Below are 452076 nucleotides of genomic sequence, written 5' to 3' on the forward strand. Positions count from 1 at the left end.
CCGGTCCCGTCTTCGGCGGCAAGCACAAGCGCGCCGGCACCATCACCGAACAGAACGCAGGTGCTGCGGTCGGTCCAGTCCATGATGCGGCTGAATGTTTCAGCGCCGATCACCAGCACGCGGTCCGCTTGACCCGATACGATCAGCGCATTGGCCTGCGCCAGCGCGTAAACGAATCCCGCGCAAACCGCCTGCACATCAAAGGCATAGCCGCGGGTGTTGCCAATGGCGGCCTGCACCATGGTCGCGGCGGACGGAAAGGTCATATCCGCGGTCGAGGTCGCCAAAACGATGGCGTCGATCTGTTCGGCGTCTATTCCCGCATCCGTCAGAGCAGCCTTTGCGGCGCGGGTGGCAAGTTCGGATGTGGTCTGGCCGTCGGCGGCAAAGTGGCGCCGTTCGATCCCGGACCGGCTGCGAATCCATTCGTCCGAAGTTTCAAGGGTTTCGGCAAACCATGCGTTTGGGACGATACGTTCAGGCAGGTAGTGCCCGACGCCTTGAACGACTGCGCGGCGCATGTTCACTGTTCCTTTTCGGATGGGGCGGCACGGTCCTGTTCATGCGGCAAGGATGAAGCCAGCCGAGAGGCAAGCCGGTCGGAAAAGTGCTGATCCGCCAGCCGGTGCGCAAGCGAAATGGCAGCAGCAACGCCCGTGGCATCGGCTGATCCGTGGCTTTTGATAACGGTTTTGGTTAGGCCCAGAAAGACCCCGCCATTCACGCGGCGTGGATCGATTCGCTTTTGCAGCGACCGCAGCGCGCCGCGCGCCAGCAAGGCACCCAGCATCGACAGCGGCGATCCTTTCAGCGATTCGCGCATGAAATCGGAAATAAGCTTGGCGATGCCTTCGCCGGTTTTCAGCGCGACATTGCCCGTAAAGCCGTCAGTAACGATGACATCGCAAACATCGCCGGGCAGATCGCCGCCTTCGACGAAACCCACGTATTCGAAATCGCCCTTGGGCGCAGAGGCGCTGATCAGCTCGTGCGCGACTTTCAATTCGGCGCGGCCTTTGTGCTCCTCGGTGCCGACATTCAGCAGGCCGACGCGGGGGCGTTTGAGGTCAAAGGCGTTGCGGGCATAGGATGTGCCCATCAGCGCATAGATCAGCAGATCATCCTGATCGGCGCGAATATCGGCACCCGCATCCAGCATGACGTTAAAGCCCTGCTTGTTCCGAGAGGGCCACAGGCAGGCAATCGCGGGGCGGTTCACGCCGTCGATCTTGCGCAGGCGCAGCATCGACATCGCCATCAGCCCGCCGGTATTGCCGCAGGATACGACAACGCCTGCCTCGCCGGTGCGCACAGCCTCGATCGCTGACCACATGGATGTGGCCTTGCCATGGCGCACAACGTGGCTTGGCTTATCGTGCATCGTGACGACATCGCTGGCGTCGCGCAGGACGACCTTGTCTGTCAGACCGTGTTTGGCCAGCAGGGGCGTCAGTTCCTTGGCACGGCCATGCAGTATGACCTGCGTGTCCGGGTTCTTTTTCAGAAACAGGGAAAGGCCCGCAACAACCGTTGCAGGCCCGTTATCGCCGCCCATGGCGTCGATCGACAAAACGCGAGAGCCATCCACACCTGGCAGGGCCGTCCCTGTATCAAGCATGGTTATGCCTCTCTGTTCGTTTTGGTCGCCGGTGTTTGGCTTACGCCGCGTCTTCGTCAAGCTCGACTGCGTCAGCAGTGATCACTTCGCGAGTCGCGTAGTGGCCGCAGGACGGGCAGATGTGGTGAGGGCGCTTTTCTTCACCGCAGTTCGTGCAGTTGTTCGGGTTCGCACCGGAAAGCGAATCGTGTGCACGACGCATGTTGCGGCGGGATTTGGAGACTTTATTCTGCTGGACGGCCATGTCGCAACCTATCTGTTAACTGAGGGGCGCGAATGGCCCGTGATTTGGTGATCTCGCGGCGGTCCTATGTCATCAGGGCCGCCCTGTCGAGGGGGGTAAACAAGAGGCCGCGAACATACTGCGAAAGCATGTTTGTGCAACCCTTTTGTAACAGCGGTCTTACGCGTTGTTTTCGCCGCTGTCATCCGCGTCTTTTTCCAGCTGCGCGCGCAGTGCGCCCAGACCGGCGAATGGTTTCGCATCATCGTCCGTCATCGGCGCGATGCCTTCGGCTGCGGCTAGCACCTGGCCCAGCTCTGCGCCTTGGGCGCGGGGAAAGGCGGGCAGGGCAAGGCTTAGCGCCTCGATCATGACAGCGCCCAGATCAAGCGTCTGCGGCAGCGGCTCTACCGCGTCATCTTCTGGCATTTCGGCCTCTGCCCCGTCGGGATAGGCAAAGTCGCGGGCGTAGACGCGGCGGACATCTTCGTCCAGGCGCGTGGTCACATGTGCGAGAGTGGCAACGCAAGGCTGCACCACCGTAGCCCCCAGTTTGGCGGTCAGCTGCCAGTCACCGCGGCCCAGCGGTGTGATTTCCCCGGCAAAGACCAGCTTTTTCACGGCAGGAATATCAAAGTAGGCAGCAATCGCGCTGCGCTCTTCTTGTGTTGGCATCAGATCAAAGGTGCTGGCGTGGCGGTTGGTCAGATCGGCCAGCCGCAGGATTTTCGTCGGCAATTCAGGTGCGTCGGTCATCGGGCGGTTCCATTCTTGAACAAGGGGCGTCGCATGTTGTAGGTGAGTTAAAAGGCGTATCGCGCCAAGGCAAGGGCCGCAGGGCCATCGGTTACGAGGAAGAGCGCGCCATGATGAACGGATCTAACGCTGGGTTTCGCAGTCTTATCATCGGATGCGGGCTGGCCTTTGCTGTCGCCTGCTCTCCGATTGTGCGCAATTACGGCTATGTGCCGACCGACAGCGAACTGGCGGCCGTGACGGTCGGTTTCGATACGCGCGACACCATCACCGCAAACTTTGGCCCCGCAACAACAACCGGCACCATCGGTGACAGCGCGTTCTATTATGTGCAAAGCCGTTTTGAGACGCTTGGGCCGGGCGCGCCGGTTGAAAAGGACCGACAGGTCGTGGCGATCAGCTTCAGCAATGCGGGCACCGTGTCGAATATCGAACGCTTTACCCTACAGGATGGCAATGTCGTCACCCTGTCGCGCCGCGTGACAGAAGACAGCGTTGCGAACAACACCTTCCTGCGGCAGCTGCTGGGCAGCGTTGGCCGGTTCAACGCCGAGGATCTGATCAGCGAATAACGCCTTATCGGCGACTTTTGCAGAAGGGGCCGCCGTGTTGCGGCCCCTTTTTCGTGGCAGTCAGGTTCAGGCGTCCGGCTTGAAGGTCATTGCCACGCCGTTCATGCAATAGCGCAGACCTGTCGGCGCCGGCCCGTCGGGAAAAACATGGCCCAAGTGCCCTTCGCAGCGGGCGCAATGCACTTCGGTGCGGCGCATGAAAAGCGACCGGTCTTCCTTTTCGCCCACAGCGTCGGTGTCGATGGGGGCATAGAAAGACGGCCAGCCGGTGCCGGATTCGAATTTGGTGTCCTGATCGAACAGCGGATGGCCGCAGGCCTTGCAGGCAAAGATGCCTGGCTCCTTTGGGAAATTGTCATGGGTGCCGGCGCGTTCCGTGCCGTGCTTGCGCAGCACCTTAAAAGCCTCTGGCGACAATTCCGCTTTCCATTCCGCTTCGGTTTTGGTGATCTTGTCCATCTGTGTCATCTTTCCTGCATACTTCTCGTTTGTCATGTAGGGCGGAGGCGATGGCTCGCCAAGGAGATGGGTTGCGTGACGGTATCGTTCCACAAAGGACGCCTTGGTGTGCGGCTTGCGCGCACACCGGATGATCTGGCGGCCTGCCAGGCGCTGCGCCATGCTTGTTTCTTTGCCGCCAGAGGCGTGGATGCGGATGCCTATGATGCGCTGTGCCGGCATGTGATGATCGGCGGCGACGACGGATTGGTCGGCACCTGCCGCGTGATGGTCCTGCCGGACGGTGCGGCCCTGGGGGCCAGTTATACGGCCAGCGCCTATGATCTGACGCCTTTGGCAGGCTACGGCCGCCCGGTGATAGAGGTCGGCCGCTTTTGCGCAGCCCCGGGGGCCAGCGCGGATGTCTTGCGACTGGCGTGGGGGGCATTGACGGGAATCGTCGATGCCGAAGGGGCCGGTTTGTTGATCGGCTGTTCCAGTTTCCCCGGTGCCGTGCCTGAACGGCACGCAGAGGCGCTTGCGCTGCTGGGAAAGTATCATCGCGGCCCCGCGGCGCAACTGCCGCGCGTAAAGGCAGCGCAGACCCTGCCGCTGACCGGACCCGTGCCGGATCGCCGCGCCGCGCTGTCAGGTTTGCCGCCCTTGCTGCGCAGTTATCTGAACCTTGGCGGGTGGGTCGGTGATCACGCGGTGGTCGATCCGGTCATGGATACGGTGCATGTCTTTACCGCGCTGAGCGTGGATGCGGTGCCGGCCGCGCGGGCGCGGGCGTTGCGGGCCCTGGCGGGGTAGAGCTGCCTCCGGCGGGAGTTTTCTGGCCAGATGAAAGCCGGGCCGCGTCCCTGTGTCGCTTGCCCCTGCCTGTGGGCGGGCTTAGGTTGCGCGGCGATAACAGGAGTTTCTTGCATGGCCACCAAACCCCGCAGTATTTTCGAAGAGGTCGGCACCTCGCAAAAGCAGATCGCTACGCCCGGCGGGATCGACAAGCGCGGGCAAGGTGCGCGCGGTGCGATCCGGGGCTGGCTGATGGTGCTTTTTGCATTGCTGGCGGTGATGATTGCCGTGGGCGGTCTGACGCGGCTGACGGATTCGGGGCTGTCGATCACTGAATGGGCGCCCGTGACGGGAGCTATGCCGCCGCTGGATGATGCGACGTGGCAGTCAGAGTTTGCGAAATATCAAGCCAGCCCAGAATATCAGTTGCAGAACACCGGCATGAGCATGGCCGAGTTCAAGACGATTTATTGGTGGGAATGGGGGCACCGGCAGCTGGGCCGGGTGATCGGTCTGGTCTGGGCCTTTGGTTTCTTTGGCTTTCTTGCTGCACGCAAGATCCCGGCGGGGTGGACCGGACGGCTGTTTTTCATTGGCGCACTTGGCGGGCTGCAAGGCGCGATTGGCTGGTGGATGGTGTCATCAGGGCTTGAAGGTGCGCGCACGGATGTGGCGTCGTATCGGCTGGCGACCCATCTGGGGCTGGCCTTTGTCATCTTTGGTTTCATCACGTGGTACATTTTGAAAATTGGCCGCCGATCACCTGATTTGCTGGTGGCGCGACGGGCCGGGGATGCGCGGCTGTGGACGCTTGGCACTGCGTTGATGGTGCTCGCTTTTGTGCAGATCGTGCTGGGGGCGCTGGTGGCTGGCATTGATGCGGGCCGCGCCTATCCCGACTGGCCGCTGATGGCGGGCGGATTCTTGCCCCCTGATATGTGGCAGCTGACGCCCGCTTGGCGGAACCTGTTCGAAAATGAGGGGACGGTGCAGTTCATCCATCGCATGATGGGTTACATCCTGTTTACCTATGGTCTGTTCGTTTGGTGGCGCAGCCGCCGCAGCGCGAACCGGCGTACGCGCAGCGCCTATGCCATGATGATGGCGATGATGGTGGCGCAGATGGTACTGGGCATCGCGACCGTGATGACCATGGCGGCACCGCATGTGGCTATCGTTCACCAGATTGGCGCGGTCGTTCTGTGGGTTCTGATCCTGCGTGCGCGGTTTTTGTCCCGCTACCCCTTGCCGCAATCCGTCAGAGAGGCGTGAGTATGAGTGACTATAGTGATTTGATAGATTTCGTGCACGAGACGGAAGCGCTGGCGCAGGTCGCGGGCCGGTTGGGCTGGGATCAGGAGACGATGATGCCGAGCGGCGCGGTCGAGCAGCGGGCAGAGGAACATGGGGCCATGGCCTCTGTCCTGCATGCGCGGCGGATTGATCCGCGTATCGGCGGCTGGCTGCAAACCGCGGTAGCCGAGGATGATGTGGCCGCGGCGCAGATCCGGCACATCCGCCGCAGTTTCGAGCGGACGGCCAAGGTGCCGGCGCAGCTTGCCTCTGCCATTGCGCGAGAAACCAGCCGGGCGCACCGGATCTGGGCGCAGGCCCGCGCTGACGAGGATGTCGCGGCCTTTTTGCCTGCGCTGGACAAGGTGCTGCAGCTGAAGCGCGAGGAAGCGCAGGCGATTGCCGGCGGCGCTGATGCCTATGACGCGATGCTGGATGATTACGAGCCCGGTGCCACGGCAGCGCAGCTGTCGGCTATGTTTGGCGCGATGCGCCCGCGCCTTGTGGCGTTGCGCGGGGCGATCCGGGACAAGGCACCGGCACCGGTGCTGCGCGGCACCTTCCCCGAAGGTGAGCAGATGGCACTGACCCGCGATTTGGCACTGGCCTTTGGCTATGATCTGAACAATGGCCGCATCGATAAGGCGCTGCATCCGTTTTCCTCTGGCTCTGGTCTGGATGTGCGGATCACTACGCGGACCAATGAAAACGATCCGTTCAACTGCTTTTATTCTACGATCCACGAGGTCGGGCATGCCTGTTACGAGCAGAACATCGACCGTAATTACCTGCTGACGCCGCTGGGTGCTGGTGTGTCCATGGGTGTGCATGAAAGCCAGAGCCGGATTTACGAGAATCAGATCGGGCGCAGCCGTGCCTTTACCGGCTGGTTGTTTGGTCAGATGAAGGACCGCTTTGGCGATTTCGGGATTGCTTCGGCGGATGATTTCTTTGCCTGCGTGAACCGCGTGGCTGACGGTTTCATCCGGACCGAGGCCGACGAGGTGCAGTATAACCTGCATGTGTTGCTGCGCTTTGATTTGGAGCAGGCGCTGGTATCGGGCGACCTGCTGGTCGGCGATCTGGAGGCGGCGTGGAATGACCGTTTCGCCAGCGATTTCGGCTTTGCTGTCGATCGGCCGTCCAACGGTGTTCTGCAGGATGTGCATTGGTCCGAAGGTCTGTTCGGTTATTTCCCGACCTATTCGCTGGGCAATGTTTACGCAGGGTGTCTGCATGCCGCATTGCGATCCGATGTGCCTGATCTGGATGATGATCTGGCGGGGGGAGATACGTCCCGGGCAACAGGGTGGCTGCGGAGCAAGGTGCAGTGCCATGGTGGGTTGTATACGCCGCGCGATCTGATTGCGGATGCCTCTGGCGGGGCACCGACCGAAGGGCCGTTGCTGGACTATCTGGAAGCGAAATTCGGGGCAATTTACGGGCTCTAGGTGGATGGGCGCGGGTGTCTTGGCTGCTTTGGAGCCGGTTGTCTGGGTGACGCGCTGAAGGCGTGGTTTGGGCGGCGCCCTGCGGGGGCGCTGCCCCCCGGCTTCGCCGTCCCCCGGGATATTTGTGACCAGAAGAAGGGCGTATGCGCGAAGATGGCTTGGGGGGCTGTTTGTTGCGATGCCAGTGGCTTCGTCGGTTATTCTGGAGGGCGCGCTGGTTTAGGCAGGCCAGTTTGGCGGGCGTTTTGACAGGAAGGCATCGATGCCTTCGGCGGTTGCCTCCAGCCCCATGTTTTCCACCATCACATCACCGGTGAAGCCATAGGCCTGCGCTGTGCTCATCTGGGATTGGGCGTAGAAGGCAGCTTTGCCGATGCGCAGGGCGGCGGGCAGTTTTTGCGCAATACTTGTCGCAAGGGCGCGGGTTTCGGCATCAAGGTTTTCTGCGCTGGCGGTGCGGTTGATTAAACCTTGGTGTTGCGCTTCTGATGCGTGCAAAAAGCGGCCTGTGGTCAGCATTTCGAACGCCATCTTGGCAGAAATGTTGCGGGTCAGGGCGACCATGGGGGTGGAACAGAACAGGCCGATATTCACGCCATTGACGCCGAAGCGGGCGCTGTCTTCGGCGACGGCCAGATCGCATGTGGCAACGAGCTGGCATCCTGCGGCTGCGGCAAGGCCGTGGACCTGCGCGATAACGGGTTGGGGCAGGGATTGGATGCGCATCATCAGCGCGGCGCACTGATCGAACAGGGCTTTGAGGCCAGCGGCCCCTTTGTCAGGCTGGGCCCGCAGGCTGCGCAGTTCATTCAGGTCGTGGCCTGCGCAAAAGGCCCGACCTGCGCCGCGCAGGATGACCACGCGAATGTTCGCATCAGCGGCGAGCGTATCAAAAGCGTCGTGCAGGGCCTGCAGCATATCGGTGGATAGCGCGTTCAGCCGGTCCGGTGCGGTCATCGTCAAGGTTGCGATATGCGCATCGTCATGTCTGGTCAGGATTGTCATGGGCACCCCTATGCGGTTGTCTGGTGTAAGGTTAGGGCAGGGAGGCCGCTTTTGGAACTGAAGATGGATATTGCCGCGCTTGAAGCGTTTCTGGAGGAGGCGTTTCCGCAGGTCGCGGCGGATTTCGGGATCGAGCAGCTTGACGCAAGCGGGCTGTGTATGCGGCTGAAGGTGGCGGATCGGCATTTGCGGCCTGGTGGTACGATTTCGGGGCCAAGCATGTTCGCGCTGGCGGATGTCGCGGTTTATCTGGCCATCCTGTCGCGGCTTGGGCCGGTGGCGCTGGCGGTGACGACCAATTGCAGCATCGATTTCATGCGCAAGCCGGCCAGCGGTGTCGATCTTTTGTGCGCCTGTCGTCTGCTGAAACTGGGCCGGCAATTGGCGGTCGGAGATGTATTGATACATTCCGAAGGTCTGGATCAGCCCGTCGCCCGGGCCAGCCTGACCTATGCCATTCCGCCAAGCTGATGGATCAACGAAAAAAGGCCAGCCCGCAGGCTGGCCAAGTCGCTCGGGGTCGTCTCATTCAGCGCTGAAAAAAGGCCTTATCGGCTTCGCGGCGCGCTTGTCCCGGGGTCATGCCGATGTCACGCAGGGTATGCGGTTCAGCTTTTGCAAGCGCTTTGCGGGTTTTTCGGCGCATGTCCCAGACGGTCACGGCAACGGCAGCCATCACGCAAAACTGGGCCAGCTTGGGCAAGGATGCCTGGCTGTTCAGAAGCGAGAGTTGTGCGGCGTGCAGTGCGACGGCCATGGGATCATTCCTTAAATTGTATTGACACAAGATAGCGTTTTGCTATGGTGTAAGGGGTACAATGCGAAAATGGGGGCGTCCAGAAAATGATTGTATCGGATACAAAGTGGACGCCAGAGTTATCGCTTGGCGGCGCGCGGTCGAAATACGAGGCTTTGGCCCATGCGATCCGCGAAGGGGTGTTGTCTGGGCAGCTTCCGCCCGGTTCCCAATTGCCGCCGGTGCGGGATCTGGCGTTTCGCGTCGGGGTGACGCCGGGCACTGTGGCGCGGGCGTATCGGGTTCTGATCGACGATCGTATTTTGGTTGCCGGCGTCGGGCGCGGCACGTTTGTGGCGGACCGCCCCGCGCATGTCCCGCCGGGCCTGACAGAGGATATCGCCCAGAACATGGCACCGTCGCTGCTGGCGGATTTTCATATCGAACAGATCGCGCCGGGGTATCTGGTCAGCCCGCGGATGCCGGATATGGGGCAGGCGGCGCTGATGGCACGGGTTCTGGCCGAGGTTGCAGCGCAGCCCGAACAGCTGCTGATGCGCTATCCCAGCCGCACCACGGATGCGGCTGCCCGGGCGGCGTTTCACGCCGTGCTGGACACGCAGGCGGTCGGGCCCGCAAATATCGAAGATATCGTGCTGTCCCATGGTGGTCAGAACGCGGTGGTGATGATCATGCAGACCGTCCTGCATGGACCTTCACCGGTGATCCTGGTGGACGAGTTGAGCTATAACGGGTTTCGCAGCGCGGCAGAGCTGTGCCGTGCCGAAGTTTATTCCGTGCCTTGGGATGATGAGGGGCCGGAGGTGGAGGTCTTTGCCCAGCTGGTGCGCCATCACCGGGTTCAGCTGTATTGCACCGCGGCCGAGGTGTGTAACCCGACGACGCGGGCCACGTCACCGGCACGGCGGGCTCAGATCGCCGCGATTGCGCAGCGCCACGGGGTGCATGTGATTGACGACGATTGCTATAGCCGCACGCAGCGCATCGGGCCAAGCTATCGGGCGTTGCTGCCGGAACTGGGGTGGTATGTCACATCGCCGTCGAAGTCCCTGACGCCGGCGCTGCGCATCGGCTTTGTCGTGGCCCCGCAGACCTGCGCACGGGCGCTGGTACGCACGGCGACGGGCCACAGTTTTGGTGTGTCGCAGCTGGTGTGTCATACCTATGCGCATGTCATGGCTGCGCCGGAATTGCCGGGGATCATCGCAGCGGTCACGGGGCGGATTGCGCAGGATGTGGCCAGCGCCGTGCAGGTGCTGGACGGCTACGATCTGGCCTGGGCCGACGGCGCGCCCTTTGTCTGGCTGACCCTGCCGGCCCCCTGGCGGGCCGGTGCCTTTGTCGATGCGGCCAAGTCTTGCGGCATCGTGCTCAAATCGGCCGAGGCCTTTGTGCAGCGTGACAGCCGCATGGTGCATGCGGTCCGGATCGCCGTGAACGGAGAGGTGGGTCATGACGCCTTTCATGCTGCCATGATCCAGTTGCGCGGGCTTCTGGATGCGCCGCCGGCCAGAATCGCAGTGTAAAAGCGCAGATTGCATGGGGTATTATTGTACCTTAATTGCAAGGTGTTGTTTTGGAAAGGTAAATTACGGTTCGGCGCGCTTGACGGTAAGTTTTCTGCGGTTATAACCCGCCCATCCGAATGACGGGTCTGCGAAGGCCCCCGAATTACTCTGGTGAGATATGAAAACCTTTACCGCTACCCCGGCGGATATCGACAAGAAATGGATCATCGTCGACGCTGAAGGCGTCGTCCTTGGCCGTCTTGCATCGATCATCGCCATGCGTCTGCGCGGCAAGCACAAGCCGTCCTTCACGCCGCACATGGATATGGGCGACAATGTTATCGTGATCAACGCTGAAAAAGTGCAGATCACCGGCAACAAGCGCGAAGAAAAGAATTACTGGCACACCGGCCACCCCGGCGGCATCAAGTTCCGCACCACGGGCGAGATCCTGGATGGCAAGCACCCCGAGCGGGTCGTCATGCAGGCCGTCAAGCGCATGCTGCCCGGCGGCAAGCTGAGCCGCCAGCAAATGACCCACCTGCGCGTTTTCGCAGGCACGGAGCATGGCATGGAAGCCCAGAAGCCCGAAGTTCTGGACGTCGCGTCCATGAACAAGAAGAACACGAGGACCGCATAATGGCCGATCAGATCAACTCTCTTGAAGAGCTGGGCAATGCCGTGACTGCCGATATCGGCGGTGTGCAAGGCTCTGAAACTCCGATGGCTGCCCCGCGCGAGCCCGTTCGTGATGCCCATGGCCGCGCCTATGCGACCGGTAAGCGTAAAGACGCTGTTGCACGCGTCTGGATCAAGCCGGGTTCCGGCAAGGTCACCGTGAACGGAAAGGCAATCGACGATTACTTCAGCCGTCCTGTTCTGCAGATGATCCTGAAGCAGCCGTTCCAGATTGCTGGCGTTGTTGGCCAGTTTGACGTGATGGCAACGGTTGCCGGCGGTGGTCTGTCCGGTCAGGCCGGTGCGGTCAAGCACGGCGTGTCTAAGGCACTGCAGTTGTACGATCCGACCCTGCGCGCAGCCCTGAAAGCTGCCGGCTTCCTGACCCGCGACAGCCGCGTCGTCGAGCGTAAGAAGTACGGTAAGGCGAAAGCCCGTAAGAGCTTCCAGTTCTCCAAGCGTTAAGCTTTGGATTTATGGTTTGGGAAAGGGCGGTCCGGTCGGGCCGCCCTTTTTCGTTGCGTGCCGCGGCGAGGGCGGAGGGGGCGCTGCCCCCCGGCCTTTGGCCGTCCCCCGGGATATTTATGACCAGAAGAAGGGCGCAGGTGCGATCCGGGATTGATCTTTTGCGCGGTTGGCGAAACTGTTGGTGTCATGGCAAAATTCGCGACTCTTACCAAGGACCAGACCCGCAGTATCAAGCTGCTTGGCATACCTTTGGTCTATGCCCTGCTGCTGCTGGCGGTGCCGCTGGGGGCGATCGTGCTGTTCAGTTTCTGGACGCAGGATTTCATGACGGTCGATACGACCTTTACCACCGCCAATTACCGCGCGATCTGGGAAAGTCCGATTTACGGGTTGTTGTTGCAGCGCTCCTTAATGGTATCGGGGATCGTGACGGCGGTGACGGTGGTGCTGGCCTATCCGGTCGCCTATTTCATCAGCTTCCACGTGCATCCCAGTAAAAAGAGCCTTTGGTTGTTTCTGATCACCATTCCGTTCTGGACCAGCTATCTGATCCGCGTGTTTTTGTGGAAGGTCATTTTGGGCTATAACGGGGTGATCAATTCCGGCCTGCAGCAGCTTGGGATCATTGACGAGCCGCTGACCTTTATCCTTTATAACGTGAACGCGGTGATTATCACGCTGGCCCATGCCTTTGCGCCTTTTGCGATCCTGCCGATCTTCGTTGTTTTGGAAAAGATTGACCGGTCGCTGCTGGAAGCCTCGCAGGACCTTGGCGAATCGAAATTTTCAACGTTTCTGCGGGTGACATTGCCGCTGTCGATGCCCGGCGTTGTGGGCGCGGTTCTGATTGTTTTCATTCCGACAATCGGCGATTACGTCACGCCAGAGCTGATGGGCGGTGCCGGGGGCAAGTTGATTGCGAATATGATCCAGACCCAATTCCTGCAGTTGAATAACGCGCCGCTTGGGGCTGCGCTGGCTATTGTCGCGATGCTGTGCGTTACGGCGATTTCGCTGCTTTTCGTATTCCTGAACCGGAAATATTTGCGGGGACGGACATGAAGTTGCGGGTCTACGCCATTGCCTATCTTGTATTTTTGTATGCCCCGATCGTGCTATTGCCGATTTTTGCATTCAATGATGCGACGATTATCGCCTTTCCATTGTCCGGTTTCACGACGGACTGGTTTGCAGAGCTCACGCAAAGCCGTGCGCTGCATGCGGCAGTCAAAAATTCGCTGATCATTGCGGTTTGCACTGCAGTATTCGCGACCATCCTGGGGCTGTGTGCCGCGCGGGCGGGGTCGATGTCGGACTTTCCAGGCAAAAAGGGCATCACCGGATTTATCATGCTGCCGCTGGTGCTGCCGGAAATTATCGTGGCTGTCGCCTTGCTGGTGATCCTGCGTCAGGTGCTGGGGCTTAGCCTTGGCAACTGGACCATCATCATGGCGCATGTGCTGATCTGCACGCCGTTTTCCATCGCGATCCTGAATGGCGCATTCGGTGCGCTGGATCCCGCGATGGAAGAGGCCGCGCTTGATCTGGGCGAAAACCGTTGGAGCGCGTTTCGCCTGGTGACGCTGCCGCTGGTCATGCCGGGGATCATTTCGTCGATGCTGATTTCTTTTACCATCAGTCTGGATGAATTCATCATCGCGTTCTTCCTGACCGGGTCCAACCCGACCATGCCGGTTTATATCTGGGGCTTGTTGCGGTTTCCCAAATCGCTGCCCGTCATCATGGCGCTGGGGACGATCCTTGTGGCGCTGTCGGTCATCTTGTTGACCATTGCCGAAATATTCCGTCGCCGGGGCGTGCGCCGCGCCGGTGGCACCGATACCGGGGGCTTTTTGTGACCGACCTGATCAAACTGCGCGGCGTAGATAAATACTACGGCGATTATCATGCCTTGCGCGATATCAACCTGACGATCCGGGCGGGGGAGTTTTTCTCTTTGCTGGGGCCGTCGGGCTGCGGCAAGACGACGTTGCTGCGCGTGATTGCGGGGTTTGAGGGGGTGTCGGGCGGCACGGTCATGATTTCCGACAAGGATATGGCCGATGTGCCGCCGAACCAGCGGCCCACCAATATGGTGTTCCAGTCCTATGCGATCTTTCCGCATCTGACGGTTGGGGAAAACGTCGCCTTTGGTCTGCGCAAGTCGGGGATGAGCAAGGCTGACAAGGCCAAAGCTGTCGAAGAGGCGCTGACCATGGTGGGCCTTGCGGGCTATGGCAAGCGGGCGGCCCATGCCATGTCCGGGGGGCAACGGCAGCGCGTTGCGCTGGCGCGGGCACTGATCCTGAAGCCCAAGGTGCTGTTGCTGGACGAGCCTTTATCGGCGCTGGACAAGAAGATGCGCGAACATATGCAGGTGGAACTGATCCGCCTGCAACGGGCTGTGGGTATCACGTTTATTCTGGTCACGCATGATCAGGAAGAGGCGCTGGTCATGTCTGACCGCATCGCCGTCATGTTCGCCGGAGAGATCGGCCAGCTGGCCGATCCAGAGACATTGTACCGCCGTCCCAACTCGCGCCGGGTGGCCGAATTTATTGGCAAGATGAACTTTCTGCCCGGGCAGGTGACGGCGGCGGGTGAGGTGATTACCTTGGATATTGCCGGCTTTGGCGTCACTGATGTGCCAGCGGCGCAGGCCCCCGAAGGCGCGCGGCCGGGCGAAGTGGCCATCGGGATCCGGCCTGAAACGCTGGCGATCCTGTTTGATGGCGAAAAGGCTAGCCGCCACGAAGCGCCTGCTGTCGTGGATGAAGTTGTCTATTACGGCGACATGACCTACTATGATGTGCGCGTGAAGGGGGTGCCTGATCCCCTTACGATCGCGATGAAAAACCTGATTGGCCGCCCTGTCCTGGATGTTGGTGCCCAGACCCGCATCGCTTGGGATGAGCGGGCCATCGTGGTATTCTAGAGCGGCATGGCATAGCGGATCGACAGAACTTCCAGCCCCGGGTTGGTGATGTCCGTATCGGCGTTGGACCGGTGGTCATAGGCCACGGTCACGGTTGCCCCGTTGTCAAAGGCGATGCCGGCGCCAAGGCTGGACCGGAATTGCAGGCTTCCGCCCAGATCAGGGCCGTCGCTTTGAAGATAGATACCGGGCATCAAGGTCGATTCGATAAAGAACGGGCCAGGCAGAAGGTCAGTGCTCGTCCATTTGCCGCCCGCACCGATCCATCCGGCCCCTTCGTCGGTCACGGATGCGCCGATTGTCGTCTGGAACGGCCCGTGCTTTTGCCCCATGTCATAGCCGACATATAATTCCTGACCGATCCGGTCTTCGTTAAAACGCACATCGCCCAATTGGAATGACAGTCGCGCGGGGGCGTCGCTGGGGGCAAGGCATCCGGTGGGGCAATCCGTCAGCGCCATATCCGTCAAGCTGGTGATCACGAAAATTGCGGCGAGTGTACCGTCCATCTGACTGCTCCTGCTGGGTCACGATAAGGTTAACGTTGTTGTGAGCCATCCCGGATCGGCAGGCAAGTCGCATCCCGCCGCGCCTTGATCCAAAGCAGGCGATCAGGCGTCAGGTGGCAAAATACCAAGCCCCCGCAAATAGATGCCAATACCGGTTTCCAGCAGGTCCTGCGGTGGATAAGGGCTTTTTGTGCCCGGGCTGCCACGGGCAAAAAGTTCGACAACGCCGTGGGACAGCGCCCAGATATGGGCCGCGAACATTTGCGGCGGAGGGCGGCGGTCGGCCGGAATATGGCGGGAAAGCTGCAAAGAGGCTTTCTCCATCACGCCCAGCGCGCGCGTGGCGATTTTGTGCAGCGCAGGCGATCGGTTGATCGACACGCCGCTTTCGAACATCGCAACATAATGGCCCGGATTTTCGCGGGCGAAATCCAGATAGGCGGCACCGGTTGCCAGAAAGGCCTGCAGATCCGAAGGGATACCGCTGGCATAGGCGGCTTCCATCCGTTCAGCGAACAGATGATAGCCTTGCAAGGCGGCCTCTGCGATCAGATCGTCGCGGCCTTGGAAATGGCGATAAACGGCAGCGGGGGTCACGCCGGCTTCGCGGGCCGCTTCGGATAGGGTAAAGCCGGTGGGGCCGCGATCTTCGATCAGGCGTAGGCAGGCATCGACCAAGGCCTGCGCCAGATTGCCATGGTGGTAGCCGCGCTTAACCATGATTAAGAGGCGGTGCTCCGGCGATGTTCGGGTCCAGATCGCCGATGGCGGCATCGGATTTGCCGGCATAGGTCAGCGGCAGCAGGACGGACCGGATGGCATTGACCCGGGCGCGGCGTTTGTCGTCGGCGCGGATGACGGTCCAGGGGGCCGCATCCGTATGGGTGCGGTCCAGCGTTTCCGTGATCGCGGCGGTATAGGCGTCCCATTTGCGCAGGCCGTCCACGTCGATCTGGCTAAGCTTCCACTGCTTAAGAGGGTCGCTTTCGCGGTCCAGAAAGCGTTTTAACTGGGTGGCGCGCCCCACGTTCAGCCACAGCTTGAACAGTTTGATGCCGTCGTCGACCAGCAGTTTTTCAAAGGCCGTAACCTGATTGAACCAGGCTTCCCGTTCTGCCGGAGTGCAAAAGCCGAAAACATGTTCGACAACGCCGCGGTTATACCAGCTGCGGTCAAAGAATACGACTTCGCCGGCGGCGGGCAGGTGGGCGATATAACGCTGGAAATACCACTGGGTCGCCTCGACCTCTGTCGGTTTGGACAGGGCGACGACGCGGGCATGGCGCGGGTTCATGTTTTCGCGAAAGCGTTTGATCGTGCCGCCTTTGCCTGCCGCGTCGCGGCCTTCAAACACCACGACGATGCGTTGACCGTCGGATTGGGCCGCCGCCTGCAGCTTGGCCAGTTCGATCTGCAGGTTTTTCAGGGCATCCTCGTAGGCGTCCTTGTCCCAGCGATCCGTGTAGGGAAAACTCGGCTGCAGAATTTCGCCCTTTTTAGCGTCGCGGATAGCGTCGCGCACGGACTGGGTTGCGTGCTGTTCAAAGTAGCGGCTGATGCCGCCGTCGAAAGGTTTGGACATGATATCCTCCGGCTTTGGGGCACTATGGCTGCGGCTTTGCGTCAGCGCAATCCGGCCCGCGCAGCTGCCCGGTCAATGGCGGCAACGGCGGCGGCGGGATCGACGTGGTGCGGCATGTGACCGATACCGTCCATGCGGGTCAGATGGGCTGATGGCACAAGCGCCGCCACCTTGTCAGAGTGGATTTCGATCGGCACCGTCGTATCCGCCGTTCCGTGCAGGATTTCGATCGGCAGCGTCAGATCGGGGTAGCGTTTCGACATTTCGACTGCGTGGGGGCGCAGGGTGTTCACCTGCCGCACATTCGCGCGAAAGGTTTCAGGCCGCAGCGCCAGCGGCGCGCCGATATAGTCGGCATAGCCATCGGGGGCAGGCTGGGGTGCAAAGGTGCCCTCAATCACATCCTCGACCTTGGCGGTGGGCACGAAGGCCGAAATCAGCGGAATTGTCACTGCGCCGCCAAAGGCGCTGGCGTTGATCGTGTAATAGGGGCCCAGATCGCCAGGCCAGGGCATCGCAACCCCCGCAAGGCTGACCATGCCCGCGGCATTTACATCGCTGTCCGTATCCAGCCCCATCAGCGCCCACTGATAGGCAACAATTCCGCCCATGGAATGGCCAACGACGACAGGCCGGGTGATGCCAAGTTGGCTGGCCGCCTCGCGCAGCATGGAGGCTTGCTGCAGCGGGCTTTCGCCTGCGGTGGCCAGCACACCGGTGTCGATGCCGGGAAAGCGGTCGGTGTAGCCAAGGCCGGGGCGGTCAAAGGCGGTGACGCGGTAATGGTCTGTCAGCTTGTCGAAAAGGTCGAATTTAAAATCACGCAGATTGCCGCCTGCGCCGTGGATCAGCACCACATCAGGGCCGTTACCGGCCTGAAGGTAATGCACCTTTGCGCCGCCCTGCACGGTCACGAACTGGCCAATCGGGGGAAAGGCCTGCTCTGCCGCCTTGTCGCGATAGGTTGCCGTGCAACCCGTCAGGACAGCGCCCAGACCAAAGGTCAGGGCGGTCAGGGTCAGCGCTTTAAGTGCCAATTGCATTCAAATCATACTTTGTCGTTTGGTAAATCTCGTTGATCCAATTGCCATATAGAAGGTGGGCGTGACTTCTCCACCTGTTTTGGGGGGCGTTCGCGGGATCGTCATGCGGATAGTAGTTGCAGGGGACGTTGATCGGTGTGCCCGCGGCCACGTCGCGGTCGTATTCCTGCTTAAGCGTGCCGCTGTCGTATTCGAAGTGGTTAAAGACATACAGCGCGCGGTGCTCCGGATCCTCGACCAGACAAGGGCCGGATTCGGCGCTGGTAATCAGAGTGTTCAGGGTTGGGCGCGCGTCGATTTCGCCCTGCTTCATTTCCGTCCAGCGGCTGACCGGCACGACGATATCATCGGAAAATCCCCGCAGATAAGGCGATGCGGGCGCTGTCACGGTGTGGCGGAAGCAGCCAAAGGCCTTGTGGTCCAGCAGATGTTTTTGCACCCCGTGGAAGTGGTTGATCATCGCCATACCGCCCCAGCACACGCCAAAGGTGGAATGAACGTGGGTCTGGGTCCAGGCAAATACCTGTTCCAGCTCTTGCCAATAGGTGACGTCTTGGAACGGCAGGTGTTCGATCGGGGCACCGGTGATGATCAGGCCGTCAAACTTTTCGCCGCTTGCGGCAACCTCTGCAAAGGGGCGATAGAACTCCTCCATATGCTCGGCGGCGGTGTTGCGGGTCTGGTGTTCGCTCATGCGGATCAGACTAAGTTCGATCTGCAGGGGCGTTGCGCCGATCAGGCGGGCAAACTGGTTTTCCGTCTGAATTTTCTTGGGCATCAGGTTCAGCAGCGCGATGCGGAGCGGGCGGATATCCTGCCGGTCGGCGGCATCCTCGGCCAGAACCATGACACCTTCGCGCGACAGCACATCATAGGCGGGCAGGGTAGAGGGCAGTTTGATCGGCATGGCTTTGATCCTTGGTCGCGGGGGATGACAGATAGGTGCGTTAGCCCTGCATCTCAACCCGTTGCAAAGCCTGCGCAACCAAAGTGTCGAAATCAGCGGCCGTGCGCACGGCGCCGATCTCTCCTGCGGGGATCGTCAGGCCCCAGCGCTGCGCCATGGCGCGATAGCGTGGCTGGCGGTGGGCCAGTGCACGGGCATAGGTCCAGCGGATGAAAGCATCGGGATCGACGTCGCCTTCGGTGCAATCGTGTACCCGAAGATAGGTCGACCACGCGTCCAGCAAAAAGCCGGGCTGATAGGACATCGGCTTTGGCGCGGCATCGAAACGGCGCACCAGTTCGGCGGTATGTTCATCAGAGCCTTCGATCCAGATCAGCAGCGTCCGCTGCGCCAGATGCTGCATGACCGGATCGTTTGCGTCATCGGGGTCCACCCATTCGCAGATCGACCCGCCCGTGTCGCAGACGAAATGGGGATAGTTGTAAAGCGAGGTCGCCCGGTCGATGAAATGGCCGGTATCCAGCAGGGCCGCCACCTCTGCCCGGCGGAACTGGTCCTGACGGCGGGTGTATTCGGCAAAGGGCAGGCCGCCCAGCGCAGGGCTGCCGGGTTTGCCAAGATAGGTGGACACAGGGTTCAGGTTATCAAAGGTGATGTTCGACGCGATATAGATACTGTCCGACAGCAGCAGATCGCGCAGAAAGGGCACTTTCATCGCCTCTGCCTTGGCGTTGTCCGCAATCAGCTCGCCCATGTAGCGGGTGCCGATGCGGTAATCGACAGAGTAGTGGAACCAGTCGCCCGTGCGGCGCAGCAGGCTGGCGATATGGGTCTTGCCAAGGCCCGACATGCCAAAGAACAGAACACGTTTTTGCGGGGCCGCCAGCCATGCGGCAGAGGATGTATAAATCATACCGCTTGCCTAAGCCGGAGCGAAGAAATCTTCTACAAGATTTTTGCGGCGTGGAAAATTTTGGCCAGGATTTTCCGAATCTGCCGCGATTAGTAGCCGCGCCAGATCCAGCCGCCGCCCAGAACCCTTGTGCTGTCCGGCTCATAGAATACGCAGGCCTGTCCGGGGCTGACGCCTTCTTCGGCAACCAGCAATTCGACCTCTGCCTCGGTGTCGGACTTGGGATGCAGCACAGCTTCGACAGGTGGTTTGGTGGACCGGACCTTAACCGCAATCTTGCGGCTGCCGCCGGCCAGAAAATCGCCCTGACCCAGCCAGTTGATTTCGCGGATCGGCACGCGGCGGGTCGCCAGCATGTCCTTTGGGCCGACAATCACTTGGCGCGCGTCCACGTCCAGCTTGACCACATACAAAGGATCAGCCAATCCGCCGATCCCCAGCCCGCGCCGCTGGCCGATGGTATAGTGCAGCACGCCGTTGTGCTGGCCCAGAACCGTGCCGTTCACATCGACAATATCGCCCGGCTCTGCCGCGCCGGGGCGCAGTTTTTCGATCACAGCCGCATAGTTGCCGTTCGGAACAAAGCAGATGTCCTGACTGTCGGGTTTGTCGGCCACGGTCAGACCGTATTTTGACGCCAGCGCGCGGGTTTCAGCCTTGCTGTGCAGGTGCCCCAGCGGAAACCGCAGGTAATCCAGCTGCTCTGCTGTGGTCGAGAATAAAAAGTAGCTTTGATCGCGGTTTGCATCGGCGGCCTGATGCAGTTCCGCCCCGTCCGGGCCCATTTTGCGCTGGATATAGTGCCCGGTCGCCATGCAATCGGCGTCAAGTTCGCGCGCGGTCTGCAGCAGGTCCTTGAATTTTACACGTTCATTGCAGCGGATGCAGGGCACGGGGGTTGCGCCAGCCAGATAGCTATCGGCAAATTCGTCGATGACCGCTTCTTTGAACTTGTTTTCGTAATCCAGCACATAGTGCGGGAAACCCATCGCCTCTGCCACGCGGGCGGCGTCCTGAATGTCGCGGCCTGCACAGCACGCGCCTTTTTTCGCCAGCGCAGCGCCATGATCATAAAGCTGCAGCGTGACGCCGACGACGTCGTAGCCTTCACTGGCCAGTTGCGCCGCCACGACAGAACTGTCGACGCCGCCGGACATGGCGACCACAACGCGGGTCTGCGCGCAGGGTTTGGCAAAGCCAAGGGAATTCAGGGGCTGATCAAGCGACATCGCACACCTTTTGGACAGCTTAAGCTAATATATAGGAAAATGCCCGATATACCCAAGTGTCCCGGCTTACCAGTCCTTAAAGAATTTGCGCCACCAAGCAGCACGGGGACGTGGAAAGAGGGTGAAGTATGTATCTTAAGAAAATCGACGGACCGCGGTCCGTGATGCTGCCGGACGGCACAATCATGACCCGCGCCGATTTGCCGCCGGCGCGCACACGGCGCTGGGTCGCCTCGCGCAAGGCGGCCGTCGTTGCAGCAGTGGCGCATGGGCTGATCGACCGCGACTTGGCGTTAAGCACCTATGCGATGTCCAATGACGAATTTGACGAATGGGAAAACGCGGTAAGGCTGCACGGTCGGGACGCGCTAAAGACGACGGCGCTACAACGTTATAGACAACTTAAGGATGAATGATCATAATTTAGTGATCCGGTAACGGAGAGTTAATCATTGGCCGCCAAAGTGACCAGGTCATAACGAAGCGGAGAAGCCCGATGCGTGTACTGTTGGTCGAAGACGATCCTACTACCTCGAAAAGCATCGAATTGATGCTGAGCCATGCGAATTTGAATGTTTATTCCACCGATATGGGGGAAGAAGGCATCGATTTGGCGAAACTGTACGATTACGATCTGATTCTTTTGGATCTGAACCTGCCAGATATGAACGGGCATGAAGTGCTGCGCCAATTGCGTCTGGCGCGAATTGACACGCCTATCCTGATTCTATCGGGCGAGGATGATACCGAAAACAAGCTGAAGGGCTTTGGCTTTGGCGCGGATGATTATCTGACCAAGCCATTCCACCGCGAAGAATTGGTGGCGCGAATTCATGCCATCATTCGCCGTTCCAAAGGTCACGCCCAATCAGTGATCAAGACGGGCAGCATCTGTGTGAATCTGGACGCCAAAACCGTCGACGTCGAAGGCAACACCGTGCATTTGACCGGCAAAGAATACCAGATGCTGGAACTTTTGAGCCTGCGCAAAGGGACCACGCTGACCAAGGAAATGTTTCTGAACCATCTTTATGGCGGCATGGACGAGCCAGAGCTGAAGATTATCGATGTTTTCATCTGCAAGCTGCGCAAGAAGCTGTCGGAAGCCACCGGGGGCGAAAACTTTATCGAAACCGTATGGGGGCGCGGATATGTCTTGCGTGATCCGGATGCACAGATGAACCGGACACCGCCACTCGCCGTAGGCGCGTGAAAGGGGTCGCCCTGCGGTTTTAACAGCGCAAAGGCGGCAGGGCGTCTGGACGTCAGCACGGTGCCGCCTTAGATTTCGGCCGGACCGCATCCGCGGACCAACCCGACCGGAGGCTGCGATATGGCAAGTTCAGAAAACGCAGGCGAAGCTGCGTTGCATGGTGGCGGCGTGGACGAATCCGGCTGGGCAGATCCCGCAACGCTAAGCCCGGAAGAAGCGTCGCAAGAGCTGTCGCGCCTGGCGGCGGCGCTGGAGCAGGCCAATATCGCCTATCATACCGACGATGCGCCGGTCATCAGCGATGCGCAATACGATGCGCTGCGCCGGCGGAACGCCGCGCTGGAGGAAGCCTTTCCCGCATTGAAGCGAGAGGATTCCGCCAGCGACAAGGTGGGCGCGCCGGCGGCTGACGGCTTTGGCAAAATCATCCACGCGCAGCGGATGATGTCCTTGGCCAATGCCTTTAGCGATGCGGATGTTACTGAATTTGATGCAGGAATACGGCGCTATCTTGGGCTGCCGGACGACGCACCCCTGTTTTATACGGCAGAGCCGAAAATCGACGGGCTGTCGTTGTCCCTGCGCTACGAAGGGGGCGTGCTGGTACAGGCCGCCACACGCGGTGACGGGGCAGTGGGCGAAAATGTAACGGCGAACGCAAAGACCATTGCGTCCATTCCGCACAAACTGTCCGGTGCGCCGGACATTCTGGAAGTCCGCGGCGAAGTTTATATGCGCCACGACGATTTTGCGGCTTTGAATGCGCGGCAGGAACAGGCGGGGGCAAAGGTTTTTGCCAATCCCCGCAACGCCGCCGCTGGATCGCTGCGGCAACTTGATCCCGGCATCACTGCCGCCCGCACATTGCACTTCTTTGCCTATGCCTGGGGCGAATTATCTGCCCCCCTGGCCGACACGCAAAGCGGTGCGATCAAAAGGCTTGGCGCTTTGGGCTTTGATGTGAACCCCTTGACGCAGATCTGCGACAGCACGGCACAGATGATTGCGCATTATAACCGGATTGCAGCGGATCGGGCCTCGCTTGGCTATGATATCGACGGCGTGGTCTATAAACTTGACGATCTGGCGTTGCAGCGGCGGTTGGGGTTTCGATCCACAACGCCGCGTTGGGCGATAGCCCATAAATTCCCGGCAGAGCTGGCATGGACGCAGCTTGACGGGATCGACATTCAAGTCGGCCGCACGGGGGCTCTGTCACCGGTTGCGCGGCTGGCCCCGGTGACTGTTGGCGGGGTCGTCGTGTCCAATGCTACCTTGCACAACGAGGATTACATCGCGGGGCGCGCCAGCGATGGCAGCCTGATCCGGGGCGGCCGGGATATTCGCATTGGCGACTGGGTCGAAGTCTATCGTGCGGGCGACGTCATCCCGAAAATACGCGATGTCGATCTAGCGCGCCGGCCTTCGAACGCCGTGCCTTTCGACTTTCCGGTGACATGCCCGGAATGCGGATCCGACGCAGTCCGAGAGGACGGAGACTCTGTCCGCCGGTGTACAGGCGGGTTGATTTGTCCAGCGCAAGCGGTTGAAAAGCTGCGTCATTTCGTCGGGCGCGCCGCCTTCGATATCGAAGGTCTGGGCGCAAAACAGGTAGAATACTTTTTTGCCGACGCCAGCCTGCCCATCCGCGAACCTGCGGATATCTTTAACCTGCAGGCGCGGGACCGGGCGCAACTGACCAAGCTGGCCAACCGCGACGGCTTTGGCGACACAAGCGCCCGCAATCTGTTTCAGGCGATCGAGGACAAGCGCGAAATCCCCCTGAACCGGCTGATTTTTGCCCTTGGGATCCGGCATGTCGGTGAGGTCGCCGCGGCCGACCTTGCGCGGCATTTCAGCACTTGGGACGCCTTGGTGGCCAGTATCGACGCGGCCCGTCCCGCGGCTCGCGCCCATCTGGACGCCGACGCGGCAGAGGTGGCAGAGCGGGCTGCCGCCGCCGATGCGGGGCGACGGGCGCGGATCAAACCTGTGCGCGATGCAGCTTGGCAAGGTGTCGACCCCGCGGCGCAGGCCGCGTGGGACGCGCTTGTCGGAATCGAAGGCATCGGTGCTTCTGTCGCGGTTTCCCTGGTGACAACCTTCCAGCAAGAGGCGGAGCGTGCCTCCATCGACCGCCTTGTTGCGCAGTTGCAGGTGCAGGCCGTCGCCGCGCCGCCCGCATCGGATAGCCCCGTTGCGGGCAAGACCGTGGTCTTTACCGGCACGCTGGAAAAAATGACCCGCGCCGAAGCGAAAGCCCGGGCAGAGGCACTGGGGGCCAAGGTTGCGGGTTCGGTCAGTGCCAAAACCGATCTGCTGGTCGCGGGACCGGGGGCGGGGTCAAAGGCGACAAAGGCGGCAGACCTGGGGATCAAGGTAATTGACGAAGACGACTGGCTGTCTTTGATCGGTGACGCATGACCGGCCGGCCAGAGGTTCTGTTTCCCCTGTTCGGTGCCCTGACCGCGCTGAAAGGGGTCGGTGAAAAAACCGCGCAATTACTGGAACATATGGCCATTACCCGGCCCCGCGATATGCTGTTTACCTTGCCGCAGGGCGGTATCGACCGGCAGCTGCGGGGCAGCATCCGTGACGTGGTTCCACCCTGCACAGTGACTGTCGCGGTGACCATCGGCGCGCATCAGGTCCCCGCTAGCAAGAACCGGCCGTACCGCGTGACCGTGACCGATCGCGACACGAGTTTTCAACTTGTGTACTTTCACGCCCGCGGGGACTTCTTGCAACGTCTGCTGCCAGAGGGTGAGCGGCGCATCGTCTCTGGCCGGATCGAATTATTTGACGGGGTTGGGCAGATGGCGCATCCCGATCATGTCGTCGCAGTGGATGCGGCAGCAGAGATTCCCGCGTTCGAACCGGTCTACCCGCTGACGGCTGGCGTGACGCAAAAGCTGATGTATCGCGCCACGCGCGGTGCTTTGGACCTGGCGCCGCCGCTGGCAGAGTGGATCGACGGCCCGCTTTTGGCACGTGAAGGTTGGCCCGACTGGAAATCGGCCTTGCAGGCTGCCCATGCGCCGCAAAATACAAACGATCTGTCAGCGCTTGTCGTGGCGCGGGTGCGTCTGGCCTATGATGAGCTTTTTGCCCATCAACTGACCCTTGCCTTGGCGCGCCAGCAAATGCGGCGCAAACCGGGGCGGGCGACGGCCGGAACCGGTGTGTTGCAGAACCGGGTCCTTGAGGCGCTGCCCTATCAACCGACTGTGGCGCAAAGCCGGTCTGTCGCCGAAATCGCTGCCGATTTGGCGGCCTCGCACCGGATGAACCGCTTGCTGCAAGGCGATGTTGGTTCCGGTAAAACACTTGTGGCCTTGATGGCGCTGCTGATCGCGGTCGAAGGGGGCGGGCAGGGCGTCATGATGGCCCCCACCGAAATTCTGGCGCGGCAACATCTGGAAGGTTTGCAGCCTTTGGCCGCCTTGGCCGGCGTCCGGTTAGAGATTTTGACAGGCCGCGACAAAGGCAAGGATCGCGTGGCGAAGCTGGCCGCCTTGGCCGCGGGAGAGATACAGATCCTTGTTGGCACCCATGCGGTGTTTCAAAAAGACGTGCATTTCCATGATCTTCGCCTTGCCGTTGTGGACGAACAACACCGCTTTGGTGTGGCGCAGCGGATGGAGCTGGGGGCCAAGGGGCAGGCGGTCGACGTGCTGGTGATGACCGCAACGCCTATCCCGCGATCGCTTAGCCTGGCCCAGTTCGGGGAAATGGATCTGTCGGTTCTGGACGAAAAGCCGCCCGGCCGCACGCCCGTCACCACGGCGCTTGTCAGCACCGACCGCGTTGACGAGGTGATTGCAAAACTGCGCGGCGCGATTGCCGAAGGGCGGCAAGCCTATTGGGTTTGCCCGCTGGTCGAAGAGTCAGAGACCATGGATATGACCGCTGCCGATCAGCGGTTCAAAACCCTGCGCGCGGCCTTTGGCGAAGGCGTCGTCGGGTTGGTTCACGGCCAGATGCCGCCTGCAGAAAAGGACAGCGCCATGGCGCGTTTCGCGGCCGGTGATACCAAGGTCCTAGTCGCCACCACGGTGATCGAAGTCGGGGTTAATGTGCCCAATGCCTCAATCATGGTGATTGAACGGGCCGAGAGTTTTGGTCTGGCCCAGTTGCACCAGCTGCGCGGCCGGGTTGGACGGGGGGCCGCCGCATCGACCTGCCTGTTGCTGTATCAAGCCCCGATGAGCGAGACAGCCCAGCGGCGGCTTGCAATCCTGCGCGAGACGGAAGACGGGTTTCGCATTGCCGAAGAGGATCTGGCCATTCGCGGTGCCGGCGACATGATCGGCACAGCGCAGTCCGGCTTGCCGCGCTTTCGAATCGCAGATCTGGAACGGCAGGCCGCTTTGATGGAATTGGCGCAATCCGACGCTCGCGCCTTGCTGGCAACGGACCCGGGGCTGGAAAGCCCCCGCGGCAAGGCAACACGGGTGTTGCTTTGGCTTATGGAACAGGATCGGGCGATCCGTTTAATATCAGTCGGTTAGGGTCAATAGGAACACTTTGTTCGCAAATGTTCTTAAAAAGTTCTTTACACGCGGTTAATGAAGTGGAACAAAGAGGCAACAACAGGTTAACCAAAGGAGAGACCCAATGGCCAAGGACATCAAGACCGCGATCCACCGCAGCCGCGATACCATCCTGGCTGACGCAATCGGGCTCGCTTCGCTGGTTGTCATGTTGTTTGCCGGATTATCACTGCCTGCGATGATCTGATCTGTTTGCGCCCCGGTGGCCTAGCGTTTTGCCTGTCCCACACGTCAGACGCTGACTGCCTGTCCTGAGCTTGATCAAGGGTTGCCTGCCCCGATCATCGCCGCCGGGATGCATCACTTACCGCCGCCACCTGCCCGGGTGAGCGGCGGTTTTTTTATGCCGGATCGCAGGTGCCGGATCAGGCGGCTGCTGTGGCCTCGTCCAGGGCGGCCAGCGTGGCGTCAAAGGCCAGCATGATCGACGCATGGCGGTTTTTGTAATCCCGCGCGGGTTCCAGAACCGCAAGCCCGTCAAAGGGCGCAGCGGGGACGGGACCGCCAGCGGTCAGCATTGCATAGAGCTGATCGCGCCCTGTCTGCACTGTGCTGCGGTCCAACCCGACAACAGCATCGCCCACGACAGAGGCAGCGGCCTGACCCAGCGCGCAGGCCTTTACGTCCTGCCCGAAGGCTGCAATGCGGCCGTCCTGAAGCGCCACATCCACCGTCACAGTCGATCCGCACAGCGGAGAGCGTTTGCGCGCCGTGCCGTCGGGGGCATCAAGGCGGGCGGTATGGGGGATCTGCGCAGCCAGCGCCAGAATGCGCGTGGAATACAGTTTGATCATGTCAGTCTCGGCGCTCACCGGTTTGCCCTTTCGCTGGTTGCCCCATAGATAGGGCGCAACAGATGTTTTGGAAAGGTGACGCCCATGTCCTTTGACCCCGCCAGCCTGCGGTTTAACGACGCCGGCCTGATTCCCGTCATCGCGCAGGACGCGCAGTCGGGCGAAGTCCTGATGCTGGCCTGGATGAACGCAGAGGCGATCACGCGCACACTGGACACAGGCGATGTGACCTATTGGTCCCGCTCGCGGGCCGAATTCTGGGTCAAGGGTGCGACATCGGGTAATGTGCAAAAGCTGGTGGAGTTCCGCCTGGACTGCGACCGTGATTGCCTGTTGGTCGAGGTCGATCAGACCGGGCCTGCCTGCCATACCGGGCGGCGGTCCTGTTTTTATACCAAGGTCGAGGCCGGCGAAGAAGTCATCACTGACGCCCCGATAGAAAGCTAAGATCGCCTGCCGCGGGCGCGTCGATGGCTAAAGGCGAAGGTCCGGGGGGGGACGCAGGCGGGTTGCCATCCTGCAGGCGGGGTATGAGTTTATTTAGCCAGATGAAAGGGGAAGCCCGACCATCCGGCGGATGTCAGCGGGGGTTGCGCCGTCCGCACGATAGGTGGCGATGGCGCGGGCGTCATCGCGTTTGGCCAGGCGTTTGCCCGCATCGTCGCGGATCAGGCGGTGGTGGTGATAGGCGGGCGTTGGTATCTGCAGCAGATGTTGCAGCAGGACATGGATCGGTGTCGCCTCGTGCAGGTCGGCGCCGCGCACGACGTCAGTGATCTGCTGCGCCGCGTCGTCGATCACGACAGACAGATGATAGGATGTGCCCATGTCGCGGCGGCACAGGACGACGTCACCGATATCGTCTAACATGTGTTTCGGGCTCATGCCGTAAAATGTTTTACTGTTAACGGCTTGCAAGGACTTTCTCATGTCGAGGCGCAGTGCGGTGTCTTGCGGACGCGGGCCGGTGCGGGGCCGGCCTCGGCAGGTGCCGGGATAGATAATGCCATCGGGGCCCATGGCCGCGCCTTCTTGGGGGGCGCTGGCGGCCGCCAGAATATCGCGGCGATTGCAGCTGCAAGGATAAAGCAGGCCGCGCGTCCAAAGGGTATCGAGCGCGGCGGCGTAGGTGGGTAAGCGGTCCGACTGGCGCATCACCGGAGTGGGCCATGCCAGGCCCAGCCAGGCGAGGTCATCGTATATTTGCGATTCCCATTCCGGTCGGGCGCGAGATTGGTCGATATCTTCGATCCGTAGCAGGAACGTGCCGCCCGCCGCCCGCGCCATGTCATGCGCATAAAGCGCGGAGTAAGCGTGGCCCAAGTGTAGCGGGCCAGTGGGCGACGGGGCGAAGCGGGTGATCAAGCGGGCACGGTTTCCGTCTGGACAAGCCAAGCGGTCCAGTCCTGTTTTGCGCGGTCGGTATAGGCCTTGTAGCGTTCCTTGCGCCCGCGACGTCCGCCTTTGATGCCGGTGCCTTCAAGCGGGGGGAAGAGACCGAAGTTGACGTTCATCGGCTGGAAGGTTTTCGCATCCGCGCCGCCGGTGATATGCGTGACAAGCGCACCCATCGCCGTGGTGTTCGGCACGGGCGGAAGGTCAATGCCATGCGCCTGCGCAATTGCAAGGCGGGCGGCTAGCAAGCCCATGGCGGCGCTTTCGACGTAGCCTTCGACGCCGGTGATCTGGCCGGCAAAGCGGATGTTGGGCTGGGATTTCAGCCGCATCTGCCCGTCCAGAAGCGTCGGAGAATTGATGAATGTGTTCCGGTGAATGCCGCCCAGGCGGGCAAATTCCGCATCTTCCAGGCCGGGAATCATTTTAAAAACAGCCTTTTGCGCGCCGTACTTCATCTTGGTCTGGAAGCCGACGATGTTGTAAAGCGTCCCTAGCGCGTTGTCGCGGCGCAGCTGCACGACGGCATAGGCCTTGGTATCCGGATCATGCGCGTTGGTCAGGCCGACCGGTTTCATCGGGCCAAAGCGCAGCGTTTCGCGGCCGCGTTCCGCCATGACCTCGATCGGCAGGCAGCCATCGAAATAGCCTGCGGTCTCGCCTTCTTTGAACTCTGTCTTTTCGGCGGCCAGAAGCGCGTCGATAAAGGCTTCGTATTGGTCCTTGGTCATAGGACAGTTCAGGTAGGCGGTGCGCTCGTCCTCCGTTTCCCCCTTATCGTAGCGCGATTGCATCCAGGCCACGTCCATATTCACTGTCTCGGCGTAGACAATGGGCGCGATGGCGTCGAAAAACGCCAGCTGGTCTGCACCTGTCTTGGCGCGGATCGCCTCTGCCAAGGTGCCAGAGGTCAGCGGACCGGTGGCAATGATCCATTGGCCGTCGGTCAGAAGCTCTGTTATTTCTTCGTAAGAGACGGTGATATTCGGGTGCGCCTTGAGTGCGGCCGTCACGCTGGCGGCAAAGGGGTCACGGTCCACAGCCAGGGCACCGCCGGCGGGCAGGCGGTGCTGCGCCGCGGTTCGCATGATCAGCCCGTTGGCCGCGCGCATTTCCCAATGCAGCAGGCCGACGGCATTTTGTTCATGATCGTCCGACCGGAACGAGTTGGAGCAAACCATTTCCCCCAGATCGCCGGTGCGATGGGCAAAGGTTTCCACCTTGGGCCGCATTTCATGAATGGTAACGGTCAGGCCCGCGTTTGCGGCCTGCCAAGCGGCCTCTGATCCGGCCATGCCGCCGCCGACGATGTGCAAATGATGTGTCATGCCCGCGATGTAGGACACCGCGGGCCGATTTGCAAAGGGTCAGAAGCCGGGAAGGACTTCGAAAACGCTGCGGTTGTCAAAGGTGGTGCCGCGCGCCGCGCCGAATGCGACCTTGGCCCCGATGGTGAAAAAGCCGACGGCATCGGAATCGCCATCGAAATTACCGGAAATCCGGCCGATTTGCGTATAGAACTGCGGTCCGGCTGCCATCTGGTATTCAGCGCCAATCGAAGCTTGGGCCAGGCGGGCATCGTCGATGTCGATCAGGTCGACATTGCCGATGACGGAAAAGCCGGAACGCAAATCATAGCTGCCGTCAAAGCCCAGCATGGTGCCTTCGTCTTCGACCCGGCCGATATAGCCGCCCACATCGCCGCCCATAAATTCGGTGCCGCCTTCGATGCCGAACAGATGCGCGCCTTCATCCTCGATCGAGTCGTAGCCGTAGAAGCCACCGACAGAGGCGATAGAAGACAGCTGATAGGTGCCATGCAGCGTGACGTTGGTGGCGGTGGTGCTGATGTTGTCAGGCTTGTAGGCCGCCGCGTTCACCGACATGCTGAAGGTGCGCATAAAGCCGTATTCCAGACCGCCGGAATAGGTGGTGCCGCCGAAATCGCTACCGTCAAGCGGTGCGTTGTATTCGATGCCAAGGTCACCGCCGGTGACGCCTTGGGCGGATGCGGAAAAGGGAAGAGCCGCCAAAAGGATGGCGACCGGGACTGCACGATTGATCATGTCTCTGCCTCGTTGTTATTTTGCTGAGGCTTTTTGCCCCTTGGGCGCAAAAATACGGGCAATGTCGAATTTGTGCAAGTTCGGTCATGCCGGTCAGGGGTGCCCGGCATGACCTGTGGCGCAAAGGCGTCAGAAGCCGGTCAGCGTATGGGCGGAATCCCGCGCGCCGAATGTCGCGCCGCGTTCCGCACCAAAGGTGTAGGTCGCACCGATATTGGCATAGGTCACACCTTCGGACAGACCGCCCAGATCGACGTTCAGACGGCCGATTTCTGCGGACAGGCCAATGTTGTTGCCAAGGTCGGCAGCCACACCGGCACCGAAGCGGTCATAGGACAGGGCATCGGTAAAGTGGATCTGGTCATAGCGGCCCATGACAGTGAACATTTCAGTCACGTCATAGCCAACCTGCACGCCAGCCTGGTTCAATTCGAAATCACCGATGATCGCGCCGGCTTCGGCCAGTTCGGTGCCCGCATAGGCGTCGCCCAGATCGACAGAAGAGATGCCAAAGTAGCCTTCGACTTTCAGTTGCTGTGCCTCGTATCCGCCTTCGACGCCGTAGAATTTCAGGTCGTCCCCGTCAGAGGATTCCTGGCCGTAATACATGCCGAAGGATGCAAATTCGTTCGCGTGGTAAATGGCATGGCCGGTGAATGCGATGGTGTCGCTGCTGAACAGGCCCAGATCGGTGTCGCTATAGCTTAGGTCGCCCTGCAGGGCGAAAACGCGGTCGAACCCGATTTCGCCGCTGGCCGCCAGGTTGTAGCCGGACACGTCCAAATCGCTGTTGGTCAAGCCGCCATAAGTCGCTGTGACGTCGCCGCCGGTCAGGGATTGGGATGCTGCCGCCGTGGCCACAACACAAAAGCCGGCCGAAAGCATGGCCTTGAAAATATTAGTCATTAGAACCCTCAATTAAAGGGCGACTCGTTCGTGGTCGCCTTCTGCTTGGGGTAGAGAAGACGGGGCGGAAGGTGAATTGCTCGCATTAACGATTTGTTAACAATTCACCTGCCGTGGCCGTCAGGTCACGCCTCTGGCGTGCCTGGCTCTGGTTCCGCATCGGATTGTTCGGCGATCCAGGCGACGCTGACAACCTCTTCGCCCTTTGCAGTGTCGAACACCTTAACCCCGCCCGCCCCGCGTGAGCGGAAGCTGATCCCGTCAATCGGCACGCGGATCGATTGGCCGGTCGATGTCACAAGCATGATCTGATCGGACAAATCGACAGGGAAGGACGACACCAAGGCACCGCCGCGCATCGCCTTGTCCATCGCGGTAACACCCATGCCGCCGCGGCCACGCACAGGATAATCGTGGCTAGAGCTGAGTTTACCAGACCCCTTGGATGTGATCGTCAGGATCAGGTTTTCCGCCGCGGACATTTCCGCATAGCGTTCCTGGCTGATTGCGCCGGGTGCCACGTCGTCTTCGTCGTCGGACACTTCCGCGTCGTCGGCAAGGCCGGCCATCGCACGGCGCATTTTCAAATAGGCAGCGCGTTCAGCGGCCTCCGCCTCGAAGTGGCGGATGATGGACATGGAAACAACCTTGTCATCGCCGTTCAGCCTGATGCCGCGCACACCGACAGAGCCGCGAGAGTTGAACACCCGCACGTCGGTCGCAGGGAATCGGATAGCGCGGCCAGAGTTGGTGACCAGCATGACGTCGTCGTCATTTGACGCAATGCGGGCATTGATCAGCGTGTTATCAGCCTGATCGTCCTCGAACTTCATGGCGATCTTGCCAGCGCGGTTCACATTGGTGAAATCCGACAGCTTGTTGCGGCGCACAGTGCCCTTGGACGTGGCAAAGACAACCTGCAGGTCGTCCCATTCCGATTCGTCCCGGTCCACCGGCATGATCGCGGCGATGGTCACGCCCGTCTGGATCGGCAGGATGTTCACGATCGCCTTGCCCTTGGCCGTGCGGCTGCCCAGCGGCAACTGCCAGCACTTCAGCTTGTAAGCCATTCCGTCTGTTGTGAAGAACAGCAATTGGGTATGGGTATTGGCCACGAAAAGGGTTGTGACGACATCCTCTTCTTTGGTGGCCATGGACGACAGACCCTTGCCGCCGCGCCGTTGTTGACGGAAGTCGGCCAGCGCGGTCCGCTTGATGTAGCCGCCAGAGGTGACGGTGACGACCATCTCTTCACGCTCGATCAGGTCTTCGTCGTCCATGTCGGCAGCCCAGTCGACGATTTCGGACCGGCGCGGCACGGCAAACTGGGTTTTCACCTCGTTCAGCTCGTCGCGGATGATCTGCATGATCCGGTCACGAGAGCCGAGAATTTCGAGGTAGTCGCGGATCTTGGCGGCCAGCTCTTTCAGCTCGTCGGTGACTTCTTTTACGCCGATCTGGGTCAGGCGCTGCAGACGCAGTTCCAGGATTGCGCGGGCTTGCGCCTCTGACAGATTATAGGTGCCGTCTTCGTTCGCCGTATGGGTCGGATCGTCAATCAGGGCGATGTATTCAAGGATATCCTGCGCCGGCCAGCGGCGGGTCATCAATGCCTCGCGCGCCTCGCCGGCATCGGCGGATTTGCGAATGGTGGCAACGACTTCGTCGATGTTAGTGACTGCCACGGCCAGACCGCACAGGATATGCGACCGCTCACGCGCCTTGCGCAGTTCATAGGCAGTGCGGCGGGCAACGACGTCTTCGCGGAAGTCGACAAAGCAGGACAAAAATCGCAGCAAGGTCAGGGTTTCCGGGCGGCCGCCGTTCAGGGCCAGCATGTTGCAGGCAAAGTTCGTCTGCATCGGGGTAAAGCGGAACAGCTGGTTCAGAACCACCTCTGCGGTGGCGTCGCGTTTCAGTTCGACCACGACGCGCACGCCGTTACGGTCAGATTCGTCCTGCACATGGGCAATGCCTTCGATGCGCTTTTCGCGGGCGGCCTCTGCGATGCGGTCGATCATGGAGGATTTGTTGACCTGATAGGGCACATCATCGATCACGATGGCCCAGCGGTCCTTGCGGATTTCCTCTGTATGGGTGCGGGCGCGCATGATGACGCTGCCGCGACCTTCGAGGTATGCCTTGCGGGCACCGGACCGGCCAAGAATGACACCGCCGGTGGGAAAGTCGGGGGCCGGGATGTATTCGATCAGATCTTCGCTGGTCATGTCGGGGTTGTCGATCAGCGCAAGGGTCGCGTCGATGACTTCGCCCAGGTTATGCGGCGGGATGTTGGTCGCCATGCCCACCGCGATACCGCCCGCGCCGTTGACCAGCATGTTAGGGTATTTCGCAGGCAGAACAGTCGGTTCGCGGTCCTTGCCGTCGTAGTTAAATTGGAAATCGACCGTGTCTTTGTCGATATCATCCAGCAGATAGTTGGCAACCTTCTGCATCCGGACCTCGGTATAGCGATAGGCCGCGGCCTTGTCGCCGTCCATGGAGCCGAAGTTGCCCTGACCGTCCAGTAGCACAAGGCTCATGGAGAAGTCCTGCGCCATCCGCACCAGCGCATCATAGATCGCGCTGTCGCCGTGCGGGTGGTATTTACCCATCGTTTCCGCCACGGGGCGCGACGATTTGCGGTAGGGTTTGTCATAGGTGTTATTGGTGTCGTGCATCGCATAAAGGATGCGCCGGTGCACCGGTTTCAGGCCGTCCCGCAGGTCCGGAATCGCGCGGCTGACGATGACCGACATGGCATAGTCGAGGTATGCTGTCTTAAGCTCGTGTTCGATGGTGACGGACGGACCGTCATACGTCCACTTTGGCGCAGCGTTTTCGTCATCGTTTTCAGGGGTTTCCGGGGTATCGTTCACGTGAATGCCTTATCCGATGAGACGTCTATATTTTGATCAGTTGATCTTAGCAGATACCTGATCTGGTGCGCAACGCCTGACAGGGCGAAAGGCACGAACCAGGCGCTGCGGGGGTCGATTTTTTGGCCAAAAATTGGAAAAGCCGGGGGGCCAGCCCCCCGGACCCCCCGGGATATTTATGACCAGAAGAAGCCGGACCCTCAGGCGTGGCTGCGGGTGGGGCGGTCAAAGACGCGGCGGCCGAGCAGGGATGCGGTTAGGTCGACCATCAGGGAGGCTGTCTTGCCACGATCATCGAGGAAAGGATTTAGTTCCACCAGATCAAGCGATGTGACAAGCCCGCTGTCGCACAGCATTTCCATCACAAGATGACCTTCGCGCACGGTGGCACCGCCGGGGACAGTGGTGCCGACGGCGGGGGCGACGGAAGGGTCGAGGAAGTCCACGTCGAGGCTGACGTGCAGCATTCCGTCCGCGGCGGCGACGCGGTCAAGAAAGGCGGCCAGCGGTGTGCGGATGCCGCTTTCGTCGATGACGCGCATATCGACGACATCGACATTGATATCCAGCAAGGCGGCGTGTTCGGCGCTGTCGACAGAGCGCAGGCCGATCATGCAGATATTGGCCGGATCGACGCGGGCGGGCAGGGCGGGGAACGCTTCGAATCCGTCGCGACCGATAACGTAGCCGACGGGCGTGCCATGCAGGTTACCGCTATCGGTGGTGTTGGGGGTGTGGATGTCGCTATGCGCGTCCAGCCACAGGGCAAAGAACGGGCGGCCCGCCATTTGTGCATGGGCGGCCATGCCGGCAACGGTACCCAAGGCGAGGGCGTGATCGCCGCCAAGGAAAATCGGCAGACCGCGAGGGGCGGCCTGTTGGGCGGCCTCCATAAGGGTTTGGGTCCAGCCCACGTTTTCGGCCAGGGCGTAGACTTTGCTATTGGCATGCGGCGCGACCTCGACCGTCGCGGGTGCCAGGTTGCCAAGGTCTTCGACCGTATGGCCGAGGGCAGTGATCGCCTCTGCCAGACCAGCGGTGCGGTAGGCGTCCGGGCCCATCAGACAGCCGCGGCGGCGTTTGCCGCAATCGACGGGGGCCCCGATCAGAATGCAATGAGTCTGTGTCATGGTGGTGCCTTTCAGGTGCGGGCGCGGGCGGCAGCGATCCAGATCAGGACCAGTCCTGCCGAAAACAGGGCGTTCCAGCCCGCCATGGAGATGGAGAGCAGTTCCCAGCTCACCTGATCGCACATGATCAGGCGCGGACCTTCGGTGGACAGCAGATCGCCCGACAGGCCGCCGCCACCGCCGCCGGTGCAGGACGTGGGGCCGGGCCACCAGCCTTTTTCGACGCCGGCGTGAAAAAAACCGATGCCGCTGGTGATGGCCGCGGCCACTGCGCCGAGCCAGGGCCAGATGCGGTGTGGCACGGTGAATGCGAGCGCGCCGATCAGGGCCGCGGCAGCATGGGGCCAACGCTGCCAGAGGCACATCTCGCAGGGGAGGTAGCCAAGGAACTGGAACACGAAAGCGCCGGCCAGCAGCAAGGCCGAGCCGCCGGCGGCGATCAGGATCAGCGTATTGCGCATTAAAACACCTTTAGCACAGCGAAGCCGCCAACGAGCAGCACCATGAACACGGTAAAGACGAGTCCGAGGCGCCGCTCTATGAAATCTTGGATCGGTTGACCGAATTTCCACAGCAAGGCAGCGACAAGAAAGAAGCGAAACGCGCGGGCGATGATCGAGGCCACAATGAACACAGGCAGCGACAGGCCGGTGACGCCAGAGGCAATTGTGATGACCTTGAAGGGAAAGGGCGTGATGCCCGCAATCAGGACAGCCCAGGCGCCCCAGTCATTATACTTGATCGCAAAGGCGTCGAAATATTCGCCTTTGCCGTAAAATTCGAGCACGGGCTGGCCAATCGTGTCGAACAGCACGGCGCCGATGTAATAGCCCATCAGCGCGCCCAGCACCGATGTGACCGTGGCGATGGCGGCAATCAGAAAGGCACGGGAAGGGCGGGCAATGATCATTGGGATCATCAGCACATCGGGCGGGATGGGAAACACACTGCTTTCGACAAAGCTGACAATACCAAGCGCCCAAAGTGCATGGCGCGAGCGGGACAGGGACATCGTCCAGTCGTAAAGGCGGCGGATCATGATGGCATCCTGTTGGTTTCAGGCCCGGTTAGGCCATTAAACCGGCGCAAAGGTCAAGTCGTGGGCGCGCATTGCGGGCCTTGCGCATTGCAGCGACGCGATGTCGCACTATTGTTACCGCCAAGTGGCGATGCGCCAAGATTTGGAAGAGGTTTGCGATGAAATGGCAAGGACGGCGGGTCAGCCGCAATATTGAACGGCGCAGCGGCGGTGGCAGCGGGCGCGCGATTGGTGGCATCGGCGGAATTGGCGGCGTGCTGATCTTGTTGCTGGGCTGGTATTTCGGGGTCGACGTGTCGGGCATCGTGGGCAGCACGGGCGGCAGCAGTACGCAGCAAGTCGACACCGGCCAGATCACCGAAGCCGATCCAGAGGTCGAACAATTTGTCGGCGTTGTGCTGGCCGACACCGAAGACGTTTGGGCGACCATTTTCGACCAACAGGTCGATGGTGCCTATGTGCCGCCGAAGCTTGTGCTGTTTGACGGCGTCACCCGCTCTGCCTGCGGAAATGCTAGTGCACAGACCGGCCCGTTTTATTGCCCCGCCGATCAGGACGTCTATCTCGACACCGCGTTTTTCCGCACGATGCAGCAACAGTTAGGGGCGGGCGGTGACTTTGCCGCGGCCTATGTGATTGCCCACGAGGTTGGGCATCATATCCAGGACGAGCTTGGTATTCTGGGGCAAACCAACAGCATGCGCGCCCGCATGAGCGAGGCGGATTCAAATGCGCTTTCGGTTCGGATCGAGCTGCAGGCCGACTGTTACGCCGGGATCTGGGCGCAGGGCACGCAGGCGATGAACGACTCGCTGGAACCGGGCGACATTGATGAGGCGATGAATGCCGCCGCCCGTATCGGCGACGACGCCTTGCAGCGTAATGCCGGCCGCGCTGTCAGCCCCGACAGCTTTACCCACGGCACCAGCGCGCAGCGGCAGCGTTGGTTCATGCGCGGTTATGAAAGCGGTGACATGCGCGATTGCGATACCTTCTCTGCGACGCAACTTTAATCGAAAATTACGTGCAGGCCCGATTGACGCGGGCCTGCACCTTGGATACGTCAGCGTCACTGGCCGGTGTGGCGGAATGGTAGACGCAGGGGATTCAAAATCCCCCGATTGCAAGATCTTGTCGGTTCGAGTCCGACCACCGGTACCAGAATTAATTTAACAGATTTTCCCATCAGGGATCCCGCCCGCAGCTTGCGGGCTATTTTGATTCTTATCGTATGGCTGCGGCGTGTCATTGTTTCTGAATGATCAACGGTGGCGGCGATTGTGCGGGTTTGTCTTTCTACTTTTGGTAATTGCAACGGCAACGGCCTTGGTTCTGCCACATTTTACACATTCAACCCTAAGTGGTTGTAGTTGCAGGTGGATAGCGCGCTGTAATGTATCAATGTTTTGGCTTCGACGCAGGTTATATAACCAAATAGTCAATTTTCTTGGGGTTTATCGGTGGAAATCAGGCGTTTCGCTTGCGTCGCACTAGTATACCAGATGAAGCAATCGGCGTTTCGAACGGGATCGGCTGTTTTTGGTTAAGACCGTTTATGGTGTATTTAAGTGCAAGATGCGGCTTTTAAGCATATTTTCTCCTTTTTTGCCTCTGTAAGTCAGAGTAGGACTTGCCTTGCCTAACTGGGGGGCAAAACCGGTCGATTGGGGCGACCGGGCCGACATGAAGACGTGTCAGCAAATTTTGGTGTCTGCGGCAAAGGGAACTTCCCATGCTGAAGATTTTAAGTGCCGCATGATCTGCGGTGAGATTTCTGGCGTGTGATCCGTTCGGGATCACTGCCGTTACGCATGTGAAGACGCCCATAGCGTCGCTAGTGGAGATTTAAGATGACAAGTGTCACGACGGTTAATCTGATTTATCTGGGCAATTATGCCGACGTTGATTTGAACGAATGCGATTACAATGCCGAAATGGCGGGCAAGCTGGTTGGCGTGTCCAAGGGTGCGGATGATCTGTCGCTGGTAAAGGCCACGCTGACCGACCCGCAGCACGACGGCGTCATCTCTGACAACGAGCGCAGCAGCGATACGGTCACCTATAACGCTGGCAAAGGCACGGTGAAGAACCAGACCGACAGCACGATGTCGGTCAAGCTGAATGTGACGCTGTCCGACGGCAGCGTAAAGCAGATCGAAGCTGTGATGATCCAGCAGACGAACGGCGATTTGTTTGTCACCGACCTGCTGAACAAGGGCACCTTGGACAATCTGTCGATCGCCAAGATTGAAGTCGCGCAGATTACCGGTGCGAACTATTCCGGTTGGTATTCGAACCAGTCCGTCGACAACACCACCTTTGTCAATGTCGTCACGCTTGATGGCACTGTCGAAGGCACCTCTGGGAACGACGTGATCGATTCCAGCTACAAAGGCGACCCAGAGGGCGACCGCATCGACAACAACGATGCTATCGCATCCGGCGCGCAGCCGAATGACGACCTGGTCTATGGCTATGGCGGCAACGATTCCATCGCCTCTGGCGCTGGTGATGACGTTGTTTATGGCGGTTCCGGCAACGACAAGATCGACGGCGGCACCGGCAATGATACGCTGCATGGCGACGACGGCTGCGATATCATCGAAGGCGGCGAAGGCAATGACACCATCTATGGCGGCGCCGACGCTGACGCTGTTTATGGTGGCAAGGGCAACGACGCAGTTTATGGCGACGCTGGCAATGATTTCGTTTACGGCGGTGACGGCGACGACAAGGTTTATGGCGGCGCTGGCGCTGACAAGGTCTATGGCGGCGCTGGCAACGATTCCGCTTATGGCGGCGACGGCGACGACAAGATCGAAGGCGGCGCTGGCAACGATTACATCGAAGGCGGTGCAGGCGACGATTCCGTAAATGGCGGCGCTGGCAATGACGTGATCTATGGCGACAGTGCAAACGGTGCGTCCGGCCCGACCTATGTGCGCGAAAGCTTTGAATGGTCCAAGGCACCCGATCCCAGCGGCAATGGCACATCCATTGACGATGGCGACAACCTGAAGGGCGGCTTCAGCCAGAACACCGGCAACGTCACTGTGACATTCAGCCAGTCCGGCACGAACGAGCATCCCGCAACCACGTTCGAGACAGAGGCCGAGAACGTCTCTGGCATCAACTCGGGCTCTGAGACGGTGAACACCCACAGCTCGCTTGATTCTGTTCTGGACAAGGACGGCGAAACCGTGACCTACAACCTCGGCTTTTCCGAGGATGTGCAGAACATCAGCTTCCGCATCAACGACATCGACTACGCCTCCAAGGTGCAGGTCTATGCCTATGACATGGACGGCAACCGCGTTGCAGTCGATATTTCGGCTGGTAGCAAGATCACCGTGCAAGACAACGACGGCGTCGGCGGCACGGAAACGCTGTTGGCCAGCGGCGGCGGCGGCAGCACGGAAACTGACGGCAACTATTCCGCGCTGGTCAACATCGCAGGCCCGATTTCCCGGATCGAAATCGTGCACACCAAGGTGCAATCGCTCAGCCCAGGCAACAATGCCGGTGTTAACGTCACTGACGTCTTCTTTGACGCACCGGTCGAAGGTTCGGTCGTCACGGGTGGCAATGACATCCTGAACGGCGGCACCGGCGACGACATCATCTATGGCGAAGGCGGCAACGACACGCTGTATGGCGATGCTGGCAATGACGTGCTGTATGGCGGCGCTGGTGCTGACAAGGTCTTTGGCGGCGACGATCGCGACACCATCTATGGCGGCGCTGGCGACAGCGTTGACGGCGGCGCTGGCGGCGATGACTACGACGTCCTCGTGCTGAACGATGGCGAAATCTATATCACCACCGGTCCTGATGGCACCGGCGCACCGGTGCTGGATGCGGACGGCAACAGCTTCTCTGGTCGCGTCGTGTTTACCGATGCAAATGGCGTGCCGACGGGCGAATACATCGACTACACCGAGATCGAAGAAATTCGTGGCGGCAACCCGCTGCGTGACGGCACTGTGTTCGGGACCGAAGGCAACGACACCATGGGCGTCGGCTATGCCGATCCGACCGATGGCGATCTGATCGACGGCGACGATGCAATCCTGGCCGGTGATACCGGCAATGACGACCTGATCTATGGTCTTGGCGGCAACGACACGATCAATGCCGGTGAAGGCAACGACGAAGTCTATGGCGGCACGGGCAACGATTCGATCACCGGCGGCAACGGCGATGACACGGTGTCCGGCGATGATGGCAATGACATCGTGCGCGGCGGCAACGGCAACGACACGGTCTTTGGCGGTGCGGGCGACGATACCGGCTTTGGCGGTGACGGCGACGATCTGGTTTACGGCGGCGCTGGCAACGATCAGTTGAACGGCAACGCCGGCAACGACACCATCTATGGCGGGATCGGCAACGATACCGTGTCCGGTCAGACCGGCGACGACGTTCTGTACGGCGATGCCGGCAACGACATCATCAATGGCGATGCTGGTAATGATGTGGCTTACGGCGGCGAAGGTGACGACTACATCGACACGTCCAACCACGTTGATCCCGGCTTTGACAATCCGTATCCCGGCCTGCCCGGCGATGCGAACACGCAGAACGATCTGGACACCGTTTACGGCGGCGCCGGCAACGACACGATCATCACCGGCGACGATGCCGATGTGATCTTTGGCGGCACCGGCAACGACAAGATCGACGCGGGCATCGACAACGATTACGTCGAAGGCGGCGAAGGCGATGATACGATCATCGGCGGCGAAGGCGTGGACACCATCTATGGCGACGCTGGCGATGACCTGATCTATGGCGGTCTGGCGAATGATACGCTGGACGTTGTGGACTTTGACGCCGACGGCAATCCTGTCGATCTGCTGCCCGGCAACAACATGGACACGATCTATGGCGGTGACGGCAACGACACCATCTATGGCCGTGATGACGACGACACCATCTATGGCGGGTCTGGCAATGATCTGGTCTATGGCGGGATCGACGACGACGTCATCTTCGGCGGCGAAGGCGATGACGTGCTGTATGGCGATCAGGGTAATGACACGATCGCCGGCAACCAGGGCAACGACACCATCTATGGCGGAGAGGGTGACGACACCCTGACCGGCAGCAAGGATGACGACCTTGTCTATGGCGGCACTGGCAACGACTTTATCCAGGGCGGTAGCGGCTTCGATACGCTTTACGGCGACGACGGCGACGACCGTATCCAGGGCGGCGACGATGACGACTCCATCTTCGGCGGTACCGGCAACGACAGCATTCAGGGCGGCGGCGGCAACGATTACATCGATGGCGGCGACGGCGACGATCTGATCGGCGGCGCAGACGGCAAAGATACGATCCTTGGCGGTGCTGGCAACGATGTCATTCGCGCGGCAGGCGGCGACGACTCCATCTTTGGTGGCGAAGGCGATGACCTGATTTATGGCGGCGACGGCAACGACAACATCGCTGGCAACCAGGGCGATGACACCATCTATGGCGGCGCTGGCGATGATACGCTGACCGGCAGCAAGGACAACGACCTTGTCTATGGCGGCACGGGCAACGACTTCATCCAGGGCGGTAGCGGCTTCGATACGCTTTATGGCGACGACGGTGACGACCGTATCCAGGGCGGCGACGATGATGACTCCATCTTCGGCGGTGCTGGCAACGACAGCATTCAGGGCGGCGGCGGCAACGATTACATCGATGGCGGCGACGGCGACGATCTGATCGGCGGCGCAGACGGCGACGACACAATCCTTGGCGGTGCTGGCAACGACACCATCCTTGGGGCAGGCGGCGCTGACGTGATCTATGGCGGGGCAGGTGACGATGTCATCAACACCGACCAAGGCAACGCATCTTTGCCGGATCGGGATTATCCGGGTGACGGTCTGGCGGCTGACGCCGATCCGTTCGATAACCGCGACACCGTCTATGGCGGCGCTGGCAACGACACGATCAAGACGGGCGACGATGCCGATCTGATCTATGGCGGTGACGGCATCGACAACATCGACGCCGGCGTCGACAACGACACCATCTATTCCGGCGACGGCGCGGATGTGGTCAAAGGCGGCCTTGGCAGCGACCGGTTCATGGATGCCTCCTCTGGTGACGTGATCATCGGTGGTGAAGACCCCGATGGCAGCGACGTTGATACCTTCAACTTTGACCAGGAAACACTGGACAAGATTGATCGTATCGTGCGCAACGGCGGCGCTGGTGACAGCGAAGAGTTGCGGGAATCTGGGATCATCTACTTCAAGGATGGCACCACCGCGACCTTTAGCCAGATCGAGGCACCGTGCTTTACGCCCGGCACCACGATTGCTACGCCAAAGGGCGAGCGTCTGGTCGAAGACCTGCGCGCCGGTGACAAGGTTATCACCCGCGACAACGGCATTCAGGAAATCGCCTGGGTTGGCGCGAAAGAGATGACCGGCAAGGAACTGGCCGCCAAGCCCCACATGAAGCCGATCCTTGTGAAAGCCGGATCGCTGGGTCATGGTCTGCCGGAACGTGACATGCTGCTGTCGCCGAACCACCGTGTGCTGGTGGCCAGCGAAAAGACGCAGCTGTACTTTGAAGAGCGTGAAGTGCTGGCAGCCGCCAAGCACATGACCGGCGCACAGGGCATCCACACCCTGGACGTGATGCGGACGACCTACATCCACTTCATGTTCGAGCGTCACGAGGTCGTGCTGTCGAACGGCGCCTGGACCGAAAGCTTCCACCCGGGCGATTATTCGCTGAACGGGTTGGGCAACAGCCAGCGGAACGAGATTTTCGAACTGTTCCCGGATCTGGCGACGACGGCAGGCATCGAAGGCTATCAGGCGGCGCGCAAGTCCCTGAAAAAGCACGAAGCTCGTCTATTGATGAAGTAAGGCCAGTGCCGCCCGCTGGCGGCGCAGGTTTGGTACGAAACGAATGCAGGCAGCCCTATGGCTGCCTGTATTTTTTACATTCTGTTCACCTTTTTATGTTCGAAAGGCGGCGTTGCTATCCCTTGGGATAGCTTACGCATGTGTGGATAAAACAGTATAAGATTTTACACGCGTCAATCGTCGCAAATCGGTCAATCGTTCGATGAAGGATCCAAAGCATGGCAAACATTTCGGGAACGTCACGCGCCGATACCATCAACGGCACATCCGGGGACGATACGATTGACGGCGGCGCTGGCAGCGATCTGATCTTTGCGGGGGCCGGCAACGATACCATCTATGACAACGACAATTCCCCCGATACCGTTTACGGCGGCGCGGGGAATGACGTCTGGATTCCATCGACGAACTCTCAGAACGGGGGCAGCGATCAGGTCTTTCTGGAAAACGGCGATGATACTGCCTACCTTGGCTACCTGACCGTTGGCCAGAACGAAACGATTGACGGCGGTGCCGGCAATGACACGTTCAACTTTTCAAACTTTCCCAATGCGGCGCTGAACGTCACGATTGAAAACTCTGGCACGTTGAATTTCAACGGGCAGCTGGTGGCCGAAAACGTCTATCTAAATTTCGAGAACATCACCGGTAATGCGGCCCAGAACACCTTGACCGGTAACGATAAAACCAACGTTCTGGACGGCGGCGGCAACGACGATAAACTCTATGGCCTAGGCGGTGATGATACGCTGATCGGCGGCGAGGGAAAGGACCAGCTTTACGGCGGTACCGGCGATGACACGCTATATGGCGGCGCGGCAGAGGATCAGCTGTTTGGCGGCGACGGCAAGGATGCGCTGTTTGGCGGCAACAGCCAGGACACGCTCTATGGCGGTGCTGGCGATGATGTCATCGAAGGCGGCGACGGCGACGACAAGTTGTATGGCGATGCAGGCAACGACACGCTGCTGGGCGGTCAGGGGCAGGATTCGCTCTACGGCGGGGACGGCGATGATGTGCTGGACGGGGCCGATGGCACCGGGCAGGACAACGACGACCGTTTGTACGGCGGCGCTGGTAATGACACCCTGATCGCGCGGGATGTGCAGGACAGCCTTTATGGCGGTACCGGCAACGACTATCTGACAATCTTTAAGGATGGCAACATCGGCACAATCACGGCCGATGGCGGGGCGGACCCCGATAACGGCGATTGGGACCAACTGGACCTGAAGGCCGGCATCGAACGGGGCGATTGGACCGGCGTGCGGATCTATAACACCAACGGGCAGCTGATCTATGACAGCGTTAATCCGGTGTCCGGCCAGAACTACGACACCCTGCCTGAAAATGGCCGGGCAGAGCTGCTGAACGGCAACAACATCATTGGCCGCGTCAACTTTACCGAGATTGAAAAGCTGGTCATCTGCTTCACGCCCGGTGCGCGTATCATGACGCCGAAAGGGCAGGTCGCGGTGCAGGACCTGCGGGCCGGTGATCTGGTGCTGACGCGGGACCACGGGATGCAACCGATTGCGTGGATGGGCCAGCGCACTTTGTCCAATGCTGATCTGCGCCAGTCACCCAAGCTGCAACCGGTGCGTATTGCGGCCGGATCGCTGGGTGACGGTCTGCCGGCGCGCGATATGTTGCTGTCACCGAACCACCGGATGCTGGTGCAGTCGCCGCGTGCCGCCCTGCTGTTCGCCGAAAACGAGGTGCTTGCCCCCGCGAAACACATGGTCGGGCGCGCCGGTATCACACAGGCCGCCGTGGCAGATGTGACCTATGTGCACATCATGTTCGAACGGCACGAGGTTGTTCTGGCGGACGGTGTCTGGTCGGAAAGCTTTCAGCCGGGCGATCACAGCCTTGGCGGTCTGGGCCACGACCAGCGGAGCGAGATTTTCGCACTGTTTCCCGAACTTGAAACGACTGCGGGCGTCGCCGGCTATGGCGCTGCGCGCAAATCTTTGAAAAAGCATGAAGCAAGGCTTCTCTTTGCGCATTAGCGCGTTGCGGTAAAAGCCGCCCATGCCTCTGGCGTGTCCAGATCGAATGTGGCGCGATGATCGGAAAACCGCACAAGGTGGGTTTGCGCGCGCCGGGGTTTAACCACCGCCGCGCCGCCGTCATCGCCGGTCAAACCCGCGAAGTCATTGCGCAGGCTGGCGTCGAACACGACCGGATGCCCGGGCGTTCCATCCGCCGCCGCGCCGCGCCAGATCACGGAATCTGGATGCGCCCTGCGGGCCGCCAAAACCGCGAGCAGGTCGTCTGATGTCAGCAAGGGCAGGTCGGCCAGCACCATCATGAAGGCAGGGCAGGGTGGTAATTGCGCCACCGCCCCGCGCAGGGTGCCAGACTGGCCTTCGGCGGCGTCCGGCACCAGAAGCGGGGTAAATCGCAAGCCATCCAGAACCGCCAGCCGCGCCGCGGCATTGTGGTGCAGCGCCACAAAGGTGTCGCCCACCGCTGCCGCCTGCCGGACGGCGCGGCGCAAAAGCGGCTGACCGTCCAGCATCATCACCAGTTTGTCTGCACCGCGCATGCGCGATGATTGCCCTGCGGCAAGGATCAGGATCGGGACGTTTTCGCCTGATCCATCCTGCATCCTTAGGGAATGATACGCGTATATTTCGTGCCTTCCAGCGTCGCGCCGATCCGCAGACCGGTTTGCGCAAAGACCACGGCGATCACAGGCGACAGGGATGTAATCGTCTCGGCGCGCAACACCTCTCCTTGGTCGGCGGCGACGTATTCAAGGTCGGCGCCCGCGGCCCAGCCCATAGACGACCGGAAATCCGCCAGCGCGTTCTGCGTCATGAAAAACAGCACGTGGCTGTATTGCTGCGCACCGATTTGCAAACCGGCAGAGCCGGAGGCGGCAGAGTAATAGTCCACTGTGGACCCGTTAATCTGCAGTGCGCCGCGCCCGTAAGAGCCCCCAACGCCAAGCCCCAGTTCCGTCACCAGCGGCATGACCAGCACGCCTGCGGCCTTTTGACCCAAATCGCGGGTGCCGGGATAGGTGTCGTACATGAACGACAGGGTGCTTGCGACCCGTGCGTCGATGGTCGATCCGCCGTTCTGGTTCACGCCATTGCCGCAGGCGGCCAGAAGCCCCGCCGCGCCTGCCGCTACAAAATGCCGCCGTGTCAATTGTGTCATAACTGTCCGCCTCTATACTGCCATCGGCGCGTTTGCCGCACCTGTTATGGCGCAAACTATAGGTGGATCAGGCTTTGCTGTCACACGCTAATTGCAGGGCCGGCGGTTACATGCGGTTCAGCAGTTTGGCCGCCTCTGGTGCAAAGTAGGTCAGGATGCCGTCGCAGCCCGCGCGTTTGAACGCCAGCAGGCTTTCCATCATCACCTTGGGACCGTCCAGCCATCCGTTCTGGATTGCCGCCTGCATCATCGCGTATTCGCCGCTGACCTGATAGGCATAGGTCGGCACGCCGTACATATCCTTGACCCGGCGGCAGATATCCAAATACGGCAGGCCCGGTTTGACCATGACCATATCCGCGCCTTCCATCAGGTCGCGTTCGACAAGCCGCAACGCCTCGTCGGCGTTGCCGGGGTCCATCTGATAGGTGTTCTTGTCCCCGGTCAGCGCAGCCGATGCACCCACCGCATCGCGAAACGGGCCATAAAAGGCGGATGCGTATTTGGCGGTATAGCTCAGGATCGCAACGTCAATATGGCCCTCGGCCTCTAACGCTTTGCGCATCGCGCCGATGCGGCCATCCATCATGTCGGACGGCCCAAGGATATCGGCGCCCGCCTCGGCCTGTGCCAGCGCCATTTTCACCAGCGCATCGACTGTGCGGTCGTTTACAATTCTGCCGTCTTCGACAAAGCCGTCGTGACCATTGATGTTGTAAGGGTCCAGCGCAATATCGGTCATGATCGCAATGTCAGGGACCGCGTCCTTGATCGCGCGAATGGCCTGATTGCTGATATTGTCAGGCGACCAGGCCAGGGCGCAATCCTCTGTCCGTTCATCCATGCCGGTATAGGGAAAGATACACAGCGCGGGGATGCCCAGTTTGTGCGCCTCTTGCGCGGCTTGCACGGCACGGTCAAGTGTCTTGCGCGTGACGCCCGGCATGGACGGAATTGCATGTTCATCATCCTTGCCGGCCATCACGAAGATCGGCCAGATCAGGTCATCCACGCTAAGCCGGTGTTGGCGCGACAGGCGGCGGATCGCGGGTTTGGCCCGCAGGCGGCGCAGACGTGTGGCGGGAAAGGGGGCAAGGGTCGGTTTCATGGCATCACTTTCAACTGGCTGGGCCTTTCGGTCACACATCCTGACCTTGCACGGAAAAATCGGCGCGGCAAGTCTGGGCATCCCGGCGCTGCGACACTAGGGTCCCAAAACGTGAAGCAAGCCAGAGAGTCGCACATTGGACTGGAGAAATATCCTCTTTCAGGTGATCGACCTGCGCTCATTCTCTTCGGTGTGGTACTGGATCATGCTGGCGGTGCTGTGGTCTTCGGTCAGTTATTTTGTTCTGGGCGTCCCGTTTGATCTGATTACCAAGGCGCGGCGCCACGGCGGCCAGCATCAGGAAGACATGGTCGATCTGGTGCGCATCAATGTGAACCGCTTGCTGGGCATCGCCCAGACCGCGGGCCTGATCCTGACGGCCTTCGTTTTCTTTGCCCTGACCATGCTGGTGCTGCTGGCCTTCGTCTATGACGTCGAAATGGCGCAGGCCATTTTTCTGGTGGCGTTGCCGCTGTCGATTGTCGGCGCGGTCAGCCTGGCCAGCGCCCGCAAGATCCGCGCCGCCGATCCAGAGCCAGAGCAGCTTTACGCGATGCTGATGCGCCACCGGCTGTGGACGCAGATCATCGGCATGTGCGCGATTTTCGTGACGGCCATGTTCGGTATGATCCAGATGATGGCCTCCGTGCGCGGGCTTTGATCCGTGCGCGCGGCAGGGTGCTGCCCCGCGCCCTTTGCCGCGCCTTGACACCGGGGCGGATGCGGATACTTCACCTGTCATGGTCAAACACATCACGCTCGCCGGTGCGCCCGAAGGGTTCGACGCCCAACTGATCCTTAGGGAAATGGAAAGTTCCGGCCAGCCGGTGCTTCATGTTGCCCGCGACGACAAACGCCTTGCGGCGATGCAGGCGGCGCTGGCGTTCTTTGCGCCGGATATGCCGGTCTTTACCTTTCCGGCTTGGGATTGTCTGCCTTACGACCGGGTGTCACCCAACGCCGATGTATCCGCCGCACGTATGGCGACGCTGGCGGCGCTGGTGCACGGCATGCCGCCAAAGTTTGTGCTGCTGACATCGCTGAATGCCGCAACCCAGCGCGTGCCCGCCCGCGCCACGTTGCGCGAGGCCGCCTTTACCGCCCGCGTCGGGTCCCGCGTGGACGAAGCCGCGCTGCGTAACTTTTTAACGCGCATGGGTTTTTCACAAACCGCCAATGTCATGGAGCCGGGCGATTATGCCGTGCGCGGGGGCATCATTGATATCTTTCCGCCGGGCCAAAGCGGTCCGATCCGCCTTGATCTGTTCGGCGACACGCTGGACGGCGCGCGCCGCTTTGATCCTGCGACGCAGCGCACGACCGAAAAACTGACCGAAATCGAATTGGCCCCCGTCAGCGAAGTCATTCTGGACGAGGCCGCGATCACCCGCTTTCGCCAAAGCTATCGCATCGAATTCGGGGCCGCCGGCACGGACGATCCGCTGTACGAGGCTGTCAGCGCCGGCCGCAAACATGCGGGCGTGGAACACTGGCTCGGCTTTTTTCAGGACGATCTGGAAACGCTGTTCGATTATCTGCCGCGCGGCACGATTACGCTGGATGATCAAACCAGCCCGCAGCGCCTGGCGCGGTGGGATTCGATTGCGGATCAGTATTCCACGCGGATGCATGCCCTGTCGCAAAAGGGGCGGATGGATTCCGTCTATAAACCGGCACCGCCACAGCAGCTGTATCTGGACGATGCCGCCTGGGACAGGGCCGTCGCAGATCGCCGCGTGGTGCAATTCGCGCCGCTGCCGCAGGCGACCGGGCTTGGCGTGCTGGATGCGGGCGGTCGGCCCGGGCGCAATTTCGCCCCGGAACGCCAGCAGGAAAATCTAAGCCTTTTCGGGGCTTTGGCGGGCCATGTTAAGGCAAAGGTCGCCGCCGGTCCGGTGGTGATCGCGTCCTATTCCGAAGGCGCGCGAGAACGTCTGACCGGCCTGATCGAAGATGAAGGCATCGGAGAGGTCATTCCCGTCAGCGATTGGTCCCGCGTTGGCAAATCCGGTGTGCATCTAGCCGTCTGGGCGCTGGACGCCGGGTTCGAGGCACCGGGCGTCACCGTGATTTCCGAACAGGACGTGCTGGGCGACCGCCTGATCCGGCAGAACAAGCGCAAGCGCCGGGCCGATAACTTTTTGACAGAGGCAAATGCCCTGTCCCCCGGCGATCTGGTGGTCCACGTCGATCACGGCGTCGGCCGCTTTATCGGGCTAGAGGTCGTGACAGCCCTTGGCGCGGCGCATGAATGTCTGACGCTGGAATACGCCGAAAGCAGCAAGCTTTACCTGCCCGTCGAAAACATCGAGCTTCTCAGTAAATTCGGCCACGAAGAAGGCTTGCTCGACAAGCTGGGCGGCGGGGCATGGCAGGCGAAAAAGGCGCGTTTGAAAGAGCGTATTCGCCAGATTGCCGAACGCCTGATCCGGGTTGCCGCCGAACGCGCCCTGCGCAAGGCACCTGTGCTTGAACCGATGGACGGGATCTGGGACCAGTTCCTTGCCCGTTTTCCCTATGCGGAAACCGATGACCAGCTGGCGGCGATCGACGATGTGCTGACCGATCTGGAAAGCGGTCAGCCGATGGATCGCTTGATCTGCGGCGACGTCGGCTTTGGCAAGACAGAGGTGGCAATCCGCGCCGCCTTTGTCGCGGCGCTGTCGGGTGTGCAGGTCGCCATCATTGCGCCGACAACCTTGCTGGCGCGGCAACATTACCAAAGCTTTGCGGAACGCTTTCGCGGCTTTCCCGTCACCGTCCGGCCCTTGTCGCGCTTCGTATCGGCCAAGGATGCCGCCGCCACGCGGGACGGGCTGGCTGATGGCACGGTGGATATCGTCGTCGGCACCCATGCGTTGCTGGCCAAATCGGTCAAGTTCCGCAACCTTGGCCTGCTTGTTATTGACGAAGAACAGAAATTCGGCGTCCAGCACAAGGAACGCCTGAAATCGCTGCGCACGGATGTGCACGTGCTGACGCTGACCGCCACGCCAATCCCGCGCACGCTGCAACTGTCGCTATCGGGCGTGCGCGATTTGTCGATCATCGGCACGCCGCCCATCGACCGCCTTGCGATCCGCACCTACGTCAGCGAATTCGACACGATCACCATCCGCGAAGCTTTGCTGCGCGAACATTATCGCGGCGGGCAGTCGTTCTTTGTCGTGCCGCGCATTTCCGACATGGACGAAATGGTCGAATGGCTGAAACGCGAGGTGCCAGAGGTCAGCTTTATCACCGCCACCGGCCAGATGGCGGCGGGCGAGCTGGATGACCGCATGAACGCGTTCTATGATGGCAAATACGACGTGTTGATGGCCACCACGATTGTGGAATCCGGTCTGGATATTCCGACGGCCAACACGATGATCGTTTGGCGCGCCGATATGTTTGGCCTGTCTCAGCTTTATCAAATTCGCGGCCGCGTGGGCCGGTCCAAGACCCGGGCCTATGCCTATCTGACGACCATGCCGCGGCAGAAACTGACCGACACGGCGCAAAAACGTCTGCGGGTGCTGGCCAGCCTCGACAGCCTTGGCGCGGGTTTTACGCTGGCATCGCAGGATCTGGATATCCGCGGCGCAGGCAATTTGCTGGGCGAAGAACAGTCAGGCCAGATGCGCGAGGTGGGTTACGAGCTTTATCAGCAAATGCTGGAAGATCAGATCACCGCAATCCGGTCCGGCGCTGCCGAAGGATTGCAAGACGAAGGCGAATGGTCGCCGCAGATCAACCTTGGCGTGCCGGTGCTGATCCCCGAAGACTACGTGCCCGATCTGGATGTGCGCCTGGGCCTTTATCGCCGTCTGTCCGATCTGACCACCAAGGTCGAACTGGAAGGTTTTGCCGCAGAACTGATCGACCGCTTTGGCAAATTGCCCAAAGAGGTCAATACCTTGATGCTGGTCGTGCGGATTAAGGCGATGTGCAAAAAAGCTGGCATCGGCCAGCTGGACGCCGGGCCAAAGGGCGCAACGATTCGGTTCCACAACGACAAATTCGCCAATCCCACCGGGCTGGTGGATTTCATCGGCGACTACAAAGGTCAGGCCAAGGTCAAGGACAACAAGATCGTTGTCATGCAGGACTGGACCAAGGAACGCGACAAGATCCAGGGTGCCTTTAACATCGCCCGCGATCTGGCCGCAAAACGCGCCGAGGCGATCAAGAAGACATCATGAAAAAGGCGGCTCTGAACAGAGCCGCCTTATAACGCCGATGGCCTGCGCGGCTTACGGGTTCACGATGACTGTGCCGATCATACCTTCTGACACGTTCGCTTCAGAGAAGTAGCGGTAGGTGCCGGGAACGGAAAAGGTCTGGCGGAAGCTTTCGTTTGGCGCGATTTCACCGGAGTTAAAGGGCACTGCGCCGGTTGGCATCAGGGCAACCTGCAACTCTGCTGGGGTGTCGGCTTCGGTGGACACGTTTTGTGCAAAATTCGATACGTTGCGGAATTCGACAGTCTGCCCGGCATCCACGGTGACAGCGGCGGGGCTGTATTTCAGGTCAGCTGTCATGGTCACAACCTGTGCGGCGGGCTGCTGGGCCACACCTGTTGGGGCAGAGCCGGAACCGGCGCAAGCCGCGACGACGGCGAGGGGGGCAAAAGCGTAAAGAATTCGGCGCATGATGGGTCTCCATTTATTTCGCACTTATGGTGGAACGCTTGTCACCGCCCGCTGTTCCAGCCAATCGGCCAAATCGCAAAATAAAAATGGATCAGGTCCGGCGCGGCTTATTGGGCCGCGGCAAGCTGGTCCTGAATGTCCTTGATGATCTGGACCCACATTTCTGGCGGTTGCGCGCCGGGAACGGCGTGCTGGTTGGCCACGATGAAGGTCGGCACAGAATTGACGCCCATTTCGCGGCTATGCGCATCGCGGGCGCGGATGTCATCAAGGTCGGAATCGCTGGCCAGAAGCCGGGCAACGATCGCGGCATCCAGACCCGCTGCATCCGCTAGATCAGTCAGAACTTCGGTATCGCCGATATCGCGGCCTTCGACGAAATAAGCCTTGAAAAGCAGATCGACCATTGGCGTCTGCTGTTTTTCCACACCCGCCCAGTGGATCAGGCGGTGGGCGTTGATCGTATTCGGCGTGGTCTTGATCAGGTCAAGGTTGATTGTCAGGCCAGCTTCTTCGGCCTTGCCGACCACGGGGGCATAGGCTTTGACCGCCTGCATCTTGCCGCCGAATTTGCCTTCCAGATAGGCGCGGCGATCCATGCCGGCGGCAGGCATGTCGGGGTTCAACTGAAACGGATGCCATTCTAGCACGAAGGGATGGTCCGGCACCTGTTCCAGTGCCTTGAACAGATTCGCCTTGCCGATATAGCACCAGGGGCAGATCGGATCGGACAGAATATCAAGCTTGACCATGTGCGGCCTCCCATACGGTGCGCGGCGCGGCGCGGTAGTGACGATGGCAACGGGGATTGGCGCTTGGCCAAAGCTGCGCCCGCAAAGCCAGATGTGCGGTGCCCTTTATCACGTTCGCGCAGGTATGACAGGGTGCAATCGGCGGGCGGGATGATGCCCGCGGCATTGCTGCCCGGCGGGCCGTATTTTGTTCCAGCAGACCGCGGGCCTGCTGGAACAGATCGCAGGACTTAGGCGCGGCCTACGGGGGCGGCGGCGGCGTTGTCATCGCCGAACTTTGCATCGTCATCGGTAACATCTTCGCCAGCGGGCACATTCGCGGCAGAACCCATGATGTTGGCGTTGTCGTTCTGTTCAGCCATAGTGACGTCGATCGGCTCTCCGCCCATCAGCCAGTCGGCCAGCTCCATCTGGGCTGCGACGCGGTCTTCGCCCTTGGACTTTGCAAGGTAGTCCAGAAAGCGGTCCTGATCGCCGTCAATCGACAACACATCGGATTCGTTCAGGTCTGGCCACTGCGTCAGGATGCGCGGTGTGTAGGCGGCCCAGTTCTGGGAAACGTCTCTCCATTGCATGGGTATACTCCTTCTTTTTGTTCGTTGCGGGACCAACAGGCCGGTTGCCACTTCTGTTCCAGTCAAACGGCGCAAAAGGTGGACGGCATCGGACAAGGGCCGGTGCCGCATGATTGCGCAAGGTTGAGCGTCGGTCTTAGGACCCTGATTTTACCCCGCAAAGGTGCCATGTCAGGCGCGGGGGACAGCGTGACTGCCGGATGGCAAGGCTGGTCGATGAAGGCCACCAATAGGCCCCCGCCAGCGGAAGTGCAACCTGTCGCGGCCGCACCCCCGCGGTTGGTCAGATCACAACGTCGGCAGCGCCAAGGGCAAGTTGCCCTGCGCCGATTGCGGTGTTGCCAACAACGCGCACCGGCGTGCAGGCGCTGATGGCGGCAAGCGCCAGCAGCAGGGCGGCGGCGCGGATCATTCCTGCCACCACCAGACGTCAGGCTGCCAGCCGTTCCAGTCGCCCCAACTCGGGATGACATCGGGGTATGTCAGCTCTTTGACATGGGCCAGGCGGCTGATGTTCCACTGATAGATCGGAATATAGTAGCGGCCCGCCGTCAGCACGCGGTCCAGCGCCTTGACGGAGGCAACAAAGTCGTCCTGATCGGTCGATGTCAGCAACTGCCCGATCAGCGTATCGATGGCTGGCGACTTGACGCCCATCAGGTTGCGCGATCCGGGCACATCGGCGGTTTCCGATCCCCAGTACAGATATTGCTCGTTCCCTGGCGACAGGGACACGGCGACACGGCCAAAGGTCATGTCGAAGTCCAGCGCGTCGGTGCGTTCCTTGTATTGCGCGGAATCGATGGTGGTCACGGTTGGCGATATGCCGATCCGCTTCAGGCTTTGCACATACATGTCGATGATCGACTGGTTTTCCGACGCGCCGCTTTCTAGCAGGATATCAAAGGTGAATGGCATGCCGGCGTCGTTTTTCATCACGCCGTCCTGCACGGTCCATCCGGCCTGCGCCATCATGTCCAGCGCCTTGGCGGTGCCGGCGCGATTGCGTTCCGTGCCATCGGACACAGGCAGCGCGTAGCCTTCCAGCGTGCCGGGGATCAGCTCGTCCTTGAACGGTGCCAACATTTCGGCAACGCGGCCTGTGGCGGGGCCTGCGTCCATGCCCAGATCAGAATTCGACCAATAAGAGGTAATGCGCGGCTGCGCGCCGCCGGTCATCGCCTCGTTAATGAATTCAAAGTTAAAGGCGTGCAGCATCGCATCGCGCACACGCCAGTCGGCGAACTGGTCCTGCCGTGTGTTCATCACAAAACCGGTCATGCCGGACGGGCGTTCATGCCCCAGCACCGATTTGACCACATCGCCGTTTTGCACAGCGGGAAAGTTATACTGGCTTTCCCAGCGGGCCACGTTGAATTCACGGGTCGATGTGACTTCGCCTGTTTTGAACGCCTCGAATGCGGCGGTTTCATCGGCGAAAAACTCGATCCGGATTTCATCCAGATTGTGCAGCCCGTTTTCGGCAGGGACCGCATCACGGCCCCAGTAATCTGGGTTGCGCTTGAGAGAGATAAAGCGACCCGCCTCGAAATCGTCGATGACATAGGGGCCGGATGTAATCGGCACTAGATCAAGACCGCCTTCAGCGAAATCGACGCCGTCCCACTGGGCTTTTTTCAGGATCGGGCGCAGACCCGCCAGCATGACCAGTTCGCGGTCAATCGTGTTGAAGGTCAGGCGCACGGTGCCGGGGGCGACCTCTTCGATCTTTTCGACCTTTTCCCAAAAGCCGCGATACCGGCCATGACCTTGGGTGCCCAGCGTTTCAAACGACCAGATCACGTCTTCGGTTGTCACGGGGCTACCGTCGGAAAACTTGGCGGCAGGGTTCAGCACGTATTGCACCCATTCGCGGTTCGGTCCGGTTTCCACCGATTGCGCCAACTGGCCGTATTCGGTGAACGGCTCGTCCAGGGACCGCACCATCAGGCTTTCGCCCACCAGAAACCGCAGCTGCCACGGCACGTTACCCTTCAGCACATAGGGGTTCAGGCTGTCAAAGCTTCCAACCTCTGCCGTCACGATCCGGCCGCCCGTGGGGGCGTCCGGATTGGCATAGGGCATGGCGGTAAAATCGGCGGGCAGGGCGGGTTCGCCATACATTGCGATGCCGTGCGCCGGCTCTGCCAGCGCGGTACCGGCTGTAGCAATCAGCAAGGCGGCCAGCCCCGCGCCGCGGGCAAGGTGCCGTAGTGGTGTCGTCATAATGTGATGTCCCCGTTCGTCATCATTGTTTCGCCCCACGCTAAAGAGGGTTTCGAGTCTTATCAAACTTTTAGCTTGGATACCGGTGCAGAGAAGATTATACAGAACTCACTGCTCGATAGGTTTCTTGCCTGTATGAAACCTGCCTCAATAACTACACCCCGGCTTCGTGCCGGGGTTTTTTTTGTCCAAAATTACGCGAAATCCCTTATTTTGTGGGTTATCAGGGCTTTACGAGGTGTTCCTCAGGTCCGCAAGGCCGAAGGATTCTGGCGAATCCAAAAAGCGGGAATCAGCCCAGATTCGCCGATCGATCCGAAAAATAATGCGGGCGCGGGGTGAATCAATTCGCCAAATCGGGGGGCTGTCAGACAATGGATCGGTCAAAAATGGCCGACCGTTGACACAGACCTGAAACATTGCGTGTGCGCCGCCCCCTGTGATCATGTTTGGACTTTTGCCGCCGGATCAGGCATCATTGTGCAAGTGCAGCATTTTGCGAGGGTGAAGCGATGCGGGCAGGACGACCAGAGCAGCAAACCGGCCGGTGCGGCCCATGATCCGCATCAACCTTGGCCTGCAGGGCGGCGGTGCCCACGGCGCATTCACCTGGGGCGTGCTGGATCGGCTGATCGAAGAACCCGACATTGAAATTGCCGCAATTTCAGGAACTTCCGCCGGTGCGATGAATGCGGCCGCCTATAAGGCCGGGCTGATCGAAGGCGGGCGCGACGGGGCCAAGGCCCGGCTGGACTGGTTTTGGGAACAGATCGGCGCGGTCAATACGCCCTTTTTGCAGGACTGGCTGTCGGCCCTGTCACCCACAGTGCGCGGCATCGCCACCATGCTGGAACTGTCGCCGGGGTATCAGGCCTTTGATGCCGCATCGCGTGTGGTGTCGCCGTACATTTACGGGCCGCTTTTGCGCAATCCGCTGGCGAAAATCCTGGCTGAAATGCGCTTTGATCACGTGTGCAGCAGCAAGGGGCCGCAACTTTTCGTCGGGGCCACCAATGTGCGCACGGGGCGAATCCGCGTATTTTCCGGCGCAGAGATTAGCGACGCGGCGCTGATGGCCTCTGCTTGTTTGCCGACGCTGTTTCAGGCGGTGGAAATCGACGATCCGGTCACCGGCGAAAAAGAGGCGTTCTGGGACGGTGGCTATACCGGAAACCCTGCGCTCTTTCCCTTGTATGACAAGGACTTGCCGAACGATATTGTCATCGTTGGCATCAATCCGATCATCCGGCAGGATTTGCCGCGCAGCACCGAAGCTATCGCCAACCGCATCAACGAAATCGGCTTTAACGCCTCGCTTTTGGCCGAACTACGGGCCGTCGCATTTGTGCGCGACCTGCTTGATACCGGGTTGATGCAGGCGGGCACGATGAAACGGGTCATGCTGCATATGATCGAGGATGATGCCCTGATGAACGATCTGAACGTCGCCACAAAAACGATTCCCGTGCCTGTAATCCTGAAACAACTCAAATCAGCGGGGCGGGCGGCGATGGATACCTTTCTGATCAATCACAAGGACGATCTGGGGCGGCGCGAAACACTTGACCTGACCACGATGTTCAGCTGACCAGCTTTACCGCCAGCGCCCACATGACAAGCCCGATGCCCGTATCCAGAATACGCCAGGCGCGGGCGGATTGCATGACTGGCCCAAGCAGCCGCGCGCCATAGCCAAGTGAAAAGAAAAACACGAAAGACGCCGCCACCGCGCCGCTGCCAAAGGCCCATTTCAAAGCAGCGCCGTGGAAATCCGTCGATACCGCACCGACAAGCCCCAGCGTGTCCAGATAAACGTGGGGGTTCAGCCAAGTAAAAGCCGCTGCGGTTGCAAGAGTGGGCCATAACGCCTTGGTTTTGCCAGCTAATTGTAGCGCATATTCCCCGTGCCATGCGGCGATCAGGCGCTGCAGGCCATAAACCGCCAGAAACGCCGCGCCGGCATAGGCCATGACCTGCGGCAAGGAAGGATATAGCGCGACCATTGCGCCAAACCCCAGCACTCCCGCCGCAATCAGCAGCGCGTCCGATGTCGCACAGAACAGGCACAGCCAGAACACATGCGCCCGCGCCAGCCCTTGCCGCAGGACAAAAGCGTTTTGCGCACCAATTGCCAGAATAAGCGAAAATCCGGTGATGAAACCGGTTAGCGCGGCGGATATCATGCGGTCACTGGCGGCAATTTGGGATCCTTGGGGTTCGGATACACCAGCCCCGCCGAGATGACGAGCTTTGCCGCATCCTCAACGCTCATGTCCAGAATGATCACCTCTGACCTGGGCAAAAACAGCAGGAAACCAGAGGTCGGGTTCGGCGTCGTGGGCAAAAACACGGTCGCGATTTCATCATCGCCGGGCAGTTTTGCCGCGATTTCGCCTTTGGCCGCGGTTGAAATGAACGCGATGGCCCAAATCCCCTTGCGTGGATATTCGACAAGGCAGGCATGATCGAAAGACGTGTCGCGCTGGCTGAATACGGTTTCAGCAATTTGTTTAACGCCGTTGTAAATGCTGCTCACGATGGGCGTGCGATCCACCAGACGTTCACCAAAGCGGATCACGGCGCGGCCGATAAACCCCTTACCCAGCCAGCCGATGATGACCGTAAACACAAGAAAGACGACAACGCCGATCCCGCGCACATTCACAGCAATAGGCGGCGCGCCGTCGGTGCCAAACCAGCGATTGATCAGCACATCAGGATGCCAACGGTTCGGAACAAAGGGCCAGACCCAGCCGTCGACCCAGCCAACGACCGTATAGATCAGCCAGAATGTCAGCCCGATCGGCGCGACGATGATCAGACCAGCTAGAAAATTGCCGCGCAGGCGCGCAATCAGGCCGGGGCGGCGCAGGCGCCTCGGCTCGTCTGGGTGGGGATCATGGGTCATGTCAACATCCGTCAGGTCCAGACGCAGGAATAGGCTGTGCTGACCGCGCTCGCAAGCGCGGGCAACATGGAGGACGCTTTATCCGGCGGCGGTAACCATTTCATTGGCAATCGCGGCGGCCAGACGGGCATTGTTGCGGACAAGAGCGATGTTGGACGTCAGCGAACGGCCTTCGGTCAGGGTAAAGATCCGGTCCAGCAGGAACGGCGTTACGGCCTTGGCGCTGATGTTTTGCGCGGCGGCATCGGCCAGTGCCTGATCGATGATCGGGGCCAGCTCCTGTGCCGGGATCTGGTCGGCTTCGGGGATCGGATTGCACACCAGCTGACCGCCGGGCAGGCCCATGACGTTGCGCACGACCAGCGCGGCGGCGATGTCGCGGGCGGTGTCCATGCGCAACGGGGCGTTCATATGGGACGTGCGCGACCAGAAGGCGGGCAGGGTGTCCTGACCATAGGCAATCACCGGAACGCCAAGGGTTTCAAGCACCTCATAGGTCTTGTCCAGATCAAGGATCGCCTTGGCACCCGCAGCGACAACGGTCACGGGCGTCTGGGCCAGCTCTTGCAGGTCGGCGCTGATATCAAAGGACAGTTCTGCCCCGCGGTGCACACCGCCAATGCCGCCGGTGGCAAAAACGCTGATGCCGGCCAGATGCGCGGCGATCATCGTCGCGGCCACAGTGGTCGCGCCGGTGCCGCCGATGGCGATGCAGGCGGCGATATCGGCGCGAGACAGCTTTGCCACATGCTCTGCCTGACCAAGCGCGGTCAGCGTGTCATCTTCCAACCCGATGTGCAGGGTGCCGTCGATGACGGCGATGGTTGCCGGCGTTGCCCCCGCATCGCGCACGTCCTGTTCCACAAGGCGCGCCGTGTCCACGTTCTGCGGATAGGGCATGCCGTGGGTGATAATCGTGCTTTCAAGGGCAACGATGGCGGTGCCGGCGTCCAGCGCTTTTTGCACTTCTGCGCTGTAGGTCATTGGGATCATAGGGGAGTCTCTCCGGATACGTAGGTTGCCGCCGCATCAAGCGCACGGGCAAGGGCGGCGGGGCGGTCAAGGCCCTGCCGTTCGGACGCGATATGCGCGGCCATGAATGTGTCGCCAGCGCCGGTGACACGGGTAACTAGGACGGCGGGCGGGTGGGCGGTGATCACATCGCCAGCGGTGCCTTCGGATGCGGCGCGGCCGCCGTCGGTGACCAGAACCCGGTGCGCGCCGCGGGCAAGCAAGGCGGCGCAGGCACTGGCGCTGTCGTCAAAGTGGGACTGGCACAGCAGCCCTGCCTCCTCGAGGTTGACATAAAGCGTGGCGGACGGATGGCCGAGCAGCGCCAGCAGGCGTTCTGCCTTACCCGGGGATGCGGGGGCCACGCGCAGATCGGCGGCGGCAAACAGGGGCGATGCGGCGATGATGCGCAGCAGGTCTTCGGTCAGGTTGCCATCCAGCGCGATCAGCCCTGCATAGGGTGCCTTTGCCGTGCCAAGGCGGCCGTCGGACAGGGCGCGCAGAATTTTGTCGCCTGCCGCCTCTAGTGAATGGGCATCGGCGATGGCGGCGATCAGGCCGTTCGCCGCCTCGATCGCCATATAGACGTCTGTGGGCAGGTCATCGGACCGGTACAGAAAATCGCAGTTCAGGCCCATGTTCCGGGATTCGGCGATCAGCTCGTCGCCTTCGGTGTCGCGGCCGATGACGGTCAGCAGGGCGGGCTGCAGGCCAAAGCGTTTCAGCGTCATGGCAATGTTCATGGCGACACCGCCGGGCAGGCGGGTGATACGGCCGGGCACATCGGACCCGGTCCGCATGTGGCTGGCGGTGCGGCCGATCACGTCCCACAGGACAGAGCCGATGCACAAAATGTCAGGTGTCTGATTCATGCCGCCCTTGTCGCCCGACCTATCGCCGGGCGCAAGACGCGCGGATCATTCAGGCCAAGACCGTTATTCCGGCACCGCCCATGTCATATTCGCCCAAAGCGTTTCCCATAGCGCGCCGGTCTGGTCGGCCATCGCCTTGGCCGGTTCGCGGATCACCACAGCGTCAGCCATATAGGAATAGCCTGCCTTGACGGGAACGGTGACCATGCCCTGCGCATCCGTTTTCAGAAATGTCTGCGTGACAGTGCCATCCGGTGCGCGGTCATACACCTCGAACCGGACATTGGCGCGGGGGGTGTCGCGATACCACAGCTGGAACCGCATCCCGCCGGATACATCGTCGGTATAGGGATTTGTCAGCGCGACAATTTCAGTTTCTAACCCCGTGCGGTTGTCCTGACCTGCGCCATCACCCACAGCGACAAGCGATTTGGAATAGCGCGAATAGATTTCCTTGAATCCCTCCTCCTTCAGCCCGCGGGCGTTATGAGCGGCGATGATGCCCTGCAGATCTTTATGTTCGGTAAACCGCACAAAGGTATCCCAGTCCTTGTAATCGACGGTCGCGTTGCGGGCTTGGTACACCAGCACGTTCAGACCATCCCTGGGGTTTGCCATCTGCACGGCAGGCACATCGCCCACGCGGCCCGGCACAGGGGTGGTCTGCCCGCCGGCGACCGTGTCAAAGCGCACGAAACGCTGCGGCAGGAACGGCAGGTTTGTCCCGACAAAGTCCGATCCATTGACAATCTGGGCTGTCAGGGTAGCGTCGGCTGCAATCGTAAAATCCGTCGGCGCAATCCAATATTCATGGGCGCTGAGGGGGGATGCCAGAATGGCCAGTAACAAGGTGAAACGACGCATGATGAGTTCCTTTTGGTTAAAAAGCAGGGTGAGGCTTGCGCAGATATTGTCAAGCTTTGCCCTTGTGATGCTCACGCTGGCGTCACCAGCCCGCGCGCACGAGGTGCTGCCGTCCATCACCGATATGACGCAGGACGGATCGACGCTGGTCTTTGACATGCGTCTGAATATCGAAAGTTTTCTGGCCGGCATCAATCAGGCAGAGGTCGCCGACACCAACGAATCGGCACAGGCCGCAACCTATGACGAGCTGCACGCGCTGGCACCGGACGCACTGGATGCGCAGTTTCGCGATTTCTGGCCTGAAATGGCGCAAAATATCACCGTGCAGGTAGGCGACCAGACGCTGCCCCTGACGCTGACCGATGTGCAGGTAGAGGAAGTCGTTGACCAAGAGGGGGCCCGCCTGTCCGACATCCAGTTCACCGCCCCCCTGCCAGAGGGCGCACAGGCGGTGCAGGTCAGCTGGATCCGCGATTACGGCAGCCTTGTCCTGCGGCAGATGGGGGTCGACGATCCTTATGACGGCTTCCTGAACGCTGGCGAAGTGTCGGACCCCATTGCCTTGACCGGTGGCAATGCCATGGGGGCGGCGGCGACGTTTTTCAGCTATATTCCCACCGGCTTTGACCACATCGTCCCCTTGGGCGTCGATCATATCCTGTTCGTGCTGGGCCTGTTTTTCCTGTCCACCGCGCTAAAGCCGCTGCTGTGGCAGGTGTCGGCCTTTACGCTGGCGCATACGATCACGCTGGCGCTGGCGGCCCTTGGCTATGTCACCGTCCCCGCCAGTATCGTAGAGCCGCTGATCGCACTGTCGATCGCCTATGTCGCGGTCGAGAATATCTTTCTGCGCAATCTGTCGCCGTGGCGTCCGTTCATCATCTTTGGTTTCGGCCTGTTGCACGGCCTTGGGTTCGCATCCGTTCTGGCCCAGTTCGGCCTGCCAGAGGCGAACTTTGTCCCCGCGCTGATCGGCTTTAACATCGGCGTTGAAATCGGCCAGATCTGCGTCATCGCCGTTGCCTATCTGTGCGTCTACATGGCCCGCGAATACAGCGAAAAAGGCACGCGCAGCGGTATGGCGGCGGGGCTTTACCTTGCGGCGGCCGCCGCCGTGCTGGCGATTGCCGTGCCGCTGTCCATGTTTGCGCCGGACCTTTTGGGCGATCTGTTCCCGCTGCTGGCGATCATCGCGGTCATGCTGGGCCTGTCGGGGGCGGCTGTGAACGTCGGGCAATACGACACCTATACCAACATCGTGGCGATGCCTGCCTCTGTGTTGATCGCGCTGGTTGCGGTGTATTGGGTGATCGAGCGGGTGTTCCTGTAACGCCAGGGCGCTTTGCGGCTTGACCGCAGAGCGCCCATTTGTGACGCTTCGCCCCGACGTTTAGGGGGCGGAGCCATTCATGCGCGGATCACTTGTTGCAGTTACCGGACTTGGCCTTTTGCTGGGGTGCGCATCCCCGGTGCTGCAAACACCGCAGCCATTGGACCGCGCCGCGCAGGCGGCCGCCTTTGTCGCGGCAACGCAAAGCTATCAGGTGCAGACGCTGGACCCTGCGCTTGACTATTGTATCGCGCACCAAAGCGGCGGAATCGCTGACCGGGCAGGGCTGGTGGCCGCGGGTTTTGTCGCAACCAACAGCGCCACGATGACCAAACCGATTGCAGGCAATATCGGCAATCCGCCTAGCGAAGGCTCTGCCTTCGTGGTGCAGACCAGCGGTTGCACGATCCGCACCAACGGCTTTTCCATCGGCGCGCGTGATCTGGACGAAGCGGTCGATGCACGTTTTGTCGCCGCCGGTTACAGTGCTGTTTCGACTGAAGAAAAAGGGCGCATGGGAATCCCCGACCCTTACCGCGGCTTCCGGCGGGGCGAACGGGTCCTGGGCGTGACCAACAGCACCTCTGGCGCATCTGGCGTGCCTTTCGTGTCCATCAACATGCAAAAGCTTTGACGCGTCCCAAACGTGCATTTTCCTAGGCGCATGTCGCGCCTTGCAATCGGCGCGCACCGCTTTTATAGGACGCGCACGTATCCCGCAGGCGGGGGCGGGTGAGGCGGGGAGAAATCCCGCAGCATCCACCGGTTGGACCACAACGGTCTGATACCCCCGCTGAGGCTAAACCGGAAAAGGATAAGACCATGGCTCTTCCCGAGTTCACCATGCGTCAGCTGCTGGAAGCTGGCGTTCACTTCGGCCACCAGACCGCACGCTGGAACCCCAAGATGGGCGAATACATCTACGGTTCGCGCAACGGCATCCACATCATGGACCTGACGCAGACCGTTCCCATGCTGGAACAGGCGCTGCAACTGATCCGCGACACTGTCGCAAAGGGCGGCCGCATCCTGTTCGTCGGCACCAAGCGTCAGGCGCAGGGCCCGATCAAGGACGCCGCTGAAAAGTCCGCGCAGTTCTACATGAACCACCGCTGGCTCGGCGGTACGCTGACCAACTGGCAGACCGTGTCCCAGTCGATCAACCGCCTGAAGCAGATCGACGAAGCCTCCGAAAACGGCTTCACCGGCCTGACCAAGAAAGAGCGTCTTGGCATGGAGCGTGAGCAGGGCAAACTGACAGCTTCCCTCGGCGGTATCCGCGAAATGGGCGGCACGCCTGACCTGATCTTTGTCATCGACGTCAACAAAGAAGACCTGGCCATTCTGGAAGCACAGAAGCTGGGCATTCCCGTTGTCGCCGTCGTCGACACCAACTGCTCGCCCAAGGGCGTTGACTATGTCATCCCCGGCAACGACGACGCGGCCCGCGCGATCCAGCTGTATTGCGATCTGGCAGCCCGCGCTGCGCTGGACGGCATGTCCGCTCAGCTGGGTGCTGCAGGCGTTGACATGGGCGCCATGGAAGAGCTGATGGCTGAAGAAGAGGCCGCTGCCGCTGTTGACGCATAAGCGTCACGCGTAGCTGTCTATATCCATCGGGGCAGGGGCCTAAGGCCTCTGCCCTGTTTTCAAAGAATTCCCCCTATTCAGGAGAGTGAACATGGCAATCACCGCTTCAATGGTCAAAGAACTGCGTGAATCCACCGGCGCAGGCATGATGGACGCGAAAAAAGCGCTGACCGAAACCGATGGCGACATGGAAGCCGCCGTCGATTGGCTGCGCACCAAAGGTCTGGCGAAAGCTGCCAAGAAGTCCGGCCGCACCGCAGCCGAGGGCCTTGTTGCCGTCGCAACCGAAGGCGGCAAGGCTGTCGCTGTGGAAGTGAACTCGGAAACCGACTTCGTCGGCAAGAACGCCGATTTCCAGAAAATGGTCAGCAAGATCGCAACCGCCGCTGTCGGCGTGAACACGGTCGAAGAGCTGAAGGCAACCTCTGTGGATGGCAAGACCATCGAGCAGACCGTGACCGACGCTATCGCTGTCATCGGTGAAAACATGTCCGTGCGCCGCATGGCGACGCTGGAAGCGGCAAACACCGTGTCTTACGTCCACAACTCTGTTGCACCCGGCATGGGCAGCATCGGCGTTCTGGTCGGTTTTGAAGGCGACAACGAAGCTTTCGCCCGTCAGGTTGCCATGCACATCGCAGCTGCAAATCCTGCCGCACTGGGTGAAGCCGATCTGGATCCGGCCATCGTCGAAAAAGAGAAGTCCGTGCAAATGGACATCGCTCGCGAGTCCGGCAAGCCCGAGGCCGTGATCGAAAAGATGATCGTTGGCCGTATGGCAAAGTTCATGGCTGAATCGACGCTGATGGGTCAGGCTTTCGTCGTGAACCCCGATCTGACCGTCGAAAAAGCTGCTGAAGAAGCCGGCATCAAAATCACCGCATTCGTGCGTCTGGAAGTGGGCGAAGGCATCGAAGTCGAAAAAGAAGACTTCGCAGCCGAGGTTGCCAAGCTGAAAGGCTAACTCCTTTTTGCGAAACGACAATGTAAACGCGCCGGATGAAAATCCGGCGCGTTTTCGTTTGTGATATTGGGGGCCACAGCAGTCCTGCTGTTAATACGTATATTACATAATACTGATTATGAGTATTTGATTGTGTAGCCGCAAAGCTAAAATGTCACCCATGTGCACTTCAGGAATGTCACTCTCCCTGCTGAGGAAAGCAAGCAGAGAGAACGGACATGGGATGGGTAATGATGAGCGAGCGCGACGTCCACCGGATCGAGGTGTTGGCGCAGGTCGATGATGGACGGCTGAGTGTCCAGAACGCCGCGAACCTGTTTGACGTGACCAGACGACAGATGTTTCGGTTGCTCAAGACGTACCGCACCGAAGGCGGCGCCGGGATCCGGCACAAGGCGCGCGGCAAGGCGCCTAACAATTAGATCCATGACGCCAAGCGCGACTATGCCGTAGCCCTGGTCAAAGAAAAGTATGAGGATTTCGGACCGACACTGGCGGCCGAGATGCTGGCGGACCATCACGGGTTCAAGGTCTCGCGTGAGACATTGCGCAAATGGATGCAGGACGCAGGTCTGTGGTTGTCACGCAAGCAGCGCCGCACATTCCATCAGTCCAGATCACGCCGTGAATGTTTTGGCGAACTGATTCAGATCGACGGGTCGGATCATCGCTGGTTCGAGGATCGCGCCGATCCCTGCACCCTGCTCGTCTTCATCGACGCTGCGACCAGCATGTTGATGGAATTGCGGTTCGTTCCCTCGGAAAGCACGTTCAATTATTTCGAGGCCTTGGAAAGCTACCTGCTCAAGTACGGCCGCCCCGTTGCGTTCTACAGCGACAAACACACGGTCTTTTAGGTTTCAAAGCCGAACCAGCACATGACGCGCATGACCCAGTTCGGTCGCGCACTGGCCGAGCTGAACATCGAGATACTGTGCGCCAATAGCAGCCAGGCCAAAGGCCGCGTAGAGCGCGCCAACCGCATTTTGCAGGATCGGCTGGTCAAGGAACTGCGTCTCGCCGACATATCCTCAATCGAAGACGGAAACGTATTTCTTCCGGGCTTCATAGAGCGCTACAACGCCAAATTCGCAAAGGCCCCGGCCCGGTCGGATAACCTGCACCGGGCTTTGAACATTGCACCTGACCGATTGAGTGAAGTCTTTTGCCTGCGCGACAATCGCCACGTGACCAAGGATCTGATGCTCAAATACGACCGCAAACGGATCAAGTTGGGGGTGAACGATCTGACACGCGACCTTGCCGGGACATATGTCGATGTCTACGAACTGGCCGACGGACACATTCAGGTCCGCACCAAAGGTGTCGCCCTGCCCTACACGATCATGAACCCCGAGCGCCGGATCACCCATGCCGCGATCACCGAGAACAAGCACCTCAGCGTCGTGCTGGCCCATATCAAGAAGGAGCAGGACAAGGCTGCACCAAAGCCGAAGGTCAAACCGGTCAGTGCCAAGAACGGCTACATCAAGAATGGTCGCTCACCCGGCCGACCGTCCAAGCTGGACTTGTATTACGCAGCAAAACGCGCCGCGGCGGCACAGACCGGGTCCGAAAGCTAACGTTGGATAATTTCGCCAGTGGTCGGCTATGCGGACACAACTGCCGTTAGCGGCGGTTGCGTCAAGGTCCGCTTTGTCGATAAGACAATCAGTACTGCGAACGAAGTTCAATCCGATTGACGTATTGGTCTGCATCAAACTGAATATCAAAGCTCCATTGAATCAAAACTTCATCAACAAAACACCCCGGAAAAGCAAACGACTGCATCGCTTCGACCGGGTATTTCGGGAGGCGGCCCAAGATATTCACAACCTGTGCGCGCGACATGCCAACGTGCAGTCCTGACGGTGTGACCCAATCCGGCTTTGTGGCAATTAATTCATGCATTTGATCATCGCCGACAAAGACTTCCAGACCGTTATGTGCAAACCATTCCTGTACTATATCAACACCACTGCTAAGGCGGGTTTGGAGCGACGGAAATCGGTCAGAAAATGTATCGACATTACCCAACAGCTGGACTCCGCTGAATGCAAACTCACTGCGCGGCATACAATCATGCGAGCCATTGAAGGTTTCCGTCGTCAAAATTGGTTGGATATTTCTTGCGGCTTCTTCGAAATGCTCCGTGTCCCAGAACCACTTTTCTTCGCTAAGATCCCAGGTAAGCCCAGCCGCCGTTTTCTGATCATAGATACCAGCACCAAAGGCGTATGATACCGTGTCGGGGATACATTCTAACCGCTTCAGTTCTTCGCCATTTTGAGTAATGCTGATCCAGCCAAAGCGTTGTTCCTCGTCCGACATCTGCTCTTCTTCCGAAAAGGGGCGATCAAAACCAGCGCCGACCTCATAGGCATATTCACCATTGCGAAAAACTGTGTACTCCCAAATCGCTCTGCCAATTCCAGACCATGGGACATATTCGGCATTAAGAATTGTATCGGTGAGCTTCAATTCAGGTGTTTCACCAATTGGGCCGTAATTGTACTCAACCCGTTCGCTATCAAAACACACAGAAACCTCGGTGCCGCGTTCCGCAATTTGGCATGAGGTGAAGAGATCTAACCCGGCTGAGCAATAAGCCAATGCCGCTGTGGATAGTGTGGGATACAAAATAAGTGCCCCAAGAAAAATTCGGAACATGGATGCCCTCGCCGCTGTATTGTGACCGCTGGTCATTAACTCATACACACCAGATAGGCAAAGATATACGCCCAATTCTAGACATAAGCTGCGACATAGAAAATCCGTAGTTTGGGCTCACTGCCGACTTTCGCCGCGCCGGCACACGAAATTGGCGCGAAGTGGGAAGGCGAGCGGTGGTAGTGCGGACGAAGCTGCCCTTTGCTGCAACTGTTGAAAACAGCCGGTTTCCAACCAAACTCTCTGCCATAATTTACATGCCTTGGGGGGGGAGGATTACGGGGTTCAAGAAGTGTTAGCTAGACTGAGAGCTACATGCTAAATTACGGACGCCATAAATAGCTTCAATCGGCACGCGCACGGGCGATAAGAAATCTCCAGTCGCAAGCCAGCTTGAGTTGCTCGCCTCCTGGCAATCTATTGATAGCACTCCCAAAAAATACTCGAGCTTTCCATCTCCAGCGACATAAAAGTCAACATTGCTTTGTCGATGGCTACCTAACTTCTGAACAAACCAATCCTAGACGTAGACACCTCCAGCTGGTTGAGTGAAGATGAGCTCAAGCGATGATCCCTTTGATTGCGCGGAAACTGAAGTTCACAAAAAAGATAAAGCTATTTCCATCACAATAATATTCAATTTCATTTGAAGCCCGTCGGTAATTGATGGTGGTAAGTTGCTGTCTGTAAAAGATTTTGCAATTATCACTTGAACTATTCCCCGCCGCACCTTTAGCGTAAATTATGCCGCCACCATACGTGTGGCCGACCCTTCTTGGGATGCCGCTATTTCTCTTGGGATTATGATAGCCACCAATGATACTTTGTTTTTATAGCGGTAAGATTAATTTCATTTAAGAAATATCAAAATTTAGAATAAATGGCTTTACAGAGCATGGTGTTAGCTAGGAAACGGACGGCCGTGCTTTTGATATCAGCATGGCAGGTAATTTTGCACAAATAGCGACTGTTCAGTTTTGTGCCTGCTTTTGACAGGAAGAGGACATCTGTGAGAAGAACAACCTGTTATTTAGCATCTATTTGCACGTAAAAATTTTGCGCATTGAATGAAAGCCTTGTGCTCCGCCCGATGAGGCCATCGTAAGAGAATTGTCTAGGTTTTGTCATTCCGTCTCCAATCCTAGTTTTAGCGCAGGCGCTAGTTCTACAGGCTATGGTGCAAAACGAGCCTTAGTTGCCAATGGGTGAGCGATCTTTATGAATAGCTCTAAATAAGAAAAAATGGAGGGGTTTGGATTTGAAATATAAATATCTAGTGTTAATCGGGAAGCTCTAGCATTGCAAAACCTATAAAATACCAAGCCCACAGCAGTGAAAGTGTGACCGCGCTAACGATTGCGAGCCCACGGGTGAACCCCGTGGTTTTGATGGCGAGTATGACACAATATATAGCTATTATTGGTAAAGTTATGATGATTGGCAAGATAAATACCTTTTTCTCGAATAATAAGCCTTTTTGTAGCACAAAAACTTTAAACCACTATGGATACTGCAGTGCAACTAATCTCATCTTTTAATATCGTATTTTTTCGCCGCCTCTTCCGCGGTTGAGCAAGATGTCCCTATGGGGTGCTATGTAAGAGATTATCCCGCGACCACCTTGCACAAAACCCGGAGCAGGTGGTCGACCGCATGAGCATTCTGTTCAGTCAAGAACGCTGGGGAGTCGTCGCTGATGTTCAGGTTCTACTCGCAGATCAAGGTCATGCAGCGCGTGATAAAAATGGCGGAATGCGAGTTTCAGAAGTCGCTAGCAACTACAATAAATCATTAGTTTTTTTTCTAAAATACAATGGTGGTATATTTGACGTAATATCGAACAAGGCCTCCAGGATCGTGATTGAGACCAGTTGGTTCCGTCTTTCTGATAATGGGTGCGGCGAGGGTGGAATTTACTCGACCTTAGATGAAGACGGTCGCTCGATCACGCGATATAAATCGTTTAAGTCCGACAGCGCCGAATGCCAGTGGTAGAGCACGCCAAAAATGCGTTTAGTAAGCCGTCGTTCTGCCTCAGAAAAGCCCTGTATTCCGACTGCCAAAAACCCTGATCAAAGCTCAAACAGTTATTGAAGGTTTTTAACCCTCACATGATAACAGACATTAGCTGCGTTGGAGAAATTTAATAGAGAGGGCTCATTCTGGACCTTCGCCGCGTCTCGCCCGAACGTCCGCTTGGCAATCCCGCAAGGCTTATCATCCCTGCGATACTTGAGGTCTCCGGGCCGCTAAACCTTGCTGCCGCCGGCGCTCCTGGTGACATTCCTGCTTTGCGCAGCGGATGACATTTCTGGATGGTTGCAACAGATCGGCACCGCAGGTGTAGGCTGTTCTGCACTCACTCCCTGCGCGGTGTGCGTCACTCGTCTTGGGCCGCCTGCAGCCCTTGCTGTGCAAACAGTGGAACGTAACGGCCCAGCTTTGCAGCTTTTTCAGGATTGGATGCATTGCCTTCTTGGCCGCGTTTCTTAACGCCTTGCAGGATCGCGGCCATGCGGAAAAAGCAAAACGCGAGGTAAAAGCCGAAGCCGTCGATCCCGTCCAACCCGCGCCGCGCGCAGTATGCCGCGATAAACGCGGCGTCTGATGGCAGTCCAGCGGCCTTTCGGTCGACGCCTGCCAACCCGCGCCCGTCCGCACCCGGAGGCATGCGCCATTGCATGATGACGGCCGCCAGATCGGCAAAGGGATGTCCCAGCGTCGATAGCTCCCAATCCAACACCGCCACGACATCGCTGCCGTTTTTAGAAAACAATAAATTATCGATGCGGTAGTCGCCATGCACCAAGGTCCGGCGACCGTCATCCGCCGGGGTATGCGCCTCTAGCCAGGTTATCAGATCCTCCATCGCGGGGATCGTTTCGGTTGCGGTGGCGCGGTATTGCTTGACCCAGCGCGCGATCTGGCGCGCGTAATAATCGCCGCCCGGGCCGTATTCGCCGAGGCCCACGGCCTGCAGGTCCACATCATGGATGGCGGCCAGTGTTGCGTTCATGGAATCGATAATCGCCGCGCGTTGCGGCGGTGTCTGTTCTGGCAAACGCGGATCGTCAAAGCTGCGGCCATCAATGTGATCCATCAGGTAGAACGGCGCGCCGATGACGTTATGATCCTCGCAAAGCAAATGCATCTGCGGCACCGGAACGTCGGTGCCCTGCAAGGCCTGTTGCACTGCAAATTCACGCTCGACAGCATGTGCCGATTTCAGCAGAATGCCCCCCGGCTTGCGGCGCAAGACATATGACCCCGCCACAGTATCAATTCGGAAGGTCGGGTTTGACTGCCCGACGGCAAAGCGGTGCACTGCAACATCGCCGTCCAGCCCCGGCAGACGGCCATCGACCCAGGTGGCTACGGCCTTTACATCAAGATCCTCTGCCATCTAATTGTCTTCCTTTGCATATTTCTTCAGCTCTGCTCGCGCGATCTGCCTGCGATGCACTGCATCGGGACCATCAGCAAAGCGCAGCGTGCGCAGCTGGGTCCACATCCACGCCAGCGGCGTATCCTGACTGACCCCCATGCCGCCGTGCATCTGCATCGCCTCGTCGACGACACGCAACGCCATCAGCGGCGCTGCAACCTTGATCATGCTGATCCAGGGTTGGGCGGCACGGGTTCCGGCGGTGTCCATCATCCAGGCGGCTTTCAGGCACAGCAGCCGCGTCGCCTCGATCTGGATACGGGCGTCGGCGATGATGTCAAAGTTAGCACCCAATTCGGCCAGCGATTTGCCAAAGGCGCGGCGCGAAACAGCGCGTGCGCATAGCAGTTCCAGCGCCCGCTCAGCCTGCCCGATGGCCCGCATACAGTGATGGATACGTCCCGGCCCAAGCCGCCCCTGCGCAACCTCGAACCCGCGTCCCTGCCCCAGCACCATGTGATCCGCAGGCACCCGCACATCGCGAAATTCCAGATGCATATGCCCGTGCGGCGCGTCATCATGGCCAAAGACCTGCATGGGCCGCAAAATGCGTAGCCCCGGCGTGTCCATATCCATCAAGAACATGGAATGACGCTGGTGTTTGGCCGCCGCCGGATCGGTCTGCGCCATCACGATGATCAACTTGCAACGCGGATCACCCGCACCGGAAATCCACCACTTCTGACCGTTCAGGACAAAGTCATCGCCGTCCCGCACCGCTTGCAAGGCAATGTTGGTGGCATCGGATGATGCGACATCGGGTTCGGTCATGGCGTAGGCTGATCGGATTTCGCCGGCAAGCAAAGGCTTTAGCCAGCGTTCTTTATGCGCCGCGCTGCCGTAGCGTTCCAGCACTTCCATATTGCCGGTGTCGGGGGCGTTGCAGTTAAACACCTCGGCCGCGAGGGTCGATTTGCCCATCTCTTCGGCCAGATAGGCATATTCCACTGTCGTCAGGCCAAAGCCTGCGTCGCTGTCCGTCAGCCAAAAGTTCCACAGGCCGCGGTCCTGCGCGGACTGCTTCAAGCCGTCGATAATCGCAATCTGCCGTTGCGTCATGGCAAAGCGGCCGTCCGGGTGCTGGCCCACCTGTGCGGCGTATTCCGCCTCTCGCGGCGCGATCTGCGTGGCAATCATATCCTTGACCGCTGCAATCAAAGGCGCTGCGCGGTCGCTGATCCCCAAATCCATAACCTGTTCCATCCCGTTCAAATACATGCATTTTTTGACGGTTCATACCGCTGCATGCGGCACCCTGCCCGGCCTTGCCCGGCGCGGGTGCGCCCCCCTGATCGATACCTTATGCCCCTGCGGCCCTGTGGCAACCCTTGCGATATTGTTTCCCCGCACCGCGCGCGGTAAACCCTACGCAACTTTTCAGGGAGCGGTACATGAGCAAGAGTGAAATCGGCCTTTTGGGCCTTGGTACAATGGGCGCCGCGCTTGCGCTGAATATTGCGGATAACGGGTTCGACATCGCCGTCTACAACCGCACCGCGTCGGTGACACAAGAGTTCAAGGCGACCGCTGGCGATCTTTCCCCCCGCATTACCGCGACCGAAACGCTGGAAGACTTCGTCGCCAGCCTGAAATCGCCGCGGGCGATCATTCTGATGGTGCCAGCGGGTGATGCGGTCGATCAGCAAATCGCGGCGCTGCGCCCGCTGCTGGACGACAACGACCTGATCATCGACGCTGGCAATGCCAACTTTCACGACACCAACCGCCGAGCCGTGGCAGCCGGTGACAAGCCCTTTTTGGGCATTGGCGTGTCGGGCGGCGAAGAAGGTGCCCGCTTTGGCCCGTCGATCATGGGCGGCGGCAACAAGGAATCCTGGGACCGCGTGGCCCATATCCTGACTGCGATTTCCGCCAAGCACGACGGCACCCCCTGCGCGACCTGGATGGGTGAGCAAGGTGCCGGCCACTTCGTCAAGGCGGTGCACAACGGCATTGAATACGCCGATATGCAAATGATCGCAGAGGTTTATGGCATCCTGCGCGATGGGATGGGGATGGACAATGACGCTATCGCCGATGTCTTTGACCGTTGGAACACCGGGCCACTTTCGTCCTATCTGATCGAAATATCGGCCCGCGTGGCAGAGGCGAAGGATACCGAAACAGGCCGCCCGCTGCTGGATATCATCACCGATGCCGCAGGACAGAAAGGCACCGGCCGTTGGACCGCGATCGAGGCGCAGCACCTTGGGGCCCCCGTCCCCGCAATCGAAGCTGCGGTTGCCGCGCGCAATCTGTCCGCCGCACGCGATCTGCGCCAGACCGGCGAGGATATATTTGGCGCCGCCCCGCAGGCGTTGAACGGTGCGTTGACGGTTGAGCAGCTGGAACAGGCGCTGATCGCGGGCAAGATTATCTGCTACGCACAGGGCTTTACCATGATTAGCGGCGCGTCGGACCAGTTCGACTGGAACCTGCCGTTGCCCCAGATCGCAGAGGTTTGGCGGGCGGGCTGCATTATCCGGTCAGTGATGCTGGATGACATGGCCAAGGCGCTGGCGACGGACCCTGACAAAAACCTGATGTTCGCCAATACGTTCGCGGAACATCTAAAGGAAACGCATGGCGCATTGCGTGCCGTTGTGGCGCAAGCTGCGCTCCACGGTCTGGCAGTTCCGGCGCTGTCGTCCGGACTTGCGTATTTCGACACCATGCGCACCCACCGCGGCACGGCAAATATGTTGCAAGGCCAGCGCGACTATTTTGGTCGTCACGGGTTCGAGCGGCTGGACCGTGACGGCAAGGGCTTTCACGGGCCATGGGCCGACTAAGGCGGGACAGTTTAGGGTTTCACTACTAGGCCGGGCGGCGTCGTTGTCAGACGTTCGCACCCGGTGGCGGTGATCAGGATCGGCTCTGTCATCTCGATCCCGCCGTCGTCCAACCACAGCGCGGGCATGAAATGAAAGGTCATGCCCGCCTGCAACACCGTCGTATCGCCCGCCCGCAAGGACATGGTGCGTTCGCCCCAATCGGGCGGATAGGACATGCCAATGGCATATCCGACGCGGCTGTCCTTCTGGAACCCGTGGCGGGCTAGCGTGCCGTTAAACACGCGGGCCAGATCCTCGCAGCGCAGGCCGGGCGCAGCGGTGCCAAGCACCGCCTGCGTGGCATCCGCGACGGCAGCCTCGGCCGCGCGGTATGTGTCAGGCACATTGCCAAGAAACAAGGTTCGCGACTGCGGACATTGGTAGCGCCTGTAAGCCCCTGCAATTTCAAAAAATGTCGGCACATCGCGCAGTAGCGGGCTGTCGTCCCATGTCAGATGCGGGGCTGTTGCATCGCGCCCTGACGGGGCCATCGGTACAATGGCCGGATAATCGCCCCAGTAACCGTCTGCGCCTTCGATACCCGCCGCCATGATCTGGGCCACCAGCATATTCTTGGGCATCCCCGGCTCTGCCAGTTCGGCAATTCGGTCGTGCATTCGCGTGACAATGGCCCCCGCGCGGCGCAGATAGGTAATCTCTGCAGGCGATTTTACCGCGCGGCACCAGTTCACCAGCGCGGTGGCGTCGACAGGATCGACCTGCGGCATCTGGTTTAGGATTGTCCTGTAAGCTGCTGCAGTAAAATAATAATTATCAAATTCAAACCCGACGCGGCCCCGGTCCCATCCGCAGTCTTTGATCAAGGCGCAGAGGTCCAGCATCGCGTGCTGGTCCGGGTTTTGCACATAGCTGTCGTCGTAGCCGTGAATTGCTGCGTCCGGCATCCAGGCCGTGCGCAGCGCGCCTGCGGCATCCATGCCGCGACCCCACCAGTGCGGCGGTCCATCCGGCCCCACAAGCACGCCCTGATGCACATAAAAGGACCAGCCGTCATAGCCGGTCAGCCAACCCATGTTGCTGGGGTCGGTGATGAACAGAACATCCAGTCCGACGCGGTCCATCGCGGCCCGCACGCGGAACAAACGGTCTGCATATTCGGCGGCGTCAAAGGAAGGGTTCGGGTGGGTCATGCATTACCATGATCCCGCCCTGCCCATTCTGGCAACGATTATCCCAGCGCGTAGCCCGCGCCGCGCACCGTGCGCACCGGATCGCTGCCGCCAGAGGCGGTTAGCGCTTTTCTAAGGCGCCCGACATGCACATCCACCGTACGGGTGTCGACATAGATGTCACGGCCCCAGACCCGGTCCAGCAATTGGTCCCGCGACCAGACCCGGCCCGGCTTTTCCATAAAGGTGGACAGCAGGCGAAATTCGGTCGGGCCAAGTTTCAGCGCGCTGCCGTCGCGGCTGACACGGTGGGTTTCGGCATCCAGCAGGATGTCGTCAAAGGCCAGCACCTGCCCCACGGTCGTTGGCCGTACGCGGCGCAGCTGGCTGCGCACGCGGGCCATCAGCTCGGTCACGGAATAGGGCTTGGTGACATAATCGTCCGCGCCGGTTTCCAGGCCGCGGACCTTGTCCACCTCTTCTGACCGGGCCGACAGCATGATGATCGCGATATTGCGGGTCGCGGGATCAACCTTGAGCCTGCGGCAGACCTCGATCCCTGTCACGCGGGGCAGCATCCAGTCCAGCACAATCACATCAGGCGGATCTTCAGAGACCATCAGCAGCCCCTCCTCGCCGTCTTCGGCGCGGGTGACGCGAAAGCCTTCGGCTTCAAGGTTGTAAGCTAGAACCTCGCGTTGCGCTTCTTCGTCTTCGACGATCAGAACGTGGGGTTGGGCTGCCATCTGTTCACTCCGGCGATGTCATATAGGCGGTCTTGTCGCTTTTCGGACGCGCCTCTTCGGGCATTTCGCCGGTGATCAGATAGATCACCTGCTCTGCCATATTGGTGGTCAGATCGCCCATGCGTTCGATGTTTTTCGCCATGAAATGCAGGTGCATACAGGCGGTGATGTTGCGCGGGTCTTCCATCATAAAGGTCAGGAATTCGCGGAACAGCGCGTTGTACATCTGGTCAACGTCCTGGTCGTGCTGGCGCACGTCCTCGGCCATCTGAATGTCGCCTTTGACATAGGCGTCCAGCGTGTCCTTCAACATGCCTTGCACTTCGCGGGCCATACGGCGCAAGGATGTCTCTGCCCCGGCGATGGGCGACATATCAACCAGAACGGATGTCCGCTTGGCCATGTTTTTCGCATAATCGCCAATGCGTTCCAGCGAGGCTGCCAGCCGCAGCACGGTCAGCAGGGTCCGCAGGTCCTTGGACACTGGTGCACGCAGGGCGATGGTGCGGGCGGCAGCTTCGCTGATTTCCATCTCCAGCGCGTCGATGGCCTTGTCGCCGGCGCGCACCTTTTGCGCCAGTTCCAGGTCCCGGGTGGCCAGGCTTTCGGCCGCCTGCAGGATGGCGTCTTCGACCAGTCCGCCCATTTTGAGGATCAGCGTGGTGATCGCATCCAGATCGCGATCATAGGCCGAAGAAATGTGTTGGTCATGCATGTCAGCCGCTCCTTACCCGATCCGGCCCGAGATATAGCTCTCGGTGCGGGGGTCTTCTGGGTTGGTGAAAATCTTGTCGGTTTCCGCATATTCCACCATGTCGCCAAGGTGGAAAAACGCGGTCTTTTGACTGACGCGCGCAGCTTGCTGCATCGAGTGCGTGACGATGACGACGGAATAGTTCTGCCGCAGCTCGTCGATCAGCTCCTCGACCTGCGCGGTGGCGATCGGGTCAAGGGCAGAGCAAGGCTCGTCCATCAGCAGCACTTCGGGTTCGGTCGCGACAGCGCGGGCGATGCACAGACGCTGCTGCTGGCCGCCGGACAATCCGGTGCCGGCCTCGTGCAGGCGGTCCTTGACCTCGTCCCAGATGGCACCGCGGCGCAGGGCGCGTTCAACGATGTCGTCCAGATCGGATTTGTTGCGGGCCATGCCGTGAATTTTGGGGCCGTAAGCCACGTTGTCATAGATCGACTTTGGGAACGGGTTCGGCTTTTGAAACACCATGCCGACCTTGGCGCGCAGCTGCACCGGATCGACGCGGGGGTCGGTGATGTCTTCGCCGTCGATCAGGATGTTGCCGGTCACGCGGGCAATATCGATGGTGTCGTTCATGCGGTTCATGCAGCGCAGGAACGTGGATTTGCCGCAGCCCGACGGGCCGATAAAGGCGGTGACGGTCTTGTCTGCAATTTCCACGCTAACGTTTTTGATGGCGTGCTTTTCGCCATAATACACGTTCACGTCGCGGGCAGAGATTTTGATGTCCTGGGTTCCGGTCATGGCCCTATCCATATGATACATATCTTCCATTTCAGCACCCTTACCAGCGGCGTTCAAAGCGGCGGCGCAGAATGATCGCCACCGTATTCATAATCAGCAAGAACACCAACAGTGTGATGATGGCCCCCTGCGCACGTTCGACGAAGGCGGGGTCAGCGCGCTGCGTCCAGTTGTAGACCTGCACCGGCAGCGCGGCTGCGGGATCGAACAGACCCTCTGGCGGTGCGCTGGGGAAGTCGCGCACGAAGGCGACCATGCCGATCAGCAGCAAGGGGGCCGTTTCACCCAGCGCCTGCGCCAGGCCCAAGATCGTGCCGGTCAGGATACCGGGCAGCGCCAGTGGCAGGACGTGATGGAACACGGTCTGCATCTTGGATGCGCCAATGCCAAGCGCGGCAGAGCGGATCGACGGCGGCACGGATTTCAGAGAGGCCCGCGTTGCGATAATGATCGTCGGCAGGGTCATCAGGGTCAGCACAAGGCCGCCCACGATGGGGGCCGATTTCGGCAGTCCCGCAAAGTTGATGAAAATCGCAAGGCCAAGGATACCGAACACGATCGACGGCACAGCGGCAAGATTGGCGATGTTCACCTCGATGATATCGGTCCAGCGGTTCTTTGGCGCGAATTCTTCTAAATAGATGCTAGCCGCGACGCCGATGGGCAGGGCCAGCACCAGCACGACCATCATCATGTAAAGCGAGCCGATGATCGCGACGCCAAGGCCCGCTGCCTCTGGCCGGTTTTCCGATGCGTCTGCGGCGGTCAGGAACGCCCAGTTGAACTTGGTGCGCAGCACGCCCGCGTCTTTCAGCTGGTCGGCCAGTTGCAACTGCTCTGGCGAGACGTTGTTGTCCAGCGCGGCAGAGGCCATGGTCACGCGGCCTTTAAAATAGCCATCAATGCGCCCGCCTGCCAGAAAGTCGAACGATACGGTATCGCCGATTTCCTCTGGGTTGGCGAGGACATAGCGGCGCAGCTGGGCCGCCCCTTCGGGGGAAATCAGCTCTGCCGCGGTCTTGGGCGTCATGCCTTCGATGCCAATGTTTTCCTGCTCGAATATTGTCTCGAACGCCTTTTGGATCAGCGGGGCGTAGCCAAAGGTTGATACCTTGGCGATGTCTTCCATCGCGCCGGTGCCGTTCTTGTCCAGCTTGGCCGGGTCCAGATAGATGTCCATCGTGATGAAGGTCTGGCGGAATGCGGACGATCCGTTAATCAGCACAGAGGCCAGCAGCGTCACCAGCGCCAGCACCGCGATACCGATGGCCACCACGCCATACAGGCGAAAGCGTTTTTCGGCGGCGTTACGTTTCTTGGTGCGGGCGTCCTGCACCATCAGTGATGATTTCTTGCGCGGGCCGGGGGCCGCGCCTGTATTGCTCAGGTCGGTCATTCGTACTGCTCCCGGTATTTGCGCACAATAACCAGTGCGATGATGTTCAGCCCCAGCGTCACGACGAACAGCGACAGGCCAAGGGCAAAGGCGACAAGGGTTTCGGGCGATGCAAATTCCGTATCGCCGGTCAGCTGGCTGACGATTTTCACGGTGATGGTTGTCATCGCCTCAAAGGGGTTGGCGCTGATCTTGGCCGCGGCCCCTGCCCCCAGCACGACGATCATCGTCTCTCCGATGGCGCGGCTGGCGGCCAGCAGGATCGCACCGACGATGCCGGGCAGTGCGGCAGGCAGGATCACCTTGCGCACGGTTTCCGAATGGGTCGCGCCAAGCCCCGACGATCCGTCACGCATCGACTGCGGCACGGCGTTGATGACATCATCCGACAGGGACGACACAAAGGGGATCAGCATGATGCCCATGACAACGCCGGCGGTCATGACAGAGGAAGACGAATTTCCCAGGCCAAGCGGCTGCGCGAAATAGTCCCGCAACAAGGGGCCGACGGTGACAAGGGCGAACAGACCGTAAACGATGGTCGGAATACCGGCCAGCACCTCGATCGCGGGTTTAACAAAGGACCGGACCATCGGGCTTGCGTATTCAGCGGTATAGATCGCCGCCATCAGGCCAATCGGCACGGCAAACAGCAGCGCGATAAAGGAAACATATAGCGTGCCCCAAAGCAGCGGCAGGATCCCAAGGTCAGAGCCGCCACGGAACTGCGGGTTCCACGTCAGGCTGAAGAAGAAGTCTTTTGCCGGATAGAGCTGGAAGAAATGCCAGGTTTCGAACACCAGCGACAGCACGATGCCCACGGTCGTCAGGATTGCGATACTGGAACAGGCGATCAGCAGCAGTTTGATCGCATATTCCGACACATTGCGCGCGCGGTAGTCCGGGTTGATGCGACTATAGGCATATGCCGCCCCGGCCAGACTGGCGATAATGACCAGCACGGACCGGATCAGGTTCATCGTATCGGTGGTGCCGCGATAGCTTTTTGCTGCCTCGAACACGCTGCGGTTCACGTCCGACCCCAGCGCCACGCCGACACCGGCCAGCAGCCCGCGCACGTCAACCTCTTGTGCGTCCATCGTGGCGATGTCGCTTTCGCTTTGACCGCCGATGCCGACCAGCGTGTCGATGCCGCCCGCGATGCGGCGCACGTCAGCCATGACCAGTTCGCGCGAACTGCCCGCCGCGACGTCGGCAGGCTCGATCATGCCAGAGATGCGGCTTTCAACATAAATCGGCTGGGCCAGCATCCAGACCACGAGCAACAGCAACGCGGGTGCGGCGGCAAAGATAAAGGCCGTCTGACCGTAATAGCCGGGCAGCGAATGCAGCTTGCGTGGATCGCCCCCCGCGGTGGCCATGGCGCGCCTCCGTCCCAGCACGAAGCCGGCAGAGGCGATCAGGACGACGATAAGAAGGACGAGACCGACGCTCATGGCTGTTCCATTCGTTAGGCAGAAAAACGGGCGCCGCCAGACATGGCAGCGCCCGCAGGTTTTAGTGGATTATTCCAGCGGACCCATCGGGGTTTCGGTTGCGACCATTTCCTGAACCATGGCCAGTTCCGGATCGGACACCAGACCATAGGCAGCCAGTGGGCCATCGGGGCCGGCCATGTCATCGGACACGAAGAATTCGACGTATTCTTTCAGGCCGGGGATCACGCCCAGGTGTGCGTTCTTGACGTAGAAGTACAGCGGACGGGACACAGGGTAGTCGCCCGATGCCACAGTTTCGGTCGATGGGACGACGCCGTCCATCGTTGCGACCTGCAGCTTGTCGGTGTTGTTCTCGTAGAAGGACAGACCGAACACGCCGACAGCTTCGGGGTTGGCAGCCAGACGAGCCAGCGTTTCGGTGTAGTCGCCGTCGATGTCTACGGACACGCCGTCGGTGCGCAGCATGTTGCAGCCGTCTTCAACGCCGGCAGCCTCGAAGGCTTCGGCAGCGCCAGTGGCTTCGCAGCCAGCCGCGATGACTTTTTCGTCGAACACTTCACGGGTGCCGTGCTTGGTGCCGGGGATGAAGGCCAAGATTGCCTGATCGGGCAGTTCTGCGTTCACGTCGGACCATGCGGCATTGGGGTTGTCGACCAATGCGCCATCAACCATGACCTGAGCGGCCAGTGCGTTGTACCAGTCGGAGGGCGTGAAAGCGAATGCCGCACCGTTGATGTCGGAGGCAAAGACGATACCGTCATAGCCGAAGCGGACTTCCATGATTTCGGTCACGCCGTTGGCGTTGCAGGTGTCGATGTCCGACTGCTTGATACGGGAAGAGGAGTTGGCAACGTCGATGGTGTTTTCGCCCACGCCTTCGCACAGCGCCTTGCGGCCAGCGCCGGAACCGCCGCCTTCGACAACGGGTGTCGGGAAATCAAAGTTTTCGCCGAATGCTTCGGCAACGATCGTGGCATAGGGCAGCACGGTGGAGGAACCGGCAACCTGCACGTTATTGCGGGACTGGGCGATGCCAGCAGTGGCCGTGACGGCAGTGATCGCAATGGCAGAGGTCGCGATTTTCATGAAAGACATTTGTTGCTCCTGTCAGACTTCATGGGCTGCACCTTTTTGCGCAGCCGCTGCGGACCACCTAGGACCCGGCGACTACGCTTTTGTGACACTATTGTAAAAGTTATATGACAGCCCGAAAGTTAACGTATCGTCAGCTATTTAGTGCTTTGGCATTTCAGCACGCGCATATCTGGTCAGCCCGGCGGGCGCGGGGTGACGGGATCAATGAAACGTTAAGGAATCAGCTGCTTATGACTGCGGCAGTATGACAGTGAATGTCGTGCCTTGCCCAAGGGCGCTTTCGATCACAAGCCGGCCCCGGTGGCGGTTGATAATATGTTTGACGATCGCAAGGCCCAGGCCCGTGCCGCCCAGCGCCCGGCTGCGGTGCGTATCGACGCGGTAGAATCGCTCTGTCAGGCGCGGAATGTGATGTTGGGCAATTCCCGGACCCCGATCCTGCACATGCACGGCGATACCCTTGGCGTGCAGTGCATTGTGCTGCACGGGCGCATCCAGCGTGACGGTCAGGGTGCCGCCGGTGCCGCCGTATTTCACGGCATTTTCGATCAGATTGCCGAAAACCTGCCGCAACTGGTTAGCATCGCCCAGCACCGTTGCGCCGCCGGTGGCATCGTTCAACGTAACCTTGACCGTTGCTGCGGCAATCACCGGTTCCAGATCCGCCAGCGTTGCCGCAACCAGTGCACCAAGCGCAATCGCCTGAACCGGACGCTGACGCTCGCCTTCTTCTACGCGGGACAGCGACAACAGATCATCGACCAACTGGGTCATCCGCGCGCTTTCCCGTTCCATGATACCCAGAAATCGTTCACGGGCGGCGGCGTCATTGCGGGCGGCGCCGCGCAGGGTTTCGATAAAGCCCTGCAGAGCTGTCAAAGGCGTGCGCAATTCATGGCTGACATTGGCCACAAAATCGCGGCGGAACTGGCTGACTTCCTCTGCGGCTGTGCGATCCTCGAAGGTCAGAACGATTCGTCGCCCGTCGGGAATCACATGCACCGCCCATGTCGTATCCCGCGCCCCGTCCCGGCCCAGCCAGCGCGTCTGCACCGCCTGCCCCGAGCGCATCGCGGTTTCAATCGCCTCGAGCGTGACCGGCTGGCGCAGTGCGCTGATGAAATGCCGCCCCTTGATATGGTCCCCCAGCACCGCCGCCAGCGCCGGGCTGAGCCCCGCAACGATCTGGTTTTCGTCGATCAGCATCACCGGAAACGGCAGGGCGGTGACGGGAATGGTGGCGGCGCGCATGGGCATCGGATCAGCCGTTTTGCGTGGCAGCGGCGACGGCAGCGCCCAGTTCGCTGATCAGCAGATCGGCATCTTCTACTCCGACAGAGACGCGGAAAAAACCTTCGGTGATCCCCAGCGCGGCGCGTCCTTCTGGCGTCAGGCCGCGGTGCGACGACGACGGCGGGTGCGACAGCGTGGTGCCGATGTCGCCCAGCGTGGGGGCAAAGGCGATGTCTGGGGCCGCGCGGGTCAGCCGGTTCGCCGCTTCGCGCCCGCCATGCAGGGCAAAGGACACCATATTGCCGCCCTGCCCGCCCAGCAGCGCCACAGCGCGGTTGTGGTCGGGGTGGTCCGCCCGCGTCGGATACAGCACCTTGGCTACGCCCGGCAAATCCGCCAGCGCATCGGCCAAGGCCCGCGCGTTATCCTGCGCCGCGCGGTGGCGCAGGTGGAATGAATGCAGACCGCGTTCCGCCAGCCAGCAATCGAACGGGCTGGGCGTCAGGCCCCATGTGACATTGGCGTCATTGATCTGGCGGCGCAGGTCCGGGTCTTGCGTTGCGACATAACCCAGCGTGGCGTCCGAATGGCCGGCCAGCAGCTTTGTCACCGAATGCACGGTAATATCCGCGCCAGCGGCCAGCGGCAGGTACGCAGCGGGCGTCGTAAAAGTGTTGTCGACGACGACCAGAATGCCGCGCGCCTTGGCCATGGCGATGATGCCGTCCATGTCCGCCACGCGGATGGTGGGGTTGGACACGACTTCGACCAGGATCATGCGCGTGTTGGGGCGGATCGCCGCCTCCATCGCGGCAGCATCGGTGGGATCGGCTAGGGATGTTTCGATCCCCAGCCGCGGCAGATCCTGCGCCATCAATCGCAGGCTGCGGCCATACAGCTGATCGCCGCCCAGCACGTGATCGCCTGCCTTCAGCAGTCCCAGAAACACCGCGCCAATCGCCGACATGCCAGAGCCGGTGATGATCCCGCCGCCGGACGCCGGATCAACGCCTTCAAGCATGTCGATCTTTTCCGCCAGCACTTCGGCGTTCGGATGACCTTCGCGCGCATAGGTATAGCCAGAGGCATCTGCATATTGCGCATCCAGCGCGTCGGGATCGGGGCTGGAATAAACGACCGAAGGCTGCAGCGGCGTCACCACGGGGCGCGACACAGAGGTTGGCCAGCCCGTGCGACGGACAATAGACTTTAACGGGGCTTTCATCAGATTTCTTTCAAATCGCGGGCAAAACGCGCCGCATTTTCACTGTAATGAAGGGCAGAGGCCCGCAGGCCATCAATTGCCCGCTGGTCCAGATCGCGCACCACCTTGCCCGGTGCGCCGACGACTAGGCTGCCGTCCGGGATGACCTTACCTTCGGTGATCAGCGCGCCTGCACCGATCAGGCAGTTTTCGCCAATCACCGCGCCGTTCAGCACCGTCGCACCCATGCCGACCAGGCTGTTTGCACCAATGGTGCAGCCGTGCAGCATCGCCTTGTGGCCGATGGTGCAGCCGGCGCCGATGCTCAGCGGAAAGCCCATGTCGGTGTGCAGCACGCAGTTTTCCTGAACGTTGCTGCCCGCGCCGACTTGGATCAGCTCGTTATCGCCGCGCAGTACGGCCCCGAACCAGACGCTGCTGCCCGGCTCCAACCGGACGCGGCCCATCACTTGCGCATTGGGGGCAACCCAGGCGTCATCGGCTACAAAGGGTGTCACATCGCCCAAGGCATAGAGGGTCATGCACCGCGCTCCTCGAATTCGCTTTGCAGGCTGCGGACGTGGTCCAGCAGGTCGGGTTGCTGCGCGCGGCGCAGACGTTCGGCGCTGATGATGGTGCGCAGCTTTTCCTCTGTCGCGTCCAGATCGTCGTTCACAAGGACATAGTCGTAACCGTCCCAATGGCTGATCTCGTCCCAGCTTTTCTGCATCCGCTTGGCAATCGTTTCCGCGTCATCCTGCCCGCGCCCGACAAGGCGGCGGTGCAGTTCAGTGATCGACGGCGGCAGGATAAAGATCGACAAAACAGCGTCTTGCAAGTCGGAATTGCTGATTTGCTGCGCACCCTGCCAGTCTACATCGAACAGCACGTCGCGCCCCGCTTCGATCGCCTGTTGCACGGGCGCTTTGGGGCTGCCGTAGTAGTTACCGAACACCCGCGCATGTTCCAGCATGCCGCGATCATCGACCAGTTTGCGAAAGGCAGGCTCGTCCACGAAATGATAGTCGGTGCCGTCCACCTCGCCCGCCCGCGGCGCGCGGGTCGTGGCCGAGACGGAAAAGGACAGCGTGTCATCCCAAGCCATCAGCCGTTTCGCCAAGGTCGATTTGCCAGCGCCGGACGGCGATGACAGGATCACTAAAAGGCCGCGTCTTGCCAAGGGGTTACTCCACGTTTTGAATCTGTTCGCGCATCTGGTCGACGACCAGTTTCAGCGCAAGGCCAACCTGCGTCAGCTCTACATCCTGTGACTTGGCGCAAAGGGTATTGACCTCTCGGTTGAACTCTTGCGCCAGAAAATCAAGGCGGCGGCCGGCGGGGCCGTCGTCTTCGATGATGTCCCAAGCGGCGGCGACATGCGCTTTCAGGCGGTCAAGCTCCTCGGTCACGTCCTGTTTGGTGGCCAGCAGCGCCAGTTCCTGCACCAGCCGCGCATCGTCGGCGGCAGTGACTTCCATAATTTTGGCATAGGCATCGCGCAGGGCTGTGCGCACCTTGGGCTTGCGGGCCTCGGCTAGTGTGTGCGCCTGATCGATCAGGCTGCGCATCCGGTCCAGCTGGTCGGCAATGATATGCTGCAGCGCGGCCCCTTCATGGGCACGCATGGCGGTGAAATCCGCCAGCAGCGGCCCGATGTCGGTGGTCAACGCAGCGTGCTGTCCGGGGTCTGCACTGGCCGATGCCGCCTGTCCCAAAACGCCGCGCGCCGACAGGACGTCCGCCGCCGTCGGCTGGCCCAGCGTCACGCCTGCCGCAAAGGCACGTTCCTGCACCAGATCAAGGGCTTGCAAGACGCGGTCCAGCTGCGCTTCGTCGATGTTCAGCACGTCAGCATCGTCATTGCGCGTGACCTTAAGCGTGACAGTCACCGTGCCCCTGTGCAGCGCCTTTCCCAGCGCCGTGCGCAGGGTCTGGTCCAGCTTTTCCATACCGTCCGGCAGGCGCATGCGGATATCAAGCCCGCGTCCGTTCACACTGCGCAGATCCCAGTGCCAGCTGGCGGTATCGGACTGGCCGGTGCGGCTGGCATAAGCCGTCATCGAATGGGTCATTGCACTATCCCTGATTACACCGCCCCACCTAAGAGAATTCCTGCCGCGGGGGCAAGAGGCGGGCGGTGCCTCTGGCTGATTAACCCGACGCGATTAACCCGTTAAGACTTTCTTAAGTGAATTCGCTTAATTCAAAGTTTAATATTCTCTTAACGACAGCGTCCACCTGCCGCGTCAGCCGCCTGGACCGGGTCAATTCAGCAAAGAGAGTGCCATGTTTAACGTCATCGACCTGCCCCGCCGCCCCCTGTCAATGCGCCACCGTCCGCAAACCGCCGCGGCGGGCCGCCGCCTGCCGGACGCAGAACGCGCCGTGCTGCAACTGCTAGAGGATGACTGGCGCCAGATTTCCAGCGGAGAGATCGTGCCCGCCCATGCGCAGCTTGATCCCCATGCGCTGCACAATGCCCTGCCCCATGCGTTTTTGCTGCACCGCACGGCACCGGGCGCCGTGCGTATCCGCGTCGCCGGACAGCGGCTGCATGATCTGTTGCGCATGGACCCGCGCGGCATGTCGTTCGGGTGTTTTTTCGCAGAAGGGTCCCGCGATGCGGTGATGGACATTGTCGATTCCGCCTTTGACGGCCCCGCCATTGTCGGATTGCCCCTAACCGCATCACGCGGGTTGGGCCGCAAACCGATGCTGGCAGAGCTGCTGCTGCTGCCCATGATGGACGCGCAGGGTCAGGTGACACGCATGATGGGGGCGCTGGTGGCGGCGGGGCCGCTGAATAGCCGCGCCTATCGCTTTGATATCGCAGGGGATGCGGTGCTGCGCCACGACGCGTTGAACCTGCCGTTTGCCGAACGTCGCGGTGCCCGCGCGCGCCCGTTACCGGTCCAACGGCCCGCCCTGCGGCTGGTGGTCAACAACGGCTAGGGTCCGGCACCCCGCATCGCGGCGCGGACTTTGGTCAGCCCCGCAGCGGTGCCATTCAAATTCATCTGTCGCCTAACAAAAAAGGCACCCCGCAGGGTGCCTTTTCCAATTCTTGTGCAGGCGCGTCAGCTTGCTTTGGCTTGCGCCATCTTCTCGCGCCGCTCGCCCAGCTCTTCTGCGACCAGAAACGCCAGTTCCAGCGACTGGCTGGCGTTCAGGCGCGGATCGCAGGCGGTGTGGTAACGGCTCGACAGGTCCTCGTCTGTCACAGCGCGCACGCCGCCGGTGCATTCGGTCACATCCTTGCCGGTCATCTCGAAATGCACGCCGCCGGGGACGGTGCCTTCGGCGTTGTGGATGTCAAAGAATTCGCGGACTTCGCGCAGCACGGAATCGAACGGCCGGGTCTTGTAACCGGTCGAGGATTTGATCGTGTTGCCATGCATCGGATCGCAGGACCAGACGACCTTTGCGCCTTCTTCTTCGACCGCTTTGATCAGACGCGGCAGGTGATCACCAACCTGGCCTGCACCAAAGCGCGCGATCAGGGTCAGGCGGCCCGGCTCGTTTTCCGGGTTCAGCGTGTTCATCAGCGCCTTCAGGTGGCCAGACGTCATGCTGGGACCGCACTTCAGACCGATGGGGTTCATCACACCTTTGCAGAACTCGACATGCGCGCCGTCGGGCTGACGGGTGCGGTCGCCGATCCAGATCATGTGGCCAGAACCAGCCAGCCACTTGCCAGAGGTGCTGTCGACCCGCGTCAGCGCCTCTTCATATTCCAGCAGCAGCGCCTCGTGAGAAGTGTAGAACTCGACCGTTTGCAGCTCGTGGTTGGTTTCGGTGCTCAGGCCCGCGGCTTCCATGAAGTCGAGGGTGTCGCTGATCCGGTTAGCCAGATCGCGGTACTTTTCAGCCTCTGGCTTGTCGGTAAAGCCAAGCGTCCAGGCGTGAACCTTGTGCACATCCGCATAACCGCCCGTCGAAAAGGCGCGTAGCAGGTTCAGCGAGGCCGCCGCCTGCAGATAGGCCTGTTCCATACGGGCCGGATCGGGGATGCGGGATTCGGGGGTGAAATCGAACCCGTTGATGATGTCGCCGCGGTAGCTTGGCAGCTCTACGCCATTCACAACCTCGGTCGGGGCGGAACGCGGCTTGGCCATCTGGCCCGCCATCCGGCCCAGTTTCACCACGGGCACCTTGGCACCGTAGGTCAGAACCATTGCCATCTGCAGCATCACCTTGAAAGTGTCGCGGATGGTGTCTGCGCTGAATTCAGAGAAACTTTCGGCGCAATCGCCGCCTTGCAGCAGAAACGCCTCGCCCCGGCTGACCTTGCCCAGATGCGCTTTCAGGCGGCGTGCTTCGCCAGCAAACACCAGCGGCGGATAACTGGACAGCTTGCCTTCGACCAGGCCTAGTGCGGCTGCGTCGGTATATTCAGGCATCTGAACCCGCGGCTTGCTGCGCCAGTCCGATTTTTTCCAGTCCGTCATCGTGCGTCTCCTGCTCTTCGCATTGCGAGGGCCGCTTATACTGTCATCATCGCACGGGGCCAATGGCTAATCTGGAAACCTTTGGTGGTCAAAAGCGTCATATAATGTCGCGAAAAGCCGAATTGATGACGATTGGCCCTTGAAGGGGCGCGGGGAAACCTTTTGGATTTTCGAAACCTTACCGGAGAGACCATGCAGGCCGCGCCCCAGATCATCGACGTTCGACCCAGCGGCGCGCCGCGGCGCTTTGTATTCGTGCTGCTGGATCAGTTTACCATGCTGTGCTTTTCCGCGGCGATCGAAAGCCTGCGGATTGCGAACCGGACCGCTGGACGCAAGCTATATGACTGGACCATCGTTGGCGAAGGCGGCGTGTCGGCGACCTGTTCGAACGGCTGCACATTCCAGCTGGATAGCGATCTGATCGAACTGGACCGCGAAGACACGGTGATGCTGTGCGGCGGCGTCGATATTGGCGAAGCAACGACTCGCAAGATGCTGAATTGGCTAAGAAGAGAGGCGCGCCGCGGCATCACCGTCGCAGGCCTGTGCACGGCCGGTTATACCATGGCCCGCGCCGGTTTGCTGAACGGTAAACGCGCCACGATCCACTGGGAAAATCAGGACAGTTTTCTAGAAGAATTCGAAGACGTCGATCTGACCAAGTCGATCTTTGTCATCGACGGGAATCGGATCACCACGGCAGGCGGCACCGCGTCCATTGACCTGATGCTCAAGATTGTCGCCGACGATCACGGAGAGGATCTGGCCAATGCGGTCGCGGATATTCTGATCTATTCGTCGATCCGCACCGATCAGGACACGCAGCGGTTGTCGATTCCCACCCGTATTGGCGTGCGCCATCCAAAACTGTCCCGCGTCATCCAGTTGATGGAAGCCAATATCGAAGATCCGATCAGCCCCGCAACGCTGGCGCAAGAGGTCGGGATGTCCACCCGTCAGCTGGAACGGCTGTTCCGCCGCTATCTGTCCCGTAGTCCAAAGCGGTATTACATGGAATTGCGCCTGTCCAAGGCGCGTAACCTTTTGATGCAAACGGATATGACCGTCATCAACGTGGCACTAGCCTGCGGATTCGCATCGCCGTCGCATTTTTCAAAATGCTACCGCGCCCACTATGACACGACACCCTACCGCGAACGCGGCAGCCACGGCGGGCGCGTGCCGGTCTAGGCGTCCGATGTGCAAAATCGCGCAGTCGCTGCACGATGGCCGCTTCACAATCCGGTTACGCCTGTTAATCTGCCCCGCAGAACAAAAAACCAATTGGGAGAGTTCAAATGAACAAATTGTTGCTGGCCACTGCGGCCACCGCACTGATGTCTGGCGCGGCATTTGCCGAAGGCCACACCGGTGACGTTAAGATCGGCATTCAGCTTGGCTTTACCGGCCCGCTGGAATCCATCACCCCCGCTATGGCCGCCGGCGCAGAGCTGGCGATTGCCGAAGTGAACGCCGCTGGCACCCTGCTGGACGGTGCAGCTGTCACCGCCGTGCGTGCCGATTCCACCTGCGTTGACGCCGGTGCTGCAACCGCCGCTGCCGAAGGTCTGGTGACCGGCGAAAAGGTCAATGCGATTATGGGCGCTGACTGTTCCGGTGTGACCGGCGCCGTCCTGCAGAACGTCGCACGCCCCAATGGCGTTGTGATGATCTCTCCTTCCGCAACATCGCCTGCGCTGTCGGCTGCAGAAGACGACGGCCTGTTCTTTCGCGTAGCCCCGTCCGATGCGCGTCAGGGCGAAGTCATGACCGACGTGCTGGTTGACCGCGGCTTCAAGTCCGTCGCCGTGACCTATACCAACAACGACTACGGCAAGGGTCTGGCCGATGCGTTCCAGGCGGCGTTCGAAGCTGCGGGCGGTGAAGTCACCATTTCCGCAGCCCATGAAGATGGCAAAGGCGATTATTCCTCTGAAGTCGCAGCGCTAGCCGCTGCCGGCGGTGAGGCGCTAGTCGTGGCCGGTTACACCGATCAGGGCGGCAAGGGCGTGATCCAGAACGCTGTCGATACCGGCGCGTTTGAAACCTTCGTCCTGCCCGACGGCATGGTGGGCGACCAGCTGGTTGCCGACATTGGCGATGCACTGAACGGCTCTTTCGGTCAGCTGCCGGGCACGGACAGCACCGGCGCGGAAACCTTCCTGACTATGGCGACCGAAGCCGGCTTTGACGGCACCGGTGCCTATGCGCCTGAATCCTATGACGCCGCTGCCTTGATCATGCTGGCGATGGAAGCTGCCGGATCGAACCAGTCCGCCGACTTTAAGGACAAGGTCATGGACGTCGCCAACGCCCCCGGCACCGAGATTTTCCCGGGCGAGCTGGCCAAGGCGATCGAACTGCTGAAAGCCGGCGAGGACATCGACTATGTCGGTGCGACCGCACTGGAATTGATCGGACCCGGCGAATCCGCTGGCAATTTCCGTGAAATTGAAGTCAAAGACGGCGCGATCGAGACCGTCACCTACCGCTAAACGCGGATTATGGCGGCGCGAGAGCAATCTCGCGCCGTTTTCATTTGTTAATTCTGCGGCCATGCCGCGCCGCCGGGGACCTGCATGATTGTTGTTGAAAATCTGGTGAAAACCTTTGGTGGTTTTCGCGCCGTGGATGGGGCAAACCTGAGCATTGCCGAAGGGTCCATCACAGGACTGATCGGCCCGAACGGTGCCGGAAAAACTACCCTTTTCAACGTGATCGCGGGCGTTCTTCAACCAAGCTCCGGCCGGGTGACGATGCAGGGGCAGGATATCACCGGCCTTGCGCCGCATGATCTGTTTCACCGCGGTTTGCTGCGGACGTTCCAGATTGCCCATGAATTTCCGTCAATGTCCTGCCGCGAAAACCTGATGATGGTGCCCGGGGGGCAGTCGGGCGAGTCGCTTTGGAATACCTGGTTTGGCCGCAAGCGGATCGCGAACGAAGAACGCGCGCTGAAGGCGAAGGCCGATGAAGTGCTTGATTTTCTGACCATATCCCATCTGGCTGACCACAAGGCAGGGCAGATTTCGGGCGGGCAGAAAAAGCTGCTGGAATTGGGGCGGACCATGATGGTCGACGCCAAGATCGTGTTTCTGGACGAGGTTGGCGCCGGCGTAAACCGCACGCTGCTCAATACCATTGGCGATGCGATCATCCGCCTGAACAAGGAACGCGGCTATACCTTTGTGGTCATCGAACACGACATGGATTTCATCGAACGCCTGTGTGATCCGGTGATCTGCATGGCGGAAGGCAAGGTTCTGGCGCAGGGCACACTGGCCGAGATTAAGGCCAACGAGCAGGTCATCGAGGCCTATCTGGGCACCGGCCTGAAGAATAAAGATCAGGTGGCATGCACATGATAAAGCTGCGTTTTGGGCGGGCGGTGTCAGGGGGCTGTCTGCCCCCTCTGCGCTGCCGCGCATTCACCCCCGAGGATATTTTCAACCAGAAGAAGACCCGGATGGGGGATATGGCATGACAGATAACCCTTACCAGGATGATCGCGGAAACAGCGACCGGTCGATCACCAAACCGGGTGGCGGTGTGGCGCAGCCTGTGGGCGGCGGGCAGAGCAGCCCCGCGCCAGGTACGCCGTTTCTGATCGGGGACGCGATGACGGGGGGGTATGGCAAGGGGCCGGACATCCTGCACAATTGCACCATCGCTGTGGACCCGGGCGAGATTGCGGTCATTGTCGGCCCGAACGGCGCTGGCAAATCGACGGCCATGAAGGCGATGTTCGGCATGTTGGATGTGCGGTCAGGCCATGTGATGCTGGACGGTGAGGATATTACGGCCCTGTCGCCGCAGCAGCGGGTGGTCAAGGGCATGGGTTTTGTGCCGCAGACCCATAACATCTTTACCTCGATGACGGTGGAAGAGAATCTGGAGATGGGTGCCTTTATTCGCCGCGACGATTTTCGCGATACGATGGCGCAGATCTATGATCTGTTTCCGATCCTGAAAGACAAGCGCCTGCAGCCCGCGGGCGAGTTGTCGGGCGGCCAGCGACAGCAGGTGGCTGTGGGCCGCGCGCTGATGACCAAACCGAAGGTGCTGATGCTGGACGAGCCGACGGCCGGTGTCAGCCCCATCGTCATGGACGAGCTGTTTGATCGCATCATCGAGGTGGCGCGGACTGGGATCCCGATCCTGATGGTCGAGCAGAACGCTCGGCAAGCGCTTGAGATTGCAGATAAAGCCTATGTTCTGGTGCAGGGCGCGAATGCCCATACCGGCACGGGCAAGGAGCTGTTGGCTGATCCCGAAGTCCGCCGCAGCTTTTTGGGGGGATGATAATGTTTGATACTTTGACCAAGGACCAGCCATGGAATTTCTGAACGGACTGGTGTTCCTGACCAATTTCGTCGTCGTCCCTGCCCTTGCCTATGGCGCGCAGCTTGCCATCGGTGCGCTTGGCGTCACGCTGGTTTATGCGATCTTGCGGTTTTCCAATTTTGCCCATGGCGACACCATGGCCTTTGGCACGGCTGTCACGATCAAGGTGACGGCGGTTCTGGTGGCCATGGGGATCACGCTGGGGCCCTTGCCCACGGCGCTGCTGGCGATGCCGGTGGGCATTCTGGCGACGGGGCTTTTGGTGCTGGGCACCGACTGGCTGGTTTACAAGTTCTATCGCCAGCAAAAGGCAAAACCGGTGGTGCTGGTGATCGTGTCGCTGGGGGTTATGTTTGTAATGAACGGCTTGACCCGCGTCTTTATCGGCGTGCGCGATATCCAGTTTGCCGATGGCGCACGCTTTTTAATGACGGTGCGCCAGTTCAAGGATTGGACCGGACTGGACGAAGGTCTGGCGATCAAGACAACGCAGGCCATCACGCTGGTGACGGCGGCCATTACCGTGGCGGCGTTGTTCTGGTTTCTGAACAAGACCCGCACCGGCAAATCGATGCGCGCCTTTTCCGACAACGAGGATCTGGCATTGCTGTCCGGCATCGACCCCGACCGCGTTGTGCGCGTGACCTGGCTGATTGTGGCGGCGCTGGCGACGATTGCGGGCGTGCTCTATGGCCTTGATAAGTCTTTTAAAGCCTTCACTTACTTCCAGCTGTTGCTGCCAATCTTTGCCGCCGCCATTGTGGGCGGCATTGGCAACCCGGTGGGCGCGATTGCGGGCGGGTTCCTGATCGCCTTTGCCGAAGTCACCGTGACCTATCCGCTGAAAAAGGTACTGACCTACTGGCTGCCCGAAGGGATGGGGCCGGATGGTCTGGTGCAGCTTTTGTCGGGTGACTACAAATTTGCGGTCAGTTTCATGATTTTGCTGATCGTGCTGCTGTTCAAACCGACCGGCCTGTTCAAGGGGCAAAACATATGACCGATACGCTGCGTACCAGCCTTTTCGCGGCTTTTGTCGCCTTGCTGATTATTGGCACCGGAGTTCTGGACAACTGGAACTTGGCGCTGGTGATCCTGAACTACGGTCTGATTTCCGCGATCATGGCGCTGGGGGTGAACCTGCAATGGGGCCTAGCGGGTCTGTTTAACGTGGGCGTCATGGGGTTTGTCGCGCTTGGGGGGCTTGCTTCTGTGCTGTTGACCATGCCGCCGGTGCGCGATGCCTGGGCTGCGGGCGGCGGGCGCGTGTTGCTGGGGCTTGCCATTGGCGCGGCAGTGATCGTTGTGCTGGTTGCCGTCTACAAGCGCATGGCCAAGGGCCGCACGCGCAATCTGGTGATGACGGCTTTGATGATCGCAGGCTTTTTCGCCTTTCGCAGCGTGTTCGATGGCGGCGTATCCGCGATTGAGGGCGTGAACCCATCGCTTTACGGCTACCTTGGCGGCGTCAACTTTGGCGGCGATGCGGGCCGCGACTGGTGGTGGATGCCGATCATTGCATGGCCTGTCGGCGGCTTGCTGGCGGCGGGCGCGGCCTGGGCGATTGGCAAGGTGGCGCTGGGGCTGCGGTCGGACTATCTGGCCATTGCGACCCTTGGCATCGCCGAGATTATCGTCGCCGTTTTAAAGAATGAAAACTGGCTATCGCGCGGCGTATTGAATGTCACCGGCCTTCCCCGTCCTGTTCCCTATGAAACGGACTTGCAGGTCGATCCGGCCTTTGTCGCGGCGGCGAACGATCTGGGGCTGGATGCGACCACGGCATCAACGCTGGCGGTCAAACTGCTGTATGCGGGGCTCTTTTCAGCGTTTCTGATCGTGATCCTGCTGCTGGCACAGCGCGCGCTGCACAGCCCTTGGGGCCGCATGATGCGCGCGATCCGCGACAACGAAGTCGCGGCAGAGGCGATGGGTAAGGATGTGACCCGGCGCCACTTGCAGATCTTTATCATCGGTTCTGCCATTTGCGGTCTTGCAGGGGCGATGATGACGACGCTGGACGGGCAGATGACGCCTGCGGCCTATCAGCCGCTGCGCTTTACCTTTCTGGTCTGGGTAATGGTGATCGTCGGCGGCTCCGGCAACAATATCGGCTCTGTGCTGGGCGGTATGCTGATCTGGTGGCTGTGGGTTGCCGTGGGCGAATACGGCCCCGATCTGATGATCTGGGTGACCTCTGCCCTGCATGCTGACAGCGCGCTGAAGGCAAGTCTGATCGATTCCGCACCGCAGATGCGGTTCCTTGTGATGGGCACTGTGCTGCTGTTAATCATGCGGTTTAGCCCGCGCGGGATTTTGCCTGAAAAATAGACGCCGGGCGTCAATCGCCTTGCGTTTACCTGCCCTGCCCCTATGACGGATACGACCGTCAAGGGGCAGGAGCGACACGATGAACATGGCCAGCACTTTCATCAAACCGATGCATCCGGAGGGGCGCAAGTTCGTTGCGATCTTCGGGGTCATTACCCTGATCCTGTTCTTGATTTGGGAACCGCTGGGCTGGCTTGGCGTGTTGATGACCGTCTGGTGTTATTACTTTTTTCGCGACCCCGAACGGGTCACGCCGGACCGGCCGGACCTTGTCATCAGTCCGGCTGATGGCATCATCTCCCTGATCGAACCGGCCGTTCCGCCAGCAGAGCTGGGCATGGCCGACACGCCGCTGACCCGTGTCAGCGTATTCATGAATGTGTTCAATTGCCATGTGAACCGGGCCCCTGTGGGCGGCACTGTGCAAGCTATCGCATATCGGCCCGGCAAATTCTTTAACGCCTCTCTTGATAAGGCCAGCGTTGATAACGAACGCAATTCCGTGCGCATCACGATGGCCGACGGGCGCGACATTGCTGTTGTGCAGATTGCTGGCCTTGTGGCACGGCGCATCGTCTGTTTCACCAAGCCGAATGAAGTTCTGGCGCCGGGCGAACGCTTTGGTCTGATCCGATTTGGTTCCCGCCTTGATGTGTATTTGCCGGAAGGCGTTGTGCCGATGGTCGCCATTGGTCAGACCATGGTTGCGGGCGAAACGGTCATTGCTGATCTGAAAGGCTAAGCCATGTCCGCTGCACCGCGCCGTGATGTCGCCTTGCTGCAACTGCTGCCGAACGCGCTGACGCTGACGGCCATCGGGGCCGGGCTGTCAGCCATTCGGGCGGCGGTGGAGCACGATTTCAAGACCGCTGCCCTGCTATTGCTGTTTGCCGCCTTGCTGGACGGGATCGATGGCCGTGTGGCGCGGTTGCTGGGCAGTCATTCCAAGGTCGGCGCAGAGCTGGACAGCTTGGCGGACTTTGTCAATTTCGGCGTCGCCGCCCCCCTGATGCTGTATTTTTGGGCGTTGCAGGACTATCGCAAGATCGGCTGGATCGCCGTGCTGATTTTTGCCGTCTGCTGCGTGCTGCGACTGGCGCGGTTCAACGTGGATGCCAAATCGACGGATATACCTAAAACCTCTGATGACTTCATCGGGGTGCCATCGCCCGCAGGGGCGATGCTGGTCTTGCTGCCGATGTTTACGTCCTTTGCCTTTGCCAATGCCGCTTTGCTGCCGGACCCGCTGCTGTGCCTTTATATGGCGGCAATCGGGCTTTTGATGATTAGCGGGATCCGCACCTCTTCGTTCAAATCCCTGCGCATCGCCAAGGGCAACATTCGGTATGCCCTGCTGGGGGCCGTCGTGTTGATTGCGGCGGTGCTGACCTATCCTTGGATTACACTGGTCGCGCTGTGTGCGGCCTATATCATCGGCGTCGTCTGGGGCTGTTTGCGCCGCCCGCGTTGATGTTCAACCGCACGAATGGGACCGTTATGGATATCTCTGCTGTCGAAAAAAGTTATGCCCGCTGGGCGCCGGTCTATGATCGCACTTTTGGCGCGCTGACCACGATTGGCCGCAAGCGGACCGTGAATTACATCTGCGAACGCGGCGGCGACGTGTTGGAGGTCGGGGTCGGCACAGGGCTTGCGCTGCCGCTTTATGACGACCGCGTCAGTGTTACGGGAATTGATTACAGCACCGATATGCTGGCCAAGGCCCGCGCGCGCATCGCGGGCACAGGGCTGTCCCACGTCAAGGAGTTGCGGCAGATGGATGCCCGCACGTTGGCGTTTCCCGACAATAGCTTTGACACCGTGGCCGCCATGCATGTGCTGTCCGTTGTGCCAGAGCCAGAGCGCGTGATCGCCGAAATCGCCCGGGTGTGCAAACTCGGCGGGCAGGTTGTGATTGCCAATCATTTCCAGCGGGACAAGGGGTTTTTGGCAGGCATCGAAAAGCTGTTCGCGCCGCTGGAAAACCTGATCGGCTGGCATTCCGACTTTCGCATGGCGACCATCATGGTGGATGACCGGTTGTCGATACTGTCGCAATCGGCGCTGCCGCCGCTTGGGATGATGACGTTTCTGGTGCTGGAAAAGGCCGGCGGTGCCTAAGGCGGGCATGCCGAAAACACACTGATCCCCCTTGTCACCACCCGCGTAGGCCCCTATCTGTAAGGTGTCCTTCGGGACTATGGACATAAACGCGCTCGTAATAAGCGGATCGGACCCGGGGGCGGTACCCGGCGTCTCCACCAACACTCTGGTCATTTGCCAGCGATGGGGACGAAATAGGATCGACGAACGTCTAAAGGGGTTTTGCTTTGTCTCGGTGAGTTACCACCGTTATCGGTACAACAAAGCTAGTTGCAAATGACAACAAAGCACCGATGGCCCTCGCAGCGTAAGCTGTGCGGAATATCGAAACCTTAAGCCCTTAGGTTTTGCGACCTAAGGCGGGGTCCGCAGGTACCTGGCAACAGAAACCTGCACCTACCCCCCTTCCCCTATGTGCCGACTAGCGGCGTCCGGCTTTGCGTACCCGCGGGTAACCAGCGCTGCGCCGCCTGCGCCTGACTTTTGTTGCGCGGGCAATGGCGGTCCGCGCGCCGTCTGCCCTTTCATCCCGCCACGATTTGGGTATTGTACCGCAAAACCGACAAAGGATGTAACGCATGTCGCGCACGATCGACTATGGAAACCTGATGCACCGCGCCATGCGGAGCCTGATCCAAAACGTGTTGACGGACATCCAAAAGACCGGACAACTGCCCGGCGCGCACCACTTTTTCATCACCTTCGACACCCAGCATCCGGATGTCGAAATCGCCGATTGGCTATCTGACCGCTATCCCGGAGAGATGACAATCGTGATCCAGCACTGGTTCGACAACCTTGAAGTCACCGACGAAGGATTTTCGATCACGCTGAACTTTGGCAACGCGCCAGAGCCGCTGTATATCCCCTATGACGCGATCAAAACCTTCGTCGACCCGTCGGTTGAATTCGGCTTGCGGTTCGAAACCCAGCCCGAGGACGGCGATGACGACGACGGCGCAGAAGCGCCCATGGACGAGATGGTCGAGCCTGAAGAGGAAGCGCCCCGCAAGGACGCCGAAGTCGTCAGCCTTGATAAATTCCGCAAATAAGCGGGCAATTTCAAAACAACAGCCGGGACAGACCTATGACCGACCAACGCTCCGAATCCGACAGCTTCGGCCCTATTGACGTGCCAGCAGACCGCTATTGGGGTGCGCAGACCCAGCGCAGCCTGCAGAACTTTCCCATTGGTTGGGAAAAGCAGCCCGTCGCCATCGTGCGCGGACTTGGCGTGATCAAGCAGGCTTGCGCCACCGCCAATATGGCACGCGGCAAGCTGGATGCGAAAATCGGTGATGCCATCGTCGCCGCCGCAAAAGAGGTTGTCGCCGGCAAGCTGGACGATCATTTCCCGCTGGTGGTCTGGCAAACTGGGTCCGGCACCCAGTCGAACATGAACGCGAACGAGGTGATTTCGAACCGCGCGATCGAAATGCTGGGCGGCACCATCGGGTCCAAGGATCCGGTGCACCCCAACGATCACTGCAATATGGGCCAGTCGTCTAACGACACCTTTCCGACCGCGATGCACATCGCCGTGGCGCGCACCGCCCATGACGTGACCCTGCCCGCGCTGGAACATCTGCACGCCGCGCTGCAAGCCAAAGTCGAAGAGTTCAGCGATATCATCAAGATTGGCCGCACCCACACCATGGACGCGACGCCGCTGACACTGGGGCAGGAATTTTCCGGCTACACCCATCAAGTCGCCATGGGCATCCGCCGGATCAAGGCCGCCTTGCCTGCTATTTATGAGCTGGCCCAAGGCGGCACTGCCGTCGGCACCGGTCTGAATACTCCGGTTGGTTGGGGCGAAACTGTCGCCGCCGAAATTGCCGACATCACCGGCCTGCCCTTCGTCACCGCGCCGAACAAGTTCGAGGCGCTGGCCGCCCATGACGGTCTGGTCGAAATGTCCGGCGCGCTGAAAACCGTTGCCGCGTCGCTATACAAGATCGCCTGCGACATCCGCTTCCTTGGCTCCGGTCCGCGCTGCGGTCTGGGAGAGCTGATCTTGCCGGAAAACGAGCCGGGTTCGTCCATCATGCCGGGCAAGGTGAACCCCACGCAGGTCGAGGCGATCACGCAGGTCTGTGCCCATGTCATGGGCAACGATGCCGCTGTGGGTTTTGCCGGCAGCCAGGGCCATTTCGAACTGAACGTGATGAAGCCGATGATGGCGTATAACGTGCTGCAATCGCTGCAATTGCTGGGCGATGCCTCTGTCGCGTTTACAGACAACTGCGTTGTCGGCATCAAGGCCGACCGGACCCGGATTGAAAAGCTGATGCGCGAATCGCTGATGCTGGTGACGGCGCTGGCCCCGACCATCGGCTACGACAACGCCACAACGGTCGCGAAAACCGCGCATAAAAACGGCACCACCTTGAAGGAAGAGGCGATTGCCTTGGGCTTTGTCGACGCCGAAACCTTTGACCGCGTTGTGCGCCCCGAAGACATGATCGGCCCGAAGTGAACGGTCCAAAATGAACGCCAACACACCGATCAACCTGAACAAGGTGCGCAAGGCCCGCGACAGGGCCGCAGACAAGGCTGAAGCAGACGCCAATGCGGTCAAATTCGGCCGCAGCAAGGCCGAACGCCTGCTGGACGCGGCCCGCGCTGACAAAGCGCGGACCGCGCTCGATCAGGCGAAGTTCGAAGAATGAAGTGCCCGGTGCCCGCCCGTCCGGTCAAGCATTCCTTGACCCTGCGCGGGCACCGGACCTCTGTCTCTCTTGAAGATGCGTTCTGGCAGGCGTTCCGCGCCATGGCGGATCGCGACGGGATGACGATTAACGCGCTGGCCGCGCAGATCGACGCGGATCGCGGCGATATCGGCCTTGCCTCTGCCATCCGGGTGCATGTGTTGCGCGACGCGCAACGACGCGATTAACGCGGGCTGATCCGCAGCCACATGCCGTTTGCCGTGCGGACGGTAAGATGGGCGACGGGCACGGGCGGGCGATCCGGCACGAGGTCAAAGCGGTAGGCCGCCAACATCTGCGCCAATAAAACAACGCCTTCGATCATGGCAAAGCCGGCACCGGTACAGACCCGCGGTCCGGCTGAAAACGGCATATAGGCCGTGCGCTGCCCCGTTTTGCCGTTCTCGGTCTGCCAGCGGGTTGGGTCGAAATCGTCAGGCTTGTCCCAAATCCGTTCGTGCCGGTGCAGGTGCCAAGGCGACAGCACGACCTGTGCGCCGGGCGTGACGCCCCGCTTGCGAAACACTTCTGGCTTGGTCGTTTCGCGCACCATCATCGGCACAGGTGGATACAGTCGCAGGCTTTCGCGGAACACGTCGCGGGTAGCTTTCAGCGTCGAAAGTCCGGCAAATTCGCCGTCCCAGGCCTGCGCCTCGTCCGCGAGCTTGTCTTGCCATTCAGGGTGCATCGCCAGCAAATACAACGTCCACGCCAGCGCAGCGGCGCTGGTTTCGTGTCCTGCCAGAAAGAAGATCGCGACCTGATCGACCATTTGCGGCACATTAAAGGTATCGCCGGTTTCAGGGTCCGCCGTTGTCATGATCTTGGTCGCCAGATCATCCGGCGCGGTGCCATCCGCAATCTGCGCCAGCCGCGCGGCGGTCATGTCGGTGATCAGGCTGCGGATCAGCCGCGCCGTGGCCCGCGTGTCGCGGCGGAAAAACCGCGGCATCCAGCGGGGGCCGGGGACAAAGGCGGCAAGGTTCAGGATCGGCTGGGTGCGCTGATAGGTCTTGAAGGCGTCGAACACGCGGGTCGCAACCTTGTTCTCGATCGGGACGGAAAACAGCGTGCGAAAGATCACATCGGCGGCGGCATGGCTCGTCTCTGGCTCTATATCGCGCGGGGTGCCGTCGGCCAACGCGGCCATGCGGGTGACCGCCGCCGCCCCCGCCGCCTTGATCGCCGGAAAGGTATCGCGCAGCCGCCCCCCCGCAAAGGCGGGGTCGATGATGCGGCGCTGCTGTTTCCACAAATCGCCGTTGGTCAAGAACACCGAGTCCCCCAGCAAGGGCCGCAGCCCCGCGCCGATGCGGTCCGATTTGGGGAAATCATCGGGGCGCTCGTTCAGCACCAGCCGGATAAGCTCCGGGTCGTTCACCATATAGCTGCGGAAAAACGGCGTACGAAACTCTGCCATCCACGCGCGATACAGCTTGGCGGGTTGCGCCGACAGAATATCTGCGCGGAACAGTTTAAGGTAGCGAAACAGCGATACCTTGTCCGGCCGCGCAGGCGGCTTGGCGGGCTTCACAGTGCCATATCCGTGTATTTCGATGCGCGCACATCGATGCGAGAAGCCGAAGGCGCGCGGCCCCGATAGCGTTCGCCCAAGGTCAGCGGCCCCGCAGTAATGCGGAAATAGTCGTAATCGCCGGGCTGGTCAAAGGCGCAGAGGTATTGAAAATGCAGGCGAAAAAACCGCCAGCGCAGCTCTCTCCATCTTTCGGGCGACAGGGTCTGCGTAAAGGCGGCAGAGATGACCAGCGGCCACCGCTTGTCCTTTGGCGCGACGCCAGACACCTCGACCGGATCGCACAAGGCAAAAGCGCAGCCGTCGCCGGGGGCTGTGACGTCGACCCACGGCATGTCAACGCGGGATAGATCGTGCAGATCGCGGCGCAGACGCGTGGCACCGCGCAGGAACGACACCATCGGCACCACCTGCCCCAGCGACAAGAACGACAACGTGGGACCATCCGTTGGCACCCGGCTCGCGCGGTGCAGATCAGCAAGGATCGACACCCCAAGGTGCGCGCCGGATGAATGACCGACGACCAGCACCTCGTCCACGTCCGTGGCCAAAGCGGCAGCGATCTGGTCCGCAAATTGCGCCATACGCTCTTCGAGTGCGGGCGGGTTCGCCCCGTTCCAGCGGGCGGAATAGGCATAGTCGTGCATCAGGTAATAGGCAAAAAACTTGCCGTCCTTGCGCTTGAACCAGCGCAGGACCCAGACGGCGACCCCCGCCCAAAGGGCGTAGGACAGCAGCGACAGGATGGTGCCCAGCAGGCCCGTCACAGGGATCAGGCCCAGCAGTTTCGCGGCCAAACCGCCTAGCAAGGTCGCCACCAAAAGCTGCACCAGCAACATGCCTACGGGATAAAGCGCCGCAATCACCGGTCCCTTGCGCAGCCACATCAGCCGCCGCAGCGTGCCGCTGGCGATATAGGTAAAGGCCGTGCGCAGCAGCTGGCCATAGGTCGCGGGGATCGAATGGGACATGCTGCCGCGCACGATGTCGGACCAGACCAACACATCCACCTCTGCCGTGACCTGCGCCCCGTCCATTCCGGCGACAACCTGCCAGCCATAGGTCGCGCCGCGCGGCTTTGGGCTCAGCGTCAACGCGTAGCCGCTAATCGCCGCCTGGGCGGTGCCTTCGGTGCGGTATAGCTCGCGGTAGCGGCGGGGATGAATCGGGTCATAGCCGGGGATGTAGAACACCCGCCGGCGGCGCACGGTTTGCTGATCGTCATGCTCGCTCATGCGCGGACCCTAGCGGGGAATGCAGGCGAAATTAAGCCGTTATCCGATCGCCCCCAAGGCTGGAAACCGTTCCAGCAGCCAAAAGCTGAAGGCGGTAAACTGTCCAGTGACCATCATCAGCCCGACCGTCCAGAGAAGCAGGCCAGAGGTGCGTTCAATCCGCCCCATATGCCGCTTCATCCAGGCCATTGGCGCCTTCAGGCGCGGGAAAAACGCGGCAACCGCCAGGAAGGGCAGCCCCAGCCCCAGCGCATACATCGCCAGCAAGACAGTGCCGCGGCCGACGTCGGCCTCTGACGCGGCGAGGCCAAGAATCGAGCCAAGGATCGGGCCAAGGCAAGGCGTCCAGCCAAAGGCGAAGGCAAGGCCTAACACATAGGCGCCAAAGGCGCTGCCACCGTTATCGCCCGTCGCAACCCGCGCTTCGCGGTCCAGAAAGCCGATGCGGAACACGCCAATGAAATGTGCGCCAAAGATCATGACGACGGTGCCCGCGATGGGCACAAACCAGCCCTGCCATTGCAGCAAAGCCCGCCCTAGCGTTGAAAACGCCATGCCGAGCAGCAAAAATACCGTCGACAGTCCTAGTACGAACATGAAAGCGGCCACCATGACCCGCCGGCGCGCGGCGGCGGTTTCGTCCAACTCGGTCACCGACACGCCGCCCATATATGCCAGATAGGGCGGAACAATCGGCAGCACGCAGGGTGACAGGAACGACAAAAGGCCGGCGATCAGGGCGATGGCCATGGCGGGCACAAGGCTTGCGTCCATTAAGGCAAAATTTTCGAACATGGGACCTCTTTGCGCGTGTTGGCACAGGCTTAGGCCATCACGGGCGCGGCGTCACGCCGCGATGCGTCACGAGGGCGTTTACAAAATGACACATCCGCCCTAGCGATGGGGCATGGATTATGATGCTGACCTTGATGCCACCGGGCTGCTGTGCCCCCTGCCCGTTCTAAAGGCGCGCAAACGCCTGTCTGCTTTGGCCAGCGGTCAGGTGCTGCGGATGCGAGCGACCGATCCCGCGGCGGTGATCGACGTGCCGCATTTCTGCTTTGAGGCAGGGCATACGTTGGCCCTGACACAGGATGACGGCGACGCGCAGATCTATTTCATTCGCAAGGCCTGATCTGCCGATACGGGACTGAATAGAAAAAAGGCGGACCTTGCGGCCCGCCTTTTTCGTGTTCCGGGGTGGCGGGCCTTAGCGACCCAGTGACCACCAGCCGCGCTTTTTCGGCTTGCTCTCGGCGTCCTCTGCAGGCGCCTCCGGTGCAGGTGCCTCCGGTGCAGGTGTTGGTTCCGGCGCAGAGGCTGGCTCTGCTGCCTCCTCTGTCGCAGGTGCCGGTTCTGCGACCGGCTCCGGCGCGGCAATGGGGTCTGACTTCACCTCTGGTGCAGCTTCAGAGGCAGGCGCAGGGGTTTCGGACACCGGTGCGTCGGCAATCGGCGCGTCGGTGGCAGGTGCGTCAGCAGGCGCATCAGCGGGAACCGCAGGCACATCCGTCCGCGCATCAACCACCGGTGCGGCCTCTGCCTTGGGCTTGCGCGCGCGGCTGCGGCGGGCAGGCTTCGGCTTTTCGGCAGTCGCTTCCGCATCGGCCTCTGCCGGCGCTTCCGTCCCTTCGGCAACCTCTGCCTTGGGTTTGCGGCGGCTACGGGTGCGCTTGGGCTTTTCAGCGGGCGCATCGGCATCGGCGGCGGGCTGGTCGGCAGGCGCAGTCTCGGCAACAGCATCCGGCGTATCTGCCTCGGCCTGTGCATCTGCAACCTCTGCCTTGGGCTTGCGGCGGCTGCGGGTGCGCTTGGGCTTTTCAGCAGGCACATCGCTTGCGGCCTCTGCCGCCTCTGCCGCATCTGCTGGCGCATCAGGGGCATCTACGGGTGCAGCATCCTGATCGGCGCCGTCAGTGGCGGACTCATCCGCGTTCTCGCCATTCTCACCGTTCTCGCCGTTTTCGGCGGTCTGGCCGCCTTTCCGCCGCCGGCGCCGGCGGCGCTTTTTGCGCGGCTGGCCGTCCGCATCGTCGTCGCCGGGCGTCGCCGCATCGCCATTTTGCTGGGCGGGCGTGTCAGCGGCAGCCGGTGCGGCCTCTTCCTCTTCAACCTCGTCAAAGACAAGTTCGTCTGCCAGATCGCGGGCGCTTTGCACGGGCGGCACAAAGGGCAAAGCCTCTGGCACGGCGCGCGTTGCGGTCTTGAACTTGTCGATCGCGAAATCAGGCGACACCAGCGTCAGGTCACATTCGACGCGCACGGACATGCCATACTGCGCCTCGATCCCGGCGATGTGGTCGCGCTTGCCGTTCATCAGCACGTTGGCGATGGACACCGGCGCACGCACCAGCACTTCTTTGGAACGGCCGCGGGTGCCTTCTTCTTCGATCTGGCGCAGAATGTTCAGCACGACGTTGTCGTCGGACCGCAGCAGGCCGGTGCCGTGGCAATGGCTGCAAGGCTGTGTTGTCGCCTCTAGCATGCCGGGGCGCAGACGCTGACGCGACATTTCCAGCAGACCAAAGCCGGAAATACGGCCCACCTGAATGCGGGCGCGGTCGGTTTTCAGCGCATCCTTGAACCGCTTTTCCACCGCAATATTGTTACGGCGTTCGTCCATGTCGATAAAGTCGATGACGATCAAACCCGCAAGGTCACGCAGACGCGCCTGGCGTGCGACTTCGTCGGCAGCTTCCAGGTTGGTTTTCAGCGCGGTCTGTTCGATCGAACCTTCTTTCGTCGCCCGGCCAGAGTTGACGTCGATAGCGACCAATGCCTCTGTCACGCCGATGACGATGTAACCGCCAGAGGGCAGCTGCACCGTCGGGTTAAACATGCCCGACAAATAGCTTTCGCACTGGTAGCGGGCGAAAAGCGGCATCTGTTCGGCGTATTGCTTCACGTGCTTGGCATGGGATGGCATGATCATCCGCATGAAGTCTTTGGCGTTGCGATAGCCTTCTTCGCCAGCGACGATGACTTCGTCGATGTCCTTGGAATACAGATCGCGGATCGTCCGCTTGATCAGATCACCCTCTTCATAGATTTTCGCAGGGGCGATAGATTTCAGCGTCAGTTCGCGAATGGTTTCCCACATGCGCTGCAGGTATTCATAGTCGCGCTTGATCTCGTTCCGGGTGCGCTGGCTGCCGGCGGTGCGGATGATCAGGCCGGCACCTTCGGGAACCAGCATCTCTCCTGCGATTTCCTTCAGCTTCTTGCGGTCGGCGACGTTGGTGATCTTGCGGGAAATGCCGCCGCCACGGGCCGTGTTCGGCATCAGCACGCAATAGCGGCCTGCCAGCGACAGATATGTCGTCAGCGCCGCGCCTTTGTTGCCGCGCTCTTCCTTGACGACCTGCACCAGCATGATCTGGCGGACTTTGACGACTTCCTGAATTTTGTAACGCTTGGGGCGCGGCTTGCGCACGGGGCGGACGTCGTCGCTATCATCCGCGCTGTCGACGTTTTCGATCTCTGCGGGTTGATCGTCGCTGTCGGCATCGCTGTCATCAGCGCCGTCAACCTGGTCGTCGTCCTGCGCCTCGTCGTTGGCGGGCGTGTCCACGGGTGTCTCTGCCACCAGTTCCATCGGGCTGGACCCCTCTTCAGGGTCGTCCAGATCAATGGTTTCCATGCCCGCGATATCGCGGGTGGCGGTCGCATCGTCAGAGGATGTGCTGGCCGCGCGGTTGCGGCTGCTACGCCGGGTGCGGCGCACGCGAGGCTTTGGCTTGGAATCTTCACCGTCGTCACCCTGTGCGGTGTCGGCGGCGTCCGTATCGGCGTCGTCCTCTTCCTCTGCCTTCTGGCTGGCGGCATATGCCTTTTCTTCTTCGATCAGGGCCAGACGGTCAGCGACCGGAATCTGGTAATAATCGGGGTGGATTTCAGAGAAAGCCAGAAAGCCATGGCGGTTGCCGCCATAGTCAACAAAGGCAGCCTGCAAGGACGGTTCAACCCGCGTAACCTTGGCCAGATAGATATTCCCAGCAAGCTGACGCTTGAACTGGCTTTCGAAATCAAATTCTTCGACTTTGTTTCCGTCGACCACAACAACGCGGGTTTCTTCCGCGTGTGTGGCATCGATGAGCATTTTCTTCATGTTGTCCATTCGCACGACGCGCCGCATCGCCCCCGGGAGGTGCGATAGTGCGGCTGTCATGTCTGATTAAGGCGATGGGTGCGCAGGCCACGACATGGCCCCTTGGGGCGTCTGTCTGGTGGTCACTGTTCTGCGCGCCTCGCATCGCGGTCCTTGTCTGACCCGCGTGGGCGGGCCTGTTTAATGCCCGGTCACAGAATACACATGCGAGCCCAGGGCGTTCTTTTGACCATTTCGGGTCATAGTCAGCTGATCATGTCCACCGGCTTTTGCCGCGCCGGACAGGATCAGAGAATCTCACCGGGATTTTGCGCATATCGTCATGCCAACCGCCCGTAAAACATACATAGGGGGTTATTGTGTCATAAGACAATCACAAAGTGCGCGCAGGCTGGGTCGCCCGGCATTCTTGCACAAGAAAGCCGCGCCCCGGACCGGGACGCGGCATCGCCGCGCAAACGGGCAGCACTAAAGGTAGTCAGACCGAGACAGCGTGTATTTCGCCATCTTTTCGTTCAGGGTCCGGCGCGGCAAGCACAGCTCTTCCATGACAGCGGTGATGGATCCCTTGTGTCGGCGCATGGTGTTGTCGATCAACATCCGCTCGAAGGCTTCAACGAACTCTTTCAATGGCTTGCCTTCGGTTGTCATCGCCGGGCGGCTGTCGTCGCTGTCGGCCATCAGCAATGATGCGATGGACCCTGTGCCGCGCCGATTTTGCAAAACGGCGCGTTCTGCCACGTTAATCAGCTGGCGCACGTTGCCCGGCCAGGGGGCCTGCAGCAGCTGCGCTGCTTCTTGGGCTGATACCTCTGGCGCGTCGCAGCCATATTCTTCGGCAAACTGATCCGACAGACGGGTGAAAAGCGTCAGAATATCCTCGCCGCGCTGGCGCAGGGGCGGCACCACGATGCGCAGGGCGCTGATGCGGTAATAAAGGTCGGGCCGCAGCACGGATTCGCAGGTTTTGTCCTGTTCCTGCAAGTTACAGATCGCGACGATACGGGTTTCTGCCGGCGTGCCTTGGTCGTTGATCGCCGTCAAAAGCCGTGCTTGCAGTGTCTGGCTCAGGCTTTCGATATCTTCCAGCACCAGCGTGCCGCCGCGGGCCTCTTCAATGGCGGGGATCGGCTCTTCTTCGCCCGCAGGGCCGAACAGGCGGCGGGTCAGGGTCGCCTCGTCAAAGGCGGCGCAGGCGATCAGGACGAACTTTTTCGTGGCCCGCGCACCAACAGCGTGCAGGGCGTGGGCGACCAGTGTTTTGCCGGTGCCGGTTTCGCCTTCGATCAGGACGTGACCATCGGCCTGCCCCAGATCAAGAATGTCTTCTTTCAGCCGTTCCATCGGGGCCGACTGACCCATCAGTTTCTTGATCAAGGCAGAGCCGTCGGACAATTCCTTGCGCAGCGCGCGGTTGTCCAGTGTCAGGCGGCGGGCATTGCAGGCTTTCTTGGCCAGCTCTGTCATGCGGTCCGGGTTGAACGGCTTTTCCAGAAAATCAAAGGCCCCGACGCGCATCGCCTCCACGGCCATGGGCACATCGCCGTGGCCGGTGATCATGATGACAGGCAGCGCCGAATCGACGCCGCGCAGCTTTTTAAGGAATTGCATCCCGTCCATGCCGGGCATTTTCACGTCACTGACGACGATCCCGGGAAAGTCGGGGCCGACAGCGCGCAGCGCCTCTTCGGCGCTGGCATAGGCTTCGGTTTCGAAGCCGGACAGGGCCAGCCACTGGCTGATCGACTGCCGCATGTCCTTTTCGTCATCCACGATGGCGATTTTCATGGCTTTGCTCATGGATCTGATCCTTATTCCGCGGCTTTTGCCGCTGTCTTGAGGCGGGGCAACTGCACCTCGAACACGGCACCGCCGCCTGCCCCGTTCCGCGCGGTCATACGTCCGCCCAGATCGTTCACGATGCCCGACGAAATCGCAAGGCCAAGGCCTACGCCGTCACCGGGCTGTTTGGTTGTATAAAACGGCTCGAACAGCGAATCGAGGTCGTCAATGCCGCCGCCGTTGTCGCGCACAGTCAACGTCACCGTTTCACCCAAAGCCAAGATAACGTCGATCCGCGGGTCGGCCACTGTTTTTGTCGCGTCAATTGCGTTGCGCAGCAAATTGATGATCACCTGTTCCAGCCGCAAACGGTCGCCGTGGATCATCGCCGGCTCGCCCGGCAGGGTGCGGCTGATTTCGACGTAGCGGTTTTTCAGCTGCGGCTCCATCATCGACAGCGCAGAGGACACGGCGGCGCGGGTATCGACCGGCTCGAATGCATCAGAGCCTTTGCGGGCATAGGATTTCAGCTGCCGCGTGATCGCGCCCATCCGGTCGATCAGGTCGTCGATGCGCTGGAACGACGACAGGGTTTCCTCTGGCCGCTTGCGTTGCAGCAGCAAACGTGCGCCCGCCAGATAGGTTTTCATCGCAGCCAGCGGCTGGTTCAATTCATGGCTGACGGCGGCCGACATTTCGCCAAGGGCCGCCAGCTTGCTGGTTTGCGCCATGGTTTGTTCTGCGACCTGCAGGTTACGTTCAACCTGTTTACGCGCCGCGATTTCGCGTTGGAGCGCCGCGTTCAGGGCGCGAAGTTCCGTGGATTCGCGTTCGAACACCGCCACCCGGTTGGTGGCCTTGCGGGATGCAAACCAGAACATCATCGCCAGAAAGATCGCAAAACCCATGACTTCCAGCGCCAGCACACCGTTCACCCGTTCGCGCACGGACGAATAGGCGGTGTAGCTGACCATGCGCCAGCCCTGGAACGGCACGCGGGCCTCGCGGCGCAGCACCGCCTCTCCGCGCAGGTAGGCGTCGATGGGAAGCGCGGCCCAGTCCTGCGTGGCGCGCAGGGCAACTTCGATCGCGCTCGGCGGGGTTTGGCGGCGCAGGGCCTCTGCCTCTTCCAAGCCGCGCCAGCGCTGTTCCGTTGTCAGGATGATATGGCCTGTGCTGTCCACAACATAGACCGCATCGGATACGCTGGCCCAGCTGCGTTCCAGCTTGGCCAGATCAACGGCCACCTGAATAACCCCCAGGGTCGATCCGTTCTGGTCGATCCGGCGGGAATAGACGAAGCGATAACCGCCCTGCGCCGCCTCGCTTAAGGTAAAGACGGTGGCATTGCTGCGCAGGGCATTGACGAAGGATGTGTCCGACCGGTGCTGTTCCCCCAGCCGGTTCCGGTCCGTCGCCGCAACTGCGCGCCCGTCCTTGTCCAGCAGCATCAAGGATGCCGCGCCGATTTCGTCCACAAACGACAGCAGCCGCTGTGTCGACAGTGCATAATTGCTGACCGACAGCGCCTTGATCAGATCGGGATCGCGGGCCAGAAGCTGCGGCACAATGGAATTGCGCTGCAGCTCGCTCATCAAGTTGGCAACGTAAAAGGTCAGGCGGACTTCTGCGCGATTGCGTGTCGTTTCCGTGAACCGCTGGGTCAGCAACAGGTTTGTGGTATAGATTGTGACGACACCCAGCAGACACACGACAATGACGCTCAGCCGCAAAAGCCAGCGGCCCTGCCGCTGCGTGCCGGTCTGTGTGGTGGAATCCGCGTGGGTCATCCGCACTAGATAGGTCGGGCCGCTACGCCCGGCAAGCAAGCGATCACGCGTCGGCGAGTTGCTGCACAAGCCCGCGGAAAAGCGCCAGACCGTCGGTATTGCCGGTGGCGGCATCCACAGCCCGTTCGGGGTGCGGCATCATCCCCAACACGCGGCGATTCTCGCTCAATACGCCGGCGATGTCGTTACGGCTGCCGTTAAAATTATCACCGTAGGTAAAGGCGATGCGGTCCTGATCGCGCAGCTGGTCCAGCACCGCGTCTTCGGCTGTGTAGTTGCCGTCGTGATGGGCCACGGGCAGCGTGATTGTTGCGCCAGCGGTGTAGCCGCCGGTAAAGCCGCTATCCGTCGTCGCAACGGTCAACGGCGTGGACTTGCAGACGAATTTCAGCGCCGCATTGCGCATCAGCGCACCCGGCAACAAGCCGGTTTCAGTCAGAACCTGAAAGCCGTTGCAGACCCCCAGCGCATAGCCGCCCCGTTCCACATGCCGCTTAAGCGCCAAAGAGACAGGCGAATTGGCCGCAATCGCGCCGCAGCGCAAATAGTCGCCAAAGGAAAACCCGCCGGGCACCGCGACCAGATCGACATCGCCGATCTCTGCGTCTTTGTGCCAGACCATCGTGACATCGGCACCGACCTTGCGCAGGGCCACAGCCATGTCGCGGTCACAGTTCGATCCGGGAAAAACAAGGACAGCGGCCTTCATGCGGGTAGCTCCTGAAAAGTGTTTTGCGCACCGCTGCATTGGCTTGCAGGCGGTATGTCGAAAGGGCCGGCGCAGGTTTAGCCGCGCCGGTCGCCCCGATGCTTACAGAATCTCGATGCGGTAGGATTCGATGACCGTATTGGCCAGCAGCGCCTCGCACATGTCCTTGATGCGATCCTCTGTCGTACCGTCGGCCAGATCCAGCGCGATGACCTTGCCCTGACGGACGCCGTTCACGCCTTCAAAGCCCATCGCCCCCAGCGCGTGACGCACGGCTTCGCCCTGCGGGTCCAGCACGCCTTCTTTCAGCATCACATGAACATTGGCTTTCATGATGTTGATTTCCTTTAGTTAATCAGCGTTGGCTTGGGCCGGTGTGTCACATTGCTAGGCAGAACGCCCAAACGCCGCGCGACTTCGGTGTAAGCATCAGCAAGGTTGCCAAGGTCCTGGCGAAACACGTCTTTGTCCAGCTTCTGACCAGATTCAATATCCCACAGGCGGCAGCAATCGGGGCTGATTTCGTCTGCGACGACAAGGCGGGGAAATTCGTTGTCCCACACGCGGCCGATCTCGATCTTGAAGTCGATCAGCTTGATGCCGACACCATACATGACACCCGACAGATAATCGTTCACCCGCAGCGCCATAGAGACAATATCGTCCATGTCCTGCTGGCTGGCCCAGCCAAAAGCGATGATATATTCCTCTGGCACCAGTGGATCGCCCAGCTTGTCATCCTTGTAGGAAAACTCGACAATGGGGCGCGGCAGCGTTGCGCCTTCTTCCATGCCCATCCGCTTGGCCATCGATCCGGCGGCAAAGTTACGCACGATCACTTCAAGTGGAATGATTTCAACCTGGCGGATCAGCTGTTCGCGCATATTGAGACGGCGAATAAAATGCGTCGGGATGCCGATATTGCCAAGGCCGACCATCAGATATTCCGACAGGCGGTTGTTCAGCACGCCCTTTCCTTCGATCACGTCCTTCTTGGCACCATTGCCAGCGGTCGCATCGTCCTTAAAATACTGGACATAGGTGCCCGGCTCCGGCCCTTCGTACAGGATCTTTGCCTTGCCTTCGTAGATCAATTTGCGGCGTGCCATAAAAAGCCTCACGTCTGGGGGCGGCCCCGTTGGCGGGCCACCGCTCTGCGCCTCTTACGCCAAGCCCCCCTTGCGGGCAAGTCGCGCGGACCCCATAGTTTGCCTAACGGAACCCGCAGACAGGATTTTGCCCGATGACGAGCATGAAAGACCGCGAAAACGCCTTTGAAAATAAATTCGCCCACGATGCAGAAATGCAGTTCAAGGCCGAAGCCCGCCGCAACAAGCTGCTTGGGCTTTGGGCTGCCGACCTGATGGGCAAATCCGGCGATGACGCGCAGGCCTACGCCAAAGAGGTGATTAAGTCCGACTTTCAAGAGGCCGGCGACGAGGATGTCTTTCGCAAGGTCCACGGCGATCTAGGCGATAAGGTGTCCGAGGCGGATTTGCGCGCCAAGATGGCCGAACTGATGATCGAAGCCAAAGCGCAGCTGATTGACGAAGTCTGATATTAACCTGTTAAGACCGGGAAGGATGCGCGTCCTGCGGATCTTTACCCGGTCTTTATCCCTTGCCGTCTAAAGCTTCTGGCAATTGGCCAGAGGTATGTCATGCGGCAACGATCCACACAGGCGATAACGCGGGCATTGCAATTGCTGGTGCCTGCAGCAGGTCTTGGTGTGGCAATATGGGTTTTCCAGCATTTGCCGGCGGATGCCATGACAACGGCGCTTTCAGGGCTGACCGGCATTACCCCCTGGCAGTGGGTGGCCGCCCTGATCTTGACGGGCGTCAGCTATCGCATCATCGGTCAGCTTGAAGCCTTGTGGCATATCGCGCTGCGTATCAATACCCAAGCCTATACTGCGCGGCGCACCGGCCGCATTGCCATTGCCATCGGCCAGTGCACCGGCTTGGCCAGCGCTGTCGCCGGACTGATACGCTGGCACCTGCTTCGCGGTGTGGCGCAGACAGCTGAGGTCGCGCGACTATCGCTGGCGCTTTCCTTGTCCTTTACGCTCTGCCTGTCCGCCACTGCCTTGGTTGCGCTCTGGTATCTAACGGCAGCAATGCCTGTCGCCCGGTCCTGGCTGGTGTTGCCATTAGCTGCTGTTGCGATGGGGCTGGCCCTGTGGCGCTATGGCCCGCTGCTCTGGCAGCAGCGCCGGCTGGCGGCGGGTGTGATGGTCCTGACCCATGCGGACCTTTTGTGCGCGGGGCTTGCATTCGCGGTGTTTCTGCCGGGCGATCTGCCACTTTTGCAGGTTTTGGCTGTGTTCACCCTCGCCTTCGGTGCAGGTCTTGCGACGCATGTCCCCATGGGGGTGGGGGCATTTGACGTGACCGTCATTGCCTTTTTACCCGCATCTGCCACCGCGGTTTTGCCAGCCTTGCTGGCATTCCGGCTGGTCTATTTCGTCATTCCCGCAGCTGCTGGACTTGTCGCGCTGACCCGGCCGCAACCTTTGCCCAGCAGCAGTGACCTGCGCCAATATTTGCGCAGACATGCCCCCGCGATATGGACCCTGGCCGATCAGGGTGCCTCTGTCTGGCACGGCGCAGACGGCGCGGCGCTTGTCGGACATACCCCTTTGACCTGCGTCGTTATTGGCGATCCCATTGGCACCCTGCCCGGTGCACTGCAAACAACGGCGCGCTACAAATGCAGCGCCCGTGCCGCTGCCGGCCTGCGCCAGCAGGGCTGGTCCACGATGCGCATCGCGACAGAGGCGTGGATCGATCCTCGCATATGGACCCTGGACGGACCGGACAAGGCTACGCTGCGGCGCAAACTGCGGCAGGCGCAGTCGGGCGGCGTCAGCGTGCGGCAAATCGACCCCCGCGACATGCCCCGCGACCTGACCCGCGTGGCAGAGGCGTGGTGCCGCGCCAACGGCGGTGAACGTGGCTTCTCAATGGGTCGCTTCGCCCTGCCCCTGCTAAATGCGCAGACTGTCTTTGCGATTTTTACCAATGACACATTGCACGGCTTTGTCACGTTTCAGACAGGCCCAGACGACTGGTGCCTCGACCTTATCCGCCACGACGGCAGTTTGCCCGCAGGTGCCGTGCCCGCCGCAATGGTTGCAGGCTTCACCTCAGCCAAAGCCGCGGGCGTGGCGCAGGTCAGCCTTGCGGCGACGATCGCGCAAAGCGGCCCCTTCGGCTGGCTTGGCCGCCGGCAGGACGGACTGGCCCAGTTCAAGCGAAGCTTTGGCCCCCACTGGCGCCCGCTTTACCATGCCGCCCCCGGACCCTTGCGGTTCGTCTGGACTGCTGCAGGTGTCTTCTGGTCCGTTCAACGCCCCTTTGCCCGCCTGATGACGCGGGCCCGGCAATTGTCTTTTGTCCCGCTTCATGCGACGGAAGGTGCCAATGTCCGCACCGGACCCACGCCAAAGACTGAGGCTACACATGACAAACGCATTCGCCCAACTTCTCGCCGCGCGCGACTGGATCCTCGCCGATGGCGCAACCGGGACCAACCTGTTCAATATGGGGCTTTCTTCCGGCGACGCGCCAGAAATGTGGAACGTCGAACATCCTGACCGGATCGCAAAGCTGTATCAGGGCGCTGTCGATGCCGGCTCCGACCTGTTCCTGACCAACAGCTTCGGCGGCAACGCCTCTCGCTTGAAACTGCATGACGCACAGGGCCGCGTGATGGAATTGAACAAGGCCGCCGCCGAAATCGGCCGCAACGTGGCCGACAAGGCTGGCCGCACAGTGATCGTAGCCGGCTCTGTCGGCCCGACCGGCGATATCATGGCCCCCATGGGCTCCTTGACCCACGAATTGGCCGTCGAAATGTTCCACGAACAAGCGGAAGGCCTCAAGGCGGGCGGCGCGGATGTGCTTTGGGTGGAAACCATTTCCGCGTTCGAGGAATATGCCGCCGCCGCCGAGGCGTTTAAACTGGCTGACATGCCTTGGTGCGGCACCATGTCGTTCGACACAGCTGGTCGGACCATGATGGGCGTCACCTCGCGCGAGATGGTCAAATCCGTTGGCAAGCTGGACTACAAACCGCAGGGGTTTGGTGCGAACTGCGGCACCGGTGCGTCCGATCTTTTGCGCACCATTCTCGGCATGGCTGATGCGGAACCCGACCTGCCCCTGATTTCAAAGGGCAACGCCGGCATTCCGAAATACCACGACGGTCACATCCACTATGACGGCACGCCGGAACTGATGGCTGACTACGCCGAACTGGCCCGCAACTGCGGTGCCAAGATTATCGGCGGATGCTGCGGGACGACGCCGGAACATTTGCGCGCCATGCGCGAAGCGCTCGAAACCCGCCCGAAGGGTGATCGTCCCAGCCTGGACGACATCACCGCCGCGCTGGGCACATTTTCCTCCGAATCTGACGGCACCGACGGGAACGGCCCGGTCCGCGCCGCCCGCCGTGGCAAACGTCGCGGCTGAGCCCGGCAAAATAAGGCGGCAGGCCCCGCGCCTGCCGCCGCCACCCTCTCTGTTTTAAAAAACATCCCCGCCAGAGGCTCGGCCGAAAGGCCGAACAGCGACATTGCGGAAACCGCAGATCAAAGAAGCGGCAGCTGGTCCCCTGCCTGCGGCGGCACGGAAAACAAATCGGTGCGCAGCGGTGCCAGTGATCTGTCCAGCCCCAGCCGCCGGGTGGCTATCACGAATCGCTGGCGCAACAACCGCGCCCATTCGCCCTGCCCGCTCATCCGCGTTCCAAACGCCGGATCATAATCCAGTCCGCCGTGCAATTCGCGCACCCGCCCCATGATCCGCGCGGCCCGGTCCGGAAAGACCTCTTGCAACCAATCGCGAAACAGCCCCGACACTTCTCGCGGCAGGCGCAAGACGATGGACGACGCGGCCACAGCCCCGGCTTGCGCCGCGGCTTGCAGGATCGCCTCCAGCTCATGATCTGTCAGCGCAGGAACCACGGGCGACACCATGACCCGCACGTCGATTCCCGCATCGGTCAAGGCCCGTATGGCCCGCAAACGTGCGGCAGGCAGCGGCACTCGAGGCTCCATCGCGCGGGATGTTGCCGGATCAAGGGTCGTCACCGACACCCCAACCCGGACCAGCCCCTTCGCCGCCATGGGGCCAAGAATATCAATGTCGCGCGTAATCAACGCCCCCTTGGTGATGATCGCAACCGGATGGTTAAAATCCGACAGCACCTGCAAAAGTCCCCGCATGATCCCGCGGTCCCGTTCGATTGGCTGATAGGGGTCCGTATTCGTGCCGATCGCAATCGTGCGGGGCACATAGCGCCTGGCCCGCAGTTCCCGGCGCAGCAGCTCTGGTGCATCAGGGCGGGCAATCAGCCTTGTTTCGAAATTAAGCCCCGGCGACAGGCCAAGATAGGCATGGCTTGGCCGCGCGTAGCAATAGATGCACCCGTGTTCGCACCCGCGATAGGGGTTGATGGACCGATCAAACGACAAGTCGGGCGACTGGTTTTGCGTAATGACCCGGCGCGGCACCTCCTCTGTAACCGTGGTGCGTGGCACAGGCAGAACTTCATCCGTGGCCCAGCCGTCATCCACCCCTTCACGTCGCAGGGTCTCAAACCGCACATCGGGGTTCGTCATGGCCGCTCTACCGCGGCTGCGAAACTGGGGCCGCAGGCTGTATTCCATACCTGAAAATAAAACAAAACGTGAACTCAGGCAAGCGAAGGTCGGTCTCACGCGTGCAGATGTCGCAATTTATCGCGTGATGCTCTGGGCAAAGGCGCATGACGAAAGTACAACCGGATCAAAGCTGTGCCATAAGGATTACCCTATGTCGGACGACGACGAAATCATCCTCGCAGACCTGAACGACGAAGACCTCGTTGCGCAGATGTTCGACGACCTTTACGACGGCATGAAAGAAGAGATCGAGGAAGGCGTTAATATCCTCATCTCTCGCGGCTGGGAACCTTACAACGTCCTGACAGAGGCGCTGGTCGGCGGCATGACTATCGTCGGTGCCGACTTCCGCGACGGTATCCTCTTCGTGCCAGAGGTGCTTCTGGCCGCCAACGCGATGAAAGGTGGCATGGCCATCCTCAAACCGCTGCTGGCGGAAACCGGTGCGCCCACCATCGGCAAAATGGTGATCGGTACGGTCAAAGGTGACATCCACGATATCGGCAAGAACCTCGTCGGGATGATGATGGAAGGTGCCGGCTTCGAGGTGATCGATCTTGGCATCAACAATGCTGTCGAGGCCTATGTCGATGCATTGATTGCAGAAAAGGCCGATATCCTTGGAATGTCCGCGCTTCTGACAACGACAATGCCCTATATGAAGGTCGTGATCGACACGCTTGTCGAAAAAGGCATGCGCGAAGACTACATCGTTCTGGTGGGCGGCGCCCCCTTGAACGAAGAATTCGGCAAGGCGATCGGGGCGGACGCATATTGCCGCGACGCCGCCGTTGCCGTCGAAACCGCCAAGACCTGGATGGCCCGCAAGCACAACCGCGCCAGCGCAAACTAGCCTGGTTTTAGAATGCCGTCGATTTGACTGGACGTAACGAACTTCTTCCTAGACCTGTTAGGGACCGGGAAGGAGTTTACCATGCGTACAATACCGTTCCTACTTTTGATCGTCGCCGTCATGTGCTTGGCAGGTCTGACCATCGCATTGGCCCAAATGTCCGGCGTTCTGGCGCTTTTGCCTGCGGTCGGCACAGTGGGGTTGGTCCTGACAGTCCTGATTCGCCGGGCACAATAACGGCAGCAGTGCGGTGATGGATCTTGATACCCAACTGACCGACACAGGCCTTGCGCCGTCGGGCAATGGCAAGGTGTTGCTGCTGGCCTGCGGGGCTCTTGCGCATGAAATTTTGGCCCTACGCACCGCAAATGGCTGGGATCATTTGGACCTGCACTGCCTGCCGGCAATCTTTCACAATCACCCCGAACGTATCACCCCGGCAATCCGGGCCGCCGTCGCCGCGCAGCGGGATAGCTACGACCGCATCTTTGTCGTATACGCCGATTGCGGCACCGGCGGGCAGTTAAGGGCGGCCTGCACCGAACTCGGGGTCGACATGATCACCGGTCCGCATTGTTACAGTTTTTTTTCAGGAAATGACGCATTCGCGGCGACGGACGACATGACCGCGTTTTACCTGACCGACTTTCTGGCGCGCCAGTTCGATGCCTTCGTCTGGCGCCCCCTTGGCCTCGACCGGCACCCGCAACTGCGCGATACCTATTTTGGCAACTACACCAGTCTGATTTACCTGGCCCAGACCGACGATCCGGCCCTGACTGAAAAAGCCCGCCTGATCGCACAGCGCATGGGCCTGACATTCATCCACCGCCACACAGGCTACGGTGATCTTACCCACGCACTGGCGCAGGCTTAACCCTTCTTCTGGTTCTAAATATCCCGGGGTGTGGGGCAGCGCCCCACCATCCGAATTTTCGACGAAAATTCGGAGCTACCCCCGTGTCAGCCCGACGCCGCGACCGAACGAATCCGTTCCACCATCGCCCGCAACCCGTTCGACCGCTGCGCCGACAGATGATCCGTCAGCCCCAGCCGCCCCAGCTCTGCCGCGGCGTCAATCTTGCCGACCTGCGCCAGCGGCACGCCGTCATAAAGCGCCGTCAGAATCGCCACCAAGCCGCGAACAATCATCGCATCACTGTCACCGCGAAAATGGAACATGCCATCCTGCGGCATGGGCACCAGCCAGACCTGACTGGAACAGCCGTCCACCTTGGTCGCTGGCACCTTCAACGCCTCATCCAGTGCGGGCATAGCTTTGCCCATGTCGATAACGTGACGATAGCGGTCTTCCCAATCGTCCAGAAAATCAAACGTTTCTACGATGTCTTCAAAGGCTTCCGTCGCCATTTCAGCTCTCCTGTCTTGGCCGGGCGCTTTAGCGCGGCACCGTCACGACACGTTGGCCGTCAACAGCCAGCGCGACCTTGCCCTGCGTCAGCAGCAAGGCGTCGCGGCCGAAGACTTCGTTACGCCAACCTTTCAGCGCCGCAATATCTCGCTGCCCCGCCGCCAGCAGGTCCAGATCGGCGGAAGAGGCGATCAGCTTTTGCGCCACATCTTCCTGATCCGACTTTGCCTTCAGCAAAACACGCAACATATCGGCAATCGCCGGATTAACCTGCAGCTTTTCGCGGCTCAGGTCGGGCTTGGGCAGCTTGTCGTTCGGGACGGCCAGACCGTCCTTCACCGCTTTCAGGATACCATCCGCGATCTCGCCCCGGCGTGCTTCGCGCAGCAGCAGGCGCATCCGGCCAAGGTCAGCCTCGCTGCTGGGTTTGGCGCTGGCCACTTCGACAAGCGCGTCATCCTTGAACACGCGGCTGCGTGGCACATCCCGCTCCTGCGCATAGGTTTCGCGAAAGCGCGCAAGTTCACGCACGATGCTTAAAAACCGGCCAGAGTTGGTGCGGGTCTTGACCCGTTCCCAAGCGGTGGCAGGGTCGGTCTGATAGGTGGCCGGATCGTTCAGCACCGCCATCTCTTCGTTAACCCATTTCTGGCGGCCCGTGCTGCGCAGGCGGTCCGACAGATATTCATATATATCCCGCAGATAGGTGACATCGCCCACGGCATATGTCTTTTGCGCATCCGTCAGAGGGCGGCGCGACCAGTCTGTAAAACGGCTCGATTTATCGACGCCCGCCTTGCAGATCTTGCGCACCAGCGTCTCGTATCCGGCCTGATCGCCAAAGCCGCAGACCATCGCCGCGACCTGCGTATCGAACAGCGGGCTGGGAATCAGCTGCGCATCCACCCAGAAAATCTCCAGGTCCTGACGCGCGGCATGGAACACCTTGACCACGCCTTCGTCGCGAAACAGCTCGTACAGCGGCTCAAGCGACAGCCCTTCGGCCAGCGGGTCGACCAGAACTTCGTCATGGCCATCCTCGTCCTGCCAGGCCAGCTGCACCAGGCACAGCTTGGCATAATAGGTCCGTTCCCGCAGAAATTCTGTATCAACAGTCACATAGGGGCGTTTGGCAGCTGCGGCACAAAAGGTGGCCAGCGCCTCGGTCGTGGTAATGGTCTGCATGGATGCCTTGTCAATCAGGGCCGCGGCAGCGCGGATACCTACTGATAAGCGATCGCGCAGGCGTTGAAAACCCTAGCCATCCAGCATGACAGGCCTGCGGTCGCCCGCCAGATAGCGGCGTAGCACAGCCGGATAAAGCTGATGTTCCAGCGGCAGCAGTCGTTCAGCCAAGGACTGCGGCGTATCGCCCGCGCGCACGTCCATCCGCGCCTGTCCCAGAATCGGCCCGTCGTCCAGATCGGCGGTGACCTCATGTACGGTGCAGCCGTGCTGGGTGTCGCCGGCTTCCAGCGCGCGCGCATGGGTGTGCAGCCCCTTGTATTTCGGCAAAAGCGACGGGTGAATGTTTAACATCCGCCCCGCCCATTTCGCCGTAAAGCCGGGCGTCAGAATCCGCATGAAGCCCGCCAGCGCAATCATCTCGATGCCGGCATCTTCCAGAACCACTTGAAGTTCGGCCTCGAACCCCTCGCGATCTTTAAGAAAATCGCGGTGGTCCACCACGGCGGTCGGTATGCGTAGCGCATTCGCCTTTAGCAAACCGCCCGCGCCCGGGTCATTCGCAATCACCAGCTTTGCGCGCCCCGGATGATCGCCAACCATGTCCCTGGCCAGCGCGACCATGTTGGACCCGCCGCCAGAGATCAGAATCCCGACCCGTTTCACTTCAGATCGCCCGTATACCGCACACCGGCACCTTCCGCGACATGGCCCAGACGGTGAACCGTCTCGCCCGCCTCGGACAACAGCGCAGTCAGCGCATCGGCACGGTCAGCGGATACGACCAGCACCATGCCGATGCCCGCGTTAAAGGTTTTAAGCATTTCAGCCGTGGCGATATTGCCCACCTGCGCCATCCAGCCAAAGACCGGCGGCAGCGACCAGGAGGCCAGATCAATTTCGCAACCCAGATCATCTGGTAGCACGCGCGGCAGGTTTTCCGTCAAACCGCCCCCCGTGATATGGGCCAGCGCATGCACGCCGCCCGCCCGCACCGCGGCCAGTGCGGGTTTGACATACAGGCGCGTCGGCGTCAGCAACGCCGTGCCCAGCGGCGCATCGGCAAAGGGTGCCGCATCATCCCATGACAGACCCGACGCATCCACGATGCGGCGCACCAGCGAATAGCCGTTGGAATGTACACCGTCGCTGGCCAAGCCAAGCAAAACATCCCCCGCCGCAACACCGCTGGGCAGATCCTGCCCCCGTTCCATTGCGCCGACTGCAAAACCGGCCAGATCAAAGTCGCCGCCGTGATACATGCCAGGCATCTCGGCTGTCTCGCCGCCAATCAATGCACAGCCAGAGGCTTCACAGCCCGACGCAATACCTTCGATAATGCGCGTGGCCGCGTCCAGCTCCAGCTTGCCGGTCGCGAAATAATCAAGGAAAAACAGCGGCTCGGCCCCTTGGCAGACCAGATCATTGACGCACATGGCAACCAGATCGATCCCGATCGTGTCCACATTGCCCGTATCAATGGCAATCCGCAGCTTAGTGCCAACTCCGTCGGTGGCCGCCACAAGGATCGGGTCGACATAGCCCGCACCCTTCAGGTCAAACAGCGCGCCAAAGCCGCCAAGCCCCGCCATCGTGCCGCTGCGCTGCGTGCGCTTGGCCGCTGGCTTGATCCGTTCCACCAGTGCGTTACCTGCATCGATATCCACGCCGGCGGCGGCATAGGTCAATCCATCTGTCGTCATTTTGCGATCCCCGCATCTGCCCAGTCCCTGACCCCCGCGCGATACCCCAAGCCGCGCTTTGGTGCAACGCCGCAACATCACAGAGCAATGCGCGAAATTCCGCCGATAGGATGCAACCTTTTCGATGCTGCGCCGTTACAATCTTATGATGATACAGCGCATGATCCCCCTGCTCGCCCTTTTGGCTACACCTGCTATGGCGGAAATCGTCCCCATGGACTTTTCCCCGATGGATGATGGCCCATGGATCGAACTGCCCGAAGGGGCTGCATTCGACACCGCACCGCCAACCTACGACGACATTATTGCCATGTCCGATCTTGACGGTAATCCCGACGTCATCACCGCGAAAGAACATGAAATGATTACCCTGCTGTCGCAGGTCCTCGGCGCCTCGCCGATCACCAACTGACTTGACCCTGCCGGCCTATCGGCTATGCCTGCGTGTGGCGGGCCTGTAGCTCAACGGTTAGAGCAGAGCGCTCATAACGCTTTGGTTGCGGGTTCAAATCCTGCCGGGCCTACCAAATTGCCGCAACGCACTGATAATAATCAATCTTCGTGGGAAGGTGGGGTAAAAACCGCCACAAACCTTGCCAATGCGTTACGGTCCGAACTACCCCACGCAAAGCCGATCCATGACGTAATGACCGTCGCCCGATTCTGGTCTAAAGTTGACGTGTCGAAAAGCGACGATCAATGCTGGAACTGGAAGGCGTCGGCCAACCGGAACGGCTACGGACGTATGAAAGTCAAGGGCCAGTCGATGACCGCCAGCCGCATTGCGTGGGAGATCGACCGCAACATGTATCTAGGCGACCGCTTCGCTTGCCATCATTGCGACAACAAGCTGTGCTGCAACCCGACGCATATTTACGCTGGAAGTGCATCTGACAACATGCGGGACATGGCAGAACGCGGGCTGCGAGACGCTACAAAGCTGACGCCAGATATGGTCAGGGATATTCGTAAGCGCCACGATTGGGGTGAGCGCAACGCAGATATTGCCGCATACTACGGTGTAGATCGCGCTTTGGTGTCGAAGGTAATTACAGGACGCAGCTGGGCTTGGGTAGCCCCCACGCCGTCCGCCTGTGTGCAAGGGGGTGCGCTGTGATGGGTGTCCACGTATCGCGCAGCACAATGCCTGGCGGGCTAACCCCGATCTGCAATGATTGCGGTGTGTCGCTTTGCTGGGACATTGCGGACGCCGATTACGCCGAGATACCGTCATTTTGGGACTCTTGGATTTGTCGCGACTGCAACGGCGGAGAACCAATGCGCCGCCCCACCCCAACCCCCGACACAGCCCAAGGAGGCACGGATGACAGCACCGACGATTCAGGACAGGTTGCGGACGACTAACGCATCATACGATGACGCCGAGCTACTGGACGAAGCAGCCGACGCCCTAGACGCCGCACAGGCGCGGATTGCGGCGCTGGAAATGATCTTGATGGCAATTGAGACGCGGACAGCGACAGGTGAGGGGCTAGACCCCGACAATACGGCGATAATCCACGACATGGCAAACGTGCGTCCTACCGATCCCCCGGCCTCTGATACACCAAGCTAAATCGCCACACAGCAGCGCGGCATTCCTTACACCGATACCGCGCCTGCACGTCGTCAACGGTCACGCACCCTGCGGCTATGGCGTCAGACGCACGGACGGGGTTGTCGCGCCCGCACTCGAACTCTAGCCATATCAGGTGATCTGGTATGTCGGCTAGGATCGTCATCCTAGCCGAATGTCGCGCCGTAGATGTAGCCCGTTATGGCGAACGCCAGATAGATCGCAATGACGGCCAAGAGTATCTTCACGCGCAGTCTCTCTTTTATGGTTCACCAACCGAACACAAGAAAACTTGTGTATCAAATTCGGTTAATTTTGTCGCTCAAGTCAACAGGCTCTCCCAAACAAAAAAGCCCCGGCACCAATCAAGGCACCGGGGCATGGCTTCCCCTGAGAACAGGGTCAGGCGTCAGGCAGGTTCATCGTCGGGCGAGAGCGGCAGCATCGGATTTGCTAAACCATCGCTCGGTGACAAGCGCGATTGCGGCACCGATGCCTGCGACGATCCAGTCGATCAGAACAGGGTCGGTTGCGATCTGCTCCGCCGATGCTGCGGATGCCAGCCCATAGGTGACAAGCGCACCTGCGAGATACCGTAGCACGATGCGGACGATTTGGTCGGTCATGGCGTTTTCCTTTCGGGTTATACGCGTGGGTCGTGTTGGTCGATCAGCAGGCGCATGGCGTCCACTAGAGCGATTAGGCGGGCCTCTGCGGCCTTGTCGTCGTCAGAGGCGACAGGCGGCGCTGTAGGGGCTGTGAGGGGCGCTGTGGCGTCCAGCAGCGCAGCGGCGCGAACGTCAGATACGCGGCGGGTCCAGCCCTTGCCGAACGTGGCGAAGGTGGACAGGCGGCGCAGAAATGCCATGCGGTCGTTGCACAGTTGGTTGACGATCCAAGCCGCGTCCATCGCTTTGACGGCGGCAATGGTCATCGGGCCAATCTTGCCGTCAGGGGCCGCGCCTACAATCTCTTGCAGGTATGTTGCCGCCCGTGACGGGCCGCTATTCACCGCAAAATCAAACACGGCGTAATCGACACCGGCGGGCAGATCATCGCCCTTCACCTTGTCCCAATACTCGGCCTTGTAGACCTTCACCGCCTGCGCTTCCGTTAGCGCCTTGAGGTCGGCAACGCTGCCCTTGGGGTCGATGTATGCGCGATAGGTGCCAATGGTGATGCCTTTATTGGTCGCGCCGCCTGGATCATTTGGATGATTTACATAGCCACCCTCGTGGGCCAGCGTTCGGGGAATACATAATTCGGCGCGGGTCATTGTTCGCACTCCTGCGTTGCGTTGGTGTGGGTTGTGGTGTATGATTGGCGGGTGATCGCGGCAGGCGAATGATTAACCGACCGTCACCGGGGACGCCCTGACGCTCTGCCATTGGGCCGCGATCACTTTTCGTAAAACCGCCAGCTTCTCTGCACATGATCCAGCACGATCCTGCGGTCCCATAGCGCGTGCCAGACGATGCCGCCCGCGTTTAGCAGCACAACGGCGGCGAACCACGCGGGGTGCCGCCTGCGGTCCCAGCAATGGGCGCAGACGCTGTGATCGGCGGGGCAACCGCGAAACATGCGGCGGTGCATTCGGCGGGATAGCGACATGCGCGGCCCTCTTGCTGTCACAGTTTGTGATTGGTTACGTCTTGCCGTGCCGAAGCTCTAAACGCAGATCGCGCATGTCTAGCTTTAGATCATCGGCGGAGTCATGAACCCGAAGCGCCGCCTCGGTGTTGCGGTTCATCGCGGCTGTGTTTTCGTGTAGCGCGGCGATGATGCCTTTCGCTTGCGTGTCGGATACCAGCGCACCGGCTACCTCCAAGCCGCCTGCCTCTGGCTTACTGTTTGCCTTACCTTTGCCCCAGACAACGCCGAGGACCAATGACAGGCCCGTCAGGATAGCTAAAAGCCCCTGCGCGATGCCCTCGAACCAAGTTGCATCTGCCATATGTATGCCCCCGCTACTTGTGCGTAAGGCGGCCGATGTCAGACCCCGAACGAAACAGATTAGCCAACTCGGCAAGAACAAAGGTCGAGTATGCAGGAACAGCAGTCCACGCCCCCTCGCCAGATACAGCTGCGATCAGGAACCCCAGGCAGAACTGCGACCAGAACAGCATGGACACCAGACTAGCGCCCGCCCTGATGTGCGGTGAATACCGGAAGCCCGCAAAGGTGCCGTTTACGATAAGCGCCAGCACGCGGATGATGGCGCAAACCGTGACGATGCAGGCCCATACCGGTTGATCCGCCCACTGGGAAAGCTGCGCGAATGATGGCGATACGCTGAACAGGTCATCTTGCAAGGATAAGACAGCGCCCATGCCCGCAGAGGCCCAGAACATGAGCCATTCTGTAAGGCGAATTTGAAAATGGGACGCAACGCCCCGCGCAAGCCTAAGCGTTATCATTTTCGCCGGCCCCCTTGCAGAATCGGGCATGACGCCCGCATTTACCATTTACCATGCCGATATCCTTAGTGTCGGTGTGTAGGCTGGCGGGTATGGATTGCACTCCTACCGCCAGCCGATTGCTTTAAGTTGTGGCGAACCAACTTCCAGACAGTGTGCCTACCGTGGCCGATCTGGAAATAGTGATCTGCGTTGAACTTGCGTCAGAAACCCAAACCGGAACGCCCGTTGCAGAGTTTGCCATCTTGACGCGGACCAATGCGCCCGCATTAACTGCAAGCCCATGCGTGACAAGCACAGTTGCCGACCCGTCTGCGATGGTAAAAGTTCCCCACTTTTCGGTAACTTTCCCATTCACGTCATTCGCCATAAATTGATTGGTGCCTTGATCCACATATGCAACTAAGGAGGCAGCGCCCGTTGCATTGTTCCCCGTGACGAGGTTTCCCGAACTGCCCGACTGGCATTGGATCGCCTCTGCTTTTGGATCAACAGCATGGTTGCCTATGGCGATACCGTTGTTCGCACCGGACTGAAAACGTGCAAGGCGGTTGAAACCAGTTGACTTCACGTTCTGAATGCGTGTTCTCAATGCACCAGAGCGAACGGCACTTGACACGCGATCAACCCCAATAAATTCAGTCCCGATCACAGCCGCATCAGTAGCAGCCGCCTCAATAAAAGCCCCATCATAATCAGCAGGCGCAGTGCCTGTTAGAGTAACTTCGCCGCCAAATATCTTTGCGCTTGGCTGCGCCAAAAAAAAGCCAATCGCGTTTGTCGTGACAGTTGGGTTATGGCATTCAGAACCCGCGCCGCCCAATCGAATTGCATAAGTCACATTCGTCGGCACTGTTGGCGCATGATTAACTGTCGGCTCAAATAGGCGGACCTTTCCGCCAGTGTTCGTAATGTTGACAATGCCGCCATTGTATACGCTCTCGACCTTGAGGCCGTGAAAGTCCAAATTGCCTTCTGGGTTTCCGTTCACATAAAGCGACCAGACGCCATTGTTGATAAGCGTAATGTCGCGGCCAACAAACCGCTTCATGTTGTTGTAAGTAGCAAGCCCGCGCTGACAGCCAGTAATGACAACCCGCTCAATGGAGCAATCGTCGCCGCGTTCCATATCAATCCCGAACGTATCAAAGAACGGATCGCGCAAGTCGCCACAGTCCGTGATGGTACAATCTCGCACGTTCATACGGACAAGGCGGTTAGCATCGCCCTCACCCGTCAGGTGCATACCGAAGCCGCCACAATTCGCAGCGTCCACCCATTCGATCAGGCCGTCCGTGCAGCTATCAATGTCAATAGCGTCTTGACCGCAGTTGATAATCCGAAGGTGGTGAAGGTGGATGTTCCCGCAACCTAGCTTTCCATCAATGCCTTCATCCTCGTCAGCCCAATACGACAGGCCACGACCATATCTGTTGCCGTTGACGGTCATGTGGGCAACTTCAATCCCAACGGCATCGAACCAGATTAGAGGCTGGTTTACGCCAAGGCTGTCAGCCGCTTTCACTTCCGTAAGGCCAACACCTTCGCCAATAAGACTTACGCCAGCCTTGACCTCAATACAGTGCTTGCCGCCACCAGTAGGCTTTTTGCTTGAGATTAAATAAGGTGCCGTCCAGTAAGGCAGGTATACAGTGCCGCCGCCTGCCGCGTTCGCTGCGTCAATCGCTTTTTCAATGATGGGGCGTTGGTCTACGCCAGAAAGCCCACCGCCGAAGGCTCTGATATTCCAGACTGCGTTTGCTGGGATTACAGAGACCTTAACGCCACCATCAGTCGTAACCCTTGTGTCGATACCTGTTGGGGTTGCTTGGGTTAGGTCTAGAAAATAATTAAAGCCCGCATAAGTCAGCCGGACAGTTGTGCTAGACCCATGCACAGACCGCAGGAACGCAATCGGTCGCGTGTCCTCTGCAAACGTGCAGTCCTGCGTTAGCGACGTGCTGACAAGCTGGAACGCCGCCCCGTTCTTGACTGTCGGGCTGGCGGTGTATGTGCCAAGCGGTTTGTAAATCCACTCGCGCCCCGCAACTTGCGCCCGCTGGTTCGCCACAACGTCCGTCGCGGCAAGCATCGCGGCCTCTGTCAGGAATGGGCGAATGTCGCCCGCTGCGAGATCAGCGATTTGCGTTTGCAGGTTGCCATCTCCAGCAATCCGCGCTGCAGCTTCTTCCGCCATCGCTGCATCAAACGCGCTCTTCTTTACGCCAACTACATTTGTCATAGGTTATCCGTTTCTATCGTGAAGCTATCGGCATCTTGAGACACCAACGCGGCTGCGGGGAGGGTGAGATAAATGCCATTGCCACGCTCAGCCACCCCGGCTTGTAGGTCTGTAGGCTTGACTCCTGCGGTGTAGGATAGAGTGTAGCTTGTGGCATCTTCGCTGACGAACAACGCACGGAGGTAACGCAGCAGACTGCCAATCCTCCTGCCAATTCCTATGTTAATTCCAATGCCGATCACTGCTGTCTCCTGTTCTGTGGTATGGCGCTGCCTGCGCGGCTTATCTGGCTGTAACGTAGGTGATCGCGGCCCGCTGGCGTGGCTCCGCCTCCTTGGGGTGGGTTGCGGGCGAAGGCTGGCGGGTATGGACTGCACTCCTGCCGCCAGCCGGTTGCTTTACCAAGCTGCGATTGCCACCCGCTGCCATGTGTTCGCGGCGATGCATTTGTAGATAAAACCGCTTGAGTAGGCAGTTTGCCCTGCGATCCCTGGCGATGTAGCCGTAGCGGGAACGGGAACATCACCATACATGACGTGACGCTGGCTCTGAAGGAACAGATGGATTTGACCGGGATATAGGCTGTCGCCACTGCCATAAAGGTTGATGCCTGCACCACCTTCTAGCGTCTGGTTGGCGCGGACCTCCATAATTTCGCGCCCGCTTAGGAAATTCGGGGCTATCAGGTTGGCCTTTGTGTTATCGGCATATGGCCGCAAGTCATGCACTAAGAAGTTCTTGCCGTTGGTGTATTCTAGCGCCGTGTAGTAGTTCCCCGTATTTTCGGAATACCCGCAGAACCGCAGAAATTCGTCAGCGTCAAATGCCACATCGACAGCGTTCGCGCCAAGGTAAACAGTCGCGCCCGACACTGGCCGCGCCTTGCCCGCGACGAGCGGAAATTCACCGACAGCACCAACACGCTCGGCAACCTTCCATACAGTCTTAGCCTTGCGAGTGTAATTGCCAGACGTGTAAGACATGCCTTCGACCCATGCGCCACTTGCTGCCTGCGACGTGCGGACCCAGTACAATTCATTACGGGGTGAGGCGCTGGACGTGGCGGCCTTGCAGGCGTAATTCTGCCCTTCAAAGGACACCACAGACCCGCCAGACTTCCATTCATCCATCTGCAAGATCAGCAACGATCCGTCGTCGTGTAGCGCCATGCCTTCCGGCTCGAACGCCACAGCAACACCAAGGGCACCGGACCCTTCAAGTTGAGCCACGGAATAGGCCGCACGCGGGCCGTCAATTTCATATTCGCCCAGCAGGTTGCCGCTGAAATCATAGTTCATCAGCAGGAAGCGGCCCCGCGCTGCCGCATAGCCACGCTGGACCCAGACAGACCGATTGCCAACGGCAACGGCTTGCGTGTATTGCATCCGCTCACCGCGACGGGCCAGCGGAATGATGGAATAGAACAGCGGGTCAACGGCAAGCGGGTCAGCCGCCGCGATTACTTCGGCATAATCATAGATGAACAGCCAATTCACGTTGTCCTGCGTGTCCGTCAGTTCGTCAGCCTCAACGCCCTGCCTATCCTGCGCAACAACAGCCAGCCACTTGCCGTCCGCACTGATAGCAGGCGTTGCGCCGTGGAACCGCTCAAAGCGGTGCCCAGAGCCGTTGTAGCCAAAAAGCTGATAGCTCGTAATATCGGTTTGGTCAGTTGCAGACCCGCGCCAGTTGATGACAGAGAAGCCGCGCCCTGCATCAGTGCCTGTATGCGCTGGATCGGTGACAGCCTGCGATATCAGCTTTAGATTGCCGCCAATCGTCACGGCAGACAGTTGCTGGTGTCCAATCGTCAATTCGCCAGTAAAGCCATCAACGGGCGCTGAAACGTTCGTCGGGTTGGCCTGCCAGCTAATGCGGCTGCGCTCGTCTGCGCTGAATGTCGAACCGGAAACGCGGGACAGGTAGAAATAGGTTTCCACCCCGTCAACATCAGCGACAGCAAAGCCCTGCGATGCACGATCTGCGCCGGAGAAAATTGCGGTGTCAGTCGTTCCGTTGTTGAAGCCAAAGAACGGCTCTGCCATTTTGGTTAGTGCAAGGCGCGGCGTAAGTTCGTCAATGCGCTGGCTAAGGCCAGCAGTGATACCCACCGCCGCGTCGATGGCGTCCGCAATGCCGCCCGCGTTCAGATACGCAGATTTGCCATAATTTTCGCTTATAAATGTCGGGATAATGGTCATATGCGGGTCTCCAAAATCAATACCATTTGCCGACGGCAAACATTGAGTAGTTGCGGGCAACACCAGGGGCGACGGCAACGCTGCCCCATGCGGAATATGTGGATTCAGAAACTCCACGCGTGAACACGGAAACGCCCCAGATTGACCCAGGCACGTTGCGCTGCATGCTGCCGCTAACTGCTGGCGCTGCGGTAAACGAAACCGGCGTCGGATATACCCACGTAAGGGACGACGCGAAGGTATAGAGTCCGGTTGCCCCAACCGCCGTGACCATATTGTGCGTAGTGCCGTCGATGATACTTGTGGCCCGCATAACACCGTCCTCGAACAGCTCCGCGACACCTGACGACAGCGTGATGGTCTCTTTTTCTCGCTCGGCAATCCATTGCGCACCATCATAGTGCATCTCGGTCAGAACGCCCGCCCGCACGTACTTGGCCGGGGTGTTTGCGCCGGTCACTGTCTTAATCGGAACAGCAGGCAGGCCGTCTACCGTTACCATCATCGAATCGGTGTTATCCAGTGCGCCGATGAATGACAGGCGCTGCCCCGTTGCAACGCTCGACAGGCTTTTGCCGCTGTCCAGACTGATCGCATTAGCCGTCCCGCCGCCAACCGTCGCAACGGGTGTATCGGCAAAGGTCGCCAGCGCGTCCGACACGTTGTCAAGCTGTTCCTGCACCGTCAGGCCGGTGTTGCTGGGCCGTGGTGATGCTGTCACACCGTCAGCCGCCGATGATGTCACGGAAAAGCGCGGGCTTGGGTCGATCACGTCCACTGTCACACCGGCAGCGTTTTTAATGACCTCTTTCACCGCAACCGATCCAGTGTAAAAAATCAGCGGGGCGCGGCCCTGTGCGTCCAAGGTAACGGGGTTTGTCAGGGACACCTCCCCCGCGCGGTCTGCCCAGATCGCTACCGGCGTCAGCGTGCCGGTTTCGTAAAAAGCGACAGTGCCACCGGCGACAATCTCGCCATTGGACGCGAAAACGGGCGGGATGCCCGCTAAAAGCTGGTCAGCCATTGATTTACCTCGTGGCGTCGTTAAATGTGGGGGAATGGATCACATAGCAGACCGACTCATGCGCAAAGCGCGGCCCGTCATCATCGTCGGGGCGGCGTTGTGCCTGCCCGTCTTTCTTTTCACTTATGGTCTTATGTTTGCAGGCGCGGCGAAGTCATGGCCCTGGTGGGGAACCATGCTTGCCGTTGTTTCGCACGCTACTGTCGTGATAGGCGCGTCTGCGCTTCGTGACCGCCAAGCAGAACACCGCCAGATGTAAGCGTATTTGCCACCATCCGCGCGGATGCTTCGGACATTGGCTGACCGTTCATTGCGGAATTGATCCGGCTTAGAGCAGCCTGCGCCCGCGCACCGCGCACGCCGGTCAAGGCCTTTGCAATGTCCTCATAGATACCCATGCGGCGCAGTTCGACCGCTTCTGCTGTTTCACCGGTAAGGGCTTGCACAAGCAGCTTTGCCGAGTTCACAGGCTCACCAGATGCCAAAGTGCGCAGGACGCCGCCCTCTGCCGTCGCGTTGACGCCGCTTTGTATGCTTTGCCGCCGTGCTGTCTTACTGTTTTCGGCAATCGCGGCCCGCAATTCAAACGCGGTTGCGGCCTGATCCACCTCGCCAAGCAGTTCGTCCGCAGCATCTTGCCCAAGCAAAATGCGCAGCTTTGTTTGGTTCGAACGGCTCGACATATCCCGCAAGGCACGGATGCCCTCGCGTGTGCTGGTGTCCGGGTCCGCTAGAGTGCGTGTAACATTCCCCATTGTGTCATCCAGATAGGCCCGCACGCCCTGCTTTGCCGCGTTGCGTTCTGCTGCCGAAGTGTTTTTATTGATAGACTGGCGGACATCATCAGGGCGGGTCCCGGACCGCAGTAGCGTGTAGCCGGTTTCAATCGCATTGCGTTCGCTGATCGCGTCGGCTGCGGTGTCCAGCGCGGTCCCATATTCAGGGACAGCTTGGCGCATGGTCTGCCGGATTGATTTGGACAGGTTGCCAGTTGCGCGGCCAAGGTCAGTAGTACCGCCTAGCTTGCCAGCGCCGTCCGCCTCTGCGGCAACGTCATTCAGCGCACGGGTGATATAATCAAGCTGCCGCACGTCTGGCATCGTCTGGACAGACACGCTGCCATCGTCAGCGATGCGGAACAGCTTTTGCAATGATTTATCGCCGTCCAATTCCATAAGCTGACTGGCGCGACGCCATGCAGCCGCTGGGATGCGGGGCATAAGCCCTTCCAGCCTCCGGCCCTCTGCGGATGCATAATTAATAGGCGCGGCATATGCTGCATCGTAAGCAGCAGCCCGCGCCGGGGCGGTGCCGGTGCGGACGGCATCTATAAGAGTGCGTTCACCCTGCGGTGCGCCTAGCGTTCGGTCTAGCGCATCGGCAATTTGCGTTGTCGCGGCCTGTGTGCGGTCCTGCATGGCCCGCTGCGTAATCTGCGAGGCATTGCCGCCCGATTGCGCGGCAGCGTCCAGAAGGTCGCTAGAGGCGCGGCCTGCCTCTGCCAGCATGGCGTTTGGCCCCGCCCGTTGCAGCGCGGCCATTGCATCAGCCTCCGACCCGTTGCGCAGAGTGTCTCTGATAACAGCCGCTGCCTGCGGCGACACATCAAGCTCGCGGGCGATGACCTGCACGTCCGACGACTTCAGGCGCTGGATCACATTGCTGATACCGCGTGCCGCATATGGTGCCGCAACGCCAAGCGCACCGCCAACAACGCCCCCGGTGAAAGCGCCGGTAGCAGCGTTTGCCGACCGGCCATCGCCGGACTGATCGCCCGCGCCGTAGATCGCGCCCTCTGTCGCGCCCGTGACCGCGCCGAGGGCAAGGCCAGACGCAGCAACGCCAGCCGTAGACGCCGGGGCCGCAGCAGCAACAGCCGGGGCAGCGGCCATTGCCAGGGGGATTGATCCGACCACGCCGCCCGCAAGGTTCAAAGCGCCAGCCTCGATTGGGTTTTCACGCTGCATTGCGCCTTGCATCTGCCGGATATTGTCGCCGCGCTGGCCCCCGAAAGCCTCGTCCACATAGGAACCGACAAAAGGCAAGCCTTGCGCTACCGATGCCGCCCGCGCCGCCACCGGTGCCGATGCAATTCGCTCTTGGTCAAAGTCACGCTGCGTGATTTCAACGGGCGTTGCGCCCTGCATCAGTTCGTCAATTTTCGCCGGGTCCGTGGTGGAATAGCCTGCGCTGGCGTAGGCACGCTGACCGTTTCCCATGTCGATGATGCGCCCGCCGTCTTGCGTTGTTGCAATGACGTTTTCGCGGGGCTGTGACGGCGTGTCGCCAGCGGCCTGCCACATCTTTGCCAGACGGGACGCCGCCTGCGTGTCGCCAGCGTTGTGCGCGTTGCGCAGCGCCTGCATGATCTGGTCGCGGTCTGCCATTAGTTGCCACCGTTCAGGTATTGGTTCAACAATTCATCGTCGGTCACGTCAGCCGCACCGCGCTTTTGCCCGGTTCGCGCAATGCCCCGCGCCATGATGGTGCGAAGTTCGCCAAGGGCTTGCTTGTAAGCATCTGTGGATTGCGCTCGATCCAGTCGGGCCATTGCCGCCGTAGCTGCGGCACCCTCTGTCTCGGTAATAGCGCCTGCGCCCTTTAGCTGGTCAAACGCGCTCAAAAATGCTTGTCCCTTAATTTGCGTCAGCTTCACATTCAAATCGGTGCCGCTTTGTGTCAGCGGGGGCAAGTTGCCCTGCACCATGCCAGTAATGCTGCTTAACTTAGGATCAGCGATCACGCTATCAATCAGCGCCAAGCTGTCCTGCAACCCGGCAACCGTCTGGCTGTCCGCAACCGATGTATCGACCGGACCGCCGGGGATCTGGCGCATCGCCCGCATACCCGTCGCCGGGTCAATAAACGCCTCGTAACCGGGGGGGATTGTGCCAATTTCAGCGCCGCCGCCGAGATTGTTCTCAACCGTGACCCCGCCGCCACCGATTGCCGTGGCCTTCATGCCTCCGGGGCCGGACTCGATGTTGTACGCGCCATCTGAAGGCAGGCCCAATGCCGCTGCGGTGTCACCAGTGGCGATGTAGCCCGTTGTCTGCGGCGCGTTGCGGTCATCCGCCCGCTTCAACACGTCAGCAATCGACATATATTTGCCAGCAATAACTTCGCGGTTGTCAAACTGCCCCACAAGGTTCGGTGCGGTCTGCCCTACAACAGCATCCCATTGCTCGGGCGAAGTCGCGGCCAAGCCCATTGCAACCGCTTGCTCGATCTGTTGCGCCTCTTGCGCACGCTGTTCCCGCGACAGGGTTGCCGCATGTTCTGCGATTGCGCGTTCCTCTTGGCGTGTCAGGCGGGCTTCTTGCGATTGCGCAAGCTGCATGTTCTGCCGGGTGGCTTCCATGCCCAAGCGCGTCTGATCCATGCCAAGGCGCGTTGTCTGCACGTTCTGCGCCGCGTTCAGCCCGTCCATGCCAAAGCCCGCCAGTGCGTTAAGCGCGTTCTGGTCGCCGCCCATGACGGCCCCGCCGTTCTGTTGCAGGTAGGCGTTCAGCGCGTTCTGCTGGCGAAACTGGTTTGCCCGCTGGCCCGCAATCGCGCCTGCGTCCATTGCGCCCACCACATCGACGGGTTGCCCTGCCATGATGATGCCTGCGTTCAGAGCGTTAGCCATTGATGATACCTCGCGACAGCGCGTTTGCCTGAATGGGGTTGATAAAGTCCGCGACGTTCAGCGCGTTTTGGTAGCGGGGCTGCTGCATTTGCGCCAAGGCGTTCTGCTGCTGTGGCTGCATTGAAACTTGCGGCTGCATCATCGCCGCCTGATAACCGTTGTTGGCCCCTGCACCCCCGTAGAATGGCTGCTGTGGCATGTTCTGCTGGTTATTCTGTGGCAGGCCCAATGCTGCCATTGTGTCATTGCCAATTTGCTGCGCTTGCGTCGGTGGTGTTGGGGCTTGCGATTGCGGCCCACGGTAGCCCTCCCAAGCCGCCGTACCTTGGTTTGCCAAGATCCACTGGCCGATGCGGTCCTGTGTGGCCTGATCCATGCGCTCGTTGCCTGACAGGCCAAGAGCCTCTTTCGCCGCCCGCAGGGTCGTGCCGACCACCTGATAAGCGCCCATAGGCGTAGCAACACGCCCAACCTGACCCTTGACCCACTGCCCGTAGTCGCCAGACGGCGATGCGAACTCCAGCGCGTCATTGATCGTCATGTCAGTAAGGCGGACATTGCTGTATCGCTTGCCGTCACGGTTAGAGAAACCGAAAAGCGCGTTATAATCGCCGCCGCTTTCACCTGCAAAAATGCCGTTGCGGATTTCTTCCCAGTTATCGACAGCCATCAGTAAAGCCCGCCGCTATAGCTGCCCATCCCCGTCTGACCATATGGCTGCGAATAGCTGACCTGCGGCTGCACCGATGCCGGTTGCTGCTGCTGATACTGCCAAGCGCCTAGAGCGTTACCAATGCCAGAGTTAATCGCGTTCGCCGTGCCGATTGCACCTGCGGACTGCGCATTGCCGATGCCATACGCACCCTGCGCCTGCGCATCACCGGTGGCTAGTGAGATGTTGGACAAGTTGTTGCCCAAACCCGCCCAGGCGTTTGCCCGCGATCCAGCAACGCCCGTCTGCACATTCGCCCGGTCGCCGTAATAGTTGCTCGTGAGGTTCGCCAGGGCGTTGCCACGGTTAAGCGTGAGATTCCCAAGCTGCTGCCCCCGATCTACCGCCAAACTCGCAAGCGCATTGTTGCCGTTGGTCTGGATGCCCGCAAGGCTTTGCCCCTGCACGCCCGCCGCACTCGCAAGGTTGGCCCCAGCGTTTTGGCCCATCCCGCTAACAGTGTTCAGGTTGCCAAGGTATTCGCCCTGCGTCCGATACGCCAAGTCGCTACCGCTCTGCTGCAATGCCTTAAGCGTTGCGCCGGAAAACAGGTTGCCGCTTGCCGCCGCTGAACTGTCCACGGCCCGCGTCCCATTGCGCAGCTGGCTTTGGAAATACTCGGACTCGTCAAAGCCCTGATACCCGGCAGGCTTGGAACCAATGCCAAGCGTATAATCACGCGCCGCGCTGGCAGCTAGTCCGCTGTCAATCGTCGGTTGATAGATGCCCTGCTGCGTGTTGTAGGCGTCGTTAATCGCGCCGGTGGCGTTAGCCATGCCAGTGCCAATTTGCCCCGCTGCGTCAGCATACCCGCCATTCATGCTTTGATAAGCGCCGGTGTAACCGTTCGTAAGCATGTCGCGTGCGCCGGACATGCCGCGATCAAGGTTGGTCAGCGCGTTGACGCCGCCATTCTCCAAGATCGTGTCGGCACGGTTGACGCCGCGAAGCTGGTCCTCCCGCGCCCGCTGTGCAGCAGCGACCTGCGCCGCCGTGGCTGCATTTGCAGCGTTTGTTTGTGCAGAGGCCGCGCGGTTTGAACTGATTGCCCCGATAGCCGCGCTACCGATAGTCGCGATTGCACCAATTGGCATTATGGCCTCCATCCGGTCATCAAAACCGATCCGTTGTCTGTGGGAATTTCGCCATCTTTGGTAAAACCGCAGCGCCCGGCGAAGGCGACAGCAGCGCGATTGCTTGCATCGGTCCACCCGATAATGCGGGCCGGTGATTTCTCCGCCCAGAATGCGTGCAGGATGCGCTTGGCCGGCTCGACGTAATGGCCCAAGCCTTCGCGCTTCATGCCGTAGTGCGCCATCCAGACGCCCGGCCACAGCGCCAGGTGAAAAACCACGCAAACCGGACCATCCGCCCAATACTCAAAGCCTTCATCTGGCAGAGTGTCAGGCGCAGACCCCATGACGTGCTGCGACGGGTCCGCCCAAAACGGGCGGGCCTGATCGACCGTGATGCGATGTGCCATCAGTCTAGGGTTGCAATCCATGCCATGACGTAAGCCCGCATGGCCGAGCCGCTCTGATAATTGCTCGGGTCAAGCGTCAGGGTGTCCGACTTGCCGCGCGGCGTGAACGTATAAGACACCAAGCCATCAACGGTCGTGCGGGTAAAGCTGTAAGGTGCAACGGGGTCTGTCATGGTTCCAGCGCCGTTATCCGGGCTTCCATCGCCGCTATCTGCTCCCGCTGCGTCTTCACCTCCGTCAGAAGATCCCGCAGCCACAGAACCAGAACCTGCGTCGGCATCCCCGACGGCTCCGCTACCTTGGAAAACGATTGATATTCCTGTAATTCCGGCATCAGCTTGTCCTGATATTAAGGCTTGCGTCGATACTGATGTCAGCAGGTCCGGCGTAAGTGATTTCGGCAGTGAACTGCTCATATTGCCCCAGCCTGTTCCAAACGACACGGCGGTTATATTCGCCAATCAGACCCAACCCGCGTGCGATAGGCTTTGACCACGTGAAGCCGTTGTCACCGGACACACGCAATTCGATTTCTTCTTCGCTCGGTAGGCGCGGCATTTCCACGTTCTCGATGATGGTCACTTTCGTGTCGTCATCGTCCAGCATCGTTATCGGCGTGCCGTCCAGCATCGTGACCACCACATCCTCAAACGTGATTTCACCGGTCGGGGCGTTGTAGACCGTGCCGACAGTCATCGGCAGGCTGACTTCATGGATGCGGAACCGATCCATCCCGCCATCTAGTGTGCGTCCAGACACCCGGCGTACCAGCGGCTTACCCAAGTCCGCCCCAACCCGCGCAAACCGCACCAGCGGCCCGCGCTTCGTGCCTGCGATAAACTTGCCGTATGCCCTGGCGATGACCTGCACAGACCACGGGCCAAGCGTGTTGCCCTCTGCCCGCTCGTGCCATTCCCCCGTGGCAATATCTACCACCCACGCGGGGCGACTATCGAACAGCAGGGCGCAGAACTTATGCCCCTCGTCCTCGTAATATGCCGCGCCGGTCGGTTCCTCTTGCGCGATGCTTGTCTCAACCGCTGCGTTGGATACGCGCTGCATGCCTTCCTGGCTGCCCAGATACGCCACGTTGTCGTTGCCAACGAAAAACACACCGTTGGGGATTGCCGCCATCAGGCCAAATGCCTTCAATCCGCGATCCGACGTGCTGCCTGCGATAGCCTGTAATGCGATTGCGCCGCTGGTGTCGGTATAGCTGGCCCAGACCTCGGTCGATGCCTCTTTGAACACCCACAGCGCCCCGCCAAGGGGGATTGCACGGACAATGTCAGCGTCAGACGTTTCCGCCGTGGCGAATGACAGCCCGTCAAGCGTTGCCGGTGCCGCAGGATTTGACCACTGCACGCGGCGTCCGCCCAATTCCGTCAAAACGGTTAGCTGCTTGTAAAACGTCACACTGCCGAACTCGGAAAACGCGCCCGCCGCTGGTTCTGACAGCGTTGTGCCGTCCCAAAGGTAATAGTTTCCACCGGCGCAGATCGTCACCTTGCCATTGTTGCCGCTAATCGTGGTGTTTGGATCGTCCGGGATTGTCCCGATCTGCACGGCGACACCGTTGGCCTCGACCTTATACAGATATTCCCCATGGACCGCGTAGAGGATGCCATCCACTTCCGCCATCGCCCGGCAGAACACGCCCGGAAGGTTGCCGAACAGCAGCGTTCCCGGCACAGACTTAACCACCGTGCGCCCGTCAATCGGTTCGCGATACATGTTCAGCAGGCGCGACGATGCCGCCCAGCGGTTATCACTGTCCTGCGCTGATTGCGCGGCAAACTCGAATTTCATCGGTATTCGTCGCCCGCAAAGTAAACGGACCCTTCACGGTCAAATGACAGCGCAAGATCCAACTCCGCCTCTGCCCGCATGATGATCCGATCAGCCGCGACCTCGTAATCATCGGCCAGCCGTGCGGCCAGTCCGTAAACTACCGCATCCTCAAACTGCGCAGGAAAATCCATCGCATCGCCTGCCAGCGGCGTGACGATTGCCCGCGTATAAGTCACCTCTAGCGACTCGCCAACGCCAGAAGCCAGAACGGGCCAGACGGTAAGCGTGGTTCCAGTCGCCTGACGGTTGACAAAATAGCTGGACGGGATGCCGATAGACGCCTTTTGCGGCAGAGCGTTGTATTCCTCCCGCGTGATCTGCTGCATGGGCATATCCAGACCGTTGCGCCGAAACCGCACGTCGTGAACCTCAACCGGTGCCGGGTCCATGATGTAGCTCGCCGCGCCCGTTAGCGGGATCGTCGCCTCCGCATATGTCCACAGGTTGTAGCGATGGTTTTGCCACGCGGCCAACATGCGGCCTAAAGCGGCAAGCGCGTCACGCAGATCCTCCGCCTGGATTGGCTGCGATGCACTCACCACGCCAATCTTGCGCAAAGCAGCCGTGCAAATGTCGCTGTTCGTGGTCATAGGTCATCCCAATCCTGCAAAATGGTCGGGTCGATGAAAAGATCAGGCGGCTCCGGGCGCACCCAAGGCGGGGTTTGCCGGTCCGTCTTGCCCTTTACGCTCTCTTGCGGGTGGCGCGGGTCGTGGCAGTTGTTCGTGCCGCCGCCGCTGCATGTCATCAGGCCGGTGTATTCGCGCCGCAGCTTGCCGGACTTGTACGAAAATCCGCAGCGGTCGCATATGACCTGCCATTGGCCTTTGACATAGTTTGTTTCTGTGGACATGAAGCCCCCTTAGAGGGGCTTAACGTCGCCCCAGCTTGCCCCGACAACCACATTGCGCACATGGTCGTAATCAAGGGACATTGATCTTGCTATATCTGATGTTCTTTCGCCCATCGCGCACCGACGCTTGACCTCAATGGCCAGTTCTTCGGTGATAACAGACGAACGCCGATTGCGGGCTTGCTCTGTGTAGGTGGCCCAGCGGCAATTTCCTGGCTCGTAATTGCCATTACATTCGATGCGATCAATGGAATGATCCAGCGAAGGGCGCTCCCCAACGTCAGAAACAAACTGCCAGAAGTCTTGCCACTCGGGACAGACTTTAATGCCCCTTGCCCCGTAGTTGTCAAAGTCTTTACTGTTCGGGTTTTCGCAGCGTTGCCGCATCCCACCCCAAATAAAATACAGCGGGTGGGATTCTCGTTGGCCCCAGTCATCAGGCCTAATCGTGTCTGTATGGCCATGGTGCCGCTTGCGCTGGCGATGCTTGTCACAAAGTCCATGTGAAACAACTTGGTCGTCGCAGCCCTCAATATCGCAGGTGTTTCGCTTGCCCCACCTCTGATATTCAAGGCTGCCTGTTTTTCTTTGTCGATAATAACACGCCTTGCAAAGCGTCTTGACCAACTTTTGCGTTTCTTTGTCGCAGTATGAGCAATTAGGCATGGGCCATCTCCTTTAGGATGACAGCCCATACCATTGTTCTAAGCCAAAGTACAGCTTTATCAGGAGCCAGCAGATCCGAACAGCGTGCGCGGGTCGCTCCAACCGACCGAGTAACGCTCATAGCCCTTGGCTTTTGCATTGGCCGTATCGAAGTCGTTGTCCTGCGTGAACTCGTAGGGAGTGCGCTGGAACATGGTCAGACCGTCTGGCGTGTCGGTCTTGATGAACCATGCATCGGGATCGGTCAGGTAGTGATTGACCACCACGCCGCCGGGCAGCAGGCCCATAGACTTGATCGCGTTCACGTCGTTGTTTGCAGTGCCAACGCGGAGCGTGCTGTTCATGATGCGCTCTGCCTCGAACATGTTGGCAGGGGCGACGACCAGCTTTTGACCACGGATTGCAATCGGCAGGCCGCGCGAGTTTTTGGCGCTGTTGATCTGCGTCAGCATCGTTTCAAGCGATGCCTCGGACAGGTCGGCAGCAATCGCCAACTCGTTGGACCATTCACCGGCCAGGGACGGGTGATCGGTTGCAATCAGTTCCTTGCCGTCACCGCCGGCATAGGCGGAGTTGAACGCGCGGTTCAGCACGTTTGCGGCAACGATTTCCTTCGTGGTGCGGAACGAAAAGTTCAGCATCTTGCCACGCTTGAACGAACGGCCCTTGTAAAGGTTGTCGTCCAGTTCTTCGCGGGTGACGATATAGCCCAGCGAATACGCAACGTGCGTGTAACGCGTGGTGACGCCCTGCGCGTGGCTGTCGTAGATGGTGCTGGCACCTTCGGCCTTGACCTGTGCCAGACCGAAGCCGGACACTTCGACATCTTCTTCATAGGCCATCTTGGACGTTTCGACGTTGAACAGCTCTTTGTATTCCAAAGGATGCTCGTTGTAGTCGTCCATGACGAACTTGTGCACGCCAGGCCAAAGGGCTTTCGGGTGCGCGGCGCGTGTGATTGGAGTTGCCATTTCTTAAGCCCCCGTGTTGCCGTCAACAAACGCATGGTTGTTCAAACGAACGTGCCATTTTGCGTTTGCGCCGATTTCATTATCCGGACGCTGAACAGCGCCCACGATCAGCACGTCCTGCGTGCCGTCACCTGTTGCCGTTGCAGTAGAGCTATCCAGCTGCATGGAGGACGAACCGGTGAAGGTGCTGCCAGCGGTGAAGCCGGTCAGGTCGGCCACGTTGCCAACTGCGGTTGCAGCCAAGGCACCGCCAACGCTGTCTTCTTGGATCTCAAACAACACATCGGGGTCATCGCAGACCAAGATGTAACCAGCGGTAGAACCGGGGCGATATGTCAGGTCGGTCGGCCCAACATTGTCGATTGCTGGCGAAATCATGACGCCCACAACCGCGTCACCGGTGGCGACGTTGCCGGTCACGGACGCGATGCCCGTGGAATCAGCGGAACCGGCGAACTTAACCAAGCCCCCCGGATAAATTGCAGTGCTATCCCCAGCGGCGACGTAATACTTGTTCACAGCGCCGTTGTAGGGAGCACCAGAAAGGTAACGCACGGGCGCAAGGCCGCGTGGTGCATTTCCGTTAGCCATTTGGCTTCTCCTATGATGGGTTTATTTGCCGAGCCGCGTGCTCATTGGGGAACTTGCCCCGTTCGGCACATACTGGTTCGACGTATCGCCGCCGGGGGTGTTTCCACCCTTAAGTGCGGCCTCTTGTGCATCAATTTGGCGCTGCTTTGCAGCATGGTCATCTTTGTAAAATTCCTTGGGCTTGCGCACCAAGATTGCACGGACGGGCTTGCCGTCTGCGCCGTTGCCCGCATTGACAGCAACTTGTGCGCCGTCACCTGCGGTATCGCCTTTGACCTTGCCGTCACGGTCGGAAACAATGTCCCAGTCGTCACGGACCGTCAGGTCATGCACCCGCGTACCAACGTCATTGATAAAGCGGTATTCAAAATTGTCGCGGTCCAGTGCGGACGTATCCACCGCCATGCGGTTCCGGTTGCCGGTCAGCTGGTCTGAACTGCGGCGGCGGCGGGCGGTCTTTGTTTCATCAGCACGGGTCATCGCGTAGCCTCCTGGGCAAAGTAGTCTGCGGCGTATTCGTCCACCGATTTATAAACGCCCTCTTGGACGAACTCTTTCGCAACACGGCGCACATCGGCGGGCAGGTCATCTGCGCCCTTGCCCTGCCTGCGCCCGGTGCCAAGCCCCCCGCTATCAACGCGGGATGCGCGGGCCGGGGCCTGCTGTTGCGCCGGGAAATAGCCGGGATACATGCGCTTGATTTCGGTTTCAGCGTAGGCCAACTGATCCTTTGCGCCCATTTGCAGCGCGGCAGGATTGGCGTCGATCAGGCGCTTGGCTGTGTCAAACAAGATGGGGTTTTTCAGCCAGTCATTCGCGCTGGCATACTCTTGCACGTAGGGGTCAACCTGCGGGCCGTCAGGCTGCGTCGGCTGCGCTTGGGCGTCAGGTGCCTTTAGCGCCTGCTCACGCTGTTCTGCGGCCTCGTATGCCTTTACATCAGCCATATCGACGGCTTCACGCTTGGCGGCGCGGATTGCGGCGAGGTCAGCCTCATATCGCTGCTGCTCTTGCGCCCGAACACGCTCAACGGCCATTTTAGTGCCGCGCGTGACCTCCTCAATCTGCCGTTTGTAATCTTCATCGCGCTGCTTCATTTCATCGCGCAGAACCTTGACGTTGGTCGCTGGCAACTCAAGGAAGCGATCTGCGTCAACCCAGCTTGCCGGGGCGCGGTCAAACTCGGACTGTGGACGCCAGCCATACTTGCGGGCCTGCGCTTCCAGCTGTTCACGATCCGGGTCGGGTTCCGGCGTCGTGTCTTCAATATCGTCCGTCTGGTCGTCGTCAACCAGATCCGCGTCAATCTCCGGCTCGTCGATTCGGTCGGTCATCGTATTCATCCAATCAATGCGGTGATGTCTTTGTCTTTCACCATGCGGTATTCCTTGCCGTCCTCACCCGTTACGAACGCGCCCGCATGAAGCGCGATGGCGACACGCTGGCCCGGTTGGGGCTTGGGCATGTCGGCAGGGTAAATGTCGTCGTTGAATGCAAAGGGCGACAGGGCAACGATTGTGCCGCGCTGGCTGCGATGCTTGTCGTGCTCCGTCGTGATCGGAGCCAGGTGCAAGCCGCCTTTTGTCGTGGTGGCGATTTCGTCCGGCTCTAGCAAAACGTTATATTCTAGGGGCGTCAGCCCGCTGGTGTTGGTCATCGAGTATCTCCATCATTGATCTGTAATCGTCTGCGCCCGCCTCGAAGATGTCCTCAAGGTGCGATTCAGCCCTGATAAGGGCCAACCGGTCTGCTTCCGGCCAAGGGTTGCCCGACCAATACGCCGCCTTCGCCATATCCGCCTGCGCCGCCAGGGATGCCTTGACCACCGAAAGGATCAGCACCGAAACCGGGTGGTTGCGCCATTCGTCCAAGTCCCGATCCGATAATGCCTGCAAGTCCATCGCGTATTGCCTCCAACTGCATCTTTGCTTTTTCCAGTTCGATGCCTTCCGCCGTAGCGGCGGCGTCAACATTTTCGCCAACGGTTTCGGCCTGGACCTTCGCCATGTCGGCCATCGCCTTCTGCACAGAGATTTGCTTAAGCGCCGCGTCGGCTTGCATCATCATGTCTTGGAACTGCGCCATCTTTTCGGCATTCGGGTCCGGCTTTGGTGCCAGCGCCTCGGTGTCCGGGATGCTTGCGGCAGACAGGATGCGCGTCATCGCCTCGCCCTTGTCCACCATGCCTTGCTCTGCCAGCTGCATGATGATCTGCGCCTTTGCAGCCTCTTGCATTTTGGTCACGCTGTTCGGATCAGCAATCGGCTGAATGTCCATGTCAGCCGCGCCATAGTCCTGCGCAGGGTCCAGCATGACGGGCTGGCCTTGAGCGTCCACCATGTCGTGAAACGCGCTGTATTCCTCTGCGCTGACGTATTGCGCGTTGATCTTTGCCAGCAGGCGATACTCTGCCTTAAGTGCGCGGAAAATGCGCTTATAAGACGCCGTGAACACGGTCATGCCTTGCTCGATCAGCGCCAGCGTGGTTGTCGCGGTCATGTTCTTGCCGCCGCTGTCACCCGTCATGATGTCATTGACGCTGGCAACCTCGCGGCCTGCGTCGATCAGCAAGCCCAGCAACTGAAACAATGTGCCGTCAGGCCCGGGGAACGTCATCGGCACAATGCTGTTCCGCACGTCTGCGCCTTTAGCGCCGGTCATCTTCCATTCGCCGGGGCTGAACCGCTGCGATCCGCCCTTGATCCGCATGTCAGAGCCGATGAAGCCGCCGCCCAGCGATGCCATGTGGCCCGCGTCCATCATCATATTGATGATCGAGTTGACCGTTTTAGAAATATCGCCAAGCAGGATGCCCAGACCGGTGCCGAAAAAGCCCCCGTCCATGCTTGGGAGGAAGTGATACGGCACAAAATAGCTGCCGCGTGCGATAGAGATAACCTCTGGCTCTGGCATTGGCGGCACAGGAAAGCCCTGCATTGCCGCCATCTGCGCCATCTGCACCGCCATCGGGTCTTGCGGGGCGAAAATGATGCTGTCCTGATCGAAGTCAGCCACGATGCGGGCCACCTTGCCCGTCGATACCTGCACCGTCACAATATACGGTTCGTCGTATCCGTCGCCGTCCAGATCCAGCCGCGTGTGCTGTTCGATGAACTCCTCCGGCTTCATGCGGTCAACACCGTCAGCCTCGAGGTAGTCGATGTCGCGGAACGTGCCGGCACGCTTGCGGCTTTCAATCTCGGACGGGTAAAAGCTGATTTCCTCCGTCAACCGGGGGGCTTCACCTAGCGCCTTGATCTTGTCGTTAACGATGAACGCACCAGGGGTGATGACCCGGCAACGCGGACGCTGCACCGTTGGGTCATACCAGACTTTGCGCACCATTGTGCCAACGATGGGAAGCTGGACTAACAGCTTGTCGGTCTCCTCCTCCCATTCCTCGATCTGACTGGTCAACTGCCACGACATGTGCGCAGCAACACGGTCGCCACGTGCCGCCTTCTGCCCCGTCCGGTCCGTGCCGTGCACCCTTGTGCGGACAACGCTGTCATTCGGGATAATCGCCGGATAAGCCCGCGCATTGAATTGAAGCGCAGCAGTCGTGACCAGCGGATATTTGACGTTTGCCGCGCCCTTGAACGGATAAGTCTTTTCCGCCTTGGTCAGCTTGGCAAGCTCGATGCCGTCCTTCATCTGGTCCAGCCAGCTTTTCATGCTGCCCTTGTCCAGCTTGTAGTCGTCAACCGCTTCCTGCCCGATCATGTCCAGCTCGTGCTGGTCAAGAATTTCGGCAAGGTTTTCGGATTGCAGGATCTGCTCAAGCGTCAGACTAACCACTTCGGCTCCGTCCTCCACCACGTCTGCGTCGATGTCTGTTAACTTGTCCATCAATACCCCGTGGCGTCGTTTCTGCCGTGGTCCTGCTCCTCCGCCTCCCATGTGTCTGCCTGTGGCATGACGGGGTAAGCGAACGTCAGGGCGAATGCGTCCGCGATGTCCGGTGAAGGAACGCCGCGCTTTTTCATGTCTTCTTTGCGTTCAAGGATGATCGCGTTGTTTGCGTCGTATTTATACATCGGCGCACTAAGTTCAGCCGCCAGCAGTTGATCGTCAGGCAGCCCGCCGCGCTCCATCCAAGCCCGCGCAGACAGCCACATTTCAGCACGCTTGTTTGCCGCCCGTTCACCGGTGCGCTGATAGTCCGACTTGCCGCCGAAGTTCACGCCGCGCACATCATGAAAGCCCAGCTGGTGCAGCCGGTCCACTACGCCGCCACCTACACCCCCGTCATCGACAAAGACCGCATCCGGCCCCCAGCGCCTGATCCAGTCAGCAACACGCGCCGCAAGCTGCATCGTGTCCATGCCTGCATGGCGCTCAAACGGCATAGGGTTGCCGTCGCGGCCATGCCGGAAGTAAATGCACGACTTGTCATCGCCAAACCGCGCAACGTCTACGCCGATAACCTTTTCATCAAACGATTCAGGCTTGCAGTCACGCTGCATTGCCTCTTGCACCAAGCCGAATTTAATCAGCTGGTCATCGCTCTCAGCCTCAAACGAACAGTAGAACTCTTGCCGGACCTTTGCGTCAGACATACCGGCTTGCCGCTCGTCCTCAATCTGCTGCACAGTCACCAAACCGGTATCCTCAACAGACAGGCTTTGCGAAAACCAGTTGTCAGCCTCCAGCGCCCGCATAAACGTGCTGTAGCCATGATTTCGACCGCGCGGCGTGTAGATGAACAATGCCCAGCCATCATTTTCAACCAAGATCGGGCGAATGTATTCCCAGGCCTCCGGGTTGGCGATTGACCACTCCGAAAACACCACGCCGATAGGGTTTGAACCTACAAGGCTGTCATAGTTATCAGACCCGGCCATCTGCCACATGGACCCGTTTACCGTCTCGATCAGCATTTCTTGCGCGTTGGTCCGCTTGCGAACCTCCGGCGGCAAGAACTGGTCGATAATCCTGCGCCCCTGGCGGTCGATACCGTTCCAGATTGCGCGGCGGGCCTGCGTCTGTTCCGGGAACAGGTGCCAATATGTGCCGACGCGCTTGAACATATCACGCGCCGTCAGGTTTAGGGCGCAGCTATCCTTGCCCGCCCGCCGGTGCCACACAGCAGCACCGCGTTGGAACTGCTTGCCGTGACCGAAGCTGTCATACAGTGCGCGTTGATGCGGACGCGCCACCCAATCATTCGGAATCGTGACCAAAGTTGTCAATCACGCTAATCGTGACGCCCCCGCTGTGTGCTAGTTCGTGGCGATCCTTCCATTCGTCTGGAAAGCGGTTCTTCATGTTGAAGATGTAGCTAGTTGCGTTGAACCCATCGGTTCCACCGAACGTGGCGATGCGACCCTGTTGCTCCCACCATGCCTGCGAACGATGCTTCACGCCTTTTACGGCGTCCGAAAACTCCGGGTATTCCTTCTGCCACCGATAAAACGTGTCGCGTGAGATACCCAGCAAGCTGATTGCCTCTGCCATCCCCTCGCCCGTTGAGCCAAAGCCATCAAGTGTGTCGCAGATTGCTGGGTCATACTCGCTGGGACGTCCTGTCTTGCTCACTTTGCCCGTGGCGACTTGCGCCCCTTTGGCTTGACTGGTGCGCTTTTTTTTGGCGCTGGCTTTTTGTCGTCCTTGGTCATCATCGGTCTCCTTATGCGTCGATTACTGCAATCTTGTGGCCCTTCTGGACCGCGATATAAGTCTGCATGCCAGCGGGGCAGTACGTGCCTGCGGTTGCGGTTGCCGTTGGGTTTTCGCCGGACAAAACCATCAATGGCGTGTCGCAATAGATTACTGCAACGCACCCACGGCCTGCGACTAATGCGGCCTGCACAGACGTTGCCGACGAGGTGACAGTCTCCGTGGACGTGGTGTCGCCCAGGTAGATCATCACGTTGTCATTGTTCGCGCGTGCGCCGACCTCACCCGCTGTGATCTTTACGGTTGCCATGCTGTCGGCCTCATGCTGGGGATATTGGTGCGCGTGTTGTTACGTCACGCGGCCTGCATTGCAGGGCTTGGACCGCTTGGCGGGGTGCTGAAACGAAAAACGCCGCACTGTATTGCTACAGGCGGCATTTGCTCTTGCATTATACCAAACCATGCGCGGCGTATGTTGTCAACGCCCTTCTTGCACTAATGCTTGTAGACCTTCCTTTATCTGGTGCAGCGGGGCCTTTTCCTCACGAACGCATGCCCGCATGATTGCCGGGATAACGCCCGAACTGCATTTGCGCAGAATGTTCTGGTCAACCCGGTGCGCTTCCTTGGCGGCGATTGCGGCGCGGATGTTGTCAGGTCGGCTGTTACCTCGCACCTCGCCATAGGCACATCCTTGCACCGTTGGGCGCGGCAAGCCGTTGGTGCTGGCGTATTTTATATAACGCTGGCAGTAGTCCTGCCCTGCCTCTCGCTCTTGCGCCGTGATCTTGCCCTCCGCCCACAAAATGCCAAGGATGCTACCGCGTGCATCCAGCTTGTGCAGTGTCGCTTGTGCTTTGGTCACGGGGGCTGCGTCCTTCTTGCGCCATGCTTCTGCATCGGCAGGTTGCGTAAATTCCCTGCGATGGCGGCGGCGGGCTTTTAGCACCGTCTGCGTATCGCTTTCTTCAAAAGTGCGGCGATCCACTTCGTCCTTGGCGCGTGATAGCTGCCCTGACTTGGTGCGCTTTCCTGCCTTGCGTGCTCGTGCCATTGTCTGCTGTCCCTCGTGGTGTTGCGCCGGGTGGCGTTGTTAGGTGGCGCGAATCACGACAACTGCCAGCGCAAGAACTGCGCCAACCCAGCTGCCAATGAAAAACGCGGAAAGGACAACCCAATTCGGGTGGCCCTGCTTAATCACTGTCACTGGCCCTGCCATGCGCTCTCTCCTTTGCGGTGCGGCTGTCCCGCGTCTGCGCTTGTGTCGTATCCCTTCGCCAGCCCCATGATCTGCATGATGCGCGGCGTCTTAACCGGGCAGTAGCGGGCGGCGACGATGGCGGCGGCAATCTCGATGTGGTCGGGGTGTATGCTGCCCCCGTGTAGGATTGCGGCGGATAGCTGGTGGCGGGTGGGGGTCATGGCTGCATCCATTGGGAACGGTCGCTGCCCAAATCAGCATTGACCTCTTCGATCCAAATCAGCGCCGTCAGGTCAGCCAACAACAGGGCGCGGGCAAGGTTGCCGGCTGGGCGCTGGTCAATGTCGGTGATGCTGTCCCACTCTTCGCCGTCAATGATAGCGGGGAATTGCTTAATCAGGCGGGCGCGGTGCGTTTTGTCGTTGTAGTCTGGTGCTACGCGGGCATCATCCGAAACGCAGCAAGTGCCGATCTGGAACCACCACCCTGGCAACACCGCGTCGTGAAACTGCTTGGCCGCGTCTAGGTATCCGTGGAAAGCGTCGTGCAGCCAAACTTGCTGCGAAACATCATGAAACGCGCTAGTGTCGTCCATCCTGCCTGCCTGCACATTGTCCCGCAGCGCGATCAGTGCGTCCTTGCGTGTCATGCCGTCTCTCCCATTGCTGCCCGCAGTGCATCTGCGGCTTGTGTGTATCCCGGCAGTTCCCGCAGATCCTCGAATAGCGCCAGCTTGGCCGGGGCCTCCGATGCGGGGAACGTGTCAATCCACGTCCCCTCGATGGTGATCTTCCCGTCTTTGGTGGTTGCGGTGAAGGTCATGCGCGGGCCTCGTTTGCTGGCGTTGCGAAGCGGATCTTCACGCGGGGGGCTGTGACCATCTCAACCGCCTTGTTGAGCGTGTAGCCCGCGCTGCGCAGGGTGTGCACGTCTGCCTTTTGCTTGGCTGTCAGGTTTGCATCTGGACGGGGCGTTGCGCCGATGGCCTCACCCGGCTTGGCTTTAGATACAATGCCACGGGGCGGCTTGCCTTCACGCCGCGCAGCAAGCGTTAGCGTCCACGACCGGCAACCGATCTCCGCCGCAATGTCTTTCTGCGTGCGATTGCTGTTCCAAAGCGCCTCGATCTCTGGCGTCCATTTCAGGCGGGCTTTTTCCGCGTGGACGATCTGTGCTTTCCGCATGTTTTCTTTTACGTATTCCGAAGTTTTCGCGGTCGCAAACTTTAGGCCCTTCACCTTCGACTGATACCAAGCGGAATTGCTGTTACACTTGCGGTGGCGGGCGGCTTCGGCTTGCGTCATCCCTGCTGCTGCGCATTCTTCCCAACTCATCATTGCACCGCCTCCCCTGCCATTGCGCGGTGATAACGCTGCTGCACCTGCGTTTGTGTCCATCCCTGCTTTGCGGCGATCTGCGAAAGCATGGCGTAGCTGCCCTTCGTGTCGCGCAGGCGTCCGCCTAGGCTTAGGTCTTTCGGCTTTGGCGCTGCTGCGCGTAGGTCGCGGCCACGATGAACAACCGGCTTGCGCGTTGTCAGGCCAGCCGCCCGCAGCACCGAACCAACGGAACTGACGGACCGGTCAACCGCAACGGCGATTTCGGTCTGTGTGCAGCCCTGGCGGCGCATATCGATTGCCTTGGCCTTGTCCTCGTCGCTCCAGAACGTGCCGCTCTTTGCACCGATGCGTGTGGCCCGCTGTGGATACCCGCAACGCTTGGCCAGTTCTGAAACGACATAATCTGGCACGCCAAGCACTGCTGCAATGCTGCGCTGCGGCTTGCCTGCGTCCCACATGGCGCGTATTTCCGGCGTGTCCTGCAAATCCTCTGACCGGCGACCCATGACGTGCGTGCGCTTGTCCAGCTTCATTTCGCGGGCCACCTTGCGCAGATATGACGGACCAACACCGAACGCGGCGCAAATCTCTGCAACGCTTTCGGTGCCTGCCCAACGCCGGCGCAGTTCGTCGCGGTCAATCTTAATCGTGTTTGTCATGCCATGCCCTTTGCTTCGCGGTAGCCTGCTGCCAGATCAGCGCGGCCCATTGCTTCCAGCGCCCGATCAGCGCGGCCCATGTATTTCAGCAGGTCGATGTATTCGTCATATTCCGCCCGGGTCAGTTTCCGCTTGAACGCAAACGGCTTGGGCTTTTGCGGCTTTTCAAACGCTGGCAGGCGGTCCTTGCTCACCCCTAGGCGGGCGCACTCTTTGTGCAGCATGGTCCGGTCCATTCCGGCGATTTGCGCGGCCTGCGTGTAGCTCTCTGCGTTGCGCAGCAGTTCGATCAGGTAGGCGGTTCGCATCTTGGTTGCCGCTACGCCTTCCGCGTGCTGTTGCGCCTGCCATGAAAGCGGCGCGGCGGCGATTGGTCCGTGCTTGGTCAAAACGATATCTCCCCTTGCATGGCCGCAACGGCGGCGCGGGTGTCTGGGATAAATTGGTAGTCAGGGCCGTGACGGTCGCGCCAAGTTTTCTTGCCGTTATGGATCGCCTCTGGCCCGTCCTGGTGGTGCCGCTTGCACAGCGGGATCGTGTCGCGGTCGCCGGATCGCTGGCCTGCGCCGGGGATGCGGTCATATCCGTGTGGCTCGTCCGCCATTGGCCGGTGCGTGCAATGGTGTGCATCAGACGGCGGCGGCGCGTTGCAGATCACGCACGGCAGACATTTTACGGCGTGCATGTGCTTGGGATCTGCCTTGACCTTGGGCGGCTTGAAAAACGCGGTCATCGGCGCGGCCCCCTCGTGTTCTTGCTGGCCGTGCAGATGTGCCATTGCCCGCAGACGTGGCAGCGATAGGTGCGTGACTTGGCGTTGCTCTTACGCATTCGCTTGGCGACCTTGCGGGCCATGTCGTGCGGAAACGGCTGCTTGCCCTCGCAGGCGCTTAGGCGGAGTTCCTGCTTGCTCATGCGCCGGCCTCCGGAATGGTCAGCACAACGCCCTGCCCTTCGAAGTGAACGCGCATAGCGTCTAGGTATGCCGTCTTTTGCTTTGTGTTCATCAGGCGCGTGACCGGAAAATCCAGCGGGTCCATCATCATTTCCAGTTTTTCCGCGTATGGATGCGGGCGAATGATGCGGTCATACTTTTCGGCAAAGACAGGGTGTTCGTTACGCAGGATAGGCACGCCGAAATGCAGCTTACAGTAGCCGCGCTTTTCCTCTGGCGTGCCGTCGCCCAACTGTTCAGCGGCTTCCTGCACCCACTTGCGTTGCAATGCGTTCTGCGGATTTGTGCGCGGCAGGCCCGGGGTGATCGTGACCGTGAAAGGCTTCTCGCGTTCCTTGAATAACTGCACAACCCGGGCAACGTCGGCAGCGTCCTTTATGGGGCGAACGGCTACGCTCATCATGCCACCTCGCCCATGCGGTTGCTGTATGCCGCCTGCAATTCGCTCTGCATTGCCTCGGTCAGCTTAGACACGGCATCTTTCGTGGCGTGATGGGACCATAGCGCGTCCAGCTTGGCTTGATCGGCGGCGGCGACGATTGCGGCCTTGATGCGGTCGCGGGTCTTGGCTGCATCGAATGGGATTGGCGGTGCACCGACGTTTTCGCGGCTCTTGTCATACAGCGCCAGGCCGAACGCATTGCCGAACGTCCGCAGCGCACGCTTTAGCGCATCAGTCACGGCCTCTTTCGTCGCACCCTCGACGGCATCACCGATCTGCTTGGCAAAGCCAGACCCAAAGCCCACATCTTCGCGCACCACGTCACCCACGGTCACGGTGACAATGCAGGTGTAAGCGGCCTGCCATTGCACATCACCCTTGGCGGTCTTGCCCTCTTTCAGGCTGTCCTGCGTCATGGTTTTGATCGTGTAAGACCAGCCACCAAACCCAAAGATGCGGTTAGCCTCGGCAATAGCGTGCCAGCCTTCGATGTAGTCGCCCTTGGGACCGAAGCTGCCGGACGGCTTGCGAACGTGCGCAGGGTCCAGCTTGGCTTCCAGCAATGGCTTTGCGATTTCCCAGTCCATCATGCCCGTCCCTCCAAAACTGTCATCGCCCGGTCGTAGTCTGCGCGGTCTGCGCGGTGCATCCGCGCCCACATCGGCAGCGTGATCGGCGGTTCGTATTCGGTCGAAAGCAGGCGGGCGCTGGAACGCTCCAATCCTTCGCGGGCGATGCGCAGGCGGATGCGGGCGCACTCCGACTGCCCGATATTGTAGGTGTCGGGATACAAGCGCACTTGCGTTGCACCATGCGTTGCGGTTACGAACGATTTCGTCATATTGAGCCTCCTAACGGCTTGATGTGATAGACGCGGGCGGGGAGTTCCAAATACCCGCCTGCGTCACTTGATTTATGGCACAAACCCATTGTTTTTACAACTTAAAACGGGATTTCGTCGTCTAATTCGCGACGATTATTTTGCCCTGATTGGTCGCCATATCCGCCGCTGCCGCCCTGCGACCCGTAGCCGCCAGCGTCGCCGCCGCGATCAGATCCGCCGCCGTTGTTCGCGCCGTCCAGCATCACTAGCTTGGCGTCGAAGCCCTGCAAAACGATCTCCGTCGAGTAACGATCCGCGCCGCTCTGGTCCTGCCACTTGCGCGTGGCCAGCTTGCCGCTGATGTAGACCTTGCTGCCCTTCTTGAGAAAACGTTCGGCAACCCCGGCCAGACCTTCGCTGAAAATGGCGACGGACACCCACTCGGTCTTTTCCTTTTGCTCGCCGCTGTTTTTGTCCTTCCACTTTTCAGTGCAGGCGATGCGCAGGTTGCAAACCTTGTTACCGTTATTGAACGTGCGGACTTCTGGATCAGCGCCCAGATTGCCGATGAATTGACATTGGTTCAGCATTTTAGTTCATTCCCAGTGCTGCGAGATACATTTCCAAAACGGCTTCTTCTTCGTCCAAATCGTCCTTGTCGCGCTTGCGCATGGCGATGATCTTGCGAAGAACAGCCACGTCAAAGCCGCGGCCCTTTGCCTCGGCCATGACTTCCTTTTGCCCGTCCACGATGTCCTTTTTCTCTGATTCTAAACGCTCATAGCGTTCAATGAATTGGCGCAGTTCTTCGCCGGTTACGTTCTCGGTCATTGCTTGGCTCCTGCATTGATAATCTTCATGGCATCCCCGAAAGTCTCGACTTTTTCGGCTTCTTCGTCGCTGATCTCGAAGTTAAAAATTTCCTCGGCGGCCATTACCAACTCCACGCAGTCGAGGCTGTCAGCGCCAAGGTCATCAACCAGCCTGGCGCTATGCGTGACGCGGGCGATATCGACACCTAGATGCTCCGATACCGTTCGCTTGAATTGTTCCTCGTCCGTCATTTTTCCGTCATCTGACTTCAAGTTGATGGGGGTATGGTCCTCCCACCTACCCCCACAAAGTTGGCACCTTGCAGGGCGGTAATAGTCAGCCTCAAATTCATGGTTGCTAACGGTCATTGTGCTGTCTCCCTTGTGTGTTTTGGATGGCCCTGGCGCTTGACCGGCCAACGGACGTTGTTTCGGTGAATGGCGTTGTTGATCGTGGTGATCGACACACCCAAGTTGTGCGCCGCTTGCGTCTGCGTTAGGCCAGCGTCACGTTGCGCGGTAATGGCGGCGATAAGCTCGGAGCGGTGACGGGCCTTCATGGCGGGAATGGTTTCGGTCATGCCTCACCCCCAAACGTGCGCGGCTTGAAGCCAGCAGCGGCCATGATTTCGGCGGCGCGGGTGGCGCTGACACGCTCGGGATGTTCCTCGCCTGCCATCGACGCGGCGCGGGCTGCATCCTTGCCGTCCAGCGCAGCAGCCATCGCCTTGCGCTTCGCAACGGCCTTGTCGCAGACCTCGGCCAACTCCGCCCATGTCGGCCAAAACTTCCACTTGCTGTCGAAAAGCGCAGCCTTCACCACGTCCGCCGGATAGCCCGCCAGCCGCCGCGAATAAGCATCTACCCGCAAGGCACCGGTGAATTCGTCCTCGGCACGCCGCGCCGTGATGACGGACAACTCGGCAAGCCATTCCTCGATTGTGTCAACAGGCGCGGGCGTCATCGCCTTGCGCACCACGTCAGCCGTCGCAGCCTTGCCGCCGTCAGGGCCTTTCGCATACCAGCCCATAGGCACAACGTCGTTGCCCAGAAACGTGCCGCGCTCGTCGTAGATCGGGCGCAACCGGCTACCCTCGCGCAGCTCGACGCCGTGCGACGATGCTTGCGATACTAGCATCTGATCCACGTCCGCCGGACGGCGCGAAGCCAGACGGGCCGCGATGTTGGTCTGCTGGTCGATTTGCGTGAGGTCGGTCATCGTAATTGCCTTCCATGATCTTTGTGAAATTTGCTTGTTTGATTATAAAATCGAAGCTGGCTGTGAACGGCCGTTCAGTGCGGCCAGTCAAAAAGCTGGACGCCTCGGCCTTCGACAGCGCGACCTCCCAGCCAGTTACCCCGTCAGCCTCGGACAGGCGGGCCTTGAGCGATTTGCGCCTTGCTGGGGAAAGGGTCTGGACCTTGGGCCAGCCTGTGCGCTCGGCCGTGGCGTTGTATGCCGAGACAGCCTGCGCAATTTCGTCAATGGCCGGGGCCGTGTTGCACAAGGATACGTTAGTATCCTCTTTCTTTCTTATATCTAGTTCTGGTTCTGGTTCTGGTTGCTTGGGCATTGCTTTAGCATTGCTAGACGCGGCCGCTAATGTTTTCAGTGACTTAGCTTTTCCGCCTTTCGCGCCAGCGGAAACACGGCGCTGGTGCGCTTCGTTTGTCTCCGCAAAAATCTTTGCCAATTTAGGATTGCTAAGACGGCCATTTTCGACGGTGAAAAACTCGTCCAGAACAACCTTTACGACGGTGTAAAACGTATCTTCATCCACCCGCAGGCGGCGCATCAGCCATGCATGGTCGGCCGGCAGTGTGCACCCTGGCGTCATCCACATGAGGCGCAGCAGACGGTTATAAGCGCCGTCCTCGGCAAGCGTCAGATGCGACGTTTTTGCCTCGAAGTCGGTGGGATACATTGGGAAATATGGCAGGCTCACAGGCAGTCACCCGTGGTCATCATCATTTCGTACGCCACCATGTCTGCCGCAACAAACTCTAGAAAATCTTCATAGCTCTTTGTCCGCTTCGAGCTGTTGCAAGTTCGGCAAGCCGCGACCAAATTTGAATAGTGATCAGACCCGCCAAGTGATTTGGGGACAACGTGATCCATTGTGAGTGACCCGGTGCTACCGCAGTAGTGGCAGCGATGGTCATCAAGCTCTAGAACATGGGTTTCGTACACGTCATAATGCTTGCGCTCATGCCCGCCGTGGACCTTTGCGAAATCGCGCACAGCTCGGAAAGACACGGCGCTCACGGGTTCACCCCACGAAATTCACAGATGGTTATTGAAAACGGAACGCGAGTCCGTATATTGGCTCTAACAGCCATTGCTCGATCCTCCTTCACAGGGTCGCTATGGTCAGAGCCGGAACACCTTTGGCGAGGGTTTCGGCTCGTTCTGTTTTTATGGCATGGATAACCACACCGAGCAAGGGGAAAGTCATTGCGACCCCCTTATTTTGCTGGCGTTTTCTGCAATAATTCCAACCGCTTCCAGCGCCTCGCCTACATTCCGCACGACAGCCTTGTGACCCAGCCACGCACCGTGCCAGCGCACCTGATCGTCGGTTAGCTTTTGCTTCGACGGGATCTTGCTGCCGTCTTTTATCTCCAGCAAATACGTGCGCCCCTGGCGTCCGACCGCCAAGTCAGGGAACCCCTTGCCAGCTTGGTGGGTGGGGGTGACGCTGCAGCCCGCTTTTCGCAGGGCCTCGATTATCTCTGGCTGGTTGTCATCGACCTTGGCTGCGTATCTCATTCCGACACCTCGCGCTTGGCAATCTCGCGCTTGATGTAAAACTCTGCCTTGCGCAGATCCTCGACGGACTGCCCCTTGAGGTCAGCACGCCAGATGTACTTCAGCGCATTGCCGAGGTTGAACCCCATGTGTTCGGTGATCTGGATGCATTCCACGCCAGACGGATGGGACGTATAATGCGGCGGGTGGTTGACCATGTCCGTCATAGCAGCGGCTCCTGCACAGGGGCGGCGTAGGCGGGCTTGCTGACGAATAGGTCAGCCTGCTTGTGCGCGTCGGTGATGCGCTTAACGCAGATGTCGAAGTACTTGAATCTAAAGGCTGATCCGCCTATATTCATGCTATGAAAGCAATTCACCACACCTGCAAGAAATGCGGCGTTTCCTTCACTGGAAGGGCCGTTCAAAAGTATTGTTCGCGTGCTTGCGCATACGCGGACCCAAAGCCCTCCAATAGAACGGGCAAGACGGGATTTAAGGGCAAGCCCGTTACTCGCGTCACCAAGGTTTGCAAAGGATGCGGCGCGGAATTTACCGTCCACGCATACCGCGCTGACGCCGCCATGTTCTGCGGAATGAAGTGCTACCATGCCGCAAGATGGGACGGCGTTAGGTCGGTCAGCCTTGCCTGCGAACATTGCGGCGTCACAGTCACCGCAAGCCAGTGCGAGAACCGCCGCTTCTGTTCCCATGACTGCTACGTCGCGTCCGGCGTCGGCGCACCCAAGGGGGAGGCGTCTAGCGGATGGAAAGGCGGAACGTCCAAGTATTACAAGCGCGGCTTTGGCTGGAAAGATATTGCCGATAGCGTTCGACTTCGTGACGGCTTTTGCTGCCAAGGGTGCGGCAAGCCGGAAAGCCAACTGACGGGCAAGCGCCGCAAGCTGGACGTTCACCACGTCATTCCCTACGCGGTCAGTAATTGCAACGAACCGGCGAACCTCGTCAGCCTTTGCCGATCCTGTCACTCCAAGGCGGAGCCAAGCCCAAGCGAAGTTGCGCGGCTGCATAGCTGCGTTAAACATCGAAAAGCCTTTCTTGAACGGGCGCAGAAAAAGTGGGTTTCTCTACAAAAAAGTCAGCCTGTTCATGGGCTTTCTGAATCCTAGAAACCGCGATATTGAAGTAATCCGCATCCTTTTCGATCCCGATGAACGAGCGGCCAAGGTTCACGCAGGCAACGCCGGTGGTGCCACTGCCCATGAACGGGTCAAGGATGACATCCGTCGAGTTGGTGAAAACCCTAGTTAGGATTTCCATCAAGGCGACGGGCTTTTGTGACGGGTGAGTTGTTCGATCTGAACTGCGGCTGTTTACGCTCTCGATTTCAAGAATACTGTCGAACGATGCGAAAGCCATTGTTTCGCGCTGCGTTGCATTTAAGCGTGAAATTTCGAGTGCGCTGCGCTTTCTCTTGATCGGGTTGAAAGCCACGTCGCCAAACGCTAAAATTCGTTCGTGCCGACGCATTGGCATTTTCCTGGCATTGAAATGGTTCGACGCGCAGTTTTTCACCCAAACTAGGTCATGCTGAAATTGCAAGGGCGACGACATGATTAGCTGCGTGGCATAAGGCTCTGACGCAGTTACGATTGCGCCTTTAGCGACCATCCAATTTGAGGGGGCAACGACTACGTCCCATGCGTGATCTGTCACGCCATAAGGCGGATCTGTCACAACAGCATCAACGCGGCCCAGCAGCGGCAATATCGCGGCGCTGTCGCCCTGATACAGGTCACAGTTGCCAATCTTAACATGGCGGATAATGGGGCCAGTCACTCCGACACCTCCTGCAAGCGGTTATATGCCTTCACACGCTCTAGGCAGGCGTCTGACAGCCGTTGCCGGTTGCGGTGGCTAGGGTTGCGGCTAAACGCAGCTACTGCCGCTGTATGGGCCGCGTTGGCGCGTTGTAGCCACAACTCGGCGGGTGATAAAAATGGCGCAGCGCGAGGCGTGGGATCCGTCAGCACTGCGCCAGTGACCGCAGCCGGGGAGGCATCGGCGCGGAACCCGCAGTCAGGCGCGGGATGGGTGTGGGGGGTCATGCTGCCACCTTGAGGCCAAGCGGCCCCCATTGTGTTGCGATAGCGTTTGCCAAGCCAGGGTAGGTTCGCGAACGCTCTTTCCAGCGATCCGGGCCGGGGCTTGCGAGGTGGCAATCTGCGCGGGCTTCGGATGCCTGCATGTCGCTGGTCGCGGTCAATGGCGGCAGGCCGCGCGTCCAGAAGCAGGTGCGCTTTTTCGCCGGGTCGCCAAACTGCCAAGGCTGGACTGTGAAGTCAGCGCCGCGCCCGACAATCTCGCGGGCGTATTTGTGCATCACGGGATTTTCGACAGCGACAAGCGGCGCGTTTGCATTGAGGCATTCCAGAAAGAACGCCGCGCCTTCGCGCATGTCAGCCCACAGGTCACGCTCTGCCAGCCAGCGGACGCCGGAATTGCAAAGCCTGGTGCAGGGCGGGTGAAAAATTGCCATGTCCCACCGCTCCGCAAGAAGTGGCTTAATGTCGCCTTGGATATGGAATGGGCTGTTATCTTCCGAAGGCAGAAGATCGCATGACCACGCATCATGTCCTAAATTTCGAAGCGCCGATCGAACCCGGCCAGAATACTCGCAGCCGACCAAAACTTTAGACGTCATAGCGGTTCCCCTTTGATCTGTTTTCTGTGCGGGTCAAAACTTGGAGGTTCCATGGGACATGAAGGCCAGAGACGTTCTCGCCTTGCAGGGGGATGATGTGGTCAACCTCATGGGCTACACCTGTTGCCCGGGTCAGATCTGCGGCAGCTTCGTAGAAGGCTGCGATTGCGGCCTTATCTACCCACTCGGGCGTCCTGCATATTTTGGCGATTTGCCGCGCTCTTACAGAAGCTAGTCGCTTTGACTTATTTTTTTGTGACCACTTCCGCCCCGCTTTTGCGCTATAAGCCGCAACGCTTTCAGGGTTTCTTTTTCGCCATGCCTCTACGGTTTCGCGGCGCTGTTCAGGATTATTTTTCACCCAACGACGGGAGTACTCAGAAGCTTTCCCGGGGTTTTTTGCGTGCCATTCGCGTTTGTTTGCTGCACGCGCTGCGCTTGTTTTCGCGTACCACTCTTTGCGGTAAGCTTTGCAGTCTGCGCACTGGCAATGGCCTGACTTGCTGCGCGGTGCGATGTTGCCCCTCTTGCACGGCGCGTTCATTTCGCACCTTCTTTCGGGCTTGCATCTTGCAACCCATTGGCAGCGTTGCCATGTGATAAATCACGCGACCAGCCATTAGGGAGATTAATATCGCCATTCTCGCGCATGAGCCGCAAGCCCAAGTCGACTTTGGCATATGTCTCCGGCCAGCATCGCTTGCCGTTCAAGAGGCGGGCGTAAAACTGACCGCCCTGCCCTATCTTCTCTCCGATAGTGGACGGCTTGACGCCGAACTCCACAGCAGCTTCTTCGAGCTTGGTGATGATTTCATGAGTGTTTGCCATGACCCCTTGTAATGTGATTTATCACACACAACAAGTGGAAATTTCACATTTCACCAAGTCTATGGCCTGCTCTATAAGGCAGCGCATGGATGCCAATGAAACATTTCGCAAAAACCTAAAAGCGTTGCGCCTTGAAAAGGGCTTTAACGCGCGGCAGCTTTCCGAAAGGGCCGGACTTGGTGAGCGAAACGTAAAGGACATCGAAGAAGGCCGCTCGCAAAGCCCCAAGATTTCCACTGTTTTCTCGCTGGCTAAGGCTTTAGACGCAGATCCGGCTGAAATGATGGGCTTGGGAACCAGAGTAAAAATTAACTCTGACTTGGCTGAATTTCTTGAGCAATTTGATGCAGAAGGTCAATCACGCCTTCTAGCTGCTCTTGCGGCGATCCCTCGGAAACCTGGCTGATCGCATAGGCAAGACACGCGACTTGATAGTCCGATGCCGTTAAAATTACGTCCATAAAAACCTACGATTAATGCGTGTTAATCTTATAGTTGCAGTTTATCACGGCTGGCAAATGTGATTTTTCCCAATTGTTCTTGACGGCGTGTGAAACTTCACATACCTTCATCCTCACCGGCACAACGCCGCATAGAGGATTGCCCCATGACTACCGCACCGACCAAACCAGACGACGGCGGCCCAGCTTACCCCCAGCATGACCTTTCGCAGTATGGCATGGGTCCATCGTATCGCGGCGAGTTTCACACCGTAGAGGGCATGTCCCTGCGAGATTACTTCGCGGGACAGGCAATCCAGGGATTCTGCGCTGATCCGAGTTCTCATCAGGTGTTTGGTGATGCAACAGACGCCGCTGAGAACGCTTATATGGTGGCCGACGCCATGATCGCCGCCCGCAAGGTGTCGGCATGAACTCCCCCGACCTCGACTGGATCGACCGCCGCCTTGCTGGCGTCACTGGCCTAGAGCGCATCGTACGGGCTTGCCTGCTGGCGATTGCCGGAACTGCCGCAATCGGCGCTGCAATCTGGCTTGGCGCTACTGCTGCGATGGTGATGGCATGACCGGCGCACCCGCCTATTACTTAATTTACAAGGCTGGTCGCGGATACTATCGGCCCGCCGCTCAAGGCTACACCACAAGCGCCGACGATGCGGGTTTGTTCAGCTTCGAAGATGCGTGGTCCTACTCGCACCCAAACGGCGAAGATGGCCCACGCGACGGCATCAGCTTCATGCACCAGTCTGAGGTAGAGACCGGGTCAAGCTGCGTTAAGGATATTCGCATCCACGCGCTTGAGTCCGAGCGCGACCAACTGGCCGAGACGCAGTCTGATCTGTCGCATCACTTATCAGATGCGCTTGATCGAATTGCCACGCTTGAAGCGCAATTGTCCGGCGCAAACGCAGCCGCGGATTTCATAAGCCACACCATCACAGACGGTCGCGTGACTGCCTGCGACACGATCATTCACGACTAACCCCAACCCGAAAGGACACCCACCATGTATGCCGCCCAATATACTGTCACCCCCTACGGTGTAGCTATTCCCCGCGTTGTTATCGACGTACCAGCCAAGCGTGATGTGCGTTTACCGTCCAGCCCTTGGGAAATTATCCACGACGCCGAAGTTATCCTGCCCGCCTACATGATCGACGGGGGGCGCGGGTGATGGCCGTTAAATTAGAAAACGGCGCTGTTTGCAGCCGCTTCTACAGCGATGGATCTGGTGAACTACTTGCCGCGTTCCAATACTCAACCGATGCCGAAGAATGGGCAAAGGCAAAGGTCGCGTCTGACTCCGCAGCGGGCATGGAAACCACCATTGTCATGACCAACCTTTATAACGGAACGTCCTGCCTGTTCATGCCGCAGGTGGCAAAATGAGCCGCCACACGCCATCCATCACCCCCGCCCACCGTCAGGCTGGCTACCTGCCCGGCGAAGCGCAGCGCAACCGCGAGGCATACCGCCGCGACAAGGGCTTTGACCGCCCACTAGAGGCAATCTCGCAGGCCACCAAGGACCGGCAGGACGCCCACGCCTCCCGCTTAGCCGCAGACCTTCTCGGCACCGTGACCGCCGACGAGGCTTTCCTTGCCTACGAACTGACCGACGAGATGGCCCGCGATTGGGTCACGTCGCAGCCGTGCTTTGCGCACCTGACCGTGAACGCCGTGCTTATGAGTGACCGCCTGCGGGTTCTAGCCGCCCGCCATGCCATGAAGGTGATGCAATGACCCTGCCGAATAATGACGCGTTGGCGAAGCTGCTGACCAAAGCAGACCCCGCGCCTTGGACTATCCGAACGCTTGAGAACTTCGGCTTCAATGTGGTGCATTACCGCAATGGCGACAAGTTCGATATCTTGCGTGTGGCCAAGTGCTCGCAGGACGACAATGCAATGCTAATCGCCCTCGCTCCAGACCTTGCCGCCGAAGTCCTAGCCCTGCGCAAGCGGGTGGAAGCGGCGGATACGATGGTGGAGGCGGTCGATCACGAGCGCAATCTGGCGACACAAGACATCGGACGCCAGATTGACGCAACAAACGCCGTTGATGCCGCCTTAGCCGCATACCGCGCCACAGGTGACGCATGACCCTGGCCCGCCTGATCGACGCCGCCGAGAACGGCAACCACGACGGCACCGAGGCGCTATTCGCCCGCTACGCCGCCGCAACCAACGCAACCCGCAACCCCGACCGCCTGCTGGATGACGCGCAGGTAGAAGCCGCAATCGCTTGGGGCAAAGCACAGATGGAGATGGTGTGATGGAATGGCAGCCGATTGAGACAGCGCCGCAGAACGAGGATGTCTTGGTTTTTGCATACGGAAGGCAATACGTTGCCGAGTTCTGCGAAGATGAAGGTGACTGGTGGTGGTATGTCACAGACAACAAGCACGGGCCATATCCGCTGCGTGGGCTTGGGCCAACCCACTGGATGCCCCTGCCAGACGCTCCGGTGCCAGCATGAACCGCCCCGGCTATCACCCCACCCCGCGTGACCAGTGGATCGCAGACCAGACCGCGCTGATCGACGTGGACGCATACTATGCCGACATTCGAAGCGGCAAGCTGGTGGAACGCGACCAAACCAGCGGGCGCGGCATACTTGTCGCCGCAGTGGCTTGCATGGTGTTCTGGGTCGTGCTGATCGGCTGGTTTGCGTTTAGCGAGATGACCCGCTGCGACCCGTGCGAATGGGTGGCGTTTGATGCGCCGATGGAGGGATGGTGATGCAGATCAAGCCGCTAGAGTGGACATATGAGCCTGACGCCCCAGATGGACGCCGCGCCGATACGATTGGCGGCACCTATTTCATCATAGACGACACCGACGACTTCACCGGATATTACCTTGAGTTTGTCACGCACAACAATGCCGAGTGGTGGGGGAATGTTAAGGTCGCCAGAGAGCACCTTGCCGATCAACATTATGATGATGACTTAGCGCCGCTTGAGGCTATCGCAGACGCGCACAACGTCGCCCGCATAATGACCGCTCTAGCCACGGAGGCCCAGCCATGAACCTTATGCCCCCCGGATATGATGCCTACGCCTTGCGCGGTCCCGACGAGCCGCACCAGATCGGCACGCAGCACGGCGAACTGTGCGGACGATACGAGGAACCCGACGAGGATGCCCCGCGCGGATACCGCCCCAAGCGATGCACCGGTACGATGGACTGCAACGAAGGTTATATCATTTGCGACACATGCGGAGAGGAGGCTGACCGATGCCCATAATGCCAGAGCCAACGCACTTTGGCCGCGTCAGGATCGTGACCATCCTCAAGGCGGTAAACGAACTTCGCGCCGCCTGCCGAGAGGAAGGCACGCCCCGCATACAAGCAGCGATCGACAGAGCCGAGCCGTGGTTTGGCGAGATATTCACGACAAAGGAGGATGACGCATGACGCAGGCAAGGCCAACACAAGCCGCAATCACTCGCGCTGTCAAAGCTGTTGTCGCGGCTGGCATAGATGTTGGCCCGGTCGAGATTGGCGCAGACGGGTCAATCAAGATATATCCCGCCGAAGTGAAGGCCAAGCCGAAGCCTAAAGGCCCGGTCGCGTGGGACTGATATGGACATCAAACTGAAATACGTCAGCCGTGAATGGTCGCGCACAAAGTGGCGCTACCGATTCCAGCGTGCAGGCGTAAAAGCCACGTTGCCAGGGGAGCCGGGACAAGCTGACTTTATGCGACGATATGCCGAACTGATGGGCGAACCTGTGCCAGAGCGGCAGAGCGTCTATGAAGGGTCAATCGCTTGGCTGGTCGGCCTCTACATCGAACACTTTCGCATGAACGTAGAGGCAGGCCTTGTGTCGCCCCTAACGCTCAAGGGCCACAAGCACCACCTTGGCCGCTTGGTTGCGGAACATGGAGCTAAATCTGTCGAGATGCGACCCGCGCACCTGCTGCAATTTCTCGACAAATTCAACGCAACGCCGACCGGACGTGACAACCTGCTAAAGTCGGTCCGCGCAATGTATGAGTGGGGTATCCAGCGCGAACACGTCACCTGCCCCAACCCGGCCAAGGGCATCAAGAAGGTCAAGCCGCATACGACGGGTTTCTACACCTGCACCGCCGATGATGTTCGCAAGTATCTGGCATTTCATGGCCCCGGCACGATGGCGCGGCGCTGCATGATCCTTGTGCTATCCACGGTCGCGCGGCGCGAAGATCTGCGGAACCTTGGCCCGGCCAACGAATTTGAACGCGAGGGGCAACGCTGGCTGCGGTGGACGCAGAGCAAAGCCCCGAACGATGTGACCGAACTGCCCGTGTTGGCAATGCTGGCTGACGAAATATCAGGCTGCGAAACGCCTACCTACCTAGTGGACCGATGGGGCAAACCCTTCACGCACGGCATGATGGGAAACAACGTGCAGGATTGGTTCAAGGCCGCGAAGGTGCGCGGGTCACTGCATGGCGTCCGCAAGGGTGTGCCGTCGATCCTCACAGCTATGGGCGCAACCAGCTACGAACTGGACGTGCTTCTAGGCCACAAGACGGGATCGAAAGAGACACGCACCTACGTCGAGGCGGCGCAAAGATCAGCAATTGCCGCGCAGATGTCTTTGAAGATGGAAGGCGTAAAATGGTAATTCCATTCGCCCCACGCCCCTGCTACACTACCCCACAAGCCATATAAATTAGGGTTTAAATCATGACTGGAAGTCCTGCCGGGCCTACCAACGTCCCCCCGCTTACGAATAACGCAAACACGGTCCGGGGTCCTGCCTTCTTCTGGTCAAAAATATCCCGGGGGTTTGGGGGCTGGCCCCCAATGCGTTTGGCGAAACAATCGGAAATGTGGTGCACCCGACAGGATTCGAACCTGTGGCCTCTGCCTTCGGAGGGCAGCGCTCTATCCAGCTGAGCTACGGGTGCCTACAGGCGCGTCTATAGCGTTGCGACCACGGGGCCGCAACGCCAAAAGCCATCACGCGAACAGATCGTGACACAGCTCTAGCGCATCGACCAGCGCATCGACGTCTACCGTTGTATTATAGACGCCAAAGGACGCACGGCAGGTCGCCGTCAGGCCAAGATGGTCCATCAGCGGCATAGCGCAGTGCGATCCGGCGCGGACGGCCACACCTTTTTTATCCAGCACGGTGGAAATATCATGCGCATGGGCCGGCCCGTCCAGGGTAAAGCTGAAAATCGCGCCTTTTCCGGGGGCATTGCCCTGCACCTGAAGCCAGTTCAGCCCCGCTAGGCGCGTTTGCGCATAGTCACGCAGTCCAGCCTCGTGGGCGGCGATGTTGTCCATCCCGACATCCATCATCCAGTCCAGCGCGACACCCAGGCCGATGGTCTGAACGATTCCCGGCGTTCCTGCCTCGAACTTCATCGGCGCGGCGTTGTAGGTCACCATATCGCGGCCAACTTCGCGGATCATATCGCCGCCGCCCAGAAAGGGGCGCATTTCGCTCATGCGGTCGGGGTGCACGTAAATGGCACCGGACCCGCTGGGACCATAGAGCTTGTGCCCGGTCACCGCATAGAAATCGCAGCCCATGTCCTGCACATCGACGGGCAAATGCACGGCCGCCTGCGATCCGTCGACCAGAACCGGCACACCCTTTTCACGGGCACCGGCGCAGATCGCTTTGGTATCCACCAGCGTGCCCAGCACGTTCGACATCTGGGTGATCGCGACCAGCTTTGTCTTTGGCCCGATCGCATCAATGACGGCCTGCGGATCAAGCGACCCATCTGCGGCGCAATCCACCCATTTCAGCACGACACCCTGCCGTTCGCGCAAAAAGTGCCAGGGCACGATATTCGCGTGATGTTCCAAGATGCTTAATACAATCTCGTCGCCCGCTTGCAGCCGCGGCGCGGCCCAGCCGTAGGACACCATGTTGATGCCCTCGGTCGTGCCGGAATTAAGGATGATATCATCCTCCGATGCAGCGTTCAGAAAGCGGGCAATCTTACCGCGCACGCCTTCATAATGGTCGGTCGCGACATTAGAAAGGTAATGCAAGCCGCGGTGAACATTGGCATATTCGTTTTCGTACATCTGCGTCATGGCGTCGATCACCACCCGCGGTTTTTGCGCGGATGCACCATTGTCCAGATAGACCAGAGGCTTGCCATTCACTTCGCGGGACAGAATGGGAAACTGGGCGCGAATTGCGTCAACATCGAACATCTAAAGGGTGCCTCCTTGCAGGGTCACGCCGATCAGGGACAGCAACAGCGCCAGCCCGAATGAAATACCGACGACGCCAATCACGACGGTCGCCAGCGCTTTGAAAAGGTTGTCAAACCCGTGCAGGACGTTGACCAGATGCAGCAGTGAAAACACCAGCCACGCCAGCCCGGCCAATGTAACGATCCCCGCCAGCGCGGGAAACAGCAGCAATGTCGCAGTCTGCACAACCTGAATCAGTAGCGCCATGCCCTGCCACCAGATTACCAGTAGCAGCGCCGCGCTGAAGCGCCCCGTACCGCCCAGCATCCGGCCGGTCAGTTGCAGCGCGAAAACCATCATCAGCAAGGACGCACCAAGGATGATCGCCAGCGCAAACGGCGTCGCCATCAGCAACTCTGCCTCTGCCGGGGACAAATAAAGCCCCAGCTCCAGCATCAGCACCGACAGCACCGTCACCAGCGCGATCAGTTGATACAGCGTATTGCGCGCCAGCCCGATGGACATCAGCGCCCGCGCCACGCCCGCCGGATCGCGCAGCGACCGCAAGACCCACTGACCCGCCCATTGTGCCGGCGTCATTGCTCTGCCTCATAAAGTGACAGCGCCCAGATCCAGCCAAAGGCCAGAACCCAGGCCGCACCGATCAAATGCGTGCCAGCCACCTGCCCCAAAAATCCGGCCATCAGACCGTAAAGCAGCAAAAGCGGCACAGAGGCAAGCAGCGACCAGAACAGCGCCAGCCGCGCTGTGTAATGCGTGCCGCGACCGCGAAACAGCTTTGCGATCAAATGGCTGATGGCTGCCAGTGCGTAAAACGCCAGCGGCCAGACGGTGATCCAGGCAAAAAGCTCGTAGGTCATCATCTGCATCAACTCGCGCGGCTCTGCCCCAGGCGCAAGGTCAAAGCCTGCCGCTGCGCGTGTCAGCCGCGGCCACTGCGCGACGAACACCAGCAGGCAAAACACAATCAGATAGGCCAAGGCCCGATCTTCACGCCTGCCCTGCGCCAGAAGGCCGCGCATCACGTTGCGCGGCCCCCGCCAGGTGCGGATAATGTCAGATGTGACGGCCATCAGCTTTGATGACGATCCAGCCAGCCGGCCAGGCGGTCACGCAAATCATCGGCAAGCGATTCGTCGTCAATCTCTTGCAGCGCTTCGGCCAGGAACGACAGCGTCAGCAGCGTCGTCGCCGTTTTGTGCGGCACACCGCGTGACCGCAGATAGAACAGCGCATCCTCGTCGATCGCACCGGATGTGGACCCGTGCGAACAGGCCACGTCATCGGCATAAATCTCAAGCTCTGGCTTGGCGAGGAACTGGCTGTCGCCGTCCAGAAGCAGCGACTGGCTGATCTGGTAGCCGTCAGTCTTCTGCGCGCCATGCTTGACCAGAATCTTTCCCTGAAACACGCCGACCGCCCCGTTGCGCAAGACCTTCTTGAACACCTGACGCGATTCGCAGCCGACCGCATCGTGGGTGATAAAGACGGTGTCGTCGTGGTGGAAATCATCGCCGTCACCGACGCAGGCACCCGCGACATGCGCCGTCGCATCATCGCCAACGATATCCATGACGCAATCATTGCGGGTCAGCGCGCCGTTCACCGACAGGGTAAAGGACTTGAACGTGGCCCCCGCGCCGATGCGCGTAAAGGTATGCGTGTTCATCCGGCGGCCCGCATCGCGGCCCTGCGCACGCACATGGTGGAACGTGGCACCATCCGCGACATCGACTTCCATGTTCGACGCAAACCGTGCTGCACCCGCGCCGCTTTCAAGCAGCGTAAAGGTTGCGCCGGCGTTCAGCTTAATCACGTGATGCAGCGCCACATCTGCCCCCGCATCGCGGCGGTCATAGCGGACATGAACCGCACGGTCCACGTCGCCCGTGACGTGGATCAGCAAACCGTCCGTCGCCGTGGCCGTGGTCAGCGCCGCCAAGGGACGCTCGACCGGGGACTGGCCGCGCTCTTCCAGTGTGCCCAGCAGATCGCCAGCCCAGATGATATCCTGCGCCTGCGCCAGCCGCGTGATGGTCACGCCAGCCGCCTGCAGATCATCCGATGCATCTGCATCAAATACGCCGTCCACAAAAACCGCCATCAGCGCATTCGCGCCCGCAAATTCGCGGTCGGCAGATTCGGCCAGATCAGCCGGAATGACAGCCGTGTCCGTCAGCGCCGTCGGATCGGAAAACTTCCAATATTCATCGCGCCGCGCAGGCAGGCCCATTGCGGACACACGGGCCAAAGCCGCCTTGCGCGCCTTGGTCAACCAGCCCGGCGCGTCCGGCAGCGTTACCGCTGCCAAACGCGCGTCGGTCGCGTCTTGTTTGCGTTGCGCAAGGGCCATTAAGCGTCCTCCGCCAGCAGATCGGCGTAACCGTTGTTTTCAACTTCCAGCGCCAGCTCTGGCCCGCCCGACTTGATGATGCGGCCGTTCGACATGATGTGCACGACGTCCGGTTTGATATGGTCCAGCAGACGCTGATAGTGAGTGATCACAAGGAATGACCGCCCTTCGGACCGCAGCGCATTCACACCGTCCGCCACCAGCTTCATCGCGTCCACGTCAAGACCCGAGTCGGTCTCGTCCAGAATGCACATCTTTGGCTCCAGCATCGCCATTTGCAGGATCTCGTTGCGCTTTTTCTCGCCGCCAGAAAAGCCGACGTTGACGGGGCGCTTGAGCATGTCAGCGTCGATCTTCAGATCCTTTGCCTTGGCGCGGACGACCTTCAGGAAATCACCTGCCGAAAGCTCTTCTTCGCCGCGTGCCTTGCGCTGTGCGTTCACGGCTGTGCGCAGAAAGGTCATGTTGCCAACACCCGGAATTTCCACCGGATACTGGAATGCAAGGAACAGGCCCGCAGCAGCGCGCTCTTCGGGTTCCATATCCAGCAGGTCAACGCCGTCCAGTGTCGCGGTGCCGCCGGTCACTTCATAGCCATCCTTGCCGGACAGCACATAGGACATCGTCGATTTGCCAGAGCCGTTCGGCCCCATGATTGCATGCACTTCGCCCGCAGGTACGGTCAGATCGACGCCCTTTAGAATCGACTTGTCTTCATCTTCCAGATCGACCTTCAGGCCTTTAATTTCCAGCATATTCTTCTCCTTCATGGTCCCGCAGGACCCGTCTATTCCGCGCCCAAACGGGCAAATTTATCCGACAGAGCCTTCAAGCGAAATCGCCACCAGCGCCTGTGCTTCCATTGCGAATTCCATCGGCAGCGCTTGCAGCACTTCCTTGCAGAACCCGTTCACAACAAGTGCCACGGCCTCTTCCTCGTCCATCCCGCGCGAGCGGCAGTAGAACAGCTGCTCGTCATCGACCTTGGACGTCGTCGCCTCGTGCTCCACCCGGCTCGAGTTATTCTTCACCTCGATATACGGCACCGTATGCGCGCCGCACTCAGACCCGATCAAAAGGCTATCGCACTGCGTATAGTTGCGCGATTCCTTCGCCTTGGGATGCATCGTAACAAGGCCGCGGTACGTGTTCTGCGCCTTGCCGGCGCTGATCCCCTTAGACACAATCCGCGACTTCGTACGCTTGCCCAAGTGGATCATCTTGGTGCCGGTATCGGCCTGCTGCATGTTGTTCGCGATGGCGATGGAGTAGAATTCCCCTTGTGAATCGTTGCCCCGCAAAATGCAGCTTGGGTATTTCCACGTCACGGCAGAGCCGGTTTCAACCTGAGTCCACATGATTTTGGACCGGTCGCCACGGCAATCGGCACGCTTGGTGACGAAGTTATAAATGCCGCCCTTGCCTTCTGCGTCGCCGGGATACCAGTTCTGCACCGTGGAATATTTCACCTCGGCGTCTTCTTCGACGATGATTTCGACCACAGCGGCGTGCAGCTGGGCAACATCGCGCTTGGGCGCGGTGCAGCCTTCAAGGTAGGACACATAGGACCCCTTGTCGGCAATGATCAGCGTGCGTTCGAACTGGCCGGTGTTTTCCGCGTTGATGCGGAAATAGGTCGACAGCTCCATCGGGCAGCGCACACCGGGCGGGATGTAAACGAACGACCCGTCGGAAAATACCGCCGAATTCAGCGTCGCATAAAAGTTGTCCGTCACCGGCACGACGGTGCCTAGGTACTTCTTTACCAATTCCGGATGCTCGCGGATCGCTTCAGAGATCGAGCAGAAGATCACGCCAGCCTTGGCCAGTTCCTTCTGGAACGTCGTCCCCACGGACACGGAATCGAATACCGCGTCTACCGCAACCTTGCGCCCCTCGTCGGGCACTGCGCCTTCGACACCGGCCAGGATCGCCTGCTCTGACAGGGGAATCCCCAGTTTCTTATAGGTTTCCAGCAGCTTGGGATCGACCTCATCCAGGGACTTCGGCTTCACTTCCATGCTTTTTGGGCGGGCGTAGTAATACAGATCCTGAAAATCGATATCCGCTACCTTCAGCATGGCCCAATTCGGCACGCTCATGCCTTCCCAACGGGCAAAGGCATCCAAACGCCACTGCGTCATCCATTCCGGCTCTTCGTTCTTGGCCGAAATCAGCTTTACGATATCGGGGTTCACGCCCTTGGGGGCATAGTCCATCTCGATCTCGTCGTCGTTCCAGCCGTATTTATACGCACCCGACAGCTGAGCGACCGCATCCACGGTCTCCTGATCAACGCCCTCTTTGACGTCCACATCCATTGCAGCCATTTTACTCACCTCTCTTGCAGCTTACGCCGCCATCATCCGTTTGGCCCTTGCGCACCATGCCTCAGCAAAGCGCAGAACCTCGTCTTCCGTCGTCTCGATTCCCAGCGACACGCGCAGCGCACAGCTCGCTTCATCGCCGCCGTATCCCAGCGCGGTCAGCACAGGCGATGCCCGTACCTTGCCGCTGCTGCACGCAGAGCCCGCCGAGACGGCAAACCCCGCCAGATCCATGGCCATCACCTGCGTCTCGCCGCGCCAACCGGGGCAGATCAGACAGGTGGTGTTCGGCAGCCGATCAAACTCTTTCCCGACAAAAATAGTCTGCGGAGCCTGCGCCGCAACCGCCTTTTCTAGAATATTTCTAAGTTGCGCAACCCGCTCCCAGCGCCCCTGCGCCAGATCGTCTTGTGCCGCTGCGGCAGCCGCCGCAAAACCGGCCACCCCGATGATATTCTCGGTCCCGGACCGGCGCCCCATTTCCTGACCGCCGCCGCGCAACTGCGCCGCAATATCAAAGCCTTGCGGCATGATTACCGCGCCGACCCCTTTGGGTCCGCCAAACTTGTGCGCTGACAAAAACACAAGTTCGACACCCGCCCAGGCATAGGAAAACGGCACGCGCCCGAAACCTTGCGTAATATCACTTACTGCAAGACCTTCTGGCAGTCTTTGAACGATTCCCGTCTCCGAATTAGCCAGCTGCACCGCCGAGCGCGCCGGCTCACTCACCTGCACCTGCCCGCCCTGCACCGGCAGATCGCATGCAACCCAAGCCCGCACGGCCTCGTGCTCCAGATCCGATCCGTGCAAACCGCGCCCGGCCAGCGCCAGCGCCGCCGCCTCCGTCGCCCCCGACACAAAGACAACATCCGCCTGTCCGGCCCCGACCGCTTCGGCGACCTGCGACCGGCACCGCTCCAGCAAGGATCGCGCCGCCCGCCCTTCAGCATGCACCGAACTGGGATTGCCCGCCACATCCATGGCCGCGACCATCGCTTCCCGCGCCGCGCTGCGCAAAGGCGTCGTCGCATTATAATCCAGATACACGCGGCTCATGGTTTCATCTGGCTGAAAAAACTCCGGGGGCGGCGCGCCAGCGCCGGGGGCAGAGCCCCCTCCTCGCCAATCCGTTGCAGATCGCCATGTCCTCGATTGAACTCACGCATCCCCCACCTCGTCCACGACCTCGAACAAGGCGGGCACCGCTGGACAGGGGGCCATGGCATTGCCGACCACGTCGCTCAGCCGCGTCTGGTGCAGAAACACATAAACATGGGCGCTCAGCCCCTCCCACAGGCGATTGGTCAGCGATTGCGCGCGGCTGCCGCACGCCCCGCCAGAGGCGCCGGCCCCCTTGTGCATCGCGCTGACCGTTTCATCCACCGCCCCCAGAATGTCAGAGACGCGAATATCCGACGCCGCCCGCGCAAGGCGGTAACCGCCGCCCGGGCCGCGCACTGATTCCACCAATCCTTCGCGGCGCAGCTTGACGAAAAGCTGTTCCAGATAGGGCAGGCTGACGTCCTGACGCTTGGCGATTTCGGTCAGGCTGACCAAAGTGCCGCTCGGTTGCAGCGCCAGATCGGCCAGGGCCACCATGGCATATCGTCCTTTGGTGCTCAGTTTCATCGCAACGCCTCCCGGTTCTGTGCGCAATCGGATCGCATGATCATACAACTGCATAAACATTGACGAAACGCCCCCGCCTGATTAGGTCAACGCCAATCCGGCCGCGCGGGACACCTCGTGCGGATTTAGAATCTTTCTAAGGTGCCTGAGCGTTTTCGTCAAGAATACGAACGCCGCCCGCGCACCGCAGCAGTTGGAACGCCCATGCCCGAAGTCATCTTTCCCGGTCCCGAAGGCCGCCTCGAAGGCCGCTACCACCCGCAAAAGGACCGTGATGCGCCGATCGCCATCGTGTTGCACCCCCATCCGCAGTTCGGCGGGACGATGAACAACAAGGTTGTCTACAACCTGCATTATGCCTTCTACAACATGGGCTTCACGGTGCTGCGCTTCAACTTCCGCGGTGTCGGGCGCTCTCAGGGGGAATACGATCAGGGAATTGGCGAACTTTCCGACGCGGCCTCCGCCCTCGATTACCTGCAGTCGATGAACAATAACGCCAAGCATTGCTGGGTTGCCGGTTTCTCCTTCGGTGCCTGGATCGGTATGCAGCTTTTGATGCGCCGCCCGGAAATTACCGGCTTCATTTCCGTCAGCCCGCCGGCGAATATGTATGACTTCAGCTTCCTTGCGCCCTGCCCGGCCTCTGGTCTGGTCATCAACGGTGCCGCCGACCGCGTCGCGCCGCCAGCCGACACGGTCAATTTGGTGAACAAGCTCCACGACCAAAAAGGCATCACCATCACCCACGAAGAAGTCCCCGGTGCCGGCCACTTCTTTGAAGATCCGCACATGGATCCGATGATCGGGTCGGTCAAAAGCTATGTGCGCCGCCGCCTGACAGAGAACACACGGTAATCCCATGTCCTATACCGATGATGTCGCCCTTGATCTGGCCAAACTGGCGCTTGATGACGCCGCCCGCACGGGCGACGAAAAGATCGTCGACCAGATCGGAGAGATCCTGGGTGCCTCGTCCCAGACCTTGCAGGAAAGTTACCTGATGTTTGTTCGCGTGCGGCGCGCCGAAGGCCGGGCGCGCGCCTTGCTGGAATCCCGCGCTGCCAAGACGGCGGACTAGATTGATACGCGGGGCAGCCCCTGCCCCGCGCACATGCATAAAGGCGGGGCAGCCGACATCGCCGCAGGTTTCGCCGCGCGAAACAAATACAGACTGATGATGATCCTATGCCGACTTCAACCGACCGCCTGACCCGCCAACTTGCCTTTTTGTCAGAGGTCGATCAGCTGAAATCTGTTGTACGCGCCAATGCGCTGATGGACGGATCGCGCCGGGAAAACGCGGCAGAGCATAGCTGGCACCTTGCCCTGTGGGGGCTGATTTTTGACGCGCCTCCCGCCACCATCAACATGGCACTGCTGCACGACATCGTCGAAGTTGACGCAGGCGATCACCCGATCCACATCCCGCAGAACCACGCGGCCATCGCGATAAAGGAACGCGCCGCCGCTGACCGCCTTTATGCGATCCTGCCGGATGATCAGAACGCCCTGTTCCGCGCCTATTGGGAAACCTTCGAAGACGCCGCAACCGATGCCGCCCGCATGGCCCGCACGCTGGATATGGCGCAGCCCCTGATGCAGGAACTGCTCAACATCTCTCAGACCGAGGAGGACCGCGATATTATCCGCGCCTTGCTAGCGACGGGGCGGCCTGCGGCGCTGGCTGACGACTGGCCGGCGCTTTACCACTACGGGCTTGGCCTGCTGGACCGGACCAATCCAAAACTGGACGCCGATACCGCCGCCCGCCTGCGTTTTCTGGCAGAGGCGGACCGGCTGAAAACGGAACTGCGCGCCACGACCCTGTTCGACGGCGCGCGCCGGGAAAACAGCGCCGAACACAGCTGGCACCTTGCGCTTTATGCGCTGACTCTGGCCGAACATGCGGCGCGTCCGGTGGATGTGGACCGCGTCATTGCCATGCTGTTGATCCATGATCTGGTGGAAATCGACGCCGGCGATTTGCCGATCCATACCATTGCCAGCGATCAGGGCGCAAAAGAGGCAGAGGAACACGCCGCCGCCATTCGCCTGTTCGGAATGCTGCCAAAGGCGCAGGGCGCGGCGCTGCACGCGCTTTGGCACGAATTCGAAGCGGCCGAGACCGATGACGCAATTTTTGCCAAGGCGCTGGACCGGGTGCAGCCGGTCATGGCGAACCTTGCCACGGGCGGCGGCACATGGCCGACCTACAACGTGACGCCTGCGCAGCTTCAGACCCGGGTCGGGGTCAAGGTCCAGCGCGGTGCCCCCGCGATCTGGACCGCACTGGAATCGCAGATCGACGCCTGGTTCGCCGCAGCGCAGACCGCCTAGCGCGGCTGTGGCACAATCCGGTGATCAACGTGCCGGATGGCTGATCCGCTCTGGTCCGCGGGCCATCCCTTTGCCATAACCACCTGATTGCAGGGGAAAGGCAGCAGATGCGCCCGTTTTCAACCTTTGGCCGCCAGCGCCCCTTTGCGGCGGCCCTGACGGTGCTGGCCCTGACGATGGGCTGGTTCATCATGCCCCTGCTGCTGCGCGGCCCGGTGGATGTGACAAATGGCACCGGCGTCGTCGATATGACGAACTTGCGGCCTTTCATCATCAACGAAGCCATCCTTGTCGTCCTTTTGGGCCTCATCGTGGCCTTGCTGCGTTGGGGACGGGCCACGGGCGTTGCGGGCCCCGTCGATCCGGCGGGGATGCGTCTGGCGCTGCTGATATTGGTGCCGCCGGTATCGATCGTGGCGATGACCTGGGCGAGCTATCTGTCGCTCGAAGGCGGCGCGGCCCTGCGCGCGGCACTGGTGCCGATTGCGACGCTTGCCCTGCTGGTCGGCCTGTTCGAAGAGCTGCTGTTTCGCGGTGTTCTGCTGCACGGTCTGCAAAGCCGGATCAGTGCAGGCTGGGCCATTGTCGCCTCTGGCACGATTTTCGGGTTGTTTCACGGAGTGAATGCGCTGGCCGGTCAGGATCTGACCATTACCGCGATCCAGATTGCGGGTGCGGCCGGGCTGGGATTGTTCTTTGGCGCTGTGACCGTGCAGGCCCGCAGCATCTGGCCTGCGGTGGCGCTACATGCGCTTTGGGATGCATTCGCGCTGTCTGCGCCAGCCGCTTTCGACCTGTTGCCGCAGTCCGATACCATGGCCGCGCCGCAGCCCGGCCCGCAGGCTTTAATCTTGCCAGCGCTGCTAAGCCTTGCGGCATGGATTATCCATCGCCGTTGGTGTAAGCGGATGGGGCGCGCAGCTTCAAACCAAATTGACAGTAATTGACACTGGACAGACAAGGTCAAGGGGCATAGGGCGACAAGCTGACTTATTCCGGACCCATACCCCATGATCGATACACTCGCCCGCGCCCTTGCTGACAAGGGCTATGACGCCCTCACACCCGTTCAGGAGGCCGTGACCAATCCCGATCTGGACGGCCAGGATTTGCTGGTCAGCGCCCAGACCGGTTCTGGCAAGACCGTGGGATTCGGTCTGGCGATCGGAAGCACGATTCTGGCTGAAGACGGCACATTCGGCCCCGCTGGCCGCCCCCTTGCGCTGATCGTCGCACCGACGCGCGAACTGGCTTTGCAGGTCAAGCGCGAGTTGTCCTGGCTTTACGCCGGCACTGGCGCTGTTCTGGCGTCCTGCGTGGGCGGTATGGATGTGCGCGACGAACGCCGCAGCCTTGACCGCGGCGCTCATATCGTTGTCGCAACACCGGGCCGTTTGGTGGACCACATCAACCGCAGCAATATCGATCTGTCTGATATCCGCGCCGTCGTTCTGGATGAAGCGGATGAAATGCTGGACCTGGGCTTTAAGGACGATCTGGAATTCATCCTTGGCGAAGCCCCGCCAGAACGCCGCACGCTGCTGTTTTCTGCAACCGTGCCTGCAACAATCGTCAAACTGGCGAAATCCTATCAGCGCGATGCCGTCCGCGTCACCACGGTGACAAAAGAAGGTCAGCACGCCGATATCGAATACCGCGCCTTGAGCGTTGCGCAGCATGACGGTGATAACGCCATCATCAACGTCTTGCGCTATTACGATGCGCCTAACGCCATTGTTTTCGCCAATACCCGCGCCATGGTCACACGCCTGACCACGCGGCTAAGTAACCGCGGATTTTCCGTTGTCGCCCTTTCGGGCGAGCTGTCGCAGCAGGAACGGTCCCACGCGCTGCAAGCCATGCGCGATGGCCGGGCCAAGGTTTGCGTTGCCACCGACGTCGCGGCCCGCGGGATCGACTTGCCGAACCTGGAACTGGTGATCCACGCCGAACTGCCGACTAACGCCGAGATCCTGTTGCACCGCTCTGGCCGGACCGGCCGCGCGGGTCGCAAGGGTATCTCTGCCATGATCGTGACACCAAAGATGCGGCGCCGGGCGGAAAACCTGCTGACCTGGGGCAAGCTGCAGGCAACCTGGGCCATGCCGCCGAGCGCCGATGAAATCCTGCGCAAGGATGAAGAGCGGCTGCTGAACGACGATATCTGGAACGAAACCTTTACCGAGGAAGAGCAAGCCTTTGCTGGCCGCCTGCTGGAACAGCATGACGCCGCGCAAATCGCCGCCGCCTATCTGCGCCTGTATCAAGGCAAGCAATCCGCGCCAGAGGACCTGAGCGCCGTGAATGCCCACACGCCCCGTGATGGCAGCGATAAGGCCCCGCGCGAGCGCAAGGAAACCTTTGGCCCGTCCAAGTGGTTCCGCGTCGATGTCGGCCGCGATCAAAAGGCAGAGGCCCGCTGGTTGCTGCCGATGCTGTGCAAAGCCGGCGACATCACCAAGAAGGAAATCGGTGCGATCCGTATTCAGGCGGATGAAACCTTTGTTGAAATCGCCGAAGGCGCTGCTGCTGGTTTCTTGCGGTCGGTCGGCCCTGACATGGCGCTGGAAAATCAGGCCAAGCTTAGCGTTGTCGACGGTGTGCCACAGATCAGCGACCGCGGCGCGCGCCCTGACAAAAAGGCCTATGCCAAGCGCGACAATGATGCGCCGCGCGCACCGCGTCCGCCCCGCGCCCGCGACACCAGCCCGCCGCCGCCCAGCCGTCAGGACGACGTGGCCGCCATTGCGCCCAGCCGCGACGACAGCCCCAAGCCGCGCAAACCCCGCGCCAAGCCCGAACGCCGGGACCATGGCGACGCGCTGGTCGATCTGAACAAACCGCGCGGCGCAAAGCCCGTTTGGAAAGGCAAGTCCGACGATACCCGCCCTGCCCGCGCGCCCTATCGCGCCGACGGCGACGCCAAACCTGCCTACAAAGGCAAATCCGATGGCGGCAAGCCGGCGTGGAAGGACAAAGACAACAAGCCCGCCTATAAGGGCAAGTCCGACGGCAAAGCCGGCGACAAGCCCGCATGGAAAGGCAAATCCGACGGCAAGCCCGGCTGGAAAAAGCCCGACGGTGCCCCGGCAAAACCCAAGGCAAACGCCTCTGACACCTCCAAGCGGTTCGTGCCGCCTGGCAGCAAACCGGCTGGCAAGCCTGCGGGCAAGTTTGGGGGCAAGGGCAAGCCCGGCGGAAAAGCGCCGTTCAAGCGCTAGGCCACGAAAGGGTGAGTTTCGGTGCGGCAAACAATGCCCTAATTCCGCCCTATTCCGGCCCGGAGAAAAACACGATCCGGATCGAAATTGAACCACCGCCCGCATAGGGCGGTGGGTCGGGAAACGACGACAACGACGGCAACAATTTAGGACCACCTGCATGGCCAGCCAGCACCCCGCCCCGTCAGAGGCAGAGCAACACCAGCAACAGGGCGCAAACTTTGCCCCGTCGCACCAGACAGGCACCCCTGTGGTGCCCCAGTTCGAGCAGCAGCAGACAAATGCTCCCATTTTCCGGGACTTTGCCAGCATCTAAGCACATGGAACCGAACCGCCTTGGGAAAATCTCTCGACGGTTCGGGTTTCTTTGCCGATAGTGGTGCCTATGACCGCCATATCGACCATCAAAAACCTTGGCCCTGCGATGGAAACTGCATTGATTGATGCAGGTATTCCCGACGCGGAAACCCTGCGCGATCTGGGCGCGGATGCAGCCTATGCCAAGCTGCTGGAAAACGGGCAGCGCCCCCATTTCATTGGATATTATGTGTTGCACATGGCGCTTCAGGGGCGGCCCTGGAATGACTGCAAGGGCGCGGAAAAAGACGCGCTGCGCGCTACCTTCGACAGCCTGTGCGCCAAATATGTCGATCAGGCCCGCACAGAGCTGGAAGCCTTCATGAATCGAATCGGCGTCCGCAAATAGGCGCGGCGGAACATTGGGCCAGGCTTGCGCATTGACTTGATGAACAATCAAGGAGGCCCGCCATGGACCTGATCCGCATCATCCTTTCCGTTCTGATCCCGCCGCTGGGCGTATTCCTGAAGGTCGGCTTCGGAAAGCACTTTTGGCTGAACATCATCCTGACGCTGCTGGGCTATGTCCCAGGCCTTGTGCATGCGATCTGGATCATTGCCCGCAGCGAACGGGTGCCGGCATGACCGATCACCACGCACGCCTTGAACGGCTGGAAAAGATGGCGCACCGGATGGATACGGCCATCCGGGTGCCAATTATCGGGCTGCGCATCGGCTATGATTCGATCATTGGCCTGATCCCCGGCATTGGCGATATCCTGACGCTGGCCCCCTCTGCCTGGATCATCATAGAGGCGAAACGCATGGGCGCAGCGCCCCATGTCATCGGCCGGATGGCCGCGAATACGGCGACAGATACGCTGGTCGGTATGATTCCAATTCTGGGCGATCTGTTTGATGCGACCTTCAAGTCGAACCGCCGCAATGTCGCGATCCTGCGCGACCATCTGGAACGCAAAGGGGCCGTCCCCGCAGGACAGCCCCGATATGCCTGAGTGATCAGGCCGTAGCGACGAAAAGGCGGGCCTTGCGGCCCACCTTTTGCGTTTTAGCCGACCAGTTCGAGGCCGGAGAAGAAGAAGGCGATTTCTTCTGCAGCGGTTTCCGGTGCGTCGGAACCGTGGACAGAGTTTTCACCGATGGATAGGGCAAATTCCTTGCGGATCGTGCCGTCTGCCGCGTCGGCAGGGTTGGTTGCGCCCATGACGTCGCGGTTTTTCTGGATTGCGTTTTCGCCTTCCAGAACCTGCACAACGATCGGCTCGGAAATCATGAACTCGCACAGCTCGCCAAAGAAGGGACGCTCGGAGTGGACGCCGTAGAACTGCTGCGCCTGTGCCAGGGTCAGCTGGATGCGCTTGGATGCGACAACGCGCAGGCCGGCTTCTTCGAACTTGGCGATGATGGCACCGGTCAGGTTACGCTTGGTGGCGTCGGGCTTAATGATCGAGAATGTGCGCTGGATAGCCATGATATGATACTTTCGGTTGGTGGACGGGCGCGGTGCGCCCGGCGTGAAAACTGGGGCTGCCCTAACATGGGTGCGGCACGGTGAAAAGCTGTGATGCTTGCCTTTCAGCGACACCCGTATAGGTGGAGAGTTGCATAAAATATAAACACGAGGGGTAAGGCGATGAATCTGGTCGTCGATTTTCTGAACAATATCCTGTGGGGGTATGTGCTGGTCTATGGCCTTTTGGCCGTGGGCCTTTTCTTTACCGTGCGGCTGGGCTTTATCCAGTTCCGCCACTTTCCCGAATATTTCCGCGTCGTCATCGGATCGCGCGAGACATCAAGTGATGGAATCACGCCGCTGCAGGCGTTGACCATTTCGCTGGCCAGCCGCGTGGGCACGGGTAATCTGGCCGGGGTCGCGGTTGCGATCTATCTTGGCGGACCGGGGGCGATTTTCTGGATGTGGATGGTGGCGCTGGTCGGTATGGCGACAGCCTACGCCGAATCGACGCTGGCGCAGCTTTACAAGGTGCGCAACGCCGACAGTCAGTATCGCGGCGGGCCCGCATTCTACATGGCGAACGGCGTGGGATCGAAGGCGATGGGCTATGCCTTTTCCATCTGTTTGATCCTGTCCTTCGGCCTGATCTTTTCCGCCGTGCAAAGCAACTCGATCTCAGAGGCGATGACGCAGGCCTTTGGCGTGCCAGGCATCGTAACCGGCCTTGTGATTGCGGCGTTGGCGGGCATCGTCATCTTTGGCGGCATCCGGTCCATCGCGCAGGTCGCGGAAAAGATCGTCCCCGCTATGGCCGGCATCTATCTGCTGGTCGCGGTCTTTGTGCTGATCACGAACATCACCGAAGTCCCCGCCATGCTGGCGCTGATTGTCAAATCGGCCTTTGGGTTCGAACAGGCGGCCGGCGGCTTTACCGGTGGGATCATGGCCGCACTGATGAACGGCGTGAAACGCGGCTTGTTTAGTAACGAGGCAGGCATGGGCTCTGCCCCCAATATCGCTGCAGCCGCGGTGCCTAGCCCGCACCACCCGTCCAGTCAGGGCCTTGTGCAGGGTCTGGGCGTGTTTATCGACACGTTGTTGATCTGCACGGCGACGGCGCTGATGATTCTACTGTCAGGTGCGGTCGATTACGGCCCAGACGGCGCGCAGGGCATGGTGCTGACGCAAAACGCCCTGTCCGAACATATCGGCGGAGCAGGCCCGATCTTTATCGCGGTGGCGATTCTGTTCTTTGCCTTCACATCCATCATCGGCAACTATTCCTACTCGGAATCAGCGATGGAGTTTCTGGGCCTTGGCGGGCGAACCCCGCTGCTGATCCTGAAAACAGCGGCGATGGGTATGGTGATCTGGGGCGCAGTGCAGCCGGTGTCGGCGGTGTTCAATCTGGCAGATGCAAGCATGGCAGTGATGGCGACGATCAATCTTGTCGCGATCCTGATCCTGTCAGGCACGGTCAAACGCCTGACCGCCGACTACTTTGCCCAAAAGAAAGCAGGCAAGGTGCCGCTGTTCCGCATCAAGGAACACCCCGGTCTGGGCTGCGGTATCGACGCGACGATCTGGAACCGCGACGTCGCCGCCGAACGGCAGTAAACCTGCGCTTTCCCATGGCCGCCGCCTCTGCTATGCGGCGGCCATGCTCAAAATCTCAGACATCACATATTCCGTCGAAGGCCGCACGCTGCTGGAACACACCAGCGTCACCATTCCCACGGGTCACAAGGTCGGTCTGGTCGGTCGCAATGGCACCGGCAAGACGACGCTGTTCAAAATTATCCGTGGCGAGATGATCCTCGACACCGGCACCATCTCCTTGCCCCGCGGCTGGAAGATCGGCGGCGTCAGCCAGGAAGTGCCCGGCAACGAAGTGTCGCTGATCGACACCGTGCTGCGTGCCGATGTCGAACGCGAGGCCCTGCTGGCCGAGGCAGAGACCGCCACCGACCCCATGCGCATCGCAGAGGTGCAGACGCGCCTTGCCGATATCGACGCCTGGAGCGCCGAAGGCCGCGCCAGCACGATCCTTAAGGGTCTAGGCTTTACCGACGAAGAACAGCGCATGCCCTGCTCCGCCTTCTCTGGCGGCTGGCGGATGCGTGTGGCCCTGGCCGCCGTCCTATTTTCCGAACCCGACCTGCTGCTGCTGGACGAGCCGACGAACTACCTCGACCTCGAAGGTGCGCTTTGGCTTGAAGCCTATATCGCCAAATACCCCCATACCGTGCTGATCGTCAGCCACGACCGCGAATTGCTGAACCGCTCTGTCGGGGGTATCCTGCACCTCGAAAACAAGGGGCTGACCTACTACACCGGCACCTATGACATGTTCGCCCGCCAGCGCGCCGAAAAGATCGCGCTGCTGACCTCGGCGGCGAAAAAGCAGGACGCCAAGCGCGAACACCTGCAAAAGTTCGTTGACCGCTTCAAGGCAAAGGCATCCAAGGCAAAACAGGCCCAGTCCCGCGTGAAAGCGCTGGAAAAGATGGAAACGATCCGCGTCCCCGCCGACGCGGCCCGCACCGTCTTTACCTTCCCCGAACCAGAGGAACTGTCGCCGCCCATCATCAGCGTCGAAGGCGGCGCTGTGGGCTATGGCAATACCATCGTGTTGCACGATCTGAACCTGCGCATCGACCAGGATGACCGCATTGCCTTGCTGGGCCGCAATGGCGAAGGCAAATCGACACTGTCCAAGATGCTTTCGAACCGCCTTGAACTGGCACGCGGCAAAATGGTCACCTCCAACAAGCTGCGCATCGGCTTTTTCGCCCAGCATCAGGTGGACGAGTTGCGGATCGAGGAAACGCCGCTGGAACACCTGCTGCGCGAACGCGCCGAAGAAGGCCAGGCCAAGCTGCGCGCCCGCCTTGCGGGCTTTGGCCTTGGCGCGGATCAGGCCGATACCGCCGTCGGCCGCCTGTCGGGGGGGCAAAAGGCCCGCCTTTCGCTGCTGCTGGCCACCCTGCCCGCGCCGCACCTGCTGATCCTCGACGAGCCGACCAACCACCTTGATATCGAATCGCGCGAAGCGCTTGTCGACGCCCTGACTGCCTATTCTGGTGCCGTCATCCTTGTCAGCCACGACATGCACCTGCTGTCGATGGTCGCAGACCGCCTGTGGCTGGTCAAAGGCGGCAACGTCAAACCCTATGACGACGATCTTGACGCCTACCGGCGCATGCTGCTGACCCCTGAAAAACAACAGGAAAAAGCAAAGCCCGCCGCACCCAAGGTCAAAAAGGCCAGCCGCGAGGAAATCATGGCCCTGCGCGCCGACGCCCGCAAAGCCGAAGAGCGTGTGACCAAGATCAACGACATGCGTGACAAACTGGCGAAAAAGCTCGCCGATCCCGCACTCTACGATGATGGCCGCGTAGGCGAATTGGCGACCTGGAACAAGAAATACGCCGAAGTCATGGAAGGCCTCGGCCGCGCCGAAGCCATGTGGATGGCCGCCCTAGAAAAGCTGGAAAAAGCCGAAAAAGGCTGATTGCCAGCCAGGCGCGGCACCCCGCCTCGCACCTGCGCCGATAACCCTGGCCGGTGGCATATTCCCTTGCCCCCGGCACCCCCTCGCCTCAACATGCCGCCATTTCATCTGGCAAGGTAAACTCCCGCCGGAGGCAAACCAAAGGCCGCACCCATGACCGACCTGCCCGCTCTGATCGCCGCTTTCACGGCCATGTTCATCGTGATCGACCCCATCGGTCTGGCACCGCTGTTTATTGCCATGACACAAGGCATGTCCGCAGCCCATCGCCGTGCCATCGGGGCCCGCGCCTGTCTTGTCGCCATCGGCCTTTTGCTGATGTTCGCCGTCTTCGGTGAACAGCTTCTGGAATTTATCGGCATCTCCATGCCGGCCTTTCGCATCGCGGGGGGTGTGCTGTTGTTTATCACCGCTCTGGATATGCTGTTCGAACGGCGTCAGGCGCGGCGTCAGGACAACGCGGATGACGCGATCGACCCCGAACACGATCCGTCCATCTTTCCCCTTGCCATTCCCCTGATTGCCGGTCCCGGCGCGATTGCCACAATTATCCTGCTAACGGGTCAGGCGGACAATGCCTTGGGCTTTGGTGCGGTTCTGGCAGTCATGCTGATCGTCATTGCGATGGTGTTCGCAATGTTCATGGCGGCTGGCTGGCTGGAAAAGCTGCTTGGCAAAACCGGCATCAACGTCGTGACCCGCCTGCTGGGCATGCTGCTTGCGGCTCTGTCGGTGCAGTTCATTCTGGACGGGCTCAAGGGTTTCGGTCTGGCAGGCTGACGCCTATATGATGCTGCATGAATACTGATCAGATCATGCAAATCACCTTTCTGACCTTGCTGGGCGGTGCAATCGCCGCCAGCTACTTCGTCAGCCAGCGCGGACAGATGGGCAAGGTTGCGCAGCAGGCCAGTATTTGGGGCCTGATCTTTGTTGGCGCAATCGCGGCCATCGGCCTGTGGGGCGATATCCGCGGCGATGTTGCACCGCAGCAAAGCATTACCGCGGGCGGTGCCATCACCCTGCCGCGGCAAGCCGACGGTCATTTCTACGCCCGTCTGGACGTGAACGGTCAGCCGATCACCTTTATGGTGGACACCGGCGCCTCCGCGGTCGTGCTGTCGAAAAGCGATGCGCAGCAGGCCGGGATCGACACGGATGCCCTGCGTTATCTGGGACAGGCCAGTACTGCCAATGGCGTGGTGCGCACAGCGCAGGTCACGCTGGGTCAGGTCAGCCTGGCGGATGTGACGCTGGCGAACGTGCCAGCGGTGGTGAACGAAGGAGCAATGGACGGCTCGCTTCTGGGGATGACCTATCTGCGCAATTTCAGTAATATTCAGATCAATGACGACGCGCTGATTTTGACAAGGTGACACAATGCGACTGACCCTGATCCTGATGCTGATGCTGGCCCTTGCAGGCTGCGCCGCGTCCAACCAGCTGCCAGAGGATTTCGATCCCACCTATACGTTCTGACCCCAAGGCGGCGGCGCGGCATAACGATTTTTCGCCGCAAAATCGCGCCCCCCCTGATCGGTGCGCCTAAGACGGTTTCTCGGCCCCCGCCTCTGCCTTCTTGACCCAGCGCCCGTCGTCTTGTGCCCAGTATTGGGCGGCAACCGCAGCCCCCGTCAGCGTTTTCCACTGACCACGTGCATGTTGCAGCGCGTCGCCGTCGTGACCGTCGAACATGATGCAGGCGCGCTGCGCGCCTGCGATCTCGACCGGAGTCAGATCGGCCCCGTCTACGCTGATCACGCAGTCAAAGCCGTCTGCCGCGATATCAACGCCCAGCAGGATTGGCTGGTCCGCATCCTGCGCCCCCGCCAGCCCGTGGGCGCGAAAGCTGTCCTCCGGTCCGTCCCACAGCATCTTGTCCAGCCGGTCCAGCAACGCCGGGCGGCGCCCCCGGACCAGCACTCGCCAACCCTGCGCGCGGGCCCGGTCAAGGATCTGCGGCAGGGCGTCTTCCAGCGGGCTGTCGGTCAGGTGGTAGAAATAGACGGCGCCCATCTAGCCCTCGAACTTGTCAGCGATCAGCCGGTTCAGCGCCATGACGCCCCAGCCCGTTGCCCCCTTGGGGGCCAGCGCGGTTTCGGATTTCACCGATGCAACGCCGGCAATATCCAGATGGCACCAGGGCGTGTCCGGTTTGACAAAGCGTTGCAGGAACTGTCCCGCCGTAATGGACCCGGCATAGCGGCCGCCGGTGTTTTTCATATCCGCGATGTTGCTGTCAATCAGCTGGTCATAGGCCGGTGCCAGCGGCATGCGCCAGGCACCCTCGCCCTCGGACCCAGCCGCCTTCAGGAACGCGCCCGCCAGATCGTCATTGTTGCTAAACACGCCGGCATTTTCATGGCCCAAGGCCACCAGCATCGCCCCCGTCAAAGTGGCAAGGTTGATCATACCGCAGGGCTTAAAGCGGTCCTGCGCGTACCACAGCACGTCCGCCAGCACGAGCCGGCCTTCGGCGTCGGTGTTGATGACTTCGATCGTGTCACCCTTCATCGATGTCAGCACATCGCCGGGGCGATAGGCGGTGGATGACGGCATGTTTTCCACGATGCCAACCAGACCCACGACATTCGTCTTGGCCTTGCGCAGTGCCAGCGTGCGCATCACGCCCGCCACCACGCCCGCGCCGCCCATGTCCATGGTCATGTCTTCCATGCCCGCTGCGCCCTTGATGCTGATGCCGCCGGTGTCGAACACGACGCCCTTGCCAACCAGCGCAAAGGGGGCCTCGTCCCCGCCGCCGTTCCACTGCATCACAACAACCTTGGACGGGCTGGCAGAGCCTTGGCCCACGGCCAGTAGCGCGCCCATGCCAAGCTTTTTCAGGTCATCCTCTTCGAGGATTTCTACAACAAGGCCTAGGTCCTGCATCGCGGCAAGGCGGGCCGCAAAATCGTCGGTGGTCAGCACGTTGGCCGGCTCGTTCGTCAGATCGCGGGTAAAGAACACGCCTTCGGCGACGGCCATGCCGGTTTTTGCGGCCTTGGCGGTGGCTTCGGGATCGTCCACCAGCAGGGTAATCGCGCCGGGTCCGGATTTGGTGCCGGACTTGTGGGTATTGAAGTCATAGCTGCGCAGGGCCAGCCCCAGCGCGATATCTTCGGCGCGGGCGGTTTTGCCCAGCAGCACGGTCAGTGCGTCCTTGCCCTGCGCCTTGGCCAGTTGAGCGCCGATGCGGCGCGCTGTGGTCTGGTCCGGCTTTGCGGGGGATTTGACGATCAGGATCGCATCGGCGGCCAGTCCTGCGGGGAACGACAGGCGCATCACGTCGCCGTCTTTTGCCTTGGCAAAGGCGTCGCTTTCAATGGCGCGGGCCACGGCCTTGCGCGTCAATGCGTTCACCTTGCGCGCGCCCGCGTCCAGCTTGCCCTCTGGCGTGGCCAGTACGGCCAGCAGTCCGGCCACTTCGGCAAGGGTATCAAGGTCGGCTGCGTCAAAGCGGATATCGGCGATCTGGGTCATGGGGGCCTCTTGGCTGTGGCAAATTCTTTGCCCCTTGCTAGCGGCCCTGCGCCGCAATGGCCAGTTTGCAGTTTCGGCGGACGCGGCCTTGGTCTAGTTTGCCGCAACCGCTGCGCAGGAAGTAATCCCCTTGGCCCGTTTCGACCGCTACATGATCAGCCAGCTGATGGTGACTTTCGGCTTCTTCAGCCTTGTGCTGGTGTTGATCTATTGGATCAACGCCGCTGTGCGCCTGTTCGATCAGTTGATTGCCGACGGTCAGGGCTTTGGCGTGATCATGGAACTGATCATGTTGTCGCTGCCCAATGTGATCCGGCTGGCGCTGCCCCTGTCGGCCTTTGCCGCATCTGTTTATGTCACCAATCGTATGAGCCAGGACAGCGAGCTTGTGGTGGTGCAGGCCACGGGGTTCAGCCCCTGGCGGATGGCGCGGCCGATGCTGTCTTTTGGGCTGATCGTGGCGCTGCTGATGTCGGTGCTGATGCATATCCTCGTGCCGCTGTCGTCCACTGTCCTGAACGAACGACAGGCCGAGATTGCCCAGAACATCACCGCCCGCATCCTGACCGAGGGTCAGTTCATCGAACCCACCGACGGTATCACCGTCTATATCCGCGCTATTACGCCAGATGGCGAATTACAGGATGTGTTCCTGTCCGACCTGCGCGATCCGCAAAGCCAAGTCACCTATACCGCGCGCCGCGCCTATCTTGTGCGCAACGACGGCGACGCGCAGTTGGTGATGGTGGACGGGATGGCACAAAATCTGCGCGGCCCGGATCAACAGCTGTTCGTGACTGAATTTGCGGATTTTTCCTACAATATCGGCAGCATGATGAACATCACGCCCCGCACCAACCGCAACTCGCGCGAAGTGATGACATGGGATCTGCTGTCGCCCACCCCGGCGCTTGCGGCCGAAACCAACAAGACCGAAGCCCAGCTGGTGACAGAGGCGCATGACCGCATTTCCCAGTCGGTGCTGGGCACCGTGGCCGCGCTGCTTGGCTTTTCGGCGCTAATGATTGGCAGTTTCAGCCGATTTGGTGTGTGGCCGCAGGTGATCTTTGCCATCGTGCTGATCATCGTGATCAAATCGCTGGAAACCACGGGCCTTGATATCGCGCGCACATCGCCGCAGATGTGGTTCGCCAGTTATTTGGCCGTTGTCGCGGGATTCCTAATGATCTGCGCGCTGCTTTTCGTCGCCTCCCGCCCCTATTTGTTCAAACGCAAACCAAAGCTGGGGGCTGCGGCATGATCCTTGATCGTTATTTCGCGCGGCGCTTTGCCAAGGTTTTTGGCGCGATTTTTGCCATCTTCGTGGTTATCCTGACGTTTCTGGGGCTGGCGGACAACCTGCGCCGCTATGGCAGCGATGCGGGCAGCTTTCGGGATATTCTTGATCTGGCGCTGCTGGATGCCCCAAACGGGGTCTATCAGATCCTGCCGCTGATCGTGATTATTGCCAGCATTTCCATGTTCCTTGGCCTTGCCCGCTCGTCAGAGCTGGTGGTGACCCGCGCGGCTGGCCGGTCCGGTCTGCGGCTGCTGGTGGCACCGCTGGTCGTCGCGGTTCTGATCGGTGCCATCGGGGTGGCATTGCTGAACCCCGTGGTGGCCGCCACGTCCCGCGCCTTTGAAAGCAAGGTCGCATCGCTGGACGGCGGCGGGTCGGTCCTGTCGCTGTCGTCGTCAGGGCTTTGGCTGCGGCAAGGCGATGCGGATGGCCAAACCGTCATCCACGCCGCCCGCACCAATCTGTCGGGCACGACGCTGTGGGATGCCACCTTTCTGACCTTTGACCCTGACGGCATGCCGCAATCGCGGATCGAGGCGAATATCGCCGTGCTGAACGACGGCAAATGGACCCTGAACGGGGTGAAAAGCTGGCCGCTGGACACAGAAGCCACGCCAGAGGCTGAAGCCACGCAGATGACCAGCACCACCATTTCGTCCAGCCTGACCGCGGACCAGATCCGCAACAACTTTGGCACCCCCAGCTCAATTTCAATCTGGGATCTGCCCGCATTTATCAAACGCCTGCAATCGGCAGGCTTTTCCGCGCAGCGCCATATCGTCTGGTTTCAGATGGAGCTGTCGCAGCCGCTGTTTTTGGGGGCGATGATGCTGATCGGGGCTGCCTTTACCATGCGCCCGCAGCGCGGCGGCAAGGTCGGCCTGAACGTGATGAGCGCGATCATGCTGGCCTTCACCATCTATTTCATCCGCAACTTCGCTCAGATATTGGGTGAAAACGGCGATGTGCCGGCGGCGCTGGCGGCATGGGCCCCGCCGCTGGCGGCGGCAGGGGTCGCCTTGGGAATTTTGCTACAGCGCGAGGACGGTTGATGCGGCTATTGGGAACACTTGTGGCCGCACTGGCTTTGGCGCCGCAGATTGTGGCGGCGCAGATGGCGGCGACCCTTGTGGCTGATACGGTCGATATCATCGAACGCAACCGCCTGATCGCGACCGGCAATATCGAAGTGCTTTATGACGGAAGCCGGCTTCAGGCCAGCCGCATCACCTATGACAAGCCGACCGACCGCCTGTTGATCGACGGGCCGATCCTGATTACCGGGGCGGACGGTGAAATCCTGACCGCCGATCAGGCTGACATCGACCCGCAGCTTGAAAACGGTGTGCTGCTTGGGGCGCGGCTGGTGCTGGACCAACAATTGCAACTGGCCGCCAACCAGATCGACCGGGCAGACGGGCGGTATAGCCAGCTTTACAAGGCGGCGGTCACATCCTGTCAGGTCTGCGGCGGCGAATCCCCCCTGTGGGAAATCCGCGCCGAAAAGGTGATCCATGACGAGGCGGCGCAGCAGCTTTATTTCACCAATGCGTCCTTTCGGATCAAAGGGCTGCCGGTGCTCTATCTGCCTTATATGCGCTTGCCGGACCCGACCAATACGCGGGCCACGGGGTTCCTGATCCCGCAGATCGTCACCAATGATTCCCTTGGGTTCGGCATTAAGGTCCCCTATTACATCGCCCTGGCCGATGACCGCGATCTGCTGCTGACGCCATTTGTCGCCACCCAGACCACCACCCTTGGCCTGCGCTATCGCCAGGCTTTTGCCGCTGGAGATGTGGAACTGACGACATCGGTGTCGCAGGATAGTCTGGACGATGACGGCGACCTGCGTGGATACGTCTATGCCGAAGGAGAGCTTGATGTCGGCAGCGGGGTGACGCTGCAATTCGACATCCAGACCGCCTCTGACAGTTCTTACCTAAGCGATTACAGCATTACCGATACAGACCGGCTGTCGAGTATCGTGGCGCTTACCAAGGTCACGGATGATTTCGCAGCATCTGCCAGCCTGTCCTATTACCAGACCCTGCGCGATGACGAACAAAACGCCAGCCTGCCGCCGCTTGTGGGCGAAAGCACCTTTATCCGGCGTTATTATCCGGCCGTTGGTGGCACAGTCACTTTGGGCGGCAGCGTGGATACCCTGCTGCGCTATGGCGAAGCGGTCGGCAATGCGGGGCGCGACATGACCCGTACCGGCGTGACCGCGAATTGGTCAAAGGACTGGCTGTCATCCAGCGGCGTGCTGCTAACAACAACCGGTGCGCTGCAAGCCGACGTTTGGCAGCTTAACGATGCTGTCGATTATGAACCGACCCTGACACGGCTGGTGCCCTATGTGCAGGCTGTCCTGCGCTATCCACTGGTGCGTACCAATGGCAAAACCCGCCACGCGCTGGAACCTGTGGCGGCGCTGACCTATGCGCACCCCGTGGGCGATTTACCCCCGAACGAGGACAGCACCCGGCCAGAGCTGGACGAAGGCAACCTGTTTTCCTTGTCACAATTCACCGGGCAGGACGCGGCAGAGGCGTCGACCAAGCTGGCGCTGGGCCTGACCTGGACTCGCAGCGGGTCAGAGGGCGTGACGTCGCAACTGGGCTTTGGCCGTATCTTGCGCAGCGATACCAACCGCGCCTTTACCCTGACCTCAGGCCAAAGCGATGCTGTGTCCGACTGGCTTGTGGCGGCACAGATTGCGTTGCCGCGCGGGCTGACCTTTGACGCTCGCGGCCTGCTTCAGGATGACGGCACCACGACACTGGCCACCGCCCGCGTCTTTTGGGACCGGCCAGAAGTGCAGCTGGCGGGCGGCTATATCTGGCAGGCCGCCGATAACAATATCGACAGACCGGTGGTGTCCGAATACAGCTTTGAAGGCGCGATCGACGTGACAGAGGCTTGGAATCTTGGCTTTGACACCCGTTATGACGTCGCCCGCGACAGCCCCGTCAGTGCGGGCATTGACCTTGGGTGGAGCAACGAATGCGTCACCGTCTCGCTTTCGGTCTCGCGCAGCTATGCGTCTTCCACTACGGTGGACCCGACGACGGATTACGGGCTGTCAGTGGCATTGCAAGGCTTTTCGGCCAATGGCATGCCACAGGTGACGCCTTCAGGCTGTCAAAATTAAGACCGCCGGACACAACTGCCGGAACTGATCACGACGATAGGACCCCGACCCGATGCGCCTGACCACTTTTTTGACCGCCCTGATACTGCCGCTTATGGCCGCCCCCGTCGCTGCTCAGGGCCAGTTTTCCCCCGCGATTTCGGTGAACAACACCGCCATCAGCGGTTACGAGCTGGACCAGCGGGCAAAGCTGCTGACCTTGTTTCGCACCCCTGGAAACGCGCAGGAACTGGCCCGCGAGCAGCTGATCGAAGAGGCGTTGAAGCAAGAAGAGATGGACCGCGCCGGCATCCGCATCACGGACGAACAGCTTGCGATCGAGGTCGAAGCCTTTGCCAGCCGCGCCAATCTGTCGCTGGCGCAGTTCACTGGTATTCTGGCGCAGAACGGTGTTGCCACATCCACGCTGGAACAATTCGTCAAGATCGGCGTGACCTGGCGCGACTTTATCCGGCTGCGCTATGCCTCTCAGGCGCAGGTATCCGATGCGGATATCGCCCGCGCCCTTAGCCAGCAAGGCAGCACCGGTGATGCGCTGGAAGTGCTACTGACCGAGATCATCATCCCCGCCCCGCCGCCCCGTGCGGCAGAGGCGAACGCAATTGCTGAACAAATTGCGCAAACCCGCTCTCAGGCGACGTTCGAGGCGGCTGCGCGTCAGTATTCCGCCCTGCCTAGCCGGAACAACGGCGGCCGCCTGAACTGGCTGCCACTGTCCAACTACCCGCCCGCGCTGCAGGGCCTGATTTCGAGCCTGACAGTCGGCGAAGTCACGGCGCCGATCCAGATTCCGAACGGCGTTGCCCTGTTCCAGATGCGCGGCATCCGCGAAGTGCCGCAGGCACGCCCGCAACCCACCAGCATTGATTATGCTGCCATGCAATTTGCCGATGTTGCAGCCGCTCAGACGGCCAAACTGTCAGTGGATACCTGCGATGACCTATACGGCCTGGCCAAAGGTCTTCCGGCCGATGCGCTGCTGCGGGACACGGTCGCGCCTACGCAAATCTCTCAGGGTATTGCTTTGGAGTTGGCGAAACTGGACATGGACGAAGTGTCGATCACCGCAACCGGCGGCGGTGCCGGGGCGCAGCTAATCATGCTCTGCGGCCGCACCTATGGTGACGCTTCGGCCGATCCGGAATCGCTGCGCGCCAGCCTGCAAAGCCAGCGGCTTGAACAGTTTGCCCAGGCCCTGCTGGCAGAGCTGCGTGCGGCGGCCCTGATCCGGCCGTGACGACAGCGGCAGGGCGCGATGCGCCGATTGTCATCAGCTGCGGCGAACCTGCGGGAATCGGGCCGGAGGTCTCGGCGGATGCCTGGCGCGCTTTGGGCGGCGAGATGCCCTTGCTGTGGATCGGTGATCCACGGCATTTGCCCGGCGACACACCTTATCGCGAGGTGACAGATGCAGCGCAGGCCCACGGGCCTTGTCCTGATGCCTTGCCCGTACTGGCGCGCGACTTCGGTGCCGCGCGCGTGCCCGGAACACCGAACCCCCAGCATGCCCAAGGGGTGATCGACGCGATTGCCGATGGCACCGCACTGGTGATGGCGGGCGCGGCGCGGGCAATCTGCACGGCGCCGATTTCCAAAGCGGCGCTGATCGACGGGGCCGATTTTGCCTATCCCGGACATACGGAATTTCTGGCTGCCCTTGCGGGGGATGTGCCCGTGGTGATGATGCTGGCCTGCACGCAACTGCGCGTGGTGCCTGCGACGATCCATATACCGCTGCGCGACGTGGCAAATGCACTGACCCAAGCTGTGCTTCGCGATACCCTGCGGATCACCCGCAATGCGCTGATCCGCGATTTCGGCATAGCGGCCCCCCGGATCGCCGTCGCAGGTCTGAACCCGCACGCGGGTGAGGACGGGAAGATGGGAATCGAAGAGCGCGACATGATCGCGCCGCTGCTGGACGACTTGCGCGCCGAAGGGTTTGATTTGTTAGGCCCCTTGCCCGGCGATACCATGTTCCACGCCGCCGCCCGCGCAGGTTATGACGCGGCGGTCTGCATGTATCATGATCAGGCGCTGATCCCGATCAAGACCATCGATTTTGCCGGCGGCGTGAATGTCACGCTTGGCCTGCCGTTTGTGCGCACCTCGCCGGATCATGGCACAGCTTACGGCATCGCAGGTCAGGGCGCGGCTGATGCGACGTCAATGATTGCAGCGCTGCGCACAGCGCGTGATATGGCGGATGCCCGAATGGGCGCAGCTGCCGGAGCCTCCGGCGGGAGTTTAGAAGGCCAGATGAAGTTATGAGCCAGATCGATAATTTGCCGCCCCTGCGCAGCGTGATCGAGACCCATGGAATTGCTGCGAAAAAATCGCTGGGGCAGAACTTTTTGCTGGATCTGAACCTGACCGCGAAAATTGCGCGGATGGCAGGGGATTTGAAAGGGTCGGATATCCTGGAGATCGGCCCCGGCCCGGGCGGTTTGACCCGCGGATTGCTGGCCGAAGGCGCACGGCGCGTTCTGGCGATCGAGAAGGACGAGCGCTGTATCGCGGCGCTGGAGGAGATCGCAGCGGTCTATCCGGGGCAGCTTGAGGTTGTGAATGGCGATGCGCTGGAGATTGACGTCGCCGGCCGGTTGCAGGCTCCGATCCGTATTGCAGCAAACCTGCCCTATAATATCGGCACCGAGTTACTGGTGCGGTGGTTGTCGCCGCCGGTCTGGCCGCCGTTTTGGACCAGTCTGACCTTGATGTTCCAGCGAGAGGTGGCGCAGCGGATTGTGGCAATGCCGGGTGACAAGGCGTACGGGCGCCTTGCGCTGCTGGCCTATTGGCGCACGGATGCGCGGATCGTGATGGACCTGCCCCCGGAGGCGTTTTCGCCGCCGCCCAAGGTCAGCTCTGCCGTGGTTCATTTGACCGCCCTGCCCGCGCCCCGCTATCCGGCGGACCCTGTGATGCTGAATCGGGTCGTCGCGACGGCTTTCAATCAGCGGCGCAAGATGCTGCGATCCGCGCTGAAGCCGATGGGCGGCGATATTGAAGGCCATTTGACGGCTGTCGGAATTGCACCGACCGCGCGTGCGGAAGAGATCGGGCTGGAGCAGTTTTGCGCCTTGAGCCGGAGTTTCAGCGAGGCCTGACGGCTGGGGCCCTGCCGGCGGTGTGTATAATATTTCAGGCGGCGTTGCATGGGGGCGCTGCCCCCAAACCCCCGGGATATTTTTGACCAGAAGAAGCGGGTTGGCGGGAATCGCAAAGGCCGCAGCACAGTGATGTGCCGCGGCCTTTGTCGTTTGTAGCGCAAAGGCGGCTTAGTCGGCGTTGTCGCCGGACGGGGCCGCGGCGGGTGCGTCGGTGCTTGCCTCTGGCTTTGGGCGAGGCTTGCGGGGGGCGCGCGGTTTGCGTGCGCGGGGCGCGGGTGCATCGCCATCAGCGGGTGCTGCGGCAGGCGCGGCATCGGCAGCTGGCTCTGCCTTGGCGCGGGGCTGCGGCTGTGGCTGCGTTTCCGGCGTATCGACAAGGCCGCTGTCATTTGCATCGGGCTGGGCGTCGCCGGCGTTTGCCGCCTCTTCCTGTGCGCGCAGGCGTTCGTTGCGTTCCCGGTCGCGTTCGGACTGGCGCTGGCGGTTCAGCTCTTCCTGCTCTGCGCGTTCACGGTCGCGTTCGGCCTGACGCTGGCGATTCTGTTCTTCCTGCTCTTCGCGCTGGCGATCGACTTCGCGCTGCGCTTCGGCAAGCATTCGCAGGTAATGTTCGGCGTGCTGTGCGTAGTTTTCAGCGTTTACACGGTCGTTCGACAATTGCGCATCGCGGTGCAGCTGGTTGTATTTTTCGATGATCTGCTGGGGCGTGCCGCGCACCTTGCCTTCGGGGCCGGAGCTGTCGAACACCCGATTGATGATGCTGCCGCCCGTCGGACGATTGTTGTTGCGGTTCTTATTGCCCCGCGACCGTGACTTCGATGATCTCATGAATGAACTTCCGTCAAGCCCTTTGGCTTCGTTGCGCCTGGTCCCCTTTTCAAACGCGCCGTGTGCGCGGTGGGACCCAAGCGGTGTCTGGCGGCAAAACCGGAGCGAGCGCTGAAGCACTCTGCGCGCCGGTAGGTGTGGAATTGCACGTTGGCGGCCTTCGCGCAAGATAAAAACGCAAAAAGCGAGTGTAAATCCCTTTAACTGCGCGTTTTTTGCCCGCAGACGACACGGTCGCGCCCGTCGAGGTCCTGAGTGACGGTGACAGTTTCCAAACCGTGCTGCGTAAACATATCCGCGACGGCCGGGCCCTGGCCCGCGCCGATTTCCACAATCAACCAGCCGCCGTCCACCAGATGCGCCAAAGCGTTGCGGGTGATCTGGCGATAAGCACCCAGCCCATCGCCTTCGTCTGTCAGGGCGAGGCGCGGTTCGTAAAGGCCGACGCCGGGGTCAAGGTCTGCGTATTCGTCCAGCGTGATATAAGGGGGATTCGAGACGATCAAATCAAAGGCAGCGGTACTAGCCGGCAGGGCATCCAGCCAACTGCCTGCATGAAACTGGACGTGATCGCCAAGGCGCAGGGCGGCGGCATTGCGCATGGCGACAGCCAGCGCCGCGCGGGACAGGTCGGTGCCGATGCCAAAGGCGGTCGGAACGCGTTCAGCCAGTAAGGTCAGCAGGATACACCCCGAACCTGTCCCAAGATCAAGCAGGCGCTGCCAGGGGCGGGCAAGGGCTGCCGTGATCAGGATTTCGGTTTCCGGGCGCGGATCAAGGACATCCGGCGTCACCTCGAATGTGCGGCCGTAAAACTGGCGCGTGCCGGTCAGGTGGGACACGGGCACGCGGCGGGCACGCTGGTCGATGATTTGGCGATAGATCTGCGCCATACCCGGCGTAACCGGATCCTGCGCGATCAAGGTGATGCGGCTGGCGTCGATACCAAGGACATGGGCCGCAAGGCGGCGCGCATCGCGGGGGGCCCCGTCAATGCCCGCGGCGGTCAGCGTCTGGGCGGCCTGCCGCAGCAGGTCGGACCAGATCACGCGCCCATCTCTGCCAAAAGCTGCGCCTGCGCGTCCGATTGCAACGCATCGATGATCGCGTCCAGGTCGCCCTGCATCACCTGCCCCAGCGCATAAAGCGTCAAGTTGATGCGGTGATCCGTCAGGCGCCCCTGGGGGAAATTATAGGTGCGGATGCGTTCGGACCGGTCGCCGGTGCCGATCTGCGCCTTGCGGTCGGCAGAGCGTTCGCCGTCAACCCGCTGGCGTTCAAGGTCGAAAAGCCGGGTGCGCAGCACGTTCATCGCGATTTCGCGGTTGCGGTGTTGGGATTTCTCGGCGCTGACGACGATGATTCCCGTGGGGATATGGGTGATACGCACCGCCGAATCGGTTGTATTGACGTGCTGGCCGCCTGCCCCGCTGGCACGCATCGTATCGATCCGGATATCGCTTGCGGCAATCTGGACATCGACTTCTTCTGCCTCTGGCAGCACGGCGACGGTGGCGGCAGAGGTATGGATGCGCCCGCCGCTTTCGGTTTCAGGCACACGCTGGACGCGGTGCACGCCGGATTCGTATTTCATCCGCGCAAAAACGCCGTCGCCAGCAATGCGCGCGGTGACTTCTTTGATGCCGCCGAGTTCGGTATCGCTTTGGTCAAGGATTTCGAACTTCCAGCCCTGATTTTCCGCATAGCGCTGATACATGCGCAAAAGGTCGGCGGCGAACAGCGACGCCTCATCACCGCCGGTGCCGGGGCGAATTTCCAGCAGCGCCGGGCGTCCGTCTGCGGCATCCTTAGGCAAAAGCGCAAGCTGTACCGCCTTTTCCGACGCGGCCAGCTGGTCGCGCAGGGCGGGCAGCTCTTCTTCGGCCATGCGGCGCATTTCGGGGTCTTTAAGCAGATATTCGGTATCATCGATCTGCTGCACAAGGTCCTGATAGGCACGCAGCGTGCCGACCACGGGGGTCAGGTCGCTGTATTCCTTTGCCAGGGCAGCAATATCTGCCCCGGCGACGTCGCCAGACATTTTCGCCTCCAGGAACTGGAAGCGGTCAATGATTTGGGCCATGCGGTCTGCGGGTATCATAGCGATCAGGTGGCAGGCTGCGCCGCGCCCGTCAAGAGGCTGGCACCACAAGGGGGCCAAGCTGGGTCAGCCAGGCTTCGACGCGGGCGCGGTTCACGCCAAGATCTGATTTCCCAAAGCGTGACTGGGCCCGCATGACCAGAAGCGGGCCGTTTTCGGTATCGACGACCGTAACGGTGGTATAGTCGGGATAACCCATCAGTGCAGACCGGGTGACATAGGTGACAAGCCCTTCGGCGGCGGCACCCGATGCGACCTTGGTGCGATCCGATTGCAAAGCCACCTGGTCGACGGCCTGCATGATATCCGCGCCGGAGGCGGTGATCTGCCGCACCGCCTTGAAACTGTTCATGGTCGCGGTATCCCCCGGCTCTGTCGCGGCGGGGGACGTGGTAAAGCTGGTTAGGTCCGCCGGTGACAGGCGCACATAGGCACCGCCGGCAACGGCCAGCACACACAGGCCGATCGTAATTTTTGCAAGCATGTTTGGATCCTTTTGTTCACGCACATATGGGGCCGCTGTCCGGCCTTACAAGCAAGCGCAGCCGCGACCGGCTTAAAGCGGCAAAGCCTTTTCGATCAGGCGGGAAAAAAAGGTCGCGCCATAGGCGGTAGTGTCGTCGTTGTAATCATATTTGGGGTGGTGCAGCCCTGCACTGTCACCGTTGCCGATAAACAGATAGGCGCCGGGGCGCGCCTCCAGCATGTAGGAAAAATCCTCTGCCCCCATATCGCGGGATACGGAAGTATCGCAGCTGGTGATACTTTCCGCCACGCTGGCGGCAAAGGCGGTGCAGGCGGGATCATTGATCGTCGCGGGATCGCCGTTGCCATAGTCCAGCGACGCGGTGACGCCGAAGCTGGCGGCCTGCCCGTCCACGATCGCCTGCATCCGGTCCATCACCATCTGCTGCACCGCAGGATCAAAGGTGCGCACGGTGCCGTTGATCATAGCCGTGTCCGGGATCACGTTAAAGACTGAGCCGGAATGGATCTGCGTGACCGAGATCACCAGATCGTCCATCGCATAGTGGTTGCGGCTGACGATGGTCTGGATCGCCTGCACCATGCTGACGGCGGCGGTTATGGGATCGACGGTATCTTGCGGAAAAGCCCCATGACCGCCCTTGCCGTTAATGTTGATCGTGAATTCATCAACCGCCGCCATGATTGGTCCGGGCGTGGTATAAAATTCGCCGACCGGCGTGCCGGGGGAATTGTGCAGAGCATAGACTTCGGCAATGTCAAAGGTGTCAAAGATACCCTCTTCGCGCATGACCTTCGCGCCAGATCCGTTTTCCTCAGCGGGTTGAAAGATCAGGGCGACACGGCCTGCGAAATTGCGCGTTTCGGCCAGGTATTTCGCCGCCCCCAGCAGCATGGTTGTGTGGCCGTCATGGCCGCAGGCGTGCATCGCGCCGGGGTTGGTGCTGGCGTAGTCAAGGCCAGTTTCCTCGGGCATAGGTAGCGCATCCATATCGGCGCGCAGGCCGATGGTGCGGCCCGGTTTCTGGCCGTTGATGATCGCAACAATGCCTGTGGTGGCGATGCCTGTGTGGATCTCGTCGACGCCAATGTCGCGCAGGCGGTCCGCAACAAAGGCTGCGGTGTCATGCAGGGCGAATTGCACTTCTGGAATGGTGTGCAGATGGCGACGCCACTGGGCCAGCGTGGCTTGATAATCGGCAATGGAATTGAGGACGGGCATGGCTGGCACTCTGGCTTCAGGGGAATTACCATGTTGTTACCCAAAGCAAAGGTACCTGCAATGCGTGATGATGCCCTGATCCACGACCCCAACGGCGGAATGCCGCGCCTGCTGGCGATCATGCGTGCCCTGCGCGATCCTGTCGCGGGTTGCCCTTGGGATATCGAGCAGGATTTCACCACGATTGCCCCCTACACCATCGAGGAAGCCTATGAGGTCGCCGATGCGATCGAGCGCAAGGCTTGGGGTGAATTGCGCGGAGAGTTGGGCGATCTGCTGTTGCAGTCGGTCTATCACACCCAGATGGCGACAGAGGCGGAACTCTTCACCTTTGACGACGTGGTGCGCGATATCAGCGACAAGATGGTCGCGCGCCATCCCCACGTCTTTGGCAATGAATCGCGGGACAAATCCGCCGATCAGCAATCGGCCGACTGGGAAAAGATCAAAGCGGCAGAGCGCGCGGCCAAGGCCGAGGGGCGCACGCTGGACGGCGTGGCCTTGGGTCTGCCCGCCCTGATGCGGGCGGTAAAGCTGCAAAAACGCGCCGCGCGCGTGGGGTTTGACTGGCCGGACGTTGGTCTTGTTGTGGACAAGATCGCCGAAGAAGCCGCAGAACTGGTCGAGGCCCGCGACGAGTTGACACCGGACAAAGTGGCCGAGGAGTACGGCGATCTGCTGTTCGTGATGGCCAACCTTGGGCGTCATCTGGGCGTTGACCCGGAAGAGGCGCTGCGCGCGGCAAACGCCAAGTTCACAAGGCGCTTTGGCGCTATCGAAGATGCGCTTGCGGACCTTGGGCGGACGCCGGCCCAGTCCGATCTGGCTGAAATGGACGCCATGTGGGACGCGGCTAAGGCGGCGGAACGGGCGGCAAATTAATGCCCGACAAATTTCGACAGGTATTGACCAGACTAAAATAGTCGGGTTTACGGTGGGCCAAGTGAAATCAGGAGAGCCCATTATGACCCTTCGCACCATTCTTCTGGCGACTGCCGCCAGCGCCTGCGCCCTGCCCGCCGTGGCCGATGTCAATATCTATACCACCCGCCAGCCAGAGCTGATCCAGCCTGTTATGGACGCCTTTACCGCCCAGACCGGCATTGCCGTGAACCTGGCCTTTGTGAACGACGCACTGATCGAGCGACTGAAAGCCGAAGGCGCGCGCAGCCCCGCCGATCTGGTGATGACGGTCGATATCGCCAACCTGCAGCGCGTTGTGGATTCGGGCACCGTCCAGCCTGTCGAAAGCGACGTTCTGACCGCTGCCGTGCCGGCTAACCTGCGGGCCGCCGACAATTCTTGGTTTGCGCTGACCACCCGTGCCCGCATCGTTTATGCCAGCAAGGACCGCGTTGCAGAGGGTGACATCACAACCTACGAAGACTTAGCCGACCCCAAGTGGCAGGGCCGCATCTGTACCCGGTCTGGCCTTCACGACTATAACCTTGCGCTGCTGTCCGCCTATATCGCCCACCACGGCGAGGAAGAAGCCAAGGTCTGGGCGCAGGGCCTGAAGGACAATCTGGCGAAAAAGCCCGAAGGCAACGACCGGGCACAGGTCAAGTCAATTTGGGCCGGCGAATGCGACATCTCTTTGGGAAATACCTACTATATGGGCCAGATGGTCGCCGATCCCGAGCAGTCGGAATGGGCAGAAAGTGTCAGCATCCGCTTTCCGACCTTTGAAGAAGGCGGCACGCATGTGAACATCTCTGGCATCGCGATGACCAAAAGCGCGCCGAACAAGGAAGAAGCGCTGCAGCTGATGGAATTCCTTGTCTCGCCCGAAGCGCAGGGGATCTATGCCGAAGTGAACAACGAATACCCCGTGCTCGACGGCGCACCGCTGTCCGATCTTGTCGCCAGCTGGGGCACTTATGACGTGGACAACATCGACCTGACCGAAGTGGCCGGCCACCGTGCGGCCGCCCTGCGGATCATGGAAGAAGTCAACTACGACGGGTAAGATCGTCTGTTTCGGGGGATGGGCTGGCTAAGCCAGCCGATCCGCGGGGGCGCTGCCCCCACACCCCCGGGATATTTTTGACCAGAAGAAGGACAGGACCGTCAGGTGGTACTGTCTGACCTGATGATTTGATCGGCAAGATCGCCGAGGTCTTGCGCGATGAAATCAGGTTGCGGCAAGCCTGCGACCGGGAGCGTGTTGTTGTGCGGGCGTGCAAGAAAGCCGCCGCGACAGCCAAAGGCCTGCGCCCCGATAATGTCCCACAAATGGCAAGCGATCATGCACATGTCTTGCGGCAAAGCACCGTAGGCCTGCGCGACCATGTCATAGGTCCTTGGGTGCGGTTTGTAGACCTGAAGGTCGGCAATGCTGAAGTTACGATCGAAAAAATGGTCGATCCCCGCTTTTTCCAGCGGTGTTGGTGACGGCGATGGCGCAGAGTTCGTCAGTGTGACCAGCGTAAACCCGGCGCTTTGCAATTTAGCCAGCGCGGGGCCCACGTCGGGATAGGCGGGCATTGCGGTGATCAACGATTTTAATTCTGCGATATCGTCGTCCGTGATGGCCACGTCATGGTTAGCGCCGACCATGCGCAGCGTGCCTGACGCCAGGTCGCCAAAAGGCACATAGCGGCCGGACAGGGTCAGGGCCTGCGCATACAGGATCAGTTCGGGAAACCATTCGCGTAGCACACCGGCCTGGCCAAACAGCCGCGTAAAAAGCGGCGTTAGCGTGGACAGATCCAGCAGGGTTTCGTTGACATCAAAAACAATCAGCCTGGGCCTGGCGGGGTTGGACATTCTGGCGCTCCACAAATTTATCCGGAAGGCGGCTTTCGCAGAAAGCGCCCTGCCGGTTTGTGTATGAGCTAGGCCAAGGCGGCGCGCAGGCAAACCCTGCGTGCCAGGCGGTCAGTTTGCAGCTTTTTCTTCCAGCGCCAGCCATTCAGCTTCTGCGTCTTCCAACTTGGCATGGCGATCGGTCAGCGCATCGGTCGCTTTTTCAAACTTGACCGGGTTCTGCGTGAACAGATCGGGATCGGCCATCAGGGTTTCCAGCTTGGCGATCTCGGCCTCGAGCCGCGCAATCACGCCGGGCAACTCTTCCAGACGATGCTTTTCGGTGAAGGACAGACCGGTCTTGCGCGCGACAGCCTGGGGCTGCTTGCCCGATTTGGACAATTGCTTGCCGACGGATGACGCAGCCTTGGCCCGGTCACCGCGCTGGGCCCGATAATCGGTCCAGCCACCGGCATAGACGGTCGCCTGGCCGTCGCCTTCCATCGCCACGGTCGTGGTAGCCGTGCGATCCAGAAAATCACGGTCGTGGCTGACCAGCAGCACGGTGCCGTCATAATCGCCCAGCAGATCCTGCAACAGGTCCAGCGTTTCGATATCCAGATCGTTTGTCGGCTCGTCAAGAATCAGCAGGTTGCTTGGCTTGGCCATCAACCGCGCCAGCAGCAGCCGCGCCTTTTCGCCGCCCGACAGGGCCCGAACGGGCGCGCGGGCCTGTGCCTCGTCGAACAGGAATTCCTTGAGGTAGCCGACCACATGTTTCGGCGTGCCGCGCACCATGATCTGGTCGGCCTTGCCGCTGACGCCCATTTCTGGATCGTTCACAAGATTGTCCCAAAGCGTCATATCGGGATCAAGCTGCGCACGTGTCTGATCGAACAGTGCAATTTCAAGATTGGTGCCCAGCTTTACCGTGCCCGCGTCCGGCGCAACCTGCCCCAGCAACATTTTGATCAGTGTCGTCTTGCCCACGCCGTTGGGGCCGACAAAGGCAATCCGGTCGCCGCGCTGCACAGTCAGGTCAAGCCCCTGCACAATCGGCTTTTCGCCGAACGTCTTGTACAGCCCGGTCGCCTCGACCACTTTTTTGCCCGACGTGGTGCCGCCCTCAAAAGCCATGGCAGCCGCGCCCTGCCGCTGAATTTGGCCAGCCCGTTCGGCGCGCAAATCCTGCAGCGCCCGCACGCGGCCTTGGTTACGCTTGCGCCGGGCAGAGATACCTTCGACCGCCCAACGTGCCTCGGCCTTAATCTTGCGGTTCAGCTTGTGGCGTTGCTGATCTTCCTCTTCCCAGATTCGGTCGCGCCACGCCTCAAAGCCGTCAAAACCTTCCTCAGCGCGGCGGACCTCGCCCCGGTCGACCCATAGCGTGGCCCGCGTCAGATTGCGCAGAAACGCCCGGTCGTGGGAAATTAGTACATAGCCGGCCTTGGTGGATTTCAGCTCAGCCTCCAGCCAGGCAATTGCCTCGATATCAAGGTGGTTCGTCGGCTCGTCCAGCAGCATCAGCTCTGGCGCTTCCGCCATCAGCTTCGCCAGCGCTGCGCGGCGCTTTTCGCCGCCCGATGCGGTCGCAACCAGACCTTGAGGATTAAACTTCAGCCCCTCGGCCACCATCTCGACGCGGTAAGATTCGTCGATATCAAGGCCGGACGCGGCATATTCGCCCAGCGTCTCGAACCCTTCCATCGTGGGGTCCTGTTCCATGTAACCGACACTGACCCCGGGGGCCGCGGTGCGCGCCCCTGAATCCGCCTCGATCAGGCCGGCCATGATCTTCATCAAGGTCGATTTGCCAGATCCGTTGCGACCCACAAGGGCCACCCGGTCGCCTGGCTGAACCACCATGGACAGGTTTTCAAAAATAGGATCACCGCCAAACGTAAGCGAGATCTCGGAGAGCTGTAAAAGGGGTGCGCGTGCCATGCAGGCCTGCTACGCAAGGCCCGCGCAAAGCGCAAGCCCCCGCATCACCGAAGCCCGCCTGCAATGCCCCGCGCGGCGCACCGCCTGCATTCATCTGGCAAGTCAAACTCCCGCCGGAGGCTCAGACCGTCCCCCCGGCACCACCCTTCAGCTTCTATCGCGCCAGCGTACCATCTGCCGCATCATCCCGTGCAGCATCCGGACGTCGTGGCTGGTCATCGGCATCCGGCTCCACAGGTTGCGCAGGTTCAGCTTCATGCTCTCAGCCTTGTGCGCGGGGTAAAAGAAACCCGCTTCGCTCAACGTTTCCTCGTAGTGCTCGGCCAGCTTTTGCACCTCGATCGTTTCGGCCAGATCCGGCTGGCCAAAGGCATCGCGCAGGCCCGCGCCTTGGCAACGCTGCCATTCGTAGGCCGTCAGCAGTACACATTGCCCAAGGTTCAGGGATGCGAACTGCGGATTCACCGGGACAGAGATGATAGCATTGGCCTGCGCCACATCGTCGTTTTCCAGCCCCGCCCGCTCTGGCCCGAACATGACCGCGACCTTTTCGCCGCGGGCGATGCGGGCAGCGGCGTCAGCCATCGCCTCTTCCGGCGTCAGAACAGGCTTAGTCAGCTCGCGCGGGCGCGCGGTAGTGGCGTAGGTATAGTGGCAATCGGCCAGCGCCTCTGCCGTGGTATCGAACAGCTGCGCCTCGTCCAGCAGACGGCCCGCACCGGATGCCATTGCAACGGCCTTTTGGTTTGGCCAGCCATCGCGCGGCGCTGTGATGCGCATGCGGTCCAACCCAAAGTTCCACATCGCGCGGGCGGCGGCGCCGATATTCTCGCCCATTTGCGGGCGGATCAGGACAAAGGCGGGTTGGGGCGTGGTGCTGGGCATGATGCGCTCCGGAAAAGTGATCCGGGCCTGATAAGCCGCCCGCGCGGTCAAGACAAGCAAGCCGCCCCCCCGATTTCGCGGCGCAGGCAAGCGCGACATAGCCAAGCCGCGCAAAGAGCGTTAGAACGCGGCAACCTTCATACCCGGATGCCTGCCATGACCGACGCTGACGACCTGCCGCAACTTTACCTCATCACCCCGACAGAGCTTGATCTGGACACCTTTCCAGACCGCCTTGCCGCCTGCCTTGATGCGCATCAGATCGCCTGTGTGCGTCTGTCCCTGGCCACCCGGGACGAGGACAAGATCGGCCGCGCCGCCGATGCCGTCCGCGCCGTTACAGCGGAACGTGATGTCGCCCTTGTGATCGAACGGCATGTGCAGATGGTCGCCCGCCACGGTCTTGACGGCGTGCATTTGCTGGACGGCGCGCGCACAATCCGCGCCGTGCGCAAGGAGTTGGGCGATGACGCTATCGTCGGCACTTTCTGCGGCCAATCGCGCCACGACGGCATGACGGCAGGTGAATTGAACGCCGACTACGTCAGCTTTGGCCCTGTGGGTGAAACCGCCCTTGATGATGGCAGCCGCGCCACGCTGGACCTGTTCGACTGGTGGTCCCAGATGATCGAAGTGCCCGTCGTCGCCGAAGGCGCGCTGGATATCGAACTGATCCGCGCCGTTAGCCCGCATGTGGATTTCTTTGGCATCGGGGACGAGATCTGGGGCACTGACGATCCCGCCGCGACCCTGCGCCAGATGATCGGCGCGATGTCCTGAACGACACGAAAACTGGCCTAAAGCGCGGATCTGACCAGATCGGTCAGATCCTGCGCCAGCGCCTTGCGATCCATCCCCGGGGCCAGATCGCGCGGTGGATGATAGGTCACGCGCACATGCCCTTGCCGCGGCAGCGCGAGCGTGGCCAGCAGATGAGGCGCAAAATCCATATCGCCCCACCAGCCATAGATGCGGCGATCCGCGGCCTTGGGGGCGTGATACGACAGCGTCACCGGCTGCACATGCATCCCCAGCGCAATCAGCGGCGCAAACAGCACCGGCTTGAACGGCAGCACCTGGGCCCCGTCGCTTGACGTACCTTCAGGGAAAAATACCAGCGTCTGACCAAGCTTTAACCGCGCTGTCAGCAGGGCCACGTCCCGCGCCGCCGCCTTGCGGTCGCGCGTGACAAAGACCGTTCCCGTCGCGCGGGCCAGCCAGCCGATACCGGGCCAGCGCGCCACCTCTGCCTTGGACACGAAAACAACGCAGCCGCCTGCGTTCAGCACAAAGATATCCAGCCAGCTGACATGGTTTGCCACAAGCGCACCGCCTTGAGGCATGGGCGCGCCTTGCGTGACGCGCGCCAGTCCCATGATCCGCAGCGCACCGCGGCATACCCAGCGGGTCACATGCGGCGTCCAGGGGCGGCGGGGGCCGAAAAACGCCGCCTCCAGCGGACGCAGAGCCAGCAGAAGGCCAAGCCCGCCGAATACCAGCAGCCCCATCGGTACGGCGCGGCGCAGCACGCGGATTTTGGCACGCGGCGTTAGGGGGCCATGAGCCGGCGGCTGCGCGTCTTGCCAGGTCATCGTATCCTCTCTGGCAGGGCGCGGGCGCGCTGGGCATCGGTCATCAGCGCCGGATCAAGGATCATGCACACGTCCACCGTGTTGAAGGCGTCGTCCACGCAGGCCCCCTCGCCCACAACGCCGCCAAGTCGCAGATAGGCCTTGATCAGAGGCGGTATGGCGCGCAGCGCCGCCTTGCGGTCGGCCGGTGACTGCGACGGCATCACTGCCGCGCCCGGACCATGCGCCCGCGTGCGCAGATGCGCGGGCGCAAGGTGATGCTGGCGCAAATAGGCCAGCGGCGCTGACAATGCACCGGCGTTCGTGCCATGAAACGATGCCACACCAAACAGAATGGCCTCGCCGCGATCCGCCGCGATCCGGGCTAGCGCCGCAAACAGGTGCATCATCGCCGGCCCGCCGCGATAGGCTGGCAACAGGCAGGACCGCCCCAGTTCCAGAACCGGGCGCCCGGTGGCCGGTAGCGGCGACAGGTCAAATTCGGCGGCGGCAGAAAAGCCGCCAGCCCGCGCGGCCTGTTCCGCTGACATCAGCCGGTAGGCCCCGACAACAGGCGCACCGGGCTGCGCCGTATCTTCCAGCAGCAAATGATCGGCAAAGGTGTCATAGTGATCCGCCTCGCGCCGGGCTGTATGATCGACAAGACCCCCGCCCGCCCCCAATTCATGCACAAAGACATCGTAGCGCAGACGCTGCGCCGCCGCGACATCCTGCAGCGAAGCGGCAAGGCGGGTGCGAAACACGGGGCTCGTTTCAATCATCGGTCTGTCCGCAGTGCCGGGGGCACCCCGGCCAGTCCCGCGGGATATAGGGGTAGCGTTAAGGATTTGGCAACCAATTCAGTCCAGTTTGAGGCCACCGCGATTGACAGATGCAACGACCTTGCTAGCGTCATCTGCAATTCAAGTATGGTAGACCGGAACCAGAATGACCTTGGCCCCATCCATGACAACCTTGCCAGCCTCGCGAAAGTTGACGGTGATGCGCCCGTTGATGTTGGACTGCACCTGCCCTGTTCCCCAATCGGGCGCATCGGGGTTCTGCACCAGCATCCCCGGTTCCAGCATGGCATTCAAATCACCCGACATCGGCGTTACATTCCTTTTTTGTGCAGGGGCATCATCATGAACAACGATCTGGCCACCCTGATTGGTTCCCGCATCTGCCATGACCTTATCAGTCCAATCGGTGCGATCAACAACGGGGTCGAACTGATGGCCCTGACAGGCGGCGGCGGGTCGGCCGAAATGGCGCTGATCGGCGATTCTGCCCAGAATGCCAGTGCCCGCATCCGGTTCTTTCGTGTCGCCTTTGGCGCGACGCCCCGGCCAACGATTTGCCCGGCGAGAGGTGATGAACGTTCTATCCGATATCGCCCTCGGCGGGCGGATCACCTATCAATGGGACGCAGCCGACGATTGCAGCCGCGGCGATGTGCGCAACTGCTTTTTGATCATGATGTGTTTCGAAACGGCTATGATCCACGGCGGTGACATTACGGTGCGGCGATCAGGTGACGGCTGGGTTCTGACCGCGCAGGCCGAACGCCTGCGCCTTGACGCCGATCTTTGGGACGGGCTGACCGCCCGCCACCATCCGGTCGTGATATCACCGGCGCAGGTGCAATTTGCACTGCTGCCGCAAGTCATGCGTGAAACCGGATGCCGGATGCAGATCGACCGGACAGAAACCGCAATCACTGTCCGGTTTGCCCCTGATTAAGGGCGCAAGGTGCCGTCGCCTGTCACCAGATACTTAAAGCTGGTCAGCTGTTCGGCCCCGACAGGCCCGCGCGCATGCAGCTTGCCGGTCGCGATGCCGATTTCTGCGCCCATGCCAAACTCTCCTCCATCTGCGAATTGCGTAGAAGCGTTGCGCAGCAGAATTGCCGAATCAAGGTGACGAAAGAATTTATCCGCCACCGCATCGTCTTCGGTCAGAACCGCCTCTGTGTGGTTGGACCCGTAGGTGCGGATATGGTCAATTGCACCATCGACGCCGTCGACGATTTTGGCGGCGATAATCATGTCCAGAAACTCGTGCCCGAAATCATCCGCCGTCGCGGCAACAGTACCGTCAATCTGGGCGTCACCTACGGCGCGCACTTCAACGCCCGCGGCCAGCAAATCGCGGATCAAAACGCTGCCATGACGGTCCCAAAAGCCGCGATCAATTAGCAAACATTCGGCAGAGCCGCAGATGCCCGTGCGCCGCGTCTTGGCGTTAATCACCACGGCACGCGCCTTTTCCAGATCGGCCGCCGCATCGACATAGACGTGGCAGATCCCCTCCAAGTGGGCAAAGACCGGCACCCGCGCCTCTTTCTGGACAAGTCCGACAAGGCCCTTACCGCCGCGCGGCACAATGACGTCGATATAATCGACGGCTTGCAGCATGGCCGACACCTCTGCCCGGTCGCGAGTCGGCACCAGTTGGATCGCCGCCTCCGGCAGGTCCGCGGCCCGCAGGCCCGCAACCAGCGCCGCATGGATCGCCAGCGACGAATGCAGGCTTTCCGAACCGCCACGCAAAATCACGGCGTTCCCGGATTTTAGGCACAGGGCACCCGCATCGGCGGTCACGTTGGGGCGGCTTTCGTAGATCACACCAATCACGCCAATGGGTGTGCGAACCCGCTTGATCTGCAAACCGTTCGGCCGGTCCCAGGCGTCAATCACCGCGCCGATGGGGTCATCCTGTGCCGCCACGGAACGCAGCCCATCGCACATGCCCTGCACGCGCGATTCGTCCAACATCAGCCGATCCATCATCGCCGGCGACAGTCCCTTTTCGCGGCCGAAGTCCATATCCTTGGCGTTGGCGGCCAGAATATCGCCCCGGCTTTCCCAGATCGCATCGGCGGCTGCCGTCAGCGCCAGCGCCTTGGCCGCTGGCGTTGCAGTGGCAAGAACAGTCGCGGCTGCGCGGGCGGCGCGGCCCATGGCGGTCATGGTGTCGGTCATCAGTGGCTCCGGTCCTGTAGTACCATATCGTCGCGGTGGATCAGGGCAGCGCGGCCTTTGTATCCAAGGATATCAGCGGCCTGCGCGCTGCGCTGGCCTTTGATCTGCGCGGCTTCCTGGCTGTTGTAATTCGTCAGGCCAAGCCCAAGCGGCGTGCCATCGACAGCTACGATCGCCACGGGATCGCCCCGTTCAAAGGTGCCGGTTAGGCGGGCCACGCCGGCGGGCAGCAGGCTTTTGCCGTCGTGCAAGGCCGCATCAGCGCCTGCATCCACGACAAAGCTGCCTCGAGGCTTCATGGCCGCGATCCAGCGCTTGCGGGCCGCCTGCGGCGTCGTCTGTGCCGTGAACCACGTGGCGCGGGCATCTTTTTCCAGGCCTGACAGCGGGTTATGCGGCGATCCTAAAGTGATGCACAAGGCGCAGCCGGCTTCGGTCGCAACACGCGCTGCCATGACTTTGGTCTTCATCCCGCCCTTGGACAGGCCAGAGACCGCATCCCCCGCCATTCCCATAATCTCGGGCGTGATATGCGCCACAACGTCCAGATGCTGCGCATCCGGGTCGGTCTGCGGGTTGGCGGTATAAAGCCCGTCAACATCGGACAGCAGGACCAGTTGGTCGGCCCCGACGGTCACGGCAACCTGCGCCGCCAGGCGGTCGTTGTCGCCATACCGGATTTCATCCGTGGCGATGGTGTCGTTTTCGTTCACGATGGGCACGACGCCAAGGCCAAGCAGCGTTTCCATCGTGGCACGGCTGTTTAGATAACGGCGGCGGTCGGTAGAATCGTCAAGCGTAACCAGCACCTGCGCCGTCGTGATGCCCAGCGGGTCAAGCACGTCCTGATAGGCACGCGCCAGCTGGATCTGTCCAACGGCCGCAGCTGCCTGGCTTTGTTCAAGAGGCAAATCGCCCGCCCCCAGCCTTAGCACACCGCGCCCCAGGGCGATAGAGCCGGAGGACACAAGGATCACATCCGTCCCCCGCGCCCGAATACGGGCAACGTCCTGCGCAAGGGATGCAAGCCAGTCGGCCCGCAGGGCACCGGTGCCCCGGTCGACCAGAAGGGCTGAGCCGATTTTGACCACCAGCCGCCGGGCGCTGGTCAAGGCTGCCATGGCTCATCCTCGACAGGTTCTTCGGCCGCAATCCGGTCGCGCAGACGGCCTTCGTCGATTTCACCGCGCAGGGCGCGCAGCACCTCGGTGACGCCTTCGCCGGTCACACCGGACATCAGCATCACGGGGCCGCCGACGCTGGCCTCCATTTCCTCTTTCAGAAAAGCACGCTCTTCTTCGTCCAGCGCGTCGATCTTGTTCAGCACGGTGATGCGCGGTTTGTCCGCCAGATCGCCGCCGTATTTTTCCAGCTCTTCCACGATGGTCGCGCAGTCCTGCATCGGATCGCCGGATGTGCCGTCGATCAGGTGCAGCAACACGTTGCAGCGTTCCACATGGCCCAGAAACATATCGCCCAGACCGCGGCCTTCGCTGGCACCTTCGATCAGGCCGGGAATGTCGGCGACGACGAATTCGACGTTATCAACCCCCACAACGCCAAGGTTCGGGACCAGCGTGGTGAAGGGATAATCGGCAATTTTGGGCCGTGCGTTCGACGTGGCGGCCAGAAAGGTGGACTTACCTGCGTTCGGCATCCCCAACAGACCTGCATCGGCGATCAGCTTCAGCCGCAGCCAGATCGTGCGTTCGACGCCTTCTTGGCCCGGATTGGCCCGGCGCGGAGCCTGATTGGTGGCGGATTTGAAATGCAGGTTGCCCCAGCCGCCGTTGCCGCCGCGCGCAAGCACGATTTCCTGCCCGACTTCGGTTAGGTCGGCGATGACGGTTTCTTCGTCTTCGTCAATAATCTCGGTGCCGACAGGCAGGCGCAGGATGATGTCATCGCCGGATTTGCCCGTCATCTGGTTGCCCATGCCGTGCTGGCCGGAGTGGGCAAAGAAGTGCTGCTGATAGCGAAAATCGATCAGCGTATTCAGCCCGTCCACAGCCACCGCTATGACAGAGCCGCCATTACCGCCGTCCCCGCCGTTCGGGCCGCCGTATTCGATGAACTTTTCGCGCCGGAAGGACACGCAGCCCGCACCGCCGCCGCCGGAACGGATGTAGACTTTGCAAAGATCGAGGAATTTCATGAAGGAGGCTTTCGGGCTGTTAAGTGTCGCTGTTACGCGACTTGGCGGTATTTCTCAAGCCGTCCCGCGCGGCGCGCGTCAGGCGGTAATAATGCGACATGACCGGATAGCCGCGGGCGATGGCCTGCTCGAACCGGCTGTGCCAATGGGTAAAGCCAAAAGACTGAAGCAACCGGGCTGAACCGACGTTATCGGCCCAAACGCTGGCATTGATGACGGGGCAATCGTCATGATCAAAGGCATGGTCCAGCGCGGCCGCAACAACAGTCCTGCCGATCCCGCGCCGCCAGTAATCCTGATGGATCATATAGCCCAATTCACCGCGCGTCACCGCGACGGAGCCGATGATTTTGCCGTCCGTTTCAATACCCCAAACGAATCCCTGCCCCGCATAGGGAACACTGCGGGTCGCCGTAAACGCGCGATTGGCAGGCCAGGGCCATCCGCCAAGCTGACGCACAACGGCCCATTGGCCGGCAATGACGTGCAGATCATCCGTGTCTCCCAGCGCGAGCGGTCGTAGTGTCAGATTAATCATGGCGGATAGCCCATGTGGCTGCCTGCAGCGCCATCCGTTGCAGCGGGGCCATGGTACCGCTCGGGCGGTGGACGGCTGTGGTCATATGAGTGTCAGCAAAACCCAGATTCAACAGAATGGCCCGCGAAGGACCATTGCCAATCAGATGACCAGAAATGATCTCGACCATGCCCCCGGCGAAGGCAGCCGCAACAACAGCGGTAGCAGCCTCGGTCATAATACCTTTGCGGTGGTGGCTGGGCGAAAGCCAATAACCAAGGTCGGGCTTCACGGAAATGACGCCAATCAGGCCCGTGCCATCATCAATAGCCCAATGCGGGTGACCCGGCTGCGCAGCAATCTGCGTGCGAAAATAAACGGCATCGTCAAGAGTATAGGGCCAAGGCACTGCGGTGAGCCATTTGACGACATCCCAATGGGATAGGGCCGCCACAATGGCGGCGTCATCACCCGGCGCAAGCGGCCGTAGTGTCAAACCTCCGGTCCGGATGACGGGCGTCAGAGTCCCGTTTTCAGCATGTAGGTCCATGTCGGCACCAGCGCGTTGCGGGCGACCGAAAAGGCCTCGGCATCGCCCAGGTAATCAAAGCCGCAGTTGGTCAGCACCCGGGCAGAGCCGGGATTGTCCTGAAACGCTTCGGCGAAATACTGACGCGCGTTATGCGGGTTGTTGGCCAGTAAGGTGCGGACGGCTTCGGTGGCAAAGCCGATATTCCAGAACGCCGGGGCGACCCAATAGAACACCTCTGACTGGGCGCGGTCCATCCGGGCCAGAGAGATGAGGCCAAGCACTTCGGCATGGCCTGCCGTGCTGCCATCCATGACCCAGATATCCTCGATCCGGTCAGGCAGGGACGCACGGGCGATCATTGCTTCGAACACGCCGGGCGGCAGCGGGTGGGGAATGGACCGGGTGGCACGGGCCAGATTACGATCGGCCGCATACATCGAAATCAGCCCAACATCCGAGGTGCGCAGCGGGCGCAGCACGAAACGATCGGCGGGGTAAGTGGCCTGCGAAACGACTGGTGTCACAATCATGGGTTTCGCTCCTCCTCAAAACCAATGAAGCACGCGTTAAGGTTGCGCGTGCGTAAACGCAAAAAGGGGGACCGGCTTGCGCCGATCCCCCTGTTGTCTTGGGTAGCGCGGCTTACTCTGCGGCCTCGGCCACCGGCAGCACGGAAATGAAGGTACGACCCTTCAGACCCTTGTGGAACTGCACGTTGCCTTCGACGGTTGCAAAGATCGTGTGATCCTTACCCATGCCGACGCCGTTGCCCGGCCACATTTTGGTGCCGCGCTGACGCATGATGATGTTGCCCGGAATGACGACTTCGCCACCGAACTTTTTCACGCCAAGACGACGACCAGCTGAGTCGCGTCCGTTACGGGATGAACCGCCTGCTTTTTTGTGTGCCATGTGTCGGTCTCCTTACTTCGAAAGTTCTTTGGCTTGCTCGATCCAGCCTTCACGCTGGATGCGGCCTTTGAAGTTCAGCTTTTCGCCAAACTCTTCGGCTTCGGCATCAGACCATGCTGCGATCTGGGCGAAGGTGGTGATGCCTTCAGCGTGCAGCTTCTTCTCCAGCGCGGGGCCAACGCCCGACAGCTGCTTCAGATCGTCTGCGCCGGCGGTTGCAGCGGCGGCCTTGGGGGCTGCTGCTTTCTTCTCTGCCTTGGCGGGCTTTTCAGCCTTGTTCGAGGCAGCGTAAGCAGCAGCTGCACCAGCAGCGGCCAGCGCCACAGCGCCGGTTGCGAATGCAATACCACGGCCGGACAGGGCTGCGCGGATGCCGGACTTGTCAGCGCCGGATTCCATGATGTCGCCGATGCGCACCAAGGTCAGCTGCTGACGGTGACCCTTTTTACGCTGAGAGCCGTGCTTACGACGACGCTTGACGAAGTTGATGGTCTTGGGGCCTTTGATCTGGTCGATCACGGTGGCTTTAACGCCAGCGCCTTCGACCAGCGGCGCGCCAATGCTGTCACCAACCATCAGGATTTCGTTGAACTGGATTTCGTCGCCAGCCTGGGCGTCCAGCTTTTCAACACGCAGCACGTCGCCCGACTGGACGCGGTATTGCTTGCCACCGGTTTTGAGAACCGCAAACATATGTCTTTCCTTTTGTCTTTCGCGTCGGTCAGGTCCCCGATCAAGGGCGTTTGTGGCCAAAACCACCTGTCAACAGCGCGCCCTTGGGCGAATTCATGTCTATATCCCAACAAGGGTCTTGCCGGGATGGCGGCTTATCGGGCCAATAGGGCATCATGTCAACACCCCAAGACAGGCAAAGCATCATGTGGACAACACCCATCAGCCCTTTTCTTCACCGCGGCGCAGCGGCCTTTGGCCTTGTGGCGGGCCTTGGCCTGCTGGCGGCCTGCAACACCGCAGGAGACGTGCAAAACCCCTTTACCGGCGTCACATCGGCCTTTAACGCCCCCGACAGCCAGCGCGGTGCGGTCGAACTGGCGGTCAAATCCGAATTCCCCGCGATTCTGTCGCAAATCGATGCGGGCGGCGGCCCCGCATTAACGGCGGCCTTTGACGCCGCGGGCGTTCCGCCGCAGGACCGCCCTGCCCGCATCATCCAGTTGCAGCGTGATGCCGGAATTTACGCCAGCAACCCCGGCGCGCTGTCATCGGCCTTGCTGGTCTGGGGCGGTTAAATATCCTGCCCGGCCATGTATTGCGCCGAGGCGCGGCCCAGTTCGGTACTGATTGCAACAAACATCTGGTCAAAGGCCGCGAACATGGCCGAATTCAGCGCCTGTCCGGGCTTTGACTTGGAAAAGTCGATATAGGCCTGCATGTCCTCTTCGGACAATGGCTGGTAGGCCATCATCAGGAAGCCATAGACCCATTCGGTCGTATTCTGCCGGATCTGCGGTTCCTGATCGTTCACATCGGTCAGGATCTGCTGTTCGGTCAGATCGCCCTGAAAGGCACCGCCGTCCTGCAGCCCCATGTAGAACCCAAAGTTCGCATTCATCGCACCAACGACATTGGTATCAATCAGATCGTTTACAGCGATAAATTCTGTCACCAATTGAACGCGGGGCGTTTCCGCCTCCAGCGCGTCGCCGGCAGCCTGCTTGGCCGCGGCATCGACGTCATCGTCCAGCAAAGCGCGCCGGGCCGAGATTTCCAGCTGGATCACGTCCTGCCCCAGATCGGAGTTAAAGAAATCGAGCATCGCGCCGATATCCTGCCCCGCAAGCGCCTGTCCTAGCGCCGCCGCAGCGCCGCCACGCATCTTGTCGAGGTCATAGATATCGCTGACGGTCTTGGTCCATTTGGCGTTTGCGCTGGTCGACAAAAGGTCGGTCGCGATCTCCTCGCCGTAAGCCAGCCCCTCCTCCCGCATGATCTCGATCATCTCTGGCAGGCCAAGCGCGTCGAACAGCGCCGCGCTTTGTTCTGCATCCGCCGCCTGCGCCTGCGCCAGCGTGGCCGAGGCAATCAGCGCGAGCGGCGCAAGAAAGGTAGTGCGAATGGCATGCAGCATGAAACGTCCTTTGATCAGCAGGCTTTTGGTGCGGGGCATAAAGCCACGCCGTTAAGGAATAGATACGGGCTTTGCCCCCTTATTCCAAGCATGCACGCCCCTGCCTCACGACAAAGTCACCAAGCCCTCGATCAGGGGGTTGCGGTTTCCCCGCGCCCGTTCTAAATCACCGCCACCAAGACCCCCGCGCGGAGAGGTGACGGAGTGGTCGAACGTGGCGGTCTCGAAAACCGTTGAGCCTGCAAGGGTTCCCAGGGTTCGAATCCCTGTCTCTCCGCCACTTTTCCTCTACCAGCAGCGTCAACGACCCCGCAGGGCAAAAGCGCCCGTTGATCGGCTGTGCGGCGACGTGCCAGGCCTTTATGCGGAGCGGTTAGCACATCGTTCATCATTGAAATGATACATCAGGGCGGCACAGCACTGGGTCCAAGCGGGGCCAGGCTGATGCCGATGGTCAGGTGAAGCGGTATGATGGCTGTTCCAGCGCCGGCCAGCGGGGCGAGGCCAGCGGCATCAGAGCCGTAAAGGCGAACAGCGGGCGCAGCCTCTTCGCCGCGGGGCGACCCATTTGGGCGCGGTTTGGGCGGTGTGTGGATAAAGGCCCCGTTGGCGGTCGCCTCGTCTGATATGCGCAGGATGTCGCGCACCAGATCCGCACCCGGCGCGCCCTGTGCCTCTAGCGCGGCAGGCAGGGTTTTCAGGTGCCGGATAATGCGCGAGATGCGAATCCCTTCGTTAGCGACCCATTTGATTGTGCGCCCGCCCGGGTCGGCCCGTTCATCCCAGACCGTTTCGTCCATCGTCATAATTTGCCCGTTGCTGTTTACCGCAGGCACGCCTGAATGATGCAAGGCGATCACTTCCCACCGGTCGCTAAAGACCGGCGATCCAGAAGATCCGGGCTGTGTGTCACCGGTGTAATGGGCCACATGGTCGTCATCCTGCGGCAATGCGCTTAGCAGGCTTTCACGAAAAACCACCTGCTTGCGCCCTCCAAGGGGATGCTGGACGATATTGACAGGCTGCCCCTTGCGGATCTTGCCCTCTGCCCCGATCAGCGGCAACTGGCCGCAATCGCTTAGCAAGGCACCATCCAGCGCCGTTGGCGCAACTGCGACAATGGCCATATCCAGCGCCGCATCGGCATAGAAAAGCCGGTCCGGTTCCAGTTCAAAGATGTGACCCGGTGCCTCGCGGCTATCCACCTCCAGCTCGAACATAAATTGAACCGATGCGGCCTGCGCGTCCCGCATGGTCTGCAGAACATGCTGGTTTGTCATCAGAATGCCCGGCGCGATCAGAAATCCGGTGCCAAAGCCGCGGTGGCTATCCTTTGTGACGATGCGCCCGACCGATGCCGCCGCGACCACGGCGCGTTTCACGAACATCACGCTTAGAAAATCCTCCGCCTCTCCGATGATGCGTTCCAAAAAGGAACGCTCTGCCGCCGGCAGCGGGACGGCGTGGGAACTGGCCTGCGCGGCGGTGCGCACCGCCGTTTCAAGACCCGCAACGATATCCGGATCAGGGCGCCGCGGCGAGGCTTTGAGCTGCGTCAGGAGCCGTTCGGTATAGGCCACAAGGCGCGGCGCGCTTTCGGTTTCCAGCGGTCTGGCATCTGCCATTTGCGTCGCGACCCTGTCCCGCTCCTCTTTTGAGCCGTCCCAACGGGTCCGGGCTGCGCGGATCACGCTAAGGGGATAATTGTAGCACGGGCCCGGGGCGGGACCCGTGCCGATCGGGGCGGCGCGGGGCAAGCCGCCATCCTTTGCGGCCCAATCGGTGATGTCGTCGGTTTCATAACCCGGCGATAGAAAAGCGCCTGCAAAATCCGTTTCACGCAGGGGGGGGTGCGGCACATCGTTCACCCGCAGCGCGGCCAGATGTTCGGCAGTTATACGGTGGCTGGTCAGGCTTTCCGCGCCAACAAGAGGCCGGCTTTGCGGCAGCTGCGCGGTCTGGCCTGTGCCGATCAAATCAATCACCGCGGCAATGACGTCGCCGCGGTTGCACAGGCTACCATGCGCCCCGCGCGTATAGTAACGCGCCGTACCATCGGTTTCCGCCAGATCACGCGGCACGGTCCCGTCGCCGTCACGTCTCATGTCAAAGACAAAGCCGTCATCCCCAACACTTGCGCCGACGATGGTATCTTCGGACCAGCCGACAATCTGGGTAAAGCGGTCATCGGGCGGGGCCAAACTGCCCGCCCCTGCCCGCGCCGCGCCAAGCGCGGCCTTCAGCGGTCGCACCGCCCGGCGTGGCCAGCCGGACGGCGCAAAATAATCCGCATCCGCACGCTTTGCGGGGTCGGGCAGCATTTCCAGCAGACCCGGCATATGGCGCAGCACATCCGATGCGATATCGTGGGCCGTGCTGCCCAGATCGACACTGGCGATGGCCCGCAACGATCCGTGCGACAGCGACAGCACCTCTAGCGGGGCGTAAGAGCCGTGGTTCGGCGTGCCGGCGGAAATCACCTGTGACACCACCGCCCCATCCGGATCGCCGCCTGCCATGGCGCGGGCCACCAGACCGCCCATGGAATGGCCGACCAGCGCAACATCGCGGTAGCCCCGGTCCTGCATCTGGCCCAGCAATACAGCCCCTGTCGCGGCGGGCGACAGCCGCCAGTCATAGGGCAAAAAAGCCGCGTCATATCCCGCAAGGGTCAGACGCAACCGCAGCCGCAGATAGGGCGCCAGCACGGTCCCCGTCGCGGCGATGACCGTATCCGCAGCGGCTGGCCACAACTTGCGCAGTCCGCCGCCGATCATGTCGAAGGGGTCGATCCACACCAGATCCGGCAGGCCGTGATTAATGACACTCAGCCGCGATCCCATGATGCCGGGCAAGATGAAAACCTTGCGCTTTGTGCGTTCCAGCGCAGGTGACGCGTGTTGGCCAATGGCCTGCGCAAGGCGGGTCAGCTCTTCGTATAGGGCATCTCCGAATGCGCGGCGCAACTCGGGCTCTTTTTCCCCGCTGCGCAGAAAGGTTTCGATTTCCGTGTCCGAATACTGCATTGCCAAAGTCCTTTGCTTGTCCTCCTGCCCGCATCACGCCAGAACGTTTGCGAATTTCATCCATTTCTCGATGCTGTCGACCGGGGTGCCGTCGGGCATGCGCAACGGACTTTGCGCAGGCGAAAAGTCGCGCGACAGGGCCGAGTCCGGGTCATCGAGCAGAACGCCGATAAAGGTACTGGCGACGATCCAGCTGCCCAACGGACCCAGGCGATCGCCCGGCGTGCCTTCGGCTTCGGCCAGACAATAGAACCACAGCGGCGTTGCCGCATTTAGGCGTGCGCCGTCATTGCGCAGGAAAGCGACCAACGGATCGTTGCTGCGGATCATCGCGGACACGTCGGTGATCGGATCGGTCGCAACGGCACCCGCGGATTTCAGGTGCGCATGCAAGGCCTGCCCTGTCGGCAGCCGCAGGCTAAGGCCCCGCCGCAGATTGCGCCGGGCCAGATGGCGGAACACCTTTTGCAATTCCGACCCTGCCGGATGGGCGCCGCCCTCGTTGACCATATCGCCTAAAGGCGGGGCCAGACTTGTATCTACAGCGCGGGTGACGCGCTGGTTGCCCCCATCCGCAAAAGAGCTGTCGGCGGTTACAAAGCGGGACCAGTCGATGATCCAGTTTTGCGGAATGGCGTTGTTGGTCAGGCCAAACCCCGCACCAAGCCCGCCGCCACCGGTAAAGGCAAAGATCTGATCGAAGGGCGCCTCTGCAAGCGGACGGCCAAAGGTATTGTTGTAGTCATAGGCCCGCCGCACCATGGAATGACCAAAGCGGTAGGCGGCAACGGAAAATTCGATTGGGATTGCATTGCCTAGGGTGCGCGTGCCGTTGCGTGCGGCATAGGCGGCGCGAAATTCGAAAAAGTGACGCGCGCGGTTGGCCAGGATGCCATCCACGACCCCCGGATCGCACATGGTTTTCAGGAAACCTTCGACGGCCAACCATTGGTAATGCAAGGTGGTCAGTGTCTTGGCGGCAGCGAAATCGGCAATCCAGCCGGTGTCGTTTTCGGTCAGGTAATCAACGACCTTGTTGTGAAAGCGCAGTACGCTTAGGTGAAATTGCGCCACGATAATGTTTTCGTCATTGCGCATGTCGCCAATCAACGCGCGCTTTGGCAGGCCTGCTTCAAAGCTGGCAAAGCTGGCATCGTCCATCTGCGCCCGGGCGATGGCCAGCATCGCATCACGGACCCGCTGTTCGACCTGATGAAAGCGCGGCAGATCGCGGTGTCGGTCCAGCCCGTCTGGCAGATTGCCCTGCGGGACGGCCGATCCGACGCGCATCTTGGCCGGGTGGACAGGGTGCCGCATACCGCTACTGACGATTGCTGCATGCCTCTGCAGATCATCAGAGGCAAACACCCCGACGGGCACACCGCCATAAACGCTGTCCAGATCGAATCGCGGTGTGCGTGCGTTTTTAAGCAGGCGTTCGATCTCTGCGCCGGTGCGGACCGGGGCGGGATTTTCAATGCTGGACAGTTCGGATTCGCGGTCGGTCCGCGCCGTCAGTTCGTGATCCAGAAACTGCCCCCAATAGGTCATCACCGGCGGCATTTTACCGTCGGGTGTATCAACGCCGCGTTCAGGCACCATCAGATCGCCAAGCCGGTCCAGACTATCGATTGTGCCGGGGGCAAGGTCGTTGTCCGGATAATCCCCCGGCGGCAGCAGAAAGCCGAAATCCGCCGCCTCGTCGACGCCGATATCCCCATCGGCAGGCAGCAAGGCTTCGATGCGCACATCGCTGCGGGCACGAGGGTGGGTCTTGCGGTCCGGACCACCATGAGACTGAAGAATAATGGCCATGTGAAATCTCCTTTTAAAAGGGATGGCGCGGTGTCTGACATGCACCTGCCCTTCAAAGGCTAGATCCGGCGGCCGCCGTTTTGTGAGTGAATAAGGCGTGAAATAAGCGTGAATCCGCAAAGCTGGCTGTTCACGGCAGGAAAACTGACGTAAGGTCAGCCCGTATCCAGCTTGCAGAGTTTGAGGTTCCCGACAGCGAAAGACTTGTTCGGAAAGGCAAAACTTGCCCGATGCAACGTTTCACTTGACGCTTTTTGGTGCAATCGCATTGCATGCACCATCAGGGAAAGACATTACACCGCGCCTGCGCAAATCGCGGGCGCTACTGGCGTATCTGGCGATGAATGGTGGCCGCCGGATCGAACGCTGCGCGCTGGAACAATTGCTTTGGCCGGACCGGGCGCCGCGGCAAGCGCGTGACAGCCTCAAGCAGGCGCTGAGCGATATTCGCCGTGCCTTTGGCGCTACCGCGCCCGGCCCGCTGCGGACAAAGGGCGGGGCCGTGCATCTGGCGCTGGCCCACCTGGCCGTCGATGCCCTGCGGGACCCGCCCGCCGGTGCGCCGCAATTCCTTGAAGGTTTTGATGCTGGTGCGCAGGCCTTTGCAGCCTGGATAGAACAGCAGCGCCGGGCGCTAGGCGACGCCTGCCCCGGCAAGGGCACTCTGCGGCAGATCGATACGGCATGGCGCAACACACCGCGGCAGTTCACAATTGAAGTTGCAGCGCCTTCGACAGACAGCAGCGCGGCAGGCGGACGGGATCATGCCGCCATCAGCGGCCTGATCGTCATGGTGCAGGACGGCCTGCGGCGCGGGCTGGACCAGACCGGCTTTTTTGCGCCCCTCACGCCAAACACAGCCGCCTGCCGGACTGCCCCTCCTGACCTGCGCCTGACGGCTCACGCCTTTGCGGCAGGTCCCGATATCATGTTATCCTTGGCCGCAACGCGCCTTGATCAGGGCACCCCGGTCTGGAGCTGGCTTGAAACCATGTCCCTGCCGATCCGCGACGCCTCTGGCATCTATATGTTGATCGCGCAGGCGATAGAGCAGCTGTGCGATGCGGTCTGGCAGGCCAACCGCAAGTCACCCTTTGCACCGTGCAAAGCGCCTGCGCTGGCTGCCCTGAACGCAATCCGGCTGATTTCCAGATTGACGCCCGAAAACATCGCTGCAGCAGAGGTCGCCCTGAATGACGCGATGGACGGCACCGCGGTGCCATCACTTTATGCCTGGCGCGCCTATTTGACCGCCTATCAGCTGGAAAAACGCTGCGGGGCGCAGCTGGATGATCTGCGCGATACCGCGCTGCATTATTCCGCCCACGCGATAGAGTTGGACAGCCACAACCCACTGACCCGCGCGCTGGTGGCACATGTCTATGGCTTCGTGCTTAAAGACCGGGACCGCGCCCAAGAACTGTTAAGCCCGGTGCGCGGATTGGTCGGGCAGAATGCCATGCTGGCCGATACGGTCAGCCTCGCGCATTTCTACGCCGGTCGCTATGACGAGGCCGGCGCCCATGCGCAGCTCGCCGGTAAGCTGGGGCGATGGAACCCCATGCAATACGCCTTTACAACCGTACAATCCGCCAGCCAGTTAATGCTGGGGCAATACGATGCCGCCATCCGCAGTGGCAAGCGCGCACTGGCCCAGCACCCGCCCGGCATCGGATTCCAGTACGAGCCAACCTTGCGCACGCTGGCCGCCGCCTATTCCCTGTCTGGCCGCAAGGTCGAAGGCCGCGCCGCGCTGGATGTGCTGGAACGTCAGACCGGCACCGACACTCACGAGATGATGAAGGATCTGCCGGACACCCTGTTTCCGAACCCCGACGTCTTTCGAAAGGTGCGAGACGGCATCCAAGGATTAAGGCTTTGACATGATTTATAATATTCCCGAATTTCGCCTGACCGCAAAGGGTGATCTGTTCATGGGCGATGCGGCGGAACAACCTGCGTCCCCGCCATTGGCTGGCATTTCGCAAGACGCCAGTGCGACGACCCCTGCCCTGCGGTCGCAAGCGGCGGCGATCCGGATCAGCAACGGGGCCGCGCTATCTCGCTCGCGCAGCCGCTCTCGGTCGCGGTCGCGGTCCAGATCGCGCAGCCGCACGACCACCTTTGTGCAGGCACCGGGCATGGATACAGACGGCGGCACAGCGCTTGGCAACGCGATCTGGGAAGAGCTGCGCGAGCTGACCTTGTCGCGCTTGCCTTTTGACCGTCCCGGCGCGCTGCCATGGGAAAGCCTGCCGCTGCCTTTGCCGCCCGGCCCCGCGCATACGCAAAAAGAAGTGCTGGACCTGCTACAAAAAGAAGCGGCGCTGAACGGCGATCCGCTGCGGCAGGCGGAAATTGTCGATCAGGTCTCCTCTGCCCGCTACGCAGAGATTTTGCACCCCCTTGGCATAACCGATCCGTCCAATGCCCCCGCCACGGCGGCACTGATCGAAACCGTGCTGAATATGACAGAACGGGTTGGCTATGTGTACAAACGCAAGTTCGCACGCCCGCGGCCCAATCAGGTGGCCACGTTCCTGCGCCCGTTTCTGGGCAACCCCGCCCACGAAAGCTATCCGTCCAATCATAGCTTCCAAATGTTTTCCGTCGCAGAGGTGATGACGCGCCTGATGCCCGAACTTCCCGCCACGGTCGAATTGTTCCATGTGGCGCAGCGGGTGGCCGAAAACCGGGAAATGGCCGGCATCCACTATGCCTCTGACAGCATGGCTGGCCGAGAGCTGGCGCGCATGTTTGCGCCCTATCTGATCTATGCCTGCCGCCGCCTGATGCGCGACGCGCTGGCCGAATGGGGCACCTAACGCATGGCTGAACGCGACATCTTTTATTTATGGCATCTGGAACATCTTGGCCTGATAACCCGGACGACAGGCGGCTGGGCTTCGCCGCTTTGGGATGCAGCGCAGGATGCGGATCCCGTCACGGTTGCCATCATCGACAGCGGCCTTGATCCCCTGCACCCAAACCTGCGCGATGCTTTAAGCGGGCCCCAGATCGATTTCGGCCCCACCGGAACCGGCGCAGTTTACCGCGATGCGGGCAAAGGCGTCGCCGATCTGCGGCAGGCCCTTGCCACATCGCAGGGCGATCTGAAGGCGCTGGTTACCGATGCCTTGGCGGACCTTGCCGCGCATGTTGCAGGCCACGGCATCAACCTTGGTCAGCTGGAACAGCTGCACGATGCGGTTCAGGGGGCGGACAATCCCACCGCTGCAGCGCAGGCGTTTGCGGACGCGATTGGCGTGCAACCGGCGGCTCGCCCAGCGGTGGTGCCCGACTTTGGCGATATCGCCGGCAAAATCGCAGCGCTCGACCTTGGCGCTGATCACAACGCCGCGCTGACGGCCATCGCCGGACAGATGGCAGGCGGTTTTGCACAGATCGACCTGCCCGATCCGGCGAGCTATTTCGGCGCGCATGGCACCGCCTGCGCCGGACTGGTTGGCGGGCGGCCGCCACGGGGCCACTCCCATACCTTTTTTAGCGCGCTGCCCTATTTTGGCGTCAATCCGTTTTGCACGATTGCATCCTACGCCACCCCCTATAGCCACGAAATCAGACCCGTCATTGCAGCCCTTCTGGCCGCCTATCTGGGCGGGGCGCAGGTCATTTTGATGCCGCGCGGCCTGCCCGATGTGGCAACCCGTGCCAGCTTGCCCCCCAGCCCGCGGCGCCTGACCCGCATTGAACACCACGACAGCAGCCGCCCCGAAACGCTGGTCCACGACGATCAAGCCAGCCTGCCGGCCCTGATGCAGGACCAGACTCTGATAGAGGCGCTGCTGCTGGCCATCGCCAAGCGCCGCTATCTGATTCTGGCGGCCGGAAACGAAGGCCAGCGCCACACGCTGGCCTATCCCGCCACCGTCGCGGGCCTTGTGGACCAGGCGGTTGTTGTTGCAGCCGTCACGCGCGCCGGGCAACGCGCGTCCTATTCCAGCGGCACGCCGGAACCGGCTGCCCTGCTGCATATGCCAAGCGATGATGCAGAGGTACTGAACCGCGACGATCAAAGGATCGACATCGGCAGCTTTGACGGAAGCGATTACAATATCGGCGGGCGGGATACGAAAGGGTTGATGTCAGGCTACACCCCTTGGGCCCCGTTGAGTCTGGACGTACGCGGTGCCTATGGCTTTGCCGCATCGGCACAGCGCGACGTGCCCGATTATGACGACGGCGTGGATATTGCATCACTGTATACCCTGTTCGGTGGTACGTCGGCAGCGGCGGCGCAGGCGGCAGGGCTCATCTCTCTACTTGTGCAGACCGGAAGATTGCCCGCGACACCTGCGGGCGGTGCCATGGCAATTGTCACCGCCATGCAAGAGGCTGGCCTGCACCATGATTATCCACCGGATGATTGAATTAGCGACGCACCGCCTAATGCCGCAGTCGGTTTCGATACCACGGATACTGAACTTACCAATTTGCATTCCCCGTTGAAACATCAACAAAACACTTGGCCAATCCGGGCTATCTACAGTGATACTGCTGCCAGTTTTGTCGCCCTGTCCGACAAAGAGCTTTCCAGCAATGCGTTGATTTCCGCTGCTGGCACAGGTTTGCTGAAATAGTAGCCCTGCATCTGATTGCAGCCTTGCTGGGTCAGATAGTCGCGTTGGTCCGCGGTTTCGACGCCTTCGGCTGTAGTGACCATACCCAGCGATCGCCCCAGATCCAGCACGGTCCGGACAATCGACGTAGCACCAGAGCTTTTGCCCAGCTCTTGCACAAAACTCTGGTCTAGCTTGATCTTGTCAAAGGCGAACATCTGCAGATAGCTAAGGCTTGAATAGCCGGTGCCGAAGTCGTCCATGGCGATCCGAACGCCAAGGTCTTGCAAGCCGCGCAATGTCATCAGCGAATAGGCCGTCTGTTCCAACAGAACGCCTTCGGTAATTTCCAGCTCCAACCGGTCGGGGGCAAGGCCGGTGTCGTCCAGAACCTGCTTGACCGATCCGATCAGATCCTGCTGCTTGAACTGGGTTGGCGACAGATTGACGGCGACAAACAGATCAGGCCATTCGGCAGCCTGCAAACAGGATGTTCGCAGGATCCATTCACCCAGCGGAATGATAAGCCCGGACTCTTCGGCCAGCGGGATAAAGTCACCGGGCGGCACCATCCCGAACCCGGGCCGGTTCCACCGCACCAGCGCCTCTACCCCCTGTATTTGTTGGCCTTGTGTACCAATCAAGGGTTGATAATACATTTCCAGCTCGTTTTTCTGGATAGCCAGGCGCAAGTCCCGTTCCATCGCTTTGCGTTCCTGCAGTTCGGCATCCATCCCCGCCTCGAAAAAGCGGAAATTGTTACGCCCATCCTTTTTCGCGCGGTACATGGCCACATCGGCATTCTTCAGCAGCTGTTCGGGGTCCAGACTGTCGATCGGGGCCAGTGAAACGCCAAGGCTGGCCCCGATATAAAGGCTTTGGCCCTCTACTTCGAATGGTTCCGATATGACCTGCAGGATCCGCCGGCAAAGCACCTCTGCCCCGCCTGGCTGGATGGCATCGGACTGAACAATCACGAATTCATCCCCGCCAAGCCGCGCCAGCGTATCAGTGACGCGCAGGGTGCTTTCCAGTCGCTTTGTTACGTATTTCAGCAGCGCATCGCCTGCGGCATGGCCGAGCGTGTCGTTCACTTCCTTGAAGTGATCAAGATCAAGGCAAATAACACTGACAGCGCCACCATGACGCTGAATCTTTGCAAGGTTTTGGTCCAGCCTTTCAGCCATGAAAATGCGGTTCGGCAGTCCGGTCAGCGCGTCATGCAGCGCCAGATGCTCTGCGATATTTTGCGCCTCGACTTCGGACGTGATGTCGCGGGCTGTTCCGCGATAGCCCATAAAGGCACCCGTTTTGTCGAACAGCGGTTTGCCGGACAAACGGCATATGCGGGCCTGATCGCCAACATCGCTGTAATGACAGCGCATGTCGCGCAAGGCTTTGACGCCGTCCAAATTCAAACCTTCGAAACCATCGCTGGTCCCCCTTTGATCTGGGGTCAGAAAATCAGAAATCGGTTGCCCAAGGACCGCCGCAGCAGGCAGACCCGTAACATCGTAGAAACGGTCCGACATAAAGGTAATACAATAGTCGCGACCAATTTCCCAAATCCAGTCTGACGATGCTTCTGCGACATCGCGAAAACGCTGCTCGCTTGCCAGCGCTTTTTCCGTGGCGGCCTCGTGCCGGCGGATCATATCCTGAAGATGAGAGGACATATCGCTGAACGCGTTCGACAAGGTCCCTATTTCATCTTGCTGCGTCACCCGCGGTAATGGCGCAAGTTCACCATTGGCAATGCGCACGGCTGCTGCGGTCAGCCGTTCAATCGGCTTGATAATGCGCACGGCCGACAAAACGATCAGCGCGGTAATCCCGAGGACAGCAAGTATGGCGCTTACGATCAGATTGCTGATTGCATCATCGATACCCTGCCGCAAATTGCCCTGTCGCTGACGCAGCGCCTGCCGTTCCTGCGTAATCTGTTCGACCATCAGCGACAGGATATCGGCCTCCGTCTCCTCCATCATTTCCTTAAGTTCCAGTATTTCGATGCTGGGCATACCGGCGTCCAACCCCGTTTCAATCCGCCGGCTGATATCCGCGAGTTGCGATCCCAGGCTGCCAATTGAATCGCGAATATCGCCATTCCCCGCTTCATACAGATCAATCTGATTACTGTAGGTTTCGAAGTTCTGTTCAAAATCGGCAACTCCCGTCGCCGTTTCGTGGATTTCATGTGCGTCAGGCACCAGTGCCTCATTGCCGTCACTGGCCAGTGCAAGGTTCCGCTGCAAGGCCATGATCATGGCATTTTCACTGGTGGACGATACAATGCGCAGCGTGGCAAAGCGCAATTCCTCGAGCGAGAGGATAATCGGCAGCGTTTCACCGACAGCGCGGCTGTATTCGGATTCAAGTTGCTTCATCGTGCGATAGGACTGGCCCAATGTGGCGGCCCAAATTGCCAGAATACTGGTCAGTCCGAACAGGATTTTAAAGTTCAACCGCATGCAGCCTGGCCTTTTTTCGCGTCATTCAAACCCAAGGCAGGCAACAGGCATCGGGCCGCGGTCAATCGCGGCGCAATCGGCGACGTTGCAACCCTTGCGCCTTCACGCTTGACCCAAACTTGTTAATAAAAGGTGCCAAACCGCTGCAGAGCCGCGTAAATACGGTCCGGGGTCCGATCTGGCGGTAGCCGCCGACGATCCGCCGCCCTATACACAGCGCATGCAAAGGCCCTGCGTTGCAGCCCGCCACATATTCAACGGACCAAACACGAAAGAGGATACGATGAAATTCACTGCCGCGGCGCTAGCCGGATTACTGCTACTGAGCGCCTGTGCAGCTCCCGTGCCGCCCGCGCCCGCAGCGCCGGCACTTCCCAGCCCAGAGCAGCAGATTCAGGATCAATTGGTGGCGATGGCAGCACCGAACCAGAATCTGGCCACGGCACGCGTGCGCGATGACGATAACTGTTTCTGGTTCAGCTATGTCGGTCCGGTCGAAACCACCGAATTGCCCCTGCTGACCCGTCAGGGGCGCCATATCTGCGCGCCAAAGCCCGCCGAGGCCGAAGCCCCGGCAGAACCGGAAACCGCAGCTTAACTTTGGGCGGTGACAGTGTTTTCGGTCGGATACAGCACGGCCGTCGACCCTGTCGCCACCTGATCGTAAAGTCCGATGATGTGCGCCATGACCATGCGCACACAGCCAGAGCTGGCGCGGCTGCCGATGGACCGGGGTGACGGGGTGCCGTGGATGCGCAGATACGTATCCCGGTTCCCCGTATACAGATAAAGCGCCCGCGACCCCAGCGGATTGTTGGGGCCGCCGTCCATACCGTCCTTGTGCTGCTCGTAAGCGTCCGGGTCGCGTTCGATCATCGCAGGAGTCGGTGTCCAGGTTGGCCACTTCGATTTACGCTTGATGGAGTAAGAGCCCGGCTCGTACAGATTGCCCTTCGCGATCGCCACGCCGTAGCGCATCGCCATACCGTCCGGCTGGATGTGATAAAGGTAGCGCGCGACCGCATCCACGTGGATATCGCCTGCCTTCAGGCCGTCATTCGCCTGCACCAATTGCGGCAGAAACCGGTTATGAAATCCCCAGATATTCGTCGTTGCCGGGTTGTAATTAGCAGGCGTAACCTGCGCATCCCAGGCGGACCATTGTGACTGCTGCGATGTCGGGGCAGCAAAAGCAGGACCGGCGATCGGAAGTGAAAACAGCGCTCCGGTCGTCTGTATGAAATGGCGTCTGGTCAGCATGAAGAATTCCTTGGCAGATGAAAGGCAGCGCTTTTTCGTCGCGCGAACCATAGGCAAATTCACGCCAATATCCAATGCACCATTTCGCGACAGAATTGAGACATGCAAGATTGGCACAGTTTGCCCACGAGCGCGATTTCCAACATCCCCGGTGTGTACCAAAGGACGTCAATTGCGCATTGCCTATCGGTGCAGGCCGCAAGGTTTTAAAAAGCCGATGATGCAACAGGGCTCTTAGCCAATCACAAACTCCACTCAACGGACTGTCATTGTCGATTATTAGGAAATGGGTGGCGGACAGACAGGGATTCGAACCCTGGAGACGGTTCCCCGCCTACACACTTTCCAGGCGTGCGCCTTCGACCACTCGGCCACCTGTCCACTGGGGGCGTCTTTAGCCAAGGGTGCGCGGGGGTGCAAGAGGCAGAAACGGAAAATTCGCACCGATGCATTGAAACCTGTGCAAGGGCTGCGCATAAACATAGGACATGTATAGAGTTAAGTCCCCATGAAGCACGTCCCGCCCCCTGATGATACCAACGCCCAGCGGTTCGAGCTGGCCCGCGTGCAGACTGCCGCGCTGGTGATCATTGCCTTTGCGGTCGTGCTGTTCCTGCTGGTGCAGGCGCAGTTCATCCTGATCAGCCTGGCGGTGGCGATCATCCTGTTTTCACTGACGGCGGATGTGATCAGCTTTATCGGCCGCCAGCGCATCGGGCGTTTGCGGGTGCCGAACTGGCTGGCGTCGATTGTGGCACTTTTGTTGATTGGCGCGGCGCTGTTGACCATGACGTCGATCGTCGTGGCGCAGGTTAACACCGTGCTGCAGATCACCCTCGCCTATGCCGAACGCGCGCCAGAGGCGATTGCCGCCCTTTTCGCCTGGGCCGGTGACGACACAGAGGCGGCGGTGCTGAACTCCATGCGCTCGATCGAGCTGTCGGGCTATCTGCGCGGCGCGGCTGGCGGCGCGACAAGCCTGACGCAGGCTTCTGTGCTGGTCATCCTGTTCGTGGGTTTCCTGTTTGCGGAACGGGTCTGGTTCCAGACAAAGCTGGTCGCCTTTACCGGCAATCCCGCCCAGGCCCGGCGGATCGAGCGCATCATTTCATCCATTATTCACAGGGTTAACTATTACCTTCTGGTCAAGACCGGCATCAGCCTTGTGACCGGCGCGATGACCTATGTGCTGGCACGCGCTTTCGGGATGGAAATCGCGATGCCGCTGGGGGTGATGACATTCGTGCTGAACTTCATTCCCAATGTCGGATCTATCATTGCGACCGGGCTGGTGGCGCTGGCGGCCTATGTGCAGTTCGGGGACCCGACCCTGACCGTGGTGATCTTTGTCATTGCGGGGGGCATCCAGTTCATGAACGGGTCAGTGATCGATCCGATGCTGATGGGGCGCGCCTTGCGCCTGTCGTCCTTTGGCATTCTGGTCAGTCTGGCATTCTGGGGTGCGGTCTGGGGCATTCCCGGCATGTTCCTGTCGGTGCCGATCATGGTGATGATGCTGGTCGTGTGCAGCCATGTGCCTGCCCTGCGCCCCATCGCGATCCTACTGTCGCGCGAAGGCCTGCCCGATAGCGAAGAGCAGCTGGACAAGCCTTAAGGCGCCAGCACGAAGGCCGCGGCAATCGCAAGTTCCAGCCCTGCGGCGACCAATATCGCAAAACTGGCGGAACCTGCGGCATAGGACCAGATCCCCGTCGCAGCGATGCCCGCAAAAGTCGCAGCGGCCGCCAGCGCGGTACCTTCCTGCAGCGGCCCGGGTCCTGCATCCCGCATCAGCCAAAAGAACACGGCAAGCCCCAGAAACAGCGGCGATGCGCGGCGACCGATAAAGATGGCGCTGGCATCAGCCGTTACGCCATAAAGGCGCATATAAGCCCCCGGCGCGATCAGAAACAACGCGAAGAGCGCGGCACAAAGCACGGCCGCTCCGCCGCAGAGGAATGCAAATATCACGCATCCTCCAGATGCAGATAGACGCGCCGATTCTGCCGGCCTTTCTTTTCGATCTTGCCGATCCGCACGCGGCCAATTTCGCCGGTCCAGCCAACATGGGTGCCGCCGCAGGGTTGCAGATCAACCGTTTCATCACCCTCTCCGATCCGGATCAGGCGGATGGGGCCCTGACCGCGGGGCGGCTTGACGGTCATCGTCTTGACCAGCGCGGGCTGTCGGTCCAACACCGCCTCGGGCATCCATTCGGCGGTGACGGGCAGATCGCGGGCAATCAGATCGTTCAGCGCGGCGGTGATGGCATCCTTGTCTTCGGGCGCATGTTCCATATCGAAATCAAGCCTTCCCTTGTCGGCGGCGATCTGTCCGCCGGTGACAGGGCGCGGGATGACGATAGACAACAGATGCAGCGCCGTATGCACGCGCATCATCCGGTGCCGCCGGTCCCAGATCAGGGATTGCTTCACAAAGGTGCCGATATCGGGCAGGCGCGCGGGCTCTGCCGGGACAAGGACGATGTCCCTGCCCTGCCCTTTGACCGTGGTGCCGATGTCAATGCCGCCGCCGTCCCAGACCAGCCGTCCCGCATCCCCCGGTTGCCCGCCGGAGGTCGCATAGAAAATCGACGCATCCAGCACGATACCGCCTTCCAGCGTATGCCGGGTTACGCGGGATGTCGCTTCGCGCAGGTAGGAATCGCTTAGAAACAACGCATCAGTCATCAGGTATCCCCATCCGGATCTGCGTCCCCGTCTGCGTCGCTGTCCGTGTCATGCAAATCGCTGGCGTCCATCATACTGCGGGCCTCGCGCCGGGTGCTGGGCCCGTCCGTGGGCACCTCGGCAGGGGTGTTCGGTGGCTTTGGCGTTGCCGGATGCAGCTTTTCGGGATTGCGCAGCCAGATATCAGTCTGGGCAAAGGGCACCTCGATGCCTTCTGCCACGAAACGCGCGTTGATCTGGCGCAGGATCTCGTCGGTGGTGACCACTTTCCAGTTCACATCCCGCAGGATCATCCGCAGTTCAAAGTCCAGACTGCTGGTCCCGAAGGCGGCAAACAGCGCCTGCGGCGCGGGATCGGCGATGACCATCGGATGCTCTTCTGCGATTTCCAGCAGGATCGCGCGGACCTTTTCCACGTCAGAGCCATAAGCCACGCCAATCGGCAGGATTAGGCGGCCGACAAGGTTGCCGCGCGTCCAGTTTGTCACCTGCCCGCTGACCAGATCGGCGTTGGGGATAATAACATCGGTGCGGTCGAAGGTTTCGATCCGGGTCGAGCGGACCGAGATATTGCGCACGAAACCGACGTTGCCGTTCACCTCGATCATGTCGCCTTCGCCGATGGGGCGTTCGATCAGCAGGATGATACCGGACACGAAGTTCTGCACGATGGTCTGCAAGCCGAAACCGATACCGACCGACAGGGCACCGGCGACGATCGCAAGGCTGGACAGATCAATGCCCGCCGTCGTGATGGCGATCAGCGCTGCCAGAAAGATGCCGATATAGCCGACACCCGCCGCCACCGCGTTTTGGCCGCCCAAGTCCATTTTCGTGCGCGGCAACACAGAAGTTTTCAGCTGTCGCTTGACGAATTGCGTTAGCAAATAGCCGCCGCCAAATATCAGCACAAAGGTCATGAAATCGCCGGGAGAAATCGTCGTCTCTCCGATCTCGAAACCGGCGCGGAACTGGGCCACGACCTCTGCCAGATCGGTCACGCTGGCACCCCAGACCAGCGCCAGCACCGGTACCGCCAGCATGAACAGGGCAAAGCCGATGACGACGGGCATAAGCGGCCCCGCGTCTTCGGTTTCACTGGACGGGGCGTAGATGTCATAGACCAGCTTTTGCAGCACGATGATCACGCCAAAGATCGCCAGCGTCATGACCGACGGCGCAAACAACGACGCCGATGCCGCGGCAAAGCCTGCCGCCGCCAGCACGGGCGACACGATGGCCACGATGATGCAGATCAGACCGACAGAAACACGAATTCGCCCGTTGGATGCAGACTTGCCAAGCCGGTCCATCGGCGCATGGCGCAGCAAATAGCCCAGCCGGAACAGGACCGCCGCCAGCAAAATCTGCAACGGCAGCGTCATCACCCCGGTCGAAGCGTCAGAGGCACCGGCATTCGACATTAGCGCCGCGACAATGACAATTGCCGCAAGCCCGATGCCAAGCGCGACACCGCTACTGCGGATCTTGCCCCGCACGTCAGCGGGATAGCCCAGCGGACCACCGTGATCGCCCTGCGGAAACAACTGGCCGTTCAGCCAGCGCGCCACGATCACGATAAACCCGGCACCAAAAATGGCCTGCGACAAGGTATCGCCAGACCGCGCCAGCACGCCAAGCTGGCGCAACCCAAGGATCAGCGCCGCAAGCCCCAGCGTCGGCAATACGATCTGCCACAGCGACAAAAGAAATGACCAGACCGCCCGCCCCCGCGCGTGGCTGCGTTCGACCCGCCCTTGCAACACCGACACCCAGGCCCGCGACCGGGCCAGCAGCACGATGGCCACGGCCAGATACATCAAGGTCAGCGGCACACCCGGCAGGAATGCCTCAGTCGAAAAGCGCGTTGCAATCCGCGCCTTGGCCGAGGCAATGACCGTGTTCAACGCCGCCTGCGCGCTTTGCAGCGCATCGGGCCAGTTAGCGGGGTTGAGCGGCGAAGCACCCCGCGCGGTCAGACGGGCAGTTTCACGCGCGCCAAGCTGGCTGTCGACTTCGGAAATCAGGCCGTTCGCCCGCGCATAGGCTTCGCGGGCCAGCACGGCAGGGGCGCTGATGTCATCCAGCTGCCGGTTCAGAACAAGGCGACGTTCCGCAATGGCTGGCTGTTCCTCGCCGCTTTCGGGGGGCGTGCCCAGAGCGTTGATCTGCGACTGTAACGTTGCAATGCGCCCTGCATTCAGCGACCCCAGCGCCTGAAAGCGCTCTCGCCAGCCGAAGAGGGTTTCGCGCGTGCGCGTCAGCGCCAGCGTCGACGCCGTGCCCGTATTAAGCAGGGCCTCTGCGGCAGCAACGCGGGAATTCCAATCCTCCAGATCGGGGACCGCATCGGCCAGCGCCTGCTGGGCGGCGTCCAGCGCCTGCGGATCAGCCACCTCCTCTGCAGCGGCTTCTGCGCTGCCTTGGTCGGCGGCGGTGTCCGCATCCGCCGGCGGTGTAACCAAACCGTCAAGGGCCACCTGCGCGGTGGCACCCTGCCCGGCCATCAAAACCGCCAGCGCGATCGCTAAACCCGGGCGCAGGGTCATGCGTCCTGAAATACGCCGGGAATGGACTGCGGCCCGGTGGTCAGCCACGACGGCACCGGCAGCCCTTTGGACCGCAGGAACTCGGGGTTCCACAACTTGGACTGATAGCGCGTGCCATAGTCGCACAGAATGGTCACGATGGTATGACCCGGCCCCAGATCCCGCGCCATGCGGATCGCACCGGCCACGTTGATCCCGGATGATCCGCCAAGGCACAGCCCTTCGTGCTGCAAAAGGTCAAAGACGATCGGCAGGGCTTCTGCGTCGGGAATGTTGTAGTTCATATCGGGCGTGAAGCCTTCAAGGTTGGCCGTGATCCGGCCCTGACCGATGCCTTCGGTGATGCTGTCGCCCGACGATTTCATTTCGCCATGCTCGTAAAAGTTGTACAGCGCGGCACCGTCCGGGTCGGCCAGACCGATTTTTACGCCCTTGGGCTGCAGCGCCATGCCAACCCCCGCAAGCGTGCCGCCAGAGCCGACCGCGCAGATGAACCCGTCCACCTTGCCGCCGGTTTGGTCCCAAATCTCTGGTCCGGTGGTTTCGATATGGGCCTGCCGGTTCGCGGTATTGTCGAACTGGTTCGCCCAGATCACGCCGCCGGGGGTTGTTTTCGCCAGCTCTTCGGCCAGACGGCCGGAATAGCGGACGTAGTTGTTGGGGTTTTTGTAAGGCGCGGCAGGCACTTGCACCAGTTCCGCACCCGCAAGGCGCAGCATGTCCTTCTTTTCCTCGGACTGGGTTTCGGGAATGACGATTACCGTCTTGAAACCCATCGACGCGCCGACCAGCGCAAGGCCGATGCCCGTATTGCCGGCGGTGCCTTCGACGATTGTGCCACCGGGCTTCAGTAAGCCTTTGGCGACAGCGTCCTTGATGATGTAAAGCGCGGCGCGGTCCTTGACGGACTGACCGGGGTTCATGAATTCAGCCTTGCCCAGAATGGTGCAGCCCGTCAGCTCTGACGCGGCGCGCAGCTTGATCAGGGGCGTGTTACCGACGGTATCGGCCAGATCGGATTTGATATGCATGGCAAAGCCCTTTCGAATGCGCGTGTTACATACTGTCTAGGCGTCGGCGGTGGCGAACTCAAGATGCAGGGCATCGCGGTTCAGCGCCAACCAGTAAATCAGCGTGACACAGGGACCGGCGGCGATTTCGCCGCTTTGGACATGCGCCAGTGCATCATCCAGCGACAGGACATGCAGACGCAGATCCTCTTGTTCCGATTCCAGACCGCCCGCATAGCGATTTACATCAGGAAGGTCGCATAAGCCGATGTAACAATAGAAATAATCCGTGGCGTTTCCTGGCGACGGATAGCACGACGTGACATGCCGAAGGGTTACATCCAGACCCGCCTCTTCCTGCGTTTCGCGCAGGGCGGCCTGTTCGGGCGTCTCGAAGGCGTCGATCATGCCGGCCACAGGTTCCAGCATCCAGGAATTCGGCTCGCCGCGTTCCAGCGGGCCCATCCGCAACTGTTCCACCAGAACGATCCGTTCGCGCCGGGCATCATAGGGCAAGACAATGGCGGCATCGATGCCAACCAGCACCTCGCGCGGAAGCGGCCCCTGATAGCCGCCGTCAAAGCGGCGATGGGACACCTCGAAGCCTTGCATCTTGAAAAACCGTCCGACGGGCGGCACCCGGCCGGATACGGCAACATCGCCGGCCTGCGCCCCGTGGCGCACCGCTGCAGGGCGATCCGTTCCGGCCGCCTGCGCCTGAGCCCAAGCACGTTTCAGGTACATTGGCCATTGCCAGCGCAAATCGGCCGCCGCAGGCAACGGGTCTTGCGCAAACACCGCGCGCGCAGCCTGCGCAGTTACCGCGCCGTAGTTGCCCTGCCAGTGGTCCAGTGACCACGCGCCCGGCGCGGCCTGCACATGGGCGGGGGGCAGCCACATCTGCGCAGCTTCTGTCCCTCCGCCGGGCAGTGTTACCGACACCGTGATCAGGGTGTAGCCGTAGGCATCCTCGAACAGGGTCAGGCGGGCGATCTGTTCCGCGGTCAGGTTCCGCAGCAACAGCCCCTGCGCCTGACCATTGGCATCCGGCGCAATCATCGGGGCCACATCACCGACAGCCGGCCGGACACTGTAACCGGTCAACGTTGCGGGCGCGACATCGCCGGCGGTTCCGGCCACGGCCATGCGCAAAGCTTCGTCACGCAAGGTGCCGTAAACAAAGATATTCATTAGCGGTAACGGGATCCGATAAGGTCGGTTACAAGTCCGGCAATCAGACCGCCGCCGATCCAGACGAACAGGATCAGCGGGGAATAGAACGACTTTGCATAATCCAGCATGATCGAAAACACACCGATGACCGCGTCCATCGGCCCGTCAAAACGGCCGCGCATGGCCACCTGAATCATGTCATAGCCGGACACCAGCAGCAGCACCCAGAACGCCAGCGCCGCAGCACCGGTCAGCCCCGTGCCGATCGCGGCCCCGGTGCCCTGTCCGCTGCGCGAACCGACGACCATCCAGCCGACAAGAACACCGACAGCAATAACCAAGGGAATCCAATATTTTGGCGCGCGCGCTTCATCGAAATACGGCACCAGCAAAAAGGCAAGCGCTGCCCCAAGAGCTGCGTAAAACACGGCCCCAGTCAGGCGTCCGGCGGTTGGCATATCGTCCCTTTCCGGCCCCTTAAGCGGGGCGCGCGATCGTAATTTGTGTTACGTCGCAGTTTTCACTGGCAAAGGTCGCAGCACAAGAGGTCAGATAAAAGTTCCACATGCGCCGAAAGCGTTCGTCAAAGCCCAAGGCGGCGACCTTGTCCCATTTCGCGTTAAAGGTTTCATGCCAGCGGCGCAGCGTCTGGTCATAGCTGTGGCCAAATTCGATCGACTTTTCGACCGTCAGCCCATGCTTGCCAATCACCTCGCGCAGCTTGCTTGGGCTGGGCAGCATGCCCCCCGGAAAGATATATTTCTGAATAAAATCAGGACCGCGTTTGTAAACATCCCAGCGGCGGTCCGCGACGGTGATGATCTGCAAGGTGGCCTTGCGCCCCGGTTTCAGGCGGGCCCGGACGGTTTTGAAATAGGCAGGCCAATACTGCTCTCCGACCGCCTCGAACATCTCGATGCTGGCGATGCCGTCATAGGTGCCGGTTTCGTCGCGGTAGTCCTGCAGCTTAAAGGTGACTTTGTCGGAAAGACCTGCTTTTTCAATACGATCCACGGCATAGTTAAACTGTTCCTTGCTGATCGTCAGACAGGTGACGCGCAGGCCCCGCTGCGCCGCCGCATATTCCGCAAACCCGCCCCAGCCACAGCCGATTTCCAGCACATGATCGCCCGGCTTGACCCCCATCTGATCCACCATAGAGGCATATTTGGCCGTCTGCGCCGCCTCCAGACTTTCCTGACCGGTCTGGAACAGGGCCGACGAATAGGTCATCGTATCGTCCAGCCACAACCCGTAGAAATCGTTGCCAAGGTCATAGTGATATTCGATATTCTTGCGCGCCTGCTTTTTCGAATTGCTCTGCAACCAAAAGCGGATACGCTCGAAAGTTCGCACAAGATACTGGCCGGGAAAGCCGTCATAAAGCTCTTCTGCGTCGTCGTGGATCAGATCCATAAAGGCCATCAGATCCGGTGTCGACCACCAGCCGTCCAGGTAGGCATCGCAAAAGCCAAGATCGCCTTCGCGCACGGTGCGGGCAAAAAGATCGGGGTTGTGCACGGTGATTTCGGCAACATGTCCTGCAGCGGCACCTTCGGCGCGGAATTTGCGGCCATCCGGCAGAATGACGTCGATCCGGCCACGTTTAAGCGCCCCCATCATTTTGAAAACCGCAGAAAAATAACGTGGCAGCCCAGTTTGGCCGTCAGTGGTCGTCAAAATCATTTATCGCCCTGTCTGTCGTTTTCACCGGCTTTGCGAGCCGGCGTTTATTGAGTTTTAAGGTGTCACACCGGAAAGTCACGCGCCGGACCCAAAATAGTTGCGTCCCGCCCGCGACAGGGTGCCGCGCTTGGCAATGTCTTGGCCTGATATCACCGAATTTACTTGTTTATAACTACATCTCGTTTATCGGATGCCGCACAGGACAAAGGATTGACCACAGAATGCCATCGACGACCCACCTGCCGCCCGACACTCCAGCTGCCGCGCGTGATTGGGTCCGCATTCTTGCGGCCTATCGTGAACCGGATACCAGTCGTAGCTTGTTCGAACTTGGAATCACTGTTGCGGGATTCGTGGCCCTGTGGATTGCTGCCTGGTACGCGGTGCAGGTCAGCTGGCTGCTGGCACTGGCGATCGGCGTTGTGAACGGCGGTTTTCTGGTGCGCCTGTTTGCCATCCAGCATGATTGCGGGCACGGGTCGTTTTTCAACAACCGGCATCTGAGCGATTGGTCAGGCCGTATTCTGGGCGTCGTCACGCTGACCCCCTATGACGTCTGGCGCCGCACCCATGCGCTGCACCATTCCCATGCAGGCAATCTGGACCGGCGCGGGATCGGCGATGTGACCACGCTGACACTGGATGAATACAACGCACTGCCGCCGCTGCGCCGGCTGATGTATCGCCTGTATCGCCATCCGCTGGTCATGTTCGGTCTTGGCCCGACCTATCTTTTCTTTATCCAGAACCGTTTACCGCTGGGTTTGATGACCGCCGGCAAGGTTTATTGGATTTCCGCCATGGTGACCAATGTGGCCCTGGCTGCGGCGGTGACCGTCATCGCCTATTTCGGCGGCTGGCAGGCTGTTGTCTTCGTCTTTGTTCCCCCGATCTTTGTCGCGGCTTCTGCGGGCGTCTGGCTGTTCTATGTCCAGCACCAGTTCGAAACAACGATGTGGGAACATGACCCCGACTGGCAACTGCACGAGGCGGCGCTTCATGGCAGCTCTCACTACGATTTGCCGCTGGTGCTGCGCTGGATGACTGCGAATATCGGCATCCACCATGTGCACCACCTGTATAGCCGCATTCCGTTCTATCGCCTGCCCGATGTGCTGCGCGACCACAAGGAACTGGTCGAGGTCAGCCGCATGACAATGCGCGAAAGCCTGAAATGCGCCTCGCTCGATCTGTGGGACGTCAAACAGAACCGCCTGATTTCGTTTCGCCAGGCCCGGCTTGCCGCCTAAAAATCCCGGTCCTCATAAGCGGCCAGCGCCGCCTTGCGGCCCTCTTCGGCGGTGACAACCGGATCGGGATAGGCATCGCCTGGCGCCATATTCCACCGCAGCGGGATGGCATCATAGAATGAAAGCGCCGTCTTTGACGGCGTCTCGTATTCCTCTGCCAGCCACGCCTTGACGTAGTTGCGGTCCTTGTCGAACTTATCAAGCTGTGTCACCGGATTGAATACGCGGAAATAAGGTGTCGCATCCGGGCCCGACCCGGCGGACCACTGCCAGCCCAAGGCATTGGATGCAGGGTCCCAGTCGATCAACTGGTCCGCGAACCAATCCAAGCCAATTTTCCAATGGCACATCAGGTGCTTGGTCAGATAGCTGGCCACAATCATGCGACCACGGTTGTGCATCGTGCCGGTGACCTGCAATTCGCGCATTGCCGCATCGACAAAGCGAATACCGGTGCGTCCCTGTTTCCAAGCCTTTACCTCTGCCAGACGTTCGTCGGTATTCCAGGGAAAGGCATCCCAGTCCTCGCGCCAGTTGGCGGTCGTGATGCGCGGCGTATGGTGAACCAAATGATAGGCAAACTCGCGCCAGACCAGTTCCTTCAGGAACACCTCCGCGTCGCCTTTGCCATCGTGCAGCGCGCGCCATCCGGCGTGCCAGCAGGCAAGCGGGCTGATTTCGCCATAGGTCAGGTTTTCCGACAGGCCTGACGTACCCTTGACGCCCGGTATGTCCCGCGCAGCTTTGTAATCGCTTATGCGGTTTGCTATGAAAGCGCCCAGCCTGTGGCTGGCGGCGCTTTCCCCCACGGTGCAATGGGGCAGCACAACGTCGCGGCCCCGCTGCATATCCGCACCCATTGCCCAATCATCCAGCACGTCGCTGTCCGGCCACGACTTAGGCGAGGCAATCTTACCCGGTGTCGGCAGCGTATCCGGCAGCTCACGGCTGCGGACGGATTTCCACATCGGCGTATAAACTTTGTAAAAACCGCCCGTCTGCGTCTCGACGCTCCATGGCTCGAACAGCAAATGACCGCGAAAGCTGACGGCTTCGATCCCGTCGTCCTTCAGCCCGGCCTTGACGTCCATATCGCGCTGTTTGCTATCAGGATCATAAAGGCGCGACCAGTAAACGGCACCTGCCCCGGTTTCGCGGATAACATCACGCAGAACACGCAGCGCATTGCCCCGCCGCAATATCAAATTGCTGCCCTTGTCCTGAAGCGCCCCTTGCAGCGATGCGACCGACAGCCCAAGCCGGAACCGCGGTGCGGCCCCCTGACCTTCGGCGACGTCGTCGTAAATGAAAACGGGGATGACAGGGCGACCGCTGTCGCAGGCCTGTGTCAAAGCGGGGTGGTCGCCAAGGCGCAGATCGCGCCGGAACCACAAGATGATAGGTGATTTATCGCTCATGCCCCGAACTTAGCGGGGACCGGCGCGGGATCAACAGGCGGGTTGCAAAACAACCCGCCTGCCTGAAATTTATGTATTGGCGCGTTCCGATTGCAGACCGCGATAGATCGCAACGCACATGATCAGCAGCACAATCGTGAACGGCAGACCGGTCGAAATCACCATCGACTGCAGGGATCCAAGGCCACCTGTTGACAACAGCAGCACGATGGCCACCGCCCCTTCAAAGATGCACCAGAACACCCGCTGCGGCACCGGCGCGTCAACCTTGCCGCCGGCGGTGATCGTGTCGATGACCAGCGATCCTGAATCCGATGAGGTGACAAAGAAGACGATGACCAGCACGACGCCAATCAGTGATGTAATCGTGGTCAGGGGCAGGTCCTGCAGCACTTTGAACAACTGCAGCGGCAGTTCAGCCTCTTGCGCTGCGGTATATCCTTCTTGCACGACCTGCGTGATGGCCACGCCGCCGAAAACGGACATCCACAACACGCAGACCAAAGACGGGATCAGCAGCACGCAGGTGATGAATTCCCGCACGGTGCGGCCACGGCTGACGCGGGCGATAAACATACCGACAAAGGGTGACCAGCTGATCCACCACGCCCAATAAAAGGACGTCCAGCCTTGCAGAAAGTTCGTATCCTCGCGCCCGATGGGGTTCGCAAGTTGCGGCAGGTATTCGGCATAGGCCAGCAGGCTGGAACCGAAAATGCCAAGGATCGACAGCGTCGGGCCGACCAGCAATACGAAAATAAGCAGCAAAAACGCCAGACCCATGTTGATTTCCGACAGGATCTTGACCCCGCCATCAAGGCCGCGCACGACCGAAATCAGTGCGATGGCCGTGATACCGGAAATTAGCAGAACCTCTGTCGTGTTCCCGATGGGCAGACCGAAAACCTCGTTCAGGCCAGCGTTGGCCTGCGTGGCACCAAAGCCCAGCGACGTGGCCAGACCAAAGAGCGTGGCAAACACCGCAAGGATATCGATGACATGCCCCGGCCAGCCCCAGATGCGTTCGCCCAGTAGCGGATAGAACGCCGATCGCATGGTCAGCGGCAGACCCTTGTTATAACTGAACAAGGCAAGCGCCAATCCAACCACGGCATAGATCGCCCAAGGGTGCAGGCCCCAGTGATAGATCGTCGCCGCCATGCCAAGGCGCATGGCCTCTGCGGTGTCACCCCCCGCAGCCCCCAGTGGTGCCCAGTCGGTGCGCACACCGTCCTCGACCGCTGTGCCGCCCAATGAGCTGCTAAAATGGGACAGGGGTTCGGACACGCCATAAAACATCAGGCCGATGCCCATGCCTGCGGCGAACAGCATGGAAAACCAACCCAAATAGGTGTAATCCGCCGTCGCGTCCTTGCCGCCCAGCCGGACCTTGCCAAGGGGCGAGACGATCAGAAACAGGCAGAACAGCACGAACAGGTTGGCCGCCGTCAGAAAGAACCAGTCAAACCCTTTGGTGACGGTGCCGAACAGCCAGCTGAAAACTGCGCCGGATTGTTCCGGCAATGCCAGAGTGTAGAATACAAAGGCCACCACAGCCGTTGCCGAAATGCCGAACACCGGGTTGTGGATGTCGAAGCCGACGCTTAGCACCGATCCTTCGATATTGTCCTGACCGATTTCATAATCTGTGTCGATCAGATCAGCCTTACCGTCCGGGGGCGGAATCCCCTCGTTTGCCGCATCGCTCATGCGTCCGTCCTTATTGCTATGATTTGATTAAGAAAAACCTAGCATGAATGGCGCAGCTTTCACACCGCTGTGAACAGATCTTTTCCGATTACTTCCTTATACTGCTGTTATAAAACAAAAAAAGGCCCCCGCTGCGGTTGCGGGGGCCTTCCTATTCACTTTTGCACTTGGCGTTATTCGACTTTTGCCGCCGCCGCGGCCTTGGCCTCGGCGTGTTGTTCACGCTTGCCGTCACGGTAAAGCGCTTTGATCAACGCGACACACATCAGCAGCATGACAACGCTGAATGGCAAAGCGCCGATAATCATTGCGGTGTTGATCGCGTCCAGCCCGCCGGCCACCAGCAATGCGCCGATAACGATGCCAAGGATGCAACCCCATACGATGATATGGATGCGGCCCTTCTCGCTCTCGTCGCCGGCGGCGGCGATGGTGTTGATGATCAGGATCGCCGAATCTGCCGATGTGACCAGATAGGTCAGCAGCAGCACCACAATGACAACACTCATCAGCTTGGCCAGGAGCGGCGACAGCATGAAGTTGATCATCGCGAACAGCTGGCTTGAAATGCCTGCGCCCGTGATCTGATCGCCTGCCCCGCCATTCAACGTCAGATCAATCGCCGTACCGCCCGCAAAAGCGAACCAGACAAAGCACATGACCGACGGCACAATCATCGCGCCCAGCACGTATTCCCGCACCGACCGGCCCCGGCTGATCCGCGCCAGAAACAGGCCGACAAAAGGCGCGAATGCGATCCACCACGCCCAGTAGAACACCGTCCAGCCACCCTGCCAGCCCGCAAGCTGGTTCGCCACGTTATCAGCGTCGGTGCCGTCGGGGCTAAAAATGTTCACCGACATCGCCGGCAGCGCGATAAGATAATCCCACATGCCCACAAACAGCGATTTAAAGGCAAACATTGTCGACCCGAAGACCAGAAAGAACGCCAGGATAAAGAACGACAAGCCCATGTTCAGGTTGGACAACCACTTGATGCCCTTGCCGACACCGGACAGCGCCGACAACACCGAACACAGCATCACGATCACCAGGGCTGCCAGCATCGCCGCAACTGTCGGCGTGCCGTCCTGCGTCATCAGCCACTGCGCACCGGTAATGTTGAATACGCCGGATGCAAACTGCGATACGCCGTATCCGATGGTCACCGCGACACCCAGGATGGTGGCCACGACCGATACGATGTCAATGATATGGCCAAGCCGTCCCTCCAGCGCCTTGCCGAACAGTGGCGTCAGGCCCGACCGGATGGTCAAAGGCAAACCGCGCGCATAGGAAAAGAACGCCAGCGCCAGACCAACGATGGCATAGCAGGCCCAGGCCGACAGGCCCCAGTGCAGAAACGACCACTTGAACGCATCGCGCACATTGTCCGCCGCACCGCCTGTTGTCAGACCTTGGATCGTTTCTGGGTTGGTGCCGAAGTGGTAGATAGGCTCTGCCGTGGCATAGGTCAGCATACCAATGCCGATACCGGCGCCAAACATCATGGAAAACCATGAAAAGCTGTCAAAGTCTGGTGTGTCACCTGGCTTGCCCAGCATCAGTTTTCCCGTGCGCGGATAAAGCGCCAGACCAAAGCAGGTCACGATAAACAACGCGACAACATACATATACCAAGGCCCGGTATAGGCATCGATCGTGGACCGGATCGCACCCAGCGTGTTGCCGGCATTTTCCGACCAGACAACGGCCCAGATGATCAGCAGGACGATGACGATCTTGGCGCCCAAGGTCACGTAGGTATTGTAACCTTCGTAAAATCCGGTGTCGGCCGTATCGATATCAAGTTTCCGCAAAGGCGGTTTAAAGGGCATCTGTAAGAGTCTCCCGTGTTTTGATTAATTATTAAGCACGCCACCTAACACGATCACAGATGCCGGCAACCATCGCCCGGCACCTCTTTGAACCACCGTATCTTTAATATCTCATGAATTGACATCCACCACGATCCGCCCCCGCACCTGGCCTTGCAGAATGTCCGCGCCCAGACGCGGCAGGTCAGACAAGCTCGCAGAGGTCACCATCGCCTGCAGCTTGCCCATCGGCAGATCACGGGCGACGCGCTTCCACGCCCGCAGGCGGTTGCCATAGGGTTGCATCACGCTGTCGATGCCCAGAAGGTTCACACCCCGCAGCAAAAACGGAATGACCGATGCCGGCAGCCCCGCGCCACCCGCCAGACCGACCGCCGCAACAGAGGCACCGTATTCCATCTGCCCCAATACCCGCGCCAGCATCGCGCCGCCCACCGCATCAACGCAGCCGCCCCACCGCTCGCCTTCCAGTGGGCGCTTGACCGACTCGGCCAGATCTTCACGGGCGATAATCTCGCTCGCCCCCAGATCGCGCAGATAATCCGCCCCTTCCGGCCGCCCGGTCACCGCCGCCACCTGATGCCCCAGGTGCGACAGGATCGCGGTCGCAACCGATCCGACGCCGCCAGAGGCACCAGTCACCAGCACCGGCCCTGCCTTGATGCCGTGATCCTCCAGCGCCATCACGGCCAGCATCGCCGTCAAACCGGCGGTACCGACAGCCATGGCATCATGCGTGCTCAGCCCCTCTGGCAGTGGCACCAGCCAGTCCGCCTTCACCCGCGCCTTTTGTGCATAGCCACCCCAATGCGCCTCGCCCACACGCCAGCCGGTCAGCACGACCTTGTCGCCGGGCGCATAGCGCGCGTCATCCGATGCCTCGACCGTGCCGGCAAAGTCGATACCCGGCACATGTGGATAGCTCCGTACCAGCCCGCCCCCCGGCCCAAGGCACAGCCCGTCCTTATAATTCACCGTCGAATAATCGATCGCAACCGTCACCTCACCCGAGGGCAACCGGTCCAGATCAATCTGCTGCACTGATGCGCTGGTCTGACCATCCGCATCCTTTTCAACGACCAACGCATTAAACATCTCGCCTCTCCCTTTTGTTGAACCAAACTTCATCTGGCCAAATAAACTCCCGCCGGAGGCTCCGGCATATCCATCAATCCTTAAACCCGGCGCAGCCCCGTTTGGCCTGCAACCCTCAGCCCCGCGGCATCAAAAACAATGCGGCCGGCGGCAAGGCCTGCCCCATCCCCGCCAGCACAAGGCGGACTTGGCCGCGCAAATCAGTTTGCTGGTTAAACATATGCATCACACATATATCGCGGGGCGCGATGACATCGCTTTGGCTGGTCAGCGACCAGAATGCCAGATCACCATGCAGATCGACACTCGCCAGCGTATCTGCCCACATCCGCAGCGCACCGTCCGCCCGAAACCGTTCAGCCCACCAGGCAGCGGTTGTCGGTGTCATCCGCGCCGTCTCGCCCCGGCCCACATCAGGCGTTTTGACATTAAAAAGCCGCGACAGCCACATTTGATCCAGCCACAGCAAATGGTTCAGCGTGCCCAGCACCGACCCCTGCGGCAAGCCGTGATCCGCGGCCAGATCAGCCTCGTCCATCTGCTTCAGCACGTCCCATAGCGCCTTGTTCTGCCAGGCATTATATCGCGCCATGGTCCGGCAATAGGTGCGATCGGTCACGGTTTGGGCCCTTTCCAGTCAATGGGGCAAACTTCAGCGGATTTTCCGCCAAAATCCCAGACCCGGCCATAATCGCGCACTTTGGATTTTACGCCCGTCGCGGCAATAATATCCGGCCCCATCCAGTATTTCGAATTGCTGATCATAACCGGATGATCAGGGTCGGCCCCTTTCAATATCTCGATCTCGCCTTGGATTTTCCGCCCGATATAGATGCCCCGCTTGGTGCCATCGCGCACAATCTCGACCTTTTCCCGCTCTGCCCCGATGATTTCTGACACCAGCATGGTGAACAGCCCCGTCGTGCCGCCCGCCTGCCCCGAAAAAATCTTCAGCAATCCGCCATAGGCTTTTTCGCTGGACCGATCATCGACATAGGCCGCCACCTTCCAGTTGCCTTCAGCCATGCGGCCCGGAATATCGACCAGCAGGCCGACGTTCAGGCCGGACAAGTCCTCGCCTTCGAAATGCCCTTCATCAATCGCGATGGCCATCCAGGCATGGCAATGGCCCTCGGTCGGGGGGTGTGCCCCAAGCGATACCACGCAGGGACAAAACACCGTGCAAGAGCAGTTCAGAAACAGCTCGCCTTTGATCGCCCAATTGGTCGGCTGCATCTTGGCGCGGCGCGGATTGGCGACGCGGCTGTCGATCCGCTGGGATACCGCAATCCGGTCCGCTTTTGTCTGTGCCATGCCAGCCTCCTTTACATTGTCGATGCGGCTGCAACGCCGCAACCTGCCAGAACCAGAATGAAACCCGCCGGCCTGATCAACCGATGTCCTATTGCGGGCAGCTTCTCCAAAACCATGAAAAGCGTGGCAGCACCCATCCACAGCAATGACATGGTGCCCGCCACAAACCCCAACGCCATGAAGCCCCAGCAACAGATGGTGCAATACCCCCCCAGCCGCAGCCCAATATCCAGCCCGCCGCCAAAGCCGGTGCGCCAGTACCCAAGGAAAAATGTCATCGGTGCATGGCACCTGCCATGACAGACAGCTTTGGTGCGACTGAACTGGAAGACACCCACCGCGACCAGCAGGGCGGCAGTCAATAGTTGCGATGTCAGCACCCCCAGCGCATCGACAAAGCCCGCCCCGACCAGCACGACCTGCAGCATTGCAATGCCGGCGGCAAAGGCAAGCCATGCCAGACTGTAACCCAGCAAAACGCCCCACCAGCCCGCGCGCGTGCCGTCCGCCGCGACGATCAGCCGCTCGTAGGTGCCAAGCGCCGGCACCATCGCCGGCAGCATCATCGCTGCCATCATGATTGACCACATGCCCATCAATGTGCCGAACTGCGTCATCGGCATCAGGTTCAGCCCGGTCGGCCGCCCCCAGACATCCAGCCCGGCCATGCGGGCCATCATGAACATCAAGGCCCATGCGGCCAGGATGACGGCAAATACCGCAATCCATGACAGGCTGCGAAGGTCAAGACGTACTGCGGCCCTCTCCATGCTGCGCGCTGTCCTCCCAAACGATGCGTGGCACTATGCTGGCACGGCAAACCCGTCGTGCCAAGCCCTCTTGCCAAACGGCTAAACCGCGCCTTCGCCTGCATTTTCGGCGCAGTGGCCGCCACCTGCCCGCGCAGCACCGCCTTCATGCGTTTCCGTCTTGCCCGATCCCAAGCCGCACAATAACGTCACGCCCAAAGCAACATCACGGGAGTTTTCGATCATGAATACCAAGACCTTACTGGGCGGCACCGCTCTTGCCCTTTTCGCCACGACCGCAATGGCGCAGGATGGCGACCTTCTGGTGCTGGACTACCCCGGTTTCGAACTGCCCGAATACCATACAGCCTATCTGGAAAAGCATGGCCAAGAACCGACTTTCAGCTTCTTTGGTGACGAAGAGGAAGCCTTCCAGAAAATCCGCTCCGGCTTTCAGGCCGACGTGGCCCATATCTGCGCCGGATCTGTGACCAAATGGGTGGAAAGCGGTATTCTTGACGAATGGGATACAGCAAAGATCGACGCCTACGATACGCTTGACAGCAACCTGACCGGCACCGATGTGGCCGCCACCGACGGCGTTTACTTTATCCCCACCGATTTCGGCTCGACCGCCATCGCCTACAACCCTGAAGAAGTCCCGGCAGAGGATGTCGCCACCCTTCAGGTGTTCAAGGACCCCAAGTACCAGGGCCGCATTTCATTGCCAGACAACGTAGATGACGCCTATGCGCTGGCCTATCTGGCCACCGGTGTCGACAACTGGACAGAGGCCACCGATGACCAGTTCGAAGCCGCTTCCCAGTGGCTGCGCGACGTGCATCCCAACCTGCGCACCTATTGGACCGACCCGGCAGAGCTGGCACAGCTGATGGCAACAGGCGAAATCCAAATCAGCTGGGCCTGGAACGAAACCTATCCCACCATGGTCGACGAAGGTCGCCCTATTGGTTTTCAGCGCACCGCGACCGAAGGCTCCTCGCTGTGGCTATGCGGTTATGTGAACCTCAAGGACGGTCAGGGCGCAGAGGAAAACGCCTATGATTACCTTAACGCCATGCTTGCCCCCGCCTCTGCCATTCCGCTGCTGGAAAACGGCTTCGGCACAGCAAACAAAGCCGCGCTGACCGCCGAGATTACACAAGAGCAGCTGGTCGCCGCCGGACTGGAGGAAATCGACGTCCCCGTTCTGGCCCAATTGCCCATGAGCAACGAAATGCGCGAGCGCCAGGCCGAAACCTTCGAGCTCATCAAAGCTGGCTTCTAAAGCCCGCCAGCCACAACCACACCACCAAAGGCGGCGCCCCAAAGCGCCGCCTTTCCCTCACCCCCCCTTCTTCTGGTCAAAAATATCCCGGGGGTGCGGGGGCTGGCCCCCGCTACAACGCCCGCCCCGATTTGCACAAATTTCCTTACCAGCCCCCACGTCGCCCGCACTGGCCATTCGCATCCCTCCTACTACCTTCTCGCTGAACCCGCACAGGAGCACGCCATCATGGACATTCTTAACATCCTCTTTGCCCTTGCCAGCATCGGCCTTGGCGCTGTCGGCTGGCTGGCCCCCGGCTATACGATGACCCTGCTTGACCTGAAAAAGTCGGGTGACAGCAATATGGGGCCAAGCGAGGTGCGCGCCGCCTCTGGTGCGCTGTTCATCGGCCTTGGCCTTGGCGCAATCCTCATTGGCGGCCCAGTCGCTTATGGCATGATCGGCTGCGCTTGGACGGGGGCGGCGATTGGCCGGGCGACTTCGTTAGTGCTTGACGGCACCAGCCCGCTCAAGTGGAAGTTCTTTGCCACCGAAGCCGTCGTTGGCCTTGGCGCGCTTTGGGTCAACTTCGGCTGATCCCGGCCAAAAGCGCGGTAGCGGCCAGCGCCAGCGCAGGTTAAAAGGACGCCTGAACGACGGGGGATCCTATGGCGCTGATTTTCAAGTGGCTGCTGCGGTTGGCGACAGGTGTGTTTGTCTTGGCCGTGGGCCTCGTCACGCTGGCGTGGTATTTCGCCTCGCGGTCGCTGCCCGATTACGACGGCACCTATAGCGTCACCGGCATCACGGCCCCGGTGGAAATCGTGCGCGATAACGCCGATGTGCCCCATATCTTCGGCCAGTCGGACGAGGATGTGTTCTTTGCCCTCGGCTATGCGCAGGCGCAGGACCGGTTGTGGCAGATGACGATGCTGCGCCGCACGGTGCAGGGGCGTCTGTCGGAAATGTTCGGTCCCCGCACCCTGAAAATCGACATGCTGATGCGGCGGCTGGATCTTTACAACCTTGCCGTCAGTTCGGTCAAAGCGCAGGACGCCCCGACGACTGCCGCCCTGACCGCCTATGCCGCCGGCGTGAACGCTTGGCTGGGTGAAATCAACTCCGGATCACGCGGGCGCGGCGCGCCGGAGATGTGGATCTTTAACGCGCCCATCGCGCCTTGGCAGCCGGCCGACAGTATTGCAATTCTCAAACTGCTGGCCCTTCAATTGTCAGGCCAAGCAACAGAAGAAGTGCTGCGCGCGCGCACCTCGCTCATCGTCTCGCCAGAGCGACTGGCCGATATCCTGCCCGACGATCCCACATCGGGCATCGCTGCCCTGCCAGATTACAGCGCGCTTGTTGGTGATGTCCCCAAATACGCAGCCAATACCCGCGGGCCGCACGATCCACTTGACCCCGTCGCACCGCGCGGGCTGCAAGGCGCGTCCAACGCCTGGGCTGCCGGGATCACCCGCTCTGCCACGGGGTCAACCTTGCTGGCCAGCGACCCGCACCTGCAACTGACCGCGCCGACGGTGTGGTATCTGGCGCGGCTGCAGCTTGCTGCCGGCGACGTCATCGGCGGGACCATTCCCGGCCTGCCTGTCGTGCTATCGGGGCGCAGCGCCGATCTGGGCTGGGGCATCACCAGCGGCTATGTCGACGATCAGGACGTGCATATCGAACAGATCAACCCCGACAACCAGAACCAGTACCGCACCGCTGACGGCTGGAAGGATTTCCGCAGCCGCGACAGCATTATCACGATCAAGGACGCCCCCGCTGTCACGCTCAAGTTGCGCTGGACCGACAATGGCCCTGTCCTGCCCGGCGATACATTCGATCTGGGCACGATTACCCCGCCCGGTCATGTGACCAGCCTGTCATGGACCGCGCTGCGCGGCGATGATCCGTCCCTGTCTGCTGCTATGGCGATGATGCGCGCCAAAACGATCGAAGATGCGATCGACGCCGCCGAACCCTATGTCGCGCCCGCGCAGAACCTGACACTGGCCGACCGCACCGATGTCGCGATGAAAACCATCGGCGCCATCCCCCGCCGCGATCCCGCGCACCAAAGCCAGGGGCGCCTGCCGTCCTATGGCTATCTGCCGGAAAACCAGTGGCAAGGCGTCATGCCCTATGCTGACAATCCCGAATTTATCGCCCCCGACGGCGGCATTGTCGGTAATACCAACAACAAGACCGTGGACCGCCCCTTTCCGAACCATGTCTCTTATAACTGGGGCGACACGCAGCGGGTGAACCGCTGGCAGCGCCTGATGCAAAGTCGGCAGGTCCACACCCGCGACAGCTTTATCGAGGCGCAACTGGACACCGTCAGCTTTACCGCCCGGGCGCTCTTGCCGCTGATGGGGGCCGATTTGTGGTATACGGGCGATGCGGCCCCCGACGGCACCCCGGAACGCCAGCGCCAGATCGCGCTTGATCTGCTGGCTAACTGGAACGGAGAGATGAACGAACACCTGCCAGAGCCGCTGATCTACGCCGCTTGGCTGCGTGCGCTGCAGGATCGCCTGATCCGCGACGAGCTTGGTCCGCTGTCGTCCGAATTTACCCATGCCGATCCTGTGTTTATCGAGCGGGTGTTCCGCGATGTCGGCGGCGCGTCGGTCTGGTGCGATGTATTGCAATCGGCCCCCGTGGAAACCTGCACCGATATTTCGCGTCAGGCGCTGGACGATGCGCTGATCTGGATCGGTGAAAAGTGGGGGCAGAACCTGGAAACCCTGCGCTGGGGCGATGCCCATCAGGCCGCGCACGACCACCCCACCCTTGGCACCCTGCCGGTGCTGCAATGGTTCCTGAACATCCGCCAGTCCACCAGCGGCGGCGACAACACCTTGATGCGCGGCAAAACGCTTGGCACCGGACCGGACCCGTTTTTAAACGTACATGCCGCCGGCTACCGGGGCGTCTATGACTTTGCCGATCCCGACAGCTCGGTCTTTGTCACCGCCACCGGCCAGTCAGGGCACTTTTTGTCTCGCTACTATGATAATCTAGGAGAGTTGTGGCGCCGGGGGGAATATATTCCCATGTCGCTTGATCCCGACCTGGCCCGCGCGGCAGCCTTGGGCACGATGGTATTGCAACCGCGAACAAGTTCAAAAGCGCCCTAATTTCCACGCGCCGGTTAAGCATTGGAAAAGGGGTTCCGGCGCATGGTCGGCCCCATGACAAAAGATACCCTTTTCCTATGGCTGTTTCGGATTTTTGCGCTGAACCGGCCCCGCGATTATGTGCTGAAACCGCTGGCGGTCACGGCAGCATTTCTGGCGCTATTCAGCATCGTCACCGTGGCCATTCTGCGTCAGCCTTTGGCATCGCTGCCCGGTCTGACGGTGACAGCGGGGCTGGTACAGCTGCCCTTTACCGCCCTCGCCTTTGCCATGCTGACCTATATGAACCGAATGCAGACCCATCTGGCCGAACTGGCCATGACAGATGTGCTGACCGGCCTGCCGAACCGCCGCGCCTTTGTTGCGCAGGCGGGGCGTGCACAGGCGGGCGGGCATGCCGGATTTATCCTGATTATCGACGCGGACCATTTCAAGCGCATCAATGATACCTATGGCCATGCGGTCGGGGATCGCTGCCTTCAGGCCATTGCCAAACGCCTGAATGACGTGCGCCGGGCAGAGGATTTGATCGGCCGTATCGGAGGAGAGGAATTTGGAGCCTACCTGCCCTATTGCACCATGCAGGAAATCGACCAGCTTGGTAAAAGGCTGTGCAACGCCATCCTGATCAACCTGCCCGACCTTGCCGCGCCGCTGCGCCTGACCATGTCCGTGGGGGCCGCGGAAACGCGCCCAAACGAGCTGATAGAAGCCGCCTTGTCCCGCGCGGACGAGGCGCTTTATCTTGCCAAGGCGGGCGGGCGGGCGCGGTTGATCGTCTGGACGCGATCTGCAGCACTGGACGTAGCGTAAGGCGCGAAATCTTTAGACCTTGTTAACCTTTCGCAACCTAGAGTGCGCCCATGTTGTACTACGGTCGAACCATGGCGATGCGGATTATCCGCTGGACCACCCCGCGGGGCGGGTTCGATACGGTTTTCAAGTTTGTGTTTTTCATGGTGGTGATCCACGCGGTTTCCGTCAGCGTTGAATACGCAATGGTTGGCGAAATCGGCCTGCCCCCCCTAATGCGGTTTGCCTTGTCCACGCTGACCGCGGCCCCCTTTGTGGCGCTGGCGCTTTTTGCGGTGCACCGGTCCTATGTCCTGCATCTGCAACTCGCCTCTTTGGCCAGCACGGATATGCTGACTGGAATGAAAAACCGGCGCGCCTTTTTCACCCTGATCGAAAATCACATCGCGGACGGCGATCAGGGCATCGCGATGATCGCCGATGCGGACCATTTCAAGGATATCAACGATACTTACGGCCATGCCGTCGGCGATTTGTGCCTGCAGGCTATCGCGGAACGGCTGCGCGACGTGACGAATCCCGACGAAACCATCGCCCGTATCGGAGGAGAGGAGTTCGGCCTGTTCATCCGCAGACCCACCAGCGAAATTAGGGACTTGGGACTCGCCCTTTGCAGTCCAATTCAAGTGACCTACGATCCGGCTCGAAAACCGGTGTGCCTGACGTTGTCGGTCGGTGCCGCACGAATTGACTTGGGCGAACCGCTGGAACGCGCGATGCGCCGCGCTGACGAAGCGCTTTATCAGGCCAAACTTGCCGGTCGCGGGGCGCTGGTGACCTGGGTCGCCCCCTCGCTGCCAGCACAGTCAGGGGCGGTTCAGTCACGTACTTCGTTCAATCCGGCAACCGGTTGAACCGCTCTTTCTGGATCGCTGACCAGAACACATCCATGCGGTATCCGTCATCAGTCTGCGCGTCGGCTGTCACCACCCCCTGATCAAACAACCAGGCGCGCGCCTTGCCCTGTGCGAATCCCAATTCCAGCACCTCTGCCGTGCGCGGATCCTTTGTTTTCTCGGTTATGGCGTCCAGCAGAGCGTCAAGGCCATCGCCGGTAATGGCAGAGGTGGCAAAGATATCCTCTGTTCGCTCCGACTGCACCATCATGCCATCGCGTTCCTGTGGCGACAGCCGGTCCACCTTATTCCAGACTTCCAGCATCGGCGCAGTATCAGACACGCCTAAGGTCGTCAGAATCGCCATAACGTCATCGGCCTGTTCCTGACTTTGCGGATGGCTGATGTCGCGCACATGCACGATCAGATCCGCATCAAGCACTTCTTCCAGCGTTGCGCGAAAGGCCGCGACCAGTTCGGTCGGCAGGTCAGAGATGAAACCAACGGTATCGGACAGGATGATCTTTTCGCCGTGGGGCAGTTCGATCTGCCGCATCGTCGGGTCCAGCGTGGCAAAAAGCATGTCCTTGGCGAACACTTCTGCCCCGGTCAACCGGTTGAACAGCGTCGATTTTCCCGCGTTGGTATAACCGACAAGTGCCACAATGGGATAGGGCACCTTGGCCCGTGCAGCGCGGTGCAGGGCGCGGGTCTTTACGACTTTGGCCAGCTGCGCTTTCAGGCTTTGCAGTTGCAGGTCGATGGCGCGCCGGTCCGCCTCGATCTGGGTTTCGCCGGGGCCGCCGACAAAGCCAAGCCCGCCGCGCTGGCGTTCAAGGTGGGTCCAGGCACGGACAAGGCGGGTGCGCTGATAGGACAGTGCCGCCATTTCGACCTGCAACACGCCTTCCGCGGTGCGGGCCCGGTCCGAGAAAATTTCAAGGATCAATCCGGTCCGGTCCAGCAGCTTGACGCCCCATTCCTTTTCCAGATTGCGCTGCTGCACCGGCGTGACGTGACCGTCCACCAATACCAGCTCGGCCTCTTCCGCTTTGATGCGCTCTTTCAGCTCTGCGATTTTGCCTTTGCCGAACAGCATCCCGGGGTGCAATTTAGGCAGGCGCACGACTTCGGCCCCCACGACCACAAGGTCGGGAAGCGCAGCAGCCAGTGAAATCGCTTCTTCAAGGGCAGGTTCGGCATCCCTGCGATCCCGGTCTGTTTTCAGATCGGGATGCAGGACAAAAGCCCGCGTAACGGGCCGGTCGCGTTCGAACAATTATTCCTCGCCTTCATACAGGCTGATGGGCTGGGCCGGCATGATCGTCGAGATCGCCGATTTGTAAACCAGTTGGGATTGGCCATCGCGGCGCAGCAGCACGCAAAAGCTGTCAAACCATGTGATGACGCCCTGCAATTTGACACCGTTCACCAGAAAGATGGTCACCGGGACCTTGGTCTTGCGCACATGATTCAGAAACGCATCTTGCAGATTGGCTTTATCGGACGCCATGAAAGTTCACCCTGTCTTATTCTTGCAGCCGCGGACCGGCTGGTTCATTGCGCCTGATTATGTCTTTTCAGGTGGTGATGTTCCACCCCAAAAAGTGAACAGCTTATTTACGCCAGATTTCCGGGTTGAAAAGCGCAACAATCGCCAGGGTTTCAAGCCGGCCCAGCACCATCGCACAGGCCAAAATCGCCTTGGCCAGCCCCGGCAGCCCGCTGTAGCTGATCGGCGCTTCTGCGGCGACGACGGCAAGGGGGCCGGTGGTAGATAGCGACGCCACGGTCAGAACCATCGACACTTCGAATTGCACGCCGGTCAGCGACATCAGGATCATGATTGCCGCCACGGACAGGGCGAACAGCATGAAGAATATCCATGAAATATAGGCACCCTGACGGCGGATCATCCGCGCCTCGCGTCCGCCGCCGGCCACCGATGACGGGTGAAGCAAGCGTTCCATTTCCCGCTCTGAATGGCGGGCCAGGGCATAGACCCGCAGCAATTTGACGCCGCCCGCGGTCGTGGCCGCACCGCCGCCGATCAGGGACAGGCCTACCAGAAACAGGCCCGGCGTTTCCAATCCCGACCAGCGGGCCGCGCCGTCCCAGAAATGCGATTCGAATCCTGTGGTCGTCAAAAATGACGTCACGGTAAAAATGCTGCCCCAGATTGAAGCAAAAAGCCCGACGATATTGGACGGAGCCCCCTCTTCGATCGTGCCCAGATAGTGCCGCGCGAACAGGATCAGCGTGGTTCCCAGAATCAGCCCGATCGCCAGCCGCATTTCCGGATCGCGCATAAGCCGGGCATCACTGTCGCCGAACATGCCGCGTGAAAACGTCAGCCGCGAAATGGCAAAGATGAAAAAGCCGAACACCACGACTTCGCCCCAGAACCCGGCAACAGCATAATACAGCCCCCCGATCGGAGAGATGCCGGACGTCGACAGCACGGACATCGCATGGCAAAGCGCGATATACGGCACCTCGCCTGCGATGATAAGCAGAATCCACAGCACAAATGTCAGTGCCACATAGATCGGTGCCAAGGTTGCGCCATGGCGGAACAGCCGGTCCTGCACCTGCGCCGTCTGCTGGATCTGGCTGTAGCGGCCGGCCGTGACGGGGGCACTGCCACCGGCAGAGCGGACCTCGAACCCGCCAAGGTTCATGGGTGCGAAAATTGCCGCGGCCATGATCCAGACCAGCAGCCCGCCCATCCAGCCGACCGTCGCGCGCCACAAATGCAGTGACGGCTGCAACCGGCCCGCGTTTTCATAAAGCGTTGCGCCGGTGGTGGTGAAACTGCTGACCATTTCGAACCACGAATCGAAAAACGACAGGCTACGCCCGGCTTCTTGGAACGGAACGGCAAACATCACTGGCAGCAAGGCAAAGGCCAGCAGCAGCGTCAAAAGCTGGCTGCGCGCGGCAGATCGGGGCTGGGTGCCGGCGGTTGCGACGCCAATCAGAACCGTCAGTGCGAAAAACAGGACTGCGCCGTAAAAGAAGGCGCGCATGGTGACAAAATCGCGCAGAACCAGCGCGTGTGTTGCCGGCACAAGCATCGCCAATGCACCGATCCCCATCAGCAACACAAAGAAAGGTAAGGCCTTGATCCGTTGCATCAGAAAAAGTCGATCGACACCTGAAGCAGGCGCTCGACCTCTGGCACATCATCGGCCATCGCGAAAATAACGATAATATCGCCTTCTTCGATGCGGGTTTCGCCGGTCGGTTTGACAAGGCCGGACGGTTTTAACAAACCGCCGACCAACGCTCCTTCGGGAAAGGCGACATCGCGGATTTTCTGCCCGGCCATGGGCGATGTGCCCAGCACCTGCGCCTCAAGCATCTCTGCCTCTGCGTCGCCGATGGAATAGACGCCGCGCACCCGGCCATGGCGCACATGGCGCAGAATCGATGACACCGTCGTCGATCGCGGGTTGATATAGGCGTCGATATCCAGCGGCCCCATCAAAGGCACAAGGCTAGGGTCGTTCACAAGGCAGATCGACATCCGGCAGCCCATTTCCTTGGCCCTGACCGATGCCAGCAGGTTCGTCTTGTCGTCGTCCGTCACCGCCAGCACCGCATCGGCAGAGCCGATCCCGGCCTCGTCCAGCAGGGCTGAATCAAGGCCGTCGCCATTCAGAACGATCGTCCGGTCAAGCGCATCCGCCGCAGATTCGGCGACGGTGCGGGACTTTTCGACCATCCGCACCCGCAGCCGCTCTGGCCGGGCTTCCAGGGCCAGCGCCACGGCGCGGCCAACGTTTCCGCCGCCGATGATAACGATACGCTCTTGTTTTGTTTGGGTTTTGCCAAAGATTTCCAGCGTGCGGTTCATATCTTCATGGTGGACAAAGATATAGGCATCATCGCCGGCAAACAGCTGATCCTTTGCCGTTGGCACCCACAGCACGCCATCGCGGCGAATGCCAACAACCACGGCGCGCAGCGTCGAAAAAAGATCGGTCAGCTGCCGCAGCGGCGTGTTGATCACCGGGCAGTCAGCCTCGATCGTGATGCCCATCAGGGTGCCTTGCCCGTCAAGAAAGTTTTCCGTGTCAAACGCCGCAGGGGACGCAAGGCGCTGCAAGGCGGCCTCCGCGACTTCGCGTTCCGGGCTGATGACAACGTCGATTGGCAAATGATCGCGGCGGTAAAGGTCGGAATAAATCGCATCCAGATAGCTTTGCGCCCGCAAGCGCGCGATCTTGCGGCGGATGTTGAACACGGAATGGGCCACCTGACAGGTGACCATGTTCACTTCATCTGAATGGGTTGCGGCGATGATCATGTCAGCGTCGCGCGCCCCTGCCCGGTCAAGGATATCGGGATAGCTGGCAAAGCCGGAAATGCCCTGCACATCAAGGGTATCCGTGGCGCGGCGCACCAATTCGGGGTTGTTATCCACGACTGTGACGTCGTTGCGTTCACCCGCCAGATGGCGCGCAATCTGCCAGCCGACCTGCCCTGCACCACAGATAATGACCTTCATGCGTGCCTATCCTTTGAAACTTTCCCCCTCGTGACAGAGCCGCGAGGGGTCGTCAATTCAGCTGTCTTCTTCGACGTAGGCGACCCGCGCACCCGCCTTGTTCGCCGTGGCGACGCCCAGCGATTTCAGCTTGCGATGCAGCGCGCTGCGTTCCATGCCGACAAAGGACGCGGTGCGGCTGATATTGCCGCCAAAACGGTTGATCTGCGTCAGCAGGTATTCACGCTCGAACAGCTCGCGCGCCTCGCGCAGGGGCAGCGTGGCAAGCCCGCCGGACAGCACGATACGGCCATCACCTGCAGGTGCCTCTTCGGACGAAGGCAGTTCGCGTGCGCTGATAGGGTCGGTGGATTCCCCAAGGATCAGAACACGTTCCACGACATTCTTAAGCTGGCGCACATTGCCGGGCCACAGCATCGTCTGCAGCAGGGCGCGGGCATCATCTGCCAGACTGCGCAGCGGCAGACCCTGCGTGCGGTTCAGCATCGCGATGAAATGCTCGGCCAGCACGGGAATATCCTCGCGCCGTTCCTCAAGGCTCGGGACTGCGATAGGCACGACGTTCAGGCGGTGGAACAGTTCCTGACGGAACCGGCCGGCGTCAATCTCGACCGCCAGATCGCGGTTGGTGGATGACACAAAGCGCAGATCGACCTGCACCTTTTCTGTGCCACCGACGCGCTGAAAGGACTGGTCCACCAGCACGCGCAGCATCTTGGCCTGGGTGCCAAGGGGCATTTCCGCAACCTCGTCCAGATAGATGACACCGCCATGCGCCTGTTCCAGCAGACCTTTTTCCACACCGCGACCCGGCGTTTCGCGGCCGAACAGTGTCTCCTCCATCCGGTCGGGTTCGACGCTGGCAGAGTTGATGGTGACGAAAGGCGCATTGGCACGGGCGGAATGGGCGTGGATGTAGCGGGCAGCAATTTCCTTGCCCGCCCCCGCAGGTCCGGTCAGCATCACGCGGCCATTGGATTTGGTGACCTTGTCCAGCTGCGACTTGAGCCCGCGAAACGCCGCGCTGTCGCCCAGCATTTCCGTTGGCGCGGATTCGCCGCGCTTCAGTTCTACGTTCTCGCGGCGCAGGCGACTGGTTTCCATCGCGCGGCGGATCACGACCATCAGCTGGTCAATGTTGAACGGCTTTTCGATAAAGTCGTAGGCGCCCTGTTTGATCGCCGCGACGGCGATTTCAATGTTGCCGTGGCCAGAGATGATGACGATCGGAATTTCCGGATGATCGCGCTTGACCGCTTTCAGGATATCAATCCCGTCCATCGCGCTGTCTTTCAGCCAGATATCAAGGATCATCAGCGCGGGCTTTTGCTTTGCAATCGCGCTCATGCATTGTTCAGAGTTTGCAGCGAGCCGGGTTTCGAATCCTTCGTCCTGAAGAATGTCGCCAATCAACTCTCGAATGTCACGCTCGTCGTCGGTGATCAGGATATCGCTCATACTACAAACCTCATGCTGGTATTTTTGTGGCCGCCGCGCCCACGGGGGACAGCGGCAGCAGGATAACGGCGCAGGCACCGCGGCGCCCGCTATCGTCAAAAGGAACGGCATCCGTCAGGGACAGGGAGCCGCCGTGTTCTTCGATGATCTTGCGCACGATCGGCAGGCCAAGCCCGGTGCCCTTGTCGCGCGTCGTCACATAGGGTTCGAACAGGCGCGCACGATCTTCGGGCAAGCCAATGCCGTTATCGGAAATCGCGATGCGCGCTTGAAGGGGAGTTTGCGTCAGTTCGACGCGTATTTGCGGCGCGACCTCTGCGCCGGTGTCTTGCAGGGTCTCGATCGCCTCTCCGGCGTTCTTGATCAGGTTGTTTAGCGCCTGCCCGATCATCGTATCGTCCAGATCCGCCAGCACGGCTGGGTCTGGCAAATCAAGTTTGATGGTAACGTCCGGCTGACCCGCCTCTTGCAAGGTGACAGCATCCCGGATCAGGCGGGTCAGATCGCTTTGCGCCAGTTGCGGTTCGGGCATGCGGGCGAATTTGCTGAACTCGTCCACGATGCGGCGCAGATCGTTGGTCTGGCGCACAATCACATCGGTCATCTGGTCCAGCTTGTCGCTGTCCTGCACCTCGGCTGAAAACTTGCGTTTGATCCGTTCCGCAGACAGCTGGATCGGTGTCAGCGGGTTCTTGATTTCATGTGCGATGCGGCGGGCAACATCGCCCCAAGCGGCCATGCGCTGCGCACTGACCAGATCGGTGACGTCGTCAAAGGCGACCACATAGCCGTCCAGTGTGCCGTCCGTGCCGGTCCGCGGGGCCATGCGCACCAGCAGGCTTTCCTGCGATCCGCCGCGCACCAGATTGATCTGTTCCTGCACAGCAGCGCGCCCTTCGCGGCGCAGACGTTCGAATAAGGGCCCGAATTCCGGCACAGCGACTGACAGCTCTGTCGCCGCAGCCTCGCCCTGACCCAGCGACAACAGGCGCGTCGCGGACGGGTTCATAAAGGCAACCCGCCCCACTGCATCCAGACCCACAACGCCAGAGGTCACAGAGCTAAGAACGGAATCGAACAGCCGGTTGCTGTCCATCAGGTCATCGCGCTGTCCCTTCAAACGGCTGGTCATCTGGTTAAAGTAATGGCCAAGCTGGCTGATCTCGTCGTTGCCGTCATCCTCGATCACGCGCACATCCAGATCGCCTGCGCCCACGCGCTGCGATGCCGTCACCAACCGCCCGACAGGACGCGACAGACGCTCTGCAAACTGCAGACCAGTCCAGGTGGCCGCCAAGATCAGGATCATCGCAAAGCCAAGGTAAAGAAAGCCGAACTGGAACAGCAGCTGACCGCGATCGCGTTCAAGCTGTTCGTAAAGCGCGACGGTTTCTTCGGTATCGTCCAGCAGCGACAGGATTTCCCCGTCCACGGCGCGGGTTACATAAAGATAGCGGTCCTGAAACGATCCCATCGCGATCAGGGCGCGGAATTCGTTATTCGCGCCGTCTTCGATGATCTGCACACCGGTCTGTGAGGCGACGGCGAAATCTTCGGGTGTGGGGCGCTCGTAGTTGAAATCATAGGACTTGCCGCCGCGGGTCATGATATCGCCCGCGCCGTTCAGAAAGAAAACTTCGGTCAGGCCGCGATCAAGCTGGTTTTGCACACCGGCAATCGCCTGACGCACATCCCCGTCGTCCATAAAGAAATTGGTCTGCCGTTCCAGATTAAGATAGGCAGCCAAGGCATTGCCATCGCGCAATAATTCGCTGCGTTCCTGATTGTCGTATGCCTGCGCTGTGGTCAGCGACGTGCCCAGCACGTTCTGGACCCGCTCTGAAAACCAGCCTTCAAAGCCCAGGTTAATCGATAGCACGGCAAAGACCGCGACCAGCACCGTCGGGATCAACGCCAGCGCCACAAACACGCCCGTCAGTCGCAAGTGCAGCCGCGAGCCCGCGGATTTGTTGCGCCGCGCCACGATCATGGATGTCACGCGCTGGATCACCAGCCCCGCAACCATGATGATATAGACCAGGTCGGCCAGCAGGATCAGCCGCAGAACAGGCGACGACGCGCCCTGTTCCAGCGGACCGCCAAGGATCACAAAGGTTGCGATCGTCAAGGCGGGGCCAAGTACGACAAGACCAACGGTCGTCGCATTCTGCACGGCACGTCTGCGCCGCCAACGGGCCAGCCGTTGGAAATTCATGCCCAAAAGGGAACGCTCCACGCGCTTCGCCCTGTCACCGTGGCAGGTTTAACCCCGCCGTTACCGCCATATTGTGTGGTCCTGCCGGAACAATGTCGTTCCGGGGCCACGATTATGTTGCGGTTTTACATCAATTTGCGGCGCCGTGTCACGCGAATATCGAGGTCTGTGATCTTCTTTCTGAGGGTATTTCGGTTAATTCCCAATAAATCAGCACATTTCGCCTGATTTCCCCCCGTCGCGTCCAAGGCGATCTCGATCAGGGGTGCCTCAACTTCGCGCAGGATGCGGTTGTACAGGCCTGGAGGCGGCAAGGTTCCGCCGTGCAAATCGAAATAGCGCTGCAGATGGCGGCCTACGGACACCGACAGCTTTTCACCTTCTGCGCCGCCGCGCATCGGTTCCATCGCAGGCTGATTGCCCAACACGGCGTCGACTTCGGCGCGGGTGATTTCATCGGCCGCCGCGGTAAAGACAAGCCGGCGCACGGTGTTTTCCAACTGGCGCACGTTGCCCGGCCAGCTGTAGGCGCGCACCATGTCCATCGCGCCGGGCGACAGGCGGCGCAGCGGCGCGCCGTCCCGCTCTGCCGCGCCAAGGAAATGGTCGGCCAGCAAGGGAATATCATCGACCCGTTCGCGCAGCGCCGGCACGGCGATGGTGACGCCCGACAGGCGATAAAACAGATCGTCGCGGAACGCGCCTTCTTCGATCAGGGCGCTTAGGTTGCCTTGGGACGTTGCCATGATGCGCGGCGCATTATCGCCCAGCGTATCAAGCAGGCGCACGATACGCGCCTGCGCGCCTGCGTCGAAGTCGCCGATTTCATCGAACAAAATGGTGCCGCCCTTGGCCCGCGACAGGATCATGCTGGGGCCATCCGCGCCCGCAAGATCGGCGGAAGTCACTGTTACGAACGGCAGCGACCGGCGGTCGGAAAAGTCGTGCACGGCCCGGGCAATCAGCGATTTACCAGTCCCGGATTCGCCAGTGATCAGCACGGGTAGCGCGGTGTTCATGACCCGCGCGACAAGGCGGTATAGCGTTTGCATCGCGGGCGTCCGCCCGACCAGCGGCAGATCGGATGCCGCATCGGACCGTTCGATCTGGCGCGGGGTGGCATTGGCGTGGCGCTTTACCTCTAGCGCGCGGGCAGCGCGTTTCATCAGATCGGGCAGATCGAACGGCTTGGGCAAGTAGTCGTAGGCGTCCGCCTCTGCCGCTTGAATTGCCGTCATGATCGTATTCTGCGCCGAAATCACGATGACCGGCATGCCGGGCCGCGCCTTTGCGATCAGGGGTAGCTGTTCCAGCCCGTTGCCGTCAGGCATGATGACGTCGGAAATGACAAGATCGCCTTTGCCCTCGTCCACCCAGCGCATCAGGGTCACAAGGCTGGACGTCGCATGCACCTTACATCCTGCCCGTGTCAGCGCCTGCGTCAGTACCGTGCGGATCGTGCGGTCGTCGTCCGCTACCAGAACCGTTCCATCCATCAGTTTTCTCCGTCGTCGTTTGAATCTGCCAGTGGCAAGGACAGGCGAAACACGGTGCGGCCGGGGCCGGAATCGACCGTGATCCAGCCGCCGCCGTCGTGCATCAGCTTGCTCACCAGCGCGAGGCCCAGTCCGGTGCCGTTTTCACGGCCCGACACAAAAGGCTCGAATACATCTGCGGCGATATCGGGCGGCAGGCCGGGACCGTCGTCGATCACCTCGATCTGCAGCGGCAAACGCGCCTGCGTGCCGTCGGCCTGCATCACCCGCAAGGATGCGTCGTAAAAGGTACGCAGACGGATCGTGCCGCCGGGGCCGCCGGCCTCTGCCGCGTTCTTGATCAGGTTCTGAAAGACCTGCTGCAACTGGTCTGCATCGGCCAGCGCGCGGGGCAAGGACGGATCGTAATCCGTCAGAAACATCATATGCGCCGCAAACCCGACAGAGGCAGACTGCCGCGCCCGGTCCAGCGTGTCATGAATATTGATCGACTTGCGCAAGGCCGGGCGCAGGTTGCCGAACTGTTCGACCTGCTCCAGCAGCTTAACGATGCGGCGCGATTCAGCGACGATCAGATCGGTCAGCTCCTGATCCTGCGGCTCCAGCCCCATGGACAGCAGTTGCGCCGCGCCTGTGATGCCCGCAAGGGGGTTCTTAATTTCATGCGCCAGCATTTCGGCCATGCCGATGGCAGACCGCGCGGCCTTGCCGGACATGGCATTCTGGTTCAGGCGGCTGACGATCTGCTGCGGGCTGATCATCATGATCGTCACCCCGTCCTGGCCGGTCAGAGGTGCAAACTGGATATTGCAATGCAGCGGTGCCCGCATGCCCGATCCCACGTCCACGTCGTTGATAAACAAGGATGTCCGCTGCTCTCTTGCCCGCTCGAACGGGACTTCCAGCGGCGCGTCGATCAGCACCTTCTCCCAGACCACCTCTCCTACCAGCGTTTTGGCCGACAGGTTCAGAAAGCTTTCGGCAGCCGGATTGGATTGCAAAATAACGTCGTTTGCGTCCAGCAAAAGGGCCGGAACCGGCAGCGACGTCCAAAGAGCTTCATCTTCGATCATGCGGCCACCTGTGCGGGTTGGATCAGGGCATCTGGCAGTAAGGACAAGACCTTAGCCGGATTATTTAATGTTAAAACCGCGCCGCGCAGATCGCGCGGGGTGTTGGCCACGTCCATATACCATCCCAGATGTTTGCGGGCGACGCGAAGCCCAAGTTCGCTGCCATAGAACATCAACATCGCCTCGTAATGTTTTGATACCATGTCAGAAAATGCATGCCCTTCCGGCATTTCTGGTGCGGCTGTGCCATAAAGTTCGCTGCAGATCTGCGCCAGCACCCAAGGCCGCCCCTGCGCACCCCGCCCAACCATGACGCCATCGGCACCCGACTGGTCCAGCGCGGCCTGTGCTGCGGCGCTATCGGTGATGTCGCCGTTGGCAATCACAGGGATCGTGACCGCATCGCGCACCCGGCGGATCGCGGCCCAGTCAGCGCTTCCCTTATAAAACTGGCACCGCGTGCGTCCGTGGATCGTCACCAGCGCGATGCCTGCATCCTGCGCCCGGCGCGCCACATCAGGCGCGTTCAGACTGTCGTCGTCCCAGCCAAGGCGCGTTTTCAGCGTCACGGGAATATCCACGGCGTTCACCACCGCCTCGATCAGGCTCAGCGCGTGATCAGGCGTGCGCAGCAAGGCGGAACCGGACAGGCCGCCCGTCACCTTTTTCGCGGGGCACCCCATGTTGATGTCGATGACGGCCGCACCGTTATCCGCGACCATACGCGCAGCCTCTGCCATCCAATAGGCGTCGCGGCCGGCCAGTTGCACGGCGGTGGCGCTTTGGTCAAAGCCAAGCTCTGCCCGGTCGCGCACTGACGGTTTCGCCTGAACCATATCCTGAGAGGCGACCATTTCCGACACGACCCAGCCCGCGCCAAAGCTGGCCACCAATTGGCGAAATGGCAGGTCGGAAATGCCAGCCAGCGGCGCAAGGGCCACCGGTGGGTCAGGCAAGAAAGTGGGTACTGCTGTCAAATTCATCTTTTGCCTAAAGGCTGTGCGTCTGCGTTCTGATTTAGACGCTGCAACGCAGGGTGACAACGCGGCGCAGTCCAATCGGCCGGTTTATGCAGGCAATCGCCCAAAAATTAGGCGACAGCCCAGTGATTGCGTAGTGTTTGGCTGATCGTTAGTCACGCCCTGTGTCATTCGCGCGAAAAGGAAGCCGGCCTTGCCAAGCACAACCGCAATTATCGTCGCTGCCGGACGCGGCCTTCGTGCCGGAGGCGCAACGCCAAAGCAATGGCAAAGCCTTGGCGGGACAACCGTTTTGTCGCGGACCGTCGCGGCTTTTGCCCGCCATCCGAAGATCGACGGGATCGTGCTGGTTCTTCATCCGGAGGAGCTGGACCGCTGGACGGACGATTCCGTCACGGTCGTTGCGGGCGGTGCGACGCGGCAAGCCTCGGTCATGGCGGGGCTGGCGGCAGTGACCAGCGATCATGTCTTGATCCATGACGCGGCACGCCCGCTGATCAGCGCTGCTGTGATTGACCGCGTCCTTGCTGCGCTTGGCGATACCCCCGGCGCCGCCCCCGCGCTGGCCGTGACCGATGCACTGTGGCGCGGCGACCGCCATGTGACCGGCGTGCAGGATCGCGAAGGGCTGTTTCGCGCGCAGACGCCGCAGGGCTTTCATACCGAGGCCATACGCGCCGCCCATGCTGCGCACACCATGCCCGCCGCCGATGACGTCGCCGTGGCCCGCGCCGCGGGGCTGGACGTTGCCATTGTGGCGGGGGATGAAGATAATCTGAAAATCACGCACCGCGAGGATTTCGCGCGTGCCGAAAAACTGCTGAGGGAACCGATGGATATCAGGCTAGGCAATGGCTATGACGTGCACCGCTTTGGGCCGGGGGATCATGTGATGCTGTGCGGCGTAGCCGTGCCGCATGCACGGGGGCTTCAGGGACATTCCGACGCTGACGTTGGGATGCATGCAGTGACGGATGCGATTTACGGCGCACTGGCGCAGGGCGATATCGGCGTGCACTTTCCGCCGTCCGATCCGCAGTGGAAAGGCGCTGAAAGCCAGATCTTTCTGCGCCATGCTGTGCAACTGGCCGCCGATATGGGCTATGTCATTTCGAACATCGATTGCACATTGGTATGCGAATACCCCAAGGTCGGCCCGCATCAGGCGGCCATGCGTGCTGCGATGGCCGGTATCATGAGGCTGGATGCCGGACGCATCAGCGTCAAGGCGACGACGTCGGAACGGCTTGGGTTTACCGGACGCGAGGAAGGCATAGCCGCCATCGCAACCGCAGCATTGGTGGCAAAATGACACGACTGATCGCGACCGTCTTTTATATCGGCTACCTGCGCCCCGCGCCGGGGACATGGGGGTCACTGGCCGCCCTGCCCCTTGGCCTGTTTCTTATGATCCTCGGCGGGCCGTGGCTGTTAATCATCGGTACCGCCGCGCTGTTTGGCCTTGGATGGTGGGCGACCGTGCATGAAACCCGGCGGTCGGGAAACGAGGACCCGTCCGAGATCGTGGTGGACGAAGTCGTCGGACAGTGGATCGCCCTGTGGCCACTGGCGATTGGCGCGGCCAATGTCGGCGCGTCCTATACGGCGCTGTGGCCGGGCTGGGTTGCGGCCTTTGCCCTGTTCCGCCTGTTCGACATCAAGAAGTGGGGGCCCGTTGGCTGGGCCGACCGGCGCGGTGATCCGCTGGGCGTGATGCTGGATGATGTGATCGCGGGCATCTTCGCCGCCATCGGCGTCGTGCTCTTTGCCGGCCTTTATCACGGGATCATCTTGCAATGACGGATGCAGCGCAGCTTTTGGACCTTGCCCGCGCCCGCGGGATCAAGATCGCCTTGGCCGAAAGCTGCACAGGCGGGATGATCGCGGCGGCGCTGACAGATATCGCTGGCAGCTCTGCCGTGTTTGATCGCGGATGGGTCACCTATTCCAACAGCGCCAAGATGCAGATGCTGGGCATCCTGCAGGATACGCTGGACGACTTCGGTGCCGTGTCAGAAGAGATCGCCCGCGAGATGGCGCAGGGCGCGTTCGATCAATCCGACGCGCAGATCGCCCTGTCCGTGACGGGCATCGCAGGCCCCGGCGGGTCAGAGCATAAGCCCGAAGGCCGGGTCTGCTTTGGCATCGCAGCCGGCGACGGGCTGCATACAGAAACGGTGGAGTTTGGCGCACTTGGCCGAGGCGGTGTAAGGGCGGCCGCATTGGCGCACGGGCTTGGCTTGCTTGCCGCTGGCATTGTTCAATTTTCGATTGATAATTAGGCACAACCCCGTAAAGCAGCCTAATTGCCATGCAATTTGCGCATTGCCTTAAAATGTCGCGCCTTTAAACGCATCTGCCTCTTTCCTTGGCGATGGCTGTTCCGCCATTGCGGCCGGAACCAAAAGTGGAGGGGTTAGATATGAATGCTGCGGATACCGCCTGGATCATGGTCGCGACGGAACTTGTGCTGTTCATGACGCTGCCGGGACTGGCCTTGTTTTACGGTGGACTGGTGCGCGCCCGGAACGTGCTCAGCGTGTTCATGCACTGCTATGCCATCGCTTGCTTGATGAGCGTGCTTTGGTTTGCCTTTGGCTATTCCATCGCCTTTGGCGGGGACGGCCCCTTTTGGGGCGGTCTGGACAAGCTGTTTCTGAACGGTGTCGCGCTGGACAGCCTGACCGGCACGCTGCCAGAGATCCTGTTCTTTGCCTTCCAGATGACATTCGCGATCATCACCCCCGCGCTGATCGTCGGTGCCTATGTGGAACGCATCGGCTTTGGCTTTGTGCTGCTGTTTTCGGCGCTATGGATGCTGATCTGTTATGCGCCGGTGGTGCATTGGGTCTGGGGCGGCGGATTCCTGGCCGATGGCGGCATCTTTGGCGACGTCGGCGTGCGCGACTTTGCCGGCGGAATCGTCGTGCATGAAACCGCAGGTCTGGCGGCCTTTATCCTTGCGATTTTCCTTGGCGCACGGCGCGACAAGGCAAAGCCGCCGCATAACCCCGGCATGGTTATGATCGGGGCCGCGATGCTGTGGGTCGGCTGGTTCGGCTTTAACGGGGGCAGCCAGCTGGCCGCTGATGCAGGCGCTGCCATGGCGATCACCGTGACGCACCTGTCCGCTGCCGCCGCATCCCTGACCTGGGCCCTGTGGGAACGGATCAAGTTCGGCCGTGCGTCCATGGTTGGCCTTGTCACCGGCACCATTGCGGGCCTTGCCAGTGTTACACCCGCCGCCGGTTTCATCACCCCGATCGAGGCGTTGATCATCGGCGCTGTCGCAGGTGTGCTGTGCCAAGAAGTCGTGACCCTTGTGCGCAACAAACTGGTGATCGACGACACGCTGGACGTCTTTGCCGTGCACGGTGTTGGCGGCATCTTTGGCACGATCATGATCGCGGCCTTTGGCGCAGGCACATGGACGGCACAGCTGGGATCGCTGGCGATTGTCGGCCTGTGGACTACGGTTGTGACGATCGCGCTGATCTACGTTTGCCGCGGCATCACCCACCTGCGCGTGGATCAAGAGACCGAGACGACAGGCCTTGATCTGGCGGTACATGGCGAGCGGGCTTACGATCTGAATTCCTAATTTAAAGCCACAAAAACGAAAGGGGCCGCCTGTTGGGCGGCCCCTTTTGCGTTCCAACCCTTAATCAGGCAGGCGATCCGTAAAGCGTGGCGGCGCGCTTTTCAAAAGCCTTTACGATGGTCTGCATCGCCTGATTAAAGAACATGCCCGCAGCCCCTTGCAGGATGCGATTCTTAAATTCGAAATCGACGTGAAAATGAACCTTGCAGCCTTCGGGTGCATCCTCGAACGTCCAGCGGCTGTTCAGGTGTTTGAACGGGCCGTCGATATATTCCGTATCGATCTGCTTTTTTTCCGGCCACAGCGTGACCTTGCTGCCAAAGGTTTCGCGAAATACTTTGAACGACACGACCAGATCGGCCAGCAAAATGGTATGGTCGCCCTGTTCATCCGTTGACCGCAGACGCGCAGCCGCCGTCCAGGGCAGGAATTTGGGATAGCTTTCGACATCCGCCACAAGGGCATACATCTGATCGGCGGTATAAGGCAGAACGCGGGTTTCGTCGTGGACGGGCATAGATGACTTTCACGGTGTGACTTCACCTTGTGATGTCGTAAAAGGTGCGCAGAAATCAACCCTTGCCCGACAGGTATTGCATGTCACGCCCCTATGTTATCGACCAGATGATCAGCGCCAAATCCATCGCCGCAAGGATAGAGGCGCTGGCCCGCGACATTCATGACGCCTTTAACGGCACGGATAAACTGGTCGTTGTCGGCCTGCTGCGCGGGTCCTTTGTGTTCATCGCCGACCTTGTGCGCGAACTGGAACTGCCCGTCGAAGTCGATTTCATCGAGGCGTCATCTTATGGCGACGGCATGGAAAGCAGCCGCGAGGTCCGCATCCTCAAGGACTTGCGGGGCACCATCGAAGGCCGCGATGTGCTGATCGTCGAAGATATCGTCGACACCGGGCACACCCTGTCCCATGTGACCGATTATCTGCGCTCGCGCCATCCGGCGCGGCTGAAAACCATTGCCCTGCTGGATAAACCCGCCCGCCGCGAGGTGGATTTCCGCGCCGACTGGACAGGATTCGAAATTCCCGACGCCTTTGTCGTGGGCTATGGCATCGACTTTGCGCAGCGCAATCGCAACCTGCCCTATATCGGTCAGGTGCGGTTCACGGACGAGGCATGAACCCGCGCTGGCTGCTGCACGCCAGCCGCTGGGCGCGCAATCCGCCATCGGCGCGGCGCGTGTGGCTTGTTCTGGGCGTGGTTGCGGCCTGCCTTGCGCTTGCAGGCGCTGAATGGCTGCTGGGTGCCGATGTCGAAATGCAGCGCCAGAACTTGCGACCATTCACGACAAATTAAATCATCGTGATGCATCAAAGGCGGCATGACACGTGATGCCGCCTTTCTGATCACCGTGACCGACACCGCAGCGCGGGCGGCGGTCCATGGGGAAATTCTATGGGCGGTCCGGTGGCAACGGCCGCCGCGAACCCCCTGCTTAGCCGAACTTGGCCAGACGTGCCGCCCGCAACCGCGCAAAGTCGTCGCCCGCATGATAGGACGACCGCGTCAGCGGCGAGGCAGATACCATCAGGAACCCTTTGCCAAAGGCGGCTTTTTCGTAGCCTGCAAATTCCTCTGGCGTGACGAACCGGTCAACGCGGTGATGCTTTGGCGTCGGTTGCAGATACTGACCGATGGTCAGAAAATCGATATCGGCGGCGCGCATGTCTTCCATGACCTGCATCACAGCCTGCCGGTCTTCGCCCAAGCCGACCATGATGCCCGATTTCGTGAACATGGTGGGATCAAGTTCCTTTACCCGCTGCAGCAGGCGCAGCGAATGGAAATACCGCGCGCCGGGGCGCACTTCGGGATAAAGGCCCGGCACGGTTTCAAGGTTGTGGTTGAACACGTCCGGCTTGGCAGCCACGACGATTTCAAGCACTGACGGATCGCAGCGAATGAAATCCGGTGTCAAAATCTCGATCGTGGTCTGCGGTGCCTGGCGGCGGATGGCGCGGATGGTCTGGGCAAAATGCTCTGCCCCGCCGTCCTCGACGTCGTCGCGGTCTACGGATGTGATGACGACGTGGTTCAGTCCCAGCTTTTTCACCGCATCAGCGACACGGCCTGGTTCGAACACGTCCAACGCCTCTGGCGGTTTACCGGTTGCGATGTTGCAAAAGGTGCAGGCCCGGGTGCAAACTTCGCCCATGATCATCATGGTTGCGTGGCCCTGGCTCCAGCATTCGCCGACATTGGGGCAACCGGCCTCTTCGCAGACGGTCGTCAGCTTGTGTTCGCGCATGATATCGCGCGTCTGGCGATACCCTTCCGACGTGGGGGCCTTGACCCTGATCCAATCGGGCTTTTTCGGTTGGGCGGCGTCGGGACGCTTGGCTTTTTCCGGGTGGCGCTGGGCAGGAATTTTCAGATCGCGCATGGGATGCGGGCCTTTTATCTGTGATCGCCCAACACCTAAGGGCGCGCGGGGCAAAAGTCCATTGCCTGCCCCGCAGGTCCGCCATGCGCATTGCCGCAGGCTGTTAGCCAATGCGCGGGGCGAATTTCCCGATGGTCTGCTCATAATGGCGCACCAATCGCTGAAGCGAGATGCGCAGCACGATCTTGCCCGACCGCGCCGACCAGCCAAGGCGCTTTTCGGTGACTTCCAGCCCTTCAAGCAGGCAGCAGCAGCGCAGGGCGGCATCCTGCAGCCCCGGCCCCAGATCGTCCAGCGCGGCAATTACACGCTCTCTTGCGGCCTGCGTTGCGGGGTGCACGGCCACGCCGTCCGTCAGCCCGCAGCGCCAGTCCTCGCCGACATCCGGTCCGGGCTGGGACAGAACGAAATCCTCGCGCAGCCGCTCTCCGACGCGGACAAGATCGCGGTTCAGGAACGGCTTGCCATCCTTGCCCCGGCGGCGCGACAGGCCGATCAGCGGCGTCTCTGTCGCGATAAAGCGGGCGGCGGCGGCAGAAGGCTCTGGCCGGGTCCAGTCGTTGTCGGCCCCCAGATCGGCAAACCCGCTTGCGCGGTTTTCCTCGGCGGCGGTCAGGCGGCGCAGTTCGGTGCGGCCAAGGCCGGTGATGTGATAGCGGGCGATCCGCGCATCCGGATCAGGGCAGCTGACCCAGTTTTGCAAGGCGATAGCCTGGGCAATCTCTGCCTCGACAACCGCGGTGCGCAGGGTGCCGCCCGTCCCGTCCTCGCGCACGATAACGGCGCTATCCATGTCGCGGGCCACTGCCATGATGGCGCGCGGCTCGCACAGGCGACGCAGCACGTGCAGCGCCTCGCGGTTCAGGCGGCTTTGGGACACACCGGGGGCGACGGGCATGGAAACGGGAACATAGTGCAGCATGGCAGTGCTTTCTGTATCGCTTGGGGCTTGGGTGGGAACGGACAAGGCGCGCAGCGCGGCATCAATCAGCGGATCATCGCGCCGTGCCTCGCAGCTGCGCACCTGCCGCAGGATTGTGGACGGATGCACATCACGCTGCCGGGCCAAAGCCCGGATCGACGTGCCGTCAACCGTATGCGCCAGATAATGCCGGACCGGTTCCGGGACCCATGCCGGATAATCCGGGATGTGAATTTGCTTGAGCATCGTCATATTGGCCAGTCCCCCTGGTCCCCGCAGAACCCACCTGTATTGCCTCGCAGAAAGGGATACAGAATGGATAAATTAAGGACATTATCTTAACTGATAGTTAATGTTATCAACTTGGTAACACTCTTCCAAAAATTGATTAATGAATACGGGCGGGACCGTTCTGAGGTTTCGCTCGCCCCGCAACACCCTTTCAGGTTGTGCCACCCATGGCCCATGACACCGGGATGCCCCCGGACGGAAAGGGACATGACATGCAGGATATTCAATCGCAGATCAGACACCTGAAGCGGCCGGACCTTTTGGTTCAGGCGGCGCGATTCGGGTTGGACGGGTTTCGCCGCAGCCGGGATCTGGCCCGGCTCCTGCCGGATCTGTCCCATACCAGTTGCGGCGCGACCTTGATGGCCTTGCTAGAGGCAGAGCGTGCGGAAAACGACGCCCGCACGGCGCATAGCGCGCATTACGCGCTGATCCGTCATATTCAGCTACTGACGGCCATCATGGCAGAGGCGCGCGATTTCGACATCATCGCGCGCCCCCGCAGTGTGACTTAAAGACAGGCGCCCGCTTACATAAAGCTGTCAGGCATCGACGCCTTTTTGTCTGCCACATAGGCCCGCAGCCGCGCCTCGATTTCAGGATCGAGGGGGGGCTGGACGTAGGTGTCGATCATTTTTTTGACCCGCAGGCTGGCAAGCGTCTGGGTGTCGCGCGCGCCTTCTTCGTCCCAGGTTTCAAAGGGTTTGTAGTCAAACAGATCGGACCGCCAGAACGCGGATTTAAAATTTGCCTGCGTATGGGCGCAGCCAAGGTAGTGCCCGCCCGGCCCGACCTCTGCGATGGCGTCCATCGCCTGACCATTTTCCGACAGGTCTACGCCGCGGGCAAAGTGGTGCAGCGTGCCAAGCTGGTCGGCATCCATCACAAACTTTTCAAAGCTGGCGACAAGGCCGCCTTCCAGCCAGCCGCAGGCGTGCAGCATGAAGTTCACGCCGGACAAAAGGCCCATCTGAAGGCTGTTGGACGTCTCGTATGCGGCCTGCGCATCGGGTAGCTTTGATCCGCAGAACGATCCTGCGCTGCGATAAGGCAGACCCAGACGGCGCGCCAACTGCCCTGCCCCGTATGTGATATGCGCGGCCTCTGGTGTGCCAAAGGTCGGTGCACCAGAATTCATGTCGATAGACGTCACAAAGGCGCCAAAGATCACCGGCGCGCCAGGACGCACCAGCTGGGAATAGGCAACGCCGGCCAGCACTTCGGCCATGACCTGCGTCAGGGTGCCAGCAACGCTAACCGGTGCCATCGCGCCGCCGACGATAAAGGGGCTGATGATGCTGGCCTGATTATGCTCCGCAAAAATCTCCAGCGCGCCCATCATGATCGAATCGAACGTCATAGGAGAGTTGATGTTGATCAGCGATGTCATCACCGTGTTGTCGCGCACGAAATCCTTGCCGAACAAAATCTCGCACATCTCGACGCTGTCTTTGGCGCGGCTGGGTTCGGTGACAGAGCCCATGAACGGCTTGTCCGACAGCACCATATGGGCCAGCAGCATATCAAGATGGCGTTTGTTCACCGGAATATCCGTCGGTTCGCACACGGTGCCGCCGGAATGGTGCAACCACTTGGACATATAGCCAAGTTTCACGAACTTTTCGAAATCGGCCATTGTCGCATAACGGCGGCCGCCTTCGGCATCGCGCACAAAGGGCGGGCCATAGACCGGGGCCAGCACCAGATTGTTGCCGCCAATGACGACGTTGCGGTCCGGGTTGCGGGCGTGCTGGGTGTATTGGCTAGGGGCGGTGCTGCACAGCTTGCGGGCAAGGCCGCGTGGAATGCGCACACGCTCGCCTTCAATTTCCGCGCCAGCGGCACGCCAGCGGTCCAATGCCGCCGGGTTATCGACGAAATTGACGCCGATCTCGGCCAGAATCGTCTCAGCGTTGCGCTCGATCACGTCCAGCGCCTCTGCTGTCAGCACCTCGTAGTTCGGGATGTTGCGTTCGATATACTTGGCGGTTTCCACACTAACGGCGGTCCGTTCCGCCCGCCGTGCGGCCCCGCCGCCGCCGCGTGCCCTGCGTGTTGTTGTTGCTGCCTCGGTCATATCCGCACCTTTCCCGCTGATCGTGGCCCCGTGATACGACGAGTTTGCGCAAGCCGAGAAGCGACAAACGCCACCCTTGGGGCGAAAGCGACATTGCAGCATCGCGAAATCCGACTTAATTAGCGGCATGGATATACAAGACCACGAACGCCTGCTGATCATCGACTTCGGCTCTCAGGTCACGCAATTGATTGCGCGGCGCCTGCGGGAATTGAACGTCTATTGCGAAATTCATCCCTACCAGAAGGTCACAGACGCCTTTCTGGCAGAGTTTGCGCCTAAGGCAGTGATTCTGTCTGGTGGCCCCGACAGCGTGACCCGCGAAGGATCGCCGCGTGCGCCGGGTAGCGTGTTCACCATGGGCGTGCCGGTTCTGGGCATCTGCTATGGCCAGCAGACCATGATGACCCAGCTGGGCGGCAAGGTTGAACGCGGTCACGGCACCGCCGAATTTGGCCGCGCCTATGTCAAACCGCAGGGCGAGCTTGACCTGCTGCGCGGTTGGTTCCTGACGGACCGCGAACAGGTCTGGATGAGCCACGGCGACCACGTCTCTGCCATCGCGCCCGGTTTTGAAGTTTTCGGCACCTCGCCCAACGCGCCTTTTGCCGTCACCGCCGACGCCTCGCGTCATTTTTATGCGGTGCAGTTCCACCCAGAGGTGCACCACACGCCCAACGGCGCAAAGCTTTATGAAAACTTCGTCCGGATCGCTGGTTTCAAAGGCGACTGGACGATGGGTGCCTACCGCGAACAGGCGATCGAGGCGATCCGCGCACAGGTTGGCGACAAGAAAGTTATCTGCGGTCTGTCCGGCGGCGTCGATTCGTCCGTCGCGGCTGTGCTGATCCACGAAGCCATCGGCGACCAGCTGACCTGTGTTTTCGTTGATCACGGCCTGCTGCGGCAGGGCGAGGCGGACGAAGTCGTCAAGATGTTCCGCGACGAATACGAAATCCCCCTGATTCATGCGGACGAACAGGAATTGTTCCTTGGCGAATTGGACGGGCAGTCCGATCCAGAAACCAAGCGCAAGATCATCGGCCGTCTGTTTATCGACGTTTTCCAAAAATACGCCAACCAGATCGAAGGCGCGGAATTCCTTGCGCAGGGCACACTGTACCCTGACGTGATCGAATCGGTCAGCTTTTCCGGCGGCCCGTCGGTCACGATCAAAAGCCACCACAATGTCGGCGGCCTGCCTGAAAAGATGGGCCTAAAACTTGTGGAGCCGCTGCGCGAGCTGTTCAAGGACGAAGTGCGCGCGCTGGGCGCAGAGCTGGGCCTGCCGCCCAGCTTTATCGGTCGCCACCCCTTCCCCGGCCCCGGTCTGGCGATTCGGTGCCCCGGCGAAATCACCCGCGAAAAGCTGGAGATTTTACGCAAGGCAGACGCCGTATATATCGACCAGATCCGGCGGCACGGGCTTTATGATGATATCTGGCAGGCCTTCGTGGCGATCTTGCCGGTTCGCACCGTCGGGGTGATGGGCGACGGGCGCACATACGACTTTGCCTGCGCCCTACGCGCTGTGACCTCTGTTGATGGCATGACGGCGGATTATTACCCTTTCACCCACGAATTTCTGGGTGAAACCGCAACGCGGATCATCAACGAAGTGCAGGGCATTAACCGTGTGACCTATGACATCACATCCAAACCTCCGGGCACCATCGAGTGGGAATAAACATCCCGGCCCCGGCCCATGCGGCCGGGGTTTTGTCATGACGCCGACCCTGCGCGCCTGTCTGTGGATGATCGGCGCAATCTTCTCGTTCACCTCGATGGCCATTGCGGGCCGTCAGGTTAGCTTCGCGCTCGATACCTTTGAAATTATGACATATCGCAGCCTGCTAGGCATCGCGATTGTCGGCTGTGTTGCCTATGCCGCAGGGACCTGGCGGCAAATTAACACCCAGCAGCTAGGGCTGCATGCCCTGCGCAACCTGTCGCATTTCACTGGCCAGAACCTGTGGTTCTTTGCACTGACGATGATTCCGCTGGCACAGGTCTTTGCGCTAGAATTTACCACACCGATCTGGGTTTTACTGCTCTCGCCGCTTTTGCTAGGCGAACGGATGACCCGCACGGGCTTGATTGCCGCGCTGATTGGCTTTGTCGGCGTGCTGATCGTCACCCGCCCCGGCAGCGCGCCGATTTCCGCCGGGTTAATCGCCGGCGCGCTTTGCGCTATCGGCTTTGCATTTTCAGCGATTTTCACGCGCAAGCTGACCCGGACCCAGACAATCACCTGCATTTTGTTCTATCTGACTGTCATGCAGGCTGTCTTTGGCCTGATCTGCGCAGGATTTGACGGCGATATTGCCTTGCCAACCGCCGCGACCCTGCCTTGGCTTATCGTGATCGGCTGCGCGGGGCTTTTCGGCCATTTTTGCCTGACCTCTGCCCTTGCGCTGGCACCGGCCAGTATCGTCATGCCCATCGACTTCGCCCGCCTGCCTTCGGTCGCGATTCTGGGTGCCCTTATCTATCAAGAGCCGCTGGATCCTTACGTCTTCCTTGGCGCTGCGCTGATCTTTGGCGGAAATTATCTGAACATTGCCAAGGGTCAAACTCGCCGTTCCTAGGCCGGATTTCGGCAAAGATGGCACAGCAGCGCAACATCGGCGGTTTGACGCCGCGTCATTAATTGACCGTTCAAATTCATGTGTCCAACGTGGGGAAGAGGAAACTTTCATGACGGGGATGGAGACATGAAAAAACAATTTACGCTGGGCGCAGCGCTTCTGATGACCACGACGGCCGCTTCGGCGTCGGGCATCGACCGCAACCTGACAAACTATGGCATTCTGTTCGAAACCGGCAACTACGCCGAGCTGTCTTACGCCAATGTCTCGCCTTCTGTGTCGGGAAACTATGGTCCGACCGCAACAGCCTTGGGCGGCGGTGAAACCAGCACTGATGTCATGTCGGAAGATTTCGAAACGCTGTCCGGCTCTGTGAAATACGACCTGACTGACAAGCTGGCCTTGGGTCTGTATTCGAACCAGCCTTTCGGCGCGAATGCCAATTACACCAACGGCTTCTATACCGGTCTGTCCGCCGACTGGGATTCGCGCGGCACATCTATTGTGCTGAAGTATAAGGTCACACCGAACATCAGCATTTATGGCGGTGCGCGCAGCATCGTATCGCAGGCGACGATCAATATTCCCGACCAGCTGATCCGCGTCCAATACGGTCTGGCCGCCCAGCAACTAGGTGCCGCAGCCGAAGCTGCAGCCGCCGGCGGCGATCTTGCAACCGCAGGTGCGCTTGGCCAGCAGGCCCAGCAACTTGGTGCCATCGCAACCACGACACCGGCAGGCGGTCTGGCTTACAAGGCGACCACCGATTCTGACCGTCAGACCAGCTATATCGTTGGTGCCGCTTACGAGCGTCCCGAAATTGCGCTGCGCGTAGCACTGACCTACGAATCGGGCTACACGCACTCGTTCGAATCCGTCGAATCCTTTGGCGGCGTCGATACCGATCCGATGACGACAAATATCGAAATGCCTGATGTCTACACGCTCGACTTCCAGTCCGGCGTTGCAAAAGACACGCTGGTTTTCGGTTCGATCCGTCACGCGACCTGGTCCGACTGGGAAGTGCGCCCGCCCGTCTATGGTGCCAGCATTCCTGCAAGCCCCGTCGGCAGCGCCCGTGTCACCGGTATCGACACGGACACCACCACCTATCGCATCGGTGTTGGCCGCAAATTCTCTGACGCGATTTCGGGCTTTGCCCGCGTCACCTATGAGCCCGGCAATGGCGATGTGCTGTCGCGTCTGGCACCGACCGATGGTTCTATCGCCTACGGCATCGGCGGCAGCTACACCAATGGCGCGATCAAGGTGACCGGGGGTGTCGAATACATCACCTTCGGTGAAGGCGACGACAACGAAGACGCATTGCTGGCGACCAACTTTGCCGACAACGACGCTGTCGCAGTTGGTCTGTCGGTCGGCTACCGCTTCTAAAGGGGCCCTCCCCAGAACGACAAAGCCCCGGCAAATTGCCGGGGCTTTTTGCGTTTGCGGGGTTGGCCTGTCGATCAGCGCAGCATCGAACGGGCAGCACGCAGACCCGGTGCCTCGCCGCCGCGGCCAAGGCGATCCATAGTCAGGGCCATCGCAGCATTTTGCGCGCCAGGCGCGGCAAGGACTGCCCGCAGCCCCGCTGCAATTTGCGCCGATGTGCAATCTGGCCCGATAAATTCAGGCACAGCGCGCGTGTCGGATACCAGGTTGACCAGCGTGACCGTGTCCACCAGCAACATGCGCCCGATGATCTGCCGCGACAGCCAATTCATATCATAGGCGATCACCATCGGCGTTCCGGCTGCCGCCAGCTCAAGCGACACAGTGCCAGAGGCCGCCAGCGCCACATCCGCCGCACGAAAGGCCGCGCGCTTTGCACCTGTATCATCAGGCGCGATCAGTATTGGCTGCGTGGGCCAATCGGCGGTCAGATCCCGCACCAAAGCGGCCACGGGGCCGGCGCAGGGCACTACGACCCGCATATCCGGCGCCGACGTTTTCAGTAGCCCCAAGGCTTCGCCAAAGCGGCTGGCAAGGCGCGTGACTTCGCCTTTTCGCGATCCCGGTAGCGCCAAAATCAGGGGGGCATCGCCGATACTATAAGCTGCGCGAAAGGCGGCTGCCTCCTCATCTGTCGCGACGGGCTGCGCCACCACCGGATGACCGACGAAATCGCAGGTCATGCCAGCGGCCTGCATTAAGGGCGGCTCGAACGGGAACAGCGCCAGCACATGATCGATATGACGCGCCATCTTGGCCGCGCGCCCCGGACGCCAGGCCCAGACCGTGGGTGCCACATAATGCACCGTCCGGATCTGCGACCGCGCCTTGACCAGCTTTGCCACGCGCAGACAGAAATCCGGGCTGTCAATCGTCAACAGCACATCGGGACGGGCCGCGATCACCGCATCGGCACATTCTGCAATCCGCCGCTTGAGGGCGCGATATTTGGGCAGGATTTCGGCCAGCCCCATGACGCTCAACTCGCTCATGTCGAACAGGCTGACAAGGCCCTGCGCCTGCATCAGCGGCCCGCCCACCCCTTCAAAGGTTACGCCGGGGGACAGTTCGCGCAGTCCCGCCATGACCGCACCGCCAAGCGCATCGCCTGACGGCTCTCCTGCGATGACGAAAACCTTCATGCTGCCTCCTTCGGGCGGACCCATAGGAATAGGCCCTGCGCGTCCATCAGTTGTATTACGCCAGCCAGATCAGGCACCATGACGCCGCCTGCTTCGATCACGATTCCTGCCAGCCCGGCCGCGGCAGCGTTCTGGACCGTGCGGGGGCCGATAACAGGCAGATCGGCGCGGCGGTCCTGGTTCGGTTTAGGACCTTTGAACAGGATCGCCGCTGTTGCCGCCCCGCCCAATGTGGCCAGCATGGCATCCGTGCCTGCGTCATCCTCTGACGCGATGACGATGCCCTGCCGGATCACACAGGCCTGCCCCAGATCAGCCGCCCCCATCAGGGCCAGCTGCGCCACGCCAGCGCGGGCATCTTCAATATGCGACGGCAAAGGCTGCGCTTGCGTCGGAATGCCAGCCGGCGGCAGTAAGGCAGGCGCGGCTTCATGCGCGCCAATGACCTGCAACCCCCGCTGTTCCAACAGGGCGATAAAGCCGCGCAGGGCGCCATCGTCGCCTTTTCGCATATTGCGCCATATCGTCGGAACAAGCTTTAGCGTCGCAAAGTCAAAGGCGCTGGCGCGGATCTGCGGGCGCCGCACACCGCCAACCATGCAAACCTGCGTCACGCCCCGCGCCGTCAGATCGTTCAAAAACCCGCCCAGCCGTTCAATGCGAAACGTGATATCCGCTGGAATGTCAGGCGCATAACCGTCCAGTGCACAGACCAAGGGCCGCTGCGGCAAGGCTTGCAGCACCATAGCCGGCAGCACGCCAGTTCCGGCGATCAGCGCCAGCATCAGTGGGGCGTCAGAAAACTACGGTCGCTGTCGGCCATGATAAAGGCCAGGACCTGGCTGACGGCCGCACTGTCACTGCCGGCCAATCCTTCGGCCCGCGCATGAAAGGTGCCATCGCGATCCTTAAGCACCGCATAGGCCGCCCGCATGGCAGATATATCCGCACGCGGCATGCCTCGCCGCTTCATCCCCACCAGGTTCAACCCTTCAAGGGTGGCCCGCGGCCCCATCACAAGACCATGGGGAATCACGTCATTGGTGACCATCGACAACGCACCGATCATGGCCCCCTGCCCGACACGCACAAACTGGTGCAGACCCGACAGGCCGCCGACGATTACGTCGTCCTCCAGGATGCAGTGACCGGCGACGGCGCTGCAATTGACGATGATGACACGGTTGCCGATCATGCAGTCATGGGCCACGTGACAGCCTGCCATCAGCAGGCAGTCATCACCGATCTGCGTCAGCCCGCCGCCGCCAGCGGTTCCCGTATTGACCGTGACATGTTCACGAATGCGGTTGCGGGCACCGATGCGCAGGCGGGTTTCTTCGCCGTCGAATTTCAGATCCTGCGGCACTTCGCCGATGACGGCGAATTGAAACACTGTGGTGTCATCGCCGATCTGCGTGTCACCGGTGACGACAACATGGCTTTTCAGCGTGACATTCGCCCCAAGCACGACCTTGGGCCCGACAAGGCAGAATGGCCCGATCGTGCAGCCTTCGCCGATGACGGCTCCGTCTTCGATAATGGCGCTGGGGTGAATACCGGTCATCAGCTGCGCATGTCCAACATGGCCGCAAATTCACATTCGCAGGCCAGTTCGCCATCGACTTCGGCACGGCCATGGAATTTCCAGACCTTCGCGCCGGGCTTCCCGCGCAGGGTTTTCACCTTCATCAGCATGCGGTCACCGGGAATAACCTTGCGGCGGAATTTGCAGGCGTCGATCGACATGAAGTAGATCAGCAGATCGCCCTTGATCAGCCCCATCGACGCGCCCACCATGACACCGGCAGTCTGCGCCATCGCTTCGATGATGGTCACGCCGGGCATGATCGGGGCACCGGGAAAGTGGCCCTGAAAATGCGGCTCGTTCATCGTGACATTCTTGATACCCGTGGCCGAGGTCGTCCCGTCGATGTCAATGACGCGGTCCACCAGCAGGAACGGATAGCGGTGCGGCAGGATATCCTGAATAAGCTGGATATCACATTCCGTGATCGGGGCGCAGGTGTCTGGCGTGGTGGCATCGGTCATCGGCTCTTGGTCCTTCACTTGAATGATGCGCGGGGCACCTGCGTTTGCTTACCAATCTGCCCTGACCCGGGCAAGGGCACCAAAGCGTTAGGGGTTTTCGGGGTCCAGCACCGGCAGTTCGCCCTGATCGGCGGCGGGGCTGTCATCCGGCCCCGGCAAGGTTGCGGGCGGGACAATGTCGGACGGCACAGCGCTGGGGGGCACTTCGACCAGCGCAGGCACATCGCCAGTGGCACTGCCATCGGAATCGACAAATTGCGCATCAATCCGCGCGATCGCTTCTTCGGTAATGTCTGCTGCCAAAAGTGCAATGAAAACAGACCTTTGATCGAATGTTACTGTCGCGCCCTTTTCGATCATCAGCTGCCCGACAACCCCTTGGACCTGCGCAAAGAAATCCTTTTGCGCGGTCAGGCGGGCGTTTTGCAAGGCGACTTCCTTGGCGTCCCGCGCGCGGCGGATGCCTTGCACCTTGGTGTCGAAATCGGTCGCTTCCTTGCGAAAATCCGCCGCTGGCATGGTCGGCCGGCGCAGGGTCAGGCTGCGCTCTTCCTCGGTCAGGGCGGCGACAATCCGGTCGTTTTCAGCCTTCAGCTCTTCGGCGCTGCGGTCAAGTTCCGCACGGATTTGCTGGCCGTAACGCGATTCCTGATAAAGCCGGTCGCTGTCGACGATCAACACCGGCGGCGCGTCCGCCGGTGCCTGTTGTGCGCCGGCGGTGGTGATCGACGCCAGTGTCACCACCAGCGCAGCCGCAAGCGCACGCATCAGAACGACGTCGAGATCGTGACGTCAAAGACCTGCGTTTCGTCCTGCGTTTCGGATTTCAACGCTTCGGTAAAGTTAAAGCGCAGCGGGCCAAGCGGCGTCGTCCAGAAGATCGACACACCAGCCGTCGCACGCGGCGTGAAACCGTCATAGATGATATTCGTCTCGTCCGATCCGTCGCGGCCCACATCCCAGACAGAGCCGTAGTCAGCAAAGACGCCGCCGGTGATGCCGTATTCCTCTGGCAGGCCCAGCGGGAATTCCGCCTCCAGCCGCGCCACGGCGTAAGAGTTGCCGCCCAGCGAGTCGTTGATATCCGTATCACCACCCGGTTCGAAATCGCGGGGGCCGACGCCGTTGGTGTCGAAACCGCGGAACGAATTGCCGTTCAGGAAAAAGCGGTCGGTAATCCGGCTGAACCCTTCTTGATAGGCCAGATGCCCGCCTTCGATCGTGGCCCGCAGGGTCACGTCTTCGTTCAGCACCTTGCGTTCTGCCGCGGCAAGCGCCGTGGTCTTGATGAACTGCGTGTCACCAAACGCAAATTCCTGACCAAAGCGGAACACGTAGCCCGCTGTCGGATCAAGTCCGGTGCGCCGGTTGTCGAACGAATAGCTATAGCCAAGCGAAGCGTTAAAGACGCCGTCTTCGTCCGCCTCTTCCTGGATGAAGTCGCTGACGCTTTCAACATCGCCGGTCAAGTCGTTGTATTCCAGCGCGACAAAGGTGGTCAGACGACCGCTTTCGCTGACAGGAAAGGTCAGGCTCGGGCTGACGCGGAAGGTTTCGGTGTCGTAGTTGTCATCGTCGTCGAACGATGTGCGATAGCTGAAGTCGAAATTGGCACGCAGATCGCGGCCAAGAAAGTTCGGCTCTCCAAGGCTGAAATCCAGCACGCGGTTGGATTCGGCAGTCGACACCTGCAAGCTCAGTGACTGGCCGCGGCCAAGGAAGTTCTGTTCGCGGAAGCTGGCCACAAGGCCGACACCGTCATCGGTGTTGTAGTTCGCGCCAAAGGACAGCGATCCGGTCGGGGCTTCTTCGACGTTGACGTCAACGATGACCTGATCGGGCGTCGATCCTTCACGGGCCTCGACATTGGCGGTGCTGAAAAAGCCAAGGGCGCGGATGCGGTCGGCGGCTTCGCGGATGGTGCGCGGGTTGAACGGATCGCCTTCGACAGTGCGGAACTGGTTGCGCACAACCCGGTCAAGCGTGGTGGAGTTGCCTTCGATATCAATGCGTTCGACAAAAATGCGCGGGCCGCGCACCAGTTTGTAATCCACGTTCAATGACAGATCACGGTCGTTGCGGGTGATCACGGGTTCCACAGCAATAAAGGTCAAGCCCCGCTGGATGGCCAACCGTTCCAGCCGCGCGATATCACGATCGACCTGGCCGGGGTTATAGGCCATGCCGGTTTTGGTCGTCAGCGCCCGTTGGAAATCGGCGACATCGACTTCTGGCAGATCGGAACTGGCAGAGACGTTGGCAAAGGTGAATTTCTGCCCTTCCTGCACGTTATACGTGATCAGATAGGCATCGCGTTCACGGGTCAGGGTCACATCGACGTTTTGCAGCGTGAAATCGGCATAGCCACGTGACTGATAGAAATCGGTCAGCACCTGCTTGTCAAAGTTGATGCGATCCTCGGAATAGGTGTCGCGGCTGATTATCGCACGTAGCAGGCCGGCCTGCTTGGTTTCCAGAACGCCGCGCAGGCGGCGGTCGGAAAAGCTGCGGTTCCCGACAAAGGTGATGCGCTGCACTTCGGTGACGCCGGATTCCGACACTTCGAACACCAGATTGACGCGATTATCGCTCAGCCGGATGATGCGGGGCGTGACAGAGGCGTTGATGCGGCCGTTCTGCGCATAAAGACCGGTGATGGTCGCAACGTCCTGATCGACGGTCGCGGGCGAATAAATCTTGCGCGGCTGGCTTTGCATCAGGGGCAGGAATTCCGCGTCCGACAGACGGCGGTTCCCTTCAATAGAGATCTGGTTGACCGTGGGATATTCGACAACATTGACCGACAAGGTGCCGCCATTGGCCTGCACGTCCACCGTTTCAAACAGACCGGAATCGCGAATTTTCTGGGCGGCGGTGTTCACCTCGTCGGCGCTTAACACCTCGCCCCGGCTGATGCCGGCGAATGACAGGATCGTATTGTCGGCAACACGCTGGTTGCCGTCGATCTGCACCGCATTGAACGCAAAGTTCTGTGCACTGGCACCGCTGACCTGAAGCACCAGCAACATCGCGGACAGGGTCAAACTGCCCCGTGCGACCCGCGTTGCGACCCCAGTTGAAACTGGTGCCTGTGCACCCGCGTTTTTATTGTTCATGATGCTGCCTGCTACCCGATGTCCCTGTTGTATTTGGATTACCCAACCCGAACACGGATGTCAAAACGAACAAGCACGCCCGGGGGCGTGCTGGACAGGTTAATTGCCAGTGCTGCAAAAAGCGGTCGTTTACAGCAGTGCGATATAGGCACCGGCATAAAGCGCGGCGATCATGGCACCTGCGGTCAGCAAACGGTCCCAGTTCAGCGACAGCAGCGTACTGATACCTTTGTAGCTTTGCGAAATGGTCTGCATCTGCGGCTCCTTCATAGTCTTTGGCTGAACTACGAAAGGATTAAGGCCGAAATGCGGCAGCCTTATGTCCCCCTAGGGGCACAGCACCAGATCGTTAAGGATAGCAAAGACCATCATTGTTCCAATCAGCGCCACACCGGCCATCATCAGCACGTTCAGCGCGCGGTCAGACGGTTTGCGGCGCGTCACAGCTTCATAGGCATGAAATACAAGGTGGCCGCCGTCCAGCACCGGGATCGGAAACAGGTTCAGCAGCCCGACCGCCGCCGACAGCATGCCGATAAATAGCACGTAACTGGTGGCCCCCTGACTTGCCATCGTGGCGCTGGTCTGGGCAATGCCGACCGGGCCGGACAGGTTGCAGGTTGAAATTGCGCCGGTCACGATATGCGACAGCGCCGACAGCGATGTGGTGATGGTCATCCACAATTGCTGCATTCCCAGCCAGACCGCCCGCCAGGGGGCCACGCGGTCGGTGGCTGCCTCGAAAAACAGATCGCCCGTGATGCCGATCAGCCAGCGGGTTTCGAACCCTCCATTGGGCAACGGCAGGTCCATGCGCCGGGGGGACAGGGTGATATCAAGGGTGTCGCCAGACCGCCAGACCGTCAGATCCAGCGACCGGCCATCCGCCGCATTGACCACATCGACCAGCTGCTGAAACGCAAACACCGGCGTGCCGTCCACGGCTGTAATCACATCGCCGATCTTGAGCCCGGCATCATCCGCTGCCGACCGCGGCGTCACACCAGAGGCGCGCGGCGGCAGCGGATAGGGCCCCTGCACCACGATTTCCTCACCGTTCCGCCGCACGGTGTAATCGACCCGGTCGGTGACAGGCAGGCCGTCCAGCCCTTCCTCGGGGCTCATTGTTATATCGCCGATCTTGATGATTTCATCACCCGGCAGCATGTCAGAGGCATAGGCCGGCGGCAGCGCCACCTCTGCCGCATAGGTCATGGGGACACGGGGCGAGCCAGTGACCATGATGAAGCCGGCAAACAGAACAATCGCCAGAATAAAGTTAAATATCGGCCCGGCAGCCACTGTCGCCGCACGCGCCCACAGCGGCGCACCCAGCATCGTGTGGCGGGCGTCCCTGCCCTCTGCCACATCGGTGCCGCCGACGCTGGCCGCATTGGCATCGCCCAGAAACTTGACATAGCCGCCAAAGGGCAGCGCCGCGATCTGCCAGACCGTGCCGCGCTTGTCGGTGCGGGCAAAAAGCACCGGGCCAAACCCGATCGAGAAGACCTCGGCATGGATGCCGCTCCACCGGCCGACGATGTAATGGCCGTATTCATGGATCGCCACGATGATGGACAAGGATACCACGAACATCAAAAGCGTGAACAGGCCACCGCCCAGCTGCGGTAGAAGTTGCGTCAGATCCACTGTGTCATCCCCGATGTGTCAAAGCATCCGCCACACGCTGGCGCGTCTCGCGGTCGATTTCCAGAATAGTGTCTAGCTGCATCGGGGCATTTTGCGGACCCTCATGTGCTGACATTTTGGCGAGCGCCTCTGCCACGACGCCGCTCATGTCCATGAACCCGATGCGTCCTGCGATAAAGGCGTCCAGCGCGGATTCTTTGGCGGCATTGAACACCGCGCCCATCGCGCCCCCCGCCTGCATGACCTCGCGCGCAAGGCGCAGCGCAGGCCAGCGGGCTTCGTCGGGGGTGCGGAATGTCAATTGACCAATCTGCGCCAGATCAAGGCGATCCACCGGCAGATGCCTGCGGTCCGGCCAGTGCAGCGCATAGCCGATGGCGTGGCGCATATCAGGCGGGCCCACATGGGCCATCAGCGCACCGTCGTTAAAACCGACCAGCGCATGCACCAGCGATTCCGGGTGAACGATGGCTTCGATCTTGTCCGGGCTGATGCCAAAGAATTCCTTGGTTTCAATTAGTTCAAGGGCCTTGTTGAACATGGATGCGCTGTCGATCGTGATGCGCTGCCCCATGTCCCAGTTGGGATGGCTAGATGCCTGTTCCAGCGTGGCACCGGCTAGTTTATCCAGCGGCCAGTCACGGAATGCGCCCCCCGATGCGGTGATGACGATCCGTTCGACGGCGGCCATATCCTCGCCCACCAGCGCCTGAAACACAGCGGAATGTTCGCTGTCGACCGGCAAGATCGTCGCGCCATATCTGCGTGCGGTCGCCAGTAAAAGCGGGCCAGCGGTGACAAGGGATTCCTTGTTCGCCAGCGCCAGCGTCGTGCCCTGTTCCAACGCTGCCATACCTGGCGGCAGGCCCGCCGCGCCGACAATCGCGGACATGATCCAATCGGCAGGCATGAGGGCGGCGTCATTGATCGCAGCGGCACCACAGGCCACGCGGATACCGGTGCCAGACAGCAGGTCTTGCAAAACGGGGTATGCGGCAGGGTCGGAAACGACGGCAACTTCGGCCCGCAAGTCCTTGGCATCTTTTGCCAATTGCACGGCGTTGGACCCGCCCGTCAGGGCGACAACGTGATAGGCCGCGCGGTTGCGGCGGATCAGGTCAATGGTGCTTTGGCCGATGGATCCGGTCGCACCTAGAATGGTGATCCGCCTCAAAAGGCGACTCCCGGCACGTTGAAAAGCCCAGCCACAAGCAACATGAACAAGGATGCCCCCAGCAGTGCATCAAAGCGGTCAAACAGCCCGCCGTGACCTGGGATCAGGGTCGAGCTGTCCTTGACCTTCATCCGGCGTTTCAACCCGCTTTCGGCAGCATCGCCAAGCTGGCTGGCAAAGCTAAGGACCATCGACAGCAGGACGATTTCAAAACCGGCACTTGTAAAAAACGTGAAGATGACCCCGACAAGACCCGCTGCTACCCAGCCGCCGGCCGTGCCGGACCAGGTCTTTTTCGGGCTGACCCTTGGCCAGAACTTGGGTCCGCCGACAGCGCGGCCGATCATGTAACCGAACACATCCGTCGCCACGACAACGCAGATCAGCCACAGGATCCAGCCAAAGCCATAGTCGGCACGGAACGTGACGATGCCCCAGCCTGCGACCTGAATACCCAAGGAAAAACAAAAGAATGCAAGGCGTTCGTGCTTTACCCGCCATGCGCCAATCAGGGGCACCACAAGGAACAACAGCAGACCAAGCGCGGTCGCATGTTCCAACATGCCCGACAGGACAGAGGCCGTGAGCGCCGCAAGCAACATGCCAGGCGTCGGCAGGTCAGAGGCGATCATCATCCACAATTCCCAGATCATCACGGCTGTCACAAAGACAACCATCATCTGGAACCAGACGCCGCCCATCACAACGCCGACAGCGCCCACCAGAACCATAGCCGCGCTGGACGCAAGCCGGACCGTCAGATCATCCCATTTGCCAGAGGGTGTCGGCGTCTGCAGGCTCACGTCAGGCCATGACCCCGCCAAAACGGCGCTCTCTTGCGCCGAACTTGGACAGCACTTCGGCGAACACCTCGGCGCTGAAATCAGGCCAGAGCGTGTCGATAAATTCGTATTCTGCATAGGCGGACTGCCACAGCAGGAAATTGCTGATCCGCGCCTCGCCGCTGGTGCGGATCACCAGATCGGGGTCGGGCAGAAAGCGGGTATCGAGGAATTTGGACAGCGCCTCTGCATCGACGTCTTTGTAGGACAGACGGCCCTGCTCGACCTCGAACGCCAGCCTTTGGGCGGCGCGGGTGACTTCGTCGCGGCCGCCGTAGTTCAGCGCGATCGTCAGATGCACCTTGTCGTTGCCGGCGGTGTAAAGTTCCAGATTGTCCATCATCCGCACCAGCTTATCGTCCAGCCGGATGCGGTCGCCGATAAAGCGCACGCGCACGCCTTCGTCGAACAGCGCCTTGGCTTCGCGCATGATATAGCGCCGGAACAGCGCCATCAGACCCGCAACTTCGGTCTGGGTGCGCTTCCAGTTTTCCGTCGAAAAAGCAAAGATGGTCAGATACTTGACGCCCTGATCGGGACAGGCGCGCACGATTTCGCGCACGCGTTTCGCCCCGGCGTGGTGGCCGAACAGACGCGGGCGCCCGCGCTGCTGCGCCCAACGACCATTGCCATCCATGATGACGGCAACGTGGTTCGGGCCGCCCTCTTGGTCTGATGTGATGTCCGTTTGGGGCATGAGGCCTCTTTTCCGCGGTTGCGACCCCGTACCGGGGTCAATCAGGTCGTCCGGCGCACGGCCTTAGACCTGCATGATCTCGGCTTGCTTGGCTTCCAGGGTTTCGTCCACTTTTTTAATGTGGGCGTCGGTCAGTTCCTGCACGGCGGCTTCCCAGAATTTCTGGTCGTCCTCTGCCATGCCGTCCTTGGCCTTTTTAATCTGGTCCATACCGTCACGGCGTAGGTTGCGGATGCTGACGCGGGTGGATTCGGCATAGTTGCCAGCCACTTTGGTCAGCTCGCGGCGACGTTCCTCGTTCAGTTCGGGGATCGGCAGCATGATGATCGTGCCGTTCATCTGGGGGTTGATACCCAGACCGCTTTCGCGGATCGCCTTTTCAACCTTGTTAACAAGGCCCTTGTCCCAGACGTTGATCGTGACCATCCGCGGTTCGGGCACGTTGACGGTGCCGACCTGGTTGATCGGGGTCGGGCTGCCGTAGGCATCCACCATGATCGGCTCCAGCATGGAGCCAGAGGCACGGCCCGTGCGCAGGGACGCAAATTCCGTGCGCAGGTTGGCGATTGCACCATCCATGCGGCGTGCTAGGTCGTCGGTATCGAGTTCGAAATCTTCAGCCATAATCGTCATGCTCTGTCTTGCGGCAAATTGCCTACTTTCCCCGCTCTTAGGGGAAAGACGTTGAATTGTATAGGACGCGCTGCATCTGAATCCGCAAATGTGGCGCCATCGCGCGTATCAGTTCAGTCGTGAACGACGGTTGAGGTGCCTTCACCTGCAAGGATACCTTTGAAGCCGCCGGTATCGTCCAGGCTGAAAACAATGATCGGCAAATGGTTATCCCGCGCCAAAGCAATAGCGCTGGCATCCATGACGCCCAGATGCTTTTGCAGCACCTCGTCATAGCTGATCCGCTCGTAACGCACCGCATCATCGTGCTTGGCCGGATCCTTATCATATACACCGTCAACCTTGGTGCCCTTAAAGATTGCCTCGCAGGACATCTCGTTGGCGCGCAGGGTCGCGGCGGTGTCGGTGGTGAAATAAGGGTTGCCCGTTCCGGCGGCAAAGATGCAAACCCGCTTCTTTTCCAGATGGCGCACCGCGCGGCGACGGATGTAGGGCTCGCAGACCTGATCCATTGGAATTGCGGAAATCACGCGGGTATGGATTTTCAGCTCTTCCAGGGCCGATTGCATCGCCAGCGCGTTCATGACCGTCGCCAGCATTCCCATGTAATCGGCCGTTGTGCGTTCCATCCCCTGGGCCGACCCTTGCAACCCGCGAAAGATGTTGCCGCCGCCGATAACCATGCAAATCTCCACGCCCATGTCGTGGACCGATTTGACCTCTCGGGCGATGCGCTGGACGGTTGGCGGATGCAGGCCGAATGCCGTGTCGCCCATCAAAGCCTCGCCAGAGATCTTGAGCATTACGCGTCCGTATTTGGTCCGCTCTTCGGTCATGGGGTAGGTCCTTGTGCTGGGGCTGCCAATTGGGGCTGCGGCGGGCTGCGGTCTTGCGGCTTTCGCTTTGGCGCAAAATGAAGCATATGGGCCAAAGGTTCAATGCCGTGTGACGGCGCAATGCAGATTTCGCCCATGATCTTGAACGCAATCCCGGTGCCGGACCCAGGCACACCGATCCTGATCGCCGGCCCAACCGCCAGCGGCAAGTCGGCACTGGCGCTGGCGCTGGCCCGCCAGCTGGGCGGTGTGATCGTAAATGCGGATGCCCTGCAGGTCTTTGACGGGTGGCGTTTGCTGACTGCGCGCCCCCCCGATGCGGATTTGGCGCAGTCGCCGCACCTGCTTTACGGTCATGTGCCGCTGCACCAGCCCTATTCCGTCGGCCACTGGCTGCGCGATGTGGCCCCCTTGCTGCGGGGGGCGCGGCCCATCATCGTTGGCGGCACGGGGTTGTATTTCAGCGCCCTGACCGAAGGTCTGGCCGACATTCCCGCCACGCCAGCGGATGTGCGTGCCGCAGGCGATGCGCTGGCGCTGCCGGATCTACTGGCGCAGATCGACGATGCCACCCGCGCGCGCATCGACACCGCCAACCGCATGCGCGTCCAGCGCGCCTGGGAGGTGCTGAAGACGACCGGACGCCCCCTTGCCGACTGGCAGGACAACACGCCGCCGCCGCTGCTGCCATTGCCCGATGCCTTGCCCCTTGTAATTGACGCGCCCAAAGAATGGCTGAGCCCCCGCATCGCCCGCCGGTTTGATCTGATGCTGGACCAAGGCGCTTTGGCAGAGGCGGCCGCCATTCGCCCAATGTGGAACCCCGCAGATCAATCCGCCCGCGCCATCGGCGCGACAGAGCTGATCGCCCATCTGGACGGCAAAATGTCGCTGAACGATGCGCGGGATGCCGCAATCATCGCAACGCGCCAATATGCAAAGCGGCAAAGGACTTGGTTCGCCCGCCGGATGCGTAATTGGTATCGCATTGATGCATCATCCACAGATTTATCCACAGCCCTGACAGGCTAGGACAGAAAAAGCGTTGTCTTGCGCGCGCCTCCGCAGCAAGATTTGGGCAGTTTGACAGGATAGACCCTGATGCCCGACGATTTCAGCCAATTGCCGCTTCCCGATGCGGCCCCCGCGACCCTGTCCTTGCAGGCGCTTGGTCAGGTCCCACAGGCCAATCGCTGGCGGACAGAAGCCATGCGCAGTCATGCCACGCCACGCCTGATCTTTTTTGCGCGCGGTCAGGGGCGCATTACCATTGCTGGCTTGACCAGCGGCTATGGTCCCAACAACCTGATCTTTATTCCTGCCCGCACGATGTACGGGTTTGAGATCGGGGCGGCTGCCTTTGGCCAGATCCTGACCCTGCCCGCTGCCATGGCCGCCGAATGGCCGGATGCGCCGGTCCACTTGCGCTTGCGCGATGTGGCGGGGCAAAAGGAATTGCTGGCCCTGATCGAAGGGCTGGAACGAGAGCTGCAATCCACCCGCCCCCACAGCCGCCGCGCGGCGCATTATCATGCGGGGCTACTGTCAGTCTTTTTCGCGCGCCAGATCGCGGCGCAAGGCGCTGATCCAGGCCTTGCCCGCCAACAAACCAGCGCGGCGCGGCTTGTCGCCGCCTATACCGGATTGATCGAACGCGATTTCCGGTCCGACCATTCCGTCGCGGATTACGCTGCAGAACTGGGTGTGACGCCCACCCACCTGACGCGCTGCTGCCGCCAGACCTGCGGTCAATCCGCGCTTGGCCTGCTGGCCGACCGCCGCCACTTCGAGGCGTGCACAATGCTGCGCGACACCAAAACGCCGGTGCAGGACATCGCCAGCCAGACCGGATACCAGTCCGCCGCCTATTTCAGCCGCGCCTTTCAATCCCGCGCTGGCGTCAGCCCCAGCACATTCCGCCGCGCAGGCCCGCAGGTCCGGCCCCGTTGAGGTAAATCTAGGGTGTATCCGCAAACCGCGTTGGTCCGCTATGCGGGACAAAGACGACCTTGAACAACTCGCATCTCTGACTGATGATTGAGGAGACCGAAAATCTTTTGATGCGGGATCTGCGTGTTGTTCAAAACTTTTATTCTGTACCTTCCTTTTGGACTTGGAGCCCTCTTTGGCTACTACCATGTTCCATTTTGGCTTGTTTTTATTGTTTCAGTAGGGCCGGTTGCACTGGTCTTGTCGTTTTTTGATCCAATGGCAAAATCCGACCTAGTCATGATTTCTGCTTACTATGGGAGCTCCGCCATTTCGACAATTGTAGGATATTTTGGGGGTAAGCTTCTGCGAGACCGTGCGACCAAAAAAGATCAAGATTGAACAACTGTTGAAGCAGTGTGGGCTCTAAGCAGACATCCCTGCCGTTCGGACCACATGGCGGATAACGCCAAGTGAATGCTTTCTGACGAAGAGTAGCGTTGGACCAGGCAAAAACCGACTCAGTTTAAGGACGCTCCCTAAATCTAAGCTTTCAGCCGTATCAGTACATAAAACCGGACAACCTGCGTTGACGCGGCGCGGCGCTTGGTGCCTGCTAGGGATCAAAGGGCGCAGCAGCGTCCGCCGGAAATGACTCCGCTGAATATGACGACGTCAGGATATGACCCGATGACACCCCCCCGCGCGCCGCGCCTTCATCCTGCCGCCTCGCTTTATGCGCGCGAAGTGGCGCAGGGTCGGTTGGACCGCCGTGAATTCCTGTCCCGCGCGACCGCGCTGGGTGTGACTAGCGCTGCTGCCTACGGGTTGCTGGGCGCTGCGATGCCGACACAGGCCAAGGCGCAAGCACGGCAAGGCGGGACGCTGCGGATGCAGATGGAAGTGCGCGCGCTCAAGGATCCGCGCACATACGACTGGCCGCAGATGTCCTATATTACTGCGGGCTGGCTGGAATACCTTGTTGCTTACAACAACGACGGCACCTTTACGCCCTGGCTTCTGGCTGGCTGGGATGTGAACGACGATGCCACCGCCTATACCCTGAACGTCCGCCCCGGCGTGACATGGAACGACGGCACCGCCTTTACCGCCGCCGATGTAGTGCGCAATATCACTCGCTGGTGTGACAAGACCGTCGAAGGCAACTCTATGGCGACCCGCATGGCGACGCTGATTGACCCGGACACGGACAAGGCCATCGATGGCGCAATTACCGCGACGGATGATCTGACCGTGGCGCTGGCCCTGCCCTTTCCCGATATCACCATTATTGCGGGCATGTCCGATTACCCCGCTCAGATCGTGCCTGCGGATTTCAACGCAGATGATCCGACGGCCACCCCCAAAGGGACCGGCCCATATGTGCCAGAGGCGCTAGAGGTCGGCACCCGCGCCGTGCTGACCCGCAATACGGGCCACACCTGGTGGGGCGACGCCGCAGGATTTGGCGCGGCCATCGACCGGTTCGAATTTATCGACTACGGCACCGATCCATCAGCCTTTGTCGCTGCCGCCGCCGCGGGCGAAGTCGATGTGATCTATGAAACCGTCGGCGAGTTCGTTGACATTCTGGATGGCATGGGCTGGCAAAAATCAGAGGTCGCATCAGGCTCTACCATCGTGATCCGCACCAACCAGAAAGCCGAAGTAGACGGCAAGACGCCCTATGCCGACGTGCGCGTGCGCCGTGCGATCACCATGGCTGTCGATCCAGAGGTATGTCTGGAACTTGGCTACGGCCATCGGGGCGTTGTGGCGCGCAATATGCATATCGGTCCGATGCATCCTGAATGGGCCGATGTGCCTGCCCTGCCCGTCGATCCCGCCGGTGCACTGGCGTTGATGACGCAGGCCGGTCAGCAGGATTTCGAGATGGAGCTGGTATCCATCGATGATGACTGGCGCAAGAATACCACGGACGCCGTTGCCGCCCAGCTGCGCGATGCCGGCTTTAGCGTCAAACGGACCACGGTCCCCGCCAGCACCTTTTGGTCGAACTGGACCAGCTATCCCTTTTCATCGACCGACTGGAACCACCGCCCCCTTGGCACCCAGATCTATGCCCTTGCCTACAAGTCGGGCGAGGCGTGGAACGAATCCGGTTTTGCCAATGCTGAATTCGATGCGCTGCTGGCGCAGGCGAATGCGATTGCGGATGCAGACAAGCGGCGGACCATCATGGCACAGCTGCAGACGATCCTGCGCGATGAAGGCGTCATTCTGCAGCCCTATTGGCGTTCGCTTTACCGCCATGCCGCACCAGGAGTGATCGGGGCGCAGATGCATATCGCCTATCTGCCGCGGCTTTACGACTTTGCCTTGGCCGCCGGTACGGAATCTGCGGCAGAGCCGTAATCCCCTGCTGTCAGGTTCTGGCCTTGATCGCAGCCCCTGCCCGCGTGCGTGCAACGCCTGCGACCTGATCGGCCACGCCTTGCAAATGGTTTAGCTCTTGCGCGATCGGCATGGCATCCTGCGCGTAGGACATGGCACGCGCCGACTGGGCCGCTGCAGCCTCTGCAAAGATGGACGGGCTTTGCTGTGCCATGGCCAGCAATGCCCGTTGCAAGGTAATCTGAACCTCGTAAAGCGCAGCGCCATCGCGGGCGATGGCGGCAAAGGCATCGCGCAGCATTTCATCCGCAGACATACCGCGAATCCACAGATGAGCGAAGGCCACGTCCGGCGCAGCGCGGTCATCCCACAGCGACATCACGCGGGTCATCCGCCGGATCACGTCGATTGCCGTGCCCGGATCGTTCACCGCAGGCGACAGCGCGCGGCTGGCGATTTCCGACAGGGTGATCATGCCAAAGCGCGGATCCTGATCAAAGCTGCGATCCATCCCAATATCAAAGCTGTCGTGGATATCCGCCAGCAGCGTATCAAACTCCGGCCCGATCGGCCCGCCCAGCACATGGGCCAGCACAGTGCCGTGATAGACGAACTCTCCGGGCAGCACGTCCAGATAGATACTGCAGCCCGCAACCCCGGCCAGCGTGTTCAGGCGGTCAAGATTGATGAACTGCATATGTCCGACGGCGCGGCTTGGCAGTGGGATTGCCCGCTCTGGCGGGCTACGCCCGCGCATCGGATTTGCCCCCAGCCAGGGCGTCGCAAGGCGGTTCTGCATGGCGGCTGTTGCCGCGACCTCGACCCGGTCCATGGTGTCGCCAAGGCGGCCGAAGTCGGTCAGATGCCCGATCCAGCGCACAAGGTTGAAAACGATCAGCACCAGCACAAGGATCGTCGCGGCAAACAAAATGACCCGCCCGCCTTCGCCATAGATCCCGATTTTAAGGCTGACGATCCCGACCAGCGAAAAGATGAAAGCCCCCAGAAAACTGGCCAGCACCTGCTGGGCGGTGCGATCCGTCTTAAGCAGTTGAAACGCCCGCGGCGTGGCCGTGCTGGATGCGGCCGCAAAGGCCGACAGCATGATCGACAATGAAAAGGTCGTAACCGCCAGCATGGATGACGCAAGGATGTTCAGCAGGCTGTCAATCGCATCAGCACCGATCTTGAAGGCCAGTTCTTCGGGAATAAGGCCGCGCAGGGCGATGGCGATAAATGCCGCGACAAGCGCCAGTACCGCATAGGCCCCGATGGGCACCCAGATATGGGCAAACAAACGGTTCAGGCGATAACGCAGTGATGACAGCAAGGGGCACAGACCTTTCGCAACGGGCGGCGATGCTGCGCCCTGTTGCCTGCAACATAACGCGGATGACGCGGATGCCCAGACGCATGGCGGGAACATCTGCCGCACTGGGGCATTGGCCCTGCAGAACAAAGGGGCGATGAACATGGCCGATGACAACCTGAACTGGGCCATGCCCGTTATGCGCGCAGGCTACGCAGGCCGCGCGCTGGTCTATCTGATTGTATCGGGCGTATCGCTTTTCACCATCTGGCAAGGCGGAGAGGCGAAGGGCACATCGGACGCTTTGGCGACGATCGAAAGATCCCCCTTTGGCATGATCGCTCTGGTCGTCGTCGCCCTTGGTTTGTTTGCCTATATGATTTGGCGGCTGATCGACGCTTGGTTCGATCTGGAACAGCATGGAACCGATGCCAAAGGGCTTCTTGCCCGCGCAGGACAGGCTGTCACCGGCCTGATCCACGGTGCGCTGGGCGGCTTGCCGCTGTTGCTGCTGTTTGGCAGCACCGACAGCGGCGAAGGGTCCAAGACCGCGTTCTATCTGTCCAAACTGCTGTCATGGCCAATGGGCGCGATCATCATCGGACTTGTTGCCGCGCTTACGATGGGTGCTGGCGTCTATTACCTGCACAAAGCCTGGAGCCAAAGCTACCGCGAGGCGTTGCAGGCCAACCATTTCACCCTGCACTGGAACCGGCTGCTGCAGATCGGCGTCGCGGCGCAAGGCGCATCGGTTCTGATTATCGGCTTCCTGATCGGGTTGACGGCATGGCGGCATGATCCGGATGCGGCGGGCGGGCTCGACAAGGCCTTTGGCTGGCTTGCCCAGCAGGCCTATGGCCAGTTGCTGGTGACCGCGATGTGCATTGGCCTGCTGCTTTTTGCGCTTTTTATGGCTGTCAACGCGGCCTACCGCATCGTGCCGCGCCTGAAAGACCCGGACATGATGTCACTGGCGCAAAGGCTCAAGCAAAGGGCCGAAAGCCCCTAGCTGCCCCAGATCACGCGTACATAGTTGCGGGTTTCGGCATAGGGCGGAATGCCGTTGTATTTTTCCACCGCGCCTGGACCCGCGTTATAGGCGGCCAGCGCATGTGGCCAGTTGCCGAACTTGTTGTACTGCGCCTTAAGATAACGGGCACCGCCTTCGAGGTTTTGCGCCGGATCGCGGGGATCGACGCCCAGCAGGCGGGCGGTGCCGGGCATCAGCTGTGCCAGCCCCATCGCACCTTTGGTTGACACGGCGGCTACGTTCCAGCCCGATTCCTGCTGCACCAGTCGCAGGAACAGATCCTCTGGCACGCCATGCTTGCGGGCGGCGATTCGCGCCACATCCAGCAGCGGGCCATTATAGCGGCCGATATAGCTGGGCACCGCAGGTGCCGTCACCGGAACGATTGCACGGGGCGGCTGCAGGCGGACAGAGTTGCTGTATTGCTTGGATGCGCGATTATCCAGAACCGACAACTGACTTTGGAACAAAGCCATGCGCGATGACGTTGAAACCGTATCCGCAAAGGCGGACGCACCCGTCAGCGCAATTGTCGTCGTCAGTGCCAGACCAAAGATCCGCATACCGTCACCCAATGTCGTTTCAGTGGGCGCAGGCTAGACCAGCCGCAGGCGGATGTCAGCCAATTTCCGATCACACCTGCGCGCAGGCCCCTGTGCACGGCATGCCCCCTGGCCCGCGTCTGCCAGATCCGCCGCCAGTTACATCGCTTGATCGGTTCACCTTCCCCTGCTTATCTGTCACATTGGCGGCAATTCAGAATCGTAAGGAAAAAGTCATGGCAGGATCGGTCAACAAGGTCATTCTGATCGGCAATCTGGGCGCCGATCCGGAAGTGCGCACCTTTGGCAATGGCGGCAAGGTGTGCAACCTGCGCATCGCCACGTCAGAGACGTGGAAGGACCGCAATTCGGGCGAGCGCAAGGAAAAGACCGAGTGGCACACCGTTGCCATCTTTCAAGAAGGTCTTGTCGGCGTGGCCGAGCGTTACCTGAAAAAGGGCTCCAAGGTTTATATCGAAGGCAAGCTGCAGACCCGCAAATGGCAGGACCAATCCGGCGCTGACCGTTATTCCACAGAAGTCGTGCTGCAAGGCCCCGGCACCGTGCTGACCATGCTTGACAGCGCAGGTGGCGGCGGTGGCGGTGGCGGTGGTCGCGGCGGAAGCGATAATGGCTACGACAGCTACGGCGGCGGCAATTCCGGCGGCGGCTTCGACCAAGGCGGCGGCTACGGCGGCGGCAGCTCTGGCGGTGGCGGTGGCCGCTCTGGCGGCGGCGGCCGCAGCGATATGGACGACGAAATCCCGTTCTAAACAACAAACGCCGCCCCAAGGGGCGGCGTTTTGCGTTGCCGGGCTTGGTTGGCCAGAGAAAGGCGGATTTGCGCCGGCCTAGGCCGCGTCGCGCAGCACCTGCAACACCGCATCCGCTGGCACATCGGATGTGACAAAGGCCTGCCCGATCCCGCGGGCCAGAATGAACCGCAGTTTTCCGGCGACAACCTTTTTGTCCTGCCCCATCAAATCTAGCAGCGCCTCTGGATTTGGCAGATCGCCGTCAATATCGCGGATATCGACCTTTTGTCCCATCGCCCGCAAATGGGCGCGCACGCGGCTGGGGTCTTCCTGACTGCACAGACCAAGACGCGCTGACAGCTCGAATGCCATGGCGCAACCGATGGCGACGCCTTCGCCGTGCAGCAGGCGGTCGGAATAGCCGGTCGCCTTTTCCAGCGCGTGACAGAAGGTGTGGCCAAGGTTCAGCAATGCGCGGTCGCCCTGCTCTGTCTCGTCGCGGGCCACGATATCGGCTTTCATCTGCACCGACCGTGTGACCGCGTGAATGCGGGCCGCGACATCGCCATCCGCCATCGCGGGGGCATGCGCCTCTAGCCAGTCAAAGAAGGCAGCATCCCCCAGCAGCCCGTATTTGACCACCTCGCCATAGCCCGCCAGAAAATCCCGGCGCGGCAAGCTGGCCAGCAGGTCCGTATCCGCCAGCACAAGGCTGGGTTGGTGAAAGGCACCGATCAGATTCTTGCCGTGGCGCGTGTTGATGCCGGTCTTGCCCCCGACCGAACTGTCGACCTGCGCCAGCAACGTCGTCGGAATCTGCACAAAGCGCACGCCGCGCCGCAGCACCGCCGCTGCAAAGCCGCCCAGATCGCCGATAACACCGCCGCCAAGGGCGATCACCACGTCATTGCGTTCGACCTTCTGATCAAGCAGGAAATCGCAGCACGCCTCCAGCTGGGTCCAGCTTTTGGTGCCTTCGCCCGCAGGAAGGCACAGCGCCTCTGACGTGATGCCAGCGGCACCAAGCGATGCTTGCAGGGCCGGCAGATGCAGCCCCGCCACCGTATTATCGGTCAGGATCGCGACATGCCGGCGCCCGCCAAGGGCAGCAATGCGTTCGCCTGCACCCGACAGCAGATCGGTGCCGATCACGACGTCATATTCACGCCCCGGCAGGGCGACGGAAACGGTTGCGGTCATAATGCCTCCAGCACATCGGGCCTTGTCAGTAACAGCGACATGACGCTGTCGGTCGTATCATCAATGGTGGCGCGTTGCCCGACAGCCAGATGCAGCTTGGCCTTGGCATAAATCGGTGTGCGCGCCTCGAAGATTTCGCTCAGCGTCGCATAGGGGTCCGCCGTGCGCAGCAAGGGCCGCGAATCCTTGTGCCGCACCCTATCCCACAGCACGGGCAACGGCGCATTCAGCCAGACTGCGACACCATGCTTTTTGATCTGTTTGCGGTTCCGCTTCGCCAGAAAGGCACCGCCCCCCGTCGACAGGATGCAGGGCGCGCCCGTCAGCAGGCGGGCGATCACCTCTGATTCGCGCCGGCGAAAGAAAGCCTCTCCGTCGCGGGCGAAAATTTCTGCGATGGTGGCGTTGGCGGCGGTCTCGATCTCGTGATCGCTGTCAAGGAACGGCACATCCAGCCGCTGCGACAAGGCCCGGCCGATAGCCGTCTTGCCCGATCCCATCATGCCCACCAACACAACTGTGCGGCGCAGGGCATAGCGTTGCGGCATCTGGTCGGTTTGCGTCACGGGGTTCACATTCCCTTTTTGGTGGCCCCGAACAGGCTGTGCGCCGCCGAGTTACAATTTGTCACCCTGAATGGCGTGATCTTGCCGAAAAGGCCATATATAAACATGGCAGAGTCCGGCGCACGATCGGGCAACAGGCAAACGACGGGACGCACGAATTATGTGGCGATTGATCAAAACCCTTTTCATTCTGGTGGTGCTGTCGGCAATCGCCTTCATCGCCTATGCCTATGCAGGGCCGCTGTTTTTCCCCGGTGATTTTGCCCCGCCCAGCACGCAAGTGACCCAGCCCGTCACGCTGGAGACAAAATAACCATGACCAATCGCGGTCTGATGCTGTCCCTGTTTCACGCCGCCTTCGTGCTTGCCGCCGGCAGCGCCGTGCCGCTGTCCGCCCAGTCCGATCAGCCGCTTTCCGCCATTGACTGGCTGTCGCAATCGGTTGAACCGCCCGCTGCACCGGTCAAGGCACCCGCCAAGCCGCGTCTGGACGAGCCGCCTACCGCCGACGGCGCGGGCACGCCGCAGATCACCGTCACCCCGCTGGATGCCGTGCCCCCCGCCGCGATCGGCACATTGGCGCAGGCCGACACGGGCCTGCCGCAAACACTGTGGTCCGCCAGCGAAACCGATACCCTGATCACGCTGATCCAGGCACAATCCGAACCGGAACTGCCCGCCCTGCACGATCTTTTTGTCACGCTGCTGCTGGCCAAGGCCGACGCACCTGCAGGCGACGCAGGCGCCTTGCTGCTGGCCCGCATCGACAAGCTGCTGGACCTTGCTGACCTGACAGAGGCGCTGGCCCTGATCAAAGCTGCTGATCCGGTGGAGCCTGCGCTATACCGCCGCTGGTTCGACGTCGCCCTGCTGACCGGCACAGAGGACGAGCCTTGCGCCGCCATGCAAACCGCCCCCGGTCTGGCCCCGACCTATCCTGCACGCATCTTTTGCCTGGCTCGCAGCGGTGACTGGATGGCCGCCGCACTGACGCTGAACACCCACCGTGCCCTTGGCGACATGCCGGACGACGAAGACGCGCTGCTGTCGCGGTTCCTTGATGCCGATCTTGTCGATCCCGCAGCACCTCTGCCGCCGCCCGAGCGCATCAGCCCGCTGGTTTTCCGCATGAGAGAGGCGATCGGCGAAGGGATGTCTACTCGCCCGCTGCCCCTTGCCTTTGCCCGCGCCGACCTGCGCGACACAGTCGGCGAAAAGGCACGCCTTGATGCCGCTGAACGGCTGTCACTGCACGGCGCGTTGTCGCCGCAGGACCTGTCCCGCGTGATGACCGGCGTCACCCCCGCCGCATCCGGCGGTGTCTGGGACCGGGTCGATGCCTTTCGCAAATTCAATGCCGCGATGAACGACGACGATCCGGATGCCGTTGCACAAACGCTGCCCGCCGTCTGGTCCGCCATGCAAGAGGTGCGGGCCGAGGTCAGCTTTGCCACACTCTATGCTGCCCCCATGTCGCAAATTGCCCTGACCGGCCCCGCGGCCCGCATCGCAGCTGATGTGCAGCTGCTGTCCAGCGACTACGCAAGCGCCGCCGATCTGCCGGACGTGCCCGCCTTTGTACGCGCTGTCGCCCTCGGCGATTTCACGGATGCACAACCGCACACCAGCATGGAAGAGGCGATCGCCGCCGGTTTTGCCGACACCGCCCCGCCGCAGGTCTTTGCCGACCTGCTGGCCGACGACAAACTGGGCGAGGCATTGCTGCGCGCCCTGCCCTTGTTTGACGCAGGCGTCGCCGGGGACGCGCGCTCTGTCACCGATGCGCTGCTGGTCCTGCGCCGCGCGGGTCTGAATGATGTCGCCCGCCGCGCGGCTCTGCAATTGCTGCTGCTGGACCGTTCCTTGTGACCGACCCCGCCGCACAGGGGCCGGATGCAATGGCCCGCTGGATCCAGACCTTTGTGGCCGCCCAGGCGGCAGAGCTTGACGCGGCCCGCAACACCCAGCTGGCCTATGCCCGCGATCTGAACGATGTCGCAGGCTGGCTTGCGAACAAGGGGCTGCACTTTGCCACCGCCACGCAAGACGATGTCACCGGCTATCTGATCGACTGCGACAACCAGGGCCTGTCCCGCGCGACCCGCGCCCGGCGGCTGTCCTCGATCCGCCAGCTCTATCGCTTCGCCTTCGAGGAAGGCTGGCGCCCGGACAACCCCGCGATCCAGATCAAAGGGCCTGGCAAGTCGAAATCCCTGCCCAAAACCCTGACCATCGACGAAGTTGGTCGCCTGCTACAAGCCGCGCGCGACTGCAAGGTCGACGCTGTCAAGAACACCTGCTTGATGGAACTGCTTTACGCCACCGGCATGCGCGTGACCGAACTGGTGTCCCTGCCCGTATCCGCCGCGCGGGGCGATCCGCGCATGCTGCTGGTGCGCGGCAAAGGCGGCAAGGAACGCCTGGTGCCGCTCTCGCCCCCCGCCCGGGCGGCAGTCACGGCCTGGCTGGCAGACTGGGACGCCGCGCAAGAACAGCGGCGCATCGCTGGGAAGCCGGTCTCGAAATTCCTGTTTCCGACCCGGGGCAAGGTCGGGCACATGACGCGGCAACGCTTTTTCTTTTTGATCAAGGAACTGGCCATCACCGCCGGCATTCCGCCCGAAAACGTCACCCCCCACACCATGCGCCACGCCTTTGCCACCCACCTGCTGGCAGGCGGCGCCGACCTGCGGGCGATCCAGATCATGCTGGGCCACGCCGATGTCGCCACGACTGAAATCTATACCCATGTTCTGGACGACGCGCTCAGCGAACTTGTCCTGACCCACCACCCGCTGGCCCGCAAGACGATGCCATCGTGACCCTGCAGGCCCTTGAAGCGGGACGCATCACTGCCCATAACCTTTTCGACGCAATCAAATAGGCTGACCATGGACCCCGTATCGACCGCCGCCCCGATCTTTGACGCAGCTTTCTGGCTGACGGCGGGTGGCATTCTGGTGCTTCTCGTCATGTCGGGCTTTTTCTCCGGCTCTGAAACCGCACTGACCGCCGCATCCCGCGGCAAACTGCGCGCCGCCGCCGATCGCGGCAGCAAAGGCGCGCAAAAGGCGCTCGATGTGACCGAAGACAGCGAAAGGCTGATCGGCTCGGTCCTGCTGGGCAACAACGTCGTCAACATTCTGGCGACCTCGCTGGCGACGGCACTGCTGACCAAAACCTTTGGCCAGAACGGTGTGGCCCTGGCAACGCTTGTTATGACCCTGCTGGTCCTGATCTTCGCCGAAGTGCTGCCCAAGACCTACGCCATCACCAACCCCGAAAGCACCGCCGCTCTTGTCGCGCGGCCGATCCGGCTTGTGGTCATCGTCTTCTCGCCCATCGTGAATGCGGTGCGCTACTTCGTGCGCGGTGTGCTTTACGTCTTTGGCGTGCGCACCGACCCCGACAGCCATATCCTTGCCGTACGCGAAGAAATCGCCGGTGCCCTGCAACTGGGCCACTCCGAAGGTGTGGTGGAAAAAGAAGACCGCGACCGCATTCTGGGCGCGCTAGATCTGTCGGACCGCACGGTCGAGGAGGTCATGCTGCACCGCTCCGGCATCGAAATGGTCGATGCCGACCAGCCGGCCGCCGATATCCTGCGCCAGTGCCTCGAATCTGCCCATACCCGCCTGCCGCTGTACCGCGATGATCCGGAAAATATCGTCGGCGTGATCCATGCCAAGGACCTGCTGCGCGCGATTCACACCAATGACATGGATGGCAATGACCCCCTGACCCGCGTCGATATCATGGACGTGGCAATGCCGCCCTATTTCGTGCCCGAAACCACGGCGCTGGACGAACAGATGCGCCAGTTCCTGAAACGCAAAACCCACTTTGCACTGGTCGTCGACGAATACGGCGCCCTGCAGGGCCTTCTCACTCTCGAAGACATCATCGAAGAAATCGTCGGCGAAATCGCCGATGAATTCGACGAAGAAGACGACTACGTCGTCACCCAGACAGAGGATGGGGCCTATCTTATCGACGGCTCCATGACGATCCGCGATGTGAACCGCGCCCACGACTGGAACCTGCCCGACGAAGAGGCGAATACTGTCGCCGGCCTCGTGATCCACGAGGCGCAGATCATCCCCGTCGAAGGCCAGGTCTTCTCGTTCCACGGATTCCGCTTCGAAGTCGTGGACAAAGACGAAAACCGTCTCGCAACCCTGAAAATCCGCCCGCTTTAAGCCACAAAGGGTGCGGCGTAAACCGCCGCACCCCGCCACACTATTTCACAACCAATCTAAACCCGGCTCTACCCCCAGCACGCAGCGGCTTGTATTTCATCTGGCCAAATAAACTCAAAACGCAGCCGCAGTCCTTGGCGCGCCGGTCAGCGCCCCTTGAAAAGCCCGCCCAGAATGCCGCGCACGATGCGCCGCCCGGTGGTGCCTTTCAGCTCTTTGATCACTACGCTGGCAATTGCCCCGCCAAAGCCCTGATCCGATGTGCTGCTGCGGCGACGCGAGGTAGACCGCCCGGTTTGCGGCGCGTCATAGCGGCGGGCTTGCTTGAATTCACGCTCTCTGGCTTCTGCCGCCTCCTCTGCTGCTTCGGCTTTCTCGGCCTCCGCTGCGGCCGCTTCTGCCCGTTTAGACAGCAATTCAAAAGCGCTCTCGCGGTCGATGGTCTTGTCGTATTTACCGGCCATCGGGCTTGCTGCCATCAGCGCGGCGCGCGCAGCGGCATCGATCGGTCCCAACTGCGACGATGGCGGGCGGATCAGGGTGCGCTGCACCATCAGCGGCGCGCCCTTGGCATCCAGCATGGATGTCAGCGCCTCGCCAGTGCCGACCTGCTGGATGGCCTCTGCCGTGTCGAAATCGGGATTGTCGCGATAGGTTTCAGCCGCCTTTTTCAGATCCTGACGGTCGCGGGCGGTAAAGGCGCGCAAGGCGTGTTGCACCCGGTTGCCAAGCTGGCCCAGCACATCGTCGGGCACATCGGCGGGGTTTTGCGTGATGAAATAGACGCCCACCCCCTTTGACCGGATCAAACGTGCGACCTGTTCGACCTTGTCGACAAGCACCTTTGGCGCGCCGTCAAACAGCAGATGGGCTTCATCGAAAAAGAACACCAGCTTGGGTTTGTCCGGGTTGCCCACCTCTGGCAGCTCTTCGAACAGCTCTGACAAGAGCCACAGTAGGAACGTGGCATAAAGTTTGGGCGATCCCATCAGCTGATCGGCGGCAAGGATATTGATCTGGCCGCGCCCGTCCGGGGCGCAGGTCATCATATCCGCCAGTTCCAGCGCCGGTTCGCCAAACAGCGCATTGCCGCCCTGATTTTCCAGGGTCAGCAAACTGCGCTGGATCGCCCCGACCGAACTGGTCGCCACATTGCCATAGCGCAGCGAAAGCTCTTTTGCGTTCTGACCAGTCCACACCAGTAAGGATTGCAGATCCTTCAGGTCCAGCAGCGGCAGCCCTTCTTCGTCGGCAACGCGAAAGGCGACGTTCAGCACGCCTTCCTGCACCTCTGTCAGACCCAGAAGCTGCGCCAGCAACAGCGGCCCCATTTCGGCAACGGTCGCGCGGATCGGGTGGCCTTGCTGGCCCAGCAGGTCCCAGAAGGTGACCGGAAAGGCGCTGTATTGCAGATCCAGCCCGATTGTCGCGGCCCGTTTGGTAAAGGCGTCGTGCAGTTTGAAATCCGCCGTTCCGCTGGCGGCCAGACCTGACAAGTCCCCCTTCACGTCGGACAAAAACACCGGAACGCCAGCTGCAGAAAATCCTTCGGCCAGAATTTGCAGCGTGACAGTCTTGCCTGTCCCCGTTGCCCCCGCAATCAGACCGTGACGATTGGCCTTGTCCAGCAGCAAAGCCTGCGCCGCGCCGTAATCCTTGCCACCGCCACCGATAAAAATACTGTCTGACATGCCGTCCCCCGCGTTTTCATTGCGGCCAAAATACATCCTTAACACCTCTATGCCAGAACAAAGGTGCCCGGTGTTTCCAATGTCCCCCGGGGGCACTGGGCGTCTCCTCCCTGTCAGACTTGCCGCGCCTTCGGGCGCGGCATTTTTTATCATCTGTTCTATGTTGACGCCGGGCGCTGCATTGCCTAACGTCTGCTCAATTCGTCGGCAAAGTCCGACAGGGAGACAACGAAAAAGGGTCCTTTTGGGGGCCCTTTTTCTATGCAGGTCAGGTTTTTACGCCCTGCGCGGCGGCGTGCCGGCGGCCATTTTTTCCACTGACAGTCCTGTGTTGTCGTGATAGGTCCGCCACCAGACCCATGACCCGGAGAACCCTGTTATGAAATATGCCTTTACCCCCGTTCTGGCCGCGATCGTTCTTGCCACATCGCCGATGGCCCTGATGGCACAGACCACAGATGCGCCAAGCGCCGATGCCGCGACCGAAGCCCCTGCAACAGAGGCTCCTGCCGCTGAAGCCCCCGCCACTGACGCACCTGCCGCAGACGCCCCCGCGGCTGACGCCCCGGCAACCGACTTGCCTGCCGATGCGGCCCCGGCGGCTGATGCAGCGCCCGCGGAAGAAACCGCTGATGCCGGTCCGCAGGTCGGCCAGCCTTACATCCGCGACAACTTTGGCGATTGGTCCCTGCGCTGCCTGAAAGCCGAAGAAGGTCAGGCCGATCCTTGCCAGCTTTACCAGCTGCTGAAGGATTCGGACGGCAATGCTGTTGCTGAATTCAGCACCTTCCCCCTGCCCGAAGGCCAGGAAGCCGCCGCCGGCGCGACCATCGTTGTGCCGCTTGAAACCCTGCTGACCCAGCAGCTGCGCCTGACCGTGGATTCCAGCGAAGCCAAGCTTTATCCCTTCACCTTTTGCAACGCTGCTGGCTGCGTCGCCCGCGTCGGTTTTACCGCGGCTGAACTGGCCCAGCTGAAGCGCGGCAACAAGGCCGTGCTGCGCATGGTGCCTGCTGCCGCCCCCGATCAGGAAGTGCTGCTTGATATTTCCCTGTCCGGCTTCACCGCTGGCTTTGACAGCGTAAACGAACAGTAAATCTGCTTGAGCGTTTTGAAAGCCGCCCCGCCACATGCGGGGCGGCTTTTGCATGCCTCAGGCCCGGCGCAGCGCCAGCACGGCGTTCAGCCCGCCAAAGGCAAAGGCATTGGACAGCGCCACATCAACGCGGGTCTGCCGCGCGGTATTGGCGACGTAATCCAAATCGCAGGCCGCATCCGGAGCGGCCAGACCGATGGTCGGGGCGATAACCCCGTCCCGCAGCGCCATGATGCAAGCCAACAGTTCCACAGCGCCGGTGCCGCCAATCAGATGGCCGTGCATCGCCTTGGTCGATGACACCAGCAACTTGCCCGCGTCATCGCCGAAAACATCGCGGATCGCCTGCGTTTCGGTCCGGTCGTTCACTGTCGTGCCGGTGCCATGCGCGTTGATGTATCCCACATCCGCCAGCGCGATACCGCCATCCGTTAGCGCCCCGCGCATCGCCCGCGCCGCCCCTTCGGCAGAGGGGGTGACGATATCAGCGGCGTCCGATGACATGGCAAATCCGGCGACTTCGCACAGGATATCTGCGCCCCGCGCCAGGGCATGTTCGCGTTCCTCAAAGACAAAGACCGCACCGCCTTCGCCTTGCACCATGCCGTTGCGATCCGCCGAGAACGGGCGGCAGCCGTCGCGGGACATGACGCGTAGCCCTTCCCATGCCTTAATGCCGCCAAAACAAAGCATCGCTTCGGTGCCGCCTGTCAGCATGACATCGGCCAAACCGCCCCGGATCATTCCCAGCGCCTGCCCCATGGCGTGGTTGGACGACGCGCAGGCGGTCGAGACGGTAAAGACCGGACCGCGCAGATTGTGCCGGATCGACACATGGCTGGCGGCGGCATTCGCCATCAGGCGCGGCACAATAAAGGGATGCACGCGGTTTTTGCCTTCGGCATAGACCGCGCGGTAATTATCGTCCTGCGTGTTCAGACCCCCGCCAGAGGTACCAAGGATCACACCCGCCCGATCCCCCGCAGGCCCGGACAGATCCAGCCCCGCCTGCCCCATCGCCTGGGCCGCGGACAGTAGCGCGAACTGGGTAAACCGGTCATAAAGCGTCAGGTCCTGACGGCTGAAATGATCCGCCTCGTCATAACCGCTGATCTGCGCGCCGATCTGGATCTGCAACCGATCCACATCGCGGATATCCAACGGGCCAATGGCGCAGGTGCCGGCCTGCATGGCCGCCAGTGTTGCGGGGACGTCATGGCCCAGCGGGTTGATGGTGCCTGCCCCGGTGATGACGACCCGGCGCACGGGGTCAGACCTTTTCTTTCACTAGGTCCTGCACGGCGGCGATGATCGCACGCACGGAGGTCACGTCGAACCCGCTTTCTGCCGGTGCATTGGCATTGAAGGGCACAGTGATATCGAACGCCTCCTCGATCGCAAAGATGGTTTCCACCAACCCCATGCTATCGATCCCAAGGCTTTCCAGCGTGTCATCGAGTGTCACGTCAGAGACGTCCAAAAGCGCCTGATCGGCCAGGATGGCGATCACTTTGTCCTGCACATTCATGGTCATGGCTCCTGCTATCCGTGCCTGCGATTTAATCGCTTGCGCCATCTTTGGGAACCAGTTTCTGCAACGCGGCAAAATCCTTGATCAGTTGCGGCAGGCGGCGCAGCCCCTTTTCTCGGGCGCGGTAGCTGGGCAGATCCATTGCAGGCTGCCCCATGACGAACATGCCGTCCTTGGTATCGACGTAAAGCCCGCTGGCCCCCGCCATCACCACGTCATTGCCAACGGTGATATGATCCTTGGTCGCGGCCTTGCCGCCCATGACAACCCGGTCGCCCAGCACACCAGATCCGGCCATCGCCGCCTGACCGCACAGGATGCAATCCTCGCCAATGATGCAGTTATGGCCGACCATAACGTTGTTATCGATTTTGGTGCCGCGCCCGACCTGCGTCGCACGGATCGTGCCGGCATCGACGCAAGAGTTTGCGCCCAATTCCACATCATCGCCAAAGATCACGCCGCCAAGGCTGTGGATGCGGTGGCGCTTGCCGTCGGCAGGCGGCGTCAGTGGCGCGCGGCCCATTGACTGATAGGCGCGTTCTTCGTTCGACAGCTCGCGCGTGACATAGGAAAAACCATCAGCCCCAACGACAGCGTTCGGCTGCAAGATGACACGGCTGCCAAAGTGGCAATTGCGGCCAACGCGGCTTCCGGGGTTCAGCCAGCAATCATCGCCAAGGGTCGAATTCAGGCCAATCGTGACATGCGCATCAATGCGGCAGCGATCGCCAATGCGCACGCCTTCGGCCAGCACGACGAAGGGCCCGATGCTGGGGTCAGCGCCAATCGTGCAGCTGTCCGGAATGATCGCAGTGGGGTGGATGCCCGTTGGTGCAGGCGCGGGATCAAAGGCCTGTGTCAGCGCCGCCATCGCCAGACGCGCGCGCGGCACGGTAATCGCGGCCTTCAGCCCCATCGCCTGCCAATCGGCCCCGTCCCAGACAATCGCAGCCTGCGCCGCGCTGGATTTAAGCGCATCGCCGTAAGCAGGTGACATGGCCAGCGCCAGATCGTTCGCGCCCGCCTGTCCCGGCTCTGCGGGGTGGTCCACCACCAGCGCGGTGTCGCCAAAGGCTTCGGTGCCAAGGGCCTTTGCAATCTCGGCTATCGTCAAACCCATGGTGGACCCTTTTCGCTGTGTTTCGGGGCAGATTTAGCCCTGAACGGCGCGCACGGCTACCCCTGTCTGCGCCAGCGCCTCCCAGATCGCGGCATCACGCCCATAAACGTCGCGGCGGAACTGCATTGCCCCGGTCACGTCGGTAAAGGCAGTGCGGTAGACGATATGCACCGGCACCGGCTCTTGCAGGTCCACACGGCTTTCTGCGCCGGTTTTCAGACGGGATTGGAAAAAGGCTTCGGGGTTCGCCTCTTGCTTGGCCAGCAGCGCATAAGCAAAATCGAACGGATCGTTCAGACGGATGCAGCCGTGGCTGAAGGCGCGGGTTTCGCGGTTAAACAGGCTTTTGGACGGCGTGTCGTGCAAATAGATATTGTACTTGTTCGGGAACATGAACTTCACCAGCCCCAGGGCGTTCCGCTCGCTCGGCCCCTGCCGCATGGAAAAGGGAAAGGTGCGCGCAGTATAGGCGCGGGCGTTGACCGATCCACGCGGCACAACGCGGCCACTGCGGTCCGTTACATCCAGATGCCCGACCGCGTTCGCATTGCTTTGCAGCTGCGGCAGATATTCGTTCACGACAATGGACCGCGGTACGTACCAGCTGGGATTGATGACCATGTATTCCATCACATCCGAAAACTCTGGCGACTGGCGGGCCGGATCATTGGCCCCGATAACAGAGCGGGTCGAAAACGTGACGCGGTCGTTGTCCACGATGGTCGCCGTGAAATCCGTCAGATTGACCCAGATATGCCGACCGCCACGGGGGCTGTTGACCCAACGCTCGCGTTCCATCGCCACGATGACCGACTGCATCCGGCTATCGAGCGGGACATTGATTTCCTTCATCGTATCGCTACCGGCGGTGCCGTCATCCGTCAGGCCCATCGCCCGCTGAAACCGCTGCACACCCGCCTGGATGGTCGCATCATAGGTCTGAGTCGCCGTACGACCCAGGTGCCCCATCGCGATCAGGCGATTGCGCAGCTCGACCACATCCGGGCCGCTGTCCCCCGGTGCCAGACTGGACGCCTGCACCGCCGGACCATATACACCCTGCGCCAGCAGATTTTCCATCCGCAGTTTTTCCCGCATCAGCCGGGCATATTCGGGGCTGCGCGGTGGCAATGCCCGCAAAAAGGCATCGGGGTTCGATTGCAAAAATGTCTGCAAGGCCGGGATGCGCGGCCGCAGCGACACCTCGCGCACGATCAGGGGCACCACCTCTGACGGGGTCAGGATGCCGGTCTGCACATCGCGGGCATAGGTCAGAAACGCTGTCGACAAGGCCACATCCATCGCGCCCTGTTCAGCCGGGGTTTTGGCCGCCAGAAGCCGCGCAACCAGATCTTCGGCATTGTAGCGCTGTTCCGGCAGGCCATGGGCACCGGCGTTCGACAAGGCGGTCAGCAGCGCATTGCGCCGTGCCAATGCAGCGCTGTCATCACCGGCCCAGACCGGTGCGAAATCGCGGCCGCGATAGAACGCCGCCAGCTCTTCGTCCTGCGCCGCCGATTCGGCGACAGCCTGACGGAATGCTGTGACCTGCGCCTGCGCCGGTGCCGTTCCAACCAGAGCGAACATCGATAAAGCGGCGAACATTGAAAAAGCGCGCAGCCGGCGCGGCGCGGTTCGTGGCAGCGAAACGGTCGTCAAAGTCTATCCCCCGAAAGACATGGGCACCCATAATAGGTGCATATATTACAAGGGTTTTGCGGGATTGCCCTGCCTGATGTCCACGGCCAATTGCACGGCGGCACGCTTTGCATGCAGCTGTTGCATCCCTACCCCTTTTGGCCAAATAGCGCGCAGCTGCACAATGAATGCGCAAAATTTTGCCGATTTTTGACGTCTGATGGAACCTTTTCCCCGAACGCCTTGGCGGATCGGGCCTGCCGTGTCATACAAACCCTAAATCTGGGGATAGATGAATAAGCGCAAAAAATACGCGCAAACGGGACAGGACAGATTAACCATGACGGAACAGCGTTCTTCTGGCATCTCAAGACGTGGTCTTTTGGGTGCATTCGCGGCGACGGCATTGACGGCCGCCCCCACCTATTCAAAGGCTGCAGGCTTCCTGCGTGGCGGCGGCGATGTGCGCCGCATCAGCATGTATTCCGGCCGGACGGGCGAGCGTCTGGACACGATCTATTGGATCGAAGGCCAGTACATCGGTGAAGCCCTGCGCGAAGTGAACGCCTTTATGCGCGACTGGCGCAACGGCAAGGTTGTCAACATGGACAGCCGTACCATCGACATTATGGCAGCCGCGCACCGCCTGATGGATACCTCTGAACCCTATATGCTGTTGTCCGGCTACCGTAGCCCTGAAACTAACGCGATGCTGCGCAGCCAGTCCGGCGGCGTTGCGCGCAATTCGCTGCACATGCGCGGTCAGGCCGCTGACTTGCGGTTGTCCAGCCGGTCGGTGAACGACATGACCAAGGCAGCAGCCGCCTGTAACGCCGGCGGCGTCGGCACCTATCGCGGTTCCAACTTCGTCCACATGGATTGCGGCGACGTGCGCACCTGGCGCGGTTAATAACCCGGTTACCTTGATGCGGAAACAAAGCGCCTTCGGGCGCTTTTTTCATGTCGCCGCCCGCTTGCAGCCGCCCCCGCACCCGGTGTAAGGATAGCGCATCAGCCGATGGCTGGTCACATGCGGGTATGGTGAAAAGGTATCACGAAAGCTTCCCAAGCTTCAGTTACGGGTTCGATTCCCGTTACCCGCTCCACTTCTCCTCTTGCCGCGCAGGAACATCCCATGAGCATTGAACGTATCGAATCCGGCGACCGGATGTCGCAAGCTGTTGTCCATAACGGTATCGTCTATCTGGCTGGCCAGGTCGGCGCGCCCGGTCAGGACGCCACCGCCCAAACGACCGAAGTTCTGGCCCAGGTCGATCGCCTGCTGGCGCTGGCAGGGTCCGACAAATCCAAGATCCTGACCGCGCAGGTCTGGGTTGCCGATATGGCCGATTTTGCCGCGATGAACGCGGTTTGGGATGCCTGGGTATCCAAAGGCAACGCCCCTGCCCGCTGGACCGGCGAAGCCAAGCTGGCCACCCCCGATTACAAGGTCGAAATCATCGTGACCGCCGTCGCCGGATGACCGTTCCTTTTCTGACACCACTGCACACGGACGACCTGCGTGCAGCGGGCATCCCCGAGCCCTGGACCTTTGGCATGGCCGACAAGGTCCGCTTTGGCGAAATCGACGCGCTGCAGCACGTGAACAACGCAGTCTATCTGAAGTGGTTCGAAAACCTGCGCATCTTGTATTTCAATGACCGCGACGTCTGGTCGATCAACGGCAAACGGCCCAAGGTCGTGCTGCGCAATATCGGTCTGGACTACCGGTCAGAGGTTAAACTGACCGACGAATACATCATGACCGGCCGCACCACCAAACTGGGCAGCAGCAGCTTTACCATGGAATATGGTGTCTGGGTGCGGGGCCGGTTGACCACCACCAGCCACGCGGTGATGGTCATGCTGAACGACGACAATACGAAATGCGTCATCCCCGACAACATCCGTCAGATGTTTATCGACCGCGACGGCGCGGTCGCGGGCTGATCTACAGCCCGTGACTTTGCAGGAAACCGACCAAAGCCGCCGTTGACCCGTCTTTGTCAGTGGCGGCTTTCGTGCCTTCGACGACAGGTTGCAGCGACGTTGCAAGCTCTTTGCCCAATTCCACGCCCCACTGGTCATAGGAATTCAGGCCCAGCACCACGCCTTCGACGAATACGCGGTGTTCATAAAGCGCGATCAACATGCCCAGCATTTCCGGCGTCAACTGCGGATAGGTCAGCGTGATGGACGGACGGTTGCCCGGGAATACGCGGTGCGCCGCCTGGCGTTCCAGCTCTGCGCCTTCGAACTTGTCCGCAACTTTGGCGCGGGCCTCGTCCAGGGTGCGACCTTTCATCAACGCTTCGGATTGGGCAAGGCAATTGGCCACGAGCAGCTGATGCTGGTGGTGTAGATCGTCGTGATGACCGCGGGCAGCGACAAGGAATTCACACGGAATGACCCGGGTGCCCTGATGGATCAGCTGATAGAACGCGTGCTGGCCGTTAGTCCCCGGCTCGCCCCAGACAACAGGGCCAGAGTTATAGGGCAGCGACGCGCCATCAAGGCTGACGCCCTTGCCGTTACTTTCCATTTCAAGCTGTTGCAGGTAGGCGGGCAAGCGCGACAGATTGTTGTCATAGGGCAGCACGGCGCGGGTTGCGTAATCGCACACCTGATTGTGCCAGATGCCCACCAGCGCCAGCAACGCAGGCATGTTTTCGCGCCACGGTGCCGCGCGGAAGTGGCGATCCATCGCCTGACCGCCGCGCAGGAACGCACGAAACGCATCCGGCCCGATGGCGATCATCAGCGGCAGACCGATCGGCCCCCACATGGAATAGCGGCCGCCCACCCAGTCTTCAAACCCGAAGACACGGCTGGGTGCGATGCCGAAATCGGCGGTCTTGTCGGCAGCGGTCGACAGGGCGGCGAACTGGGCGCCCGTGTCCTTGACCGTCTCGCCCATCCACGCCTTGGCAGTGCGGGCGTTGGTCATGGTTTCGATGGTGGTAAAGGTCTTGGAGGCGACGATGACCAGCGTCGTCGCCGGATCAAGCCCCTGCAATGTCTGTGCAATATCCGCCGGATCGACGTTGCTGACAAAATGGCAGCGCGGCCCGTCGTGATAGGGGGCGAGCGCCAGCGTGCCCATCTTTGGCCCAAGGTCCGATCCGCCAATGCCGATGTTGACCACATCGGTAATCGCACCGCCCTGCCCCTGATAGCTGCCGTCGCGGACAGCTTCGGCAAAGACTTCCATGCGGTCCAGCGTCGCCAGCACGTCGTGCATCACGTCCACGCCGTCCACCATGACGGCGTCACCATCCAGATTGCGCAGTGCCGTGTGCAGCACGGCCCGGCCTTCGGTGTCGTTGATCGGCGCGCCAGTAAACATCGCCTCGCGGCGGCCGGCGACATCGGCTTTGTCCAGCAGCGCGATCAACTGGTCCAGTGCCGCGTCATCAATCTGAGTCTTGGCAAAATCAAGGCGCAGATCGCCGGTCTGCGCCGCATAGGACCGCGCGCGGTCAAGGTCGAGCGCATCTTCGATCCGGCGGTCCTTGATCGCGTCAAAGTGGGATTTCAGGTCAGCAAACATGGATCAGGACTCCGCCCAGTGAACGATGGACCCGGGCAGAACCGCTGCAACGGGCGCCTCTTCCGGTGTCAGTTTGGTGGCCCGTTCCAGCGCAGCCCGCTTTTCCGTGCCGATGATGACGATATGGCGGCTCATCGCCTGCTTCAGCACGTCCGCTGACAGGGTGATCCGCGGTTCCGGCGCGCCGGGGGCCCGCATCGCGACAAGGCGGTCAGTGCCGTTCAAGGCCAGATCAAGCTGATCGGCCCCCGGAAAGATGCTGGCGGTATGCATATCCGCACCCATACCCAGCAACACAACCGACAAGGGCAGATGCGGTGTCAGCGCCGCCTGCAGATCGGGCAGCTTATCCTCTGGCGCGGGGGCGTCGGCGTAAAGCGGCACATAATGCGCCTCTGCCGCGCGGTCCGTCAGCAGGCGCTGGCGCAGCAGGCGGGTGTTCGACCGTTCAGACGTTTCGGGCACCCAGCGTTCGTCCGTCAGCATGACATGCACGCGTGACCAGTCCAAATTCGCCGAACACAGGTTGTCAAAAATCGGTCCCGGCGTCGTGCCACCCGGCACAGCCAAAGAGGCGGTATCCTTTGTTGACAGCACCTGACGCAATTCGCCAGCCAAGCGGTTGGCCAGCTGAATCATCATCATCTCGCCATCGGGGTATTCAATGAATTCCATGACTTATCCTTTGATATCGCGCCAGCGCCGGCCGTCGCGGTGCATCAGCATCATCGCATCTTCTGGACCGGCACTGCCTTGGTCATAAAGTTTCGGCACATCGTTCCGCGCTTCCCACCCGTTGATCAGCGGGTCAGTCCAGGCCCAGGCGGCCTCGACCTCGTCTCCGCGCATGAACAACGTCTGGTTGCCCCGAATGACGTCCATGATCAAACGCTCGTAGGCGTCGGTAGCCTGTTCGCTGTCCTCTCCCAGTGCGTCGGCAAAGGTCATGTCGAGCGGCACGTCAATCAAACGCATGCCCCCGGGACCGGGTTCCTTGATCGTAACCTGCAAATCCATGCCTTCGTTCGGCTGCAAACGGATCGCCAAAATGTTGCGGTGGCGGGCGGTGTCGCCTTCAAAGATGGAGTGGCCCAGATCCTTGAACACCACGGCGATTTCAGAGGCGCGGGCCTTCATCTTTTTGCCGGTCCGCAAATAGATCGGCGTATCGGCCCACCGCCAGTTCGCCACGTTTACCTTCATTGCGATAAAGCTTTCGGTAAAGCTGCGCGGATGTTCGACATCGGCGCGATAGCTGGCGCTGTCGCCGCTGGCGTCATACTGGCCGCGCACGATGTGATGGCTTTCCACGGGCTGCAAGGCACGGATAACCTTCAGCTTTTCATCGCGCACCTCGTCGGCACCGAAAACGCTGGGGGGTTCCATGGCGATCAGACACAAAAGCTGCATCAAATGGTTCTGCACCATATCGCGCATTGCGCCGGATTTGTCGTAATAGCTGCCGCGCCCGCCAACCCCGACCGTTTCAGCGACGGTGATCTGGATATGGTCGATGTAATGGCTGTTCCACAGCGGTTCGAACAAGACGTTCCCGAACCGGACGGCCATCAGGTTCTGGACCGTTTCTTTGCCCAGATAATGGTCGATCCGGTAGATCTGCCCTTCGGCAAAATGCGTGGCCAGCGTATCGTTCAGCGCCTTGGCGCTTTCCAGATCACGGCCAAAGGGTTTTTCGACCACAATCCGGCTTTCGGCATTGGCAATACCGTGATTGTGCAGGCGTTCCGCCAATGCCCCAAACAGCGATGGCGCGACAGAGAAATAGAAAGCCCGCACAACACCGTCGCGGTTCAGCGCCGCAAGGTCGGACCAACCTGCCTCTCCTGTGGCGTCGATGGTGACGTAGTGCAGCGCATCAAGAAAGCCCTGCAAGCCATTGGAATCATTCTTTTCTGCGCCGCCAAATTCAGCGATCGCGTCCTTGATCATGTCGCGGTAACCGGCACTGTCCAGATCGGACCGCGCGGCACCGATGATCCGGCTTCCCACTGGCATCTGGCCGGCCAGAAAGCGGCGAAACAGACCGGGCAGGATTTTGCGGCGGGCCAGGTCGCCGGTTCCACCAAAGATGACGAGGTCGAATTCATCGACAGGAATGACACGAGAAACCATGGGAACTCCGGCTGCTGATGGGCGCGTTAGCGCTAACGCCTTTCTGATACCCAGCATGGCCGGGAAAGTCTAGCGCATGCCGCCCTGCCACCGGTCGCGAAGTCGTGCTTGGTTTACGCTTCCAACTCTGCGTCCCAATACAGATAGTCCATCCAGCTGTCGTGCAGGTGCCCCGGCGGAAACTTGCGCCCGATGTTGTTCAATTCCGACGCCATTGGCTGGCGCGGCGGCTTGCGCAGGCTCAGGCCAGAGTGTTTTAGCAGCCGTGACCCTTTGCGCAGATTGCAGGGGCTGCAGGCGGCAACGACATTGGTCCAACTTGTCACCCCGCCCCGCGCGCGCGGCAGGACGTGGTCAAAAGTCAGATCACCCCGGCTGCCGCAATACTGGCAGCAAAATTCGTCCCTTAAAAATAAATTAAAGCGCGTGAAGGCCACGCGCTTTTGAGGTTTGACATAATCTTTAAGGACGACGACCGAGGGGATCCTGATCCGCGTCGAAGGGCTGTGCACCTCTTCGTCGTATTCGGATATGATCGTCACCCGGTCCAGAAAGGCTGCCTTGACCGCTTCCTGCCAGGGCCAAAGCGACAGCGGATAGTAGGACAAGGGCCTGTAATCCGCGTTCAGCACCAAGGCGGGGAAATGTTTCAACGCCCCCGGTTCGCGCACAAATTCCGTTCTGAAGTCACCGTCCATCACCGCCTGCACCTATCTGCTGGCGGCCGGCTGACGGCACCCTTGCCACGGGGCCGCACCGGCCGCGTCAGGAAAACTATATCTGGCGCCCTTCAAAAACCAACAGTTATTTTTGGCGCCATATGTCGCAGTTCTGACGCCGCCAGGTAAAGCCTGTGTGACAGCCTAAAGAAACATCACCCAGCCTTTGGAAATGGCTGCCGTTCAATCTGCGGCGACCATGTCGCCACCTGCGCCCGCCCCTGCGCCTTTGCGACATAAAGCGCGCGGTCGGCGCGGGCCATGACCACCCCCAACCCCTGACCTGCGTCGCCTTCGGTCATGCCGATCGACATTGTCATTTCGATCAGGCCGGTCTGCGGCAGATCCACCTGCAGACCATTCGCAAGCCGGCCCGCCAGCGCAGCGCCGTTTGGCGCATCGCCGGGGACAAAAATGCCGAATTCCTCTCCTCCCAGGCGGGCGCAAAACATGTGGGACGTGACGTGTTCGCGCAGAAAGTCGGCCGCTGCCTGCAGGCAGATATCACCCACCTGATGACCGTAGGAATCATTGATCCGCTTGAAATGATCCAGATCGATCATCAAAAGCGCGCCGCGCGCCCGCAGCTGGTCACCACCGGCGATATCGTCTAGAAAGGCGCGCCTGTTGGGCAGGTTGGTCAGCATGTCGGTCGTCGCAAGGCGCAGCAGCTTGGCCTGTAGACGGGCCAGATGCCCGACCAGCGCAAGGCTTAGCAGAATGAACGGGGTGCCGACGATGGCCGCATCGCGCAGGTTATACATAAACCCGTTATGATCTGCGCCCGCTTTGCCAAAGTCGCGGGCCCAGTTCATCAGGCTGATAACGAACAGAAAAACAAGCGCCTTGAACACAAAGTCAATGGCGTTGCGCGGCGCAATGATTTTTACAAGTCTGTCCACAATCCCTCTGCCATTGGTGCGGCAGGGGGATCATTACGCCTAATATACGAATGAAGTCTTAATCCATGCCAAGGCGGTCAGCCATAAAGGCCAGCGCGACCTGCAACCCGTCCGGTGCAATACCGTGGGCCGTGCCCTTCATGACGTGGGCGAAAACTTCGGTCCAGCCCGCGCCCTGCAGCGCCTCTGCCGCCAGCGGCAAGGATTGGGGCGGCACGACGTTGTCCTGATCGCCGTGAATCAGCAGGACGGGGGGGCGGCAAACGACCTCGTCGCCCAGCAATTCAGGCTGCAGCAGACGACCGGAAAAGGCGACGATGCCCGCCACCGGGTCTTCGCGCCTGGGCAGCACATGCAGCGCCATCATCGTGCCTTGGGAAAAGCCCAGCACCATGACCTGTTCGGGCAGCAGGTCTTCGTCAACCATCACCCCGTCCAGAAAGGCGTTAAGATCGTCGGCGGCGCGGCGCATACCTTCCTCTGATTCTTCCTCGGAACTGCCGTCGATCCAAGGGATCGGGAACCACTGAAAGCCCATCGGCGATCCTGCGCAATCCTCTGGCGCGTCGGGCGCGATGAATAGCGTGTCGGGCATGTGATCGGCCAATGGGTCAGCCAGCCCCAGCAGGTCCGCCCCGTTCGCGCCGTATCCATGCAAAAAGACGACCGCGGCGCGGATTTCGCCCGATGCCGGTTCCTTGCGGCCTGCGTTAAGTGCGCGTGTCATCGAATTCCCTCGCGTGATTTCATATGGGCGTAATAGGCCCAGAGCAGCCGCGCCGCAACAGACCGCCAGGGCGACCAGTCTTCTGCCATGATGCGCAGGGCCTTGTCCGTGGGCCGCGCGGGCAGATCAAACAGCAGCCGCGCCCCTTCTTGCAAGGCCAGATCACCGGCAGCAAAGACATCGGCGCGGCCAAGGCTGAACATGGCATAAATTTCGGCGGTCCAGATGCCGATGCCAGGCACGGCAACCAACGTGCTGACGACCTCATTGCTTGGCATTGTGCGCAGGGCGGCATAGTCCAGCCGCGCCGCCGCCAAGGCGTGCACATATCGCGCCTTGGGCCGCGACAAGCCAAGTGCGCGCAGGTCATCTTCGGTATGGTTCAACACAACCTGCGGGTCCGTCATACCGGCTGCATTCAGCCGCGCATAAATTGCATTGGCCGATGCAACGCTGACCTGCTGGCCGCAGATGGCGGACACAAGCGCCGCAAATCCGTCGCTGCGCAGCCGCACCGGCAAGGGCGCAACCAGCCCCAACGCCCGTTCAAAGCGCGGATCGCGGCCGGCCAACCAGGTGGCCCCTTCTGCGACACAGGCGTCGCCTCGTATGGTCCGCTCGGTCATTGCAAAAGCGCCCACGCCACGGCCGCATCGACCGAATCCGTGATCTGCGCCCCCTCTGGCGGCGGCGGGCGGCGGATCATCAACACGGGTATCCCCAGATCACGCGCGGCCGTCAGCTTCGTCCGGCTCGCCTCTCCGCCAGCGTTTTTGACGACAATCCAGTCGATCCCAAGCTCGCGAAACAACTGGCTTTCATGCGCGACCGAAAACGGCGGGCGGCCAACCAGAAACCGGCCTCCGGCAAAGGGAAAGGGTGCGGTCGGCGGATCTATCTGGCGGCAAATCACCTGCCGGCCCTGCAGATTGGCAAAGCGGTCCAGCGTCTGCCGCCCGGTGCCAAGGAACACTGTCTTGCCCAGCGGAATAAGCGCGGCAGCATCTTCCTCGTGGTCGATGTCCCGCCAGTTATCGCCCGGCTCAGCCACCCAGGGGCCGCGCAGATGATACAGGTACGGCAGGCCAAGCTCTGCACAGATCCCAGCGGTCCGCACGGTAATCTGGCTGGCAAAGGGATGGGTCGCATCCAGAACGGCCGTAATGCCCGCCTCTTTGACATAGGCGGTAAACCCGGCCTCTCCGCCAAAGCCGCCGATCCGGGTGGGCAGCGGCAAAGGTTTCGTTCGCTGCGTCGCCCCCGCCAAAGAGGCAACCGCATCGGCACCAGCCTGCGCCAGCGCCACCGCGATCCGCCGCGCCTCGCCCGATCCGGCCAGCAGCAACAGCGTCATGCGCCCGCCCGCGCCAGAATGGCACCTGCGCGGTCGATGACCACAATGTCGAACTGCATTTCGCCTCCAAATCCGTCCTGCACAATGGCAAGCGCCTTGTCAGCGACCGCCTGTGCCATCGGTTTCCCCGCAATCTCATAGGCTTGCAGGGCGGTGTTCGCCTGCGCCAGCCGCGCATCGCCGCACATCGCGGCCAAGGCCTGAAAATCAACCTGACTGCGGCCAGAATGCAGATCCAGCGCGCCCTGTGCCAGCTTCGTCAGCTTGCCAATGCCGCCGCCGATGGTCACACGCGGGACCGGATGGCGTTTCAGATATTTTAACATACCCCCGGCAAAGTCCCCCATATCCAGCATGGCGTGATCCGGAAGCCCCATCAGGTCCTGCACAACCCGTTCGCTGGTCGCACCAGTACATCCAGCCACATGACTCGCGCCGCCTGCCCGCGCCACATCCACGCCGCGATGGATCGATGCGATCCAGGCTGCGCAGGAAAACGGCCGCACCACCCCTGTTGTGCCCAGCACCGACAAGCCGCCAACAATCCCAAGACGCGGATTCCACGTCCTTTGCGCAATCTGTGCGCCGCCTGGAATGCTGACCGTGATCGCGATATCGGCCGGCTGGCCAAACATGGCCGCAAGCGCCTCGACCTGCGCCGTCATCATCTGGCGCGGCACAGGATTGATCGCAGGCTCGCCCACACCGACCGGCAGCCCGGCCTTCGTGACCATCCCGACGCCCTCACCCGCATGAAAGCTGACGCCTCCACCCGCGCTGGCCGCCACGCGCACGATAATCAGCGCACCATGGGTCACATCGGGATCATCGCCCGCGTCCTTGGTGATCCCGACCTCTGCCCAACCATCGCCCGCGGCGGTATGCGCCAGGGCAAACACCGGCTCCTCGCCCTTGGGCAAGGTGATCTGCACAGCCGCAGGAAAGGTCCCGCCCCACAGCCGCAGCAAGGCAGCCCGCGTTGCCGCAGTCGCACAGGCACCCGTGGTCCAGCCACGGCGCAAAGGGCCATCAGGCTTGCGTGTCATGGCGCGACCTTAGCCGCCGCTGCAGCACTTGAAAATGCCGCATCCCGCACTTTTCAATCATCCACGATGCCGCCATAACGATCCCATGACACAAACTGCAAACCTTCCCACTTTTGACTGGCCGACCCTGAACCCCGGCTGGGTCTGGCTCTGCGGTGCTGGCCCGGGTGATCCGGGCCTGCTGACGCTGCATGCGCTGAACGCGTTGCGCCAGGCCGACGTCGTGATCTACGACGCGCTGGTGCAAGAGGCGATTTTGGACTGGGCCCCCCAGGCCGAACACATCTACGCGGGCAAACGTGGCGGCAAACCCTCTGCCGTGCAGCGCGACATCTCGCTGCGCCTCGTCGATCTGGCACGCGCTGGCAAACGTGTGCTGCGCCTGAAAGGCGGCGATCCCTTCGTCTTTGGCCGCGGCGGAGAAGAGGCGCAGACCCTCGTGCAGCACGGCATCCCCGTGCGCATCATTCCCGGCATCAGCGCCGGCATCGGCGGGCTGGCCTATGCGGGCATCCCCGTAACCCACCGCGACGTGAACCAATCCGTCACCTTCGTGACCGGCCACGACCAAAGCGGAAATACCCCCAGTGCCCTTGACTGGGCATCCATCGCCAAAGGCAGCCAGGTCATCGTCATCTACATGGGCATGAAACACATTGCCCAAATCACCGGCCACTTGCGCGCCGCCGGCCGGCCCGCATCTGAACCCTGCGCCGTCGTCACAAATGCCACGACACCCGATCAACAGGTTCTGGAATCCACACTGGGAACCCTCGTCAATGACGTTGCTGCGGGCCATTTCGAACCGCCCGCCATCATCTGCATCGGCCGCTCGGTGCTGATGCGTCAGGTCCTCGACTGGCAAGGCATGGCACAGGGTCAGGCACCTCGCGACCTTGATCCTCTGGGCCGCGGCCTGCCCGCAGAACTGGCCTAGGCGCATGACCATCCCATTCATCTGGCCACTTAAACTCCCGCCGGAGGCATCAGAGGCCCGATGCCGGGCCTGATCGTCGTGGCTCCCGCATCCGGCAGCGGCAAAACCACCGTGACCCTCGGGCTCCTGCGCGCCCTCACCCGCAATGGCACCCGTGTGCGCGGTGCGAAATCCGGACCGGACTACATCGACCCTGCCTATCATGCCGCAGCCACGGGAAAGCCTTGCCTGAACCTTGATGCATGGGCCATGTCCGCCGCCGCCCTGTGCACCCGCGCCGCGACCGAAGATGTTCTCCTGATCGAAGGTGCCATGGGCCTGTTCGACGGTGCCCCGCCGGATGGCGCAGGATCCAGCGCCGATCTGGCGCGAATCCTGGGTCTGCCGGTCATCCTGATCGTCGATGCGGCCCGTATGGCGCAGTCCATCGCGCCGCTGGTGGCGGGATTTGCGCAACATGACCCGGCGGTCCGCATTGCGGGTATTATCCTGAACAAGGTCGGATCGGACCGGCACGCCGCAATGCTGCGCCGCGCACTTGCCCCGCTGGGGTTGCCCATCCTTGGCACACTCCCGCGCAGGGATGATCTGACACGCCCGTCGCGGCATCTTGGCCTCGAACAAGCAATGGAAGACCCCGCGCTTCCCGCGTTTTTGGACCGCGCCGCCGACTGGGTCACCACAGGCTGCGATCTGGCCGCCCTGGCCGCCCTGGCGCGACCTTTACCGGCACCAGACGCACCCATCGCGCCGCCGCCGGCACAGCGTATTGCCGTTGCGCAGGATGTTGCGTTCTCGTTTCTCTATCCGCATCAGCTGCAGGACTGGCAGGCCGCCGGCGCACAGATCACCCCTTTTTCGCCGCTCGCTGACGATCCTGTCCCGGACGCGGATCTGATCATCCTGCCCGGCGGCTACCCGGAACTCTACGCCCCGCAGCTTGCTGCTGCCCAAACCTTCATGCAAAGCCTGAAGAACGCATCGCAAACCACTGATATATACGGGGAATGTGGCGGCTACATGACCCTTGGCGACAGCCTGACAACCGCCGATGGTACCGTACACGCCATGGCTGGACTGCTGCGGCTCGACACCTCTTTTGCCGCGCGCAAATTGCACCTTGGCTATCGCCAGTTGCACGCCATGCATGGCCCCTTTGCCGGGGCCTGGCGCGGTCACGAATTCCACTATGCCACGACCACCCGCGCCGCAGGTGATCCGCTTTTCACTGCCCGCGACGCTGCAGGACAGGCTTTGCCGGCCATGGGCCTGCGCCTTGGCCGGGTCACAGGGTCTTTCGCCCATATCATCGACAAGGCATAACAGCCGCACCAGTCAGGGGGTACCATTATGATCGACGATTCGCGCGCCAAACGGAACGTCGCGGTGCTGGTCGCCGCGCAGGCGCTTTTGGGTGCGCAGATGCCGATGATATTCGTGATCGGCGGGCTTGCCGGTGGCATGCTGTCGCCGAATATCTGCCTCGCAACCCTGCCGATCACCTTCATCGTCTTCAGTTCCATGACCACCGCGCCCTGGCTGTCGCCACTGATGCAGCGCCGGGGCCGCCGCTTCGGCTTTGTCCTCGGGGCCGCCGCCGGCGCGCTGGGGGCGCTGATTGCCGCCTACGGCCTGTATGTCGGCTCCTTTACCATCCTGCTCCTCGGCTCGTTCTTTACCGGTATCTACATGAGCGCGCAGGGCTTTTACCGCTTTGCCGCCGCAGATACCGCCTCTGACAGCTTTAAGCCCAAGGCAATTTCATATGTGCTGGCGGGCGGCCTGATTTCGGCGCTGATTGGCCCGCAACTGAATAAACTGGTACAGGACGCGCTGGTCGTACCCTTCCTTGGCACTTACCTTGCGGTCGCTGGCATCAACCTGGTCGGCATGGGGCTGTTCGTCTTTCTTGACCTGCCCAAAGGGACGCGCGGCCAGCCAGAGGTCGTCCACGCGATTCCGCCGCGCACCCGCGGCCAGCTGCTGCGCGATCCGCGCATTGCGGTCGCGATCATCTGTGGCATGGTGTCCTATGCGCTGATGAACCTTGTCATGACCTCAACCCCCTTGGCCGTGGTCGGCTGCGGCTTTACCAAGAACAACGCCAACGACATCGTCTCTGCCCATGTCATCGCGATGTATCTGCCCAGCTTCTTCACCGGCCATCTGATCGCCCGCTTTGGCGTCACCAAAATCGTCGGCGCGGGCCTCGTGATCCTTGGCATCGCCGGCCTGGTTGCCCTGTCCGGCGTCACGCTGGGCAACTTCTTTGCCGCACTCGTGCTGCTTGGCATCGGCTGGAACTTCGGCTTCATAGGGGCGACCACCATGCTCGCCGGCAGCCACAACACAGCAGAGCGTGGCGTTGTCCAGGGCCTGAACGACACCATTGTCTTTGGTATGGTCACGATTGCATCTCTGGCCTCTGGCGGTCTGATGAACTGCTCTGGCGGATCAGCTGTGCAAGGCTGGGATATGGTCAACATGGCCATGATTCCGCTACTGGTCCTGGCGGGCGGCGCGCTGATTTGGCTGGTGCTATCGCCGCGCAGGCCAGCGGCCTAACGCCACCAACCAAATGTCGCGGCCCGCAACAGCCGCACCTGATCCGCCACCGGTGCCGGTTCAAGCAGCCCCTCCACCACGCGGGCCGGCTCCTGCGCTGCGCACACCAGAACGCCGCGTGCCTGCCAGCCATGAAGCAACGCAGCCCCCGCTGCTTTGGATACCTTACGCCGCATCCCCCGCGCCCGGTCCAGCCGCGCCAGTGCATCCTGGGCCAGATCGCGCACACCCTGCGGCGTGCCATCGATCAAAGGCTTGCGCCCCGCATCTTCGAGCGCCGGAATGGCGCGCAGAAAATTCGCAACGCCGACACCGTAAGCAAAGTCAGCGACAACATCCGCATCCGCCGGACCCAGCAGCCGCGCCGCCACCACCGTCAGCGCACCAGAGGTTGCAGCGATATAGCTGTCCAGATGCGCGCGGTCCTCAAAGACATCGGAATAGACATCCCATCGCCGCATCGCGACCAATTCATCCAAAGCCCGCGCGCCTTCAGCATCCAGCACCTGCGCCAAGGCATCCGTCACCTCGTGCCGCCGTACCGCCTGCCCCGATGCCACCTCCTCCAGCACGTCGCGCCACCATTGCAGCCGCATCTCGGCGATCATCGCTTCCTTGGTGACCCAAGGGGCCCGCGCCACTTCCAGATTGAAGGCATAAAGCGGAAACAGAACGCGGCGAGCGGAAACGGGCGCAGCCATCGCTGCGCGAAACCGCACCGGATCGCCGCGTTCCACAAGTTGTGCGCAGGCTTCAAAGCTCATCGTGTTTCACCTGGCCAAATAAACTCAAAATCAAACGGTTGCCCCGTCACGGATCAGCTTCCAATTGATCGCGTCAAGCAGCGCATCAAAGGACGCATCCACGATGTTTGCGCTGACCCCAACTGTCGACCATGTTCGGCCCTGTGCATCGGCGCTGTCAATGATAACGCGGGTAACGGCCTCTGTGCCGCCATCCGTGATACGGACCTTGAAATCCACCAGCCGCAGATCATCGATAATCGCCTGATAGGGTCCCAGATCTTTGGCCAGGGCCCGCGACAGCGCGTTTACCGGACCCCGGTCAGACCCGTCAGGCCCGATGGATTCAGAGACATTTAGCACCTTTTCGCCCGCAACCTTTACCACCACTACGGCCTCGGACAGGCTGACCATCTTGCCGCGCTTGTTGCGGCGCCGCTCGACCGTCACGCGGTAACGCTTCACCTCGAAAAACTCGGGCAGCAGTCCCAGTTCCGCCCGCGCCAGCAGCTCGAAACTGGCCTGCGCAGTGTCATAGGAATACCCGCGCGATTCCATTTCCTTGATCCGGTCAAGGATCCGCGGCAGCCGCGGATCGCCGCGTTCGACCTCCAGCCCGGCCTGCATCAACCGCTCGCGCAGGTTCGACTGGCCCGCCTGATTTGACATCGGCACGATGCGGGAATTGCCGACCAGTGCGGGGTCAATATGTTCATAGGTCGCGGGGTTCTTGGCAATCGCACTGGCATGCAGCCCTGCCTTATGGGCAAAGGCGGAACTGCCGACATATGCGGCTTGCTTGGCTGGCACCCGGTTAAGGATATCATCCAGCACACGGCTGGCCTTCTTCAAGCCTTTTAGCGCCTCAAGGGTCACGCCCGTCTCGAACCGGCTGGCAAAAGGTTCTTTGAGCAACAGCGTCGGGATCAGCGTGGTCAGGTTGGCGTTGCCGCAGCGCTCCCCCAGCCCGTTCAGCGTCCCCTGCACCTGCCTTGCCCCTGCAAGCACCGCTGCCAGCGTATTGGCAACGGCGTGCTCGGTGTCGTTATGCGTATGGATACCCAGCTTATCGCCGGGGATACCGCTGGCGATTACTTCAGCCACGACACGGCCCACGTCGTCCGGCAAGCTGCCGCCGTTGGTATCGCACAGCACAATCCAGCGCGCGCCGGCATCATGAGCGGCGTGAATAGCTTCCAGCGCATAAACCGGATCAGACGCATAGCCGTCAAAGAAATGCTCGGCGTCCAGCATCGCCTCGCGCCCTTGGGCCACGATATGCGCGACAGAGGCGCGGATGTTTTCTGTATTTTCGTCATTGGTGATGCCAAGTGCGGTGGACACGTGGAACGAATGCGACTTGCCAACAAGGCAAACTGCAGGCGTATTGGCATTCAGCACCGCCGCCAGCACATCGTCGTTTTCTGCTGACCGGCCAGCCCGCTTGGTCATGCCAAAGGCGGTCAGCACCGGACGCATCGGGCCGACTTGGTCGAAATATTCGCTGTCAGTGGGGTTGGCACCCGGCCAGCCGCCCTCGATATAATCCACCCCAAGCGCGTCCAGTACCGCGGTAATCTTCAGCTTTTCAGAGGTAGAAAACTGCACCCCTTGGGTCTGCTGACCATCCCGCAGGGTGGTGTCATACAGATACAGACGTTCCTTGGTCATACCTTCTCCTCTGGCGTACAAATTTTCGCCGAAAATTTGCCTTTTCCGAATTTTCGACGAAAATTCGGCATCTACAGGTCCACCAGCGCGGCGGCATCAAAGTCGGGACCGGCAGCCCAGCTGGCCTGCCCGCCCACATCGGTGACGACCACGCCTGCGGCGGTCAGAATGTCGCGCACACGGTCGGCCATGTCCCAATCCTTCGTCGCCCGCGCCTTGGCGCGCGTTTCCAGCAGCGCGTCAATCCGCTGCGCAATGGCGTCATCCACCTGCGCGCCGCCTTCACCGCCCGCAAGGCGCGGCAGGTCGGCCCAGTCGGGGACCAGCCCCAGCAGGTCCAGCCCGTGGGCAAACCCGGCCAGCTGCGCCGGGGTCTTGCCCTTGGCCAGCACATGCAGCCGGGCAATCGCGCCCGGTGTGTTCAGATCATTGGCCAGCACGCCAAGGAATTCCGCGTCCGGTTGCCACTGCCCGTCAGCCTTAAGCGCCTTGATCAGCGCGGGGCCGAAACCGTGACCGGCCAGGATGCCGTACCAGCGCCGCAAGGTCGCCTCTGCGTCGTCCCGCTTTTTCGCGGTCCAGTCCATCGGTTTGCCGTAATGCGTGCCCAGCATGACAAGGCGGATCACCTCGCCGCTGATGCCGTCATCCAGCAGATCGCGCACGGTAAAGAAGTTGCCAAGCGACTTGGACATCTTCTTGCCCTCGACCTGCAGCATTTCATTGTGCAGCCAATAGGTGGCAAAGCCCGCGTCCGGATCGGCGCAGCAGGACTGGGCAATTTCGTTTTCGTGGTGCGGGAACAGCAGATCGTTGCCGCCGCCGTGGATGTCGAACGCAGGCCCCAGAAGCGCTCGCGACATGGCAGAACATTCGATATGCCAGCCCGGACGACCAACGCCCCACGGGCTGTCCCAGCCCGGCTGGCCCGCGCCGGACGGTTTCCACAGCACGAAATCCATCGGATTGCGCTTATAGGGCGCAACCTCGACCCGGCTGCCCGCGATCATATCATCCAGCGACCGGCCCGACAGCGCGCCGTAGGAGTCATAGCTGTCGACCGCGAACAGAACATGGCCCTCTGCCTCGTAGGCATTGCCGCGGGCGATCAGCTCGTTGATCATATCCACCATTGCGCCGATGAAATCGGTCGCACGCGGCTCGTGGCTTGGGCGCAGCGCACCCAGCGCATCCATATCGTCATGATACCAGCGGATCGTTTCGGCCGTAATATCGCCGATTTCGCGCCCGGCTTCGGCGGCGCGGGCATTAATCTTGTCATCGACGTCGGTGAAATTACGCACATAGACAACGTGTTCCGCGCCGTAAGTCTGCCGCAGCAGGCGATACAGCACATCGAACACCAGCACAGGCCGCGCATTGCCAAGATGCGCCCGGTCATAGACCGTCGGGCCGCACAGATAGATGCCGACCCGTTTTGGATCGAGCGGCGCGAACTCCTCGCGACGGCGGGTTTTGGTGTTCTGCAGACGGATGATGGGCTGGTCGGTCGTCATGTGGGCCTCGCACGGGCGTTACGCCTGCGGGCCTAGATCATCAGTTCAGAAAAGAAACGTGAAAAAGCGGCCCGCGGACTGGATCAGCAGGAAATAATGCGGCAAATAAGTGTGCAGCGCTTGTTCATATCCTTGCTTTAGCACCGACACTTGCGCCTGTCGAGTAGTCTTGACCCCCGCCGCTTGACACCGCACCAATGCCCCGATTGGGTGCGCTTATGAAACTGTCATCACGCATCACCCAAATCACCGGTGGCGGCTCTGACGGGTGGAGCGTGCATTACCGCGCGCTGGCCCTGAAAGCCGCCGGCACACCTGTCACCCTGTTGTCGATGGGGGAACATGACACCCGCACCGACCCGTCGATTCTGGCGGCGATGGACGCTTCGGCCCGCGGCGGCAACACGGGGTATTCCCCTGTCCCGGGATTTCCCAGCCTGCGCAAGGCCGTGGCCGCACGCATAGCGGGCCAGACCGGCGTGCCGACCGGCCCTGAAAACGTCATCATTTTGCCTGGCGGACAGGCCGCCCTGTTTGCCGCCCATCATGCCGCCTGCGATCCTGGCGACAAGGCAGTCTATATCGATCCGTATTACGCCACCTACCCCGGCACGATTCGCGCCGTTGGCGCTGTGCCCCATGCCGTCATGGCCCACGCCGACAACGGCTTCCAGCCGTTGCGCGCCGATCTGGACACCGCGACGCCGGGCGCAAAATCGCTACTCATCAATTCGCCCAACAACCCCACCGGCGCGATCTATTCGGATGATACGCTACAGGATATTGCCGATGTTTGCCGGACCAACGACCTGTGGCTGATTTCGGACGAGGTTTATGACACCCAGGTCTGGGACGGTCGCCATGTCAGTCCCCGCGCCCTGCCCGGCATGGTAGAGCGAACGCTGGTGGTAAATTCACTGTCGAAAAGTCACGCCATGACCGGCAGCCGCGTCGGCTGGGTCTGCGGACCCGCCGAGGTCATCAGCGCGATGCATAATCTGGCAACGCACAATACCTATGGCGTGGCGGGGTTTGTGCAGGATGCCGCGCTTTTCGCGCTTGGACAGGGCAGCGCGGCCGAAGAGGCCGTCGCCGCCCCGTTCCGCCGCCGCCGCCAGATCGTGATGGATGCGCTGGCCGGCCAAAATCTGGTGCGGCCTGCGCCAATCAGCGGGGCAATGTACGCCATGCTGGACGTGCGGGCCACGGGGATGAGCGGTGAAGACTTTGCTAATGCCTTGCTGGATGCAGAGCGTATTGGCGTCATGCCCGGCGAAAGTTTTGGCGCGGGCGGCGCGGGTCATATCCGCGTGGCCATGACGGTTGCAGATGACATGCTGGCCAATGCCCTGCGCCGGATTGCCGCCTTTGCCGGAACGCTGGCGCACTAACCGCGCCGCAAGACCAGCCTTTAAACACAAAAAGGGCACCCCGAAGGGTGCCCTTTTCCGCCGAAACGAGGCCCGGCGCTACGTCATTAGAATGCGTAGGACACTTTCAGCGAAGTGGTCTTTGCAGTCAGGTCGATGCCTGCATCTTCGAAGTTGTCGAACTTGTGCTCGAGGTACTCGACGCCAACGCGAACGTTGGAGGTGACTGCGTAGTCAACGCCGGCACCGTAGTAGTAGCCGTCGTCTTCGCCGATGGCGTTGGTGTCAACGTTGGCGTAGCCAGCGGTGACGTAGGGCAGGAAACGACCAGCGTCGTAACCGGCAACCACACCAGCGCGCAGCACGTCGGCGTTGTCGTCAAGGCCGTCGATGTCCAGCTGAGCGTATGCAGCTTCTGCACCGACAACGAACTTGCCCAGATCGTACAGGTAACCGGCCTGAACGCCGTAGGAGGTCAGGTCTTCGTCTTCAACTTCGGTGCCGTCGTCGAATTCTGCTTCCAGCTGGCCGAAACCAACCTGCGCACCAGCGTAGAAGCCGGACCAGTCGTTGGTCATGACGACAGGCGCGGCAACAGCCACGGGAGCTGCGGGTGCAGTGGTCATGACGGGCTCTGCGATGCCACCGGCGAAGGATGCGGTTGCGGTCAGCGAAGCGACGACGCCTGCGATCATTACGTTCTTCATGGGAGTATTCCTTTGGGAGTGTTTGGTCGTTCCGGTGAGCTAACCCTCCGGATTGGGTTTGGTTAGCATGCCTGAGCGAAAAATATCGAAACACAAGAGTGTGGATGCAACTCTGCAACACTCACACAAATGTGTGCGGTCACGCACCGGGGCGGCTAAGGGTCCCGCCACTTACCGCTGCACGCACACCCGTGGTCCCTTGGCAGGACGTCGGCAACCCCCTTGCGACACGCACGGCAAGATAGGCAAATGCTTGAGCTTCCAGCATATCTCCGTCCAGTCCGGCATCGTCCACAGGGCGCACCGGCACATCGACCGCGGCGACAATCATCTGCATTAGAACCGGGTTGTGACGCCCGCCGCCTGCCACCCAGATGGCGCTCGGTGTAACAGGGCAATGCTGCATGGCACTTGACACGGCCAGCGCACTTGCAGCGGTCAGAGTCGCTGCGGCGTCAGCGTCAGACAGCTTTTCCACGTCCTTGGCGAGTCGGTCAAAGGTGTCGCGGTCCAGCGACTTCGGCGGCATCTTGTAAAAGTAGGGATGCGCCAAGAAGGATGCGATGATGTCATCGTTGATAGTACCAGACGCGGCCAGCGCCCCGCCTTCGTCCCGCGCCAGTCCAAGGCGTTTGAACATGGCGTCGTCCAGCAGCGCATTGGCCGGTCCGGTATCAAAGGCCAGCAACGCACCGTCATCCTCTGGCCGGGGCTTGGCGGGGTCGATCCACGTCAAGTTCCCAACGCCGCCAAGGTTCAGGAACGCGACAGGGGTATCGGCCTTCATCCAGCGGGCCAGCGCAAAGTGATAAAAGGGCGCAAGCGGCGCACCCTGCCCGCCCATCTGCACATCGGCGCTGCGGAAATCCCAGACGACGGGCCAGCCAAGCCGCTGTGCCAGGGCTGCACCGTCGCCCACCTGATGCGTGCCGCGCCCGCCGGGGTCATGCGCAAGCGTCTGGCCGTGAAAGCCGACAAGCGCGATATCCTCGAACCCGGCCAGCAGGGAATAGTGGCCGTGTTCAACGACCTGCGCGGCCTCTGATACCTCTTCGTCGTGCCACAGCCCCAGCGCGCTGCGCAGGCTGGCACGTTCGCGGTCGGAATATTCGCGGTAGTCGCATTCGCCGAAACCGGTGATCGTCTCTCCGTCGGTGATCAGCACAGCTGCATCGATTCCATCCAGCGACGTGCCCGACATCGCCCCAAGTGCCCTGATCGGCCCTTTGATCTTCATTCTTATTTCCCTTAGCCTCGCGACCTTAGCCACTGGCCCTTACCCCTATGCACCGCTATTGATGCCCGGATTATTGATGCCCCGCCACGAGAATGGGAACAAGACATGACCTACCACCCCAAATCAGACTTCATGGCTGTGATGATGGAGCGTGGCTTTCTAGCCGATTGCACCGACTACCAAGCCCTTGATGACGCCCTGAGCAATGGTGTGGTTCCCGCCTATATCGGCTATGACGCCACTGCGGCGTCGCTGCATGTCGGCCATCTGATGAACATCATGGTCCTGCGCTGGCTGCAAAAATGCGGCCATAAGCCGATAACCCTGATGGGCGGCGGCACGACCAAGGTGGGCGATCCGTCCTTTCGCAGCGACGAACGCCCGCTGCTTGGGCCGGAGCAGATCCAAGCCAATATCGACGGCATGGGTCAGGTTTTCGCAAAATACCTGTCCTATGGCGACGGCGCGACCGATGCGATCATGCTGAATAACGCGGAATGGCTGGACCAGCTGAACTACCTCGATTTTCTGCGCGATATCGGGCGGCATTTCAGCGTGAACCGGATGCTGGCGTTTGAATCGGTAAAATCGCGTCTGGATCGCGAACAATCCCTGTCGTTCCTTGAATTCAACTACATGATTCTGCAGGCCTACGACTTTTTGGAACTGAACCGCCGCTATGGCTGCCTGTTGCAGATGGGCGGATCGGATCAGTGGGGCAATATCATCAACGGTATCGACCTGACGCGCCGGGTGCTGGATCACGAGATTTTCGGCCTGACCACCCCGTTGCTGACCACCAGCGATGGGCGCAAGATGGGCAAAAGCCAGGGCGGCGCGATCTGGCTGAACGGCGACATGCTGGCCCCTTACGGCTTCTGGCAGTTCTGGCGCAACACGACTGATGCGGACACGGCGAAGTTTCTGAAAATCTTTACCGAGCTGCCCGTGGCGGAATGCGACCGGCTGGGTGCCCTGCAAGGCGCAGAGATTAACGAGGCCAAGATCATTCTGGCCAACGAAGTCACCGCCCTGCTGCACGGCCGCGCCGCGGCAGAGGCTGCCGCCGCCACCGCCCGCGAGGTATTCGAACAAGGCGGCGTCGGTGACGATCTGCCGACGCTTGATCTGACAGCCGCGGAATTGGGTGACGGCATGTCGATCGCCCAGATCATCGTGCGCGCAGGCCTTGCCGCATCGGGCAAAGAGGCAAAGCGCCTGATTGCCGACAACGGCGCCCGCCTGAACGACGAAGCCCTGACGGATGCAGGCCTGATGGTCACGGCGGACATGCTGGCTGCGCCGATCAAGCTGTCAGCCGGCAAAAAGCGTCACGCGCTGGTGCGGCTGGCCTAAGTCAGCAGCACATAGATCAGCAGCGGCAAACAGGTTGCGGCGGCAAGTATCGCCGCCGCAACTTTTGTCAGGCGCGGCGCTGCGGCCGCGACCCCGTGGATTTTGCGAATTGCCGCCATGGCGTTCCTTTCAACCGAAATTCTTTTGGCTATTAATCGGACTTTAGGTTTCGATTGATTTAACGGCGGCCATGTTGATGCGCCCCGCCACCGATCTGACGAACCATCCCCTGCCACTGCAGCAGTCGCCCGGCTTTGCCCGTGCGCTGAAACTGCTGGGCCGCGACGCCGTGATCGAACCCTTGCAGGGGTGCGGTCAGGTTCTAGTGATACGCCGCGCCTTGGGGGGGCTTGGGTGTATCCGCTTTGCCTCTCGCGGGCCGGTATTTCTGCCGGAATTCAGCATCGACGACCGCGCCAGCGCCTTGCGCAGCGCCCGTTTGCATCTGGTTAACGCCGGCCCCGGCGATGCGGCGGTGATGCGGCGGGCAGGTTTTTTGCAGATCCTGTCCCCCTCCACTACGGCAATTTTGCAGCTGGACCTGGACCCGGATGCGCAGCTTGCCCGCACCTTTGGTAAATGGCGCAATGCCGCGCGGCAGGGCATGGCGGCGAACCTGCGACTGCGGCAGCGGTTGCTTTGCCCGTCACGTGACGGCTGGTTGCTGGATGCCGATCTGGCGCAACAACGCACCAAGCGGTTCCGCGCCCTGCCCCATGCTCTGTCGCTGGCCTTTGCGCAGGCTAATCCCGGCGACGTGCTAGTCCTGACCGCCAGCGAAGGCGGCACGCCTGTCGCCGCCATGCTGTTTCTGCGGCACGGCGCGATGGCAACCTATCAAATCGGCTGGTCCGGTCCGCGTGGCCGCGCCCTGCGCGCGCACCATGCCTTGCTGCTGGATGCCGCCCGCCGGTTCGCCGCGATGGGCGTGTCGCAACTGGACCTTGGCACAGTGGACACCCAATATGCCCCCGGTCTGGCAAGGTTCAAACTGGGCAGCGGCGCAGCCGCGCAGGTGCTGGGCGGCACCTGGGCACGCCTGCCGGGCTGGCGAGGGTGAAACCCCCATGTTAGAAAGGGGTAACGATAAAAGGAACCGCCCCGATGACCGCCTATCTTGTCTATGACGTCTTTACCGACACGCCTTTTGGCGGCAATCAGTTGGCAATTTTCCCCGATGCAGAGGCGCTGCCGCAGGACAAATTGCAAGCCATCGCGGCAGAGTTCAACTTTTCCGAAGTGACCTTTGTCTACCCCCCCGACGATCTGCGCCATACGGCCAAGGTGCGCATCTTCACCCCGACGTTGGAACTGCCCTTTGCCGGACATCCGTTGATCGGCACAGCGACCGCGCTTGCCGACCTTGGTTTTCCAGGCGACATGACGCTGGAACTGGGGATCGGCCCCGTGGCATGCCGCGTTGCGGATGGCCGGGCGCAGTTCACGACGACCGTGCCTTTGACGCGGGATAATGCGCCCGATCCGGCGCTGGTCGCGCAGGCGCTGGGACTGACGCAGCAGGATATTGTAACCGGGGTTCATGCGCCGGTGCAGGCCGGTGTCGGTGTGCCATTTGTCGTCGTCGAACTGGTTGACCGCGCCGCCCTGTCGCGGTGTCAGCCCGATGTGGCCGCCATGCGGATCGGGGCCGCGCGCTATCCCAGCAAGTTCGACTTTGCCCTGCTCGCCTACACGGTGCTGGACGGTGTGATCCATGCCCGCATGTTCGCCCCCCTCGATAACATCCCCGAAGATCCCGCAACCGGCAGCGCCGCCGCGACCCTTGCCGCCTTGCTGTTTGACGTGACCGGTACAGCGCAGGATCTGACGATCCATCAAGGCACCGACATGGGCCGCCCTTCGATGATTTACGCGCAGGCAGATGCTACGGGCGTCACTATTTCCGGCCAAGCCGTCCGCGTGATGGAAGGGCAGTTCCTTGGACACAAATAACGAATCGTCGACCCTGACGCCGCTGTCGGCCTTTGACATCTGGGAAAACGGCAGCGCCCGCCCGGCCCCCGATTTGCAGACGATCCCCGCAAATGGTGCCGCCTATCGCTGGCTGCATTTTGACCTGTCCGATCTGGCCCTGCCCGGCTGGTCGGCCCAGAATCTGCCCGGTCTGGCGCGGCGGACCCTGCTGGCCGACAAGACCCGTCCGCGCCTTGACTATGACGGGCATGGCATGGCGCTGACCCTGCGCGGCATCAACCTGAACGCCGGCGAGGAATCCGCCGACATGGTATCCCTGCGCATCTGGATGACCGCCGATCTGATCATCACCGTGCGCCGGCAGCGTATTTTCGCGCTTGAAGACCTGCGTGCGCAGGTTCTGGACGGCGATGCGCCCCACAGCCCCGGCCATATGCTGGCCCGCATCACCGAGGCACTGGTCGAACGGCTGGAAGATATCGCCTTTGCCCGCGAAGACACCGCCGACGACATGGAAGACGACGTCTATGAACATGACCGGGCCCCGCTGGCCGATCTGGCCCCGCTGCGGCGCGAAATCATCAAGTTTCGCCGCCATGTCGCCCCGCTGGCAGAGGCTTTGACGCAGGTCGCCCAAATTGAAACGACGCTGATCAAGGACGACCTGCGCCACCGCCTGCGCGATACCGCCAGCCGCTGCCGCTGGGCGCTAGAGGAGTTGTCAGAAGTGCATGATCGCCTAACCGCCATGTCCGACCATCTGGACACGGTGCAAAATATGCGGCTGGAACGTAACGGTTACAGGCTATCCATCGTAGCGGCGATTTTTCTGCCGCTGGGCTTTCTGACCGGACTGTTCGGGGTCAATGTCGGCGGCATGCCCGGTGTTGCCAGCGGGCATGCCTTTTGGGTGTTGTGCCTTGGCATGGTGGTGATCGGCGCGGTGTCCGCCGCCATCATGCGCTGGCTGCGCTGGTTCTAGCTATACAGCGGCACGACACCCAATTTGCTGTGGATGTCGTTCACGTCGCCGGACCGCAGGCCAAGCTCGTCGGCAAAGCCGCGCAGGAAATCGACCTCTGCGGGGTGGTCCAGATCAATCGCCATGACGGCCATCGTATAGACCTGCGCCTCGGCCCCTGCGGGCACGCGGGCGGCCAGATCGGTGACCGACATGCGCTGCGCCATGGCCTGTTCGACAAAGGCCCGCTCTGCCGGGGTGGCCTCGTTCAGATTGTCCATGATGCGGCCGCGTTCTGTGTCATCCAGATGGCCGTCGGCTTGCGCGGCCTGCACCATGGCCAGCAGCATCACAGCGGCCAGACCTTCCTGATCGGCGCTCGGCTCTTGCGCGGGTTCGGGCGTGGTGTCCAGCTGCGACTGCAGCGTCTTGCCGAACCCGCCGCCGGTGCCGCCCGCCAGACCGCCCAGCAACCCGCCAAGTCCGCCAGCGCTGGCCAGTCCGCCAAGCATATCCTGCAACCCGCCAGAGGAGGGCTGCGTGCGGCGGTCACCGGTTTGCGTGCCCTGCAGGCTGTCCAGCAAACCGCCAAGGCCGCCTGCCAAACCGCCGCTGCGCGCTGTGCCAGAGGTGGTTGCGCCAGATCCGCTTTTTGGGCCCAGCCAGTCATCCAGCATAGTGCCGGACTGGCCTTGTTTTGCGCTGCGGGTCATCGCGCTGGCCCCTTTTGCCACTGCAATGCCCACTGCGACGCGGGTCAGTGTTTTCATCAAGCTCATCGTGATACCTCCGGTTAATTCAAGCGCAGACTGGCACGCAAATGTCCGCCCGGCCATGGGAATCGAGGCCAGCACGCATCAGATCGGTGGCCCCGCTGGCACAATAACGCTAAGACCATCGGACAGTTCCGGGAAAGAAACCTGATATGTCGACATCCATTCAATCGCGCGCCGCCCAAGCTGGCCTGCGCATGACCGCCCCGCGCCGGGTGATTGCAAAGGTGCTTGACGCCGCCACCGACCACCCGGACGCAGAGGCACTGCACGCCCGCGCCGTAGAAATGGACCCGCGCATCTCGCTCGCGACTGTCTATCGTACGGTCAAACTGTTCGAAGAAAACGGCATTTTAGAAAAGCATACCTTTGGCGATGGCCGCGCCCGGTACGAGGCAGCGGATGTCGCTCACCACGATCACCTGATCGATATGGCGACCGGGCAGGTTATCGAATTCGTCGACCCAGAGATCGAGGCGCTGCAGGACAAGATTGCCAAGCGCCTTGGCTATCGCCTTGTAGGCCACCGTTTGTCGTTGTTCGGCGAACGCATCATACCGCAAAACACGGCAAAGGTGCAAAAAGGCGGCGATCCCGACTAGGCAATTGCCCGCGCGGGGCGTAACCCGTGGCTATCATTTCTGATTTGGGGTCCGGAGTTGGACAATCTGCGCGGCAGCATTCTGATGGTTCTGGCGATGCTTGGCTTCGCACTGGAAGACATGTTCATGAAACAGATGGCGGACGCCCTGCCGACGGGGCAAATCCTTGCCATGCTGGGTCTTGGCGGCGGGCTGATCTTTGCCATCGTTTGCTGGGTGCAGGGGCAAAGCCTACTGGCCCGCGACATGCTGCACCCGATGGTTCTGCTGCGCAACTTCGGGGAAATCTTTGGCACCGTCGGCTATGTTTCTGCGGTGATTCTGACGCCAATTTCCAGCGCCTCTGCCATTTTTCAGGCGACACCGCTGTTTGTGACGCTGGGGGCTGCACTGTTCCTGCGCGAAGCTGTGGGCTGGCGGCGCTGGGTTGCGATCGGTGTCGGCTTTTGCGGCGTGCTGCTGATCATTCGCCCCGGTCTGGACTCGTTCCAGCCTGCGTCGCTGCTTGCGGTGCAAGGCGTTATGTTTCTTGGCATTCGCGATTTGGCAACGCGGCGTATTCCCCGCACGATCAGCTCGATGCGGTTGTCGACCTATGCCTTTGCGGTCATCGTGCCAACAGGTCTGGTGTTAATGGCGGTGATGGGCGACAGCTTTGCCATGCCATCGGGCACTGACAGCTGGCGCGTGGCCGGATCCATCGCTGCGGGCGTGCTGGGGTATTACGCGCTGGTTACGGCGACGCGGATTGGCGACATGTCCCATATCGCCCCATTCCGTTATTCGCGGCTGGTCTTTGCGCTGATCGTCGGCACGACCGTTTTCGGCGAACGCCCGGACCTTGCCACATTGATCGGTGCCGCGATCATCGTCGGGTCCGGCACATACGCCGCAATCCGCGAAGGTCAGCGCCGCCGCGCTTCCCTTGCGGCAGCAGGCGCGATATAGACCCGTTAACGCTAACGCTTACTGAACCGGAGCCTCTTATGAGCAGCATCATCGACATCCACGCCCGCGAAATTCTGGACAGCCGGGGCAACCCCACGGTTGAAGTTGACGTGACCCTCGAAGACGGCACGATGGGCCGCGCGGCTGTCCCCTCTGGCGCGTCCACCGGCGCGCATGAAGCGGTCGAACGCCGCGATGGCGACAAGTCCCGTTATATGGGCAAAGGCGTGCTGGAAGCCGTCGCCGCCGTCAACGGCGAGATTTTCGAGGCGCTGCTGGACTGCGACGCGCTTGACCAGGTCGGCATCGACGAGGCGATGATCGAACTGGACGGCACCGACAACAAGGGCCGCCTTGGGGCCAACGCGATCCTTGGCGTGTCCATGGCCGTCGCCAAAGCTGCTGCGGATTTCACCAATCAGCCGCTGTTCCGCTATATCGGCGGCACCTCTGCCCGCGTAATGCCCGTGCCGATGATGAATATCATCAACGGCGGCGAACATGCCGATAACCCGATCGACATTCAGGAATTCATGATCATGCCGGTCGCCGCGGACAACATCCGCGAAGCCGTCCGCATGGGCTCTGAAGTGTTCCACACCCTGAAAAAAGAGCTGTCGACTGCCGGTTACAACACCGGTATCGGCGACGAGGGCGGCTTTGCCCCCGGCCTAAGCTCTAGCCGCGAAGCGCTTGATTTCATTTTGAAGTCCATTGAAAAGGCCGGCTACAAGCCCGGCGAGGATATCTTCCTTGCCCTCGATTGTGCTGCGACCGAATATTACAAGGACGGCAAGTATGAGATGGTCGGCGAAGGCAAGTCGCTGACATCGGCAGAAAACGTCGATTACCTGGCGCAGCTGGCCAGCGATTATCCCATCATCAGCATCGAAGACGGCATGGCCGAGGATGACTGGGACGGCTGGAAAGCCCTGACCGACCGCATCGGCAACAAGGTCCAGCTGGTCGGCGACGATCTGTTTGTAACCAACCCCAAGCGTCTGGCCGAAGGCATCAAGCGCGGCTCTGCCAACTCCATGCTGGTGAAGGTCAACCAGATCGGCACCCTGACCGAAACGCTCAAGGCCGTCGACATGGCCCACCGCGCGGGCTTTACCAACGTGATGTCACACCGTTCCGGCGAGACAGAGGATGCAACAATTGCTGACCTCGCAGTCGCCACAAACTGCGGCCAGATCAAAACCGGCTCCCTGTCCCGCTCTGACCGTCTGGCGAAATACAACCAGCTGATCCGGATCGAGGAAATGCTGGGCGAAACCGCGCAATACGCCGGCCGTTCGATCCTGAAAGGCTAAGATTTAGTCTAAGCGAAGCCCGCCGTGCAGCTATGCGCGGCGGGCTTTTTTGTGCGTGATGGGTGGATGCAATGCGTCAGAGCATTGAACTTGATTGACATGCTTTGTGTCAACTACGTCTGCAGAGTGGACGAAGTAAGAATTCGATGTAGGTGGATCAAAGTCGGTCCTAGTGAACTAGTACCAATCAGGTAATTTTTGAAAGTTTATGCAAGCGCAGCGAATGTATATTGACCAATACCGTAAGCCCATGAATACACTCTACCCAAGGTTGAAGCGAGCAAACCAAAATCACAGCATATTTCTTGCCGATCGCAACTTGCCACCGCTTGGAGAGATCAATGTCGGACCGAAAAATGTCCTTTGCCTTATACATTTGTGCTCTTATGTTGGGGTATCTGCTAAGTGAATCGGGGTATTCAGCGCCAATAGCAGTTGTTGTCATCGCCGCATTCTCAGCGATTGCCTATATGATTATTAAAAGGCGCATGGGTGACTAGTTAATTTCTTATCAGACAATATTAGCCAATTGAATATCACGAGATGCACAATAAATTTCTCATTTGACCGTGGATGGGTCGTTCACCAAAAATCGTTTTTGGAGCAGATAAATGTGTCATATAGAGTCCCAATTTCGTTCAGCTGGCAGCTTCATACGAAGCAATTATTTTTAAGTTCTTAAGCTTTCACTGCGATTGCTGGACCTAAAAAAGTGACCTTTCGTCCATTCAAAAACGTAGGAGCAATTCAATGACGCTTAGACCTATATTGCGTGGTGGTATCTTGGGAGGTGCTTCAGTGATATTGGCCCTACTATCAGAAGATTACATTTCAGAGAGCCATTTACTTCTAGGTGTTCTGATCTTCTTTTTTTATTCGACAATAGATGACGTTTTCAAATTCCTGGCTAGGCGAACCATAAAATGAGATGCGCCTAAAACTCTCGTTCTTTGGTACAGCTGAATGACGGTCTTGTTTCGGAAACCAAAACAATATTCAAAACTCCGGTGCTTGTTGAACGTCTTCGACCAGCCGATGTCTGTCAAAACTCGTAGTATTGTGCAGCATAAAAAACTGAGCTTTGTCCGGCCGTTCGGTGCTTTCGCGCCCCATGACAAAAAAGGGGCGGCCGAAGCCACCCCCTCTATCGTCAATCGAACCTTAAAGATTAATCCCAGAAACCTTCGTCTACGTCCTGTGCGGCTTCAATGTCTTCCTGCGTCATCTGCGTGACAAAGGCATACTGACCATCGTCAATTGCCGTCAGGCGCACATTTTCGACCGGCATCAGGACCATTTTGTCGCCAAGGCCAAGAAAGCCGCCGACTTCACCGACGATACCAATCATCTTGCCGCCCTTGGACAGCACGATATCCTCGATGGAACCGATCCGCTCCCAGCCTTCGCCGGTGCCTTCATAAGTGCCGTTTTCGGTCCAGGTGGAGTTGTCTGCTTCGGCATCCATGCGCCACACTTCACCGCCGACGATATCACGGCTGCGGATCAGGTTTTCCGACGTGGTCAGATCAAAGTTCTGCATATCATCAGACGCATCTGCAGTTTCAGCGATCGCTGCGCCCGTTTCTTCGACACCGGTTTCGACAGCGTTACCTGTGGCCTCTGCCGTGCCTTCGACCGATTGTTCGACCTGGGCTGCATCATTTTCCATGGCTTCGTCTGCGGTCACATGGCTTTCAGCGAATGCCACCGTTCCAGCAACGGTCAGTGCAATAGCGGCGGTGCTTGTTTTCAGGATGTTCATCGTCATCTCCTCTTGTCTTCTATTGGGGACACAACAGAGTGATGGTCGCAATTGTTTCGTGCTTTTCCCGAAAAGGCACATTTGACTAACCTGCTTTAACGAATAAGTGATTTTTCTAAATTAGGCCGTATCTAGGGGGAGCCGAATGACAGCCGACACTATAATTGCGCAACTTGACCTTGTGCCCCATCCCGAAGGCGGATGGTATCGCCAAACGTGGGTTGCGGATAGCGATGGTCGTCCGACGGGCACCGCCATCCTGTTTCTGCTGCAGCGCGATGAAGTCAGTCATTGGCACACCGTCGATGCAACCGAAATCTGGTTCTATCACGCCGGCAGCCCGCTGATCCTGTCCCGCGCCGCTACGGATCAGGGGCCTGCCACCGATGACATCCTTGGACCCGATGTGCTGGCCGGTCAATCGGCCCAGCTGATCGTTCCGCCCTATCACTGGCAGTCGGCGCGCAGCACCGGCGACTGGACGCTGGTCAGCTGCACCGTGTCGCCGGGGTTTGACTTTGCCGGCTTTCATCTGGCCCCCGCAGGCTTTGACATTCCCCGCGCGCCTGCCTAGCACCTTGCACAGGATGCAGGGACGGAACCGCGGGCAATGAATACGATTACCGAAGGACTGCTGTCCGCCGCGAAACTGGTGGTGACGCTCGACCCTGATCTGGTGGAAATCAGCCTGCGGTCCCTGCGCGTCACCCTGACGGCGCTGGTGGTTGCCAGTGTGATCGCAATCCCGCTGGGGACGGTGCTGGCGATCCAGCGCTTTCGCTACCGGCGCACCGTGATTGCCTTGCTCAATGCCTTTATGGGGCTGCCGCCGGTTGTCGTCGGCCTTGTGATCTATGTGCTATTGTCGCGGGCGGGGCCGCTGGGTGTGCTTGGTCTGCTGTTTACGCCGACCGCGATGGTGATTGCGCAGGTGGTCATCATCACGCCGCTGATTGCCTCTGTCACGCATCAGGCGATGCGCGATCTCTGGGCGGATTACCATGACCTGCTGATATCCCTGAACGCGACCAAACGGCAGCGCATCATGACGCTGATTTTTGACGGGCGGCGCACCTTGCTAACAGCAGTGCTGGCCGGCTTTGGCCGCGCCATCGGAGAGGTCGGCGCGATCATGATCGTCGGCGGCAATATCGATCACGCGACCCGCGTGCTGACAACCGCCATCGCGCTGGAAACCGGCAAAGGCGATTTCGCCCTGGCCCTTGGCCTTGGGTTCGTGCTGATCGGCATGGCCATTGCGGTCAATCTGGCCATCCACGCCCTATCGGGCACAGAGCGGGAGGGACGCTGGTGAATATCCTGCCCCTGCGCCTGACCAAAGCCGAGGTGCGCCGCCGCGGCAAGCGCCTGCTGGGACCCGTGGACATGACGCTTGGCACCGGCGGGGTGACGGTCATTGTCGGCCCTAATGGGTCGGGCAAGACTACATTGCTGCGGGTCATGCACGGGGTGGAACGGCTGACATCCGGCAGCGCCAGCTGGGCCGTACCGGACCGTGAAGCGCAGGCACGGCAGGCGTTTGTGTTTCAAAGCCCGATCATGCTGCGCCGGTCTGTCGCCGCCAATCTGCGGTATCCGCTGGCGCTGCACGGCGTGACGCGCAGCGGTCAGGACAAAGCGGTCGCAGAATGGGCTGACAGGATCGGGCTGAGCGATGCGCTGACAACCCCTGCCCCGCGGCTTTCGGGCGGCGAGCGGCAAAAGCTGGCGCTGGCCCGCGCATTGATCGCAAAGCCCCAAGTGCTGTTTCTGGACGAGCCGTGCGCCAGTCTGGACGGGGCTGCGACGCTGGCGATAGAGGCCCTGCTGCGCGATGCGCGGGACGCGGGCGTGCGCATCGTCATGGCGACACATGACATGGGACAGGCGCGGCGTCTTGCGGATGATGCGCTGTTTGTATTGGGTGGCACTATCGCTGAAGCTGCATCGCGGGATCGATTCTTTGACCGCCCGCAGCATCCGGCGCTTGTATCATTCCTGAACGGAGACATCGTGACATGAAACGCCCCATTCTGGCCCTGACGGCCATTGCAACCCTGTGTGCCGCACAGGCGCAGGCGGAAGAGATGAAGATGGCGGTAACGACGTCGTTTGAAAACTCCGGGCTGGCCGACGTCCTGCTGCCGGCTATCAAGTCGGATCTGGATATCGATCTGCAATTGCTGGTTGTCGGCACCGGTCAGGCGATCGAGCTGGGCACCAATGGCGATGTCGATGCGGTGCTGGTCCACGCCCGCGCGGCAGAGGAAGCCTTTGTCGCATCGGGCAACGGCACCCACCGCCGAGAGATCATGTACAACGACTTTGTCCTGATCGGCCCGGAGACCGATCCTGCCGGCACGGCACAGGCTGAGACTGCCGCCGGTGCCTTGCAGGCCATTGCAGCAGAGGAAGCCGAGTTTGTCAGCCGCGGCGATGACAGCGGCACACATAAAGCAGAGCTGGGTCTATGGGCCGCAGCAGAGCTTGACCCCGCCAGCTTTGGCCCGTGGTACAAGGCTGTCGGTGCTGGCATGGGGGCCGCGCTGAATACCGCGTCCGGCCTGAACGCCTATATCCTGGCGGACCGGGCCAGCTGGTTGAATTTTGGCAACAAGGGTGATCTGGCGCTGCTGTTTGCCGGTGATCCGGCCCTGTTTAATCAATACGCCTACATCCCTGTCAGCCCAGAAGCCCACCCCGGCGTGCGCAACGATCTGGCGATGAAGCTGGAAGGCTGGCTGGTGTCGGATGCGGCCAAGGACCTGATCGAAGCCTATGAGATCGGCGGGGAGCCATTGTTCGTCTTTAACGCGACGGCTGAGTGACCCGGTCCGTTTTTTCGGCGAAAAATCGAAAAAAGGCGGGGGGCCAGCCCCCCGTCCATGCGGGACTCCCCCCGGGATATTTGTGACCAGAAGAAGGGGGACCTAGTGTTTGTGGTCGTGTCCGTGGTGATGGCCATGGGGATGATCGTGGCCTGCGTCATCGTCGGTGACGTGGATCGCAAATTGCTCTAGCCCGGCGTCCTGGGGCGGGATCGCGCGGAAACTTTCGCGCACGCCGGATTCGGTCAACTCTCTGGTCACGGTTAGCAGGGTGTTGGTGTCGTGATCGGCGCATAGATCGACCATGTGGTGCAATTCTTCCATGGCTGTTGGCCGGGCGGTTACGGCATCGGGTGCGCCGTAAATGGTTACGAAATGGGCTGAAAGGGCGTCAGCAAGTGCGTCCAGTTCCGACTGCGTGACCGGGGTCACCGCGACGAAGGTGGTGCGGCCGAAGGTTTCGACGCCCATCCAGCCATTGGTGAAGGCCTGCCTTGCCTTGCCAACAAGATCGCCCTGCGACCAGTTCGAAAATTCAAAGCCGCCCGGGATGCACCATTCGCCGGTACGGGCCGGGCTATGGAAAACGCGGGTGTCGCTTTCGTCAAAGTGGATCGCGCGGGCGAGTTTCATGGGGCATCCTTTAGCAGACGGGTCAGCGGGATCAGGGTTGTTTCGTCACCGGATTTCAGCAGAGCGTTCAAGTGTTCGTCCGCGCCAAGCAAAGTCCCCGTCTGCCCCGCGAGGGTCACGGTGGCGTTCAGGCCATGGGCCAGACCCGACCATTCGCGGTGCAGCGGTGCGATCCCCTGGTTGTCCCATGTATCGAGCCAGGACAGCGTGTGGCGCAGCCAGCCAGACAACAGATCAGAGGCCGCCACATCGCCGCAGCCTTCGGCATAAAGCGCGGTGCGATCCGGGTCGGTGCCACCGTCGTCCCCCAGCGGGGTAAGGTCCAGGTGCAGGCCGATCACCAGCCAATCCGGCAGGGCATCAGGATCATCGGTACTGGCAATCATTGTCAAATGGCCGCAGCGCCCGCCATTGACATAGATTGTGCCGTCCCAGCCAAGGTGGATCGCAACCACGGGCGGCGCAAGCACGCCAAGGGCGTTCTGAAAGCCCAAGGCGCAGAGCGGCAGCATGATTACCGCCTTGTGCAGCGGAACATCCGGCGCAAAGACGGCGGCAGCGCGCAGGGTAACTGGGGCGATGTCGTGGATGACAAGCCCGGCTTCGGTGCCATCCCGCGCGGCCCGGCAGGCCAGCGTCAGGGGATCGTCCCCCGCACTGGCGTAGCCGTTGAACAACGGCGGGAAGTCAGCGTCTGTCACGCCGACCCTGCGTCGATCAGGTGTTTTGCGACATCCAGAAACGCCTTGGCCTGCGCGCTTTCGGGGTCGGACACCACGATGGGGGCACCACCGTCAGCGGCCATGCGGATCGACAGGTGCAACGGCACTTCGGCCAGCAAGGGCACGCCGAGTTTTGCCGCCTCTTTCGCGACGCCGCCATGGCCAAAGACGTGTTCTTCGTGGCCGCATTCAGAGCAGATATGTGTGCTCATGTTTTCGATCATGCCGATAATCGGCACATGCAATTGCTGAAACATGTCGATGCCCTTGCGCGCGTCCAGCAAGGCAACGTCCTGCGGCGTGGACACAATGATCGCACCATTAACCTGCGCCTTTTGCGCAAGGGTCATCTGCACGTCGCCCGTGCCGGGCGGCAGATCGACGATCAGCACGTCAAGCGCGCCCCATTGCACTTGGTTCATCATCTGCTGCAGCGCGCCCATCAACATGGGGCCGCGCCAGACGACAGCCTGGTCTTCGTTTGTCATCAGGCCGATGGACATCATCGTGACGCCGTAGTTGCGCAGCGGCAGGATTGTTTTGCCATCGGGGCTGGCCGGGCGGCCCGATACGCCCAGCATGCGTGGCTGGCTGGGGCCGTAAACATCCGCGTCCAGCAAACCGACCCGGCGGCCCATTGCAGCCAATGCGCAGGCCAGGTTGGATGCGACGGTGGATTTGCCAACCCCGCCCTTGCCCGATGCCACGGCGATAATGCGGTCGATACCAGGGATTTTTTGCGGGCCGGACGGCGCTGCGGGGCGGTTCGGTTTCAGATCCGGCGGGGCGGCGGGGCTGGAATGCGCGGTCATCACGACCGTCACCTTTTCCACGCCGTTTAGCGCGCCAATCAGCTTTTCCGCCTCGGCCTGCACGGGCGCGTATTCGGCCGCCCGGCTGGCCGCGATTTCCAGCACAAAGCGCACGGTGCCGCCGTCCACGGTCAGCGCCTTGACCGCACCGGAGGCGTTCAGCGGGCCGTTCGTCGCGGGATCGGTAATGCTGGCCAGAACCGCCTGCACGTCGTCGCGCGTCACGCTCATGCGGAGGCGTCCGAGGATGCGCCGGCAATCTGGCCAGTGACGGTGTGTTCCAGATCAAGTCCATTCACGGTCAGCACGACTTTCGCCTCAAAGGTCTGACCGGCTGTGTCACCCTTTGCGCGCATCGCTTCTTCGATCGCTTGCTGGCTGGTCACCCCCACCTGTTTCAGGAACTTGCGCATGGACATGTTGAATGTGTCATCAGACATCTTTGTATTTCCTTAATGATCGCGGCGCTTGGACAGGTAATCGTCCGTGCTGCGCGGCTTTGGCCGCTCGCCGCCGGTGAAGGGGTTGTTTTCAGAGTGATATTGCGCGCCCACCCGGCAGTTGTCGCACATCTGGATCATCTTCAGCGCGCCGGGGTTCGCGAACATGGAATGGCCGGTCAGCTTGGCTGTGATGTTTTCGATCGTGGATTTCACGCCGAACAGCGTGCCGCATTCGATGCAGGCAAAGGGTTCTTCTTCGTTGACGATGACCTGCCGGAACGCCTCTGGCGTCAGGTTCAGGCGCGGTTCCAAGGTGATCGCATCCTCTGGGCAGATATTGGCGCAAAGGCCGCATTGCAGGCAGGCATCCTCTTGAAAGCGCAGTTGCGGCAGGTCGGGGTTGTCCCCCAGCGCGCCAGAGGGGCAAAGCGATACGCAGGACAGGCACAGGGTGCAGGCGTCGGTGTCGACCAGCACAGCGCCATAGGGGGCATCTGCGGGCAGCGCGATCATTTCCGACTGGGGCCGCAGGGTGCGCGCGGCAAGGCGCGCGACCTGGCGGCGGGTGCCGATCTGCAGGGTCGGCGTTTTCACGACCGGGCCAACAGCGGCGGCATAAAGGTGATCCGACAGCGCGTCGGGGTCGGTCATGTCCAGCAGGACGACGGCTTCGCGTCCGGCGATAGCATTGGCCAGGGCGACCTCGCGCAGCGGTGCTTCTGTTTCAGTTTTGGGCGACAGCAGCACCGCAACATCGGCAAAACCTGCGCCAAGGGCGGCGACGGCTTCGGCGTGGCCAAAGGCGGCCAGCGCGGCGACGTCCAGCGGGATCACATCCACGGGCAGACCGCGGCCAAAGCGGGCGGCCAGCGCGATCATTTCGGCCCCGTGTTCGGTATCATGCACCAGCAGGCGCGGCGCGGTACCGCCCGCCTTGCGATAGGTTTGCGCCAGCGTGGTCAGGCGGGCAAAGGTGCTGTCGACGGAAGGCGCATCAAAGCTGATCGCCCCCGACGGGCACACGGCAGAGCAGGCACCGCAGCCCGCGCAGATCATCGGGTCGACGGTGACATGATCGCCGTCTGGGCTGATCGCGCCGGTGGGACACAGATCAAGGCAGTTGGAACAGGCGACCTGTTCGGCGCGGCTGTGGGCACACAAGGATTGTTCCAGCCGCACATAAAGCGGCTTTTCGAAGGTGCCGATCATCTGGCTGGCAGCAAGGATCGCCGCCGCTACAGCGGGTTGGCTGGCTGGATCGGCGCGCAGATAGCCATCACGCTTGGCATCAGCTGCAAAAAGCGGCCCCTGCCCGCGCAGATCAAGGATCAGATCGCATTGCGATTGCGCCCCGTTCTGCGGCGGCGTCAGCGACACAGTGCCGCGCCCGCCGGGGATGATTTGCTGCAGTGCGTCAATGCCTGCGTCGAATTGACCCAGCGATCCGGTCGCACGTGTCAGCGTGCCGGTGACGGTATCAAAGCCGGGGTGAAGTTCTACGTCCCAGCCGGTGGGCATCAGCAACGTCACGCCAAGGGTACCCGCAAGCGCCAAGGCTGCATCGACAGCGACCTGATCGCGGCCAAGGATCAGGCAGGTGCCTTCGGATACGACGTCAACGCTGCGTGCGGGGGCAATGGGCAGCAGGCCTTCAGCCAGCAAGGCGGCTTGTTTTGCTGCCGGATCGCCGGCCTCCGTCCAGCCGGCACGGTCGCGCAGATCAACGAATTGCGGGACTTCTGCGTCAATTTCCTCGGCCAAAGCGGTAAATCGGGGGGCTTCTTGCTGACAGGCGATGACGACATCGCCCTGCGCCATGGCAGCGGCGGCCAGGTCGATCTGCCGGTCGCACAGGCTTGTGTAAAGGCGCGAACAGGCAAGGCCTGTGGCGGCGGTCAAGGTGTCGCCATCAACACGCTGGCTGCCAAGGCAGTCGCAAATCATAACAGTCTTGGACATGGGCTGGCTCCTGGTGCGTGCAGCGCCTTTTTCATCATCAATGACGGCAAAGGTAAACTGCTAACCTAGATTTACAAATTGCCCAAAAATGCCGCAGCGCAGCACAGACCGGGCCCTAACCTGTCCTGCCGTATGGAAATTTCGCCTTGGCCTTCGGCGGCTTTTGGCCCATGATTAGCCAACCATCGCATACCGGCGATCCATCCAGCCATCCAGCAAGGAGCGGGCATTGCCCCTGACCACGCCAGACAGCCAGACAATGCCGATGGGCGTTGTAATCCGCCGCAGCCCCGGGGTGACCCGCTGGGCGAAATGGGCGTGGCTGGCTGTTGACGTGCTGCCGGGTGCCGCCCCCGCCGACTGGAAAGTGCTGCGCGAGGAAGGCGAGACGACGCTTTACCATGCCGCCACCCGCAAGGTGCGGCTTTATCCGTCCGACACAGAAGCCTATGTGCACGAGCTGCAAACGCGGCAGCCGTCTGTCTATGTGATCTTGCGCCGCGTCGATGATCGCCCGGATGCGCCGCTTGACGTCGTGATGGTCACCGCATCGCCCTATGAGGCGCAGGACTATGCCGACTCGGGCGAGGAATTGGTGGAAAAGGTTGCCATGCCGGCCGCAGTTCTGGCCTGGGTCACGGATTTCGTTGAACAGCACCACGTCGAAGAAGCCTTTGTCAAACGGCGCCGCGACCGTCAGAAGACCGACGGCGTGCAGGACGGTATCGGCGATCGCCGCATCGCGCAGACGACCGACGTCTACCGCGCCCCGACCCGGCACGAGGCTGCGGAATGAGCCAAGAGCAATCCTTTTTCGCCCGTCGCCGCGCCGGCCTGAAGGCAGAGCGCGAAGCCGAACTGGCCGCCGCGACCGAAGATCAGACCGCAGCCGATGGGCTGGAAACGCAGCAGGACTCTCCTGACCTGACGGATATGTCGGACGCCGAAATTCTGGACCTGCTGGACCTGCCCGACCCTGACAGCCTGCGCAAAGGCGATAACTTTGCCGCCTTTATGGCCAAGGCTGTGCCGTTGCACCTACGCAACCGCGCCCTGCGCAACCTGTGGCGGTCCGATCCGGTCTTGGCCTGTCTGGACGGGCTGAATGACTACGATGCCGACTATCTGACCGGATCGACTGGCCAAGGCGTGATCCAGACCAGCTATCAGGTGGGCCGCGGATTGTTGGCCCATGTGGAAAAGATGGCGCAGGATGCCGCCGTCGCTGATACGCCTTCGGATGACACAGTGGCGCAGGCAGATACTGGCGCGGCGGATGGCAGCAATGAAGTCAGCGAAACGCTTGCCTTTGACGATCAGCCGCAACACAGCGCGGACGAAGCTGGCCCCGACGCACCGCAGCAGGTGGCCGGCGATGACGAAGCCCCGGCCCCCCGCGCACCGCGCCGCATGCGATTTGAATTCGGAGACCGCACATGACCGCCGACACCCTGCCTAAGATCGATGCAGAGGACCGCATGCGTGCGGATCTGTATAACTATCTGGGCCTGATCCTGTCTGCCCCGCCGGACCAGATGCTGCTGGACCAGACGGCCGGATTGTCGGGCGATACATCCGAATTGGGCCAGGCCATCAGCCAGCTGGCAAAGGTTGCGCGCGTGACCAAGCCCAAGGGCGTTGTGACCGAATACAATGCCCTTTTCATCGGCCTTGGGCGCGGCGAACTTCTGCCCTATGCCAGCTATTATCTGACCGGTTTCCTGAACGAAAAGCCGCTGGCGCGGTTGCGCGGAGATATGGCCGCTTTGCAGATCGCCCGGTCCGAAAACGTCTTTGAACCTGAAGATAACATCGCATCGCTGATGGAAATGATGGGCGGGCTGATCGTTGGCCGCTTTGGCGCGCCGGCCAGCTTAAGCGTGCAGAAAGACTTTTTCGCCAAGCATATCGGCCCTTGGGCCGGCCACTTTTTTGGCGACCTGACAAAGGCCAAGACATCGGTTTTTTACGCAGGCGTCGGGGCCGTGGGCCAGGCCTTTATGGCAATCGAAAAGGAAGCCTTTCGGCTTTCGACAGATGAACAACACACAAACGGGTCAAATACCCGCCACATGGGAGGATCGACATGACTGATGACACCAAAGGCACAAACCGCCGCGGTTTCCTGAAACTGGCAGGCACTGCTGCGCCAGCAGCCATTGTCGCCGCCGCAACCGCCGCCCCGCAAAGCGCAGCCGCAAGCCCGGTCGATCTGGCATCCAGCACCATGCAGGACACCGATCATACTCGCGCCTATTTCGACAGCGCCCGTTTCTAATCAGCCGCAACACCAGTCAGGCCCCCGAACGGGCCGCGGCTGAGGGAGGATAACATGCTTCGCAAAAAGACCACATCGACCGCATCCAGCCGTCCGGGCCTGATCGCCCGCGCCGGTGCTAAGACGGTGGATCGCCGCAGTTTTCTGGCAGGCTCCGGCCTTGCCATCGGCGGTCTGACCGCCATCGCCGCCACCGGCGGCAGCGTCACGCAAGCCAGCGCCCAGACGCAGGCGAACACCAACGCCGAAATCATCAAATCCGTCTGCACCCACTGCTCTGTCGGGTGCACTGTGATTGCAGAGGTGCAGAACGGCGTCTGGACCGGGCAAGAGCCTGCGTGGGACAGCCCGTTCAACCTTGGCTCTCATTGCGCCAAGGGCGCTGCCGTGCGTGAACATGCCCACGGCGAGCGTCGCCTGAAGTATCCGATGAAAAAAGTCGGCGGTAACTGGGAACGCATCAGCTGGGAACAGGCGATCAACGAGATCGGCGACGGCATGATGAAAATCAAGGAAGAGTCCGGCCCGGATTCGGTCTACTGGCTCGGTTCTGCTAAGCATAACAACGAACAGGCCTATCTGTTCCGCAAGTTCGCGGCCTATTGGGGCACCAACAACGTCGATCACCAGGCGCGGATCTGCCATTCCACCACCGTGGCCGGCGTTGCGAACACATGGGGCTACGGCGCCATGACCAACAGCTATAACGACATCCACAATTCCAAAGCCATTCTGATCATCGGCGGCAACCCCGCAGAGGCGCACCCCGTGTCCCTGCTGCACGTGCTGAAGGCCAAGGAAGAAAACAATGCGCCGCTGATCGTCTGCGATCCGCGCTTTACCCGCACCGCCGCCCACGCGGACGAATTCGTGCGTATGCGTCCCGGTTCGGACGTGGCGCTTGTCTGGGGCATCCTGTGGCACATCTTTGAAAACAAGTGGGAGGATGCAGAGTTCATCCGCCAGCGCGTCTGGGGCATGGACCAGATCCGCACCGAAGTCGCCAACTGGACTCCCGAAGAGGTAGAGCGCGTCACCGGCGTGCCCGGCGCGCAGCTGGAACGCGTCGCCCGCACGCTGGCCAACAACCGCCCCGGCACCCTGATCTGGTGCATGGGCGGCACGCAGCACACCAATGGTAACAACAACACCCGCGCATACTGCATCCTGCAGCTGGCCCTGGGGAACATGGGCACCGCCGGCGGCGGCACGAACATTTTCCGCGGCCACGACAACGTGCAGGGCGCAACCGACCTTGGCGTGCTGGCCGACACCCTGCCCGGCTACTATGGCCTGACGCCGGGTGCCTGGGCACACTGGGCGCGGGTCTGGGACGAAGATCTGGACTGGCTGGCCAGCAACTTCTCTGACGCGGCTTTTGACGAAACCAGCATGATGAACCTGACCGGTATTCCCGTCAGCCGCTGGATCGACGGTGTCCTGGAAGATGCTGATAACATTGACCAACCCGCCAGCACCCGCGCGATGGTGTTCTGGGGTCATGCCCCGAACAGCCAGACCCGGATGAAGGAAATGAAGACGGCAATGGAAAAGCTGGACATGCTGGTCATCGTGGACCCGTATCCCACCGTGTCCGCCGTGATGAACGACCGCACCGATGGCGTCTACCTGCTGCCCGCCACGACCCAGTTCGAAACCCGCGGCTCTGTCACCGCGTCGAACCGGTCGCTGCAGTGGCGCGACAAGGTGGTCGAACCGCTGTTCGAATCCAAGGTCGATCACGAGATCATCAAGCTTTTTGCAGACAAGTTCGGCTTTACCGACCGTTTGTTCCGCAACATTGCACTGGACGGCGACGAGCCGAACATCGAGGACATCACCCGCGAGTTCAACCGTGGCATGTGGACGATCGGCTATACCGCCCAATCGCCGGAACGGCTGAAAATGCACATGGCGAACCAGCACACCTTTGACCGCACGACGCTGCGCGCCAATGGTGGTCCGGCAGACGGCGATTTCTACGGCATGCCGTGGCCGGCCTGGGGCACGCCCGAAATGAACCACCCCGGTTCAGCTAACCTTTATGACACCTCTTTGTCCGTGGCCGAAGGCGGCCTGCCCTTCCGCGCGCGCTATGGCGTGGAACGCAATGGCGACAACCTTTTGGCCGAGGGGAGCTATACCGTCGGGTCCGAAATTCAGGATGGTTATCCCGAATTTACCATGGCCATGCTGATCGAGCTGGGCTGGGACAAGGACCTGACCGCCTATGAGCGCGGGATGATCGAATGGGTCAGCGGTTTCCGCGACACCCGTCCGGGCAGCGAAGAAGTCGGCGAAACAAGCCAGACCGGCGAAATTCCGTCCGATTATGTCGAAAACGTCGGCGGCGTGAACTGGAAGACCGACCTGTCGGGCGGCATCCAGCGCGTTGCGATCCTGCATGGCTGCGCCCCCTACGGCAACGCTAAGGCCCGCGCCGTGGTCTGGACCTTTCCCGATCCGGTCCCAATCCACCGCGAGCCGCTTTACACCGCGCGCCGTGATCTGGTGGCCGACTATCCCACCTATGAGGACAAGAAGTTCTGGCGTCTGCCTACGATGTATAAGTCCATTCAGGAAAACGACTTTTCCGAAGGCTATCCCATCGTGCTGACATCCGGCCGTCTGGTCGAATACGAAGGTGGCGGCGACGAAACCCGGTCCAACCCCTGGCTGGCCGAACTGCAGCAGAACATGTTTGTTGAAATCAATCCGCGTGATGCCAACAATCTGGGTGTGCGCGACGGCAAGGATGTCTGGGTCGAAGGCCCCGAGGGCGGCAAGGTCAAGGTCATGGCCATGGTCACCGAACGGGTCGGCGAAGGCGTGGCCTTCATGCCGTTCCACTTTGGCGGTGTGATGGAAGGCGTTGATCTGCGGGACAAATATCCCGAAGGTGCCGACCCCATCGTGCTGGGCGAATCCACAAACACAGCGCAGACATACGGCTACGACTCGGTGACCCAAATGCAGGAAACCAAAGCCACCCTCTGCAAAATCAGCGTAGCGTAAGGAGCACTATATATGGCACGCGCAAAATTTCTCTGCGACGCTGAACGCTGCATCGAATGCAACGCCTGCGTCACCGCCTGCAAAAACGAGCATGAGGTGCCTTGGGGCATCAACCGCCGCAAGGTCGTGACCATTCAGGACGGCAAGCCGGGCGAACGCTCAATCTCTGTCGCCTGCATGCACTGTTCTGACGCGCCTTGCATGGCCGTCTGCCCGGTGGACTGCTTTTACCAGACCGACGACGGTGTGGTTCTGCACTCCAAGGATCTGTGCATCGGGTGCGGTTACTGCTTTTACGCCTGCCCCTTTGGCGCGCCGCAGTATCCGCAGGCCGGCAACTTCGGTAGCCGCGGCAAGATGGACAAGTGTACCTTCTGCAACGGCGGCCCCGAAGAAAACCACTCCGAGGCGGAATTCCAGAAGTATGGCCGCAACCGGATCGCCGAAGGCAAGCTGCCGATCTGCGCCGAGATGTGTTCCACCAAGGCGCTGCTGGCCGGTGATGGCGATGTCGTGTCGGAAATCTACCGCGAACGCACCGTGGCCCGCGGCTTTGGCGCTGGCGCATGGGGCTGGGGCACCGCTTACGACCAGAAAGGTCAGTAAGTTTCGTGCGGGGCGGCCAGGTGCCGCCCCTTTTCCCTTTGTGATCCAGACAGGAGCCTGCCCATGCTGCGCGCCCTTACTGCCCTTCTGCTGACGATCGGCCTGTCCGGGCCGGCGTTGGCGCAATATGTCGATCCCGACATGATGCAAGCGCCCGCCACCGATGGCGCGGGCGAACCTACGCCCCGTGCCGCCACCGGCGGGGCCACAACACTCGAAGATATCCTTGCCCGCCAGAATGGCGAAAGCGTCGATGACAGCTACCGGTCTGAAAATCTGGGCCAGGATAAACCGGTTTATCCCACTGACAGCCCGCTGTTTACCCGCGGCGGCCCGTCAGACGCGGATCTGTGGCGCGGCATCCGTTATGATGCGGCCGATATCCGCACGCAAAACAACGGCCCTGCCTCCCATACGCTGATCCAAGATGGCGGCATGCGCTGGCTTGAATTTCGCCGCGGCCCCCTGCTGTTTTGGGGCGCCATAGGTCTTGGCGGCACGCTTGCCGTGCTGGCGCTGTTCTATCTGATCCGCGGCAGGGTCAGGCTCGACCATGCGCCGCAGGGGCGTTACATCGAACGGTTCAAAGCGATTGAGCGTTTTGCACATTGGCTGCTGGCCGCATCCTTTATCACGCTGGGCATTACCGGACTGCTGTCGCTGTTCGGTCGCAAGGTGCTGATTCCGCTGTTCGGTCATGACGCCTTTGCCGCTGTGGCGGGGGTGACGAAATGGGTCCATGACAATATTTCATGGGCCTTCATGATCGCGCTGGTGATGATCTTTGTCTTCTGGGTCGTGCACAACCTGCCCGACCGGACCGATATCAAATGGATCCTGCGCGGTGGCGGCATGTTCGGCGGCGGTCATCCGCCCGCGAAAAAGTTCAATGCCGGACAAAAACTGATCTTCTGGTCCGTCATCATCTTTGGCACGTCAATTTCCGTATCCGGCCTGTCGATGCTGTTTCCGTTCCAGATCAATCTGTTCGGCCACACCTTCGGCTTGCTGAACGATATCGGTGTCCCGGGCTGGTTCGGTCAGGCCCCCCTGCCCGTGGACCTTGCCCCGCAAGAGGAAATGCAGCTGGCGCAGCTGTGGCATGCCATTCTGGCGCTGGTGCTGACCGCGATCATCCTTGGCCACATCTATATCGGCACCCTTGGCATGGAAGGCGCATTTGACGCCATGGGCTCTGGCGAGGTCGACGTCGAATGGGCACGCGAGCATCATTCGATCTGGGCCGCAGAGGTCGAGGCCACGACAACCCCGCGGCGAAAGGTCTAAGCAATGAAGGTTTTCCTCCTCTCTTGTGTGGCCGCCGTGGTCGTCATGGTCGCATCGCACTTTATCCTGCGCGACGCAGTGCCGCTGTCATCGCAAGAGGCCTATACCGTGGGCAGCAGCGTGCGTGTCGGTGACGCGGACAGCGTCAAGACCAAGATCGACTAACGCCCGCACGCCCCCGCAATCGCAGGCGCGACCCTGGCCGGGGCCGCGCCTGTTTTGCATTTCGCGGCCGATCTATTTGCGGTATACCGACGTATACCGCCTTCCCGAACGCTAAGTTTTCCGCTAGGACGTATGCAATCGCAACGTGCCAACCGGAGACATCATGTCCAAGATTAAGGTAGCCAACCCGATCGTCGAACTCGACGGCGACGAAATGACCCGCATCATCTGGGATTTCATCAAGAAAAAGCTGATCCTGCCCTATCTGGACGTGGATCTGCTCTACTACGATCTGGGCATGGAAGAGCGTGATCGCACCGACGACCAGATCACCATCGACGCCGCCCACAAGATCGCCGAAGTCGGCGTTGGCGTGAAATGCGCGACCATCACCCCGGACGAGCAGCGCGTCGAGGAATTTGGCCTCAAGAAGATGTGGCGCAGCCCCAACGGTACAATCCGCAACATCCTTGGCGGCGTCATCTTCCGCGAGCCGATCATCTGCAAAAACGTGCCCCGCCTTGTGCCCGGCTGGACCCAGCCGATCATCGTGGGCCGTCACGCCTTTGGTGACCAGTATAAGGCGACTGATTTCCGCTTCCCCGGTAAGGGCAAGCTGACGATCAAGTTTGTCGGCGACGACGGTGAGACGATCGAACACGAAGTGTTCCAGTCCCCATCTGCCGGTGTCGCGATGGCGATGTACAACCTGGATGATTCGATCCGTGACTTTGCGCGCGCGTCGATGAACTACGGCCTTAAGCGTGGCTATCCGGTGTACCTGTCTACCAAGAACACCATCCTCAAGGCCTATGACGGCCGCTTCAAGGACATCTTCCAAGAGATCTTTGACGCTGAATTCGAGGACAAGTTCAAAGCAGCCGGCATCACTTACGAACACCGCCTGATCGACGACATGGTTGCCGCCTCCATGAAGTGGTCCGGTGGCTACGTCTGGGCCTGCAAAAACTACGATGGTGACGTGCAGTCCGATACCGTTGCGCAGGGCTTCGGCTCGCTTGGCCTGATGACGTCCCAGCTGATGACCCCTGATGGCAAGATCGTCGAGGCAGAGGCCGCCCACGGCACCGTGACCCGTCACTACCGTCAGCACCAGGCTGGCAAGGCGACCTCCACCAACTCCATCGCGTCGATCTTTGCCTGGACCGGCGGCCTGAAGCACCGCGCCAAGCTGGACGACAACCAGCAGCTGATGGACTTCGCCAACACCATGGAAAAGGTCGTTGTCGATACCGTCGAAGCAGGCCAGATGACCAAGGACCTCGCTTTGCTGGTCGGCCCCGATCAAAAGTGGCTGACGACCGAAGGCTTCTTGGATGCCGTCGATCAGAATCTGCAAAAAGCGATGTAAGCTTAAATGACAGGCACAACCTGTTGGTTGTGCTGACGTGGCGGCCGTTCCTTGATGGGACGGCCGTTTTCGTCTGGACAGGTCAACCATGCTGCCCTATCGCCTAGATATGTCAGCCGCCAACAAACATTCCCTGATCGAAGATATCCAAGGCATGGGCCTTGGTGTTTTCCTGTGTGCCCTGGGTCTGGCGATCCTGACCTCGGCAGGGTTGGTCACAGGGCAGACCGCAGGCGTTGCCGTAATTATCGCCTATTTGACCGGCTGGTCCTTTGGCATCGTATTTTTTGTCATCAACATCCCGTTTTATGTGCTGGCATGGTATCGGCTGGGGCGGGCGTTCACCGTCAAATCGCTGATTTCGGTGACGGCGCTATCGGTCATGACCACGCTGATTCCGCGCGGCATGACGTTCGAAGTGCTGAACCCCGCCTTCGCCGCAGTCACCTTCGGTGCCGTCACCGGGCTAGGCCTGCTGGCGCTGTTTCGCCACAACGGCAGCCTTGGCGGCCTTGGCGTTGTTGCCCTGCTGGTGCAGGATACCACCAGGTTCAAGGCGGGTTATGTGCAGCTTGCGGTCGATGCGGTGATCTTTACCGCCGCCCTGTTCCTGTTTCCCGCGACCATCGTGATGTGGTCCCTGCTGGGCGCGGTCGTGCTAAACCTGATCATTACCTTCAATCACCGCCGCGACCGTTATATCGCGACCTGACCGGACAGATTGACAACCCGCCCCGCCCGCGCGATGCAAGGGCCATGCCCTATCATTACCTTGCCCTGATCATCGCCATCGTCGCCGAAACCATTGGGACCATGGCGCTACAGGCCAGCCAGCAGTTTACCAAACCCCTGCCAGCCGCCATCACGGTGGTATTTTACGGCGCATCCTTTTATTTCATGGCGCAGGCGCTGCGGGTCATGCCTGTCGGTATCGTCTATGCCATCTGGTCCGGCCTTGGCATCGTTCTGATTGCCAGCTTCGGGTTTTTCATCTTTGGCCAGCGTCTGGACGTGCCCGCAATGATCGGACTTGGCCTGATTATTGCGGGAATTGTTGTCATCCAGCTTTACTCCACCGCGTCACCGCACTAAAGGGCTAGCCTTTGCTGCATATGCATTGTATCCGCGCGGCAACTCCGGACAAAGGCTGATATCATGGACATTCGCAATATTGCGATCATCGCACACGTTGACCACGGCAAAACCACGTTGGTGGACGAGCTTCTGAAGCAATCGGGTGTTTACCGCGAAAACGAGGCGACGACCGAACGCGCCATGGACAGCAACGATATCGAGCGCGAGCGCGGTATCACCATTCTGGCCAAATGCACCTCGGTCGAGTGGAAAGGCACCCGCATCAACATCGTTGACACGCCCGGCCACGCCGATTTTGGCGGCGAAGTCGAACGCATCCTGTCGATGGTCGACGGCGTTGTGCTGCTGGTGGACGCGGCCGAAGGCCCAATGCCCCAGACCAAATTCGTAACCTCCAAGGCGCTGGCCCTGGGCCTGAACCCCATCGTGGTGGTCAATAAGGTCGACAAGGCCGACGGCGAGCCCGATCAGGCTGTCGACAACGTCTTTGACTTGTTCGCCGCGCTGGAAGCCACCGATGAACAGCTTGATTTCCCTGTCATGTTCGCTTCTGGCCGTGCTGGCTGGTGCGACAAGGAACTGGACGGCCCGCGCCAGAACCTTGACGCCCTGTTTGACCTGATCGTCGATCACGTCAAAGAACCCAAGCAGATTTCCCGCCGCGACGAACCGTTCCAGATGCTGGCAACGACCCTGTCCGCCGACCCCTTCATCGGCCGCATCCTGACCGGCCGGGTCGAGGCTGGCACACTGCGCGCCGGCGAAACCGTCAAGGCGCTGTCGCGCAACGGCGACAAGATCGAACAGTTCCGCGTATCCAAGATCCTCGCGTTCCGCGGCCTGTCCCAGCAGCCCATCGACGTGGCAGAGGCTGGCGACATCGTCACACTCGCAGGTATGACCAAGGCAACCGTTGCCGATACGATCTGTGATCTGTCGGTGGAAACCGCCATCCCCGCCCAGCCGATCGACCCGCCCACCATCACCGTGACCTTCGGCATCAACGATTCGCCCCTCGCCGGCAAAGACGGCAAAAAGGTTCAGTCCCGCGTCATCCGTGACCGCCTGATGAAAGAAGCCGAAGTCAACGTTGCGATCAAAATCGCCGACACTGAAAAAGGCGACGCCTTCGAAGTCTCCGGCCGCGGCGAATTGCAAATGGGCGTTCTGATCGAAAACATGCGCCGTGAAGGGTTCGAACTGTCGATCTCCCGCCCGCAGGTCATCTTCAAGACCGAAGACGGCGTCCGGATGGAACCGATCGAAGAAGCCACGATCGACGTAGATGACGAATACACCGGCGCCGTCGTCGAAAAGCTGACAGGCCCCCGCAAAGGCGAGCTGGTCGAGATGAAGCCCGCTGGCGCTGGCAAGACCCGCATCATTGCCCATGTTCCGTCCCGCGGCCTGATCGGCTACCACGGTGAATTCCTGACCGACACCCGCGGCTCCGGTATCCTGAACCGCCTGTTCCACGGATGGGCCCCTTACAAGGGCAAGATCCAAGGCCGCCGTCAGGGCGTTTTGATCTCCATGGAAAACGGCACCTCGGTCGCCTTCGCCCTGTGGAAACTGGAAGACCGCGGCAAGTTCTTTATCGGCGCGCAGGAAGCCGTCTATCAGGGCATGATCATTGGCGAACATTCGCGCGATAACGATCTGGAAGTGAACCCGCTCAAGGGCAAGCAGCTGACCAACGTCCGCGCCTCTGGCACCGACGAAGCAGTGCGCCTGACGACACCAGTCACCATGTCGCTAGAACAGGCCATCGCCTATATCGACGACGACGAGCTGGTTGAAGTCACACCGAACGCGATCCGCCTGCGCAAGCGCTACCTCGATCCGCACGAGCGTAAGCGCCACGCCAAATCCGCCTGATGAAACAAAAGGCCCGCTGCACAATCGCAGCGGGCTTTTTTATATGAGCCACCTTCTTCTGGTCACAAATATCCCGGGGGGAGTCGCGCAGCGACGGGGGGCTGGCCCCCCTTTCCGGTCTATCGCCTGAAAACCGGCCCCCTCACCCTTCCGTAACGGTATCCCGAACCCGAAGTGTCCCGCCCTGCAGGACAGAGGCATACCATCCCCCATGTCCCCGCACTGCATTATAGCCGCCGGGACCAAAGGTTTCTTCCATCCGGCTGCACGGCGGACATGGGCCTTCGATTTGCAAGACGACCTCGCCGATCTGCACCGCCCCCTTGCGTAGCGCAGCCAAGTTAATCCCCGATATCACAAGATTCCGCCTTAGATCAGACGCGGCAACCTGATCGCGCCCGATCAGGGCGGCGATGACCGGCAGATGCTCTGCCTGTATCAGTGTCACCGCCCGCTTGCCGGGGCGGCCATGATCGCCGTCAAGGCCCGCTGTCGTCACTACCGCGGAAACGATGCTTTCGACGCTCCCGCGCCGTTCGGCCCGCAGACCGATCCAGTCAAGGTGCCCCGCCAAAGCATGGCGGGACATCATGGCACCCAATGTGCCTTTCAAAGCTCTTCGATGATGCTCAACTCACGCTGCGCCGCGCCTTTGGCGTGACCCAGTGCTTCTTGGTAAGCATCCGAATAATAGCAGTCGTGCGCCGCCTGCATTGACGGAAACCGCGCGACCACATTGCGCGGCCGGTCCGGCCCTTCAAGGGTCTCATAGGCCCCGCCGCGCGCCAGGAACACGCCGCCGTGATCCGCAATCGCGCCCGTCGCAAGGGCTGCATATTTCGCATAGGACTCGTTGTCCGTCACAGTGACATGAGCCACCCAAAGCGCTGTTTTCATCCCAAATTCTCCATCACTGCGCGGGCAGCCGCGATCGCCGCCGCCGCATTTTCAACAGAGGCACCGCCGCCCTGCGCCATATCGGCGCGGCCACCGCCGCCTTTGCCGCCAAGTTCCGCCACAGCGGCCCGCAGCAGGTCCACAGCGGACAAACGATCCGTCAGATCCGACGTGACGCCCGCCGCGACGGCCGCTTTGCCGCCCGCATCAGCGATCAACAACACCGCACCAGAGCCAAGGCGCTGCTTCATATCGTCGATCAGCGCTGGCAGATCTTTGCCGGTGACGCCCTGCATCACCTGCCCCTGAAACGCAATTCCATTGACCTGCTCGGCCCCGGTATCACCGCCACCGCCGCCCATCGCCAGATCACGGCGTAATTGCGCAACTTCGTTGGCCAGCGCCCTGCGTTCGTCCATTAGGCTACGCACGCGGTCCGCAACCTCTGCTGCCGGCGCTTTCAGCGTCGCAGCCACCTGCGCCAGCACCGAATCCTGCGCGCGCAAATGATCCAGCGCCGCCTGACCGGTCAGCGCCTCGATCCGGCGCACGCCGGCACTGGATGCGCTGTCGCCCAGCACCACGAAAGCACCGATCTGGCCAAGCTGCCGCACATGTGTGCCGCCGCACAGTTCCAGCGAATAGGTCTGGCCATCGGCCCCCTTGCCACTGCCGGGCTTGCGCCCCATCGACACGACACGCACTTCATCGCCGTATTTTTCACCGAACAAAGCCTGCGCGCCAAGGGCGCGGGCATCGTCGGGGGTCATGATCCGTGTCTCAACGGCGGTGTTCTGACGGATCATTGCGTTGATCGCCTGTTCCACGCTGCGCAGATCATCGGCCGACACCGCCGCGTTGTGGCTAAAGTCGAACCGCAACCGGTCCGGCGCGTTCAGCGATCCCCGCTGCGCGATATGATCGCCCAGCGTTTCGCGCAGCGCCTCGTTCAGCAGGTGTGTGGCAGAATGGTTCGCCTGAATATCGCCGCGGCGATCCGCATCAACCTGCAACTGCGCACCCTGTCCTGTGCTGATTTCGCCCATGGTGACTTCACCGATGTGGATAAAGACACCGGCCACCTTTTTGGTATCAGTAATCCGGGCCATGCCGGTTTCTGTCTTGATCGTACCGGCATCACCGACCTGACCACCCGATTCCGCATAGAACGGCGACTGGTTCAGCACGATCTGCACAGCGCCTTTGGCTGTTTTGGCAACGGCACCGTCAACGACCAGGGCTTGAATCTGCCCTTCTGCCGTCAGGGTGTCATAGCCCAGAAAATCAGTCAGACCCTTGGATTCCGCCAGGTCAAACCAGACAGAGGCATCGGCGGCCTCGCCGGTGCCGGACCATGCGGCGCGGGCCTTTTCCTTTTGCTCTGCCATCGCGCTGTCGAACCCTTCGGTGTTCACGCCGCGACCTTTTTCGCGCAGCGCATCCTGCGTCAGGTCCAGCGGGAAACCGTAAGTATCATAAAGTTTGAAAGCCGCCTCGCCGGGCAGGTTTTCACCATCACCAAGGCGCGAGACTTCGTCGTCCAGCAGCTTCAGACCCCGGTCGAGCGTCTGGCGGAAACGGACTTCTTCGTTCTTCAGCGTTTCTTCGATCAGGGTGCGGGCCTGACCAAGTTCCGGATAGGCCGCGCCCATTTCCTGCACCAGCGCCGGCACCAGACGGTGCATCAACGGGTCCTGTGCGCCCAACTGGTGCGCGTGGCGCATGGCGCGGCGCATAATGCGGCGCAGCACATAGCCGCGACCGTCGTTGGACGGCATTACGCCGTCAGCGATCAGGAACGACGTCGCACGCAGATGGTCGGCAATGACGCGGTGGTGCACTTTGCCGGGACCATCAGGATCGCTGCTGGTGGCATGGGCAGACGCTTCGATCAGGGACCGCATCAGGTCAGTGTCATAGTTGTCGTGCTTGCCCTGCAGCAGCGCGCCGATCCTTTCCAGACCCATGCCGGTGTCGATGGATTGCATATCAAGGGGGCGCATGGTGCCATCCTCGAACTGCTCGTTCTGCATGAACACAAGGTTCCAGATCTCGATAAAGCGGTCGCCGTCTTCCTCGGCAGAGCCCGGAGGGCCGCCCCAGATCTTATCGCCGTGGTCGTAGAAAATCTCGGTGCAGGGGCCGCAAGGACCGGTCGGCCCCATCCGCCAGAAGTTGTCGTCCGTCGCAATGCGGATGATGCGGTCATCTGTCAGACCAGCGACCTTTTTCCAGATCGCTGCAGCCTCATCATCGGTGTGATAGACGGTGACCAGCAGCTTGTCCTTGTTCAGGCCAAAATCCTTGGTCAGCAATTCCCAGGCAAAGGCGATGGCATCATCCTTGAAATAATCGCCAAAGCTGAAATTGCCCATCATTTCAAAGAAGGTATGATGCCGCGCGGTATAGCCGACGTTATCCAGATCGTTGTGCTTGCCGCCGGCGCGCACGCATTTCTGTGCCGATGTCGCCCGGTTGTAATCACGGGTTTCAACACCGGTGAACAGGTTCTTGAACTGAACCATGCCAGAGTTGGCAAACATCAGAGTCGGATCGTTGCGCGGCACCAGCGGGCTGGAGGCGACGACCTCGTGCCCGTTGCGACCGTAGAAGTTCAGAAATGTCGAACGGATATCGGAAAGAGAGGTCATATCAGGGCCTTCAATGCAGTGGTTTGGGATGAAATAGACCCCTAGCGCCGCACCGTAAAGCGATAACGAAAAAGGGTGCAGCCGATGCTGCACCCTTTCCCGGATATTGTCCGCGCATTGCTGCGCGTCAGGCGTTTCTGGTGTCGCCCCGCACCGTTCAAAATGGCTTACATTTCAACCAGATCGTCATCCGATCCGGAATCGTTATCCGACATCGCAAAATCCAGACCGTGGGCGGCACGGATCTTGTCCTCGATCTCCAGCGCGGTGGCGGGATTGTCCCGCAGGAACTGCTTGGAATTTTCGCGGCCCTGCCCCATTCGTTCGTCGCCATAGCTGAACCAGGCACCGGACTTTTCGACAACCCCGGCCTTGACGCCCAGATCCAGCAGTTCGCCGGTTTTGGAAATGCCTTCGCCATACATGATATCGAATTCGACCTGTTTGAAAGGCGGCGCGACCTTGTTCTTGACCACCTTGACGCGGGTCTGGTTGCCCACCACCTCGTCCCGATCCTTGATCGAACCGATGCGGCGAATATCCAGACGCACAGAGGCATAAAACTTCAGCGCGTTTCCGCCGGTCGTCGTCTCCGGAGAGCCGAACATGACGCCGATTTTCATACGAATCTGGTTGATAAAGATGACCATGCAACCGGACCGGTTGATCGACCCGGTCAGCTTGCGCATCGCCTGCGACATCAGGCGGGCATGAACACCCACGCTACTGTCGCCCATATCGCCTTCAATCTCTGACTTTGGGGTCAGGGCGGCGACCGAATCGACCACCACAAGATTGACAGCGCCGGAACGGACCAGCGTATCGACGATTTCCAGCGCCTGCTCGCCCGTGTCGGGCTGCGAAATCAGCAGCTCGTCCAGGTTGACGCCCAGCTTTTTCGCATAGGCCGGATCAAAGGCATGTTCCGCGTCAACAAAGGCGCAAACCCCGCCCTTGCGCTGTTCTTCTGCGATGGAATGCAGCGTCAGCGTGGTCTTACCGGACGATTCGGGGCCATAAATTTCAATGATACGACCCTTTGGCAGGCCGCCAATCCCCAGCGCGATATCCAGCCCCAGCGATCCGGTGCTGGTCGCTTCGATGTCGCGCATCTGGTTCTGGCCGCCAAGGGTCATGATGGACCCCTTGCCGAATTGACGTTCGATTTGCGCCAGCGCGCTTTCCAGCGCCTTTTGCTTGTCGGCGGTTTTCTTGTCAGTCATTTTCAGAAGTTCTGCCGTTGCCATGTCAGTCGCGTCCTTATGTCATGCCCGGTGGGGGGGCCGCAATCGCCGGTGTGTGTTCTTGATCTGTTCTTAACCGACTATATGAGATCAAACCGAGAACATTTCAACCGTTTTCTTAACCAAATATATCCTGCGCGCAGAGTGGTTAAAATTCTGTGCATGAATTAGTGTCAGCCCAACAATAACAAGCCGGAGCCGTCATGCTGGTCTTTTGGAAGGAAAATCTGGTCTTTCTGGCCGTGCCCAAGACCGGCACCACCGCGATTGAAGGCGCATTGGCATCCAAAGCTGCGATGGTCCTGCGCGATCCGCCGACCATCAAACATGCGCCAATTTACCGCTATCGCCGGTTTTTAAAGCCCTTTTTCGTGCAGGCCGGCGGAAAAGAGCCCGAGACCATGGCCGTTGTGCGTGACCCGATTGACTGGCTGGGCAGCTGGTATCGCTACCGGGCGCGGGCCGATCTGGACGGGCACCCCAACAGCACAAAGAACGTCAGCTTTGACGATTTTGTTCTGGAATATGTAAAGGGCAAGCCTGAACCCTATGCCAATGTCGGCAGTCAGGCGAAATTTGTCTGCGACGGTGACGGGCAGATCGCTGTCGATCACCTGTTTGCCTACGAAGATCAGGACCGGCTGATCGGCTTTTTGGAACGCAGGCTGGACCTGACACTCACCCTGCCCCGCCTCAATGTCTCTCCCGCACGCACCGCGGTGCTAAGCCCCGCGGTCGAAGCAAGGCTGCGGGACAAACGGGCGGCAGAGTTTGCGGTCTGGCAGGCGGCGTGTCAGTCGTCCTGATCGCGGTTGTCTTCGGGCAGCGGGCCTTTGAAACCGGTTGCGACCACGAACTTTTCCGAACTGTCGGACCGCGATGACGGCGGCTTGACGTTTGCAACTTTTTCAAACCGCGATTTCAGCAGCTTTTGCAAGTTGCCCTCGGCGCCGCCCGCAAGCACCTTGGCCACGAAGGTGCCGCCCGGCGTCAGCACATCAAAGGAAAAGTAGGCCGCAGCTTCACAAAGCGCGATGATCTTCAGGTGGTCGGTTTGCTTGTGACCAGAGGCTGACGCCGCCATATCCGACATCACCACATCAGCGGTTCCGTTCAGCCAGGACATGACCAACTGATCCGCACCGTCGTCCAGAAAATCAAGCTGGTGGATATCAGCGCCGGCAATCGGTTCGACCTCTTGCAGATCGACGCCAAGCACATGGCCGACCGCCTTGGACGTCCGCTCGCCTAGGGCATTTACCCGGCGCACCGCGACCTGGCACCAGCCGCCGGGTGCACAGCCCAGATCGACCACGCGCGCACCGGGCACAAGAAAGCGAAACTTGTCGTCAAGTTCCAGAATCTTGAACGCCGCCCGGCCACGATAGCCTTCGATCTTGGCTTTCTTGACATAAGGGTCATTCAACTGCCGCTGCAGCCAGCGCGTCGACGACAAAGAGCGGCCCCGCGCGGTCTTGACCTTGACCGTCAGATCCCGCTGTCCGCGGCCCGATGAATTCTTGCTGGGTGTCTTTGCCATCTTCGCTTCTTCTCAGTTCCTGCCGTCCGCGCCCATAAAACATGTCGCCCTATACATTTCAGGTCCGATTTTTCGACGAAAAACCGGCTGGCTCTTAATACGGCGCATCCTCTAATACCCCATCTGCCGACATCTGGGCATAAAGCAACCCCTCGCGCAGGCCCCGGTCCGCCACCGACAGGCGATCCGTGGGCCAAAGCCGCATCAAGGCTTGCAAAATCGCAGCCCCCGACATGATCAGGGCCTGCCGGTCGCGCCCGATGCGTGGATCGCTGCGCCGGCCCAGTGGGCCCAGCGTCAGGTAATTGCGAATCACGGTATCAATCTGGTCCGATGTCATCCGCAGCCCGTCCACCTTGGTCCGGTCATAGCGTTTAAGGCCCAGATGCGACGCAGCCACGGTGGTTACTGTGCCGCTGGTGCCGATGATCTGAAAATTCTCGCGGGCCTGCTCTGCGCTATAGGGCGAAAAGTTGGACAGGTTTTCTTCGAAAAACCAGCTCATCAGGGCAAAACGTGCGGCATCGTCTTCGACGTCGGCAAACTGGTCGCGCAGGGTGGCGACACCCAGCGGCACCGAAATCCAGTCCACCACCTTGGCTGCGGCAAAGGGGCCGGGATCGGCGGTAAAGCCTGCATGAAGCCGCATGATCGCCCGCGGGCGTTCGCGCGCAGGCACATGGCTGATATCGATCCAGACCAGCTCGGTCGAGCCGCCACCGATATCCACGACAAGCAACTGTTCGGTCTTGGTGCTGACCAGCGGCGCACAGGAAATGACCGCAAGCCGGGCTTCTTCCTCGGGCTTGATGATTTCCAGCTTCAGCCCGGTTTCGCGCCGCACCTGTGCGACGAAATTTGCGCCATTGCGCGCACGGCGGCAGGCTTCGGTCGCCACCAGCCGCATATGCGTGACCTTGTGGCGTTCCAGCTTTTGCTTGCAGATCCGCATCGCTGCAATCGTACGGTTCATCGACGCACGAGACAGCTTTCCAGTGCTCTCTAATCCCTGCCCCAGTTGGACGGACTTAGAGAAGCTGTCGACCACATGAAACTGGCTGCCCTTCGGTTGGGCAATCAGCATGCGGCAAGAGTTGGTCCCCAGATCGAGGGCCGCATAAAGCGTGGCCGGATCAGGGGTTTGTGGCGCGGGGGTATCGACCGCTTTCGGGTACGCGCCCGCACCAAAGGGACGCTTGGGCGCCATCGTCACGCCCTCCATTTCGAGTTGCGACCACGCTATGCCTTTGCCGGCGGGCTGGCAAGCGTCGCCTTTGCGTCATGAGGTCGCCTCACCATCATCATGCGGGATATGGGGCTGCGGGGCGCTGGTATCGCCGCGGGCCTTGGGCGATACCCGTCGCGCAAGTGCTGCGTTGTGTCGAAAACCGACCAAGCGCCGCGCCGTGCAATGTTAAAAGCGATGAAACACCGCAGATTGCGGAACAAGGATAGCGATACAATGCCCGACGTCACGATCATTTATTGGCGCGATATGCCGGCTCAGGTCATGGTCGGCCGCGGGCGCAAGGCCAATAAAATCCAGCTGCCAGAACGGTTTGAGCAGGCTATCGACCGCGCGGCGATGAAATCCGGCGCAGCGGGCACGGACGAATATCTGTCGGGCATGCGCCGGGGCGAACCCTATGCGCTGGACGGCGAGGACGACGCCGCTGTCGCCCAGGCCGAGGCTGCGCGGATTGACGCTGAATTCACGCCCGATCGCCTGCGCGCCCTGATCGAAAACGACGGCTGGGCGTGACCCGGCCGCCGCCCCCCTTGCCTCATCGCCTAAAGGAGACTGCCATGTCGTTGATGCCGTTCTTGCGTAAGAAACCCGCACCAAGCGCGGCACCGGACAGTGACATAGAAGCCTTCCTGAAGGACTACTCGATCGAGGTCATGCCGCGCACAGCGGAAAAGATTGTCGATTTTCAATCGCTTCTGCCCGCGGGCACACGCGTTTACATCGCCCATATCGACGGCACGCCGATTGACGACATGGTCGCAACCGCCAGGCGGCTGGCCAATGACGGCTACAAGGTCATGCCGCATTTTCCGGCACGCATTATCAAGGATCGTGCGACCCTGACCGACTGGATCGCCCGTTACCGCGGCGAGGCGGGCGTCGATCAGGCCTTGCTGCTGGCAGGCGGCGTCACCCTGCCCCAGGGCGATTTTGAAAACTCCATGCAGCTGCTGGAAACCGGCGCGTTTGCGGATTTCAAACGCCTGCATGTTGCTGGCCACCCCGAGGGGAACCGCGATATCGACCCCGACGGCTCTGACGCAAATGTGACCGACGCGCTGCGCTGGAAGCAGCGGTTTAACGCCACGACAGACGCACAGATGGCGCTGGCGACTCAATTCTGCTTTGAGGCAGAGCCGATTATTGCTTGGGCTGATGCGCTGAAGGATGCGGGCATCACCCTGCCCATCCATATCGGCATCGCCGGCCCGGCCAAGCTGCAAACCATGATCAAATTTGCCATGGCCTGCGGTGTCGGCCCGTCCTTGCGGGTCTTGCAACGCCGCGCCATGGATGTGACCAAGCTGTTGCTGCCCTATGAACCGAACGAGGTGATTACAGCGCTGGCCGCCCACAAGGCCGCCAACCCTGATTTCAACGTCACCAATGTGCATTTCTTCCCGCTTGGCGGGATCAAGACCAACGCCCAATGGGCCATGGACAACGGCGGAACCTCTGCCCGTCCGGCCAACCCGCAAAAGGACCCCGCATGACCCGTACTATCGTCGAATCCAAGACCAAGACCGCCATCATCGGCTTTGACCAGCCGTTCTGCGTCATCGGCGAACGCATCAACCCGACCGGGCGCAAAATTCTGGCCGCCGAGCTGGAGCAAGGGGACTATTCCCGCGTCGAAGCTGACGCCATCGCCCAGGTCGCCGCCGGGGCGACCATGCTGGATATCAACTCTGGTGCCGTCTTTACCAACAAGATGGCCGAAGACCCCCGCTATGCCGACAACAACTTTGTCGAACCAATGCTGATGCCGGAACTGATCAAGCGTGTGCAGGCGATCGTCGATGTGCCACTCTGCATCGACAGCTCTGTGCCCGGCGCGCTGGAAGCAGGGCTTGCCGCTTGTGAAGGTCGCCCGCTGCTGAACTCTGTTACCGGCGAAGAGGAACGTCTGGAACTGGTGTTGCCGCTGGTCAAAAAATACAACGTGCCGGTCGTGGCAATTTCCAATGATGACACCGGTATTTCCGAAGACCCCGAAGTCCGCTTTGCCGTCGCGAAAAAGATCGTCGAACGTGCTGCCGACTTTGGCATCCCGGCCCATGACATCGTCGTTGACCCGCTGGTCATGCCGATCGGTGCGATGGGCACCGCCGGCTTGCAGGTCTTTACCCTTGTGCGCCGCCTGCGGGACGAGCTGGGCGTGAACACGACCTGCGGCGCATCCAACATCAGCTTTGGCCTGCCGAACCGCCACGGCATCAACAACGCGTTTCTGCCGATGGCGATGGCGACGGGCATGACCTCTGCCATCATGAACCCGGTCGCCCTGCCCGTCAGCGCCGCCAAGATCGAGGCGAAAAAGCTGGAACTGGCCGCCGCCGGTTTTATCGTGCCCGACGATATTGATCTGGAACTGTTCTGCCAGCTGACTGGCCTCGGTTCGACAAAATCCCGCGCCGGATCGGAAATGGAAGCGATCCGCGCTGCAAACTTTCTGACCGACAACGACCCGTCGGGGGGAGAATGGATCCGCTTTAATCGCGCTGTCGTCGCTCCCGGCGAAGGCCGCGCACGGACAGGCCGCCGCAAGCGGAATTAAGTCAGTCTTTACCTTGTCTTGCCAAGATACGGGTCATGAATATCATGACCCGCACAACCCCGCCCTTGAATTGGCTAGACCAGATCTTTGCTGCGAAAGCGGCCCATTCCGGCGGCGTCATAAGGCGCAGATCGGACTGGATTGCGCGCGAAATTGGCCGCGACAGGTTCGGGTCAGAGGTGAGGCGGCGCGGTTTCAATCTGATTGAAACCGGCCACCATATGATCGTCATCTGCCATTCCGGCGAAATTCGGCTGCTATTTTAGCCAAGTTTTCGCAGAAAATTTTGACTGTCCGATTTTTCGACGAAAAATTGGCTAGCGCGCATCTGTGCGGTCCAGCGCCATACAGGCCTGCCACGGGCCAAGATAAAGCCAGCCATCCTCGTTGATCGTCGCGCTGCCCAGCTCTTGCCCGACCGACCGCCAATCGCCGTCCGGCATGTGAAAACTGCTGGGACTGTCAGACACGTTAAAGACGCAAAACAGCTTCTGCCCCTCTGTTTCGCGTGTGAAATAGATGACATCGCCATCCGCTTTCAGCCCGTCATGACTGCCGATCCGCAGGGCGGGATGATTGTGGCGAAACGCGATAGCCTTGCGATAGTGGTGCAGGATCGCGCTTGGATCATGTTCCTGCCGGGACACGGCCAGATCGCGGTGCGCCTCTGCGATAGGAAGCCAAGTGCGCGGCGCGTTGGAAAAGCCGGCGTTTTGCGCCTCCGCCTCCCAGACCATCGGCGTGCGGCAGCCGTCTCGGCCTTTGAACTCCGGCCAGAATTCGATGCCATAGGGGTCCTGCAGATCCTCGAACCGCACCTCTGCCTCCGGCAGGCCCAGCTCTTCGCCTTGATAGATGCACACAGATCCGCGCAGCGCCATGATTAGCGTGATGAACATCCGCTGCGCCCCGGTGGATAGCTGCCAGCGGCTGACGTGGCGCACCACGTCATGATTGGAAAACGCCCAGCAGGCCCAGCCATCGGCGGCGACACGGTCCACATCCTCCATCACCTCGACGATGCGGGTGGCGGTGGGCTGGGTGTTTGCCAGAAATTCGAAGGCATAGCACATATGCATCAGGTCATCGCCGCGCGTATATTCGCCCAGGATTTCAAGCCCGCGCTGCGCATCGCCGACCTCGCCCACGGCGGCGGCTCCATAGGGTTTCATCTCGGCCCGCAACCTGCGCAGGAAATCAAGGTTTTCTGGCCGGTTCTTGTCATAGATATGGAGCTGGTGGTTATAGGGGTTCACCGCAGGCGCAATATTCGCGTTGCGCTGATCCTTGGGCAGCGGTGGGTTGTCCCGCAGTTCAGCATCGCAGGTGTAAAAGTTGATCGTATCCAGCCGGAATCCGTCAACGCCCCGGTGCAACCAGAACTGCGCAACCTCCAGCAAGGCATCCTGCACGGCCGGGCAATGAAAGTTCAGGTCCGGCTGGCTGGTCAGAAAGTTGTGCTGGTAATACTGCTCGCGCCGCGGCGACCACTGCCAGCCGCTGCCGCCAAAGATCGACAGCCAGTTATTCGGCGGCGTGCCGTCCGGCTTGGGATCGGCCCAGACATACCAGTCCGCCTTGTCGTTGGTGCGGTCCTGCACACTTTGCTGAAACCAGGGGTGCTGGTCGCTGGTATGGCTCAGCACCAGATCGATCAGCACGCGAATACCGAACCGGTGCGCTGTATCGATGACCGCATCGAAATCGGCCAGCGTGCCGAACATCGGATCGACGTCGCAATAATCGCTGACATCATAACCAAAATCCTTCATCGGAGATGTGAAGAACGGCGAAATCCAGATCGCGTCCACGCCAAGCGACGCAATATAAGGAATGCGCCCCACAATCCCCAGCAGATCGCCGATCCCGTCGCCGTTGCTGTCCTGATAACTGCGCGGATAAATCTGATAGATCACGGCCCCCCGCCACCAGTCGGGGTTTGCCACATTGTCGATCTTATGCGCGCTCATCAGCATCATCCTTGCCTTGCTTTGTCTTTTGCTAACAACGCGCCTCTTTAAACGCAACGGGCCAGGCGCCCCGCCCTTGTCATTCGCAATGGCCTGCGTAAAAGTTATCGCTAACAGAAGGAGCCGCCATGAAACTGTCCCGGTCCGATTTCCCCGCAGATTTCCTGTTCGGGGCCGCAACCGCTGCCTACCAGATTGAAGGGTCGTCGTTCGGCGGCGCAGGCCCGACCCATTGGGATACCTTTGCCAAAGGTCCCGGCAATGTCGTGCGCGCCGAAGACGGCGCCATCGCCTGCGACCATTACCACCGTATGGACGCCGATCTGGACCTGCTCAAGGATGCAGGCATGGACGCTTACCGCTTTTCCACCAGCTGGGCGCGGGTCCTGCCCGAAGGGCGCGGCCAGGTGAATCAGGAAGGCCTCGATTTCTATGACCGCCTGGTCGATGGCTGCCTGGAACGCGGACTGAAGCCATTCCAGACGCTGTATCATTGGGAAATGCCGTCGGCACTGGCGGACCTTGGCGGTTGGACCAATCCAGATGTGGCCGACTGGATGGCCGACTACGCCGAGGTGATCACAAACCGCATTGGCGACCGGGTCCATTCCATCGCAACCATCAATGAAAGCTGGTGCGTCGCCTACCTGTCCCATTTTCTGGGCCACCACGCCCCCGGCCTGCGCGACATCCGCGCCGCCGCCCGTGCCATGCATCACGTCAATAAGGCGCATGGCCGCACCATGACCCGCCTGCGCGATCTGGGCATGAAAAATTGTGGCATCGTGCTAAACTTCGAAGCGACAGAAGCCGCAACAGACAGCGCCGCCGATGCCCGCGCCGCCGCCACGCAGGACGCCACCCACAATCGCTGGTTCATCGAGGCGATCACCAAAGGCACCTACCCTGCCGAAGCATTGGAAGGCTTCGCCCCCCACCTGCCGCAGGGCTGGCAGGACGACATGACCGAAATCAGCCAGCCGATCGATTTTCTGGGCGTGAACTATTACACTCGCGGCCTCGTCGCCGCTGACCCGGATGCGACCTGGCCTTCAACCAAACCCGTGACCGGCCCGCTGGACAAAACCCAGATGGAATGGGAAATTTACCCCGAGGGCCTTCAACGGACCCTGACCCGGATGGCCCGCGACTATATCGGCGATCTGCCGATGTTTGTGACCGAAAACGGCATGGCATGGCCGGACGAAGTCGGCGTCGATGACGATATACGCATCGATTTTATCGACCGTCACATGCAGGCCATGCAGGCCGCAATTGCGCAAGGTGCCAACCTGCAGGGCTTCTTTTATTGGTCGCTGCTCGACAATTACGAATGGGCCTTTGGCTATGAAAAGCGTTTTGGTCTGGTTCACGTCGACTTTGACACGCTGGACCGCACGCCCAAAGCCTCTTATCACGCGCTTAAGTCCGCCATTGCCCCGCGAAAGAACGCCGTATGACCCTGCCCGCTGCAAATTCCTATAATCTGGTCGCCGATATCGGTGGCACGAATACCCGGATCGCACTGGCCGAAGGCCGCACGGTCTTGGCCGATACGGTGCGCCGTTACCAGAACGCAGATTATCCTGGACTTGAAAGCGTGATCCGCCAGTACGAGGCGGACTCCGGCGGGCTTGATCCTTATGCCGCCTGCGTCGCGGTTGCGGGACCCGTGCGGGATGGTCAGGCGTCGATGACCAACCTCGACTGGGTGATCGACAAGGATACGCTGGCGCGCGCGACACGGTCGCATAGGGTTGCGATTTTGAACGATTTGCAGGCGCAGGGTCATGCACTGGGGTTTCTGGCCCCGCAAAATGTCCTTCCGATCCTGACCGGCCCCGAAGGCAATGAACACGCGGCCAAACTGGTCATCGGTGTGGGCACTGGATTTAATGCCGCCCCCGTGTTCGACACCGAACATGGCCGTCTGGTGACGCCATCCGAAAGCGGTCACGCCAATCTGCCTATCCGCACAGAACAAGAGCTGCGCCTGTGCCAATACGTTTCTAACGCGCATGGTTTCCCCGCGGTAGAGGATGTGCTGTCCGGTCGCGGGCTGGAACGCGTCTATGCCTTTCTGGGGCAAGAGGCGGGCGATCCGCGCGAGGAACGCGCGCATATGATTATGGCCGCCCTTGCCGACGGCCGCGATCCCCGCGCGGTCGAGGCAGCGCAGATCTTTACCCGTATCCTCGGCACGGTTGCGGGCAACCTGTCACTAATCCAGCTGCCCTTTGGCGGGGTCTACCTTGTCGGGGGCGTCGCCCGCGCCTTTGCCCCCTATCTGACGCAGTTCGGCTTTGGCGATGCGTTTCGCGACAAAGGCCGGTTTGCCGGTTTCATGGGCAACTTTGCGGTTTCAGTGATCGAGGATGATTACGCCGCCCTGACCGGTTCTGCCGCACATCTTGTATCGCTTGCCAAAGCAGAAAGCTGATCGCCGCCGGATCTGGCGGAATATCAGCCCCTTGTCTTAACCTCCTAAGGCAGGCGCACGGCAGGTTTGCATCAGGCCCGCGCGGGCTGCCTGATCCGTCATCCTTTCCGCAGCTAGGCCAGCTGCTCTTGAACCGTCGATGTCAACTCGTTTAGCGAAAACGGTTTTGGCAGGAACACCGCATCGGGAATGCGGGCGCTTTCGTCGGTAAAGGCATCTTCGGAATAGCCTGACACAAAGACCACCCTGGTCGACGGTCGTTCAATCAGCGCCTCTTTGACCCATGTTGGGCCGTCCTTGCCCGGCATGATCACATCAGTCACGAAAATATCGACCCGCAGTTCAGGATCGGCAAGCATTTCCAAGGCGGCTTCCGCACAATCCGCCTCTAGCACCGTGTAACCGCGCAGGCGCAGCGCACGCGAAGCAAAGGCGCGGACCGGTGCCTCATCCTCTACCAGCAGAACCACGCCGTCGCCTTGACGGACCACGGTCGCATGCTGGGGTGGCGGGATCAGGGATTTGTCGGCAACAGGCAGCGAATGGCTGGGGAACAACAGCTCAAACTCGGTGCCGACCCCGACTTCGGAATGGGCAAAAATGTAGCCGCCGGTCTGTTTTACAATGCCATAGACTGTCGACAGCCCAAGGCCGGTTCCCTCTCCCGGGCGCTTGGTGGTCCAGAACGGCTCGAAAATCTTGTCCAGCCGATCAGCGGGAATACCGCAGCCTTCGTCGATGACCCGCACACAGACATATTCGCCAGCAGGCACTGTCACCCGGTCGCGCACTAATGGCACGTCCAGCACGCGGTTGTTGGTCTTGATGCCGATTTCGCCGCCCTGCGGCATGGCATCACGGGCGTTCACCACAAGATTCATCATGACTTGTTCCAGCTGCCGCTTGTCCGCCTTGATCGCGGCCAGATCAGGGTCGTGATCCAGAACAAGTGTCACTTTTTCACCGACAAGCCGGTTCAGCAGATGGGTCAGATCGGATAGGGTATCGCGCAGGTCAATCCGTTCCGGTTGCAGGTTCTGTTTACGGGAAAACGCCAAAAGCTGCCCGACCAGACTGGCCGCACGGTTTGCGTTCTGATGGATCTGGATCAGATCGCCGTAATCATGATCGCCCTGGTCATGGCGCAGCAGCAACAGATCGCAGTGTCCCGAAATGGCGGTCAGCAGATTGTTAAAATCATGCGCAACGCCCCCTGCCAGCTGTCCGATGGCCTGCATTTTCTGGCTTTGTACGAATTGCGCTTCCAGTGTTTTCAGCTCTGTCACATCGTTCAGGACGGCAATCAGGTGCCGGCCTTCGGGGCCGTCGGCCGTATTCAGCGTGACCTGGACAAATGTTTCCTGATTGTCGCCGCGCCCGCGCAGGAACTGGCTGCCGTTGCCGCCGCCGCCCGTCAGCGATTCGCGGACCCAGTCCGCAACGGGCCGCCCCAATCCGTCCAGCACGTCCTGCACCCTCCGTTCCTGCGTCGTCGTCAGGTTCAACAGCGATCGCGCCTCGCGGTTTGATGCGGTGATGGTACCGTCCTTGGCGATTTTCAGCAGCGGGACCGGCAGATCTTCGATCGCGTTCCAGCCCGCAGCCAGCGCAGGGGGGTAGTCCTGTGCTGTGGCAGCTTTGCCGCCGGGCAACATATAGATTTCGCGCCGTCCAGCGGCCCCGTCGACTAGACCGACAAGCATCGTGACGATACCCGTCGCGCTACGAAAATCGCGAAGCTGGCCGCTGGCCAGCTGTTCGGGCCCGAAGATGTCGACCAGCGATTTTGGCCGATATCCCAGCAGCTTGCGGAACGGCTCGTTCAGATAAAGGATGGCATCGGTCGGCCCCGCCGTCAGCATCGGCAGGGTCAGGGCATCCGCTCCTCGCCCGCTGCTGCGGCTGGCTTTGCCCAGATCGTCAAGCCGCCAAAGCTGGCTGTCATCGCCCAGGTTCACCAGCGACAACCGGAATTGCCCAGTGCGCGTGATCACATCCTCACGCGCCGCGCCCGATGCGGTGGCGCGCTGTTGCAGGCGAAACAAAACTGCCTCCGGATTTGCTAGAAGCCGGCTGAACGCGGTCGCAAGGTGCCCGTCGGAAATATCACCAAAGCGTTCGACCGCCACCGGATTGGCGTAGATAATATCGCCGTCGGCATCTGTCAGATAGGCAACGTCAACCTCATGGCCAAGTAGGGCGATAATCGCCTCTTGCGAGGAAGCGGCCCCCGGCGCAGCAGTCCGGTGCCGCAGACGGGGCAGATAACCACGCGCACCGGTATATACCGCCGCTAGCAGACAGCCGGTTGCCGCAGAAAAGGTCAGGCCAAGCAAAAGGGGGTCCGTACTGAATAGCGCAATCAGCCCGAAGGCAGCCATGCCCAGCATGAAAAGCCAGAATATCGACGCCGGCGGCGCAACGGGCGCGGTGTTGCTGCCACGCAGGTTTTGCATCATATCGGCCAGCCCCTTTACACAGTCCGAACTGCTTAGACCGAAGCCGTCAATAATTGGTTAACGGCGCTTTCACCTCAACGTTGCATCAGTCCCGTTGCAAAACAACCATGTAAAATCCGTCATGCCCTTGGGTTGGATGCAGACGCAGGGGGGGACGCGCGTGCCAGTCAGGGTTGCGCGCGACAAAGGTTTCGACGACGGCGTCATTTTCGGCCTGCAAGACCGAACAGGTCGCATAGGCAAGCAGGCCGCCGGCGGCGCAAAGGGCGGCACCCTGCGCGATCACTTCAGCCTGTATCCCGTTCAATTCAGACAATCTTTCTGGTGTCAGCCGCCATTTGGCATCGGGCGTGCGCCGCCAGGTGCCACTGCCGGAACAAGGCGCATCGACAAGCACCAGGTCGAAAGGGGCTGCCCCTTGCAGCGCTTGCGAGGTCACCATCTTGATCTGCACACCGGCGCGGGCTGCGCGGGGGGCGATATCGGTCATGCGGCGCGGGTCAATGTCATGGGCAAAGACCGGCGTCTGCATCCGGTCCGCCATCGCCAGCGTCTTGCCGCCGCCGCCAGCACACAGGTCAAGCACGCGCTGGCCGGGCGACAGCGGCAGCGCCGCCATCGCGATCTGAGAGGCGGCATCCTGCACCTCTATCACGCCATCGGCAAAGGGTTTGGACCCTGCCACACGGCGCGGATTGTCCTGCACGATCAGGCCGGTATCCACATCCGGATGAGGCAAGCTCGCGATGCCTTCGGCTTGCAGACGGTCCTGCGCCGCCTGCCGCGTGGCGCGCGACAGGTTCACCCGCAAATGCAGCCCGGCCCGTTGTTGCTGCGTCACCGCGCAGGCCATCGCCTGATCGCCAAGGGAAGCCTGCCAGATCGGCCAGAGCCAGTCGGGCAAATCCGCAGCCTGCGCGGGTGACGGATCGATCGCCGGCACCTGCGCCTCTTGCGGCGTCAGCGCAGTGGGGGCATGGCCGCCTGCACCAAAAACCGTATCAACCGGGATACCATCCCGGCGCAGCAGTCCAAGGACCAGCGCACGGCCGTCGTCGCCACCGCCAGCAACCGCCAGGGATCGCCGCGCGCGCAGAACGTCATAGACGTGATCGCGAATGGCGGCCCGGTCGCCCGATCCGGCAAAACGGTTCGAACGGGCCCAGTTGGTCAAGGCTCGCTCTGCCGGCTCGCCCGCCAGGACAATATCCAAAATGGCAATCGCAGAGGCATAGCGCGCGGCGGGCGTCATAAGTCACACATCACTTTAACGACACCGCGCAACACATTGATATCATGACCCAACGCGGTAGTTTGGCGATTCCCGCGTGATCTGCACGTCATGCACATGGCTTTCTCGCAGACCCGCGCCAGTAATCTTGACGAAGGTGCAGTTCTTGCGCATTTCGGCCACGGTTGCGTTGCCGGTATAACCCATCGCAGCCCGCAGACCGCCGACAAGCTGGTGCACGACGGCGCCGGCACTACCCTTGTAAGGCACCTGACCTTCGATCCCTTCGGGAACCAGCTTGTCGCTGGCCGCGTCTTTTTGGAAATAGCGGTCGGCAGAGCCCCGCGCCATGGCGCCAAGGCTGCCCATGCCGCGATAGGATTTGAACGAGCGGCCTTGATACAAGATCACCTCGCCCGGGGATTCGTCTGTGCCAGCAATCATGGACCCGACCATCGCGCAGGACGCGCCCGCTGCAATCGCCTTGGCGAAATCGCCAGAGAATTTGATGCCGCCATCCGCGATCACAGGCACATCGCCTGCCGCCTGCGCGCAGTCCATCACAGCCGTCAGCTGGGGCACGCCCACGCCCGCAACCATGCGCGTGGTGCAGATCGAACCGGGGCCGATGCCGACCTTGACCGCATCGGCACCTGCGCCGATCAGCGCCTTGGTCGCCTCGCCGGTCGCCACATTGCCCGCGACAACCTGAACGGCGCTGGAAAACGCCTTAATCCGTTCAACTGCGCGCGCCACACCTTCGGAGTGGCCATGCGCGGTATCAACGACGATCAGATCGACGCCCGCTTCGATCAGCGCCTGCGAGCGGTCAAAGCCCGCATCGCCAACGCCCGTCGCCGCGCCCACGCGCAGGCGGCCCAGGTGATCCTTGCAGGCCATCGGGTTCAGCACAGCTTGTTCGCTGTCCTTTAGCGTCAGCAGGCCGGTCAGCTTGCCAGCACCGTCGGTGATCAGCAGCTTTTCGATCCGGCGGGCCTGCATCAGGCTGCGTGCCTCGTCCAGATCGGCCGGTTCGCGCAGCATGGCCAGGTTTTCGGATGTCATCATGACGCTAACGGGGGTGTTGTCATCGGCGGCAAAACGCATGTCGCGATTGGTGACGATGCCGACCACAAGGCCCTTGTCGTTCACGACCGGAAAGCCGGTCACGCGGTAGCGTTCCATCAACACGCGGGCATCGGCCAGCGTCTGGTCGGGCGTCAAGGTGACCGGGTTATAGACGGTGCCAGAGATAAAGCGTTTGACGTGCCGGATCTCTTTCGCTTGCGCATCCACATCAAGGTTTTTGTGCACGATGCCCATGCCGCCCGCCTGCGCCATGGCGATGGCCATGCGGCCTTCGGTCACCGTATCCATCGCGCTGGACAGCAGCGGGATGTTCATGGCGATGCTTTGCGTCACGAATGTACGGGTGTCTGCCGTGCTGGGCAGGACGGCGGATGCTGCGGGAACAAGCAGAACGTCGTCGAAGGTCAATGCCTCGCGAATCTCCATCACGGTCTCTCCTGATGTGGTCACTTGGCACTGCGCTATTGCACGGAATGGCGCAGGGCAAAAGGCCGAAATGGGCCTGCTTTGCGCAAATGGCGGGCAGTGAATGGGTCAAAGCCCTACGCGACTCAATCCGCACCACGCTTGCGCCGCTCGGCAGAACACCTCAGAAGGCGGGAATGGAACACCGCGATCCTCTTGACCCGCCGCCGCTGCGCCGTTCTGTGCCGCGGCTGATCCTGCGCCTTGCGATTATCGCAGCGCTGGTCTGGGGCGGCTTGTCCCTGTTCAACTGGCTGCAAGCCCATATCGCTGATCTAGAGGACGCCGCCCGCGCCCGTGCGCTGACCATGCTCGTGATCGTGTCGGTCATCGCCTATGCGGTAATTATCGCCATCCCTTTTGTGCCCGCTATCGAAATTGCCATTGCCCTGATGGTGATGGAAGGGCCGATCATCGCGCCCTTTGTCTGGATTGCGACCGTGCTGGGCCTGCTGATTGCCTATATAGTCGGGTCCTGGGTATCGCTGGACTGGCTGCACGGGTTCTTTCGCGACCTGCACCTGCGCCGCGCCTGCGAAATGGTGTCGCGCATCAAGACCGAGCCGCCAGAGCAACGCCTTGCCGCCTTGTCGGCCCGCCTGCCCCGCTGGCTGGCCCCGCTGGCCACGCGGTTCCGCTATGGCATGGTGGCGGTGCTGCTAAATATTCCCGGCAACGTGGCGCTTGGCGGCGGCGGCGGCATCCTGATGATGGCAGGGATCAGCCGGCTGTTCACGCCGCTGTGGACCGTTCTGACGATCGCCATCGCGACAGCGCCGGTCCCGCTTGCGGTGTGGCTGATGGGCGCCGACATCCTGAAGTGACGCCCTGCCGCACCCGGATGCCGCATCCGCCCTTTCCCGCCCCCGCAAAATCGCTAGGTTGCGCGTGAACCGACCAAAGGCTGCCCTCATGACCGACCCTCTTGTGATCTTTACCCCGTCCGGCAAGCGCGGACATTTCCCCGTCGGTACACCGATCCTGACGGCAGCGCGGCAGCTTGGGGTCGATCTGGACAGCGTATGCGGCGGCCGCGGCATCTGTTCGAAATGCCAGATTTCGCCGTCTTATGGCGAATTTTCGAAACATGGCGTTACGGTGCGTGATGATGCGCTTAGCCCGTGGAACACTGTCGAACAACGCTATGATGATATTCGCGGCCTGCCAAAGGGACGGCGGTTGGGCTGTCAGGCCACCGTTCAGGGCGATATCGTCGTTGATGTGCCGCCCGAAAGCCAGGTGCATCGCCAGGTCGTGCGCAAGGCTGCCGCCGTGCGCGATATCATCATGGACCCGGCGACCAAAATGTATTTCGTCACCGTTGTCGAACCGGACATGCACGAACCATCCGGCGATCTGGAACGTCTGGCGCAGGCGCTAAGGGATCAATGGCAGATCGACGACTTGCATGCGCCGCTGCCGGTGCTGCGCAAGCTGCAAAAGGCGCTACGCAAAGGCAATTGGGAGGTGACGGTCGCCCTGCACCGCGGATCACTTGATGATCGCCACCAGTTGATCGACATCTGGCCAGGCTTTCATGAAGGGCGGGTTTACGGCCTTGCCATCGACCTTGGGTCCACCACCATCGCCGCGCATCTGTGCGATTTGCGCAATGGCCTTGTGCTGGCCTCTGCCGGTGTGATGAACCCGCAGATCCGCTTTGGCGAGGATCTGATGAGCCGCGTCAGCTATGCCATGATGAACCCCGGCGGCGAGGTCGAGATGACCGCCGCCGTGCGCGAGGCGATCAATGCGCTGACGGTTCAGATTGCCGCAGAGGCAGAGATCGCGGCCGACCAGATTCTGGAAGCCGTCTTTGTCTGCAATCCAGTCATGCACCATTTGCTGCTGGGCATCGACCCGGTCGAACTGGGCCAGGCCCCCTTTGCGCTGGCTACATCGGATGCGATGGCCCTGCCTGCCCGTGATATGGACCTGACGGCGATGAATGACGCGGCGCAGGTCTTTATCCTGCCGTGCATCGCAGGCCACGTCGGTGCCGATGCCGCGGCTGTGGCCCTGTCAGAAGAGCCGGGCAAGTCTGACGACCTTGTGCTGATCGTCGATGTGGGCACGAACGCGGAAATCCTGCTGGGTAACAAGACCCGCGTGTTGGCGTGTTCGTCCCCCACCGGCCCCGCGTTTGAAGGCGCGCAGATCAGCTCCGGCCAACGCGCCGCCCCCGGCGCGATTGAGCGGGTCGAGATTGACGCTGCCACCAAAGAGCCCCGCTTCAAGATTATCGGCAGCGATCTGTGGTCAACGGATGCAGATTTCGGCACGCCCCAGATCACGGGCATCTGTGGGTCCGGCATTATCGAGGCTGTGGCAGAGATGCGCATTGCCGGTATTCTGGATGACAAGGGCCTGATCGGCTCTGCGGATCAGACCGGCACGCCGCGCTGTATCGAAACGGGGCGTACCCATGCCTATGTGCTGCATGACGGAACGCAAGCTGGTGGCCCGCTGATCACCGTCACCCAAGGCGACATTCGCGCGATCCAGCTGGCAAAATCGGCGCTATATGCCGGGGCGCGGCTGTTGATGGACGAAATGGGTGTGGACCATGTGGACCGGATCACGCTGGCCGGTGCCTTTGGTGCGCATATCAGCCCCAAGCACGCGATGGTGCTGGGGATGATACCGGATGCGCCGCTGGACAAAGTCACATCCGCCGGCAACGCCGCAGGCACCGGCGCGCGGATCGCGCTTTGCTCTGTCGCGGCGCGGCGCGATATTGCGCAGATCGTGCGGCAGATCACCAAGGTTGAAACGGCGATTGCGCCAAAGTTTCAGGAACACTTTGTCAATGCCAACGCGATCCCCCATGCCACCGACGGCTTTCCCCATCTGATGGGCGTCGTCACCCTGCCCGAGGTCAGCTTTAACCTTGGCGGTGGTGGATCGGTGGATGCGGACGGCAAGCGGCGCCGCCGCGCCCGCCCGCCGCGCGCGTGACGGCTTGCGATAGCCCAAGCTGTAGCCAGGGCCGATTGGCGGATATAAAATAACGAAAATACAAGGTATTGCCGCGTCGAAAATCTGGATAATTAAGCAGGCGCAAAGCGTTACCCGTCATTCAGATTTCAGTAAAAACTGTTGTAAAACCGCGCTTTAGCAGTGCCTTAAGCCGCATCGCCGCTTCTGATCCTACCAAAGATCAGGAGCCACGCCATGACAGCCCTTGCCCCCACCCTGCGCCGCCTAAGCTTTGTCATCGGGCTGTTGTTGGCGGGTGCGCCGCAGATTGCCGCACAGGCGCAACAGCCGCTTGTCATCGGCAACGACCGCGGCGGGCTGGTCGGGAAAAAGGCGGCCGAGATCGAACAGATCAAACGTATCGGCCGCCGCGTCGAAATTCGCGGCGCGATCTGTTATTCGTCCTGCACGATGTATCTAGGGGCTGCCGATGTCTGTATCAGTCCGCAGACGACCTTTGGCTTTCACGGCCCCAGCAAAGGCGGAACGCCGCTGCCCGCCGACCAGTTCGAACGGTGGTCGCGGCTGATGGCGTCATATTATAACGCGCCCCTGCAGCACTGGTTCTTGCAGCAGGGACGCTATGTCATCACCGATATCTATCGCATGTCCGGTGCCCAGTTGATCAGACTGGGCTACCAAACCTGCTAGTTCAGTTCGTCCCCGTTGTGCTGCCGGTCGAATTGCCAGCCCCGTTGTCACCGGCCACCCCGACGATAAAGGCAAGTGCAGGAAACAGCGCGGGGGCGAATCCGCCGATCAGGGGGACAAAGCCGGTCACGGCTTCCTCTTCTGTCAGGCACATGGCTGTAATTTCACCCGCAGCGGAATAACTGGCCGACGCGACCCCAAAAGGGCAAATTCCCACGGCCGTCGCCTTTGCAAAAGCATCGTCATCGGTTTGGGCGGCAGCCGAGATCGGCAATAGAGCCGCAGCAAAGGCGGCAAGGCAGGTCTGTTTCACGCAAAGTTTCCTTTTCCAGCAAAGATATCCCGACACGGTAAACGCTGGAGCCGCAGGGCAATGTCATGCCACCGGTGGACAGCCCAGATGCCGTGCCTGCGATCCTGCACGGCAAAGATTACGAAGGCCCTAATGCGCATGCGCTGTCCGCGAAATTCCACGCCTCGCGGTGCCGCGCCAGATGGGCAAAATCTGCGTGACGCAGTGCCGCTTCATGACAGCCGGAGCAGACGGGCCGCTACCGCGTTCCGACTGCGGATTGAAAAACCGCTCGTTGAAAACGGAAAAAAACCCGACACGCCAAAGCATGCCGGGGTTACTCGTTGCAGTTCGTACCTGTCAAAGGGCAGCACCCCGCCCGGGGTGGCCCGCCCTGAACAGCGGGTCAGCTACAGCCGCTTGTTCCGCCGCACGTGTTGCATTTCATGCAGGTCCCGTTGCGAACCAAGGTGTAGTTCTGACATTCGCCGCAAGGGTCACCTTCATAGCCTTGCATCTTTGCCTTGTCGCGCAGGGTCAGGCTGCCGCTGGTCGTCATCGTCCCCGTCGCGATAGCAGTCGATGACTGACTGACAGACACCGTGGCCGCACCCTGCCCCGCGTCAGAGGTGACGGTCAGTCCGGACATACCGCCCTGCAACACCACCAGATCCTGCGGCATCCGCTTGCGCAGATATCCAGTCGAACTGATCTGCCGCAAAACTTCCAGCGAACGGCTGGCGGCTGCTTCTGACGGAGTTGCGACATTTGTCACCCCCTCTTCAACGCCGCGGCCGATATCATCAAAGGCTGCGCCTTCGGGCTTTACATGCGCCAGATCGGTGCGATCCAGATAGCTGACCGCCAGTTCGCGGAAGATATAATCCAGAATAGAGGTCGCGTTCTTAATGCTGTCGTTACCCTGCACACCGCCGGCAGGCTCGAACTTGGTAAAGGTAAAGGCGTCGACAAACTCTTCCAGCGGGACGCCGTATTGCAGGCCGACGGAAACCGCGATGGCAAAATTGTTCATCATGGCGCGGAAGCCTGCGCCCTCTTTATGCATGTCGATAAAGATTTCGCCCAGCTTGCCGTCCTGATATTCCCCCGTGCGCAGATAAACCTTGTGACCGCCGACAATGGCCTTTTGCGTATAGCCCTTGCGCCGCTCTGGCAGTTTATCGCGCGAAGACTTTGCGATTTCCTTAATGACGATCTTTTCTACAATCTTTTCGGCCAGCACCGCTGCCTTTTCGTGGTTCGATCCGGTGGTCAGGATCTCTGCCGCCTCGTCGTCATCCTCGACCAGGGCCGACGCCAAAGGCTGCGACAGCTTTGATCCGTCGCGGTACAGCGCGTTGGCCTTGATCCCCAGCGACCATGACAGCTCGTAAGCTTTCTGGCAGTCTTCGATCGTTGCATCGTTGGGCATGTTGATCGTTTTGGAAATCGCGCCGGAAATAAAGGACTGCGCCGCGGCCATCATGTGGATATGGCTGTCAACCGACAGATAACGCTTGCCAATTTTTCCGCAGGGGTTCGCGCAGTCAAAGATGTTGTAATGCTCTGGCTTCAGGAACGGCGCGCCTTCCAACGTCATGGTCCCGCAAACATGGGCGTTGGCGGCATCGATCTCTGCCTTGGAATACCCAAGGTGGCGCAGCAGATCGAACGATGGATCATTCAGCTTTTCCGCGGGAATACCCAGTGTTTTCGCGCAGAAATCCTCGCCCAAGGTCCACTGGTTGAACACAAAGCGAATGTCGAACGCGGCCTTCAGCGCGCCTTCGATCTTGTCGATTTCGGTTTTGCCAAAACCGTGACCAATCAATGAGGTATGGTTAATCGCCGGGGCCTGCCCCATGCTGCCGTGCCCCACGGCATAGGCGATGATCTCTTCAATCTGGGCAGAGCCATAGCCCAGCTTTGTCAGCGCGGCAGGAACGGACTGATTGATAATCTTAAAATAGCCGCCGCCGGCAAGTTTCTTGAATTTGACCAGTGCAAAGTCCGGCTCGATCCCCGTGGTATCGCAGTCCATGACCAAACCGATGGTGCCGGTGGGTGCAATGACGGACACTTGCGCGTTGCGAAACCCGTGCTGTTCGCCCAGCTGCAGCGCCTCGTCCCAAGCGCCGGTCGCCATGGCGATCAGACGCTGGTCGGGGCATCCGGCCTGATCCAGCGGCACAGGCTTGATGTCCAACGCCTCGTAACCGTCCGATTTACCCTGCGCGGCATTGCGGTGGTTGCGGATGACGCGCAGCATGTGGTCCGCATTGCGCGCATAACCCGGAAAGGCACCCAGCTCGCCTGCCATCTCGGCCGAGGTCGCATAGGCGACGCCCGACAGAATCGCCGTCAGCGCAGCGCCCATCGCACGGCCTTCGCGGCTGTCATAGCCAAGGCCCATGTTCATCAACAGACCGCCGATATTGGCATAGCCCAGTCCCAGCGTGCGGAAGTCATAGGAACGCTGCGCGATTTCCTTGGACGGGAACTGCGCCATCATCACGCTGATTTCCAGCGTTATGGTCCACAAACGGCAGGCGTGGATGTAATCCTCTGCCTGAAACTGGCCGTCTTTGTAAAAGGTCAGCAGGTTGAGAGAGGCCAGATTGCAGGCGGTATCGTCAAGGAACATGTATTCCGAACAGGGGTTCGATCCGCGAATGGCACCGTCTTCGGGGCAAGTATGCCAGGCGTTGACCGTGTCGTGATATTGGATCCCCGGATCGGCGCAGGCCCATGCGGCATGGCCGACCTGATCCCACAAATCGCGGGCCTTGATAATCTTGGCAACCTCGCCGTTGCGGCGGTTGATCAGCTTCCAGTCAGCGTCAGCCTCGACTGCCTTCAGGAAGGCATCCGTCACGCGGATGGAATTGTTGGAGTTTTGACCGGACACGCTGGAATAGGCTTCGGAATCCCAATCTGTGTCATAGGTCGGAAATTCGATCCCGGTGTGACCCTGCTTGGCGTAATCTAGCACACGTTTGATGTAAGTCTCTGGAATGGCGGACCGTTTCGCATCCTTGACTGCCGTGGCAAGGCCGACGTTCGCCTTGGGATCATAGGCGTCATCGGCGCTGCCGTCCCAGGCCTTGATGGCCGCGAAAATGGCGTTCAGATAGCGTTCATGCATCTTCGATCCGGCGACGATGCTGGCGACCTTCTGCTCTTCGATGACCTTCCAGTTGATGAATTGCTCGATGTCGGGGTGGTCGGCGTCGACGATGACCATCTTGGCCGCACGGCGCGTGGTGCCGCCTGACTTGATCGCACCCGCGGCACGGTCACCGATCTTCAGGAATCCCATCAGACCAGAGGATTTACCGCCACCCGACAGCGCCTCTCCCTCGCCGCGCAAGGAAGAAAAGTTGGTGCCCGTGCCAGAGCCGTATTTGAAAAGCCGTGCCTCGCGGACCCACAGGTCCATGATGCCACCTTCGTTAACCAGATCGTCACCAACAGACTGGATAAAGCAGGCATGTGGCTGCGGATATTCATAGCTGCTGGCGGATTTCGTCAGCTTTTGCGTCTGATAATCGACGTAATAATGGCCCTGCGCGGGGCCATCGATTCCATAGGCCCAGTGCAGGCCGGTGTTGAACCACTGCGGACTGTTCGGTGCGGCACGCTGGGTGGCCAGCATGTGGCGCATTTCGTCGAAATAGGCCCGCGCGTCGGCTTCTTTGGTGAAATAGCCGCCCTTCCAACCCCAATAGGTCCAGGCCCCTGCCAGACGGTCAAATACCTGCTTGGCGCTCGTCTCTCCGCCGAATGTCGCGCCTTCGGCCGGTTCCGACCGCCATAGAAATGATGGCACGCCCTTTTCCTTGATCCGCACTACGGCAGAGGGAACGCCCGCCTTGCGAAAGTATTTCTGCGCAATCACATCGGACGCGACCTGGCTCCATGCTGCCGGAATATCGCAGTTTTCCAGTTTGAAAACGACCGTCCCGTCAGGATTGCGAATCTCTGATGTGGCGCTGCGGAATGCGATGTCGGCATAGGCGTCATCGCCCTTGCGCGTAAACGTGCGATCAATCTTCATGTCTATCCCTTCCGGTCACCGTCTTTGCGGCGCTGAATGTCCCTGCCGCCCCGCCCTGCGGGGACTGCCTAGCGTGCCGTGAAAGGGCGGGCATGGCCTCGCGCGTTCAAATACCCTGCGCTTGGCCCCATGCGATGTGTAAACCCCTTCGCCACCACATATAGTGGTAATTGGCTCGGCCCGCACAAACTGACGTATGCGGACCAAGGGGGTCAACGGCTTTATTCACAAATTATTGGGATTTTTCGGTTGACCATTCGGGCCAGATCTTGCCGCGGCGGCGGTGGCCGCATGTGTCCACAGACCCATCCACAGGACCAAACGGAAAAACCTTTGATACCGCGCGGGGTTATCGGACAAAGCTGACGAAATGGCCGTCAGCTGCGCCGCGATTTGCGCGAATCGCAGCCTGTTGCGCGCAGGTCACTGCGCCGCCAAGCTGCACCGCACACCATTCGCACGCCGCTTAAAACATAAGCGACACAGCGACTTGGCCCCAGGCGGGGTAATTCGTTATTCCAACAATGTGGTGAAGGTGGTCGGGGCGATAGGATTCGAACCTACGACCCTCTGTTCCCAAAACAGATGCGCTACCAGGCTGCGCTACGCCCCGAACCTGCGCCCCTCATAGTAGCAGCGCGGACCATTGAAAAGCACTAAATTACGATCCGCAGGGTAAAGCTGCATTTGGATCAATCGACGGGTGCTGCAGCACCGCGCCCGGCGCAATACCAAGGCGCGCCGCAAGGCCGCCGTTGATTTCAAGCACATATTGAATGTCATCACCGCCAAGGATTGGCGTTTCGTCCAGTGGCACGGCATTGGCGTGGACATTCTGCACCGTGCCATCCGCACGGGCAAAAATCATATCAAGGGGAATCAGCGTGTTGCGCATCCAGAAGCTGGCGGTTTGCGGCGCGTCATAAACAAACAGCATTCCCTTCATCGTGGGCATCTGTTCGACATGCATCAACCCCTGCGCACGTTCCGCCGGATCGTCTGCGACATCGACCGCGAATCGCGCCTGTCCGAAATCACCCCGCAGGGTGACAGTGCCCGGGGCGCATTGGGCAGTAGCCGCACCGGCAGTCAAGCCAGCCGCCAGCACGACGGCCATATAACAGCTTATAGATTTAGTCCTGCGTCCCACGTCACCACCTCGATTGCCATGCGCCCGCGTTTGCCGGGCATGACCCGCATCGCGATCGCTTCTCCGGTCGCAAGGTCGGACAGACCGCTGCGCCGCAACACCTCGACATGTACGAAAATATCGTCCGGGCTGCCAAACACGTTTGCGAAACCAAAGCCTTTGGCCTTGTCGAACCATTTGATGCGCGCGGGTTCCAGCGGGCAGCGGGCGATGTCTTCGGCGGTGACCGCTTCCATATCAGCCAAGGGCACAAGGGCTGCATGATCGGGCGGCGTGATCGACAAAATGCGGTCGGCCTGACAGCCGCGCGGCGTGGTCACGACAACCATTTCGATGGTCGCGCCTTCCACGACAGATCCCTGGCCAAAGTTGCGCAGCACGTTGGCATGAAGCAGAACGTCATCACCGCCGCCGTCACGCAACACAAAGCCGAACCCTTTGCCAGGATCGAACCACTTTACCTTGCCGGTCACAGTGACCGCTGAGTTTTCGCTTTCCATGCCGTCATACTCTTTGTTGTCCCCCGACGGATCAGAGGGGTTTTGACCGGGACACCCCGGCCACCATCAGGGTGACAGGCGCTTGACCGTCCAGTCCATCGCCGCGCCGCTGGCCGGGCGCGTCCAGCGAAACCGGTCATGCAAACGGTTGGCCCCGTCAGCCCAGAATTCGATCTCTTGCGGGATGATGCGGATCCCGCCCCAGAACGTAGGTCGCTTTGGCTCGCCCTTATGAACGCTACGCATCTGTTCCAGCTTGTCCATCAAAACCTGACGATTTTGCAGCGGGTTCGACTGTGCAGAGGCCCAAGCCCCCAGCCGGCTGTCCAACGGACGGGCTGCATAATAAGCGTCGGCAATCGGGCCGTCTTCTCGCACAATGCGGCCGCGCACACGAATTTGCCGCCGCAGTGACTTCCAGTGCATGACAAACGCCGCCGTGCCGCTTGCGGCCATCTCTCGACCCTTGGCACTGTCGTAATTGGTAAAGAATACAAAGCCGTTGTCTTCGATATGACGCATCAGCACCACGCGCACATTCGGCAACCCTTCGGGGTCCACGGTCGCCAGAGCCACCGCGTCAGGGTCGTTGATTTCGACCGCACGCGCCTCCTCCAGCCACGTCCGCGCCAGGGCGAACGGGTCATCGCCCGCGAAAATTCCTGTTCTATCAGTCATATGGTATGCCTCTATGACACTTATTCTAGGTTAAGATCGCTGTGCTCACAAGTCCGTGTCCGCGCAGCGGCGCTTGATGCGGGTGTCAGCATCGCCTAAACCCCATATCAACATATCGCAAGCCGGGGGCAAACCACCATGACGTCGCAACTAATGGCAGGAAAGCGCGGTCTCATCATGGGCCTCGCCAACGACAAGTCCATCGCCTGGGGCATTGCCAAGGCATTGGCCGATGCAGGCGCAGAACTGGCGTTTTCCTATCAAGGCGATGCTTTGAAAAAGCGTGTCGATCCTCTGGCCGCTTCTGTCGGATCGAACCTGGTGCTGCCTTGCGATGTCGGTGACGAGGCGTCGATCGACGCACTGTTCGACAGTCTTAAGGCGGAATGGGGCACGATGGATTTCATCGTCCACGCCATCGGCTTCTCCGACAAGAACGAACTGCGCGGCCGTTACGTGGATACATCACGCCAGAACTTCCTGACTTCTATGGATATTTCGGTGTTTTCCTTCACTGCCGTCACCAAACGCGCGGCCGAGATGATGACCGACGGCGGCTCTGCCCTGACACTGACCTATTACGGCGCTGAAAAGGTCATGCCCCATTACAACGTCATGGGTGTCGCCAAAGCCGCGCTAGAGGCGTCGGTGCGCTACATGGCCGAAGACCTTGGCAAGGACGGCATCCGCGTCAACGCGATTTCCGCCGGCACGATCAAAACGCTGGCTGCCTCCGGCATCGGCGACTTCCGCCTGATCATGAAATGGAACGAATACAACGCCCCCCTGCGCCGCACTGTCACACAAGAAGAGGTCGGAAAATCCGCGCTCTATCTGCTGTCCGACCTTGGCTCTGCCGTCACGGGCGAGGTGCTGCACGTTGACGCAGGCTACCATGTTGTCGGCATGAAGGCGGTCGACGCCCCGGACGTGACCAAGGAATGACCTTCGCCGCCTTTGCGTCGATCGTCCTGATTCACCTGGCCGCCGCCATTTCGCCCGGTCCATCCTTTGTGGTGGCCCTGCGCGTCGCTGCGGCCGAAGGGTTCCGGGTCGCCGCCGCATTGGCCCTTGGCTTTGGCCTTGGCGCAGTGCTTTGGGCTGGCGCCGCCATGGCCGGGCTTGCGCTGGTCTTTTCCGTGCTGCCTGCGCTTTTTCTTGCGCTCAAATTTGTCGGCGCGGCCTTTTTGATCTATCTGGCCGTGCAAATGTGGCGCCACGCGGCAGCACCGATGCCTGCGCCGCAGGCAGATGCCCCGCCCCGCTCTGCCCTTGCTGCTGTGCGCTTCGGGTTCCTGACGTTCGCCAGCAATCCCAAACCTGCGATTTTTTTCGGCGCGGTTTTCGTGAACCTTGTCCCCGCCGCCACGCCGCTGGGATGGAAGGCCGCAATCCTGCTTGCAGTCCTACTGAACGAAACGCTGTGGTACCTGATCGTCGCCCGCCTCTTTTCCCTGCCGCGTCCCCGCGCCGCCTATGCCCGCGCAAAGGCATGGATCGACCGGGGCTTCGGCACCCTTCTCGCCCTTCTGGGCCTCAAAATCGCACTTACATAAACGAAAGGCCCTGCCATGCCCCCAATCGACGCCACCATCACCAACGCCCCGATTAAGGACCCCAGCCGCCTGCCCCACGAAAAAGGCTTTCACATCAGCTGGGACCAATTGCACCGCGACAGCCGCGCGCTGGCCTGGCGCCTTGATGGGCATGGTCCGGACAACGGCGCATGGCGCGCTGTCGTTGCCATCACACGCGGCGGCATGGCCCCGGCGATGATCGTGGCGCGCGAACTCGACATCCGCACTGTGGATACGATCAGCATCAAATCCTATGACCACCAGAAACAATCGGAAACCAAAGTCCTGAAATCCCCCGACGCGGATATCATGGGCGACGGCACCGGCATACTGATCATCGACGATCTGGTCGATTCCGGCCGCACCCTCGAAGTCGTGCGCGGCCTTTATCCCAACGCCCATTTCGCCACGGTCTATGCCAAACCAAAGGGTCGCCCGCAGGTCGATACCTTCATCACCGAAGTCAGCCAGGATACCTGGATCTTCTTTCCGTGGGACATGGCCCTGCAATACGTGGAACCATACCGCGGCAAGGACTGACCGGCGAAAACTGCAGCCCCGGCGCGCGCCTTTCAGCCAAACGGCCGATACCGCGCGCCGCGGCTGTCATTCATCTGGCTAAATAAACTCCCGCCCCGGTGATTTGGCGCAGCCAAATGCACCCAAAGGGCGTCCTGCCCCCGCCGCCGGGTTCAGCGGTTGCCTTTGCCCGCAAACATCGCCGCATCCGCGGCCGCCTTGCGGATCGCGTTGGATTTGTGAACCGTTTCCTGATATTCCGCTTCCGGGTCGCTGTCATAGACAACGCCGCCGCCCGCCTGAATATACAGCTTTTCATCCTTCACGACTGCCGTACGCAGGGCAATGCACATGTCCATGTCGCCATTGGCGGAAAAATATCCGCAGCCGCCACCATAGACGCCGCGCTTTTCCGGCTCCAGCTCGTCGATGATTTCCATCGCGCGCACCTTGGGCGCGCCTGATACGGTACCTGCAGGCATCCCTGCAAAAAAGGCGGACAGTGCGTCCTGATCGTCGCGCAATTCACCCACCACGTTCGACACGATGTGCATTACATGGGAATAGCGCTCGACAATGAACTGTTCCGTTGGGCGCACGGTGCCGATTTTCGACACTTTGCCCGTATCGTTGCGCCCCAGATCCAGCAGCATCAGATGCTCGGCCAGCTCTTTCTGGTCCGCCAGCAGATCAGCTTCAAGCGCAGCATCTTCCTGCGGCGTTGCCCCCCGCGGCCGCGTGCCGGCGATGGGACGAATAGTGACTTCACTGCCAAACACCCGCACCAGAATCTCGGGCGAGGCACCGATTACCTGAAAGCCGCCGAAGTTGAAAAAGAACATGAATGGCGACGGATTTGTGCGCCGCAGGCTGCGATACAAGGCAAAAGGCGGCTCGGGAAAATCCTGCGTCCAGCGCTGGCTGGGGACCACCTGAAAGATATCGCCAGCGCGGATATATTCCTTTGCCGTCTCGACCGCCGCGAGGTAGCCGTCATGGCTGAAATTCGACACAGGGGCCGCGATGGGCGATGGATCGGACAGCGTATGCGTCGACGGCACAGACCGTTCCAGCGCCCGTTCCGCATCGCGCACCCGTTCTGCCGCCTGGGCATAGGCTGCCCGCGCACTTAGGCCGCCGCCAGCCCAGGCTGGCGCGACAAGGATCACGTCACCTTTGACGCCGTCGAGCACCGCGACAACGGACGGGCGCAACATCATGGCATCCGGCAGGCCCAGGGGGTCGGGGTTCACGTTGGGCAGGCGTTCCACCAGCCGGATCATGTCATAGCCCAGATACCCGAACAGCCCTGCGCTGGCAGCTGGCAGCCCCGCGGGCAGGTCAATCCGGCTTTCCGCAATCAGCCCGCGCAACGCCGCCAACGGATCGTGCTGATCCGTCTCAAAGGCGTCCGAATCGTAGCGTGCGTTGCGGTTCGTGCGGCTGGTCGTGCCGCGGCATTCCCAGATCAGGTCGGGGTTCATGCCGATGATCGAATAGCGCCCGCGCACCTCGCCCCCTGTCACGCTTTCCAGCATGAAGGTATTGAGCCCCGCCTCGCCCAGCTTCAGCATTAAGGACACCGGTGTGTCCAGATCAGCAGCCAGCCGTGTCCAGACCACCTGATTTTCGCCCTTGTCAAAGCCGCGTGCAAAACTGTCGAATTCGGGCAAAAGCGCCATATCAGGGTGGTCCTTGCTAAGGTCGGTCTGGTGCCAGCTTATTGCAGCTGCGCGTTCACCGCATTCACGGCGGTCTGGTCAATCGTCACATCGGTCCGTGCGCGCACGGCTTCGGCAAAGGCGTCAAACACATCCTGCGCAATCCCGGCAGAGGCCTGGTTGCTGATGTCATCGGCCTGCGCCGTCAGACGCTCTGACGCCAGATCGGCCGGTGTCACGGTGTTAAGGCGGACGATGATCGCCCCAGCTTCGGTCGCCACGGCGCGGGTTTCGCCCGGTGCCATTTCGAACACGGTGCGCATGAAACCTTCGGGTGTATCAGCAACAAAGCTGCCGCGAGTCAAATTGGCGCTGGCCGTCGGTGTCAACCCCAGCGTGGCAAGATCCGTGTCCGAGGTCACGTCGCTGGCAATCTGCTGCGCCTGTTCCAGCAGCGCGGTCTTTTCCGCAGCGGCGCGCCATGCGTCTTCCAGCCGTGCGCGGACGTCTTCCAGCGGCTGTACGGCCGGGGGCGTGACCGAATCCAGTCGCAGGGCAAAGATGCCGCCGTCGTCCAGATCGATCAGTTCAGGGTATGCGCCTTCGGTTGCGGCTGTGGCGGCTGCGCGGAACGCCTCATAGGCGGCAGGGCCTTCGGTGCTGCCTTCGGTGAAGGCAATGGTCTGCAGTTCCAGTTCAGTGCGTTCGGCCAGATCTTCCAGCGTGGCACCGCCCGCAATCAGGTCATTGATCGTCTCGCCGTCCGACTGGATGACGCGGCGGGCCTGATCGGTCGCCAGTTCGGCGCGTAGGTCCGGCGCAGCTTCGTCAAAACTTGTTTCTTCTGCGGCCAGAACCGCATTCACGCGGAACAGCGCCGGGCCGAGGTTCGTATCCTGCGGGCCGACAACCTCTCCGGTATCGGCGGCAAAGACTGCCTCGCCTGCGGTGCCCAGATCTTCGATCGCGACATCGCCAAGGTCCACATCACCCAGCGACAAACCGCGCTCTGCAACCAGCGCGTCGAAATCCAGCTCTTCCGCGCTCAGGCGGGCCAAGGCGGCTTCTGCCTCTTCGGCGGTGTTGAAAATCAGCCGTTCCACCAGACGGCGTTCCGGCTGGCGAAAGGTATCAATGCGCTGTTCGTACAGGTCCTGCACCTGCGCGTCGTCAATCTCGACCTTGTCGGCCAGCATAGCGGGCGTCAGCATGGCATAGGTAATCTGGCGCGCTTCAGGCGCTGTGAACATATCGGGGTTTTCGTCATAGAACGTCTGCAGGTCGGGCTCTGTCGGGCCGGGGACCGGTGTTGTCAGCATGGCGGCGGTGATCGGTGCCGTTTCGATATCGCGTGTCTCGCCCAGAAAGGCAGTGACGGTTTCGGCATAGACCAGCGCAGCGGGGATGCCGCCGACGACCGCGCCTTGCAGCAATGTACGCGCCAGCTCGTCGCGGATGCTGGTTTCATAGTCAGCCTCTGACAGACCGACATTGCGCAGGGCGTTGCCATAAAGCGTGCGATCAAAGCTGCCTGACAGCGACTGGAACGACGGGTTCGACAGCACCTCGTCGCGCACACGGGAATCGCCGACAGATACGCCCAGTTCGGCAGCTTCGTTATCCAGCGTGCGCTGCGTGATGATCTGCGCCAGCACCGACCGGTCAAGCCCGATGGACTGCGCCTGCTGGAATGTCACGCGGGACCCGACCTGCGCCTCGAGGCTGCGGAGCTGCTCGTTCAGCGCCGACTGATAGGACGCGACCGTGATTTCCTTGTCGCCAGCAGTTCCTAGGCGGCTGATGGTCGATGTAAAACCACCGGTGCCAAAGCCCAGAAGGCCGCCCATGATCAGGATCATGATGATCCAGACAGCAATCGGTGTGCGCTTTTTCGTAGCCATGGTGCATGCCCCCTCGCGTGATACGTCACGTTAATCGTCGCGACTGCATAAGTGGCTGCCCGCCGGCGTGCAAGGGCCGCGCGGGGCGTCAGGGTGTGTAAGCCGCCAGCCGGGCGAACAATTCCGCGACACCGGCCCGGTCGATATTGGCAAAGGCAATGCGCAGTTCGCGGGCACCGGCCGGATCATGTGCGGTGCGGAACATGGTGCCCGGCAGGCAAAGGATGCCCGCCCCCGCCACCAGCCGCTGCGCCAGATCGTCAGATCTGATGTCGAACGGATGCCGCAGATAGGAAAAATAGGCACCGCAGCCCAACAACTCCCAGCCGTTTTGGGCCAGTTGCGGGAAAAAGTCGGTGATTGCCGCGCGGCGGTCCAGGATTTCCTGCCGCTCGGCTGCCAGCCATTGATCCAGATTGCGCATCCCCCACAGCGCGGCGCGCTGGCCAAGCTGGTTGGGGCAAATGGCGACGCTATCAAGGAATTTTTCCACCTCTGCCAGCCGCGCCCGCGACGCCGTGATCGCGCCGACGCGGTGGCCGGTCAGGCGGTAGGCTTTGGAAAAGCTGTAAAGCTGGATCAGCGTGTCATCCCAATCGGGATCGGTAAACAGATCATGCGCCGCCCCGCTGCGGGCATCGAAATCGCGATAAGTCTCGTCCACGATCAGCGCGATGCCCTTGCTGCGGCATAGATCGCGGAACGCGGACAGCGTCGCTGTGGGATATTCCACACCGCCGGGATTGTTGGGACTGACAAGCACGATGGCGCGGGTGCGGTCGGTGATCAGGGCTGCGGCATCGCCAGCGTCCGGGATCAGCCCCGCGCCGGTTTGCAGCGGCACCGTGACCGCGCCCGACATATCCAGCCACATCGCATGGTTAAAATAATAGGGCACGGGCAGGATCACCTCGTCGCCTTCGGCGCACAGCGTTGCAATCGTTGCAGCAAAGGCCTGATTGCAGCCAGAGGTGATGGCCACCTGCGCCGGCGTCACGGTGCCGGCATAGTCGCGCGACCACCGTGCCGCGACCTCTGCCCGCAGGTCAGGCAGGCCCAAAACGGGACCGTAAATATGCGCCGCCGGATCTGTCAGGATGATCTGCGCCATAGCATCCAGCATCGCCTGCGGCGGTGCATCAACCGGTGCCGCCTGAGAGACATTGATCAAGGGCCGGTCCGCCGGATGGGTCACCCCGTCCAGCCAGCGCCGCGCTTCCATCACGGGGGGTGAAAAGGTCATCGCGGTGCGGGGGGGCTGGGCCATCCGGTTCATCCTATTGCGCCAGCAGCGTCGCAGACAAAGGCGCAAGCGACACCTGCCCTGCCCGGTTCGCCGTGCCCCACAGGATCAAGGCAGAAATCGTCTCTGGCCGGATCCGCCCCATCAGCACGACGCCGGGCTGCTGCCGCGCCCGAAATGCCGCCTGATCAATAAAGCGGCGAATGACCCGCGCGTCCTGCCCGTTGCTGTCTAAATCGCGATAGATTGTGGCGGCGCGCACATCCGCCGCCTCTGCCGCGCGCAGGGTGGAATTGAGCCCGCCATCCGGGATCAATAGCCCGCGCCCGTCCTGTGACAGCGCATCCATGATCCGGCCCGCAATGTCGCCTTGCGACGGGACCGGATGATCCTGCGTCCCAACCAGCGCAACGGCGCGCGGCAGCGCGTCAAAGGTACCTTCGAGCGCGACAGCCGCGTCATTGCCGGTGCCGCCTTCGGGCAAGGACACCAGAGCGCCGATTTCGATACCGGCGTCGGCGTAGGCTTGCATTCGTTCGGATGCGCCAGCGACAGCAGGGTCAAACAACACCGTGATCGGAAACGGCACATCCGCCAGCGCACGGGCACCATCCGCCATGATACCTTCGTCAATCAGGACGACAGACATCAGCGGCAGTTCTGCTGCGTTGTCGAAAAACGCGCCATAGCGGATCAGGGCCGGCATCTGCGCGGCATCCTCAGGCTCTGGCGCGGGCTGTGCGGCTTCGGGTTCGGGCGCGGCCGCGTCCAGTCCAGGGCGGCGCACGACGACATTGCCGCCCCCGCCGGGCAGTCCGGTCGATGGGGTATCGATGATCGCCACGACCGCGGGCAGATCGGATGGCGCGGCGGGATCAGTGGTGGCTGCAGTTTCGGACTCTGGCGCGCTGCCCGATTCCGGGGCGGGCTGGGGCGCCGGCGGCGTATCGATTTGCAGCGGTTCCGTGCTGCTTTCAGCCGTCTGCGGGGCATCTGCGTCCTGCACGCTTTTCTGGGGGTCCGCCAAGGTGACAACAGGCGTTTCTGCATCTGGCGCATCGCGATCCGGCACCGCATCATCGCCAACTGGCGCAGCAGGCTCTGTTCCGCTTTCGGGTGCGGCAGGCTCTTCGATGACCACCAGCGGTGCGTCAGCATCGGGCGCATCAACGACGACCGGCGTGCTGGCGGCGGCGTCAACAGTCACATCGGCCTCTGCGTCGGGCAGTTGCGGGGGCAGGCTTTGCGGATTGGGTAACACAGGTGCGTCGCCCGCAAGCTCTGCACCAGAGGCAGTTTGCGGCAGATCGGGCACCGCCGGTGCATCAGGCGCGGCGGCGGCCAGCGGCGCATCAGGCGTATCGTTTTGGGCTGCGGGCGCATCGGGCGCGGCATCCGGCGGCGTCATGGCATCCACCGGCGCTGCTGCCGCCGGCGTATCATCAGCCGCCATCTGTGGCAGGTCCGTGTTTGCCGGCGCCAACTGCGGCGCATCATCCAGCGCGACCAAGGGGGCCTGCGGCGGCGTTACGCCCGCAGGCTGCGGCATCATGACCGACAAGCCGGCCACGCCAGCCCCGCCAACGATTACACCCCAAAAGGCGCCTTTCAAAAATGCCATAAGTTCACTGCCCTTGCCTGTCTTGTCTGCCCGTTTCGCGGCCGCACCCCTGCCGGATTCGGCCAGCGGCCTTGACGCCTGCCTGCGTCCTGCCCCATATCGAGGGCAACTATACCGTGACCCGTCCGGGCTTCGGTAGCCCCTAATTCACCCAAGACCGGCCCCCGCATGATCCTGCTTATCGATAACTACGACAGTTTCACCTATAATCTGGTGCATTTCTTGGGCGATCTGGGCGCAGATGTCGTCGTGCACCGCAATGATGCAATCGACGTGCAGGCCGCGATGGCACTGAAACCTACGGCCATCGTGCTGTCTCCCGGCCCCAAAGCACCCGCGCAGGCTGGCATCTGTCTGGCCCTGACCCATGCGGCCGCCGAAACCCGCACGCCGCTTTTGGGTGTCTGCCTTGGTCACCAAACGATCGGAGAGGCCTTTGGCGGCAATATCGTGCGCTGCCATGAAATTGTGCACGGCAAGATGGGCGAAATGCACCACACCAATCAAGGCGTGTTCCGCGGCCTGCCGGACCCGTTTCTGGCAACGCGTTATCACAGCCTTGTCGTGGACCGCGCCACCCTACCGGCTGACTTGGAAATCACGGCAGAACTGACCGACGGCACCATCATGGGTCTGCAGCACCGCACGCTGCCGATTCAGGGTGTGCAGTTCCACCCTGAAAGCATCCGGTCCGAACATGGCCACCAGATGCTGCAAAACTTCCTTGATATCGCAGCGGTCCCGGCATGAGCGACGCCCTTAAGCCGCTGATCAACGCCGCCGCTGACGGGCCGCTGTCCCGCCCGCAGGCAGAGGAAGCCTTTGCCATCCTTTTTGCCGGTGATGCCACCCCTGCCCAAATTGGCGGCTTTCTGATGGCCCTGCGCACCCGCGGTGAGACAGTGGATGAATACGCCGCCGCCGCCGCTGTGATGCGGGCCAAATGCGTGGCCGTGCGTGCACCGATTGATGCGATGGACATCGTCGGCACCGGCGGCGATGGCAAGCATACGCTGAATATCTCGACCGCGACCGCCTATGTTGTCGCGGGTGCGGGGCAGCCCGTTGCCAAACATGGCAACCGGAACCTGTCGTCCAAATCCGGCACTGCCGATGTGCAGACCGCCATGGGCGTCAATGTCATGACCGGCGCGGATGTGGTCGAACGCTGCATCACAGAGGCCGGGATCGGTTTCATGATGGCCCCGATGTTCCATCCCGCTATGGCCCACGTCGGTCCGGTGCGCGCGGAACTTGGTGCAAGGACGATCTTTAACATCCTGGGACCGCTGACAAATCCTGCAGGCGTCAAACGCCAGCTAACCGGCACCTATCGCCGCGACCTGATCCGCCCAATGGCAGAGGTGCTGCTGAACCTCGGCTCTGACGCGGCATGGCTGGTTCACGGATCGGACGGCACGGACGAGCTGGCGATTTCCGGCATCAGCTGGGTCGCCGCGCTGAAAGAAGGTGCCGTGACCGAACACGAGGTCCATCCAGAAGACGCCGGCCTGCCTGTCCACGATTTTGCTGCCATCGTCGGCGGCACGCCAGAGGATAACGCAGCTGCCTTTCGCGCCTTGCTGGCCGGCGAGGCGAGCGCCTATCGCGATGCGACCTTGCTGAACGCCGCCGCAGCCCTGCATGTCGCTGGCAAGGCCGCAACGCTGAAAGACGGCGCAGCCATGGCGGCCGAAAGCATCGACAGTGGCAAGGCTAAGGCCGCCGTGGACGCCGTCGCCCGTATCACATCGGCCACGTGACCGGCTTTGATCTGTCCCGCCTTGGCGGCTGGGCCGACCTGCCGTTCTGGCAGGATGAGGGCGCGCAAATCGCCGCCGCGCTTGCCGCCGACCCCCGGCCCATCCTGCCGCCTCCCGGCGCAATGTTCGCCGCGCTGGAACGGACCCAGCCGGATGCGACAAAGGTCGTGATCCTGGGCCAGGACCCTTATCACACGCCGGGCAAGGCAGACGGCCTTGCGTTTTCGATCCCACAGGATTTTGGCGGGCGGCTTGATAGTCTTGGCAATATTCTCAAAGAGTTGCAGGCCGATCTGAATGTATCACGCGAACGGACGGACCTGTCCGACTGGGCGGATCAAGGCGTGCTTTTGCTGAACACTGCGCTTAGCGTGCCGCAGGGTAAGGCAGGCGGTCATGCCCGCCTTGGCTGGGACCGCCTGACGCGGCAGGTCATCGCCCGCCTTGGCGACGCACCCCGCGCCTATCTGCTTTGGGGCGCACATGCCCACGGATTTGCGCCGGACCGGCCTGCTGACCTTGTGATCCAAACCGCACACCCGTCCCCCCTGTCGGCCCGCCGCGGCTTTTTCGGCGCGCGGCCATTTTCAACCGTCAACGCGTGGCTTACACAGCGAGGACAAGCACCAATCGACTGGGCAGGCATAAAATGACCGACACCATCCTCGACAAGATCAAAGCTTATAAACTAGAGGAGATCGCCGCCGCCAAGGAGGCGATCCCGCAAGAGGCGATTGAGGCGCAGGCTCGCGATGCCAGCCCCGTGCGCGGCTTTACCAAGGCGCTGCAAGCCGCAGCCCGCGACGGCTATGGCTTGATCGCAGAGGTGAAAAAAGCCAGCCCGTCCAAGGGTTTGATCCGCGCCGACTTTGACCCTGCCGCCATTGCCGCAGCCTATGCCGACGGCGGCGCGGCCTGTCTGTCCGTGCTGACCGACGCGCCGTCCTTTCAAGGGGCACCCGAATACTTGATCGCGGCCCGCGAGGCGTGCGAGCTGCCCGTGCTGCGCAAGGATTTTATGTACGACCCCTATCAGGTCGCACAGGCCCGCGCCTGGGGCGCGGATGCCATCCTGATTATCATGGCAAGCGTGTCCAACGCGCAGGCAAAAGAATTGGAAGAGGCCGCCGCCGCCTGGAACATGGATGTTCTGGTTGAAGTCCACGACCGCGAAGAGCTTGACCGCGCAGCGCAGCTAGATGCAGCCCTGCTTGGCATCAACAACCGCGATCTGCGCAGTTTTGAAACCAGCCTTGATGTCACGCGCAGCCTGTCCAAGCATGTGCCGGTCGGCAAAACCATCGTGTCGGAAAGCGGCCTGACCGGTCCTGACGATTTGGGCGATCTGGCCCGTTATGGCGCGCGCTGTTTCCTGATTGGCGAAAGCCTAATGCGTCAGGAGGACGTGACCGCTGCAACACGCACCTTGCTGTCCAGCCCGGTCAATCCCGGTGGTTTTTAATGGCCGCCGATAACAGCCTGTCCCACTTCGACGACCAGGGCCGCGCCCATATGGTCGACGTGTCGAACAAGCCCGTCACATCCCGCATCGCCGTGGCCGAAGGGCATATCACCATGACGGCGGACACGCTGGCGCTGGTCATGGAAGGCCGCGCTGCCAAGGGCGATGTGCTGGGCACCGCCCGTCTGGCGGGTATCATGGGCGCGAAACGCTGCGCCGATCTGATCCCGCTGTGCCACCCGCTGCCGATCACCAAGGTGTCGCTTGATCTGACCTGCGATCCGGACCTGCCCGGCGTGCGCATCAGCGCAACGGTCAAGACGACAGGCCAGACCGGAGTCGAGATGGAGGCCTTGACAGCCGTTTCCGTCGCCGCCCTGACCGTGCATGACATGGTGAAAGCCGTACAAAAGGATATGGTCATCGGCGGTGTGCGTGTCACGCTGAAAGACGGCGGCAAATCCGGCCGCTTTACCGCCCCATGATCAGCGTCGCGCAGGCGCTGGATGCGCTTTTTGCGCTCGTCTCGCCTTTGCAGGTCGAGGATGTGCCGCTGCATCAGGCCCATGGCCGCGTCCTGGCCCGCAGCGTCACCGCGCAGCGCAGTCAGCCGCCCTTTGCCGCCTCTGCGATGGATGGCTATGCCGTGGCCGCCGCGCAGGCCGCGCCGAGTGCCACGTTCCATGTAATTGGCGAATCTGCAGCCGGGCACCGATTTGACGGCGTTGTGGGTGCAGGCCAGGCCGTGCGTATTTTCACCGGCGCGCCCCTGCCTGCCGGCACCGACCGCGTGATTATTCAAGAGGATGTGGACCGCAGCGGTGATGTGATCACGCTGAAGGACAACCTTGATACGAACTCCTACGTGCGTCCCGCCGGCAACGATTTTCCCGCAGGGCGTATGCTGGACGCGCCGCGCCTGATCGGCCCGAACGACGTTGCGCTGATGGGGTCGATGAACATTGCCGCCGTTCCAGTCACGCGCAAACCTGTGGTGGCCATTATCGCGACCGGCGACGAGTTGGTCCAACCCGGAGAGACCCCCGGCCCCGACCAGATTATCGCATCTAACAGCTATGGCCTTGCGGCCTTGGTAAGCCAACATGGCGCGATCACGCGGATGCTTCCCATTGCCCGCGATACCCATGAAAGCCTTGCGCTGGCGTTCGAACTGGCGCGCGGTGCCGACCTGATCGTCACTATCGGCGGGGCATCCGTCGGCGATCATGATCTGGTGGGCGCCGCTGCCAGTGCACAGGGCATGGACCGGGCGTTTTACAAGGTCGCAATGCGCCCGGGCAAGCCGCTGATGGCGGGACGCATCGGCGATTCCGCCATGATCGGATTGCCGGGAAATCCCGTGTCTGCAATGGTTTGCGGGCACATCTTCATCCTGCCGGTGCTGCGCGTCATGCTGGGCCTGCCCGCGGCAGCCGCGCCGCGCACTATTGCCGCGCTGACAAATGCTTTGGCCGCCAATGGTCCGCGCGAACACTACATGCGGGCCCGTCTGGATGCAGGTCAGGTAACGGTGTTCGAACGGCAGGATTCGGCCTTGCTGTCGGTGCTGTCACAGGCCAATGCGCTGGCCATCCGTGCGCCCGGCGACGGCCCCCGCCTGCCCGGCGACAAGCTAGAGGTGATTGCAATCTAAGGCTTGACACAAAAGGGGAACATGTGCAGAACATAAGGTGACGCGACTTTCCGCGATCCCTGATTGTTAGGCCTGACATGCTGACCAAGAAACAGCTCGACCTTCTGAATTTCATCCATACCCGTGTGCAGCGCGATGGCGTCCCGCCCAGTTTTGACGAGATGAAAGAAGCGCTTGATCTGAAGTCGAAGTCCGGCATTCACCGCCTGATTACTGCCCTAGAAGAACGCGGTTTCATCCGCCGCCTTGCCCACCGCGCCCGTGCGCTGGAAATTGTAAAGCTGCCGGACGCCATGGCTGACAAACAGGCCCGCGGCGGTTTCAGCCCGCAGGTAATCGACGGCGATCGGCCCGACAGTTTGCCCGCCGCGGCGCAGCCTGTGACCACCATTGCAGCGGTCGAATTGAACGTGATGGGCCGCATTGCGGCCGGTGTGCCGATTGCCGCTATTTCGGAAATATCTCACTCTGTCGCGGTGCCGCAGTCGATGCTGGGGCGGGGCGAACATTATGCGCTGGAAGTGCGCGGCGATTCGATGATCGAGGCGGGGATTAATGACGGGGATGTCGTCGTGATCCGCGAAACCACCACGGCCAGCAATGGCGACATCGTGGTCGCTTTGGTCGAAGATCAGGAAGCGACGCTGAAAACCTTTCGCCGCAACGGATCCTCTATTTCGCTCGAAGCCGCGAATCCCGCTTACGAAACGCGGATTTACCGGGACGATCAGGTCAAGGTCCAAGGCCGCCTTGTTGGCTTGATCCGCACCTACTAGGCCGTCATGGCTTATCCAGCGGTGCGATAACGACAGGGGCGCTGTCATTCCATGGCCTGCGCCCCGTAATTTGACTTGCTGTTGTAACGATCAGGCGGCCTGCATCATCCTGATCTATGGCGATAGCCCCTGTCTTGCGCAGTGTCGCGACGTCCAGCAGCAGACAGGGGCGGGGTCCGGCCATGGTCTGATTGCTGATAAGGATATCCGCGCTGCCGCATCCTTGCATCTGCGCCAGTGCAGTTTTGCCCCGTACCAGCATAACCTGGTGCTGGCCCAGCCGCACACCCGCGCCCCGCGATACAGCCGTCAGCCCCGGGCGGCTGGCCGCGACATCCTGCGCCACAGGGCTGCCATCGTTTTCTAGCCAAATTCCAGTAACAAAGCTGTCACCGGTGGCCGAGGATAGCGACCGCCCCTCCGGCCCCATAACACCAATGATGCCGCCACTGTCTGCGATCAATATCGCCGGTCGCGGGGTCTGCACCCACAGCACGGCGGCAGCCAGGATACCGATGCTGCCTGCAAATCTGGCCCGCCCTTGCCACAGGATCAGCCACATCAGTCCCAGCGTCAGGCAGGTCAGCACCCAAGGACCGGGCGACTTCACATGGCTTAAAGCGCCGTCCCATCCCGCAACCGTCGCCGCGACAAACAGGATCCAGCGCAGGCCAAACCCCATCAGCCATAGCCCCGCCCCCGCAAGGCCGAACGGTGCCAGACAGGCCGCCAGCACGGCGGCAGGCATGACAAGCACGCCCATCAGGGGCACGCTGACAAGGTTGGCTACCAGCCCGTAGTGCGAAATCTGATTGAAATGCGCCGCCGCAAATGGCGCGGTCGCCGCCCCCGCAACGGCAGAGGAAATGATCACCGACGCCGCCGGCCTGAACCAGCGCGGGCCCATGTGGACGCCGCGCAAAAGCCGAAATACGACGACAAGGGCAGTCGTTGCGGCAAACGACATCTGGAACCCCGGTCCGGTCAGCGCCTCGGGGTGCAAAACCAAGACGAGGGTCGCCGCAAGCGCCACCCCCCGCAATGTCAGGGCACGGCGGTCCAGAAGCACGGCGATCAACATGACCGCAACCATGATATAGGCCCGCTCTGTCGCAACGTTTCCGCCAGATAGCAGCAGATACCCTGCCCCCGCGATCAAGGCGCAGACGGCGGCAATCTTTTTAACCGGTAATCGCAACGCCAGCGCCGGCCACAATGACAGGCCGCTGCGCACGATCATAAAGATGAAGCCGGTCAGCAGCCCCATATGCAGACCGGAAATTGCAAGCAGATGGGCCAGGTTGGATGCGCGCAAGGCAAGCAGACTGCCCTGCCCCATACCCGACCGATCCCCTGTGATGACAGCTGCAGCGAAGGCACCCACCTCTCCGGGCAGGTGGGCCTGCACGGCACCGGAAATCGCCATGCGCACCGCAAATATCCGCAGCGCCCAGCCCTGCGCCGATTCCGACAGCCGCAGCACCGGCGTGCGGGTGTAACCTACGGCACCGATCCCTTCGAACCAGGCGAATCTGCGAAAATCGAAACCTCCAGGCTCTGCCGGGCCTGCGGGCGGCGACAGATGGGCTGTCAGGATCAGCACCTGTCCGGGCCGCCAATCGCGGATCGGCTGATCGCCATGGAGCGATATGCGCACCCGGTCAGGGGTGCGGGCGGCGTCCATGCGGTCCAGTCGCACACGATCAAGCGTCAGCCGCACCGCGTCGGAACTGGACCGGTCAATCGCAACGATCCGTCCTTCAACGGGGCCATAATAGCGAAACCCCAGCACCGGGGCCGCCATACGCATCGTTTCCAGCTTCGCCAATCCCGCGCCGGCGCAGACCAGCGCAAGGCCAAGGCAGACAGGCCGCAGGGCGACGGTCACGACCTGCGCCGCGATCAATAGCGCCAGCGAAAGCGCGGCAAGGGCGCACCACAGCAGCATTGTCGGCTCAAAGCGCAGGGCGAAGTAGCCGCCGATGCCAATACTTAGAAAGACCGGCACCCAGCCGATCAGCCCGCCCCGCTGCGCCAGCAAGGCATCGCGCAGCATCGCTTGCACTTGTTTCTGCCCCCCGCTTTGCCTATCCCGACACCCAACGCGCCGACCCTGCGCCCTCAAGGTTTATCAAAGGTTAATTTCCATGTCCCCAACGCCTCCCGTCACCCGCTTTGCCCCATCGCCTACCGGCGCGCTGCACATCGGCGGGGCGCGCACGGCGCTGTTCAACTGGCTTTACGCCCGCGGACACGGGGGCACCTTTCTGCTGCGGATCGAGGATACGGACATTGCCCGGTCCAACCCTGAAAACACGCAAGTCATCCTTGATGGTCTTCGCTGGCTTGGGCTGGATTGGGACGGGGAGCCGATCAGCCAAGCCACCCGCGCCGATCGCCACGCCGAGGTTGCGCACCAGATGCTGGCGGCCGGCAAAGCGTTCAAATGCTTTAGCACGCCCGAAGAAATCGAAGCCTTTCGCGAAAATGCGCGCGAAAACAAGGAATCGACGCTTTTCCGCTCGCCTTGGCGCGATGTGGCAGAGGCGGATCACCCAGACGCCCCCTATGCCGTACGCCTGAAGGCACCGCGCGACGGGTCGACCACCCTGACCGACGCCGTGCAGGGCGATGTAACCTGGTCGAACGACCAGCTGGACGACATGATCCTGCTGCGGTCCGACGGCACGCCCGTCTATATGCTGGCCGTTGTCGTGGACGATCACGATATGGGTGTGACCCATGTCATTCGCGGCGATGACCATCTGTCCAACGCATTTCGACAGAACATGATCTATGACGCCATGGACTGGCCCAAGCCTGTCCTGTCCCACATTCCGCTGATCTTTGGCGCTGATGGCAAGAAGCTGTCAAAGCGTCACGGCGCAACGGCCGCAGCGGATTACCAAAAACTGGGCTTTCCCGCTGCCGGGATGCGCAATTACCTGGCGCGTCTAGGCTGGAGCCACGGCGACGATGAATTCTTTACCGATGCGCAGGCAAAGGAATGGTTCGATCTGGACGGTATCGGCAAATCCCCTGCCCGGTTCGACCTGAAAAAGTTGGAACATATCTGCGGGCAGCATATGGCCGTCATGGACGATGCTGCGCTGCTGCAGGAACTTTCGTCTTTCCTGGATGCCACGGGCGCCTTGCCGCTGACGACACGTCAGCAAAAGGATATGCTGGCTGCTATGCCCCACCTGAAGGAACGGGCCAAGACCTTTCCCGATATCATTGAAAAGGCACACTTTGTCCTGGCGCAAACGCCGATCGTGCCTGATGAAAAGGCCGCCAGTCTGCTGGATGCCACAGCGCGGCAATATTTCGCGGAATTGACGCCGCACCTGCAAAATGTTAGCTGGGATCGTACAACGCTGGAGGAGGCTGTTGCCGCCTTTGCCACCGCCCGGGATACAAAACTGGGTAAGCTTGCAGGACCGCTTCGCGCAGCCCTTGCCGGTCGGTCGGTCTCTCCTAGTGTCTTCGACATGATGCTGGTCCTTGGACGGGATGAAACCTTGTCCCGCCTACGGGCCGTCTCTGCCTGATCGTTACGTTTCAGTCACGCTTTTGCGTCACACAGGCAGCAAACTGAGGATATGCGACGCCATGACGGACGTCGTAGACATAAGGGACTCACATGGCCGACACTTCCAAGATTGCGACGCTGACAATTGACGGGCAGAGCTTTGATCTGCCAATTCTGACGCCGACCGCCGGTCCGGACGTTATCGATATCCGCAAGCTTTACGCGCAAGCAGGAGTGTTCACCTACGACCCCGGCTTCACGTCCACCGCATCGACCGAATCCACGATTACCTTTATCGACGGCGATAAGGGCGAGCTGCAGCACCGCGGCTATCCCATCGACCAGCTGGCCGAACATTCCCACTACCTTGAAGTCTGCTATCTGCTGCTGAACGGCGAGCTGCCGAACGCAGAGCAGCTGGAAGAGTTTGAATATCTGGTGACGCATCACACCATGCTGCATGAACAGATGATGATGTTCTTCCGCGGTTTCCGCCGCGATGCGCATCCGATGGCCATCATGGTGGGCGTTGTCGGCGCGATGTCTGCCTTCTATCATGACAGCACCGACATCCACGACGCCAAGCAGCGCGAAGTCGCCGCTTTCCGTCTGATCGCCAAGATGCCGACGATCGCCGCCATGGCCTTTAAGTACCATGTCGGTCAGCCGTTTGTGTACCCGCGCAACGACCTGGATTACGCGTCGAACTTCCTGCACATGTGCTTCAGCGTGCCTGCGGAAAAATACGACGTGAACCCGATCCTTGCCCGCGCGATGGACCGCATCTTTACCCTGCATGCCGACCACGAACAGAACGCATCGACATCGACCGTGCGTCTGGCGTCGTCTTCGGGTGCGAACCCCTTTGCCTGCGTCGCTGCCGGCATCGCCTGCCTGTGGGGCCCTGCCCACGGCGGTGCGAACCAAGCTTGCCTGGAAATGCTGCGTGAAATCGGCACCGTGGACCGCATTCCCGAATATATCGCAAAGGCCAAGGACAAGAACGATCCGTTCCGTCTGATGGGCTTTGGTCACCGCGTTTACAAAAACTTCGACCCGCGCGCGACCGTGATGAAGGAATCCGCAGACGAGGTTCTGGACCTGCTTGGCATCGAAAACAACGAGACGCTAAAGGTCGCAAAGGCGCTGGAAAAAGCCGCGCTGGAAGATCCGTATTTCGCAGAGAAGAAGCTGTTCCCGAACGTCGACTTCTATTCGGGCATCATCCTCGAAGCGATGGGCTTCCCCACGTCGATGTTCACGCCGATCTTTGCCGTGTCCCGTACCATCGGCTGGGTATCCCAGTGGCAGGAACAGCTGTCCGATCCGCAGCTGAAAATCGGCCGCCCCCGCCAGCTTTATATGGGCGAGGCAGAGCGCAAGTACGTCGATATCGAAAAGCGTTAATCTGCGTTTACAAGATTGATATGAAAGCCACGGCCGAAGGGTCGTGGCTTTTTTCGTATATTCCAGCTTGCCTGACGGCCCGCCTTGCGCCTATCACTGCGATACGGGCGGCAGGACGCCCAGACGCCGCCGGCTGCAAGGCCATGCTAAACCTGCCAGGTACCTTTGACCGTTCAGCCAGTGACGCTGCGATCGACAAGGGCGGCTCTCGACCCATCCCATGCGTCAGAACTGGAGGAGTCATGTCCCGGTCCCCGATCCCGCTTGTGATCGACGATCTTTCGCAATTTGCGACCCACCTGCGCAGCCATTGGCCCGGCGCAGAGGTCACGCAGACCCAAGCCCTTGGCCTGATTGCGCAGGCCGCAGGGTATCGCAATCATCAACACCTGAAGGCCAGCCAGCCGCCGGCTTTGCCTGCTTTGGATAAACAGGCCCTGAACCGGATCAAGGCCGCGCTTGCCGTCTTTGACGGATCCGCCCGCATGACCCGCTGGCCGCTGAAAACCAGTGTGCAACGCCTGTGTCTGGCGTGGTTCTGGACCCGCCTGCCGGATCGTGTCGATCTGACAGAGAAGGATGTGAATGCGGTGCTGAAAGCCAATGAGGTTTTTGGCGATCACGTCCTGCTGCGCCGCGCCCTGATCGAACACAAGATGGCAACGCGCACCGTCGATGGCGCAACCTACCGCCGTATCGGGCGCAGCCCTGACGCCGAAGAGAGGGTCGTGATCAAGGCACTGTCCGAACGTGCCCTGGCCACTCTGCCATAAAGTAAGAAACGCCCCGTCACGAACGGGGCGTTTCAGTAAATTGGATCAGGCATCCACCTCTTGCAGGGTCGGATAGTCAGTATAACCCTTTGCCCCGCCACCATAGAATGTATCCTGATCCGGCGTATTTAACGGGGCGTCCAGCTTGAACCGCTTAGGCAGATCAGGGTTAGCGATGAAATCGCGCCCGAACGTCACCGCGTCGGCGTGGCCGCTTTCAATCGCCTCTCGCGCTAGTTTTGCGTCATAGCCGCCGTTGGCGATATAAAAGCCGCGATACAGCCCGCGCATCCGCGCCAGCAAATCGCGCCCCGCGCTGTCATCGCTGCCGGGAAACGCCTCTACCACGTGCAGAAATGCCAGCTGATAGCCGTCGAGCATTTTGTAAACTTCGGAAAAATGCCCTTCGGGATCACTGTCGGACATATCGTTGGCCTGCCCCAGCGGTGACAGCCGCACACCGGTTTCAGACGGCTTGTAATGATCCGCCACCGCATCCAGCACCTCTGTCAGGAACCGCATCCGGTTGTGAATGTCGCCGCCATAGGCATCGGTGCGGTCATTCACACCATCCTGCAGAAACTGGTCGATCAGATATCCGTTGGCGGCATGCACTTCGATACCGTCGAACCCCGCCAGCTTCGCCAGACGCGCGGCTTCCCGGTAGTCCTCGACCGTCTGCTTTATGCCTTCGAGTGTCAAAGCGACAGGTTTGGAGCAATCCTCGAACCCGTTAGCGGTAAAGGTTTGACCCTCCGCAGCTTTGTCGGTCGATGACACGGGCTGGGTACCGTCCGGCAGTAAGGACACGTGGCTGATCCGGCCCACATGCCACAGCTGAATGATGATCTTGCCACCTTCGGCGTGGACCGCGTCGGTGATCTTTTTCCACGCATGGGCCTGCTGTTCGGTGTGGATCCCCGGCGTATCAAGGTATCCCTTGCCCATAGCCGAAATCTGCGTCGCCTCGGTAAAGATGACCCCCGCGCCGCTGCGCTGACGGTAATAAACGGTCGCCAGATCGCCGGGGACCCCGTCAGGCTGGGCGCGGTTGCGGGTCAATGGGGCCATCAGCACGCGATTTGCTAAGGCAATTTCGCCCATTTGGACGGGCTGAAACAAGGGGTCGTTGCGGGTGGCGGTATTCGAAGTCATGGCACGGTCCTGCTAAATTAGGTTCGCAAATGAACGCCGGCCGCCGCCCGTTGTTCCCCGCCCGGCCCTAGCGGCCCTGAAACGCGGCCGGGCGCTTTTGCATAAAGGCGACCACGCCTTCGGTGAAATCGCGCGTCAAACCGCATTTGCCCTGCAACTTGGCCTCCAGCTCCAACTGATCGTCAAGCGTGTGGTCAAAAGAAGCCCGCATCGCCGTCTTGATATGGCCATAGGTCTGCGTCGGACCGGTCGCCAATTGCAGCGCCCGGCCGCGCCAGTGACTTTCGAAGTCAGCAGCTTCTGCCAGTTCGTAGATCATGCCCCAATCGACGGCCTGCTGCGCGGTAATCTTGTCAGTAAACAGCGCCGCCCCCATGGCCCGCGCAAGCCCGATCTGGCGCGGCAAGAACCATGTGCCGCCCGCGTCCGGGATCAGGCCGATGCGGGCAAAAGCCTGCACAAAATAAGCATCGGTCGAGGCCATGACCACATCTGCCACAAGCGCAAGGTTAGCACCCGCACCCGCCGCCGGGCCATTGACAGCCGCGATGGTGGGGATCGGACAGTCGATGATGGCGCGCAGCATCGGCACGTATTCGTCGCGCAGCGTGCGTTCCAGGTCCAGCACCGCACCGCTTGACTGATCGCTCAGGTCCTGACCTGAACAAAATGCCCGCCCGGCACCGGTCAGCACGGCAACCCGCCCCATGTCAGGGGCCGCCTTAAAGGCATGGGTGACTTCGGCCCGCATCTGCGTGCTAAGCGCGTTCATTTTGTCGGGACGGTTCAGGGTGATTGTCACAACATCGTCGCGCGCATCAACTGTGATTGCACTATATTCCATGGGCCGGCTCCTTTGACGTTTGCGTCAGACTAGCAAGGCCGCCCTCAAGCGAAAGCGAAACCGCACGTCACGCACCCAATATCCGATCAAGCTCTGCCTGTTCGGTTTCGGTCAGCGGCTTTGCCGCAGCGGGCCGGCGGCGGATCGTGAACCATCCGACACCCAAGGCGATCAAAAGCATCAACGGCGCCGCCGCCCAAAGAATCAGGTTCGCGCCCCGCCGGTCGGGCTGCAGCAATATGAATTCGCCGAACCGTGCGACCAGAAAATCCACAACCTGCTGGTCCGTATCGCCCGCGACCAGCCGTTCGCGCAGCAAGACACGCAGTTCATGACTGATCGGCGCGTTGGATTCGTCGATGCTTTCATTTTGGCAAACCGGGCATCGCAGCCCGGCAGAAATATCCCGCGCGCGGGATTCCAGAACCGGATCGGACAAGATCTCGGACGGTTGCACAGCAAAGGCGGGACTGGCCAAAAGCAGCAGGATCAGGATCAGGTGTTTCATTCCGCAGGCACCTGCGCTGCACGCTTTGCACCGACCGCAAAGCGTAACCGCCGATCCGTCAGCGATATGATACCGCCGATCGCCATCAGGATGGCCCCGCCCCAGATCCAGTTGGCAAAGGGCTTGATATAGACGCGCATCGCATAACCGCCGTTGGTCTGCGGATCACCAATCACGACATAAAGGTCCCGCAGGATGCCGTTTGTGATCGCCGCCTCTGTCGTGGCCATCTGCGCCACCTGATAGAACCGCTTTTCCGGCAGAAGTTCAAAGGGGCGGGCGTCGCCGCGCCGCGCCGTCACCGTCGCCATGGTAGAGGCATAGTTCGGGCCATCCACCTGCGCGACATCGTCGAGGGTGAAGCTATATGCGCCCACATCAAAGCGGTCGCCAATTTGGACAACACGGATATCTTCCTGTTGCCAGGCGGTCATCGCTGCCACACCGAATATCGTCACGCCCATGCCCGCATGGGCCACCGTCTTGCCCCAATCGCCGCGCGGCAGGCGCATGACCCGCCCCAGTCGGTCGACAAGATTACCGCGCCCCGACCGGAGCCAGAGGTCAAGCACCGCACCGCCAACAACCCAGACGCCCAGCAGCACCCCCGCCGGCCCAAGCAGCGAACGGCCTGCGTAAATGGCATAGAACAAGCCGGCCATCGCGGCAGCAAGGACCGCCAGCCCCGCCAGTGGCATCCGGGCACGGTTCAGATTTCCCCGTTTCCACGCCAATAGCGACCCCAGCGGCAGCACGATGGCCAGCAAAACCATGAAAGGCGTAAACGCCGCGTCAAAAAACGGTGGTCCCACCGACAATGTCCGGCCAAAGGCCAGTTCCGCCACCAGCGGCCAGATCGTCCCGATAAAGACAACAAAAGCGCTGACCGCAAGCAGGATGTTGTTTAGAACCAACGCGCTTTCGCGGCTGACCGTACCAAAGGCCCCCTGAGCCTGCATGATGCCCGCCCGCGCCGCATAAAGCGTTAGCGAACCGCCAAGGAAGACCCCCAGGATCAGCAGGATGAACACGCCCCTTTCCGGATCACTGGCAAAGGAATGAACAGATGTCAGCACCCCGGATCGCACGATGAATGTGCCCAGCAGCGAAAAGCCAAATGCCAGAATCGCAAGCAGGATCGTCCAGCTTTTCAGGGTCTCGCGCTTTTCCACGACGATGGCCGAATGCAGCAGGGCAGCAGAGATAAGCCACGGCATGAAACTTGCGTTTTCAACCGGATCCCAGAACCAGAAGCCGCCCCAGCCAAGCTCGTAATAGGCCCACCAGGACCCCAGCGCGATACCGACCGTCAGAAACACCCAGGCCGCCAGGGTCCAGGGCCGCACCCAGCGGCCCCAGGCGGCGTCAACGCGCCCTTCGATCAAGGCGGCGACAGCAAAACTGAACGTCATGCTCAGCCCGACGTAACCTAGATAAAGAAACGGCGGATGAAACGCCAACCCCGGGTCCTGCAACAGCGGGTTCAGGTCGCGCCCGTTCAGCGGTGCCTGTGCAAGCCGTGTGAACGGGTTCGATGTGAACAGGATAAAGGCGTAAAACGCGACCGAAACGCTGGCCTGCACCGCCAGAACTCGCGCCTTCAGTGACGCGGGCAGGTTGCTGCCGAACCAGACAGCGCTGGCACCGAACAGCGCCAGAATCACCACCCACAGCAACATCGACCCTTCATGGTTTCCCCAGACACCGCTGATTTTATAGAGCAACGGTTTGTCCGTGTGGCTGTTGCCATAAACGAGCGCGACGCTGAAATCAGACACGATAAAGGCGTGCATCAACACGGCAAAGCTGAAGCCTGTCAGGATGAACTGACTATTGGCCGCTGGATCGGCAAAGGCCATCCAGCCAGACCATCCTTTTTGCGCACCAACGAGCGGCACAATCATCTGCGCAATGGCGACGATAAAGGCTAGAATCAGGGCGAAGTGTGCAAGTTCTATCAACATTCCAAAGCTATAGCGTATCCCTTTCCTGTCGGATACGGGGCGGCGCACAAATCAATGTGCGCCGCATTGTCTCAGACCCGGAAACCGCCCTGCATCGCATAGGTCATTCCGCCCACAATCAAAGCGCCGATAATCAGGCGCACCAGCCATTTCAGCATGTCTTCAATCGCCAAAAGACGATCCGCAACATTTGTGCGGTGCACACTGTTTACAGCGTTATGGGTTTCTAAATCGATAAGACGCTTTTCGATTTCATCCATCCAGTCACTGTGCACGCAACAGCTCCTGCCATTCGGCCAGCGCGGCATTGTCGCTAAACGCGGTGCCCGGGGCGACTGGCGCGGCAAGGATCGGCTCTTGCCCTTGATCCTTGGCCAATGCCTGCGCCATTATCACCGTCTGCGCGGCAGAGCGTTGAAATTCCTGGCCTTTGACCTGATAGCGTGCACCGAAATAGAAGCTGACAATCGCACCCATCAACCACCAAAGCGGCTCTGGTATCAGGGCCACGCCGACCATGCGACTGGAAAACCAGACTGGATCGACCATGGCGGACACGAACAACCCCAAGGTGCCAAGCGCCAACATCGGTCGCGGCAGACGGTTCAGGCCATCAATAACGCTGTCGAAAACGCCGCGGCGCCCGCCTTGAAATTCAGCCGCGAATTGGTTCAGCGTCGCCTGTTTTTCATCCGAAAGCCGCGCGGCGCCGTTTTCACTGTTTTCGCGAAATGCCTCGACGGTCTGCACAAGAGAGCCGCCGCCGCCGCCGAACAACCAGCCCATAACCTTGCCCATCATGCCCATGCTGCCACCCTTGCCCGGTGGGCTGCGTCGGACAGGCGATAGCGCTCTGCCATAAACTCCTCTGCTCGTGTGATCCAGCCGCCCTTGCCGCCATCCTTGCGCCGGGCATAGCGCCGACTTGCGAGCCGCGTATCCGCAAGGGCATAGTAATAGTTGCGCCGCGCAATGCCGTAGGCGTCAACCAGATGGTCCGGCGCAGCCGCCAGTGCCTGCGCTGCGGCGCGGACGGTTTGCGGCCCGATCACACCGTCAACGTGAACGTCGATGCGCATCTGATTGAAAAGGCGCTGCAAAATTTTGACCGCCTGATTGCCCGCATTCACATACATGTCGAACACGCTGGCCTGTAGCGGCACTGGCAGCTTGGCGATGCCGGGTCCATCAAAATAGTGCTGGATAAAAATGCCCTGCGCCTGCGCGATGGTCAGCTGCCTGACGTCATCCGTATCCACGCGCCCGTCACCGGTCAGATCAAGCCCCAGCCGGCGCATCGTATGAATCGTGACACCATGATTTGTGGCCCCGCCCGGATCATTCGGATCGTTGACGAAGCCACCTTCGCGCCGCACGATATCAGCGGCGATCTGCTGGACACTTTGCATGCCGTTCCCCTGCTTTGGTTACAGGGGCAGCGTGCCTAGAGGTGGTTAATTGGTCGCGACGGTATCGTCCGGTGCCTTGTAAACGCCCTGATCCTTCAAGGCATCAACTACCTCTTTGGGCATGTAGGATTCGTCATGTTTGGCAAGGATTTCAACAGCCTGAAAGGTGCCGTTAATGTAGCGCCCCTGCCCGACCATGCCTTGCCCTTCGGCAAACAGATCCGGCAAAATCCCGTTATAACTAACGGGGATCGACGCGCCGCCATCGGTGACGTTAAACGTTACCTCTGTGCCCGTTCCGCGCATAATGGTGCCGCCTTCGACCAACCCGCCGATGCGAAACAGTTCCGTTTCGCGCGGCGGATCGGCCGCAACTTCAGAAGGTGAGCGGAAAAACTGGAACGACTCGTCCGGCAAGGATGCCAGCAAGCCCAGCACGGCCGCGATGCAGACCCCCGAAAGCGCCAGCACCTGCACCCTGCGCTTTTTCTTAAGCCCCTTCATGGAAAGACGGGGGCCAGCATCAGCCCCTCTGTCTCTGGCAGGCCAAGCATCAGGTTGGCGTTCTGCAACGCCTGCCCGCTGGACCCTTTGGTCAGGTTATCCAGCGTTGCAATGACCTGGCAGCGGCCGTCGATGCGGTCCTTGACCACGCCGATATGGCAGAAATTGCTGGCGCGAATATGCTTGATCGACGGGTGCTGGCCCATAGGCAGCATGATGATAAACGGCTCGTCCTGATAGGCCGCGACCAGCGTGTCATAGACCGTTTGCGCATCGCCTTTGACATAGACCGTCGCAAGAATCCCGCGGTTGGCCGGGATCAGGTGGGGCGTAAACTGCACATGCACCGGGCGGCCGGCGAGCTTGGAAAACTCCTGGTCGAACTCGCCCAAATGACGGTGGGTGCCGCCCGCGGAATAAGCGTGCGCCCCTTCGGACAGTTCGGCGTGCAGCAAGTTTTCCTTCAGCGACCGGCCAGCGCCGGACACAGCGGCCAGCAGGTCGATAATGATATCATCAAGGTCGATCACACCGGCGGCAATCAGCGGGCGCAGCGCGTATTGGCCGGTGGCCGCGTTGCAACCGGTGCCAGCAACAAGCCGCGCGCCTTTGATGTCGTCGCGGTAAAACTCTGTCAGGCCGTAAACAGCCTCTGCCTGCATTTCCAGCGCGGCATGCGGTTTACCATACCACTTTTCATAGTCAGCAGGATCGCGCAGGCGAAAATCGGCGGATAAATCGACGATTTTTAAATGCTTGGGCAGATCTTTGATCACCAATTGCGACGTGGCATGGGGCAGCGCGCAGAACACCAGATCGACGCCGTCGAAATCCATATCCTCGATCGTGGTCAGCACCGGCAGGTCCAGATGGCGCAGGTGCGGAAACACATCGGCCATGGCCATCCCGGCCTTGGAATTACCGGACAGCCCGACAATCCGCATCGACGGATGGGTGGCAATCAGGCGTACAAGTTCAGCGCCCGTATAGCCGGAAGCGCCCAGAATGGCGACGTTATAGGTCATGTGGTCGGTCCCCTTTCGGGTGTTAATTAAAGCGGGGGACGGGCGTGTGCAACGCCCGCGCCATCAGGCCGCAGTAAAGGTGATGCTGTGCTTCAGGAACTGGGTCGCGCGGGACGATACCTTTTTCGGATCGCCCGTGGTCAGGAACTGCGACTGAGTGCCCTTGCCAATCATCTCTGGTCGTCGGTCCAGATAATGCGCCAGACTTTCCGCCACCAGATTTGCCTGAGAAAACACTTTGACATCCGCGCCCAGCGCATCCTGAAACACCTCTGCCATCAGCGGATAGTGGGTGCATCCCAGCATCGCGGCGTCTGGTTCCGGCATTTTGCGCTTCAGCGCATCGACGTGGGACCGCACCAGCGCTTCGGCCAGGATAAAATCGCCATCCTCGATCGCATCGACGACACCGCCGCAGGCCTGCGCCTCTACATCAACGCCGACAGCACGGAAGGCCAGCTCGCGCTGGAAAGCGCGGCTGCGCACGGTGGCAGGGGTCGCGAACAAGGCGACATGTTTTACCGCGACTTCGCGGGGCGGAGAGTTGTCGCCCCACTCCCGTTCGGTCAGCGCCTCGATCAGGGGGACAAAAACGCCCAGCACGCGCTTGCCGGGGGGCACCCAACCTTCTTGCATCCGGCGCAGGGCGGCGGCGCTGGCGGTGTTACAGGCAAGGATCACCAGATCGCAGCCCGCATCGAACAGCCGCTGCGTGGCGGCGGTCGTCAGGTTGTAGATGTCATCGGAATCGCGCACGCCGTAAGGCGCATTCGCATTGTCGCCCAGATAGACCAGCGGCAAGTCCGGCAGCCGCTTGGCCACCGCGTCATAAACGGTCAAGCCGCCCAAACCGCTGTCGAAAATTCCCACCGCCATGGCGCACCCTATGCTTAGCCTCGAATTCGTGACCCAGCTTGTTCGCATCAATGGGTCTTGGGGACAGAGCATACGTCTGATGGCGCAGGAAATCCATGCATGCTTTGGGGTTGTGACGCAAAGCATCCAGGTGTGCCGGATCGATGGGTTTGCCGATCACAACCCGCACCGGGCGATCAACCTTGGTGCGAAACTCGCGGATCAGCAGGCCAAGGCGCAGATAGGCGTTCAGGTGACTGGCCAGCTGGAACAGGCGACTGTTCGCGCCGTCGAAAAACACCGGCACGACAGTCGCGCCCGTTGCGGCGATCATCTTGGCCGTGAAATTGCGCCAGACAGGATCAAGCGGCTGGGACAACGGGCCAGCGCTGGTAGAGACGGTGCCCCCCGGAAAAACACCAATCGCGCCGCCCCCGGCAAGGTAATCCAGCGCCGCGCGGCGCGTGGCGATATTTCGCGCGGCGGCGGCACGGGTTTCGTCAAAGTTGATTGGCAGGATAAAGCGGTTGATATCCTCTGCCTGGTCAAACACGCTGTTGGCCAGGATACGAAAATCGCCGCCCCTGCGTTGTGACAGCATCCGCCCAAGTGTCAGACCGTCCAAAATGCCGTAAGGGTGGTTTGCGACAACAACCAGCGGTCCGGTCTGCGGGATATGGCCCAGCGCACCGCCGATGACATCCACGGACAGACCAAAGCGGTCCGACAGCACGTCCCACACATCGCCGCCCTGCCCGACCTGCGTATCGTAGCCCTGCACCCGCCGCAGCAGTTTGGGCCGCCCGGTCGCATTTTCCAGCAAGCGGATCAGTGTGCGCCCGCCCCGCCCCTTTGCGGAACTGGCATAGCTGATCTTTTTTGTGGCCGTCTTATCCATGTCTGCCAGCGTCCCGCACCGCGTTACCTCATCCGGGGATAGGATCGCACGGTGCGGTAAAGGTTTTATGAAGCCCCGCTACTCTGCGGCGATCTTGGATGGCCCATCCCGCAGGCGGGCCAACAGAACCTCGCGTTCCTTTTCGGCCCGCGCGGCGTTTGCAGCCTTTACCGGACCGAACCCCCGGATCGTCAGCGGCAAGGCGGCCAGCGCCACCGCAGCGTCAAGGTTCTGGGCCGCCACTGCGCCCAGCCCCGCCATGTCACCTTCGTATTGCGTGATCAGGGCGCGTTCCATACGGCGTTCTGCGGTATAGCCGAAAGGATCAAGCGGTGTGCCGCGCAACACCTTCAGCTTGGCCAGCCACGGGAACATCCGCCCCATACCCGCGCCAAAGGTGCGCTTCATCGGGCGACCATCCGCGCCTTCCTTGGACAGCATCGGCGGAGCAAGGTGATAGCTGACCTTGATATCACCATCAAAGGCTTCGCGGGCCTTAGCGGCGCTATCCTGCAACAGGCGCGCAACCTCGTATTCGTCTTTATAGGCCAGCAGCTTGTGATAGCCCTTAGCGACAGCTTCGCGCAAGGCGGGGTCATCAAAACGGTCGACCATGGCGCGGTAGCGTTTGGCAAGCCGCTTGTTTTGATAGGTTGTCAGATGGGCTTCGCGAAACGCAATCCTTTCGTTCAGTGACTTTGGCAAGGCTATCACGGTGGGGGTTAACAGATCCTCTACCTGAGCAGGGTGCAGTACGGCCCAGCGCCCCAATTCAAAGGCACGTAAATTCCGGTCGACCGCCGCGCCATTCAGCGCAATCGCCTCGCGGATCGCGGCACCGCTGATCGGGATCGCGCCCATCTGCCATGCCGCGCCAAAGACCATCATGTTGGAATAGATACTGTCCCCCATGGTGGCCTTGGCCAGTTCGGTCGCATCGAACAGCTGCACGTCATCGCGCAGACGGGCGGTAAGCGACAGCTTCAACTGCTCTGTCGGCAGCTTGAACTCCGTATCGCGGGTGAAATCGCCGGTAATGATCTCATGCGCATTCACGACGCCCTTTGTGCGGCCGGTTTTCATCAGACCGATCGTCTTGGCCCCTGCACTGACCACCAGATCGCCGCCAATCAGCGCATCGCATTCGCCCGTGGCAACACGTATGGCGCTGATGTCGGCGGGACGCTCTGCAATACGGCAATGGATATGCACTGCGCCGCCTTTCTGGGCGAGGCCGGCCATTTCCATCATGCCAGCCCCCTTGCCGTCTAGGTGGGCGGCCATGGCCAGCACAGCACCGATGGTCACAACGCCCGTGCCGCCGACGCCCGTGATGACGACGTTATGGGTGCCATGGATCACGGGCAACACGGGGTCCGGCAGATCCGGCAGATCAACCTGCGCGGTGGCCGCCTTTTTCAGCTGCGCGCCCTCTACTGTGACAAAGGACGGGCAAAAGCCTTTCAGGCAGCTGAAATCCTTGTTGCAGGACGACTGGTCAATCGCCCGCTTGCGGCCAAGTTCCGTTTCCACCGGCACGATCGACACGCAGTTGGACTGCACCCCGCAATCGCCGCAGCCTTCGCAGACGTCAGTATTGATGAAGACGCGCTTGTCCGGGTCGGGGAACTGCCCCCGCTTGCGGCGTCTGCGTTTTTCTGCGGCGCAGGTCTGGATATAGACCAGCGCCGACACACCGTGCACTTTGGCCAGCTCCGCCTGTACCCGCGGCAGCTCTGCCCGCTCTGTCAGCGGCACGCCCTTCGGAAACAGGGCGGCGTCCACATCTTCCTTTTCGTCATAGACGACGCGAACGTCCCGAACGCCCATGGCGACAAGTTCCCTGACGATCTGGTCAGCGGTCAGCCCGCCATCATTGCCCTGCCCGCCCGTCATGGCGACGGCATCGTTGAACAAAATCTTATAGGTGATCGTTGTCCCCGCCATCAGCGCAAAGCGGATCGCCTGCACACCCGAATGGTTATAGGTGCCGTCCCCAAGGTTCTGGAACACATGGCCGGTCTTGCTGAATGGCGCTTCGCCCACCCAGTTCGCGCCTTCGCCGCCCATCTGGGTAAAGCCGACCGTGTCCCGGTCCATCCACTGCACCATGTAGTGACAGCCGATCCCCGCGTAGGCCCGCGATCCTTCTGGCACGCGGGTAGAGGAGTTGTGCGGGCAGCCCGAGCAGAAGTAAGGCAACCGTGCCGCCAATTCCGGCACATTGTCTGCGCGGCGTGATTCAGCCAATTGCGCCAGCCCTGCGGTGACGCCGGACGATCCGCAGCCTTCTTCGGTCAATATCCCGCCCAGCTTTTCCGCGATCCAGATCGGGTCCAAGGCATAGCGGGTCGGGAACACTTCTTCGCGCCGCCCTTCGGAATGTTCATCCCCCTTGTGCCAGCCGTAAACGCGGGTGTTGGTGTCATCGAACAGCGCCTCTTTGACCTGAACCTCGATCAGCTTGCGCTTTTCCTCCACCACAACGACCAGATCCAAGCCTGTCGCCCATTCATGAAAGCTGGCCATATCCAGCGGCCAGACCTGTCCCACCTTATAGGTGGTGATCCCCAGCCGCGCGGCCTCTGCCTCGTCGATCCCCAGCAGCGACAGGGCATGTACCAGATCAAGCCAGTTCTTGCCCGCCGCAACTAAGCCGATCCTGGCCCCCGGCTTGCCCCACTTGCGCTGGTCCATTTTATTGGCGCGGCTAAACGCTTCTGCGGCAAAGCGTTTGTGGTCGATCATCCGCGCCTCTTGCAGCACGGGCGTATCAACCAGACGAATATTCAATCCACCATCCGGCAGCGGCATATCGGGGGTGACGAAATCAAGCCGGTGCGGATCGCCGTCCACCACGGATGTGACCTCGATCGTGTCCTTCATCGTCTTCAGGCCCACCCAGACGCCCGCATACCGCGACAGCGCCCAGGCATAGAGGCCGTAATCCAGCACCTCTTGCACGCCCGCTGGCGACACAATTGGCATGTAAGCATCGACCATCGCCCAGTCGGACTGGTGCAAGGTTGTGCTGCTTTCGCCGGTATGGTCGTCCCCCATCGCCATGATGACACCGCCATGCGGGGATGTGCCTGCCATGTTGGCGTGACGCATCACATCGCCGGACCGGTCCACGCCCGGGCCCTTGCCATACCACAGGCCAAAGACACCGTCGTATTTTCCTTCTCCGCGCAGCTCTGCCTGCTGGCTGCCCCACAGGGCGGTTGCGGCCAGGTCTTCGTTCAGACCCGGCTGGAACGTCACCTGTCCGGCCTCCAGCGCCTTGGCCGCCTTTGTCATCTGCAAATCCACCGCCCCCAGCGGCGATCCGCGATAGCCGGTGACATAGCCTGCGGTATTCAGCCCCGCGCGTGCATCACGCGCCCGCTGCATCAGCATCAGGCGCACCAGCGCCTGCGTGCCGTTCAAAAGAACCGGACTGACGTCCAGATCAAATCGGTCATTGAGAGAGATCTTGTCCCGGCTCATCGTGCACCTCCTATGCGCAATTTGCGGATAGATGCAGCTTAGGTCACAATTTATGACCTACAAAGCGTTATATTCCCCTATCGCCTTCATTGATTTGTGAGGATTCATAAGCAATAAAGTTGCATTGCTTAACGCTAACATATTCGCCATGGGAATTTGATGGACTGGGATAAATTGCGAATCTTTCACGCCGTCGCTGACGCAGGGTCCCTGACCCATGCGGGTGATGTGCTGCACCTGTCGCAATCCGCGGTCAGTCGCCAGATCAGAGCCTTGGAAGAGTCGCTGAACACCACGCTTTTCCACCGCCACGCGCGGGGCCTGATTCTGACCGAACAGGGCGAATTGCTGTTCGACGCCACCAAATCGATGAACCGTCGCCTTGAAACCGCCTCCGCTCGCATCCGCGACAGCGAAGAAGAAGTGTTCGGCGAATTGCGTGTCACTACGACAACGGGCTTCGGCACGCTCTGGCTCGCGCCGCGCTTGCCGAAACTTTATGAACTTTACCCCGACATCAAAATCGACCTGATGCTGGAAGAGCGGGTGCTTGACCTGCCGATGCGCGAAGCCGACGTCGCCATCCGTATGAAAGAACCGTCGCAGGCCGATCTGATCCGCAAGCGTCTGATGAACATCCGCATGCGTCTTTACGCAACACAGACCTATCTGGACACGCGCCCGCCGCTGGACCGCATTGGCGAAATTAAAGGCCATCGCCTGATCTGTCAGGCGCTGTCGTCAACGCAGGTCACCGCAGGATCGACGCTGATCCACCACTTGCTCAGCCATGATGTCCAGTCGATCTTTACGGTCAACAACTACTTTGGCGTGCTGCAGGGCGTGATCAACAACCTTGGTGTCGGCGTGCTGCCTGATTACGTCACCGAAGATTTCCCGCACCTTGTTCGCTGCCTGCCGGAAATCGAAAGCGGCGAAGTGCCCGTCTTCCTCGCCTACCCTGAAGAGCTGCGCCAATCACGCCGCATCATGGCGTTTCGTGACTTCGTTCAGGACGAAATTTTCGAACACCGCAAAAGCGTCCGCAACCTGACAGAGCCACGGATCAAGCCCGCGTAACCCGGCCCCTCCCCCGTTTACTCGCCAAAGTTGTAGCGTCATGCACACAGTGCATAGCCGGATTGCAATAGTAATCCAGCTTTTTTCTTGATTGCTTAATTTCGCGGCTCTATCTGACTGATTGAGGCGACGCGGCATTTTGTCCGTCACCTCACCTCCCTGTTGGACTTCGCCGGGCCATTGTGCCCGGCACTTTTTTGTCCGCAGCCCGTTGGCCGCCCCCCTTATTAGTCCCTGCACCCGGCCAGCACCGCCGCATGACGCGCAGGCCTTTCCCTTACGGCCGTCCTCGCCTAAAAGCAGCCCAACGCTATTGCCGGGGGACGCCATGCAAGATCCGATTATCACACCAGACCTGATTGCCGCACACGGGCTGAAGCCTGAAGAGTATGAAAGCATCCTGTCGATCATCGGACGCGCGCCGAACTTTACCGAACTGGGTATCTTTTCGGCGATGTGGAACGAACATTGTTCCTACAAGTCATCCAAGAAATGGTTGCGCACCCTGCCCACCACTGGCCCGCAGGTCATCTGCGGCCCCGGCGAAAACGCCGGCGTCGTCGATATCGGTGACGGTCAGGCCGTTGTCTTCAAGATGGAGAGCCACAACCACCCGTCCTACATCGAACCCTACCAGGGGGCGGCTACGGGCGTCGGCGGCATCCTTCGCGATGTCTTCACCATGGGCGCACGGCCCATCGCTGCGATGAATTCGCTGTCCTTTGGCCTGCCCAGCCACCCCAAGACCCGCCAGCTGGTCAACGGCGTCGTGGCGGGCGTCGGCGGTTACGGCAACGCCTTTGGCGTGCCCACAGTCGGCGGGGAAGTGCGCTTTGACGCCTCCTACAACGGCAACTGCCTCGTGAACGCTTTTGCCGCTGGCCTCGCGGATGCGGACAAGATTTTCTACTCTGCCGCCTCCGGTGTCGGCATGCCTGTCGTATACCTTGGCGCGAAAACCGGACGTGACGGCGTCGGCGGTGCCACGATGGCCTCGGCCGAATTCGACGACACCATCGAAGACAAGCGCCCCACCGTGCAGGTTGGCGATCCCTTCACCGAAAAGCGCCTGATGGAAGCCACGCTGGAGCTGATGGCCACAGGTGCTGTAATTTCCATTCAGGACATGGGTGCCGCCGGTCTGACCTGCTCTGCCGTGGAAATGGGCGACAAGGGCGGCCTTGGAATCCGCCTGAATCTGGAAGACGTCCCGCAGCGCGAACAGGCCATGACCGCCTATGAAATGATGCTGTCTGAAAGCCAGGAACGCATGCTGATGGTCCTCAAGCCAGAGCTGGAGGCGGAAGCCCGCGCCGTTTTCGTCAAATGGGACCTTGATTTCGCCATCGTGGGCGAAACCATCGCCGAAGACCGCTTCCTCATCATCCACAACGGAGAGGTGAAGGCCGACCTGCCTCTGTCCAAGCTCGCCTCATCCGCCCCCGAATATGACCGCCCGTGGGAACCGACGCCTGCGGCCGCCCCTGTCGGCGATATCCCCGCCATCGACCCCATCGCCGGCCTGCGTTCCCTGATCGGCAGCCCAAATTATGCTGCCAAATCGTGGGTCTATGAACAATACGACAGCCAGGTCATGGGCGACACCCTGCGTATCCCCGGTGCCGGCGCTGGCATTACCCGCATCCACGGCACGACCAAGGCGCTGGCCTTCACCTCTGACGTGACGCCGCGCTATGTCTTTGCCAACCCGATCGAAGGCGGCAAACAAGCCGTCGCCGAAGCCTATCGCAACCTGACCGCCGTCGGGGCAAAGCCATTGGCCACGACCGACAACATGAACTTCGGCAATCCCGAAAAGCCGCGCATCATGGGCCAGTTCGTCGGCGCGATCGATGGCATCGGTCAGGCAGTCAAGGCGCTCGACATGCCCATCGTCTCCGGCAACGTCTCGCTTTACAACGAAACCGACGGAACCGGCATCCTGCCCACGCCCACCATCGGCGCTGTCGGCCTGATTGCGGATATCGACCAGATCATTCGCGGCACACTGGCCGACGGCCACACCCTGCTGCTGCTGGGCCACACGCCAGGCCACATGGGCCAGACCGCGCTTCTGGCTGAACACCTCGGCCGCGCCGAAGGCGACGCTCCCCCCGTCGATCTGGCGGCAGAAGCGGCCCACGGTGACTTCATCCGCGCGAACATCGCCAATATCACCGCATGCACCGACCTCTCTGACGGCGGCCTTGCTTTGGCAGCGTTCGAATTGGCACAAACCGCCGGCGTCGGCGTCACGCTGGACACTGACGACACCGCCCAGCTCTTCGCCGAAGATCAGGCCCGCTATCTGATCGCCGCCACCTTTGATCAGGCAGAGGCGCTGTTGACCGCCGCCGCCCAGGCGGGCCTGCCCATCACAGTTGTCGGCAAAGCGGGCGGCGACAAACTGACCTTTGGCGCAAGCAGCACGCCGCTTGCCCCGCTTGTCGACCTCTACCGCAGCGCCTTTGCCGATGCCGTCGCCTGACCGCTTATTCATCTGGCCAGATAAACTCCCCCCGGAGGGGGCCCTACAAAGCCGCATCACCGCAGCAGGGGCCCCTTGCCCCTGCACCGCCACGTTCATAAGTTAAGCCAACCCGACCAAAGGACGCCCCCATGGCCATCACCGCCCACGAGATCGAGACCCTGCTGCGCGAAGGCTTCCCTGACGCCAAGATTACAGTGCAAGGCGACGATGGTGCCCATTTCGCAGCTGAGGTGATCGACGCCAGCTTTGCCGGCAAGAACCGTGTGCAGCAACAGCGCGCCGTCTATGCCGCGCTCAAGGGTAAAATGGACGGCTCTGCAGGCGAATTGCACGCCCTCGCCCTGACAACCCGCGCACCGGACTAACCCATCGCCGGCGTCCCGCTCTGAATTTTTGCCAAAAATTCGGCCACCGCGCCGGCCACCGCTTTTAAAGGATACCGCTATGACCGCTTCCGACCAGATCAAAGATACCGTCACCAACAACACTGTCGTTTTGTTCATGAAAGGCACCAAGACGATGCCGCAATGCGGGTTTTCGTCCCGCGTGGCAGGCGTGCTGAACTTTATGGGCGTCGAATATACCGATGTGAACGTGCTGGCCGATGACACGATCCGTCAGGGCATCAAGGATTATTCCGACTGGCCGACGATCCCCCAGCTTTACGTCAACGGCGAATTCGTCGGCGGCTGCGACATCATCACCGAAATGACCCTGTCCGGCGAGCTGGACACCCTGCTCAAGGAAAACAACATCGCCTTTGATCAGGCTGCCGCCGACAAGATCCGCGAAGCCAACGGCTAAATCCGGCCAGGCAGGTTAGCGCACAGCAAAAAGGCCCCCGCTAATGCAGCGGGGGCCTTTTTGCTGGCAGCAGGGTCTGCGGTTCACCCTTAAACCTCGGCTTGTTCCGCCTGTTCGGCCAGTGCCTCGGCGCGGGCGGCGATTTCGGCCATACCGTCATGCAGCTCTTGCGGGATCACGGGCACTTCGATGCGCGCGGCAGGGCGGGCAGCCGCCTCTGCGATATGGGCCCGCAGATTGGCCTGTTCGGCTTCCAGCGCGCGAACCTGATCTTCCAGGCCAGCCGTGCGGTCGGCCAGCATCAGACCCGCCATCAGCAACATGCGTCCTTCGGGCATCCGGCCGATCTGCGCCGACAGATGCGCAGCCTCGGTGTCCAGCATTTTGGCGGCAGTCATCAGGAACTGCTCTTCGCCTTCCTGACATGCGACCTCGAAGGACCGGCCACCGATGGTAATTTCGACTTGTGGCATGGTTTACGCCTCCTGCTGCAGCATCGGTTTCAGGTCCGACAGAATGGCCGCAACTTCTGCGGCCTCGGCGCTGCGCTGCGCGGTCAGGCCGTCGACTTCCGCTATCAGCGCGCGATTGATCAGTTCGGCCTCCGCCACACCGTCAGCGGCCGCGGCCCGCAGTTTGGCGCAGACATCGGTCAGATCCGCATTTGACCCGCGCAGTTGCTGCAGTTGCACATCCAGCGCCGCGATCTGCGCCGCCTGATCGCTGGCGCGCTTTTCTAGATCGGCAATCTGGCCGTCCTGACGTGCCTTCAGCTTGCCGACCCGCTCCTCTAGCTGGGTATTCGCGCGGCGCTCGTCTTCCAGCTGGGCGATCAGATCAGCCTTGCTTGGCCCCTCCTCTGCCACAAGCGCAGCCTTGGGCTTGGACAACTGCCAGGCAATCCGGTCCAGCGCGTCGGTGATCCGCGTTTCGAGTGCTTTGATATCATCCATGCGGCGTTCCTGTCCCGTCCTCGCGCAGCTTCGCGAATCGTCTGATTTCGCAAAGGTTAAGCGATCCGGCACGCCCCTACAAACGCCGCAGGGTCATTTCAGGGCCGCTTGATCTTAGGTTCTGCCCTGTTATGACACTCTCAACCGCGTCTTACGCCTTAGAACAGGACCTGCCCCATGGATCTTACAGCTCTGCGCACCGCCCACCCCGAGCATTGGATGAAAGCTGCGGCCATCCGCGCCCTGACGCTTGATGCGGTTGCTGCCGCGAACTCCGGCCACTCTGGCATGCCGATGGGCATGGCCGATGTGGCGACGGTGTTGTTCACGAACCACCTGAATTTCGACCCCGCTGCGCCCCATTGGGCCAACCGTGACCGGTTCATCCTGTCGGCCGGCCACGGGTCGATGCTGCTGTATGCGCTGCTGCACTTGACCGGCTACGAAGATTTTCCGCTGGAGCAGATCAAGAACTTCCGCCAGTGGGGCGCGCGCACCGCAGGCCATCCCGAATTCGGCCATGGCCGCGGCATCGAGGTTACGACCGGCCCGCTGGGTCAGGGCATTGCGAACTCTGTCGGCTTCGCCATCGCAGAGGAAATCCAGCGCGCGACCTGGGGCACGGCGATCGTGAACCACCACACCTATGTGATGGCCGGCGACGGCTGCCTGATGGAAGGCATCAGCCAAGAGGCGATCGGCCTGGCCGGCATGCAGGAACTGTCGCACCTGATCGTGTTCTTTGACGACAACGACATCACCATCGACGGCAAGGTGTCCATCGCCGACAAAACCAACCAGATGGAGCGTTTCGCCGCCTCTGGCTGGCATGTGCAGGCTATCGACGGTCACAACCCGGAAGAGATTGAGGCCGCTATCGTGGCCGCCAAGGCCGACAAGCGCCCGTCGATGATTGCCTGCAAGACCCATATCGCACTGGGTCACGCAGCGCAGGATACCTCCAAGGGTCATGGCGCGCTGACGGATGCGGACCAGATGAAGGCGGCCAAGGCGGCCTACGGCTGGACCGCTGGCGCGTTCGAAGTTCCCGCCGACATCAAGGCCCAGTGGGAAGCCACCGCCGAGCGCGGCAAGACGGCTCGCGCCGAATGGCAGGCCCGCGTCGAAAAGCTGTCGGCGGCCAAGCAGGCCGAATTCGCCCGCGCCCAGGGCGGCGAGGCGCCGAAGAAGCTGGCAGCCACCATCCGCGCTTTCAAAAAGCAGGCCAGCGAAGAGGCGAAATCCGTCGCGACCCGCAAGTCGAGCGAAAACGTATTGGCCGTGATCAACCCGATCATGCCCGAAACCATCGGCGGATCCGCTGACCTGACCGGTTCCAACAATACCAAGACCGCCGACATGGGCGTGTTCACCCCGGACAACCGCAAGGGCCGTTACATCCACTACGGCATCCGTGAACACGGCATGGCCGCTGCGATGAACGGCATGGCGCTGCACGGCGGCGCACGCGCCTATGGCGGCACGTTCATGTGCTTTACCGACTACGCCCGCGGCGCGATGCGCCTGTCCGCCCTGATGGGCGTGCCTGCGGTTTACGTCATGACCCATGATTCCATCGGCCTTGGCGAAGACGGCCCGACCCACCAGCCGGTGGAGCATCTGTCGATGCTGCGCGCGACGCCGAACACCCATGTGTTCCGCCCTGCGGACAGCGTCGAGACGGCCGAAGCCTGGGAGCTGGCCCTGACCGCCGATACGACCCCGTCTGTGCTGGCCCTGTCCCGCCAGAACCTGCCGACGGTTCGCAAGGTCCACACCAACAAGAACATGACCGCCCAAGGCGGCTATGTGCTGGCAGACGCCGAAGGCAAGCGTCAGGTCATCCTGATCGCCACCGGATCTGAAGTTGAGATCGCGCTGAAGGCCCGTGAGGCCCTGCAAGCCGAAGGCATCGGCACCCGCGTTGTGTCCATGCCCTGCATGGATATCTTCTTGGCGCAGGACGAAGCGACCCGCCGCAAGGTCCTGCCCGCCGGCCCCGTGCGCGTCGCGATCGAGGCCGGTGTGCGCCAGTCCTGGGACATGATCCTAATGGGCGAGCGCGGCAACGCCAAGAAGGCAGCCTTTGTTGGCATGGAGGGCTTTGGTGCCTCTGCCCCGGCAGAGGTGCTGTACGAAAAGTTCGGGATCACCGCTGAGAACGTGGTGGCGCAGGCGAAAAACCTGCTCTGATCTTATCGGAGCATGATGCGAGGGGGCGTGCTGCGGCGCGCCCTTTTGCGTTTCAGCGGCAAGTTCGGTTGAGGGGATCGACCCGGCCGCACCGGGCCGATCCGCGGGGGCGCTGCCCCCGCACCCCCGGGATATTTCAAACCAGAAGAAGGGAACCCTGGCGCAAGGTCTGGGTCAAATCGCGCCTTCGGTCTGGATATGGATGGTTTCACCGCAGTGTTTGCAGTGGACCGCATCGGCGTCGTGCAGGATCAGGCCGCAGGTCGGGCATTCCTGGCGCACTTTGGGCGGCCGGAAAAGGACCTGCAGCATTTGCAGGAACAGCGAGACCCCGATGATCATCACCGCAACGGCGAGCATCCGGCCCCATGTGGTGTCGAGCGTGATGTCACCAAAGCCTGTTGTCGTCAGCGTGGTGACAGTAAAATAAAAGGCGTCGGCATAGTTGTTGATCTGGTCATTGATATTGACCTGGCTGGCATAGATCAGGCCCGTCATGATGAATAAAAACACAATCAGATTGGTGACGGCGAGGATGATATCTTCGCGTTCGCGGAACCATTTGCTGTCGCGGCGCAGGCGGGACAATAGCTCGTAACTGCGCAGCAGGCGCAGGGTGCGCAACACCCGCAGGAAGGCCAGCGCCTGCCCTGTGACAACCGGGGCCAGAAAGCTGATGATCGCGGCCAAATCGGCCCATGTGGTCAGGCGCAGCATGGCGCGCAGGCGTTGGTTTTCGATCCAGCCGCGCGCCAAGAAATCGACAAGTATGATCGCACCGAATGTCAGGTCGAGGACGAGGACCAGTCTGTTTGGTTCAAAGAATGATGTGACGATGACGAAGATTACGGTTAGCAGATCGAACGCCACAAGCGCATAGCGAAATGTGACGGCCCGGTCCGAATGGCCGCTGTAAAGCTCTGCCAGCAAGGACTTCATGGGCGGTCCGCCCGTAGCGCCACAGTGCCCGATCCGGCAACAGCCAGGGCCAGGCAGCCGCCTGCTATGGCCCAGTTCTTGACGAAGATTGTCATTTGCCAGGCGTCCCCCGTCGCGGTGAAGACCTGCAGGTGAAATATGCTGGTCAGCGCGCAATAGGCCGCGGCTGACACTGCGACAGGCCGCACGCCGACCCCGATCCAAAGCGCCAGCCCCGCCGCTGCGTCATAGATCAATGCTGGCCAGATCAGTGCGAAAGGTAGGCCAAAATCGACCAGCATGCCGCCGGCATCCCCCGGAGAAAGCGTCTTTTGCACAGCGCCGCCGACCAGCAGGGCCCCGATCAGCAGACGCGCGCCAAGCAGGGCCAGGTTGGTCATGCGGGACGGACGGTGCGGTAGATCGGCGCGATGACGTAGTTGACCAGCGGGATGATCAGCAGGCCGAGGATAAAGCCCAGCACACCGTCACAGAAGGCTGTTGCGATCCATTGCACAGCGCCGGCGTAACCGGCAGGCACCAGTTGGCCCACAGCAACCGCCCAGCCGTGGATCAGATCCTCTGGCCCGTGAAAGCCCAGCTGGCCAAGCCCGTGCACGATAATCTGCCCGCCGACCCAAAGCATGGCCGCCGTGCCGACCCATGTCAGAACAAACAGGAATGTCGGCATCCAGTGCACGATCCCGCGCCCCAAGGCACGGGTGATGCCAAGGCGGCCGCTGCCCGCCATCAGCAGGCCCAGATCGTCAGCTTTGACGATGGCTGCGACTGCGCCGTAAACCGCGACGGTGATCGCGATGCCCACGACCGCAAGAACGACGCCCTGCATCCAGATGCTATCGACCGTGATGGCGGCAAGAGAGATCGTCATGATCTCTGCGCTGAGGATAAAGTCGGTTTTGATCGCGCCCTGAACCTTTGCCTCTTCCAGGTGGGCGGGATCCCCCGTTGCCTTGGAATGGGCATCATTATGAGAGAAGGCGTGGACAATTTTTTCCGCGCCTTCAAAGCACAGATAGGCCCCGCCAAGCATCAGCAAGGGCGGAATCGCCCAAGGGGCAAAGGCAGATAGCAGCATGGCGATCGGCAACAGGATCACGAGCTTGTTGAAAAACGACCCGCGGGCGATTTTCCACACAATGGGCAGTTCGCGCGCCGGGGCAAAGCCCTGCACGTATTTGGGGCTGACCGCAGCATCGTCGATCACGGCACCTGCGGCCTTGGACCCGGCCTTGGCGGCCTGTCCAATCACGTCGTCCACGCTGGCCGCAGCCACCTTTGCAATTGCTGCAACATCGTCCAGCAGGGCCAGCAAGCCGCTCATTGTGTCTTCCTTCTTTTGATCACGTCTTTGCGAACCTAGGCCAAGAGCGGCGCTTCGCAACCCTTTGGCTATCGCGGAATAGCGGTGATGGCTAGGCAGCGCGGCCAATCGCCATTACACAGCCCGCATGACAAATGCGATCGCCATTGGCCTTGTAATCTTTATCGCAGCCTTCTTTGCGCTGGATCATTTCGTGCTTCATCTGGACGCCCCCCTGTATCTGGCGCGCAAATTCTATGACATGCTCGAATGGCTGGCTTTCTGGCGATAACGCGCAGCCCTTGACCTTTGCGCGAAAATTGCAATGTTCGCGCCAACTTCAGTCACTTCATAAAGGACGACATCATGGCCGTTAAAGTCGCAATCAACGGATTTGGACGTATCGGGCGCAACGTGCTGCGCGCGATCATCGAATCCGGCCGCACCGATATCGAGGTCATCGCGATCAACGATCTGGGTCCGGTCGAAACCAATGCCCACCTGCTGCGCTTTGATTCGGTCCATGGCCGTTTTCCGGGCACTGTGACGACAACCGAAGACACCATCGACGCGGGCCGCGGGCCGATGCGCGTGACCGCGCTGCGCAACCCGGCCGACCTGCCTTGGGGCGACGTGGATGTCGTTCTGGAATGCACAGGCATCTTTACGTCCAAAGAAGCCTGCCAGGCGCATCTGGAAAACGGCGCAAAGCGCGTGCTGATTTCCGCCCCCGGCGCGAATGCTGACAAGACCATCGTTTACGGTGTGAACCACGACACGCTGACCACAGACGATCTGATCGTGTCTAACGCATCCTGCACCACCAACTGCCTGGCCCCTGTCGCCAAGGTGCTGAACGACACTGTCGGTATCACCAAAGGCTTCATGACCACGATCCACAGCTACACCGGCGACCAGCCGACGCTGGATACGATGCACAAGGACCTGTACCGCGCCCGCGCCGCAGCCCTGTCGATGATCCCGACCTCGACTGGCGCAGCCAAGGCTGTCGGCCTGGTTTTGCCGGAACTGAACGGCAAGCTGGACGGCGTTGCGATCCGCGTGCCGACACCCAACGTATCGGTCGTCGATCTGACCTTCGAAGCCAGCCGCGACACCACAGTCGAAGAAATCAACGATGCGATCCGCGCCGCTGCCGATGGTCCGATGAAAGGTGTTCTGGCCTATACGGACCTGCCGATGGTCAGCACCGACTTCAACCACGATCCAGCCTCGTCCACCTTCCACATGGACCAGACCAAGGTCATGGCGGGTAACATGGTCCGCATCCTGACCTGGTACGACAACGAATGGGGCTTCTCTAACCGGATGTCCGATACGGCTGTCGCCATGGGCAAGCTGATCTAAAAGGCACATCCCGCGATTAGGCAAAGGGCCGTCCGTTATGGGCGGCCCTTTTGCGTTGCGTATCGCCTTGCCCGCATAAGCTGCCCACAAACAAGGCAAATTCAGGGCGGTCGCATTGCATTTAACGCAAGGCGGGTCTTCCATCGTGTCAGTTGTGCTGCGATGCAGCATCTTTAAATAGATTAGCAGAAGAACACTGCATATCACATGAAAGGAACACGCCATGACCCTGATCAACACGATCCGCAAGACCATCGAAAAGCGTGCCGTCTATTCCCGCACCCTGCAGGAAATCAAATCGATGCCGCTGGATGTGGCGCTTGATCTGAATATCGACCGCGAAAATGCGGCACAAATCGCCCGTCAAGCAGTCTACGGCTGATCCCATGACCAATCGCGCCTGAGGGCGGCGACTGCAGATGCAGTTGCCGCCTTTTTCGTGTCCCGGTCAGCTTTGCGCGTATTTGCGGTGTAGTGCGGCGTCGACGGCGGGCGTGACGAATTTGGACACATCGCCGTTTAGCCGGGCGATTTCCTTGACCAGTTTGCTAGCGATAGCCTGATTTTTGGCATCGGCCATCAGAAAAACCGTCTCGACCGAGTTATCAAGCGACCGGTTCATGCCGACCATTTGAAATTCGTATTCAAAATCGGCCACGGCGCGCAGGCCGCGGATGATCACACCTGCGCCAACATCCTTGGCACAATGGATCAGCAGGTTTTCAAAGGGGTGCACGATGATTTCGGTGCCCAGCGGCGCACCGATGGGCACGACCTCTGACCGGACCATTTCGACCCGCTCGTTCAGGTCGAATAGCGGTCCCTTGTCGCGGTTGATCGCAACCCCGATGACCAGCTTATCGACCAGCGAACAGGCCCGCCGCACGATATCAATGTGCCCGTGGGTGACGGGATCGAATGTGCCGGGATACAGCCCAATACGCATGGTCGGCCTCGCAAGATTATGTCGCAACCGCAGCAGAACCGCATTTCACGGCAGGTTGCAAGGCCGACCCGGCGCAGCGCAGCGTCAGTGACCGGCAATCATGCCTTCCAAGGCGTTGTTTTCCATTGCAAGTTGCGACAGCCGCGCCTTGACCACATCGCCAATGGAAATCAGGCCGATCATTTCACCGTCCTTCATCACCGGCAAGTGGCGGAAACGGCCATTTGTCATCATTTCCAGAACCGCGTCGGACCGGTCGGCGGGCGTGCAGGTGATGATCTTGCTGGTCATCAGCGTATCGACCTGATCGTCCAGACACCCGGCACCGCCCTTGCCGATCTGGCGCACGATGTCCCGCTCTGACAGGATACCAAGCAGGGATTTGCCGTCTTTGCTGACGATCACGGTGCCGATCCGGTTGTCCGACATGATCTTGGCCGCATCAGAAACGCGATCCCCCGGCTTGACCCAAAACATCTCTCCCGAGGGTTTGGAGCTGAGAATCTGTTGTACAAGCATGGCTATCCTCCCGTTACAGCGCGTATCTCCAGCGTTTCAGACCGCAGGCGTGCCTGTCAATGATTCCAGACGCAGCACCTCTGCCCGCAAGCCTTCTGTCAGGGCGGCGGCGAAACGCTGTAGCCTGTCAGACCGGCGGTCAGCGGTGTGCCGCACCAGATAAAAGGATCGCGTCAGCGACAGATCATTCGCCAGGACGCGCCGCACCTCTGGGGCAAAGGCCAGCGCAAAGTCGTGGGCGATGCCGATGCCCGCCTTGGCCCGCAGCATTTGCAGCTGAACGCTGACCGAATTGCTGGCCAGCTGCACCCCGTTTGCAGCCAGCGGGCCAAGATAATCCAGCGCGGAGTCAAAGATCATATCGGGGATATAGCCGACAACGGCCCTGCCCTTTAGATCGGCCAGCCCCGCCGGCACGGCCAGATCGACGTGCTGCGCAAGGTGCAGTTTGTAATCGACAATTTTTTGCACGGTCAGGCGCCCTGCTTCGGGCGGGCTGACGGTGACAGCCATATCCGCCTCGCGCCGGGACAGGTTCACAACGCGGGGCAAGGCAAGGATTTGCACCTCAAGATCCGGGTTCGCGGCCTGGATCGCGGCACAGACCTGCGGCAGCAGATAGTTCGCGCAGCCGTCCGGCGCGCCGATACGGATCTGCCCCGCAAGCCCGCTACTGGGACTTTGCCCCAGATCCGTGGCGCGCAACAAAGCCGCCTCGGCCTGCGCCGCCTCCTCTGCCATGCGCGCACCAAGGTCGGTCAGGGCGTAACCTTGGGGAGATTTTACGAACAAGGCCGCGCCTACGGATGTTTCCAGCCGTGCGATACGGCGGCCCAGCGTGGCGGGGTCCATGCGCAGCGCCGGGGCTGCGCCGGACAGGCTTTGCGCCCGCGCAACAGCCAAAAAGACACGCATGTCGTCCCAGTTCTGCACCAATCATCCTTACATTTTTGCAAATCAACTTTGCCATCTTGGCCCTGTTCCCCGCAAAAACGCAAGACTATGGTCTGTCCAACAACAGGAGAATCCCATGCAAGACCTGACCCATTACATCAACGGTGCCCACGTTGCTGGCACCTCTGGCCGCTTTGCCGATGTCTACAACCCCGCCACTGGCGAAGTGCAGGCCCGCGTGCCGCTGGCCAACGCCGCCGAAATGGACCAAGCCGTTCAATTTGCCGCCGCGGCCCAGCCCAAGTGGGCCGCCGTCAATCCGCAGCGCCGCGCCCGCGTGATGATGAAATTCGTCGACCTGCTGCACCGCGACATGGACAAACTGGCCGAGGCGCTGTCGCGCGAGCACGGCAAGACCCTGCCCGACGCCGCCGGCGATGTGCAGCGCGGGCTGGAGGTTGTTGAATATTGCATCGGTGCCCCGCAGCTTCTGAAGGGTGAATTTACCGACGGCGCCGGCCCCGGCATCGACATGTATTCCATGCGGCAGGCGCTGGGTGTCTGCGCTGGCATCACGCCGTTCAACTTTCCCGCCATGATCCCGATGTGGATGTTCGCCCCGGCCATCGCCTGCGGCAACGCGTTCATCCTCAAACCGTCCGAGCGTGATCCGTCCGTTCCCCTGATGCTGGCCGAGCTAATGGAAGAGGCCGGCCTGCCCAAGGGCATCCTGCAAGTCGTCAACGGCGACAAAGAAGCTGTTGATGCGATTATCGACCACGATGTGATCCAGTCGATCGGCTTTGTCGGCTCGACCCCGATCGCCGAATATATCTATGGCCGCGGCTGTTCGCAGGGCAAGCGCGTGCAGTGCTTTGGCGGTGCCAAAAACCACATGATCATCATGCCCGATGCAGACATGGATCAGGCCGCAGACGCGCTGATCGGCGCAGGTTACGGCGCAGCAGGCGAGCGCTGCATGGCAATTTCCGTTGCCGTCCCCGTGGGCGAGGCAACTGCCGACAAGCTGATCGAAAAGCTCAAGCCCCGCATCGACGCGCTAAAGGTCGGCCCCTACACCGGCGGCAATGACGTGGACTACGGCCCCGTTGTCACCGCAGCCGCCAAGGCGAACATCCTCAAGCTGGTCGAATCCGGCGTGGCACAGGGTGCCGAACTGGTTGTCGATGGCCGTGACTTCAGCCTGCAAGGCTACGAAGACGGCTTTTTCGTCGGCCCGCACCTGTTTGACCGCGTCACTAAGGACATGGACATTTACCAAAAGGAAATCTTTGGACCCGTCCTGTCGGTTGTGCGTGCCGGCGACTATGAAGAGGCGCTGGGTCTGGCGATGGATCATGAAATGGGCAACGGCACCGCGATCTTTACCCGCGATGGCGACGCCGCCCGCGACTTTGCCAGCCGCGTCAACGTCGGCATGATCGGCATCAACGTGCCGATTCCCGTGCCACTGGCCTATCATACCTTTGGCGGGTGGAAAAAATCCGTCTTTGGCGACCTGAACCAGCACGGTCCGGACGCTTTTAAATTCTATACCCGCACCAAAACCGTCACATCCCGCTGGCCGTCGGGTATCAAGGACGGCGCTGCGCTGAACTTCAAACCGATGGACTAACCCACCGTTTATAAAACCAGATTAAAGGCGCATCCTGAAACGGATGCGCCTTTTTCACATTCAAGCGAAACGACAAACATTTCGTTAAAATTCATGAAACCATTTCGTGCGTTCTTCGTGGATATCTGCGCACGGCGGGCCTGAGCCCGCTTGATATCCGGCCAGATCCGGGCTGCCCCCAATGCAGCCCCTGCCCCGGTGCGGCCCGCATCCGTCCCAAGTTCGGATGCGGGCTTTATCTTTTTGACAAAACGCAAAGCCTTCGGCATCCTTTTTCTGAACGCACGTTCAATTCATGCGCGCGGCAATGCGGGGGAAACGATGGATTTTGCACTGAGCCAAGAGCAGACGGCGATTTTTGACATGGCGCAAGCCTGCGGGGCAGAGCATATCGCGCCTTTCGCCCGGCAATGGGAAAAAGACGGCACCATTCCCCGTGAATTGTGGCCCAAGCTGGCAGAGCTGGGATTCGGCGGGCTTTACGTTTCCGAAAAGTCCGGCGGCACCGACCTAAGCCGGCTGGACGCGACGCTAGTATTTGAGGCGCTGTCGATGGCCTGCCCGTCGGTCGCCGCCTTCCTGTCGATCCACAACATGTGCGCGCGCATGATCGACCAGTTCGGCAGCGACGACCTGAAGGCATGGCTGCTACCCGGCGCGCTGAGTATGGACACTGTGTTGTCCTATTGCCTGACCGAACCGGCCAGCGGATCGGACGCCGCCGCGCTGAAGACGAAAGCGGTGCCGACGGACGCGGGATACGCCCTGACGGGAACCAAGGCCTTCATCTCTGGCGCGGGATACTCGGACGCTTATATCGTCATGGCCCGCAGCGGCGACGCAGGCCCCAAGGGCATCAGTGCCTTTGTCGTGACGGATGGATCAAAGGGCCTCAGCTATGGCGGGCTGGAGGATAAGATGGGATGGCGCAGTCAGCCCACCCGGCAGGTGCAACTGGACGCATGCACCGTTCCTGCCGGTAACTTGCTTGGCGAACTTGGCAAAGGCTTTACCTACGCGATGAAGGGGCTTGATGGCGGACGGCTTAACATTGCCGCCTGCTCGCTTGGGGCCGCGCAATCGGCGCTGGACCAGACCCGCGCCTATATGGCCGACCGCAAGGCTTTTGGTAAATCCATCGACCAGTTTCAGGCGCTGCAATTCCGCCTTGCCGATATGGAAATCGCCTTGCAATCGGCGCGCATCTTTTTGCGGCAGGCCGCATGGAAGCTGGATACCGGCGCACCCGACGCAACCCGTTTCTGCGCCATGGCCAAAAAGCTGGTGACCGAAACCGGATCACAAGTCGCTGATCAATGCCTGCAACTCCACGGCGGCTACGGCTATCTGGCGGACTACGGGATCGAAAAAATCGTCCGCGATTTGCGGGTTCACCAAATTCTGGAAGGCACGAACGAAATTATGCGCATGATCGTCGCCCGCGACATGGTATCGGCATGAACGACGTCGATATCCGCACCCAAGGCCGCGCTGGCCGCATTACCCTGACGCGGGAAAAGGCACTGAACGCACTGACCTGGGACATGGTGATCCAGATCGAAGATGCGCTGACCCGCTGGCGCACCGACGACGCCATAGCCCTAATTATCATCGACGCCGCCGGGCCCAAGGCCTTCTGCGCCGGCGGCGATATCGCGCAGATCTATGCGACAGGCACCGCTGGCGATTACGGCCCCGCGCGGCGGTTCTGGCGCGATGAATACCGCCTGAACGCCATGATCGCTGGCTATGACAAGCCCATCGTCGCGCTGATGCAAGGCTTTGTTATGGGCGGCGGCGTAGGGATCGGCGGCCATTGCAGCCACCGCGTCGTGGACGACAGCACCCGTGTCGCCCTGCCCGAATGCGGCATCGGTTTGGTCCCCGACGTCGGCTCTACACTTCTTTTGGCGCGCGCGCCGGGGCGTTTGGGGGAATTTCTGGGGCTGACGGGATACCGGATGGACGCGGGGGATGCGATCTATGCCGGCTTTGCCGACCACCTGACCCCGAACAGCGCCTGGCCGGACCTGATCGCAGCCCTGTGCACAGACGGTGATGCCAGCGCCGTGCAGGCCGCCGCCCTGCCCGCACCGCAAAGCAAACTGGCCGCCTGGCGCAGCGATATCGACAACGTCTTTGCAGCGGCCGATCTGCCGGCTATCCGCCAGCAGCCCGCCGCAGTACCGCCCGCACCGATCACCAATGCGCTTGATCTGATGGAACGGAACTCGCCCCTTTCTATGGCCTGCACCTTGCAGATCGTGCGAGCGGTGCGTGCGGACCCTACCATTCACACGGCCCTGACCCACGAATTTCGCTACACGTTTCGCAGTCAGCAGGTGTCCGACCTGCTTGAAGGCATCCGCGCCGCGATCATTGACCGCGACCGCAGCCCAAAATGGCGACACACCAGTTGGGACGTGCCCGCAGACGACATCGCGGCCCTGACCGCGCCCCTTGGCCCCGACGCCCTCTACCCGGAGACTTTTTTATGAACATCGCATTCATCGGCCTTGGCAACATGGGCGCGCCCATGGGCGCGAACCTGATCGAGGCCGGCCACAGTGTCACCGGCTTCGACACGCAAGCCCGGCCCGACGGCATGACCATAGCCGGCAGCGCAGCCGAAGCGGCAAAGGGCGCAGATGTCGTGATCACCATGCTGCCCAACGGCACCATCCTGCGCAGCGTCGCCGCTGAAATCCATGCCGCAATGAAACCGGGCGCGGTACATCTGGACTGTTCTACCGTGGATGTGGACAGCGCACGGCACGTCGCGCAGGCCGCCGTCGACGCCGGACTTCTGGCAATCGACGCCCCGGTATCTGGCGGCATCGGCGGCGCAACAAATGGAACCCTCACCTTTATGGCAGGCGGGCCGCAGCAGGCCTTCGACACCTGCAAACCGCTGTTCGACATCATGGGCCAAAAGGTTGTACATTGCGGCCACGCAGGAAATGGCCAGGCGGCCAAGATCTGCAACAACATGATCCTTGGCGTCACCATGATCGCCACCTGCGAGGCGTTCAATCTGGCCGACCGCCTTGGCCTTGACCGCCAGGCGATGTTCGACGTCGTCAGCACCTCCTCCGGCTCTAGCTGGAGCATGAACGCCTACTGCCCCGCCCCCGGCGTGGGGCCAACCTCCCCCGCGGATAACGATTACAAGCCGGGCTTTGCGGCTGACCTGATGCTCAAGGACCTGACCTTGGCGCAGGCCGCAGCAAAATCCGCAGACGCCGACACCCCGCTTGGCGAAGCTGCCCGCGCACTTTACGACCGGTTCGTGAATCGCGAAGACGGCGCAGGCCGCGATTTTTCCGCCATGTTGCCGCGCTTTTCCGCCCGCAGTCGCGGATAACCGCCGACGGGTCTGGCGCGCCGGAACGGCGCGCCAGACCCGCGTTTTTCCGGTGAACCAGTCACAAGAAAGACGCGACAGATGAAAAGCATCGTCACATTCACCGCCATCGCAGCCCTGACCGCCATGCCATTCGTGGCCGAGGCGAAGGGCAAAGGCAACGGACAGGGCAACAATGGCAACGGTCGCGGTAACGGAAACGGTAAAAAGCATGACCGCGCAGACCGTAACCGCAGCAACGATAACGCCCGCGGCGGCAACGCTGACTTGGCCCGCATCGCAACCGGCATCGCCGCAGCCAGCGGCCTGATCTATCTGACCCCTGACATGGACGCCGCGCAGTTTACCGAAAACGACTATCAGACTATCGCCAACTGCCCGCCGGGCCTTGCAAAAAAAGACCCCCCCTGTGTGCCACCTGGCCTTGCGAAAAAGGGTGTTACCTATCAGGACTGGGCCGGCTATGATCAAGATACACTTCGCGGCGTCTTTGACGACCGCTGGACCGACTACACCCCTGCTGTTCCCGCCCCGGATGCACCGCGCGGCACAGCCCTGAGCTCAGCGCAGATCCGCGACATTTTCGACCTGCCGGCAGAGCCCGAAGGCAAACGCTATGCCGTGATCGACGGTCGCCCGGTTCTGCTCAGCGCACAAGACTTCGAAAAGCTGATGACGATCAATACGCTGGCAGCCCGCCCGACCCTTGCCGACAATATCACGGTCCTGCCAGATGCGGCCCTGACGCAAGAGCAGCTGATAAACAGCTACAATCTGCCCGCACTGAGCGAAGGCCAAAATTACGCTGTCTTCGACAACCAGATCATCGCCCTGCCGGATCAAAGCTATGATCTTTTGCAACTGATCCGGATTTTGGGCGCGGTCTGACCTTCTTCTGGTCCTAAATATCCCCGCCGGAGGCATCCTGCCGCTGCGCCAAAGCGCAGCGGCAAATTTTATTCCGCAGCGACACGCTTGGACTGCAACATCGGCTTTAAATATCGCCCCGTGTGGCTTTCCGCGACCTCTGCCACCTGTTCCGGTGTTCCCTCGGCCACGATCCGGCCACCGCCATCGCCGCCTTCGGGGCCGATATCGATCAGGTGATCGGCCGTCTTGATGACATCAAGGTTATGCTCGATCACGATAACCGAATTGCCCTGCTCCACCAGCTCGTGCAGCACTTCCAGCAGTTTGCGCACGTCTTCGAAATGCAGACCCGTGGTCGGCTCATCAAGGATATAAAGCGTGCGTCCTGTGGATTGACGCGCCAGCTCCTTGCTTAGCTTGACCCGCTGCGCCTCGCCCCCTGACAGGGTCGTCGCCTGCTGGCCGACCTTGATATAGCCCAGACCGACCCGCACCAGCGCGTCCATCTTGGTCCGGATCGACGGCACGGCCTGAAAAAACTCCTGCGCGTCTTCCACAGTCATATCAAGGACATCGGCAATGCTCTTGCCCTTAAATTTGACCTCCAACGTCTCCCGGTTATAGCGCTGGCCCTTGCAAGTTTCGCAAGTAACATAAACGTCGGGCAGAAAGTGCATCTCGATCTTGATGACACCGTCGCCCTGACACGCCTCGCAGCGCCCCCCCTTGACGTTGAACGAAAAACGCCCCGGCTTATAGCCGCGTGTCTTCGCCTCTGGCAGGCCGGCAAACCAGTCACGAATCGGGGTAAAGGCCCCAGTATAGGTCGCGGGGTTCGACCGCGGTGTGCGGCCGATGGCGCGCTGGTCAATGTCGATGACCTTGTCCAGATGCTCGAACCCCTTGATCGTTTCGCAGGGCGCAGGGGCCTGCCGCGCGCCGTTCAGCTTCATCGCGGCGTTCTTGAACAGCGTCTCGATCGTTAGTGTTGACTTACCGCCCCCCGATACACCTGTGACGCAGACAAATTTGCCCAGCGGAAAATCAGCGGTGACATTGTGCAGATTGTTCCCTGTGGCCTTGACGACGGTCAGCTTCTTGCCGTTGCCCTTGCGCCGCTTGGCGGGCACCGCAATTTCGCGCTTGCCGGTCAGATACATACCGGTGATCGAGTTTTCGTCCGCCATGATCTCGGCGGGCGTGCCTTTGGCCACCACGCTGCCACCGTGCACACCGGCACCCGGCCCGATGTCAAAGACGTAGTCCGCCTCGCGGATCGCCTCTTCGTCATGTTCGACCACAATGACCGTATTGCCCTGATCGCGCAGGTTTTTCAGCGTCGTCAGCAGCCGGTCATTGTCGCGTTGATGCAAACCGATGCTCGGCTCGTCCAGCACATAAAGCACACCCTGCAAGCCCGATCCGATCTGGCTCGCGAGCCTGATGCGCTGGCTTTCGCCACCCGACAGCGTGCCCGCATTGCGTGCCATGGTCAGATAGTTCAGTCCGACGTTATTCAAAAAACCCAGCCGTTCGCGAATTTCCTTCAAGATCGCCTTGGCAATTTCGTTCTTCTGCTTGCTCAGCTGGTCCGGCACCGCAAGGCACCAATCATAGGCCTCTGCAATCGACATCTGCACGACGTGACCGACGTGCAAGCCGCCGATCTTAATTGCCAACGCCTCTTCACGCAGACGAAAGCCGTGGCAAGTGCCGCAGGGCCGGTTGTTCTGAAACCCTTCGAATTCCTCGCGGATCCAGTTGCTATCCGTCTCGCGGTAACGGCGTTCCATATTGGGAATGACCCCCTCGAACGGCCGCGACACCTGATAAACCCGCCCGCCTTCGTCATAGCGGAACTTGATCTCTTCCTTGCCTGACCCGCGCAGGAACACCTCCTGGTGCTTGGGGTCCAGGTCTTTCCACCGCGCATTCTTGTTAAAACCGTAGTGCTTGGCAATCGCCTCGATGGTCTGCAGAAAATAAGGGCTCTTGCCCTTGCGCCAAGGGGCCAGCGCGCCATCCGCGATCTTCAGCGTCACATCCGGCACAACCAGCTGTTCGTCAAAGAACAGCTCGACGCCAAGCCCGTCACAGGACGGACAAGCCCCCACCGGCGCGTTGAACGAAAACAGGCGCGGCTCGATTTCGGGGATCGTAAATCCGGATACCGGACAGGCGAAATTCTCGGAAAACGTGATCCGCTCCGGATCTGCTGCCGCAGCGCCTTCATCCCCCGCAGGGGCCGCAATTTCCAGCACGGTAATACCGTCCGCCAGATCCAGCGCGGTGCGGAAACTATCCGCCAGCCGCGTCTCCAGCCCTTCGCGCACGACAATCCGGTCCACAACAACGTCAATGTCATGGCGGAACTTTTTATCCAGCGTCGGCGGCTCGTCCAGCTCATAGAACTGGCCGTCGACCTTGACGCGCTGAAACCCCTGCTTGCGCAGGTCCAAAAATTCCTTGCGATACTCGCCCTTGCGGTCCCGAATGATCGGGGCCAGCAGATAGCCACGGGTGCCCTCCGGCATCGCCATGACGCGGTCAACCATATCCTGCACCTGCTGCGCCTCGATCGGCAGGCCCGTGGCCGGCGAATAAGGGGTCCCTGCCCGCGCGAACAGTAATCGCAAATAGTCGTAAATCTCGGTGATCGTCCCCACGGTAGAGCGTGGGTTTTTCGACGTCGTCTTTTGTTCAATCGAAATCGCCGGCGACAGACCACTGATGTGATCCACGTCAGGCTTTTCCATCATATCCAGAAACTGGCGCGCATAGGCCGACAACGACTCTACATAGCGCCGCTGCCCTTCGGCATAGATCGTGTCAAACGCGAGAGAGGATTTGCCAGATCCCGACAGACCGGTGATGACCACCAGCTGATCGCGCGGAATATCCACGTCAATGTTCTTCAGATTGTGTTCGCGCGCGCCGCGCACTTCGATATTCTTCAGCTCGGCCATTTTGCCCCCAAGGCGGTGTCCCCCATCAGATAGCAAGCCAAAACCCAATTGCCAGCCCCAAAAATGAACAAAGGACGAACATAGCCCATTTCGCCCCCGTTCCCTTTTCATCTGGCCCGAATACTCCGGGGGGCCGCGCCAGCGGCGGGGGCAGCGCCCCCTACACCGCACAATAAAAAGGACCGCCCGCGCGCAGACAGCCCCCTTCTTCTGGTCAGAAATATCCCGGGGAAAGGCCGCAGGCCGGGGGCAGCGCCCCCAGCACTCTCGCCCTGGAACGCCTACATATGGATCACACGCCCGTAAGCATCCAACACGCTTTCATGCATCATCTCCGACAGGGTCGGATGCGGAAAGACGGTATTCATCAAATCTTCTTCCGTCGTCTCCAGCTGACGGCCGATCACGTAGCCCTGGATCAGCTCGGTCACTTCCGCACCCACCATATGGGCCCCCAGCAATTCGCCGGTCTTGGCATCGAACACCGTCTTGATCATGCCCTCGGGCTCGCCCAGGGCAATGGCCTTGCCGTTGCCGATAAAGGGAAACTTGCCAACCTTAACGTCAAAGCCCAGCTCTTTTGCCTTGGCCTCTGTATATCCGACCGATGCAACCTGCGGATAGCAATAGGTGCAGCCGGCGATGCTTTCAGGCTTTACCGCATGCGGGTGGCCGCCGGCGATCAGCTCTGCGACCATGACACCTTCGTGGGATGCTTTGTGCGCCAGCCAGGGCGCGCCGGCGATATCGCCGATGGCGTAAAGCCCTTCGACCCCAGTGCGGCAGTATTCATCGGTCACGACATGGGTGCGGTCGATCTTGACGCCCAGCTCTTCCAGCCCAAGGTTTTCGACGTTGCCGACGATCCCCACGGCGGAAATCACGGTATCAAAGACCTTCTTCTCGATCTTGCCGCCGACCTCGATATGGGCCGTGACCTTACCCGCCTTGGGATCGCGGTCCAGCTGCTTGACGATGGCCTTTTCCATGATCGTCATGCCCTGCTTGACGAACTGCTTTTTGGCAAAGGCGGAAATCTCGGCGTCCTCGACCGGCAGGATGCGGTCCATGACTTCGACGACGGTCGTATTCGACCCCATCGTGTTAAAAAAGCTGGCAAATTCGATGCCAATCGCACCCGATCCGATCACCAGCAGATCCTTTGGCATACGCTTGGCCTGCAGCGCGTCGCGATAGGCCCAGACCAGATCGCCGTCAGCCTCTAGCCCTGGCAGGTTGCGTGCGCGCGCGCCGGTGGCCAAAACGATGTTCTTGGCCGTCAACTCCTCGCTGCCTTTCTCGGTCTTGACCGAAACCTTACCCTTAGCGGTAATCTTGGCCTCGCCCATGACGACAGAGATTTTGTTTTTCTTCATCAGGTGGCCAATGCCGCCTGACAGCTGGCCTGCGACCTTGCGCGAGCGGGCCACGACGGCGGGCAGGTCAAAGTCGGGCTTTTCAACCGACAGGCCGAACTCCTTGGCGCGGTGCATCAGGTGAAACACCTCTGACGAACGCAGCAACGCCTTGGTCGGGATACAGCCCCAGTTCAGACAGATACCGCCCAGATTTTCACGCTCGACGATGACAACTTTCTGGCCCAGCTGCGCGGCCCGAATGGCGGCGACATAGCCGCCGGGGCCGGCACCGATCACGATCACATCAAAGTTTTGGGCGGCCATGCGGTCTCTCCTGCGGGTCCGTTGAAAACTGGTTTAATACTGAACTACTCCGGCAGAAATGGCCAGAGGCGACGATCAGGCATCCTCTGCCTGCAGTTGGCGCAGGGTTGCACCATAGCCGCCGCCCAATAAAAACTCCGCCTCTGCCGCTGTTGTCGCACGGTCCAGTGCGGCGTTGCGATAAGGAAAGCGGCCAAAGTCGCGGATAATGGCGCGATGTGCGCGGGCATGTGTCAGATTGCCGGCGCCGGCATCCGGCATGCGCGTGTGAAACAGGCGCACAGCCCGGTCCTGATCCGTCAGGTTTTCCGAATGCATCAATGGCAGGTAAAAGAATTGCCGCGCGGGCGCGTCGATCTGCATGTCCCAGTCACGGTCAATCGCCATCTTTGCCGCCGCTCGCGCCACGGCATCCGTGGCAAAAGCATCGGCATGGCCGCGAAACATATTGCGCGGAAACTGATCGGTCAGAATGATATAGGCCAGCGTCTCGCTCGGGCAGGTCAGCCAAAGGCCAAAGTGCCCGTCAGCGGCACGGTTCCACGTTGGCAGAAACAGATCGCGAATGCGCGCATCCAGCGCGTCATCCTGCCGATACCAGTCGGCAGGGCCACATTCATCCAGCCAAAAGGCCAACACATCCTGAGCGGTTTTCATCATATGGGCCCTTTTGTCCGGCGCGTTAAGCTTCAGACAAACAGACGGTTGACCCTAAGACAAGTGTTATTCCGCAGGCTCGGTCTGTGCTGCCTCTCCGGTTTCTTCGGCGTCCAGATAAACCTCTTGCGCCATCTCGGCCAGGACGGGCGAAGTGGTCATCGGCAGGTTGGCATAGGTCACATGATCGTTGCCGATATCGGCACGGCTGCGGCGGGTCATCCGGTATACGCCATAGATGCCGACAGCCGACATCAGCACGCCAAGGAACACCCAGTATCCGCGCGGCCCCATGGTATCAAGCATGTAGCCCAGCGTCAGCGGGCCCATGATTGCGCCAACGCCGTTGATGAACAGCAAGCCGCCCGACGCCGCGGCCATATCCTCTTTTTCAAGGTAGTCGTTGGTATAGGCGATCAGCAGCGCATAAAGCGGGTTTGACGTCCCGCCCACCAGCGCGCCCGAAACAACCGCCAGCGTATAGGACGCCGGCCAAAATGCGCCGGCAAGGCAGCCAATGCCGCCGATCAGTGCCACCGCGATGATCAGGATCCGCCGGTCAAGGCGGTCCGACATCCAACCGATAGGATACTGCGCCACCAGCGCCGCCAGATAGATGGCGGAGACGAACAGCGAAATCTCTCCGACGCTGAAACCGGCGCGGGCCCCGTAAACCGCCGACATGCCGAACTGCGCCGAAAAAACGCCGCCCAGCAGGAACATACCGACCGCAGCCAGGGGCGAAGTGCGGATCAACTGCACAACCTTCATCGGCTTGGTGCGGCCAAAGGCGGGCGTTGGCTTGATCGACAAAAGGATGGGCGCAAAGGCCATCGACACCAGCACCGATGGCACGATGAACAGCACAAAGCCCGATACATCGCCGCGGGTGATGATGTACTGCGCCGTCACAATGCCCGCCATCTGCACGATCATATAAAGCGACAGCGCCTGCCCGCGAGTCTCGTTGCTAGAGGCGTCGTTCAGCCAGCTTTCAGCGGTGACGTAGACGCCGCAAAAACAAAAGCCGATCACAACGCGGCCCAGCGTCCAGGCAATAGGGTCCGCCAGCACTGGATACATGATCAGCACCGCGGAAATCGTGGATCCCAGCGCGGCAAAGACCCGCACATGGCCAACGCGGCGGATCAGCTCTGGTGCCATCTTGGACGCGAACAGGAACCCAAGGAAGTAGCCCGACATCACAACCGACAGCTCGAGCGTGGAAAAACCTTCCATCTCTCCGCGCAGGCCAAGAAGGGTGCCCTGCAAGCCGTTGCCGATCATCAGCATGAACATGCCAAGGAAAAGCGCCCAGGAGCTGCCAAGAACTTGTATCATCGCGGGTGCCTTTCGGGCCAGATATGGGCGTCGTCTATCGGCCCGCGTGGGCCGCTGTCAGGACTGAAAGCGACACCATGTGTCGCAAATATTCAAGTGTCGCCCTGTGGCAGCAAAAGCGACGCATCGCCATAGGAAAAGAAACGATACCCCTGCGATATCGCATGTTTGTAAACATCACGTATCCGCGATTGCCCCATGAGAGCACTGACCAGCATCATCAGGGTCGATTTGGGCAAGTGAAAATTGGTCATCAGCGCATCGGCGGCACGGAACTTAAAACCAGGCGTGATAAAGATGTCTGTCGGCCCTTCCCACGGCTGAACGCCGTCGTCGGTCGCGGCGGTTTCGATCAGGCGCAGGGCGGTGGTGCCGACGGGAATGATGCGCCCGCCAGCCGCGCGGGTTGCATTGATCTGATCGGCGGCGGCCTGCGTCACCTGCCCCCATTCGCTGTGCATCTTGTGTGTGCTGACGTCATCCACCTTGACCGGCAAAAATGTGCCTGCACCGACATGCAGGGTGACATGGGTAAACTGCACCCCCTTTGCGGCCAGCTCGTCCAGCAAGACAGCATCGAAATGCAGCGACGCGGTGGGGGCTGCGACGGCGCCGGTGTGACGCGCCCAGGCGGTCTGGTAGTCTTCCTTGTCCGCCGCATCCGCCGGGCGCAGGGCCGCGATATAAGGGGGCAACGGCATCGCGCCGACCTGCAGCAGGGCCGCATCAAAGTCGTCGCCCGTCAGGTTGAACTGCAGCTCTGCCTGCCCGTCGCTGCGGCCAACCACGGTGGCGCGCAGGTCATCGCTGAACACAATCTCTTCGCCGTCGCGCACCTTTTTCAGCGGCTTCAGCAGCGCCATCCAATGGGCATCCGGTGTGGGTTGCAGCAAGGTGACTTCGATACGGGCCGCGGTATCGCCCGCCTCTCCACTCCGGTGGCGCAGCCCTTCAAGCCGGGCGGGAATCACCTTGGTATCGTTCAAGATTAGCCGGTCACCGGGGCGCAGCCAGTCGCCCAGGTCAGACACCACCCCATCGGTGATGCGGTCCGGGGTCGCGACTAGCAACTTGGCCGACGTGCGGGGCCGTGCGGGGCGGGTGGCAATCAGGCCTTCCGGCAGGTCGAAATCAAAATCAGACAGTTTCATGGACTTACCTCTGGCACAGGGCGGCGAAAGATTTCGCGGAACATGCCGGGGGTGAAAACCGACAACGGATTCACCCCCACTTGCGGCGCACTAGGTGTGCCGCGCACGGTAAAGTTGAATCCGATCAACCCCTCGCCCTTGCGGGTCAAAAAGCTGCCGATCCCGTTCAGCAGATAGAAAGGGGAAACCACCCCTTGAAAATCCACCGCC

463 protein-coding genes, 7 tRNA genes, 1 other RNA gene and 3 pseudogenes (2 of these 474 only partly in view) are annotated in these 452076 nt (G+C 60.7%); 199 read left to right on the top strand and 275 right to left on the bottom strand.

Annotation, left to right across the window (positions count from 1 at the left end; genetic code table 11):
* The 4 genes from SJY10_RS08615 to SJY10_RS08630 form a co-directional block, all read right to left on the bottom strand.
* On the bottom strand, positions 1-521 hold the 5' portion of the coding sequence (locus SJY10_RS08615; protein ID WP_386681571.1) for a beta-ketoacyl-ACP synthase III. Its footprint begins 448 nt before the window's first position; only the first 521 of its 969 coding nucleotides appear in the window; the start codon lies at positions 519-521; the stop codon falls past the left edge of the window.
* A 2-nt stretch (positions 522-523) separates the two neighbouring features.
* Positions 524-1618, bottom strand: coding sequence for a phosphate acyltransferase PlsX (gene plsX / locus SJY10_RS08620; protein ID WP_386681573.1), 1095 nt, complete (start codon positions 1616-1618; stop codon positions 524-526).
* Between the two features lie 40 nt (positions 1619-1658).
* The gene (gene rpmF, locus SJY10_RS08625) at positions 1659-1862 is read right to left on the bottom strand and encodes a 50S ribosomal protein L32 (RefSeq protein ID WP_386681575.1); all 204 of its coding nucleotides are present in this window, start codon (positions 1860-1862) and stop codon (positions 1659-1661) included.
* A gap of 159 nt (positions 1863-2021) precedes the next feature.
* On the bottom strand, positions 2022-2597 hold the full coding sequence (locus tag SJY10_RS08630; protein WP_386681577.1) for a YceD family protein: 576 nt from the start codon (positions 2595-2597) through the stop codon (positions 2022-2024).
* 110 nt (positions 2598-2707) lie between these two features.
* Between SJY10_RS08630 and SJY10_RS08635 the strand changes: the two genes are divergently transcribed.
* A complete protein-coding gene (locus SJY10_RS08635; RefSeq protein WP_386681579.1) occupies positions 2708-3169 on the top strand; it encodes an outer membrane protein assembly factor BamE in 462 nt (153 codons plus the stop codon).
* Positions 3170-3235: 66 nt separating this feature from the next.
* Here SJY10_RS08635 and msrB read toward each other — a convergent pair whose 3' ends face one another.
* Positions 3236-3628 (bottom strand): peptide-methionine (R)-S-oxide reductase MsrB, encoded by a 393-nt coding sequence (msrB, locus tag SJY10_RS08640; protein ID WP_386681581.1) that lies wholly within the window; start codon positions 3626-3628, stop codon positions 3236-3238.
* 66 nt (positions 3629-3694) lie between these two features.
* On the opposite strand from msrB, the gene SJY10_RS08645 reads away from it, so the two are divergent.
* From SJY10_RS08645 to SJY10_RS08655, 3 genes are all read left to right on the top strand, one after another.
* Positions 3695-4420, top strand: a complete 726-nt coding sequence (locus SJY10_RS08645) for a GNAT family N-acetyltransferase (RefSeq protein WP_386681584.1) — start codon at positions 3695-3697, stop codon at positions 4418-4420.
* Positions 4421-4534: 114 nt separating this feature from the next.
* Positions 4535-5674, top strand: a complete 1140-nt coding sequence (gene ctaA / locus SJY10_RS08650; RefSeq protein ID WP_386681587.1) for a heme A synthase — start codon at positions 4535-4537, stop codon at positions 5672-5674.
* 2 nt (positions 5675-5676) lie between these two features.
* Entirely contained in the window at positions 5677-7146 is a 1470-nt protein-coding gene (locus tag SJY10_RS08655) for a carboxypeptidase M32 (RefSeq protein ID WP_386681590.1), read from the top strand.
* Between the two features lie 219 nt (positions 7147-7365).
* Here the strand turns inward: SJY10_RS08655 and SJY10_RS08660 are convergent, their stop codons facing one another.
* On the bottom strand, positions 7366-8151 hold the full coding sequence (locus tag SJY10_RS08660) for an enoyl-CoA hydratase (RefSeq protein ID WP_386681592.1): 786 nt from the start codon (positions 8149-8151) through the stop codon (positions 7366-7368).
* A gap of 51 nt (positions 8152-8202) precedes the next feature.
* Here SJY10_RS08660 and SJY10_RS08665 point away from each other — a divergent pair, with 51 nt between their 5' ends.
* Entirely contained in the window at positions 8203-8622 is a 420-nt protein-coding gene (locus tag SJY10_RS08665) for a PaaI family thioesterase (RefSeq protein ID WP_386681594.1), read from the top strand.
* A 58-nt stretch (positions 8623-8680) separates the two neighbouring features.
* Here the strand turns inward: SJY10_RS08665 and SJY10_RS08670 are convergent, their stop codons facing one another.
* Positions 8681-8908 carry a DUF1127 domain-containing protein gene (locus SJY10_RS08670; protein ID WP_386681597.1) on the bottom strand — a complete coding sequence of 76 codons (228 nt, stop codon included), beginning with the start codon at positions 8906-8908 and terminating at the stop codon, positions 8681-8683.
* Between the two features lie 86 nt (positions 8909-8994).
* Here SJY10_RS08670 and SJY10_RS08675 point away from each other — a divergent pair, with 86 nt between their 5' ends.
* The 6 genes from SJY10_RS08675 (at position 8995) to SJY10_RS08700 (ending at position 14497) form a co-directional block, all read left to right on the top strand.
* Positions 8995-10434 (top strand): PLP-dependent aminotransferase family protein, encoded by a 1440-nt coding sequence (locus SJY10_RS08675; protein WP_386681599.1) that lies wholly within the window; start codon positions 8995-8997, stop codon positions 10432-10434.
* Positions 10435-10594: 160 nt separating this feature from the next.
* A complete protein-coding gene (rplM, locus tag SJY10_RS08680; RefSeq protein ID WP_386681601.1) occupies positions 10595-11056 on the top strand; it encodes a 50S ribosomal protein L13 in 462 nt (153 codons plus the stop codon).
* A complete protein-coding gene (gene rpsI, locus SJY10_RS08685) occupies positions 11056-11559 on the top strand; it encodes a 30S ribosomal protein S9 (RefSeq protein ID WP_386681604.1) in 504 nt (167 codons plus the stop codon). Before rplM ends, rpsI begins: the two co-directional genes overlap by 1 nt.
* Positions 11560-11748: 189 nt before the next feature.
* Positions 11749-12624, top strand: a complete 876-nt coding sequence (locus tag SJY10_RS08690) for an ABC transporter permease (protein ID WP_386681607.1) — start codon at positions 11749-11751, stop codon at positions 12622-12624.
* Entirely contained in the window at positions 12621-13421 is an 801-nt protein-coding gene (locus tag SJY10_RS08695; RefSeq protein ID WP_386681609.1) for an ABC transporter permease, read from the top strand. The genes SJY10_RS08690 and SJY10_RS08695 overlap by 4 nt, the downstream gene beginning before the upstream one ends.
* Positions 13418-14497: an ABC transporter ATP-binding protein gene (locus SJY10_RS08700; protein WP_386681611.1), complete on the top strand. Its 1080-nt coding sequence runs from the start codon at positions 13418-13420 to the stop codon at positions 14495-14497. The genes SJY10_RS08695 and SJY10_RS08700 overlap by 4 nt, the downstream gene beginning before the upstream one ends.
* On the opposite strand, the gene SJY10_RS08705 is transcribed toward SJY10_RS08700, so the two are convergent.
* The 7 genes from SJY10_RS08705 to mnmA all read right to left on the bottom strand — a co-directional run bounded on the left by SJY10_RS08705 (position 14494) and on the right by mnmA (position 20680).
* The gene (locus SJY10_RS08705) at positions 14494-15006 is read right to left on the bottom strand and encodes an acyloxyacyl hydrolase (protein WP_386681612.1); all 513 of its coding nucleotides are present in this window, start codon (positions 15004-15006) and stop codon (positions 14494-14496) included. The two genes, SJY10_RS08700 and SJY10_RS08705, sit on opposite strands and share 4 nt — an antisense overlap.
* Before the next feature lie 102 nt (positions 15007-15108).
* A complete protein-coding gene (locus SJY10_RS08710; protein ID WP_386681614.1) occupies positions 15109-15726 on the bottom strand; it encodes a TetR/AcrR family transcriptional regulator in 618 nt (205 codons plus the stop codon).
* On the bottom strand, positions 15719-16588 hold the full coding sequence (gene ppk2, locus SJY10_RS08715; protein WP_386681615.1) for a polyphosphate kinase 2: 870 nt from the start codon (positions 16586-16588) through the stop codon (positions 15719-15721). Before ppk2 ends, SJY10_RS08710 begins: the two co-directional genes overlap by 8 nt.
* Positions 16589-16629: 41 nt before the next feature.
* Positions 16630-17631: an alpha/beta fold hydrolase gene (locus tag SJY10_RS08720; RefSeq protein WP_386681617.1), complete on the bottom strand. Its 1002-nt coding sequence runs from the start codon at positions 17629-17631 to the stop codon at positions 16630-16632.
* A complete protein-coding gene (gene metA, locus SJY10_RS08725; protein WP_386681619.1) occupies positions 17615-18538 on the bottom strand; it encodes a homoserine O-succinyltransferase in 924 nt (307 codons plus the stop codon). The genes SJY10_RS08720 and metA overlap by 17 nt, the downstream gene beginning before the upstream one ends.
* A 40-nt stretch (positions 18539-18578) precedes the next feature.
* Positions 18579-19451, bottom strand: a complete 873-nt coding sequence (locus tag SJY10_RS08730) for an ATPase (RefSeq protein ID WP_386681621.1) — start codon at positions 19449-19451, stop codon at positions 18579-18581.
* 89 nt (positions 19452-19540) lie between these two features.
* Positions 19541-20680, bottom strand: a complete 1140-nt coding sequence (mnmA, locus tag SJY10_RS08735) for a tRNA 2-thiouridine(34) synthase MnmA (protein ID WP_386681623.1) — start codon at positions 20678-20680, stop codon at positions 19541-19543.
* 128 nt (positions 20681-20808) lie between these two features.
* On the opposite strand from mnmA, the gene SJY10_RS08740 reads away from it, so the two are divergent.
* From SJY10_RS08740 to SJY10_RS08760, 5 genes are all read left to right on the top strand, one after another.
* On the top strand, positions 20809-21096 hold the full coding sequence (locus tag SJY10_RS08740) for a DUF1153 domain-containing protein (RefSeq protein ID WP_386681625.1): 288 nt from the start codon (positions 20809-20811) through the stop codon (positions 21094-21096).
* 80 nt (positions 21097-21176) lie between these two features.
* Positions 21177-21893, top strand: a complete 717-nt coding sequence (gene ctrA / locus SJY10_RS08745; RefSeq protein ID WP_386681626.1) for a response regulator transcription factor CtrA — start codon at positions 21177-21179, stop codon at positions 21891-21893.
* Between the two features lie 120 nt (positions 21894-22013).
* Entirely contained in the window at positions 22014-24317 is a 2304-nt protein-coding gene (gene ligA / locus SJY10_RS08750; protein ID WP_386681628.1) for an NAD-dependent DNA ligase LigA, read from the top strand.
* Positions 24314-26404, top strand: a complete 2091-nt coding sequence (recG, locus tag SJY10_RS08755) for an ATP-dependent DNA helicase RecG (protein WP_386681630.1) — start codon at positions 24314-24316, stop codon at positions 26402-26404. Before ligA ends, recG begins: the two co-directional genes overlap by 4 nt.
* A 106-nt stretch (positions 26405-26510) precedes the next feature.
* Entirely contained in the window at positions 26511-26633 is a 123-nt protein-coding gene (locus tag SJY10_RS08760) for a hypothetical protein (protein ID WP_386681632.1), read from the top strand.
* A 178-nt stretch (positions 26634-26811) separates the two neighbouring features.
* On the opposite strand, the gene SJY10_RS08765 is transcribed toward SJY10_RS08760, so the two are convergent.
* Complete coding sequence (locus SJY10_RS08765; RefSeq protein WP_386681634.1) at positions 26812-27258, bottom strand: iron-sulfur cluster assembly scaffold protein; 447 nt, start codon at positions 27256-27258, stop codon at positions 26812-26814.
* 66 nt (positions 27259-27324) lie between these two features.
* On the opposite strand from SJY10_RS08765, the gene hisI reads away from it, so the two are divergent.
* A complete protein-coding gene (gene hisI / locus SJY10_RS08770) occupies positions 27325-27687 on the top strand; it encodes a phosphoribosyl-AMP cyclohydrolase (RefSeq protein WP_386681636.1) in 363 nt (120 codons plus the stop codon).
* A 93-nt stretch (positions 27688-27780) separates the two neighbouring features.
* Here the strand turns inward: hisI and gluQRS are convergent, their stop codons facing one another.
* The 8 genes from gluQRS to SJY10_RS08810 all read right to left on the bottom strand — a co-directional run bounded on the left by gluQRS (position 27781) and on the right by SJY10_RS08810 (position 36655).
* Complete coding sequence (gene gluQRS / locus SJY10_RS08775; RefSeq protein ID WP_386681638.1) at positions 27781-28605, bottom strand: tRNA glutamyl-Q(34) synthetase GluQRS; 825 nt, start codon at positions 28603-28605, stop codon at positions 27781-27783.
* On the bottom strand, positions 28602-29963 hold the full coding sequence (trmFO, locus tag SJY10_RS08780; protein WP_386681640.1) for a methylenetetrahydrofolate--tRNA-(uracil(54)-C(5))-methyltransferase (FADH(2)-oxidizing) TrmFO: 1362 nt from the start codon (positions 29961-29963) through the stop codon (positions 28602-28604). Before trmFO ends, gluQRS begins: the two co-directional genes overlap by 4 nt.
* 39 nt (positions 29964-30002) lie before the next feature.
* Positions 30003-30701, bottom strand: coding sequence for a hypothetical protein (locus SJY10_RS08785; protein ID WP_386681642.1), 699 nt, complete (start codon positions 30699-30701; stop codon positions 30003-30005).
* A gap of 129 nt (positions 30702-30830) precedes the next feature.
* Entirely contained in the window at positions 30831-31607 is a 777-nt protein-coding gene (locus SJY10_RS08790; protein ID WP_386681644.1) for a hypothetical protein, read from the bottom strand.
* A gap of 125 nt (positions 31608-31732) precedes the next feature.
* A complete protein-coding gene (gene gyrA, locus SJY10_RS08795; RefSeq protein ID WP_386681646.1) occupies positions 31733-34486 on the bottom strand; it encodes a DNA gyrase subunit A in 2754 nt (917 codons plus the stop codon).
* A gap of 200 nt (positions 34487-34686) precedes the next feature.
* On the bottom strand, positions 34687-35616 hold the full coding sequence (gene rocF / locus SJY10_RS08800) for an arginase (RefSeq protein ID WP_386681648.1): 930 nt from the start codon (positions 35614-35616) through the stop codon (positions 34687-34689).
* Between the two features lie 11 nt (positions 35617-35627).
* Positions 35628-36077, bottom strand: coding sequence for a disulfide bond formation protein B (locus tag SJY10_RS08805; RefSeq protein WP_386681650.1), 450 nt, complete (start codon positions 36075-36077; stop codon positions 35628-35630).
* Positions 36077-36655 (bottom strand): YqaA family protein, encoded by a 579-nt coding sequence (locus SJY10_RS08810; RefSeq protein ID WP_386681651.1) that lies wholly within the window; start codon positions 36653-36655, stop codon positions 36077-36079. Before SJY10_RS08810 ends, SJY10_RS08805 begins: the two co-directional genes overlap by 1 nt.
* A gap of 158 nt (positions 36656-36813) precedes the next feature.
* Here SJY10_RS08810 and SJY10_RS08815 point away from each other — a divergent pair, with 158 nt between their 5' ends.
* From SJY10_RS08815 to SJY10_RS08830, 4 genes are all read left to right on the top strand, one after another.
* Positions 36814-37668: a neutral zinc metallopeptidase gene (locus SJY10_RS08815; RefSeq protein WP_386681653.1), complete on the top strand. Its 855-nt coding sequence runs from the start codon at positions 36814-36816 to the stop codon at positions 37666-37668.
* 62 nt (positions 37669-37730) lie between these two features.
* Positions 37731-37816, top strand: a tRNA-Leu gene (locus tag SJY10_RS08820).
* A 689-nt stretch (positions 37817-38505) separates the two neighbouring features.
* Complete coding sequence (locus SJY10_RS08825; protein ID WP_386681655.1) at positions 38506-43533, top strand: Hint domain-containing protein; 5028 nt, start codon at positions 38506-38508, stop codon at positions 43531-43533.
* Positions 43534-43751: 218 nt separating this feature from the next.
* Positions 43752-45545 (top strand): Hint domain-containing protein, encoded by a 1794-nt coding sequence (locus SJY10_RS08830; protein ID WP_386681657.1) that lies wholly within the window; start codon positions 43752-43754, stop codon positions 45543-45545.
* Here the strand turns inward: SJY10_RS08830 and SJY10_RS08835 are convergent.
* The 3 genes from SJY10_RS08835 to hemB all read right to left on the bottom strand — a co-directional run bounded on the left by SJY10_RS08835 (position 45542) and on the right by hemB (position 47812).
* Positions 45542-46147, bottom strand: a complete 606-nt coding sequence (locus tag SJY10_RS08835; protein WP_386681659.1) for an NTP transferase domain-containing protein — start codon at positions 46145-46147, stop codon at positions 45542-45544. The two genes, SJY10_RS08830 and SJY10_RS08835, sit on opposite strands and share 4 nt — an antisense overlap.
* A 2-nt stretch (positions 46148-46149) precedes the next feature.
* Entirely contained in the window at positions 46150-46704 is a 555-nt protein-coding gene (locus SJY10_RS08840) for a YSC84-related protein (protein ID WP_386681661.1), read from the bottom strand.
* Positions 46705-46810: 106 nt separating this feature from the next.
* Complete coding sequence (gene hemB, locus SJY10_RS08845; protein ID WP_386681663.1) at positions 46811-47812, bottom strand: porphobilinogen synthase; 1002 nt, start codon at positions 47810-47812, stop codon at positions 46811-46813.
* A gap of 136 nt (positions 47813-47948) precedes the next feature.
* Between hemB and SJY10_RS08850 the strand changes: the two genes are divergently transcribed.
* Positions 47949-48473, top strand: a complete 525-nt coding sequence (locus SJY10_RS08850) for a component of SufBCD complex (protein ID WP_386681665.1) — start codon at positions 47949-47951, stop codon at positions 48471-48473.
* A 79-nt stretch (positions 48474-48552) separates the two neighbouring features.
* Positions 48553-51996: a transcription-repair coupling factor gene (gene mfd, locus SJY10_RS08855; protein ID WP_386684588.1), complete on the top strand. Its 3444-nt coding sequence runs from the start codon at positions 48553-48555 to the stop codon at positions 51994-51996.
* Between the two features lie 51 nt (positions 51997-52047).
* Here mfd and SJY10_RS08860 read toward each other — a convergent pair whose 3' ends face one another.
* From SJY10_RS08860 to SJY10_RS08880, 5 genes are all read right to left on the bottom strand, one after another.
* Positions 52048-52446, bottom strand: coding sequence for a plastocyanin/azurin family copper-binding protein (locus SJY10_RS08860; protein WP_386681667.1), 399 nt, complete (start codon positions 52444-52446; stop codon positions 52048-52050).
* A 107-nt stretch (positions 52447-52553) separates the two neighbouring features.
* Entirely contained in the window at positions 52554-53198 is a 645-nt protein-coding gene (locus SJY10_RS08865) for a DsbA family oxidoreductase (protein ID WP_386681669.1), read from the bottom strand.
* Positions 53199-53428: 230 nt separating this feature from the next.
* Positions 53429-53773: a hypothetical protein gene (locus tag SJY10_RS08870; protein ID WP_386681671.1), complete on the bottom strand. Its 345-nt coding sequence runs from the start codon at positions 53771-53773 to the stop codon at positions 53429-53431.
* 283 nt (positions 53774-54056) lie between these two features.
* Positions 54057-54185 carry a hypothetical protein gene (locus tag SJY10_RS08875; RefSeq protein WP_281245351.1) on the bottom strand — a complete coding sequence of 43 codons (129 nt, stop codon included), beginning with the start codon at positions 54183-54185 and terminating at the stop codon, positions 54057-54059.
* The gene (locus tag SJY10_RS08880) at positions 54182-55999 is read right to left on the bottom strand and encodes an extracellular solute-binding protein (RefSeq protein ID WP_386681673.1); all 1818 of its coding nucleotides are present in this window, start codon (positions 55997-55999) and stop codon (positions 54182-54184) included. Before SJY10_RS08880 ends, SJY10_RS08875 begins: the two co-directional genes overlap by 4 nt.
* A gap of 556 nt (positions 56000-56555) precedes the next feature.
* Here SJY10_RS08880 and SJY10_RS08885 point away from each other — a divergent pair.
* Complete coding sequence (locus SJY10_RS08885; RefSeq protein WP_386681675.1) at positions 56556-57587, top strand: patatin-like phospholipase family protein; 1032 nt, start codon at positions 56556-56558, stop codon at positions 57585-57587.
* On the opposite strand, the gene SJY10_RS08890 is transcribed toward SJY10_RS08885, so the two are convergent.
* The 5 genes from SJY10_RS08890 to SJY10_RS08910 all read right to left on the bottom strand — a co-directional run bounded on the left by SJY10_RS08890 (position 57580) and on the right by SJY10_RS08910 (position 61654).
* Positions 57580-58182, bottom strand: coding sequence for a LysE/ArgO family amino acid transporter (locus tag SJY10_RS08890; RefSeq protein WP_386681677.1), 603 nt, complete (start codon positions 58180-58182; stop codon positions 57580-57582). The two genes, SJY10_RS08885 and SJY10_RS08890, sit on opposite strands and share 8 nt — an antisense overlap.
* Positions 58179-58907 (bottom strand): DUF502 domain-containing protein, encoded by a 729-nt coding sequence (locus tag SJY10_RS08895; RefSeq protein ID WP_386681679.1) that lies wholly within the window; start codon positions 58905-58907, stop codon positions 58179-58181. The genes SJY10_RS08890 and SJY10_RS08895 overlap by 4 nt, the downstream gene beginning before the upstream one ends.
* Before the next feature lie 78 nt (positions 58908-58985).
* On the bottom strand, positions 58986-59900 hold the full coding sequence (locus SJY10_RS08900; RefSeq protein WP_386681681.1) for a pseudouridine-5'-phosphate glycosidase: 915 nt from the start codon (positions 59898-59900) through the stop codon (positions 58986-58988).
* Positions 59897-60790 carry a PfkB family carbohydrate kinase gene (locus SJY10_RS08905; protein WP_386681683.1) on the bottom strand — a complete coding sequence of 298 codons (894 nt, stop codon included), beginning with the start codon at positions 60788-60790 and terminating at the stop codon, positions 59897-59899. The genes SJY10_RS08900 and SJY10_RS08905 overlap by 4 nt, the downstream gene beginning before the upstream one ends.
* A 63-nt stretch (positions 60791-60853) precedes the next feature.
* Positions 60854-61654 (bottom strand): DUF4198 domain-containing protein, encoded by an 801-nt coding sequence (locus SJY10_RS08910; RefSeq protein WP_386681685.1) that lies wholly within the window; start codon positions 61652-61654, stop codon positions 60854-60856.
* A gap of 67 nt (positions 61655-61721) precedes the next feature.
* Here SJY10_RS08910 and SJY10_RS08915 point away from each other — a divergent pair, with 67 nt between their 5' ends.
* The 5 genes and pseudogenes from SJY10_RS08915 (at position 61722) to SJY10_RS08935 (ending at position 67124) form a co-directional block, all read left to right on the top strand.
* Positions 61722-62987, top strand: a complete 1266-nt coding sequence (locus SJY10_RS08915) for a HupE/UreJ family protein (RefSeq protein WP_386684590.1) — start codon at positions 61722-61724, stop codon at positions 62985-62987.
* 79 nt (positions 62988-63066) lie between these two features.
* Positions 63067-63621 (top strand): hypothetical protein, encoded by a 555-nt coding sequence (locus SJY10_RS08920; RefSeq protein ID WP_386681687.1) that lies wholly within the window; start codon positions 63067-63069, stop codon positions 63619-63621.
* Positions 63622-63809: 188 nt separating this feature from the next.
* Positions 63810-64577, top strand: coding sequence for a 30S ribosomal protein S2 (gene rpsB / locus SJY10_RS08925; RefSeq protein ID WP_386681689.1), 768 nt, complete (start codon positions 63810-63812; stop codon positions 64575-64577).
* Between the two features lie 91 nt (positions 64578-64668).
* On the top strand, positions 64669-65541 hold the full coding sequence (gene tsf, locus SJY10_RS08930; protein ID WP_386681691.1) for a translation elongation factor Ts: 873 nt from the start codon (positions 64669-64671) through the stop codon (positions 65539-65541).
* Between the two features lie 218 nt (positions 65542-65759).
* Positions 65760-67124 (top strand): annotated as a pseudogene (locus SJY10_RS08935) (ISNCY family transposase).
* Between the two features lie 88 nt (positions 67125-67212).
* Here the strand turns inward: SJY10_RS08935 and SJY10_RS08940 are convergent.
* On the bottom strand, positions 67213-68211 hold the full coding sequence (locus SJY10_RS08940) for a hypothetical protein (protein ID WP_386681693.1): 999 nt from the start codon (positions 68209-68211) through the stop codon (positions 67213-67215).
* 1653 nt (positions 68212-69864) lie between these two features.
* Between SJY10_RS08940 and SJY10_RS08945 the strand changes: the two genes are divergently transcribed.
* A complete protein-coding gene (locus SJY10_RS08945) occupies positions 69865-70206 on the top strand; it encodes a hypothetical protein (RefSeq protein ID WP_386681695.1) in 342 nt (113 codons plus the stop codon).
* Between the two features lie 385 nt (positions 70207-70591).
* Here the strand turns inward: SJY10_RS08945 and SJY10_RS08950 are convergent, their stop codons facing one another.
* Together SJY10_RS08950 and SJY10_RS08955 are read right to left on the bottom strand one after the other, a co-directional pair.
* Positions 70592-71614 (bottom strand): phosphotransferase family protein, encoded by a 1023-nt coding sequence (locus SJY10_RS08950; RefSeq protein WP_386681697.1) that lies wholly within the window; start codon positions 71612-71614, stop codon positions 70592-70594.
* Positions 71615-72847, bottom strand: a complete 1233-nt coding sequence (locus tag SJY10_RS08955; RefSeq protein WP_386681699.1) for an acyl-CoA dehydrogenase family protein — start codon at positions 72845-72847, stop codon at positions 71615-71617. It abuts the gene before it with no gap.
* A gap of 200 nt (positions 72848-73047) precedes the next feature.
* Between SJY10_RS08955 and gndA the strand changes: the two genes are divergently transcribed.
* On the top strand, positions 73048-74448 hold the full coding sequence (gndA, locus tag SJY10_RS08960) for an NADP-dependent phosphogluconate dehydrogenase (RefSeq protein WP_386681701.1): 1401 nt from the start codon (positions 73048-73050) through the stop codon (positions 74446-74448).
* A gap of 11 nt (positions 74449-74459) precedes the next feature.
* On the opposite strand, the gene SJY10_RS08965 is transcribed toward gndA, so the two are convergent.
* The 12 genes from SJY10_RS08965 to SJY10_RS09020 all read right to left on the bottom strand — a co-directional run bounded on the left by SJY10_RS08965 (position 74460) and on the right by SJY10_RS09020 (position 86324).
* The gene (locus tag SJY10_RS08965; protein WP_386681703.1) at positions 74460-75641 is read right to left on the bottom strand and encodes a M24 family metallopeptidase; all 1182 of its coding nucleotides are present in this window, start codon (positions 75639-75641) and stop codon (positions 74460-74462) included.
* 38 nt (positions 75642-75679) lie between these two features.
* Positions 75680-76366, bottom strand: coding sequence for a phosphate regulon transcriptional regulator PhoB (gene phoB / locus SJY10_RS08970; protein WP_386681705.1), 687 nt, complete (start codon positions 76364-76366; stop codon positions 75680-75682).
* Between the two features lie 4 nt (positions 76367-76370).
* Positions 76371-77081: a phosphate signaling complex protein PhoU gene (phoU, locus tag SJY10_RS08975; protein WP_386681707.1), complete on the bottom strand. Its 711-nt coding sequence runs from the start codon at positions 77079-77081 to the stop codon at positions 76371-76373.
* Between the two features lie 12 nt (positions 77082-77093).
* Positions 77094-77894 (bottom strand): phosphate ABC transporter ATP-binding protein PstB, encoded by an 801-nt coding sequence (gene pstB / locus SJY10_RS08980; protein ID WP_386681709.1) that lies wholly within the window; start codon positions 77892-77894, stop codon positions 77094-77096.
* A gap of 10 nt (positions 77895-77904) precedes the next feature.
* Positions 77905-79260 carry a phosphate ABC transporter permease PstA gene (pstA, locus tag SJY10_RS08985; protein ID WP_386681711.1) on the bottom strand — a complete coding sequence of 452 codons (1356 nt, stop codon included), beginning with the start codon at positions 79258-79260 and terminating at the stop codon, positions 77905-77907.
* Positions 79257-80717, bottom strand: a complete 1461-nt coding sequence (pstC, locus tag SJY10_RS08990) for a phosphate ABC transporter permease subunit PstC (protein WP_386681713.1) — start codon at positions 80715-80717, stop codon at positions 79257-79259. Before pstC ends, pstA begins: the two co-directional genes overlap by 4 nt.
* A 69-nt stretch (positions 80718-80786) precedes the next feature.
* Complete coding sequence (locus SJY10_RS08995; RefSeq protein WP_386681715.1) at positions 80787-81815, bottom strand: substrate-binding domain-containing protein; 1029 nt, start codon at positions 81813-81815, stop codon at positions 80787-80789.
* Positions 81816-82043: 228 nt separating this feature from the next.
* Complete coding sequence (locus SJY10_RS09000; protein ID WP_386681717.1) at positions 82044-83072, bottom strand: ATP-binding protein; 1029 nt, start codon at positions 83070-83072, stop codon at positions 82044-82046.
* Between the two features lie 4 nt (positions 83073-83076).
* Positions 83077-84273 carry a trans-sulfuration enzyme family protein gene (locus SJY10_RS09005; protein WP_386681719.1) on the bottom strand — a complete coding sequence of 399 codons (1197 nt, stop codon included), beginning with the start codon at positions 84271-84273 and terminating at the stop codon, positions 83077-83079.
* The gene (locus SJY10_RS09010; RefSeq protein WP_386681721.1) at positions 84273-84794 is read right to left on the bottom strand and encodes a gamma carbonic anhydrase family protein; all 522 of its coding nucleotides are present in this window, start codon (positions 84792-84794) and stop codon (positions 84273-84275) included. The genes SJY10_RS09005 and SJY10_RS09010 overlap by 1 nt, the downstream gene beginning before the upstream one ends.
* A complete protein-coding gene (gene gmk, locus SJY10_RS09015) occupies positions 84791-85432 on the bottom strand; it encodes a guanylate kinase (protein ID WP_386681723.1) in 642 nt (213 codons plus the stop codon). The genes SJY10_RS09010 and gmk overlap by 4 nt, the downstream gene beginning before the upstream one ends.
* A 4-nt stretch (positions 85433-85436) precedes the next feature.
* Positions 85437-86324 (bottom strand): YicC/YloC family endoribonuclease, encoded by an 888-nt coding sequence (locus tag SJY10_RS09020; RefSeq protein ID WP_386681725.1) that lies wholly within the window; start codon positions 86322-86324, stop codon positions 85437-85439.
* A 214-nt stretch (positions 86325-86538) separates the two neighbouring features.
* On the opposite strand from SJY10_RS09020, the gene SJY10_RS09025 reads away from it, so the two are divergent.
* Positions 86539-87204: a PAS domain-containing protein gene (locus tag SJY10_RS09025; RefSeq protein ID WP_386681727.1), complete on the top strand. Its 666-nt coding sequence runs from the start codon at positions 86539-86541 to the stop codon at positions 87202-87204.
* A gap of 125 nt (positions 87205-87329) precedes the next feature.
* On the opposite strand, the gene SJY10_RS09030 is transcribed toward SJY10_RS09025, so the two are convergent.
* Positions 87330-88700, bottom strand: a complete 1371-nt coding sequence (locus SJY10_RS09030) for a class II 3-deoxy-7-phosphoheptulonate synthase (protein ID WP_386681729.1) — start codon at positions 88698-88700, stop codon at positions 87330-87332.
* Between the two features lie 192 nt (positions 88701-88892).
* On the opposite strand from SJY10_RS09030, the gene SJY10_RS09035 reads away from it, so the two are divergent.
* The 14 genes from SJY10_RS09035 to SJY10_RS09100 all read left to right on the top strand — a co-directional run bounded on the left by SJY10_RS09035 (position 88893) and on the right by SJY10_RS09100 (position 100380).
* Positions 88893-89894 carry a GlxA family transcriptional regulator gene (locus tag SJY10_RS09035; RefSeq protein WP_386681731.1) on the top strand — a complete coding sequence of 334 codons (1002 nt, stop codon included), beginning with the start codon at positions 88893-88895 and terminating at the stop codon, positions 89892-89894.
* A 107-nt stretch (positions 89895-90001) separates the two neighbouring features.
* Complete coding sequence (locus tag SJY10_RS09040) at positions 90002-91198, top strand: ABC transporter substrate-binding protein (protein WP_386681733.1); 1197 nt, start codon at positions 90002-90004, stop codon at positions 91196-91198.
* Between the two features lie 84 nt (positions 91199-91282).
* Positions 91283-92068, top strand: a complete 786-nt coding sequence (locus tag SJY10_RS09045) for an ABC transporter ATP-binding protein (RefSeq protein WP_386681735.1) — start codon at positions 91283-91285, stop codon at positions 92066-92068.
* A gap of 115 nt (positions 92069-92183) precedes the next feature.
* A complete protein-coding gene (locus SJY10_RS09050) occupies positions 92184-93005 on the top strand; it encodes an ABC transporter ATP-binding protein (RefSeq protein WP_386681737.1) in 822 nt (273 codons plus the stop codon).
* 31 nt (positions 93006-93036) lie between these two features.
* Positions 93037-94047 (top strand): branched-chain amino acid ABC transporter permease, encoded by a 1011-nt coding sequence (locus SJY10_RS09055; RefSeq protein ID WP_386681739.1) that lies wholly within the window; start codon positions 93037-93039, stop codon positions 94045-94047.
* The gene (locus SJY10_RS09060) at positions 94044-95378 is read left to right on the top strand and encodes a branched-chain amino acid ABC transporter permease (protein WP_386681741.1); all 1335 of its coding nucleotides are present in this window, start codon (positions 94044-94046) and stop codon (positions 95376-95378) included. Before SJY10_RS09055 ends, SJY10_RS09060 begins: the two co-directional genes overlap by 4 nt.
* Positions 95379-95427: 49 nt before the next feature.
* Complete coding sequence (locus tag SJY10_RS09065; RefSeq protein ID WP_386684592.1) at positions 95428-96120, top strand: phosphatidylserine decarboxylase; 693 nt, start codon at positions 95428-95430, stop codon at positions 96118-96120.
* Positions 96121-96123: 3 nt separating this feature from the next.
* Complete coding sequence (gene pssA, locus SJY10_RS09070; RefSeq protein WP_386681743.1) at positions 96124-96849, top strand: CDP-diacylglycerol--serine O-phosphatidyltransferase; 726 nt, start codon at positions 96124-96126, stop codon at positions 96847-96849.
* Between the two features lie 26 nt (positions 96850-96875).
* Positions 96876-97499 carry a class I SAM-dependent methyltransferase gene (locus SJY10_RS09075; protein WP_386681745.1) on the top strand — a complete coding sequence of 208 codons (624 nt, stop codon included), beginning with the start codon at positions 96876-96878 and terminating at the stop codon, positions 97497-97499.
* A gap of 27 nt (positions 97500-97526) precedes the next feature.
* Positions 97527-97878: a transfer-messenger RNA gene (ssrA, locus tag SJY10_RS09080) on the top strand.
* A 181-nt stretch (positions 97879-98059) separates the two neighbouring features.
* A complete protein-coding gene (locus SJY10_RS09085) occupies positions 98060-98533 on the top strand; it encodes an SspB family protein (protein WP_254252627.1) in 474 nt (157 codons plus the stop codon).
* A 35-nt stretch (positions 98534-98568) separates the two neighbouring features.
* Positions 98569-99960, top strand: a complete 1392-nt coding sequence (gene fumC, locus SJY10_RS09090; protein ID WP_386681748.1) for a class II fumarate hydratase — start codon at positions 98569-98571, stop codon at positions 99958-99960.
* 10 nt (positions 99961-99970) lie between these two features.
* Positions 99971-100153, top strand: a complete 183-nt coding sequence (locus SJY10_RS09095; protein WP_386681750.1) for a DUF4169 family protein — start codon at positions 99971-99973, stop codon at positions 100151-100153.
* An 8-nt stretch (positions 100154-100161) separates the two neighbouring features.
* On the top strand, positions 100162-100380 hold the full coding sequence (locus tag SJY10_RS09100; protein WP_386681752.1) for a ribbon-helix-helix domain-containing protein: 219 nt from the start codon (positions 100162-100164) through the stop codon (positions 100378-100380).
* Here SJY10_RS09100 and SJY10_RS09105 read toward each other — a convergent pair.
* Genes SJY10_RS09105 through SJY10_RS09115 form a run of 3 tightly spaced genes read right to left on the bottom strand, consistent with a single transcriptional unit; the run spans position 100377 to position 103756 of the window.
* Complete coding sequence (locus SJY10_RS09105) at positions 100377-101726, bottom strand: cytochrome P450 (protein ID WP_386681754.1); 1350 nt, start codon at positions 101724-101726, stop codon at positions 100377-100379. The genes SJY10_RS09100 and SJY10_RS09105 overlap by 4 nt on opposite strands.
* Positions 101723-102961, bottom strand: coding sequence for a hypothetical protein (locus SJY10_RS09110; RefSeq protein WP_386681755.1), 1239 nt, complete (start codon positions 102959-102961; stop codon positions 101723-101725). Before SJY10_RS09110 ends, SJY10_RS09105 begins: the two co-directional genes overlap by 4 nt.
* Before the next feature lie 39 nt (positions 102962-103000).
* On the bottom strand, positions 103001-103756 hold the full coding sequence (locus SJY10_RS09115; protein WP_386681757.1) for a cytochrome c biogenesis CcdA family protein: 756 nt from the start codon (positions 103754-103756) through the stop codon (positions 103001-103003).
* 112 nt (positions 103757-103868) lie between these two features.
* On the opposite strand from SJY10_RS09115, the gene SJY10_RS09120 reads away from it, so the two are divergent.
* Positions 103869-104096 (top strand): sulfurtransferase TusA family protein, encoded by a 228-nt coding sequence (locus SJY10_RS09120; RefSeq protein WP_386681759.1) that lies wholly within the window; start codon positions 103869-103871, stop codon positions 104094-104096.
* A gap of 75 nt (positions 104097-104171) precedes the next feature.
* Here the strand turns inward: SJY10_RS09120 and SJY10_RS09125 are convergent, their stop codons facing one another.
* The 6 genes from SJY10_RS09125 to purC form a co-directional block, all read right to left on the bottom strand.
* The gene (locus SJY10_RS09125; RefSeq protein ID WP_386684594.1) at positions 104172-107060 is read right to left on the bottom strand and encodes an Rne/Rng family ribonuclease; all 2889 of its coding nucleotides are present in this window, start codon (positions 107058-107060) and stop codon (positions 104172-104174) included.
* Between the two features lie 477 nt (positions 107061-107537).
* Positions 107538-108869: a sigma-54-dependent transcriptional regulator gene (locus SJY10_RS09130; protein WP_386681761.1), complete on the bottom strand. Its 1332-nt coding sequence runs from the start codon at positions 108867-108869 to the stop codon at positions 107538-107540.
* An 11-nt stretch (positions 108870-108880) separates the two neighbouring features.
* A complete protein-coding gene (locus tag SJY10_RS09135) occupies positions 108881-110641 on the bottom strand; it encodes an ATP-binding protein (protein ID WP_386684596.1) in 1761 nt (586 codons plus the stop codon).
* Between the two features lie 43 nt (positions 110642-110684).
* On the bottom strand, positions 110685-111350 hold the full coding sequence (purQ, locus tag SJY10_RS09140; RefSeq protein ID WP_386681763.1) for a phosphoribosylformylglycinamidine synthase subunit PurQ: 666 nt from the start codon (positions 111348-111350) through the stop codon (positions 110685-110687).
* A gap of 102 nt (positions 111351-111452) precedes the next feature.
* On the bottom strand, positions 111453-111683 hold the full coding sequence (gene purS / locus SJY10_RS09145; protein ID WP_386681765.1) for a phosphoribosylformylglycinamidine synthase subunit PurS: 231 nt from the start codon (positions 111681-111683) through the stop codon (positions 111453-111455).
* Between the two features lie 14 nt (positions 111684-111697).
* The gene (gene purC, locus SJY10_RS09150; RefSeq protein WP_386681767.1) at positions 111698-112459 is read right to left on the bottom strand and encodes a phosphoribosylaminoimidazolesuccinocarboxamide synthase; all 762 of its coding nucleotides are present in this window, start codon (positions 112457-112459) and stop codon (positions 111698-111700) included.
* A 134-nt stretch (positions 112460-112593) separates the two neighbouring features.
* On the opposite strand from purC, the gene SJY10_RS09155 reads away from it, so the two are divergent.
* The 3 genes from SJY10_RS09155 to bmt all read left to right on the top strand — a co-directional run bounded on the left by SJY10_RS09155 (position 112594) and on the right by bmt (position 115828).
* Positions 112594-112908 carry a DUF1476 domain-containing protein gene (locus SJY10_RS09155; protein ID WP_386681769.1) on the top strand — a complete coding sequence of 105 codons (315 nt, stop codon included), beginning with the start codon at positions 112594-112596 and terminating at the stop codon, positions 112906-112908.
* 102 nt (positions 112909-113010) lie between these two features.
* Positions 113011-114948, top strand: coding sequence for a phosphatidylglycerol lysyltransferase domain-containing protein (locus tag SJY10_RS09160; RefSeq protein WP_386681771.1), 1938 nt, complete (start codon positions 113011-113013; stop codon positions 114946-114948).
* On the top strand, positions 114857-115828 hold the full coding sequence (gene bmt / locus SJY10_RS09165; RefSeq protein ID WP_386684598.1) for a betaine--homocysteine S-methyltransferase: 972 nt from the start codon (positions 114857-114859) through the stop codon (positions 115826-115828). Before SJY10_RS09160 ends, bmt begins: the two co-directional genes overlap by 92 nt.
* A gap of 119 nt (positions 115829-115947) precedes the next feature.
* Here bmt and SJY10_RS09170 read toward each other — a convergent pair whose 3' ends face one another.
* On the bottom strand, positions 115948-117027 hold the full coding sequence (locus SJY10_RS09170; RefSeq protein ID WP_386681773.1) for a PA0069 family radical SAM protein: 1080 nt from the start codon (positions 117025-117027) through the stop codon (positions 115948-115950).
* 145 nt (positions 117028-117172) lie between these two features.
* Here SJY10_RS09170 and SJY10_RS09175 point away from each other — a divergent pair, with 145 nt between their 5' ends.
* From SJY10_RS09175 to SJY10_RS09185, 3 genes are all read left to right on the top strand, one after another.
* On the top strand, positions 117173-117874 hold the full coding sequence (locus SJY10_RS09175; RefSeq protein ID WP_386681775.1) for a corrinoid protein: 702 nt from the start codon (positions 117173-117175) through the stop codon (positions 117872-117874).
* An 81-nt stretch (positions 117875-117955) separates the two neighbouring features.
* Positions 117956-118111 (top strand): hypothetical protein, encoded by a 156-nt coding sequence (locus SJY10_RS09180; RefSeq protein ID WP_386681777.1) that lies wholly within the window; start codon positions 117956-117958, stop codon positions 118109-118111.
* Between the two features lie 16 nt (positions 118112-118127).
* Complete coding sequence (locus tag SJY10_RS09185) at positions 118128-118751, top strand: DUF1638 domain-containing protein (RefSeq protein ID WP_386681779.1); 624 nt, start codon at positions 118128-118130, stop codon at positions 118749-118751.
* Between the two features lie 86 nt (positions 118752-118837).
* Here SJY10_RS09185 and SJY10_RS09190 read toward each other — a convergent pair whose 3' ends face one another.
* The 4 genes from SJY10_RS09190 to purM form a co-directional block, all read right to left on the bottom strand.
* Positions 118838-119245, bottom strand: a complete 408-nt coding sequence (locus SJY10_RS09190) for a SufE family protein (protein ID WP_386681781.1) — start codon at positions 119243-119245, stop codon at positions 118838-118840.
* Positions 119246-119273: 28 nt separating this feature from the next.
* The gene (gene rnd, locus SJY10_RS09195) at positions 119274-120431 is read right to left on the bottom strand and encodes a ribonuclease D (RefSeq protein WP_386681783.1); all 1158 of its coding nucleotides are present in this window, start codon (positions 120429-120431) and stop codon (positions 119274-119276) included.
* Between the two features lie 72 nt (positions 120432-120503).
* Positions 120504-121097: a phosphoribosylglycinamide formyltransferase gene (purN, locus tag SJY10_RS09200; RefSeq protein WP_386681785.1), complete on the bottom strand. Its 594-nt coding sequence runs from the start codon at positions 121095-121097 to the stop codon at positions 120504-120506.
* Positions 121094-122134, bottom strand: coding sequence for a phosphoribosylformylglycinamidine cyclo-ligase (gene purM, locus SJY10_RS09205; RefSeq protein WP_386681787.1), 1041 nt, complete (start codon positions 122132-122134; stop codon positions 121094-121096). Before purM ends, purN begins: the two co-directional genes overlap by 4 nt.
* Before the next feature lie 160 nt (positions 122135-122294).
* On the opposite strand from purM, the gene SJY10_RS09210 reads away from it, so the two are divergent.
* The 4 genes from SJY10_RS09210 (at position 122295) to SJY10_RS09225 (ending at position 123710) form a co-directional block, all read left to right on the top strand.
* Positions 122295-122546: a hypothetical protein gene (locus tag SJY10_RS09210; RefSeq protein ID WP_386681789.1), complete on the top strand. Its 252-nt coding sequence runs from the start codon at positions 122295-122297 to the stop codon at positions 122544-122546.
* Between the two features lie 39 nt (positions 122547-122585).
* Positions 122586-122661: transfer RNA gene (locus tag SJY10_RS09215), tRNA-Ile, on the top strand.
* Positions 122662-122780: 119 nt separating this feature from the next.
* Positions 122781-123251 carry a hypothetical protein gene (locus SJY10_RS09220; protein ID WP_386681791.1) on the top strand — a complete coding sequence of 157 codons (471 nt, stop codon included), beginning with the start codon at positions 122781-122783 and terminating at the stop codon, positions 123249-123251.
* 207 nt (positions 123252-123458) lie between these two features.
* Positions 123459-123710, top strand: coding sequence for a hypothetical protein (locus SJY10_RS09225; protein WP_386681793.1), 252 nt, complete (start codon positions 123459-123461; stop codon positions 123708-123710).
* Between the two features lie 419 nt (positions 123711-124129).
* Here the strand turns inward: SJY10_RS09225 and SJY10_RS09230 are convergent, their stop codons facing one another.
* From SJY10_RS09230 to SJY10_RS09470, 49 genes are all read right to left on the bottom strand, one after another.
* Positions 124130-124336, bottom strand: a complete 207-nt coding sequence (locus SJY10_RS09230) for a hypothetical protein (RefSeq protein ID WP_386681794.1) — start codon at positions 124334-124336, stop codon at positions 124130-124132.
* 17 nt (positions 124337-124353) lie between these two features.
* On the bottom strand, positions 124354-124986 hold the full coding sequence (locus SJY10_RS09235; RefSeq protein WP_386681795.1) for a glycoside hydrolase family 108 protein: 633 nt from the start codon (positions 124984-124986) through the stop codon (positions 124354-124356).
* Between the two features lie 122 nt (positions 124987-125108).
* The gene (locus SJY10_RS09240; RefSeq protein ID WP_386681797.1) at positions 125109-125321 is read right to left on the bottom strand and encodes a hypothetical protein; all 213 of its coding nucleotides are present in this window, start codon (positions 125319-125321) and stop codon (positions 125109-125111) included.
* A 34-nt stretch (positions 125322-125355) separates the two neighbouring features.
* Positions 125356-125664 carry a hypothetical protein gene (locus SJY10_RS09245; RefSeq protein ID WP_386681799.1) on the bottom strand — a complete coding sequence of 103 codons (309 nt, stop codon included), beginning with the start codon at positions 125662-125664 and terminating at the stop codon, positions 125356-125358.
* A gap of 13 nt (positions 125665-125677) precedes the next feature.
* Entirely contained in the window at positions 125678-126061 is a 384-nt protein-coding gene (locus tag SJY10_RS09250) for a hypothetical protein (RefSeq protein ID WP_386681801.1), read from the bottom strand.
* Positions 126062-126251: 190 nt separating this feature from the next.
* A complete protein-coding gene (locus SJY10_RS09255; RefSeq protein ID WP_386681803.1) occupies positions 126252-128369 on the bottom strand; it encodes a right-handed parallel beta-helix repeat-containing protein in 2118 nt (705 codons plus the stop codon).
* Complete coding sequence (locus SJY10_RS09260; RefSeq protein WP_386681805.1) at positions 128366-128611, bottom strand: hypothetical protein; 246 nt, start codon at positions 128609-128611, stop codon at positions 128366-128368. The genes SJY10_RS09255 and SJY10_RS09260 overlap by 4 nt, the downstream gene beginning before the upstream one ends.
* 156 nt (positions 128612-128767) lie before the next feature.
* A complete protein-coding gene (locus tag SJY10_RS09265; protein ID WP_386681807.1) occupies positions 128768-130570 on the bottom strand; it encodes a hypothetical protein in 1803 nt (600 codons plus the stop codon).
* Between the two features lie 16 nt (positions 130571-130586).
* Positions 130587-131594 (bottom strand): hypothetical protein, encoded by a 1008-nt coding sequence (locus SJY10_RS09270; RefSeq protein ID WP_386681809.1) that lies wholly within the window; start codon positions 131592-131594, stop codon positions 130587-130589.
* Positions 131595-131791: 197 nt separating this feature from the next.
* Complete coding sequence (locus SJY10_RS09275) at positions 131792-133981, bottom strand: hypothetical protein (protein WP_386681811.1); 2190 nt, start codon at positions 133979-133981, stop codon at positions 131792-131794.
* Positions 133981-135225, bottom strand: a complete 1245-nt coding sequence (locus SJY10_RS09280; protein WP_386681813.1) for a hypothetical protein — start codon at positions 135223-135225, stop codon at positions 133981-133983. Before SJY10_RS09280 ends, SJY10_RS09275 begins: the two co-directional genes overlap by 1 nt.
* On the bottom strand, positions 135218-135895 hold the full coding sequence (locus SJY10_RS09285; RefSeq protein WP_386681815.1) for a hypothetical protein: 678 nt from the start codon (positions 135893-135895) through the stop codon (positions 135218-135220). The genes SJY10_RS09280 and SJY10_RS09285 overlap by 8 nt, the downstream gene beginning before the upstream one ends.
* Positions 135895-137031, bottom strand: coding sequence for a hypothetical protein (locus tag SJY10_RS09290; RefSeq protein WP_386681817.1), 1137 nt, complete (start codon positions 137029-137031; stop codon positions 135895-135897). The genes SJY10_RS09285 and SJY10_RS09290 overlap by 1 nt, the downstream gene beginning before the upstream one ends.
* Positions 137031-137420, bottom strand: a complete 390-nt coding sequence (locus SJY10_RS09295) for a hypothetical protein (RefSeq protein WP_386681820.1) — start codon at positions 137418-137420, stop codon at positions 137031-137033. The genes SJY10_RS09290 and SJY10_RS09295 overlap by 1 nt, the downstream gene beginning before the upstream one ends.
* Positions 137420-137593 carry a hypothetical protein gene (locus SJY10_RS09300; protein WP_386681822.1) on the bottom strand — a complete coding sequence of 58 codons (174 nt, stop codon included), beginning with the start codon at positions 137591-137593 and terminating at the stop codon, positions 137420-137422. The genes SJY10_RS09295 and SJY10_RS09300 overlap by 1 nt, the downstream gene beginning before the upstream one ends.
* Entirely contained in the window at positions 137590-137754 is a 165-nt protein-coding gene (locus SJY10_RS09305; RefSeq protein WP_386681825.1) for a hypothetical protein, read from the bottom strand. The genes SJY10_RS09300 and SJY10_RS09305 overlap by 4 nt, the downstream gene beginning before the upstream one ends.
* Positions 137754-139229 carry a hypothetical protein gene (locus SJY10_RS09310; protein WP_386681828.1) on the bottom strand — a complete coding sequence of 492 codons (1476 nt, stop codon included), beginning with the start codon at positions 139227-139229 and terminating at the stop codon, positions 137754-137756. Before SJY10_RS09310 ends, SJY10_RS09305 begins: the two co-directional genes overlap by 1 nt.
* Positions 139226-139861, bottom strand: coding sequence for a hypothetical protein (locus tag SJY10_RS09315; RefSeq protein WP_386681831.1), 636 nt, complete (start codon positions 139859-139861; stop codon positions 139226-139228). The genes SJY10_RS09310 and SJY10_RS09315 overlap by 4 nt, the downstream gene beginning before the upstream one ends.
* Positions 139858-140124 carry a hypothetical protein gene (locus SJY10_RS09320; RefSeq protein WP_386681834.1) on the bottom strand — a complete coding sequence of 89 codons (267 nt, stop codon included), beginning with the start codon at positions 140122-140124 and terminating at the stop codon, positions 139858-139860. The genes SJY10_RS09315 and SJY10_RS09320 overlap by 4 nt, the downstream gene beginning before the upstream one ends.
* Positions 140125-140133: 9 nt before the next feature.
* Positions 140134-140790 (bottom strand): hypothetical protein, encoded by a 657-nt coding sequence (locus SJY10_RS09325; RefSeq protein ID WP_386681837.1) that lies wholly within the window; start codon positions 140788-140790, stop codon positions 140134-140136.
* Between the two features lie 59 nt (positions 140791-140849).
* Positions 140850-141761, bottom strand: coding sequence for a Mu-like prophage major head subunit gpT family protein (locus SJY10_RS09330; RefSeq protein WP_386681839.1), 912 nt, complete (start codon positions 141759-141761; stop codon positions 140850-140852).
* A 3-nt stretch (positions 141762-141764) separates the two neighbouring features.
* The gene (locus tag SJY10_RS09335; RefSeq protein ID WP_386681842.1) at positions 141765-142352 is read right to left on the bottom strand and encodes a hypothetical protein; all 588 of its coding nucleotides are present in this window, start codon (positions 142350-142352) and stop codon (positions 141765-141767) included.
* A gap of 21 nt (positions 142353-142373) precedes the next feature.
* Positions 142374-142832: a hypothetical protein gene (locus tag SJY10_RS09340; RefSeq protein ID WP_386681844.1), complete on the bottom strand. Its 459-nt coding sequence runs from the start codon at positions 142830-142832 to the stop codon at positions 142374-142376.
* Positions 142829-143686: a hypothetical protein gene (locus SJY10_RS09345; protein WP_386681846.1), complete on the bottom strand. Its 858-nt coding sequence runs from the start codon at positions 143684-143686 to the stop codon at positions 142829-142831. The genes SJY10_RS09340 and SJY10_RS09345 overlap by 4 nt, the downstream gene beginning before the upstream one ends.
* Positions 143687-143691: 5 nt before the next feature.
* On the bottom strand, positions 143692-144009 hold the full coding sequence (locus tag SJY10_RS09350) for a hypothetical protein (protein WP_386681848.1): 318 nt from the start codon (positions 144007-144009) through the stop codon (positions 143692-143694).
* 65 nt (positions 144010-144074) lie between these two features.
* Positions 144075-146201, bottom strand: coding sequence for a hypothetical protein (locus SJY10_RS09355; RefSeq protein WP_386681850.1), 2127 nt, complete (start codon positions 146199-146201; stop codon positions 144075-144077).
* Complete coding sequence (locus SJY10_RS09360) at positions 146201-147511, bottom strand: hypothetical protein (RefSeq protein ID WP_386681852.1); 1311 nt, start codon at positions 147509-147511, stop codon at positions 146201-146203. The genes SJY10_RS09355 and SJY10_RS09360 overlap by 1 nt, the downstream gene beginning before the upstream one ends.
* A 4-nt stretch (positions 147512-147515) precedes the next feature.
* A complete protein-coding gene (locus SJY10_RS09365) occupies positions 147516-147809 on the bottom strand; it encodes a hypothetical protein (protein WP_386681854.1) in 294 nt (97 codons plus the stop codon).
* Between the two features lie 172 nt (positions 147810-147981).
* Entirely contained in the window at positions 147982-148281 is a 300-nt protein-coding gene (locus SJY10_RS09370; protein ID WP_386681856.1) for a hypothetical protein, read from the bottom strand.
* 168 nt (positions 148282-148449) lie between these two features.
* Positions 148450-149025, bottom strand: a complete 576-nt coding sequence (locus SJY10_RS09375; protein WP_386681858.1) for a hypothetical protein — start codon at positions 149023-149025, stop codon at positions 148450-148452.
* Between the two features lie 149 nt (positions 149026-149174).
* Positions 149175-149393, bottom strand: coding sequence for a hypothetical protein (locus SJY10_RS09380; RefSeq protein WP_386681860.1), 219 nt, complete (start codon positions 149391-149393; stop codon positions 149175-149177).
* Positions 149390-149821, bottom strand: coding sequence for a hypothetical protein (locus tag SJY10_RS09385; RefSeq protein WP_386681862.1), 432 nt, complete (start codon positions 149819-149821; stop codon positions 149390-149392). Before SJY10_RS09385 ends, SJY10_RS09380 begins: the two co-directional genes overlap by 4 nt.
* On the bottom strand, positions 149818-149994 hold the full coding sequence (locus tag SJY10_RS09390; RefSeq protein ID WP_386681864.1) for a hypothetical protein: 177 nt from the start codon (positions 149992-149994) through the stop codon (positions 149818-149820). Before SJY10_RS09390 ends, SJY10_RS09385 begins: the two co-directional genes overlap by 4 nt.
* Positions 149991-150356, bottom strand: coding sequence for a hypothetical protein (locus tag SJY10_RS09395; protein WP_386681866.1), 366 nt, complete (start codon positions 150354-150356; stop codon positions 149991-149993). The genes SJY10_RS09390 and SJY10_RS09395 overlap by 4 nt, the downstream gene beginning before the upstream one ends.
* Before the next feature lie 149 nt (positions 150357-150505).
* The gene (locus SJY10_RS09400; protein ID WP_386681868.1) at positions 150506-151171 is read right to left on the bottom strand and encodes a hypothetical protein; all 666 of its coding nucleotides are present in this window, start codon (positions 151169-151171) and stop codon (positions 150506-150508) included.
* Positions 151168-151560, bottom strand: a complete 393-nt coding sequence (locus tag SJY10_RS09405) for a hypothetical protein (protein WP_386681870.1) — start codon at positions 151558-151560, stop codon at positions 151168-151170. Before SJY10_RS09405 ends, SJY10_RS09400 begins: the two co-directional genes overlap by 4 nt.
* Positions 151557-151949, bottom strand: a complete 393-nt coding sequence (locus tag SJY10_RS09410; RefSeq protein WP_386681871.1) for a hypothetical protein — start codon at positions 151947-151949, stop codon at positions 151557-151559. Before SJY10_RS09410 ends, SJY10_RS09405 begins: the two co-directional genes overlap by 4 nt.
* Positions 151950-152082: 133 nt before the next feature.
* Complete coding sequence (locus SJY10_RS09415) at positions 152083-152529, bottom strand: hypothetical protein (RefSeq protein WP_386681872.1); 447 nt, start codon at positions 152527-152529, stop codon at positions 152083-152085.
* On the bottom strand, positions 152526-153158 hold the full coding sequence (locus tag SJY10_RS09420; protein WP_386681874.1) for an RAD52 family DNA repair protein: 633 nt from the start codon (positions 153156-153158) through the stop codon (positions 152526-152528). Before SJY10_RS09420 ends, SJY10_RS09415 begins: the two co-directional genes overlap by 4 nt.
* Positions 153155-153409 (bottom strand): hypothetical protein, encoded by a 255-nt coding sequence (locus SJY10_RS09425; RefSeq protein WP_386681876.1) that lies wholly within the window; start codon positions 153407-153409, stop codon positions 153155-153157. Before SJY10_RS09425 ends, SJY10_RS09420 begins: the two co-directional genes overlap by 4 nt.
* Positions 153410-153510: 101 nt before the next feature.
* Positions 153511-153981, bottom strand: a complete 471-nt coding sequence (gene ssb / locus SJY10_RS09430; RefSeq protein WP_386681878.1) for a single-stranded DNA-binding protein — start codon at positions 153979-153981, stop codon at positions 153511-153513.
* Between the two features lies 1 nt (position 153982).
* Positions 153983-154222 (bottom strand): DUF2312 domain-containing protein, encoded by a 240-nt coding sequence (locus SJY10_RS09435; protein ID WP_386681880.1) that lies wholly within the window; start codon positions 154220-154222, stop codon positions 153983-153985.
* The gene (acpP, locus tag SJY10_RS09440) at positions 154219-154455 is read right to left on the bottom strand and encodes an acyl carrier protein (protein ID WP_386681882.1); all 237 of its coding nucleotides are present in this window, start codon (positions 154453-154455) and stop codon (positions 154219-154221) included. Before acpP ends, SJY10_RS09435 begins: the two co-directional genes overlap by 4 nt.
* Positions 154456-154568: 113 nt before the next feature.
* The gene (locus SJY10_RS09445; protein WP_386681884.1) at positions 154569-154784 is read right to left on the bottom strand and encodes a hypothetical protein; all 216 of its coding nucleotides are present in this window, start codon (positions 154782-154784) and stop codon (positions 154569-154571) included.
* The gene (locus SJY10_RS09450) at positions 154781-155341 is read right to left on the bottom strand and encodes a hypothetical protein (protein ID WP_386681886.1); all 561 of its coding nucleotides are present in this window, start codon (positions 155339-155341) and stop codon (positions 154781-154783) included. The genes SJY10_RS09445 and SJY10_RS09450 overlap by 4 nt, the downstream gene beginning before the upstream one ends.
* On the bottom strand, positions 155292-156149 hold the full coding sequence (locus SJY10_RS09455; RefSeq protein ID WP_386681888.1) for a YdaU family protein: 858 nt from the start codon (positions 156147-156149) through the stop codon (positions 155292-155294). The genes SJY10_RS09450 and SJY10_RS09455 overlap by 50 nt, the downstream gene beginning before the upstream one ends.
* Entirely contained in the window at positions 156146-156469 is a 324-nt protein-coding gene (locus SJY10_RS09460; RefSeq protein ID WP_386681890.1) for an HNH endonuclease, read from the bottom strand. The genes SJY10_RS09455 and SJY10_RS09460 overlap by 4 nt, the downstream gene beginning before the upstream one ends.
* Before the next feature lie 186 nt (positions 156470-156655).
* Positions 156656-156973 carry a hypothetical protein gene (locus SJY10_RS09465; RefSeq protein WP_386681891.1) on the bottom strand — a complete coding sequence of 106 codons (318 nt, stop codon included), beginning with the start codon at positions 156971-156973 and terminating at the stop codon, positions 156656-156658.
* Entirely contained in the window at positions 156970-157179 is a 210-nt protein-coding gene (locus SJY10_RS09470; RefSeq protein WP_386681893.1) for a DUF3310 domain-containing protein, read from the bottom strand. Before SJY10_RS09470 ends, SJY10_RS09465 begins: the two co-directional genes overlap by 4 nt.
* Positions 157180-157547: 368 nt before the next feature.
* On the opposite strand from SJY10_RS09470, the gene SJY10_RS09475 reads away from it, so the two are divergent.
* Entirely contained in the window at positions 157548-158081 is a 534-nt protein-coding gene (locus SJY10_RS09475; RefSeq protein WP_386684600.1) for an HNH endonuclease, read from the top strand.
* Here the strand turns inward: SJY10_RS09475 and SJY10_RS09480 are convergent.
* The 4 genes from SJY10_RS09480 to SJY10_RS09495 form a co-directional block, all read right to left on the bottom strand.
* On the bottom strand, positions 157990-158751 hold the full coding sequence (locus SJY10_RS09480; RefSeq protein WP_386681895.1) for a DNA-methyltransferase: 762 nt from the start codon (positions 158749-158751) through the stop codon (positions 157990-157992). The genes SJY10_RS09475 and SJY10_RS09480 overlap by 92 nt on opposite strands.
* The gene (locus SJY10_RS09485; RefSeq protein WP_386681897.1) at positions 158748-159020 is read right to left on the bottom strand and encodes a hypothetical protein; all 273 of its coding nucleotides are present in this window, start codon (positions 159018-159020) and stop codon (positions 158748-158750) included. The genes SJY10_RS09480 and SJY10_RS09485 overlap by 4 nt, the downstream gene beginning before the upstream one ends.
* Complete coding sequence (locus SJY10_RS09490) at positions 159017-159451, bottom strand: hypothetical protein (protein ID WP_386681900.1); 435 nt, start codon at positions 159449-159451, stop codon at positions 159017-159019. Before SJY10_RS09490 ends, SJY10_RS09485 begins: the two co-directional genes overlap by 4 nt.
* A gap of 705 nt (positions 159452-160156) precedes the next feature.
* Positions 160157-160444, bottom strand: a complete 288-nt coding sequence (locus SJY10_RS09495; RefSeq protein ID WP_386681903.1) for a hypothetical protein — start codon at positions 160442-160444, stop codon at positions 160157-160159.
* On the opposite strand from SJY10_RS09495, the gene SJY10_RS09500 reads away from it, so the two are divergent.
* The 16 genes from SJY10_RS09500 (at position 160443) to SJY10_RS09575 (ending at position 165522) form a co-directional block, all read left to right on the top strand.
* Positions 160443-160850 (top strand): helix-turn-helix domain-containing protein, encoded by a 408-nt coding sequence (locus tag SJY10_RS09500; protein WP_386684602.1) that lies wholly within the window; start codon positions 160443-160445, stop codon positions 160848-160850. The genes SJY10_RS09495 and SJY10_RS09500 overlap by 2 nt on opposite strands.
* A gap of 201 nt (positions 160851-161051) precedes the next feature.
* Positions 161052-161318 carry a hypothetical protein gene (locus tag SJY10_RS09505; RefSeq protein ID WP_386681906.1) on the top strand — a complete coding sequence of 89 codons (267 nt, stop codon included), beginning with the start codon at positions 161052-161054 and terminating at the stop codon, positions 161316-161318.
* Positions 161315-161470, top strand: coding sequence for a hypothetical protein (locus tag SJY10_RS09510; protein WP_386681909.1), 156 nt, complete (start codon positions 161315-161317; stop codon positions 161468-161470). Before SJY10_RS09505 ends, SJY10_RS09510 begins: the two co-directional genes overlap by 4 nt.
* Positions 161467-161886, top strand: coding sequence for a hypothetical protein (locus SJY10_RS09515; protein ID WP_386681912.1), 420 nt, complete (start codon positions 161467-161469; stop codon positions 161884-161886). Before SJY10_RS09510 ends, SJY10_RS09515 begins: the two co-directional genes overlap by 4 nt.
* A gap of 24 nt (positions 161887-161910) precedes the next feature.
* The gene (locus tag SJY10_RS09520) at positions 161911-162078 is read left to right on the top strand and encodes a hypothetical protein (protein WP_386681915.1); all 168 of its coding nucleotides are present in this window, start codon (positions 161911-161913) and stop codon (positions 162076-162078) included.
* Positions 162078-162293 (top strand): hypothetical protein, encoded by a 216-nt coding sequence (locus SJY10_RS09525; protein WP_386681918.1) that lies wholly within the window; start codon positions 162078-162080, stop codon positions 162291-162293. Before SJY10_RS09520 ends, SJY10_RS09525 begins: the two co-directional genes overlap by 1 nt.
* Positions 162290-162646, top strand: a complete 357-nt coding sequence (locus SJY10_RS09530; protein WP_386681921.1) for a hypothetical protein — start codon at positions 162290-162292, stop codon at positions 162644-162646. The genes SJY10_RS09525 and SJY10_RS09530 overlap by 4 nt, the downstream gene beginning before the upstream one ends.
* Positions 162643-163005, top strand: a complete 363-nt coding sequence (locus SJY10_RS09535; RefSeq protein ID WP_386681924.1) for a hypothetical protein — start codon at positions 162643-162645, stop codon at positions 163003-163005. Before SJY10_RS09530 ends, SJY10_RS09535 begins: the two co-directional genes overlap by 4 nt.
* Positions 163002-163178 carry a hypothetical protein gene (locus SJY10_RS09540; protein WP_386681926.1) on the top strand — a complete coding sequence of 59 codons (177 nt, stop codon included), beginning with the start codon at positions 163002-163004 and terminating at the stop codon, positions 163176-163178. Before SJY10_RS09535 ends, SJY10_RS09540 begins: the two co-directional genes overlap by 4 nt.
* Complete coding sequence (locus SJY10_RS09545) at positions 163178-163381, top strand: DUF551 domain-containing protein (protein ID WP_386681929.1); 204 nt, start codon at positions 163178-163180, stop codon at positions 163379-163381. The genes SJY10_RS09540 and SJY10_RS09545 overlap by 1 nt, the downstream gene beginning before the upstream one ends.
* Positions 163378-163644: a hypothetical protein gene (locus SJY10_RS09550; protein WP_386681932.1), complete on the top strand. Its 267-nt coding sequence runs from the start codon at positions 163378-163380 to the stop codon at positions 163642-163644. The genes SJY10_RS09545 and SJY10_RS09550 overlap by 4 nt, the downstream gene beginning before the upstream one ends.
* Entirely contained in the window at positions 163644-163934 is a 291-nt protein-coding gene (locus SJY10_RS09555) for a hypothetical protein (protein ID WP_386681933.1), read from the top strand. Before SJY10_RS09550 ends, SJY10_RS09555 begins: the two co-directional genes overlap by 1 nt.
* Positions 163931-164152, top strand: coding sequence for a hypothetical protein (locus SJY10_RS09560; protein ID WP_386681935.1), 222 nt, complete (start codon positions 163931-163933; stop codon positions 164150-164152). The genes SJY10_RS09555 and SJY10_RS09560 overlap by 4 nt, the downstream gene beginning before the upstream one ends.
* Positions 164143-164322 carry a hypothetical protein gene (locus SJY10_RS09565; RefSeq protein ID WP_386681937.1) on the top strand — a complete coding sequence of 60 codons (180 nt, stop codon included), beginning with the start codon at positions 164143-164145 and terminating at the stop codon, positions 164320-164322. Before SJY10_RS09560 ends, SJY10_RS09565 begins: the two co-directional genes overlap by 10 nt.
* Positions 164319-164489, top strand: coding sequence for a hypothetical protein (locus tag SJY10_RS09570; protein WP_386681939.1), 171 nt, complete (start codon positions 164319-164321; stop codon positions 164487-164489). The genes SJY10_RS09565 and SJY10_RS09570 overlap by 4 nt, the downstream gene beginning before the upstream one ends.
* Position 164490: 1 nt before the next feature.
* Positions 164491-165522: a hypothetical protein gene (locus SJY10_RS09575; protein ID WP_386681941.1), complete on the top strand. Its 1032-nt coding sequence runs from the start codon at positions 164491-164493 to the stop codon at positions 165520-165522.
* Positions 165523-165731: 209 nt separating this feature from the next.
* On the opposite strand, the gene SJY10_RS09580 is transcribed toward SJY10_RS09575, so the two are convergent.
* From SJY10_RS09580 to SJY10_RS09620, 9 genes are all read right to left on the bottom strand, one after another.
* Positions 165732-165808 (bottom strand) — tRNA-Arg (locus SJY10_RS09580).
* A gap of 52 nt (positions 165809-165860) precedes the next feature.
* Positions 165861-167081 carry a cysteine desulfurase gene (locus tag SJY10_RS09585; RefSeq protein ID WP_386681943.1) on the bottom strand — a complete coding sequence of 407 codons (1221 nt, stop codon included), beginning with the start codon at positions 167079-167081 and terminating at the stop codon, positions 165861-165863.
* Complete coding sequence (locus SJY10_RS09590) at positions 167082-167663, bottom strand: YIP1 family protein (protein WP_386681945.1); 582 nt, start codon at positions 167661-167663, stop codon at positions 167082-167084.
* Complete coding sequence (locus SJY10_RS09595) at positions 167660-168157, bottom strand: hypothetical protein (protein ID WP_386681947.1); 498 nt, start codon at positions 168155-168157, stop codon at positions 167660-167662. Before SJY10_RS09595 ends, SJY10_RS09590 begins: the two co-directional genes overlap by 4 nt.
* On the bottom strand, positions 168157-169437 hold the full coding sequence (locus tag SJY10_RS09600) for a SufD family Fe-S cluster assembly protein (protein ID WP_386681949.1): 1281 nt from the start codon (positions 169435-169437) through the stop codon (positions 168157-168159). Before SJY10_RS09600 ends, SJY10_RS09595 begins: the two co-directional genes overlap by 1 nt.
* Complete coding sequence (gene sufC, locus SJY10_RS09605) at positions 169437-170192, bottom strand: Fe-S cluster assembly ATPase SufC (RefSeq protein WP_386681951.1); 756 nt, start codon at positions 170190-170192, stop codon at positions 169437-169439. The genes SJY10_RS09600 and sufC overlap by 1 nt, the downstream gene beginning before the upstream one ends.
* A 57-nt stretch (positions 170193-170249) precedes the next feature.
* Positions 170250-171767, bottom strand: coding sequence for a Fe-S cluster assembly protein SufB (gene sufB, locus SJY10_RS09610; RefSeq protein WP_386681953.1), 1518 nt, complete (start codon positions 171765-171767; stop codon positions 170250-170252).
* 21 nt (positions 171768-171788) lie between these two features.
* On the bottom strand, positions 171789-172823 hold the full coding sequence (locus SJY10_RS09615; protein ID WP_386681955.1) for a cysteine desulfurase family protein: 1035 nt from the start codon (positions 172821-172823) through the stop codon (positions 171789-171791).
* Positions 172824-172925: 102 nt separating this feature from the next.
* On the bottom strand, positions 172926-173396 hold the full coding sequence (locus SJY10_RS09620) for an Rrf2 family transcriptional regulator (RefSeq protein WP_386681957.1): 471 nt from the start codon (positions 173394-173396) through the stop codon (positions 172926-172928).
* 204 nt (positions 173397-173600) lie between these two features.
* Here SJY10_RS09620 and SJY10_RS09625 point away from each other — a divergent pair, with 204 nt between their 5' ends.
* The 9 genes from SJY10_RS09625 (at position 173601) to SJY10_RS09665 (ending at position 180270) form a co-directional block, all read left to right on the top strand.
* Complete coding sequence (locus tag SJY10_RS09625) at positions 173601-174254, top strand: alpha/beta hydrolase (protein WP_386681958.1); 654 nt, start codon at positions 173601-173603, stop codon at positions 174252-174254.
* Positions 174255-174258: 4 nt separating this feature from the next.
* Positions 174259-174477, top strand: a complete 219-nt coding sequence (locus tag SJY10_RS09630) for a hypothetical protein (protein WP_386681960.1) — start codon at positions 174259-174261, stop codon at positions 174475-174477.
* Positions 174478-174584: 107 nt separating this feature from the next.
* A complete protein-coding gene (locus tag SJY10_RS09635; protein WP_386681962.1) occupies positions 174585-175736 on the top strand; it encodes an HD domain-containing protein in 1152 nt (383 codons plus the stop codon).
* 107 nt (positions 175737-175843) lie between these two features.
* Positions 175844-176683, top strand: coding sequence for a CPBP family intramembrane glutamic endopeptidase (locus tag SJY10_RS09640; RefSeq protein ID WP_386681964.1), 840 nt, complete (start codon positions 175844-175846; stop codon positions 176681-176683).
* 63 nt (positions 176684-176746) lie between these two features.
* The gene (locus SJY10_RS09645) at positions 176747-178957 is read left to right on the top strand and encodes a DEAD/DEAH box helicase (protein ID WP_386681966.1); all 2211 of its coding nucleotides are present in this window, start codon (positions 176747-176749) and stop codon (positions 178955-178957) included.
* Between the two features lie 160 nt (positions 178958-179117).
* A complete protein-coding gene (locus SJY10_RS09650; RefSeq protein WP_386681968.1) occupies positions 179118-179273 on the top strand; it encodes a hypothetical protein in 156 nt (51 codons plus the stop codon).
* Positions 179274-179342: 69 nt separating this feature from the next.
* The gene (locus SJY10_RS09655) at positions 179343-179663 is read left to right on the top strand and encodes a TfoX/Sxy family protein (RefSeq protein WP_386681970.1); all 321 of its coding nucleotides are present in this window, start codon (positions 179343-179345) and stop codon (positions 179661-179663) included.
* Positions 179664-179725: 62 nt separating this feature from the next.
* Positions 179726-179899 carry a YqaE/Pmp3 family membrane protein gene (locus SJY10_RS09660; RefSeq protein WP_386681972.1) on the top strand — a complete coding sequence of 58 codons (174 nt, stop codon included), beginning with the start codon at positions 179726-179728 and terminating at the stop codon, positions 179897-179899.
* On the top strand, positions 179896-180270 hold the full coding sequence (locus tag SJY10_RS09665; RefSeq protein ID WP_386681974.1) for a DUF4112 domain-containing protein: 375 nt from the start codon (positions 179896-179898) through the stop codon (positions 180268-180270). Before SJY10_RS09660 ends, SJY10_RS09665 begins: the two co-directional genes overlap by 4 nt.
* Positions 180271-180323: 53 nt before the next feature.
* On the opposite strand, the gene ndk is transcribed toward SJY10_RS09665, so the two are convergent.
* A complete protein-coding gene (gene ndk, locus SJY10_RS09670) occupies positions 180324-180746 on the bottom strand; it encodes a nucleoside-diphosphate kinase (protein WP_386681976.1) in 423 nt (140 codons plus the stop codon).
* Between the two features lie 162 nt (positions 180747-180908).
* Here ndk and SJY10_RS09675 point away from each other — a divergent pair, with 162 nt between their 5' ends.
* The 4 genes from SJY10_RS09675 (at position 180909) to SJY10_RS09690 (ending at position 185621) form a co-directional block, all read left to right on the top strand.
* Entirely contained in the window at positions 180909-182348 is a 1440-nt protein-coding gene (locus SJY10_RS09675; protein WP_386681978.1) for an alanine/glycine:cation symporter family protein, read from the top strand.
* 43 nt (positions 182349-182391) lie between these two features.
* Positions 182392-184245 (top strand): ABC-F family ATP-binding cassette domain-containing protein, encoded by a 1854-nt coding sequence (locus SJY10_RS09680; RefSeq protein WP_386681980.1) that lies wholly within the window; start codon positions 182392-182394, stop codon positions 184243-184245.
* Positions 184246-184398: 153 nt separating this feature from the next.
* Positions 184399-185025 carry a MarC family protein gene (locus SJY10_RS09685; protein ID WP_386681982.1) on the top strand — a complete coding sequence of 209 codons (627 nt, stop codon included), beginning with the start codon at positions 184399-184401 and terminating at the stop codon, positions 185023-185025.
* Positions 185026-185042: 17 nt separating this feature from the next.
* Positions 185043-185621, top strand: coding sequence for a TIGR02281 family clan AA aspartic protease (locus SJY10_RS09690; protein ID WP_386681984.1), 579 nt, complete (start codon positions 185043-185045; stop codon positions 185619-185621).
* Between the two features lie 169 nt (positions 185622-185790).
* Here the strand turns inward: SJY10_RS09690 and SJY10_RS09695 are convergent, their stop codons facing one another.
* Entirely contained in the window at positions 185791-186261 is a 471-nt protein-coding gene (locus SJY10_RS09695) for a DNA polymerase III subunit chi (RefSeq protein WP_386681986.1), read from the bottom strand.
* Positions 186262-187728: a leucyl aminopeptidase gene (locus SJY10_RS09700; protein WP_386681988.1), complete on the bottom strand. Its 1467-nt coding sequence runs from the start codon at positions 187726-187728 to the stop codon at positions 186262-186264.
* A 130-nt stretch (positions 187729-187858) separates the two neighbouring features.
* On the opposite strand from SJY10_RS09700, the gene lptF reads away from it, so the two are divergent.
* From lptF to rsmA, 6 genes are read left to right on the top strand one after another with little or no spacing between them, the layout of a single operon-like run.
* Positions 187859-188989 (top strand): LPS export ABC transporter permease LptF, encoded by a 1131-nt coding sequence (gene lptF / locus SJY10_RS09705; protein ID WP_386681990.1) that lies wholly within the window; start codon positions 187859-187861, stop codon positions 188987-188989.
* The gene (gene lptG / locus SJY10_RS09710) at positions 188986-190080 is read left to right on the top strand and encodes an LPS export ABC transporter permease LptG (protein ID WP_386681992.1); all 1095 of its coding nucleotides are present in this window, start codon (positions 188986-188988) and stop codon (positions 190078-190080) included. The genes lptF and lptG overlap by 4 nt, the downstream gene beginning before the upstream one ends.
* Positions 190080-192185: an LPS-assembly protein LptD gene (locus tag SJY10_RS09715; RefSeq protein ID WP_386681994.1), complete on the top strand. Its 2106-nt coding sequence runs from the start codon at positions 190080-190082 to the stop codon at positions 192183-192185. Before lptG ends, SJY10_RS09715 begins: the two co-directional genes overlap by 1 nt.
* A gap of 52 nt (positions 192186-192237) precedes the next feature.
* Positions 192238-193422: a peptidylprolyl isomerase gene (locus tag SJY10_RS09720; protein WP_386681996.1), complete on the top strand. Its 1185-nt coding sequence runs from the start codon at positions 192238-192240 to the stop codon at positions 193420-193422.
* A complete protein-coding gene (gene pdxA, locus SJY10_RS09725; RefSeq protein ID WP_386681998.1) occupies positions 193419-194456 on the top strand; it encodes a 4-hydroxythreonine-4-phosphate dehydrogenase PdxA in 1038 nt (345 codons plus the stop codon). Before SJY10_RS09720 ends, pdxA begins: the two co-directional genes overlap by 4 nt.
* A complete protein-coding gene (rsmA, locus tag SJY10_RS09730; protein ID WP_386682000.1) occupies positions 194453-195295 on the top strand; it encodes a 16S rRNA (adenine(1518)-N(6)/adenine(1519)-N(6))-dimethyltransferase RsmA in 843 nt (280 codons plus the stop codon). Before pdxA ends, rsmA begins: the two co-directional genes overlap by 4 nt.
* 171 nt (positions 195296-195466) lie before the next feature.
* On the opposite strand, the gene SJY10_RS09735 is transcribed toward rsmA, so the two are convergent.
* From SJY10_RS09735 to SJY10_RS09755, 5 genes are all read right to left on the bottom strand, one after another.
* Complete coding sequence (locus SJY10_RS09735; RefSeq protein ID WP_386682002.1) at positions 195467-196126, bottom strand: DUF4167 domain-containing protein; 660 nt, start codon at positions 196124-196126, stop codon at positions 195467-195469.
* A gap of 200 nt (positions 196127-196326) precedes the next feature.
* On the bottom strand, positions 196327-197175 hold the full coding sequence (prmC, locus tag SJY10_RS09740; RefSeq protein WP_386682004.1) for a peptide chain release factor N(5)-glutamine methyltransferase: 849 nt from the start codon (positions 197173-197175) through the stop codon (positions 196327-196329).
* Positions 197172-198227: a peptide chain release factor 1 gene (gene prfA / locus SJY10_RS09745; protein ID WP_386682006.1), complete on the bottom strand. Its 1056-nt coding sequence runs from the start codon at positions 198225-198227 to the stop codon at positions 197172-197174. The genes prmC and prfA overlap by 4 nt, the downstream gene beginning before the upstream one ends.
* 31 nt (positions 198228-198258) lie before the next feature.
* Positions 198259-198711, bottom strand: coding sequence for a DUF1499 domain-containing protein (locus SJY10_RS09750; protein ID WP_386682008.1), 453 nt, complete (start codon positions 198709-198711; stop codon positions 198259-198261).
* Positions 198712-198783: 72 nt separating this feature from the next.
* Positions 198784-199935: a M20 aminoacylase family protein gene (locus tag SJY10_RS09755; RefSeq protein WP_386682010.1), complete on the bottom strand. Its 1152-nt coding sequence runs from the start codon at positions 199933-199935 to the stop codon at positions 198784-198786.
* 60 nt (positions 199936-199995) lie between these two features.
* On the opposite strand from SJY10_RS09755, the gene mazG reads away from it, so the two are divergent.
* Complete coding sequence (gene mazG, locus SJY10_RS09760) at positions 199996-200817, top strand: nucleoside triphosphate pyrophosphohydrolase (protein WP_386682012.1); 822 nt, start codon at positions 199996-199998, stop codon at positions 200815-200817.
* An 82-nt stretch (positions 200818-200899) separates the two neighbouring features.
* Positions 200900-201904, top strand: a complete 1005-nt coding sequence (locus SJY10_RS09765) for a Fe(3+) ABC transporter substrate-binding protein (protein ID WP_386682014.1) — start codon at positions 200900-200902, stop codon at positions 201902-201904.
* 101 nt (positions 201905-202005) lie between these two features.
* Here the strand turns inward: SJY10_RS09765 and SJY10_RS09770 are convergent, their stop codons facing one another.
* The 3 genes from SJY10_RS09770 to SJY10_RS09780 all read right to left on the bottom strand — a co-directional run bounded on the left by SJY10_RS09770 (position 202006) and on the right by SJY10_RS09780 (position 205512).
* Positions 202006-202704 carry a haloacid dehalogenase type II gene (locus SJY10_RS09770; protein ID WP_386682016.1) on the bottom strand — a complete coding sequence of 233 codons (699 nt, stop codon included), beginning with the start codon at positions 202702-202704 and terminating at the stop codon, positions 202006-202008.
* 111 nt (positions 202705-202815) lie between these two features.
* Positions 202816-204627: an ABC-F family ATP-binding cassette domain-containing protein gene (locus tag SJY10_RS09775; protein ID WP_386682018.1), complete on the bottom strand. Its 1812-nt coding sequence runs from the start codon at positions 204625-204627 to the stop codon at positions 202816-202818.
* Positions 204628-204774: 147 nt separating this feature from the next.
* Positions 204775-205512, bottom strand: a complete 738-nt coding sequence (locus SJY10_RS09780; RefSeq protein ID WP_386682020.1) for an RNA methyltransferase — start codon at positions 205510-205512, stop codon at positions 204775-204777.
* A 156-nt stretch (positions 205513-205668) separates the two neighbouring features.
* Here SJY10_RS09780 and SJY10_RS09785 point away from each other — a divergent pair, with 156 nt between their 5' ends.
* Entirely contained in the window at positions 205669-206292 is a 624-nt protein-coding gene (locus SJY10_RS09785; RefSeq protein ID WP_386682022.1) for a thiamine phosphate synthase, read from the top strand.
* Positions 206293-206309: 17 nt separating this feature from the next.
* Here the strand turns inward: SJY10_RS09785 and SJY10_RS09790 are convergent, their stop codons facing one another.
* From SJY10_RS09790 to SJY10_RS09800, 3 genes are all read right to left on the bottom strand, one after another.
* Positions 206310-207104: a lysophospholipid acyltransferase family protein gene (locus tag SJY10_RS09790; protein WP_386682024.1), complete on the bottom strand. Its 795-nt coding sequence runs from the start codon at positions 207102-207104 to the stop codon at positions 206310-206312.
* Positions 207101-207865: a GNAT family N-acetyltransferase gene (locus tag SJY10_RS09795; protein ID WP_386682026.1), complete on the bottom strand. Its 765-nt coding sequence runs from the start codon at positions 207863-207865 to the stop codon at positions 207101-207103. The genes SJY10_RS09790 and SJY10_RS09795 overlap by 4 nt, the downstream gene beginning before the upstream one ends.
* A 141-nt stretch (positions 207866-208006) precedes the next feature.
* Positions 208007-208192 carry a DUF3553 domain-containing protein gene (locus SJY10_RS09800; protein WP_386684604.1) on the bottom strand — a complete coding sequence of 62 codons (186 nt, stop codon included), beginning with the start codon at positions 208190-208192 and terminating at the stop codon, positions 208007-208009.
* A gap of 265 nt (positions 208193-208457) precedes the next feature.
* On the opposite strand from SJY10_RS09800, the gene SJY10_RS09805 reads away from it, so the two are divergent.
* Positions 208458-208826, top strand: coding sequence for a histidine phosphotransferase family protein (locus SJY10_RS09805; protein WP_386682028.1), 369 nt, complete (start codon positions 208458-208460; stop codon positions 208824-208826).
* On the opposite strand, the gene SJY10_RS09810 is transcribed toward SJY10_RS09805, so the two are convergent.
* The 8 genes from SJY10_RS09810 to SJY10_RS09845 all read right to left on the bottom strand — a co-directional run bounded on the left by SJY10_RS09810 (position 208823) and on the right by SJY10_RS09845 (position 214876).
* Positions 208823-210067, bottom strand: a complete 1245-nt coding sequence (locus SJY10_RS09810; RefSeq protein WP_386682030.1) for a glutamate-5-semialdehyde dehydrogenase — start codon at positions 210065-210067, stop codon at positions 208823-208825. The two genes, SJY10_RS09805 and SJY10_RS09810, sit on opposite strands and share 4 nt — an antisense overlap.
* Positions 210067-211188, bottom strand: a complete 1122-nt coding sequence (gene proB, locus SJY10_RS09815) for a glutamate 5-kinase (RefSeq protein ID WP_386682032.1) — start codon at positions 211186-211188, stop codon at positions 210067-210069. Before proB ends, SJY10_RS09810 begins: the two co-directional genes overlap by 1 nt.
* Entirely contained in the window at positions 211176-212222 is a 1047-nt protein-coding gene (obgE, locus tag SJY10_RS09820) for a GTPase ObgE (protein WP_386682034.1), read from the bottom strand. The genes proB and obgE overlap by 13 nt, the downstream gene beginning before the upstream one ends.
* Positions 212223-212241: 19 nt before the next feature.
* A complete protein-coding gene (locus SJY10_RS09825) occupies positions 212242-212760 on the bottom strand; it encodes a GNAT family N-acetyltransferase (protein WP_386682036.1) in 519 nt (172 codons plus the stop codon).
* Positions 212753-213235 carry a GNAT family N-acetyltransferase gene (locus SJY10_RS09830; RefSeq protein ID WP_386682038.1) on the bottom strand — a complete coding sequence of 161 codons (483 nt, stop codon included), beginning with the start codon at positions 213233-213235 and terminating at the stop codon, positions 212753-212755. Before SJY10_RS09830 ends, SJY10_RS09825 begins: the two co-directional genes overlap by 8 nt.
* A gap of 23 nt (positions 213236-213258) precedes the next feature.
* Positions 213259-213801, bottom strand: coding sequence for a GNAT family N-acetyltransferase (locus SJY10_RS09835; RefSeq protein ID WP_386682040.1), 543 nt, complete (start codon positions 213799-213801; stop codon positions 213259-213261).
* Positions 213802-213913: 112 nt separating this feature from the next.
* A complete protein-coding gene (rpmA, locus tag SJY10_RS09840; protein ID WP_072855858.1) occupies positions 213914-214183 on the bottom strand; it encodes a 50S ribosomal protein L27 in 270 nt (89 codons plus the stop codon).
* 12 nt (positions 214184-214195) lie between these two features.
* Positions 214196-214876 (bottom strand): 50S ribosomal protein L21, encoded by a 681-nt coding sequence (locus tag SJY10_RS09845; protein ID WP_386682043.1) that lies wholly within the window; start codon positions 214874-214876, stop codon positions 214196-214198.
* A 185-nt stretch (positions 214877-215061) separates the two neighbouring features.
* On the opposite strand from SJY10_RS09845, the gene SJY10_RS09850 reads away from it, so the two are divergent.
* Positions 215062-215433: a hypothetical protein gene (locus tag SJY10_RS09850; RefSeq protein WP_386682045.1), complete on the top strand. Its 372-nt coding sequence runs from the start codon at positions 215062-215064 to the stop codon at positions 215431-215433.
* Here SJY10_RS09850 and SJY10_RS09855 read toward each other — a convergent pair.
* Positions 215430-216311 (bottom strand): DUF2059 domain-containing protein, encoded by an 882-nt coding sequence (locus tag SJY10_RS09855; protein WP_386682047.1) that lies wholly within the window; start codon positions 216309-216311, stop codon positions 215430-215432. The genes SJY10_RS09850 and SJY10_RS09855 overlap by 4 nt on opposite strands.
* A gap of 151 nt (positions 216312-216462) precedes the next feature.
* On the opposite strand from SJY10_RS09855, the gene SJY10_RS09860 reads away from it, so the two are divergent.
* A tRNA-Ser gene (locus tag SJY10_RS09860) sits at positions 216463-216552 on the top strand.
* Positions 216553-216676: 124 nt separating this feature from the next.
* On the opposite strand, the gene SJY10_RS09865 is transcribed toward SJY10_RS09860, so the two are convergent.
* On the bottom strand, positions 216677-219298 hold the full coding sequence (locus tag SJY10_RS09865; protein WP_386682049.1) for a trypsin-like peptidase domain-containing protein: 2622 nt from the start codon (positions 219296-219298) through the stop codon (positions 216677-216679).
* A gap of 33 nt (positions 219299-219331) precedes the next feature.
* A complete protein-coding gene (locus SJY10_RS09870; protein ID WP_386682051.1) occupies positions 219332-221113 on the bottom strand; it encodes a heme peroxidase family protein in 1782 nt (593 codons plus the stop codon).
* 223 nt (positions 221114-221336) lie between these two features.
* Between SJY10_RS09870 and SJY10_RS09875 the strand changes: the two genes are divergently transcribed.
* Genes SJY10_RS09875 through SJY10_RS09885 form a run of 3 tightly spaced genes read left to right on the top strand, consistent with a single transcriptional unit; the run spans position 221337 to position 225504 of the window.
* Complete coding sequence (locus tag SJY10_RS09875; RefSeq protein WP_386682053.1) at positions 221337-222995, top strand: hypothetical protein; 1659 nt, start codon at positions 221337-221339, stop codon at positions 222993-222995.
* A 1-nt stretch (position 222996) separates the two neighbouring features.
* Positions 222997-223938, top strand: a complete 942-nt coding sequence (locus SJY10_RS09880; protein ID WP_386682055.1) for a phosphatase PAP2 family protein — start codon at positions 222997-222999, stop codon at positions 223936-223938.
* A gap of 3 nt (positions 223939-223941) precedes the next feature.
* Positions 223942-225504 (top strand): S8 family serine peptidase, encoded by a 1563-nt coding sequence (locus tag SJY10_RS09885; RefSeq protein ID WP_386682057.1) that lies wholly within the window; start codon positions 223942-223944, stop codon positions 225502-225504.
* A gap of 113 nt (positions 225505-225617) precedes the next feature.
* On the opposite strand, the gene SJY10_RS09890 is transcribed toward SJY10_RS09885, so the two are convergent.
* On the bottom strand, positions 225618-228164 hold the full coding sequence (locus tag SJY10_RS09890; RefSeq protein ID WP_386682059.1) for an EAL domain-containing protein: 2547 nt from the start codon (positions 228162-228164) through the stop codon (positions 225618-225620).
* Positions 228165-228447: 283 nt separating this feature from the next.
* Here SJY10_RS09890 and SJY10_RS09895 point away from each other — a divergent pair, with 283 nt between their 5' ends.
* On the top strand, positions 228448-228762 hold the full coding sequence (locus SJY10_RS09895; protein ID WP_386682061.1) for a hypothetical protein: 315 nt from the start codon (positions 228448-228450) through the stop codon (positions 228760-228762).
* Here SJY10_RS09895 and SJY10_RS09900 read toward each other — a convergent pair.
* Positions 228759-229424, bottom strand: coding sequence for a L,D-transpeptidase (locus SJY10_RS09900; RefSeq protein WP_386682063.1), 666 nt, complete (start codon positions 229422-229424; stop codon positions 228759-228761). The two genes, SJY10_RS09895 and SJY10_RS09900, sit on opposite strands and share 4 nt — an antisense overlap.
* A 291-nt stretch (positions 229425-229715) precedes the next feature.
* Positions 229716-229805: transfer RNA gene (locus SJY10_RS09905), tRNA-Ser, on the bottom strand.
* Between the two features lie 127 nt (positions 229806-229932).
* Here SJY10_RS09905 and SJY10_RS09910 point away from each other — a divergent pair.
* A complete protein-coding gene (locus SJY10_RS09910) occupies positions 229933-231039 on the top strand; it encodes an AI-2E family transporter (RefSeq protein WP_386682065.1) in 1107 nt (368 codons plus the stop codon).
* On the opposite strand, the gene SJY10_RS09915 is transcribed toward SJY10_RS09910, so the two are convergent.
* Genes SJY10_RS09915 through SJY10_RS09945 form a run of 7 tightly spaced genes read right to left on the bottom strand, consistent with a single transcriptional unit; the run spans position 231036 to position 238532 of the window.
* Positions 231036-231395 carry a hypothetical protein gene (locus tag SJY10_RS09915; RefSeq protein WP_386682067.1) on the bottom strand — a complete coding sequence of 120 codons (360 nt, stop codon included), beginning with the start codon at positions 231393-231395 and terminating at the stop codon, positions 231036-231038. The genes SJY10_RS09910 and SJY10_RS09915 overlap by 4 nt on opposite strands.
* Positions 231392-232114 carry an alanyl-tRNA editing protein gene (locus tag SJY10_RS09920; RefSeq protein WP_386682069.1) on the bottom strand — a complete coding sequence of 241 codons (723 nt, stop codon included), beginning with the start codon at positions 232112-232114 and terminating at the stop codon, positions 231392-231394. The genes SJY10_RS09915 and SJY10_RS09920 overlap by 4 nt, the downstream gene beginning before the upstream one ends.
* A complete protein-coding gene (locus SJY10_RS09925; RefSeq protein ID WP_386682071.1) occupies positions 232114-234663 on the bottom strand; it encodes a DUF3772 domain-containing protein in 2550 nt (849 codons plus the stop codon). The genes SJY10_RS09920 and SJY10_RS09925 overlap by 1 nt, the downstream gene beginning before the upstream one ends.
* Positions 234660-235694 carry a cysteine synthase A gene (locus SJY10_RS09930; RefSeq protein WP_386682073.1) on the bottom strand — a complete coding sequence of 345 codons (1035 nt, stop codon included), beginning with the start codon at positions 235692-235694 and terminating at the stop codon, positions 234660-234662. The genes SJY10_RS09925 and SJY10_RS09930 overlap by 4 nt, the downstream gene beginning before the upstream one ends.
* 36 nt (positions 235695-235730) lie before the next feature.
* On the bottom strand, positions 235731-236864 hold the full coding sequence (locus SJY10_RS09935; protein ID WP_386682075.1) for an NUDIX domain-containing protein: 1134 nt from the start codon (positions 236862-236864) through the stop codon (positions 235731-235733).
* On the bottom strand, positions 236864-237304 hold the full coding sequence (locus SJY10_RS09940) for a TrgA family protein (protein WP_386682077.1): 441 nt from the start codon (positions 237302-237304) through the stop codon (positions 236864-236866). The genes SJY10_RS09935 and SJY10_RS09940 overlap by 1 nt, the downstream gene beginning before the upstream one ends.
* A 19-nt stretch (positions 237305-237323) precedes the next feature.
* A complete protein-coding gene (locus SJY10_RS09945) occupies positions 237324-238532 on the bottom strand; it encodes a class I SAM-dependent methyltransferase (RefSeq protein ID WP_386682079.1) in 1209 nt (402 codons plus the stop codon).
* Between the two features lie 221 nt (positions 238533-238753).
* On the opposite strand from SJY10_RS09945, the gene SJY10_RS09950 reads away from it, so the two are divergent.
* Positions 238754-239782: a fatty acid desaturase gene (locus SJY10_RS09950; protein WP_386682081.1), complete on the top strand. Its 1029-nt coding sequence runs from the start codon at positions 238754-238756 to the stop codon at positions 239780-239782.
* Here SJY10_RS09950 and SJY10_RS09955 read toward each other — a convergent pair.
* The 8 genes from SJY10_RS09955 to SJY10_RS09990 all read right to left on the bottom strand — a co-directional run bounded on the left by SJY10_RS09955 (position 239779) and on the right by SJY10_RS09990 (position 248152).
* Positions 239779-241200 (bottom strand): cryptochrome/photolyase family protein, encoded by a 1422-nt coding sequence (locus SJY10_RS09955; protein ID WP_386682083.1) that lies wholly within the window; start codon positions 241198-241200, stop codon positions 239779-239781. The genes SJY10_RS09950 and SJY10_RS09955 overlap by 4 nt on opposite strands.
* Before the next feature lie 69 nt (positions 241201-241269).
* Positions 241270-242910: a BCCT family transporter gene (locus tag SJY10_RS09960; protein WP_386682085.1), complete on the bottom strand. Its 1641-nt coding sequence runs from the start codon at positions 242908-242910 to the stop codon at positions 241270-241272.
* A gap of 173 nt (positions 242911-243083) precedes the next feature.
* Positions 243084-244748 (bottom strand): BCCT family transporter, encoded by a 1665-nt coding sequence (locus SJY10_RS09965; protein WP_386682087.1) that lies wholly within the window; start codon positions 244746-244748, stop codon positions 243084-243086.
* A gap of 111 nt (positions 244749-244859) precedes the next feature.
* A complete protein-coding gene (locus SJY10_RS09970) occupies positions 244860-245843 on the bottom strand; it encodes an MDR family oxidoreductase (RefSeq protein WP_386682089.1) in 984 nt (327 codons plus the stop codon).
* 115 nt (positions 245844-245958) lie between these two features.
* Positions 245959-246462 carry a DinB family protein gene (locus tag SJY10_RS09975; protein WP_386682091.1) on the bottom strand — a complete coding sequence of 168 codons (504 nt, stop codon included), beginning with the start codon at positions 246460-246462 and terminating at the stop codon, positions 245959-245961.
* The gene (locus SJY10_RS09980; protein WP_386682093.1) at positions 246459-247157 is read right to left on the bottom strand and encodes a DUF1326 domain-containing protein; all 699 of its coding nucleotides are present in this window, start codon (positions 247155-247157) and stop codon (positions 246459-246461) included. Before SJY10_RS09980 ends, SJY10_RS09975 begins: the two co-directional genes overlap by 4 nt.
* A gap of 11 nt (positions 247158-247168) precedes the next feature.
* Positions 247169-247927 carry a DUF2182 domain-containing protein gene (locus SJY10_RS09985; protein WP_386682095.1) on the bottom strand — a complete coding sequence of 253 codons (759 nt, stop codon included), beginning with the start codon at positions 247925-247927 and terminating at the stop codon, positions 247169-247171.
* Positions 247928-248008: 81 nt separating this feature from the next.
* Positions 248009-248152 carry a hypothetical protein gene (locus tag SJY10_RS09990; protein ID WP_386682097.1) on the bottom strand — a complete coding sequence of 48 codons (144 nt, stop codon included), beginning with the start codon at positions 248150-248152 and terminating at the stop codon, positions 248009-248011.
* Here SJY10_RS09990 and SJY10_RS09995 point away from each other — a divergent pair.
* The 5 genes from SJY10_RS09995 to SJY10_RS10015 all read left to right on the top strand — a co-directional run bounded on the left by SJY10_RS09995 (position 248151) and on the right by SJY10_RS10015 (position 253989).
* Positions 248151-249194: an ABC transporter substrate-binding protein gene (locus tag SJY10_RS09995; protein WP_386682099.1), complete on the top strand. Its 1044-nt coding sequence runs from the start codon at positions 248151-248153 to the stop codon at positions 249192-249194. The genes SJY10_RS09990 and SJY10_RS09995 overlap by 2 nt on opposite strands.
* 228 nt (positions 249195-249422) lie before the next feature.
* Positions 249423-249773: a DUF4345 family protein gene (locus SJY10_RS10000; protein WP_386682100.1), complete on the top strand. Its 351-nt coding sequence runs from the start codon at positions 249423-249425 to the stop codon at positions 249771-249773.
* A gap of 71 nt (positions 249774-249844) precedes the next feature.
* Complete coding sequence (locus SJY10_RS10005; RefSeq protein WP_386682102.1) at positions 249845-252322, top strand: penicillin acylase family protein; 2478 nt, start codon at positions 249845-249847, stop codon at positions 252320-252322.
* Between the two features lie 54 nt (positions 252323-252376).
* On the top strand, positions 252377-253135 hold the full coding sequence (locus SJY10_RS10010) for a GGDEF domain-containing protein (protein ID WP_386682104.1): 759 nt from the start codon (positions 252377-252379) through the stop codon (positions 253133-253135).
* 71 nt (positions 253136-253206) lie between these two features.
* Positions 253207-253989 carry a GGDEF domain-containing protein gene (locus tag SJY10_RS10015; protein ID WP_386682106.1) on the top strand — a complete coding sequence of 261 codons (783 nt, stop codon included), beginning with the start codon at positions 253207-253209 and terminating at the stop codon, positions 253987-253989.
* On the opposite strand, the gene hflX is transcribed toward SJY10_RS10015, so the two are convergent.
* The 9 genes from hflX to dusB all read right to left on the bottom strand — a co-directional run bounded on the left by hflX (position 253970) and on the right by dusB (position 265709).
* Positions 253970-255250, bottom strand: coding sequence for a GTPase HflX (hflX, locus tag SJY10_RS10020; protein WP_386682108.1), 1281 nt, complete (start codon positions 255248-255250; stop codon positions 253970-253972). The two genes, SJY10_RS10015 and hflX, sit on opposite strands and share 20 nt — an antisense overlap.
* The gene (hfq, locus tag SJY10_RS10025; RefSeq protein WP_072899168.1) at positions 255251-255484 is read right to left on the bottom strand and encodes an RNA chaperone Hfq; all 234 of its coding nucleotides are present in this window, start codon (positions 255482-255484) and stop codon (positions 255251-255253) included.
* A gap of 103 nt (positions 255485-255587) precedes the next feature.
* Positions 255588-257108, bottom strand: a complete 1521-nt coding sequence (locus SJY10_RS10030; protein ID WP_386682111.1) for a TrkH family potassium uptake protein — start codon at positions 257106-257108, stop codon at positions 255588-255590.
* Positions 257108-258484, bottom strand: coding sequence for a Trk system potassium transporter TrkA (gene trkA / locus SJY10_RS10035; protein ID WP_386682113.1), 1377 nt, complete (start codon positions 258482-258484; stop codon positions 257108-257110). The genes SJY10_RS10030 and trkA overlap by 1 nt, the downstream gene beginning before the upstream one ends.
* A 57-nt stretch (positions 258485-258541) precedes the next feature.
* Positions 258542-259942 (bottom strand): sigma-54-dependent transcriptional regulator, encoded by a 1401-nt coding sequence (locus SJY10_RS10040; protein WP_386682115.1) that lies wholly within the window; start codon positions 259940-259942, stop codon positions 258542-258544.
* A 10-nt stretch (positions 259943-259952) separates the two neighbouring features.
* Positions 259953-262157, bottom strand: a complete 2205-nt coding sequence (locus tag SJY10_RS10045; protein ID WP_386684606.1) for an ATP-binding protein — start codon at positions 262155-262157, stop codon at positions 259953-259955.
* Between the two features lie 125 nt (positions 262158-262282).
* Complete coding sequence (locus tag SJY10_RS10050; RefSeq protein ID WP_386682117.1) at positions 262283-263653, bottom strand: response regulator; 1371 nt, start codon at positions 263651-263653, stop codon at positions 262283-262285.
* Complete coding sequence (locus SJY10_RS10055) at positions 263653-264726, bottom strand: nitrogen regulation protein NR(II) (RefSeq protein ID WP_386682119.1); 1074 nt, start codon at positions 264724-264726, stop codon at positions 263653-263655. Before SJY10_RS10055 ends, SJY10_RS10050 begins: the two co-directional genes overlap by 1 nt.
* Positions 264723-265709 (bottom strand): tRNA dihydrouridine synthase DusB, encoded by a 987-nt coding sequence (gene dusB, locus SJY10_RS10060; RefSeq protein WP_386682121.1) that lies wholly within the window; start codon positions 265707-265709, stop codon positions 264723-264725. The genes SJY10_RS10055 and dusB overlap by 4 nt, the downstream gene beginning before the upstream one ends.
* Before the next feature lie 190 nt (positions 265710-265899).
* Here dusB and SJY10_RS10065 point away from each other — a divergent pair, with 190 nt between their 5' ends.
* The 4 genes from SJY10_RS10065 to SJY10_RS10080 all read left to right on the top strand — a co-directional run bounded on the left by SJY10_RS10065 (position 265900) and on the right by SJY10_RS10080 (position 269307).
* Positions 265900-267018 (top strand): bifunctional 2-C-methyl-D-erythritol 4-phosphate cytidylyltransferase/2-C-methyl-D-erythritol 2,4-cyclodiphosphate synthase, encoded by a 1119-nt coding sequence (locus SJY10_RS10065; protein ID WP_386682123.1) that lies wholly within the window; start codon positions 265900-265902, stop codon positions 267016-267018.
* The gene (locus tag SJY10_RS10070; RefSeq protein WP_386682125.1) at positions 267015-267506 is read left to right on the top strand and encodes a phosphatidylglycerophosphatase A; all 492 of its coding nucleotides are present in this window, start codon (positions 267015-267017) and stop codon (positions 267504-267506) included. The genes SJY10_RS10065 and SJY10_RS10070 overlap by 4 nt, the downstream gene beginning before the upstream one ends.
* Positions 267503-267988: a CinA family protein gene (locus SJY10_RS10075; RefSeq protein WP_386682127.1), complete on the top strand. Its 486-nt coding sequence runs from the start codon at positions 267503-267505 to the stop codon at positions 267986-267988. The genes SJY10_RS10070 and SJY10_RS10075 overlap by 4 nt, the downstream gene beginning before the upstream one ends.
* 140 nt (positions 267989-268128) lie before the next feature.
* Positions 268129-269307, top strand: a complete 1179-nt coding sequence (locus tag SJY10_RS10080; protein WP_386682129.1) for an ammonium transporter — start codon at positions 268129-268131, stop codon at positions 269305-269307.
* 64 nt (positions 269308-269371) lie between these two features.
* On the opposite strand, the gene SJY10_RS10085 is transcribed toward SJY10_RS10080, so the two are convergent.
* Positions 269372-269824, bottom strand: coding sequence for a type II toxin-antitoxin system RatA family toxin (locus tag SJY10_RS10085; RefSeq protein WP_386682131.1), 453 nt, complete (start codon positions 269822-269824; stop codon positions 269372-269374).
* An 80-nt stretch (positions 269825-269904) separates the two neighbouring features.
* Here SJY10_RS10085 and hpt point away from each other — a divergent pair, with 80 nt between their 5' ends.
* Positions 269905-270447: a hypoxanthine phosphoribosyltransferase gene (gene hpt / locus SJY10_RS10090; protein ID WP_386682132.1), complete on the top strand. Its 543-nt coding sequence runs from the start codon at positions 269905-269907 to the stop codon at positions 270445-270447.
* Positions 270444-270623: a hypothetical protein gene (locus SJY10_RS10095; protein WP_386682134.1), complete on the top strand. Its 180-nt coding sequence runs from the start codon at positions 270444-270446 to the stop codon at positions 270621-270623. Before hpt ends, SJY10_RS10095 begins: the two co-directional genes overlap by 4 nt.
* A gap of 139 nt (positions 270624-270762) precedes the next feature.
* Here SJY10_RS10095 and lipA read toward each other — a convergent pair whose 3' ends face one another.
* Both lipA and SJY10_RS10105 read right to left on the bottom strand, forming a co-directional pair.
* Complete coding sequence (lipA, locus tag SJY10_RS10100) at positions 270763-271710, bottom strand: lipoyl synthase (protein ID WP_386682136.1); 948 nt, start codon at positions 271708-271710, stop codon at positions 270763-270765.
* A gap of 103 nt (positions 271711-271813) precedes the next feature.
* A complete protein-coding gene (locus tag SJY10_RS10105) occupies positions 271814-272884 on the bottom strand; it encodes a DUF6456 domain-containing protein (RefSeq protein WP_386682138.1) in 1071 nt (356 codons plus the stop codon).
* A gap of 251 nt (positions 272885-273135) precedes the next feature.
* Between SJY10_RS10105 and SJY10_RS10110 the strand changes: the two genes are divergently transcribed.
* A complete protein-coding gene (locus SJY10_RS10110) occupies positions 273136-273438 on the top strand; it encodes a DUF6477 family protein (RefSeq protein WP_386682139.1) in 303 nt (100 codons plus the stop codon).
* Positions 273439-273452: 14 nt separating this feature from the next.
* Here SJY10_RS10110 and SJY10_RS10115 read toward each other — a convergent pair whose 3' ends face one another.
* A complete protein-coding gene (locus SJY10_RS10115) occupies positions 273453-275000 on the bottom strand; it encodes a trimethylamine methyltransferase family protein (protein ID WP_386682141.1) in 1548 nt (515 codons plus the stop codon).
* A 127-nt stretch (positions 275001-275127) separates the two neighbouring features.
* Between SJY10_RS10115 and guaA the strand changes: the two genes are divergently transcribed.
* The 3 genes from guaA (at position 275128) to SJY10_RS10130 (ending at position 278983) form a co-directional block, all read left to right on the top strand.
* Positions 275128-276687 (top strand): glutamine-hydrolyzing GMP synthase, encoded by a 1560-nt coding sequence (gene guaA, locus SJY10_RS10120; RefSeq protein ID WP_386682143.1) that lies wholly within the window; start codon positions 275128-275130, stop codon positions 276685-276687.
* Positions 276688-276724: 37 nt separating this feature from the next.
* On the top strand, positions 276725-277588 hold the full coding sequence (locus SJY10_RS10125; RefSeq protein ID WP_386682145.1) for a DMT family transporter: 864 nt from the start codon (positions 276725-276727) through the stop codon (positions 277586-277588).
* Positions 277589-277714: 126 nt separating this feature from the next.
* Positions 277715-278983: a hypothetical protein gene (locus SJY10_RS10130; protein WP_386682147.1), complete on the top strand. Its 1269-nt coding sequence runs from the start codon at positions 277715-277717 to the stop codon at positions 278981-278983.
* Positions 278984-279057: 74 nt separating this feature from the next.
* Here the strand turns inward: SJY10_RS10130 and lpxB are convergent, their stop codons facing one another.
* The 13 genes from lpxB to pyrH form a co-directional block, all read right to left on the bottom strand.
* On the bottom strand, positions 279058-280185 hold the full coding sequence (gene lpxB / locus SJY10_RS10135; RefSeq protein ID WP_386682148.1) for a lipid-A-disaccharide synthase: 1128 nt from the start codon (positions 280183-280185) through the stop codon (positions 279058-279060).
* Positions 280182-280970, bottom strand: a complete 789-nt coding sequence (locus SJY10_RS10140; protein ID WP_386682150.1) for an LpxI family protein — start codon at positions 280968-280970, stop codon at positions 280182-280184. The genes lpxB and SJY10_RS10140 overlap by 4 nt, the downstream gene beginning before the upstream one ends.
* Entirely contained in the window at positions 280970-281749 is a 780-nt protein-coding gene (lpxA, locus tag SJY10_RS10145; protein ID WP_386682152.1) for an acyl-ACP--UDP-N-acetylglucosamine O-acyltransferase, read from the bottom strand. Before lpxA ends, SJY10_RS10140 begins: the two co-directional genes overlap by 1 nt.
* Positions 281749-282234 (bottom strand): 3-hydroxyacyl-ACP dehydratase FabZ, encoded by a 486-nt coding sequence (gene fabZ / locus SJY10_RS10150; protein WP_386682154.1) that lies wholly within the window; start codon positions 282232-282234, stop codon positions 281749-281751. The genes lpxA and fabZ overlap by 1 nt, the downstream gene beginning before the upstream one ends.
* 87 nt (positions 282235-282321) lie before the next feature.
* Positions 282322-283002 (bottom strand): OmpH family outer membrane protein, encoded by a 681-nt coding sequence (locus SJY10_RS10155; RefSeq protein ID WP_386682156.1) that lies wholly within the window; start codon positions 283000-283002, stop codon positions 282322-282324.
* Complete coding sequence (gene bamA / locus SJY10_RS10160) at positions 283002-285350, bottom strand: outer membrane protein assembly factor BamA (protein ID WP_386682158.1); 2349 nt, start codon at positions 285348-285350, stop codon at positions 283002-283004. The genes SJY10_RS10155 and bamA overlap by 1 nt, the downstream gene beginning before the upstream one ends.
* A gap of 129 nt (positions 285351-285479) precedes the next feature.
* Positions 285480-285605, bottom strand: coding sequence for a hypothetical protein (locus SJY10_RS10165; protein ID WP_386682160.1), 126 nt, complete (start codon positions 285603-285605; stop codon positions 285480-285482).
* 72 nt (positions 285606-285677) lie between these two features.
* Positions 285678-287000, bottom strand: coding sequence for an RIP metalloprotease RseP (gene rseP / locus SJY10_RS10170; protein ID WP_386682162.1), 1323 nt, complete (start codon positions 286998-287000; stop codon positions 285678-285680).
* Between the two features lie 4 nt (positions 287001-287004).
* Complete coding sequence (dxr, locus tag SJY10_RS10175) at positions 287005-288174, bottom strand: 1-deoxy-D-xylulose-5-phosphate reductoisomerase (protein ID WP_386682164.1); 1170 nt, start codon at positions 288172-288174, stop codon at positions 287005-287007.
* Complete coding sequence (locus SJY10_RS10180; protein ID WP_386684608.1) at positions 288171-288971, bottom strand: phosphatidate cytidylyltransferase; 801 nt, start codon at positions 288969-288971, stop codon at positions 288171-288173. The genes dxr and SJY10_RS10180 overlap by 4 nt, the downstream gene beginning before the upstream one ends.
* A 7-nt stretch (positions 288972-288978) precedes the next feature.
* On the bottom strand, positions 288979-289713 hold the full coding sequence (uppS, locus tag SJY10_RS10185; RefSeq protein ID WP_386682166.1) for a polyprenyl diphosphate synthase: 735 nt from the start codon (positions 289711-289713) through the stop codon (positions 288979-288981).
* 63 nt (positions 289714-289776) lie between these two features.
* Positions 289777-290337, bottom strand: a complete 561-nt coding sequence (frr, locus tag SJY10_RS10190; protein ID WP_386684610.1) for a ribosome recycling factor — start codon at positions 290335-290337, stop codon at positions 289777-289779.
* Positions 290338-290459: 122 nt separating this feature from the next.
* Positions 290460-291182, bottom strand: coding sequence for a UMP kinase (pyrH, locus tag SJY10_RS10195; RefSeq protein WP_386682168.1), 723 nt, complete (start codon positions 291180-291182; stop codon positions 290460-290462).
* Between the two features lie 135 nt (positions 291183-291317).
* Here pyrH and miaA point away from each other — a divergent pair, with 135 nt between their 5' ends.
* The 4 genes from miaA to SJY10_RS10215 all read left to right on the top strand — a co-directional run bounded on the left by miaA (position 291318) and on the right by SJY10_RS10215 (position 295487).
* Complete coding sequence (miaA, locus tag SJY10_RS10200; protein WP_386682170.1) at positions 291318-292214, top strand: tRNA (adenosine(37)-N6)-dimethylallyltransferase MiaA; 897 nt, start codon at positions 291318-291320, stop codon at positions 292212-292214.
* A 69-nt stretch (positions 292215-292283) separates the two neighbouring features.
* On the top strand, positions 292284-293132 hold the full coding sequence (locus SJY10_RS10205; protein WP_386682172.1) for an AraC family transcriptional regulator: 849 nt from the start codon (positions 292284-292286) through the stop codon (positions 293130-293132).
* Between the two features lie 126 nt (positions 293133-293258).
* Positions 293259-293513 carry a hypothetical protein gene (locus SJY10_RS10210; RefSeq protein WP_386682173.1) on the top strand — a complete coding sequence of 85 codons (255 nt, stop codon included), beginning with the start codon at positions 293259-293261 and terminating at the stop codon, positions 293511-293513.
* Positions 293514-293801: 288 nt separating this feature from the next.
* Positions 293802-295487 carry an ABC transporter substrate-binding protein gene (locus tag SJY10_RS10215; protein ID WP_386682174.1) on the top strand — a complete coding sequence of 562 codons (1686 nt, stop codon included), beginning with the start codon at positions 293802-293804 and terminating at the stop codon, positions 295485-295487.
* A gap of 10 nt (positions 295488-295497) precedes the next feature.
* Here the strand turns inward: SJY10_RS10215 and SJY10_RS10220 are convergent, their stop codons facing one another.
* On the bottom strand, positions 295498-296796 hold the full coding sequence (locus SJY10_RS10220) for a DUF2254 domain-containing protein (protein ID WP_386682176.1): 1299 nt from the start codon (positions 296794-296796) through the stop codon (positions 295498-295500).
* 142 nt (positions 296797-296938) lie between these two features.
* On the opposite strand from SJY10_RS10220, the gene SJY10_RS10225 reads away from it, so the two are divergent.
* Positions 296939-297784 carry a DUF1206 domain-containing protein gene (locus tag SJY10_RS10225; protein WP_386682178.1) on the top strand — a complete coding sequence of 282 codons (846 nt, stop codon included), beginning with the start codon at positions 296939-296941 and terminating at the stop codon, positions 297782-297784.
* Here SJY10_RS10225 and SJY10_RS10230 read toward each other — a convergent pair.
* Entirely contained in the window at positions 297781-298368 is a 588-nt protein-coding gene (locus SJY10_RS10230; RefSeq protein WP_386682180.1) for a lytic transglycosylase domain-containing protein, read from the bottom strand. The two genes, SJY10_RS10225 and SJY10_RS10230, sit on opposite strands and share 4 nt — an antisense overlap.
* A 215-nt stretch (positions 298369-298583) precedes the next feature.
* Between SJY10_RS10230 and ssb (SJY10_RS10235) the strand changes: the two genes are divergently transcribed.
* The gene (gene ssb, locus SJY10_RS10235) at positions 298584-299120 is read left to right on the top strand and encodes a single-stranded DNA-binding protein (protein ID WP_386682182.1); all 537 of its coding nucleotides are present in this window, start codon (positions 298584-298586) and stop codon (positions 299118-299120) included.
* Between the two features lie 78 nt (positions 299121-299198).
* On the opposite strand, the gene aroB is transcribed toward ssb (SJY10_RS10235), so the two are convergent.
* On the bottom strand, positions 299199-300302 hold the full coding sequence (gene aroB, locus SJY10_RS10240; RefSeq protein WP_386682184.1) for a 3-dehydroquinate synthase: 1104 nt from the start codon (positions 300300-300302) through the stop codon (positions 299199-299201).
* Positions 300299-300850: a shikimate kinase gene (locus tag SJY10_RS10245; RefSeq protein WP_386684612.1), complete on the bottom strand. Its 552-nt coding sequence runs from the start codon at positions 300848-300850 to the stop codon at positions 300299-300301. The genes aroB and SJY10_RS10245 overlap by 4 nt, the downstream gene beginning before the upstream one ends.
* A gap of 178 nt (positions 300851-301028) precedes the next feature.
* On the opposite strand from SJY10_RS10245, the gene SJY10_RS10250 reads away from it, so the two are divergent.
* The 4 genes from SJY10_RS10250 to SJY10_RS10265 all read left to right on the top strand — a co-directional run bounded on the left by SJY10_RS10250 (position 301029) and on the right by SJY10_RS10265 (position 305067).
* A complete protein-coding gene (locus SJY10_RS10250; protein ID WP_386682186.1) occupies positions 301029-301181 on the top strand; it encodes a hypothetical protein in 153 nt (50 codons plus the stop codon).
* 2 nt (positions 301182-301183) lie between these two features.
* Positions 301184-302737 (top strand): hypothetical protein, encoded by a 1554-nt coding sequence (locus SJY10_RS10255; protein WP_386682188.1) that lies wholly within the window; start codon positions 301184-301186, stop codon positions 302735-302737.
* 29 nt (positions 302738-302766) lie between these two features.
* Entirely contained in the window at positions 302767-303690 is a 924-nt protein-coding gene (locus SJY10_RS10260; protein ID WP_386684614.1) for a site-specific tyrosine recombinase XerD, read from the top strand.
* A 69-nt stretch (positions 303691-303759) separates the two neighbouring features.
* Complete coding sequence (locus tag SJY10_RS10265) at positions 303760-305067, top strand: HlyC/CorC family transporter (protein ID WP_386682190.1); 1308 nt, start codon at positions 303760-303762, stop codon at positions 305065-305067.
* A gap of 146 nt (positions 305068-305213) precedes the next feature.
* Here SJY10_RS10265 and SJY10_RS10270 read toward each other — a convergent pair whose 3' ends face one another.
* On the bottom strand, positions 305214-306758 hold the full coding sequence (locus SJY10_RS10270) for a helicase HerA-like domain-containing protein (RefSeq protein ID WP_386682192.1): 1545 nt from the start codon (positions 306756-306758) through the stop codon (positions 305214-305216).
* Between the two features lie 442 nt (positions 306759-307200).
* Here SJY10_RS10270 and SJY10_RS10275 point away from each other — a divergent pair, with 442 nt between their 5' ends.
* Positions 307201-307854 carry an invasion associated locus B family protein gene (locus SJY10_RS10275; RefSeq protein ID WP_386684616.1) on the top strand — a complete coding sequence of 218 codons (654 nt, stop codon included), beginning with the start codon at positions 307201-307203 and terminating at the stop codon, positions 307852-307854.
* 57 nt (positions 307855-307911) lie between these two features.
* On the opposite strand, the gene SJY10_RS10280 is transcribed toward SJY10_RS10275, so the two are convergent.
* Genes SJY10_RS10280 through SJY10_RS10295 form a run of 4 tightly spaced genes read right to left on the bottom strand, consistent with a single transcriptional unit; the run spans position 307912 to position 312095 of the window.
* On the bottom strand, positions 307912-309120 hold the full coding sequence (locus SJY10_RS10280; protein WP_386682195.1) for a beta-ketoacyl-[acyl-carrier-protein] synthase family protein: 1209 nt from the start codon (positions 309118-309120) through the stop codon (positions 307912-307914).
* A gap of 4 nt (positions 309121-309124) precedes the next feature.
* Entirely contained in the window at positions 309125-309382 is a 258-nt protein-coding gene (locus SJY10_RS10285; protein WP_386684618.1) for an acyl carrier protein, read from the bottom strand.
* Between the two features lie 31 nt (positions 309383-309413).
* Positions 309414-310508 (bottom strand): UDP-3-O-(3-hydroxymyristoyl)glucosamine N-acyltransferase, encoded by a 1095-nt coding sequence (locus tag SJY10_RS10290; RefSeq protein ID WP_386682198.1) that lies wholly within the window; start codon positions 310506-310508, stop codon positions 309414-309416.
* Between the two features lie 33 nt (positions 310509-310541).
* Positions 310542-312095 (bottom strand): murein L,D-transpeptidase, encoded by a 1554-nt coding sequence (locus tag SJY10_RS10295; protein WP_386682200.1) that lies wholly within the window; start codon positions 312093-312095, stop codon positions 310542-310544.
* Between the two features lie 391 nt (positions 312096-312486).
* On the opposite strand from SJY10_RS10295, the gene SJY10_RS10300 reads away from it, so the two are divergent.
* From SJY10_RS10300 to SJY10_RS10315, 4 genes are all read left to right on the top strand, one after another.
* Positions 312487-313056 carry a YcbK family protein gene (locus SJY10_RS10300; RefSeq protein WP_386682203.1) on the top strand — a complete coding sequence of 190 codons (570 nt, stop codon included), beginning with the start codon at positions 312487-312489 and terminating at the stop codon, positions 313054-313056.
* 122 nt (positions 313057-313178) lie between these two features.
* Positions 313179-313252: transfer RNA gene (locus SJY10_RS10305), tRNA-Gly, on the top strand.
* 29 nt (positions 313253-313281) lie between these two features.
* A complete protein-coding gene (locus tag SJY10_RS10310) occupies positions 313282-313629 on the top strand; it encodes a RidA family protein (RefSeq protein ID WP_386682207.1) in 348 nt (115 codons plus the stop codon).
* Positions 313626-314096, top strand: a complete 471-nt coding sequence (locus tag SJY10_RS10315) for an acyl-CoA thioesterase (protein ID WP_386682210.1) — start codon at positions 313626-313628, stop codon at positions 314094-314096. The genes SJY10_RS10310 and SJY10_RS10315 overlap by 4 nt, the downstream gene beginning before the upstream one ends.
* A 1-nt stretch (position 314097) precedes the next feature.
* Here SJY10_RS10315 and pgi read toward each other — a convergent pair whose 3' ends face one another.
* The 9 genes from pgi to SJY10_RS10360 all read right to left on the bottom strand — a co-directional run bounded on the left by pgi (position 314098) and on the right by SJY10_RS10360 (position 322577).
* Positions 314098-315696, bottom strand: coding sequence for a glucose-6-phosphate isomerase (gene pgi / locus SJY10_RS10320; RefSeq protein ID WP_386682213.1), 1599 nt, complete (start codon positions 315694-315696; stop codon positions 314098-314100).
* A gap of 3 nt (positions 315697-315699) precedes the next feature.
* Entirely contained in the window at positions 315700-316371 is a 672-nt protein-coding gene (gene pgl / locus SJY10_RS10325; RefSeq protein WP_386682216.1) for a 6-phosphogluconolactonase, read from the bottom strand.
* 3 nt (positions 316372-316374) lie between these two features.
* Positions 316375-317829 carry a glucose-6-phosphate dehydrogenase gene (gene zwf / locus SJY10_RS10330; RefSeq protein ID WP_386682219.1) on the bottom strand — a complete coding sequence of 485 codons (1455 nt, stop codon included), beginning with the start codon at positions 317827-317829 and terminating at the stop codon, positions 316375-316377.
* Positions 317830-317942: 113 nt separating this feature from the next.
* Complete coding sequence (locus SJY10_RS10335) at positions 317943-318527, bottom strand: HNH endonuclease (RefSeq protein ID WP_386684621.1); 585 nt, start codon at positions 318525-318527, stop codon at positions 317943-317945.
* A 176-nt stretch (positions 318528-318703) separates the two neighbouring features.
* The gene (locus SJY10_RS10340; RefSeq protein ID WP_386682221.1) at positions 318704-319450 is read right to left on the bottom strand and encodes a GGDEF domain-containing protein; all 747 of its coding nucleotides are present in this window, start codon (positions 319448-319450) and stop codon (positions 318704-318706) included.
* A 58-nt stretch (positions 319451-319508) separates the two neighbouring features.
* Positions 319509-320177, bottom strand: coding sequence for an alpha/beta hydrolase (locus SJY10_RS10345; RefSeq protein WP_386682223.1), 669 nt, complete (start codon positions 320175-320177; stop codon positions 319509-319511).
* Positions 320174-320803, bottom strand: a complete 630-nt coding sequence (locus tag SJY10_RS10350; RefSeq protein ID WP_386682226.1) for a DNA-3-methyladenine glycosylase family protein — start codon at positions 320801-320803, stop codon at positions 320174-320176. Before SJY10_RS10350 ends, SJY10_RS10345 begins: the two co-directional genes overlap by 4 nt.
* Positions 320800-321531, bottom strand: coding sequence for a cobalt-precorrin-6A reductase (locus tag SJY10_RS10355; RefSeq protein WP_386682229.1), 732 nt, complete (start codon positions 321529-321531; stop codon positions 320800-320802). Before SJY10_RS10355 ends, SJY10_RS10350 begins: the two co-directional genes overlap by 4 nt.
* Positions 321528-322577 (bottom strand): cobalt-precorrin-5B (C(1))-methyltransferase, encoded by a 1050-nt coding sequence (locus SJY10_RS10360; RefSeq protein ID WP_386682231.1) that lies wholly within the window; start codon positions 322575-322577, stop codon positions 321528-321530. Before SJY10_RS10360 ends, SJY10_RS10355 begins: the two co-directional genes overlap by 4 nt.
* 85 nt (positions 322578-322662) lie before the next feature.
* Between SJY10_RS10360 and cobA the strand changes: the two genes are divergently transcribed.
* Genes cobA through SJY10_RS10375 form a run of 3 tightly spaced genes read left to right on the top strand, consistent with a single transcriptional unit; the run spans position 322663 to position 326079 of the window.
* Entirely contained in the window at positions 322663-323514 is an 852-nt protein-coding gene (gene cobA / locus SJY10_RS10365) for a uroporphyrinogen-III C-methyltransferase (protein ID WP_386682234.1), read from the top strand.
* 60 nt (positions 323515-323574) lie between these two features.
* Positions 323575-324837, top strand: coding sequence for a cobyrinate a,c-diamide synthase (locus SJY10_RS10370; protein ID WP_386682237.1), 1263 nt, complete (start codon positions 323575-323577; stop codon positions 324835-324837).
* Between the two features lie 27 nt (positions 324838-324864).
* On the top strand, positions 324865-326079 hold the full coding sequence (locus SJY10_RS10375) for an MFS transporter (RefSeq protein WP_386682240.1): 1215 nt from the start codon (positions 324865-324867) through the stop codon (positions 326077-326079).
* On the opposite strand, the gene SJY10_RS10380 is transcribed toward SJY10_RS10375, so the two are convergent.
* The 3 genes from SJY10_RS10380 to cysS all read right to left on the bottom strand — a co-directional run bounded on the left by SJY10_RS10380 (position 326076) and on the right by cysS (position 330010).
* Positions 326076-326843 (bottom strand): squalene/phytoene synthase family protein, encoded by a 768-nt coding sequence (locus SJY10_RS10380; RefSeq protein ID WP_386682244.1) that lies wholly within the window; start codon positions 326841-326843, stop codon positions 326076-326078. The two genes, SJY10_RS10375 and SJY10_RS10380, sit on opposite strands and share 4 nt — an antisense overlap.
* Before the next feature lie 30 nt (positions 326844-326873).
* Positions 326874-328493 (bottom strand): citramalate synthase, encoded by a 1620-nt coding sequence (cimA, locus tag SJY10_RS10385; protein WP_386682247.1) that lies wholly within the window; start codon positions 328491-328493, stop codon positions 326874-326876.
* Between the two features lie 71 nt (positions 328494-328564).
* Positions 328565-330010 carry a cysteine--tRNA ligase gene (gene cysS / locus SJY10_RS10390; protein ID WP_386682250.1) on the bottom strand — a complete coding sequence of 482 codons (1446 nt, stop codon included), beginning with the start codon at positions 330008-330010 and terminating at the stop codon, positions 328565-328567.
* Positions 330011-330228: 218 nt separating this feature from the next.
* On the opposite strand from cysS, the gene SJY10_RS10395 reads away from it, so the two are divergent.
* Complete coding sequence (locus tag SJY10_RS10395; RefSeq protein WP_386682253.1) at positions 330229-331401, top strand: pyridoxal phosphate-dependent aminotransferase; 1173 nt, start codon at positions 330229-330231, stop codon at positions 331399-331401.
* An 86-nt stretch (positions 331402-331487) separates the two neighbouring features.
* Here the strand turns inward: SJY10_RS10395 and SJY10_RS10400 are convergent, their stop codons facing one another.
* Complete coding sequence (locus SJY10_RS10400; RefSeq protein WP_386682256.1) at positions 331488-332087, bottom strand: outer membrane protein; 600 nt, start codon at positions 332085-332087, stop codon at positions 331488-331490.
* Positions 332088-332226: 139 nt separating this feature from the next.
* On the bottom strand, positions 332227-333324 hold the full coding sequence (locus tag SJY10_RS10405; protein ID WP_386682259.1) for an anhydro-N-acetylmuramic acid kinase: 1098 nt from the start codon (positions 333322-333324) through the stop codon (positions 332227-332229).
* 105 nt (positions 333325-333429) lie between these two features.
* On the opposite strand from SJY10_RS10405, the gene tyrS reads away from it, so the two are divergent.
* On the top strand, positions 333430-334680 hold the full coding sequence (gene tyrS / locus SJY10_RS10410) for a tyrosine--tRNA ligase (protein ID WP_386682262.1): 1251 nt from the start codon (positions 333430-333432) through the stop codon (positions 334678-334680).
* On the opposite strand, the gene SJY10_RS10415 is transcribed toward tyrS, so the two are convergent.
* A complete protein-coding gene (locus SJY10_RS10415) occupies positions 334677-334799 on the bottom strand; it encodes a hypothetical protein (protein WP_386682265.1) in 123 nt (40 codons plus the stop codon). The genes tyrS and SJY10_RS10415 overlap by 4 nt on opposite strands.
* Positions 334800-334870: 71 nt before the next feature.
* On the opposite strand from SJY10_RS10415, the gene SJY10_RS10420 reads away from it, so the two are divergent.
* From SJY10_RS10420 to SJY10_RS10430, 3 genes are read left to right on the top strand one after another with little or no spacing between them, the layout of a single operon-like run.
* A complete protein-coding gene (locus SJY10_RS10420) occupies positions 334871-335740 on the top strand; it encodes a GNAT family N-acetyltransferase (protein ID WP_386682268.1) in 870 nt (289 codons plus the stop codon).
* Between the two features lie 44 nt (positions 335741-335784).
* On the top strand, positions 335785-336633 hold the full coding sequence (locus SJY10_RS10425) for a PhzF family phenazine biosynthesis protein (RefSeq protein ID WP_386682271.1): 849 nt from the start codon (positions 335785-335787) through the stop codon (positions 336631-336633).
* Positions 336620-337597 carry a CorA family divalent cation transporter gene (locus tag SJY10_RS10430; protein WP_386682274.1) on the top strand — a complete coding sequence of 326 codons (978 nt, stop codon included), beginning with the start codon at positions 336620-336622 and terminating at the stop codon, positions 337595-337597. The genes SJY10_RS10425 and SJY10_RS10430 overlap by 14 nt, the downstream gene beginning before the upstream one ends.
* Here the strand turns inward: SJY10_RS10430 and SJY10_RS10435 are convergent.
* Positions 337594-338355 carry a DUF533 domain-containing protein gene (locus SJY10_RS10435; RefSeq protein ID WP_386682277.1) on the bottom strand — a complete coding sequence of 254 codons (762 nt, stop codon included), beginning with the start codon at positions 338353-338355 and terminating at the stop codon, positions 337594-337596. The two genes, SJY10_RS10430 and SJY10_RS10435, sit on opposite strands and share 4 nt — an antisense overlap.
* Positions 338356-338501: 146 nt before the next feature.
* On the opposite strand from SJY10_RS10435, the gene SJY10_RS10440 reads away from it, so the two are divergent.
* From SJY10_RS10440 to eno, 3 genes are read left to right on the top strand one after another with little or no spacing between them, the layout of a single operon-like run.
* Positions 338502-338951, top strand: coding sequence for a Fur family transcriptional regulator (locus tag SJY10_RS10440; protein ID WP_386682280.1), 450 nt, complete (start codon positions 338502-338504; stop codon positions 338949-338951).
* Positions 338952-339008: 57 nt separating this feature from the next.
* Complete coding sequence (locus SJY10_RS10445) at positions 339009-339899, top strand: DMT family transporter (RefSeq protein ID WP_386682282.1); 891 nt, start codon at positions 339009-339011, stop codon at positions 339897-339899.
* Positions 339900-339937: 38 nt separating this feature from the next.
* Complete coding sequence (gene eno, locus SJY10_RS10450; protein ID WP_386682284.1) at positions 339938-341215, top strand: phosphopyruvate hydratase; 1278 nt, start codon at positions 339938-339940, stop codon at positions 341213-341215.
* A gap of 1168 nt (positions 341216-342383) precedes the next feature.
* On the opposite strand, the gene SJY10_RS10455 is transcribed toward eno, so the two are convergent.
* On the bottom strand, positions 342384-342977 hold the full coding sequence (locus SJY10_RS10455) for a PRC-barrel domain-containing protein (protein WP_386682286.1): 594 nt from the start codon (positions 342975-342977) through the stop codon (positions 342384-342386).
* 145 nt (positions 342978-343122) lie between these two features.
* On the opposite strand from SJY10_RS10455, the gene SJY10_RS10460 reads away from it, so the two are divergent.
* Genes SJY10_RS10460 through SJY10_RS10475 form a run of 4 tightly spaced genes read left to right on the top strand, consistent with a single transcriptional unit; the run spans position 343123 to position 345805 of the window.
* Complete coding sequence (locus SJY10_RS10460; RefSeq protein ID WP_386682288.1) at positions 343123-343551, top strand: cupin domain-containing protein; 429 nt, start codon at positions 343123-343125, stop codon at positions 343549-343551.
* A 36-nt stretch (positions 343552-343587) separates the two neighbouring features.
* Complete coding sequence (locus tag SJY10_RS10465; protein WP_386682291.1) at positions 343588-344292, top strand: ABC transporter permease; 705 nt, start codon at positions 343588-343590, stop codon at positions 344290-344292.
* A complete protein-coding gene (locus SJY10_RS10470) occupies positions 344289-344999 on the top strand; it encodes an ATP-binding cassette domain-containing protein (RefSeq protein ID WP_386682294.1) in 711 nt (236 codons plus the stop codon). The genes SJY10_RS10465 and SJY10_RS10470 overlap by 4 nt, the downstream gene beginning before the upstream one ends.
* Positions 344996-345805, top strand: coding sequence for a substrate-binding domain-containing protein (locus tag SJY10_RS10475; protein ID WP_386682297.1), 810 nt, complete (start codon positions 344996-344998; stop codon positions 345803-345805). Before SJY10_RS10470 ends, SJY10_RS10475 begins: the two co-directional genes overlap by 4 nt.
* A gap of 102 nt (positions 345806-345907) precedes the next feature.
* Here the strand turns inward: SJY10_RS10475 and SJY10_RS10480 are convergent, their stop codons facing one another.
* Genes SJY10_RS10480 through SJY10_RS10500 form a run of 5 tightly spaced genes read right to left on the bottom strand, consistent with a single transcriptional unit; the run spans position 345908 to position 350374 of the window.
* Complete coding sequence (locus SJY10_RS10480; protein WP_386682299.1) at positions 345908-346438, bottom strand: DUF6505 family protein; 531 nt, start codon at positions 346436-346438, stop codon at positions 345908-345910.
* Entirely contained in the window at positions 346435-347139 is a 705-nt protein-coding gene (locus tag SJY10_RS10485; RefSeq protein WP_386682302.1) for a DUF4444 domain-containing protein, read from the bottom strand. Before SJY10_RS10485 ends, SJY10_RS10480 begins: the two co-directional genes overlap by 4 nt.
* Positions 347136-348203 carry an Mrp/NBP35 family ATP-binding protein gene (locus SJY10_RS10490; protein ID WP_386682305.1) on the bottom strand — a complete coding sequence of 356 codons (1068 nt, stop codon included), beginning with the start codon at positions 348201-348203 and terminating at the stop codon, positions 347136-347138. The genes SJY10_RS10485 and SJY10_RS10490 overlap by 4 nt, the downstream gene beginning before the upstream one ends.
* Positions 348200-348412 carry a DUF6494 family protein gene (locus tag SJY10_RS10495; RefSeq protein ID WP_386682308.1) on the bottom strand — a complete coding sequence of 71 codons (213 nt, stop codon included), beginning with the start codon at positions 348410-348412 and terminating at the stop codon, positions 348200-348202. The genes SJY10_RS10490 and SJY10_RS10495 overlap by 4 nt, the downstream gene beginning before the upstream one ends.
* 12 nt (positions 348413-348424) lie before the next feature.
* The gene (locus SJY10_RS10500) at positions 348425-350374 is read right to left on the bottom strand and encodes a 4Fe-4S binding protein (RefSeq protein ID WP_386682311.1); all 1950 of its coding nucleotides are present in this window, start codon (positions 350372-350374) and stop codon (positions 348425-348427) included.
* A 259-nt stretch (positions 350375-350633) separates the two neighbouring features.
* Between SJY10_RS10500 and SJY10_RS10505 the strand changes: the two genes are divergently transcribed.
* The 12 genes from SJY10_RS10505 (at position 350634) to typA (ending at position 362070) form a co-directional block, all read left to right on the top strand.
* Positions 350634-351170, top strand: a complete 537-nt coding sequence (locus SJY10_RS10505; protein WP_386684624.1) for a DUF3305 domain-containing protein — start codon at positions 350634-350636, stop codon at positions 351168-351170.
* Positions 351167-351814 carry a DUF3306 domain-containing protein gene (locus tag SJY10_RS10510; RefSeq protein WP_386682314.1) on the top strand — a complete coding sequence of 216 codons (648 nt, stop codon included), beginning with the start codon at positions 351167-351169 and terminating at the stop codon, positions 351812-351814. The genes SJY10_RS10505 and SJY10_RS10510 overlap by 4 nt, the downstream gene beginning before the upstream one ends.
* Positions 351811-352464, top strand: a complete 654-nt coding sequence (locus tag SJY10_RS10515) for a molecular chaperone (RefSeq protein ID WP_386682317.1) — start codon at positions 351811-351813, stop codon at positions 352462-352464. The genes SJY10_RS10510 and SJY10_RS10515 overlap by 4 nt, the downstream gene beginning before the upstream one ends.
* Positions 352461-352652 (top strand): twin-arginine translocation signal domain-containing protein, encoded by a 192-nt coding sequence (locus tag SJY10_RS10520; protein ID WP_386682320.1) that lies wholly within the window; start codon positions 352461-352463, stop codon positions 352650-352652. The genes SJY10_RS10515 and SJY10_RS10520 overlap by 4 nt, the downstream gene beginning before the upstream one ends.
* 54 nt (positions 352653-352706) lie before the next feature.
* Positions 352707-355667 carry a formate dehydrogenase subunit alpha gene (locus SJY10_RS10525; protein ID WP_386682324.1) on the top strand — a complete coding sequence of 987 codons (2961 nt, stop codon included), beginning with the start codon at positions 352707-352709 and terminating at the stop codon, positions 355665-355667.
* Positions 355668-355679: 12 nt separating this feature from the next.
* The gene (gene fdh3B, locus SJY10_RS10530) at positions 355680-356273 is read left to right on the top strand and encodes a formate dehydrogenase FDH3 subunit beta (protein ID WP_386682327.1); all 594 of its coding nucleotides are present in this window, start codon (positions 355680-355682) and stop codon (positions 356271-356273) included.
* A gap of 63 nt (positions 356274-356336) precedes the next feature.
* Entirely contained in the window at positions 356337-357560 is a 1224-nt protein-coding gene (locus tag SJY10_RS10535; protein WP_386682330.1) for a formate dehydrogenase subunit gamma, read from the top strand.
* Positions 357561-357563: 3 nt separating this feature from the next.
* Entirely contained in the window at positions 357564-357725 is a 162-nt protein-coding gene (locus tag SJY10_RS10540) for a hypothetical protein (protein ID WP_386682332.1), read from the top strand.
* Positions 357726-357888: 163 nt separating this feature from the next.
* Complete coding sequence (locus SJY10_RS10545) at positions 357889-359097, top strand: NADP-dependent isocitrate dehydrogenase (RefSeq protein WP_386682335.1); 1209 nt, start codon at positions 357889-357891, stop codon at positions 359095-359097.
* Between the two features lie 88 nt (positions 359098-359185).
* Positions 359186-359809 carry a YitT family protein gene (locus SJY10_RS10550; protein ID WP_386682337.1) on the top strand — a complete coding sequence of 208 codons (624 nt, stop codon included), beginning with the start codon at positions 359186-359188 and terminating at the stop codon, positions 359807-359809.
* A gap of 44 nt (positions 359810-359853) precedes the next feature.
* On the top strand, positions 359854-360189 hold the full coding sequence (locus SJY10_RS10555) for a DMT family transporter (protein WP_386682339.1): 336 nt from the start codon (positions 359854-359856) through the stop codon (positions 360187-360189).
* A gap of 63 nt (positions 360190-360252) precedes the next feature.
* Complete coding sequence (typA, locus tag SJY10_RS10560) at positions 360253-362070, top strand: translational GTPase TypA (protein ID WP_386682342.1); 1818 nt, start codon at positions 360253-360255, stop codon at positions 362068-362070.
* A gap of 142 nt (positions 362071-362212) precedes the next feature.
* Here the strand turns inward: typA and SJY10_RS10565 are convergent, their stop codons facing one another.
* The 4 genes from SJY10_RS10565 to recA all read right to left on the bottom strand — a co-directional run bounded on the left by SJY10_RS10565 (position 362213) and on the right by recA (position 366865).
* Positions 362213-362662: an MOSC domain-containing protein gene (locus SJY10_RS10565; protein WP_386682345.1), complete on the bottom strand. Its 450-nt coding sequence runs from the start codon at positions 362660-362662 to the stop codon at positions 362213-362215.
* Between the two features lie 17 nt (positions 362663-362679).
* Positions 362680-362967, bottom strand: coding sequence for a DUF1330 domain-containing protein (locus SJY10_RS10570; RefSeq protein WP_386682347.1), 288 nt, complete (start codon positions 362965-362967; stop codon positions 362680-362682).
* The gene (gene alaS, locus SJY10_RS10575; RefSeq protein ID WP_386682349.1) at positions 362964-365618 is read right to left on the bottom strand and encodes an alanine--tRNA ligase; all 2655 of its coding nucleotides are present in this window, start codon (positions 365616-365618) and stop codon (positions 362964-362966) included. The genes SJY10_RS10570 and alaS overlap by 4 nt, the downstream gene beginning before the upstream one ends.
* A gap of 167 nt (positions 365619-365785) precedes the next feature.
* Positions 365786-366865 (bottom strand): recombinase RecA, encoded by a 1080-nt coding sequence (gene recA / locus SJY10_RS10580; protein WP_386682351.1) that lies wholly within the window; start codon positions 366863-366865, stop codon positions 365786-365788.
* A 200-nt stretch (positions 366866-367065) separates the two neighbouring features.
* Between recA and SJY10_RS10585 the strand changes: the two genes are divergently transcribed.
* The gene (locus SJY10_RS10585; RefSeq protein WP_386682353.1) at positions 367066-367668 is read left to right on the top strand and encodes a gamma-glutamyl kinase; all 603 of its coding nucleotides are present in this window, start codon (positions 367066-367068) and stop codon (positions 367666-367668) included.
* On the opposite strand, the gene SJY10_RS10590 is transcribed toward SJY10_RS10585, so the two are convergent.
* Together SJY10_RS10590 and SJY10_RS10595 are read right to left on the bottom strand one after the other, a co-directional pair.
* A complete protein-coding gene (locus SJY10_RS10590; RefSeq protein ID WP_386682355.1) occupies positions 367656-368402 on the bottom strand; it encodes an RlmE family RNA methyltransferase in 747 nt (248 codons plus the stop codon). The two genes, SJY10_RS10585 and SJY10_RS10590, sit on opposite strands and share 13 nt — an antisense overlap.
* A 94-nt stretch (positions 368403-368496) precedes the next feature.
* Positions 368497-369609, bottom strand: a complete 1113-nt coding sequence (locus SJY10_RS10595; protein WP_386682357.1) for a Ppx/GppA phosphatase family protein — start codon at positions 369607-369609, stop codon at positions 368497-368499.
* Positions 369610-369864: 255 nt separating this feature from the next.
* Here SJY10_RS10595 and SJY10_RS10600 point away from each other — a divergent pair, with 255 nt between their 5' ends.
* The 4 genes from SJY10_RS10600 to SJY10_RS10615 are packed head-to-tail and all read left to right on the top strand — an operon-like array spanning position 369865 to position 372474.
* Positions 369865-370164: a virulence factor gene (locus tag SJY10_RS10600; RefSeq protein ID WP_386682359.1), complete on the top strand. Its 300-nt coding sequence runs from the start codon at positions 369865-369867 to the stop codon at positions 370162-370164.
* 44 nt (positions 370165-370208) lie between these two features.
* On the top strand, positions 370209-371144 hold the full coding sequence (locus SJY10_RS10605; RefSeq protein ID WP_386682361.1) for a methylenetetrahydrofolate reductase: 936 nt from the start codon (positions 370209-370211) through the stop codon (positions 371142-371144).
* Complete coding sequence (locus SJY10_RS10610; protein WP_386682363.1) at positions 371141-372208, top strand: methyltetrahydrofolate cobalamin methyltransferase; 1068 nt, start codon at positions 371141-371143, stop codon at positions 372206-372208. The genes SJY10_RS10605 and SJY10_RS10610 overlap by 4 nt, the downstream gene beginning before the upstream one ends.
* A gap of 44 nt (positions 372209-372252) precedes the next feature.
* Positions 372253-372474, top strand: a complete 222-nt coding sequence (locus SJY10_RS10615) for an N-(5'-phosphoribosyl)anthranilate isomerase (RefSeq protein ID WP_386682365.1) — start codon at positions 372253-372255, stop codon at positions 372472-372474.
* A gap of 51 nt (positions 372475-372525) precedes the next feature.
* On the opposite strand, the gene SJY10_RS10620 is transcribed toward SJY10_RS10615, so the two are convergent.
* Positions 372526-374178: an alpha-glucosidase gene (locus SJY10_RS10620; protein WP_386682367.1), complete on the bottom strand. Its 1653-nt coding sequence runs from the start codon at positions 374176-374178 to the stop codon at positions 372526-372528.
* Between the two features lie 128 nt (positions 374179-374306).
* On the opposite strand from SJY10_RS10620, the gene SJY10_RS10625 reads away from it, so the two are divergent.
* Both SJY10_RS10625 and SJY10_RS10630 read left to right on the top strand, forming a co-directional pair.
* The gene (locus tag SJY10_RS10625) at positions 374307-375638 is read left to right on the top strand and encodes a GH1 family beta-glucosidase (RefSeq protein WP_386682369.1); all 1332 of its coding nucleotides are present in this window, start codon (positions 374307-374309) and stop codon (positions 375636-375638) included.
* On the top strand, positions 375635-376618 hold the full coding sequence (locus SJY10_RS10630; RefSeq protein ID WP_386682371.1) for a glucokinase: 984 nt from the start codon (positions 375635-375637) through the stop codon (positions 376616-376618). Before SJY10_RS10625 ends, SJY10_RS10630 begins: the two co-directional genes overlap by 4 nt.
* A 113-nt stretch (positions 376619-376731) precedes the next feature.
* Here the strand turns inward: SJY10_RS10630 and SJY10_RS10635 are convergent, their stop codons facing one another.
* The 3 genes from SJY10_RS10635 to guaB all read right to left on the bottom strand — a co-directional run bounded on the left by SJY10_RS10635 (position 376732) and on the right by guaB (position 381823).
* Complete coding sequence (locus SJY10_RS10635) at positions 376732-379077, bottom strand: ATP-binding protein (RefSeq protein ID WP_386682373.1); 2346 nt, start codon at positions 379075-379077, stop codon at positions 376732-376734.
* A gap of 85 nt (positions 379078-379162) precedes the next feature.
* Entirely contained in the window at positions 379163-380329 is a 1167-nt protein-coding gene (locus SJY10_RS10640; RefSeq protein WP_386682375.1) for an RsmB/NOP family class I SAM-dependent RNA methyltransferase, read from the bottom strand.
* A gap of 42 nt (positions 380330-380371) precedes the next feature.
* Positions 380372-381823 (bottom strand): IMP dehydrogenase, encoded by a 1452-nt coding sequence (guaB, locus tag SJY10_RS10645; protein ID WP_386684627.1) that lies wholly within the window; start codon positions 381821-381823, stop codon positions 380372-380374.
* A 176-nt stretch (positions 381824-381999) separates the two neighbouring features.
* Here guaB and SJY10_RS10650 point away from each other — a divergent pair, with 176 nt between their 5' ends.
* From SJY10_RS10650 to SJY10_RS10660, 3 genes are all read left to right on the top strand, one after another.
* Entirely contained in the window at positions 382000-382686 is a 687-nt protein-coding gene (locus tag SJY10_RS10650; protein ID WP_386682377.1) for a hypothetical protein, read from the top strand.
* 88 nt (positions 382687-382774) lie between these two features.
* Positions 382775-384820 carry an ASKHA domain-containing protein gene (locus tag SJY10_RS10655; RefSeq protein ID WP_386682379.1) on the top strand — a complete coding sequence of 682 codons (2046 nt, stop codon included), beginning with the start codon at positions 382775-382777 and terminating at the stop codon, positions 384818-384820.
* A gap of 216 nt (positions 384821-385036) precedes the next feature.
* The gene (locus SJY10_RS10660; protein WP_386682381.1) at positions 385037-385492 is read left to right on the top strand and encodes a hypothetical protein; all 456 of its coding nucleotides are present in this window, start codon (positions 385037-385039) and stop codon (positions 385490-385492) included.
* Between the two features lies 1 nt (position 385493).
* Here SJY10_RS10660 and SJY10_RS10665 read toward each other — a convergent pair whose 3' ends face one another.
* The 6 genes from SJY10_RS10665 to pdxH all read right to left on the bottom strand — a co-directional run bounded on the left by SJY10_RS10665 (position 385494) and on the right by pdxH (position 392169).
* Complete coding sequence (locus SJY10_RS10665; RefSeq protein WP_386682383.1) at positions 385494-385805, bottom strand: hypothetical protein; 312 nt, start codon at positions 385803-385805, stop codon at positions 385494-385496.
* Between the two features lie 385 nt (positions 385806-386190).
* A complete protein-coding gene (locus SJY10_RS10670) occupies positions 386191-389841 on the bottom strand; it encodes a vitamin B12-dependent ribonucleotide reductase (protein ID WP_386682385.1) in 3651 nt (1216 codons plus the stop codon).
* A gap of 536 nt (positions 389842-390377) precedes the next feature.
* Positions 390378-390454, bottom strand: a tRNA-Pro gene (locus tag SJY10_RS10675).
* A 48-nt stretch (positions 390455-390502) separates the two neighbouring features.
* Positions 390503-390958, bottom strand: a complete 456-nt coding sequence (locus SJY10_RS10680; protein WP_386682387.1) for a DUF192 domain-containing protein — start codon at positions 390956-390958, stop codon at positions 390503-390505.
* Positions 390959-390966: 8 nt separating this feature from the next.
* Positions 390967-391491, bottom strand: coding sequence for a cold shock domain-containing protein (locus SJY10_RS10685; RefSeq protein ID WP_386682389.1), 525 nt, complete (start codon positions 391489-391491; stop codon positions 390967-390969).
* A gap of 66 nt (positions 391492-391557) precedes the next feature.
* Positions 391558-392169 carry a pyridoxamine 5'-phosphate oxidase gene (gene pdxH, locus SJY10_RS10690; RefSeq protein ID WP_386682391.1) on the bottom strand — a complete coding sequence of 204 codons (612 nt, stop codon included), beginning with the start codon at positions 392167-392169 and terminating at the stop codon, positions 391558-391560.
* 138 nt (positions 392170-392307) lie between these two features.
* Between pdxH and fabI the strand changes: the two genes are divergently transcribed.
* Genes fabI through gpt form a run of 3 tightly spaced genes read left to right on the top strand, consistent with a single transcriptional unit; the run spans position 392308 to position 394286 of the window.
* Entirely contained in the window at positions 392308-393114 is an 807-nt protein-coding gene (gene fabI, locus SJY10_RS10695) for an enoyl-ACP reductase FabI (RefSeq protein ID WP_386682393.1), read from the top strand.
* Entirely contained in the window at positions 393111-393725 is a 615-nt protein-coding gene (locus tag SJY10_RS10700) for a LysE family translocator (RefSeq protein ID WP_386682395.1), read from the top strand. The genes fabI and SJY10_RS10700 overlap by 4 nt, the downstream gene beginning before the upstream one ends.
* 15 nt (positions 393726-393740) lie before the next feature.
* Positions 393741-394286, top strand: coding sequence for a xanthine phosphoribosyltransferase (gene gpt, locus SJY10_RS10705; RefSeq protein ID WP_386682397.1), 546 nt, complete (start codon positions 393741-393743; stop codon positions 394284-394286).
* Positions 394287-394438: 152 nt separating this feature from the next.
* On the opposite strand, the gene trpE is transcribed toward gpt, so the two are convergent.
* From trpE to SJY10_RS10725, 4 genes are all read right to left on the bottom strand, one after another.
* The gene (gene trpE, locus SJY10_RS10710; protein ID WP_386682399.1) at positions 394439-395947 is read right to left on the bottom strand and encodes an anthranilate synthase component I; all 1509 of its coding nucleotides are present in this window, start codon (positions 395945-395947) and stop codon (positions 394439-394441) included.
* Positions 395948-395985: 38 nt separating this feature from the next.
* Positions 395986-397827 carry a peptidyl-prolyl cis-trans isomerase gene (locus SJY10_RS10715; protein WP_386682401.1) on the bottom strand — a complete coding sequence of 614 codons (1842 nt, stop codon included), beginning with the start codon at positions 397825-397827 and terminating at the stop codon, positions 395986-395988.
* An 88-nt stretch (positions 397828-397915) separates the two neighbouring features.
* Complete coding sequence (locus SJY10_RS10720) at positions 397916-399094, bottom strand: aminotransferase (RefSeq protein WP_386682403.1); 1179 nt, start codon at positions 399092-399094, stop codon at positions 397916-397918.
* 10 nt (positions 399095-399104) lie between these two features.
* Positions 399105-400691 carry a divergent polysaccharide deacetylase family protein gene (locus SJY10_RS10725; RefSeq protein WP_386682405.1) on the bottom strand — a complete coding sequence of 529 codons (1587 nt, stop codon included), beginning with the start codon at positions 400689-400691 and terminating at the stop codon, positions 399105-399107.
* A 168-nt stretch (positions 400692-400859) separates the two neighbouring features.
* On the opposite strand from SJY10_RS10725, the gene SJY10_RS10730 reads away from it, so the two are divergent.
* The 7 genes from SJY10_RS10730 to lexA all read left to right on the top strand — a co-directional run bounded on the left by SJY10_RS10730 (position 400860) and on the right by lexA (position 406346).
* On the top strand, positions 400860-401441 hold the full coding sequence (locus SJY10_RS10730) for an anthranilate synthase component II (RefSeq protein ID WP_386682407.1): 582 nt from the start codon (positions 400860-400862) through the stop codon (positions 401439-401441).
* A complete protein-coding gene (trpD, locus tag SJY10_RS10735; protein ID WP_386682409.1) occupies positions 401438-402454 on the top strand; it encodes an anthranilate phosphoribosyltransferase in 1017 nt (338 codons plus the stop codon). The genes SJY10_RS10730 and trpD overlap by 4 nt, the downstream gene beginning before the upstream one ends.
* The gene (locus SJY10_RS10740) at positions 402451-403107 is read left to right on the top strand and encodes a uracil-DNA glycosylase (RefSeq protein WP_386682411.1); all 657 of its coding nucleotides are present in this window, start codon (positions 402451-402453) and stop codon (positions 403105-403107) included. The genes trpD and SJY10_RS10740 overlap by 4 nt, the downstream gene beginning before the upstream one ends.
* On the top strand, positions 403104-403916 hold the full coding sequence (gene trpC, locus SJY10_RS10745) for an indole-3-glycerol phosphate synthase TrpC (RefSeq protein WP_386682413.1): 813 nt from the start codon (positions 403104-403106) through the stop codon (positions 403914-403916). Before SJY10_RS10740 ends, trpC begins: the two co-directional genes overlap by 4 nt.
* Positions 403916-404401 (top strand): cyclic pyranopterin monophosphate synthase MoaC, encoded by a 486-nt coding sequence (gene moaC / locus SJY10_RS10750; protein WP_386682415.1) that lies wholly within the window; start codon positions 403916-403918, stop codon positions 404399-404401. The genes trpC and moaC overlap by 1 nt, the downstream gene beginning before the upstream one ends.
* Positions 404398-405570 carry a gephyrin-like molybdotransferase Glp gene (gene glp, locus SJY10_RS10755; RefSeq protein ID WP_386682417.1) on the top strand — a complete coding sequence of 391 codons (1173 nt, stop codon included), beginning with the start codon at positions 404398-404400 and terminating at the stop codon, positions 405568-405570. The genes moaC and glp overlap by 4 nt, the downstream gene beginning before the upstream one ends.
* Positions 405571-405647: 77 nt before the next feature.
* Positions 405648-406346 (top strand): transcriptional repressor LexA, encoded by a 699-nt coding sequence (lexA, locus tag SJY10_RS10760; RefSeq protein ID WP_386682419.1) that lies wholly within the window; start codon positions 405648-405650, stop codon positions 406344-406346.
* Between the two features lie 4 nt (positions 406347-406350).
* Here the strand turns inward: lexA and SJY10_RS10765 are convergent, their stop codons facing one another.
* On the bottom strand, positions 406351-408402 hold the full coding sequence (locus tag SJY10_RS10765; protein ID WP_386682421.1) for a ComEC/Rec2 family competence protein: 2052 nt from the start codon (positions 408400-408402) through the stop codon (positions 406351-406353).
* 91 nt (positions 408403-408493) lie between these two features.
* On the opposite strand from SJY10_RS10765, the gene gltX reads away from it, so the two are divergent.
* From gltX to SJY10_RS10780, 3 genes are all read left to right on the top strand, one after another.
* On the top strand, positions 408494-409897 hold the full coding sequence (gltX, locus tag SJY10_RS10770; RefSeq protein ID WP_386682423.1) for a glutamate--tRNA ligase: 1404 nt from the start codon (positions 408494-408496) through the stop codon (positions 409895-409897).
* 92 nt (positions 409898-409989) lie between these two features.
* Entirely contained in the window at positions 409990-411285 is a 1296-nt protein-coding gene (locus SJY10_RS10775) for a citrate synthase (protein ID WP_386682425.1), read from the top strand.
* 242 nt (positions 411286-411527) lie between these two features.
* Positions 411528-412058, top strand: a complete 531-nt coding sequence (locus tag SJY10_RS10780; RefSeq protein WP_386682427.1) for a DUF2087 domain-containing protein — start codon at positions 411528-411530, stop codon at positions 412056-412058.
* Between the two features lie 45 nt (positions 412059-412103).
* Here SJY10_RS10780 and SJY10_RS10785 read toward each other — a convergent pair whose 3' ends face one another.
* The 12 genes from SJY10_RS10785 to SJY10_RS10840 all read right to left on the bottom strand — a co-directional run bounded on the left by SJY10_RS10785 (position 412104) and on the right by SJY10_RS10840 (position 424709).
* Positions 412104-413213 (bottom strand): alkene reductase, encoded by a 1110-nt coding sequence (locus SJY10_RS10785; RefSeq protein ID WP_386682429.1) that lies wholly within the window; start codon positions 413211-413213, stop codon positions 412104-412106.
* Positions 413214-413280: 67 nt separating this feature from the next.
* The gene (locus tag SJY10_RS10790; RefSeq protein WP_386682431.1) at positions 413281-414057 is read right to left on the bottom strand and encodes an enoyl-CoA hydratase-related protein; all 777 of its coding nucleotides are present in this window, start codon (positions 414055-414057) and stop codon (positions 413281-413283) included.
* A 67-nt stretch (positions 414058-414124) separates the two neighbouring features.
* The gene (locus SJY10_RS10795; protein WP_386682433.1) at positions 414125-414565 is read right to left on the bottom strand and encodes a cytochrome c-type biogenesis protein CcmH; all 441 of its coding nucleotides are present in this window, start codon (positions 414563-414565) and stop codon (positions 414125-414127) included.
* Positions 414562-416529, bottom strand: coding sequence for a heme lyase CcmF/NrfE family subunit (locus tag SJY10_RS10800; protein WP_386682435.1), 1968 nt, complete (start codon positions 416527-416529; stop codon positions 414562-414564). The genes SJY10_RS10795 and SJY10_RS10800 overlap by 4 nt, the downstream gene beginning before the upstream one ends.
* A 71-nt stretch (positions 416530-416600) precedes the next feature.
* Positions 416601-416789, bottom strand: a complete 189-nt coding sequence (locus SJY10_RS10805) for a hemolysin XhlA family protein (protein WP_386682437.1) — start codon at positions 416787-416789, stop codon at positions 416601-416603.
* A gap of 4 nt (positions 416790-416793) precedes the next feature.
* Positions 416794-417336 (bottom strand): holin family protein, encoded by a 543-nt coding sequence (locus tag SJY10_RS10810; RefSeq protein ID WP_386682439.1) that lies wholly within the window; start codon positions 417334-417336, stop codon positions 416794-416796.
* The gene (locus tag SJY10_RS10815; RefSeq protein ID WP_386682441.1) at positions 417327-417938 is read right to left on the bottom strand and encodes a holin-associated N-acetylmuramidase; all 612 of its coding nucleotides are present in this window, start codon (positions 417936-417938) and stop codon (positions 417327-417329) included. The genes SJY10_RS10810 and SJY10_RS10815 overlap by 10 nt, the downstream gene beginning before the upstream one ends.
* Positions 417939-417983: 45 nt before the next feature.
* A complete protein-coding gene (gene ccmE / locus SJY10_RS10820; protein WP_386682443.1) occupies positions 417984-418442 on the bottom strand; it encodes a cytochrome c maturation protein CcmE in 459 nt (152 codons plus the stop codon).
* Positions 418439-419467 carry an N-acetyl-gamma-glutamyl-phosphate reductase gene (gene argC / locus SJY10_RS10825; RefSeq protein WP_386682445.1) on the bottom strand — a complete coding sequence of 343 codons (1029 nt, stop codon included), beginning with the start codon at positions 419465-419467 and terminating at the stop codon, positions 418439-418441. The genes ccmE and argC overlap by 4 nt, the downstream gene beginning before the upstream one ends.
* 63 nt (positions 419468-419530) lie before the next feature.
* A complete protein-coding gene (gene murI / locus SJY10_RS10830; RefSeq protein ID WP_386682447.1) occupies positions 419531-420343 on the bottom strand; it encodes a glutamate racemase in 813 nt (270 codons plus the stop codon).
* The gene (locus SJY10_RS10835) at positions 420294-421220 is read right to left on the bottom strand and encodes a lysophospholipid acyltransferase family protein (protein WP_386682449.1); all 927 of its coding nucleotides are present in this window, start codon (positions 421218-421220) and stop codon (positions 420294-420296) included. The genes murI and SJY10_RS10835 overlap by 50 nt, the downstream gene beginning before the upstream one ends.
* A 78-nt stretch (positions 421221-421298) precedes the next feature.
* Entirely contained in the window at positions 421299-424709 is a 3411-nt protein-coding gene (locus tag SJY10_RS10840; protein WP_386682450.1) for an indolepyruvate ferredoxin oxidoreductase family protein, read from the bottom strand.
* A gap of 159 nt (positions 424710-424868) precedes the next feature.
* Here SJY10_RS10840 and SJY10_RS10845 point away from each other — a divergent pair, with 159 nt between their 5' ends.
* The 4 genes from SJY10_RS10845 to grxD all read left to right on the top strand — a co-directional run bounded on the left by SJY10_RS10845 (position 424869) and on the right by grxD (position 429084).
* On the top strand, positions 424869-425789 hold the full coding sequence (locus SJY10_RS10845) for a LysR family transcriptional regulator (protein ID WP_386682452.1): 921 nt from the start codon (positions 424869-424871) through the stop codon (positions 425787-425789).
* 328 nt (positions 425790-426117) lie between these two features.
* A complete protein-coding gene (gene purL, locus SJY10_RS10850) occupies positions 426118-428277 on the top strand; it encodes a phosphoribosylformylglycinamidine synthase subunit PurL (protein WP_386682454.1) in 2160 nt (719 codons plus the stop codon).
* Between the two features lie 131 nt (positions 428278-428408).
* Entirely contained in the window at positions 428409-428645 is a 237-nt protein-coding gene (locus SJY10_RS10855; protein WP_386682456.1) for a BolA/IbaG family iron-sulfur metabolism protein, read from the top strand.
* Between the two features lie 79 nt (positions 428646-428724).
* The gene (gene grxD / locus SJY10_RS10860; RefSeq protein WP_386682458.1) at positions 428725-429084 is read left to right on the top strand and encodes a Grx4 family monothiol glutaredoxin; all 360 of its coding nucleotides are present in this window, start codon (positions 428725-428727) and stop codon (positions 429082-429084) included.
* Between the two features lie 89 nt (positions 429085-429173).
* Here grxD and SJY10_RS10865 read toward each other — a convergent pair whose 3' ends face one another.
* Together SJY10_RS10865 and SJY10_RS10870 are read right to left on the bottom strand one after the other, a co-directional pair.
* Positions 429174-429557 carry a cell division protein ZapA gene (locus tag SJY10_RS10865; protein ID WP_386682460.1) on the bottom strand — a complete coding sequence of 128 codons (384 nt, stop codon included), beginning with the start codon at positions 429555-429557 and terminating at the stop codon, positions 429174-429176.
* A 3-nt stretch (positions 429558-429560) separates the two neighbouring features.
* Entirely contained in the window at positions 429561-430037 is a 477-nt protein-coding gene (locus SJY10_RS10870) for a hypothetical protein (protein WP_386682462.1), read from the bottom strand.
* 177 nt (positions 430038-430214) lie between these two features.
* On the opposite strand from SJY10_RS10870, the gene tkt reads away from it, so the two are divergent.
* The gene (gene tkt, locus SJY10_RS10875; protein WP_386682464.1) at positions 430215-432230 is read left to right on the top strand and encodes a transketolase; all 2016 of its coding nucleotides are present in this window, start codon (positions 430215-430217) and stop codon (positions 432228-432230) included.
* A 174-nt stretch (positions 432231-432404) separates the two neighbouring features.
* Here the strand turns inward: tkt and SJY10_RS10880 are convergent, their stop codons facing one another.
* Genes SJY10_RS10880 through SJY10_RS10890 form a run of 3 tightly spaced genes read right to left on the bottom strand, consistent with a single transcriptional unit; the run spans position 432405 to position 434493 of the window.
* The gene (locus tag SJY10_RS10880; RefSeq protein ID WP_386682465.1) at positions 432405-433169 is read right to left on the bottom strand and encodes a potassium channel family protein; all 765 of its coding nucleotides are present in this window, start codon (positions 433167-433169) and stop codon (positions 432405-432407) included.
* Positions 433166-433549, bottom strand: coding sequence for a DoxX family protein (locus SJY10_RS10885; RefSeq protein ID WP_386682467.1), 384 nt, complete (start codon positions 433547-433549; stop codon positions 433166-433168). The genes SJY10_RS10880 and SJY10_RS10885 overlap by 4 nt, the downstream gene beginning before the upstream one ends.
* The gene (locus SJY10_RS10890; protein WP_386682469.1) at positions 433546-434493 is read right to left on the bottom strand and encodes a DUF808 domain-containing protein; all 948 of its coding nucleotides are present in this window, start codon (positions 434491-434493) and stop codon (positions 433546-433548) included. The genes SJY10_RS10885 and SJY10_RS10890 overlap by 4 nt, the downstream gene beginning before the upstream one ends.
* A 127-nt stretch (positions 434494-434620) precedes the next feature.
* On the opposite strand from SJY10_RS10890, the gene SJY10_RS10895 reads away from it, so the two are divergent.
* From SJY10_RS10895 to SJY10_RS10905, 3 genes are all read left to right on the top strand, one after another.
* Positions 434621-434764, top strand: a complete 144-nt coding sequence (locus SJY10_RS10895) for a hypothetical protein (RefSeq protein WP_386682471.1) — start codon at positions 434621-434623, stop codon at positions 434762-434764.
* 74 nt (positions 434765-434838) lie between these two features.
* A complete protein-coding gene (gap, locus tag SJY10_RS10900; RefSeq protein ID WP_386682473.1) occupies positions 434839-435840 on the top strand; it encodes a type I glyceraldehyde-3-phosphate dehydrogenase in 1002 nt (333 codons plus the stop codon).
* Positions 435841-436063: 223 nt separating this feature from the next.
* Positions 436064-436222 (top strand): hypothetical protein, encoded by a 159-nt coding sequence (locus SJY10_RS10905; protein ID WP_386682475.1) that lies wholly within the window; start codon positions 436064-436066, stop codon positions 436220-436222.
* Between the two features lie 66 nt (positions 436223-436288).
* Here SJY10_RS10905 and coaD read toward each other — a convergent pair whose 3' ends face one another.
* Complete coding sequence (coaD, locus tag SJY10_RS10910; RefSeq protein ID WP_386682477.1) at positions 436289-436786, bottom strand: pantetheine-phosphate adenylyltransferase; 498 nt, start codon at positions 436784-436786, stop codon at positions 436289-436291.
* 18 nt (positions 436787-436804) lie between these two features.
* Between coaD and SJY10_RS10915 the strand changes: the two are divergent.
* Positions 436805-436978 (top strand): annotated as a pseudogene (locus SJY10_RS10915) (hypothetical protein); the annotation flags it as partial.
* Here the strand turns inward: SJY10_RS10915 and SJY10_RS10920 are convergent.
* A pseudogene (locus SJY10_RS10920) lies at positions 436940-437305 on the bottom strand (CBS domain-containing protein); the annotation flags it as partial. The pseudogenes SJY10_RS10915 and SJY10_RS10920 sit on opposite strands and share 39 nt — an antisense overlap.
* 36 nt (positions 437306-437341) lie before the next feature.
* Positions 437342-438238, bottom strand: coding sequence for a LysR family transcriptional regulator (locus SJY10_RS10925; protein ID WP_386682479.1), 897 nt, complete (start codon positions 438236-438238; stop codon positions 437342-437344).
* Between the two features lie 97 nt (positions 438239-438335).
* Between SJY10_RS10925 and SJY10_RS10930 the strand changes: the two genes are divergently transcribed.
* From SJY10_RS10930 to SJY10_RS10950, 5 genes are all read left to right on the top strand, one after another.
* Complete coding sequence (locus tag SJY10_RS10930; RefSeq protein ID WP_386682481.1) at positions 438336-439835, top strand: CoA-acylating methylmalonate-semialdehyde dehydrogenase; 1500 nt, start codon at positions 438336-438338, stop codon at positions 439833-439835.
* A gap of 321 nt (positions 439836-440156) precedes the next feature.
* A complete protein-coding gene (locus tag SJY10_RS10935) occupies positions 440157-441296 on the top strand; it encodes an acyl-CoA dehydrogenase family protein (RefSeq protein WP_386682483.1) in 1140 nt (379 codons plus the stop codon).
* Positions 441293-442333 (top strand): enoyl-CoA hydratase/isomerase family protein, encoded by a 1041-nt coding sequence (locus SJY10_RS10940; RefSeq protein ID WP_386682485.1) that lies wholly within the window; start codon positions 441293-441295, stop codon positions 442331-442333. Before SJY10_RS10935 ends, SJY10_RS10940 begins: the two co-directional genes overlap by 4 nt.
* The gene (mmsB, locus tag SJY10_RS10945; RefSeq protein WP_386682487.1) at positions 442330-443199 is read left to right on the top strand and encodes a 3-hydroxyisobutyrate dehydrogenase; all 870 of its coding nucleotides are present in this window, start codon (positions 442330-442332) and stop codon (positions 443197-443199) included. Before SJY10_RS10940 ends, mmsB begins: the two co-directional genes overlap by 4 nt.
* Positions 443200-443280: 81 nt before the next feature.
* Positions 443281-444087 carry a hypothetical protein gene (locus SJY10_RS10950; protein ID WP_386682489.1) on the top strand — a complete coding sequence of 269 codons (807 nt, stop codon included), beginning with the start codon at positions 443281-443283 and terminating at the stop codon, positions 444085-444087.
* 68 nt (positions 444088-444155) lie between these two features.
* Here SJY10_RS10950 and uvrA read toward each other — a convergent pair whose 3' ends face one another.
* The 6 genes from uvrA to SJY10_RS10980 all read right to left on the bottom strand — a co-directional run.
* Positions 444156-447035: an excinuclease ABC subunit UvrA gene (uvrA, locus tag SJY10_RS10955; protein WP_386682491.1), complete on the bottom strand. Its 2880-nt coding sequence runs from the start codon at positions 447033-447035 to the stop codon at positions 444156-444158.
* Positions 447036-447316: 281 nt separating this feature from the next.
* Entirely contained in the window at positions 447317-448717 is a 1401-nt protein-coding gene (gene lpdA / locus SJY10_RS10960) for a dihydrolipoyl dehydrogenase (protein WP_386682493.1), read from the bottom strand.
* A gap of 75 nt (positions 448718-448792) precedes the next feature.
* Entirely contained in the window at positions 448793-449374 is a 582-nt protein-coding gene (locus tag SJY10_RS10965; RefSeq protein ID WP_386684630.1) for a DUF924 family protein, read from the bottom strand.
* Positions 449375-449440: 66 nt separating this feature from the next.
* Complete coding sequence (locus SJY10_RS10970) at positions 449441-450715, bottom strand: MFS transporter (RefSeq protein WP_386682495.1); 1275 nt, start codon at positions 450713-450715, stop codon at positions 449441-449443.
* A gap of 92 nt (positions 450716-450807) precedes the next feature.
* The gene (queA, locus tag SJY10_RS10975; protein WP_386682497.1) at positions 450808-451866 is read right to left on the bottom strand and encodes a tRNA preQ1(34) S-adenosylmethionine ribosyltransferase-isomerase QueA; all 1059 of its coding nucleotides are present in this window, start codon (positions 451864-451866) and stop codon (positions 450808-450810) included.
* On the bottom strand, positions 451863-452076 hold the 3' end of the coding sequence (locus SJY10_RS10980; RefSeq protein WP_386682499.1) for a DUF3971 domain-containing protein. It continues 3104 nt past the right edge of the window; 214 of the gene's 3318 nt are visible here — the last part of the coding sequence; its start codon lies off the right edge, out of view; it ends in the stop codon at positions 451863-451865. Before SJY10_RS10980 ends, queA begins: the two co-directional genes overlap by 4 nt.

Origin of the sequence: Loktanella sp. R86503 (assembly GCF_042466455.1) — a bacterium.
Lineage (GTDB): Bacteria > Pseudomonadota > Alphaproteobacteria > Rhodobacterales > Rhodobacteraceae > Loktanella.

Bases quoted from the DNA above. Each gene is read 5' to 3' on its own strand.
- plsX (WP_386681573.1), bottom strand. From the start codon at position 1,618: ATGCTTGATACAGGGACGGCCCTGCCAGGTGTGGATGGCTCTCGCGTT.
- rpmF (WP_386681575.1), bottom strand. From the start codon at position 1,862: ATGGCCGTCCAGCAGAATAAAGTCTCCAAATCCCGCCGCAACATGCGT.
- SJY10_RS08630 (WP_386681577.1), bottom strand. From the start codon at position 2,597: ATGACCGACGCACCTGAATTGCCGACGAAAATCCTGCGGCTGGCCGAT.
- SJY10_RS08635 (WP_386681579.1), top strand. From the start codon at position 2,708: ATGATGAACGGATCTAACGCTGGGTTTCGCAGTCTTATCATCGGATGC.
- msrB (WP_386681581.1), bottom strand. From the start codon at position 3,628: ATGGACAAGATCACCAAAACCGAAGCGGAATGGAAAGCGGAATTGTCG.
- SJY10_RS08645 (WP_386681584.1), top strand. From the start codon at position 3,695: ATGGGTTGCGTGACGGTATCGTTCCACAAAGGACGCCTTGGTGTGCGG.
- ctaA (WP_386681587.1), top strand. From the start codon at position 4,535: ATGGCCACCAAACCCCGCAGTATTTTCGAAGAGGTCGGCACCTCGCAA.
- SJY10_RS08655 (WP_386681590.1), top strand. From the start codon at position 5,677: ATGAGTGACTATAGTGATTTGATAGATTTCGTGCACGAGACGGAAGCG.
- SJY10_RS08660 (WP_386681592.1), bottom strand. From the start codon at position 8,151: ATGACAATCCTGACCAGACATGACGATGCGCATATCGCAACCTTGACG.
- SJY10_RS08670 (WP_386681597.1), bottom strand. From the start codon at position 8,908: ATGGCCGTCGCACTGCACGCCGCACAACTCTCGCTTCTGAACAGCCAG.
- SJY10_RS08675 (WP_386681599.1), top strand. From the start codon at position 8,995: ATGATTGTATCGGATACAAAGTGGACGCCAGAGTTATCGCTTGGCGGC.
- rplM (WP_386681601.1), top strand. From the start codon at position 10,595: ATGAAAACCTTTACCGCTACCCCGGCGGATATCGACAAGAAATGGATC.
- rpsI (WP_386681604.1), top strand. From the start codon at position 11,056: ATGGCCGATCAGATCAACTCTCTTGAAGAGCTGGGCAATGCCGTGACT.
- SJY10_RS08690 (WP_386681607.1), top strand. From the start codon at position 11,749: ATGGCAAAATTCGCGACTCTTACCAAGGACCAGACCCGCAGTATCAAG.
- SJY10_RS08695 (WP_386681609.1), top strand. From the start codon at position 12,621: ATGAAGTTGCGGGTCTACGCCATTGCCTATCTTGTATTTTTGTATGCC.
- SJY10_RS08705 (WP_386681612.1), bottom strand. From the start codon at position 15,006: ATGGACGGTACACTCGCCGCAATTTTCGTGATCACCAGCTTGACGGAT.
- SJY10_RS08710 (WP_386681614.1), bottom strand. From the start codon at position 15,726: ATGGTTAAGCGCGGCTACCACCATGGCAATCTGGCGCAGGCCTTGGTC.
- ppk2 (WP_386681615.1), bottom strand. From the start codon at position 16,588: ATGTCCAAACCTTTCGACGGCGGCATCAGCCGCTACTTTGAACAGCAC.
- SJY10_RS08720 (WP_386681617.1), bottom strand. From the start codon at position 17,631: ATGCAATTGGCACTTAAAGCGCTGACCCTGACCGCCCTGACCTTTGGT.
- metA (WP_386681619.1), bottom strand. From the start codon at position 18,538: ATGCCGATCAAACTGCCCTCTACCCTGCCCGCCTATGATGTGCTGTCG.
- SJY10_RS08730 (WP_386681621.1), bottom strand. From the start codon at position 19,451: ATGATTTATACATCCTCTGCCGCATGGCTGGCGGCCCCGCAAAAACGT.
- mnmA (WP_386681623.1), bottom strand. From the start codon at position 20,680: ATGTCGCTTGATCAGCCCCTGAATTCCCTTGGCTTTGCCAAACCCTGC.
- SJY10_RS08740 (WP_386681625.1), top strand. From the start codon at position 20,809: ATGTATCTTAAGAAAATCGACGGACCGCGGTCCGTGATGCTGCCGGAC.
- ctrA (WP_386681626.1), top strand. From the start codon at position 21,177: ATGCGTGTACTGTTGGTCGAAGACGATCCTACTACCTCGAAAAGCATC.
- ligA (WP_386681628.1), top strand. From the start codon at position 22,014: ATGGCAAGTTCAGAAAACGCAGGCGAAGCTGCGTTGCATGGTGGCGGC.
- recG (WP_386681630.1), top strand. From the start codon at position 24,314: ATGACCGGCCGGCCAGAGGTTCTGTTTCCCCTGTTCGGTGCCCTGACC.
- SJY10_RS08760 (WP_386681632.1), top strand. From the start codon at position 26,511: ATGGCCAAGGACATCAAGACCGCGATCCACCGCAGCCGCGATACCATC.
- hisI (WP_386681636.1), top strand. From the start codon at position 27,325: ATGTCCTTTGACCCCGCCAGCCTGCGGTTTAACGACGCCGGCCTGATT.
- trmFO (WP_386681640.1), bottom strand. From the start codon at position 29,963: ATGACACATCATTTGCACATCGTCGGCGGCGGCATGGCCGGATCAGAG.
- SJY10_RS08785 (WP_386681642.1), bottom strand. From the start codon at position 30,701: ATGATCAATCGTGCAGTCCCGGTCGCCATCCTTTTGGCGGCTCTTCCC.
- SJY10_RS08790 (WP_386681644.1), bottom strand. From the start codon at position 31,607: ATGACTAATATTTTCAAGGCCATGCTTTCGGCCGGCTTTTGTGTTGTG.
- rocF (WP_386681648.1), bottom strand. From the start codon at position 35,616: ATGACACAGACTCATTGCATTCTGATCGGGGCCCCCGTCGATTGCGGC.
- SJY10_RS08805 (WP_386681650.1), bottom strand. From the start codon at position 36,077: ATGCGCAATACGCTGATCCTGATCGCCGCCGGCGGCTCGGCCTTGCTG.
- SJY10_RS08810 (WP_386681651.1), bottom strand. From the start codon at position 36,655: ATGATCCGCCGCCTTTACGACTGGACGATGTCCCTGTCCCGCTCGCGC.
- SJY10_RS08815 (WP_386681653.1), top strand. From the start codon at position 36,814: ATGAAATGGCAAGGACGGCGGGTCAGCCGCAATATTGAACGGCGCAGC.
- SJY10_RS08825 (WP_386681655.1), top strand. From the start codon at position 38,506: ATGACAAGTGTCACGACGGTTAATCTGATTTATCTGGGCAATTATGCC.
- SJY10_RS08830 (WP_386681657.1), top strand. From the start codon at position 43,752: ATGGCAAACATTTCGGGAACGTCACGCGCCGATACCATCAACGGCACA.
- SJY10_RS08835 (WP_386681659.1), bottom strand. From the start codon at position 46,147: ATGCAGGATGGATCAGGCGAAAACGTCCCGATCCTGATCCTTGCCGCA.
- SJY10_RS08840 (WP_386681661.1), bottom strand. From the start codon at position 46,704: ATGACACAATTGACACGGCGGCATTTTGTAGCGGCAGGCGCGGCGGGG.
- hemB (WP_386681663.1), bottom strand. From the start codon at position 47,812: ATGAAACCGACCCTTGCCCCCTTTCCCGCCACACGTCTGCGCCGCCTG.
- mfd (WP_386684588.1), top strand. From the start codon at position 48,553: ATGGTCAAACACATCACGCTCGCCGGTGCGCCCGAAGGGTTCGACGCC.
- SJY10_RS08860 (WP_386681667.1), bottom strand. From the start codon at position 52,446: ATGCGCCGAATTCTTTACGCTTTTGCCCCCCTCGCCGTCGTCGCGGCT.
- SJY10_RS08865 (WP_386681669.1), bottom strand. From the start codon at position 53,198: ATGGTCAAGCTTGATATTCTGTCCGATCCGATCTGCCCCTGGTGCTAT.
- SJY10_RS08870 (WP_386681671.1), bottom strand. From the start codon at position 53,773: ATGCAATGGAGAGACGTTTCCCAGAACTGGGCCGCCTACACACCGCGC.
- SJY10_RS08875 (WP_281245351.1), bottom strand. From the start codon at position 54,185: ATGATCCGCGCCGCCGCCCTGCTGCTGGCGCTTGCCGCCATCAGCGCC.
- SJY10_RS08880 (WP_386681673.1), bottom strand. From the start codon at position 55,999: ATGACGACACCACTACGGCACCTTGCCCGCGGCGCGGGGCTGGCCGCC.
- SJY10_RS08885 (WP_386681675.1), top strand. From the start codon at position 56,556: ATGATCCGCATCAACCTTGGCCTGCAGGGCGGCGGTGCCCACGGCGCA.
- SJY10_RS08890 (WP_386681677.1), bottom strand. From the start codon at position 58,182: ATGATATCCGCCGCGCTAACCGGTTTCATCACCGGATTTTCGCTTATT.
- SJY10_RS08895 (WP_386681679.1), bottom strand. From the start codon at position 58,907: ATGACCCATGATCCCCACCCAGACGAGCCGAGGCGCCTGCGCCGCCCC.
- SJY10_RS08900 (WP_386681681.1), bottom strand. From the start codon at position 59,900: ATGATCCCAATGACCTACAGCGCAGAAGTGCAAAAAGCGCTGGACGCC.
- SJY10_RS08905 (WP_386681683.1), bottom strand. From the start codon at position 60,790: ATGAATCAGACACCTGACATTTTGTGCATCGGCTCTGTCCTGTGGGAC.
- SJY10_RS08910 (WP_386681685.1), bottom strand. From the start codon at position 61,654: ATGCGTCGTTTCACCTTGTTACTGGCCATTCTGGCATCCCCCCTCAGC.
- SJY10_RS08915 (WP_386684590.1), top strand. From the start codon at position 61,722: ATGCTCACGCTGGCGTCACCAGCCCGCGCGCACGAGGTGCTGCCGTCC.
- SJY10_RS08920 (WP_386681687.1), top strand. From the start codon at position 63,067: ATGCGCGGATCACTTGTTGCAGTTACCGGACTTGGCCTTTTGCTGGGG.
- rpsB (WP_386681689.1), top strand. From the start codon at position 63,810: ATGGCTCTTCCCGAGTTCACCATGCGTCAGCTGCTGGAAGCTGGCGTT.
- tsf (WP_386681691.1), top strand. From the start codon at position 64,669: ATGGCAATCACCGCTTCAATGGTCAAAGAACTGCGTGAATCCACCGGC.
- SJY10_RS08940 (WP_386681693.1), bottom strand. From the start codon at position 68,211: ATGTTCCGAATTTTTCTTGGGGCACTTATTTTGTATCCCACACTATCC.
- SJY10_RS08945 (WP_386681695.1), top strand. From the start codon at position 69,865: ATGAGCATTCTGTTCAGTCAAGAACGCTGGGGAGTCGTCGCTGATGTT.
- SJY10_RS08950 (WP_386681697.1), bottom strand. From the start codon at position 71,614: ATGGCAGAGGATCTTGATGTAAAGGCCGTAGCCACCTGGGTCGATGGC.
- SJY10_RS08955 (WP_386681699.1), bottom strand. From the start codon at position 72,847: ATGGATTTGGGGATCAGCGACCGCGCAGCGCCTTTGATTGCAGCGGTC.
- gndA (WP_386681701.1), top strand. From the start codon at position 73,048: ATGAGCAAGAGTGAAATCGGCCTTTTGGGCCTTGGTACAATGGGCGCC.
- SJY10_RS08965 (WP_386681703.1), bottom strand. From the start codon at position 75,641: ATGACCCACCCGAACCCTTCCTTTGACGCCGCCGAATATGCAGACCGT.
- phoB (WP_386681705.1), bottom strand. From the start codon at position 76,366: ATGGCAGCCCAACCCCACGTTCTGATCGTCGAAGACGAAGAAGCGCAA.
- phoU (WP_386681707.1), bottom strand. From the start codon at position 77,081: ATGCATGACCAACACATTTCTTCGGCCTATGATCGCGATCTGGATGCG.
- pstB (WP_386681709.1), bottom strand. From the start codon at position 77,894: ATGGAAGATATGTATCATATGGATAGGGCCATGACCGGAACCCAGGAC.
- pstA (WP_386681711.1), bottom strand. From the start codon at position 79,260: ATGACCGACCTGAGCAATACAGGCGCGGCCCCCGGCCCGCGCAAGAAA.
- pstC (WP_386681713.1), bottom strand. From the start codon at position 80,717: ATGAGCGTCGGTCTCGTCCTTCTTATCGTCGTCCTGATCGCCTCTGCC.
- SJY10_RS08995 (WP_386681715.1), bottom strand. From the start codon at position 81,815: ATGTCTTTCATGAAAATCGCGACCTCTGCCATTGCGATCACTGCCGTC.
- SJY10_RS09000 (WP_386681717.1), bottom strand. From the start codon at position 83,072: ATGCCCATGCGCGCCGCCACCATTCCCGTCACCGCCCTGCCGTTTCCG.
- SJY10_RS09005 (WP_386681719.1), bottom strand. From the start codon at position 84,273: ATGAAAGCCCCGTTAAAGTCTATTGTCCGTCGCACGGGCTGGCCAACC.
- SJY10_RS09010 (WP_386681721.1), bottom strand. From the start codon at position 84,794: ATGACCCTCTATGCCTTGGGCGATGTGACACCCTTTGTAGCCGATGAC.
- SJY10_RS09020 (WP_386681725.1), bottom strand. From the start codon at position 86,324: ATGACCCATTCGATGACGGCTTATGCCAGCCGCACCGGCCAGTCCGAT.
- SJY10_RS09025 (WP_386681727.1), top strand. From the start codon at position 86,539: ATGTTTAACGTCATCGACCTGCCCCGCCGCCCCCTGTCAATGCGCCAC.
- SJY10_RS09030 (WP_386681729.1), bottom strand. From the start codon at position 88,700: ATGACGGACTGGAAAAAATCGGACTGGCGCAGCAAGCCGCGGGTTCAG.
- SJY10_RS09035 (WP_386681731.1), top strand. From the start codon at position 88,893: ATGCAGGCCGCGCCCCAGATCATCGACGTTCGACCCAGCGGCGCGCCG.
- SJY10_RS09040 (WP_386681733.1), top strand. From the start codon at position 90,002: ATGAACAAATTGTTGCTGGCCACTGCGGCCACCGCACTGATGTCTGGC.
- SJY10_RS09045 (WP_386681735.1), top strand. From the start codon at position 91,283: ATGATTGTTGTTGAAAATCTGGTGAAAACCTTTGGTGGTTTTCGCGCC.
- SJY10_RS09050 (WP_386681737.1), top strand. From the start codon at position 92,184: ATGACAGATAACCCTTACCAGGATGATCGCGGAAACAGCGACCGGTCG.
- SJY10_RS09055 (WP_386681739.1), top strand. From the start codon at position 93,037: ATGGAATTTCTGAACGGACTGGTGTTCCTGACCAATTTCGTCGTCGTC.
- SJY10_RS09060 (WP_386681741.1), top strand. From the start codon at position 94,044: ATGACCGATACGCTGCGTACCAGCCTTTTCGCGGCTTTTGTCGCCTTG.
- pssA (WP_386681743.1), top strand. From the start codon at position 96,124: ATGTCCGCTGCACCGCGCCGTGATGTCGCCTTGCTGCAACTGCTGCCG.
- SJY10_RS09075 (WP_386681745.1), top strand. From the start codon at position 96,876: ATGGATATCTCTGCTGTCGAAAAAAGTTATGCCCGCTGGGCGCCGGTC.
- SJY10_RS09085 (WP_254252627.1), top strand. From the start codon at position 98,060: ATGTCGCGCACGATCGACTATGGAAACCTGATGCACCGCGCCATGCGG.
- fumC (WP_386681748.1), top strand. From the start codon at position 98,569: ATGACCGACCAACGCTCCGAATCCGACAGCTTCGGCCCTATTGACGTG.
- SJY10_RS09095 (WP_386681750.1), top strand. From the start codon at position 99,971: ATGAACGCCAACACACCGATCAACCTGAACAAGGTGCGCAAGGCCCGC.
- SJY10_RS09110 (WP_386681755.1), bottom strand. From the start codon at position 102,961: ATGAGCGAGCATGACGATCAGCAAACCGTGCGCCGCCGGCGGGTGTTC.
- SJY10_RS09115 (WP_386681757.1), bottom strand. From the start codon at position 103,756: ATGTTCGAAAATTTTGCCTTAATGGACGCAAGCCTTGTGCCCGCCATG.
- SJY10_RS09120 (WP_386681759.1), top strand. From the start codon at position 103,869: ATGGATTATGATGCTGACCTTGATGCCACCGGGCTGCTGTGCCCCCTG.
- SJY10_RS09125 (WP_386684594.1), bottom strand. From the start codon at position 107,060: ATGCTCATCGATGCCACACACGCGGAAGAAACCCGCGTTGTTGTGGTC.
- SJY10_RS09130 (WP_386681761.1), bottom strand. From the start codon at position 108,869: ATGAGCAAAGCCATGAAAATCGCCATCGTGGATGACGAAAAGGACATG.
- SJY10_RS09135 (WP_386684596.1), bottom strand. From the start codon at position 110,641: ATGACCCACGCGGATTCCACCACACAGACCGGCACGCAGCGGCAGGGC.
- purQ (WP_386681763.1), bottom strand. From the start codon at position 111,350: ATGAAGGCCGCTGTCCTTGTTTTTCCCGGATCGAACTGTGACCGCGAC.
- purS (WP_386681765.1), bottom strand. From the start codon at position 111,683: ATGAAAGCCAATGTTCATGTGATGCTGAAAGAAGGCGTGCTGGACCCG.
- purC (WP_386681767.1), bottom strand. From the start codon at position 112,459: ATGGCACGCCGCAAATTGATCTACGAAGGCAAGGCAAAGATCCTGTAC.
- SJY10_RS09155 (WP_386681769.1), top strand. From the start codon at position 112,594: ATGACGAGCATGAAAGACCGCGAAAACGCCTTTGAAAATAAATTCGCC.
- SJY10_RS09160 (WP_386681771.1), top strand. From the start codon at position 113,011: ATGCGGCAACGATCCACACAGGCGATAACGCGGGCATTGCAATTGCTG.
- SJY10_RS09170 (WP_386681773.1), bottom strand. From the start codon at position 117,027: ATGGAATACAGCCTGCGGCCCCAGTTTCGCAGCCGCGGTAGAGCGGCC.
- SJY10_RS09175 (WP_386681775.1), top strand. From the start codon at position 117,173: ATGTCGGACGACGACGAAATCATCCTCGCAGACCTGAACGACGAAGAC.
- SJY10_RS09180 (WP_386681777.1), top strand. From the start codon at position 117,956: ATGCGTACAATACCGTTCCTACTTTTGATCGTCGCCGTCATGTGCTTG.
- SJY10_RS09185 (WP_386681779.1), top strand. From the start codon at position 118,128: ATGGATCTTGATACCCAACTGACCGACACAGGCCTTGCGCCGTCGGGC.
- SJY10_RS09190 (WP_386681781.1), bottom strand. From the start codon at position 119,245: ATGGCGACGGAAGCCTTTGAAGACATCGTAGAAACGTTTGATTTTCTG.
- rnd (WP_386681783.1), bottom strand. From the start codon at position 120,431: ATGCAGACCATTACCACGACCGAGGCGCTGGCCACCTTTTGTGCCGCA.
- purM (WP_386681787.1), bottom strand. From the start codon at position 122,134: ATGACGACAGATGGATTGACCTATGCCGCCGCCGGCGTGGATATCGAT.
- SJY10_RS09210 (WP_386681789.1), top strand. From the start codon at position 122,295: ATGATCCCCCTGCTCGCCCTTTTGGCTACACCTGCTATGGCGGAAATC.
- SJY10_RS09220 (WP_386681791.1), top strand. From the start codon at position 122,781: ATGACCGTCGCCCGATTCTGGTCTAAAGTTGACGTGTCGAAAAGCGAC.
- SJY10_RS09225 (WP_386681793.1), top strand. From the start codon at position 123,459: ATGACAGCACCGACGATTCAGGACAGGTTGCGGACGACTAACGCATCA.
- SJY10_RS09230 (WP_386681794.1), bottom strand. From the start codon at position 124,336: ATGACCGACCAAATCGTCCGCATCGTGCTACGGTATCTCGCAGGTGCG.
- SJY10_RS09235 (WP_386681795.1), bottom strand. From the start codon at position 124,986: ATGACCCGCGCCGAATTATGTATTCCCCGAACGCTGGCCCACGAGGGT.
- SJY10_RS09240 (WP_386681797.1), bottom strand. From the start codon at position 125,321: ATGTCGCTATCCCGCCGAATGCACCGCCGCATGTTTCGCGGTTGCCCC.
- SJY10_RS09245 (WP_386681799.1), bottom strand. From the start codon at position 125,664: ATGGCAGATGCAACTTGGTTCGAGGGCATCGCGCAGGGGCTTTTAGCT.
- SJY10_RS09250 (WP_386681801.1), bottom strand. From the start codon at position 126,061: ATGTTCTGGGCCTCTGCGGGCATGGGCGCTGTCTTATCCTTGCAAGAT.
- SJY10_RS09255 (WP_386681803.1), bottom strand. From the start codon at position 128,369: ATGACAAATGTAGTTGGCGTAAAGAAGAGCGCGTTTGATGCAGCGATG.
- SJY10_RS09265 (WP_386681807.1), bottom strand. From the start codon at position 130,570: ATGACCATTATCCCGACATTTATAAGCGAAAATTATGGCAAATCTGCG.
- SJY10_RS09270 (WP_386681809.1), bottom strand. From the start codon at position 131,594: ATGGCTGACCAGCTTTTAGCGGGCATCCCGCCCGTTTTCGCGTCCAAT.
- SJY10_RS09275 (WP_386681811.1), bottom strand. From the start codon at position 133,981: ATGGCAGACCGCGACCAGATCATGCAGGCGCTGCGCAACGCGCACAAC.
- SJY10_RS09280 (WP_386681813.1), bottom strand. From the start codon at position 135,225: ATGGCTAACGCTCTGAACGCAGGCATCATCATGGCAGGGCAACCCGTC.
- SJY10_RS09285 (WP_386681815.1), bottom strand. From the start codon at position 135,895: ATGGCTGTCGATAACTGGGAAGAAATCCGCAACGGCATTTTTGCAGGT.
- SJY10_RS09290 (WP_386681817.1), bottom strand. From the start codon at position 137,031: ATGCCAATTGGTGCAATCGCGACTATCGGTAGCGCGGCTATCGGGGCA.
- SJY10_RS09295 (WP_386681820.1), bottom strand. From the start codon at position 137,420: ATGGCACATCGCATCACGGTCGATCAGGCCCGCCCGTTTTGGGCGGAC.
- SJY10_RS09300 (WP_386681822.1), bottom strand. From the start codon at position 137,593: ATGACAGACCCCGTTGCACCTTACAGCTTTACCCGCACGACCGTTGAT.
- SJY10_RS09305 (WP_386681825.1), bottom strand. From the start codon at position 137,754: ATGCCGGAATTACAGGAATATCAATCGTTTTCCAAGGTAGCGGAGCCG.
- SJY10_RS09310 (WP_386681828.1), bottom strand. From the start codon at position 139,229: ATGAAATTCGAGTTTGCCGCGCAATCAGCGCAGGACAGTGATAACCGC.
- SJY10_RS09315 (WP_386681831.1), bottom strand. From the start codon at position 139,861: ATGACCACGAACAGCGACATTTGCACGGCTGCTTTGCGCAAGATTGGC.
- SJY10_RS09320 (WP_386681834.1), bottom strand. From the start codon at position 140,124: ATGTCCACAGAAACAAACTATGTCAAAGGCCAATGGCAGGTCATATGC.
- SJY10_RS09325 (WP_386681837.1), bottom strand. From the start codon at position 140,790: ATGCCTAATTGCTCATACTGCGACAAAGAAACGCAAAAGTTGGTCAAG.
- SJY10_RS09330 (WP_386681839.1), bottom strand. From the start codon at position 141,761: ATGGCAACTCCAATCACACGCGCCGCGCACCCGAAAGCCCTTTGGCCT.
- SJY10_RS09335 (WP_386681842.1), bottom strand. From the start codon at position 142,352: ATGGCTAACGGAAATGCACCACGCGGCCTTGCGCCCGTGCGTTACCTT.
- SJY10_RS09340 (WP_386681844.1), bottom strand. From the start codon at position 142,832: ATGACCCGTGCTGATGAAACAAAGACCGCCCGCCGCCGCCGCAGTTCA.
- SJY10_RS09345 (WP_386681846.1), bottom strand. From the start codon at position 143,686: ATGACCGACCGAATCGACGAGCCGGAGATTGACGCGGATCTGGTTGAC.
- SJY10_RS09350 (WP_386681848.1), bottom strand. From the start codon at position 144,009: ATGACCAACACCAGCGGGCTGACGCCCCTAGAATATAACGTTTTGCTA.
- SJY10_RS09355 (WP_386681850.1), bottom strand. From the start codon at position 146,201: ATGGACAAGTTAACAGACATCGACGCAGACGTGGTGGAGGACGGAGCC.
- SJY10_RS09365 (WP_386681854.1), bottom strand. From the start codon at position 147,809: ATGGCAGAGGCAATCAGCTTGCTGGGTATCTCACGCGACACGTTTTAT.
- SJY10_RS09370 (WP_386681856.1), bottom strand. From the start codon at position 148,281: ATGGCAACCGTAAAGATCACAGCGGGTGAGGTCGGCGCACGCGCGAAC.
- SJY10_RS09375 (WP_386681858.1), bottom strand. From the start codon at position 149,025: ATGGCACGAGCACGCAAGGCAGGAAAGCGCACCAAGTCAGGGCAGCTA.
- SJY10_RS09380 (WP_386681860.1), bottom strand. From the start codon at position 149,393: ATGACCCCCACCCGCCACCAGCTATCCGCCGCAATCCTACACGGGGGC.
- SJY10_RS09385 (WP_386681862.1), bottom strand. From the start codon at position 149,821: ATGACACGCAAGGACGCACTGATCGCGCTGCGGGACAATGTGCAGGCA.
- SJY10_RS09390 (WP_386681864.1), bottom strand. From the start codon at position 149,994: ATGACCTTCACCGCAACCACCAAAGACGGGAAGATCACCATCGAGGGG.
- SJY10_RS09395 (WP_386681866.1), bottom strand. From the start codon at position 150,356: ATGCGGAAAGCACAGATCGTCCACGCGGAAAAAGCCCGCCTGAAATGG.
- SJY10_RS09400 (WP_386681868.1), bottom strand. From the start codon at position 151,171: ATGACAAACACGATTAAGATTGACCGCGACGAACTGCGCCGGCGTTGG.
- SJY10_RS09410 (WP_386681871.1), bottom strand. From the start codon at position 151,949: ATGGCACATCTGCACGGCCAGCAAGAACACGAGGGGGCCGCGCCGATG.
- SJY10_RS09415 (WP_386681872.1), bottom strand. From the start codon at position 152,529: ATGATGAGCGTAGCCGTTCGCCCCATAAAGGACGCTGCCGACGTTGCC.
- SJY10_RS09420 (WP_386681874.1), bottom strand. From the start codon at position 153,158: ATGATGGACTGGGAAATCGCAAAGCCATTGCTGGAAGCCAAGCTGGAC.
- SJY10_RS09425 (WP_386681876.1), bottom strand. From the start codon at position 153,409: ATGACGAAATCGTTCGTAACCGCAACGCATGGTGCAACGCAAGTGCGC.
- ssb (WP_386681878.1), bottom strand. From the start codon at position 153,981: ATGCTGAACCAATGTCAATTCATCGGCAATCTGGGCGCTGATCCAGAA.
- SJY10_RS09435 (WP_386681880.1), bottom strand. From the start codon at position 154,222: ATGACCGAGAACGTAACCGGCGAAGAACTGCGCCAATTCATTGAACGC.
- acpP (WP_386681882.1), bottom strand. From the start codon at position 154,455: ATGACGGACGAGGAACAATTCAAGCGAACGGTATCGGAGCATCTAGGT.
- SJY10_RS09445 (WP_386681884.1), bottom strand. From the start codon at position 154,784: ATGACCGAAACCATTCCCGCCATGAAGGCCCGTCACCGCTCCGAGCTT.
- SJY10_RS09450 (WP_386681886.1), bottom strand. From the start codon at position 155,341: ATGCTAGTATCGCAAGCATCGTCGCACGGCGTCGAGCTGCGCGAGGGT.
- SJY10_RS09465 (WP_386681891.1), bottom strand. From the start codon at position 156,973: ATGAGATACGCAGCCAAGGTCGATGACAACCAGCCAGAGATAATCGAG.
- SJY10_RS09470 (WP_386681893.1), bottom strand. From the start codon at position 157,179: ATGACGGACATGGTCAACCACCCGCCGCATTATACGTCCCATCCGTCT.
- SJY10_RS09475 (WP_386684600.1), top strand. From the start codon at position 157,548: ATGAAGTGCTACCATGCCGCAAGATGGGACGGCGTTAGGTCGGTCAGC.
- SJY10_RS09485 (WP_386681897.1), bottom strand. From the start codon at position 159,020: ATGACCCCCCACACCCATCCCGCGCCTGACTGCGGGTTCCGCGCCGAT.
- SJY10_RS09490 (WP_386681900.1), bottom strand. From the start codon at position 159,451: ATGGCAATTTTTCACCCGCCCTGCACCAGGCTTTGCAATTCCGGCGTC.
- SJY10_RS09500 (WP_386684602.1), top strand. From the start codon at position 160,443: ATGACCCCTTGTAATGTGATTTATCACACACAACAAGTGGAAATTTCA.
- SJY10_RS09495 (WP_386681903.1), bottom strand. From the start codon at position 160,444: ATGGCAAACACTCATGAAATCATCACCAAGCTCGAAGAAGCTGCTGTG.
- SJY10_RS09505 (WP_386681906.1), top strand. From the start codon at position 161,052: ATGACTACCGCACCGACCAAACCAGACGACGGCGGCCCAGCTTACCCC.
- SJY10_RS09510 (WP_386681909.1), top strand. From the start codon at position 161,315: ATGAACTCCCCCGACCTCGACTGGATCGACCGCCGCCTTGCTGGCGTC.
- SJY10_RS09515 (WP_386681912.1), top strand. From the start codon at position 161,467: ATGACCGGCGCACCCGCCTATTACTTAATTTACAAGGCTGGTCGCGGA.
- SJY10_RS09520 (WP_386681915.1), top strand. From the start codon at position 161,911: ATGTATGCCGCCCAATATACTGTCACCCCCTACGGTGTAGCTATTCCC.
- SJY10_RS09525 (WP_386681918.1), top strand. From the start codon at position 162,078: ATGGCCGTTAAATTAGAAAACGGCGCTGTTTGCAGCCGCTTCTACAGC.
- SJY10_RS09530 (WP_386681921.1), top strand. From the start codon at position 162,290: ATGAGCCGCCACACGCCATCCATCACCCCCGCCCACCGTCAGGCTGGC.
- SJY10_RS09535 (WP_386681924.1), top strand. From the start codon at position 162,643: ATGACCCTGCCGAATAATGACGCGTTGGCGAAGCTGCTGACCAAAGCA.
- SJY10_RS09540 (WP_386681926.1), top strand. From the start codon at position 163,002: ATGACCCTGGCCCGCCTGATCGACGCCGCCGAGAACGGCAACCACGAC.
- SJY10_RS09545 (WP_386681929.1), top strand. From the start codon at position 163,178: ATGGAATGGCAGCCGATTGAGACAGCGCCGCAGAACGAGGATGTCTTG.
- SJY10_RS09550 (WP_386681932.1), top strand. From the start codon at position 163,378: ATGAACCGCCCCGGCTATCACCCCACCCCGCGTGACCAGTGGATCGCA.
- SJY10_RS09555 (WP_386681933.1), top strand. From the start codon at position 163,644: ATGCAGATCAAGCCGCTAGAGTGGACATATGAGCCTGACGCCCCAGAT.
- SJY10_RS09560 (WP_386681935.1), top strand. From the start codon at position 163,931: ATGAACCTTATGCCCCCCGGATATGATGCCTACGCCTTGCGCGGTCCC.
- SJY10_RS09565 (WP_386681937.1), top strand. From the start codon at position 164,143: ATGCCCATAATGCCAGAGCCAACGCACTTTGGCCGCGTCAGGATCGTG.
- SJY10_RS09570 (WP_386681939.1), top strand. From the start codon at position 164,319: ATGACGCAGGCAAGGCCAACACAAGCCGCAATCACTCGCGCTGTCAAA.
- SJY10_RS09575 (WP_386681941.1), top strand. From the start codon at position 164,491: ATGGACATCAAACTGAAATACGTCAGCCGTGAATGGTCGCGCACAAAG.
- SJY10_RS09585 (WP_386681943.1), bottom strand. From the start codon at position 167,081: ATGTTCGATGTTGACGCAATTCGCGCCCAGTTTCCCATTCTGTCCCGC.
- SJY10_RS09590 (WP_386681945.1), bottom strand. From the start codon at position 167,663: ATGACGCCGGCACAATGGGCGGGTCAGTGGGTCTTGCGGTCGCTGCGC.
- SJY10_RS09595 (WP_386681947.1), bottom strand. From the start codon at position 168,157: ATGGCCGTCACATCTGACATTATCCGCACCTGGCGGGGGCCGCGCAAC.
- SJY10_RS09600 (WP_386681949.1), bottom strand. From the start codon at position 169,437: ATGGCCCTTGCGCAACGCAAACAAGACGCGACCGACGCGCGTTTGGCA.
- sufC (WP_386681951.1), bottom strand. From the start codon at position 170,192: ATGCTGGAAATTAAAGGCCTGAAGGTCGATCTGGAAGATGAAGACAAG.
- sufB (WP_386681953.1), bottom strand. From the start codon at position 171,767: ATGGCTGCAATGGATGTGGACGTCAAAGAGGGCGTTGATCAGGAGACC.
- SJY10_RS09615 (WP_386681955.1), bottom strand. From the start codon at position 172,823: ATGAGCCGCGTGTATCTGGATTATAATGCGACGACGCCTTTGCGCAGC.
- SJY10_RS09620 (WP_386681957.1), bottom strand. From the start codon at position 173,396: ATGAAACTGAGCACCAAAGGACGATATGCCATGGTGGCCCTGGCCGAT.
- SJY10_RS09625 (WP_386681958.1), top strand. From the start codon at position 173,601: ATGCCCGAAGTCATCTTTCCCGGTCCCGAAGGCCGCCTCGAAGGCCGC.
- SJY10_RS09630 (WP_386681960.1), top strand. From the start codon at position 174,259: ATGTCCTATACCGATGATGTCGCCCTTGATCTGGCCAAACTGGCGCTT.
- SJY10_RS09635 (WP_386681962.1), top strand. From the start codon at position 174,585: ATGCCGACTTCAACCGACCGCCTGACCCGCCAACTTGCCTTTTTGTCA.
- SJY10_RS09640 (WP_386681964.1), top strand. From the start codon at position 175,844: ATGCGCCCGTTTTCAACCTTTGGCCGCCAGCGCCCCTTTGCGGCGGCC.
- SJY10_RS09645 (WP_386681966.1), top strand. From the start codon at position 176,747: ATGATCGATACACTCGCCCGCGCCCTTGCTGACAAGGGCTATGACGCC.
- SJY10_RS09650 (WP_386681968.1), top strand. From the start codon at position 179,118: ATGGCCAGCCAGCACCCCGCCCCGTCAGAGGCAGAGCAACACCAGCAA.
- SJY10_RS09655 (WP_386681970.1), top strand. From the start codon at position 179,343: ATGACCGCCATATCGACCATCAAAAACCTTGGCCCTGCGATGGAAACT.
- SJY10_RS09660 (WP_386681972.1), top strand. From the start codon at position 179,726: ATGGACCTGATCCGCATCATCCTTTCCGTTCTGATCCCGCCGCTGGGC.
- SJY10_RS09665 (WP_386681974.1), top strand. From the start codon at position 179,896: ATGACCGATCACCACGCACGCCTTGAACGGCTGGAAAAGATGGCGCAC.
- ndk (WP_386681976.1), bottom strand. From the start codon at position 180,746: ATGGCTATCCAGCGCACATTCTCGATCATTAAGCCCGACGCCACCAAG.
- SJY10_RS09675 (WP_386681978.1), top strand. From the start codon at position 180,909: ATGAATCTGGTCGTCGATTTTCTGAACAATATCCTGTGGGGGTATGTG.
- SJY10_RS09680 (WP_386681980.1), top strand. From the start codon at position 182,392: ATGCTCAAAATCTCAGACATCACATATTCCGTCGAAGGCCGCACGCTG.
- SJY10_RS09685 (WP_386681982.1), top strand. From the start codon at position 184,399: ATGACCGACCTGCCCGCTCTGATCGCCGCTTTCACGGCCATGTTCATC.
- SJY10_RS09690 (WP_386681984.1), top strand. From the start codon at position 185,043: ATGAATACTGATCAGATCATGCAAATCACCTTTCTGACCTTGCTGGGC.
- SJY10_RS09695 (WP_386681986.1), bottom strand. From the start codon at position 186,261: ATGGGCGCCGTCTATTTCTACCACCTGACCGACAGCCCGCTGGAAGAC.
- SJY10_RS09700 (WP_386681988.1), bottom strand. From the start codon at position 187,728: ATGACCCAGATCGCCGATATCCGCTTTGACGCAGCCGACCTTGATACC.
- lptG (WP_386681992.1), top strand. From the start codon at position 188,986: ATGATCCTTGATCGTTATTTCGCGCGGCGCTTTGCCAAGGTTTTTGGC.
- SJY10_RS09715 (WP_386681994.1), top strand. From the start codon at position 190,080: ATGCGGCTATTGGGAACACTTGTGGCCGCACTGGCTTTGGCGCCGCAG.
- SJY10_RS09720 (WP_386681996.1), top strand. From the start codon at position 192,238: ATGCGCCTGACCACTTTTTTGACCGCCCTGATACTGCCGCTTATGGCC.
- rsmA (WP_386682000.1), top strand. From the start codon at position 194,453: ATGAGCCAGATCGATAATTTGCCGCCCCTGCGCAGCGTGATCGAGACC.
- SJY10_RS09735 (WP_386682002.1), bottom strand. From the start codon at position 196,126: ATGAGATCATCGAAGTCACGGTCGCGGGGCAATAAGAACCGCAACAAC.
- prfA (WP_386682006.1), bottom strand. From the start codon at position 198,227: ATGATACCCGCAGACCGCATGGCCCAAATCATTGACCGCTTCCAGTTC.
- SJY10_RS09750 (WP_386682008.1), bottom strand. From the start codon at position 198,711: ATGCTTGCAAAAATTACGATCGGCCTGTGTGTGCTGGCCGTTGCCGGC.
- SJY10_RS09755 (WP_386682010.1), bottom strand. From the start codon at position 199,935: ATGCCCGTCCTCAATTCCATTGCCGATTATCAAGCCACGCTGGCCCAG.
- mazG (WP_386682012.1), top strand. From the start codon at position 199,996: ATGCGTGATGATGCCCTGATCCACGACCCCAACGGCGGAATGCCGCGC.
- SJY10_RS09765 (WP_386682014.1), top strand. From the start codon at position 200,900: ATGACCCTTCGCACCATTCTTCTGGCGACTGCCGCCAGCGCCTGCGCC.
- SJY10_RS09770 (WP_386682016.1), bottom strand. From the start codon at position 202,704: ATGTCCAACCCCGCCAGGCCCAGGCTGATTGTTTTTGATGTCAACGAA.
- SJY10_RS09775 (WP_386682018.1), bottom strand. From the start codon at position 204,627: ATGGCACGCGCACCCCTTTTACAGCTCTCCGAGATCTCGCTTACGTTT.
- SJY10_RS09780 (WP_386682020.1), bottom strand. From the start codon at position 205,512: ATGCCCAGCACCACGCCCCAACCCGCCTTTGTCCTGATCCGCCCGCAA.
- SJY10_RS09785 (WP_386682022.1), top strand. From the start codon at position 205,669: ATGACCGACGCTGACGACCTGCCGCAACTTTACCTCATCACCCCGACA.
- SJY10_RS09790 (WP_386682024.1), bottom strand. From the start codon at position 207,104: ATGACCTGGCAAGACGCGCAGCCGCCGGCTCATGGCCCCCTAACGCCG.
- SJY10_RS09795 (WP_386682026.1), bottom strand. From the start codon at position 207,865: ATGATTGAAACGAGCCCCGTGTTTCGCACCCGCCTTGCCGCTTCGCTG.
- SJY10_RS09800 (WP_386684604.1), bottom strand. From the start codon at position 208,192: ATGTCGGGTGATTTGAATGCCATGCTGGAACCGGGGATGCTGGTGCAG.
- SJY10_RS09805 (WP_386682028.1), top strand. From the start codon at position 208,458: ATGAACGTTCTATCCGATATCGCCCTCGGCGGGCGGATCACCTATCAA.
- SJY10_RS09810 (WP_386682030.1), bottom strand. From the start codon at position 210,067: ATGACCGACACCATGACCGCCATGGGCCGCGCCGCCCGCGCAGCCGCG.
- proB (WP_386682032.1), bottom strand. From the start codon at position 211,188: ATGGCAGCCTTGACCAGCGCCCGGCGGCTGGTGGTCAAAATCGGCTCA.
- obgE (WP_386682034.1), bottom strand. From the start codon at position 212,222: ATGAAATTCCTCGATCTTTGCAAAGTCTACATCCGTTCCGGCGGCGGC.
- SJY10_RS09825 (WP_386682036.1), bottom strand. From the start codon at position 212,760: ATGATTAATCTGACACTACGACCGCTCGCGCTGGGAGACACGGATGAT.
- SJY10_RS09835 (WP_386682040.1), bottom strand. From the start codon at position 213,801: ATGATTGTGACACCAGTCGTTTCGCAGGCCACTTACCCCGCCGATCGT.
- rpmA (WP_072855858.1), bottom strand. From the start codon at position 214,183: ATGGCACACAAAAAAGCAGGCGGTTCATCCCGTAACGGACGCGACTCA.
- SJY10_RS09845 (WP_386682043.1), bottom strand. From the start codon at position 214,876: ATGTTTGCGGTTCTCAAAACCGGTGGCAAGCAATACCGCGTCCAGTCG.
- SJY10_RS09850 (WP_386682045.1), top strand. From the start codon at position 215,062: ATGTGGACAACACCCATCAGCCCTTTTCTTCACCGCGGCGCAGCGGCC.
- SJY10_RS09855 (WP_386682047.1), bottom strand. From the start codon at position 216,311: ATGCCCCGCACCAAAAGCCTGCTGATCAAAGGACGTTTCATGCTGCAT.
- SJY10_RS09865 (WP_386682049.1), bottom strand. From the start codon at position 219,298: ATGCAGTATTCGGACACGGAAATCGAAACCTTTCTGCGCAGCGGGGAA.
- SJY10_RS09870 (WP_386682051.1), bottom strand. From the start codon at position 221,113: ATGGCCATTATTCTTCAGTCTCATGGTGGTCCGGACCGCAAGACCCAC.
- SJY10_RS09880 (WP_386682055.1), top strand. From the start codon at position 222,997: ATGATTTATAATATTCCCGAATTTCGCCTGACCGCAAAGGGTGATCTG.
- SJY10_RS09885 (WP_386682057.1), top strand. From the start codon at position 223,942: ATGGCTGAACGCGACATCTTTTATTTATGGCATCTGGAACATCTTGGC.
- SJY10_RS09890 (WP_386682059.1), bottom strand. From the start codon at position 228,164: ATGCGGTTGAACTTTAAAATCCTGTTCGGACTGACCAGTATTCTGGCA.
- SJY10_RS09895 (WP_386682061.1), top strand. From the start codon at position 228,448: ATGAAATTCACTGCCGCGGCGCTAGCCGGATTACTGCTACTGAGCGCC.
- SJY10_RS09900 (WP_386682063.1), bottom strand. From the start codon at position 229,424: ATGCTGACCAGACGCCATTTCATACAGACGACCGGAGCGCTGTTTTCA.
- SJY10_RS09910 (WP_386682065.1), top strand. From the start codon at position 229,933: ATGAAGCACGTCCCGCCCCCTGATGATACCAACGCCCAGCGGTTCGAG.
- SJY10_RS09920 (WP_386682069.1), bottom strand. From the start codon at position 232,114: ATGACTGATGCGTTGTTTCTAAGCGATTCCTACCTGCGCGAAGCGACA.
- SJY10_RS09925 (WP_386682071.1), bottom strand. From the start codon at position 234,663: ATGACCCTGCGCCCGGGTTTAGCGATCGCGCTGGCGGTTTTGATGGCC.
- SJY10_RS09930 (WP_386682073.1), bottom strand. From the start codon at position 235,694: ATGCATATCAAATCCGATCTGGCCGATACCGTCGGTAACACGCCCCTG.
- SJY10_RS09935 (WP_386682075.1), bottom strand. From the start codon at position 236,864: ATGAATATCTTTGTTTACGGCACCTTGCGTGACGAAGCTTTGCGCATG.
- SJY10_RS09940 (WP_386682077.1), bottom strand. From the start codon at position 237,304: ATGCCAACCGCCGGACGCCTGACTGGGGCCGTGTTTTACGCAGCTCTT.
- SJY10_RS09945 (WP_386682079.1), bottom strand. From the start codon at position 238,532: ATGATTTTGACGACCACTGACGGCCAAACTGGGCTGCCACGTTATTTT.
- SJY10_RS09950 (WP_386682081.1), top strand. From the start codon at position 238,754: ATGCCATCGACGACCCACCTGCCGCCCGACACTCCAGCTGCCGCGCGT.
- SJY10_RS09955 (WP_386682083.1), bottom strand. From the start codon at position 241,200: ATGAGCGATAAATCACCTATCATCTTGTGGTTCCGGCGCGATCTGCGC.
- SJY10_RS09960 (WP_386682085.1), bottom strand. From the start codon at position 242,910: ATGAGCGATGCGGCAAACGAGGGGATTCCGCCCCCGGACGGTAAGGCT.
- SJY10_RS09965 (WP_386682087.1), bottom strand. From the start codon at position 244,748: ATGCCCTTTAAACCGCCTTTGCGGAAACTTGATATCGATACGGCCGAC.
- SJY10_RS09970 (WP_386682089.1), bottom strand. From the start codon at position 245,843: ATGTTTAATGCGTTGGTCGTTGAAAAGGATGCGGATGGTCAGACCAGC.
- SJY10_RS09980 (WP_386682093.1), bottom strand. From the start codon at position 247,157: ATGGCACAGACAAAAGCGGACCGGATTGCGGTATCCCAGCGGATCGAC.
- SJY10_RS09985 (WP_386682095.1), bottom strand. From the start codon at position 247,927: ATGGAGAGGGCCGCAGTACGTCTTGACCTTCGCAGCCTGTCATGGATT.
- SJY10_RS09995 (WP_386682099.1), top strand. From the start codon at position 248,151: ATGAATACCAAGACCTTACTGGGCGGCACCGCTCTTGCCCTTTTCGCC.
- SJY10_RS09990 (WP_386682097.1), bottom strand. From the start codon at position 248,152: ATGATCGAAAACTCCCGTGATGTTGCTTTGGGCGTGACGTTATTGTGC.
- SJY10_RS10000 (WP_386682100.1), top strand. From the start codon at position 249,423: ATGGACATTCTTAACATCCTCTTTGCCCTTGCCAGCATCGGCCTTGGC.
- SJY10_RS10005 (WP_386682102.1), top strand. From the start codon at position 249,845: ATGGCGCTGATTTTCAAGTGGCTGCTGCGGTTGGCGACAGGTGTGTTT.
- SJY10_RS10010 (WP_386682104.1), top strand. From the start codon at position 252,377: ATGACAAAAGATACCCTTTTCCTATGGCTGTTTCGGATTTTTGCGCTG.
- SJY10_RS10015 (WP_386682106.1), top strand. From the start codon at position 253,207: ATGGCGATGCGGATTATCCGCTGGACCACCCCGCGGGGCGGGTTCGAT.
- hfq (WP_072899168.1), bottom strand. From the start codon at position 255,484: ATGGCGTCCGATAAAGCCAATCTGCAAGATGCGTTTCTGAATCATGTG.
- SJY10_RS10030 (WP_386682111.1), bottom strand. From the start codon at position 257,108: ATGCAACGGATCAAGGCCTTACCTTTCTTTGTGTTGCTGATGGGGATC.
- trkA (WP_386682113.1), bottom strand. From the start codon at position 258,484: ATGAAGGTCATTATCTGTGGTGCAGGGCAGGTCGGCTGGCAGATTGCG.
- SJY10_RS10040 (WP_386682115.1), bottom strand. From the start codon at position 259,942: ATGAGCGATATCCTGATCACCGACGACGAGCGTGACATTCGAGAGTTG.
- SJY10_RS10045 (WP_386684606.1), bottom strand. From the start codon at position 262,157: ATGAATTTCCAACGGCTGGCCCGTTGGCGGCGCAGACGTGCCGTGCAG.
- SJY10_RS10050 (WP_386682117.1), bottom strand. From the start codon at position 263,653: ATGGATGGAACGGTTCTGGTAGCGGACGACGACCGCACGATCCGCACG.
- SJY10_RS10055 (WP_386682119.1), bottom strand. From the start codon at position 264,726: ATGATCGAAGATGAAGCTCTTTGGACGTCGCTGCCGGTTCCGGCCCTT.
- dusB (WP_386682121.1), bottom strand. From the start codon at position 265,709: ATGAATTTGACAGCAGTACCCACTTTCTTGCCTGACCCACCGGTGGCC.
- SJY10_RS10070 (WP_386682125.1), top strand. From the start codon at position 267,015: ATGACACGACTGATCGCGACCGTCTTTTATATCGGCTACCTGCGCCCC.
- SJY10_RS10075 (WP_386682127.1), top strand. From the start codon at position 267,503: ATGACGGATGCAGCGCAGCTTTTGGACCTTGCCCGCGCCCGCGGGATC.
- SJY10_RS10080 (WP_386682129.1), top strand. From the start codon at position 268,129: ATGAATGCTGCGGATACCGCCTGGATCATGGTCGCGACGGAACTTGTG.
- SJY10_RS10085 (WP_386682131.1), bottom strand. From the start codon at position 269,824: ATGCCCGTCCACGACGAAACCCGCGTTCTGCCTTATACCGCCGATCAG.
- hpt (WP_386682132.1), top strand. From the start codon at position 269,905: ATGTCACGCCCCTATGTTATCGACCAGATGATCAGCGCCAAATCCATC.
- SJY10_RS10095 (WP_386682134.1), top strand. From the start codon at position 270,444: ATGAACCCGCGCTGGCTGCTGCACGCCAGCCGCTGGGCGCGCAATCCG.
- lipA (WP_386682136.1), bottom strand. From the start codon at position 271,710: ATGCGCGATCTGAAAATTCCTGCCCAGCGCCACCCGGAAAAAGCCAAG.
- SJY10_RS10105 (WP_386682138.1), bottom strand. From the start codon at position 272,884: ATGACGATGCTCAAGCAAATTCACATCCCGGATTATCCGGCATGGGTC.
- SJY10_RS10110 (WP_386682139.1), top strand. From the start codon at position 273,136: ATGCAGGATATTCAATCGCAGATCAGACACCTGAAGCGGCCGGACCTT.
- SJY10_RS10115 (WP_386682141.1), bottom strand. From the start codon at position 275,000: ATGACCGAGGCAGCAACAACAACACGCAGGGCACGCGGCGGCGGCGGG.
- guaA (WP_386682143.1), top strand. From the start codon at position 275,128: ATGGATATACAAGACCACGAACGCCTGCTGATCATCGACTTCGGCTCT.
- SJY10_RS10125 (WP_386682145.1), top strand. From the start codon at position 276,725: ATGACGCCGACCCTGCGCGCCTGTCTGTGGATGATCGGCGCAATCTTC.
- SJY10_RS10130 (WP_386682147.1), top strand. From the start codon at position 277,715: ATGAAAAAACAATTTACGCTGGGCGCAGCGCTTCTGATGACCACGACG.
- lpxB (WP_386682148.1), bottom strand. From the start codon at position 280,185: ATGAAGGTTTTCGTCATCGCAGGAGAGCCGTCAGGCGATGCGCTTGGC.
- SJY10_RS10140 (WP_386682150.1), bottom strand. From the start codon at position 280,970: ATGCTGGCGCTGATCGCCGGAACTGGCGTGCTGCCGGCTATGGTGCTG.
- lpxA (WP_386682152.1), bottom strand. From the start codon at position 281,749: ATGACCGGTATTCACCCCAGCGCCATTATCGAAGACGGAGCCGTCATC.
- fabZ (WP_386682154.1), bottom strand. From the start codon at position 282,234: ATGACCGATGCCACCACGCCAGACACCTGCGCCCCGATCACGGAATGT.
- SJY10_RS10155 (WP_386682156.1), bottom strand. From the start codon at position 283,002: ATGCGTGCGCTTGCGGCTGCGCTGGTGGTGACACTGGCGTCGATCACC.
- bamA (WP_386682158.1), bottom strand. From the start codon at position 285,350: ATGAACAATAAAAACGCGGGTGCACAGGCACCAGTTTCAACTGGGGTC.
- SJY10_RS10165 (WP_386682160.1), bottom strand. From the start codon at position 285,605: ATGCAGACCATTTCGCAAAGCTACAAAGGTATCAGTACGCTGCTGTCG.
- uppS (WP_386682166.1), bottom strand. From the start codon at position 289,713: ATGCCCCAAACGGACATCACATCAGACCAAGAGGGCGGCCCGAACCAC.
- frr (WP_386684610.1), bottom strand. From the start codon at position 290,337: ATGGCTGAAGATTTCGAACTCGATACCGACGACCTAGCACGCCGCATG.
- pyrH (WP_386682168.1), bottom strand. From the start codon at position 291,182: ATGACCGAAGAGCGGACCAAATACGGACGCGTAATGCTCAAGATCTCT.
- miaA (WP_386682170.1), top strand. From the start codon at position 291,318: ATGATCTTGAACGCAATCCCGGTGCCGGACCCAGGCACACCGATCCTG.
- SJY10_RS10205 (WP_386682172.1), top strand. From the start codon at position 292,284: ATGCCCGACGATTTCAGCCAATTGCCGCTTCCCGATGCGGCCCCCGCG.
- SJY10_RS10215 (WP_386682174.1), top strand. From the start codon at position 293,802: ATGACACCCCCCCGCGCGCCGCGCCTTCATCCTGCCGCCTCGCTTTAT.
- SJY10_RS10225 (WP_386682178.1), top strand. From the start codon at position 296,939: ATGGCCGATGACAACCTGAACTGGGCCATGCCCGTTATGCGCGCAGGC.
- SJY10_RS10230 (WP_386682180.1), bottom strand. From the start codon at position 298,368: ATGCGGATCTTTGGTCTGGCACTGACGACGACAATTGCGCTGACGGGT.
- ssb (WP_386682182.1), top strand. From the start codon at position 298,584: ATGGCAGGATCGGTCAACAAGGTCATTCTGATCGGCAATCTGGGCGCC.
- aroB (WP_386682184.1), bottom strand. From the start codon at position 300,302: ATGACCGCAACCGTTTCCGTCGCCCTGCCGGGGCGTGAATATGACGTC.
- SJY10_RS10245 (WP_386684612.1), bottom strand. From the start codon at position 300,850: ATGCCGCAACGCTATGCCCTGCGCCGCACAGTTGTGTTGGTGGGCATG.
- SJY10_RS10250 (WP_386682186.1), top strand. From the start codon at position 301,029: ATGTGGCGATTGATCAAAACCCTTTTCATTCTGGTGGTGCTGTCGGCA.
- SJY10_RS10255 (WP_386682188.1), top strand. From the start codon at position 301,184: ATGACCAATCGCGGTCTGATGCTGTCCCTGTTTCACGCCGCCTTCGTG.
- SJY10_RS10260 (WP_386684614.1), top strand. From the start codon at position 302,767: ATGGCCCGCTGGATCCAGACCTTTGTGGCCGCCCAGGCGGCAGAGCTT.
- SJY10_RS10265 (WP_386682190.1), top strand. From the start codon at position 303,760: ATGGACCCCGTATCGACCGCCGCCCCGATCTTTGACGCAGCTTTCTGG.
- SJY10_RS10270 (WP_386682192.1), bottom strand. From the start codon at position 306,758: ATGTCAGACAGTATTTTTATCGGTGGCGGTGGCAAGGATTACGGCGCG.
- SJY10_RS10275 (WP_386684616.1), top strand. From the start codon at position 307,201: ATGGCACAGACCACAGATGCGCCAAGCGCCGATGCCGCGACCGAAGCC.
- SJY10_RS10285 (WP_386684618.1), bottom strand. From the start codon at position 309,382: ATGAATGTGCAGGACAAAGTGATCGCCATCCTGGCCGATCAGGCGCTT.
- SJY10_RS10290 (WP_386682198.1), bottom strand. From the start codon at position 310,508: ATGGGTTTGACGATAGCCGAGATTGCAAAGGCCCTTGGCACCGAAGCC.
- SJY10_RS10295 (WP_386682200.1), bottom strand. From the start codon at position 312,095: ATGTTCGCTCTGGTTGGAACGGCACCGGCGCAGGCGCAGGTCACAGCA.
- SJY10_RS10300 (WP_386682203.1), top strand. From the start codon at position 312,487: ATGACGGAACAGCGTTCTTCTGGCATCTCAAGACGTGGTCTTTTGGGT.
- SJY10_RS10310 (WP_386682207.1), top strand. From the start codon at position 313,282: ATGAGCATTGAACGTATCGAATCCGGCGACCGGATGTCGCAAGCTGTT.
- SJY10_RS10315 (WP_386682210.1), top strand. From the start codon at position 313,626: ATGACCGTTCCTTTTCTGACACCACTGCACACGGACGACCTGCGTGCA.
- pgi (WP_386682213.1), bottom strand. From the start codon at position 315,696: ATGTTTGCTGACCTGAAATCCCACTTTGACGCGATCAAGGACCGCCGG.
- pgl (WP_386682216.1), bottom strand. From the start codon at position 316,371: ATGGAATTCATTGAATACCCCGATGGCGAGATGATGATGATTCAGCTG.
- zwf (WP_386682219.1), bottom strand. From the start codon at position 317,829: ATGGTTTCTCGTGTCATTCCTGTCGATGAATTCGACCTCGTCATCTTT.
- SJY10_RS10335 (WP_386684621.1), bottom strand. From the start codon at position 318,527: ATGGACGGTGACTTCAGAACGGAATTTGTGCGCGAACCGGGGGCGTTG.
- SJY10_RS10345 (WP_386682223.1), bottom strand. From the start codon at position 320,177: ATGACACGCGCACTTAACGCAGGCCGCAAGGAACCGGCATCGGGCGAA.
- SJY10_RS10350 (WP_386682226.1), bottom strand. From the start codon at position 320,803: ATGACCGAGCGGACCATACGAGGCGACGCCTGTGTCGCAGAAGGGGCC.
- SJY10_RS10355 (WP_386682229.1), bottom strand. From the start codon at position 321,531: ATGACGCTGTTGCTGCTGGCCGGATCGGGCGAGGCGCGGCGGATCGCG.
- SJY10_RS10360 (WP_386682231.1), bottom strand. From the start codon at position 322,577: ATGACACGCAAGCCTGATGGCCCTTTGCGCCGTGGCTGGACCACGGGT.
- cobA (WP_386682234.1), top strand. From the start codon at position 322,663: ATGACACAAACTGCAAACCTTCCCACTTTTGACTGGCCGACCCTGAAC.
- SJY10_RS10370 (WP_386682237.1), top strand. From the start codon at position 323,575: ATGCCGGGCCTGATCGTCGTGGCTCCCGCATCCGGCAGCGGCAAAACC.
- SJY10_RS10375 (WP_386682240.1), top strand. From the start codon at position 324,865: ATGATCGACGATTCGCGCGCCAAACGGAACGTCGCGGTGCTGGTCGCC.
- SJY10_RS10380 (WP_386682244.1), bottom strand. From the start codon at position 326,843: ATGAGCTTTGAAGCCTGCGCACAACTTGTGGAACGCGGCGATCCGGTG.
- cimA (WP_386682247.1), bottom strand. From the start codon at position 328,493: ATGACCAAGGAACGTCTGTATCTGTATGACACCACCCTGCGGGATGGT.
- cysS (WP_386682250.1), bottom strand. From the start codon at position 330,010: ATGACGACCGACCAGCCCATCATCCGTCTGCAGAACACCAAAACCCGC.
- SJY10_RS10395 (WP_386682253.1), top strand. From the start codon at position 330,229: ATGAAACTGTCATCACGCATCACCCAAATCACCGGTGGCGGCTCTGAC.
- SJY10_RS10400 (WP_386682256.1), bottom strand. From the start codon at position 332,087: ATGAAGAACGTAATGATCGCAGGCGTCGTCGCTTCGCTGACCGCAACC.
- SJY10_RS10405 (WP_386682259.1), bottom strand. From the start codon at position 333,324: ATGAAGATCAAAGGGCCGATCAGGGCACTTGGGGCGATGTCGGGCACG.
- tyrS (WP_386682262.1), top strand. From the start codon at position 333,430: ATGACCTACCACCCCAAATCAGACTTCATGGCTGTGATGATGGAGCGT.
- SJY10_RS10415 (WP_386682265.1), bottom strand. From the start codon at position 334,799: ATGGCGGCAATTCGCAAAATCCACGGGGTCGCGGCCGCAGCGCCGCGC.
- SJY10_RS10420 (WP_386682268.1), top strand. From the start codon at position 334,871: ATGTTGATGCGCCCCGCCACCGATCTGACGAACCATCCCCTGCCACTG.
- SJY10_RS10425 (WP_386682271.1), top strand. From the start codon at position 335,785: ATGACCGCCTATCTTGTCTATGACGTCTTTACCGACACGCCTTTTGGC.
- SJY10_RS10435 (WP_386682277.1), bottom strand. From the start codon at position 338,355: ATGAGCTTGATGAAAACACTGACCCGCGTCGCAGTGGGCATTGCAGTG.
- SJY10_RS10440 (WP_386682280.1), top strand. From the start codon at position 338,502: ATGTCGACATCCATTCAATCGCGCGCCGCCCAAGCTGGCCTGCGCATG.
- eno (WP_386682284.1), top strand. From the start codon at position 339,938: ATGAGCAGCATCATCGACATCCACGCCCGCGAAATTCTGGACAGCCGG.
- SJY10_RS10455 (WP_386682286.1), bottom strand. From the start codon at position 342,977: ATGAACATCCTGAAAACAAGCACCGCCGCTATTGCACTGACCGTTGCT.
- SJY10_RS10460 (WP_386682288.1), top strand. From the start codon at position 343,123: ATGACAGCCGACACTATAATTGCGCAACTTGACCTTGTGCCCCATCCC.
- SJY10_RS10465 (WP_386682291.1), top strand. From the start codon at position 343,588: ATGAATACGATTACCGAAGGACTGCTGTCCGCCGCGAAACTGGTGGTG.
- SJY10_RS10475 (WP_386682297.1), top strand. From the start codon at position 344,996: ATGAAACGCCCCATTCTGGCCCTGACGGCCATTGCAACCCTGTGTGCC.
- SJY10_RS10480 (WP_386682299.1), bottom strand. From the start codon at position 346,438: ATGAAACTCGCCCGCGCGATCCACTTTGACGAAAGCGACACCCGCGTT.
- SJY10_RS10490 (WP_386682305.1), bottom strand. From the start codon at position 348,203: ATGAGCGTGACGCGCGACGACGTGCAGGCGGTTCTGGCCAGCATTACC.
- SJY10_RS10495 (WP_386682308.1), bottom strand. From the start codon at position 348,412: ATGTCTGATGACACATTCAACATGTCCATGCGCAAGTTCCTGAAACAG.
- SJY10_RS10500 (WP_386682311.1), bottom strand. From the start codon at position 350,374: ATGTCCAAGACTGTTATGATTTGCGACTGCCTTGGCAGCCAGCGTGTT.
- SJY10_RS10505 (WP_386684624.1), top strand. From the start codon at position 350,634: ATGCCGATGGGCGTTGTAATCCGCCGCAGCCCCGGGGTGACCCGCTGG.
- SJY10_RS10510 (WP_386682314.1), top strand. From the start codon at position 351,167: ATGAGCCAAGAGCAATCCTTTTTCGCCCGTCGCCGCGCCGGCCTGAAG.
- SJY10_RS10515 (WP_386682317.1), top strand. From the start codon at position 351,811: ATGACCGCCGACACCCTGCCTAAGATCGATGCAGAGGACCGCATGCGT.
- SJY10_RS10520 (WP_386682320.1), top strand. From the start codon at position 352,461: ATGACTGATGACACCAAAGGCACAAACCGCCGCGGTTTCCTGAAACTG.
- SJY10_RS10525 (WP_386682324.1), top strand. From the start codon at position 352,707: ATGCTTCGCAAAAAGACCACATCGACCGCATCCAGCCGTCCGGGCCTG.
- fdh3B (WP_386682327.1), top strand. From the start codon at position 355,680: ATGGCACGCGCAAAATTTCTCTGCGACGCTGAACGCTGCATCGAATGC.
- SJY10_RS10535 (WP_386682330.1), top strand. From the start codon at position 356,337: ATGCTGCGCGCCCTTACTGCCCTTCTGCTGACGATCGGCCTGTCCGGG.
- SJY10_RS10540 (WP_386682332.1), top strand. From the start codon at position 357,564: ATGAAGGTTTTCCTCCTCTCTTGTGTGGCCGCCGTGGTCGTCATGGTC.
- SJY10_RS10545 (WP_386682335.1), top strand. From the start codon at position 357,889: ATGTCCAAGATTAAGGTAGCCAACCCGATCGTCGAACTCGACGGCGAC.
- SJY10_RS10550 (WP_386682337.1), top strand. From the start codon at position 359,186: ATGCTGCCCTATCGCCTAGATATGTCAGCCGCCAACAAACATTCCCTG.
- SJY10_RS10555 (WP_386682339.1), top strand. From the start codon at position 359,854: ATGCCCTATCATTACCTTGCCCTGATCATCGCCATCGTCGCCGAAACC.
- typA (WP_386682342.1), top strand. From the start codon at position 360,253: ATGGACATTCGCAATATTGCGATCATCGCACACGTTGACCACGGCAAA.
- SJY10_RS10565 (WP_386682345.1), bottom strand. From the start codon at position 362,662: ATGATGTCCCGCCATGCTTTGGCGGGGCACCTTGACTGGATCGGTCTG.
- SJY10_RS10570 (WP_386682347.1), bottom strand. From the start codon at position 362,967: ATGAAAACAGCGCTTTGGGTGGCTCATGTCACTGTGACGGACAACGAG.
- alaS (WP_386682349.1), bottom strand. From the start codon at position 365,618: ATGACCTCTCTTTCCGATATCCGTTCGACATTTCTGAACTTCTACGGT.
- recA (WP_386682351.1), bottom strand. From the start codon at position 366,865: ATGGCAACGGCAGAACTTCTGAAAATGACTGACAAGAAAACCGCCGAC.
- SJY10_RS10585 (WP_386682353.1), top strand. From the start codon at position 367,066: ATGCTGGTCTTTTGGAAGGAAAATCTGGTCTTTCTGGCCGTGCCCAAG.
- SJY10_RS10590 (WP_386682355.1), bottom strand. From the start codon at position 368,402: ATGGCAAAGACACCCAGCAAGAATTCATCGGGCCGCGGACAGCGGGAT.
- SJY10_RS10595 (WP_386682357.1), bottom strand. From the start codon at position 369,609: ATGGCGCCCAAGCGTCCCTTTGGTGCGGGCGCGTACCCGAAAGCGGTC.
- SJY10_RS10600 (WP_386682359.1), top strand. From the start codon at position 369,865: ATGCCCGACGTCACGATCATTTATTGGCGCGATATGCCGGCTCAGGTC.
- SJY10_RS10605 (WP_386682361.1), top strand. From the start codon at position 370,209: ATGTCGTTGATGCCGTTCTTGCGTAAGAAACCCGCACCAAGCGCGGCA.
- SJY10_RS10610 (WP_386682363.1), top strand. From the start codon at position 371,141: ATGACCCGTACTATCGTCGAATCCAAGACCAAGACCGCCATCATCGGC.
- SJY10_RS10615 (WP_386682365.1), top strand. From the start codon at position 372,253: ATGACCCGCACAACCCCGCCCTTGAATTGGCTAGACCAGATCTTTGCT.
- SJY10_RS10620 (WP_386682367.1), bottom strand. From the start codon at position 374,178: ATGAGCGCGCATAAGATCGACAATGTGGCAAACCCCGACTGGTGGCGG.
- SJY10_RS10625 (WP_386682369.1), top strand. From the start codon at position 374,307: ATGAAACTGTCCCGGTCCGATTTCCCCGCAGATTTCCTGTTCGGGGCC.
- SJY10_RS10630 (WP_386682371.1), top strand. From the start codon at position 375,635: ATGACCCTGCCCGCTGCAAATTCCTATAATCTGGTCGCCGATATCGGT.
- SJY10_RS10635 (WP_386682373.1), bottom strand. From the start codon at position 379,077: ATGATGCAAAACCTGCGTGGCAGCAACACCGCGCCCGTTGCGCCGCCG.
- SJY10_RS10640 (WP_386682375.1), bottom strand. From the start codon at position 380,329: ATGACGCCCGCCGCGCGCTATGCCTCTGCGATTGCCATTTTGGATATT.
- guaB (WP_386684627.1), bottom strand. From the start codon at position 381,823: ATGGAGATTCGCGAGGCATTGACCTTCGACGACGTTCTGCTTGTTCCC.
- SJY10_RS10650 (WP_386682377.1), top strand. From the start codon at position 382,000: ATGGAACACCGCGATCCTCTTGACCCGCCGCCGCTGCGCCGTTCTGTG.
- SJY10_RS10655 (WP_386682379.1), top strand. From the start codon at position 382,775: ATGACCGACCCTCTTGTGATCTTTACCCCGTCCGGCAAGCGCGGACAT.
- SJY10_RS10660 (WP_386682381.1), top strand. From the start codon at position 385,037: ATGACAGCCCTTGCCCCCACCCTGCGCCGCCTAAGCTTTGTCATCGGG.
- SJY10_RS10670 (WP_386682385.1), bottom strand. From the start codon at position 389,841: ATGAAGATTGATCGCACGTTTACGCGCAAGGGCGATGACGCCTATGCC.
- SJY10_RS10680 (WP_386682387.1), bottom strand. From the start codon at position 390,958: ATGGCCGTCGTGCTGGCGGCTGGCTTGACTGCCGGTGCGGCTACTGCC.
- SJY10_RS10685 (WP_386682389.1), bottom strand. From the start codon at position 391,491: ATGGAAAGCGAAAACTCAGCGGTCACTGTGACCGGCAAGGTAAAGTGG.
- pdxH (WP_386682391.1), bottom strand. From the start codon at position 392,169: ATGACTGATAGAACAGGAATTTTCGCGGGCGATGACCCGTTCGCCCTG.
- fabI (WP_386682393.1), top strand. From the start codon at position 392,308: ATGACGTCGCAACTAATGGCAGGAAAGCGCGGTCTCATCATGGGCCTC.
- SJY10_RS10700 (WP_386682395.1), top strand. From the start codon at position 393,111: ATGACCTTCGCCGCCTTTGCGTCGATCGTCCTGATTCACCTGGCCGCC.
- gpt (WP_386682397.1), top strand. From the start codon at position 393,741: ATGCCCCCAATCGACGCCACCATCACCAACGCCCCGATTAAGGACCCC.
- trpE (WP_386682399.1), bottom strand. From the start codon at position 395,947: ATGGCGCTTTTGCCCGAATTCGACAGTTTTGCACGCGGCTTTGACAAG.
- SJY10_RS10715 (WP_386682401.1), bottom strand. From the start codon at position 397,827: ATGGCTACGAAAAAGCGCACACCGATTGCTGTCTGGATCATCATGATC.
- SJY10_RS10720 (WP_386682403.1), bottom strand. From the start codon at position 399,094: ATGGCCCAGCCCCCCCGCACCGCGATGACCTTTTCACCCCCCGTGATG.
- SJY10_RS10725 (WP_386682405.1), bottom strand. From the start codon at position 400,691: ATGGCATTTTTGAAAGGCGCCTTTTGGGGTGTAATCGTTGGCGGGGCT.
- SJY10_RS10730 (WP_386682407.1), top strand. From the start codon at position 400,860: ATGATCCTGCTTATCGATAACTACGACAGTTTCACCTATAATCTGGTG.
- trpD (WP_386682409.1), top strand. From the start codon at position 401,438: ATGAGCGACGCCCTTAAGCCGCTGATCAACGCCGCCGCTGACGGGCCG.
- trpC (WP_386682413.1), top strand. From the start codon at position 403,104: ATGACCGACACCATCCTCGACAAGATCAAAGCTTATAAACTAGAGGAG.
- moaC (WP_386682415.1), top strand. From the start codon at position 403,916: ATGGCCGCCGATAACAGCCTGTCCCACTTCGACGACCAGGGCCGCGCC.
- glp (WP_386682417.1), top strand. From the start codon at position 404,398: ATGATCAGCGTCGCGCAGGCGCTGGATGCGCTTTTTGCGCTCGTCTCG.
- lexA (WP_386682419.1), top strand. From the start codon at position 405,648: ATGCTGACCAAGAAACAGCTCGACCTTCTGAATTTCATCCATACCCGT.
- SJY10_RS10765 (WP_386682421.1), bottom strand. From the start codon at position 408,402: ATGCTGCGCGATGCCTTGCTGGCGCAGCGGGGCGGGCTGATCGGCTGG.
- gltX (WP_386682423.1), top strand. From the start codon at position 408,494: ATGTCCCCAACGCCTCCCGTCACCCGCTTTGCCCCATCGCCTACCGGC.
- SJY10_RS10775 (WP_386682425.1), top strand. From the start codon at position 409,990: ATGGCCGACACTTCCAAGATTGCGACGCTGACAATTGACGGGCAGAGC.
- SJY10_RS10780 (WP_386682427.1), top strand. From the start codon at position 411,528: ATGTCCCGGTCCCCGATCCCGCTTGTGATCGACGATCTTTCGCAATTT.
- SJY10_RS10785 (WP_386682429.1), bottom strand. From the start codon at position 413,213: ATGACTTCGAATACCGCCACCCGCAACGACCCCTTGTTTCAGCCCGTC.
- SJY10_RS10790 (WP_386682431.1), bottom strand. From the start codon at position 414,057: ATGGAATATAGTGCAATCACAGTTGATGCGCGCGACGATGTTGTGACA.
- SJY10_RS10795 (WP_386682433.1), bottom strand. From the start codon at position 414,565: ATGAAACACCTGATCCTGATCCTGCTGCTTTTGGCCAGTCCCGCCTTT.
- SJY10_RS10800 (WP_386682435.1), bottom strand. From the start codon at position 416,529: ATGTTGATAGAACTTGCACACTTCGCCCTGATTCTAGCCTTTATCGTC.
- SJY10_RS10805 (WP_386682437.1), bottom strand. From the start codon at position 416,789: ATGGATGAAATCGAAAAGCGTCTTATCGATTTAGAAACCCATAACGCT.
- SJY10_RS10810 (WP_386682439.1), bottom strand. From the start codon at position 417,336: ATGGGCATGATGGGCAAGGTTATGGGCTGGTTGTTCGGCGGCGGCGGC.
- SJY10_RS10815 (WP_386682441.1), bottom strand. From the start codon at position 417,938: ATGCAAAGTGTCCAGCAGATCGCCGCTGATATCGTGCGGCGCGAAGGT.
- ccmE (WP_386682443.1), bottom strand. From the start codon at position 418,442: ATGAAGGGGCTTAAGAAAAAGCGCAGGGTGCAGGTGCTGGCGCTTTCG.
- argC (WP_386682445.1), bottom strand. From the start codon at position 419,467: ATGACCTATAACGTCGCCATTCTGGGCGCTTCCGGCTATACGGGCGCT.
- murI (WP_386682447.1), bottom strand. From the start codon at position 420,343: ATGGCGGTGGGAATTTTCGACAGCGGTTTGGGCGGCTTGACCGTTTAT.
- SJY10_RS10835 (WP_386682449.1), bottom strand. From the start codon at position 421,220: ATGGATAAGACGGCCACAAAAAAGATCAGCTATGCCAGTTCCGCAAAG.
- SJY10_RS10840 (WP_386682450.1), bottom strand. From the start codon at position 424,709: ATGAGCCGGGACAAGATCTCTCTCAATGACCGATTTGATCTGGACGTC.
- SJY10_RS10845 (WP_386682452.1), top strand. From the start codon at position 424,869: ATGGACTGGGATAAATTGCGAATCTTTCACGCCGTCGCTGACGCAGGG.
- purL (WP_386682454.1), top strand. From the start codon at position 426,118: ATGCAAGATCCGATTATCACACCAGACCTGATTGCCGCACACGGGCTG.
- SJY10_RS10855 (WP_386682456.1), top strand. From the start codon at position 428,409: ATGGCCATCACCGCCCACGAGATCGAGACCCTGCTGCGCGAAGGCTTC.
- grxD (WP_386682458.1), top strand. From the start codon at position 428,725: ATGACCGCTTCCGACCAGATCAAAGATACCGTCACCAACAACACTGTC.
- SJY10_RS10865 (WP_386682460.1), bottom strand. From the start codon at position 429,557: ATGCCACAAGTCGAAATTACCATCGGTGGCCGGTCCTTCGAGGTCGCA.
- SJY10_RS10870 (WP_386682462.1), bottom strand. From the start codon at position 430,037: ATGGATGATATCAAAGCACTCGAAACGCGGATCACCGACGCGCTGGAC.
- tkt (WP_386682464.1), top strand. From the start codon at position 430,215: ATGGATCTTACAGCTCTGCGCACCGCCCACCCCGAGCATTGGATGAAA.
- SJY10_RS10880 (WP_386682465.1), bottom strand. From the start codon at position 433,169: ATGAAGTCCTTGCTGGCAGAGCTTTACAGCGGCCATTCGGACCGGGCC.
- SJY10_RS10885 (WP_386682467.1), bottom strand. From the start codon at position 433,549: ATGACCAACCTGGCCCTGCTTGGCGCGCGTCTGCTGATCGGGGCCCTG.
- SJY10_RS10890 (WP_386682469.1), bottom strand. From the start codon at position 434,493: ATGAGCGGCTTGCTGGCCCTGCTGGACGATGTTGCAGCAATTGCAAAG.
- SJY10_RS10895 (WP_386682471.1), top strand. From the start codon at position 434,621: ATGACAAATGCGATCGCCATTGGCCTTGTAATCTTTATCGCAGCCTTC.
- gap (WP_386682473.1), top strand. From the start codon at position 434,839: ATGGCCGTTAAAGTCGCAATCAACGGATTTGGACGTATCGGGCGCAAC.
- SJY10_RS10905 (WP_386682475.1), top strand. From the start codon at position 436,064: ATGACCCTGATCAACACGATCCGCAAGACCATCGAAAAGCGTGCCGTC.
- coaD (WP_386682477.1), bottom strand. From the start codon at position 436,786: ATGCGTATTGGGCTGTATCCCGGCACATTCGATCCCGTCACCCACGGG.
- SJY10_RS10930 (WP_386682481.1), top strand. From the start codon at position 438,336: ATGCAAGACCTGACCCATTACATCAACGGTGCCCACGTTGCTGGCACC.
- SJY10_RS10935 (WP_386682483.1), top strand. From the start codon at position 440,157: ATGGATTTTGCACTGAGCCAAGAGCAGACGGCGATTTTTGACATGGCG.
- SJY10_RS10940 (WP_386682485.1), top strand. From the start codon at position 441,293: ATGAACGACGTCGATATCCGCACCCAAGGCCGCGCTGGCCGCATTACC.
- mmsB (WP_386682487.1), top strand. From the start codon at position 442,330: ATGAACATCGCATTCATCGGCCTTGGCAACATGGGCGCGCCCATGGGC.
- SJY10_RS10950 (WP_386682489.1), top strand. From the start codon at position 443,281: ATGAAAAGCATCGTCACATTCACCGCCATCGCAGCCCTGACCGCCATG.
- uvrA (WP_386682491.1), bottom strand. From the start codon at position 447,035: ATGGCCGAGCTGAAGAATATCGAAGTGCGCGGCGCGCGCGAACACAAT.
- lpdA (WP_386682493.1), bottom strand. From the start codon at position 448,717: ATGGCCGCCCAAAACTTTGATGTGATCGTGATCGGTGCCGGCCCCGGC.
- SJY10_RS10965 (WP_386684630.1), bottom strand. From the start codon at position 449,374: ATGAAAACCGCTCAGGATGTGTTGGCCTTTTGGCTGGATGAATGTGGC.
- SJY10_RS10970 (WP_386682495.1), bottom strand. From the start codon at position 450,715: ATGATACAAGTTCTTGGCAGCTCCTGGGCGCTTTTCCTTGGCATGTTC.
- queA (WP_386682497.1), bottom strand. From the start codon at position 451,866: ATGAAACTGTCTGATTTTGATTTCGACCTGCCGGAAGGCCTGATTGCC.